General features: G+C 69.0%; 398 protein-coding genes, 6 tRNA genes and 2 other RNA genes (1 of these 406 cut by a window edge). 192 read left to right on the forward strand and 214 right to left on the reverse strand.

What is annotated here, in order from left to right:
* Positions 1-299 precede the first annotated feature (299 nt).
* Positions 300-3,185 (reverse strand): bifunctional diguanylate cyclase/phosphodiesterase, encoded by a 2,886-nt coding sequence (locus GGR71_RS00005; protein ID WP_160956958.1) that lies wholly within the window; start codon positions 3,183-3,185, stop codon positions 300-302.
* Between the two features lie 217 nt (positions 3,186-3,402).
* Between GGR71_RS00005 and GGR71_RS00010 the strand changes: the two genes are divergently transcribed.
* The 5 genes from GGR71_RS00010 to GGR71_RS00030 all read left to right on the forward strand — a co-directional run bounded on the left by GGR71_RS00010 (position 3,403) and on the right by GGR71_RS00030 (position 7,852).
* Positions 3,403-3,957: an RNA polymerase sigma factor gene (locus GGR71_RS00010; RefSeq protein ID WP_048491386.1), complete on the forward strand. Its 555-nt coding sequence runs from the start codon at positions 3,403-3,405 to the stop codon at positions 3,955-3,957.
* Positions 3,954-5,102: a hypothetical protein gene (locus GGR71_RS00015; RefSeq protein WP_160956959.1), complete on the forward strand. Its 1,149-nt coding sequence runs from the start codon at positions 3,954-3,956 to the stop codon at positions 5,100-5,102. The genes GGR71_RS00010 and GGR71_RS00015 overlap by 4 nt, the downstream gene beginning before the upstream one ends.
* Before the next feature lie 62 nt (positions 5,103-5,164).
* Entirely contained in the window at positions 5,165-5,758 is a 594-nt protein-coding gene (locus GGR71_RS00020; protein WP_184451539.1) for an IMPACT family protein, read from the forward strand.
* On the forward strand, positions 5,755-7,521 hold the full coding sequence (locus GGR71_RS00025) for an ABC transporter transmembrane domain-containing protein (RefSeq protein ID WP_160956961.1): 1,767 nt from the start codon (positions 5,755-5,757) through the stop codon (positions 7,519-7,521). Before GGR71_RS00020 ends, GGR71_RS00025 begins: the two co-directional genes overlap by 4 nt.
* A gap of 118 nt (positions 7,522-7,639) precedes the next feature.
* Entirely contained in the window at positions 7,640-7,852 is a 213-nt protein-coding gene (locus GGR71_RS00030; RefSeq protein WP_010344257.1) for a hypothetical protein, read from the forward strand.
* A 327-nt stretch (positions 7,853-8,179) separates the two neighbouring features.
* Here GGR71_RS00030 and GGR71_RS00035 read toward each other — a convergent pair whose 3' ends face one another.
* The 6 genes from GGR71_RS00035 to hrcA all read right to left on the reverse strand — a co-directional run bounded on the left by GGR71_RS00035 (position 8,180) and on the right by hrcA (position 15,736).
* On the reverse strand, positions 8,180-9,292 hold the full coding sequence (locus GGR71_RS00035) for a prephenate dehydrogenase (protein ID WP_160956962.1): 1,113 nt from the start codon (positions 9,290-9,292) through the stop codon (positions 8,180-8,182).
* On the reverse strand, positions 9,289-10,209 hold the full coding sequence (pdxY, locus tag GGR71_RS00040; protein ID WP_184451541.1) for a pyridoxal kinase: 921 nt from the start codon (positions 10,207-10,209) through the stop codon (positions 9,289-9,291). The genes GGR71_RS00035 and pdxY overlap by 4 nt, the downstream gene beginning before the upstream one ends.
* A gap of 415 nt (positions 10,210-10,624) precedes the next feature.
* Positions 10,625-11,755, reverse strand: coding sequence for a molecular chaperone DnaJ (gene dnaJ / locus GGR71_RS00045; RefSeq protein WP_048491379.1), 1,131 nt, complete (start codon positions 11,753-11,755; stop codon positions 10,625-10,627).
* Between the two features lie 161 nt (positions 11,756-11,916).
* Positions 11,917-13,842, reverse strand: coding sequence for a molecular chaperone DnaK (gene dnaK / locus GGR71_RS00050; RefSeq protein ID WP_160956964.1), 1,926 nt, complete (start codon positions 13,840-13,842; stop codon positions 11,917-11,919).
* Between the two features lie 146 nt (positions 13,843-13,988).
* A complete protein-coding gene (gene grpE, locus GGR71_RS00055) occupies positions 13,989-14,510 on the reverse strand; it encodes a nucleotide exchange factor GrpE (RefSeq protein WP_160956965.1) in 522 nt (173 codons plus the stop codon).
* 167 nt (positions 14,511-14,677) lie between these two features.
* Positions 14,678-15,736, reverse strand: coding sequence for a heat-inducible transcriptional repressor HrcA (gene hrcA, locus GGR71_RS00060; RefSeq protein ID WP_160956966.1), 1,059 nt, complete (start codon positions 15,734-15,736; stop codon positions 14,678-14,680).
* Positions 15,737-15,865: 129 nt separating this feature from the next.
* Between hrcA and recN the strand changes: the two genes are divergently transcribed.
* Positions 15,866-17,527: a DNA repair protein RecN gene (recN, locus tag GGR71_RS00065; RefSeq protein WP_160956967.1), complete on the forward strand. Its 1,662-nt coding sequence runs from the start codon at positions 15,866-15,868 to the stop codon at positions 17,525-17,527.
* A gap of 729 nt (positions 17,528-18,256) precedes the next feature.
* On the opposite strand, the gene fur is transcribed toward recN, so the two are convergent.
* Positions 18,257-18,679 (reverse strand): ferric iron uptake transcriptional regulator, encoded by a 423-nt coding sequence (fur, locus tag GGR71_RS00070; protein WP_026143876.1) that lies wholly within the window; start codon positions 18,677-18,679, stop codon positions 18,257-18,259.
* A gap of 103 nt (positions 18,680-18,782) precedes the next feature.
* Here fur and GGR71_RS00075 point away from each other — a divergent pair, with 103 nt between their 5' ends.
* A complete protein-coding gene (locus GGR71_RS00075; protein ID WP_160956968.1) occupies positions 18,783-19,181 on the forward strand; it encodes an outer membrane protein assembly factor BamE in 399 nt (132 codons plus the stop codon).
* 27 nt (positions 19,182-19,208) lie between these two features.
* On the opposite strand, the gene GGR71_RS00080 is transcribed toward GGR71_RS00075, so the two are convergent.
* On the reverse strand, positions 19,209-19,463 hold the full coding sequence (locus tag GGR71_RS00080) for an RnfH family protein (RefSeq protein ID WP_160956969.1): 255 nt from the start codon (positions 19,461-19,463) through the stop codon (positions 19,209-19,211).
* Between the two features lie 5 nt (positions 19,464-19,468).
* The gene (locus tag GGR71_RS00085) at positions 19,469-19,900 is read right to left on the reverse strand and encodes a type II toxin-antitoxin system RatA family toxin (RefSeq protein WP_043092195.1); all 432 of its coding nucleotides are present in this window, start codon (positions 19,898-19,900) and stop codon (positions 19,469-19,471) included.
* Between the two features lie 59 nt (positions 19,901-19,959).
* On the opposite strand from GGR71_RS00085, the gene smpB reads away from it, so the two are divergent.
* Positions 19,960-20,463, forward strand: coding sequence for an SsrA-binding protein SmpB (gene smpB, locus GGR71_RS00090; protein ID WP_017908548.1), 504 nt, complete (start codon positions 19,960-19,962; stop codon positions 20,461-20,463).
* 662 nt (positions 20,464-21,125) lie between these two features.
* Here smpB and GGR71_RS00095 read toward each other — a convergent pair.
* A complete protein-coding gene (locus tag GGR71_RS00095; RefSeq protein ID WP_160957193.1) occupies positions 21,126-23,375 on the reverse strand; it encodes a S8 family peptidase in 2,250 nt (749 codons plus the stop codon).
* 82 nt (positions 23,376-23,457) lie between these two features.
* Here GGR71_RS00095 and GGR71_RS00100 point away from each other — a divergent pair, with 82 nt between their 5' ends.
* From GGR71_RS00100 to GGR71_RS00120, 5 genes are all read left to right on the forward strand, one after another.
* The gene (locus tag GGR71_RS00100) at positions 23,458-23,853 is read left to right on the forward strand and encodes a hypothetical protein (RefSeq protein WP_160956970.1); all 396 of its coding nucleotides are present in this window, start codon (positions 23,458-23,460) and stop codon (positions 23,851-23,853) included.
* A gap of 107 nt (positions 23,854-23,960) precedes the next feature.
* Positions 23,961-24,312: a transfer-messenger RNA gene (gene ssrA / locus GGR71_RS00105) on the forward strand.
* A 134-nt stretch (positions 24,313-24,446) separates the two neighbouring features.
* The gene (locus GGR71_RS00110) at positions 24,447-24,830 is read left to right on the forward strand and encodes a VOC family protein (protein WP_160956971.1); all 384 of its coding nucleotides are present in this window, start codon (positions 24,447-24,449) and stop codon (positions 24,828-24,830) included.
* A gap of 520 nt (positions 24,831-25,350) precedes the next feature.
* Entirely contained in the window at positions 25,351-25,524 is a 174-nt protein-coding gene (locus GGR71_RS00115) for a hypothetical protein (RefSeq protein WP_184451543.1), read from the forward strand.
* A gap of 506 nt (positions 25,525-26,030) precedes the next feature.
* Positions 26,031-27,023 (forward strand): diguanylate cyclase, encoded by a 993-nt coding sequence (locus tag GGR71_RS00120; RefSeq protein WP_160956972.1) that lies wholly within the window; start codon positions 26,031-26,033, stop codon positions 27,021-27,023.
* Positions 27,024-27,408: 385 nt separating this feature from the next.
* Here GGR71_RS00120 and GGR71_RS00125 read toward each other — a convergent pair whose 3' ends face one another.
* The 6 genes from GGR71_RS00125 to GGR71_RS00150 form a co-directional block, all read right to left on the reverse strand.
* Positions 27,409-28,869, reverse strand: coding sequence for an efflux transporter outer membrane subunit (locus GGR71_RS00125; protein ID WP_160956973.1), 1,461 nt, complete (start codon positions 28,867-28,869; stop codon positions 27,409-27,411).
* A complete protein-coding gene (locus GGR71_RS00130) occupies positions 28,863-29,597 on the reverse strand; it encodes an SDR family oxidoreductase (RefSeq protein ID WP_160956974.1) in 735 nt (244 codons plus the stop codon). The genes GGR71_RS00125 and GGR71_RS00130 overlap by 7 nt, the downstream gene beginning before the upstream one ends.
* Positions 29,598-29,633: 36 nt before the next feature.
* Positions 29,634-32,804 carry an efflux RND transporter permease subunit gene (locus tag GGR71_RS00135; protein ID WP_160956975.1) on the reverse strand — a complete coding sequence of 1,057 codons (3,171 nt, stop codon included), beginning with the start codon at positions 32,802-32,804 and terminating at the stop codon, positions 29,634-29,636.
* A gap of 134 nt (positions 32,805-32,938) precedes the next feature.
* On the reverse strand, positions 32,939-34,144 hold the full coding sequence (locus GGR71_RS00140) for an efflux RND transporter periplasmic adaptor subunit (RefSeq protein WP_160956976.1): 1,206 nt from the start codon (positions 34,142-34,144) through the stop codon (positions 32,939-32,941).
* Positions 34,141-34,914, reverse strand: coding sequence for an SDR family oxidoreductase (locus tag GGR71_RS00145; RefSeq protein ID WP_184451544.1), 774 nt, complete (start codon positions 34,912-34,914; stop codon positions 34,141-34,143). The genes GGR71_RS00140 and GGR71_RS00145 overlap by 4 nt, the downstream gene beginning before the upstream one ends.
* Positions 34,911-35,135 carry a hypothetical protein gene (locus GGR71_RS00150; protein ID WP_048491360.1) on the reverse strand — a complete coding sequence of 75 codons (225 nt, stop codon included), beginning with the start codon at positions 35,133-35,135 and terminating at the stop codon, positions 34,911-34,913. Before GGR71_RS00150 ends, GGR71_RS00145 begins: the two co-directional genes overlap by 4 nt.
* Positions 35,136-35,261: 126 nt before the next feature.
* On the opposite strand from GGR71_RS00150, the gene GGR71_RS00155 reads away from it, so the two are divergent.
* Positions 35,262-36,359, forward strand: a complete 1,098-nt coding sequence (locus GGR71_RS00155; RefSeq protein ID WP_160956977.1) for a LysR family transcriptional regulator — start codon at positions 35,262-35,264, stop codon at positions 36,357-36,359.
* Between the two features lie 87 nt (positions 36,360-36,446).
* Here GGR71_RS00155 and GGR71_RS00160 read toward each other — a convergent pair whose 3' ends face one another.
* From GGR71_RS00160 to GGR71_RS00170, 3 genes are all read right to left on the reverse strand, one after another.
* Positions 36,447-37,151: an OmpA family protein gene (locus tag GGR71_RS00160; RefSeq protein WP_048491358.1), complete on the reverse strand. Its 705-nt coding sequence runs from the start codon at positions 37,149-37,151 to the stop codon at positions 36,447-36,449.
* Between the two features lie 94 nt (positions 37,152-37,245).
* Entirely contained in the window at positions 37,246-38,700 is a 1,455-nt protein-coding gene (locus GGR71_RS00165) for a WS/DGAT/MGAT family O-acyltransferase (RefSeq protein WP_048491357.1), read from the reverse strand.
* Positions 38,701-38,798: 98 nt separating this feature from the next.
* Positions 38,799-40,220, reverse strand: coding sequence for a cryptochrome/photolyase family protein (locus GGR71_RS00170; RefSeq protein WP_160956978.1), 1,422 nt, complete (start codon positions 40,218-40,220; stop codon positions 38,799-38,801).
* A 499-nt stretch (positions 40,221-40,719) separates the two neighbouring features.
* Between GGR71_RS00170 and GGR71_RS00175 the strand changes: the two genes are divergently transcribed.
* Positions 40,720-41,232: a hypothetical protein gene (locus GGR71_RS00175; RefSeq protein WP_048491355.1), complete on the forward strand. Its 513-nt coding sequence runs from the start codon at positions 40,720-40,722 to the stop codon at positions 41,230-41,232.
* Between the two features lie 85 nt (positions 41,233-41,317).
* Here the strand turns inward: GGR71_RS00175 and GGR71_RS00180 are convergent, their stop codons facing one another.
* From GGR71_RS00180 to GGR71_RS00205, 6 genes are all read right to left on the reverse strand, one after another.
* On the reverse strand, positions 41,318-42,736 hold the full coding sequence (locus tag GGR71_RS00180) for a replicative DNA helicase (RefSeq protein WP_160956979.1): 1,419 nt from the start codon (positions 42,734-42,736) through the stop codon (positions 41,318-41,320).
* Between the two features lie 262 nt (positions 42,737-42,998).
* Positions 42,999-43,553 carry an NADPH-dependent FMN reductase gene (locus GGR71_RS00185; protein WP_048491353.1) on the reverse strand — a complete coding sequence of 185 codons (555 nt, stop codon included), beginning with the start codon at positions 43,551-43,553 and terminating at the stop codon, positions 42,999-43,001.
* Positions 43,554-43,605: 52 nt separating this feature from the next.
* A complete protein-coding gene (locus tag GGR71_RS00190) occupies positions 43,606-44,283 on the reverse strand; it encodes a glutathione S-transferase family protein (protein WP_160956980.1) in 678 nt (225 codons plus the stop codon).
* 93 nt (positions 44,284-44,376) lie between these two features.
* Positions 44,377-44,916, reverse strand: a complete 540-nt coding sequence (locus GGR71_RS00195; RefSeq protein WP_160956981.1) for a GNAT family N-acetyltransferase — start codon at positions 44,914-44,916, stop codon at positions 44,377-44,379.
* 49 nt (positions 44,917-44,965) lie between these two features.
* Positions 44,966-46,129 (reverse strand): acyl-CoA dehydrogenase family protein, encoded by a 1,164-nt coding sequence (locus GGR71_RS00200; protein WP_160956982.1) that lies wholly within the window; start codon positions 46,127-46,129, stop codon positions 44,966-44,968.
* Positions 46,130-46,242: 113 nt separating this feature from the next.
* Entirely contained in the window at positions 46,243-47,058 is an 816-nt protein-coding gene (locus GGR71_RS00205) for a glycine zipper 2TM domain-containing protein (protein ID WP_160956983.1), read from the reverse strand.
* Between the two features lie 173 nt (positions 47,059-47,231).
* Here GGR71_RS00205 and GGR71_RS00210 point away from each other — a divergent pair, with 173 nt between their 5' ends.
* From GGR71_RS00210 to GGR71_RS00220, 3 genes are all read left to right on the forward strand, one after another.
* On the forward strand, positions 47,232-47,468 hold the full coding sequence (locus GGR71_RS00210; RefSeq protein WP_048491350.1) for a DUF6116 family protein: 237 nt from the start codon (positions 47,232-47,234) through the stop codon (positions 47,466-47,468).
* A gap of 5 nt (positions 47,469-47,473) precedes the next feature.
* Entirely contained in the window at positions 47,474-48,268 is a 795-nt protein-coding gene (locus GGR71_RS00215; protein ID WP_160956984.1) for a TatD family hydrolase, read from the forward strand.
* Between the two features lie 467 nt (positions 48,269-48,735).
* Positions 48,736-50,172: a putative bifunctional diguanylate cyclase/phosphodiesterase gene (locus GGR71_RS00220; protein ID WP_160956985.1), complete on the forward strand. Its 1,437-nt coding sequence runs from the start codon at positions 48,736-48,738 to the stop codon at positions 50,170-50,172.
* On the opposite strand, the gene GGR71_RS00225 is transcribed toward GGR71_RS00220, so the two are convergent.
* A complete protein-coding gene (locus GGR71_RS00225) occupies positions 50,169-50,981 on the reverse strand; it encodes a tRNA threonylcarbamoyladenosine dehydratase (protein WP_048491347.1) in 813 nt (270 codons plus the stop codon). The two genes, GGR71_RS00220 and GGR71_RS00225, sit on opposite strands and share 4 nt — an antisense overlap.
* Positions 50,982-51,109: 128 nt before the next feature.
* Between GGR71_RS00225 and GGR71_RS00230 the strand changes: the two genes are divergently transcribed.
* Both GGR71_RS00230 and GGR71_RS00235 read left to right on the forward strand, forming a co-directional pair.
* Positions 51,110-51,544, forward strand: coding sequence for a hypothetical protein (locus tag GGR71_RS00230; protein WP_160956986.1), 435 nt, complete (start codon positions 51,110-51,112; stop codon positions 51,542-51,544).
* A gap of 369 nt (positions 51,545-51,913) precedes the next feature.
* Entirely contained in the window at positions 51,914-52,396 is a 483-nt protein-coding gene (locus GGR71_RS00235; protein WP_010344410.1) for a glycine zipper 2TM domain-containing protein, read from the forward strand.
* Positions 52,397-52,471: 75 nt separating this feature from the next.
* On the opposite strand, the gene GGR71_RS00240 is transcribed toward GGR71_RS00235, so the two are convergent.
* Positions 52,472-52,687, reverse strand: coding sequence for a cold-shock protein (locus GGR71_RS00240; RefSeq protein ID WP_343160780.1), 216 nt, complete (start codon positions 52,685-52,687; stop codon positions 52,472-52,474).
* 236 nt (positions 52,688-52,923) lie between these two features.
* Between GGR71_RS00240 and GGR71_RS00245 the strand changes: the two genes are divergently transcribed.
* Together GGR71_RS00245 and GGR71_RS00250 are read left to right on the forward strand one after the other, a co-directional pair.
* Positions 52,924-53,409 (forward strand): DUF456 domain-containing protein, encoded by a 486-nt coding sequence (locus tag GGR71_RS00245; protein ID WP_048491345.1) that lies wholly within the window; start codon positions 52,924-52,926, stop codon positions 53,407-53,409.
* Positions 53,410-53,552: 143 nt separating this feature from the next.
* Positions 53,553-54,704 (forward strand): phospholipase A, encoded by a 1,152-nt coding sequence (locus tag GGR71_RS00250; protein ID WP_160956988.1) that lies wholly within the window; start codon positions 53,553-53,555, stop codon positions 54,702-54,704.
* 177 nt (positions 54,705-54,881) lie between these two features.
* Here the strand turns inward: GGR71_RS00250 and GGR71_RS00255 are convergent, their stop codons facing one another.
* Together GGR71_RS00255 and GGR71_RS00260 are read right to left on the reverse strand one after the other, a co-directional pair.
* On the reverse strand, positions 54,882-55,517 hold the full coding sequence (locus GGR71_RS00255) for a glutathione S-transferase N-terminal domain-containing protein (RefSeq protein ID WP_160956989.1): 636 nt from the start codon (positions 55,515-55,517) through the stop codon (positions 54,882-54,884).
* A gap of 109 nt (positions 55,518-55,626) precedes the next feature.
* Positions 55,627-57,147: a FumA C-terminus/TtdB family hydratase beta subunit gene (locus tag GGR71_RS00260; RefSeq protein WP_160956990.1), complete on the reverse strand. Its 1,521-nt coding sequence runs from the start codon at positions 57,145-57,147 to the stop codon at positions 55,627-55,629.
* Between the two features lie 101 nt (positions 57,148-57,248).
* On the opposite strand from GGR71_RS00260, the gene GGR71_RS00265 reads away from it, so the two are divergent.
* The 3 genes from GGR71_RS00265 (at position 57,249) to GGR71_RS00275 (ending at position 59,830) form a co-directional block, all read left to right on the forward strand.
* Positions 57,249-58,130 (forward strand): RNA polymerase sigma-70 factor, encoded by an 882-nt coding sequence (locus GGR71_RS00265; protein WP_160956991.1) that lies wholly within the window; start codon positions 57,249-57,251, stop codon positions 58,128-58,130.
* A gap of 84 nt (positions 58,131-58,214) precedes the next feature.
* Positions 58,215-58,655 carry a carboxymuconolactone decarboxylase family protein gene (locus tag GGR71_RS00270; RefSeq protein WP_160956992.1) on the forward strand — a complete coding sequence of 147 codons (441 nt, stop codon included), beginning with the start codon at positions 58,215-58,217 and terminating at the stop codon, positions 58,653-58,655.
* 272 nt (positions 58,656-58,927) lie between these two features.
* Complete coding sequence (locus tag GGR71_RS00275; RefSeq protein ID WP_160956993.1) at positions 58,928-59,830, forward strand: dimethylarginine dimethylaminohydrolase family protein; 903 nt, start codon at positions 58,928-58,930, stop codon at positions 59,828-59,830.
* A gap of 544 nt (positions 59,831-60,374) precedes the next feature.
* Here GGR71_RS00275 and GGR71_RS00280 read toward each other — a convergent pair.
* Positions 60,375-60,635, reverse strand: a complete 261-nt coding sequence (locus GGR71_RS00280; protein WP_160956994.1) for a hypothetical protein — start codon at positions 60,633-60,635, stop codon at positions 60,375-60,377.
* Positions 60,636-60,784: 149 nt separating this feature from the next.
* Here GGR71_RS00280 and GGR71_RS00285 point away from each other — a divergent pair, with 149 nt between their 5' ends.
* The 3 genes from GGR71_RS00285 (at position 60,785) to GGR71_RS00295 (ending at position 63,976) form a co-directional block, all read left to right on the forward strand.
* Positions 60,785-62,668 (forward strand): ABC transporter ATP-binding protein, encoded by a 1,884-nt coding sequence (locus GGR71_RS00285; RefSeq protein ID WP_160956995.1) that lies wholly within the window; start codon positions 60,785-60,787, stop codon positions 62,666-62,668.
* A gap of 25 nt (positions 62,669-62,693) precedes the next feature.
* A complete protein-coding gene (locus GGR71_RS00290) occupies positions 62,694-63,092 on the forward strand; it encodes a hypothetical protein (protein ID WP_160956996.1) in 399 nt (132 codons plus the stop codon).
* A gap of 104 nt (positions 63,093-63,196) precedes the next feature.
* Positions 63,197-63,976: a ferredoxin--NADP reductase gene (locus GGR71_RS00295; protein WP_160956997.1), complete on the forward strand. Its 780-nt coding sequence runs from the start codon at positions 63,197-63,199 to the stop codon at positions 63,974-63,976.
* Between the two features lie 255 nt (positions 63,977-64,231).
* Here GGR71_RS00295 and GGR71_RS00300 read toward each other — a convergent pair whose 3' ends face one another.
* Complete coding sequence (locus GGR71_RS00300; RefSeq protein WP_160956998.1) at positions 64,232-64,723, reverse strand: glutathione peroxidase; 492 nt, start codon at positions 64,721-64,723, stop codon at positions 64,232-64,234.
* A 325-nt stretch (positions 64,724-65,048) separates the two neighbouring features.
* Between GGR71_RS00300 and GGR71_RS00305 the strand changes: the two genes are divergently transcribed.
* On the forward strand, positions 65,049-67,235 hold the full coding sequence (locus tag GGR71_RS00305; protein ID WP_160956999.1) for a M3 family metallopeptidase: 2,187 nt from the start codon (positions 65,049-65,051) through the stop codon (positions 67,233-67,235).
* 185 nt (positions 67,236-67,420) lie between these two features.
* Here the strand turns inward: GGR71_RS00305 and GGR71_RS00310 are convergent, their stop codons facing one another.
* Both GGR71_RS00310 and GGR71_RS00315 read right to left on the reverse strand, forming a co-directional pair.
* Positions 67,421-68,206, reverse strand: coding sequence for a hypothetical protein (locus GGR71_RS00310; protein ID WP_160957000.1), 786 nt, complete (start codon positions 68,204-68,206; stop codon positions 67,421-67,423).
* Between the two features lie 104 nt (positions 68,207-68,310).
* On the reverse strand, positions 68,311-69,579 hold the full coding sequence (locus GGR71_RS00315; protein ID WP_456362559.1) for a S8 family serine peptidase: 1,269 nt from the start codon (positions 69,577-69,579) through the stop codon (positions 68,311-68,313).
* Positions 69,580-69,687: 108 nt separating this feature from the next.
* Between GGR71_RS00315 and GGR71_RS00320 the strand changes: the two genes are divergently transcribed.
* Positions 69,688-70,221, forward strand: coding sequence for an RNA polymerase sigma factor (locus tag GGR71_RS00320; RefSeq protein WP_160957002.1), 534 nt, complete (start codon positions 69,688-69,690; stop codon positions 70,219-70,221).
* A complete protein-coding gene (locus tag GGR71_RS00325) occupies positions 70,218-71,000 on the forward strand; it encodes an anti-sigma factor family protein (protein ID WP_160957003.1) in 783 nt (260 codons plus the stop codon). The genes GGR71_RS00320 and GGR71_RS00325 overlap by 4 nt, the downstream gene beginning before the upstream one ends.
* Before the next feature lie 192 nt (positions 71,001-71,192).
* On the opposite strand, the gene GGR71_RS00330 is transcribed toward GGR71_RS00325, so the two are convergent.
* The 3 genes from GGR71_RS00330 to GGR71_RS00340 form a co-directional block, all read right to left on the reverse strand.
* Complete coding sequence (locus GGR71_RS00330; RefSeq protein WP_160957004.1) at positions 71,193-71,726, reverse strand: MarR family winged helix-turn-helix transcriptional regulator; 534 nt, start codon at positions 71,724-71,726, stop codon at positions 71,193-71,195.
* A 142-nt stretch (positions 71,727-71,868) separates the two neighbouring features.
* Entirely contained in the window at positions 71,869-72,717 is an 849-nt protein-coding gene (locus tag GGR71_RS00335; protein ID WP_184451651.1) for a DUF3298 and DUF4163 domain-containing protein, read from the reverse strand.
* Positions 72,718-72,805: 88 nt separating this feature from the next.
* Positions 72,806-73,090: a GNAT family N-acetyltransferase gene (locus GGR71_RS00340; RefSeq protein WP_160957005.1), complete on the reverse strand. Its 285-nt coding sequence runs from the start codon at positions 73,088-73,090 to the stop codon at positions 72,806-72,808.
* 216 nt (positions 73,091-73,306) lie between these two features.
* On the opposite strand from GGR71_RS00340, the gene GGR71_RS00345 reads away from it, so the two are divergent.
* Positions 73,307-73,513 carry a hypothetical protein gene (locus GGR71_RS00345; protein ID WP_160957006.1) on the forward strand — a complete coding sequence of 69 codons (207 nt, stop codon included), beginning with the start codon at positions 73,307-73,309 and terminating at the stop codon, positions 73,511-73,513.
* A 156-nt stretch (positions 73,514-73,669) separates the two neighbouring features.
* Here GGR71_RS00345 and GGR71_RS00350 read toward each other — a convergent pair whose 3' ends face one another.
* Both GGR71_RS00350 and GGR71_RS00355 read right to left on the reverse strand, forming a co-directional pair.
* Complete coding sequence (locus GGR71_RS00350) at positions 73,670-74,305, reverse strand: rhomboid family intramembrane serine protease (protein ID WP_048492192.1); 636 nt, start codon at positions 74,303-74,305, stop codon at positions 73,670-73,672.
* 8 nt (positions 74,306-74,313) lie between these two features.
* A complete protein-coding gene (locus GGR71_RS00355; RefSeq protein WP_184451551.1) occupies positions 74,314-75,870 on the reverse strand; it encodes a POT-type proton-dependent oligopeptide transporter in 1,557 nt (518 codons plus the stop codon).
* A gap of 344 nt (positions 75,871-76,214) precedes the next feature.
* On the opposite strand from GGR71_RS00355, the gene GGR71_RS00360 reads away from it, so the two are divergent.
* From GGR71_RS00360 to GGR71_RS00370, 3 genes are all read left to right on the forward strand, one after another.
* Positions 76,215-77,987, forward strand: coding sequence for a M14 family metallopeptidase (locus GGR71_RS00360; protein WP_160957008.1), 1,773 nt, complete (start codon positions 76,215-76,217; stop codon positions 77,985-77,987).
* A gap of 77 nt (positions 77,988-78,064) precedes the next feature.
* A complete protein-coding gene (locus tag GGR71_RS00365) occupies positions 78,065-80,314 on the forward strand; it encodes a glycoside hydrolase family 3 C-terminal domain-containing protein (RefSeq protein ID WP_184451553.1) in 2,250 nt (749 codons plus the stop codon).
* Between the two features lie 177 nt (positions 80,315-80,491).
* On the forward strand, positions 80,492-81,379 hold the full coding sequence (locus GGR71_RS00370) for an endonuclease/exonuclease/phosphatase family protein (RefSeq protein WP_160957010.1): 888 nt from the start codon (positions 80,492-80,494) through the stop codon (positions 81,377-81,379).
* A 503-nt stretch (positions 81,380-81,882) separates the two neighbouring features.
* On the opposite strand, the gene GGR71_RS00375 is transcribed toward GGR71_RS00370, so the two are convergent.
* Positions 81,883-82,494: a superoxide dismutase gene (locus GGR71_RS00375; RefSeq protein ID WP_160957011.1), complete on the reverse strand. Its 612-nt coding sequence runs from the start codon at positions 82,492-82,494 to the stop codon at positions 81,883-81,885.
* A 295-nt stretch (positions 82,495-82,789) separates the two neighbouring features.
* On the opposite strand from GGR71_RS00375, the gene GGR71_RS00380 reads away from it, so the two are divergent.
* The gene (locus GGR71_RS00380) at positions 82,790-83,260 is read left to right on the forward strand and encodes a ribonuclease domain-containing protein (RefSeq protein WP_160957012.1); all 471 of its coding nucleotides are present in this window, start codon (positions 82,790-82,792) and stop codon (positions 83,258-83,260) included.
* Complete coding sequence (locus GGR71_RS00385; RefSeq protein WP_160957013.1) at positions 83,257-83,700, forward strand: barstar family protein; 444 nt, start codon at positions 83,257-83,259, stop codon at positions 83,698-83,700. The genes GGR71_RS00380 and GGR71_RS00385 overlap by 4 nt, the downstream gene beginning before the upstream one ends.
* A 266-nt stretch (positions 83,701-83,966) precedes the next feature.
* On the opposite strand, the gene GGR71_RS00390 is transcribed toward GGR71_RS00385, so the two are convergent.
* Complete coding sequence (locus GGR71_RS00390) at positions 83,967-85,865, reverse strand: ATP-binding cassette domain-containing protein (RefSeq protein WP_160957014.1); 1,899 nt, start codon at positions 85,863-85,865, stop codon at positions 83,967-83,969.
* Between the two features lie 136 nt (positions 85,866-86,001).
* Here GGR71_RS00390 and dbpA point away from each other — a divergent pair, with 136 nt between their 5' ends.
* Together dbpA and GGR71_RS00400 are read left to right on the forward strand one after the other, a co-directional pair.
* Positions 86,002-87,378, forward strand: coding sequence for an ATP-dependent RNA helicase DbpA (dbpA, locus tag GGR71_RS00395; protein ID WP_160957015.1), 1,377 nt, complete (start codon positions 86,002-86,004; stop codon positions 87,376-87,378).
* A complete protein-coding gene (locus GGR71_RS00400) occupies positions 87,375-87,893 on the forward strand; it encodes a DUF6985 domain-containing protein (protein ID WP_160957016.1) in 519 nt (172 codons plus the stop codon). The genes dbpA and GGR71_RS00400 overlap by 4 nt, the downstream gene beginning before the upstream one ends.
* A 133-nt stretch (positions 87,894-88,026) precedes the next feature.
* Here the strand turns inward: GGR71_RS00400 and GGR71_RS00405 are convergent, their stop codons facing one another.
* The 3 genes from GGR71_RS00405 to GGR71_RS00415 all read right to left on the reverse strand — a co-directional run bounded on the left by GGR71_RS00405 (position 88,027) and on the right by GGR71_RS00415 (position 92,957).
* Positions 88,027-88,584 (reverse strand): adenine phosphoribosyltransferase, encoded by a 558-nt coding sequence (locus GGR71_RS00405; protein WP_160957017.1) that lies wholly within the window; start codon positions 88,582-88,584, stop codon positions 88,027-88,029.
* A gap of 83 nt (positions 88,585-88,667) precedes the next feature.
* Positions 88,668-91,790, reverse strand: coding sequence for an efflux RND transporter permease subunit (locus tag GGR71_RS00410; RefSeq protein ID WP_160957018.1), 3,123 nt, complete (start codon positions 91,788-91,790; stop codon positions 88,668-88,670).
* A gap of 6 nt (positions 91,791-91,796) precedes the next feature.
* On the reverse strand, positions 91,797-92,957 hold the full coding sequence (locus tag GGR71_RS00415) for an efflux RND transporter periplasmic adaptor subunit (RefSeq protein WP_160957019.1): 1,161 nt from the start codon (positions 92,955-92,957) through the stop codon (positions 91,797-91,799).
* A gap of 137 nt (positions 92,958-93,094) precedes the next feature.
* Here GGR71_RS00415 and GGR71_RS00420 point away from each other — a divergent pair, with 137 nt between their 5' ends.
* Positions 93,095-93,724, forward strand: coding sequence for a TetR/AcrR family transcriptional regulator (locus tag GGR71_RS00420; RefSeq protein ID WP_343160776.1), 630 nt, complete (start codon positions 93,095-93,097; stop codon positions 93,722-93,724).
* 19 nt (positions 93,725-93,743) lie between these two features.
* Here GGR71_RS00420 and GGR71_RS00425 read toward each other — a convergent pair whose 3' ends face one another.
* Entirely contained in the window at positions 93,744-95,315 is a 1,572-nt protein-coding gene (locus tag GGR71_RS00425; RefSeq protein ID WP_160957020.1) for a protein adenylyltransferase SelO, read from the reverse strand.
* 409 nt (positions 95,316-95,724) lie between these two features.
* Between GGR71_RS00425 and GGR71_RS00430 the strand changes: the two genes are divergently transcribed.
* Positions 95,725-96,618, forward strand: coding sequence for an alpha/beta hydrolase (locus tag GGR71_RS00430; RefSeq protein ID WP_160957021.1), 894 nt, complete (start codon positions 95,725-95,727; stop codon positions 96,616-96,618).
* Positions 96,619-96,648: 30 nt separating this feature from the next.
* Here the strand turns inward: GGR71_RS00430 and GGR71_RS00435 are convergent, their stop codons facing one another.
* Both GGR71_RS00435 and GGR71_RS00440 read right to left on the reverse strand, forming a co-directional pair.
* On the reverse strand, positions 96,649-97,341 hold the full coding sequence (locus GGR71_RS00435; RefSeq protein WP_160957022.1) for a glutathione S-transferase family protein: 693 nt from the start codon (positions 97,339-97,341) through the stop codon (positions 96,649-96,651).
* Positions 97,342-97,543: 202 nt separating this feature from the next.
* Positions 97,544-97,753 (reverse strand): cold-shock protein, encoded by a 210-nt coding sequence (locus tag GGR71_RS00440; RefSeq protein ID WP_017909327.1) that lies wholly within the window; start codon positions 97,751-97,753, stop codon positions 97,544-97,546.
* Positions 97,754-98,238: 485 nt separating this feature from the next.
* On the opposite strand from GGR71_RS00440, the gene GGR71_RS00445 reads away from it, so the two are divergent.
* From GGR71_RS00445 to GGR71_RS00455, 3 genes are all read left to right on the forward strand, one after another.
* A complete protein-coding gene (locus tag GGR71_RS00445) occupies positions 98,239-98,784 on the forward strand; it encodes a YaeQ family protein (RefSeq protein ID WP_160957023.1) in 546 nt (181 codons plus the stop codon).
* Positions 98,781-99,977 (forward strand): BaiN/RdsA family NAD(P)/FAD-dependent oxidoreductase, encoded by a 1,197-nt coding sequence (locus tag GGR71_RS00450; RefSeq protein WP_160957024.1) that lies wholly within the window; start codon positions 98,781-98,783, stop codon positions 99,975-99,977. Before GGR71_RS00445 ends, GGR71_RS00450 begins: the two co-directional genes overlap by 4 nt.
* A 237-nt stretch (positions 99,978-100,214) precedes the next feature.
* The gene (locus GGR71_RS00455; RefSeq protein ID WP_160957025.1) at positions 100,215-102,287 is read left to right on the forward strand and encodes a GGDEF/EAL domain-containing response regulator; all 2,073 of its coding nucleotides are present in this window, start codon (positions 100,215-100,217) and stop codon (positions 102,285-102,287) included.
* A gap of 84 nt (positions 102,288-102,371) precedes the next feature.
* Here the strand turns inward: GGR71_RS00455 and htpX are convergent, their stop codons facing one another.
* Positions 102,372-103,256, reverse strand: coding sequence for a protease HtpX (htpX, locus tag GGR71_RS00460; protein WP_160957026.1), 885 nt, complete (start codon positions 103,254-103,256; stop codon positions 102,372-102,374).
* 103 nt (positions 103,257-103,359) lie between these two features.
* Here htpX and gluQRS point away from each other — a divergent pair, with 103 nt between their 5' ends.
* The 3 genes from gluQRS (at position 103,360) to phaR (ending at position 105,815) form a co-directional block, all read left to right on the forward strand.
* The gene (gluQRS, locus tag GGR71_RS00465; RefSeq protein ID WP_160957027.1) at positions 103,360-104,286 is read left to right on the forward strand and encodes a tRNA glutamyl-Q(34) synthetase GluQRS; all 927 of its coding nucleotides are present in this window, start codon (positions 103,360-103,362) and stop codon (positions 104,284-104,286) included.
* A 62-nt stretch (positions 104,287-104,348) separates the two neighbouring features.
* Complete coding sequence (gene phbB, locus GGR71_RS00470) at positions 104,349-105,089, forward strand: beta-ketoacyl-ACP reductase (RefSeq protein WP_160957028.1); 741 nt, start codon at positions 104,349-104,351, stop codon at positions 105,087-105,089.
* A 207-nt stretch (positions 105,090-105,296) separates the two neighbouring features.
* Positions 105,297-105,815: a polyhydroxyalkanoate synthesis repressor PhaR gene (gene phaR, locus GGR71_RS00475; protein WP_048489965.1), complete on the forward strand. Its 519-nt coding sequence runs from the start codon at positions 105,297-105,299 to the stop codon at positions 105,813-105,815.
* A 332-nt stretch (positions 105,816-106,147) separates the two neighbouring features.
* Here the strand turns inward: phaR and GGR71_RS00480 are convergent, their stop codons facing one another.
* From GGR71_RS00480 to GGR71_RS00505, 6 genes are all read right to left on the reverse strand, one after another.
* Positions 106,148-107,125 carry a TraB/GumN family protein gene (locus GGR71_RS00480; protein ID WP_160957029.1) on the reverse strand — a complete coding sequence of 326 codons (978 nt, stop codon included), beginning with the start codon at positions 107,123-107,125 and terminating at the stop codon, positions 106,148-106,150.
* Between the two features lie 13 nt (positions 107,126-107,138).
* Entirely contained in the window at positions 107,139-108,068 is a 930-nt protein-coding gene (locus GGR71_RS00485; protein WP_160957030.1) for a DUF1684 domain-containing protein, read from the reverse strand.
* Positions 108,068-109,948 carry a DNA mismatch repair endonuclease MutL gene (gene mutL / locus GGR71_RS00490; RefSeq protein WP_160957031.1) on the reverse strand — a complete coding sequence of 627 codons (1,881 nt, stop codon included), beginning with the start codon at positions 109,946-109,948 and terminating at the stop codon, positions 108,068-108,070. Before mutL ends, GGR71_RS00485 begins: the two co-directional genes overlap by 1 nt.
* A 134-nt stretch (positions 109,949-110,082) precedes the next feature.
* The gene (locus GGR71_RS00495; protein ID WP_184451556.1) at positions 110,083-111,663 is read right to left on the reverse strand and encodes an N-acetylmuramoyl-L-alanine amidase; all 1,581 of its coding nucleotides are present in this window, start codon (positions 111,661-111,663) and stop codon (positions 110,083-110,085) included.
* Positions 111,664-111,743: 80 nt separating this feature from the next.
* On the reverse strand, positions 111,744-112,226 hold the full coding sequence (gene tsaE, locus GGR71_RS00500) for a tRNA (adenosine(37)-N6)-threonylcarbamoyltransferase complex ATPase subunit type 1 TsaE (RefSeq protein ID WP_160957033.1): 483 nt from the start codon (positions 112,224-112,226) through the stop codon (positions 111,744-111,746).
* A complete protein-coding gene (locus GGR71_RS00505; RefSeq protein ID WP_160957034.1) occupies positions 112,223-113,710 on the reverse strand; it encodes an NAD(P)H-hydrate dehydratase in 1,488 nt (495 codons plus the stop codon). Before GGR71_RS00505 ends, tsaE begins: the two co-directional genes overlap by 4 nt.
* Before the next feature lie 23 nt (positions 113,711-113,733).
* Here GGR71_RS00505 and queG point away from each other — a divergent pair, with 23 nt between their 5' ends.
* Positions 113,734-114,858: a tRNA epoxyqueuosine(34) reductase QueG gene (gene queG, locus GGR71_RS00510; protein WP_184451558.1), complete on the forward strand. Its 1,125-nt coding sequence runs from the start codon at positions 113,734-113,736 to the stop codon at positions 114,856-114,858.
* A gap of 26 nt (positions 114,859-114,884) precedes the next feature.
* The gene (xseA, locus tag GGR71_RS00515) at positions 114,885-116,225 is read left to right on the forward strand and encodes an exodeoxyribonuclease VII large subunit (protein ID WP_160957036.1); all 1,341 of its coding nucleotides are present in this window, start codon (positions 114,885-114,887) and stop codon (positions 116,223-116,225) included.
* Between the two features lie 20 nt (positions 116,226-116,245).
* Here the strand turns inward: xseA and GGR71_RS00520 are convergent, their stop codons facing one another.
* From GGR71_RS00520 to GGR71_RS00535, 4 genes are all read right to left on the reverse strand, one after another.
* Complete coding sequence (locus GGR71_RS00520; protein ID WP_184451560.1) at positions 116,246-116,428, reverse strand: hypothetical protein; 183 nt, start codon at positions 116,426-116,428, stop codon at positions 116,246-116,248.
* 430 nt (positions 116,429-116,858) lie between these two features.
* On the reverse strand, positions 116,859-117,404 hold the full coding sequence (locus tag GGR71_RS00525) for a lipocalin family protein (protein ID WP_160957037.1): 546 nt from the start codon (positions 117,402-117,404) through the stop codon (positions 116,859-116,861).
* A 96-nt stretch (positions 117,405-117,500) separates the two neighbouring features.
* Positions 117,501-117,746: a hypothetical protein gene (locus GGR71_RS00530; RefSeq protein ID WP_160957038.1), complete on the reverse strand. Its 246-nt coding sequence runs from the start codon at positions 117,744-117,746 to the stop codon at positions 117,501-117,503.
* Positions 117,747-118,091: 345 nt separating this feature from the next.
* Positions 118,092-118,167, reverse strand: a tRNA-Phe gene (locus GGR71_RS00535).
* Between the two features lie 848 nt (positions 118,168-119,015).
* Between GGR71_RS00535 and GGR71_RS00540 the strand changes: the two genes are divergently transcribed.
* The 5 genes from GGR71_RS00540 to GGR71_RS00560 all read left to right on the forward strand — a co-directional run bounded on the left by GGR71_RS00540 (position 119,016) and on the right by GGR71_RS00560 (position 123,623).
* On the forward strand, positions 119,016-119,492 hold the full coding sequence (locus tag GGR71_RS00540; protein WP_160957039.1) for an NDR1/HIN1-like protein: 477 nt from the start codon (positions 119,016-119,018) through the stop codon (positions 119,490-119,492).
* 271 nt (positions 119,493-119,763) lie between these two features.
* Positions 119,764-120,258, forward strand: coding sequence for a MarR family winged helix-turn-helix transcriptional regulator (locus tag GGR71_RS00545; protein ID WP_160957040.1), 495 nt, complete (start codon positions 119,764-119,766; stop codon positions 120,256-120,258).
* Entirely contained in the window at positions 120,255-122,426 is a 2,172-nt protein-coding gene (locus tag GGR71_RS00550; RefSeq protein ID WP_160957041.1) for an FUSC family protein, read from the forward strand. The genes GGR71_RS00545 and GGR71_RS00550 overlap by 4 nt, the downstream gene beginning before the upstream one ends.
* Positions 122,410-122,616, forward strand: coding sequence for a DUF1656 domain-containing protein (locus tag GGR71_RS00555; protein WP_017916033.1), 207 nt, complete (start codon positions 122,410-122,412; stop codon positions 122,614-122,616). Before GGR71_RS00550 ends, GGR71_RS00555 begins: the two co-directional genes overlap by 17 nt.
* Positions 122,617-122,624: 8 nt before the next feature.
* Positions 122,625-123,623, forward strand: coding sequence for a biotin/lipoyl-binding protein (locus GGR71_RS00560; RefSeq protein ID WP_160957042.1), 999 nt, complete (start codon positions 122,625-122,627; stop codon positions 123,621-123,623).
* Between the two features lie 238 nt (positions 123,624-123,861).
* Here the strand turns inward: GGR71_RS00560 and GGR71_RS00565 are convergent, their stop codons facing one another.
* Both GGR71_RS00565 and GGR71_RS00570 read right to left on the reverse strand, forming a co-directional pair.
* The gene (locus GGR71_RS00565) at positions 123,862-126,342 is read right to left on the reverse strand and encodes a S8 family serine peptidase (protein ID WP_160957043.1); all 2,481 of its coding nucleotides are present in this window, start codon (positions 126,340-126,342) and stop codon (positions 123,862-123,864) included.
* A gap of 867 nt (positions 126,343-127,209) precedes the next feature.
* Positions 127,210-128,610, reverse strand: a complete 1,401-nt coding sequence (locus GGR71_RS00570) for a S8 family serine peptidase (protein WP_048489948.1) — start codon at positions 128,608-128,610, stop codon at positions 127,210-127,212.
* Between the two features lie 240 nt (positions 128,611-128,850).
* Between GGR71_RS00570 and GGR71_RS00575 the strand changes: the two genes are divergently transcribed.
* The 8 genes from GGR71_RS00575 to dxs all read left to right on the forward strand — a co-directional run bounded on the left by GGR71_RS00575 (position 128,851) and on the right by dxs (position 140,019).
* Positions 128,851-129,678, forward strand: coding sequence for a DUF6689 family protein (locus GGR71_RS00575; RefSeq protein WP_456362560.1), 828 nt, complete (start codon positions 128,851-128,853; stop codon positions 129,676-129,678).
* Between the two features lie 46 nt (positions 129,679-129,724).
* Positions 129,725-130,576, forward strand: coding sequence for an FHA domain-containing protein (locus GGR71_RS00580; RefSeq protein WP_184451564.1), 852 nt, complete (start codon positions 129,725-129,727; stop codon positions 130,574-130,576).
* The gene (locus GGR71_RS00585) at positions 130,573-133,815 is read left to right on the forward strand and encodes a serine/threonine-protein kinase (protein WP_160957046.1); all 3,243 of its coding nucleotides are present in this window, start codon (positions 130,573-130,575) and stop codon (positions 133,813-133,815) included. The genes GGR71_RS00580 and GGR71_RS00585 overlap by 4 nt, the downstream gene beginning before the upstream one ends.
* A complete protein-coding gene (locus GGR71_RS00590) occupies positions 133,812-134,531 on the forward strand; it encodes a sensor histidine kinase (RefSeq protein ID WP_160957047.1) in 720 nt (239 codons plus the stop codon). The genes GGR71_RS00585 and GGR71_RS00590 overlap by 4 nt, the downstream gene beginning before the upstream one ends.
* 112 nt (positions 134,532-134,643) lie before the next feature.
* Complete coding sequence (locus tag GGR71_RS00595; protein ID WP_160957048.1) at positions 134,644-135,291, forward strand: response regulator; 648 nt, start codon at positions 134,644-134,646, stop codon at positions 135,289-135,291.
* Between the two features lie 104 nt (positions 135,292-135,395).
* Positions 135,396-137,180 carry an acyl-CoA dehydrogenase C-terminal domain-containing protein gene (locus GGR71_RS00600; protein WP_160957049.1) on the forward strand — a complete coding sequence of 595 codons (1,785 nt, stop codon included), beginning with the start codon at positions 135,396-135,398 and terminating at the stop codon, positions 137,178-137,180.
* A 115-nt stretch (positions 137,181-137,295) separates the two neighbouring features.
* The gene (locus GGR71_RS00605; RefSeq protein WP_173003348.1) at positions 137,296-137,955 is read left to right on the forward strand and encodes an HNH endonuclease; all 660 of its coding nucleotides are present in this window, start codon (positions 137,296-137,298) and stop codon (positions 137,953-137,955) included.
* Between the two features lie 150 nt (positions 137,956-138,105).
* A complete protein-coding gene (gene dxs, locus GGR71_RS00610; RefSeq protein ID WP_160957050.1) occupies positions 138,106-140,019 on the forward strand; it encodes a 1-deoxy-D-xylulose-5-phosphate synthase in 1,914 nt (637 codons plus the stop codon).
* A 121-nt stretch (positions 140,020-140,140) separates the two neighbouring features.
* Here dxs and GGR71_RS00615 read toward each other — a convergent pair whose 3' ends face one another.
* The 22 genes from GGR71_RS00615 to thrS form a co-directional block, all read right to left on the reverse strand.
* Entirely contained in the window at positions 140,141-141,217 is a 1,077-nt protein-coding gene (locus tag GGR71_RS00615; protein WP_343160777.1) for a TraB/GumN family protein, read from the reverse strand.
* Positions 141,218-141,249: 32 nt separating this feature from the next.
* Positions 141,250-141,720 (reverse strand): cupin domain-containing protein, encoded by a 471-nt coding sequence (locus tag GGR71_RS00620; protein ID WP_160957051.1) that lies wholly within the window; start codon positions 141,718-141,720, stop codon positions 141,250-141,252.
* 75 nt (positions 141,721-141,795) lie between these two features.
* Positions 141,796-142,584: a WecB/TagA/CpsF family glycosyltransferase gene (locus tag GGR71_RS00625; protein WP_160957052.1), complete on the reverse strand. Its 789-nt coding sequence runs from the start codon at positions 142,582-142,584 to the stop codon at positions 141,796-141,798.
* A complete protein-coding gene (locus GGR71_RS00630) occupies positions 142,571-143,362 on the reverse strand; it encodes a polysaccharide pyruvyl transferase family protein (RefSeq protein ID WP_160957053.1) in 792 nt (263 codons plus the stop codon). The genes GGR71_RS00625 and GGR71_RS00630 overlap by 14 nt, the downstream gene beginning before the upstream one ends.
* A 51-nt stretch (positions 143,363-143,413) precedes the next feature.
* Positions 143,414-144,601 carry a glycosyltransferase gene (locus GGR71_RS00635; protein WP_160957054.1) on the reverse strand — a complete coding sequence of 396 codons (1,188 nt, stop codon included), beginning with the start codon at positions 144,599-144,601 and terminating at the stop codon, positions 143,414-143,416.
* A gap of 52 nt (positions 144,602-144,653) precedes the next feature.
* Entirely contained in the window at positions 144,654-146,156 is a 1,503-nt protein-coding gene (locus tag GGR71_RS00640) for a lipopolysaccharide biosynthesis protein (protein ID WP_160957055.1), read from the reverse strand.
* Complete coding sequence (locus GGR71_RS00645; RefSeq protein ID WP_160957056.1) at positions 146,153-147,202, reverse strand: glycosyltransferase; 1,050 nt, start codon at positions 147,200-147,202, stop codon at positions 146,153-146,155. Before GGR71_RS00645 ends, GGR71_RS00640 begins: the two co-directional genes overlap by 4 nt.
* Entirely contained in the window at positions 147,199-148,332 is a 1,134-nt protein-coding gene (locus tag GGR71_RS00650; RefSeq protein ID WP_160957057.1) for a glycosyltransferase family 4 protein, read from the reverse strand. Before GGR71_RS00650 ends, GGR71_RS00645 begins: the two co-directional genes overlap by 4 nt.
* Before the next feature lie 43 nt (positions 148,333-148,375).
* The gene (locus tag GGR71_RS00655; protein WP_160957058.1) at positions 148,376-149,473 is read right to left on the reverse strand and encodes an acyltransferase family protein; all 1,098 of its coding nucleotides are present in this window, start codon (positions 149,471-149,473) and stop codon (positions 148,376-148,378) included.
* Positions 149,470-150,747 (reverse strand): polysaccharide biosynthesis protein GumE, encoded by a 1,278-nt coding sequence (locus GGR71_RS00660; protein WP_160957059.1) that lies wholly within the window; start codon positions 150,745-150,747, stop codon positions 149,470-149,472. The genes GGR71_RS00655 and GGR71_RS00660 overlap by 4 nt, the downstream gene beginning before the upstream one ends.
* A 178-nt stretch (positions 150,748-150,925) precedes the next feature.
* Positions 150,926-152,386, reverse strand: coding sequence for an undecaprenyl-phosphate glucose phosphotransferase (locus GGR71_RS00665; RefSeq protein ID WP_160957060.1), 1,461 nt, complete (start codon positions 152,384-152,386; stop codon positions 150,926-150,928).
* A 311-nt stretch (positions 152,387-152,697) separates the two neighbouring features.
* Positions 152,698-154,134, reverse strand: coding sequence for a GumC family protein (locus tag GGR71_RS00670; protein WP_160957061.1), 1,437 nt, complete (start codon positions 154,132-154,134; stop codon positions 152,698-152,700).
* Positions 154,131-154,823, reverse strand: coding sequence for a polysaccharide biosynthesis/export family protein (locus tag GGR71_RS00675; RefSeq protein ID WP_048489932.1), 693 nt, complete (start codon positions 154,821-154,823; stop codon positions 154,131-154,133). The genes GGR71_RS00670 and GGR71_RS00675 overlap by 4 nt, the downstream gene beginning before the upstream one ends.
* Before the next feature lie 569 nt (positions 154,824-155,392).
* Positions 155,393-155,469: transfer RNA gene (locus GGR71_RS00680), tRNA-Pro, on the reverse strand.
* Between the two features lie 100 nt (positions 155,470-155,569).
* The gene (locus tag GGR71_RS00685) at positions 155,570-155,926 is read right to left on the reverse strand and encodes a MerR family transcriptional regulator (protein WP_160957062.1); all 357 of its coding nucleotides are present in this window, start codon (positions 155,924-155,926) and stop codon (positions 155,570-155,572) included.
* Positions 155,907-156,206, reverse strand: a complete 300-nt coding sequence (locus GGR71_RS00690; protein WP_003466661.1) for an integration host factor subunit alpha — start codon at positions 156,204-156,206, stop codon at positions 155,907-155,909. Before GGR71_RS00690 ends, GGR71_RS00685 begins: the two co-directional genes overlap by 20 nt.
* A 23-nt stretch (positions 156,207-156,229) precedes the next feature.
* Positions 156,230-158,608 (reverse strand): phenylalanine--tRNA ligase subunit beta, encoded by a 2,379-nt coding sequence (pheT, locus tag GGR71_RS00695; RefSeq protein ID WP_160957063.1) that lies wholly within the window; start codon positions 158,606-158,608, stop codon positions 156,230-156,232.
* A gap of 122 nt (positions 158,609-158,730) precedes the next feature.
* Positions 158,731-159,726, reverse strand: coding sequence for a phenylalanine--tRNA ligase subunit alpha (gene pheS / locus GGR71_RS00700; protein WP_048489929.1), 996 nt, complete (start codon positions 159,724-159,726; stop codon positions 158,731-158,733).
* 202 nt (positions 159,727-159,928) lie between these two features.
* Positions 159,929-160,288, reverse strand: a complete 360-nt coding sequence (gene rplT / locus GGR71_RS00705) for a 50S ribosomal protein L20 (protein ID WP_010342859.1) — start codon at positions 160,286-160,288, stop codon at positions 159,929-159,931.
* 10 nt (positions 160,289-160,298) lie between these two features.
* Positions 160,299-160,496 carry a 50S ribosomal protein L35 gene (rpmI, locus tag GGR71_RS00710; RefSeq protein WP_010342861.1) on the reverse strand — a complete coding sequence of 66 codons (198 nt, stop codon included), beginning with the start codon at positions 160,494-160,496 and terminating at the stop codon, positions 160,299-160,301.
* 374 nt (positions 160,497-160,870) lie between these two features.
* Positions 160,871-161,410 (reverse strand): translation initiation factor IF-3, encoded by a 540-nt coding sequence (gene infC / locus GGR71_RS00715; RefSeq protein WP_081481966.1) that lies wholly within the window; start codon positions 161,408-161,410, stop codon positions 160,871-160,873.
* A 48-nt stretch (positions 161,411-161,458) separates the two neighbouring features.
* Positions 161,459-163,363, reverse strand: a complete 1,905-nt coding sequence (gene thrS, locus GGR71_RS00720) for a threonine--tRNA ligase (protein ID WP_160957064.1) — start codon at positions 163,361-163,363, stop codon at positions 161,459-161,461.
* Between the two features lie 329 nt (positions 163,364-163,692).
* On the opposite strand from thrS, the gene GGR71_RS00725 reads away from it, so the two are divergent.
* Positions 163,693-164,757 (forward strand): LacI family DNA-binding transcriptional regulator, encoded by a 1,065-nt coding sequence (locus GGR71_RS00725; protein WP_184451566.1) that lies wholly within the window; start codon positions 163,693-163,695, stop codon positions 164,755-164,757.
* A gap of 131 nt (positions 164,758-164,888) precedes the next feature.
* On the opposite strand, the gene GGR71_RS00730 is transcribed toward GGR71_RS00725, so the two are convergent.
* The 3 genes from GGR71_RS00730 to GGR71_RS00740 are packed head-to-tail and all read right to left on the reverse strand — an operon-like array spanning position 164,889 to position 170,253.
* Positions 164,889-166,562, reverse strand: a complete 1,674-nt coding sequence (locus tag GGR71_RS00730; RefSeq protein ID WP_184451655.1) for an alpha-amylase family glycosyl hydrolase — start codon at positions 166,560-166,562, stop codon at positions 164,889-164,891.
* A gap of 8 nt (positions 166,563-166,570) precedes the next feature.
* Positions 166,571-168,055 carry an MFS transporter gene (locus tag GGR71_RS00735; protein ID WP_160957067.1) on the reverse strand — a complete coding sequence of 495 codons (1,485 nt, stop codon included), beginning with the start codon at positions 168,053-168,055 and terminating at the stop codon, positions 166,571-166,573.
* Positions 168,052-170,253, reverse strand: a complete 2,202-nt coding sequence (locus GGR71_RS00740) for an alpha-L-rhamnosidase-related protein (RefSeq protein ID WP_160957068.1) — start codon at positions 170,251-170,253, stop codon at positions 168,052-168,054. Before GGR71_RS00740 ends, GGR71_RS00735 begins: the two co-directional genes overlap by 4 nt.
* 239 nt (positions 170,254-170,492) lie before the next feature.
* Between GGR71_RS00740 and GGR71_RS00745 the strand changes: the two genes are divergently transcribed.
* Positions 170,493-172,586, forward strand: coding sequence for a glycoside hydrolase family 97 protein (locus tag GGR71_RS00745; protein ID WP_160957069.1), 2,094 nt, complete (start codon positions 170,493-170,495; stop codon positions 172,584-172,586).
* A 483-nt stretch (positions 172,587-173,069) separates the two neighbouring features.
* The gene (locus tag GGR71_RS00750; protein ID WP_160957070.1) at positions 173,070-175,817 is read left to right on the forward strand and encodes a TonB-dependent receptor; all 2,748 of its coding nucleotides are present in this window, start codon (positions 173,070-173,072) and stop codon (positions 175,815-175,817) included.
* A gap of 847 nt (positions 175,818-176,664) precedes the next feature.
* On the opposite strand, the gene GGR71_RS00755 is transcribed toward GGR71_RS00750, so the two are convergent.
* The 17 genes from GGR71_RS00755 to uvrB all read right to left on the reverse strand — a co-directional run bounded on the left by GGR71_RS00755 (position 176,665) and on the right by uvrB (position 194,919).
* On the reverse strand, positions 176,665-178,275 hold the full coding sequence (locus GGR71_RS00755) for an alpha-amylase family glycosyl hydrolase (protein ID WP_160957071.1): 1,611 nt from the start codon (positions 178,273-178,275) through the stop codon (positions 176,665-176,667).
* 243 nt (positions 178,276-178,518) lie between these two features.
* Complete coding sequence (locus GGR71_RS00760; RefSeq protein WP_160957198.1) at positions 178,519-178,953, reverse strand: DUF4189 domain-containing protein; 435 nt, start codon at positions 178,951-178,953, stop codon at positions 178,519-178,521.
* Positions 178,954-179,013: 60 nt separating this feature from the next.
* On the reverse strand, positions 179,014-180,123 hold the full coding sequence (locus tag GGR71_RS00765) for a type IV secretion system protein (protein WP_160957072.1): 1,110 nt from the start codon (positions 180,121-180,123) through the stop codon (positions 179,014-179,016).
* A gap of 78 nt (positions 180,124-180,201) precedes the next feature.
* Entirely contained in the window at positions 180,202-180,978 is a 777-nt protein-coding gene (locus tag GGR71_RS00770) for a hypothetical protein (RefSeq protein ID WP_456362561.1), read from the reverse strand.
* A gap of 68 nt (positions 180,979-181,046) precedes the next feature.
* Positions 181,047-183,518 carry a VirB4 family type IV secretion/conjugal transfer ATPase gene (locus GGR71_RS00775; RefSeq protein WP_160957073.1) on the reverse strand — a complete coding sequence of 824 codons (2,472 nt, stop codon included), beginning with the start codon at positions 183,516-183,518 and terminating at the stop codon, positions 181,047-181,049.
* Positions 183,519-183,686: 168 nt separating this feature from the next.
* Positions 183,687-183,998 (reverse strand): type IV secretion system protein VirB3, encoded by a 312-nt coding sequence (locus GGR71_RS00780; RefSeq protein WP_010340363.1) that lies wholly within the window; start codon positions 183,996-183,998, stop codon positions 183,687-183,689.
* Positions 183,991-184,386: a TrbC/VirB2 family protein gene (locus tag GGR71_RS00785; RefSeq protein ID WP_048489918.1), complete on the reverse strand. Its 396-nt coding sequence runs from the start codon at positions 184,384-184,386 to the stop codon at positions 183,991-183,993. The genes GGR71_RS00780 and GGR71_RS00785 overlap by 8 nt, the downstream gene beginning before the upstream one ends.
* Before the next feature lie 73 nt (positions 184,387-184,459).
* A complete protein-coding gene (locus GGR71_RS00790; RefSeq protein WP_456362562.1) occupies positions 184,460-185,344 on the reverse strand; it encodes a lytic transglycosylase domain-containing protein in 885 nt (294 codons plus the stop codon).
* 134 nt (positions 185,345-185,478) lie between these two features.
* Positions 185,479-186,522 (reverse strand): P-type DNA transfer ATPase VirB11, encoded by a 1,044-nt coding sequence (gene virB11 / locus GGR71_RS00795; RefSeq protein ID WP_048489916.1) that lies wholly within the window; start codon positions 186,520-186,522, stop codon positions 185,479-185,481.
* 19 nt (positions 186,523-186,541) lie between these two features.
* Positions 186,542-187,720, reverse strand: coding sequence for a TrbI/VirB10 family protein (locus GGR71_RS00800; protein WP_160957075.1), 1,179 nt, complete (start codon positions 187,718-187,720; stop codon positions 186,542-186,544).
* On the reverse strand, positions 187,717-188,478 hold the full coding sequence (locus tag GGR71_RS00805; protein WP_160957076.1) for a TrbG/VirB9 family P-type conjugative transfer protein: 762 nt from the start codon (positions 188,476-188,478) through the stop codon (positions 187,717-187,719). The genes GGR71_RS00800 and GGR71_RS00805 overlap by 4 nt, the downstream gene beginning before the upstream one ends.
* Positions 188,475-189,488: a type IV secretion system protein gene (locus tag GGR71_RS00810; RefSeq protein WP_160957077.1), complete on the reverse strand. Its 1,014-nt coding sequence runs from the start codon at positions 189,486-189,488 to the stop codon at positions 188,475-188,477. Before GGR71_RS00810 ends, GGR71_RS00805 begins: the two co-directional genes overlap by 4 nt.
* A gap of 61 nt (positions 189,489-189,549) precedes the next feature.
* Positions 189,550-189,972: a hypothetical protein gene (locus GGR71_RS00815; RefSeq protein ID WP_160957078.1), complete on the reverse strand. Its 423-nt coding sequence runs from the start codon at positions 189,970-189,972 to the stop codon at positions 189,550-189,552.
* A gap of 401 nt (positions 189,973-190,373) precedes the next feature.
* A complete protein-coding gene (locus GGR71_RS00820) occupies positions 190,374-192,008 on the reverse strand; it encodes a type IV secretory system conjugative DNA transfer family protein (RefSeq protein ID WP_082143382.1) in 1,635 nt (544 codons plus the stop codon).
* A 296-nt stretch (positions 192,009-192,304) separates the two neighbouring features.
* A complete protein-coding gene (locus GGR71_RS00825; RefSeq protein WP_160957079.1) occupies positions 192,305-192,562 on the reverse strand; it encodes a hypothetical protein in 258 nt (85 codons plus the stop codon).
* A gap of 156 nt (positions 192,563-192,718) precedes the next feature.
* Positions 192,719-192,793 (reverse strand) — tRNA-Val (locus tag GGR71_RS00830).
* A 95-nt stretch (positions 192,794-192,888) separates the two neighbouring features.
* Positions 192,889-194,919: an excinuclease ABC subunit UvrB gene (gene uvrB, locus GGR71_RS00835; RefSeq protein WP_160957080.1), complete on the reverse strand. Its 2,031-nt coding sequence runs from the start codon at positions 194,917-194,919 to the stop codon at positions 192,889-192,891.
* 147 nt (positions 194,920-195,066) lie between these two features.
* Here uvrB and GGR71_RS00840 point away from each other — a divergent pair, with 147 nt between their 5' ends.
* Complete coding sequence (locus tag GGR71_RS00840) at positions 195,067-195,603, forward strand: GspH/FimT family pseudopilin (protein ID WP_160957081.1); 537 nt, start codon at positions 195,067-195,069, stop codon at positions 195,601-195,603.
* A 44-nt stretch (positions 195,604-195,647) separates the two neighbouring features.
* Here GGR71_RS00840 and GGR71_RS00845 read toward each other — a convergent pair.
* From GGR71_RS00845 to GGR71_RS00875, 7 genes are all read right to left on the reverse strand, one after another.
* Positions 195,648-195,724, reverse strand: a tRNA-Asn gene (locus tag GGR71_RS00845).
* An 86-nt stretch (positions 195,725-195,810) separates the two neighbouring features.
* Positions 195,811-196,230, reverse strand: coding sequence for a type IV pilin protein (locus GGR71_RS00850; protein WP_160957082.1), 420 nt, complete (start codon positions 196,228-196,230; stop codon positions 195,811-195,813).
* Positions 196,230-199,991 carry a pilus assembly protein gene (locus GGR71_RS00855; protein WP_184451570.1) on the reverse strand — a complete coding sequence of 1,254 codons (3,762 nt, stop codon included), beginning with the start codon at positions 199,989-199,991 and terminating at the stop codon, positions 196,230-196,232. Before GGR71_RS00855 ends, GGR71_RS00850 begins: the two co-directional genes overlap by 1 nt.
* A 9-nt stretch (positions 199,992-200,000) precedes the next feature.
* On the reverse strand, positions 200,001-200,570 hold the full coding sequence (locus GGR71_RS00860) for a pilus assembly PilX family protein (protein WP_160957083.1): 570 nt from the start codon (positions 200,568-200,570) through the stop codon (positions 200,001-200,003).
* A 2-nt stretch (positions 200,571-200,572) separates the two neighbouring features.
* Positions 200,573-201,526: a PilW family protein gene (locus tag GGR71_RS00865; protein ID WP_160957200.1), complete on the reverse strand. Its 954-nt coding sequence runs from the start codon at positions 201,524-201,526 to the stop codon at positions 200,573-200,575.
* 11 nt (positions 201,527-201,537) lie between these two features.
* On the reverse strand, positions 201,538-202,002 hold the full coding sequence (pilV, locus tag GGR71_RS00870; RefSeq protein ID WP_160957084.1) for a type IV pilus modification protein PilV: 465 nt from the start codon (positions 202,000-202,002) through the stop codon (positions 201,538-201,540).
* A 25-nt stretch (positions 202,003-202,027) separates the two neighbouring features.
* A complete protein-coding gene (locus GGR71_RS00875; RefSeq protein WP_048489903.1) occupies positions 202,028-202,552 on the reverse strand; it encodes a GspH/FimT family pseudopilin in 525 nt (174 codons plus the stop codon).
* A gap of 197 nt (positions 202,553-202,749) precedes the next feature.
* On the opposite strand from GGR71_RS00875, the gene GGR71_RS00880 reads away from it, so the two are divergent.
* Positions 202,750-203,787 carry a sensor histidine kinase gene (locus GGR71_RS00880; protein ID WP_160957085.1) on the forward strand — a complete coding sequence of 346 codons (1,038 nt, stop codon included), beginning with the start codon at positions 202,750-202,752 and terminating at the stop codon, positions 203,785-203,787.
* Here GGR71_RS00880 and ppnN read toward each other — a convergent pair.
* The 5 genes from ppnN to grxD form a co-directional block, all read right to left on the reverse strand.
* Positions 203,777-205,165 carry a nucleotide 5'-monophosphate nucleosidase PpnN gene (ppnN, locus tag GGR71_RS00885; protein WP_048489901.1) on the reverse strand — a complete coding sequence of 463 codons (1,389 nt, stop codon included), beginning with the start codon at positions 205,163-205,165 and terminating at the stop codon, positions 203,777-203,779. The genes GGR71_RS00880 and ppnN overlap by 11 nt on opposite strands.
* A gap of 114 nt (positions 205,166-205,279) precedes the next feature.
* The gene (locus GGR71_RS00890; RefSeq protein ID WP_160957201.1) at positions 205,280-208,501 is read right to left on the reverse strand and encodes a TonB-dependent receptor; all 3,222 of its coding nucleotides are present in this window, start codon (positions 208,499-208,501) and stop codon (positions 205,280-205,282) included.
* A 399-nt stretch (positions 208,502-208,900) separates the two neighbouring features.
* The gene (locus tag GGR71_RS00895; RefSeq protein WP_160957086.1) at positions 208,901-209,500 is read right to left on the reverse strand and encodes a YhgN family NAAT transporter; all 600 of its coding nucleotides are present in this window, start codon (positions 209,498-209,500) and stop codon (positions 208,901-208,903) included.
* Complete coding sequence (locus GGR71_RS00900) at positions 209,497-210,237, reverse strand: SDR family NAD(P)-dependent oxidoreductase (protein WP_160957087.1); 741 nt, start codon at positions 210,235-210,237, stop codon at positions 209,497-209,499. The genes GGR71_RS00895 and GGR71_RS00900 overlap by 4 nt, the downstream gene beginning before the upstream one ends.
* A complete protein-coding gene (grxD, locus tag GGR71_RS00905; protein ID WP_010342114.1) occupies positions 210,234-210,554 on the reverse strand; it encodes a Grx4 family monothiol glutaredoxin in 321 nt (106 codons plus the stop codon). Before grxD ends, GGR71_RS00900 begins: the two co-directional genes overlap by 4 nt.
* A 125-nt stretch (positions 210,555-210,679) precedes the next feature.
* Here grxD and GGR71_RS00910 point away from each other — a divergent pair, with 125 nt between their 5' ends.
* Positions 210,680-211,258 carry a superoxide dismutase gene (locus GGR71_RS00910; RefSeq protein WP_160957088.1) on the forward strand — a complete coding sequence of 193 codons (579 nt, stop codon included), beginning with the start codon at positions 210,680-210,682 and terminating at the stop codon, positions 211,256-211,258.
* An 82-nt stretch (positions 211,259-211,340) separates the two neighbouring features.
* On the opposite strand, the gene GGR71_RS00915 is transcribed toward GGR71_RS00910, so the two are convergent.
* Together GGR71_RS00915 and purE are read right to left on the reverse strand one after the other, a co-directional pair.
* Entirely contained in the window at positions 211,341-212,489 is a 1,149-nt protein-coding gene (locus tag GGR71_RS00915) for a 5-(carboxyamino)imidazole ribonucleotide synthase (RefSeq protein WP_160957089.1), read from the reverse strand.
* On the reverse strand, positions 212,486-212,989 hold the full coding sequence (gene purE, locus GGR71_RS00920; RefSeq protein ID WP_160957090.1) for a 5-(carboxyamino)imidazole ribonucleotide mutase: 504 nt from the start codon (positions 212,987-212,989) through the stop codon (positions 212,486-212,488). Before purE ends, GGR71_RS00915 begins: the two co-directional genes overlap by 4 nt.
* 58 nt (positions 212,990-213,047) lie before the next feature.
* On the opposite strand from purE, the gene GGR71_RS00925 reads away from it, so the two are divergent.
* The 4 genes from GGR71_RS00925 (at position 213,048) to GGR71_RS00940 (ending at position 216,254) form a co-directional block, all read left to right on the forward strand.
* Positions 213,048-213,317 (forward strand): Trm112 family protein, encoded by a 270-nt coding sequence (locus tag GGR71_RS00925; RefSeq protein ID WP_010342118.1) that lies wholly within the window; start codon positions 213,048-213,050, stop codon positions 213,315-213,317.
* Entirely contained in the window at positions 213,314-214,192 is an 879-nt protein-coding gene (gene nadC, locus GGR71_RS00930) for a carboxylating nicotinate-nucleotide diphosphorylase (protein ID WP_160957091.1), read from the forward strand. The genes GGR71_RS00925 and nadC overlap by 4 nt, the downstream gene beginning before the upstream one ends.
* A gap of 294 nt (positions 214,193-214,486) precedes the next feature.
* Positions 214,487-215,635: a DUF2272 domain-containing protein gene (locus GGR71_RS00935; protein ID WP_160957092.1), complete on the forward strand. Its 1,149-nt coding sequence runs from the start codon at positions 214,487-214,489 to the stop codon at positions 215,633-215,635.
* Positions 215,636-215,909: 274 nt separating this feature from the next.
* Positions 215,910-216,254, forward strand: a complete 345-nt coding sequence (locus GGR71_RS00940) for a DUF3301 domain-containing protein (protein WP_160957093.1) — start codon at positions 215,910-215,912, stop codon at positions 216,252-216,254.
* Between the two features lie 316 nt (positions 216,255-216,570).
* Here GGR71_RS00940 and GGR71_RS00945 read toward each other — a convergent pair whose 3' ends face one another.
* From GGR71_RS00945 to GGR71_RS00975, 7 genes are all read right to left on the reverse strand, one after another.
* Complete coding sequence (locus GGR71_RS00945) at positions 216,571-217,002, reverse strand: ClpXP protease specificity-enhancing factor (protein WP_010342123.1); 432 nt, start codon at positions 217,000-217,002, stop codon at positions 216,571-216,573.
* Between the two features lie 73 nt (positions 217,003-217,075).
* Complete coding sequence (locus GGR71_RS00950; RefSeq protein WP_010342124.1) at positions 217,076-217,711, reverse strand: glutathione S-transferase N-terminal domain-containing protein; 636 nt, start codon at positions 217,709-217,711, stop codon at positions 217,076-217,078.
* A gap of 170 nt (positions 217,712-217,881) precedes the next feature.
* The gene (locus tag GGR71_RS00955; RefSeq protein WP_160957094.1) at positions 217,882-218,628 is read right to left on the reverse strand and encodes a cytochrome c1; all 747 of its coding nucleotides are present in this window, start codon (positions 218,626-218,628) and stop codon (positions 217,882-217,884) included.
* Positions 218,621-219,883 carry a cytochrome b gene (locus tag GGR71_RS00960; protein WP_048489888.1) on the reverse strand — a complete coding sequence of 421 codons (1,263 nt, stop codon included), beginning with the start codon at positions 219,881-219,883 and terminating at the stop codon, positions 218,621-218,623. Before GGR71_RS00960 ends, GGR71_RS00955 begins: the two co-directional genes overlap by 8 nt.
* A gap of 3 nt (positions 219,884-219,886) precedes the next feature.
* The gene (gene petA / locus GGR71_RS00965) at positions 219,887-220,516 is read right to left on the reverse strand and encodes a ubiquinol-cytochrome c reductase iron-sulfur subunit (RefSeq protein WP_048489887.1); all 630 of its coding nucleotides are present in this window, start codon (positions 220,514-220,516) and stop codon (positions 219,887-219,889) included.
* Between the two features lie 146 nt (positions 220,517-220,662).
* A complete protein-coding gene (locus GGR71_RS00970; RefSeq protein ID WP_160957095.1) occupies positions 220,663-221,619 on the reverse strand; it encodes a lytic transglycosylase domain-containing protein in 957 nt (318 codons plus the stop codon).
* Positions 221,620-221,729: 110 nt separating this feature from the next.
* Positions 221,730-222,704: a helix-turn-helix transcriptional regulator gene (locus GGR71_RS00975; RefSeq protein WP_160957096.1), complete on the reverse strand. Its 975-nt coding sequence runs from the start codon at positions 222,702-222,704 to the stop codon at positions 221,730-221,732.
* Positions 222,705-222,780: 76 nt separating this feature from the next.
* On the opposite strand from GGR71_RS00975, the gene GGR71_RS00980 reads away from it, so the two are divergent.
* Positions 222,781-223,398: a glutathione S-transferase family protein gene (locus GGR71_RS00980; protein WP_160957097.1), complete on the forward strand. Its 618-nt coding sequence runs from the start codon at positions 222,781-222,783 to the stop codon at positions 223,396-223,398.
* A gap of 4 nt (positions 223,399-223,402) precedes the next feature.
* Here GGR71_RS00980 and GGR71_RS00985 read toward each other — a convergent pair.
* A non-coding RNA gene (locus GGR71_RS00985) (sX9 sRNA) lies at positions 223,403-223,478 on the reverse strand.
* Positions 223,479-223,610: 132 nt separating this feature from the next.
* On the opposite strand from GGR71_RS00985, the gene miaB reads away from it, so the two are divergent.
* The 10 genes from miaB to GGR71_RS01035 all read left to right on the forward strand — a co-directional run bounded on the left by miaB (position 223,611) and on the right by GGR71_RS01035 (position 232,421).
* A complete protein-coding gene (gene miaB / locus GGR71_RS00990) occupies positions 223,611-225,035 on the forward strand; it encodes a tRNA (N6-isopentenyl adenosine(37)-C2)-methylthiotransferase MiaB (RefSeq protein ID WP_160957098.1) in 1,425 nt (474 codons plus the stop codon).
* A 488-nt stretch (positions 225,036-225,523) separates the two neighbouring features.
* Entirely contained in the window at positions 225,524-226,510 is a 987-nt protein-coding gene (locus GGR71_RS00995; RefSeq protein ID WP_160957099.1) for a PhoH family protein, read from the forward strand.
* The gene (locus GGR71_RS01000; protein WP_160957100.1) at positions 226,507-227,079 is read left to right on the forward strand and encodes a hypothetical protein; all 573 of its coding nucleotides are present in this window, start codon (positions 226,507-226,509) and stop codon (positions 227,077-227,079) included. The genes GGR71_RS00995 and GGR71_RS01000 overlap by 4 nt, the downstream gene beginning before the upstream one ends.
* A 164-nt stretch (positions 227,080-227,243) precedes the next feature.
* Positions 227,244-227,729: an rRNA maturation RNase YbeY gene (gene ybeY, locus GGR71_RS01005; RefSeq protein ID WP_160957101.1), complete on the forward strand. Its 486-nt coding sequence runs from the start codon at positions 227,244-227,246 to the stop codon at positions 227,727-227,729.
* 53 nt (positions 227,730-227,782) lie between these two features.
* Positions 227,783-228,004, forward strand: coding sequence for a hypothetical protein (locus GGR71_RS01010; protein WP_160957102.1), 222 nt, complete (start codon positions 227,783-227,785; stop codon positions 228,002-228,004).
* Positions 228,005-228,058: 54 nt separating this feature from the next.
* Positions 228,059-228,277 carry a hypothetical protein gene (locus GGR71_RS01015; protein WP_160957103.1) on the forward strand — a complete coding sequence of 73 codons (219 nt, stop codon included), beginning with the start codon at positions 228,059-228,061 and terminating at the stop codon, positions 228,275-228,277.
* Positions 228,278-228,544: 267 nt separating this feature from the next.
* Positions 228,545-229,099, forward strand: a complete 555-nt coding sequence (locus GGR71_RS01020; RefSeq protein ID WP_343160781.1) for a hypothetical protein — start codon at positions 228,545-228,547, stop codon at positions 229,097-229,099.
* 111 nt (positions 229,100-229,210) lie between these two features.
* Positions 229,211-230,092, forward strand: coding sequence for an HlyC/CorC family transporter (locus GGR71_RS01025; RefSeq protein WP_160957105.1), 882 nt, complete (start codon positions 229,211-229,213; stop codon positions 230,090-230,092).
* A 44-nt stretch (positions 230,093-230,136) separates the two neighbouring features.
* On the forward strand, positions 230,137-231,375 hold the full coding sequence (locus tag GGR71_RS01030) for a lipoprotein N-acyltransferase Lnb domain-containing protein (RefSeq protein WP_456362580.1): 1,239 nt from the start codon (positions 230,137-230,139) through the stop codon (positions 231,373-231,375).
* A gap of 50 nt (positions 231,376-231,425) precedes the next feature.
* Positions 231,426-232,421 carry a magnesium and cobalt transport protein CorA gene (locus GGR71_RS01035; protein WP_010342143.1) on the forward strand — a complete coding sequence of 332 codons (996 nt, stop codon included), beginning with the start codon at positions 231,426-231,428 and terminating at the stop codon, positions 232,419-232,421.
* 142 nt (positions 232,422-232,563) lie between these two features.
* Here GGR71_RS01035 and GGR71_RS01040 read toward each other — a convergent pair whose 3' ends face one another.
* The 9 genes from GGR71_RS01040 to GGR71_RS01080 form a co-directional block, all read right to left on the reverse strand.
* Entirely contained in the window at positions 232,564-233,928 is a 1,365-nt protein-coding gene (locus GGR71_RS01040; RefSeq protein WP_160957106.1) for an NAD-dependent succinate-semialdehyde dehydrogenase, read from the reverse strand.
* Positions 233,929-234,194: 266 nt separating this feature from the next.
* Positions 234,195-235,046, reverse strand: a complete 852-nt coding sequence (locus tag GGR71_RS01045; protein ID WP_160957107.1) for an ABC transporter permease subunit — start codon at positions 235,044-235,046, stop codon at positions 234,195-234,197.
* Positions 235,043-235,918 carry an ABC transporter permease subunit gene (locus tag GGR71_RS01050; protein WP_267103668.1) on the reverse strand — a complete coding sequence of 292 codons (876 nt, stop codon included), beginning with the start codon at positions 235,916-235,918 and terminating at the stop codon, positions 235,043-235,045. Before GGR71_RS01050 ends, GGR71_RS01045 begins: the two co-directional genes overlap by 4 nt.
* Positions 235,919-236,001: 83 nt before the next feature.
* The gene (locus GGR71_RS01055; protein ID WP_160957109.1) at positions 236,002-237,144 is read right to left on the reverse strand and encodes an ABC transporter ATP-binding protein; all 1,143 of its coding nucleotides are present in this window, start codon (positions 237,142-237,144) and stop codon (positions 236,002-236,004) included.
* A 320-nt stretch (positions 237,145-237,464) separates the two neighbouring features.
* Positions 237,465-238,970 carry an efflux transporter outer membrane subunit gene (locus GGR71_RS01060; protein ID WP_160957110.1) on the reverse strand — a complete coding sequence of 502 codons (1,506 nt, stop codon included), beginning with the start codon at positions 238,968-238,970 and terminating at the stop codon, positions 237,465-237,467.
* Positions 238,971-238,977: 7 nt separating this feature from the next.
* Positions 238,978-240,555 carry a DHA2 family efflux MFS transporter permease subunit gene (locus tag GGR71_RS01065; RefSeq protein ID WP_160957111.1) on the reverse strand — a complete coding sequence of 526 codons (1,578 nt, stop codon included), beginning with the start codon at positions 240,553-240,555 and terminating at the stop codon, positions 238,978-238,980.
* Positions 240,552-241,820, reverse strand: coding sequence for an HlyD family secretion protein (locus GGR71_RS01070; protein WP_184451574.1), 1,269 nt, complete (start codon positions 241,818-241,820; stop codon positions 240,552-240,554). The genes GGR71_RS01065 and GGR71_RS01070 overlap by 4 nt, the downstream gene beginning before the upstream one ends.
* 525 nt (positions 241,821-242,345) lie before the next feature.
* Complete coding sequence (locus tag GGR71_RS01075) at positions 242,346-243,467, reverse strand: polyamine ABC transporter substrate-binding protein (RefSeq protein ID WP_160957113.1); 1,122 nt, start codon at positions 243,465-243,467, stop codon at positions 242,346-242,348.
* A 90-nt stretch (positions 243,468-243,557) separates the two neighbouring features.
* Positions 243,558-244,922 (reverse strand): aspartate aminotransferase family protein, encoded by a 1,365-nt coding sequence (locus tag GGR71_RS01080; RefSeq protein WP_184451576.1) that lies wholly within the window; start codon positions 244,920-244,922, stop codon positions 243,558-243,560.
* Positions 244,923-245,601: 679 nt separating this feature from the next.
* Between GGR71_RS01080 and GGR71_RS01085 the strand changes: the two genes are divergently transcribed.
* Complete coding sequence (locus tag GGR71_RS01085; protein ID WP_160957115.1) at positions 245,602-245,742, forward strand: hypothetical protein; 141 nt, start codon at positions 245,602-245,604, stop codon at positions 245,740-245,742.
* A gap of 21 nt (positions 245,743-245,763) precedes the next feature.
* Here GGR71_RS01085 and GGR71_RS01090 read toward each other — a convergent pair whose 3' ends face one another.
* Positions 245,764-247,146 (reverse strand): glutamine synthetase family protein, encoded by a 1,383-nt coding sequence (locus tag GGR71_RS01090; protein WP_048489867.1) that lies wholly within the window; start codon positions 247,144-247,146, stop codon positions 245,764-245,766.
* A 5-nt stretch (positions 247,147-247,151) separates the two neighbouring features.
* Positions 247,152-247,907 carry a gamma-glutamyl-gamma-aminobutyrate hydrolase family protein gene (locus tag GGR71_RS01095; RefSeq protein ID WP_160957116.1) on the reverse strand — a complete coding sequence of 252 codons (756 nt, stop codon included), beginning with the start codon at positions 247,905-247,907 and terminating at the stop codon, positions 247,152-247,154.
* A gap of 254 nt (positions 247,908-248,161) precedes the next feature.
* Here GGR71_RS01095 and GGR71_RS01100 point away from each other — a divergent pair, with 254 nt between their 5' ends.
* From GGR71_RS01100 to GGR71_RS01110, 3 genes are all read left to right on the forward strand, one after another.
* Positions 248,162-249,541 (forward strand): glutamine synthetase family protein, encoded by a 1,380-nt coding sequence (locus GGR71_RS01100; RefSeq protein ID WP_160957117.1) that lies wholly within the window; start codon positions 248,162-248,164, stop codon positions 249,539-249,541.
* Positions 249,542-249,638: 97 nt separating this feature from the next.
* Positions 249,639-250,946 (forward strand): NAD(P)/FAD-dependent oxidoreductase, encoded by a 1,308-nt coding sequence (locus tag GGR71_RS01105; RefSeq protein WP_202404671.1) that lies wholly within the window; start codon positions 249,639-249,641, stop codon positions 250,944-250,946.
* A gap of 88 nt (positions 250,947-251,034) precedes the next feature.
* Entirely contained in the window at positions 251,035-252,372 is a 1,338-nt protein-coding gene (locus GGR71_RS01110; protein WP_160957118.1) for a diguanylate cyclase, read from the forward strand.
* Here the strand turns inward: GGR71_RS01110 and GGR71_RS01115 are convergent.
* From GGR71_RS01115 to GGR71_RS01135, 5 genes are all read right to left on the reverse strand, one after another.
* Positions 252,353-253,633 carry an MFS transporter gene (locus GGR71_RS01115; RefSeq protein ID WP_184451578.1) on the reverse strand — a complete coding sequence of 427 codons (1,281 nt, stop codon included), beginning with the start codon at positions 253,631-253,633 and terminating at the stop codon, positions 252,353-252,355. The two genes, GGR71_RS01110 and GGR71_RS01115, sit on opposite strands and share 20 nt — an antisense overlap.
* 82 nt (positions 253,634-253,715) lie before the next feature.
* The gene (locus GGR71_RS01120; protein WP_160957119.1) at positions 253,716-253,964 is read right to left on the reverse strand and encodes a hypothetical protein; all 249 of its coding nucleotides are present in this window, start codon (positions 253,962-253,964) and stop codon (positions 253,716-253,718) included.
* Entirely contained in the window at positions 253,954-256,302 is a 2,349-nt protein-coding gene (locus tag GGR71_RS01125) for an FdhF/YdeP family oxidoreductase (protein WP_184451580.1), read from the reverse strand. The genes GGR71_RS01120 and GGR71_RS01125 overlap by 11 nt, the downstream gene beginning before the upstream one ends.
* The gene (fdhD, locus tag GGR71_RS01130) at positions 256,299-257,138 is read right to left on the reverse strand and encodes a formate dehydrogenase accessory sulfurtransferase FdhD (protein ID WP_160957121.1); all 840 of its coding nucleotides are present in this window, start codon (positions 257,136-257,138) and stop codon (positions 256,299-256,301) included. The genes GGR71_RS01125 and fdhD overlap by 4 nt, the downstream gene beginning before the upstream one ends.
* 14 nt (positions 257,139-257,152) lie before the next feature.
* Positions 257,153-258,835 carry an OFA family MFS transporter gene (locus GGR71_RS01135; RefSeq protein WP_160957122.1) on the reverse strand — a complete coding sequence of 561 codons (1,683 nt, stop codon included), beginning with the start codon at positions 258,833-258,835 and terminating at the stop codon, positions 257,153-257,155.
* 300 nt (positions 258,836-259,135) lie between these two features.
* Here GGR71_RS01135 and GGR71_RS01140 point away from each other — a divergent pair, with 300 nt between their 5' ends.
* Both GGR71_RS01140 and GGR71_RS01145 read left to right on the forward strand, forming a co-directional pair.
* Positions 259,136-259,726 (forward strand): hypothetical protein, encoded by a 591-nt coding sequence (locus GGR71_RS01140; RefSeq protein WP_160957123.1) that lies wholly within the window; start codon positions 259,136-259,138, stop codon positions 259,724-259,726.
* 266 nt (positions 259,727-259,992) lie between these two features.
* Positions 259,993-260,475: a DUF1203 domain-containing protein gene (locus tag GGR71_RS01145; RefSeq protein ID WP_160957124.1), complete on the forward strand. Its 483-nt coding sequence runs from the start codon at positions 259,993-259,995 to the stop codon at positions 260,473-260,475.
* Positions 260,476-260,670: 195 nt separating this feature from the next.
* Here the strand turns inward: GGR71_RS01145 and GGR71_RS01150 are convergent, their stop codons facing one another.
* Together GGR71_RS01150 and GGR71_RS01155 are read right to left on the reverse strand one after the other, a co-directional pair.
* On the reverse strand, positions 260,671-262,173 hold the full coding sequence (locus tag GGR71_RS01150; RefSeq protein WP_160957125.1) for an aldehyde dehydrogenase: 1,503 nt from the start codon (positions 262,171-262,173) through the stop codon (positions 260,671-260,673).
* A 70-nt stretch (positions 262,174-262,243) separates the two neighbouring features.
* Positions 262,244-262,792, reverse strand: a complete 549-nt coding sequence (locus tag GGR71_RS01155) for a cupin domain-containing protein (protein WP_160957126.1) — start codon at positions 262,790-262,792, stop codon at positions 262,244-262,246.
* Positions 262,793-262,979: 187 nt separating this feature from the next.
* Between GGR71_RS01155 and GGR71_RS01160 the strand changes: the two genes are divergently transcribed.
* The 8 genes from GGR71_RS01160 to GGR71_RS01195 all read left to right on the forward strand — a co-directional run bounded on the left by GGR71_RS01160 (position 262,980) and on the right by GGR71_RS01195 (position 275,465).
* Entirely contained in the window at positions 262,980-264,368 is a 1,389-nt protein-coding gene (locus GGR71_RS01160; RefSeq protein WP_456362563.1) for an aminotransferase class III-fold pyridoxal phosphate-dependent enzyme, read from the forward strand.
* Between the two features lie 67 nt (positions 264,369-264,435).
* Complete coding sequence (ald, locus tag GGR71_RS01165; RefSeq protein WP_160957128.1) at positions 264,436-265,548, forward strand: alanine dehydrogenase; 1,113 nt, start codon at positions 264,436-264,438, stop codon at positions 265,546-265,548.
* A 38-nt stretch (positions 265,549-265,586) separates the two neighbouring features.
* Positions 265,587-267,092: a CoA-acylating methylmalonate-semialdehyde dehydrogenase gene (locus GGR71_RS01170; protein WP_160957129.1), complete on the forward strand. Its 1,506-nt coding sequence runs from the start codon at positions 265,587-265,589 to the stop codon at positions 267,090-267,092.
* A 213-nt stretch (positions 267,093-267,305) separates the two neighbouring features.
* The gene (locus tag GGR71_RS01175; RefSeq protein ID WP_160957130.1) at positions 267,306-267,620 is read left to right on the forward strand and encodes an EthD family reductase; all 315 of its coding nucleotides are present in this window, start codon (positions 267,306-267,308) and stop codon (positions 267,618-267,620) included.
* 165 nt (positions 267,621-267,785) lie between these two features.
* Complete coding sequence (locus GGR71_RS01180; RefSeq protein WP_160957131.1) at positions 267,786-268,628, forward strand: ParB N-terminal domain-containing protein; 843 nt, start codon at positions 267,786-267,788, stop codon at positions 268,626-268,628.
* 88 nt (positions 268,629-268,716) lie between these two features.
* Positions 268,717-270,018, forward strand: a complete 1,302-nt coding sequence (locus GGR71_RS01185) for a DUF445 domain-containing protein (RefSeq protein ID WP_456362564.1) — start codon at positions 268,717-268,719, stop codon at positions 270,016-270,018.
* Between the two features lie 304 nt (positions 270,019-270,322).
* Positions 270,323-274,399: a CHASE domain-containing hybrid sensor histidine kinase/response regulator gene (locus GGR71_RS01190; protein WP_160957132.1), complete on the forward strand. Its 4,077-nt coding sequence runs from the start codon at positions 270,323-270,325 to the stop codon at positions 274,397-274,399.
* Between the two features lie 22 nt (positions 274,400-274,421).
* Positions 274,422-275,465 carry a response regulator gene (locus GGR71_RS01195; protein WP_160957133.1) on the forward strand — a complete coding sequence of 348 codons (1,044 nt, stop codon included), beginning with the start codon at positions 274,422-274,424 and terminating at the stop codon, positions 275,463-275,465.
* Between the two features lie 226 nt (positions 275,466-275,691).
* Here GGR71_RS01195 and rlmKL read toward each other — a convergent pair whose 3' ends face one another.
* The 3 genes from rlmKL to GGR71_RS01210 form a co-directional block, all read right to left on the reverse strand.
* The gene (rlmKL, locus tag GGR71_RS01200) at positions 275,692-277,866 is read right to left on the reverse strand and encodes a bifunctional 23S rRNA (guanine(2069)-N(7))-methyltransferase RlmK/23S rRNA (guanine(2445)-N(2))-methyltransferase RlmL (RefSeq protein ID WP_184451582.1); all 2,175 of its coding nucleotides are present in this window, start codon (positions 277,864-277,866) and stop codon (positions 275,692-275,694) included.
* A 233-nt stretch (positions 277,867-278,099) separates the two neighbouring features.
* On the reverse strand, positions 278,100-278,867 hold the full coding sequence (locus GGR71_RS01205) for a hypothetical protein (RefSeq protein WP_160957135.1): 768 nt from the start codon (positions 278,865-278,867) through the stop codon (positions 278,100-278,102).
* A gap of 109 nt (positions 278,868-278,976) precedes the next feature.
* Complete coding sequence (locus GGR71_RS01210) at positions 278,977-279,906, reverse strand: AraC family transcriptional regulator (protein WP_053069786.1); 930 nt, start codon at positions 279,904-279,906, stop codon at positions 278,977-278,979.
* Positions 279,907-279,996: 90 nt separating this feature from the next.
* On the opposite strand from GGR71_RS01210, the gene GGR71_RS01215 reads away from it, so the two are divergent.
* Positions 279,997-280,827, forward strand: a complete 831-nt coding sequence (locus GGR71_RS01215; protein WP_160957136.1) for an oxidoreductase — start codon at positions 279,997-279,999, stop codon at positions 280,825-280,827.
* Positions 280,828-281,004: 177 nt separating this feature from the next.
* Here GGR71_RS01215 and GGR71_RS01220 read toward each other — a convergent pair whose 3' ends face one another.
* The 4 genes from GGR71_RS01220 to GGR71_RS01235 all read right to left on the reverse strand — a co-directional run bounded on the left by GGR71_RS01220 (position 281,005) and on the right by GGR71_RS01235 (position 284,325).
* Positions 281,005-282,618, reverse strand: a complete 1,614-nt coding sequence (locus tag GGR71_RS01220) for an ABC-F family ATP-binding cassette domain-containing protein (protein WP_160957137.1) — start codon at positions 282,616-282,618, stop codon at positions 281,005-281,007.
* A gap of 170 nt (positions 282,619-282,788) precedes the next feature.
* Positions 282,789-283,292 (reverse strand): GNAT family N-acetyltransferase, encoded by a 504-nt coding sequence (locus GGR71_RS01225; RefSeq protein ID WP_160957206.1) that lies wholly within the window; start codon positions 283,290-283,292, stop codon positions 282,789-282,791.
* A gap of 17 nt (positions 283,293-283,309) precedes the next feature.
* On the reverse strand, positions 283,310-283,837 hold the full coding sequence (locus tag GGR71_RS01230) for an alpha/beta fold hydrolase (RefSeq protein ID WP_048491833.1): 528 nt from the start codon (positions 283,835-283,837) through the stop codon (positions 283,310-283,312).
* On the reverse strand, positions 283,834-284,325 hold the full coding sequence (locus tag GGR71_RS01235) for an MOSC domain-containing protein (RefSeq protein ID WP_160957138.1): 492 nt from the start codon (positions 284,323-284,325) through the stop codon (positions 283,834-283,836). The genes GGR71_RS01230 and GGR71_RS01235 overlap by 4 nt, the downstream gene beginning before the upstream one ends.
* A gap of 22 nt (positions 284,326-284,347) precedes the next feature.
* Here GGR71_RS01235 and GGR71_RS01240 point away from each other — a divergent pair, with 22 nt between their 5' ends.
* A complete protein-coding gene (locus tag GGR71_RS01240) occupies positions 284,348-284,923 on the forward strand; it encodes an N-acetylmuramoyl-L-alanine amidase (RefSeq protein WP_160957139.1) in 576 nt (191 codons plus the stop codon).
* A gap of 159 nt (positions 284,924-285,082) precedes the next feature.
* On the opposite strand, the gene GGR71_RS01245 is transcribed toward GGR71_RS01240, so the two are convergent.
* The 4 genes from GGR71_RS01245 to GGR71_RS01260 form a co-directional block, all read right to left on the reverse strand.
* The gene (locus GGR71_RS01245) at positions 285,083-286,018 is read right to left on the reverse strand and encodes a DUF1684 domain-containing protein (protein WP_456362581.1); all 936 of its coding nucleotides are present in this window, start codon (positions 286,016-286,018) and stop codon (positions 285,083-285,085) included.
* 58 nt (positions 286,019-286,076) lie between these two features.
* A complete protein-coding gene (locus tag GGR71_RS01250) occupies positions 286,077-286,958 on the reverse strand; it encodes a sulfurtransferase (protein WP_160957141.1) in 882 nt (293 codons plus the stop codon).
* On the reverse strand, positions 286,955-287,755 hold the full coding sequence (locus tag GGR71_RS01255) for an NUDIX hydrolase (RefSeq protein WP_160957142.1): 801 nt from the start codon (positions 287,753-287,755) through the stop codon (positions 286,955-286,957). The genes GGR71_RS01250 and GGR71_RS01255 overlap by 4 nt, the downstream gene beginning before the upstream one ends.
* 113 nt (positions 287,756-287,868) lie before the next feature.
* On the reverse strand, positions 287,869-288,570 hold the full coding sequence (locus GGR71_RS01260; RefSeq protein ID WP_010343966.1) for an FKBP-type peptidyl-prolyl cis-trans isomerase N-terminal domain-containing protein: 702 nt from the start codon (positions 288,568-288,570) through the stop codon (positions 287,869-287,871).
* A 160-nt stretch (positions 288,571-288,730) separates the two neighbouring features.
* Here GGR71_RS01260 and GGR71_RS01265 point away from each other — a divergent pair, with 160 nt between their 5' ends.
* The 3 genes from GGR71_RS01265 to nth are packed head-to-tail and all read left to right on the forward strand — an operon-like array spanning position 288,731 to position 290,609.
* Positions 288,731-289,513: an enoyl-CoA hydratase/isomerase family protein gene (locus GGR71_RS01265; protein WP_160957143.1), complete on the forward strand. Its 783-nt coding sequence runs from the start codon at positions 288,731-288,733 to the stop codon at positions 289,511-289,513.
* Positions 289,514-289,524: 11 nt separating this feature from the next.
* On the forward strand, positions 289,525-289,917 hold the full coding sequence (locus GGR71_RS01270) for a hypothetical protein (protein WP_160957144.1): 393 nt from the start codon (positions 289,525-289,527) through the stop codon (positions 289,915-289,917).
* Entirely contained in the window at positions 289,914-290,609 is a 696-nt protein-coding gene (nth, locus tag GGR71_RS01275) for an endonuclease III (RefSeq protein ID WP_160957145.1), read from the forward strand. The genes GGR71_RS01270 and nth overlap by 4 nt, the downstream gene beginning before the upstream one ends.
* A gap of 113 nt (positions 290,610-290,722) precedes the next feature.
* Here nth and GGR71_RS01280 read toward each other — a convergent pair whose 3' ends face one another.
* On the reverse strand, positions 290,723-291,973 hold the full coding sequence (locus GGR71_RS01280) for a porin (RefSeq protein ID WP_017910158.1): 1,251 nt from the start codon (positions 291,971-291,973) through the stop codon (positions 290,723-290,725).
* Between the two features lie 258 nt (positions 291,974-292,231).
* On the opposite strand from GGR71_RS01280, the gene pstS (GGR71_RS01285) reads away from it, so the two are divergent.
* The 6 genes from pstS (GGR71_RS01285) (at position 292,232) to phoU (ending at position 298,367) form a co-directional block, all read left to right on the forward strand.
* Positions 292,232-293,245 carry a phosphate ABC transporter substrate-binding protein PstS gene (gene pstS / locus GGR71_RS01285; protein WP_160957146.1) on the forward strand — a complete coding sequence of 338 codons (1,014 nt, stop codon included), beginning with the start codon at positions 292,232-292,234 and terminating at the stop codon, positions 293,243-293,245.
* A gap of 280 nt (positions 293,246-293,525) precedes the next feature.
* Complete coding sequence (pstS, locus tag GGR71_RS01290; protein ID WP_160957147.1) at positions 293,526-294,623, forward strand: phosphate ABC transporter substrate-binding protein PstS; 1,098 nt, start codon at positions 293,526-293,528, stop codon at positions 294,621-294,623.
* A gap of 213 nt (positions 294,624-294,836) precedes the next feature.
* Positions 294,837-295,811, forward strand: a complete 975-nt coding sequence (gene pstC, locus GGR71_RS01295) for a phosphate ABC transporter permease subunit PstC (RefSeq protein WP_160945845.1) — start codon at positions 294,837-294,839, stop codon at positions 295,809-295,811.
* Between the two features lies 1 nt (position 295,812).
* Entirely contained in the window at positions 295,813-296,679 is an 867-nt protein-coding gene (gene pstA / locus GGR71_RS01300) for a phosphate ABC transporter permease PstA (protein ID WP_160957148.1), read from the forward strand.
* 19 nt (positions 296,680-296,698) lie between these two features.
* Positions 296,699-297,526, forward strand: a complete 828-nt coding sequence (pstB, locus tag GGR71_RS01305; RefSeq protein ID WP_152247536.1) for a phosphate ABC transporter ATP-binding protein PstB — start codon at positions 296,699-296,701, stop codon at positions 297,524-297,526.
* A 130-nt stretch (positions 297,527-297,656) separates the two neighbouring features.
* Entirely contained in the window at positions 297,657-298,367 is a 711-nt protein-coding gene (phoU, locus tag GGR71_RS01310) for a phosphate signaling complex protein PhoU (RefSeq protein ID WP_017914020.1), read from the forward strand.
* Positions 298,368-298,614: 247 nt separating this feature from the next.
* Here phoU and GGR71_RS01315 read toward each other — a convergent pair whose 3' ends face one another.
* From GGR71_RS01315 to GGR71_RS01330, 4 genes are all read right to left on the reverse strand, one after another.
* Entirely contained in the window at positions 298,615-299,421 is an 807-nt protein-coding gene (locus GGR71_RS01315; RefSeq protein ID WP_160957149.1) for an oxidoreductase, read from the reverse strand.
* 35 nt (positions 299,422-299,456) lie between these two features.
* Entirely contained in the window at positions 299,457-302,528 is a 3,072-nt protein-coding gene (locus GGR71_RS01320) for an efflux RND transporter permease subunit (RefSeq protein WP_184451584.1), read from the reverse strand.
* Positions 302,525-303,631 carry an efflux RND transporter periplasmic adaptor subunit gene (locus GGR71_RS01325; protein ID WP_160957151.1) on the reverse strand — a complete coding sequence of 369 codons (1,107 nt, stop codon included), beginning with the start codon at positions 303,629-303,631 and terminating at the stop codon, positions 302,525-302,527. Before GGR71_RS01325 ends, GGR71_RS01320 begins: the two co-directional genes overlap by 4 nt.
* Before the next feature lie 78 nt (positions 303,632-303,709).
* Positions 303,710-304,327: a TetR/AcrR family transcriptional regulator gene (locus GGR71_RS01330; RefSeq protein WP_160957152.1), complete on the reverse strand. Its 618-nt coding sequence runs from the start codon at positions 304,325-304,327 to the stop codon at positions 303,710-303,712.
* A gap of 88 nt (positions 304,328-304,415) precedes the next feature.
* On the opposite strand from GGR71_RS01330, the gene GGR71_RS01335 reads away from it, so the two are divergent.
* The 7 genes from GGR71_RS01335 to GGR71_RS01365 all read left to right on the forward strand — a co-directional run bounded on the left by GGR71_RS01335 (position 304,416) and on the right by GGR71_RS01365 (position 309,709).
* Positions 304,416-305,885 carry an efflux transporter outer membrane subunit gene (locus tag GGR71_RS01335; protein ID WP_160957153.1) on the forward strand — a complete coding sequence of 490 codons (1,470 nt, stop codon included), beginning with the start codon at positions 304,416-304,418 and terminating at the stop codon, positions 305,883-305,885.
* Positions 305,886-306,037: 152 nt separating this feature from the next.
* Positions 306,038-306,439 (forward strand): HvfA family oxazolone/thioamide-modified RiPP metallophore, encoded by a 402-nt coding sequence (locus GGR71_RS01340; RefSeq protein WP_160957154.1) that lies wholly within the window; start codon positions 306,038-306,040, stop codon positions 306,437-306,439.
* Positions 306,426-307,277, forward strand: coding sequence for an HvfB family MNIO-type RiPP peptide maturase (locus tag GGR71_RS01345; RefSeq protein ID WP_160957155.1), 852 nt, complete (start codon positions 306,426-306,428; stop codon positions 307,275-307,277). The genes GGR71_RS01340 and GGR71_RS01345 overlap by 14 nt, the downstream gene beginning before the upstream one ends.
* Complete coding sequence (locus GGR71_RS01350; RefSeq protein ID WP_160957156.1) at positions 307,274-308,020, forward strand: HvfC family RiPP maturation protein; 747 nt, start codon at positions 307,274-307,276, stop codon at positions 308,018-308,020. The genes GGR71_RS01345 and GGR71_RS01350 overlap by 4 nt, the downstream gene beginning before the upstream one ends.
* 41 nt (positions 308,021-308,061) lie before the next feature.
* Positions 308,062-308,715: a ribonuclease T gene (gene rnt, locus GGR71_RS01355; protein ID WP_048491814.1), complete on the forward strand. Its 654-nt coding sequence runs from the start codon at positions 308,062-308,064 to the stop codon at positions 308,713-308,715.
* Positions 308,716-308,823: 108 nt separating this feature from the next.
* Complete coding sequence (locus GGR71_RS01360) at positions 308,824-309,156, forward strand: low molecular weight protein tyrosine phosphatase family protein (protein ID WP_160957207.1); 333 nt, start codon at positions 308,824-308,826, stop codon at positions 309,154-309,156.
* A gap of 67 nt (positions 309,157-309,223) precedes the next feature.
* Positions 309,224-309,709, forward strand: coding sequence for a hypothetical protein (locus GGR71_RS01365; RefSeq protein ID WP_343160778.1), 486 nt, complete (start codon positions 309,224-309,226; stop codon positions 309,707-309,709).
* 69 nt (positions 309,710-309,778) lie between these two features.
* Here the strand turns inward: GGR71_RS01365 and GGR71_RS01370 are convergent, their stop codons facing one another.
* The 5 genes from GGR71_RS01370 to GGR71_RS01390 form a co-directional block, all read right to left on the reverse strand.
* On the reverse strand, positions 309,779-312,721 hold the full coding sequence (locus tag GGR71_RS01370) for a ligand-binding sensor domain-containing diguanylate cyclase (RefSeq protein ID WP_160957209.1): 2,943 nt from the start codon (positions 312,719-312,721) through the stop codon (positions 309,779-309,781).
* Positions 312,722-313,692: 971 nt separating this feature from the next.
* Positions 313,693-314,439, reverse strand: a complete 747-nt coding sequence (gene rlmB / locus GGR71_RS01375) for a 23S rRNA (guanosine(2251)-2'-O)-methyltransferase RlmB (RefSeq protein WP_184451586.1) — start codon at positions 314,437-314,439, stop codon at positions 313,693-313,695.
* Between the two features lie 345 nt (positions 314,440-314,784).
* On the reverse strand, positions 314,785-315,249 hold the full coding sequence (locus GGR71_RS01380; RefSeq protein WP_160957158.1) for a GFA family protein: 465 nt from the start codon (positions 315,247-315,249) through the stop codon (positions 314,785-314,787).
* A 105-nt stretch (positions 315,250-315,354) separates the two neighbouring features.
* Positions 315,355-317,781 carry a ribonuclease R gene (gene rnr / locus GGR71_RS01385; protein ID WP_160957159.1) on the reverse strand — a complete coding sequence of 809 codons (2,427 nt, stop codon included), beginning with the start codon at positions 317,779-317,781 and terminating at the stop codon, positions 315,355-315,357.
* A gap of 139 nt (positions 317,782-317,920) precedes the next feature.
* Positions 317,921-318,005: transfer RNA gene (locus GGR71_RS01390), tRNA-Leu, on the reverse strand.
* A gap of 352 nt (positions 318,006-318,357) precedes the next feature.
* Between GGR71_RS01390 and GGR71_RS01395 the strand changes: the two genes are divergently transcribed.
* Complete coding sequence (locus GGR71_RS01395) at positions 318,358-318,813, forward strand: VirK family protein (protein WP_160957160.1); 456 nt, start codon at positions 318,358-318,360, stop codon at positions 318,811-318,813.
* A 350-nt stretch (positions 318,814-319,163) separates the two neighbouring features.
* Here the strand turns inward: GGR71_RS01395 and GGR71_RS01400 are convergent, their stop codons facing one another.
* A complete protein-coding gene (locus GGR71_RS01400; RefSeq protein WP_160957161.1) occupies positions 319,164-319,655 on the reverse strand; it encodes a hypothetical protein in 492 nt (163 codons plus the stop codon).
* Here GGR71_RS01400 and GGR71_RS01405 point away from each other — a divergent pair.
* Both GGR71_RS01405 and GGR71_RS01410 read left to right on the forward strand, forming a co-directional pair.
* Complete coding sequence (locus tag GGR71_RS01405) at positions 319,654-320,472, forward strand: hypothetical protein (RefSeq protein WP_160957162.1); 819 nt, start codon at positions 319,654-319,656, stop codon at positions 320,470-320,472. The two genes, GGR71_RS01400 and GGR71_RS01405, sit on opposite strands and share 2 nt — an antisense overlap.
* A 177-nt stretch (positions 320,473-320,649) precedes the next feature.
* Positions 320,650-320,734: transfer RNA gene (locus tag GGR71_RS01410), tRNA-Leu, on the forward strand.
* Between the two features lie 74 nt (positions 320,735-320,808).
* On the opposite strand, the gene GGR71_RS01415 is transcribed toward GGR71_RS01410, so the two are convergent.
* Complete coding sequence (locus GGR71_RS01415) at positions 320,809-321,006, reverse strand: hypothetical protein (protein ID WP_048491806.1); 198 nt, start codon at positions 321,004-321,006, stop codon at positions 320,809-320,811.
* Between the two features lie 251 nt (positions 321,007-321,257).
* Here GGR71_RS01415 and GGR71_RS01420 point away from each other — a divergent pair, with 251 nt between their 5' ends.
* Positions 321,258-321,605, forward strand: a complete 348-nt coding sequence (locus GGR71_RS01420; protein ID WP_048491805.1) for a helix-turn-helix domain-containing protein — start codon at positions 321,258-321,260, stop codon at positions 321,603-321,605.
* A 181-nt stretch (positions 321,606-321,786) separates the two neighbouring features.
* Here the strand turns inward: GGR71_RS01420 and GGR71_RS01425 are convergent, their stop codons facing one another.
* The 5 genes from GGR71_RS01425 to GGR71_RS01445 all read right to left on the reverse strand — a co-directional run bounded on the left by GGR71_RS01425 (position 321,787) and on the right by GGR71_RS01445 (position 328,283).
* Positions 321,787-323,319 (reverse strand): GDSL-type esterase/lipase family protein, encoded by a 1,533-nt coding sequence (locus GGR71_RS01425; RefSeq protein ID WP_160957163.1) that lies wholly within the window; start codon positions 323,317-323,319, stop codon positions 321,787-321,789.
* A gap of 238 nt (positions 323,320-323,557) precedes the next feature.
* Positions 323,558-325,135 carry a DHA2 family efflux MFS transporter permease subunit gene (locus GGR71_RS01430; protein ID WP_160957164.1) on the reverse strand — a complete coding sequence of 526 codons (1,578 nt, stop codon included), beginning with the start codon at positions 325,133-325,135 and terminating at the stop codon, positions 323,558-323,560.
* Positions 325,136-325,143: 8 nt separating this feature from the next.
* Positions 325,144-326,325 carry an efflux RND transporter periplasmic adaptor subunit gene (locus GGR71_RS01435; protein ID WP_160957165.1) on the reverse strand — a complete coding sequence of 394 codons (1,182 nt, stop codon included), beginning with the start codon at positions 326,323-326,325 and terminating at the stop codon, positions 325,144-325,146.
* Between the two features lie 10 nt (positions 326,326-326,335).
* Complete coding sequence (locus tag GGR71_RS01440) at positions 326,336-327,823, reverse strand: efflux transporter outer membrane subunit (protein WP_160957166.1); 1,488 nt, start codon at positions 327,821-327,823, stop codon at positions 326,336-326,338.
* Positions 327,824-327,833: 10 nt separating this feature from the next.
* Complete coding sequence (locus tag GGR71_RS01445; protein WP_160957167.1) at positions 327,834-328,283, reverse strand: MarR family winged helix-turn-helix transcriptional regulator; 450 nt, start codon at positions 328,281-328,283, stop codon at positions 327,834-327,836.
* A gap of 141 nt (positions 328,284-328,424) precedes the next feature.
* On the opposite strand from GGR71_RS01445, the gene GGR71_RS01450 reads away from it, so the two are divergent.
* The gene (locus GGR71_RS01450) at positions 328,425-329,309 is read left to right on the forward strand and encodes an AraC family transcriptional regulator (protein WP_456362565.1); all 885 of its coding nucleotides are present in this window, start codon (positions 328,425-328,427) and stop codon (positions 329,307-329,309) included.
* A gap of 57 nt (positions 329,310-329,366) precedes the next feature.
* Complete coding sequence (parC, locus tag GGR71_RS01455; protein WP_160957169.1) at positions 329,367-331,610, forward strand: DNA topoisomerase IV subunit A; 2,244 nt, start codon at positions 329,367-329,369, stop codon at positions 331,608-331,610.
* 75 nt (positions 331,611-331,685) lie between these two features.
* Here parC and GGR71_RS01460 read toward each other — a convergent pair whose 3' ends face one another.
* Positions 331,686-332,537: a helix-turn-helix transcriptional regulator gene (locus tag GGR71_RS01460; RefSeq protein ID WP_160957170.1), complete on the reverse strand. Its 852-nt coding sequence runs from the start codon at positions 332,535-332,537 to the stop codon at positions 331,686-331,688.
* 97 nt (positions 332,538-332,634) lie between these two features.
* On the opposite strand from GGR71_RS01460, the gene GGR71_RS01465 reads away from it, so the two are divergent.
* Positions 332,635-333,525, forward strand: a complete 891-nt coding sequence (locus tag GGR71_RS01465; protein WP_160957171.1) for an SDR family oxidoreductase — start codon at positions 332,635-332,637, stop codon at positions 333,523-333,525.
* Between the two features lie 197 nt (positions 333,526-333,722).
* On the opposite strand, the gene GGR71_RS01470 is transcribed toward GGR71_RS01465, so the two are convergent.
* The 10 genes from GGR71_RS01470 to bfr form a co-directional block, all read right to left on the reverse strand.
* Positions 333,723-334,394 carry a TetR/AcrR family transcriptional regulator gene (locus GGR71_RS01470; RefSeq protein WP_048492296.1) on the reverse strand — a complete coding sequence of 224 codons (672 nt, stop codon included), beginning with the start codon at positions 334,392-334,394 and terminating at the stop codon, positions 333,723-333,725.
* Between the two features lie 165 nt (positions 334,395-334,559).
* Entirely contained in the window at positions 334,560-336,002 is a 1,443-nt protein-coding gene (locus GGR71_RS01475) for an aldehyde dehydrogenase family protein (RefSeq protein ID WP_160957172.1), read from the reverse strand.
* A gap of 122 nt (positions 336,003-336,124) precedes the next feature.
* Complete coding sequence (locus tag GGR71_RS01480; RefSeq protein ID WP_184451665.1) at positions 336,125-337,279, reverse strand: MFS transporter; 1,155 nt, start codon at positions 337,277-337,279, stop codon at positions 336,125-336,127.
* 84 nt (positions 337,280-337,363) lie between these two features.
* A complete protein-coding gene (locus tag GGR71_RS01485) occupies positions 337,364-338,002 on the reverse strand; it encodes a hypothetical protein (RefSeq protein ID WP_160957173.1) in 639 nt (212 codons plus the stop codon).
* Positions 338,003-338,005: 3 nt separating this feature from the next.
* A complete protein-coding gene (locus tag GGR71_RS01490) occupies positions 338,006-339,454 on the reverse strand; it encodes an aspartate aminotransferase family protein (RefSeq protein ID WP_160957174.1) in 1,449 nt (482 codons plus the stop codon).
* Positions 339,455-339,503: 49 nt separating this feature from the next.
* Complete coding sequence (locus tag GGR71_RS01495) at positions 339,504-340,145, reverse strand: class II aldolase/adducin family protein (RefSeq protein ID WP_160957175.1); 642 nt, start codon at positions 340,143-340,145, stop codon at positions 339,504-339,506.
* Positions 340,132-341,775 (reverse strand): xylulokinase, encoded by a 1,644-nt coding sequence (locus GGR71_RS01500; RefSeq protein WP_160957176.1) that lies wholly within the window; start codon positions 341,773-341,775, stop codon positions 340,132-340,134. The genes GGR71_RS01495 and GGR71_RS01500 overlap by 14 nt, the downstream gene beginning before the upstream one ends.
* A gap of 3 nt (positions 341,776-341,778) precedes the next feature.
* The gene (locus tag GGR71_RS01505; protein ID WP_160957211.1) at positions 341,779-342,672 is read right to left on the reverse strand and encodes a TorF family putative porin; all 894 of its coding nucleotides are present in this window, start codon (positions 342,670-342,672) and stop codon (positions 341,779-341,781) included.
* Between the two features lie 118 nt (positions 342,673-342,790).
* The gene (locus GGR71_RS01510) at positions 342,791-343,216 is read right to left on the reverse strand and encodes a DUF2147 domain-containing protein (protein WP_160957177.1); all 426 of its coding nucleotides are present in this window, start codon (positions 343,214-343,216) and stop codon (positions 342,791-342,793) included.
* 581 nt (positions 343,217-343,797) lie between these two features.
* Entirely contained in the window at positions 343,798-344,289 is a 492-nt protein-coding gene (gene bfr / locus GGR71_RS01515; RefSeq protein ID WP_160957178.1) for a bacterioferritin, read from the reverse strand.
* Positions 344,290-344,480: 191 nt separating this feature from the next.
* Between bfr and GGR71_RS01520 the strand changes: the two genes are divergently transcribed.
* On the forward strand, positions 344,481-346,865 hold the full coding sequence (locus GGR71_RS01520) for a penicillin acylase family protein (RefSeq protein WP_160957179.1): 2,385 nt from the start codon (positions 344,481-344,483) through the stop codon (positions 346,863-346,865).
* Positions 346,866-346,946: 81 nt separating this feature from the next.
* Entirely contained in the window at positions 346,947-347,993 is a 1,047-nt protein-coding gene (locus tag GGR71_RS01525; protein WP_160957180.1) for a right-handed parallel beta-helix repeat-containing protein, read from the forward strand.
* A 115-nt stretch (positions 347,994-348,108) separates the two neighbouring features.
* On the opposite strand, the gene asnB is transcribed toward GGR71_RS01525, so the two are convergent.
* The 10 genes from asnB to GGR71_RS01575 form a co-directional block, all read right to left on the reverse strand.
* Positions 348,109-349,803 carry an asparagine synthase B gene (asnB, locus tag GGR71_RS01530; protein ID WP_160957181.1) on the reverse strand — a complete coding sequence of 565 codons (1,695 nt, stop codon included), beginning with the start codon at positions 349,801-349,803 and terminating at the stop codon, positions 348,109-348,111.
* 250 nt (positions 349,804-350,053) lie between these two features.
* Positions 350,054-351,184, reverse strand: a complete 1,131-nt coding sequence (gene dapE / locus GGR71_RS01535; RefSeq protein WP_160957182.1) for a succinyl-diaminopimelate desuccinylase — start codon at positions 351,182-351,184, stop codon at positions 350,054-350,056.
* A gap of 144 nt (positions 351,185-351,328) precedes the next feature.
* Positions 351,329-351,787, reverse strand: coding sequence for a GNAT family N-acetyltransferase (locus GGR71_RS01540; RefSeq protein WP_160957183.1), 459 nt, complete (start codon positions 351,785-351,787; stop codon positions 351,329-351,331).
* A complete protein-coding gene (locus GGR71_RS01545) occupies positions 351,784-352,140 on the reverse strand; it encodes an arsenate reductase (protein ID WP_160957184.1) in 357 nt (118 codons plus the stop codon). The genes GGR71_RS01540 and GGR71_RS01545 overlap by 4 nt, the downstream gene beginning before the upstream one ends.
* 172 nt (positions 352,141-352,312) lie before the next feature.
* Positions 352,313-353,086, reverse strand: coding sequence for a hypothetical protein (locus tag GGR71_RS20930; RefSeq protein WP_237474206.1), 774 nt, complete (start codon positions 353,084-353,086; stop codon positions 352,313-352,315).
* 352 nt (positions 353,087-353,438) lie between these two features.
* On the reverse strand, positions 353,439-354,302 hold the full coding sequence (locus GGR71_RS01555) for a hypothetical protein (protein ID WP_160957213.1): 864 nt from the start codon (positions 354,300-354,302) through the stop codon (positions 353,439-353,441).
* A gap of 7 nt (positions 354,303-354,309) precedes the next feature.
* Complete coding sequence (gene dapD, locus GGR71_RS01560) at positions 354,310-355,311, reverse strand: 2,3,4,5-tetrahydropyridine-2,6-dicarboxylate N-succinyltransferase (protein WP_160957185.1); 1,002 nt, start codon at positions 355,309-355,311, stop codon at positions 354,310-354,312.
* Positions 355,311-357,911: a [protein-PII] uridylyltransferase gene (locus tag GGR71_RS01565; RefSeq protein WP_160957214.1), complete on the reverse strand. Its 2,601-nt coding sequence runs from the start codon at positions 357,909-357,911 to the stop codon at positions 355,311-355,313. The genes dapD and GGR71_RS01565 overlap by 1 nt, the downstream gene beginning before the upstream one ends.
* A 29-nt stretch (positions 357,912-357,940) precedes the next feature.
* Complete coding sequence (map, locus tag GGR71_RS01570) at positions 357,941-358,717, reverse strand: type I methionyl aminopeptidase (RefSeq protein WP_237474207.1); 777 nt, start codon at positions 358,715-358,717, stop codon at positions 357,941-357,943.
* Positions 358,718-358,732: 15 nt separating this feature from the next.
* Positions 358,733-358,945, reverse strand: coding sequence for a hypothetical protein (locus GGR71_RS01575; protein WP_160957187.1), 213 nt, complete (start codon positions 358,943-358,945; stop codon positions 358,733-358,735).
* On the opposite strand from GGR71_RS01575, the gene GGR71_RS01580 reads away from it, so the two are divergent.
* The 23 genes from GGR71_RS01580 to GGR71_RS01690 all read left to right on the forward strand — a co-directional run bounded on the left by GGR71_RS01580 (position 358,944) and on the right by GGR71_RS01690 (position 386,226).
* Positions 358,944-359,447: a Csu type fimbrial protein gene (locus GGR71_RS01580; RefSeq protein ID WP_048491225.1), complete on the forward strand. Its 504-nt coding sequence runs from the start codon at positions 358,944-358,946 to the stop codon at positions 359,445-359,447. The genes GGR71_RS01575 and GGR71_RS01580 overlap by 2 nt on opposite strands.
* A gap of 14 nt (positions 359,448-359,461) precedes the next feature.
* Positions 359,462-360,199, forward strand: coding sequence for a fimbrial biogenesis chaperone (locus tag GGR71_RS01585; protein WP_160957188.1), 738 nt, complete (start codon positions 359,462-359,464; stop codon positions 360,197-360,199).
* On the forward strand, positions 360,150-362,519 hold the full coding sequence (locus GGR71_RS01590; RefSeq protein WP_160957189.1) for a fimbria/pilus outer membrane usher protein: 2,370 nt from the start codon (positions 360,150-360,152) through the stop codon (positions 362,517-362,519). Before GGR71_RS01585 ends, GGR71_RS01590 begins: the two co-directional genes overlap by 50 nt.
* Positions 362,516-363,538 carry a Csu type fimbrial protein gene (locus tag GGR71_RS01595; protein WP_160957190.1) on the forward strand — a complete coding sequence of 341 codons (1,023 nt, stop codon included), beginning with the start codon at positions 362,516-362,518 and terminating at the stop codon, positions 363,536-363,538. Before GGR71_RS01590 ends, GGR71_RS01595 begins: the two co-directional genes overlap by 4 nt.
* Before the next feature lie 81 nt (positions 363,539-363,619).
* Entirely contained in the window at positions 363,620-363,940 is a 321-nt protein-coding gene (locus GGR71_RS01600) for a hypothetical protein (protein WP_160957191.1), read from the forward strand.
* A complete protein-coding gene (locus GGR71_RS01605; protein ID WP_456362566.1) occupies positions 363,940-364,665 on the forward strand; it encodes a fimbrial biogenesis chaperone in 726 nt (241 codons plus the stop codon). The genes GGR71_RS01600 and GGR71_RS01605 overlap by 1 nt, the downstream gene beginning before the upstream one ends.
* 277 nt (positions 364,666-364,942) lie before the next feature.
* The gene (gene rpsB / locus GGR71_RS01610; RefSeq protein ID WP_017908839.1) at positions 364,943-365,740 is read left to right on the forward strand and encodes a 30S ribosomal protein S2; all 798 of its coding nucleotides are present in this window, start codon (positions 364,943-364,945) and stop codon (positions 365,738-365,740) included.
* Positions 365,741-365,891: 151 nt separating this feature from the next.
* Positions 365,892-366,770, forward strand: coding sequence for a translation elongation factor Ts (gene tsf, locus GGR71_RS01615; protein WP_048491229.1), 879 nt, complete (start codon positions 365,892-365,894; stop codon positions 366,768-366,770).
* A 119-nt stretch (positions 366,771-366,889) separates the two neighbouring features.
* Positions 366,890-368,386, forward strand: coding sequence for a GGDEF domain-containing protein (locus tag GGR71_RS01620; RefSeq protein WP_160957192.1), 1,497 nt, complete (start codon positions 366,890-366,892; stop codon positions 368,384-368,386).
* A gap of 81 nt (positions 368,387-368,467) precedes the next feature.
* Positions 368,468-369,190, forward strand: coding sequence for a UMP kinase (pyrH, locus tag GGR71_RS01625; protein ID WP_010344040.1), 723 nt, complete (start codon positions 368,468-368,470; stop codon positions 369,188-369,190).
* 217 nt (positions 369,191-369,407) lie between these two features.
* Positions 369,408-369,965, forward strand: a complete 558-nt coding sequence (gene frr, locus GGR71_RS01630) for a ribosome recycling factor (RefSeq protein WP_160963976.1) — start codon at positions 369,408-369,410, stop codon at positions 369,963-369,965.
* Between the two features lie 38 nt (positions 369,966-370,003).
* Positions 370,004-370,744 carry a polyprenyl diphosphate synthase gene (uppS, locus tag GGR71_RS01635; RefSeq protein WP_160963978.1) on the forward strand — a complete coding sequence of 247 codons (741 nt, stop codon included), beginning with the start codon at positions 370,004-370,006 and terminating at the stop codon, positions 370,742-370,744.
* A complete protein-coding gene (locus GGR71_RS01640) occupies positions 370,741-371,565 on the forward strand; it encodes a phosphatidate cytidylyltransferase (RefSeq protein ID WP_048491233.1) in 825 nt (274 codons plus the stop codon). Before uppS ends, GGR71_RS01640 begins: the two co-directional genes overlap by 4 nt.
* 5 nt (positions 371,566-371,570) lie before the next feature.
* Positions 371,571-372,776 (forward strand): 1-deoxy-D-xylulose-5-phosphate reductoisomerase, encoded by a 1,206-nt coding sequence (gene dxr, locus GGR71_RS01645; RefSeq protein WP_160963980.1) that lies wholly within the window; start codon positions 371,571-371,573, stop codon positions 372,774-372,776.
* 26 nt (positions 372,777-372,802) lie between these two features.
* Positions 372,803-374,161 (forward strand): RIP metalloprotease RseP, encoded by a 1,359-nt coding sequence (gene rseP, locus GGR71_RS01650; RefSeq protein WP_160963982.1) that lies wholly within the window; start codon positions 372,803-372,805, stop codon positions 374,159-374,161.
* Between the two features lie 80 nt (positions 374,162-374,241).
* Positions 374,242-376,662 (forward strand): outer membrane protein assembly factor BamA, encoded by a 2,421-nt coding sequence (gene bamA, locus GGR71_RS01655; RefSeq protein WP_160963984.1) that lies wholly within the window; start codon positions 374,242-374,244, stop codon positions 376,660-376,662.
* Between the two features lie 369 nt (positions 376,663-377,031).
* The gene (gene lpxD, locus GGR71_RS01660; RefSeq protein ID WP_160963986.1) at positions 377,032-378,054 is read left to right on the forward strand and encodes a UDP-3-O-(3-hydroxymyristoyl)glucosamine N-acyltransferase; all 1,023 of its coding nucleotides are present in this window, start codon (positions 377,032-377,034) and stop codon (positions 378,052-378,054) included.
* Positions 378,051-378,506 carry a 3-hydroxyacyl-ACP dehydratase FabZ gene (gene fabZ, locus GGR71_RS01665; protein WP_160963988.1) on the forward strand — a complete coding sequence of 152 codons (456 nt, stop codon included), beginning with the start codon at positions 378,051-378,053 and terminating at the stop codon, positions 378,504-378,506. The genes lpxD and fabZ overlap by 4 nt, the downstream gene beginning before the upstream one ends.
* A gap of 19 nt (positions 378,507-378,525) precedes the next feature.
* Positions 378,526-379,317, forward strand: coding sequence for an acyl-ACP--UDP-N-acetylglucosamine O-acyltransferase (lpxA, locus tag GGR71_RS01670; protein ID WP_160963990.1), 792 nt, complete (start codon positions 378,526-378,528; stop codon positions 379,315-379,317).
* Positions 379,314-380,624 (forward strand): lipid-A-disaccharide synthase, encoded by a 1,311-nt coding sequence (gene lpxB / locus GGR71_RS01675; RefSeq protein ID WP_184451588.1) that lies wholly within the window; start codon positions 379,314-379,316, stop codon positions 380,622-380,624. Before lpxA ends, lpxB begins: the two co-directional genes overlap by 4 nt.
* Complete coding sequence (locus GGR71_RS01680) at positions 380,621-381,313, forward strand: ribonuclease HII (protein ID WP_160963992.1); 693 nt, start codon at positions 380,621-380,623, stop codon at positions 381,311-381,313. The genes lpxB and GGR71_RS01680 overlap by 4 nt, the downstream gene beginning before the upstream one ends.
* A 166-nt stretch (positions 381,314-381,479) precedes the next feature.
* Complete coding sequence (gene dnaE / locus GGR71_RS01685; RefSeq protein WP_160963453.1) at positions 381,480-385,067, forward strand: DNA polymerase III subunit alpha; 3,588 nt, start codon at positions 381,480-381,482, stop codon at positions 385,065-385,067.
* A 199-nt stretch (positions 385,068-385,266) separates the two neighbouring features.
* Entirely contained in the window at positions 385,267-386,226 is a 960-nt protein-coding gene (locus GGR71_RS01690) for an acetyl-CoA carboxylase carboxyltransferase subunit alpha (protein WP_048492173.1), read from the forward strand.
* Between the two features lie 154 nt (positions 386,227-386,380).
* Here the strand turns inward: GGR71_RS01690 and GGR71_RS01695 are convergent, their stop codons facing one another.
* On the reverse strand, positions 386,381-386,836 hold the full coding sequence (locus GGR71_RS01695) for a CopD family protein (RefSeq protein WP_160963455.1): 456 nt from the start codon (positions 386,834-386,836) through the stop codon (positions 386,381-386,383).
* An 81-nt stretch (positions 386,837-386,917) separates the two neighbouring features.
* On the opposite strand from GGR71_RS01695, the gene GGR71_RS01700 reads away from it, so the two are divergent.
* Together GGR71_RS01700 and GGR71_RS01705 are read left to right on the forward strand one after the other, a co-directional pair.
* Complete coding sequence (locus tag GGR71_RS01700; protein ID WP_160963457.1) at positions 386,918-387,523, forward strand: class I SAM-dependent DNA methyltransferase; 606 nt, start codon at positions 386,918-386,920, stop codon at positions 387,521-387,523.
* Positions 387,524-387,586: 63 nt separating this feature from the next.
* Positions 387,587-388,897, forward strand: a complete 1,311-nt coding sequence (locus GGR71_RS01705; protein WP_160963459.1) for a polyhydroxyalkanoate depolymerase — start codon at positions 387,587-387,589, stop codon at positions 388,895-388,897.
* A 50-nt stretch (positions 388,898-388,947) separates the two neighbouring features.
* On the opposite strand, the gene GGR71_RS01710 is transcribed toward GGR71_RS01705, so the two are convergent.
* Both GGR71_RS01710 and GGR71_RS01715 read right to left on the reverse strand, forming a co-directional pair.
* On the reverse strand, positions 388,948-389,877 hold the full coding sequence (locus GGR71_RS01710; RefSeq protein WP_160963461.1) for a sensor domain-containing protein: 930 nt from the start codon (positions 389,875-389,877) through the stop codon (positions 388,948-388,950).
* Positions 389,874-390,239, reverse strand: coding sequence for a PadR family transcriptional regulator (locus GGR71_RS01715; protein ID WP_152237367.1), 366 nt, complete (start codon positions 390,237-390,239; stop codon positions 389,874-389,876). The genes GGR71_RS01710 and GGR71_RS01715 overlap by 4 nt, the downstream gene beginning before the upstream one ends.
* Before the next feature lie 157 nt (positions 390,240-390,396).
* Between GGR71_RS01715 and GGR71_RS01720 the strand changes: the two genes are divergently transcribed.
* Together GGR71_RS01720 and GGR71_RS01725 are read left to right on the forward strand one after the other, a co-directional pair.
* Positions 390,397-392,175 (forward strand): XVIPCD domain-containing protein, encoded by a 1,779-nt coding sequence (locus tag GGR71_RS01720; protein WP_160963463.1) that lies wholly within the window; start codon positions 390,397-390,399, stop codon positions 392,173-392,175.
* Between the two features lie 101 nt (positions 392,176-392,276).
* Positions 392,277-393,197, forward strand: coding sequence for a peptidylprolyl isomerase (locus tag GGR71_RS01725; protein ID WP_160963465.1), 921 nt, complete (start codon positions 392,277-392,279; stop codon positions 393,195-393,197).
* 24 nt (positions 393,198-393,221) lie between these two features.
* Here the strand turns inward: GGR71_RS01725 and GGR71_RS01730 are convergent, their stop codons facing one another.
* Together GGR71_RS01730 and GGR71_RS01735 are read right to left on the reverse strand one after the other, a co-directional pair.
* Complete coding sequence (locus GGR71_RS01730) at positions 393,222-393,734, reverse strand: DinB family protein (RefSeq protein WP_160963467.1); 513 nt, start codon at positions 393,732-393,734, stop codon at positions 393,222-393,224.
* Between the two features lie 69 nt (positions 393,735-393,803).
* Positions 393,804-394,730, reverse strand: coding sequence for a DMT family transporter (locus tag GGR71_RS01735; RefSeq protein ID WP_160963469.1), 927 nt, complete (start codon positions 394,728-394,730; stop codon positions 393,804-393,806).
* A 214-nt stretch (positions 394,731-394,944) separates the two neighbouring features.
* Here GGR71_RS01735 and GGR71_RS01740 point away from each other — a divergent pair, with 214 nt between their 5' ends.
* Positions 394,945-395,886 carry a LysR substrate-binding domain-containing protein gene (locus GGR71_RS01740; RefSeq protein ID WP_160963471.1) on the forward strand — a complete coding sequence of 314 codons (942 nt, stop codon included), beginning with the start codon at positions 394,945-394,947 and terminating at the stop codon, positions 395,884-395,886.
* Positions 395,887-396,134: 248 nt separating this feature from the next.
* On the opposite strand, the gene GGR71_RS01745 is transcribed toward GGR71_RS01740, so the two are convergent.
* Positions 396,135-396,521 carry a hypothetical protein gene (locus tag GGR71_RS01745; RefSeq protein WP_160963473.1) on the reverse strand — a complete coding sequence of 129 codons (387 nt, stop codon included), beginning with the start codon at positions 396,519-396,521 and terminating at the stop codon, positions 396,135-396,137.
* Between the two features lie 211 nt (positions 396,522-396,732).
* Between GGR71_RS01745 and GGR71_RS01750 the strand changes: the two genes are divergently transcribed.
* The 5 genes from GGR71_RS01750 (at position 396,733) to GGR71_RS01770 (ending at position 400,914) form a co-directional block, all read left to right on the forward strand.
* Positions 396,733-397,839, forward strand: a complete 1,107-nt coding sequence (locus GGR71_RS01750; RefSeq protein ID WP_160963475.1) for a sensor histidine kinase — start codon at positions 396,733-396,735, stop codon at positions 397,837-397,839.
* Entirely contained in the window at positions 397,836-398,615 is a 780-nt protein-coding gene (locus GGR71_RS01755) for a LytR/AlgR family response regulator transcription factor (RefSeq protein ID WP_160963477.1), read from the forward strand. Before GGR71_RS01750 ends, GGR71_RS01755 begins: the two co-directional genes overlap by 4 nt.
* A 161-nt stretch (positions 398,616-398,776) precedes the next feature.
* Entirely contained in the window at positions 398,777-399,091 is a 315-nt protein-coding gene (locus GGR71_RS01760) for a metalloregulator ArsR/SmtB family transcription factor (RefSeq protein WP_160963479.1), read from the forward strand.
* A gap of 29 nt (positions 399,092-399,120) precedes the next feature.
* A complete protein-coding gene (locus GGR71_RS01765; RefSeq protein WP_160963481.1) occupies positions 399,121-400,554 on the forward strand; it encodes a DUF2867 domain-containing protein in 1,434 nt (477 codons plus the stop codon).
* Positions 400,555-400,620: 66 nt separating this feature from the next.
* Positions 400,621-400,914 carry a hypothetical protein gene (locus tag GGR71_RS01770; protein WP_048492159.1) on the forward strand — a complete coding sequence of 98 codons (294 nt, stop codon included), beginning with the start codon at positions 400,621-400,623 and terminating at the stop codon, positions 400,912-400,914.
* A gap of 334 nt (positions 400,915-401,248) precedes the next feature.
* Here GGR71_RS01770 and GGR71_RS01775 read toward each other — a convergent pair whose 3' ends face one another.
* Positions 401,249-402,100 carry a DUF4349 domain-containing protein gene (locus GGR71_RS01775; RefSeq protein WP_456362567.1) on the reverse strand — a complete coding sequence of 284 codons (852 nt, stop codon included), beginning with the start codon at positions 402,098-402,100 and terminating at the stop codon, positions 401,249-401,251.
* A 239-nt stretch (positions 402,101-402,339) separates the two neighbouring features.
* Between GGR71_RS01775 and GGR71_RS01780 the strand changes: the two genes are divergently transcribed.
* A complete protein-coding gene (locus tag GGR71_RS01780) occupies positions 402,340-404,154 on the forward strand; it encodes a DUF885 domain-containing protein (protein ID WP_160963483.1) in 1,815 nt (604 codons plus the stop codon).
* Between the two features lie 256 nt (positions 404,155-404,410).
* Here GGR71_RS01780 and GGR71_RS01785 read toward each other — a convergent pair whose 3' ends face one another.
* From GGR71_RS01785 to GGR71_RS01795, 3 genes are all read right to left on the reverse strand, one after another.
* Entirely contained in the window at positions 404,411-406,258 is a 1,848-nt protein-coding gene (locus GGR71_RS01785; RefSeq protein WP_160963485.1) for a S8/S53 family peptidase, read from the reverse strand.
* 317 nt (positions 406,259-406,575) lie between these two features.
* Positions 406,576-407,625 carry a tRNA preQ1(34) S-adenosylmethionine ribosyltransferase-isomerase QueA gene (gene queA, locus GGR71_RS01790; protein ID WP_160963487.1) on the reverse strand — a complete coding sequence of 350 codons (1,050 nt, stop codon included), beginning with the start codon at positions 407,623-407,625 and terminating at the stop codon, positions 406,576-406,578.
* 141 nt (positions 407,626-407,766) lie between these two features.
* Complete coding sequence (locus GGR71_RS01795) at positions 407,767-408,198, reverse strand: Lrp/AsnC family transcriptional regulator (protein WP_010344072.1); 432 nt, start codon at positions 408,196-408,198, stop codon at positions 407,767-407,769.
* A gap of 127 nt (positions 408,199-408,325) precedes the next feature.
* Here GGR71_RS01795 and GGR71_RS01800 point away from each other — a divergent pair, with 127 nt between their 5' ends.
* The 5 genes from GGR71_RS01800 to GGR71_RS01820 all read left to right on the forward strand — a co-directional run bounded on the left by GGR71_RS01800 (position 408,326) and on the right by GGR71_RS01820 (position 415,774).
* Positions 408,326-409,822, forward strand: a complete 1,497-nt coding sequence (locus GGR71_RS01800; protein WP_160963489.1) for an aminotransferase class III-fold pyridoxal phosphate-dependent enzyme — start codon at positions 408,326-408,328, stop codon at positions 409,820-409,822.
* Between the two features lie 212 nt (positions 409,823-410,034).
* Positions 410,035-411,078: a hypothetical protein gene (locus tag GGR71_RS20935; RefSeq protein ID WP_237474618.1), complete on the forward strand. Its 1,044-nt coding sequence runs from the start codon at positions 410,035-410,037 to the stop codon at positions 411,076-411,078.
* A gap of 555 nt (positions 411,079-411,633) precedes the next feature.
* The gene (locus GGR71_RS01810) at positions 411,634-413,928 is read left to right on the forward strand and encodes a catecholate siderophore receptor Fiu (protein ID WP_160963491.1); all 2,295 of its coding nucleotides are present in this window, start codon (positions 411,634-411,636) and stop codon (positions 413,926-413,928) included.
* Between the two features lie 63 nt (positions 413,929-413,991).
* Entirely contained in the window at positions 413,992-414,684 is a 693-nt protein-coding gene (locus tag GGR71_RS01815) for a Fe2+-dependent dioxygenase (RefSeq protein WP_160963493.1), read from the forward strand.
* Between the two features lie 169 nt (positions 414,685-414,853).
* A complete protein-coding gene (locus tag GGR71_RS01820) occupies positions 414,854-415,774 on the forward strand; it encodes an FAD:protein FMN transferase (RefSeq protein WP_160963513.1) in 921 nt (306 codons plus the stop codon).
* Between the two features lie 646 nt (positions 415,775-416,420).
* On the opposite strand, the gene GGR71_RS01825 is transcribed toward GGR71_RS01820, so the two are convergent.
* The 3 genes from GGR71_RS01825 to GGR71_RS01835 form a co-directional block, all read right to left on the reverse strand.
* Positions 416,421-417,113, reverse strand: a complete 693-nt coding sequence (locus tag GGR71_RS01825) for a winged helix-turn-helix domain-containing protein (protein ID WP_160963515.1) — start codon at positions 417,111-417,113, stop codon at positions 416,421-416,423.
* 132 nt (positions 417,114-417,245) lie between these two features.
* The gene (locus tag GGR71_RS01830; protein WP_160963495.1) at positions 417,246-417,854 is read right to left on the reverse strand and encodes a HutD/Ves family protein; all 609 of its coding nucleotides are present in this window, start codon (positions 417,852-417,854) and stop codon (positions 417,246-417,248) included.
* A gap of 233 nt (positions 417,855-418,087) precedes the next feature.
* Positions 418,088-418,420: a ComEA family DNA-binding protein gene (locus GGR71_RS01835; RefSeq protein WP_048492148.1), complete on the reverse strand. Its 333-nt coding sequence runs from the start codon at positions 418,418-418,420 to the stop codon at positions 418,088-418,090.
* A 205-nt stretch (positions 418,421-418,625) separates the two neighbouring features.
* Between GGR71_RS01835 and GGR71_RS01840 the strand changes: the two genes are divergently transcribed.
* The 4 genes from GGR71_RS01840 (at position 418,626) to murU (ending at position 422,463) form a co-directional block, all read left to right on the forward strand.
* Positions 418,626-420,116 (forward strand): M20 family metallopeptidase, encoded by a 1,491-nt coding sequence (locus tag GGR71_RS01840; RefSeq protein ID WP_160963497.1) that lies wholly within the window; start codon positions 418,626-418,628, stop codon positions 420,114-420,116.
* Between the two features lie 247 nt (positions 420,117-420,363).
* A complete protein-coding gene (locus GGR71_RS01845) occupies positions 420,364-420,633 on the forward strand; it encodes a GlsB/YeaQ/YmgE family stress response membrane protein (RefSeq protein WP_010344083.1) in 270 nt (89 codons plus the stop codon).
* Positions 420,634-420,706: 73 nt separating this feature from the next.
* The gene (locus tag GGR71_RS01850) at positions 420,707-421,735 is read left to right on the forward strand and encodes an aminoglycoside phosphotransferase family protein (RefSeq protein ID WP_160963499.1); all 1,029 of its coding nucleotides are present in this window, start codon (positions 420,707-420,709) and stop codon (positions 421,733-421,735) included.
* Positions 421,732-422,463 carry an N-acetylmuramate alpha-1-phosphate uridylyltransferase MurU gene (murU, locus tag GGR71_RS01855; protein ID WP_160963501.1) on the forward strand — a complete coding sequence of 244 codons (732 nt, stop codon included), beginning with the start codon at positions 421,732-421,734 and terminating at the stop codon, positions 422,461-422,463. Before GGR71_RS01850 ends, murU begins: the two co-directional genes overlap by 4 nt.
* 99 nt (positions 422,464-422,562) lie before the next feature.
* Here the strand turns inward: murU and hda are convergent, their stop codons facing one another.
* Genes hda through GGR71_RS01870 form a run of 3 tightly spaced genes read right to left on the reverse strand, consistent with a single transcriptional unit; the run spans position 422,563 to position 425,560 of the window.
* Positions 422,563-423,294 (reverse strand): DnaA regulatory inactivator Hda, encoded by a 732-nt coding sequence (gene hda / locus GGR71_RS01860; protein ID WP_160963503.1) that lies wholly within the window; start codon positions 423,292-423,294, stop codon positions 422,563-422,565.
* Complete coding sequence (locus GGR71_RS01865) at positions 423,291-424,460, reverse strand: AI-2E family transporter (protein ID WP_160963505.1); 1,170 nt, start codon at positions 424,458-424,460, stop codon at positions 423,291-423,293. Before GGR71_RS01865 ends, hda begins: the two co-directional genes overlap by 4 nt.
* Entirely contained in the window at positions 424,457-425,560 is a 1,104-nt protein-coding gene (locus GGR71_RS01870) for a DUF2066 domain-containing protein (protein WP_160963507.1), read from the reverse strand. The genes GGR71_RS01865 and GGR71_RS01870 overlap by 4 nt, the downstream gene beginning before the upstream one ends.
* A gap of 106 nt (positions 425,561-425,666) precedes the next feature.
* Between GGR71_RS01870 and purM the strand changes: the two genes are divergently transcribed.
* Genes purM through GGR71_RS01900 form a run of 6 tightly spaced genes read left to right on the forward strand, consistent with a single transcriptional unit; the run spans position 425,667 to position 430,078 of the window.
* Positions 425,667-426,725, forward strand: coding sequence for a phosphoribosylformylglycinamidine cyclo-ligase (gene purM, locus GGR71_RS01875; protein WP_184451593.1), 1,059 nt, complete (start codon positions 425,667-425,669; stop codon positions 426,723-426,725).
* A 5-nt stretch (positions 426,726-426,730) separates the two neighbouring features.
* A complete protein-coding gene (locus GGR71_RS01880; RefSeq protein ID WP_160963890.1) occupies positions 426,731-427,360 on the forward strand; it encodes a DUF2238 domain-containing protein in 630 nt (209 codons plus the stop codon).
* Positions 427,361-427,368: 8 nt separating this feature from the next.
* On the forward strand, positions 427,369-427,815 hold the full coding sequence (locus tag GGR71_RS01885) for a hypothetical protein (RefSeq protein ID WP_160963888.1): 447 nt from the start codon (positions 427,369-427,371) through the stop codon (positions 427,813-427,815).
* Positions 427,812-428,465: a phosphoribosylglycinamide formyltransferase gene (gene purN / locus GGR71_RS01890; RefSeq protein WP_160963886.1), complete on the forward strand. Its 654-nt coding sequence runs from the start codon at positions 427,812-427,814 to the stop codon at positions 428,463-428,465. The genes GGR71_RS01885 and purN overlap by 4 nt, the downstream gene beginning before the upstream one ends.
* Positions 428,466-428,525: 60 nt before the next feature.
* Positions 428,526-429,392 (forward strand): DUF3108 domain-containing protein, encoded by an 867-nt coding sequence (locus GGR71_RS01895; protein ID WP_160963884.1) that lies wholly within the window; start codon positions 428,526-428,528, stop codon positions 429,390-429,392.
* Positions 429,393-429,394: 2 nt separating this feature from the next.
* Positions 429,395-430,078: a DUF3108 domain-containing protein gene (locus GGR71_RS01900; protein WP_048492437.1), complete on the forward strand. Its 684-nt coding sequence runs from the start codon at positions 429,395-429,397 to the stop codon at positions 430,076-430,078.
* A gap of 358 nt (positions 430,079-430,436) precedes the next feature.
* On the opposite strand, the gene GGR71_RS01905 is transcribed toward GGR71_RS01900, so the two are convergent.
* The 3 genes from GGR71_RS01905 to GGR71_RS01915 are packed head-to-tail and all read right to left on the reverse strand — an operon-like array spanning position 430,437 to position 432,310.
* The gene (locus GGR71_RS01905; protein ID WP_160963882.1) at positions 430,437-430,751 is read right to left on the reverse strand and encodes an EF-hand domain-containing protein; all 315 of its coding nucleotides are present in this window, start codon (positions 430,749-430,751) and stop codon (positions 430,437-430,439) included.
* Positions 430,748-432,022 carry a UDP-N-acetylglucosamine 1-carboxyvinyltransferase gene (gene murA / locus GGR71_RS01910; RefSeq protein WP_048492439.1) on the reverse strand — a complete coding sequence of 425 codons (1,275 nt, stop codon included), beginning with the start codon at positions 432,020-432,022 and terminating at the stop codon, positions 430,748-430,750. Before murA ends, GGR71_RS01905 begins: the two co-directional genes overlap by 4 nt.
* Positions 432,023-432,067: 45 nt before the next feature.
* Positions 432,068-432,310 (reverse strand): BolA family protein, encoded by a 243-nt coding sequence (locus tag GGR71_RS01915; protein ID WP_017910668.1) that lies wholly within the window; start codon positions 432,308-432,310, stop codon positions 432,068-432,070.
* Positions 432,311-432,362: 52 nt separating this feature from the next.
* Between GGR71_RS01915 and GGR71_RS01920 the strand changes: the two genes are divergently transcribed.
* The 5 genes from GGR71_RS01920 (at position 432,363) to lptB (ending at position 435,841) form a co-directional block, all read left to right on the forward strand.
* Complete coding sequence (locus GGR71_RS01920; RefSeq protein ID WP_160963880.1) at positions 432,363-433,364, forward strand: KpsF/GutQ family sugar-phosphate isomerase; 1,002 nt, start codon at positions 432,363-432,365, stop codon at positions 433,362-433,364.
* A 90-nt stretch (positions 433,365-433,454) separates the two neighbouring features.
* Complete coding sequence (locus GGR71_RS01925; protein WP_017910666.1) at positions 433,455-434,003, forward strand: KdsC family phosphatase; 549 nt, start codon at positions 433,455-433,457, stop codon at positions 434,001-434,003.
* On the forward strand, positions 434,000-434,566 hold the full coding sequence (gene lptC / locus GGR71_RS01930; RefSeq protein WP_048492442.1) for an LPS export ABC transporter periplasmic protein LptC: 567 nt from the start codon (positions 434,000-434,002) through the stop codon (positions 434,564-434,566). The genes GGR71_RS01925 and lptC overlap by 4 nt, the downstream gene beginning before the upstream one ends.
* Positions 434,544-435,122, forward strand: a complete 579-nt coding sequence (gene lptA / locus GGR71_RS01935; protein ID WP_160963878.1) for a lipopolysaccharide transport periplasmic protein LptA — start codon at positions 434,544-434,546, stop codon at positions 435,120-435,122. The genes lptC and lptA overlap by 23 nt, the downstream gene beginning before the upstream one ends.
* On the forward strand, positions 435,122-435,841 hold the full coding sequence (gene lptB, locus GGR71_RS01940) for an LPS export ABC transporter ATP-binding protein (protein ID WP_160963876.1): 720 nt from the start codon (positions 435,122-435,124) through the stop codon (positions 435,839-435,841). Before lptA ends, lptB begins: the two co-directional genes overlap by 1 nt.
* Here lptB and GGR71_RS01945 read toward each other — a convergent pair.
* Positions 435,838-436,515, reverse strand: a complete 678-nt coding sequence (locus GGR71_RS01945; protein WP_160963874.1) for a hypothetical protein — start codon at positions 436,513-436,515, stop codon at positions 435,838-435,840. The genes lptB and GGR71_RS01945 overlap by 4 nt on opposite strands.
* 481 nt (positions 436,516-436,996) lie before the next feature.
* Between GGR71_RS01945 and GGR71_RS01950 the strand changes: the two genes are divergently transcribed.
* The 13 genes from GGR71_RS01950 to GGR71_RS02010 all read left to right on the forward strand — a co-directional run bounded on the left by GGR71_RS01950 (position 436,997) and on the right by GGR71_RS02010 (position 449,848).
* Positions 436,997-438,460, forward strand: a complete 1,464-nt coding sequence (locus tag GGR71_RS01950; RefSeq protein ID WP_160963872.1) for an RNA polymerase factor sigma-54 — start codon at positions 436,997-436,999, stop codon at positions 438,458-438,460.
* A gap of 48 nt (positions 438,461-438,508) precedes the next feature.
* Positions 438,509-438,826: a ribosome hibernation-promoting factor, HPF/YfiA family gene (hpf, locus tag GGR71_RS01955; protein WP_152236581.1), complete on the forward strand. Its 318-nt coding sequence runs from the start codon at positions 438,509-438,511 to the stop codon at positions 438,824-438,826.
* A 21-nt stretch (positions 438,827-438,847) separates the two neighbouring features.
* Positions 438,848-439,300 carry a PTS sugar transporter subunit IIA gene (locus GGR71_RS01960; RefSeq protein WP_160963870.1) on the forward strand — a complete coding sequence of 151 codons (453 nt, stop codon included), beginning with the start codon at positions 438,848-438,850 and terminating at the stop codon, positions 439,298-439,300.
* Positions 439,297-440,247 carry an HPr(Ser) kinase/phosphatase gene (hprK, locus tag GGR71_RS01965; protein ID WP_160963868.1) on the forward strand — a complete coding sequence of 317 codons (951 nt, stop codon included), beginning with the start codon at positions 439,297-439,299 and terminating at the stop codon, positions 440,245-440,247. The genes GGR71_RS01960 and hprK overlap by 4 nt, the downstream gene beginning before the upstream one ends.
* Positions 440,244-441,122 carry an RNase adapter RapZ gene (gene rapZ / locus GGR71_RS01970; protein ID WP_160963866.1) on the forward strand — a complete coding sequence of 293 codons (879 nt, stop codon included), beginning with the start codon at positions 440,244-440,246 and terminating at the stop codon, positions 441,120-441,122. Before hprK ends, rapZ begins: the two co-directional genes overlap by 4 nt.
* A 50-nt stretch (positions 441,123-441,172) precedes the next feature.
* Positions 441,173-441,763, forward strand: a complete 591-nt coding sequence (locus tag GGR71_RS01975; RefSeq protein WP_160963892.1) for a hypothetical protein — start codon at positions 441,173-441,175, stop codon at positions 441,761-441,763.
* A 157-nt stretch (positions 441,764-441,920) separates the two neighbouring features.
* Positions 441,921-442,313: a PTS sugar transporter subunit IIA gene (locus GGR71_RS01980; protein ID WP_048492448.1), complete on the forward strand. Its 393-nt coding sequence runs from the start codon at positions 441,921-441,923 to the stop codon at positions 442,311-442,313.
* A complete protein-coding gene (locus tag GGR71_RS01985; protein ID WP_010344110.1) occupies positions 442,306-442,575 on the forward strand; it encodes an HPr family phosphocarrier protein in 270 nt (89 codons plus the stop codon). The genes GGR71_RS01980 and GGR71_RS01985 overlap by 8 nt, the downstream gene beginning before the upstream one ends.
* A gap of 58 nt (positions 442,576-442,633) precedes the next feature.
* A complete protein-coding gene (gene ptsP / locus GGR71_RS01990; RefSeq protein WP_160963864.1) occupies positions 442,634-444,352 on the forward strand; it encodes a phosphoenolpyruvate--protein phosphotransferase in 1,719 nt (572 codons plus the stop codon).
* A gap of 626 nt (positions 444,353-444,978) precedes the next feature.
* Positions 444,979-446,337 carry a magnesium transporter gene (gene mgtE, locus GGR71_RS01995; RefSeq protein ID WP_048492449.1) on the forward strand — a complete coding sequence of 453 codons (1,359 nt, stop codon included), beginning with the start codon at positions 444,979-444,981 and terminating at the stop codon, positions 446,335-446,337.
* Between the two features lie 222 nt (positions 446,338-446,559).
* Complete coding sequence (locus GGR71_RS02000; RefSeq protein WP_160963860.1) at positions 446,560-447,378, forward strand: carboxylesterase family protein; 819 nt, start codon at positions 446,560-446,562, stop codon at positions 447,376-447,378.
* Positions 447,379-447,640: 262 nt separating this feature from the next.
* Positions 447,641-448,090: a hypothetical protein gene (locus tag GGR71_RS02005; protein WP_160963858.1), complete on the forward strand. Its 450-nt coding sequence runs from the start codon at positions 447,641-447,643 to the stop codon at positions 448,088-448,090.
* 489 nt (positions 448,091-448,579) lie between these two features.
* Complete coding sequence (locus tag GGR71_RS02010; protein WP_160960011.1) at positions 448,580-449,848, forward strand: arsenic transporter; 1,269 nt, start codon at positions 448,580-448,582, stop codon at positions 449,846-449,848.
* 389 nt (positions 449,849-450,237) lie between these two features.
* Here the strand turns inward: GGR71_RS02010 and GGR71_RS02015 are convergent, their stop codons facing one another.
* Positions 450,238-451,614 carry an amino acid permease gene (locus tag GGR71_RS02015; RefSeq protein ID WP_184451595.1) on the reverse strand — a complete coding sequence of 459 codons (1,377 nt, stop codon included), beginning with the start codon at positions 451,612-451,614 and terminating at the stop codon, positions 450,238-450,240.
* Between the two features lie 516 nt (positions 451,615-452,130).
* Between GGR71_RS02015 and GGR71_RS02020 the strand changes: the two genes are divergently transcribed.
* Complete coding sequence (locus GGR71_RS02020; protein WP_160960005.1) at positions 452,131-452,613, forward strand: hypothetical protein; 483 nt, start codon at positions 452,131-452,133, stop codon at positions 452,611-452,613.
* A gap of 178 nt (positions 452,614-452,791) precedes the next feature.
* Here the strand turns inward: GGR71_RS02020 and GGR71_RS02025 are convergent, their stop codons facing one another.
* Positions 452,792-455,053 carry a methyl-accepting chemotaxis protein gene (locus tag GGR71_RS02025; RefSeq protein ID WP_160960002.1) on the reverse strand — a complete coding sequence of 754 codons (2,262 nt, stop codon included), beginning with the start codon at positions 455,051-455,053 and terminating at the stop codon, positions 452,792-452,794.
* A gap of 789 nt (positions 455,054-455,842) precedes the next feature.
* Positions 455,843-457,561, reverse strand: the 3' portion of a protein-coding gene (locus GGR71_RS02030; RefSeq protein WP_160959999.1) for a methyl-accepting chemotaxis protein. It continues 540 nt past the right edge of the window; the window shows 1,719 of its 2,259 coding nt (coding positions 541-2,259); its start codon lies off the right edge, out of view; it ends in the stop codon at positions 455,843-455,845.

Raw genomic sequence — 457,561 nt, forward strand, 5'->3', positions numbered from 1 at the left:
CGTGCTCGCTTGGCACTGCGGCTAAACGGCCTGCCGCACTCCGCTCTCACCTAAAACGATAAACCCTCATTTGACACAAGCGGCTTCAGCCGCGACGGGGCTTTACCGAGAAAGCCCGTCGCGGCTGAAGCCGCTCCTACACAACAAGCTGCGATGCGAAACCTTCAGTCGCTCCAGCGTCTCGAGATGACGCAGGCGCCAATCGAACAAACGCGCCGCGGCGCATCGCACTGCGGCCAACGGGCGCGTGCCGACAGCGAGCGCCTCGCACATGGCGACGCGCGCCGCATTCGATCGCCTCAGAACTGCTGCGGCGCAGCCGCCGGACGCCCGAGCAGATAGCCCTGCCCGTAATCGCAACCCAGTTCGCGCAATGTCGCCAGTTGCTGCTCGGTCTCGATGCCCTCGCCCACCGTCTCGATGCCCAGCGTGCTGGCCAGGGCGAGGATGCCGCGCACCAGCGCATGACTGCCGGTGCTGCCCTCGTCCTGCAGGCCGGCGACGAAGCTCTGGTCGATCTTCAGCACCGAGATCGGGAAGCGGTGCAGATACGACAGCGCCGAGAAGCCGGTGCCGAAGTCGTCCAGTTGCGCCAACACGCCGCGCTCGCGCAGCGCCTGCAGGATGGCCAGGGTACGCGGCGCGTCGTCGAGCAGCGCCACCTCGGTGATTTCCACGCGCAGGCGGCGCGGATCGGCGCCGGCGGTGTCGATCAGCCCGAACAGCCGCTCGGTGAAATCGGGCGAACGGAAGTGCCGCGGCGAGACGTTGACCGACACGTAGCCGCCCTCGCTCTGCGCCAGGCGCCGGATCACCTGCGCGTACAACAGCCAGTCCACCTGCTCGATCAGGCCGCTCTCCTCGCCCAGGTCGATGAACTGGCTCGGCACCAGCAGCCCGCGGCTCTCGTGGCGCCAGCGCAACAGGGCTTCGTGGCCGATCACCTCGCCATCGTGCAGGCGCACGATCGGCTGGTAGAACGGCTCGAAGTCGCGGTTGTTGATCGCGCGGCGCAGGTCGGCCTCCAGATCGAGACTGCGCAGCGCCGCCTCGCGCATGGCCTCGTCGAACACCACGCAGCGATCCTGGGTCTGCGCCTTGGCCCGGTACATGGCCGCGTCCGCGTCGCGCAGCATCTCCTCGCCGTTGTGGTAGCGCGGATGCCAGGCGGCGATGCCCAGGCTGCCCGACGGGAACAACTCGCGACCGGCCACCCACATTGGCTGGCCGAGCACGTGCAGCAGGCGCCGCGCCAGCTCGCGCGCGCCGTCCAGGCCGTGCTCGGACGGCGTCAGCACCGCGAACTCGTCGCCGCCCAGGCGCGCCACCACGTCCTGACCGCGGATCGTGGAGACGATGCGCTTGGCCACCTGCACCAGCATCTCGTCGCCGGCGGCGTGACCGATGCTGTCGTTGACCAGCTTGAACCGGTCCAGATCCAGGAACAGCACGGCGAAGGTCTTGCCGCCGCCGCGCGCGCGGGCGATCGCCTCGCTGAGCCGGTCGAGCAGATGCGAGCGGTTCGGCAAGCCGGTCAGCGCATCGTGCAGCGCCTGATGGGTCAGGCGCTGCTCGGCGCGCCAGCGTTCGGCGATCTGCGCAAGCAACTGCTCGTTGACCTCGGCCAGCTCGCGGGTGCGCTCCTCCACGCGCTGTTCCAGTTCCGCGTGCGCCAGCCGCAACCGTTCCTGCGCGCGCTGCCGCGCCAGGCCGCTGCCGACGTTGTGCGCGACGAAGGTCAGCAGGCGCTGGTCGTGCTCGGTGAAACGCACCTTGGCGACGTAGCTCTGCACCACGATCGCGCCGATCACCTCGCCCTCGTCGAACAGCGGCGCGCCCAGCCAGCTGTAGGGACGCTGGCCGTATTCCTGCACCTCGTCCTGCGCCAGCAAGGCGTCGATGTCGGCCAGTTCGAGCAGCTGCGGACGCCGCACCCGCATCACGTACTCGGTCAGTCCGCGGCCGCGGCGCCGTTGCGGGCGGTACGGGGTGAACTCGTCCACCGAATACACGAACTCCAGCATCGTGTCGTCGTCGGACAGCAGGGCGATGTACAGATTGCGAGCGTCGATCAGCCCGCCGACGATGGCGTGCACCTCGGTGTAGAACTGCTGCAGGCTCTCCGAGCGGATCGCCAGCTCGGCGATGCGGAACAGCGCCAGCTGCAGCATCTCGGCGCGCTTGCGCTCTTGGATCTCGTCCTGCAGGTCGCAGTTGGCACGCTGCAGTTCCTGGGTGCGCAGGTCCACCCGTCGCTCCAGCTGCACCTGCGCGTGGCGCCGGTCCATCGCGGTCTGCACGTGCTGCGCCACGTAGGCCAGCAGCGCGCGGTCGGCGTCGGTGTAGCGCAGCGCGTAATCGTAGTTCTGCACCACGATCGCCCCGCACACACGGCCCTCGCGCAGCATCGGCACGCCCAGCCAGTCGCGGCTCTCCGGACCGTGGCCGACGTTGTCGCCGACCTGCAGGCGTTCACGCACCTGTTCCGACGGCCCGCGCACCGCGCGACCATGGCGCAGCAGGGCGAAGGTGAGGCTGTGCGGCATGTCGTGCAGGAAGTAGGTCTGCTCCGGGTCGGCAACAAAGTCGTCGTGGCGGTCGGAGAAGTACAGGAAACGCATGCTCTGCTGGTCTTCGTCGTACTCGACGATGTAGCAGTTCTCCGCATACATCAGAGATTCGAGCACGGCGTGCACGCGCTGCAGCATCTGGCTCATTTCCAGATCGGCGCCGGCCAGGTCGGCGATCTCGTACAGCGCCTGCTGCAGCTGCTTGGATTTTTCCAGGCCCTCGATGCGCGCGCGCATGCGCTCGGTGTCGAGCAGATTCAGGCCGAACGCGACCGCGGCCTCGCACCAGGCCGCGCGGCGCGCTGCGTCCAGCGGCTGCTTCACCTGCGCGCCGATGGCCACGCAGGCACCCTCGGCGGTGCGGTGCACGTGCAGTACCGTCGGCGTCGTAGACGGCGGCAACTCGGTGGCGGCCAGCGTCTGGGCGACCAGCGCCTGCAGCCACTCCGGCGCCTCCGCGCTGGCGCCGTGGAGGCGCCCGACCACGCCGTCGCCGCAGCCGATCACCACGGCGCTGCCGGGCGGCAGCAGGCCGCACAAGGCCTGCGCCGTGCGGGCGGGGGCATGGCCGCTGGCTGGGTCTTCGCGGACGATGGTGGACGAATTGAACAGCATCGACGACAACTCCTGCAGGGCCCCCCGGAACTGCTCCACGCTCGCCCTTCACCATCAGCATACCTGTTGCATGCACCGATCGACGCCCGCTCGACCCCGAAGTGGCGAGATGGGCGTTTGTCTACACATGTTGTCCGAACTTCCGCCATTGCCGGCCTCTTCCCGGCCCCCGCTTCCCGACTATGCGCCGGCCCGGGGAACGCTTAGGCTTGCCGCCGTGGATGCCCCGGTCGAAGCGAGCGACGAAGCCCTGATGCTGGCCTACGCGGCCGGCGACGCGCGCGCGTTCGAGACCTTGTACCTTCGCCATCGCGGCCGTCTGTATCAGTACCTGCTGCGGCAGCTGCGCGACCGTGCGCTGGCCGAAGAACTGTTCCAGGACGTGTGGCAGCGGGTGATCGCCGCGCGCCTGGACTGGCAGCCGCAGGCCGCGTTCACCACTTGGCTGCTGCGCATCGCCCACAATCGGCTCGGCGACCACTGGCGCGCCGCCAGGCATCGACCGCCGGCACCGGCCGACGCCGACCTGCGCACCGCCCGCGTGCAGGACCCCGATACCCCGGAGCGGCAATTGTCCGCCTTCGAACAACGGCGCCAGCTGCAACTGGCCCTGGATGCGCTTCCCGAGGAGCAACGCGACGTGCTGCTGCTGCGCCTGGAGCAGGAATTGAGCCTGGACGAGATCGGGCAGATCACCGGCGTCGGCCGCGAGACGGTCAAGTCGCGGCTGCGCTATGCGATGGACAAACTGCGCGCGAGGCTGGGCGGATGAGCGCCGACGAACCGCTGACCCCGGAAGAGCGCGCGCTGGCCGAGCGTCTGCGCCTGGGCCGGCAGGCACTGCCGCCGCCGGCGCTGGATGCGGCGATCCTGGCCGCCGCGCGCGCGGCGGTCGCACCGGGTGCCGCCGAGGTTCCGGAGTATCCCAGCAGCGCCGCGGAGCGGGCGCGGGCGCAGGCCGCCACGGCGATGCCGCCGCCCCCCTCTGCTGAAGCGAAAGCGACGGCCGACGCTCCTGCAGCGCGCGCCGCCCCGGCGGCGGCGTCGCGGTCACGCTGGCCGACCTGGCTCGGCGTGGCCGCCTCGCTGGTGCTGGTGGCCGGCATCGCCTGGCGCGGACGTCCGCCGGCGCCCTCCACACCGGCACCGGCGGCAGCGCCAGCCCAGGCAACCGCTCCGGACAGCGACGCCACGCCTGCGCCCGTCGCATCGCCGGCACCCTCTTCCGCGGAGCAGGCGCAGGCCATCGACGTGCCGGCAGTCTCCGAGACAGCAGCGCCCGCCCCTGCGACCTCGGCGCGCGGGGCAGCGGAAGCGCCTGCCGCACCACTGCTGGAGCGTGTGCCGCAGCCGCAGGCGTCCAAGCCGGTGCCCACGAAGCGCCTTGCCCCTCCCGTGCCACCGCCCAGGGTGGCGCCCGCTGCACCGCCGGCCCCGCCACCGCCGGCAATCGCGGCCGACAGCAGCGAGCCGTCTCCCGAACCGGCCACGGAACAGCAAGCCGCACCGGCTGCGATGGCCTTGCGCGCACCGGCGCGTGCGGCGACGGCGCAGGACACCTGGGCGCGCAGCGCCCCTACCGACAACGCCCACCAGGCCAAACTGGCGACCTCCGCGCGCGCGCAGGCCGCTGCGGCCGAGGCGTCGGAGGCGCTCTCGCTGCGCCCTTCGACGTCGCCTGCAGCTCCCGCAGGCGCAACGCCGGAACCCATGCCCGCCACCGGTGCCGTGACGGCCACGGTGGAGGTCGCAGTGGAGGCCGATGCGCGCTTGCCGCCACGGCGCTGGCTGCAGCGGATCCGCGAGCGCCGCGACGAGGGCGAACTGGACGCCGCCCGCGCCAGCCTGCTGCGCTTCCAGCGCACGCACCCGCACCGCGCGCTGCCCGCCGACCTGCGCACGCTGCTGCAGGACTGAGCCGCGCGGCCCCCGGCGCCGGCGCAACAGGCCGACGTCGCGGCTCGTCTACAATGCCGCCGATGCCCGATACGCTCCCGCACCCCGTCAGCCACAGCGTGGAGATCAAGCACAGCCGCTTCCTGGCGCATGCCGCGCCGATCGCCGACGCCGGCGCGGCGCTGGCGTTCCTGCAACAGGTGACGGTGGCCGACGCCACCCACAATTGCTGGGCCTACCGCCATGGCGACGAGTACCGCTCCAGCGACGACGGCGAGCCCGCCGGCACCGCCGGCCGGCCGATCCTGGCCGCAATCGACGGCCAGGGCTTTGACCGCGTGGTGGTGGTGGTCACACGCTGGTACGGCGGCATCAAGCTCGGCGCCGGCGGCCTGGTCCGCGCCTACGGCGGTAGCGCGGCCGAATGCCTGCGGCTGGCGCCGCGGCAACCGCTGCTGGCGTTGAGCCTGCTGACCCTGCACTGCGGCTTCGACGACCTGGGCGTGGTGCATGCCGCACTGAGCGCCTGCGCCGCGGAAAAACTCGATGAACGCTTCGATGCCGGCGGCGCCGAATTGCGCCTGCGCCTGCCCAGCGATCGCGTGGACGCCTTGAAAACCCGCCTGCGCGACGCCACTCGCAATCGGGTCCGCTGTTCGGAACCCGCCCCCGCATGAACACCCCGTCGGCCGATCAGGCCAAGTCGCTGCGCAGACTCGGCAGCCTGCGCACCCTGTGGCCGTTCGTGCGTCGCCGGCGCGGCCTGCTCGTCGCCTGGTTGGTGGCGCTGGCGGTCTCCTCCAGCGCCACGCTGAGCCTGCCGGTGGCGGTGCGGCAGATGATCGACCACGGCTTCAGCGACAGCAGCCGCATCAACCAGTCGTTCGCCCTGCTGTTCGCCGTCGCGCTGGTGCTGGCGGTGGCCACGGCCACGCGCTTCTATTTCGTGTCGCTGCTCGGCGAGAAGGTGGTCGCCGACCTGCGCGAACGCCTGTATACGCACCTGATCGGCCTGCATGCCGGCTTCCACGACCGCAACCGCAGCGGCGAACTGGTGTCGCGCCTGTCCGCCGACAGCGAACTGCTGCGTGGCGTGATCGGCAGCACCATGTCGGTGGCGCTGCGCAGCATGGTCACCGCGGTCGGCAGCGTGGTGATGCTGTGCGTCACCAGCCCGCACCTGGCCGCCTACACCCTGCTCGGCATCCCGCTGGCGGTCTTGCCGATCGTGCTCGGCGCGCGGCGGCTGCAGAAGATCTCGCGCGCCAGCCAGGATCGCGTCGCCGACGCCAACACCCTGGCCGCCGAGACCCTGGGCGCGGTGCGCACGGTGCAGGCGTACGCGCGCGAAGGCTACGAACGCGGCCGCTTCGGCGAGGCGCTGGCGCAGACCGTAGCAGTGGCACGGCGCCGGGTCGGTGCACAGGCGCTGATCACCGCTGCGGCCATCGTGCTGATCTTCGGCGCCATCGTGCTGGTGCTGTGGTCGGGCGCGCACGAAGTGGCCGCCGGCGAACTCAGCGCCGGCGCGCTCGGCCAGTTCGTGCTGTACGCCATGTTCGGCGGCGGCTCGGTCGCCTCGCTGGCCGAAGTCTGGAACGACCTGCAGCGCGCCGCTGGCGGCATGGGCCGCATCGCCGAACTGTTCCAGGAACGCCCCGAAGTGGTCGCACCGGCGCAACCGCTTGCGTTGCCGCAGCCACTGCGCGGCGAGGTGCGCTTCGACAACGTCAGCTTCCGCTACCCGCAGCGTCCCGATCACCCGGCGCTGGATGGCTTCGACCTGCACGTGCGGCCCGGCGAGAGCGTCGCCCTGGTCGGCCCCTCCGGCGCCGGCAAGAGCACGGTGCTGGCGCTGCTGATGCGCTTCCACGATCCGCAATCCGGCAGCGTGGAGGTGGACGGCCTCGATCTGCGCACCCTGGATCCGTCGCAGCTGCGTGAGGCGATCGGGCTGGTGCCGCAGCACCCGACCCTGTTCGCCGCCAGCGCCGCCGACAACATCCGCTACGGTCGGCTCGAGGCCAGCGCGGCCGAGGTCGAGGCGGCCGCGCGCGCGGCCGAAGCCGATGCGTTCCTGCGGCAGCTGCCCGACGGCTACGCCAGCGAACTGGGCGAGCGCGGCGCACGCCTGTCCGGCGGCCAGCAGCAACGCATCGCCATCGCCCGCGCCCTGCTCAAGGACGCGCCGATCCTGTTGCTGGACGAGGCCACCAGCGCCCTGGACGCGCAAAGCGAAAACGCCGTGCAGCATGCGCTGGAGCGGCTGATGGCGGGACGTACCACGCTGGTGATCGCGCACCGCCTGGCGACCGTGCTCAAGGCCGACCGCATCGTGGTGATGGACCACGGCCGCATCGTCGCCCAGGGCACCCACGCCGAGCTGCTGGCGCAGGACGGGTTGTACGCCGAACTCGCTCGCCTGCAGTTCATCGACTGAGCACGCCACGCTAACGGCGGCGGGACTACGGTCGAGCCGCGTCTGCTGCGGTCCGCGCGTATCGCAACCGCCGCAGAGGCGTCCCGCATTCGATGCAGCGTTCGACAGGAGGCTCCCGATGTCCTTTCGCCAATTGCCTGCCCTCGGTCCCGATGGCGAGGCCTATCTGATCACCGAGTTCCAGGACGATGCGCCGCGCCAGCAGCAGGCACAGCACGACCCGCACGCCGACAGCGGGCTGCGCTACGAACTGGCCGACGGCCGCAAGCTGATCCGCCGCGGCCAACAGTTCGTCACCACTGGCGGCGAGTTGACCTTGACCGCGGTCTAGCGCAACGGTCACGCGTCGCCGCCCTGCCCCGTCACCGCGCTGGCGTTCGGGGCGCTGGCGGCGAACTGGTCATTTTTTCGCCACACCGCTTGACAGGCTTGCCCTGCAAGACGCGACGACAGTTATCCACATGTTTGCGCAGTGACCATCCACATGCGCTGTGGATGAATTGCGAGCAGTCGTTGGTGGCTCCCCTCAACGCGTCTCGCGCGTTGCATGGTCGCGGCTAAAGCCACTCCTACAAAAGCACGCAACGGCCGTCGTAGGAGCGGCTTTAGCAGCGACCGCTCGTACTCGCGATCACGCAAGCCCTAACGACCGCAGAAGTCAGCCCGCCAACACGCGCCCGATTCCGCTGGCATCGATCTCCGCCGCGGCGCTGCGCACGGCCACGGCATCGCTGCCCGGATCGAAGCCGAGCCGGAAGTGCAATTCGCCCGCCTGCGTACGCGAGGAATGGATCGAGGCCAGGTTGACGCCATGGCGCTCGAACACGTGCAACAGCGCGCGCAGCGAACCGGCGCGATCCTCCGGCAGATACACGCTGAGCGTGGCCTGCTCGGTCAGATCGGCCAGCAGGTAGCCGACCCGCTCGTAGCTGTAATTGCCCTGGGCGATCGCCGCCTCGCCCAGCGCCTGCCGGTTGGCGTCGAGGAACTCGGCACGAAACTGCGCGCGGGCCGCATCGTCGCCGCGGCCGACCTGCGCGCGTAGCCGCGACAGCTGCGCGATCAGTCCATCGAGTATGTCGCCGACGTGCGGATTGCCGAACTGGATGTCTTCGTAGATCGCGGGATTCAACGCCAGGATGCGCGCAATGATCGCGGTATCCAGCTCGAACGAGGCCGAGCGATACGGCAACAAGGCCTGCAACGGCCCCAGCGCCGGCGCATGCTCGCGCAGCACCCCTGCCTGGGCCAGGTGCGTGGCGTGGACCATCGCCTGCACCAGCGCCATCACCCGGTCGTGGTGCTCGGGCGTGCTGCGCACGCACTCGCCTTCCAGCGCCGCGTACAGCTGCTGCAGCCAGGGCTGCCATTGCGCCACCCGCGCCTCGCACACCACCAGCACGCGGCCCTTGAGCGTGGGCGACTTCGGCGGCGCGGTCATTGGATGCAGGCCGGCCACTTCCGCCTGCGAGGCCAGCATTGCCGCCACCGGCGCGGCCTTGACCGAGGTGACGTCCAGCCACAATTGGCCGCGTTCGCGGCCGCCGGCGCGCTGCGCGTACTCGCCGATCAGCGCCGGCGTGTGCCGGATCGGGGCGGAGAAGATCAGCACCTGCGCCTGCTGCAGCAGCGCTTCCGGCGCCAGCGACTGCGGATCGGCCGGATCGTGGCCGATCACGTCCAGCTGCATGCGTTCGCGAAAGAAGCGGCTCAGCCAGCGGCCATACGCGCCGGCGCTCCCAACGATGCCGACGACCGGGCGCAGGCTCACGCCAGGCGCTCGGCGACGAAACGCAGCGGCGTCGCCAGTGCGGCCGGCGCCGCCGCCAACACGTCCAGCTCTTCCACATCCGCAGCCTGGGTCGCCTCCAGCGCCGCGTGCACGCCGGCGATGGCGCGACCGATCGCCGCTTCGAAACTGTCGCCGCGCAGCAGGAAGGCCACCAGCAGGGCCATCAGCACATCGCCGGTACCGGCCACGTCCACCGGCAGCAATGGCGAGCACCAGCGGTAGACCGCCTCGTCGCTCACCGCCAGCGTCACCAGTTGCCCGGCATCGCCACCGACGCTGTGGGCAAGCACCCACTGCGGTCCGCGCGCCAGCAACACGCGCGCCGCGGCGATCGCCTCGTCCTGGGCCAGCGCCGGCATACCGGTCAGGCGGCCGAGTTCGAACGCATTCGGCGTCACCAGCCACGCGTGCGGCAACAGGCGCTCGGCGAAGATCGCTTCCAGGCCCGGCTCCACGTAGGGACCGGTATGCGTATCGCCGATCACCGGGTCCAGGCAATAGCGCAGCGTCGGGCACTGCGGCAGCGTCGCGTCGAGCCAGTCGGCGAACGCGGCACCGTTGCCGACGCTGCCGAAGTAGCCGGACACCAGCATGCGCGCGCGTTGCGGCAGGCCGCGTTCGCTGGCGCCGAGCAGCAGGTCGGCGAACCAGTCCGACGGCAGCACCTTGCCGCGCAAGGTGGCGTAGAACGGCGCATTGCTCAGCAGCGTGGTCGGGATCTCGGCCACGCGCAGGCCCAGCGCGCGCAGCGGCGGCACCGCCGCGCTGTTGCCGGCGTGGCCATAGACGAGTTGCGACTGCACGGAGATGACGTCGACCGGCACCGGCCCGTCGGGGCGCTGGCGGCGGCCATGGATGAGATGACTAGCGGCGGAGCTATCGGCGGGAGCGTTCATCGCCGTAGTGTAGCGCTGGCACCAGTGCGCTCGGGATGCGCGCCTATAGACGTGTTGCATGGCTTTCAGCAACAACGGCCTCAGCTGCGGCGCTCCGACGAGAAAGCGTCGCGGCTGAAGCCGCTCCTACAACAGGGAGCCAGGATGCGGAAGGACGTCCACGCATCCGGAATCGAAAATCTTGATATCTCCGCTGCACGCAGCGGGCGAAACATTCCAGCAAAACATTCCGCTGCAGGAGCGGCTCCAGCCGCGACACTTTGACAATAAAGCGTCGGGGCTGAAGCCCCTCCCACAAAAAGCACAGCAGCAGCCAGGAACGCTTGGAAAATCCGGAATCCCGGCTTTCAGCTGGCCGTCCCTGCTTTCAACAGCCGCAGGCTGTCATCCCGAATCCCAAATCCCCAATCCCGGCCTACGACGTCATCCGGTCCCAGAACCCCTTCACGCCATCGATGAAGGTGGCCGACTTCGGCGAATGCTTGCGCGCGTCCTCGCCGGTGAAGGTGGACTCGAACTGTTCCAGCAGCTTGCGCTGGTCGGCGGTGAGGTTGATCGGCGTTTCCACCACCACCCGGCAGTACAGATCGCCTTCGCTGCGGCTGCGCACCGAGCGCACGCCCTTGCCGCGCAGGCGGAACAGCTTGCCGGTCTGGGTCTCGGCCGGAATACGGATCTCCGCCTCGCCGCCCAGGGTGGCCACGCGCACGGTGTCACCCAGCGCCGCCTGCGAAATGCGGATCGGCACTTCGCAGTGCAGGTCGTCGCCGTCGCGCTGGAAGATCGCATGCTCGCGCACCCGCACTTCCACGTACAGATCGCCCGGCGGGGTACCGGCCGGACCGGCTTCGCCCTCGCCCGACAGGCGGATGCGGTCGCCGTTGTCGACGCCGGCGGGGATCTTCACCGACAGCACCTTGGTCTCTTCCACGCGCCCGGCACCGTGGCACTGGCCGCACGGGTTCTGCACGGTCTGGCCGCGGCCGGCGCAATGCGGGCAGGTCTGCTGCATGGCGAAGATGCCGCGCTGGATGCGCACCTGGCCGCGGCCATGGCAGGTGCCGCAGGTCTCGACCTTGCCGTCCTCCGAGCCGCTGCCGTGGCAGTGCTCGCATTCGCTCAGGGTCGGAATCTCGATGCGGCGCTCGATGCCGGCCACCGCTTCTTCCAGGTCCAGCTCCAGCACGTAGCCGATGTCGGCGCCACGCCGCGGCGCACGTCCGCCACCGCCGGCGCCACCGAAGATGTTGCCGAAGATGTCGCCGAAGATATCGCCCATGTCCGGGCCGCCGGGACCACCGCCCATCCCGCCCATGCCGTGCTCGAACGCGGCGTGGCCGTGCGCATCGTACATGCGCCGGCGGTTGCCGTCGGAGAGCACCTCATAGGCTTCCTTGCATTCCTTGAACGCGGCCTCGGCGGCTTGGTCGCCGGGATTGCGGTCCGGGTGGTACTTCATCGCGCAACGGCGATAGGCCTTCTTCAGCTCGTCGTCGCTGGCGGTGCGGGCCACACCCAGCACTTCGTAATAGTCGCGTTTGCTCATGGGGCGGGGATTCGAGATTCGAGAGTCGGGATTCGTTCAAGGCAAAAGCGGAGAGCCAGGGCTCTTCCGCTTTTGCAAGCACTGCATGGACAGGGATCGGAGCGGGAACCCACCAGGACAAGGCCTTGCGAATCCCCACTCCCAAATCCCAAATCCCGGCCTTACTTCTTGTCGTCCTTGACCTCGGTGAACTCGGCGTCGACCACGTCGTCGGACTGGGCCGAGGACGCGTGCGCGCCGCCGGCGTTGCCGCCCGGCTGCTGCTCGCCCGCCGCCGCGGCCGCGTACAGCGACTGACCGGCCTCTTCCAGCGCCTTGGTCTTGGCCTCGATCTGGCCCTTGTCGTCGCCCTTCATCGCGGTTTCCAGATCCGCCAGCGCCGACTCGACCTTGCCGATGACGTCGCCACCGACCTTGCTGCCGTGCTCGGTGATCGCGCTGCGGGTGGCGTGGATCAGGCCGTCGGCCTGGTTGCGCGCCTGCACCAGCTCGTGGAACTTCTTGTCTTCCTCGCGGTTGGCTTCCGCGTCGGCGACCATCCGCTGGATCTCGTCGTCCGACAGACCGGAACCGGCCTTGATCTCGACCTTCTGTTCCTTGTTGGTCTTCTTGTCCTTGGCCGACACGTGCAGGATGCCGTTGGCGTCGATGTCGAAGGACACTTCCACCTGCGGCAGGCCGCGCGGCGCCGGCTCGATGCCGGACAGGTCGAACTTGGCCAGCGACTTGTTGTAGCGGGCCTGTTCGCGCTCGCCCTGCAGCACGTGCACGGTCACTGCCGACTGGTTGTCCTCGGCGGTGGAGAACACCTGCGAGGCCTTGGTCGGGATGGTGGTGTTCTTCTCGATGATCTTGGTGAACACGCCGCCCAGGGTCTCGATGCCCAGGCTCAGCGGGGTCACGTCGAGCAGCAGCACGTCCTTGACGTCGCCGGCCAGCACGCCGCCCTGGATCGCGGCGCCCAGCGCCACGGCCTCGTCGGGGTTGACGTCCTTGCGCGGCTCCTTGCCGAAGAACTCGGCCACCGCCTGCTGCACCTTCGGCATGCGGGTCTGGCCACCGACCAGGATCACCTCGGTGATGTCGCTGGCGCGCAAGCCGGCGTCGTTCAGCGCGGTGCGGCACGGATCGATGGTGCGCTTGACCAGGTCCTCCACCAGCGCCTCGAGCTTGGCCCGGGTCAGCTTGATGTTGAGGTGCTTCGGGCCCGACGCGTCGGCGGTGACGTACGGCAGGTTGACTTCGGTCTGCTGCGAGGACGACAGCTCGATCTTGGCGCGCTCGGCGGCGTCCTTCAGGCGCTGCAGCGCCAGCGGATCCTTGCGCAGGTCGATACCCTGGTCCTTGTTGAACTCTTCCACCAGGTAGTCGATGACGCGCTTGTCGAAGTCTTCGCCGCCCAGGAAGGTGTCGCCGTTGGTGGCCAGCACTTCGAACTGCTTCTCGCCGTCGACGTTGGCGATCTCGATGATCGACACGTCGAAGGTGCCGCCGCCCAGGTCGTACACCGCGATCTTGCGGTCGCCGCCCTGGCCCTTGTCCAGGCCGTAGGCCAGCGCCGCGGCGGTCGGCTCGTTGATGATGCGCTTGACGTCCAGGCCGGCGATGCGGCCGGCGTCCTTGGTCGCCTGGCGCTGGCTGTCGTTGAAGTACGCCGGCACGGTGATGACCGCCTCGGTGACGGTCTCGCCCAGGAACGCCTCGGCGGTCTTCTTCATCTTCTCCAGCACCTGCGCGGAGATTTCCTGCGAGGCCAGCTTGCGCCCGTCGGCGGTGGCCACCCAGGCGTCGCCGTTGTCGTGCTGGACGATGCCGTACGGCACCAGGCCGATGTCCTTCTGCACTTCGGCGTCGGTGAACTTGCGGCCGATCAGGCGCTTGACCGCGTAGAAGGTGTTCTTGGGGTTGGTGACGGCCTGGCGCTTAGCCGAGGCGCCCACCAGCACTTCGCCGTCCTTGGTGTAGGCGACGATCGAAGGCGTGGTGCGGTCACCCTCGGAATTCTCGATGACGCGGGCCTTGCCGCCGTCCATGATCGCCACGCACGAATTGGTCGTGCCCAGGTCGATGCCGATGATCTTGCCCATTGCAATGACTCCTGAAAGGTCGTGTAGCCGGCCAGTGCCGGGATCTGGTTCGGATATAGGGATGGCTGCGGGTCATTCAAGCCATCGCCGCAAATTAGCGTTCCACTGCCGCCGCGCCGGGTTCAGGCGCGGGCGGCCGGTCCGGCTCAGTCGTGCTTGGCCACCACCACCAGGGCGGGCCGCAGCAAGCGGTCGTTGAGCAGGTAGCCCTTCTGGAACACCTGGATCACATGGCCCGGGGGGACGCCCTCGGCTTCGGCCTGGCTGATCGCCTGGTGGTGCTCCGGGTTGAACGGCTCGCCGGTCGGGTCGAGCAGGGTCAGGCCGTTGTCGGCGGCGACCTTGAGCAGCTGCTTGTAGGTCAGTTCCAGGCCATCGCGCAGCGGGCTGGGCTCGCTGCCGGCGGCGGTCAGCCCCGCGTCCAGACTGTCGAACACCGGCAACAGGTCGCCGAGCAGGCGCTCGTTGGCGAACTTGCGCGCCTGCTCCACGTCGCGCGCGATGCGCTTGCGCTGGTTCTCCAGGTCGGCCCGCTCGCGCAGGGCATCGGCCTTGACCAGAGCCAGCTCACTGCGCAGCGTCTCCACCTCCGCCTGCAACGGATCGGTCGAGGGCTGCTGCGCCTCGGTCAGGTGTTCGGAATCGAATTCGGGGTGTTCTTGCGTCATGTCCGGGTCCCTGGCGGGGTGCGTCCCGCCTTACCGGACCACCTATGTGGGCGGCGCGGGCGGATTCAAGTGAGGCCGGGATTGGGGATTGGGGATTGGGGATTCGCCCGGACGCGGCTCGATGGCCTGCTGACGGATGAGGCGGCGGCGCTTTCGCCAGCGCTGGCTCAGCGGTCGCCGGGCGGGGACGGGTCCAGGCGGGCGCCGAGGACGTCGGCGGCGGTCTGCACCAAGGGGATGACCCGGTCGTAGTCCATGCGCTTGGGGCCGATCACCCCGAGCACGCCCAGTACCTGGCCGCCGGCCATGTACGGGGCGGTCACCAGCGACACGCTCTCCAGCGGCACCATGCCAGTCTCTTCGCCGATGAAGATGCGCACGCCCGGCGCGCGGATCGTGCGCTCGAGCAACTGCAGGATCTCGCGCTTGCTGGCGAAGGCCTCGAACAGTTCGCGCAGCCGCTCCAGGTCCGACAGGTCCTGCACGCCCATCAGCTTGGTCTGCCCGGCCAGCACCATGTCGTCGCCGGCCGGGGCCAGCGCCTGCTCGGCCAGCTCGACGCTGTGCGCCAGCAACTGCTCCATCTCGTCGCGCGCGTGGCGCAGGTCGCGCAGCAGGCTGGCGCGGATGTCGGCCAGCGCGCGCCCGGCGAAATGCCGGTTCAGATAGTTGGCCACCCGCTCCAGTTCGGCCGGCTCGTAGGCCTTGCGCGGCTCGATCACCCGGTTCTGCACCTCGTTGTCGGCGAACACCAGGATCGCCAGCACCCGCCGCGCGTCCAGCGGCACGAAGTCGATGTGCCGGAACGCGAACTGCTCGCGCTTGGGCGCGCTGACCACGCCGACGAAGTGGGTCATGGCCGACAGCAGTTCCGAGGCACTGCCCAGCAGCGCCTGGGTGCCGGCGGCGTTGGCCATCTCCGCGCGCAGCCGCGCCACCTCGCCCTCGGCCGGCGGGCGCATCTGCACCAGGCTGTCGACGAACACCCGGTAGCCGGTGGCGGTGGGCACGCGCCCGGCCGAGGTGTGCGGCGAGCTGAGCAGCCCGGCGTCCTCCAGGTCGGCGAGGATGTTGCGGATCGTCGCCGGGCTCACGTCCAGCCCGGCGTGCCTGGCCAGGGTCTGCGAGCCGACCGGCTCGCCGTCGCGGATGTAGCGCGAGATCAGCGTGCGCAGCAGTTGCCGGGCACGCGGATCGAGGCTGGAATGGACCGGGGAAGCGCGCATTGAATCAACCCGTGAGACTGACCATTAGATAATCGCTACCTGTCGGCTTGGCAAGTCCGCGCCGGCTGGCACGTCATTGGCCCACCTGCCTGCGCATGCTAGCGTTGCGCGGCTCCGGATGCAGACCCCATGCTCAGACATCTCTCGATCAAGGATTTCGCCGTCGTACGCGGCACCGAACTGGAATTCGGCCCAGGCATGACCGTGGTGTCCGGCGAAACCGGCGCCGGCAAGTCGCTGATGGTGGACGCGCTCGGCTTCCTGTCCGGGCTGCGTGCCGACAGCGGCGTGGTCCGCCACGGCGCCGACCGCGCCGAACTGTCGGCCGAGTTCGTCGCCCCCGCCCAGGCCCGCGCCTGGCTGCGCGAGAACGAACTCGACGACGAGGAACATTGCCAGCTGCGCCGGGTGATCCGCGCCGACGGCGGCTCGCGCGCCTGGATCAACGGGCGCCCGGTGACCCTGTCGCAACTGGCGGAGCTGGCCGGCCATCTGGTCGAGATCCACGGCCAGCACGAACACCAGGCCCTGCTCTCGCGCGGCAGCCAGCTCGGCCTGCTCGACGCCTACGCGCGCAACGACGCCGAGCGCGCCGCGGTGCGCGCCGCCGCCGCCCGCTGGCAGGGTTTGCTCAGCGAACGCGAGACACTGCTGGCGCAGGGCGACGTCAGCGACCGCATCGGCTTCCTGCAGCACCAGTTGGCCGAACTGCAGCGCGAAGACCTGGATCCGGCGGCGATCGCCGCCCTGGACGCCAACCACCGCCGCCAGGCCCATGCCGCCGCGCTGATCGGCGCCTGCGAGGGTGCGGCGCAGCGGCTCAACGGCGACGAGGCGCCGGCGGTGCTGGACCTGTTGCAGCAGACCCGCCACGAGCTCGGCAAGGTCGGCGAGTACGATCCGCGCCTGGCCGAGGTGCAGGCACTGATCGACAGCGCCGGCATCCAGCTGGAGGAAGCGCTGGCGCTGATCGACCGGGTCCGCGACGACCTGGACGCCGACCCGGCACAGTTCGACGAGATGGAACGCAAGCTCGGCCGCCTGCACGACCTGGCGCGCAAGCACCGCATCGGCGTGGACGCGCTGGCCGACCACCGCGGCGCCCTGCTGGCGGAAGTGGAGAGCCTGCGCGGCGCTGGCGAGCGGCTGGACGTGCTCGACGCCGAAATCGCCCAGGCCACCCAGGCCTGGCGCGACGCCGCGGCCGCACTGACCGCCACCCGCGATCGCGGTTCGCAGGCGCTGTCGCACGACACTACCGCCCTGATCGGCGAACTGGGCATGGGCGGCGGCCGCTTCCTCATTCAACTGGAACCGCACGAGAGCGAGCGGCCGGACCCGGCCGGCGCCGAGCGGGTCGAGTTCCTGGTCGCCGCCAACGCCGGGCAGCCGCCGCGCGCCTTGCGCAAGGTCGCCTCCGGTGGCGAGCTGTCGCGCATCTCGCTGGCGATCGAGGTCGCCGCGCTGGGCCTGGACGCGGTCCCGACGATGGTCTTCGACGAAGTGGACTCGGGCATCGGCGGCGCCGTCGCCGACATCGTTGGCAAGAAGCTGCGCGCGCTCGGCGAGCAACGCCAGGTGCTGTGCGTGACCCACCTGCCCCAGGTCGCCGCCCAGGGTCACGCCCACTACCGGGTCAGCAAGGCCCCGGTCGAAGGCATGACCCAGAGCTCGGTGGAACTGCTGGCGCCGCGCCAGCGCGAGGAAGAACTGGCGCGGATGCTGGGCGGGGTCGAGGTCAGCAAGGAAGCCCGCGCCGCGGCCAAGCGGCTGCTGCTCAGCGCGGGCTGAGCGGCTGGCGGCGGTGTCCAGGGCGCCCTGGCCCCGCGCATGCCGCCCTGCTCATCAGGCAGTCGACGCCCGATCGCGGGTTGGCTGCGCTCCCGCGTTAGGCGCTTGTGCGAACGCACGAGGCGGAATCCGGCACGCGCCAGCCGAAGTCAGCCGCGGGAAATGAAGCCCTTTTCCCGTTGGAAGAAGGGAACAGCCGCTAGCCCCTCTCCCACCGGGAGAGGGTTGGAGTGAGGGTGCGGCGCGAAGCGACCCGCTGACTTGGTCCATGAGGCTGCACCCGGACCCTCATCCGCCCCTTCGGGGCACCTTCTCCCGGTGGGAGAAGGGAACAGCCGCTAGCCCCTCTCCCCCCGGGAGAGGGGTTGGGGTGAGGGTCCGACGCGGAGCGACCCGCTGACGTGATCCGCGAGGCTACACCCGGACTCTTATCCGCCCCTTCGGGGCACCTTCTCCCGGTGGGAGAAGGGAGCAGCCGCTAGCCCCTCTCCCCCCGGGAGAGGGGTTGGGGTGAGGGTGCGGCGCGAAGCGACCCGCTGACTTGGTCCATGAGGCTGCGCCCGTACCCTTATCCGCCCCTTCGGGGCACCTTCTCCCGGTGGGAGAAGTGAGCAGCCGCTAGCCCCTCTCCCACCGGGAGCGGGGTTGGAGTGAGGGTCTGGCGGCGAAGCTGCGCGCATCGCTAGCGCAGGAAAGGACAACCCTGGCCGATTTCACCGGCCGCGAGACTCAGCCCTTCTTGCCGCTCGGCCGCTTGCTGCGCACGTACAGCACCAGGGAGTGCTCTTCCAGCTCGTAGCCGTGATCGGCGGCGATCTTGCGCTGCAATTCCTCGATCTCCGCGCTTTCGAACTCGATGATCTTGCCGGTGTCCACGTCCACCATGTGGTCGTGGTGGCCGCCGCGGTCCAGTTCGTACACCGCCTGGCCGCCCTCGAAGTTGTGCTTGAGCACCAGCCCGGCCGCCTCGAACTGGGTCAGCACCCGGTACACCGTGGCCAGGCCGATCTCGTCGCCGTGGTCCAGCAGCTGCCGATAGATCTCCTCGGCGGTCATGTGGTGCCGCGCCGATTTCTGCTCCAGCAGCTCGAGGATGCGCATCCGGGGGTGCGTGACCTTCAGGCCGACTTTGCGCAGATCGTGGGATTCCATGGCGACTCCGTTCATAGCTGGTTTATCGCCAGCTGCCTGGGAATGGGTCGCGGCGGTCGCCGGGAGTGTATCATCGCCGTGATTTCATTCAGCCCTGTCCCCGATGCGCAATCTCCTGCTGGTCGCCGTTGTTGCCCTGTCCACCGCTGGCTGCGGCATCATTTACAAGCAGCCCATCTACCAGGGCAATCTGATCAAACCGGCGGCCGTGGAGCAGCTCAAGGTCGGACAAAGCAAGCAGCAGGTCAGCGCGCTGCTGGGCAGCCCCTCGATCCCGGACCCGTTCCACGCGCAGCGCTGGGACTACACCTCCACCGAGCGTGTCGATCGCCTGGGCCACACCGAGATCAAGAATTTCGTGGTGTTCTTCGACAACGACGTGGTCACCCGCTGGGAAGGCGACTACTTCCCGGACCAGGACGAAGAACTGGCCAAGAACAGCGTGCGCCAGTTCGGCCGCAACCTGGCCAAGGACAAGAAGAAGCAGCGCCGCGGCGAGTGAGCCGGCGGCCGCGTCGCGCCCCGCCGCTCAGCGCGGCTTGGCGCGGCGCCGCCTGGCGTCCTTGGGGTCGATCAGCAGCGGCCTGAGCAGTTCCACCCGGTCGCCGTCCTGCAGCAGCCGCGTCGGTGCGGCGACTTCGCCATAGATCGCGCACGGCATGCCGGGCGTCGCCCTGGGCAACGCGGCAGCGGCCAGCGCATCGGCCACCGTCGCGCCCTCCGGCAACTCCAGCCGCTGCGACACGAAGCGCTCCGGCCAGGCCAGCACCACCTCGACCTGCATGACGGTCAGGCCTGTTCCCGGTCGGCCACGCGCACGAAGTCGTTGACCATGCGGTCGGCCAGGCTCTGGAAGCCCAGCGCCAGCGCCGGGCCCAGCAGGCGCGAGGCGGGTTCGAAATCGAGCATCAGGCCGACCTTGCTGGCGTGCTCGTTGAAGCCCTGGAACGTCCACTGCCCCTGCAGGCGCTTGAACGGACCGTCGCGCAGCTGCATATCGATACGATCCGGGCGCTGCAGGCTGTTTTCGGTGGTGAACCAGGTGCGGAACGAACCCAGCCCCAAGTCCAGCCGCGCAACCAGGACGCGGTCGTTCTGCTCGAGGATATGGGCCGCATCGCACCAGGCGAACCGGCGCGGATAGGCGGCGACGTCGTTGACCAGATCGAACATGCGCGTTGCGGCGTGTTCGACCAGAGCGCTGCGGCGGATGATAGGCATTCGGGACGGGAAGTGGGACCAAGACGTTCGGGAGGCCCCGAATCGGAGACAATAGCAAGATGAGCAAGAAACCCGTCAAGGATAAAGCAAACGGCGCGACGGCCAACAAGACCATCGCCCTGAACAAGCGTGCGCGCCACGAGTACCACCTGGAGGACCGCTACGAGGCCGGTCTGGCCCTGCAGGGCTGGGAGGTGAAGTCGATCCGCGCCGGCCGCGCCAACATCGGCGAGAGCTACGCGTTCGTGCGCCAGGGCGAGCTGTTCCTGTTCGGCGCGCAGATCACCCCGTTGATCCAGGCCTCCACCCATGTGGTCGCCGACGACCGGCGCACGCGCAAGCTGCTGCTGCACCGGAACGAGATCGACAAGCTGATCGGCCGCGTCGAGCGCGACGGCTACACCCTCGTGCCTACCGCGATGTACTGGAGCAAGAACAAGATCAAGCTCGAGATCGCGCTGGCCAAGGGCAAGCAGGACCACGACAAGCGCAACGCGGCCAAGGACCGCGACTGGGCCCGCGACAAGCAGCGGATCATGCGCCGGCACAACAAGAATGCCTGAGGGGCTGGGAGTGGGGATTCGGGATTGAGGATTCGCAAGGGCGGGTTTCCTGCCCGCCTCGGCGTCCCTACCCGCCTCGCCTTCCTGGTAGGAGCGGCTTCAGCCGCGACGCGGTGAAGCCGGGATTGGGGATTGGGGAGTCGCAACAGCGGCTCCCATTTCCACAAGCTCAGCCGCAAGTGCGACGCCTTAAAGTCGTGGTACGGCAGCCGCAAGAGCGCACCGCGGTGCATGGATGCCCTTGTGGGAGCGGCTTCAGCCGCGACGCGATGGGGCTGGGATTGGGGATTCGCAACAGCGGTTCCCAGGCCGCATCGTCTTTCATGTAGGAATCTGCTTGCGCCGCAATAGGTGACTGCCAAGGTTTCAGGATGAGTGCCTGAGACGGGTGGCGCACCCTCTGCGACCCGCGCGTCCCAATCACGTCGAGATTCCGACTTCATCGCGTCGCGGCTGAAGCCGCTCCCACACGGCAGGCCGCGCTGCACAGGGAATCGCCATTGCGAATCCCCATCCCGAATCTTCTAACTCCAACCTCAGCGCCTCGCGGCTGAAGCCGACACATACAGACGGCAAGCAACCGGGGAGCCGCCATTGCGAATCCCCAATCCCGAATCCCCGGCTTTTCAGCAGCCGAATGGCTGATCATCCCGGCCCCACACTCACGTCCCCCCAAGCATCCGCATCAAGCTCGGCAGCCCACTGCCCTGCATGTAGCGATCGCGCTGCAGGTCCAGGCACTGCGTCAGCACCAATTGCTTGACCCGGTCCGGTGCGCCGATGAACTCGCGGCGCACCGACAGGAACGCGGCGATCAGTCCGGACACGTGCGCCGCAGCCATGCTGGTGCCGCTCATCTCCACCATCCATGTGCCGGGATCGTCGACCGCGTAACCATGGTGCGCCGACAGGATCTTTTCGCCTGGCGCGACCAGGTCGGGCTTGTAGCGGCCATCGGCCGTGGGCCCACGCGAGGAGAAATACGAAATGCCGTAGCTGTGCGGGCTGCTCTTGTGCACCGAGCCCACCGCCAGCGATTCCTCCAGGTTGGCCGGGTCGCCGATGCTCAGGTCCAGGTTCAGCGGGTAGGCCTCGCCGTCGCCCTGCATCAGCCAGGCCAGGCCATCGTTGCCGGCCGCGATCACCACCACCACGCCCTGCCGCCAGAGCCGACGCAGCTCGCTGCACAGCGGGGTGAAGCCGCAGCCGTAGCTCTCGGCGTCGAAGTAGCCACCCAGACTCAGGTTGACCCCGTGCACTACCAGCTCGCCGGCGCGCTCGTTGAGCTCGGCCACCTGCTGCACGCCCTTGATGATCCAGGAGTCGCGGCCATTGCCGTCGTCGTCCAGCACTTTCAGCCCGTAGAGCCGGGCCAGCGGGGCCATGCCGGCGAACTGCAGCGGCATTGCGATCGGCTCGCCCGGCAGCGGCGCCTCGCATTGTCCGGCGATGATGCCGGCCACGTGGGTGCCGTGGCCGTTGCCGTCGAGCGCATCGAAGCCGGCCTCGCCCGGACGCAGCGCGCGCGGGCGCCCGCGCTGGGTGCAATCCCACTGGGCAAGCACGGTCGGCGGCTGCCCGGCGGTGTGGAAGTGCGGATGCGCCGCGGCGATGCCGCTGTCCAGCACCGCCCAGCCGATGCCGGTGCCGAGCGCGCGATAGGCCACCTGCGCCGCGTCCACCTGGATCGTGCTGCGCGACTGGTAGATCAGCGCGCGCTTGCCCGCATCACGCCACAAACGCTTGAGGTTGAGGTCGCGATAGCGTTCGCGCAGGCTCTCGATTTCGAACCGGGTCAGCCGCGCCGACACGTAGCGCTGCAGGGTGTCCTCCAGTTCGATCTGCGCATCCAGCGCCTCACCGTGCAGGCCGGTGGACGCCTGGGCGAGCGTGCGCAACGCGGCGATCAGGTCATGCTTGCGCTGCGCCGAATCGCCGGCATCGGACAGCTTCTCGAGTTCGATCAGCACCTCGTGACGATAGTCCGGCGCGCGCGCCTCCAATTGGTCGGACAGGTCCTTGATCAGGATCGGATGCGCGATCGGCTGATCGAAGCCCACGCCCACTGCGCGCCGCACCTCGGCCCGCACGTCGGGGATGGACAGATAGCCGGCGGCCGAATGCGGGTTGTGCCGCCAATCCGGATTGATCTTCGACCCGGCGATGTTCCGGAAGCGCCCGCCGGCATCGGCGATGTCGTCGCTCAGATCGTCGTCCAGGGCCACCGGGTCGCGCCGCTCGGCGACGTTCACCCAGCGCGCCACGCAGGGCGGAAACGGCAGCTTCGGCGTGCCGGTCCACTCCTTGAACATGCTGCGCACCACCGGCAGGCCCAGCGGCGAGCCGAGCGTGAGCAGCAGCGAGACCTCGCAGTCCTGCGGCTGCAGCTCGCGCAGCACGTCGTAGGCGATCAGCGAGCCCTGGCTGTGCGCGATCACCACGAACGGGCCGCCACCGGCGCGGATGCGCTGCAGCAGGCTCTCGCGCATCTGCGTGTGCCGCGCCGGCACGAAGAAGAAGTCGTGCACATCCTGCAGCAGCGCCGCGGAGATCAGCTTGAGCAGCGCGCGGTTGACGACATCGATGACGCCCTGCGCATGCACCTCGGTGGCGGCCGCAGCCGGTGCCGGCGCCGCCGTCTCCACCTCGTCCAGCAGTTGGTGCAGCCGCGCGTGCTCGGCATCGCTGGCGGCCAGCGTGTCGGCAAGCTGACGCAGATCGGCCAGTTGTGGCACTACGCCGAGTGCGCTGAGCACGCGCTGCTCGGCCTGGTTCAGCACCGGGCCGCGGTCCTGGTCCTGACAGTCGCCCGGCTCCGGTGACGGATAGCGTTCGCGGTTGACCCAGTAGGCCATGCGCGTGCGCTCGCCCATGGCACGGCCGAACAGCGCGCGATCCCATTGGCAGCGCAACACCTCGGCCGGCGGCTTGTTGCCGATGCCATGGATGTAGACGACCGTGCGTGCCTGCCCCTGCGCCAGCGAGCCTTCGCCGGTGGCCTTGGGCCGCAGCGCGTTGCTCGCCGGTGGCGTGGAAGCGGGCGACGCCGAGGCAGCTCTGCTGGCACCGGGCGCCGTGGCGTTGGACCTGGACGGTGCTGGCGATCTTGCCGATGCAGGTGCCTTCGTGGACGGAGCTGCCGGTGCCGATGCCGGCGTCGTCTTCTTCGCCACCTTGGCAGCACGCGCGCCACTCGCTGTCGTCTTGTGCGCTGTTGCTGTCGGCTTGGCGGCAGATGTCGCCGGCGCCTTGACCGGCGCCTTGCCGGGCGTGGAAGTCGAGGACGTGACGGGGGCCTTGGGCGCCCGCCCGCTGCTGCGGCCACGCGGCTGTCTGCTTGCCATTGCGCTGCTCCATGCCTGGGGGAATGCCTGGGGGACGACGGCATGACAGGGCCGGCGTCGCAGTGAAGCCAGCTTAAGCGCGGCCTGTCTCAAGACTTGTGACTGGCCTCCCCGATCCCTACACTGTGCAGGTCAGCGTTTGACGTTGTCCCCGGGGGTGCACTGGTTTCGACGGGGGTTGCAAAATCGCTTGGCGCATGCCGAGGGGGCAGCTTTCCTCGTAAATCCAGCCGCAAACTTATAGTTGCCAACGACGACAACTACGCACTGGCCGCTTAAGGCCTAGCCCCGAAATCGCTTGTGTCCGTGCTCGCGACGTAGGGTCATTATCACGGAATCGCCGGTGGTGGCTGCCTGTCAGCCATTGGCTAAATCAAGCAGGCTGGTCCCGGGATGCGCTTCGCACATCGTGCTGTCCCGGGGCGAGATCCAACGATGAGCTAAGCATGTAGTGCCGGGGATGGAGTGCCTTCGGACGGCGGTTCGATTCCGCCCACCTCCACCATTCAAGACCCCTGATTCGTCAGGGGTTTTTTATTGTCCCGCGTTCGGTGCATGGACGCGACACCGAGCGACTGGAGGCGGCGCGGGCTCCCTGCACTGCCCCCCACTCCCAACGCTTCGCGCGCAGGTGCCACGATGCTCCACCATGTTTCTTTTGGCGTCCTCGATCTTGGTGTCGCAGGCGCGTTCTACGATGCGGCGTTGCGGCCGCTGGGCTATCGGCGCGTCTTCGAAGACGAGACCGCGATCGGGTATGGAATCGCCGAGAGTGCCGAGGATCTGTTCTGCCTGAAACAGCACGACGCGGCCACGGCGCCGGGACCCGGCTTCCACCTGGCATTCGCCGCGGCAACGCAGCTGGAGGTGGACGCGTTCCACCGCGCCGCGCTGCAGGCCGGCGGCCGCGACAATGGCGCGCCTGGCCTGCGCCCCGACTATGGGGACGCCTACTACGCGGCGTTCGTTGTCGACCCTGATGGGCACCGCATCGAGGCCGTCTTCAATCCAATGGCCAGGTAAGCGCGCAGCGTGAGTTCGAACCGATCACTCCGCGCGGATCAGTTCGTAAACGGCAAGCCTCCGACCGTGCTGCGGCAAGTCAACGGCAGCGGCATGGCTGTGCTGGGATGCGCAGCGGATCAGCAGGCCAACGTAGCGGTGCGCAGGTCGGCAACGAGTCGCGCACCTCGAATCGCAACATGGGCACACAACGCACCGGCAGGCGATCCACCTGCCGGTACGCTAGAAATGTGGTCCAGCCGCGGATGCCTGCATCCTTGAAGCAGCCCCAGGCATCGCCCCGGCCGCACAGCTGGTAGACACATCATGCGTCGGCATCCGTTACGCCGGCGTCCTTGAGGCGTTGCGAAATGATGTCGGCGGCGTCGAGGCTGCGATGAGATGCCCAGCGCGGATCTCGCGGATTAGCGCAATCGCGTTACAGCCGCGCCGGTGCTCGCAGCCTAGCGCTGACGCGCCGACATGCCCATCACCATCAGCCTGTACGGTGAGGGAGCCCTCCACGACTCGGACACCCGCCATGCCATTGACCCAGGAACAGCTGCGCATCCTGCAGGACATCCACGCCACCACGCCGGTCAGCGAAGCAGAGGCGACTTGGGCGGTGCGCGAGGACTACGCGGCACAAGGCGAGGATGGCGATCTCGCGCTGAGCAAGAAGGGGCTGAAGGCCATCGACGGCAGCCAAGCGTAGCCGAACCTCTGGCGGGCGCATCGCGCTCGTCTCATCACGCAGGTAACGTCAGCGTGCAGACATAGCGCGTCAGGTCAGCGCTGCGCCCATTGGCACGCATCGCCGTGCCCACGCGGCCACCGTACCGCTTGCCCGGCTGGCGTCGTGCTTCGCCCGTACCCTCATCCGGCGCTGCGCGCCACCTTCTCCGGAGGGAGAAGGGTCAGGTGCGCGCTTGTTTGCAACGGCTCTTCTCTGCTCGCCGCCAGATAACGTCTGGCGCGTAGCGCAGGGATAGCCATGCGACTCCGATCCCTGCGCCAATGCGACGTCGTCGTGACGCCCTGCGTGTCGGCAATCCCGCTGCGCCTCAGTCAGCTTCGGGATATCGACCACAAAAGAATTGCAGGCATGGAACTTGCACCTCACACCGGAACGCCTCTTCGCCATCCTGACGTCGCCATGTTCGTCGCCCGCCCTCGCCAGCCCGCCCGCAATGACCGTGTGCCGTTCCGGAGTCCTAGTCCGTGAGCGCGGGCTTGACCCTGCGCCGGCACTTCCGGCTCGGCATCATCAAGGTACTCGGCCCGTCCACGGCGGCGGTGCTGCTGCTGTTCGCGGTCTACCAGACGGCGATCGGCGCGCCGTTGACTGCGCTGGCCGGCGCCGCGCTGGCCGGTCTGGCCACGCTGGCGACCTGGCTGGCGCTGCACCGCGGCGACGGCCGCATGGATCCCTTGCTGTCGCTGAGCTGGTTGCTGGGCAGCGCCTTGGCCTGCCATGCGCTGCGCCACGCCGCGGTGCCGTGGCTGTACCTGGTGATGATGAGCAATTTCTTCGTGGTGACGCGCAATGTCGCGCTGGCCTGCAACGCGACCCTGATCGCGGTGCTGCTGGTGGTCACGCCGAGCACCCTGGGTGCCGAACACTTCTTCTCGATGCTGGCGGTATCGCTGCTGATCACCGGATTGGGCTACATGCTGGCGTTGCGGGTGGAAGGCGATCGCGTGCAACTGGAGCAGCTGGCATCGCACGACTCGCTCACCGGGCTGCCGAACCGCCGCATGCTCGAGCGTAGCCTGTCGCAGCGGGTGGCCGATCCGCGCCGCGCGACACGCCGGCATGGATTGATCGTGCTCGACATCGATCACTTCAAGGAGGTCAACGACCTCTACGGCCATGCCGAGGGCGACCGCGTGCTGGCCGAACTGGCGACGCTGCTGCGCGCGCAGGTGCGCGCGCCGGACGAGGTGTTCCGGTTCGGCGGCGAGGAGTTCGTGGTGGTGGCGCGGCTGCAGTCGGCGACCGAACTGTCGGCCTTCGCCAGGCGCCTGCACGATGCCGCGCGCACGGCGCTGCGCGGCCCCAACGGCACCATCACCGTGTCGCTGGGTGCGGCCATGCTGTGCGACGAGGTGCAGTGGCACGACTGGTTCTCGCGCGCGGACACCGCGCTGTACCAGGCCAAGAACAGTGGGCGCGATCGTTACGTGATCGCCGAGGACGTGGCGCAGGACTGAGCGGCCAGCACCTGCAGCGGTCTGCCGCGTGCCCGGCTGGTCTTCGGTCCGGTCGCTGTCGCCAGGGCGGCTCTGATGGCAGGAAGCACCCTGTGGGCGTCAACCGTCATGCCACGCGGAGTGGTGTGCGTTCCGATGGCGCAATGCGTCGGGACTGAAGTCCCTCCCACAGTGCACCCGTAGGGCCCGCCGCGAGCCAGTTGGGAGTCAACTGTCATGCAGCCGCGACGGGCTTCACCGGGAAAGCCCGTCGCGGCTGAAGCCGCTCCTACAGACAAACCTGGGACGCGGCTGGATGGCGAAAGCACGTGACGAGAGGTGCCCGTCAGGCCCCGCGGTGCGTGCAGTCGGCCCGCACCGTGGCGCCTCTGAGCACCCCGCTCGCTCAACGCGCCTGCACTGCAGACGCCGCCACCGCGGTGGTCGCGACATCCCTGCTGCCGGCCTCCGTGTCCGCATCCTGGCCCCAGCCGCCGAGCGCCTTGTACACCCGCACCACGCCGATGTTCACCGCCGCCTCGGCGTCGGCCAGGGCAGCCTCGGCAGTCAGTTGCGTGCGCTGCGCATCGAGCAGGGTCAGGAAATCCTCCGAACCTTCGCGGTACCGGATCTGCGCCAACGCCTCGGCACGCTGCGCCGCCTGCGTCTGTTCGGCCACGATCGCCAGCCGCGCCTGTTCGTGGGCATAGGCGGTCAAGGCGTTCTCGGTGTCCTCCAGCGCGCCGAGCACGGCCTTCTCGTAGTCGGCCGCGGCGCCGTCGGCCTGCGCCTCGCTCGCGCGCAGGCGTGCCCGCACGCTGCCCAGGTCGAATGCCGCCCACTGGATCGACGGGGTCAGCGACCAGGCCTTGCTGCGGGCGTGCAGCAGGGCGCCGGCGTCGCCGGACAGGAAGCCGACGAAACCGGACAGGCTGATCCGCGGGAACAGGTCGGCGGTGGCCACGCCGACCCGCGCGGTCGCCGCCGCCAGGTTACGTTCGGCGATGCGCACGTCGGGACGCCGGCGCAGCAACTGCGTGGTATCGCCCAGCGGCAAGGCCCGCGCATAGGCCGGGGTCGGCTGTGGCGCCAGTAGCGCGTCGAGCGTGCCGGGCGGCTTGCCCAGCAACACCGCCAGCCGGTGCCGCGCCTGCGCGGCGTCGACCTCCAGCAGCGGGATGTCGGCCTCGATCGCCTTCAGCCGGGCGCGACTGCTCTGCACGTCCAGTTCGCTGCCCGCGCCCAGCCGCCAACGGGTCTCGGTCAGCCGCTGGGTGTCGCGCAGGTTGTCCAGCGTGGTGCGCGCCAGCGCGATGCGCTTCTGCGTGCCGCGCAGGGCGAAGTAATTGCGCGCGACCTCCGCGGCCACGGTGACCTGGGCGTCGGCCAGGCCGGCCTGTTCGGCCTCCAGGTTCGCGCGTGCCGCTTCGCTGGCACGGCGCTGGCGCCCGAACAGGTCCAGCTCCCAGCCGGCGTCGAAGCCCAACCGATAGCTCTCGGTGAGCACGCGCGCGCCGCCGGCGTCCGCATCCGGGGCCTTGCCGCGGGTGTAGTCGCCACCGGCGGTGACGTGCGGCGCCTGGTCCAGGCGCTGCTCGGCGAAGACGGCGCGCGCCTCGTGCACGCGCGCCAGGGCGAGGCGCAGGTCCAGATTGGCGACTAGGCCATCGTGCACCAGTTGTTCCAGCACCGGATCGTCGAACTGCGCCCACCAGGACGCCACCGGCGAATCGGTCGCGAACACCGGCGACGCCGCGCCCTGCAGCGTCACTGGCGGCTGCGCCGGTGCGCGATAGTTTGGGCCGACGCTGGCGCAGGCGCTGAGCAGCGCCAGCGCCAGCGCGCCGAAGACGGGACGGATCACCATGGCAGCACCTGTCCGACATGGGTGTAGCTGCCGCTGGGGCCATCGGCGTCGAGCAGCGCCATCATCACGCTGCTGCGTGCGCCATCCGCCACTTCCAGCTCGCCCTCTCCCGCGTTCATGTCGGTCTTCACGTAGCCGGGGTGGATGGTGTTGACCTTGATCGGGGTGTCGCGCAGTTCGTAGGCCAACTGGATGGTCCAGGCATTCACCGCGCTCTTGGACACGTTGTAGGCCGGCACCTTGAAGTCGTAGATCGGCGAGCCCGGCTGGCTGTGCAGCGCGAGCGAGCCGAGCAGACTGGAGACGTTGACGATGCGCGCGGCCGGCGCTTCGCGCAGCAGCGGCAGGAACGCCTGGGTGACCGCGATCAGCCCGAACAGGTTGGTGTCGAAGGTCTCGCGCCAGGTCTCCAGGCTCTGCTGCGACACGCTCAGGCGCAGGTCGTCGCGCAGGATGCCGGCGTTGTTGACCAGGATGTCCAGCCGTCCATGGCGAGCGCGCACCGTCTCCACCGCGGCGGCGATACTGGCGGCGTCGGTGACGTCCAGGGTCAGCGGCTCCACCGGCAGGCCTTCGCCCTGCAGTTCCAGCGCCGCGGCGCTGGCGCGGGTGGCATCGCGTCCGGCCAGCAGGGTATGCACGCCGGCTTCGGCCAGTTGCCGCACGGTGTGCAGCCCGATACCACGAGTGGCGCCGGTGACCAGAGCGATCTTGTGTGCTGCGTTCATTGCGAAACTCCTGAGAAGGAAGAGGAAGGGAAAGAATCAGCCGTGCGCCGGCGCGTCGGCATGGGCCGGCGCATGCGAGACCAGCGGCCGCCCGGCCAGCTTGCGCAGGGCGACATAGAACACGGGGGTGAGGAACAGGCCGAACAGGGTCACGCCCAGCATGCCGGCGAACACGGTGATGCCGGTGGCAGAGCGCACTTCGGCGCCCGCGCCATGCGAGAACACCAGCGGCACGGTGCCGGCGATGAAGGCGATGGAGGTCATCACGATCGGGCGCAGGCGCAGGCGGCAGGCCTGCAGCGCCGATTCGACGATGCCCTTGCCCTGCAATTCCAGTTCGCGGGCGAACTCGACGATCAGGATCGCGTTCTTGCACGCCAGGCCCATCAGCACCACCAGGCCGACCTGCACAAACACGTTGTTGTCGCCGCCGCTCAGCCACACCCCGAACAGCGCCGACAGCAGCGTCATCGGCACGATCAGGATCACCGCCAGCGGCAGCGTCCAGCTCTCGTACAGCGCGGCCAGGACCAGGAACGCCAGCAGCACCGCCAGCGGGAACACCACCAGTGCTGCATTGCCCTGGGTGGCTTGCTGGTAGCTCAGGTCGGTCCACTCGATCTCCATGCCGTTGGGCAGTACCTGCTTGGCGATCTGGGTGATCTTGGCCATCGCCTCGGCCGAGGACAGCGACCGCGCATCCGCTTCGCCGGCCAGGTCGGCGGCCGGATAGCCGTTGTAGCGCAGCACCGGGTCCGGGCCGTAGGTCTGCTTGATGGTCACCATCGAGCCGATCGGCACCATCTCGCCCTGGGCATTGCGGGTGCGCAGCCGGGCGATGTCCTCCACGCTCTCGCGGAACGGCGCATCGGCCTGGGCGATCACCTGCCAGGTGCGGCCGAACTGGTTGAAGTCGTTGACGTAGGTCGAGCCCAGATAGGTCTGCAAGGTGTCGAACAGATCGGTCAGGTCCACACCCTGGGCCTTGGCCTTGACCCGGTCGACCTCGGCGTCGAGCTGCGGCACGTTGGCCTGGTAGGTGCCGATCGGGAAGCTCATGCCCGGGGTCTGCGCCACCGCGCCCTGCATGGCGCTGACCGCGTTCTGCAGCGCGCCGTAGCCGAGGTTGGCGCGGTCCTCGATGAACAACTGGTAGCCGTTGCCGTTGCCCAGGCCGAGGATCGGCGGCGGCATGAAGGCGAACGACATGCCCTCGCCCAGCTGCGAGATGCGCTGGTTGATCTCGGCGTTGATCTCCAGCGCGCTGCGGTGGCGCTCGGCGAACGGCTTCAGCGGCAGGAACACCACGCCGGTATTGGGCGTGTTGGTGAACTGCAGCGCGTTCAGGCCGGGGAACGAGATCGCATGGGCCACGCCGTCGGTCTGCATGGCGATGGTGGCGACCTTGCGCAGCATCGCGTCGGTGCGCTCGATCGAGGCGCCTTCCGGCAGCTTGACGCCGGCGATCAGGTACATCTTGTCCTGGGTCGGGATGAAGCCGCCCGGCACCGCCTTGAACATCAGCCCGGTGACCAGCAGCAGCGCCACGTACACCGCGAACACCGCGCCGCGACGGCCGAGGATGCGCGACACCGCGCCCTGGTAGCGGTCGGAGCTGCGGTGAAAGAAGCGGTTGAACGGACGGAACAGCCAGCCGCCGAACAGCCGCTCCATGCCGCGCGACAGGCGGTCCTTGGGCGCGTCGTGGCTGCGCAGCAGGCGCGCGGCCAGCGCCGGCGACAGGGTCAGCGAGTTGATCGCCGAGATCACCGTGGAGATGGCGATGGTCACTGCGAACTGCTTGTAGAACTGCCCGGTCACGCCCGACAGGAACGCCATCGGCACGAACACCGCGCACAGCACCAGCGCGATCGCGATGATCGGGCCGGACACCTCGCGCATCGCCTGGTGCGCGGCCGCCAGCGGGGTCAGCCCCTCCTCGATGTTGCGCTCGACGTTCTCCACCACCACGATCGCGTCATCGACGACGATGCCGATCGCCAACACCAGTCCGAACAGGGTCAGCGTGTTGATCGAGAAGCCGAGCAGGTACAGCGCGGCGAAGGTGCCGACCACCGACACCGGCACCGCGATCAGCGGAATGATCGAGGCGCGCCAGGTCTGCAGGAACAGGATCACCACCAGCACCACCAGCAGCACGGCCTCCAGCAGGGTGTGCACCACCGCGCTGATCGAGTCGCGCACGAAGATGGTGGTGTCGTACACCGCCTCGTACTTCACGTCGTCCGGGAACTGCTTGGTCAGCTCGTCCATCTTGGCGATGACCTGGTCGCGGATCTGCAGCGCATTGGCGCCCGGCGCCTGGAAGATGCCGATGCCGACCGCGTTCTTGCCGTCCAGCTGCGCGCGCAGGGTGTAGTCGCCGGCGCCGAGCTGCAGGCGGGCGACGTCGGACAGGCGCACGGTCTGGCCGTCCGCGCCGACCTTGAGCACGATGTCGCCGAACTCCTGTTCGGTGCGCAGGCGGCCCTGCGCGTTGATCAGGGTCAGGAACTTGCTCTCGGGCATCGGCTCGGCGCCGAGCTGGCCGGCGGACACCTGCACGTTCTGCTCGCGCATCGCCGCGACCACGTCGCTGGCGGTGAGCCCGCGCGCGGCCACCCGCTCCGGGTCCAGCCAGGCGCGCATCGCGTAGTCGCCGCCGCCGAACACCTGCGCATCGCCCACGCCCTGGATCCGCGCCAGCGCGTCCTTGACATGCAGGCGCGCGTAGTTGCGCAGGTACAGGGTGTCGTACTTGCCCTTGGGCGAGGTCAGGTGCACCACCATCAGGAAGGTCGGCGACTGCTTCTGCGTGGTCACGCCCTGCCGGCGCACGTCCTCGGGCAGGCGCGCCTGCGCCTGCGCCACGCGGTTCTGCACCTTCACCGCGGCATCGTCAGGATCGGTGCCCGGGCGGAAGGTCACGGTCATCTGCAGCACGCCGTCGGAGCCGGCGACCGACTTGATGTACATCATGTTCTCCACGCCGTTGATCGCTTCCTCCAGCGGCGTGGCGACGGTCTCGGCGATGACCTTGGGGTTGGCGCCCGGATACACCGTGCGCACCACCACCGAGGGCGGCACCACGTCGGGGTATTCGCCGATGGGCAGCAGCGGGATGGCGATCAGGCCCGCGGCAAAGATGACGATCGACAGCACGGCGGCGAAGATCGGCCGGTCGATGAAGAATCTGGAAAAGTCCATGGGTGGTGGTCCTGGAAACGGTTGAAACGGGGGCCGGGCGCGGACGCAGGCATGCCGGTGGCGGCGCCGGGCCATTGCCGGCCCGGCGGGGACGGCCGGCACTACCCGGCCGCTGCTGCGTCGGCGCCCGCGACTCAGTCGAGGGCGACGGCCTGGCGCGGTGCGGCCGGGGACGTGGTCTGCGCGATGGGCTTTGCCTGCACCGGCATGCCGGGCATGAACACCTTCTGCACGCCGTCGACGATGACCTTGTCGCCGGCGGCCAGCCCGCTGGTCACGATGCGCAGGCCCTCGGCGCTGCGGCCGAGCTGCACGTCGCGCCGCTGCGCCTTGCCGTCCTTGTCGACCACGTAGACGTACTTGCGGTCCTGGTCGGTGAGCACCGCGCGGTCGTCGATCAGCACCGCGTCGAAGCGGCCGCTGCCGAGCAAGCGCACACGCGCGAACAGGCCGGGCGTGAAGCGGCGATCGGCGTTGTCCAGCAGCGCGCGCACGTGGATGGTGCCGGTACTCCGCACCAGCTGGTTGTCGAGGAAATCGACCTTGCCGGCATGCGGATAGCCGTCCTCGCCGACCAGGCCGACCTGCACCGGCAGGCTGCCGTCGCGCTCGCTCGGGCGCTGGCCGTCGCGCGCCATCTGCGCATAGCGCAGGAAGGTGCCTTCGTCGGCATCGAAGTACACGTGCACCTTGTCCAGCGACACCAGCGTGGTCAGCACGCTGGCGCTGTCGCCGGCGCTGACCAGGTTGCCGGCGGTGACCATCGCGCGGCCGGCGCGGCCGTCGATCGGCGCGCGCACCTGGGTCCATTCCAGGTTGAGGCGTGCGCTGTCCACCGCGGCCTGCGCGGCCAGCACGTCGGCCTGCGCCTGCTCGGCGGCGGCGCGCCGCTGCTCCCAGCTCTCGGTGGAGATGGCCTGCTGTTCGGACAGGGTCTTGGCACGCGCGGCCTCGCTGGCGCTGAGCTTGGCCTGGGTGCGTGCGCGCGCCAGGTCGGCCTCGGCGCGGGCAAGTTCGGCGCGGTAGCTGCGCGCGTCGATGGTGAACAGCACATCGCCCTTCTTCACCTCCTGCCCTTCGACGTAGTTGACCTTGTCGATGTAGCCGGACACGCGCGGGCGAAGGTCGACGTGTTCGACCGCCTCGACGCGGCCGCTGAACTCGTCCCACTGACTGATTTGCTTCTGCAACGCGGGCGCCACGCCCACGCTCGGCGGCGGCGGCGCGCCCTGTTCGTTGGCCTTGCTGCCGCAGGCGGCGAGCGTGGCGACCAGCAGCGCCACCGCCAGCGGGCGCAGGGCGCCGGGCAACAGACGCGACGGCTTCGGAATCGGATTCATGGAGAGACCTCGTGGGTGGAGAAGGAAAACGGCAAGGGGGTGAGCAAGGCGCTGCGCGGCTGGGCAAAGTGGCGGCGGTCGATCTCGACCAGGGCGCGGTCCGGCCGCTGCGGATCGGCGAGCAGATGGACCACGGCGCGGCCGACGCCGAGGGTGGTGAACCACTCCGGGCAGTCGCCGATGGCGTCGTCGCTGCGGCACACCGGCTCTGACAGCGACAGCAGGTGCACGTGCACGCCCAGCGGCTTGGCTTCCTCGTGCAGCACCTGGGCGAGCATGCGGATCGCCGCCGCCGCCACCGAACTGTCGCCATGCCCGGACCAGGCGCGCAGCGCGCAGGGGCTGCCCAGCAGGACGTAGCGGGCGCCGCGCTCGTGCTGCGCCAGCAACGGCAGCAGGTGCCGGGCCGCGGCCAGGTGCGGCAGCAGGTCGGCATCCAGGCGCTTGCGCAGCGCACCCAGCGGCCGCTCCAGCAGCCGCCCCGGCCGCAGCGGACTGCCCAGGGCGGCAACCACCGCCGCCAACGGCCGCGGTCGCTGCGCGATCTCGGCCACCAGGGCGGCGGCGGCCGCGTCGGTGGCGACCGAGCCGCACAGCACGTCCAGGCCAGGTTCGTCGTGGTGGCGATCGCGCAGGTCGGCCAGGCGGGCGCGGTCGCGCGCCACCGCCAGCACTGGGCTGCCCGCTTCCAGCAGCGCCTGGACCACACCCTGCCCGACGGTGCCGCTGCCGCCGAGGACCAGGACCTCGGGGGCCAACATCCCGCTCACGGGACTTTTCCTCCCGCCGACGGGACAATCGCGATGCGACCCAGCCGATCGCTACCGGGGGCGCCCAGGCGCAAACTGCTGCCGCCCTGGCGCCGCGGCGGCGGGGTGAACTCGCGAAACGCCTTCGGGTAAAGGGATTGCGCCGTCGCAACCGGCGCGGAACGGCGCCGCAGCTGGCGATCGGGGCAGGCAAAAAACTGGAACAGGGTGCGCATCGACATGGGCAACGACCGTCGGTGATGGCGAATGCGCACAAATTAGGCGCCAAAGCCGCACTTGATTAGTCCGAATTAAGGGGAATAATCGTCCCGCTACCGGTCCAATCGTCTCCACCTCAAGGAACCGCCATGAGCCACGATCTGAACGACACCCTGATCTTCGTCAAGGTGGTCGAGCAAGGCAGCTTCATCGCCGCGGCCAATGCCCTCGGCCTGCCCAAGACCACCGTCAGCCGCAAGGTGCAGGATCTGGAGGCGCGACTGGGCGCGCGCCTGCTGCACCGGACCACGCGCCGGCTCGGGCTGACCGAGGCCGGCGCGGTCTACCACGAGCATTGCCAGCGCATCGCCCGCGAACTGGAGGAAGCCGAGAGCGCGGTGGGCCAGCTGCAGGCCGGCCCGCGCGGCTGGCTGCGCTTCAGCGTGCCCTACTCGGCCGGCATCTCCTGGGTGGCGCCGATCCTGGGCGAGTTCCATCGCCAGCACCCGGAAGTGCGGCTGGAGATGATCATGACCAGCGACAAGGTCGACCCGATCGCCGAAGGCGTGGACGTGGCTCTGCACATGGGCACGCTGCCGGATTCGACCATGGTCGCGCGCAAGCTCGCCACCTTCCGCACCCAGGTCTTCGCCAGCCCCTACTACATCGAGCGCCATGGCGAGCCGCTGCATCCGGACGATCTGCAGCACCACCGCACGCTGGCGCTGAGCACAGGCCGCGGCGGCGGCAACCGGTTGTGCTGGCCGCTGCGCAACGGCAAGCAGAGCGGCGAATTCCTGGTGCAGCCGATCCTGCTCGCCAACGATTCGGCGGCACTGATCGGCGGCCTGGTCTGCGGCGAAGGCTTGGTGCTGGCCAGCGATGCGACGATCAAGCCGTTGATCGAGGCCGGCAAGGCACGGCGCGTGCTCGGCGGCTGGGTCGGGCCGGACCTGGACTTCAACGCGGTGTTCCCGGGCGGGCGCATGCTATCGCCGAAGGTGCGCGCCTTCGTCGACTTCCTGGTCGACAAGCTCAACTTCGACGTCAGCTACATGATGGCGCAGTGCCCGGCCAAGCTGGCCACGCAGCAGGCCGAGGACGGCGCCGAGTTCACCCTGTGCAGCGGCGTGGCGATGAACACGCAGTCGCTGGCCACCCTGCCGCGCGTGGCCGCCGCACCGGTGCCGGCGGATGTGGCGCTGGAAACGGAAGCCGAGGACGAAGAAGACGCGGCGTTGGTCTGAGCCGCGCGACACGACGCATTTCGCAGCCGCACGCAAACGCGAACGGGCCGCAGTGCGGCCCGTTCGTCGTGGCTGTCGCCGGATCGGTCAGCCCGCGGAGGAGCGCAGCGGCACCACGCGGATCTCCACGCGGCGGTTCTGCGCGCGGCCGGCCTCAGTGCTGTTGTCGGCGATCGGATACTTCTTGCCGGCGCCCAGGGTCTGGATGCGCTCGGGCTGCACGCCCTGCGCGGTCAGGTACGCGGCGACCGAGGACGCGCGCTGTTCGGACAGGCGCTGGTTGACCGCATCGCTACCGATGCTGTCGGTGTGACCAACCACTTCGATCATGGTCTGGTTGTATTCGCCCAGGGTCTGGGCCACGCCGTTGAGCGCCGAATAGAACTGCGGCTTGAGCGTGGACTGGTTGAAATCGAAGGTGATGCCGTCGGGCAGGTTGAGGGTGATGTTGTCGCCGTCGCGGCGCACGTCGATGCCGGTATTGGCGGTACGCTCGCGCAGCGCGCGCTCCTGCCGATCCTGGTAGTTGCCGATCGCCGCGCCACTGAGCGCGCCGATGCCGGCGCCGATCATCGCGTGCTGACGGCGCTCGGTGGCGCTGCTGCCGCTGAGCAGGCCGGCGGCGACGCCGACCGCGGTGCCGATCAGCGCGCCGCGGCCGGTGCGGTTCTGCTGCTCGGTGGGATTGCCGTACTGGTCGCGCTGCACGTAGGAGCCGCCGGTGGCGCAGGCGGACAGCACCAGCGCGCTGGCCAGGGCCACGGACACGCCGCGAAGGGTGGTCGTTTTCATCATGTTCTCTCCGAACCTGGTTTGACGTGGCCGCAGCATAAACAGGGCCACGCGAGGCGCGGATGAACGCAGCCCGGCGCACGATGCGCCCGGTTCAGGAAGACGGCAGCAGGTCTTCGGCGTCGGCGGCGCGCAACGGCTGCTCCCAATCGCCCATCAGCGCCAGGTACAGCAGTTTCTCGAATTCGGCGCCGACCCGGCGCATCACCGCGTCCGGATCGGGAATCAGCCGCGCATCGCCGATCAGGCCGAAATGCACGCGGTGGTTGTAGCTCATGATCGACACGCCGACGCCGATCGAGCCGGTCTGCGGCACCCAGAACATCATCTCGCGCACGCGGCTGCCGGCCAGGTACAGCGGCTGCTGCGGGCCCGGCACGTTGGTCGCCACGGTGGTGGCCTTGCGACTGAACAGGTCCAGCGCCGCCGACTGCAGCGCCGCCGGCGCCATGCCCACCGCCGCCAGCAGGCCGAACACCACCATCGCCTGGCGCGACTGCTTGAGCTGCTGCATCGACTCGGCCACGCACTGCAGGCGCCGCACCGGATTGGCCTCGCCTACCGGCAGGTCCAGGAACACCAGGCCGAAGTGATTGCCGAGCTTGCGCGCATGCTCCAGCGGGCGCAGGTTCACCGGCACGGTGGCGCGCAGGGTCACCCCGTCCAGGCGTTCGCCGCGCTCGAGCATGTAGTCGCGCAAGGCGCCGGCCATGGTCGCCATCAGCACGTCGTTGACCGTGCAGTCGCAGGCGCGGCCCACCGCCTTGACCTCGTCCAGGTCCAGCGGCTCGGCCCAGGCCACGCGCTTGCTGACGCCCAGGCGCCCGCGCAGCAGCGTCGGCGGATCGTCGGCCAGCAGCAAGGCATTGACCAGCTCGCGGCCGATCAGCCCGCCTTCGCGCGCCAGCATCTGCGGCAGGTTCGGGTCCTGCGCCATCGCCCGGCCCTTGTCGAGCATGCGCCCGCCGAGCTTGAGGTAGCGGTCCACCGCACCGACCCGGCGCACCACCTCCTTGCCGTCGTCCTTGAGCCAGGCGCGGCCGAGCTGCGCCGACGGCTCGGGGACGCGCTGGGTATCGGTCAGCGACAGCAGCACCTGCACCAGGGCGATGCCGTCGGCATAGCTGTGGTGGATGCGCGCCACCAGCGCCGAGCCGCCTTCGTAGCGTTCGATCAGGTGGAACTGCCACAGCGGCTTGGTCTTGTCCAAGGGCGTGGACGCCATCTGCCCGGCGAAGCGCTCCAGCGCCTTCTTCTGCCCGCGGCCAGGCAAGGCCGACAGGCGCACGTGCCAGTCCAGATCGAAATCGTCGTCGCGCTGCCAGTAGGCGCCGGTGGCGGTCTCCACCGGCTTCTGCAGGAAGCGCGGGAAGGCCAGGAAGCGCTTGCGCACCAGTTGCTTGAGCGCAGGCAAGGTCAGCGGCTCGTCGAACATCAGCACGCCGGTGATCATCATCGGATTGGTCGGCCGGTCCATCCGCAACCAGGCGGTGTCCACGCGCGACATCGGTTCGCGCTGCGGCTTGCGGCGAGCTGAGCTGGTGGCCATGCGGGCTCCTGTCCGAGCCCGGAGTGAATCATGCGCCGGCGAAGGGCGTCAATCGCGCGCCTGCACTGCACGCGCACACCGCCGGGGCGGCGCGGCGCTCAGCCGGCGGAGGTTTCGCGGTACGCGGCCAGCGCCGCATCGCGACCCGCGGCCAGGTCCACGATCGGCTGCCGTGGATATTGCGGCGCAGCGTGCGCCAGCCGCTGCGGCGCCTGCCAGGGGGCGAAGCGATCGGCCACCGGCAGCGCCGCCAGTTCCGGCACCCAGCGCGCGATGTACTCGCCTTTCGGATCGAACTTCTGCGCCTGGGTCACCGGATTGAACACGCGGAAATACGGTGCGGCATCGGCGCCGGTGCCGGCCACCCACTGCCAGCCCAGGGTGTTGTTGGCCAGATCGGCATCGACCAGGGTGTCCCAGAACCAGCGCGCGCCTTCGGACCAATGCACGCGCAGGTGCTTGCACAGGTAGCTGGCGACGATCATGCGCACGCGGTTGTGCATCCAGCCGGTGTGCCACAACTCGCGCAGGCCGGCATCGACGATCGGCACGCCGGTGCGTCCGCGCTGCCAGGCATGCAGTGTGGCCGCATCGGGCCTGGCCCAGCGAAAGCGCTCGAAACGCGGATTGAGGTTGCGCTCGGGCGTCTCCGGAAAGTGGTGCAGCAGGTGATGGGCGAAGTCGCGCCAGCCGAGCTGGCGGATGTAGCCGTCGATCGCCGCGGCGGTGGCGGCACGGCGCTGCTGTTCCAGGGTCGCGACGATGCGCCATGGTGCGATCTCGCCGAAATGCAGGTGTGGCGACAGTCGCGAGGTACCGACCTGATCCGGGCGGTCGCGGCCATCGAGGTAGTCGCGCAGCGCGCCGTCGACGAACACGTCCAGCGCCTCGTGTGCGCCGGCCTCGCCCGGCTGCCAGACCTCCCAGAAGCCGCGGTCCCAGTTCAGCGCGGGCGCCAGGCCGAGTCGTTCCAGCGGCAGGCTGTCCAGATCCGTGGGCGGCGGCGGCAACGTCTTCGGCGCGGCCTGCAGCGCGGGCACCTGCCAATGGCTCAGGGCGCTGCGCCAGAACGGGGTGAACACCTTGTAGGGACTCCCCTGCTGCGTCGCCAGTTGCCAGGGTTCGAACAGTAGCGCGCTGTTGTGGCTGTGCACCTCCAGACCCTGTTCGCGCAGTTCGCGCTTGAGCCATGCATCGCGCGGCTGCGTGGTCGGCTCGTAGCGACGGTTCCAGTACACCGCGACGGCGCCGCACTCGGCGATCACCTGGCGCAACGCGGTCTCGGCCGGGCCCTGGCGCAGGATCAGGCGCGAACCGCGTTCGCGCAGTTGCGCGTCCAGTGCCGCCAGCGAGCGCTGCAGCCAGCTACGCGAGGCCGCGCCTGCGGCCCAAGCGCCCTCGTCTTCCGGGCTGTGCAGATACACGGGCACCGGCGTGTGCCCGGCATCCAGGGCGGCCTGCAACGCAGGTTGATCGTGCAGACGCAGGTCGCGCCGGAACCAGACGATGGCGTAGCTCATGCGGGGGGACGCAGCAAAGGACGCGCCATGATACGGATCGCGTGCAGCGGCCAGGTGAGCATGAGCCGGCGCGAAGCGCCGTCGCTTCGACGCTGCCGAAGTTGGCGCGGCGCGTACCGCACTGACCGGATTTCGTAGACATCGCCGCGCGCCGCGCGCGTGCGCCTCGCCTGCCCTGCTATAACGCCGAGGCGGGCGCCGTCATGTCGAAGCGGCGCCGCGACCGCTGCTGGTGGATGACGTTCCGGGGAAGGACGCCATCCGCGCTTTCGCTGCACCGCACACGAGATGGCCACGGCCGTTTCGCGCGCACGGGGGACATCCGCCATCGCCTCTGCGAGCTCACGGCCACCACGGCCGGCGAGCGCGGTTGCGTGCGCCCCAACCGTCCGCGCCCGGACCTGCATCGCCAGGGCCGCGACGCGCTGCGGGCAACCGACGGCGCAGCACGGCCACGCCCATCGCCGACATCCGCAAGACCCTCAGGAGAGCAAGACCCATGGACAAGCGCATCGCAACAGCCGCCCTCACCCTCGCACTGAGCCTCGCCGCCCCGCTGGCGATGGCGTGCGAGCCCGAACCCGGACTGCAGCAGAACGAAGTCTTGCAAGGCGACGCCGAAGCATCGTGTGGCGGCGGTGGTGGCGGCGGCAGTACGCCGGTCTACACGCTGCAAGGCGTGATCCAGAACCAGGGCTACGAGTCCGACAACCGCCCCGCCGGCGGCAAGCGCCTGAAGATCCGCGCCTACTCGCGCTTCGCCAACGCCAACAACGATCGCGTCGACGCCCGCTACATCAACGTGCGCTGCAACGCCTACGATCCGTACGGCAATGGCTACACCACCGACTACGACGAGGAAGGCAACGGTGCGCTGGTGGACGTGCATTTCACGTCCAACTTCGTCTATGGGATCTACCGCAAGATCACCGTGGTCTGCACCCACCACGCCGAGTACGGCGCCAACACCTACGACGCCACCAGCAACGCCGAGATCGAGATTCCCTACTGATCGTCGCGTCGCCTCGCGCCGCCGGCGTCCGGCACGGTCCGGGCGCCGCGCGTCGCAGCCGCTGCCCGCAGATGCGGGCGGCGGTTTACTCGAACGCCCCCACCGAATCGTGCGCGAGATTGTCGAAGCGGGTGTATTCGCCGAAGAACTTGAGCTTGCACGACCCGGTCGGGCCGCCGCGGTGCTTGCCGATGATGATTTCGGCCAGGCCCTTGTCCGGCGAATTTTCCTTGTTGTAGTAGTCGTCGCGGTAGATGAACACGATCATGTCCGCGTCCTGCTCGATCGCGCCCGACTCGCGCAGGTCGGCCATCACCGGGCGCTTGTCGGTGCGGGTTTCCAGCGAGCGGTTGAGCTGCGACAGCGCGATCACCGGCACCCCAAGCTCCTTGGCCAGTCCCTTGAGCGAGCGCGAGATCTCCGAGATCTCGGTGGCGCGGTTTTCGCTGTTGCCGGGTACCGACATCAGCTGCAGGTAGTCGATCACGATCAGGCCGAGGTCATGCTCGCGCTTGAGCCGGCGCGCCTTGGAGCGCAGCACTTCCGGCGACACGCCCGGCGTGTCGTCGATGAAGATCTTCGTCTCCTTGAGCATCTTGATCGCGCCGGTGACCCGCGCCCAGTCCTCGTCCTCGAGCTGGCCGGTACGCAGGCGCTGCGCGTTGATGCGGCCGTTGGAGGAGATCAGGCGCATCGCCAGCTGCGAGGCCGACATTTCCATCGAGAACACCGCCACCGCCTTCTTCGACTTGATCGCCGCGTACTCGGCGATGTTCAGCGCGAAGGTGGTCTTGCCCATCGCCGGACGCGCGGCGAGGATGATCAGGTCGGTCGGCTGCAGGCCGGCGGTCATCGCGTCGAAATCGGTGTAGCCGGTCGGCAGGCCGGTGATGTTGCCGCCGTTCTCGAAGCGGTTGCGCAGCTCCTCGAACGCGTCCTTCAACGCGCCGGGCATCGCCACGAAGTCGCTGCGCCCGCGCGCGCCGGCCTCGGCGATCTGGAACACGGCCTTTTCCGCCGACGCCAGCAGTTCCGAACTCTCGCGCCCTTCCGGCTGGAAACCGTCGTTGACGATGGTGGTGCCGACCTCGATCAGCTGCCGCAGCACCGCCTTGTCGCGGACGATTTCGGCGTAGGCGACGATGTTGGCAGCCGAGGGCGTGGTGCTGGCCAGTTCGATCAGGTAGGCGCCGTCGCCGACCATCTCCAGCTTGCCCTGCGATTCGAACCATTCGCCCAGGGTCACCGCATCGAACGGGCGCCCCTTTTCGGCCAGCTCGCGGATCGCGCGATAGATCAGCTGGTGATCGCGCCGGTAGAAATCATTGTCGGTGAGCTGGTCGTTGACCCGGTCGTAGGCATCCGGCGCCAGCATCAGGCCGCCGAGCACGGCCTGCTCGGCCTCGGTCGAGTGCGGCGGCACGCGCAACTGGTCGAGACGCGGCTCGCTGCGTTCGCTGCGCTCGCTCTTGCGATCGCCGCGGTAGCCGGGACGGGCGGACATAGGCTGGGTCTTCTCTGTGGGGCGCGGGCGCCGGGCGCGGCCTCACCGCGGCCCGGGCGCCGATTTTAGTCGCCGCGCCCGGCCGGGGCTAGGGCATGTCCCGAGGGAGGCACCTGCCCTCACGGCGGCGCATGCGTTGCCGCGGCCACCAGGGGCTGGGGACAAGTCTGGGGACAAGCGGTTGAGAACCTCGCCGATGCCCCGCCTCACAAGCCCCCCTGTCCCATCCGCGCGCCACCGACGGCACCCGCCGCGGCGGCACTCAGGCCTGCAGTTCGTCGATCCAGGCGATGAACTTGTCGACGAAGCCGGTCAGGAACTTGCGCGTGCGCTCGTCGTCGACCGCACCGTCCTCGGCGATCAGTCCCTCCTTGAACTGCAGAAAGATCTCCGGCTGGCCCAGCACCGGCATGTCCAGATAGGCCAGCACGTTGCGCAGGTGCTGCTGCGCCATGGCGGTGCCGATCGCCCCTGGCGAGGTCCCGCACACCGCCGCCGGCTTGCCGGCGAAGGCACTCTCGCCGTACGGCCGCGAACCCAGGTCAATGGCGTTCTTGAGCACGCCGGGGATGGAGCGGTTGTATTCCGGGGTGACGAACAGCACCGCGTCGGCGCCACTGACCTGCGTCTTCAGGCGCCGGCCCTGTGCCGGATAGTCGTGGTCGTGGTCCTGGTTGTACAGCGGCAGGTCGCCGATCTCGACGTACTCGAAACTGGCGCGGTCGCCGGCGAGTCGCTCCAGTGCGTGCGCTAGGCGCCGGTTGAACGACTCCTTGCGCAGGCTGCCGACGAACACGGCGATGCGGTACTGGCTCATGGCGTGTCTCCTGACCGAATGGATCTTCAGGCTAGCCGCGGGCGCGCGGCAATCAGGTGAACGCGGCTGCCGTCTCTGCCAGCGCCAGGCGTGCCTGTACGTCCTCCGGCAGCGGCGGCAGCGCCACGAAACCCGGCGTCGCGCGCGCCCGCTGCAGCCAGTCGCACAGCGCCGGGTACTGCGTCAGCGCGATGCCGGCATCGCCGGCGCAATGCGTGTAGGCGAACAGCGCGATGTCGGCAATGCCGTAGGCCGGGCCGGTGAACCAGGCCTGCGCCTGCAGGTGCTGCTCCATCACCGCCAGCGCCCTCAGCGCGCCTTCGCGCAGGCGCGGCAGCTCGGCACGACGCGGCGAATCGGCCGGCGTCCAGCCGCAGACGAAGCGCGCCACCGCCACGTAGGGTTCGTGGCTGTACTGCTCGAAGAACAGCCAGCTCAGCGCCTGCGCCCGCTGCCAGGGATCGGCGGGCAGATAGCCGGTGCCTTCGGCCAGCCAGCACAGGATGGCGTTGGATTCGGCCAGCACGCGCCCGTCCTCGCGTTCCAGCAGCGGCACCTTGCCGTTGGGATTCTTGGCCAGGAACGCCGGGGTACGGGTCTGGCCGTTGGCGCTGTCGACCTCGACCCAGCGGTAGCCGCAACCGAGCTGGTCCAGCAACAGCCGCACCTTGTAGCAATTGCCGGACAGCGCCATGCCGTACACGGTCAGGGGGAAACGTTCGGATGCCATGCATCGCTCCTGCTGAAGGGTCGGGATTGGGGAATCGGGAATGGGGAGTCGCAGGAGCGGGCGACGTACAAGGATCTCCGCCGCGGACGTGGTTCAGCGCCGCCCCTGCCACTGCGCGCGCGACTGGCCCCACACTTCCACCTCAAGCGCCTGCAGCGGCTCCGGCAGGCGGTCCTGGCGCAGGTAGCGCGACCCCAGCTTGCCCGCCACCGCCTTGGAGTTGGCATTGTCGGGCACGATGGTGTGGATCACCTCGCTCCAGCCCAACTGCGCGAACGCCCAGTCGATCGACGCCGTGGCCGCCTCCGGCGCATAGCCCTGGCCCCAGAACGCCCGGGCGATGCCCCAGCCGACTTCGGTGCCGGGCCAGCCGTGCGGCTGCCAGGGGCCGACCCGGCCGATCCACTGCCCGCTGCGCTTCTCGATCACCGAGAACATCGCAAATCCCTGCAACTGCCAGCTGCCGACCAGCGAAGTCAGGCTGCGCCAGACCACCGACGGCGCCTGCACTCCGCCGAGGTGGTGCATGGTCTCGGCATCGGCAGAAAACGCGCAGAACGCCGCGAAATCTTCGGCGGTAGGCGGGCGCAACAGCAGGCGCTCGGTCTCAACGCGCACATCGAACACGCTCATCATCGGTTCTCCTGCAAAACGGGCCCGCAACCGCGCGCGGGCAGTGAATTCAAAACGCGTTGATGCCGGTCAGTTCGCGGCCGACCACCAATTGGTGCACGGTCTCGGTGCCCTCGTAGGTGATTACCGATTCCAGGTTCAGGGCATGTCGGATCGCGCCGTAGTCGGTGGTGATGCCGGCGCCGCCGAGCAGGTCGCGGCATTCGCGGGCGATGTCCAGGGCCATGCGCACGTTGTTCCACTTGGCCAGGGACACCTGCGCCGGATGCAGCGTGCCGGCGTCCTTGAGCCGGCCCAGTTGCAGCGCGAGCAACTGCGCGGTCGAAATACGCCGCGCCATGTCGGCCAGCTTGATCTGCGCGCTCTGGGTCGCCGCCAGCGGCCGCCCGAACAGCATGCGCTCGCCGGCGTAGGCCAGCGCCTCGCGCAGGCAGGCGATGGCCGCGCCGATCGCGCCCCAACTGATGCCGTAGCGGGCCTGGGTCAGGCAGCCCAGCGGCCCCTTCAGCCCGCGCACGCCGGGCAGGCGCTGGCTGTCGGGCAGGCGCACGTCGTCGAAGAACAGCGCCGAGGTCACCGAAGCGCGCAGGCTCATCTTGTGCGCGATGTCCTGCGTACCGAAGCCCGGGGTGCCGGCCTCGACCAGGAAGCCCTGGATGCCGTCCTCGGTCTGCGCCCATACGATCGCCACGTCGGCGATGCTGCCGTTGGTGATCCACATCTTGCTGCCGCTCAGGCGCCAACCGTCGCCGTCGCGTACCGCGCGGGTCTGCATCGCCGCCGGGTCAGAGCCGCCCTGCGACTCGGTCAGGCCGAAGCAGCCGATCGCGGTGCCGGCGGCCATCGCCGGCAGCCAGCGCTGGCGTTGCGCATCGCTGCCGTAGGCGTGGATCGGGTACATGCACAGCGAGGATTGCACGCTGACGAAGCTGCGCAGGCCGCTGTCGCCGCGCTCCAGTTCCTGGCAGATCAGGCCGTAGCAGACCGCGTTGAGGCCGCCGCCGCCGTCGACTGGGGGCAGGCTGGCGCCGAGCAGTCCCAGTGCCACCAGGTCCGGCACCAGCTCGCGCGGGAATCGCCCCTGGTCGAAGGCCTCGCCGATCACCGGCAACACCTTGGCATCGACGAAGCGCGCCACCGCCTGCTGGATCGCGCGCTCCTCCTCACTGAGCAGCGCGGCTACGTTGAACAGATCGTCGCAAGGCAGGGGCATGGCGGTGTCCACGGCTAAAGCCGCATTGTATCGGCCCCGCCCGCACCACCGCCCGCAGAAAGACGAAGGCCGGCGCAAGCGCCGGCCTCCGGGGTGTGCAACGAAACTGCGACTCAGCGCTGGCTGACGGCGACGTCGCCGGCCGACGCGGTCTGGGTGACCAGGCGGCCGTCCAGCACCGGCAGGCGGTCGCTGTTCGGACGGTCGTCCATGCGTACGGTCTTTTCCTGGCCGTCGTAGCGGTAGGTCACGTCGTAGCCCTTGACCACGTCCTGCGTGCCCATGGCGATGCGGCTGCCCGGCTTGCTGTCCATGCGCATGGTGCCGGTGGTGCCGTCGTCGTTGCGGTAGGTCACGTTGTAGCCGGTGATGGTCGAGGACTGCGCGGTGCTGTTCTCGGTATGGCACTGGCGCTCGGTGCGATCGACCACGCGGCCGCCGACGTGGTTCTGGTCGATGCGGTTGCCGATGAAACCGCCGGCCACCGCGCCGGCCGCGGTCGCGGCCTTGCGGCCGTTGCCCTGGCCGATCTGGTTGCCGAGCAGGCCCCCGACCACCGCGCCGACCACGGTGCCGCCGACGTTGCCGTCGCGCTCGGGCAGGCGCTCCTGCACCACGACGTCGTTGCACACCTGGCGCGGAGTAGTCGTGGTCGAGGTCTGGCGCAGCGGCTCGGTGCCCACCACCTCGGCGTAGCGCTGCTGCTTCTGGGTGATCGGATCGACCCGCACCACGTCGGCGTACTCGAGCTTGCCACCGACGCTGTTGTCCATCGCGCTGTCGCCGCGCGTATTGTCCAGGGCCGGGCGCACGTCGCTGTTGGCGACGTCCACCGGTTTGTCGCGATTGTTCATGAAGGCCGCGGTGGCGACGCCGCCGACCAGCAAGGCGCCAGCCGCGACCAGAACGGTTGTCGTAGTGCTTTTCATGTGTGCTCTCCTGCGGGCTGACCGCGTTGTCTACGGTGCTGTGATTACCATGCCGAAGCTGAACCAATCCGCTCCCTATTCAGCAATGCACCGGCGGCGCGGCTGGTAACGCCGCTGGAACGTCGCCATCTCTAGGCTGTTAGCGTTTCCACCGCCTCCCCGGAGAACGTGCCATGCCCAATCCGATCGTCTATCCGCTGCTGCGCTGGGCGGGCAAATTGCGCTACCCGACGCTGTTCAAGATCACTGCCGGCCTGTTCGTGCTGAGCGTGCTGCTGCCCGATCCGGTGCCCTTCATCGACGAGATCGTGTTCGGCCTGGGCACCCTGCTGCTGGCCAACTGGAAGACCCGCACGCCGGCGCCGGCCACCGAACCGCTGACCTCCACCGCCCAGCGCGTGCGCCGCTGAGCGCCATGCAGTTGATCGACAGCCATTGCCACCTGGACGCGGAGGAGTTCGACCCGGACCGCGCGGCGGTGATCGCGCGCGCGCAGGCGGCGGGCGTGCAGGCGCAGGTGGTGCCGGCGGTGACCGCGGCGTCCTGGCCCAAGCTGCGCGCGGTCTGCGCGGCCGCGCCCGGCCTGTATCCGGCCTACGGCCTGCATCCGCTGTTCCTGGATCAGCATCGCCCCGAGCACCTGCCATTGCTCGGCGAGTGGATCCAACGCGAGCGGCCGTGCGCGATCGGCGAGTGCGGACTGGACTTCTTCGTCGACGGGTTGGACGAAACCGAGCAGCAGCGCTACTTCGTCGGGCAGCTGCAGCTGGCGCGCGACTGCGACCTGCCGCTGATCGTGCACGCCAGGCGCGCAGTGGACGCGGTGATCCTGGCGATCCGCAAGGTCGGGCGCGTGCGCGGCGTTGTGCACAGTTTCGCCGGCAGCGCCGAGCAGGCCGCGCAGTTGCGATCGCTGGATTTCCTGATCGGCCTCGGCGGGCCGGTCACCTACGCACGGGCGCAGCGCCTGCGCCGACTGGCCGCGACCGTGCCGCTACAACAATTGCTGCTGGAAACCGATGCGCCGGATCAACCCGATGCGGCGATCCGCGGTGAGCGCAACGAACCGGCACGGCTGCGCACCGTACTGGGCACCATCGCCGAACTGCGCGATGTCTCTGCCGCCTCGATCGCCGCGCAGACCACAGCCAACGCGCGGCGTCTGTTCGGCCTGCCCGACGCGGTCGCCGGCCCGCCCGTCACCGTCTGACACGGCGCCACCCTGCGAACCGCACATTCCGACGCTACGCGTCGCTTTTTGACGCACTGACACAGGAACAGACGCCACACGTCGACCGCGCAGCGCGCGACTGCACCGTGGTCGGCACGCACATCGCGTGACGAAACGGCTTTCGTACGAAACTGTGAACTGGGCAGGTGGATGCCTGCCTTTCGAGCGCGTTTCGGCCTGCTTGCTTCTGCTACTGTGCACCGCGCTGAAACGGCGAGCGGCGCTTTGTCCGCCAGGCACCGGAGTGAACCCGTTCGCTCTCAGCAAAGGCTTGGCGGCCGGCTCGATGGCACGCGTTCTGGCAGATCGGATCATCCTGGCGTGAAACAACCGGCAAGCCGCATCCCCTACCCGCTTCTTCACGGCGCGCGGCGCACGCGTGCGATCGCGTCTTCCGCAGCCGCGCCGGCGCGAACGGCGCTGGCGCGCATGCGGGCGCTGCGGCGATGAAGAGCGGCGCGAGTTCGGAAAAACACGCCTCCAACGGCGAAAGCTGGGTCTCCCTGAAATTCCGCGACAGCAATCGCAGCCGCAAGATGCGCAGCACCCTGACCCTGGCCGGGATCTCGTGCACCACGCTCGGCACCCTGTGGACCGTGTGCTACCTGTACTACGACCGGCCGGAACTGGCGTTCGCCTTCGTCGGGCTGACCGCGGTCGGCCTGCTCGCGCTCGTCCGCCGCCGCCACTGCGACGAGGCCTCGCTGTCGCTGGTGGCGCACGGCATCTTCGTCGTGGTGCTGGTGATCTCGATCATCGACGCGCCGATCGGCACGGTGCCGCGCTCCGTGCACACGTTCTTCCTGCCGCTGGCGGCCGGCGCGCTGTTCGTGTTCGACCGCAGCCGCCGCTACCGCGCGCTGGTGTTCCCGCTGGCCTGCCTAGGCGCCTTCGTCGCGTTCGGCTCGGGCGAACTGGACTGGCTGGCGCCGGCGTCCTCGCCGCCACTGGGCATGCGCCGGCTCGGCGCGATCTGCAACATGGCCTGCGCGGCCGGCTTGCTGGCGGCGATCCTGCACATCTACCGCAACGACGTGAACGCGCGCATTTCGCTGGAGCGGGAACTGGCGCGTGCGGTCGACAACGGCGAGATCGAGGTGCTGTACCAGCCGCAGGTCAACGCCCACGGCAGCATGCTCGGGGCAGAGGCGCTGGTGCGCTGGCGGCACCCCAACGGCAAGCTGCTGACCCCGGACAAGTTCATCCCGCTGGCCGAAGAGAGCCAGTTGATCCGCGAGGTGGGACTGGAAGTGCTGCGCCAGGTCTGCCGCACGCTGCGGCGCTGGTCGCAGGAGCCGGACCTGCGTGCGCTGGTGGTGGCGGTGAACGTCAGCCCGGTGCAGTTGCTCGACCCCAACTTCGTGGCCGCGGTGAAGCAGGTGATCACCAGCGAGGGCGTGGCGCCGGCATCGCTGGAGTTCGAGCTGACCGAGTCGGCGCTGTATGTGGACACCGCCGGCGTACGCACCAAGATGCACGAACTCAAGACGTTCGGCATCGGCTGGGCGCTGGACGACTTCGGTACCGGCTTCTCCTCGCTGGCGATGCTCCGGACGCTGCCGGTCACCAAGCTCAAGATCGACCGACAGTTCGTCAACGACGCCAAGGCCGACGAGTCCTCGCGGCGGCTGCTGGCCAAGATCGTGGAGATCTCCGAGGTGATGGGCATGGTGGCCCTCGCCGAAGGCATCGAGGACATGCAGCAGTGCGAGATGCTCTCGGCGATGGGCTGCCGGCATTTCCAGGGCTTCCTGTTCGGCCGGCCGCAGCCGGCGCAGGACCTGGAACGGCTGGCTACGCTGCAGGCCGGCACCGAACGCAACCTGGCGAACGGCATGGCGGTACGCATACCCGGCGCGGCGCCGCCGGCCGGCACGCGCTAGGCGGCCGCGGCCTCGCGCGCCGCGGCGCGCTTCAACAGCATCTCCAGCGCCTTGCCGACCGCGGCGAAGGCGAACGCACCGGTGATGTGCGTGGCCGCGCCCAGGCCGGCGCCGCAGTCCAGGTTCAAGGCCGCATCCGGCCCCAGCACCGGCCGCAGTCCGCAGACGCTGCCGTCGGCCTGCGGGTAGCGCACGTTCTCCAGCGAGTACACCGCCGGCACGCCGAAATAACGCTGCGGATTCTTGGGGAAGTTGAATTCGCTGCGCAGCTTCTTGCGGATCAGCGCCAGCATCGCGTCATGCTCGGTGCGCGACACGTCGCGGATCCGCACCAGGGTCGGATCGGTGCGTCCGCCGGCCGAGCCTACCGTCAGCAGCGGCAGCTTGCGCCGCCGGCACCAGGCGATGGTCTCGACCTTGACCCGGAAGCTGTCGCATGCGTCGATCACCAGGTCGAAGCCGGCATCGAGCAGCTCGGCGATGTTGGTCGGGGTCAGGAAGGCTTCGACCGCGACCGCCTCGATCTGCGGATTGATCGCCACGCAACGCTCGGCCATCGCCACCGCCTTGTTGCGCCCGTACTGGCCGGCCAACGCCGGCAGTTGCCGGTTGGTGTTGGACACGCAGATGTCGTCGGCGTCGATCAGGGTCAGATGCCCGACCGCCGAGCGCGCCAGCGCCTCCACCACCCACGAGCCGACCCCGCCCATGCCCACCACCGCCACCCGGCACTGCGCCAGCCGTTCGATCGTGCCTTGCCCGTAGAGCCGGTCGATGCCGGCGAAGCGCTCGCGCCATTGTTCGTTCATTCGCGCATTTTAGGGGATTGCTGGTTGAGCCGGGATTGGGGATTGGGGATTTGCGCCGCGGCCTGGGCGCACGCGACGCGTCGCCGCAGGCGTACCATCGGCGCTCCATCCCGCTGCGCATGCCTGACATGGCCAAGCCGCCCTCCTCCCCGCCCACCTCCGCGTCCCGCTATCTGTTCGTGTTGCTGGCCGGGTTGCTGCTCGGGCTGGTGCTGACGGTGATGGCACTGCGCGCGGTGCAGGCGCGGCAGGATCCGTTCCCGCGCAGCCTGATGCAGGTCATGGGCAAGCAACTGGCGTTGCTCGAACGCGACGCCGCGCACCGGCAATGCAGCGGCGCAGGTCCGCAGGCGCGGCTGCGCACGCTGCGCCTGCTCGGCGACGAACTGGGCACGGCATTCCCCGACCTGGTCGACGACAGTCGCTTTCGCGAGCACGCCGATGCGCTGCGCGCCGGCGTGGACGCGGCGCTGGCGCAGCCGCCGGCCGACTGCGCCGCACTGGCGCAGGCACGCCAGCAGATCGACGAGCGCTGCGACGCCTGCCACCGCGATTTCCGCTGAGCGCCCGGCGGGATCGGCACCGCCGCGCCAACGGGCTGTTTCTCTGAACGCAGTCGCGTGCATCGAGGACCTGTCGGCAGGCTTCTGCCAATGTGCCAGCGCCGCGTTCGATGGCGCAGGCGCAGGCTTGTGCGCGGAACCTTCAGCATCTTTCTCGGTGACGGGACAGTGAGGCTTTCCCGTTGACCCGCGTGCGCGCCTTTCGATGAGGTGCCAGCGCTTTCATGCTGAATTGCCGCTGACCCCGCCCGTCGCAAGGCTGAACAGCACTCACCAGGGTTGGCGTTGCATTCACGCAGGGATGGAGAGGATGCCTGCGACCGCGGCGCTGCCGCCGCGCTCCATCACCGTCTGTCGAGGAGAGCACCCATGAAGATCCAACTGATGGCCACCGCTGCCGTGGCGACCCTGGCGCTCGCAGGCTGCGCCACGTCCCCCGGCTATGGCGGCGGTTACGGCGGCGGCTACAGCCAGCCGGCGCGCGGCGGTTACACCCAGACCCGCTGTGCCGATTGCGGCATCGTCACCCGCATCGATACCGTGCCGTCCGGCCGCACTGCGCCGTCGGCCACCGGTGCGATCCTGGGCGGTATCGTCGGCGCGGTCGCCGGCCATGAGATTTCCGACCACACCGGTGGCAGCAAGGGCAACCAGAACGTGTCGGCGGTGGCGGGTGCGGCGGCCGGCGCGCTTGCCGGCAACGAGATCCAGAAGAACGTCACCAGCGACACCTACGACGTGCATGTGCAGATGGACGACGGTCGGGTGATCGTGGTCAACCAGCGCGACCTGGCGGGCGTGCGCGAGAACACCTACGTGCGCGTGGTCAACGGGCGCGTCGTGCCGCGCTGATCCGGCATCCCCTGAAACGCAAAAAGGCCCGCAGTGCGGGCCTTTTTGCTGCGCGCCAGACCGCGCGGCGATCCCTCAGATGGGCTGCACCGCGTCGGCCTGCAGGCCCTTCTGGCCCTGCACCACGGTGAAGCTGACCTTCTGGCCTTCCTTCAGACTCTTGACGCCCTGGGTCTGGATGGCCCGGAAGTGCACGAACACGTCCTCGCCGTTTTCGCGGCTGATGAAACCGAAACCCTTGGCATCGTTGAACCACTTCACGGTGCCGTTTTCGCGATTGCCGTTCATGATGGACTTACTCCTTGGAACACGTCTCAGGGGTGGGTACGCCGTGGGGTGCGGCGGCTGGTTGCAAGGAGGAAGCGAGGTATAACGATGTAGCGGATCGATGGATCTACCGCATCAGGCCACGATTCACGGTGACCTTTGCAAACGCAGCGGCTGCAACTTACCCCGGGCAAAATGAAAATGCAATCAGCAAAAATGCCCCATCTGTCAACCCCCAAACCGCCCCCAAGGTGAGCCACATGGACCCTGCGTTCATCTATTACGTGTGCGCCGGAGTGCTGGTGCTGGTCGGACTGGCAGGGGTGCTGTTGCCGGCCCTGCCGGGGACCCCGCTGATGTTCGCCGGGATGCTGCTGGCGGCGTGGGCCGACGGCTTCCAGCGGCTGGGCTGGCCGACGCTGACCGTGCTGGGCGTGCTCACCGCGCTGTCGCTGCTGGTCGACCTGCTGGCCACCGCGTTCGGCGCGCAACGGGTCGGGGCCAGCCGCAAGGCGCTGTGGGGATCGGTGCTGGGCGGGATCGCCGGCATGTTCTTCATGCCGATCGGGTTGTTCGTCGGCCCCTTCGTCGGCGCCCTGGTCGGGGAGTACTGGCACGGTCGCGAACTGCGCCAGGCCACCCGCGTCGGCGTCGGCACTTGGCTGGGGATCGTGCTGGGCACCGCCGCCAAGCTCGGCCTGGCACTGGCGATGCTCGCGGTGTTCGCAGTGGCCTGGCTGCTCTGAAAAAGCGTGCCTGAAGACGGCGTTGCGGCGACAGCATGAACGTGTGATGACCCTGTTGTCGTCACTTCCTGTATTTTCGCTGCCGGCCATTCACCCCCGGCAGCGCACCACCCGCCCGCGCCGCCCGTTGCAGCGAGAACCGCATGTCCCACCGCCAGGTCCGCCCCCTGTTACTGCTGTCGATCGCGGCCGTGCCGCTTGCGCACGCGCAGGAAGTCCTGCCCACCCCCGCCTCGCCGGAGGCGTGCGTGGCCATCTCCAGCGACGCCGCCCGCCTGGCCTGCTACGACCAGGCGCTGTCGCGCCGCACCGCCGACCCGCAGGCGGCCGATGCCGCAGCGCAGGCCGCCAGCGAGCGCCAGAAGCAACAGCTGGACGCCAGCGTGCCGGGGGATGCCGGCGTCGCCGAGCGCACCCGCCAGCGCGCCGCCGCGATCTTCAAGCAGGACCGCTACGACAGCACCATCGCCAATGCCGGCAAGGGCTCGCTGCTGGACAGCCGCTGGGAACTGGCCAAGGACTCCAAGCTGGGCACCTTCCAGTTGCGCGCCTACAAGCCGGTGTACCTGCTGCCGGCGTTCTGGACCAGCAAGAAGAACGAGCTGCCGTCCTCGCCGAACCCGGTCAACACGGTGACCACCGCCGAGCCGCTAGACAGCGTGGAGGCGAAGTTCCAGCTGAGCTTCAAGACCAAGATCGTGGAGAACATCTTCGGCGACAACGGCGACCTGTGGGGCGGCTATACCCAGAGCTCGCGCTGGCAGGTCTACAACTCGGAGCAGTCGCGGCCGTTCCGCGAGACCAACTACGAGCCGGAACTGATGCTGGTGTTCCGCAACAACTACAGCCTGTTCGGCTGGAAGGGACGGATGACCGGCATCCAGCTGACCCACCAGTCCAACGGCCGCAGCGATCCGCTGTCGCGCAGCTGGAACCGGGCGATGCTCAACATCGGCCTGGACCGCGACAACTGGGCGCTGGTGCTGCGCCCCTGGTACCGCATCCCGGAGAGCCGCAAGCAGGACAACAACCCGGACATCGAGGACTACATGGGCCGCGGCGACGCGACCCTGATCTACAACCGCAACGGCCACGAAGTGGCGCTGATGGCGCGGCACTCGCTGCGCGGCGGCGACCGCTCGCACGGCGCGGTGCAGCTGGACTGGGGCTTCCCGATCAGCAACCTGCTGCGCGGCCATGTGCAGGTGTTCGACGGCTACGGCGAGAGCATGATCGACTACAACCACCGCGCCACCTATGTCGGCGTCGGCATCTCGCTGCTGGAATGGTTCTGAACCGGCGTCTGACCTGAGCGCCCATGCGCATCGCGTCGCGTCCACGTTCGGCCGCAGGAAAAACCAAGGGCTTGCGGATCTTCCGCAAGCCCTTTTTGGTTGCCGCGGGAGGCGGCCGGCACCTTCACCGGCCGAGCGCCGGCAGCGCGCGCTCCGTGGCCGCGCGACTGGCCCGGCTCACACCCAGTCGGTGATGCCTTCCCGCCGATAGGCCTCGTGGAACGCCGGGCGCGCCTTCATGCGCTCGGCCAGCGCCTTCAGCGCCGGCCAGCTGTCGGTGGGCCGCGGCATGTTGCGCGACCAGCGCATCAGCATGACCAGCACGAAGTCGGCGGCGCTGCAGTGCTCGCCCAGCAGGTAGGGGCCGCCCTGCTGCAGGTGCGTGGCCACCTCGTCCCAGGCCTTTTCCAGGAAGGCGCGGGCGCTGGCGCGCACGCGCTCGGCGTTGTCGGCGCCGGCCGGTTCGTCGGGATAGAACCAGCCGCGGTAGGCCGGCATCAGGGTGTAGGCGCCGAACAGCATCCAGCGGTAGTAGGCCGCACGCTCGGGGGTGCCCGGCGGCGGCGCCAGGCCGGCGTGCGGATAGAGGTCGGCCAAGTGCATGGCGATGGCGACCGATTCGGTCAGCACCTGCCCGTCCAGGACCAGGGTCGGTACCCGCCCCTGCGGGTTGATCGCCAGGTACGCGGGGCTTTTCTGCTCCTGACGCTCGAAATCGAGCATGCGCAGTTCGAAATCGACCTGCAGTTCGATCAGCAACCAGTGCACGACGAACGAGGCGGTACTGGGCGAGCCGTAGAGCACGATGGACACGACGCTTTCCCCGGAGGCGGAACCAGCGCCGATTATTGCCGCGACGCCGGCGCACCGCCAGCGCGACGCGGAACGCCGGCGTCCTAGCCAGCGTTCGCGCTGCGGCCGATCAGGCCTCGACCACCACCGGGATCTTGCCGATGCGCGCCTGCCATTCGCGCGGACCGGTCTTGTGCACCGACTCGCCGCTGGCGTCGACCGCCACGGTCACCGGCATGTCCTTGACCTCGAACTCGTAGATCGCCTCCATGCCCAGGTCTTCGAACGCCAGCACCTTGCTGGCCTTGATCGCCTTGGACACCAGGTAGGCCGAGCCGCCGACCGCCATCAGGTACACCGCCTTGCTGTCGCGGATCGCGGCGATCGCTGCATCGCCGCGCTCGGACTTGCCGACCATGCCCAGCAGACCGGTCTGCTCCAGCATCTGCCGGGTGAACTTGTCCATGCGCGTGGCGGTAGTGGGGCCGGCCGGGCCGACCACTTCGTCGCGCACCGGATCGACCGGGCCAACGTAGTAGATGAAGCGGTTGGTGAAGTCCACCGGCAGCGTCTCGCCGCGGTTGAGCATGTCGATCATGCGCTTGTGCGCGGCGTCGCGGCCGGTCAGCAGCTTGCCGTTGAGCAGGATCGTCTCGCCCGGCTTGAAACTGGCCACTTCCTCGCGGGTGATGGTGTCCAGATTCACCCGGCGCGCATTGGTCGGGTTGTAGGTCAGCTTGGGCCAGTCTTCCAGCGAGGGCGGGTCCAGCATCACCGCGCCGCTGCCATCCAGGGTGAAGTGCGCATGGCGGGTGGCCGCGCAGTTGGGGATCAGCGCCACCGGCAGGTTGGCGGCGTGGGTCGGGTAGTCCTTGACCTTGATGTCCAGCACCGTGGTCAGGCCGCCGAGGCCCTGCGCGCCGATGCCCAGCGCGTTGACCTTCTCGTACAGCTCCAGGCGCAGTTCCTCGGCGCGGTTGGATGCGCCGCGGGCCTGCAGGTCGACGATGTCGATCGGCTCCATCAGCGCTTCCTTGGCCAGCAGCATCGCCTTCTCGGCGGTGCCGCCGATGCCGATGCCGAGCATGCCCGGCGGGCACCAGCCGGCGCCCATGGTCGGCACGGTCTTGAGTACCCAGTCGACGATGGAGTCGGAGGGATTGAGCATGGCGAACTTGCTCTTGGCCTCCGAGCCGCCGCCCTTGGCCGCGACGATGACGTCGACGGTGTCGCCGGGGACGACCTTCACGTTGACCACCGCCGGGGTGTTGTCCTTGGTGTTCTGGCGCTTGCCGGCCGGGTCGGCCAGCACCGAGGCGCGCAGCTTGTTGTCCGGATGGTTGTAGGCGCGGCGCACGCCCTCGTTGACCATGTCCTCCACGCCCATGGTCGCGTCGTCCCAGCGCACGTTCATGCCGATCTCGAGGAATACGGTGACGATGCCGGTGTCCTGGCAGATCGGCCGGTGGCCCTCGGCGCACATGCGCGAATTGATCAGGATCTGCGCGATGGCGTCCTTGGCCGCCGGCGACTGCTCGCGCTCGTAGGCCGCGGAGAGATTCTTGATGTAGTCGACCGGGTGGTAGTAGCTGATGTACTGCAGCGCGTCGGCGACGGACTGGATGAGGTCTTCCTGCTTGATCGAGGTCACGGCTGGCTCTGCGGCTGGCGGGGGGAAACCCGCCCATTTTAGGGCAAAGTGGCGGCCCCGCCCGCTGTCACGCCGGCACGCCCTGTTCCGTCCTGGTCGTCATGACCCACGATCCGACCTTCGAATCCCACCGCGCCCGGCTGTTCGGCCTGGCCTACCGCCTGCTCGGCAGCCGCGCCGACGCCGAGGACACCGTGCAGGACGCCTGGCTGCGCTGGCAGGCCAGCGACCGCGACGCGATCCGCGACCCCGAAGCCTGGCTGGTGACCGCCACCACCCGGCTCGGCCTGGACCGCCTGCGCGCGGCGCGCAGCGCCCGCGTCCACTACGTCGGCCCGTGGCTGCCCGAGCCGCTGGAGATCGCCGACGAGGCCGACCCGGCCGAGCGCCTCGACCGCGCCGAACAGGTGTCGGTGGCGTTCCTGGCTTTGCTGGAGCGGCTCGGCCCGCACGAGCGCGCGGCGTTCCTGCTGAAGGAGGCGTTCGACTACGACTACGCGCAGATCGGCCGCACCCTGGAGCGCAGCGAAGCCGGCTGCCGGCAACTGGTGCACCGGGCACGCGAGCGGCTCGGCCAGGGCCAGGCGCGCTTCGCGGTCACGCCCGAGCGCCACCGCCAACTGCTGGAGCGCTTCCTGCACGCCTCGCAGCGCGGCGACCGCGCCGCCATCGCCGCCCTGCTGCACGCCGATGCGCAACTGCTGTCCGACGGCGGCGGCAAGGTCACCGCCAGCCTGCGCCCGCTGCACGGTGCCGAGCGCATCGGCCGGCTGTACTGGACCGTGGCGCGGCGCGGGCTGGGCCTGCAGGCGCGGATCGGCACGGTCAATGGCGAACCGGCGATCCTGCGGTTTCTGGGGCCACGGCTGCAGTCGGCGACCGTGCTGGTCATCGACGGCGAGCGCATCGCCGAGGTGCTGACCCTGATGAATCCGGACAAGCTGCCGGCGCTGGCGTCGCGCCCTGCCGCCAGCCGCGCCTGACCTGCGTCGGCGCCGTCACACCGCGACGCGCCACCGCGTCTTGGACGGGAAGGCGGCCATGGTGGCCGCCATGCACGAACCGCCATGCACTTCCATCGTATCGACTACACCCGCCACGAACCCGAGGCGTTCCGCGCGCTGCTGACCGCCAGCCAGCACGTGCACGACGGCGCGCTGGGCAGCGCCCTCACCGAACTGGTGTTCCTGCGCGTCTCCCAGCTCAACGGCTGCGCCTACTGCATCGACATGCACGCCACCGCCCTGCGCAAGGCCGGCATCGAGCCGCGCAAGCTCGACACCCTCGCCGCCTGGCGCGACAGCCGCTTCTTCGACGCCCGCGAGCGCGCCGCGCTGGACTGGGCCGAAGCGCTGACCACGCTGCCCGCCGGCGCGCCGCCGCAGGCCGTCTACGACGCACTGGAGGCGCAGTTCGATCCGGCCGGGATCAGCGCGCTGACCATGGCCGTGGCCGTGATCAACGCCTGGAACCGGCTGGGCGTGGGTCTGCAGCCGGCGCTGCCGTAAAGGCGCTGCGCGCCGGGATTGGGGATTGGGGATTGGGGATTCGGAGGCAGGATCGCGCAACCGGCGGGATGCATAGCGCTTCCGAATCCCGAGTGCTGGCAGTTGGACGTACTACCCACACGCCAACGCCAGGCAGCCCCCCCCCCAGCGCGCGCGGTTCTGCTTGCACGAATCCCTAATCCCGAATCCCCACTCCCGCCACCAGTCCACCGACATGTCCTCGCAACACGCCACCGCTAGCGTGGCGCGCATCCCAGACGCGGAGCGCGCGCATGATCGAGAACGTCCTTGCTGTCGGCCTGGCCGACGAGACCGACCTGGCCCTCGCTTCCCCCGAACCGCAGACACGCGCCGGCGCCAGCCACCGCCATCGCCTGCTGATGTGTGCGCCGCAGCACTTCGCGGTGGACTACGTGATCAACCCCTGGATGGAAGGCAACGTGCACGCCGCCAGCCGCGAACGTGCGCAGGCGCAGTGGAATGCGCTGGTGGCTGCCGCCGAAGCGGCAGGTGCACGCGTCGAGTGCATCGCTGCCGCGCCGGGCCTGCCGGACATGGTGTTCAGCGCCAATGCCGGCCTGGTGCTCGGCGACCGCTTCGTGCCCAGCCGCTTCCGCCACGCCGAACGCCGTGGCGAGGAAGCCTTGTTCACCGCCTGGTGCCGCCAGGCCGGCCTACGCATCCACGCATTGCCCGAGCAGGTGTATTTCGAAGGCGCCGGCGATGCGCTGCTTGACCGCGGCGCGCGCCGGCTGTGGATGGGCCACGGCCACCGCAGCGACCTGGCCGCCGCGCACGAACTGACCGATCTGCTCGACATCGAGGTGGTGCCGCTGCGCCTGGTCGACGCGCGCTTCTATCACCTGGACACCTGCTTCTGTCCGCTGCGCGACGGCTACCTGCTGTACTACCCGGCCGCGTTCGACGCCGACGCGCAGCAGGCGATCGCCCAGCACATCCCGGCCTCGCGGCGCATCGCGGTCGGCGAGGCCGATGCCCTGGCCTTCGCCTGCAACGCGGTGGACCTGGACGACACCCTGCTGCTCAACCGCGCCTCGCCCGAGCTGTGCGCCGCCCTGGCCGCGATCGGCTACCGCGTGGTGCAGACCCCGCTGGACGAATTCCTCAAGGCCGGCGGCGCCGCCAAGTGCCTGACGCTGCGGCTGGACGAATAAGCCGAAGAGGCTCCCGCGCGCCGCAGAATCAGCCCCTCTCCCACCGGGAGAGGGGTTGGGGTGAGGGTACGGCCGCCATGGAACGCCTGCCGGTAGCAAGCATTTCGCGGCTTCGCCCTTACCCTCATCCGCCCCTTCGGGGCACCTTCTCCCGCAGGGAGAAGGGAAGCGCTAGCCCCTAGGGGTCGGGGTGAAGATACGGCCGCCATGGAACGCCTGGCGGTAGCAAGCATTTCGAGGCTTCGCCCGTGCCCTCATTCGCCCCTTCGGGGCACCTTCTCCCGCACGGAGAAGGGAAGCGCCAGCCCCTCTCCCACCGGGAGAGGGGTTGGGGTAAGGGTGCGGCCGCCATGGAACGCCTGGCGTTAGCAAGCATTTCGAGGCTTCGCCCGCACCCTCATCCGCCCCTTCGGGGCACCTTCTCCCGGCGGGAGAAGGAAAAAGCGCTAGCCCCTCTCCCACCGGGAGAGGGGTTGGGGTGAGGGTGCGGGCCGCCGCATGACCCGGCCGCCGCGCCGGACAGGCCTGCCGCAACCCGCATCCATCAGCACAGACTGAGCACCGCATCGAGCACATCGCGCCACAACTGTTGGAGGTCGATGTCGCCGCGCCCACCGCACAAGCGAAACAGGCTGTAGCCGATCGCGAAAGCGACATACGACAGCGTCAACACCAATACGGCGGCGTTACCCCACAGCAGCAGCGCGGTGGCCACCAGGGCGAAAATCGTGCAGCCCAGCAGTTCGCGCCACGACGGCATGTGCGCACGCAGGCGGGCGAATGCAGGCGCGGCAGGATCGGACATGACAACGGCCTCGGCTGGACATCCACGATGCTAAGCCACTCCTCGCCTTCAAACATCGCGCGCCAGCCACCGGCGTCAGCACCGGTGCAGCCTCCATCCCGGCGCAGCCCACACTCCCCGCCCACACCCGCCCCCGGCACAATGCGCCGATGGCATCCACCTCCCCTTCTCATGGCGGCGCCCGCGCCGCCTCCCGCACCGGCCCGAGCCTGCGCGAACGCTTCGACGCGATGCGCAACCTGCCGCCGTTCCTGCGCCAGATCTGGCAGACCAGCCGTTGGCTGACCCTCAGCAGCATCGGCCTGCGCGTGATCCGGGCGTTGCTACCGGTGGCCTCGCTGTACGTCGGCAAGCTGATCATCGACGAGGCCATCCACCTGGTCGGGCAATCGCCCGGCTTCGATTCGCTGGGCCAGGCCCTGGCCAGCGGGCGCCTGAACCGGCTGCTGGAACTGCTGGGCCTGGAGCTGGCGCTGGCGATCGCCTCGGACCTGCTCGGGCGGCTGGTCAGCTATGCCGACACGCTGCTCTCGGAACTGTTCAACAACACCACCAGCGTGCAGTTGATGGAGCACGCCGCACAGTTGGACCTGGAGGATTTCGAGGATCCGGAACAGCAGGACCGGCTCGACCGCGCGCGGCGCCAGACCATGGGCCGCATGAACCTGATGAGCCAGTTGTTCGGCCAGGTGCAGGACGCGATCACCGTGGTCAGCTTCGCGGTCGGCCTGCTGGTCTACGCGCCGTGGCTCATCGCCCTGCTGGCGGTGGCGCTGGTGCCGGCCTTCATCGGCGAGGCGCACTTCAACGCGCTGGGCTACTCGCTCAACTTCCAGTGGACGGCCGAACGCCGCCAGCTCGACTACCTGCGCCAGCTCGGCGCCAGCGTCGAGACCGCCAAGGAAGTGAAGATCTTCAACCTGCACAATTTCCTGATCACACGCTACCGCGCCCTGGCCGACCGCTACTTCCAGGCCAACCGCGCGCTGGCACGCAAGCGCATGCTGTGGGGCACCGTGCTGGCGGCGCTGGGCACGCTGGGCTACTACGGCGCCTACGGCTACATCGCCTGGCGCACCGTGCGCGGCGACTTCAGCATCGGCGACCTGACCTTCCTGGCCGGCAGCTTCCTGCGCCTGCGGCAGTTGCTGGAGGGCCTGCTGATCGGCTTCTCGCAGGTGGCCGGGCAGGCGCTGTACCTGGACGATCTGTATTCGTTCTTCCGCATCATCCCGGAGATCCGTACCCGCCCAGGCGCGGTGCCGGTGCCGCGGCCGATCAGGCAGGGCTTCGTGTTCGAGAACGTCGGCTTCCGCTATCCGGACGCCGAACAGTGGGCGGTGCGGCACCTGGACTTCGCGCTGCGCGCCGGCGAGGTACTGGCCCTGGTCGGCGAGAACGGCGCCGGCAAGACCACCCTGGTCAAGCTGCTGGCGCGGCTGTACGACCCGGACGAGGGCCGCATCCTGCTCGACGGGCGCGACCTGCGCGACTACGACCTGGACGACCTGCGCGCCAATCTCGGGGTGATCTTCCAGGACTTCGTGCGCTACCACTTCAGCGCCGGCGAGAACATCGGCGTCGGCCAGGTCGACGCGCTGGACGACGCACCGCGGATCCGCGCCGCCGCACAGCGGGCGATGGCCGCCGAGTTGATCGACGGCCTGCCGCAGGGCTACGCGCAGGTGATCGGGCGCCGCTTCAAGACCGGCGTGGACCTGTCCGGCGGGCAGTGGCAGAAGATCGCCATCGCCCGCGCCTACATGCGCGACGCGCAGGTGATGATTCTCGACGAACCGACCGCCGCGCTAGACGCGCGCAGCGAGTTCGAGGTCTTCCAGCGCTTCAAGGAACTGTCCGACAACCGCACCGCGGTGCTGATCTCGCACCGCTTCTCCAGCGTACGCATGGCCGACCGCATCCTGGTCCTGGCCGACGGCCGGATCGAGGCCAGCGGCACCCACGACGAACTGATGGCGCAGGGCGGCCGCTACGCGGAGCTGTTCGAACTGCAGGCCGCTGGGTATCGTTAGCCCGTCCGCCGCTTCCGACACCGCCATGCTCCGCACCCTGTCCTGCCTGTTCGCCGCCGCCCTCGCCGTCCCGGCGCTCGCCGCTCCCGCCGTGGACACGCCGGCGCCTGCCGACTACGCCGCAGCCAAGGCCCTGGCCGACCGCGACGAAGCCAGCCTGCCGGCAGCCATGCAGGAACGCCTGCAGACCCTGCAGCGCGCGGCCCTGGACGAAGGCGTGGCCAGTTGCGCCACGCCGCGCCCGGACACCTCGCCGTTCACCGTGGTGGTGCAGGTGCAGGCCGACGGCAGCGTCGGCGCCAGTTGGCGCAACGGCACCACCCCGCTGGCCCTGTGCCTGGAGCGCTTCCTGCGCCAGCGTCCGCTGCTGGCGCCGCCGCAGGCGCCTTTGTACCTGTCCTACGAGGTGTCGTTCGAGAAGTGAGCCGGATCGCCGCGGTCGGCACCAGGCCACAAATGAGATTTGATCTCATTTGAACCGGCATGGGGTAGAATGGCAGCTGTTCCTTCCCCATCACGATCAACGGCATGTCTTCCGCTTTTGGCCCCGAAACGGTGCTCGATGTCCGCCACTGGACTGAGGACTACTTCAGCTTCACCACCACCCGCAACGACGGCTTCCGTTTCGACAACGGCCAGTTCGTGATGATCGGCCTGGAGACGGAGACGCGGCCGCTGTTGCGCGCCTACTCCATCGCCAGCGCCAACTGGGAAGAGCAACTGGAGTTCTTCAGCATCAAGGTGCCGGATGGCCCGCTGACCTCGCGCCTGCAGCACATCAAGCCCGGCGATTCGGTGCTGGTCGGCAAGAAGCCCACCGGCACGCTGCTGATCAGCGACCTGTACCCGGGCCGCCACCTGTATCTGCTCGGCACCGGCACCGGCCTGGCGCCGTGGCTGTCGGTGATCAAGGACCCGGAAACCTACGAACGCTTCGACAAGGTGATCCTCACCCACGGCGTGCGCTTCGAGAAGGACCTGGCCTACCGCGACTATTTCGAGAAGGAATTGCCGCAGCACGAGTTTCTCGGCGAGACCATCCGCGAGAAGCTGCTGTACTACCCGGCGGTGACCCGCGAGGACTTCCGCAACCGCGGCCGTCTCACCGAGTTGCTCGAGAGCGGCGAGATGCAGCGCACCCTCGGCCTGCCGCCGCTGAACCCGGAACACGACCGCGCGATGATCTGCGGCAGCCCGCAGATGCTGGCCGATCTGCGCCACACCCTGGACGCCGGCGGCTTCGTCGCCTCGCCGCGCATCGGCTCACCGGGGCATTACGTGTTCGAGCGCGCGTTCGTCGAGAAGTGACGCCGCAGCCCTGCTCCCGTCGCAGGAGCGGCTTCAGCAGCGACGGACTTGACCGGTAACGCGCATCGCGGCTGAAGCCGCTCCTACCGACATAAGCGACACGGCGGCAGGTCAAAGCGAAATAGTGGCGAACTCTTTTGTGGGAGGGACTTCAGTCCCGACGCGTTCGAGTTAAAGGCGTCGGGACTGAAGTCCCTCCCACAATGGCAAGCATCCCGGCATTCGGGACCACGCCGGGAATTCCCGGCCGAAGCGTTATCCCAATGCCCGCTCGATATCGGCAGCCAACGCTTCGGGCTTGTCGGTCGGCGCATAGCGCGCCAGCACCTGTCCGTCGCGGCCGACCAGGAACTTGCTGAAATTCCACTTGATCGCGGCGATGCCGAGCAGCCCGGATTTCTGCTGCTTGAGCCAGCGCCACAGCGGGTGCGCGCCGTCGCCGTTGACCTGCACCTTGGCGAACATCGGGAAATCGACGTCGTAGCTGAGCGAACAGAACTGGCGGATCTCCGCGGCATCGCCGGGTTCCTGATGGCGGAACTGGTCGCAGGGAAAACCCAGCACCACCAGCCCGCGCTCGCGATAGCGCTGCCACAGCGCCTGCAGCCCGGCGTATTGCGGGGTGAAGCCGCACTTGGAGGCGACGTTGACGATCAACAGCACCTTGCCGGCGTACTCGGCGAGCGGCTGCGCCTGCCCGTCCAAGGTGGTCGCGTTGAAGGCATAGGCAGTGGTGGACGTGTCCATGGGTCCTCGTGACGCGGCGCGCCGCTGCGGCGCTGGTTCGACGCGATGCTACGCGGTGGCCGCAGGCGTCGCCAGCGGACCGTTCCCCGCGCGCAAGCACGCATCGCCGACACCCGCGCGGGCAGGACATCACACTGCCGACGCCTCCCATGCAATCGCCGGCGCCGCCGCGCAGGCGAGCGAACTGCATCAATGTTCACGCCAGATGCCGCAAAGCCCCGAGAAACAAGCACCTATGCTGCAGCGCGCCCATGGCTTTCGTCACGGGTCACGCCTGCCGGCCTGGGGTAGCCTGCCCGATCACCATGATTGCGGATACCGCTTGATGACCTCTCGCCTCGCCCTTGCCCTCGCCGCCACGCTCGGACTCGCCATGCCCGCCTACGCCGCTCCGGCCACCACGCCCACCGCTGCAACCGCCGCCACGCAGGCCAACCCGTTCTTCGCCGAAAGCCCGTTGCCGCTGCACTACCCGCAGTTCGACAAGATCAAGGACAGCGATTTCGCACCCGCGTTCGAGGCCGGCATGGCGCAGCAGCTGAAGGAAGTGCAGGCCATCGCCGATCAGACTGCCAAGCCGACCTTCGACAACACCATCGTGGCGATGGAGAAGAGCGGGCAGATCCTGGACCGCGCCACCACCGTGTTCTTCAACCTGGTCGGGGCCGACACCAACGACACGCGCAAGCAGCTGCAGGCCGAGTACGCCGGCAAGCTGGCCGCGCACCGCGATGCGATCGCGCTCAACCCCACGCTGTTCGCGCGCATCCAGACCCTGTACGACACCCGCAACCAGCTCGGCCTGGACGCGCAGGGCGTGCGCCTGGTCGAGAAGTACCACAGCGACTTCGTCCGCGACGGCGCCAAGCTCAACGACGCCGACAAGGCCAAGCTCAAGGCGATGAACGCCGAACTGGCCGAACTGGGTACCAAGTTCAGCCAGAACGTGCTGGCCGAAGTGAACGCCGCGGCGGTGGTGGTGGACGACGTCAAGCAGCTCGACGGCCTGTCCGATGCGCAGATCGCCGCCGCCGCCGAAGCGGCCAAGGCGCGCAAGCTCGACGGCAAGTATGTGATCGCCCTGCTCAACACCACCGGCCAGCCGCCGCTGGCCCAGCTCAAGGACCGCGCCCTGCGGCAGAAGATCTACGAAGCCTCGGTGTCGCGCGGCAGCCACGGCGGCCCGTACGACAACACCGCGCTGGTGTCGCGGATCATGACCCTGCGCGCCGAGCGCGCCAAGCTGCTCGGCTACCCGAACCACGCCGCCTACTCGCTGGAAACCCAGACCGCGAAGACCCCCGAGGCGGTCAACGCCATGCTCGGCAAGCTGGCGCCGGCCGCGGTGGCCAACGCCAAGCGCGAGGCCGCCGACCTGCAGGCGATGATCGACCAGGAGCAGAAGGCCGCCGGCAAGCCCAGCTTCAAGCTCGAGGCCTGGGACTGGGCCTACTACACCGAGAAGGTGCGCCAGGCCAAGTACGACTTCGACGAGGCCCAGCTCAAGCCCTACTTCGAACTGAAGAACGTGCTGGAGAACGGCGTGTTCTACGCCGCCAATCAGGAGTACGGGCTGACCTTCAAGCAGCGCACCGACCTGCCGACCTACCGCGACGACGTGCTGGTCTACGACGTGTTCGACGCCGACGGCAGCCAGCTGGCGATCTTCATCGCCGACATGTACGCGCGCGAATCCAAGCGTGGCGGCGCCTGGATGAGCTCCTATGTGTCGCAGTCGGCGCTGACCGGCGACAAGCCGGTGGTCGCCAATCACCTCAACATTCCCAAGCCGCCGGCCGGCCAGCCGACCCTGCTGACCTGGGACGAAGTCACCACCGCGTTCCACGAGTTCGGCCATGCGCTGCACGGCATGTTCTCGAACGTGAAGTACCCTTACTTCTCCGGCACCAGCGTGCCGCGCGACTTTGTCGAGTTCCCCTCGCAGGTCAACGAAATGTGGGCCGACGATCCGGCCATCCTCAAGCACTACGCCAAGCACTACCAGAGCGGCGCGCCGATGCCGCAGGCGCTGCTGGACAAGGTGGTGGCCACCGCCAAGTTCAACCAGGGCTTCGCCACCACCGAGTACCTGGGCGCGGCGATGCTGGACCAGCGCTGGCATCAGCTCAGCGCCGGCCAGGTGCCGCCGGCCTCGGGCGTGATGGACTTCGAGGCCAAGGCGCTGGCCGCCGACGGCATCGCCTACGCGCCGGTGCCGCCGCGCTACCGCACGCCATACTTCAGCCACATCATGGGCGGCTACGCGGCCGGCTACTACGCCTATATCTGGTCCGAGGTGCTGGACGCCAACACCCAGCAGTGGTTCAAGCAGCACGGCGGGCTGAGCCGTGCCAACGGCGACCGCTTCCGCAAGACGCTGCTCTCGCGCGGCGGCAGCGTCGATGCGATGCAGTTGTTCCAGGACTTCGCCGGGCACGCACCGCAGATCGAGCCCCTGCTGGAGAAGCGCGGCCTCAACGCCACGCCGGCGGCGACGCCGAGCGCCCGCTGAGGCGCGCCGCGGCACGGCCCATGCGGCCGTGCCGCTACCCACGGTCAGGGTGACAACGCAGCAACACACACCCGCGACCAATCGCGTGACGCAAACGCACGACGCCCGGCTCTACCGGGCGTCGTGTTTTTCAGCCTGCAATCTCCATGGCGACGCGCGATGCCTCGCGCGTGACCGCAAGCGGCTTACTGGCCGTTGCCGGAGGCATCGACGCCGACGTCCAGCGCCGCCGCGCCACCGGCCTGCCCTTGCGCGTGACCGTTGCCGGCCTGCGCACCGCCCTGGCCCCCTGCACCCGCCTGGCCGGACACCGACCCGCCACGCGTGCCCGCGCTGTGCGATGCGCTGCCGCTGGCCGCGCCAGTGGCATTCCCGCTCCCGGACAGCGCAGGCACCGCGGGCAGGTCAGCAGCGCTGGCGGCACCGTTGCTGCCGCCGTTGCCGGCCGCGCTCGCCGCACTCGTGCCATTGCCGGTCATGCCGTTCACTGCACCGGCGGCATTGCCAGCCGTCGACAGCGCCGTAGCTGGATTGGCTGCGCTGGTCGCCGCGCCGAGCGCACCATTGGCCTGGCCCGTCGCGCTACCGGCCGCGCCACGTGCTGCCGCACTGCCGCTGGCGGCGGCGTTGCCGGCCAGCGTGCGGCCCTCGTTCACCGCAGTGCCCGCGGTCTGCACGGCGCCGTTCGCCGCGGCCTCGCCACGCGCCGCCGCCCGCTGCGCGGCCATCCGCGCGCGCTGCGACGACTGCTCGATGCCGCTGCGCGCACGATCCAGCGGAACCCCGGCATCCAGGCGGCCTGCGCCCATCCCGTTGCCGCCGAGGCTGCCGCCCCCCAGGCCGCCCAGGGTGCCGTTGACGGCACCACCGACGCTGCCCGCACCGCCCAGCACCTGCGCGCCGGCCACGCCCGGGGTCAGCGCCACCGTCGCCACCAGCACCGCGCTCGCCAACAGAGTCTTGCCGTTCATCGCGTTCTCCTCGTGTCGCCGCAGGCCATCTGCGGCTCTCATGTCTCCCTACGAGTCGAACGGCGCGGAACATCCCAAGCGGAAGGCGCGCAGACAGAATGCGTTCAGCCGCCCGGCGCGCGCTGCAGCGCCAGGTCCGCGCCGAGCAGGCCGGCGCCGTACACCGGATCGGTGCCGGGCGCACCGAGATCACGCGCCTGCGCCTGCAACTGCGCGCGCATCTGCGCGGCCGCCTGCGGATCCGGCTGCGGCAAGGCCTGCGCCGCCAGCCGCGCCACCAGCGGTGCGGCGAAAGACGTGCCGCGCTGCGTCTGCCAACGGCCCTGCGGCGCCGCGGCGATCAATTCGCCGACCGCGGCGAAGGCGACCTGCGGCCCTCTTCCTGCCTCCGGCAACACCCGCGCGCGCGCATCCACCGCGGTGACGCCGATCACCCCGGGATAGGCCGCGGGATACAGCGGCGGTGCCGCCGGGCCGTCGTTGCCGACCGCCGCGACCAGCACGTGGCCGCGCGCGAGCATGCGCTGCACGGCGAGCTGCAAGGCGCGGTTGGGGCCGCCGATCAGGCTGATGTTGATCACCGGCACCTGGCGCTGCGCCATCCACGCCAACGCGCCGACCAACTCCACCACGGTGCCGCCGTCGGCCTGCCCGCAGTAGATGTCGGCCGCATACAGCGTGCGCGCGAACGGCCCGTGCGCCACCGCGCGTCCGGCCAGCAGCGAGGCGACCGCGGTGCCGTGCGGCTGCGCGCGTACCTGCCCGTCGCAGCCCCATGTTTGCACCTGCACGCCAGCCAGTGCCGGATGCGCCGCGTCCACGCCGCTGTCGATCAGGCCGACCACGAATCCGCCGGTCGCCGCACCGACGGCTGCCGGTGCCGCGGATGCGCTGGCGGGTGCCGGCGGCGTCGCCGCCGATCCGCTGTAGACATGGTTGTAGTCGTAGTCGCCCTGCGGATCGCGTTCGCGCAACTGCTGCAACGCGCGGCGCGTGGACAGGCCCGACGGCACCTGCAACACCACCAGGCGCAGGCCGAATTCGCCGAAGCTGCGCTGCTCCAGCACCGCGAAGCCGGCTGCCTGCGCAGCCTGCAGCGCGGCCGGGTCCGGCTCCAGCGCCACCACCTGCCCGCGCATCACCACGGCGCCGGCCTCGTCGCGCTCCAGCCCGCGCGGATCGCTGCGCAGCAGCGCCTGCAGGCGTTTCAGGCGCAGCCGTTCGAGATCGCCGCGCGCGTCCTGCAGCGACTGTCCCAACCGGTTCACACCACCCTGCATGCCCTGGGTGACGTCCTGCACCAGTCCGCCCGCCGACGGCAGCGCCAGCTGCGCCAGCGCCGGTGTCGCCACCGCCAGCCATGCCACGGCCATCCAACGCATTCGCCTGCCCGCTGCCATGCCCCGCTCCGTCGCCCGCCCCTGTTGGCGTGCCACACTAATCCCGCCATCCCGACCCGCGATGAACGCCGCGCCGCGCCCATGGAAGAAACCCCCTCCGCCGAACGTATCACCGACATGTACGCCGATCCCGCGGCCGCCGTCGGCGACGGCATCTGTACCCTGCTGCCGCAGCTGCGGCGCTTCGCACGTGCCGTCGCCGGCCATCGCGAGGATGCCGACGACCTGCTGCAGATCGCGATCGAACGCGCGCTGCGCCGGGCCGGGCAGTGGCGGCCGGAGACGCCGCTGCAGTACTGGTTGTACGGCATCATCCGCCACGCCTGGATCGACGAGGTGCGGGCGGAGCGGCGACGCCGGCAGGTGTTCGTCGATGCCACCGAGGGCGAGCATGTCGGCGACACGCCGCTGGAGCGGCAGCAGGACTGGATGGCGGTACAGGCCGCGATGGCCGGCCTGCCCGAGGAACAACGTCTGGCGATCGCGCTGGTGCTGATCGAAGGCCTGTCCTACAAGGATGCCGCGGCGGTGCTGGAGATTCCGCTGGGCACACTCACCAGCCGGCTCGCGCGTGGGCGCGAAGCCCTGCAGGCGTCACTGGAGGCGACCGCATGAACACCACGATCGATTCACTCACGCTGCAAGCCTACGCCGACGGCGAACTGGACACGGCACAGACCGCCCAGGTGGAAGCGGCGCTGCGCACCGACCCGCAACTGGCGCAGGCCCTGGAGCGGCTGCGCAGCCTGCAGGCGCGGCTGCGTGCCGGCTTCGCGCCGGTGCTGGACGAACCGATACCGGCGCGCCTGCTCGCCGCGGCGCGCGCACGGCCGGCCGACGCGCCCGGCCAGGACACCGCTATCGCAGCGCTGCCACCCTCGCCTGTCCATGCAACGGGGCAGGCAAGCCGGCCGACGCCGCTGCGGCCACGCGCGCGCCGCCGTTGGGCGCTGCCGGCGGCCTTGGCCGCGGCACTGCTGCTGGGACTGTGGATCGCGCAGCGGCAATTGCCGCAGGGGGCCACACCGGGTCCGACGGTCGCGGCAACCCAGGGTGGCATCGCCAAGGGCGCATTGGCGCAGGCGCTGACGCAGCAATTGTCCGGACAGACCCGGGCCGGCGTCCGCATCGGCCTGAGCTTCCGCGATCGCGACGGCCATTACTGCCGCACCTTCGCCTTGCCGCGCGCCAGCGCCGGCCTGGCCTGCCAGCGCGACGGCGCATGGCGGGTGGAACTGCTGGCGCCCGCCGCCGCGGGCGGCGGCGACAGCGGCATGCGCATGGCCGCCAGCCCGATGCCGGCCGCGGTGCTGCAAGCGGTGGATGCGCGCATCGCCGGCGAGGCGCTGGATGCCGACGGCGAGCAGCGCGCGCGTGCGCGCGGCTGGCGCTAGCAACAGCCCGATGCCCTGCCCGCTTCGGAATGGACAACGCGCCTTGGCGCACCGCCGAAGCGCGCCGGAACGCGTACCTTAGGAGCGGCTTCAGCCGCGACGAGCGTTTCCCATAAGCCCGTCGCGGCTGCAGCCGCTCCTACAGCACATCGCCTCAAGCGCGATGCGCGGACGCACCTTTTCGAGATGCCCTCAGGGCAGCGCAGCCTGCGTCTTCGACTCAGCGGCAGCGTCGAGGCCGTCGATGCCGGCCAGCATCTTCTTCAACAGCATCTCCAACTGCTGCTGCTCGCCGGCATCCAGCGCCGCGGTCTCGGTGTCCAGGAACGCGCAGACGTCCGGCAGCAGCCGCTCGATCAGGGCGATGCCGTCCGGCTGCAGGGTCAGTGCGACCTTGCGCCGGTCGTCCGGACTGGCGGTGCGCGACAGCAGTCCCTTGCTGCACAGGCTGTCGGTGAGACGGGTGATGTTGGCCGGCTTCTCGCTGGCGGCCTCGGCCACCTCGGTGGGGGTGATGCGCTGCTCGGGCGTGCCGTACAGCATCATCAGGATCTCGTACTCCGGCGGGCTGATGCCGTAGTCCTTGAGCATGCCGCAGGCATTGGCGTGCACGCGCTTGTAGAGATGCTTGACCAGCCGCACCAGGACGGCGGGCTCGCGCGGGAAGGCCGGATAGCGCGCGCAGGTATGCGCCACGCGCCGCTCGGTCTGATCAAAACTGCCCATGAGACATCGATTGCAAGTGGGGTAGCCGCCAATGCTACCCATTGCGCATCGTCCCGACGAGGGCATGCGTTGCGTTCCCGCATGCTGTCGACACGGTGCACCGCACGCCGACGCCGACGCGCGATGGCGCGCCGGTCGCTGATCAGGCGGCGAACAGCGGCGCGTACTCCGGCGCCACCAGCTCGCGCAGTACGCTGGCCGGCACGTCCACCGTCTGCGTGCCATCGGCATACGGCCCCACCTGGTACGGCGGGAATACGAAACGCAAGGCGGTGATCTTGCCCGCCGCGTCGACCAGCGGCTGGAACTGACTGAAATTGCCGGGCTGCGGCTCGGTACCTTCGGCGATCATCTTGCTGGCGCTGCGCACCTGCTCTTGCTGATCCTCCGGCGGCACCTGCTCGGCATCCACCCGCGTCTGCACCGCCTGGCGCAGCTGCGCGGCGACATAGCCGGCCACCTGCTTCCAGTGCGCCGCATCCGGGATCAGCGTCTCGGCGGTGAGCATGCGCTGCTGCTGCGGCAGCCACACCCAGCGCGCCACCAGCGGTTCGCCATGGGCACCGCCGGTATAGCGGCTGCCGTCGGCGCTCAGCGCGACCAGGTCCGGACGCTCCAGCAGCATCTCGAACTGCAGCGAAAGTTCATAGGGCGCGCGCGGGCGATCGTTGCCGAGCCCGTCGACCGCTTCCATCAGCTCGCTGCGCGCGCTCTGCGCATAGCGGTTGGCCGCGTCGGCCAATCCCGGATAACGGTTGATCGATGGCGGGAAGGTGATGCCGACCACATAGCTGGGGCTGTGTTCGACGATGTCCTTCAGTTCCGGTGGCGTGGTCTGCGCCGGCTCCGGCGCCGCAGGGGCGGTGGCCTGGCTTTGTGCCGGTGCCGCGGCAGGCGCCGGTGCGGCGGCCGGTTCCTCGCGTTTGCAGCCGGCCAGTGCCAGCGCCGCCGCGACCGCCAGTGCCGTCCATGCCAGCCGCCCCTTGCCCATCGTCTCTGCCCTGCTCACGTCGACTGCCCCTGTTCCTGCGATGCCTGTGGAGTGGCGCGCATTATCGCGCCGTTGCGATGCCGCGCGCTCAACCGAGCAGCGCGGCGTACTGCGGATGCCGCTGGAGGAACACCGCCGCGTACGAACACGCCGGCACCACCTTCCAGCCTTGCGCCTGCGCATGGTCCAGCGCGGCGGTGACCAGCTGCGCCGCCAGGCCGCGGCCGCCGATCGGCGCCGGCACCTCTGTGTGGGTGATGACCATGCGCCCTTGTTCCAGCACGTAGTCGAGTTCGGCGTGGTGGCCGTCGACCTCCAGGGTGAAGCGCCGCTGCTGCGGATCGTGCGCGATCGGAACGTTCGGTGCGGACATGGAGAGCGGCGTGTGTCACGGAGTACGCAGTGTCCGCTGCGGCTTGACGTGGCCATGTGAAGCACCTGCCCCACCGCGTCACACCGCCGACGCGGCGCGTCAGCTGCCTGTCACTCAAGTCGTGCCGCGCGCGGCCGATAACGCCAGGACAGGACGAAAACCTGGCATGGGAGTTGCAACTCCCATCACGCAACGATCCAACAGGGAGTCACGCGCATGAGCGAGAACGAGAACAAATACAGCCAGGGCGACCACAACGCCTCCCTGCTGGAAGGGCTGTTCCAACTGTCGGTCAGCGGCGACCACCATGGCGGCGAGTTCCAGCAGCTCGACGACGAGGTCTACCAGCGCCTCAAGGTCACCTACGAGAACGCCGCCATCGGCAGCGCCAAAGTGCAGCTGCGCGGGCAGCAGACCCGCTGAGCGTCGACGGCGGCCGAACGGGTCTCCGCAGCCAGCCCATGCGCGATGCGTTCGTCCACGGCCGCATCGACGCCGTAGCGTCCATCCAACACATCAATCCGACAAGTGCCGATCGCGCGGCGCCGCACTCCCGTGCAGGCGCCGCGACGTCATGGATCAGCCGCGCCCGAAGCGCGGGTTCGCCAGCTCGCCCAGGAAGTGCTGGAACACCGACGGTTCCATGATCAGCAGGAACATCACGCCGAACGCCGCGCCGGCCAGGTGCGCGCTGTGGTTGACGTTGTCGCCGCCGCGGCGGTCCATCCAGATGCTGTAGCCGACGTAGAACACGGCATAGAGGATGGCGGGAATCGGAATCGGGATGAAGAAGAAGAAGATGCCGGTCCACGGCGCCATCAGGATGAAGGCGAACAGCACCGCCGACACCGCGCCGGACGCGCCCAGGCTCATGTAGTTGGGGTTCTTCTGGTTCTTCAGGTAGCTGGGCAGGATCGAGACCACCAGCGCCGCCAGGTAGAACAGCGGGTACACCAGCATGTTGCCGGTCAGCCGCTCCATCAGCACCTCGATCGGGCCGCCGAAGAAGTACAGCGTGACCATGTTGAACAACAGGTGCGGGAAATCGGCATGGATGAAGCCGTAGGTCACCAGCCGGTCGTACTGCTTGTGGCGATCGACCGCCGGCGGCCACAGGATCAGCCGGTCGAGCAGCCGGCGGTTGTTGAACGCCGCCCACGACACCAGCACGGTGAGGACGATCAGGATCAGGTTGACGGGGGTGACGGAGGGCATGCGGGGTCTCAGACGGGGCGGTAGTGGTCGACCATGCGGTAGCGGCGCGCGTACAGCCCGAACAGCAGTGCGGCGACGAACGCGAAGGCGGCGAAGAAGAACATCAGGAACGCGGTCTCGCTGAGCCCGGTGCTGCCGATGTGGGCGGTGACGCGGTCATTGCGCACCGCCGCGTTGGACAGCAGCACCCACAGGTTGCCGACGGTGGTGGTGAGGTTCCAGAAACTCATCACCACGCCCTTCATCGACTGCGGCGCCTGGCTGTAGGCGAACTCCAGGCCCGTGGCCGAGACCAGCACCTCGCCGAAGGTCAGCAGCGCATACGGCAGGATCTGCCAGGCGATGGACAAGGCGTCGCCGCCGTCCATCATCACCTGCAGGCTGCCGACCACGATCCAGGCCAGGCCGCTGAAGGCGATGCCGGCGGTCATCCGCCGCAGCGCGGTCGGCTCGTAACCGCGCCGGCGCAGCAGCGGGTACAGCACTAGGTTGTTGAACGGGATCAGCAGCATCACCAGCGCCGGATTCAGCGCCTGCATCTGCGAAGCGCTGAACCACGCCGGCATCTGCATCTGCTGGCCCTGCAGCACCCAGGTCGAGGCCTTCTGGTCGAACAACGAGAAGAACGGGGTGACCAGCGCGAACACCACCAGCACCCGCAGCACTGCGCGCACGCCGTCCACCGCGGCGTCCGGATGCACCGCGCGGGCGCGCTCCAGTTGCCACCAGGTGCCGCCGCCGATGCCGGCCAGCAGCAGCACCAGCGCCAGACATAGGCAGATCACCAGGCCCAGCGTCGGCACCAGCGCGAAGGTGCCCAGCGCCAGCAGCACCGCCACGCCGGCCAGGGCCAGTCCGGGACGCCCCTGCCCCGGCGCCTGCAGCAGCAGCGCGGTGCGCACCACCTGGGCGAAACCGTGCGGATCCTTGGGCGGCAGCGGCACGCGCACGTAGCGGTGGCGCCCGGCCCAGAACACCAGGGTCGCCACCAGCATCAGGATGCCGGGGATGCCGAACGCCCATGCCGGCCCCAGGTTCTTCAGCGCCAGCGGGATCAGCAGCGAGGCGAACAGCGAGCCGAAGTTGATGATCCAGTAGAAGGCGTCGAACACCACCTTGGCCAGGTGCTTGTTGCCCTGGTCGAACTGGTCGCCCATGAACGAGGCCACCAGCGGCTTGATCCCGCCCGCGCCCAGCGCGATCAGGCCCAAGCCGAGGAAGAAGCCGGTGCGGTGGCCTTCGAACAGCGCCAGGCACAGATGCCCGACACAATAGATCAGGCTGAACCAGAGGATGGTGCTGTACTTGCCGAAGAAGCGGTCGGCCAGCCAGCCGCCGAGCAGCGGGAAGAAGTACACGCCGATCATGAAGCTGTGCATGATGTGCTTGGCCTCGGCCTCGCGGCCGGGCGCGGTCACTTCCTGCAGCAGCAGCGAGGTGATCAGGAACTGCACCAGGATGTTGCGCATCCCGTAGAAGCTGAAGCGCTCGCAGGCCTCGTTGCCGATGATGTACGGAATCTGCCGCGGCATGCGCGCAGTGGCGCGCTCTTGCGCCGCGCTCATGCGGCGTCCCTCGTGGTGGCTTGGCTGCTCACGGGCCCTCGTCCAGGCAAAATTTTCAGAAGGTTACCCGATCGTTCCGGCGAATCGAACCGCCAGGGCGTGTCACCCATTCCCGAGTATGCCGCGTTGGGTCTGGCAGGCCCAACCCGAAGGGCCGCGGTTGCGCACGCCCGTGGCCGCGTCATCGCTCGGGCGTGGACGCACGTCCACGTCCTCGCTCTTCCTTGCCACAGGCACGCGCAATCGCGGCGCGGCATACTCTGGAATGGGTGACACGCCCTAGGGTGCTTTCGCAATCGGCGCGCTGCCCGCATCATGGGGGCCTGTCCCGAGACGGTGCCGAGATGATCCGACCCTGGCTGGCCACCCTGCTGTTGCCGATGCTGCTGTGCAGCATGCCGTCGCTGGCCAGCGAGACGGGCCTGTCCACCGAAGCCGAGCGCAGCGGGTTCGCCCGCACCGGCCGCTATGCCGAGACCATCGCGCTGTGCGATGCGTTCGCACAGCGCTATCCGCACGCGGTGCGCTGCTTCGATTTCGGCACCACCCCGGAAGGCCGGCCGATGAAGGCGCTGGCGGTGTCCACCTCGGGCGCGCTGGACCCGGCGGCCGCGCAGGCGCGCAAGCTGCCGGTGGTGTTGATCCAGGGCGGCATCCACGCCGGCGAGATCGACGGCAAGGACGCCGGCTTCCTGGCGCTGCGCCAATTGCTCGACGGCCAGGCCGCGCGCGGCGCGCTGGACAGGCAGGTGTGGCTGTTCGTGCCGGTGTTTAACGTCGACGGGCACGAGCGCTTCGGCGCCTGGAACCGGCCCAACCAGCGCGGCCCCGAGCAGATGGGCTGGCGCACCACCGCGCAGAACCTCAATCTCAACCGCGACTACGTCAAGGCCGATGCGCCGGAGATGCAGGCGATGCTGCGCCTGGTCGAGCAGTGGGATCCGCTGCTGTACGTGGACCTGCACGTCACCGATGGTGCGCAGTTCGAGCACGACGTGTCGATCCAGGTGGAACCGCTGCGCGCCGGCGACACCGCGCTGCGCGGCGACGGCCTGCGCCTGCGCGATGGCGTGCTCGCCGACCTGAAGCGGCAGGGTTCGTTGCCGTTGCCCTACTACCCCTCGTTCGTGGTCAACGACGACCCGGCCTCCGGCTTCGAGGACGGCGTGCCGACGCCGCGCTTCTCGCACGGCTATTTCCAACTGCGCAACCGCTTCGGCATGCTGGTGGAAACGCATTCCTGGAAGCGCTACCCCGAGCGCGTGCGCATCACCCGCAACACCATCGTCTCGGTGCTGCAGCAGGTGGCACGGCACGGTGCGCAGTGGCGCGCCGATGCACTGGCCGCCGACACCCGCGCGCAAGCGCTGGGCGGCAAGACCGTGGCGCTGGATTACCGCACCACCGATGCCTCGCACCTGGTGGATTTCCGCGGCTACGCCTACACGCGCACGCCCTCGCCGGTCTCCGGCGCGCTGATGACCCGCTACGACGAACGCACCCCGCAGATATGGCGGGTGCCGCTGCGCGACCAGGTCGTGCCCAGCGTGGAAGTCGCCGCGCCGCGCGCCGGCTACCTAGTACCGGCGGCGCAGGCCGCCCTGGTCGGCGCCAAGCTGCGCCAGCACGGCATCGCCTTCCGCACCCTCGACCACGATGCCACCCTGCCGGTGCAGACCTTCCGCGCCGAGACCGCCAGCTTCGCCGCGCGCTCGTCCGAAGGCCACCAGCGGCTCAGCGTCACCGGCGCCTGGAAGCCTGAGACCCGCGCCATCGGCGCCGGTGCGCTGTTCGTGCCGATTGCCCAGCCCAAGTCGCGGCTGCTGATGGCACTGCTGGAGCCGCAGGCGCCGGACTCGCTGCTGCAATGGGGCGAGTTCAACAGCGCGTTCGAGCGCGCCGAATACATGGAAGACTACGTCGCCGAGGACGTGGCGCGGCAGATGCTTGCCAGCGACCCGGCGCTCAAGGCGGAGTTCGAGGACAAGCTCGAACACGACGCAGCCTTCGCCAAGGACCCGCAGGCGCGGCTGGAATTCTTCTACCGCCGCCACAGCTCCTGGGACGAGCGTTACCGCCTGTACCCGGTCATGCGCAGCGACGAAGCACCGTCCTGACGCGCGGTTCCGACCTCCCCCCAACTCCCCCCGATGCGCCTTCCCTTTGATCTGCCAGAGAGGCTGTTCGCCCCGATATGAAAACGTTTACAGGATCCCTTTGCCTGACCCTCGCGCTGGCCTCGCCTGCCTCCGCCGCGCCGCCGGCGACGGCCGCGGGCGCGGCGTCCACACCGAACGCCCCTGCTGCGCAGCGTCCCTGGAACGATCGCAGCCTGTCGCCGGACCGGCGCGCCGCGCTGCTGGTGCAGGCGATGACCCCGGACGAAAAATTCCAGCTGCTGCACAGCTACTTCGGGCTGGGCAAGGACGGCGGCCCGCGTCCGCCGGGCGCGATCGGCTCGGCCGGCTACGTGCCGGCGGTCGAGCGCCTGGGCATCCCGTCGCAGCAGCTGGCCGATGCCGGCGTCGGCGTGACCAACCCCGGTAACATCCGCCCCGGCGACCACGCCACCGCGATGCCCTCCGGCCCCGCCACCGCCGCCACCTGGAACCGCGAGGTGGCCTTCGCCGGCGGCGCCACCATGGGCCGCGAAGCCTGGCAGCAGGGCTTCAACGTGCTGCTGGCCGGCAGCGTCAACCTGCAGCGCGACCCGCGCAACGGCCGCAACTTCGAGTACGCCGGCGAAGATCCGCTGCTGGCCGGGGTGATGGTCGGCGAATCGATCCGCGGCGTGCAGAGCCAGCACGTGGTCTCGACCATGAAGCACTTCGCGATGAACGACCTGGAGACCGGGCGCAATACCCACAGCGCCGACATCGGCGAGCAAGCCATGCACGAGTCGGACCTGCTGGCCTTCGAGCTGGCGCTGAAGATCGGCCAGCCCGGCTCGGTGATGTGTTCGTACAACCGCATCAACGGCGTGTACGGCTGCGAGCACGACTACCTGCTCAACAAGGTGCTCAAGCAGGAATGGAAGTTCCCCGGCTACGTGATGTCCGACTGGGGCGGCGTGCACAGCGGCTCCAAGGCGGCGCTGGCCGGCCTGGACCAGCAGTCGGCCGGCGAAGTGTTCGACAAGGCGGTGTACTTCGACCAGCCGCTGCGCATGGCGGTGGCCGCCGGCACCGTGCCGCAGGCGCGCCTGGACGACATGGTCAAGCGCATCCTGCGCGCCTTCATCGCCACCGGCAGCTTCGACAACCCGCCGCAGCACCAGCCGATCGACGATGCCGCCGGCGGCCTGGCCGCGCAGCGCGTGGTCGAGGAAGGCACGGTGCTGTTGCGCAACGAGGGCAAGCTGCTGCCGCTGTCGCGCAACCTGCGCCGCATCGCGGTGATCGGCGGGCATGCCGACAAGGGCGTGATCGGCGGCGGCGGCTCGTCGATGGTCGGCGTCACCGTCAACGGCGGCAACGCGGTGCCGGGCATCGCCCCGACCACCTGGCCGGGCCCGGTGATGTTCCATCCGTCCTCGCCGCTGCAGGCGCTGCGCAAGGCGCTGCCGGATGCGCAGATCGACTACGCCAGCGGCGACGACCCGGTCGCGGCGGCCAAGCTGGCGCGCGAGGCCGAGGTGGCCATCGTGTTCGCCACGCAGTGGTCGGCCGAATCGGTGGACCTGCCGGACATCGGCCTGCCCGACAAGCAGGACGCGCTGATCGCGGCGGTGGCCAAGGCCAACCCGAAGACGGCAGTGGTGCTGGAGACCAACGGCCCGGTGGCGATGCCGTGGCTGCAGCAGGTGCCGGCGGTGCTGGAGGCCTGGTACCCGGGCATCCGCGGCGGCGAAGGCCTGGCGCGACTGCTGCTGGGCGAGGTCAACCCGTCCGGCCGCCTGCCGGTGACCTGGCTGCGCGACGTGTCGCAACTGCCGCGGCCGTCGATCCCCGGGCTGGGCTTCAAGCCGGCGCAACCGGCCGGCAGCAACGTCGACTACACCATCGAAGGCGCCAACGTCGGCTACCGCTGGTTCGCCGCGCGCGGCCTGGAGCCGGTGTATCCGTTCGGCTACGGCCTGTCCTACACCACGTTCGCTTACTCGAACTTCAAGGTGCAGGCCGACGGCAGCCGTGTCGTCGCCAGCTTCGACGTGCGCAACACCGGCGATCGCGAAGGTGCCGACGTGCCGCAGCTGTACCTGCGCCTGCCGCAGGGCCACCACACCCCGATCCGCCTGGTCGGCTGGGACAAGGTCCTGCTCAAGCCGGGCGAGAGCCGCCACATCAGCATCGTCGCCGAACCCAAGACGCTGGCCGACTACGATCCCAAGAAGCGCCATTGGCACATCGCCGCCGGCGACTACGAACTGCTGCTGGGCCGTTCGGCGACGCAGGTGGAGGCGCGCGCGCCGCTGCAGCTGAAGGACGGGGTGCTGCAGCACTGAGCGAAGGCCGTGGCGTCCACGCCGCGTCCCGGTCCCGCCCTGCCTCCGCGCGCGTGCGCCGGAGGCGGGGCGATGTTTTCGCGATCGCGCCCTGCGCGGTAGCGATTGTGTGGCGGACGCCGCAGCGCCGCCGGCTGTATACGCAACCCTGAGACCCTGCGCCGTAGCATCGCCCACATGACTCCTTGCGTCTTCCGATGGCATCGCACCGGCTGGCTGTTGCTGGCCGTGGCGGCATTGGCACGCGCGCAGGCGATGACGGACGCGGTGCCGACGATCGCGGCGGCGCCGGATAGTCCCCTCACCATGGTCACCCTCACGCTCGCCGGCGATCCGCGCGCGGCGCAGGACGGCGACGACTGGACCGCACGCCGCGAGCGCATCGTCGCGGCGCTGCAGCGCCTGCATCCCGACGCCATCGCCCTGCAGGAAGTGCTGCAGACACCGGAGATGCCGAACCAGGCGCAATGGCTGGCGGCGCGCCTGGGCTACCACTGCCACTTCATCAGCCCCGATCCGCCGAGCCGGCCGCAACGCCGCGGCAATGCGCTGCTGACCCGCCTGCCGGTGCTGGAGGAAGCCGAGACCCTGCTGCATCCGCTGGAGGACTACAGCGTGGCCGGCCTGGTGCGGGTGGACCTGCACGGGCAGCCGGTGAACTTGTATTTCACCCGCCTGCACGCCGCGCGCGACGGCGGCGCCAGCCGTCGCGAACAGGCCGAGGATCTGATGGCATGGATCGACGCCACCGCCGAGGGCGTGCCATCGCTGCTGGCGGGCGGCTTCTTCGCCGCGGCGCGCGCACCCGAGCTGGCGCCGCTGGCGGTGCGCTTCGAGGACGGCAGCGTGCGCGGCGAATCGGCGCGCAATCGCATCGATGTTCGTGCGCCCGGCACATCGGTGGTCGCCGACCACGTGTTCTTCGAACGCGGCCACTTCCGCCCCGTGCATGGCGCGCGCCTGTTCGCGCCGGCGCCGGACCTGCCCGCGGCCGGCACGCGCGGCCTGTTGATGGCGCTGCAGCCGCTGGACCCGATGCCGGCGTCGCTGCAACCGGCGCCTTAGCGGATGGCCGGCTGAGCGCATTCGCGCGCCGTGCGATCAATGCCGTGCGATGCGGCACATGGGGATGGACCGGCGTCGGAATGCCATCGGCCCGGAACGATCGGGCGGCTCCGATCCCCTTGCTTTTGTCACCCATCACCGCATCTGTTGGAGGAGCGGCTTCAGCCGCGACAGGCATTCCCGGTAACGCCCGTCGCGGCTGAAGCCGCTCCTACAAGTGGCGTTTCGTCGTTATTAGCGCTGCCCTGAAGTCGCTCCTGCGCGTGCGTCCCCTAGGTTTTTAGCGGCGCCCTGGCGACGTAGCGGCGCAAGCGATGGCCGATGCGGCGCAGATCGCCATCGCTGCGAAGCACGTTGCTCACGCACGCGAAGGCAACGCACCGACCTGCCTCTCCTTACCTCGCAGCCACGCACTACCCGCACTTCCAGCGCTTCTGTCGGGTATCCGCATAAAAAAGGCCGGGCGAACCCGGCCTTCTTCATGCTGCGGCGCTGGCGGCTGATCAGCCGATCGCGGCGTGGTAGCGGCGCTCCACTTCCTTCCAGTCGACCACGTTGAAGAACGCGCCGATGTAGTCCGGGCGACGGTTCTGATACTTCAGGTAGTAGGCGTGTTCCCACACGTCCAGGCCCAGGATCGGGGTGTTGCCCTCGAACAGGGGGCTGTCCTGGTTGGCGGTGCTCTCGACCACCAGCTTCTTGTCGGGGGTGACGCTCAGCCAGGCCCAGCCACTGCCGAAACGGGTCAGCGCGGCCTTGGTGAAGGCTTCCTTGAACTTGTCGAAGCCGCCCAGTTCGCTGTCGATCGCCTTGCCGACGTCGCCGCTGGGGGTGCCGCCGGCGTCGGGCGCCATCACCGTCCAGAACAGCGAGTGGTTGGCATGGCCGCCACCGTTGTTGCGCACCGGACCCTGCAGGTTCTCCGGCAGCGACTTCAGCTTGGACACCAGCGCCTCGATCGGCAGATCGGCATACTCGGTGCCTTCCAGCGCCGCGTTGACGTTGTTGATGTAGGTCTGGTGATGCTTGGTGTGATGGATCTCCATCGTCTGCGCATCGATGTGCGGTTCCAGCGCGTCGTAGGCGTAGGGCAACTTGGGGAGGGTGTAGGCCATGCGGTTCTCCTGGACTTTCGCCGTCGAAAGGACGAGCGTTGCGTGAGCAATGGTAGGGACGGTCGGCGACCTTACCAAGGGCGCGGCTGGGGAAACATCGTCCCATCCCGCGGCGGCGGTGCCGGCCGGCCTTGCGAATCGGCGCCTACCATGCCCCACGCCCCGGTTAGTCGGATGTGAATCGCCTGCGTCACGATGGTGACCGGCGGCGTTTAGAGCGGGAACAGGCAGGCCGGCCCATACTGTGCGCTAGGGCGCCATGCCGCGCGCCGCCGCCGTTCCCGCAGGAGAGTCCATGCGCAAGCCCGTGCTGTTGATCGCCGCCATCGTGTTGCTGGTGGGCGGGCTGTGGGGCATCCGCGGGCTGCAGCATCCGCCGCACCAGCAGTTCGCGCCCTCGCTCGACGCCGCCGCACAGGCGCCGTACACCGCGCCAGACAAGGCAACCGCCGCATCGGACGCCATGGCGCCGGAGCTGCCCGCGTTCCTGCCGCCCGAAGCGCGCGCCACGGTGGCGCTGATCCTGCGTGGCGGCCCGTTCCCGCACCGCCAGGACGGCAGCGTGTTCGGCAACCGCGAAAAACGCCTGCCGGCGCAACCACGCGGCTACTACCGCGAATACACCGTCGACACGCCAGGCCTGTCGCATCGCGGCACGCGCCGCATCGTCACCGGCGGCACGCCGCCGCAGGTCTGGTACTACAGCGACGACCACTACGACAGTTTCCGCAGCTTCCAGGTCGGCGGCGCGGGGGCGGCCCGGTGAGCGGCTTCCCGTTCGCGCTGAACCTGGCCGAGCCGGCCGCCTCCGGCGTCTATCGCGTCGCCAACCGCGACCTGGACAGCGTCGCCGCCCTGGCCCGCGACGCCGGCCTGCGGCTGTGCCGGATCGACCTGCACGGCTGCACCGGCAAGGCCATGCTGCTGATGCGGCTGGCCGCGCAACTGGACTTCCCGGCCGGCTTCGGCCGCAACTGGGACGCGCTCACCGATGGCCTGCGCGACCTGTCCTGGCTGCCCGCGCCGCGCGGCTATGCGCTGCTGCTGGAGGACGCCGGGCAGTTGCAGGCGGTGGCGCAGCCGGCCTTCGACGTGTTGCTGGAAATCCTCGACGATGTCGCCCGCGAGTGGGCGCAGGACGGCATCTGCTTCGTCGCGTTCGTGGGCGGCAGCGAGGAAGCGGAAGCGCCCGCCGACCGCGATTGACGCGCTGCGTCGAACCGCTCACACAAGAGCGTCGTCGCGCGATCCCTCACTCCTGTGAGACTCCCCTGTGGGAGGGGCTTCAGCCCCGACGCGACGCGGCCCAATACGCGATGGACACCGCGCAGCGGCGGTGGAGAGGCAGAAAAGACAGCGGCGCTACATGGCCATCGGGAGCCATGTAGCGCGACTCTTACGTAAGATTCCGCGACGCTGCGGCTGTTGCTGTCGCCGCTCCGGACGGCGTGTCCCCGTCCCGGCTCCACCCCTCACCCGTCCAGTTCGCTCCACCGCGCATACGCCGCATCCAGGTCCGCTTGCGCCTGGCTCAGGGCCTGCGTGTGCGCATTCACCGCCGCCGCGTCGCGCTGGTAGAACGCCGCGTCGGTCATCGCTTCGGTCAACGCCGCGACCTGCTGTTCCAGCGCTTCGATCCGCGCCGGCAACTGCTCCAGTTCGCGCGCGTCCTTATAGCTGAGCTTGCGCTTGGCCGGCGCAGGTGCAGGTGCTGGCGCCGCCGCTGCCACCGGCGTGGTCGCCGCCGCAGTGGCCGAGGCCTTGGCCACCGCCATCGCGCTGGCCGGCGCCGCCGGGCGCTGGCGCACCCAGTCGCTGTAGCCACCGACGTATTCGCCGATGCGGCCGTCGCCTTCCATGACCATGGTGGAAGTCACCACGTTGTCGATGAAGTCGCGGTCGTGGCTGACCAGCAACAGTGTGCCGCTGTAGTCGCCGAGCAGTTCTTCCAGCAACTCCAGGGTTTCCACGTCCAGATCGTTGGTCGGTTCGTCCATCACCAGCAGGTTGGACGGCTGCGCGAACAGCCGCGCCAGCAGCAGGCGGTTGCGCTCGCCGCCGGACAGACGGGTGATCGGCGCACGCGCGCGCTCCGGGGTGAACAGGAAGTCTTGCAGGTAGGCATGCACGTGCTTGCGCTTGCCGTTGACCTCGATGAAATCGCGGCCCTCGGCCACGTTCTCGATCGCGCTCCAGTCCTCGCGCAGGGTGGCACGGTACTGGTCGAAATACGCCACCTGCAGATTGGTGCCGGCGCGCACTTCGCCGTGGTCCGGGGTCAGTTCGCCCAGCAACAGCTTCAGCAGCGTGGTCTTGCCGCTGCCGTTGGGGCCGATCAGGCCGATGCGGTCGCCGCGCAGGATGGTGGTGGAAAAATCGCGCACCATGCTGCGCGGGCCGAAGGCGAAGCTCAGCTCCTTGGCCTCGATCACCTTCTTGCCGGAGGATTCGCCCTGCGCCGCTTCCATGCGCACGTTGCCGCCGAGTTCGCGGCGCTGGGTGCGCTCGCGGCGCATGGCTTCCAGGCGCCGCACCCGGCCCTCGTCGCGGGTGCGCCGCGCCTTGATGCCCTGGCGGATCCACACTTCTTCCTGCGCCAGCAGCTTGTCGAAGCGTGCGTTTTCCTGCGCCTGCGCGTTGAGCCGCTCCTCGCGGCGGCGCTCGTAGTTGGCCCAGTCGCCCGGCCAACTGCTGACCTGGCCGCGGTCGATCTCGACGATGCGCGTGGCCAGGGCGCGCAGGAACCGCCGGTCGTGGGTGACGAACACCACGCTGCCGTTCCAGCCCTTGAGGAAGCCTTCCAGCCAGTCGATGGCCTCGATGTCGAGGTGGTTGGTCGGTTCGTCCAGCAACAACAGGTCCGGCGCCGACACCAGCGCCCGCGCCAGCAGCACGCGGCGCTTCATGCCGCCGGACAGCCGCGCGAACTCGGCATCGCCGTCCAGTTCCAGGCGGGTCAGGGTTTCGTTGACCCGTTGGTCCAGCGCCCAACCATTGGCGCCATCGATCTTGGACTGCACCGCGCCGAGCGCATCGCCATCGAACTCGGCGGCATGGCTGAGCCGATGGAACTCGGCCAGCCAATGGCCGAGCTCGCCCAGGCCGTCGGCGACCACGTCGAACACGCTGCCGGCGGCGCCATGCGGCACCTCCTGCTCCAGCCGCGCGATGCGCACGCCCTGCTGCACGCGGACCTCGCCGTCGTCGGGCTTGAGCTCGCCGGCGATCAATTTCATCAGGGTGGATTTGCCGGCGCCGTTGCGGCCGATCAGGGCGATGCGTTCGCCCGGCTCGATCGACAGGTCGGTCTTTTCCAGCAACAACGGGCCGCCGACGCTGTAGTCGAGGTTCTGCAGAGTGATAAGAGGCATCGCGCTATTGTACGGGACCCGGGACCCGGGACCCGGGAAGCAAAAAGCGGCGCGTCTTGCGAATCGAGATGCCCTTTTGCTGTTGACGTTCCGGGTCCCGGGTCCCGAGTCCCGGCCCCACCAGCTAAAATGCCGCATGAACGATTTCGCCCCCCTCTCCCTTTCCCCGGCGCTCGCGCCCGGCATCGACGCGCTCGGCTACACCAGCATGACCCCGGTGCAGGCGCAGAGCCTGCCGCCGATCCTGGCCGGCCAGGACGTCATCGTGCAGGCGCCCACCGGCAGCGGCAAGACCGCGGCGTTCGGCCTGGGCCTGCTGCACAAGCTGGACCCGGCGCTGAGCCGCGCGCAGGCACTGGTGCTGTGTCCGACCCGCGAACTGGCCGACCAGGTCGGCAAGCAGTTGCGCAAGCTGGCCACCGGCATTCCCAACATGAAGCTGGTGGTGCTGACCGGCGGCATGCCGCTGGCGCCGCAGCTGGCCTCGCTGGAGGCGCACGACCCGCAGGTGGTGGTGGGCACGCCCGGGCGCATCCAGGAGCTGGCGCGCAAGCGGGCGCTGCATCTGGGTGGGGTGCGCACGCTGGTGCTGGACGAGGCCGACCGCATGCTCGACATGGGCTTCGAGGAGCCGATCCGCGAGATCGCCAGCCGTTGCGACAAGCACCGGCAGAGCCTGCTGTTCTCGGCCACCTTCCCGGAGGAAATCCGCGCATTGGCGCGCGACCTGCTGAAGGAGCCGGCGGAAATTACCGTCGAAGGCGCGGACAGCGCACCGGAAATCGACCAGCAGTTCTTCGAGGTCGACCCCACCTACCGGCAGAAGGCCGTGGCCGGCCTGCTGCTGCGCTTCACCCCCGAATCCAGCGTGGTGTTCTGCAATACCCGCAAGGAGGTCGACGAGGTCGCCGGGTCGCTGCAACAGTTCGGCTTTTCCGCGCTGGCGCTGCATGGCGACATGGAGCAGCGCGACCGCGACGAGGTACTGGTGCGCTTCGTCAACCGCAGTTGCAACGTGCTGGTCGCCAGCGACGTGGCCGCGCGCGGACTGGACGTGGAAGACCTGGCGGCGGTGATCAACTACGAACTGCCGACCGACACCGAGACCTACCGCCACCGCATCGGCCGCACCGCGCGCGCCGGCAAGCACGGCCTGGCCCTGAGCCTGGTGGCGCCGCGCGAAACCGCGCGCGCGCAGGCACTGGAAACCGAACAGGGCCAGCCGCTGCGCTGGTCGCGCGCACCGCTGGCCACCGCGCGGCCGGCGCAGTTGCCGCAGGCGGCGATGGTCACCCTGCGCATCGACGGCGGCAAGACCGACAAGCTGCGTCCCGGCGACATCCTCGGCGCGCTGACCGGCGATGCCGGGCTGTCCGGCGCGGCGATCGGCAAGATCGCCATCTACGCCACTCGCTCCTACGTCGCCATCGCCCGCGCCCACGCCGGCAAGGCGCTGGCGCAGTTGCAGGCCGGCAAGATCAAGGGCCGCCGGTTCCGGGTCGCCAAGCTGTGAACACGACGGCGCAACTCCTGGCGTCGCTGCGCCCGGACGAGGATGGCAGCCTGTGGAGCGTCGCGGTCCCGGTGCCGTGGATGCACGACACCTGCTGTTTCGTGCTGGAGGATTGCGACGCCGGCCAGGTCCCGGCCGACGCAGCGGCCGCCATCGCGACGTTCCTGCAGCTCGACTCCGCAGTGTTCGCCGCAGCCACGCCACACGTGTTCGCCTACTACCGGCACACACAGGCGCTGTGCGCCAAGTACGGATGGCCGTCGCCGGACATCGCCAGCCCCGCCGCAATATGGGAACACGTGCAGTTCGGCAGCGAAGCCTACCTCCGCCGCTATCGCGATGGCCGCCTGCGCATCAGCCTGGAATGCAACTGCGACTGGGAAGCGGAGCATGGACTGCACCTGGTGTTCGCCGACGACGGGCGGATCTGCAAGGTCGGTCCGTTCGATGGCCATTTGAGCCATGCCGCCGCGCATGCGGACCCCAGCCTGGAAACGGTGATCTACCCGACCTGACAGGGCGCCTGCAGTTGCGGCGTCAGGCATCGCCCGCACCAGGCGCGATTGCCACGACGCATGTGCGCCGCGGCCTCGCCCAACGCTTCGATCCCCGGCCTCGCTACTGCGCTGCCAGGGGCAGTGGCCGTGCTCAGTAAGTCAGCGTCGCCAGCAGCGGCAAGGTCTCGCTCCAGCGATCGCGTCCACGCAACGCCTGCAGTTCCACCAGCACCGCGGCGCCGACCACTTCCAGTTCCAGTTGCTGCGCCAACGCCAGGGCCGCGCGCAAGGTGCCACCGGTGGCGAGCACGTCGTCGACCAGCAGCACGCGCGCACCGGCCGGTAGCGCATCGGCGTGCATTTCGATGCGGTCGCTGCCGTACTCCAGCGCGTACTCCTGGGTCACCGTTCTGCCCGGCAGCTTGCCCGGCTTGCGCACTGGCACGAAGCCCGTGCGCAGTTCGTGCGCCAGCGCCGCCCCCAGGATGAAGCCGCGCGACTCGATGCCCAGCACCGCCTGCAGCGGCGTGGTGCGCCACGGACGCGCCATCTCGTCCAGCGCCGAGGCGAAATCCGGGCCGTCGGCCAGCAGCGGGGTGATGTCCTTGAACACGATACCCGGCTTCGGGAAATCGGCGATATCGCGGATGCGGCCGGACCAGTGGGCCGGTGCGTCGCTGGGCGCGCCGCAACAGGAGGAATCGTTCATCGCACAGTCGTATGGCGTGGGGAAACGCAAAGTCTAGTCGCTAGGCGGCACGGCGTCGCGGGGCCGCCTGCTCGGTCTACCGCTTACGCCGCCGCAGCGCTCGCGTCCTGCCGCGCCGGACTGCGAAACAGGCCGCGCACCAGCACGAAGAACAACGGCACCAGCAACACCGCCAGCACGGTGCCGGTGACCATGCCACCGATCACGCACACGCCGATCTCGCGGCGGCTGGAGGCGCCGGCGCCGGTCGACAGCGCCAGCGGCAGCACGCCGGCCACGAACGCCAGCGAGGTCATCACGATCGGCCGCAGGCGCAACCGCGCGCCTTCCAGCGTCGCCTCCAGCAAGGGCATGCCCGCACGCTGTCGCGCCTCGGCGAATTCGACGATCAGGATCGCGTTCTTCGCCGACAGGCCGATGGTGGTCAGCAGGCCGACCTGGAAATAGATGTCGTTGACGAAGCCGGCCAGTGTGGTCGCCAGCACCGTGCCGACCACGCCCAGCGGAATCACCAGCAACACCGCCACCGGGATCGACCAGCTCTCGTACAGCGCCGCCAGGCACAGGAAAATGAACAGGATCGAGGCGGTATACAGCCACAGCGTCTGATTGCTGGACAACTGCTCCTGATAGGACAGCCCGCTCCACTGCAGATCGAAGCTCTCCTGCTTGGCCACCAGCGCCTGCATCCGTTGCATCGCCTCGCCGGAACTGCTGCCGGCGGCGGCGCCGCCCTGGATCTGCGATGCCGGCAGGCCATTGAAGCGCTGCTGCAGCTGCGGGCCGCGGGTCCAGTGGGTGCTGGCGAAACTGGCGAACGGCGCCATCTGTCCGCCGCTGCCGCGCACGTACCACTGCGCGATGTCCTCCGGCAGCGCGCGGTACGGCGCATCGCCCTGCACGTACACACGCTTGACCCGGCCGCGGTCGATGAAGTCGTTGATGTAGCTGCCGCCCCAGGCGGTGGCCAGGGTCGCGTTGATGTCGCTCTGCGCCAGGCCCAGCGCGCTGGCCTGGGCGTGGTCGATATCCACCTGCAGCTGCGCCTTGTCGCCCAGGCCGTTGAGCCGCACCGCGGTCAGTTGCGGATCGTCGCCGGCTTCCTTGAGCACCTGTTGCTGCGCCTTCAGCAGTGCCGCGCGGCCAGCGCCGTCGCTGTCGCGGATCCACAGCTCGAAGCCGCTGGACTGGCCCAGGCCGCGCACCGCCGGCGGCGACAGCACGCTGATCTTGGCGTCGCCGACCCCGCGGAAATGCGCGTTGGCGCGGTCGATGATGGCCTGCGCCGTGTTGTCGCGATTGCGCTCGCCCCACGGCCTGAGCGCCACGAACGCCTGCCCGGCGTTCTGCCCGGTGCCGGCGTTGTTGCGGCCCACCACCATGAAGATGGCGGTGAGATTGGCCTTCTCGTGGGTCATGAAGTAATCGCTGATGCGCTCGCCCAGGGCCTGGGTCTTGGCCAGCGGCGTGCCTTCCGGGGTGGTGAACTGGATCTGCACCTGGCCCTGGTCCTCCACCGGCAGGAAGCCGGTGGGCATGCGCATGTACAGCACGACCATCGCCAGCGCCACCAGCGCATACAGCGCCAGCCAGCGCCGCGGCCGCTGCAGCAGGGTGCCGAGGCGGCGCTGGTAGGCCTGCTGGCCGCGCTCGACGTTGCGGTTGAACCATTGGAAGAAGCGGCCGAGCTTGCGCTCCTGCTCCACCGGCTTGAGCAGGGTCGCGCACAGCGCCGGGGTCAGGGTCAGGGCGACCAGCGCCGACAGCGCCATCGCCGAGGCGATGGTGATGGAGAACTGCCGGTAGATGATGCCGGTGGAGCCGCCGAAGAACGCCATCGGCAGGAACACCGCGCCCAGCACCACGGTGATGCCGATCAGCGCACCGGTGATCTCGCCCATCGAGCGCTCGGTGGCCTCGCGCGGCGGCAGGTGCTCCTCGTGCATGATCCGCTCGACGTTCTCCACCACCACGATGGCGTCGTCGACCAGCAGGCCGATCGCCAGCACCATCGCGAACAGGGTCAGCGTGTTGATGGTGAAACCGGCCGCGGCGAGGATGCCGAAGGTACCCAGCAGCACCACGGGCACGGTGATCGCCGGGATCAGCGTGGCGCGGGCGTTCTGCAGGAACAGGAACATCACCACCACCACCAGCACGATCGCCTCGGCCAGGGTGTGCACCACGTTCTCGATGGAGATCCGCACGAACGGCGTGCTGTCGCGCGGATAGGCCACGTCCAGGCCCGGCGGGAAGGTCGGCTTGAGCCGTTCGATGGTGGCGTGGATCGCATCGGAGGTGGCGATCGCATTGGCGCCGGCGGACAGCGTCACCGAGAAGCCGGACGCCGGGTGGCCGTTGAGCGTGGCGTTGTTCTGGTAGTTCTCCGCGCCGATCTCCACCCGCGCCACGTCGCCCAGGCGCACGCTGGAGCCGTCCGCGCGCGTGGCCAGGATGATCTGCCGGAACTGCTCGGGGGTCTGCAGCCGCGACTGCGCGGTGACCGTGGCATTGAGTTCCTGCTCGGCGCCGGTGGGCAGCGCGCCGAGTTCGCCGGCGGTGACCTGGGTGTTCTGCGCCAGGATCGCGCTGCGCACGTCGCCGGGCATGAGTTGATAGGCGTTGAGCTTGTACGGGTCCAGCCACACCCGCATCGCGTATTGCGCGCCGAACACGTTGATCTCGCCGACACCGTTGATGCGGCTGATCGGGTCCTGCAGGGTGCTGACCAGGTAGTCGGAGATGTCGACGTTGTCCATGCGGTCGGTGCGGTCGTAGATCGCCACCGCCATCAGGCTGTCGCCCTGCGACTTGGCCACGGTCACGCCCTGCTGCTGCACTTCCTGCGGCAGGCGGTTGAGCGCCTGGTTGACCGCGTTCTGCACCTGCACCTGGGCGATGTCGGGATTGGCCGCCTGGTCGAAGGTGATGCTGATCCGCGCCTGCCCGGACGAGGAACTGGTCGAGGAGAAGTACAGCAGGTGGTCGATGCCCTTGATCTGCTGTTCGATCACCTGGGTGACGCTGTCCTCCACGGTCTGCGCCGAGGCGCCGTTGTAGGTGGCGGTGACGTTGACCGACGGCGGGGCGATGTCCGGATACTGCTCGATCGGCAGGGTGAACACGGCGATGGCGCCGGCGGCCATGATGCAGATGGCCAGGACCCAGGCGAAGATCGGACGGTGGATGAAGAAACGCGGCAGCATGCCGGCTCAGCCCTGGCTGGCGGCAGGCGCGGCCGTGGCGGCGGTCTTGACCGTCACCTTGGCGCCGTCGCTGAGGCCTTGCCGGCCCGCCACCACCACCCGTTCGCCGGGCTTCAGGCCATCGCCCACCAGCCAGCGGTCGCCGACCGCGCGCAACGTGGTGAACTCGCGCTGGCGCACCACGTTGTCGGTGCCCACCACCCAGGCCACCGCCTCGCCGCGCGGGGTGCGGTCGACCGCCGCCTGCGGCACCAACAGCGCCTGCTGGCGCACGCCCTGCCCGACCAGCGCGCGCACGTACATGCCCGGCAGCAGTTGCGCATCGGGATTGGGAAAGCGCGCGCGCAGAGTCACCGCGCCGGTGGTCTCCTCCACGTCGAGGTCGGCGAACTCCAGCGTGCCCGGCAACGGGTACGCGGTGCCGTCGGACAGGGTCAGCCGCACCTGCGTGCTGGCCGGCTGCACGCCGCCGGCGGCGATCGCCCGGCGCAGCGCCAGGAACTGGTTGCCGGACTGGGTGATGTCCACGTTCATCGGATCCAGTTGCTGGATCTTGGCAATGGCATCGGTCTGGTTGGCAGTGACCAGCGCGCCCGGGGTCACCCGCGCGCGGCCGATGCGCCCGCCGATCGGCGCCAGCACCGTGGCGAAGCGCAGTTGCGTGCGTGCCGTGTCCAGCGCTGCGCGTTGCGCGTCGCGGCTGGCCAGGGCCTGCTTGTAGGCGGCCTGCGCATCGTCCACGTCCTGCTGCGCGGCCAGCCGGGTCTTGCCCAGGGTGCGGTAGCGCTCGGCGCGCAGCGTGGCGGCAGCGAGCGTGGCCTCGGCGGTGGCCAGGTTGGCCTGCGCCTGGTTGGCCGCGGCCTGGTACAGGGTCGGCTCGATCTGGAACAGCGGCTGCCCGGCGCGCACCGTGGCGCCCTCCTCGAACAGCCGCTGGCGCAGGATGCCGCTGACCTGCGGCCGCACCTCCGATTCTTCCGAAGCCACGGTGCGCCCGGCCAGTTCCACGCTCAGCGGCACGCTCTGCGGCTGCAGGGTCACCACCTCCACCGTCTTCGCTGCCGGTGCTGGCGCCTTGCCTCCGCCCTTGCAGCCGGCGAACGCGAGCACGACGACGGACAGCAGCAACGGCAGCGCGCGGCGGCGCTGGACGAAAGGCGCGGGCATGCGCTTGATCCTGGGGACGGCGGGGAGGATCATTTAATTTACTCAAAGACAAAAAAACAATCATGAAGGGAAGCACAACCCTTCGCCGCCAGGATGCGCAAACTGCGACGGCGACGCCCGGGCCGGCGACAACGGGCGTGCCCGCGCGCCCACGCGGACGGCCGGCATCGGCACGGCCGCGCCTGCTGGCGGCGGCGCGCACGCTGCTGCTGGAACATGGGCTGGACGTATCGCTGGAACAGATCGCCAGCCAGGCCGGGCTGACCCGGCAGAGCCTGTACAACCACTTCTCCAGCAAGGCCGAGTTGCTGATGCAGGTGTTCGAGGCCCTGGGCGAAGAGTTGCAGACCCTCCTGGAGAACATCGGCAACGCCACTGCACAGGACCTGCCCGCGACCCTGCGGCAGATCGCGCTGACCGTGCCGGCGCACCTGTACGCGCCCGACGCCTTGCGCCTGCATCGCCTGCTGGTGCAGGCCAGCGCGCAGATGCCGGACCTGTTGCAGTCGCTGCACCAACGCCGCGCCGGCCGCCTGCGCGAGCGCCTGAGCGCCTTGCTGCAGACCCTGCACCTGCGTGGCGACGTGCAGGTCGACGCGCCCTTCCTCGCCGCCACCGCGTTCATCGGCGCCACCTTCGGCTATGCGTATCCCGGCGCGATGCTCAACGGACAGGCGCCGGACGCGGCCGCCCAGCAGGCGCTGGCGAAGGAAGTGGTGGCGACCTTCCTGGCCGCCTGGCGCTATCGCGGCGCGACCGCGCCCTGAGCGCACGCGCCGGCCCCGCTCAGGAACTGCACGACAACATCGAACAGCCGGCCCGGCTCCGCGCCCAGTCCGGACGCTTCGCCGCGAAGGCCTCGCGCCCGGGCTGCTCGTCGTACGGATGGCGCATCACCCCCAGCAACTCGTCGATGCCGCTGGTGTCGCCCTGCTCGGCGCGGTCGATCGCCTGCTGCGCCAAGTAGTTGCGCAGCACGTAGCGCGGATTGGCCGCACGCATCCGCGCGGCGCGGGTGGCGGCTGGCAACGGATCCTGCTGCAGGCGCTGCGCATAGCGCGCCAGCCAGGCCTCGAACGCCGGCGCCTGCGCGGCCAGCCTGGCCGGGTCGTAGAACGCCTCGGCCAGCGCCGCCAGGGCCTGCGCTGGCGTCCAAGGCTGCAGCGGCAGCGCGCTCAAGCCGCGGAACCACAAGGTCATGTCGACCTCGCCCTGCTGCAGCAGGTCCAGCAGGTCGCGCATCAGCGCGACGTCATCGTCGCCGCAGGTCTCCAGGCCGAGCTTGGCCGCGCTGTTGTCGCGCTCGGCCTGCGCATACTCGGCGCGGAACCGCTCCAGGCCGTCGTGCAACGGTGCGACGTCGTCGAACAGCGGTGCCAGCGCCTGCGCCAGCCGGCCAAGGTTCCAGTACGCGACTTGCGGCTGTGTACCGAAGCGATAGCGGCGCCCCTGCGCATCGGTGGTGTTGGGCGTCCAGTCGGGATCGTAGTCGTCGATCCAGCCATACGGGCCGTAGTCGATGGTCAGCCCCAGGATCGACATGTTGTCGGTGTTCATCACCCCGTGCACGAAGCCGACCCGCATCCAGTGCGCGACCATGCGTGCGGTCCGCGCGCAGATCTCGGCGAACCAGGCCGCATCGCGCGCGCCACCGGTACCAGGCAGCTCCGGGAAATCGCGCGCGATCACCAGGTCGGCCAGGCGCCGCAGCAACGCCGTGTCGCCGCGCGCGGCAGGCAATTCGAAACTGCCGAAGCGCACGAACGACGGCGCCACCCGGCACACCACCGCGCCCGGTTCGGCGCGCGGGTGACCGTCGTAGAACATGTCGCGCACCACCGTCTCGCCGGTGCCGACCAGGCTCAACGCGCGCGTGGTCGGCACGCCCAGATGATGCATGGCCTCGCTGCACAGGAATTCGCGGATCGACGAACGCAGCACCGCGCGGCCATCGGCGCCGCGCGAATACGGCGTGGGCCCGGCGCCCTTGAGCTGCAGTTCCCAGCGCCGCCCGTCCACGCCCAGCGCCTCGCCCAGGGAGATCGCGCGTCCGTCGCCGAGTTGCCCCGCCCAATGCCCGAACTGGTGGCCGCCGTAATTGGCCGCATAGGGCTGCATGCCCGGATAGCGCGCATTGCCGGCGAACACGGCGGCGAACTGCGGCGCCTGCACCTCCTGCTCGGACAGCCCAAGCAAGGCCGCCACCTCCGGCGAAGACGCCAGCAGCCGCGGCGCCGCCACCGGGGTCGGCTCGACCGACGACCACAGCGCCCCCAGCACCTCGCGGCGCCGCGGACCGGTTTCCGGGTCGCCAGGCAGCTCGGCGACGAAGCGATTGTCGAAACGCAAGGAAGGCATGGGCAACAGCGTAGAAGTCGCAGGCTTCATTGGAAAGGCAGCAGGGTGAGCACACGGTGCACGCCCGGTGTTGCTTGGCCTTGAAAAGTCCCTCTCCCCCCGGGAGAGGGGTTGGGGTGAGGGTCGGGGCGCGAAGCGCACGCGGTGTCTCGACTGCACGAGGCTTCGCCCGGACCCTCATCCGCCCCTTCGGGGCACCTTCTCCCGGAGGGAGAAGGGGGGCCAAGCCGCTCGCCCTCCGGGAGAGGGGTTGGTGGGGTGAGGGTCGGTCAGCCACTCAGGCACGGCGCACGCGCATGAAGCCACGCTTTTGCCAATCCCCACTCCCCACTCCCCAATCCCTGCGCCACCTGCACTCGCCGCCGACACCTCCATCCGGCATGCTCCGCGCTCCTCTCCGGGATCGCCCATGTCCGACCGTCCGCCTCCGCCCCGCTGGCCCCGCAACGCCCTGATCGCCCTGTCCTCGCTGCTGGTCTCGGCCTGCAGCAGCCTGTTCTTCGGCGGCCTCAACGCCAGCTCCTCGCGGCATGGCCTCAACGAGCAACGCGGGATCGTCTACGACGCGGCGCATGGCCTGGCACTGGACGTGTACCGCCCGGCCGGAGTGCAGCACGCGCCGGTGGTGGTGTTCTTCCACGGCGGCACCTGGAAGACCGGCAACCGCCAGAGCTACCGTTGGGCCGGCGAAGCGCTGGCGCGGCACGGCGTGGTCGCGATCGTGCCGGACTACCGCAAGTATCCGCAGGTGACCCTGGACGGCTTCATGCGCGACGCCGCCGTCGCGGTGGCCTGGAGCCAGCGCCACGCCGCCGAATACGGCGGCGATCCGCAGCGGCTGGTGCTGATGGGCCACTCCGCCGGCGCGCACATCGCCGCGCTGCTGGCCACCGATGGGCACTGGCTGCAGGCGCAGGACCTGTCGCCGCGACAGCTGTGCGGCCTGGTCGGGCTGGCCGGCCCCTACGACTTCCTGCCGCTGACCGACCCGGACCTGATCGGCATGTTCGGCCAGGACCCGGCGCAGCAGCGGCGCTCGCAGCCGGTCAACTTTGTCGATGGCGACGAGCCGCCGGCGCTGCTGCTGCACGGCGACGCCGACACGGTGGTGGAGCCGCACAACAGCCAGTCGCTGCAGGCCGCACTGCAACGCGCCGGGGTGCCGGCCGAATTGAAGACCTATCCCGGCGTCGGCCACATGCGCTTGGTGCTGGCGCTGCGCAAGGACGACCCGGCGCTGCCGGTCATGGCCGACAGCATCGCCTTCGTGCGCGCCTGCCCGGCGCGTCCCGCCGCGCCCTGAGCAGCAAACGCCGCGCGCAGCGAGCCTGGCTCAGCCGTCCGCGCTTCCCAGCAGCTCGAACGGGCCACCCTGCTGCAGCGCGCGCTGGTAGGCGGGGCGCTGTTCGATCCGCTGCACGAACCCGGCCAGGTTCGGATGCGCCTGCAGGCCGATGCGCGCCGCCGCGGCCTGCACCGGGAAGCTCATCTGCACGTCCGCCGCGGTGAAGCGGTCGCCAGCGAACCAGCCGGTCTCGGCTAGCTCGCGCTCCATCCAGTCCAGGTGCAGGCGCACCTGCGGCCCGACGAAGCCGCGCATCGCCTTATCGACGATGGCCTTGGCGATCGGCCGCGCGAAGAACGGCATCTTCGCCGAGCGGATCCGCCCGAACACCAGGCTCATCAGCAGCGGCGGCATCGCCGAGCCCTCGGCGTAGTGCATCCAGTAGCGATAGCGCAGGCGCTCGGGCGAATCCAGCGGCTGCGGCGCCGGCGACAGCGTGCAACCGGTGTCGTAGCGATCGACCAGATAATCGAGGATCGCCCCGGACTCGGCGAGGACGTGACCGTCGTCCACCAGCACCGGCGATTTGCCCAGCGGGTGGATCGCGCGCAGTTCCGGCGGCGCCAGCATGGTCTTGGGGTCGCGCTGGTACTTGATCACCTGGTACGGCAGCGCCAGTTCCTCCAGCAACCACAGCACCCGCTGCGACCTGGACTGGTTGAGGTGATGCACGGTGATCATGGCGACGGCTCCGGAACTCGGGGGCCGCCATGGTAGCCGGATGCAGGTGTGAACCCGCGCATGCAGGCCATCGCCACTGCACTTGGCGCGATGGCCGCGCCGCCATCTCGGAGAAGCACACTGCCTAAAAAAACCATCGCCCAAACAAAAACGCCGGAAGCTTGCGCTCCCGGCGTTTGGCACCTTGCGGTGGCGGGCGTCCTTAGACGGCCTGCACCTGGTCAGCCTGCATACCCTTCTGGCCCTGCACGGCGACGAAGGTCACCTTCTGGCCTTCCTGCAGCGACTTGAAGCCGGTGCCCTGGATCGCGCGGAAGTGCACGAACAGGTCCGGGCCGCTTTCCGGGGTGATGAAGCCGAAGCCCTTGGCATCGTTGAACCACTTCACGGTACCGTTCTGACGCTCAGACATTTGCTAACTCCTGAAACATTGAATTGAAGAAATCGCAGCCATCGGAAATCGAGGCCGAGACTGAGTTGCAGGCGTTAGTAAAGCGAGCGGAACGATGAAGTGGATCGTGAGATCTACTGCACCAAGCCACGATTCACGGTGACTCTAGCAAACACAGTGGGGCCACCATACGCGGGTCGCGATCAAAAAGCGACATGTTTGTGTAGACAAACCGGGATCCACCACAAGGAAGCTGAACCTAACCCTAAAGTTCACGCCGGCGCGGCCGATCCGCCTGCCGATCCGCAAAAACTGCGCAAATCGGCCGGCGTACCCGACAACGGCGACGCAGCCGTGACCAAGGCGGATGCGACCGTACCGGCCTGCCGCCTCCTCGCCCGCCTCGGCCACGCCCGCCCAGCCCCAAACCTTATCTTCCAGCAGGGTCCGGACCGACAGTGCCGCCGCACGCCGTATCCTATGCGCCCTTCGATCCCGGTAGCCGCATGGCCCTCACCGCCACCCTCCGCAAGGCGGAGCTGCAGATTTCCGACATGGACCGCGGCTATTACGCCGCCCATTCCCTGACCCTGGCGCAGCATCCGTCCGAAACCGACCAGCGGCTGATGGCGCGCCTGCTGACCTTCGCCCTGTACGCCGAGGAGCGCCTGCTGTTCGGCAAGGGCCTGAGCAGCGACGACGAGCCCGACCTGTGGCGGATGGACTACACCGGCGCGATCGAGCAATGGATCGAGGTCGGCCAGCCCGACGAATCGCGGGTGCGCAAGGCCTGCGGCCGGGCGCGCTCGGTGGTGGTCGCCAACTACGGCGGCCGCGCCGCGGACATCTGGTGGGACAAGAATGCCTCCGCCCTGGCCAAGCTCAAGCAGGTGCAGGTGATCGACCTGCCGGCCGACGCCGTGGCCGCGGCGGCCGAGCTGATCCAGCGCAGCATGCGCTTCGACGTCATGATCCAGGACGGCGAAGTGCAGTGGCTGGGCGACAGCGGCAACGTCGTGTTCGTGCCCACGGTGCGCAAAGCCGCGGCATGAGCGCCGGCAACGCCCCCATTCGCACGGACGTCGTGGTGATCGGCGCCGGCGCCGCCGGGCTGATGTGCGGGATCGCCGCCGGCCAGCGCGGGCGCCGGGTGCGGGTGATCGACCATGCCAACAAGGTCGGCAAGAAGATCCTGATGTCCGGCGGCGGCCGCTGCAACTTCACCAATACCGGCACCGGGCCGGGCAACTTCCTGTCCGCCAACCCGCACTTCTGCAAATCGGCGCTGGCCCGCTACCGCCCCGCCGACTTCATCGACCTGGTCGAACGCCACCACATCGCCTACCACGAGAAGGAACTGGGGCAGCTGTTCTGCGACGTGTCCTCCAAGCAGATCGTGCGCATGCTGGTGGACGAGTGCGCCGCGGCCGCGGTGACGGTGCGCACCGGCTGCAGCGTGCGCGCGGTGGAACGCGGCAGCGAAGGCTTCCGCCTCGACACCGACGATGGCCCGGTGCACGCAGACGCGCTGGTAGTGGCTACCGGCGGCCTGTCGATCCCCAGCCTCGGCGCCAGCGGGTTCGGCTACGAACTGGCGCGGCAGTTCGGCCACGCGGTGCTGCCGACCCGCGCCGGGCTGGTGCCGCTGACCCTGAGCGGCAAGCACCAGGAACGCCTGCACGACCTGTCCGGCCTGGCGCTGCCGGTGGAGGCCCGTTGCAACGGCGCGCACTTCCGCAACTTCATGCTGATCACCCACCGTGGGGTCAGCGGCCCGGCGATCCTGCAGATCTCCTCGTACTGGCAGCCGGGCGACGACCTGCGCCTGGATCTGCTGCCGGGGCAGGACGCGGCGGCCTGGCTGCGCGAACAGAAGCGTCTGCGCGGCGCAGCCGAGCTGCGCACGGTGCTGGGCGAGGCGCTGCCACGCCGCTTCGCGCAACGCCTGTGCGAGGTGTGGCTGCCGGACAAGCCGGTGCGCCAGCTGGACGAGCCGCAGCTGCGCGCCGCCGCCGACCTGCTCGGCGCCTGGCCGCTGGTGGCCAGCGGCACCGAGGGCTACCGCACCGCCGAAGTCACCCTGGGCGGCGTGGACACCGACCAGGTGTCGTCCTCGACCATGGAATCGCGGCGCGTGCCCGGCCTGTACTTCGTCGGCGAAGTGCTCGACGTCACCGGCTGGCTGGGCGGCTACAACTTCCAGTGGGCCTGGGCCTCGGGCCACGCCGCTGGTTTGGCGGCGTGATCGCGCCGCCGGGATTGGGGATTCGGGAGTGGGGATTGGCGGTGAAGCGGGGATTGGAGATTCGGGATTGGGGATTCGCCAAGGCCTACTCCGCTCATCTTGGTCGGCCTTGGATAACACGCGAACCTTCAGACATCGCGAACCCGCTTTTGCCAATCCCCAATCCCCAATCCCGGCCCCTCATCCATGGACGCGACAGCGGGCATCGTGTATTAAACCCCGTCCCCGGGAGGCTTCATGCACACAGGCAAAGACATCACCCTCCGCCTGATGATCGTCGACGACAGCGGCGAAGACGCCGAGGCGATCGTCAGCAGCCTGCGCAACAGCGGCATCGCCGTGCGCCCGTCTCGGCCGCAGCACGCCGAGGAATTGTCTGCCATGCTGGCCGCCCAGCCGATCGATCTGGTGCTCAGCGCGCAGGCGCAGTCGATCCCGTTGCCGCAGGTGCTGCAACGGGTCGCGGCCAGCGGCAAGGACATCCCGGTCATCGTGCTGGCCGAACGCATCGACGAGCAGGAATGGCTGGAAGCGGTGGCCGGCGGCGCGCGCGCGATCGCGCTGCGGCAGCGCCCCGAACATCTGCTGGCGGTGGTCCGTACCACCTGGGCCGACCTGCAGGCGCGGCGCGGGCTGCGCCGGATCGAGGCGCAGATGCGCGAGACCGAGCGCCGCTGCGATGCGCTGATCGCCTCCTCGCGCGACCCGATCGCCTACATCCACGAAGGCATGCACATCCGCGCCAACGACGCCTACCTGGAGATGTTCGGGTTCGCGTCGTTCGACGACGTCGAAGGCGTGTCGCTGCTGGACATGGTCGCTCCGCAACACGTGGAAGGCTTCAAGCAGTTGCTGAAGTCGCTGAGCAAGGGCGAGCCGCCGCCGGCGCAGTACCAGGTGGACGCGCGCACCCTGGAGGGCGACAGCTTTCCGGCGACCATGGAGTTCGCCACCGCCAGTTACGAGGGCGAGGCCTGCGTGCAGGTGGTGTTCCGCCGCCGCGAGGAATTCGATCCGGAACTGGCGCGCGAGGTCGAGGACCTGCGCCAGCGCGACCAGGTCACCGGTCTGCTTAACCGTCCAACCTTCATGCTGGCGCTGGAAACCGCCGTGGCCCAGGTCGGCCGCGGCGAGGGCCAGTACGGCTTCCTGCTGGTCGAACCGGACCACTACACGCGGCTGCTGGCCGACATCGGCCTGGATTCGGCCGATGCGCTGGTCGCGGCACTGGCCCAGCACCTGGCCGCGGCCATCGATGGCGACGTGCAGGCGGCGCGCTTCGGCGAGCACAACTTCGCGCTGCTGCTGGAAGGCGACTACGCGCGCACCGCGGCGCTGGCCGAGCGCCTGCTGCAAGCCTACGCCAGCCACGTGTTCAGCGTCGGCGAACGCTCGGCCACGGTCACCGTCAGCATCGGCGGCGTGCAGATCGGCGAGAAGATCGCCAGCGTCGGCCAGGTCCTGGCGCGCGCCAGCGAGAACGTACAGGCGACCGTCGAACTCGGCGGCAACGCCTGCAAGATCTTCGATCCCGGCGCGGCCGACCGCCTCGAGGAAGAGCGCGTGCAGCGCTGGGTCCAGCACCTGCGCGAGGCCCTGGCCGGCGACGGCTTCCTGCTGCACTACCAGCCGGTGCTGAACCTGCAGGGCGAACCGCACGAGTTGTACGAGGCCTACCTGCGCCTGGAGCGCAACGACGAGCTGATCGGCCCGTCGACCTTCCTCGGCATCGCCGCCGAGCATGGCCTGACCGCCGAGATCGACCGCTGGGTGGTCGCCCGCGCGATCGCCGTGATCGGCGAACGCCAGCGCGCCGGCCATGCCACCAGCCTGTTGGTCAAGGTCAGCCCGGAAGCCTTCGCCGACAGCCAGATGGTCGACCTGATCCGGCGCGAACTGGCGACGCACGGCGTGCCCGGCGAGCGCCTGTGGCTGCAGACGCCGGAGGCCAAGGTGTTCACCCACCTGCGCAACGCGCAGCAGTTCCTGGCCGACGCCACCGCATTAGGCTGCAAGGTCGGGCTGGAACAGTTCGGCTCCGGCCTGGACTCGTTCCAGTTGCTGGCGCACTTCCAGCCCTCGTTCCTGAAGCTGGACCGCGGCTTCACCCAGGACCTGACCCAGACCCGCGAACACCAGGACAAGATCCGCGAGATCACCGCACGCGCGCAGTCGGCGAGCATCCGCACCATCGCCGAGTTCGTCTCTGACGCCACCTCGATGAGCCTGCTGTTCAGCGCCGGCGTCGATTACGTACAGGGCGAGTTCGTTGGCTTGGCCGCGCCGGGGATGAACTTCGATTTTGCCTGAGAGGCCGGGATTGGGGATTGGGGATTGGGGATTCGCAAAAGTAGCGACCGGCGCAGGCATCTGCCTGCACCGGCCGCGTCGGCCTCAGCTGACCGTTGCGTTGACGTGCGAGGCGCGCAGGGTGGCGATGCGCTCGGCCAGCGGCGGGTGGCTCATGAATAGCTTGCGCAGGCCCTGGCCCAGGCCGCCGGCGATGCCGAACGCCTGCACCTGCGAGGGCAAGGTACTCTGGCCGTGGTTGAGTTCCAGGCGCTGCAGCGCCGCGATCATCTTGGCGCGGCCGGCCAGGCTGGCGCCGCCGGCGTCGGCGCGGAACTCGCGATAGCGCGAGAACCACATCGCGATCATCGTCGCGAACAGGCCGAACACCAGTTCCAGCACCATCACGATGGCGAAGTAGGCCAGTCCGCGGCGTCCGTCGCGGTTGCCCGACAGGTAACTGTCGATCACGCCGCCGACCACGCGCGCCAGCACGATCACGAAGGTATTGAGCACGCCCTGCAGCAATGCCATGGTCACCATATCGCCGTTGGCGATATGGCTGATCTCGTGGCCCAGCACCGCCTCGGCCTCGTCCTCGGTCATGTTCTGCAGCAGACCGGTGGAGACCGCGACCAGGGCGTTGTTGCGGTTGGCGCCGGTGGCGAAGGCGTTGATCTCCGGGCCGTCGTACACCGCGACCTCGGGCATGCCGATGCCGGCGGCCTGCGCCTGGCGCTGCACGGTCTGCAACAGCCAGCGCTCGGTGTGGTTGCGCGGTTCGGTGATGACCTGCGCACCGGTGGCGCGCTTGGCCATGAACTTTGACAGCAGCAGCGACACCAGCGAACCGCCGAAGCCGAAGATCGCGGCCATCACCAGCAGGCCGCCCATCTGGTTGGGGTTGACCCCGAACACGGACATGACAATGCCGGCCAGCACCAGCACCGCCAGGTTGGTGATGAGGAACAGGGCGATACGATTGAACATGTGAGCGTGGGCTCCGCACGGATTAAATGGAAGGATTGGCTCGAATCTGCGGTGTCGGCCGCTTGAATTCAAGCGCGTACCTGACCGAGGATTCAGCTTGTCCATGTCCCCGCCTCCCTACCGCGGCCGCTTCGCGCCCTCGCCCACCGGCCCGCTGCACCTGGGTTCGCTGCTCGCCGCCTTCGGCAGCTGGCTGCTCGCCCGCCACGCCGGCGGCCAATGGCTGCTGCGCATCGAGGACGTGGACCGCCCGCGCAGCGTGCCCGGCGCAGCCGCGCGGCAACTGGCCAGCCTGCGCGCCTGCGGCCTGGAGGCCGACGGCCCGGTGCTGCGGCAGAGCGAGCGCGACCCGGTCTACCGTGAGGCGGCGCAGCGACTGCTGCAGGCCGGCCTCGCCTTTCCCTGCAGTTGCAGCCGCAGCGACCTGGCGGCGCAAGGCGGCGTGCACCACGCCTGCGTGGCGACCCAGGTGCGGACGCACCCGGCCCTGCGCCTGCGAGTGCCGCACGGCGCGGCCAGCGTGGTCGCCTTCGACGACGGCGTGCGCGGCCGGCAGAGCCAGGACGTCTACACCGAAGTCGGCGATGTGGTGCTGCTGCGCGCCGACGGCTGTTGGGCCTACCAACTGGCGGTGGTGGTCGACGATGCCGCGCAAGGCATCACCGACGTGGTGCGCGGCGCCGACCTGCTCGATTCCACGCCGCGGCAGATCCTGCTGCAGCGCGCGATGGGCCTGCCGACGCCGCGCTACCTGCACTTGCCGCTGCTGCTCGGCGCCGACGGCCGCAAGCTATCCAAGTCGCATGCAGCGCTGCCGCTGGACGACGCCGACCCACTGCCGGCGCTGCGCCTGACCTGGGCCACGCTGGGCCAGCCGCCCGCCGCATTGGCAGGCGCCGGTTCGGTGCCGGCGCTGCTGGCCGCGGCGCTGCGCGCCTTCGACCCGGCGCGGCTGCCGGCGCAGGACCGAAGCGTGGACGATGCGGCGCCAGTCGCGCCCGCTATCCCCAGCGACATCAAGGCTGACTAGAATCGGACCCTGGGCCGCGCCGCGGCCACCCTTTCCCAACATTTCTATCCGGAGCGACATCCATGACATCACGCGTTGCGCTGGTCACCGGCGGCACCGGCGGCATCGGAACCGCGATCTGCGAGCGGTTGGCCGCGCAGGGCCACCGCGTGGCCAGCAACTACCGCGACCAGGCCAAGGCGCTGGCCTGGCAGCAGCGCATGCGCGAGCGCGGCCATGACGTCGCCATCGTCCCCGGCGACGTCGCCTCGCCCGAGCATGCGCAGAGCCTCATCCGCGAGGTCGAACGCCAGCTCGGCCCGGTCGAGATCCTGGTCAACAACGCCGGCATCACCCGCGACACCACCTTCCACAAGATGACCGCCGAGCAGTGGCACGAGGTCATCAACACCAACCTCAACTCGGTGTTCAACGTCACCCGCCCGGTGATCGAGGGCATGCGCCAGCAGCGCTGGGGCCGGGTCATCCAGATCAGCTCGATCAACGGCCTCAAGGGCCAGTACGGCCAGGCCAACTACGCCGCGGCCAAGGCCGGCATGCACGGCTTCACCATTTCCCTGGCGCGCGAGAACGCCAGCTACGGCATCACCGTCAACACGGTCTCGCCCGGCTACGTCGCCACCGACATGGTGATGGCGGTGCCGGAGGAAGTGCGCGCCAAGATCGCCGCCGAGATCCCCACAGGGCGCCTCGGCAAGCCGGAGGAGATCGCCTACGCCGTGGCGTTCCTGGTCGCCGAGGAAGCCGCATGGATCACCGGTTCCAACCTGGACATCAACGGCGGCCACCACATGGGTTGGTGATCGACTGAACCGCTCAGTCGGCGGCTTTCGCGCGAGGTAACGCTACCCCAACCGGCGCAAAGCGCAGCGCGGCGACCCTTGGCCGCTCTGCGAATGCTGCGCAGCATGATTTTTATGCTGCACCCGCGTGTTCAGGGAGTAACGGCGGTTGCAAGCCCTGCTGCGCTGCGCCATGCTGCGCGCCTACCGTCACAGAGCGACCGCTTCATGGCTGAGATTCGCATCATCAAGAAGTATCCCAATCGCCGCCTCTACGACACCGAGATCTCCAGTTACATCACTATCGAAGACGTCCGCCAGCTGATCATCGACGGCGAGGAATTCGAAGTGCGCGACGCCAAGACCGGCGAAGACCTCAGCCGCGCGGTCCTGCTGCAGATCATCGCCGACCAGGAACAGGACGGCGAGCCGATGCTGTCCACGCAGTTGCTCAGCCAGATCATCCGCTTCTACGGCGACTCACTGCAGGGCTTCATGGGCAACTATCTGGAGCGCAGCATGCAGGTGTTCCTCGACCAGCAGCAACAGTTCCGCCAGCAGATGGGCAATCTGCTGGGGCAGACCCCGTGGACCATGATGAACCAGCTCACCGAGCGCAACCTGGAGCTGTGGCAGGAATTCCAGCGCAACCTTGGCGCCGGCTTCGGCCGCCCCGCCGCCGGTGCCGGCAGCGCCAAGCCCGGCGAACCGCCGGCCGGCGCAGCGCCGAAGTCGCGTCCGCGCTGAGTCGCGTGATCGGCGGTGTTTGGCGGGCGCTTCGCGCACCTACCCACACCCCAACCCCTCTCCCGGCGGGAGAGGGGCTTTGCTTCTCCCTTCTCCCGTCGGGAGAAGGTGCCCCGCAGGGGCGGATGAGGGTACGGGCGAAGCCTCTTGGATTTGATTCAGCGGGGCGCTTCGCGCCCTACCCTCACCCCAACCCCTCTCCCGGTGGGAGAGGGGCTTTAGCCTCTCCCTTCTCCCGTCGGGACCATGGCCCCCTTTTCGGGAGAAGGTGCCCCGAAGGGGCGGATGAGGGTACGGCCGCACGCCGCCCACGCCTGCGACGCGCGGTCCGCTCAGCGCGACCGCGCCGGCTTGCAGTTCCCGCAGAGCCGCTCGACCTTGTAGCCGCGCGCGCGCAGGCCGTCGACCACGCCGTCCGGCCCCAGCAGGTGCAGCGCGCCGACCACCACTAGGGTGTCGCCGCCGCCGTCCCTCAGGCGCTGCTCCAGGCGCGGCAGCCAGGCCTGGTTGCGCTCCACGTCGATGCGCTGGTAGAGCCGCGGGTAGTCGCGCTTCATCTGTGCGCCGATCTCCTGCCACAACTGGCGCTCGTCGCCGCGGCGCCAGGCGTCGTGCAGGCGCAGGGTCTGCGCCGCGCCCTGCTCGGCATCGTCCAGCGCCTCGACCAGCATCTGCTTCTGCTCCACCGGGTCCATGCCGTCGAGCAGGTCGATCTGCGACTGTGCGGTCTCCAGGCCCTCGGCGGTCTTGCCATCCTGCAGGGCCAGCGTCATGAAGTGGCGGTCCAGCCCGGCATCGGCCTGCAGGCCCTGCGCCTTCATGTCGGCAATGCTGATGCTGAGGCCGACGAACCACGGTTCGAAGCCGCTCATCTGCGCCAGCGGCAGGCCGTGGCCAGCGGCATAGCGACGCAGCCGCTCCCAGGTGGCCGGGGCCAGGTCGTCCTGTAGCCGCTTGCCGTCATGGCGCTGCGCCGCCTGCAGCATCTGCGCGCCCAGTTGCGGTGCGTCCACGTCCGTCGGCGCCAGTTCGAACAGCAGCCGCGGCGAGGCCGCGTACGCTGCATCGACCTCGCGCGCCAGCGGATAGTCGTCGGCCTTGAGCATATGGAACGAGCCAAGCAGATACACCGTGCCGCGCGGGCCGCTGACCTTCCACAACAGCGGCGTGGGCGGCGCCACCGCAGCCGCGGCGGCAGGGGCGACGGGCGTTGCGGCCACCGGCGGCGGCGTGCGGGCCAGCGCCGGCAACGCCAGGCACAGCGACAGGCCCAACAGCAGGCGGCGCAACAGGCGCGGGAACGGGGTCATCGGCATCCTCGGTTCAATGGGCAGCGGCGTAGGCCTTCTCGCCGGCGTCCACCGCCAGGTCCAGGCGGTTCTCCGGCGGCGGCAGCGGGCAGGTGGCGAACGGGGTGAACGCGCACGGCGGATCGTAGGCACGGTTGAAATCCAGCATCACGCTGCCGTCGGCCGCGGGGGCGTCCACGTCCAGGAAGCGCCCGGCCGGGTAGCTGCCGTGGCCGCTGGTGCGATCGGCGAACACCACGAACAACGTTCCGTCCGGCTCGCCTATCGCCTGCAGACGATAGCGCTTGCCGCCGCGCTCGAACTCCAGCGCGCCGGGATTGGGCGACGGCGTGGTGACGCCGATGATGTCGACGATGGGCAGGGTCGTGCCCGGCGGATTGGGCACGAAGCGACCGCGCACGCGCCAGGATTCGGCCAGCGGCCAGGACGGCACGCCGGTGAAACCCAGCCGGGTCGGCGCATCGGCGTGCTTGACCCGCAGCGCGTAGCGGCCGCCGCGTTCGATCAGACTGAGCTTGCCCTTGCCGTCGTCGAAGTCGACGATGGTCGGCTGCGGGTCGTGATCGCTGTACAGGCGGATCCGCCCCTGCGCCGGCGCACCGGCGATGCTCAGTCCTGCGGCACGCTCGGGCGTCAGGTACACCTCGCGCTGCACCTGCGACACCAGCGCCATCCGCGCCGGCCCCACCGCCAGGCGGATGCCGCTGTCCGCGCCGCTGCCGATGTAGTGCTCCTTCAGTTCCAGCCAGTGCAGGCCGACCAGGCTAGTCCAGCCATCCGGCGCCTGCAGTTCGCGCTGGCGCTGCGCGCGCCAGGCCTGCTCATCGGCCACGAACCGCGCGTCCATCGCCTTCGGCGCGGCTGGCGCCGGCGTTGGCTTGCCGCAGCCACCCAAGGCGACAAGCGCCGCCAGCAGCGCCATCGTCCATACCTGCTTGTCCATCATCGCCCCCGCAAGAACCAACGATCGATCTCGCCCAGGGTGAACCGCGCCCAGGTCGGACGCCCATGATTGCACTGTCCGGAGCGCTCGGTGGCTTCCATGTCGCGCAGCAAGGCGTTCATTTCCGGCACGGTGAGGCGACGGTTGGCGCGCACCGCGCCGTGGCAGGCCATGGTCGACAGCAGTGCATCCCGGGCGCCGGCGACGCGGCCGCTGTGGCCGTGTTCGCGCAGGTCGGTGAGCACGTCGCGCAACAAGGCCTCCGGCTCGGCCTGCGCCAGCAAGGCCGGGATGCTGCGCACGTGCAGCGATTGCGGCCCGCTGCGGGTGATCTCGAAGCCGAGCGCGGCCAGCGTCTCCGCCTCGCGTTCGGCGGTGTCGGCATCGCGTTCGCCGACCGCCAGGGTGATCGGCACCAGCAGCGGTTGCGCATGCAGGCCGATGCCGTCGTGCGCGGTCTTCAAGCGCTCGTAGCCGATGCGTTCGTGCGCGGCGTGCATGTCGACCACGATCAGACCGTCGGCGTTCTCGGCCAGAATGTAGATGCCGTGCAATTGCGCGATGGCGTAGCCGAGCGGCGGCACGCCGCTGTCGGCGGCGGTCGGCGGCAAGCCGCCGGCCGGGTCCTGGGTCTGCCGCGGCAGGCCGGTGGCACTTCCCGCCTCCGCGGCAGGCGCGTACAGCGCCGCATACGCCGCCGGCGCCTCTTCCACGCGCAAGCCGAGCGGAGATTGCGCCGGGCGCCACTGCGCGCCGTAACCGTAGCCCTGCCCGCCGCCGCCCGCGCCACTGCCGCTGTTCGCGGCGCCTGCAGGTGTCCAGGCCGCAGCACCCGCGGCAGGCGCCGCGGGCATCGCTTCGGCGCCGAGCGCGGAGGGCAGACTGCCGGCACGCGTCTGCGCCAGCGCATCCTGCAGCGTGCGGTAGACGAAGTCGTGGATCAGCCGCGCATCGCGGAAGCGCACCTCGTGCTTGGCCGGATGCACGTTGACGTCCACCCGTGCCGGTTCCAGCTCGAGGAACAGCACATAGGCCGGCTGCCGGCCATGGAACAGCACGTCGCCGTAGGCCATCTTCACCGCGTGGGCGACGCTGCGATCGCGCACCGAGCGGCCGTTGACGTAGAGGTATTGCTGGTCGGCGCTGGCGCGTGAGTAATGCGGTTGCGCAATCCAACCGTGCAGGCGCAGGCCGGCGCCGCTGTGGTCCACGCGCAAGGCCTGCCGCGCGAAATCCTCGCCCAGGGTCTCGCCCAACCGCGCATCCGAGTACAGATCGCCCGGCTTGTAGCGCCGCGACGGCTTGCCGTTGTGCGAGACGCGCAGTTCCACGTCCGGACGCGCCAGCGCCAGCGAACGCAGCCACTCCTCGATGTGACCGAGCTCGGTGCGTTCGGCGCGCAGGAACTTGCGCCGCGCCGGCACGTTGTAGAACAGCTCGCGGACCTCGACCAGGGTACCCGGCGGCAGCGCGCGCGGCTGCACCTCGCCGACCTTGCCGCCTTCGACCTGCAGGGCCGCGCCATGCTCGTCGTCGGGACGCCGGGAGGCCAGGGTGAAGCGGCTGACCGAAGCGATCGACGGCAGCGCTTCGCCGCGGAAGCCCAGCGTGCCGACCGATTCCAGGTCGTCCAGCGAGGCGATCTTGCTGGTCGCGTGCCGCGACACCGCCAGCGGCAGTTCCTCCGGCGCGATGCCGCCGCCGTCGTCGCGGATGCGGATCAGGCGCACGCCGCCTTCTTCCAGATCGATGTCGACGCGGTGCGCGCCGGCGTCCAGCGCGTTCTCCACCAGCTCCTTGACGACAGAGGCCGGGCGCTCGACCACTTCGCCAGCGGCGATCTGGTTGATCAGGATCTCGGGCAGCTGGCGGATGCTCATGCGGTCTCCGCTCCACGCACGCACGGGCGCGCGCCGGTCTTGGCGACAGGACGAAAACCACAGCAGGGAAAGGACATCGGCACGGCTCGCGGCGCGGACGCCGTCATCCAGGATCAGCCGTTAATGATAGCGCCTCAGCGGCTGCCGCCGGCCACGGTGCTGGCCGCTTCCGCTTCGGCCTGCGCGCGCGCGGCGAATAGCGTCCCCGGCGGCGGCTGCCGGGTGAAGAAGGTGCTGACGCCGTCGAGCACGGCGCCGGCGATGCGGCGCTGGTAGGCCGGATCGGTCAGCCGACGCTCTTCGTCCGGATTGGAGATGAAGGCGGTCTCGACCAGCATCGCCGGCATGTCCGAGGTGCGCAGCACCGCGAAGTTGGCGCGCTCGATGTCCGGCTTGTGGTTGTTGCCGATCCGCTTCAGCCCGCCCAGCACATGCCCGGCCGCGTCCTCGGAGGCCTTCATGTGGCCGCTCTGGGCCAGGTCCAGCAAGACATTGGCCAACGTGCTGTCGGTCTTCTGCAGGCGCACGCCGCCGATCAGGTCGGCGGCGTTTTCCTTGTCCGCCAGCCAGCGCGCGCGCTGCGAGGAGGCACCCTTGGTCGACAGCACGTACACCGAGGAACCGGTCGCGCTGCGGTTCTCGGCCGCGTCGGCATGGATCGAGATGAAGATGTCGGCCTTGGCCGCACGCGCCTTCTGCGCGCGCATCGGCAACGGGATGAACACGTCCGTGGTGCGGGTCATGTAGGCCTTCATGCCCGGCGTGGCATTGATCTGGCGCGCCAGTTCGCGGCCGATCGCCAGGGTCACGTCCTTCTCGTGCTTGCCGGTCGGACCGCTGGCGCCGGGATCCTGGCCGCCATGGCCGGGATCGATGGCGACGATCAGCGGACGCATGCCCGGCGCCATCTTCACCCGCGACGCCGCGCTGGGCATCACCGGCCGTGCTTCGGCGGCAGCAGCCACCGCCGCGTCGTCGTCCGCGTCGTCGCGCTCGGAAGTCTCGTTCGTCGGCGGCGCGACGGCCGCGGGTGCTGGCGTCGGCACGACGCCAGGCGCAGGACGACCGGGCACCGCCGCAGCAACGCTAGGTGCGGAAGCAACCACGGTCGGCGCGGGCGTGCTCGCCATTGGCGGCGGTACCGGAGCCGGCGCGGGCTGGCTGGCACGCTGCACCACCGACGAGGTCAACGCCGCGGTCGCACGCGCCGCTTCGGCGCGCGCATCCACCACCGGCTTCTGCGCGGGGACGGGCGCGGCCTGCGGCATCGGTGCCACGGCTGCCGGCGCGTCGCCAGCGACCGCCTTGCCCGCCGGCGCCTCGCCCGGCCACTCGATCACCAGCACCGAACTGCCGCCGACGGTCTGCATCTGCGGCTTGAATGCCACCACCGAGCTGCTCAGATCGAACACGATGCGCAAGGTGCCCGGCACCGGATGCCCAGTGCGCACCGCGCTGACCACGCCGCCGCCGGCCGGCAGCTTCAGGCCCTTGGCGGCGGAGGAATCGGGAAGATCGACGACCAGGCGATTCGGATTGGCCAGCGACAGCGTGCTGAAGCCGCCACTGCCCTGCAGGCGGATCTCGGCGCGGGTGCCGGTGGCGCCGTTGTCGAGCGAAACCGACTGTACCTGCCCGGCAAACGCCGTCTGCACCGCCAGGCACCAGCCTGCGGCAGCGGCAAGACTGGTGAAAAAACGGGTCCCCGGGCGCATAACGCGATTCAAACATCGCCGGGAGCCAAAGGCAAGCGGTTTTCCCTTAATAATCCATAACCTGCCTTCACTTCCTAGCGTCAGTCGGCAAAAAGTCCCTGCAAGTCGGCTTGGCCGACCACCCGCGCCAGCCACGCGGCCCCTGCCTCGGTGCGCGCCTGCAGGACAACGCTGCGCCCGTCGCCACGCACCGCCAGCCGCACATCCAGATCGGCCGGCGCCAGCACGTCGCCACCGCGCTCGGGCCATTCCACCAGCCACAGCGTGGCCCCGCCCTCGTCCAGCCCCAGGAAATCCAGCTCGCCGGCCGCGCCGATGCGGTACAGATCCAGGTGCCAGGCCTCGCCATCGGCCAGCGGGTATCGCTCCACCAAGGTGTAGGTGGGGCTGCGGATCGCCCCCTGCACCCCGAGCGCGCGCAGCAGCGCGCGCGCCAGGGTGGATTTGCCGGCACCCAGGTCCCCGTGCAGATGCACCGAGGCCTGCGCCGGGCGGGTGGCGGCCAGCGCGCGGCCGAGGCGTTCGGTGGCCTCGCTGTCGGGCAGGAACAAGGGGATGCTCATGGTTCGGATTCCGGATTGGACAGGCGCCGCAGCGCCGGCAACAGGTCGGTGGGCAGCAGCCCGCGCTGGCCCGCGGCCGCGGCGTTGTCGCCAGCGCCGGCATGCAACAGGGCGCCGACGCTGGCCGCCTCGAACGCCGGCAGGCCTTGCGCGCGCAGCGCGGCGATCACCCCGGTCAACAGATCGCCCATGCCACCGACCGCCATGCCGGGATTGCCGGCGGCGATCACCCGCGGCGTCTGCCCCGGCGCGGCCACCAAGCTGCCGGCGCCCTTCAGCACCACCGCGGCCTGGTAGCGTTCGGCCAAGGCCGCGGCGGCGGCGAAGCGATCGCGCTGCACCTCGGCAGTGGCAATGCCGAGCAGGCGCCCGGCCTCGCCCGGATGCGGGGTCAGCACCGCCTGCGGCACGGCACGCGGCGCCTGCGCCAGAAGATTCAATGCATCGGCATCCAGCACCAGCGCGCGATCCTCGTCGGCCAGGACTGCCTGCCACAACGCCTGCGCCCAGTCGTCCTGGCCCAGGCCGGGACCGAGCGCGACCACGCTCGCCTTGCGCAGCAATGGCGCCAGTGCCGCCGCATCGTCGAGCGCATGCGCCATCGCCTCCGGACAGCGCGCCAGCAGCGGCGTCACGTGCGCGTCACGGGTGGCCACGCTGACCAGCCCGGCGCCGCTGCGCAGGGCCGACTCGGCGCTGAGCATCACCGCACCGCCGCTGCCGAGATTGCCGCCGACGCACAGCACATGGCCGGAATCGCCCTTGTGGCTGTCCTGCCGACGCGGCGCCAGACGGCTGGGCAAAGCGCCGACGGTCCAGGCCTGCGCGCGCGGCGCGCAACCGGCGAACGCGGCCTGCGGCACCTCCAGCGTCGCCAGCGCCCGCTCGCCGACATGGTTCAAGGCCGCACCGGTATGCAGCCCGGCGTGAGCAACGATGAATTGCAGCGTCAGCGTCGCCGTCAGGACGGCACCGGGCACGCTGCCGGACTCGGCGTCCACGCCACTGGGCACGTCCAGCGCAAGCACCGGCGCACCGAGCCCGCCCAGCGCGCCGAGCAGCGCCGCCAGTTCGGCATCCGGCGCGCGATTGAGGCCGATGCCGAGCAGCGCATCCACCACCACGTCGGCCGGTGCCAGCGCCGCGTCGAACTCCTCGATGCGCCCACCGACGCCGATGTAGTCGGTGCAGGCACGCTGCGCCAGCGGCGATTGCGGGCCACGTCCAGGCAACTGCAGCACGCGCACCTGGCGCCCGGCGCGATGCGCCAACCGCGCCAGCACGTAGCCATCGCCGCCGTTGTTGCCGCTGCCACAGGCCACCAGGATGCGCTGCGCCTGCGGCCAGCGCTGCAGCAGCGTCTGCCAGGCGGCCTGGCCGGCGCGCTGCATCAACGTGTAGCCGTCGCCGCCGAGCAGCGCGGTGGCCTGCGCATCGATGCGGCGCGCGGCCGCGGTGGCGTAGAGATCGAAGCAGTCGTACATGCACGGGATTCTATACTTGCGCGATGTCCGCCCGTCTCGACATCGCCGATCCCCACGCCGCGGCCGCGCGCATCCGCGCGCTGGCGCGCACGTTCGGCTTCCAGCGCTGCGGCATCGCCGGGATCGAACTGCAACAGGACGAGGCGCATCTGCGCGACTGGCTGGAACAGGGCCTGTACGGGACGATGCACTGGATGGCCCAGCATGGCGACAAGCGGTCCCGCCCGGCCGAACTGATCCCCGGCACGCTGCGGGTGATCTCGGTGGGCCTGGACTACGGCCGCAACGACGACGACTCGGCCTGGGACACGCTGCACGACGGCGAGCGCGCCTATGTCGCGCGCTACGCACTGGGCCGCGACTATCACAAGCTGATGCGCAACCGCCTGCAGAAGCTGGCCGAGCGCATCCAGGACGAGATCGGCCCGTTCGGCCACCGCGTGTTCGTCGATTCGGCACCGGTGCTCGAACGCGCCCTGGCGCGCGATGCTGGCCTGGGCTGGATCGGCAAGCACACCTGCCTGATCGACCGCAACGGCGGCTCCTGGTTCTTCCTCGGCGAGATCTACGTCGATCTGCCGCTGCCGATCGATCCGCCGGCCAGCGCGCACTGCGGCACCTGCACGCGCTGCATCGACGTGTGCCCGACCCAGGCGATCGTCGCGCCGTACCGGCTCGATGCGCGCCGCTGCATCGCCTACCTGACCATCGAACACGACGGCGCGATTCCCGAGGAACTGCGCCCGGCGATCGGCAACCGCATCTTCGGCTGCGACGACTGCCAACTGATCTGTCCCTGGAACAAGTTCGCCAAGCGCAGCGACGAGCCGGACTTCCGCGCGCGCAACGACCTGGACAAGGCGACGCTGGCGCAGTTGTTCGCCTGGGAGGAAGACGAGTTCCTGCGCCGCACCGAAGGCAGCGCGATCCGCCGCAGCGGCCACGAACGCTGGCTGCGCAATCTGGCAGTGGCGCTGGGCAACGCGCCGACCACGCCGCAGGTGCTGGACGCGCTCGGCGCGCGCGCAGAGCATCCCTCGCCACTGGTGCGCGAGCACGTGCAATGGGCGCTGGCCCAACACGCCGACAAGTCAGCCGCCACGGCAACGCCAGCATCGCCGATGCCGAAAGCGAACGTGCGAGGATAGGCGCCCGCACGCCCAGCATTGCCCGCATGTCCGATCGCGCCGACCAGATCCTCAGCCCCAGCCAGCTCAACACGCTCGCCCGCGACCTGCTGGAGAGCGCGTTCCCGCTGGCCTGGGTGGAGGGCGAACTGGGCAACGTCACCCGCCCCTCGTCCGGCCACCTGTACTTCACCTTGAAGGACGCGCGCGCGCAGGTGCGCTGCGCCATGTTCAAGCCCAAGAGCCAATGGCTGCGGTTCGTGCCGCGCGAAGGCCTGCGGGTGCTGGCACGCGGGCGCCTGACCCTGTACGAAGCGCGCGGCGACTACCAATTGGTGCTGGACCACCTGGAGGAAGCCGGCGAAGGCGCGTTGCGCCGCGCGTTCGAGGACCTCAAGGCCAGGCTCGCCGCCGAAGGCCTGTTCGCCAGCGAGCGCAAGCGCGCCCTGCCCGGATTCGTGCGCCGTCTGGCGGTCATCACCTCGCCCAGCGGCGCCGCCGTGCGCGACGTGCTGAGCGTGCTGGGCCGGCGCATGCCGCTGCTGCAGGTGGACATCCTGCCGAGCCTGGTCCAGGGCGACAGCGCGGCGGCGCAGATCGCCGCCTTGCTGCGCCAGGCCGACGCCAGCGGCCGCTACGACGCGATCCTGCTGACCCGCGGCGGCGGCTCGCTCGAGGATCTTTGGGCGTTCAACGACGAACAGCTGGCACGCACCATCGCCGCGGCGGTCACCCCGGTGGTCTCGGCGGTCGGCCACGAAACCGACGTGACCCTGGCCGATTTCGCCGCCGACCTGCGGGCGCCCACGCCGTCGGTCGCCGCCGAATTGCTGGTTCCCGACCAACGCGATCTCGGCGCGCGCCTGCGTGCACAGCATGCCGCACTGCTGCGCTGGCAGCAGCACCGGCTGCGGCAAGCGCAGCAACGCGCCGACCGCGCCCTGCTGCGCCTGCAGGCGCAGAGTCCGCAGGCGCGCCTGCAGGTGCTGCAGCGCCGCCAGCACGAGCTCGGACGACGGCTGAAGGCGGCGTGGCGGCAACAGCAGGAACGCCGCCATGCGCAGTTGCGCCACGCCGCCGCGGTGCTGCGCGCCTCCCAGCCGCAGCGTCGGCTGGCGATGCTGCGCGTACGCCTGCTGGCGCTGGGCCGGCGTCCGCAGGCCGCGATGGCACGGCAACTGCAGGCCGATGCGCAGCGCCTGCGCGCGTTGGCGCGCGCCCTGGAGACGGTCAGCCCGCTGGCCACCGTGGCGCGCGGCTACAGCATCCTCACCCGCTCCGACGACGGCAGCGTGGTGCGCTCGGCGGCCCAGGTCGCGCCCGGCGATCGGCTGCGCGCACGCCTGGCCGATGGCGAACTGCAGCTGCGTGCCGAGCGCGCGGAGTGATCCCTCCCTCCGTATCGCCCTCACCGCCCATGACCGACAGCCTTCACGAAGACAGGATCGAGGCGATCCTGCAGGGCATGCGTCGCGCCGAACGGCGCGGGGCCGAGCGCCGCGCCGACAGCAGCGACCTGCTGTCGCTGATCGACGGCGCCGCTTATGGCGCGCCGGAGGATGCGCAACGCGCCCTCGCCTGGCTGGCGCACGACGGCATGCTGCGGCCAGCAGTTCCGCGCTGTCGCCGTCGCGCAGGGCCTGCAGTGCACTGCGGCCGTCGGCAAGGCGTAGCTCCCGCAGCCACTGCGACAGTGTCGCCAGGTCGCTGCCGCAGCCGTTCCGCGCCACGCAGATGGTGTCGGCGTGGTTCAGGTACTCCAGCACTGGCGGCATTCCACGGCTGACGCCGAGCGGTCACACCGCCGGGCGCACGAATGGCGCACGAATGGCGCGCACATGTGCTGCCAGACAGGCGCCAATGCGCGTCGCTCCAGGGCACCGGCCACTGCTGGCGCGAGTCAGCCGATCGCTCGCCCGCACTGCCGAGCGGCGTGCGGGGAATGCGCAGCGACCGCTCGATCTTCCGTCTTTGTTGCCGATGCGGCACTCCGGCGCGCGCAGGACGCGGCGCCGCCGCGTTCAGTCCAGCGGCGCGACCACCAGCAACGGGTCGAGGTCGTACCCCATCGCCACGGCCTTGGCCTTGATCGCCTCGAACACGCTGCGCTGCATGCGCGGCGAGCGCGACAGCACCCACAGGTACTTGCGCCCGGGTTCGCCGATCAACGCCCACTGATAGTCAGGATCCAGCGCGATCACCCAGTAATCGGCCCACACGAACGGCACCCAGCCCAGCCAGTCCGGCGCGAAGCGCACCTGCAGCCGCCCGGGATGGCCTTCCACCCGCCGTGCCACGCCCTCGGCCGTCAGCACGTCGCCGCCGGCAATGCGGCAGGCGTTGCGCACGCCGATCTGGCCGTCGTCGCGCAGCACGTAGGACGCGGTGACGTCGCCGATGCATTTCTTCTGGAAGGAGACCGGCAGATGCGCGATCTCGTGCCACTGCCCGGCATAGCGGCCGAGATCGAATTCGGCGACCGACGTCACCGCTTGCGCGGCGCGCAGCGGCGATGCGAGGCACAACAGGCACGCCAGCAACAGCAGCGCGATCGGCGAGAAGCGCATGCGCAGGTTCCGATGGACGGGAAGCAGCAGCTTATGCAGGAGCTGCGCAGCGATGTAAAGCGCCGCGCGGAACGCCGGCGGCGATGGCGCGGCCGGTCAGCTGCTCAGATCGGCCATGGAGCGGTGGTCAGGCTGGCCGGCGCATTGCACCGGCTCGCGCAACACCACGCGCTCGACCACGCCGTCATGTCGCTGCAGATAGGTATTGACCATCACGCACTCGGAGCCGACCTGCTCGATGTAGGGCGCTTCCGCGCCCGGACCGCCCCGGTCGCCCGCATGCTCCGCACGGTCGTCAGGGGCCGCCACCGCCGTGCCAGTCATGGCCAGCAGCAGCGCCACGCCACCACATATCCGTCCGAAACCACTGGTCATTGGCAGGTTCCCCGATTGCCCGTGCCTATGATTACGACAGGCAGCGCCATTGATTGAGCGCAATATCCCGAAAAACCGTGAACTGGGTGCACTTGTCTACGAGCGTGTACACGGTTTCTTCACGCGCACTCGGTGCGGAGACCGTCAAAACAGGCATCGCGCATGCGGAAGTCTGCACAGCGCAGGAGGTCGGCATGGTCCCCGGGCACATCGGGACGACACGACGCGCCTGCCTGTCACCCGCAGTGGTCCAAGAATGGTGCAAGCCGGAAAAAAGAAAGGCTCTACATCGCTGTAGAGCCTTGATAAATATGGTGGCCGAGGACGGAATCGAACCGCCGACACGGGGATTTTCAATCCCCTGCTCTACCAACTGAGCTACTCGGCCACTGCGCAACGCGGCAGGACCGGTGCGAGGACGCGCATCATAGCGAGGTGATCGGGATTGGGCAAGCGCAATGTTGCAGAATTTTCCTACCGACCGCCGCGGCCTGCACCGACGGTGTCCGACCCGGGACGACGCGATGCTGGATGCGTCCCCGGCATCCGGCCGGCGCACGGCAGGGACGCCTTGATGATGGCCGCCGGCCGGATTGCCGTGGACACTGCCCCACACCGGACCTCACGGGAGTCATCGCATCGCAATCCGAACACTTTCGGACACAGGCCGGCCAACGTGCCAATTCGCTCGCTGGAACGCCTGTTGCCGCACCAGTGCGGTCAGCTCGCTTGGCGCGGCGACCGGCGCCGGCCATCGGTGCTCAGGCAGCCGGCATTGGTTGCAACTGCGTCGGTCATCCAAGAGCAGCAGATCCGCGCTGCTCGACACGCTGTATGCCGCGCCAGCCGCTCCGGCGCAGGCTCGGGCGCCGGCTCCAGCTCCAGCCGCAACTGCGATGGCCGCCGTCTCGCCGAGGCTGAGGACAGGAACGACAGATGCAACGGCGCGCTCTCAGGCTGCATTGGGATCGGACGGTCGGCAAACAGCGCTTGCAATCGCGGCAGGCGGCAGGTAACCGCGGCGCACGACACGCGCAAGGATGATGGAGTGCGTCTCCCCTGCATTGGTCGCGACGATGCCCATTCGTATCGCCAGCCATGGCGACACCAGCCTCCCCATCACACGGCGCCGGATGCCGGCGCGAGCGCAGCGGGTTCCTCCGCCAGCACCGCGCCACCACGGCAGACAAGGGTGTGGTGTAGTCTTCGCCGGTCTTCCCTTCCGTGGATCCGCCCATGCGTCACCCGCTCCGCCTCGGCTTGCTCGTGTTGTGCACCGCGCTGCTCGGCGCCTGCAGCGACGGCATGGTGCGGCGCGTGTCCGACCCGGCCGCCAGCGTGCAACAGCTGACGGTCAACATGGACGGCAGTTGGAAGGTGGAACTGCGCCTGCAGAACTACAGCAGCATCCCGATGCGCTACGACACCCTTCGCCTGGATCTGGGCGTGGGGGGCGAAGCCGCCGGCAGTCTGCAGGCCGCCCCCGGAATCTCGATCGGCCCGGAGACGGCGGACGTCGTCAGAGTTGCGCTGCGGCCCAGCTCGAGTGCGCGCATGGCCGTCGCCGACGCCCTGGCCGGCCACCGCAGCCTGGAGTACACCCTCAAGGGCAGCATTGCCGCGACGCCGGAAGAGAAGAAGCAGCGCAGCTTCGACATCGACACCCGCAACATGCTTTCGCCGGCGCCCGGCCTGGACGGCGTGCTGCGTTGACCGTGCGGCGGCGCTGACGCGCCGCTCCGCCCTCCTTTCTTGAACGCACCGTCCCGGCTTCCGGGACGCGTGCGCGCCTGCGCGTCGACCTGCGCTTCACCGGACTCACGCGCGCCCTCGATCCAGTCCCCGGCACGCTGGTCGGCCTGTGCCTTCCGGCATGCACGTGCGTGCGTCCAGCGATCTTCCGCCGCAACACGTTCAGCCATTGTTACTGCAAAATTAATACATAAATGTATTATTTAAATATGTATAAAATCCCGAGCCGAACATGAGCCGTTTCGCCGCCACCGAGCAGCGCCTGGACGTGACCGCCCGCAAGCACCCGCAGTTCCCGCGCGAAGCCGCGCTGGTGCTGCGGCTGATCAAGCTGCTGCACAAGCTGAGCCTGGACCAGAGCAACGAGGTGCTGCGGCCCTACGGCCTGAGCTATGCCGAATACAACGTGCTGATGATGATCGACGCCAGCCCCGACGGGACCTTGAACCCGTCCCAGCTCGGCGACGCGGCCGGCGAGAAGTCGGCCAACATCACCCGCCTGACCAGCCAGTTGGTCGACAAGGGCCTGATCCAGCGCATGCCCAGCGCCGAGGACCGGCGCATGTTGCTGCTGCGCCTGACCGAGGCCGGCGAGCGCCTGATCGAGGCGCTGATCCCCGACCTCTGCGCCCAGCTCGACACCTATGTGCAGCATCTGGATCCGGCGGCGCTGGCGCAGTTGCAGGCGCTGCTGAAAACCCTGCTGCGCGGAGTCGAGGACGCATGAGCACGCCGCAGCCCAACGCCGCCGCAACGGCCGAGCCAGCGCCGGGCCTGCGTACCGTGCTGGCCGACGCGCTGCGCGGCGAAGGCGAAGCCTGGCTGTTCGTGCTGCGCACGCTGCTGTCGATCTATCTGGCCGGCTGGATCGCACTGCGCCTGGACCTGGCCTCGCCGATGACCGCGATGATCACCGTGGTGGTGGTGATGCACCGGCAGACCGGCATGGTCTTCGCGAAGGGCTTCTACCGGATCCTGGGTACGCTGATCGGCAGCGTCGCCGCGCTGACGATGGTGGCCCTGTTCCCGCAGGAGCCGGTGCTGTTCGTGCTGGTGCTGTCGTTGTGGATCGGCGCCTGTACCGGCGGCGCGCTGCTGTACCGCAACTTCAAGGCCTATGCCTTCGTACTGTCCGGCTACACGGTGGCACTGATCGCATTGCCGGCGGTGAACCAGCCACAGAACGTGTTCAACCTGGTGGTGGCGCGGGTGACCGAGGTGGTGCTGGGCCTGCTGGTGACCGGCATCGTCAGCGACGTGGTGTTCCCCAGCCGGCTGCGCCAGACCCTGCGCGACACCGTGCGCCGCGCCTCCGACGGCTTTCTGGACTTCGTCCGCGACGCCACCGGCGGCCAGTTGCCGCGCGAAGCGATGGAGCAGGCGCACCTGCGTTTCGTGCGCGACGCGGTGACCATCGAGGACCTGCGCAGTTCGGTGGTGTTCGAGGATCCGGAGGCGCGGGTCCGCAGCGGCCGCCTGCGTCTGCTCAACCAACGCTTCATGGCGGTGTCGACCAGCTTCCAGGCGCTGCACCACTACATCAACCGGCTGCTGCGCAGCGGCGATACCGACGTGGCCGAGGCCCTGATCGGCCTGTACCGGCCGCTCAAGGCCGCGCTCAGCGAGCGTGGCGGGCGCGAGGGTGCCGCGGCGACGGCGCGCAAGCTGGCCGGATGCCGCGATGCGCTGGCGACGCGTGCGGCCGAGGCGCGTGCGCCACTGGCCGTCCCGCAACACGAGGCGTTCGACACCGGCGTCTCGCTGCTCCAGCGCTTCTTCGCCGACCTGCACGACTACGTCGCCACCGAGGCGACCCTGGTCGCGCCGCAGCAGTGGCGCACGCCGCAGGACCGCGCCGACAGCGCGGTGTTCGTGCGCGGCAACGACTACGCCGCGGCCGCACTGACCGCGCTGCGCAGCGCGTTGCTGGTGGCGGCGATGTGCTGGCTGTGGATCCAGGCCGGCTGGATCAGCGGCGCCACCGCGGTGTTCCAGGCAGTGGCGCTGAGCGCGATCCTGTCCTCCAGCGCCAATGCGCCGGCCGCCGCGCGCTCGCTGTTCAAGGGCTTCGTGTTCGGCATCGTGCTGGGCGTGATCTGCCAGTTGCTGGTGCTGCCGCAGATGGACGGCTACGCGCTGTTCGTCGCCGGCACCCTGCCGTTCCTGCTGGTGACGCTGTACCTGGCCTCGAAACCGGCGCTGTACGGCTTCGCCACCGGCGCCAACCTGGCCTTCGTTTCGATCCTGGCGGTACAGCCGACACCCAGCTTCAACGCCGCGGCCACCTTCAACAGCGTGGTGCCGCTGCTGCTGGGGACGCTGGCGGTCAGCGCGACGTTCGTGTTCGTGCCGCCAGTGATCGGCACGCGCTGGCAGCGCCGGCGCCTGCTCGAGCGGTTGCGCCGGCAGACCACGCTGGCCGCGCGTGCGCCGCTGCCGGGGCTGGCGCTGCAACTGGAGAGCGTCAACCGCGACCTGTTCCAGCAGATCGTCGCGCACACCCCGCCGGGCAGCGACGAACTGCGCGACCTGCTCGGCTGGGCGCTGTCGGTGCACGAAACCGGGCGCACCCTGGTCGAGCTGCGCCGCGATGCGGCCGAAGGCACGCTGCCGCCGGCCTTGGCCACCGCGGTGGAGGCCGCCGTGCAGGGGCTGGCCGATCTGTATCTCGACCCCAGCCCGCAACGGCACCGCCACGCCTTGCAGCGGGTGGAGGCAGCGCTGGCCGCCAGCCAGGTGGAAGGCGCGACACCGCTGCGCTGGAAGCCCACCCGCGAGCACTTGTTGCTGCTGCGCGGCGCGTTGCTCGACGCCGATTCCGTTCTCGCCGCGCTGGCCGATACGCCTGCGCCGACCACCGCCACGCCAGGAGCCGACGATGCTGCTGCCCGCTGAACTCTCGATCGCCGGGGTGTACGTGCCCGGCTTGCTGGTGCTGGGCCTGGCCCTGCTGCTGGTGGCCTGGGCGCTGGACGCGGTCGCCGGCCGCGCCGGCCTGTACCGCTATGCCTGGCACCCCTCCCTGTTCCGTCTGGCCATCTACGTCGGCGCGTTCGCCGCGCTCGGCCTGCTCCTTTTGCCGTGAGTCCCGCCATGAAGACCCCTGCCCTGATCCGTTTCGCCCTGACCGCCATCGTGGTGCTGGTCGCCGCCCTGCTGGCGCATGCGCTGTGGCGCCACTACATGCTCTCGCCCTGGACCCGCGATGGCCGCGTGCGCGCGGAAGTGGTGCGCATCGCACCGGACGTGTCCGGCCTGGTCGATGCGGTGGCGGTGCGCGACAACCAGCACGTCAAGCGCGGCGACCTGTTGTTCAGCGTGGACCGCAAGCGCTACGAACTGGCCCTGGAAAAGGCCCGCGCCAACCTTGCGGTCGCGGAGGCGCAGGCGCGTGCGGCCGGCGCCAGCCTGTCGGCGGCGGCGGCCACCCAGGCAGCCAGCGAAGCGGAGTTCCAGATGCGCCGCGCCCAGGCCGAACGGCGCGCGCGCGCCGCCGCGGTGATCTCCGCCGAGGCGCGTTCGGACGCCGAAGCCACCGCGCGTTCGGCGCAGGCCGACGTGCACCGCAGCGCGGCGCTGCGCGGGCAAGCCACCGCGGCGCAGGCGCAGGCGGTGGCCACCGTGGAGCAGGCGCAGGCCGCGCTCGACCTGGCCGAACTGGATCTGCAGCGCACCCAGGTCCGCGCCACCGCCGACGGCTACATCACCAATCTGGAAGTACGCGTGGGCGACTACGCACAGGCCGGCGGCGCCCGCCTGGCGCTGGTACGCGACGATGCGATGTGGGTCTACGGCTACTTCGAGGAAACCAAGCTGCCGCGGGTGCATGTCGGCGACCGCGCCGACATCCGCCTGATGAGCGGCGGGCTGATGCTGCACGGCCAGGTCGAGGGCATCGCCCGCGGCATTTCCGACAGCGACAACCCAACCGGCACCTCGCTGCTGGCCGACGTCAGCCCCACCTTCAACTGGATCCGCCTGGCGCAGCGTGTGCCGGTGCGCATCCGCATCGATCCGGCCAGCGTGCCGCGGGGCACCCTGCTCGCGGCTGGCATGACCGCGACGGTCAGCGTGCATCCGCGGCGGGAGTGATGTGCGTCCATGGAGCCTTTCGTCACCAAGGAAGGCTCACCTGTAGGAGCGGCTTCAGCCGCGACGCGCATTACCGAAAATGCCTGTCGCGGTTGAAGCCGCTCCTGTACATCGCACCGACAAATCCGGCGGAGTCGCAGCGAGAGCGCGTTACCGACCGAACGCCTGCCGCGGGACACCGGTACACGGCGCAGGCCTTGCACCTGCGCGCGTGCGTTAGTTGCGTTGACCGCGGCCCTCAGTCCTTGGCCTGCCGATTGACGCCGAGGAACCGCCCGGCGATCACCGCATAGCCGCTGCGCGACACCGCGCTGCCGGGATCGAAGTAGGCATGCAGGGTCGGCGACAGGTCCTGCGGCCCCTGGGTCACCGCGAAGCGCGCGTTGAGGATGCCGGCATCCAGCGCCAACTGCACGTAGCCGCGCAGGTTGCTCGGGATCGCCGCCACGTCCTCGATCGGCAGGCGCTGGTTGTTGTAGCTGACCGACAGTGTGCCGTCGAAGGCCAGCGCCTGCGTCTGCAGGCCCAGCGCCTGTACCAGCGAATAGGCCAGCTGCAGCTTGCTGACGGCATCGTTGGGACGGAAATCGCCGGCGACCACGCCCATCACCGCAGCCTGGTTCTGCTGCAGGTCGCGCAGCGCCCCGCCCTTGCCCACCGCCGCCTCGGCGAACGGATAGGCCGGGTCGTTGCGGCTCAATCCGCTGAAACTGGGCGTAGCCGGCAGCGCCTGGCGCACCCCGGCGCCCATCACCAGGTAGCGCGCCAGCTCGGCACGCTTGAGCGGATTCTGCGGGCGGAACAGGCCATCGGCGTAACCATCCACCAGCCGGTTGGCGACCGCGTACTCCACCGCGCCGCGATCGCGATCGCCGCTGGCAACGTCGTTGAGGCCGGTGTAGCCGCCGCTGAGCAGGAAATCCAGGGTGCCGCGCACCGTGCCCGGGGCCGCCACGCCATTGCTGCCCTTGGGTGCCACCGGCACGCCGCTGATCGATCCGATGCCGCGCGCGCTGATGGTCCAGGTGCCCGGCTTGCCCGGCGCACCGACGCTGACCGTGCTGCCCAGCAGCGGCACCGCAACCGGGGAGCCGTGACTGACGCCATCCGGATCGGTCAGCACCAGCGCCTGGGTGTTGGCGTCGATGGTGGCCTTGGCGCTGACCCAGGCCACGTCCTTGCCGACGGTGAACGACTGGGTCTGTGGCGTGCCCACCGGCGAGAACGCCACCTCGAACGGCTGGCTGCCGCCTGGCATCACCAGGGCATTGCTGTTGAAGGACTGCAGTGCATTGACCGTCTTGCCGAAGCCCCTGCGCTTCTTGCTCGCTTCCAGCAGCGCGGCATAGGCATTCACGTAGCCGGCGCCGGCCTCCCAGTAGGTGCGCCCGGGAATGTTGGTGGCGGTGCGTTCGAGCAGGTCCTTGACCTGGTCCGGGGTCAGGTCCGGGTTCGCCTCCAGCAGCAGGGCGACGATGCCGGCCACGTGCGGGGTGGCCATCGAGGTGCCGCTCATGGTGGTGTAGAACGGCAGCTGGGCCGGCGCGATCAGCTTGCTGTCCTTCTCCGCGGCCAGCGGCGGCAGCGCGCCGGTGGAATCGCGGGTGGAGACGATGTCCACGCCTGGCGCGGTGATCGTCGGCTCGTTCAGATAGGTCCAGGTCTTGTCGTCGGCCATGGTGAAGCTGCCGCTCTCGCCACGCTTGCCGCGCGAGGAGAAGTCGGCCAGCGTGCCGTCCTTCTCGCCGGCAGCCACCGAGATCACCCACGGCGCCTGCGCGTACGGATTGTGGGTGTCTTCGTTGGGGCCGTCGTTGCCGGCGGCGAACACGCTGACGATGCCGCGCTTGTACAGTTCGTAGGTGGCGACATTGACCGGATTCTTCGGATCGAACTTGCCGGACGAGCCCCAGGAGTTGCTGGTGACGCGGATCGGATCCTTGAAGCTGAACTGGTGCGTGGCGGCATAGTCCAGGCCGCCGACCGCGTCCAGGATCAGCAGCACCGCACCGGATCCGTAGCCGACCAGGCTGGCGCCGGTCGCCACGCCGCGATAGTCGCCGTTGGACTGCGCACCGGTGCCGCCCACCGTGCCCGCGCAATGCGTGCCGTGGCCGGAACCGAGGTCGGTGTTGGGCACGCCTTCGGCATAGGTGATCGGCAGCATCGCATCGACGTTGGACAGGTTGGTGGTGCCCAGCACGTTCTGCACGACACGGGTGCCGTAGGCGAGATCGCGATGGGTGGCATCGATGCCGGAATCATTGATCATCACCCCGACGCCGCGGCCGCTGTACGGCAGCGCGCGGCCGAAATCGCCGGGATTGCTCTGCGCGCGGTCCACGCCGGTCAGCGCGCGCGCTTCCTTGTTGAAGTAGCGCAGCGGCGCGTTGTAGTAGATCGAGGCGACGTCGTCGCGCTGCGCCAGCGCGCGAATCTCCGCTGGTGTGGCCAGCGCGCCGGCGATCGGCAGCGTGCGCATGGTGATCCCGCGGGTGATGCCCAGCGCGTGCAGCGCGGTGAGTTGCGAGGCGGAGACCGGCCCGGACTGGTCGTAGGTGATCACGATCTGCAGAGCGTCGCCCGCCGGTGCCGCGGCGAGCTTGGCCTCCAGCAGTTGGTCGAGATGCGCGGCGGCCAGGGCGTCGCCGCCGGCGAACGTGCCCCCGGCAAGGACGGCGCAGATACCGATGGCAAGGACGGGACGGCGAATGGACATGCGGATCTCCGGATCGTCGAAAGCCCGGAACGGGCGGTAGCCGCAGCGTGCCGGCCACGCCGATGCGCAGCCAATCCGGCATCGCACCCAGGCCGGCCAAGTGGAAACACTCAGCCGGACGCGTCCAGAGACCAGGGAATGGGAGCGGCCTGGGACCCAGCGGCACGTGCAGGCAGCTTCCATGTCCGAAACCGACACGCTGGCGCACGACGGCCGCACGCGTCGCACGCAGCCTCGGCGCGAGGCGCATGCCCTGCACGTCCTCCGCCTCGGTCCGCACGCGGCTTGGCGCACGGCCACCACGCGATGGCGCCGCAGACGCATCGCACCGATGACGCCGCCATCTCGGCGACGGCAAGGCCTGCCATGGCGTCCCCTGTTCGCCAGCCCGTGCTGGCGCAAACCGCCAAGGGCCGGCAGCGACGAGACCCTTCGATGCGGCGCACGTCGTCGTTCACGACATCCGGCGTCGTATGCGGCCACCCGCGGTCGGGGCACGCCTTGCCGTCCGACGAACAACGCGTCCGCAGCGACGACAAGGCGGGTTTCAGGCAGCGAAGAGCGTCATGCGAGAAGAACGGGATCCGGCAACGGCGTGCCGGTCCGATGCATTCGGCGCGCCATGCGCCGAAACGAGTGCGGGACGTGCGGGGCCCTTCCGATTCCCGGACGCCATTCCGGGAGCGGTGGAACCCCGCACGTCCCGGCACGGGGGGATCGCGGAGGCTGCCGATCCCGCTGTCGAACGGCGACAGGGCGATCGAAGGCAACCGCGAAGACATGCTGACTGCACCGCAGGCACCGGCACCACGGCCGGCGACGCCTACGGCCGCTCGGGCGGACGTCGAGGTCCGCCCGAGACGGGGACTACTTGCTGGCCGCGCGCAGCGCCGAGTAGGCGTTGAGATAGCCGGCGCCCACTTCCCAGGACGCACGTCCGGCCATCGGCGTGGCGGTGCGCTCGATCAGGTCCTTGACCTGGTCCGGGGTCAGGTTCGGATTGGCCTCCAGCACCAGCGCCACCACACCCGCCACATGCGGCGTGGCCATCGAGGTGCCGCTCATGGTGGTGTAGAACGGCAGTTGCGCCGGCGCGATCAGCTTTTCGTCCTTCTGCGCCGCCAGCGGCGGCAACAGGCCAGTGGAGGCGCGGGTGGAGATGATGTCCACGCCCGGCGCGGTGATGCTGGGCTCGTTGATATGGGTCCAGCTCTTGCCGTCGGCGGTGGTGAAGGTATCGCGCTCGCCGGCCTTGCCGCGCGAGGAGAAGTCGGCCAGCGTGCCGTCGACGTTGCCGGCGGCGACCGAGATCACCCACGGTGCCTGCGCGTACGGGTTGTGGGTGTCTTCCTTGGGACCGTCGTTGCCGGCGGCGAACACGCTGACGATGCCGCGCTTGTACAGCTCGTAGGTGGCGACGTTGACCGGGTCGGCCGGGTCGAACTTGCCGGACGTGCCCCAGGAGTTGCTGACGACGCGGATCGGATCCTTGAAGCTGTGCTGGTGCGAGGCCGCGTAGTCCAGGCCGCCCACCGCATCCAGCACCAGCAGCACGCCGCTGGAACCGTAGCCGACCAGGCTGGCGCCGGTGGCCACGCCGCGGTACTTGCCGCCGGACTGTGCGCCGTTGCCGCCGACCGTACCGGCGCAGTGGGTGCCGTGGCCGGAGCCGGCGTCGGTGTTCGGCACGCCTTCGGTGTAGGTGACCGGCAGCATTTTGTTCAGATTGTTGAGATTGGTGTTGGCCAGCACGTTCTGCACCACGCGGTCGCCGTAGGCCAGATCGCGGTGGGTGGCGTCGATGCCCGAGTCGTTGATCAGCACGCCGACGCCGCGGCCGGTGTACGGCACGGTGCGGCCGAAATCGCCCGGGTTGCTCTGCGCGCGGTCGACGCCGGTCGCCTGGCGCGCGTCCTGGTTGAAGTAGCGCAGCGGTGCGTTGTAGTAGATCGAGGCGACGTCGTCGCGCTCGGCCAGCGCCAGGATCTCTTCCGGCGTGGCCAGCGCACCGGCGATCGGCAGGGTCTGCATGATGACGCCGCGGTTGATGCCCAGGTCGTGCAAGGCAGTCAGCTGCGCTGCCGAGACCGGCTTGGACTGCTTGTAGGTGATGACGATCTGCAGTTCGTCGGTCAGCGGGGTGTTGACCAGCTTGGACTCCAGCAGGCTGTCCAGATGCGCGGCGGCTTCGGCCTTGCCGCCGGCGAAGACGCCGCTGGCGAGGACGGCGCAAATGCCGATGGCGAGTGCGGGACGACGGATGGGCATCTGGAATCTCCGGTTGGTGGCCCGGGACGGGCGGGTGAATGCAGCCTGACGCGGCGGCGCGGCGGCGCCTATCCGGGATCGCCCCTAGCGCACGTGGGTGGAAACACTCAGGGCCGCGTGCATCGCCCGTACGGAGCGGTATGATCGGGCCGAAGGCAGCTACCGCGCCGTGGTGCCGGGCGGAACGCGGGTGCGGTGCGCGATGCCGGCACATGCAACAGGGGGTTTCAGATGCATACGATGTTCGCAAGGGTTTGCCTGCTGTTCTGCGCCATGGCGGCGTCCGGCGGGCTCGCCGCGCAACCGCTGCCGGTGCAGGTGGACGTGAGCGGCAATGTGGCGACGGCGGCGATCGGTGCCGGTCCGCACCCGCTGGCGGAGCTGACGCTGGAGTTCGACAACGTCACCGACCTCAGCCCGGGCAACCTGGGCCTGAGCGCAGAACTGCTGACCCCGGCCCAGGTCGCCGCCCTGCTGCCGCGCCTTCCCAGCACGCAGGCCGGCCAGGTGCCATCGCAGTTGCCGCTGCTGATCACGGTGACGCCGCCGCCGAGCGGTGGCCTGACGTTCCGGCGGGTGGTGCATGTGGAACTGCATACGCATGCCCTGGCCTACACCGCCGACAGCACCCTGCGCCTGTTCAAGGCTCCGGAGGGCGGCGATTTCCGCGACATCACCGACGAGATCGCCCCTGGCAGCGTCCGCGCGCGCGGCACCACCGGCGGCTTCTCGCAGTTCATCGTGCTCCACGACCTGCGCCCGACCGCCACCGTGGTGACCGCCAAGCTGAGCCGACTGCAGGCGCTGGTGGCGCAGTTGCCCGCCAATGAAGCGGCGCCGCTGGCGAGCATGCTGAACAGCGTGCAGAGCGCCCTGGCCAACGCCGACTACGCTGCCGCCACGGTGGCGCTGGACGGGTTCCGCGAGCAGGTGTCGGCGCGGGCCGGCCACGGCATCGCGCAGACCTGGAACGCCGGCATGAGCACGGGCAACCCCGCCGGCGAACTGCTGGCCGGCGCGGCGACGCTGCGCTTCTCCATCGACTACCAACGTCTCTACGCGCCTTGAGCGCTGCGGGACCGGTCACCCGCAGCGCGACGGAGGACACGCCGCGATGCCCGCGCGCCTGACCGCCTATCTGCCCGACGCACCGGCGCCGACGCTGCTGCTCGCCAGCGGGCAGACCCTGGCGATCGGCCGCGCGGCGGACAACGCGCTGGCGCTGGAACACCCGTCGGTGTCGCGCTGGCACGCACGGCTGCAGCCGCAGGCCGACGGCCACTGGCAGCTGCACGACCTGGGCAGCAAGAACGGCAGTTTCCGCGACGGGGTGCGCGTGGCCGCGCCGATCGCCCTGGACACGGCGACCTGGCTGCGCTTCGGCGACATCTACGCCGAGTTCGCCCCGCTCAGCGTGGCCGATGCGGAACTGGCCGAACGCCGCCAGCGCGCCCGCTGCGACCGCGCCACCGCGCTGACCCAAGGGCTCGCCCAGGTCGGCGGACTCGACGATCTGCTCGGCGCCAGCCTCGACGCGGTGGTCGAACTGGCCCAGGCCGAGCGTGGCCTGCTGGTCCTCGCCGAACCGCAGGGCCCGCGCATCGCGGCCAGCCACGGCACCGGGCCGCTGCCGCTGCAGCACGGCCTCGCCGGCAGCGAGGGCGCCGTGCAACGCGCGCTGCGCGATGGCCAGGCCACCGTCGCCCACGACGTCGGCGGCGTGCCGTGGCTGGCCGAGCGCGCCTCGGTCTGCGCCGCCGGCCTGCGCACCCTGCTGTGCCTGCCGCTGCGCGACGGCACGCGCGTGCTCGGCGCGATCTATGCCGACAGCCGCCGCGCCGGCAGCGCCATCGGTGCGCTGGACATGCAGTTGCTGGAGGCTTTCTGCGAGCGCGCCGCGCTGTGGATCGCCGCGCGCCAGGCGCTGCGCGACAGCGGCGCGGAACAGGGTCCTGGGCCGGCATGAGCGACGCGGCCACTGCCACCGGCCTGTACGCGCAGGAAAGCCTGGCTCCAGGCGAGGTGCTGGCCGGCCGCTTCCGCATCGAACGCCTGCTCGGCATCGGCGGCATGGGCCTGGTGTACCTGGCGCACGACCAGGCGCTGGGCATCGACGTGGCGGTCAAGCTGCTGCGCCCGGAACTGGCGCAGCGGCCGCAGGCGTTCGCCCGCTTCCGCCAGGAACTGCTGCTGGCGCGGCAGGTGTCCAGCCCGCACGTGGTGCGCATCCACGACCTGGCCGAACACGCCGGGCGCTGGCTGATCAGCATGGACTACGTGGAGGGCGAGTCGCTGGAAGCGCGGCTGCAGCGCGAGGAACGGCTGGACGTCGAGACCGCCTTGCGCATCGCCGGCGACATCGCCCGCGGCCTGCAGGCGGCGCATGCGCGCGGCGTCGTGCATCGCGACCTGAAGCCGGCCAACATCCTGCTGCAGCGCGGCGGGGATGCGCTGATCAGCGACTTCGGCGTGGCCTGTTCGATGGCCAGCAGCGGCCTCGGCGCGACCCTGGGCAACGTCATCGGCACGCCCGCCTACCTGTCGCCGGAACAGGCGCGCGGCGATGCGCTCGACCCGCGCAGCGATCTCTACGCGCTGGGCCTGATCCTGTACGAAATGCTCGCCGGGCAGGTGCCGTTCGCCGGCGGCACCCTGTCCGAGACCCTGGCCCAGCGCATGCTGCGCGAGCCGCCGCCGGTGGACCGGCTGCGCGCGGACGTGCCGGCCTGGGTGGTGCGGCTGCTGCAGCGACTGCTGCGCCCGCAGCCGCGCGACCGGCTGCAGCACGCCAACGACGTCATCGTGGCGATCGAACGCCGGCAACTGCCGCGCGATCGCCGGCGCTGGCGCCGGCTCGCCCTGGGTCTGGCCGCGCCCCTGGCCGGCGCGGCCCTGCTCGGCGCCGGCGCCTGGCAATGGCAGGCGCAACGCGCCAGCGCCCCGCCGCCGGTGGTCGCCGCGCAACCGCTGCCGCGCCTGCTGGTGCTGCCGCTGGCCGGCGACCCGGCCAGCGCCGAACAACGCCTGGCGCTCGGCGCCTGGCTGCGCGGCAGTCTCGGCGAAACACTGACCGTGGTCGACGACGAACGGACCCGCCAGGCGCTGCGCCAATACGACCCCACCGGCCAGGCGCCGTTGGACGTGGCGGCGCTGCGCCGGCTCGCCTCGGCGCAGCGCGTGCTGCAGCCGAGCCTGCAACGCCAGGGCGCCGGCTGGCGTTTGCAGGCGCTGCTGCATCCGGCCAGCGGCGCGGCGCAACACATCGACGGACCGGTCGCCGCCGATCCGGCCGCGGCCTACGTCGCCTGGCTGCCGATCGCGTCCAGGGCGCTGCTCGCCGCGGGCACCCCCCTGCCCGACGACCTGCCCGCGCCCGCCGCGCTGCGGGCGTACGCGCGCGGCCTGGCGGCGCAGCAGCACGACGACAGCGCGCAGGCGCTGCAGCAGTTCGCCGAGGCCAGCGCGCAGGCGCCGCAATCCGCGCCGTTGCGCCTGGCCGAGGTGGTCGCGGCGCAAGCCATCGGCGAAGAACAAAAAGCCAGCGCGGCGTTGCACGCGCGCATGCCTACAGCACCGGCGCGGCCGCGCACCCTGGCGCTGCTGGCGGCGCTGCGCCTGGAAGCCGAAGACGATCTCGCCGCCGCCGACAACGCCTGGCAGGCGCTGGCCACGGCCCGGCCCGACGACAGCGTGGTGCAACTGCAGGTCGCGCGCGTGCAGGCACAGGCCGGCCATCTGGACGCGGCACGCGATCGCCTGCGCGCGCTGGCGCAGCGCGATCCCGACGACCCGCGGCTATGGCTGGCGCTGGGCAAGCTGGCGATCCTCAGCGGCAACGCCGCCACCGCGGTGGACGACGACCTGCTGCGCGCGCAACTGCTGTTCCGCCGCGGACGCGACCTCTATGGCGAGGCGGAAACGGTGAACGCGCTGGGCGTGGGCTACGGCCGCCTCGGCCTGGCCCAGCAGGCGCAGGCCCAGTACCTGCGCGCCGTGGAACTGCGCCGACAGGTCGGCAATCGCCGCGGCGTGGCCACCAGCCTGCGCAACCTGGCCGGCACCCTCAGCATCGGCGGCGCCTTCGCCGAGGCCGAACAGAAGCTGCAGCAGGCGCAGGCGCTGTACGTCGAACTCGGCGACCGCGACGGCCAGGCCGCCGCCGCCAACGAACTCGGCCTGCTGGCCGAAGAGCGCGGCGACTACCCGCAGGCGCTGCAGGCGTTTCGGGGCGCGCTGACGGCCTGGCGCGCGCTCGGCGATGCGCACGGGGTCGCCGAGACGCTCAACAACATCGGTTTCGCGCATTTCCAGTTGGGCGACCTGGACAGCGCGCAGGCGTTCTGGGAGCAGGCCGCGCGCGCCTATGCCGACCTCAACGACGCCACCGGCCGCGTGCGCACCGCGCAGAATCTCGGCCTGCTGGCCACCGCGCGCGGCCACTGGACGCAGGCGCAGACCTTGCTGAGCCAGGCGCTGCGCGAGGCCGAGCGTCACCAAATGCTCGAGGAAGTGGCGGTGAGCCGGCGCAACCTGGCCGAACTGGCGTTCTGGCAGGGCCAGCGCACGGTGGCGCTGACCGAACTGGACCAGGCGCAGCGGCTGTTCCAGCAGAGCCGCGATCAGCGCGGCCAGACCGACATCGCCCTGCTGCGCGCGCAAGTGTGGCTGGCGCTGGACGACCCGGCGCAGGCGCGGCTGGCGCTGCAGCAGGTGCAGCGGCAAGCGCCGGCCTCGGTGTCCAGCGAACAGCGTGCCAGTGCCGCGCTGCTGCAGGCGCAACTGGACCAGCGCGATGGCAACGCCGCTGCAGCCGCCACGTCGCTGCGCCAGGCCGAGGCGCTGGCACGCGCCAGCGGTACCCGCCTGCTGCAACTGCAGGTGCAGGTGCAGGCGGCGCACGACGAATCCGCCCTGACGTCGCTGGACGCCGACGTCGCGCGCCTGGGCAATGCCGGGCTGCGCCTGCGTTACCTGCAGCAGGCGCTGCGCTACGGCGCGGCCGACCAGGTGGCGGCACGCTATGCACAGGTGCAGGCCCTGCTGCTGCGCGGCAGTCCGCTGTTCGCCGCGGCCCTGCACACGCAGGCCGCGCAGCGCCTGGACGCGCTCGGCGACCACGCCGCCGCGCAACGCGCCCGCCGCGCCGCGGCGCAGGCTGCCGGCGGTTCCGCTGTCGCGCGCACGGGAGACGGAGCCACGCCATGAACGACGCCGCCGCGACCGCCGCCGAACGCTACCGCCTGCTGCTGCAGCGCCTGGAAGCCAACGAGCGCGAGTTCCGCCGTCTCGGCCGCGCCGTGGTCAAGGTCCAGGAGGACGAGCGCCGGCGCCTGGCGCGCGAGCTGCACGACGGCGTCGGCCAGAACCTCACCGTGCTCAAGCACCGGCTGGCGCAATTGGGCGCGGCGCTCGGCGCGGCCGACGCGGCGCTGCGCGCGCCGCTGGAGGACGCCATCCAGCTGTGCACGCAGGCGCTGGAAGACACCCGGCAGATGTCGCGGCTGCTGCGCCCGCCGATCCTCGACGACCTGGGGCTGGAGGCGGCGCTGGGCTGGCTGGGCCGCAGCCAGTCCGCCGCCGGCGCCACCCCGGTCACGGTCGAGATCGGTCCGCTGCCGGCGCTGGACGAAGCGCTGCAGACCCTGCTGTTCCGCAGTGCGCAGGAAGCACTGACCAATGCGCTGAAGCACTCGGCGGCGCAGTCGGTGCTGCTGCGGTTGGTCGCACGTGACGGCTGGGCGCACCTGCAGGTGCTCGACGACGGCCGCGGCTGCGACCCGCAACAGGCGCTGGTGGCCGGCGGCAGCGGCCTGAGCGGCCTGCGCGAACGCCTGCGCCTGAGCGGCGGCAGCCTGCGCCTGCAGTCGTCCCCGGGCGAGGGTTGCTGCGTGCAGATCCGGGTCCCGCTGGAGGCCGATTGAACGTGATTGCCCTGCCCCGTCCCGACACCCGCGCGGCCGTGCACACGCCGCGATCGGCACTGTCGCCGCGAGTTCCCGCCTATCACCACCAGCACCACGGACACGCACCGGCATGAGCGCACCGATCCGCGTGCTCATCGCCGACGACCACACCCTGGTGCGCGAAAGCCTGGTCGCCGTGCTCGACGCGATCGACGGCATCCAGGTGGTGGCGCAGGCCGCCGACGGCGTCGAGGCGCTGGCCAAGGCCGAGGCGACCAGCCCGGACGTGGCGATCGTGGACATCTCCATGCCGCGGCTCAACGGCATCGACGTGGTGCGGCGGCTGTGCGAGAGCGTGCCGCTGGCGCGGATCCTGGTGCTGACCATGCACGAGGAACACGAATACGTGCTGCACGCGGTGCGCGCCGGCGCCTCCGGCTACCTGCTCAAGGATAGCGCCAGCGCCGACCTGATCGCCGCGGTGCGCAACCTGCACGCCGGCCGCGGCCACTTCTCGCCGCAGGCCGCGCAGGCGCTGGTGACGCAGATGCAGCAGCCGCAGGCGCTGCCACCCGACCCCTACCGCAGCCTGACCGCGCGCGAACGCGAGGTGTTCCACCTAATCGTCGAGGGCCGCACCACCAAGGAGATCGCACGCGTGCTGCAGATCAGCGTCAAGACCGCCGAGAACCACCGCTTCCGCGTGCTCAACAAGCTGGGCATGCGCAATACCGCCGAACTGGTGCGCTACGCGGTGCGCCACGGCCTGCTCGACTGAACGACGCCGCGCGCCGGCAGAGTCGGTGCGGCTGCGCATACTCCATACGCCATAGTATCCTGGCGACCTCGGCCGCGCCGCGGCCCTCGTCACGAGTCGATCGCATGAGCACCTATCAAGCCCCGTTGACCGATCTCCGCTTCGCGCTGCACAACGTGCTGCAGGTAGAGGCATTGTTCGCCCGCCTCGGCCATGCCGAGGCCAATGCCGAACTGATCGATGCGGTGCTGGAGGAAGCGGCGCGCTTCACCGGCACCGTGCTGGCGCCGCTGAACCGGGTCGGCGACGAGCACGGCTGCACCCTGGACAAGGCCACCGGCGCGGTGACCACCGCGCCCGGCTTCCGCGAGGCCTACCGGCAGTTCGCCGAGGGTGGCTGGACCGGGCTGACCGCCGCCGCCGAGTTCGGCGGCCAGGGCCTGCCGCATACCCTGGGCGTGCCGCTCAACGAGATGGTCAACGCCGCCAACCTGGCCTGGGGCAACTTCCCGCTGCTGTCGCACGGCGCGGTCGAAGCGCTCAAGCAGCACGGCGAGGCGTGGCAGCAGGAGGTGTTCCTGAAGCCGCTGGTGGACGGCCGCTGGACCGGCACCATGTGCCTGACCGAACCGCACTGCGGTACCGACCTGGGCCTGCTCAAGACCCGCGCCGAGCCCAACGCCGACGGCAGCTGGTCGGTCAGCGGCACCAAGATCTTCATCACCGCCGGCGAGCACGACTTCACCGACAACATCGTGCACCTAGTGCTGGCGCGCCTGCCGGACGCGCCGGCCGGCGCCAAGGGCATCTCGCTGCTGGTGGTGCCGAAGTTCAAGGTCGCCCGCGACGGCAGCGTCGGCGAGCGCAACGCGCTGCGCTGCGGCTCGCTGGAGCACAAGATGGGCATCCACGGCTCGGCCACCTGCGTGATGAACTTCGACGGCGCCGAGGGCTACCTGGTCGGGCAGCCGCACAAGGGCCTGCAGGCCATGTTCACCATGATGAACACCGCGCGCCTCGGCGTCGGCCTGCAGGGCATCGGCCTGTCCGAACGCGCTTACCAGAACGCGCTGCACTATGCGCGCGAGCGGCTGCAGTCGCGTTCGCTCAGCGGCGCCAAGCTGCCGGAGAAGCCGGCCGACCCGATCCTGGTGCACCCGGACGTGCGCCGCATGTTGCTGACGGTCAAGGCGCTGACCGAAGGCAGCCGCCTGCTCGCGCTGCACGCCGCGACCCTGATCGACATCGCGCACAGCGCGCAGGACCCGGCCGAGCGCGAGCAGGCCGACGTGCTGGTCAGCTTCCTCACCCCGATCTCCAAGGCCTGCCAGACCGAGTGGGCGGTGGAGAACACCTATCACGCGCTGCAGTGCTTCGGCGGCCACGGCTACATCCACGAGCACGGCATGGAGCAGTTGGCCCGCGACGCGCGCATCACCACCCTGTACGAAGGCACCACCGGCATCCAGGCGCTGGACCTGATCGGGCGCAAGACCGCGTCCAGCCAGGGCGCCGGGCTGAAGCTGTTCCTGGCGCAGATCGAGGCCTTCCTGACCGAGCACGCCGACAACCCGGCAGTGGCCGAATTCGTCGCCCCGCTGCGCGAGAAGGCCGCCGAGTGGGCGGCGCTGACCAAGCGCATCCTGCAGCGTGCCGCCGGCAACCCCGAGGAACTGGGCGCGGCCAGCTACGACTACGTGTTCTATTCCGGCTACGTGGTGCTGGCCTACTGGTGGGCGCGCAGCGTGGCCGCGGCCGAGGCCTCGGCGCACGGCGAGGCGTTCAAGCAGTCCAAGCGCGAGACCGCCCGCTTCTACTACGCCCGCCTGCTGCCGCGCACGCTGACCCACGCCGCGGCCATCGACAGCGGCGCCACGCCGCTGATGACGCTGGCCGACGCGCAGTTCTGACGCAGCACGTCCACGTCCGCGCGCGCAGCTCCGGCACGCATGCCGTGCCGGAGTTGCACGGCCCGCCGCGGCCGATACACAAACCGTCACCAATCGGGTATAAGCTGTTTTCCCGATGGAGACAGACACAACAACGCTTGGTCTGATCGATACCGGGGCCTGCGGCGCCTCGGCCGCGGTCCCGTCGCCTGCGGCGTCCCCTTCCCACCTGCCTTCGGTCCGGCTGCTGTCGCTGGACGCGCACGGGCGCGTGCTGGACTGGATCAACTGGCAGGATGCCGCCTGTCTGTACGCGCGCGGCGCGGTCGCCTGGACCCTCGGCGAGCCGTGCCTGCACATCCATGGCGGTATCAGTCGTGCCAGCGGCGAGCGCAGCGTGCTGGAGCTGCATCCGATCATCGCCGCGCGCGGTCACGCGCATGCGCGTGCGCTCGACCCTACCCCGACCCTGACCAATACCGCGCTGTTCGCCCGCGACGCGCAGCTGTGCCTGTACTGCGGCCAGCAATTCAGCCGCCCCCAGCTCACCCGCGATCACGTGCTGCCGGTGTCCAAGGGCGGCCGCGACATCTGGGAGAACGTGGTCACCGCGTGCTTCCACTGCAACTCGCGCAAGGGCAACCGCACCCCGCAGCAGGCATCGATGCCGCTGCTGGCGGTGCCGTACCGACCGAGCTGGATCGAGCACCTGATCCTGTCCAACCGCAACATCCTGGCCGACCAGATGTCGTTCCTGAAGGCGCAGTTGCCGAAGCGCTCGAAGCTCTCGTTGTAGCCACACGGCGTCACGCCGCCCTCACGCCTGCTGCGACGGATTGCCGCACCCCGGCCGAAACCGGCCATCCACGCGCCCGCGACTGAACGGGTTGATTGCGCGTGCCCGGAATGGAGAGGAAAATGACAGGTCCGCTGAACCTCCATTCCGATGATCGACCCCACCCGCTATCCGCGCCTCTCGCGCATCCAGGTCCCCGCCGAACTGCGCCGCTTCGATGAATCGGAGCTGCCGGCCATCGCCGAGGAACTGCGCGCCTTTCTGATCGAGTGCGTCGGCAAGAGCGGTGGCCATTTCGGCGCCGGGCTGGGCGTGATCGAACTCACCGTCGCCCTGCACTACCTGTACGACACGCCGGTCGACCAGCTGGTGTGGGACGTCGGCCACCAGACCTATCCGCACAAGATCCTCACCGGGCGCCGCGACCGCATCCACACGGTCAAGCAGGCCGACGGCGTGGCGCCGTTCCCCAAGCGCGAGGAAAGCGAGTACGACACCTTCGGCGTCGGCCATTCCTCCACCTCGATCTCGGCCGCGCTGGGCATGGCGGTGGCGCTGCAGCGCATGGGCGACGAGCGCAAGGTGGTGGCGGTGATCGGCGACGGCGCGATGACCGCCGGCATGGCCTATGAGGCACTGAACCACGCCGGCGGCATGGACCCGGAACCGAACCTGCTGGTGATCCTCAACGACAACCGCATGTCGATCTCCGAGGCAGTCGGCGGGGTCACCAAGATGCTGGGGCGGATGAGCGGCAGCAAGACCCTCAACGCCATCCGCGAAGGCGGCAAGAAGATCCTCGGCGACAAGAAGAGCAACCCCACCGCGCGCTTCGTGCGGCGCTGGGAGGAGCACTGGAAGGGCATGTTCGTGCCGTCCACGCTGTTCGAGGAAATGGGCTTCCACTACACCGGCCCGATCGACGGCCACGACCTGCCGGCGCTGCTCGGCGCGCTGAAGACGCTCAAGACCCTCAAGGGTCCGCAGCTGCTGCACGTCATCACCACCAAGGGCAAGGGCTACGAACTGGCCGAAGGCGACCAGATCGGCTACCACGCAGTCGGTCCGTTCGATCCGAGCAAGGGCCTGGTCGCCAAGCCGGGCGCCAAGGCGCCGACCTACACCGACGTGTTCGGCGACTGGATCTGCGACATGGCCGCGGCCGAGCCGGCGCTGCTGGCGATCACCCCGGCGATGCGCGAGGGCTCGGGCCTGGTGCGCTTCAGCAAGGAGTACCCGCAGCGCTACTTCGACGTGGCCATCGCCGAGCAGCATGCGGTGACCCTGGCCGCGGGCATGGCCGTGCACGGCGCCAAGCCCGTCGTGGCGATCTATTCCACGTTCCTGCAGCGCGGCTACGACCAACTGGTGCACGACGTGGCGGTGCAGCAGCTCGATGTGCTGTTCGCGATCGACCGCGGCGGCGTGGTCGGTCCGGATGGCGCCACCCATGCCGGCAACCTGGACCTGAGTTTCCTGCGCTGTGTGCCGCACTTGGTGGTGATGGCGCCGGCGGACGAAGCGGAGTGCCGGCAACTGCTCAGCACCGGCCTGCGCCATCCTGGCCCGGCCGCGGTGCGCTACCCGCGCGGCACCGGTCCCGGGGTCGCGCCGGGGACCACGCTGGAAGCCCTGCCGATCGGCAAGGCGCAGCTGCGCGCGCAAGGCCACACGGTGGCGCTGCTGGCGTTCGGCGCGACCCTGGCGGCGGCCGAGCAGGTCGGCCGCGAGCTCGGCCTGAGCGTGGTCAACATGCGCTTCGTCAAGCCGCTGGACCGCGCCTTGCTGCTGGAACTCGCGCAGAGCCACGAGGGCTTCGTGACCATCGAGGACAACGTGGTGGCCGGCGGTGCCGGTTCCGGCGTGGCCGAACTGTTCAACGCCGAAGGCGTGCTGCGCCCGGTGCTGCACCTGGGCCTGCCCGACGCGTTCCAGCACCACGCCAGCCGCGAGCAGTTGCTGGCCGAAGCCGGCATCGACGCCGCCGGGATTCGTGCCGCGGTGTGGAAGCGCTGGCCGCAGCTGGCGACCAGCACCAGCGCACCGCGTACTGCGGCTGGCTGATCGACGCGGTCATCGGGTGCGGCACGGCGTCGGCGCGTGCCGTGCCTGTCACGCTTGCTTGCATGCGCCATCGCGCACGCCTCAAGCCCCCCTCGCGGGCGATCCGCCTTACTGCGACGCGCTAGGGCGCGATGACTTCATCGCCTCGGGCGCGCAGCTTGTCCAGCGGCCCGCCAGGCTCCTGCAGGGTCTGCATCGGCAACGCCGCGAAACTGGAGCGGTTCTGCGCCAGCGCCCGTTCGGCCTCCTGCAGCCAGGCCGCCATTGCACGCTGGCGCACATCGCCCAGGCCCAGCTTGCGGGCGATCGCCGCTTCGCCGACCGCGTCCAGGCAGACCCGGTACTGGTCGTTGGCGGGAAGTGTGGCGAGCGTGGCCAGATCGCCTTCGGACCAGGCATTGGCGCGCTGACGCATCGTCTCCAGGTCGCGATCGATGACCTGCAGGGTGCGCGCGAAACAGGCACTGTCGTTGAGCGAGGTCGCGCGGAATTCCTGCAGCGCGCGCTTGGCGTCGGGCACCTTCACCTCCACCACCACCGGCACGATCGGCACCTTGGCGCGCTTGGCCGCACGCTCGATCACCGGTTGCACGACGCTGCCCAGGCTCAGGCCGGATTTGCGCATCGCCGCTTCGTACAGTTCCTGCGCGGCGAACACCGGCCGCCACCGTTCCACGCCGGCGTCGCGGCCCAGGTAGCGCGCCTTCAACGGCAGCCAGCGCGCATACAGGTCCGGCGGCAGCACCTGCTGCAACGTGCGGTCGTCGGGATTGCGCCGCGCCTTCAGCAGGGACGGCAGCAGCATCAGGCTGCGGAATACGCCCAGGCCCGAGTCCAGGGTGAGGGTCGGCGCCGTGATCACCTGTTGCGACTGGGCGATCACCCGCTCCACTTCGCCCGATTCCCACTGCATGCGCTTGGGCAACGGCGACACCGTGCCGAGGATCCACAACACGTGGTCGCCGCGGCGGACCTGCCACAGCCCCGGGCCCGGCTGGCGCCCGCTCACCAGCACCGCGTCCAGGTCGACCACCGGTGGGTTGGTTGGCGCGGTGGCGCGTGGTGGCGGCGACGCGGGCAGCGTGGTCTGCGCCTGTGCGGCAGGCACAGCGACCACCGCCAGCAGCCCGGCCACCAGGCACAGCAGCGTCCGCACCTGCCGCGCGGCGCGCTCCACCTTGGTCATCGCGGGCAGCACGCGCCCCCTGCTCCACCCTGATCGCGGCGCCATCAACCGTCCAGTGCGGGCAGGTGCGCGGCCAGCGGATCGCTGTCGGCCAGCAATTCGAAGCATTCCCAGAGAAAGCCGGGCGCCACTACGCAGCGCACCAGGCAGTAGTCGGCCAGCGGCCGCGCCGCCTGCCAGGTGCCGGCCGCGATCACCACCGAGGGCATGCCGCCGCGTTCGCTGGCATCGAGCCGATAGCGCTGCAGGCCGTGGTGCGGATCGAAGCCGAACAGCTCCAGCGCGCCGCCTTCTTCCCACTGCCAGGTCTCGTCGGCATCGATGCGGTGCCAGCGGCTGACCTCGCCGCGCTCCAGCAGGAAGCGGATCGCGGTACAGGCCGGGCGCAGCGTCTGTTCGTGCTGCACCGTCAAGGCCGAGGTATGCACGCGCGCATAGCGCCCGCCTTCCGGGTGCGGCAGCAACGACAGGTCGCGCACCAGGGCGGCGATTCGGAAGGCGGCGGCACTGGACATGCATCCAGTCTAATCCCGTCGCGTGGCCGCGCGCATGTCAGCCGACGCGATCCGCGCGGCGGCTGCCCGCCCCGTTCATGCCTGGGGCAGCGAGTCGTGGGCGGGCGCTGGCGCCAGCCGTCGGCGGTGGCGCAGGCACAGGGCGAAGAACACCAGCAGATCCCAGCTGTAGCGCTTGAGCAGGCGCCGAGGCTCGCGCAACAGGCGATAGATCCATTCCAGGCGCAGCCGGCGCACCCAGGCCGGCGCGCGCCGGGCGGTGCCGGACAGGAAGTCCAGCAGCGCACCGACGCCGAACGCCAACGGCACCTGCAGGTGCCCCGCCTGTTCCAAGAGCCAGCGTTCCTGCAGCGGATTGCCGAACGCCACCAGCAGCACGTCGGCGCCGCTGGCGTTGATGCGCGCGGCGAGGTCTTCGCCGGCGGCGGCGAACTCGGCATAGCCGTCGCAGGTACCGACCACCTGTTGCCCCAGCGACTGCCGCAAGGTCTGCGCCGCGGTGTCGGCCACGCCGGGACGGCCGCCGAGCAGGAAGAAGCGCAGCGGCCGCGCGCTCTTACGGCACAGCGCCGGAATCAGGTCGGTGCCGTTGAGGTTGCCGGCGAAGCGGCGGCCGTGCACCAGCAGCGCGCCCAGGTCCATGCCGATGCCGTCGTTGACGATGCGCACGTCCGGCGCGGCCAGGCGCTCGCGCAGGGCCTGGCACTGCACCACGAAGTTGGTGTTGGCGAAGAACACCTGGCGGCGCTCGCCGCGCGCCAGCGCCTGCAGCAAGCTGGCGACGAAATCGGCTTCGGTGCTGCGCAGGATCGGATAGCCGCCCAGCGCCAGCACCTCGCCCGTCGCGCGCTCACCAGAGGTCATGCGGAAAGCTCTCCAGCAGGCCGCGTTGCACCGCCGCTAGGTCGAACACGGTGTTGCCGCCCAGCGCCACGCATTCCTCCACCGTGTGCCCGGCGTGCCAGCGGCCGCGGCCGGTGCCCGCGTAGTAGTCGTCGTACTTGAAGCGGTCCTCGCCGTTGCCCCAGTCCAGGTACACCGAGGGCACGCCATAGGCTTCGGCTAGGATCAGCCCGTGCAGGGAACTGGACACGACCAGGTCGGCGCCGAGCAATTGCCGCACGAACGCGGCCGGCTGGCGGTTCGGCAACACCAGGTGATCCTTGTAGCCGGCGTACTTGTCCAGCGGTTCGTTGAAATGCGGCACCACCAGGAACGGTCGCCGCGCAGGCGACGGCGCCAACGCCTCGCGCGGGAAGAACAACGGCATCAGCAGGCCCGGGTCGCCGTAGACCTCCGGCACCTGCAGGCCGCGCTCGCGCAGGAACGCGCGGGTCTTGGGCCCGCGCACGGCGCGCACGTCGAGCTGGCGGAAAGTGTGGCGGTCGGCAGGGATCTTGCCGTTGACGCCGCTGCCCCAGACCGTGTCGCCGTCGCGGGCGAAATGCAACACCGACCCGATCGCGATCAGCCGCGTGCGCTTGTCGCGCTTGTCCAGCAGGGTGCGATCGCGCTGGCCGAGCACGTTGGAGACGATGATCTTGGAAAGATGATCGCCGACGTTGATCTCGCCATTCTTCGGCTTCCACCAGAACAGCGCCCGGCGCTCTTCGTAATCGATCCATTTTTGCAATGCGGACATCGGTCCTCCTTGGTTGCGCGGGGATACGGCGAACACGCCGACGGCGTGTGCTCAGGCCGTGCCGTCGGCGAACAGACGTGTCTCCGGATAGGCGGCCGGGTCCAGCACCCGGTCGGTGGTGTCGGACCAGCTCAGGCACTGGCGATGGCGCACGTGCGGCGCCTGCAGCGCCTGCCCGATCGCAGCGACGATGGAGGCCTCGTCGCCCGGGGTGTAGCCGAAGCGCGAGGGATAGCGGCCGACCACGGCATTGGGACACACCGCCGGCAGGCCGAAGAAGTCGTACTGCAGCAGCTTCATCGAACTGTCGGCAAGGTAGGCCGGCACCTGTTCGGAGGCGTACGGGGCGATGCCGAAGCGCGCGTGCTTGATGTAGCGGATGGTCTCGGCGTGCTTCATCTCGCCGTACACCACCACGTTGTCACCATAGCCCGGCGCGCGGCCCATGCCCGAGCCGATGACGTGGAAGGTGACCTGCGGGAAGGCGCGACTGGCGGCGACGAAGAACTCGGGATCGAACAGCATCGAACCCACCGCCACCGCGTGGATGCCCTCGCCGTACGGCGACGGGTCGCCCAACGTGTGCAGGTCGTGGTCCACACCGTGGCCGACGTGATACAGGTTGTGGCGGCTGGCGACCTCCTCGGCCATCGCCGGCGACACCAGCGCGATCACGTCCAGGCTCGGCGCCACGCGGTCGAACTCGCGCTCGATGTAGTCGGCGACATTGATCGTGCTCAAGCCGTCGGAGGCGCGGTACACCTTGCGCGCGGCCGGGTTGATCCGCGCCGCCAGCGCGATGAACGCCACCGCGATGCCGCTTTCGAACACGATCACGTCGGCCTCGCGCATCCAGCGGATCAGCGTGGCCGGCGCGCGCGCCGCGTAGAGCTTGAACATCAGGTCTTCCAGCGGCCGCAGCCAGCGCCGCCGGGTGTTGAACGGATGCAGCAGCGCGCGCCACAGATAGCAGTCCACACCGTTGTGGCGGACCACCTGGTTGGCCGTAGCGTCCAGCGGCAGGCGCAGGTCGCCCTTGAGTCGCGACAGCAGGCTGTAGCGCAGCGAGAAGAAGCGCGTGGTGCCGCGCTTGGCCAGCTCGTCGGCGATGAAGTGGATGTTGGCGCGGCGCGGCGTGCGGTAGTCGTGCGCCGACAGCACCAGATAGCACGGCGCGCGGCTGCTGGTGGCCGCGCTCGGCGCCGACGCGGGCAGCGCCGCTGCGGAAGAATCGCTCATGCGCTCGCTCCTAGGCGGGTTGAAGGGAAAGAAAGACGCGGCAGTCCGGTGTTCATCGCGGTCCCCGCGCCTGGCGCAGCAACGTGCGCATCTGCAGGATCGCCAGCACGTCGCGGCGGAACGCCGGCCACAGCGCGAACACCAGCAGGCAGCCCAGCGCCATCACCACCGCGCCGACGATCAGTTGCAGCCACAACGACGTGCCACCCCATTGCTGTGCGGCGAAGTAGGCGGCGACACCGCAGACGCCATAGCCAAGCACCGCGCGCAAAGCGTTGTTGAACAGCTCCCAGGCAGGAATCTGCGGCGCGATGCGCGCGATCCAGATCACCGACAACGGCCACATCACCAGCAAACCCAGGGTGTAGCCCACGGTCACGCCCATCACGCCCCACAGCGAGCCGGCGAAGATGCAGGCGATCAGCATCACCCGTCCAACCACCGAGTACACCAGCTGTTGGCGCATCAGGCCAAGCGCCAGGAACACCCAGTAGGTCGCGTAGGAGGCGGTCTGGAAGATGCCGCCGAGGGTCAGCACCTGGAACAGCGGCACCGCCGGCCGCCACTGTTCGCCCAGCACCAGCACGATCAGCGGCATCGCCAGCGCACAGGCGAAGGAAAACAGCGCCACGATCAGGTGCACCATCACCGTCTGCCCGCGCAGCAGGAAGTTGCCGAAGCGCGGCGGGTCGTCCTGCAGCTGCGACAGCACCGGCAGCGCCACCGAGGTCGCCGGCGCGTTGATCTGGTTCAGCGGCATCATCAGCAGCTGAAACGCGCGGTTGTACAGGCCCAGCGCCTCGGCGCCGATGCGATGGCCGATGATCACCTGGCCGACGTTGCGGCTGGCGTAGCCGAGCAACTGCGCCGCCATCAGGTTCCAGCCGAAGCTCAGGAAGGTGCGCATCGGCGCGTCACGCCGATAGCCGCGCGGCAGCCAGCGTGCGCAGGCGCCGGCGATCAACAGGTTGACCAGCGCCTGCACCACCTGCTGCCAGACCAGTGCCCAGTAACCGTAGCCGGCCAGGGCCACGCCGACGCCGGCCAGCAGGCCCAGCACCTGCGCACCGACGTCGCTCAGCGAGACCTGGCCGAAGCGCAGCGCACGGCTCAGGTGCGCGCGGTACTGGGTGGTCATGCCGTTGAGCAGGAAGGTCACCGCCAGCGCCTGCGAGATGCCGAGCAAGGCCGGCTCGCGGTAGAAGTGCGCGATCCACGACGAGGACAGGAACACCACGACCGCCAGCAGCAGGCCGATGCCGCTGTTGATCCAGAACAGGTTGTCGCGCTGCTCGCGGCTGACATGCTTGGCCTGGATCGCCGCCGAGGACAGGCCGAAGTCGCGCAGGATCTCGGCCATGCCGACGATCGCGGTCACCATCGCCATCAGGCCGTAGTCGTAGGGCGTCAGCAGCCGCGCCAGCAGAATGATGCCGCCGAACTGCACCACCATCTTGGCCAGTTGCCCGGCCATGGTCACCGCCGCACCGCCTGCTGCGCGTGCGCCCAGCCCAGGTTGCGGCGCTGCCGGCCGCGGGGTCTCGGCGCTGCTCATGCGCCCTCCCCGCGGCGCGCGGTCAGCGCCTGCAGATAGCTGCGGTAGTGCTGCAGGCCGATGCCGTTCCAGTCGCGCTGCGACAGGTCCGGCACGGCGTCGGCCGGTAGCTGCTGCGCGTGCGCCAGGGCCTGCGCCAGTTGCGCCGCGTCCAGCTCGCCTTGGTACAGCTGCACCCACTGCGCGCCGACTTCATCGGCGATGGCGGCATTGGCTTCGCTCCACGGCGCCAGCACCGGGCGCGCCAGCGACAGCGCCAGCAGCAGGGTGCCGGAGTTGTGCATCTGCCGGTACGGCAACACCACCAGTTCGGCCTCGCCGATCTCCTGCGCCAGCACCGCGTCCTCCACGTACTGCAGGCGCGCGCTGATCCGCGGATCCTCGGCGCAGGCGCGCTCGACCACGCCGCGGATCTGCGCATCGATCGGATTGCCGGCGATGCGCAGGCTGAGCTGCGGATCGCGCAGCGCGCCGAACGTCGCGATCAGCGTCTCCACGCCCTTGTAGGGGCGCAGCAGTCCGAAGTGCAGCAGGCGCCCGGGCACCCGCGGCGGTTGCGGCAGCGGCGCGTACCAATCGCGGTAGTGGCCGTGCAGGATGGTGTCGGTGGCCGGCGCGCGCGCGGGCGTGGTCGCGTTGATACGGATCCAGCGCGCGGTCTGGCGGTCGATCCAGCGCAGCAGCAGGCGTTCGCGCCAACCCTTGTCCTCGTGCGGCGCCACGTTGTGCAGGGTGCGCACCAGCGGCACCCCGGCCAGGCGCAGGCGCAACAGCAACAGGGCGACGCAGACCTGCTTGGCCAGCGTGCCGAGCGCGGTGCGATGCCGCAGCAGGTACTCCGGCCAATGCAGGTGCAGCACGTCGTAGCGCGACAGCAACGCCGCGCGCATCGAGAAGAAGCGTAGCTGCACCTGCGGCGGCAGTGCCGCGTAGAGCTGGGTCAGGTAGGGATTGGTGGTCGCGGTCGGGCGCTCGGTGGACAGCAGCACGGTGACTGCCGGCGCGGCCTGCTGCGAAGCGCCGTGGCGCTGGCTCTCGCCGCTCATCGGCCGACCTCCGCGCCGCCCAGCGCCAGGCGGTATTCGTCCAGATAGGCACCGACCACGCGATCCCAGTCGTAGCGATGCGCATAGGCCATCGCCGCTGCGCGCTGCGCGGCGAAGTCCGCATTGGTGCCAGCGGCGAAGGCGCGCACCGTGGCCGCGGCGGCCTGCGGGTCGGCCGGATCGACCAGCACGCCCTGCCCCGATTCGCGCTGCAGGCGCGCGAACGGCGGGATATCGCTGAGGATCGGCAACAGCCCGGCGCTCATCGCTTCCACCGCGGCCAGGCCGAAGCCCTCGTGCCGCGACAGGCACACGAAGTACTGCGCGCTGCCGAGCAACTGCGCCAGTTGCGCCTGGGTCGGCGCCACCTGCAGGCGCACCCGCTGCTGCAGGCCGCGCTCGGCGATCGCCTGCTGCAGGTCGGCCACGCTGAAGTCGTATTCGCGCCCGGCCACGATCAACTGCCAGGCCGGATCCTGCGCGGCCAGTGCACGCAACAGGTCCAGGGTCTCCAGCAGGCCCTTGTTGACCGACCAGCGCCCGAAGTAGATCAGCGTGCGTCCTGGGGTGGCGCTGCCCTGCCCGGCGAACTTGTCCACATCCACCCCGTTCTCGATCACCCGCAGCCGCTGCGGCGCGACCACCTGCGAGAACAGCCGGCCATCGTTCTCGCTGGTCGCCACCACCCGCGCATAGGCGAGCGCCGAGGCACGGGTGAGGGTCTTGAACCAGAGCATCTTCAGGCGCGAGGCATAGGTGGTATGGAAGAAACCGCCATGGGTGGACACGATCATCGGCACACGGTGCAGCGGCCGGGTCAGGGCCAGGAAGTCGTAGAAGAAGTCGATACCGTGCACATGCAGCAGATCCGCACCGCGCACAGCGGACAGTACCGACGGCGCCAGCGGGTAGCGCGAGGAACCGCGATACGGCAAGCGCACGATCGGCACGCCCTGATGACTGTCGCGCGGCGCCAGGCGCTGCTGCGGATCGGTGAACACCCGCTCCAGGCTCACCACTTCGACCTGGTCGCGGCCCTGCTGCAGATGGCGGCGGGCGATGTTCAGTACCACCTCCTCCATGCCGCCGACCGACGGATGGAACTGGCGCACCACATGCACCACCTTCATGCCCGGCCTCCGTCGCTCATACGCGCGACGCATAGCGCCGCCCTCATGCCGTCGCTCCCGCGACCGCGCTGCGCCGCACGCCGATCATCCATGGCGCGACCCGCACCAACACCACGCGGATCGGCACGCTGGCCAGCACCGCCAGCACGCTCACCGACACCGCCCAGGCCGGTCCCCAGGCATCGCCGCGGACCAGGCCGGTGCGCGCGGCGACGCCGGCCATCACCGAGAACAACAAGGTGTGCGTGCACAGGATCAGCAAGGTGTTGCGCCCGATCCACTGCAGCCAGCCCCAGTGCTGCACCAGGCCGGCGACGCACACCGCCATGCCGCTGCCGAGCAGGCTGGCGGCGAGGAACCCCAGCGGGGAATCGCCGAACTTGAGCATGTTCACGTCGACGCGGCCGTTGTGCCAGGCGATCGCGAACCAGGCCGCGCCCAGCAGCACCGCCGCCAGCGCATTGCCGGCCGGCTGTGCCGGCCACCAGCGCGTCCGCGTCGCGGCGAGCGCGCCGATTGCGAAGAAGCACAGCGCCACCGGCAGCACGTCCAGGGAGAACGGCAGGCGCATGTCCTGCCCCGGAAACCAGCAGGCCCAGCCCCAGGCCAACGGCAGCGACAGAGCGGCCAGGGCCTGCACCGACAACGTCCGCCGCAACGCCAGATACGCCAGCGTGGTCACGAACAGCGCCGGCAGGAACCACAGCGCCGGCATCACGTAGAGCTTGGGGCCGATGCCGCTGACCAGGCCCAGCAGCGGCTCCCACCATGGCCGGTCGCCCCACAGCTGCGCCTTGCTGCCGATATGCCGGGTCAGCATCCAGTACGCGTAGGCGACAAAGAAGAACGCCACATACGGCAGCAACAGGCTACGCGCCAGCTTGCCGACCGTGGCCAGGGTCAGCGGGCGATTGCCGAAGGCCTCGCCGACCCAGCCCGACAACAGGAAGAACATCGGCACATGGAAGCTGTAGGCCAGGATCACGTAGGCGTGCGGAATGCCCTTGGCATGGCCGAACACCACCAGCAGGATCGCAATCGCCTTGGCCGCGTCGATACGCATGTCGCGCGGCGCACCCGCCCGTGCGCTGCGCGCCTGCGCCGGCACGGACGCGGAGACGGCCGTGGCGGGCGCGCTCATGCCGGCACCGCCGGAATCCGCGAGACCGGGGCCGGCCCCGCCGGCAACGCGGACGCATCGCGCAGGCGCGGCGCCATCTGCCACAGGCAGCCGCACACGAACCACCACAGCGCCGCGGTCTTGATCGAGAAGTAGCCGTTGGAGACCAGCAGGCTCAGCGAGAAGGCGAAGATCAGCAGGTTCTTGAACAGCTGTCCTTCAATGGTGCGCATCAGCATCGCGAACGAATAGGCCAGCAGGAACGCCAGCACCAGCAGCACCGACTGCGAGGAGATGAAGTAGGCGATGCCGCTGTCGAAGTAGCGGTACGGCTGGTCCACGTCCAGCCCCATCCACGCCTCGGCGCTCATCCTGCGGATCGAATCGACGGTGAAGAACACCCGCCCCAGTGTGGTGTCCTCATAGCTCTGGATGCCCGAGGCCCACACCAGCAGCCACGCCCCGCCCATCACCGCGAAGAAGATCAAGAAGCCCAGGCGCTGGTCCATGCGCAGCAGCAACGGACTCAGCAGCGCCATCATCACGCAGGTGCCAGCGGCCAAGCGTCCGTCCGAGGCCACGATCAGGAAACCGATCATCGCCACCGAGGCGACGACCGCCAGCGGCCGCATCCAGCGCCAGAAGGTCAGCAGGATCGCGGTGAAGAAGATGATGAAGTTGCCCATCGTCACCGGCTCGATGAACACCGAGGAGGCGCGCGGCAGGTTCGATGACGGCAGGAAGTTGCGTGCGCCCGGCCGCGTCGCGCTGACGAACAGGTTGCTGTCCTGGTTCCAGAAGCTCGACGCGCTGGCGCCACGCGCATTGACGAAATAGCTCTTGGGGTTGACCACGTCGCCGTAGACCTTGGGCAGCGCCAGTTCGAACACCGCCACCAGAGAGACCAGCAGCGCCATGCGCACAAACATGCGCGGCAGCGAGCCGGTATAGGCCGCGCCAAGCAGCAAAAAGGCGAACGGGATCAGCGCATCGCGGAAGAACTTCGGATCCAGCGACCAGGCCAGGAACAGGCGCACCAGCATCAGCAGCGCCAGTAGCGCGATGCCGGTGAACACCATCGCCATGCGCTTGCGGTCCAGCGCGCGCAGGCCGAGCAGGAAGCAAGCGGCGTACACCGCCAGTTCCACCGCATAGGTCATCGCCGGGCTGACCCGGAACACTTTGGCGTTGATCACCGCCAGCACGAAGTTGTAGCCGATGGCGAACAGCAGCACCAGTTCGATCAGCAGGTTGCGGCGCTGCTCGCGCAGCGGCATGTCCGGCGCGCTCAGCATGCGCAGCTCCCTGCGGCAGCAGCACACCGCGCGCCAACGCCGGGATGCATCGCCACCAGACGCTGCACACGCGTAGGGGGCGTGAGGTCATTCGACGCAGGCAGGACAGAAACGACGGCGACGCGGAGGCGACGCCGGCGCTGTACACGGTCGGCGGGAAGAAGACGCATCGGGCGCATCAGTAGGCGGTCTTCTGCCCAAGCACCTTGAACGCGGTCAGCACGATGATCCGCGTGTCCAGCCACAGCGACCAGCGACGGATGTAGTCCAGGTCGTACTGGATGCGCTTCTTCATCGTGCGCAGCTCCGGCGTCTCGCCGCGGAAGCCGTTCACCTGCGCCCAGCCGGTGATGCCCGGCTTGACGTAGTGCCGCTGCATGTAGTGGTGGATCAGCTTCTCGTAGTGGGTGTTGTGCTGCGCCGCGTGCGGACGCGGCCCCACCACCGACATGCTGCCACCGAGCACGTTGAACAGCTGCGGCAGCTCGTCCAGGCTGGTGCGGCGCAGGAACGCGCCGAAGCGGGTCACCCGGCTGTCGCCGCGCGTTGCCTGCACCACCACGTCACTGGGCTCCTGCTGCACGCGCATGGAGCGGAACTTGTACATGTAGAACTCGCGCCCGCCCAGGCCGTGGCGGCGCTGGCGGAAGAACACCGGGCCCGGCGAGCTCAGCTTCACGCCCACCGCGATCGCCAGCATCAGCGGCCACAGCACGGCCAGCGCGGCCAGGGCCACCAGCTTGTCCTGCAGCGCCTTGGCGACCACGAAGTAGGTGTTGCGGTCCACACCACCCTGGCGCAGGTTGATCACCGGCACGTTGCCGATCTGGTCGCCGGACTGGTTGAGCATGCCGAAGTCGAACAGGTCCGGGATCAGCCTGACCTGGATCGGATAGCGGTCCATGCGCTGCAGCAGTTGCTTGATGTGGTCGCGCTCGCCCAGCGGCAGCGAGATCCACACCTGCTCGACCTGGTGGTCGTCGAGGTAGTCGATCAGCGCGTCCGCGCTGCCCTCGCCCAGGCACTGCAGCTTCTGCGGATGGTCGGCCACCGACAGGTCGTAATCGCTGCTGAAGTAGCCGACCACCTGCATGCCCACCCAGGGATTGCGGCTCAGGTAGTTGTGGATCTTCACCACCGGATGGCGCAGGCCCACCACCACCACGCGCTGCACGTCCACGCCCTCGGAGCGCAGCCGGTTGAGCACGCCGCGCACCAGCGTGCGCGAGAGCAGCAGCGTCGCCAGGCTGGTGACGAACCAGGTACCGATCCACAGCCGCGAGACCTGCTGACCGAACTGCACCACGAAGGCATGCATGGCGAACAAGGCGAACACGCCGCCACAGGCCAGGCTCAGCACCATCATTTCGCGCAGCAGGCCGCGCCCGCGCCAACTGCGGTACAGCGGGAACAGCGCGAAGCAGATCACCGCGTACAGCAACGTGGTGCCGATCGCCACCCGGTACGCCGGTTCCGGCATCCAGGTGCCGAACAGCAACCGGTGGGTCAGCAAGGCGCCGCCGACCATGACGGTCAGGTCGGAAACGCGCAACAGGATGTCTGCCGCAGCCGCGTACTTGGACAGCATGCGCGGCGAGGAGGTCGTATAGGTGGCGCTACTCAGGTCTGCCAAAAGCATGATCGGGATTCCTATCCAAACCCGGTCGATCGGCATGCGGGGGAACATGCGACGTCGCCGGGCCTCGATTTCGCCTGCCTGTGGACCGCTGCGGCGCCTCCCTCGCCGACCCCAGGTCCACGGCAGCCCGTGATTACTTCAACAGAACAACGTCTTCGTACAACCGCGCTGGAAAGTAATGGAGCACCTCATTGCTTAGCTGAACCACGTATCACCTCACTGAAGACTGTGCGTCGAACCGATGCCGATGTGTGCGTTGCGGCACGCGCTCGCGCCATGCGCGGTGCGTCGCCATCGCGCTGCGACATCCCTCACGTCGAGGCCGCCGCGGCGGCTTCGGCCTCACGGATGAAGTAGCGCACCAGCGCCACCGCCACCGCCAGGAACAGGCCGAACACGAAGGCCAGCGCCAGGCCGAGCAGCTTCTTCGGCGAGCTCGGCTTGCCCGGCACATCGGCGCGGTCGACGATCGAAATGTTGTTGGTGCCCACGTTGCCGACCACGCCGATCTCCTTGTAGCGCTGCAGCAGCGCGTCGTAGAGCTGGCGGTTGGTGTCGGCCTCGCGGCGCAGCATGGTGTAGCGGATGCTGCGGGTCTGCAGGTCCAGTTCGTCGTTCTTCAGGGCGGCGATGCGGTCGGCCAGCAGGGTTTCCTGCTGCCGCGCCGCCTCGTAGTCGTTCTTCAGCGCGCTGCGGATATTGGCGATCTCGTTGGCGATCTGCCGCTTGGTCTCGGCGATCTGGTTCTGCAGGCGCTGCATTTCCGGATAGCCAGGCTGGAACGTGGCCAGCTTCTGCTGGTAATCGGCGGTCAGCTTGGCCTGTTCGGTGCGCAGGCTCTGGATCAGCGGACTGCTGACCACCTGCGGCAGGCCCATGCCGTCGCCGATGCCGGCCTGGCGCCAGGCCGCTTCGGCCTTGATCCGCGCGTCCTGCGCCGCGGCCAGGCGCACATTCAGTTCGCTCATGTTCTGCGTCGGCAGCGACGGCTTGTCCTCGCCCATCGACACGATCTGTTCCTGGCTGGAATAGTCGACCGCGTTCTTCTCCGACTCCTCGACCTTGTCGCGCAGTTGCGCCAGGCGTTCGGACAGGTAACGCGCGGCGAACGAGGACGCCTGCAGGCGGCGCTCCTGGGTCGAGGCGATGAACATCTTGGCGTAGGTGTTGGCCACGCGCGTGGCCAGCACGCGATCGGGCGAATCGAAATTGATCCGCACCAGGCGCGAGTCGCGGACCGGCTCGATGGTCAACGCATCCAGCACCGGGCCGACCAACGCATTCTCGGCCGCGGCGACGCGCGCCTGCGGCGTCGGCGCCCGCCCGTCGCCGTTGTCCTGCAGCTTCTCCAGGGCCTCGTCGACCAGCGGCTTGAACGCTGGCGCCTCGGTCAGCTTGGCCTCGCGGATCACCTGCCGCGCCAGCGAACGGCTGCCGAGCAGCTCGTACTGGGTCTGGTAAAAGTCGCGATCCTGCGGCGATTCCACCGGCATCAGGTTGGCGACGTTGGCGACGTTGAGCGATTCGCGCTCGATCTGCAGCACGCTGGTGGCGCGGTACTTGGGCGTCATCAGCAGCATCACCAGCAGCGCCAACAGCACCACCGCCGCGGTGATGCCGACGATCAGCCAACGCTGGCGGTACAGCGCATTCCAGTAATCCAGCAGGCCGATGTCGGCCGGACTCAGCGGCGCCGGCGCGGTGCGCGGACGCGGTGCGGAGGCGGGAGGCAAGGTGGAGGCACTCATCGGTAGGCCCTCCAGACCATCACGAACGGGGTCAGTTGCACCACGGTACGCAGCAACACCAGCGCATCGGAGCGGTACACCACCACGATGTCGCCGCCGTAGATCGCCGGATCGGGCGCGGCGCCCTTCTGGATATCGCGCAGATCGAAACGGGCCAGCATCTTCTGCCCGCCGACGGTACGGAACACCACCACGTTGCCGCGGCTGGCCACGTCGCTGACGCCCTTGCCCAGCGAAAGCGCCTGCTGCAGGGTCAACGCGGAGCCCTGGATGGGATAGATGCCGGGCTCGCTGACCGCGCCGGTGACCGTGACCCGGTTGCCGGTGAACTCGTCGACCAGCACCGACACCTGCGGATTCTGCAGATAGCCGTTGCGGTAACGATCGGCGATCTCCTTCTGCAGGGCGTTGACGCTGGAGCCGGCGGCCTTGACGTCACCGATCAGTGGCAGCGAGATGCGGCCCTCGTTGTCGACCCGCACCTGGCGCTCCAGATCGTCGACCTGGAACACCTTGACCGTGAGCAGGTCGCCCGGGCCGAGCAGGTATTCCGGCTTGCCCATGGACGCAGCAAGCGGATCGCCCGGCGGCAGGTCCGACCGCATCGCCGGCCCGCTGTTGCATGCCGACAGCAGCGCCAGGCAGAAAAGGGCCAGCGCCCAATGGAAGGTCACGGAAAGTTTACCCATGCGCGATGCTGATGCCCTCTGTCGAATGGTTTTCGAAGCGCCGCACTCGTCCAGCCGGCCAGGGTTCCGTCCCGGCCGGGGGATGATTACGGTGTCAATTCCTGCCTGGGACGAACGGCCCTGGCCAACAGCGAAGCTTCGTGTTGCAACGCACTATGGCACAGGCATCTGCCGTCACCAAGGCGTTACCCGACATTTTTTTGACGCAGTAACGGGAGGGTTCAACTACATGTCCGGCGATTCAGCGTAGCAAGGACGGGTGAACGTTCCATCGACGTGGTGTTAACGTGACCAATGTCAATGCATTGACGCTGCATCGCTCCCAGTTCTCGCGGGGCTTTCCGATTCGGCTGGGCGACAACGTCGCGCTGAAATGGCGCACTCCCGCGCTTTTTTGTCTACGGCACGTGCCCGCCGTCCCTTACGGCGTTACAGATCGCCCTGTGTGGCGACCCCGACACTCAGCCGGCATGCGCTGGACGTTCAGACGCCATATTCCCGGCGCCCCCGCCAGCCAGCCCCGCGTCCAAACAAAAAGGCCCATGTCACAGACATGGGCCTTCGAAAGATGGTCGGGGTAGCCGGATTCGAACCGACGACCACTAGTCCCCCAGACTAGTGCGCTACCAGGCTGCGCTATACCCCGATGTGTTGCGTCTCCGCCGTCATGGCGGGCCCGCCTTGCGGCGAGCTGGCGATTATAGCGGGTTTGCGGCGGCCATTCCTAGCGGCGGCGGCGCCGCGACTCAGCGCCGCAGCAATTGCAGGACTTCTTCCAGTTCCTGCCGCACCTGCTTGATGATCTGGTTGCTCAACGCCGATTCCTGGCGGGCACTCTCGCCGTCCAGGCGCAGGCGCGCGCCGCCGATGGTATAGCCCTGTTCGTACAGCAGGCTGCGGATCTGCCGCACCATCAGCACGTCGTGGCGCTGGTAGTAGCGGCGGTTGCCGCGCCGCTTGACCGGTTCCAGGCTGGGGAATTCGGTTTCCCAGTAGCGCAACACGTGCGGCTTGACGTCGCACAGCTCGCTGACCTCACCGATGGTGAAGTAGCGCTTGGCCGGAATCGGCGGAAGTTCGCGGTTACTGCCCGGGTCCAGCATATGCCTCCACTCGCTCCTTGAGCTTCTGTCCAGGACGGAAGGTCACCACCGTCCGCGCCGAAATCGGGATCTCTTCGCCGGTCTTGGGATTGCGGCCGGGCCGTTGGTTCTTGCGGCGCAGGTCGAAGTTGCCGAAACCGGACAGCTTCACCTGACGCCCCTGCTCGAGCGCATCGCGCAGCACGTCGAAGAACGCATCGACGAATTCCTTGGCCTCGCGCTTGTTCAGCCCGACTTCGTCGAACAACCGCTCGGCCATTTCCGCTTTGGTCAACGCCATTGCCCTGCTATCCCCTGTCCTTCTCAGCCGCGCATCCGCGCGTCGTGTTCGCGCGCCAGCGCGGCCACCGCATCGGCGACCACCGCCTCTACATCGCGGTCTGTCAGAGTGCGCGTGTTGTCCTGCAAAATCAAGCCCATAGCGAGACTCTTGCAACCCGCCTCGACCCCCGCGCCGACGTAGCGGTCGAACAGCACCACCTCGCGCAGCAAGGGCCCCACCGCCGCACGCACGCTACGCGCCAGCGCCGCCCAGCTCACCGCGTCCGGCACCACGAAGGCCAGGTCGCGACGCACCGACGGGAACCGCGACAGCTCGGCGGCGCGCGGCAGGGCGCGCGCGGCCAGCGGCGCCAGGTCCAGCTCGAACGCCAGCACATCGACGTCGATCTGCATCGCCTGCAGCAGCCGCGGGTGCAGCTGGCCGATCCAGCCGATCCGGGTCTCGTCGCGATAGACGTCGGCCGAGCGGGTCGGATGCGCGAACGGGTGCGTCGACGCACGGTAGTCCAGGCGCGCGCCGGAGGCCGCGGCCAGCGCTTCCAGGTCGCCCTTGAGGTCGTGGAAATCGACCTTGCGCGCCGGCAGGCCCCACTGCAGGGCGTCGGCATCGCCGCACACCGCCGCCGCCACCCGCTGGGTTTCGGTCGGCGCGGCGCCGGCTTCCGCCGCTGCGGCGAACACCTTGCCCAGCTCGAACAGGCGCACGCGCCCGGCCTGGCGCGCGGCGTTGCGGCCCAGCGCGGCGACCAGCCCCGGCAGCAGCGACGGACGCATCACTGCCAGCTCGGCGCTGAGCGGATTGGCCAGGGCCACGCGCCCGTCGTGCAGCCCCCACTGGTCCAGCAGCGTGGCGTCGACGAAGGCGTAGTTGATGGTTTCCAGCAGGTCGCGGGCCAGCAACTGCCGGCGCACGCTGCGCTCGTCCAGTTGGGTCTCGCTGTCCATGGCGATGCGGGTGGCGCCGCCCGGCAAGGTGGTCGGCAGGCGGTCGTAGCCGTGGATGCGGGCCAGTTCCTCGATCAGGTCTTCTTCGATGGCGATGTCGAAGCGGCGGCTGGGCGCGGTGACCTGCCAGCCATCGGCCGAGGCGACAACCTCCATGCCCAGCGCGCGCAGGATGCGCTCGACGTCGGCATCGGCGATCTCGATGCCGAGCACGCGCAGGATGCGCGCGCGGCGCAGCGCGATCGGCGCCGGCGCCGGCAGGAACTCCGGCAAGGCCGCCTCGACCACCGGCCCGGCGCGCCCGCCGGCCAGCTCCAGCACCAGCCGCGTCGCCAGTTCCAGCGCCTGCCGCGGCAGCGCCGGGTCCACGCCACGCTCGAAACGGTGGCCGGCATCGGTATGCAGGCCGAGCTTGCGCCCGCGGCCCATGATCGCCGCCGGGGCGAAATGCGCGGCCTCCAGGAACACGTGCCGGGTGGTCTCGGTGACGCGGGTGGCGTGGCCGCCCATCAGCCCGGCCAGCGCCACCGGCCGATCGGCATCGGTGATCAGCAGAAACGCCGGATCCAGCGCGGCCTCGCGGCCATCGAGCAGGGTCAGGGTCTCGCCGGCGCGGGCGTGGCGCACGCCGATCGGGCCCTGCAACGTGTCGAGGTCGAACGCATGCATCGGCTGGCCCAGTTCCAGCATCACGTACTGGGTGATGTCCACCAGCAGCGACAGCGGACGCACGCCGCTGCGGCGCAGGCGCTCGGCCATCCACAGCGGCGTCTTCGCCGCCGAATCCAGGTCTTCGACCACGCGACCGCAGTAGCGCGGCGCGTCGGCGCCCGCGTCCAGCGCGACCGACAGCGTGCGCTCGCTGCTCACCGCCGCCGGCGTCACCGCCAGCGGCAACACGTCGCTGCCGCAGGCCGCGGCCACGTCGTAGGCGATGCCGCGCACGCCGAAGCAGTCGGCGCGGTTGGGGGTGAGCTTGATCTCGATGCTGGCATCGGGCAGCCCCAGGTACTCGGTCAGCGCCTGGCCGATCGGCGCATCGTCGGGCAGTTCGAACAGGCCGGACGCGTCGCTGTCCAGACCCAGCTCCTTGGCCGAGCACAGCATGCCGTTCGATTCGACCCCACGCAGCTTGGCCGGCTTGATCGCGAGGCCGCCGACCTGCGCGCCGACCAGCGCCAGCGGCGCGGCCAGGCCTGGGCGCGCATTGGGCGCACCGCAGACGATCTGCAACAGCTCGCCCTGCCCGGCATCGACCCGGCACACCTGCAACCGGTCGGCCTCGGGATGCGGCGCGGCCTCGACGATCCGCGCCACCACCACCTGCTGCAGGCCGTCGCCGAGCGGCACGACCTCCTCGACCTCCAGGCCGATGGCGGTCAGGGTCGCCGTGAGCTGCTCACGCGTGGCCTGGGTCGGAACGTGGCTGCGCAGCCAGTTTTCGCTGAATTTCATTGGGGAGCCGGGATTGGGGATTCGGGAGTGGGGATTCGCAGGAGCGGTTACGCGTGGGACCGGAAGATTGGAAGGGAACTCGCTTCAACGAATCCCCAATCCCCACTCCCGAATCCCCGCCCTCAAGCAAACTGCCGCAGGAACCGCACGTCGTTCTCGAAGAAGGCGCGCAGGTCGTTGACGCCGTAGCGCAGCATCGCGAAGCGCTCCACGCCCATGCCGAAGGCGAAGCCGGTGTAGCGCTCCGGGTCGATGCCGACGTTGCGCAGCACGTTCGGATGCACCATGCCGCAGCCGAGCACTTCCAGCCAGCGGGTGCTGCCGTCGGGCTGCTGCCAGGCAATGTCGACTTCGGCGCCGGGTTCGACGAAGGGGAAGTAGCTGGGGCGGAAGCGCATCTGGAAATCGCGCTCGAAGAACGCGCGCACGAACTCGGCCAGGGTGCCCTTGAGGTCGGCGAAGGTCGCATGCTCGTCGACCAGCAGGCCTTCGACCTGGTGGAACATCGGCGAATGGGTCTGGTCGCTGTCGCTGCGGTAGACCTTGCCGGCGGCGATCATGCGCAGCGGCGGCGCATGCTCACCCATGTAGCGCACCTGTACGCCCGAGGTGTGGGTGCGCAGCAGGCGGCCATCGCCGAAATAGAAGGTGTCGTGCATCGCCCGCGCCGGATGGTGCGGCGGGAAGTTCAGCGCCTCGAAGTTGTGCCAGTCGTCCTCGATCTCGGGGCCGTCGGACAGCTCGTAGCCCAGCCGCGCGAAGATCTCGGTGATGCGCTCCAGGGTGCGGGTGACCGGATGCAGCCCGCCGCGTTCGCCGCGCCGGCCCGGCAGGGTCACGTCGATGCGCTCCTCGGCCAGGCGTGCGTCCAGCGCCGCGGTTTCCAGCAGCGTGCGGCGCTCGGCCAGCGCGGCGGAGACCGTGTCGCGCGCGCGGTTGATCGCCTCGCCGGCCAGCTTGCGCTGCTCCGGCGCCAGCGCACCGAGCTGCTTGAGCTGGGCGGTGATGCTGCCGCTCTTGCCGAGCAGCGCGACCCGCAGTTGCTCCAGCGCCTCCGGACTCTGCGCCGCGGCGATGTCCGCCAGCGCCTGCCCGCTCAGGGAATCGATCTCACTCATTGCACTCGCGCCTCACTGCTCCGGCCGAACCCGTGGCCACCGTGTCCCGCCGATGCGGAACCTCCCTACCCGGCAGGCGCCCCGTCGCCGGGACACCCAAAAACGCAAAAGGGGAAGGACTTGCGCCCTTCCCCTGCATGCCTGCGATGGCTCCCACCAAAACCCGCACATGGACGTGCGGGTTTTTGCGGAATTCGCAAACTTATGCCGCCAGCGCGCCCTTCGCCTTCTCCGCCAGGGCGGCAAAGCCCTGCGCGTCGTGCACGGCGATGTCCGCCAGCACCTTGCGGTCGAGGGTGATGCCGGCCTTGAGCAGGCCGTTCATGAAACGGCTGTAGCTCATGCCGTTGATGCGGGCCGCCGCGTTGATGCGGGTGATCCACAGCGAACGGAAATTGCGCTTCTTCTGCTTGCGGCCGATGTAGGCGTACTGCTGCGCCTTGATCACCGCCTGCTTGGCGACGCGGAAGACCTTGCGACGGGCGTTGTAGTAGCCCTTGGCGAGGTTCAGAACTTTCTTGTGACGACGGCGCGCCTGGACGCCACGCTTGACTCGAGCCATGGTTCAGTCCTCAGAGGTAGGGAAGCATACGGTCAAGACGGCCTGCGTCCTCGGCACGGACGTGGTTCGTCTGCCGCAGGTTGCGCTTCCGCTTGGTCGCTTTCTTGGTGAGGATGTGGCTACGGTTGGCGTGGCCGGCCTTGTACTTGCCGGAGGCGGTCTTGCGGAAACGCTTGGCCGCCGCCCGGTTGGTCTTGATCTTGGGCATTGCAATGTCCTTGATGGTGTTTTGTCACTGGTCAGGGCGGTGGCTGCGCCACACTTTCCGTCCGTGCCCTTACCTGCTTGTAAGCCCTTGATCCACTGAGGATCCGGGCGGGTCCTATTGCCACGCGAGCGGCAAACCCGATGAACTGGGCCGCGCATTATGCCAGGGCTTGGAATGCCTTGCAAATCGGGCGCTTGCGCGCCGGGAATCGGGAATCGGGAATCGGGAATCGGGAATCGGGAAGGCTGTGCCGGACGCAGCCACGGCGCAAGCACGCGGCGGCGGGCGCCGCGGTCGGGACATGCGAAAGGCCCTAGCAAGGCGCCCGACGGTCGCGCCCGCACATGGCGGGACGCGATCCTGACCTGCTGCGGTCAGCGCTTCTTCGGCGCGATCATCATCACCATCTGCCGGCCTTCCAGGCGCGGACGTGATTCGATGACGATGTCCTCGCCCAGATCGGCTTCGATCCGCGCGGCCATTTCGCGACCGAGCTCCTGATGGCTCATCTCGCGGCCGCGGAAGCGGATGTTGACCTTGACCTTGTCGCCTTCCTCGATGAAGCGGCGCATGTTGCGCAGCTTGATCTGGTAATCGCCTTCGTCCGTGACCGGACGGAACTTGATTTCCTTGATCTCGACCTGCTTGGTCTTCTTCTTGGCTTCGTTGGCCTTCTTCTGCTGCTCGAACTTGAACTTGCCGAAGTCCATGATCTTGCAGACCGGCGGATCGGCCTGAGGCTGGATCTCGACCAGATCCAGACCGTCTTCCTCGGCCATCGCCAGCGCTTCGTCGCGGCTCAACACGCCGACCATCTCGCCGTCCGCGCCGATCACGCGCACGCGCGGCACGCGGATCTCTTGGTTCTTGCGGTTCTGTTTGTTGTCAGGGGTACTGATGTTGCAATCTCCCAGGGGAATCGGACTGGCGCGGACGGAGGCTCCGTCCGTACCAGGGTGGTGTCACGCCAACTGCTCGGCGCGCAGCCGTTCGGCGAAGGCGGCGACCGACATGGTGCCCAGATCCTCCCCCGATCGCGTACGGACCGCAATCGCGCCGTTTTCCGTCTCGCGGTCACCTGCGACCAACAGGTACGGCACCCGCTGCAGCGTGTGTTCGCGAATCTTATAACCGATTTTTTCGTTCCGCAAATCGGCCTCGATGCGGAAGCCTTGATTTGCAAGGAGTTTCCGCACGCTGTCTACATAGTCTGCCTGCGCATCCGTGATGTTCATGACCACGGCCTGCACCGGCGCCAGCCAGGCTGGGAACATGCCGGCATGGTGCTCGATCAGGATGCCGATGAAGCGCTCCATCGAGCCGACGATGGCCCGGTGCAACATCACCGGATGCTTCTTCTGGCTGTGTTCGTCCACGTACTCGGCGCCGAGGCGGCCGGGCATCATGAAATCCACCTGCATGGTGCCGAGCTGCCAGGTGCGACCGATCGCGTCCTTCAGGTGGTACTCGATCTTCGGGCCGTAGAAGGCGCCCTCGCCCGGCAGTTCCTGCCACTCCACCCCGCAGGCGCCGAGCGCGGCGCGCAGCGCGGCCTCGGCCTTGTTCCAGGTGGCGTCGTCGCCGAGGCGCTTTTCCGGGCGCAAGGCGATCTTGATCTGGATATCGTCGAAGCCGAAGTCGCCGTACACCTTCAGCGCCTGCTGGTGGAAGGCGGTGACCTCGGCTTCGATCTGCTGCTCGGTGCAGAAGATGTGGCCGTCGTCCTGGGTGAAGCCGCGCACGCGCAGGATGCCGTGCAGCGCGCCGGACGGCTCGTTGCGATGGCACGCGCCGAACTCGCCGTAGCGGATCGGCAGGTCGCGGTAGCTGTGCAGGCCCTGGTTGAACACCTGCACGTGGCCGGGGCAGTTCATGGGCTTGACCGCGTAGGTGCGCTTCTCCGACTCGGTGAAGAACATGTTGTCCTGGTAGTTGTCCCAGTGGCCGGACTTCTGCCACAGCGACACGTCCAGGATCTGCGGGCAACGCACCTCGCCGTAGCCGCTGTCGCGGTAGACCTTGCGCATGTACTGCTCGACCACCTGCCAGATCGACCAGCCCTTCGGGTGCCAGAACACCAGGCCCGGGCCCTCTTCCTGCAGGTGGAACAGGTCCTGCTGCTTGCCGATCTTGCGGTGATCGCGCTTGTCGGCTTCCTCCATGCGCAGGATGTAGGCCTCGAGTTGCTTCTTGTCGGCCCAGGCGGTGCCGTAGATGCGCTGCAGCTGTTCGTTCTTGGCGTCGCCGCGCCAGTAGGCGCCGGAGATGCGGGTCAGCTTGAAGGCCTTGAGGAAACGCGTGTTCGGCACGTGCGGGCCGCGGCACATGTCCACGTATTCCTGGTGGTAGTACAGGCCCATCGCGGTGACGTCGTCGGGCATGTCCTCGATCAGGCGCAGCTTGTAGTCCTCGCCGCGCTGCTTGAACAGTTCGATCACCTCGGCGCGCGGGGTGACCTTCTTGATCACGTCGTAGTCCTGCGCGATCAGTTCCTGCATGCGCTTTTCGATCGCCGCCATGTCCTCGGGGGTGAACGGGCGCTCGCTGTAGATGTCGTAGTAGAAGCCCTCGGCGATGACCGGTCCGATCACCATCTTGACCTCGGGATACAGCTGCTTGACCGCGTGACCGACCAGGTGCGCGCAGGAGTGGCGGATGATCTCCACGCCCTCGGCGTCCTTGGCGGTGATCAGACGCAGGCTGGCGTCGTGGTCGATGACGTCGCAGGCGTCGACCAGGCGGCCGTCGACCTGGCCGGCGATGGTGGCCTTGGCCAGGCCGGGGCCGATGGACTGGGCCACGTCCATGGGGCTGACGGGATGTTCGAATTCGCGGCGGCTGCCGTCGGGGAGCGTGATCGTGATCATGGGAGTCGGCGAAAAGGGAAACGGGGAGGACGGCGTCCACGCCACCGCGGTGGCAGTCGCGGCGGGGCGCGGGACAGAAAGAAGGCGCCACCAGGGCGCCTGCTCGGACAGCCTTGGGCGGGAAATCAAGCGAGGGCGGTGGTAGTGCTCATGTCGCACGCTCGGCCGGCGTCGCCGCGGGCCACCCATGTCCGGATCTTGTGGTGGGGCAAGATGGTAAACCAATCTTTACCAAAACGGTAAATGCGGTTTTTACCAAATCGGTCATTCCTGATGCGCCTCCAAGGCCTACGCTGCGCCGCAGCAAGAGCTGCAGCAGGCGCCATGGCATGCTTCGACCACGTTTTCCCCGCACCGGAAGCACCGCCATCAAAGGCAAGGCCACATCGCTGGACATCGCTTATCTGGCAGGCGTATCGCAACCCACGGTTTCGCGCGCGTTGCGCGGCAGTCCGGCGGTCAATGAGCAGACCCGGCGCAAGATCCTGGCGATCGCGCGCGAGCTGAACTACAAGGTCGACAAGCATGCCTCCAGCCTGCGCCTGCGCAATGCCGGCACCCTGGCGCTGCTGTTCTTCGAAGATCCGACCACCGACGACTCGCTGATCAACCCGTTCTTCCACTCGATGCTGGGCTCGATCACCCGCGCCTGCGCCCGCCATGGCTACGACCTGCTGGTGTCGTTCCAGCAACTGTCGGACAACTGGCGCGCCGACTACGGCGACAGCCAGAAGGCCGACGGGCTGATCCTGCTCGGCTACGGCGACTACCTACAGGCGCAGCAGCGGCTGCAGCACCTGGTCGACCAGGGCACCCATTTCGTGCGCTGGGGCGCGGTGCTGCCCGGGCAGCCGGGGGTGTCGATCGGCAGCGACAACTTCCAGGGCGGCCACGACATCACCGCGCACCTGCTGGCGCAGAGCCGCCGCCGCATCGCCTTCCTCGGTGACGCCTCCAATCATTACCCCGAATTCCTGGAACGCTACCGCGGCCATCTGCAGGCGCTGCGTGCGGCCGGCGCCGAGGCCACGCCGGCGCTGCAGGTCGATGCGATCACCACCGAGCAGTCCGGCTACGAGGCCGCCCTGGCCTTGCTCGGCCGCGGCGAGCGCTTCGATGCGCTGTTCGCTGCCAGCGACCTGATCGCGATCGGCGCACTGAAGGCCTTGCGCGAGCACGGCCTGCGCGTGCCCGAAGACGTAGCCCTGGCCGGTTTCGATGATATCCCGGTGGCCGCCAGCGTCGATCCGGCGTTGTCGACGGTGCAGCAGGACACCAAGCTGGCCGGCGCGGTGCTGGTGGACACCTTGCTAGCGCAGATCGCCGGGCAGCCGGTGAGCAGCCGCACCCTGCCAGTGACGCTGGCGCTGCGCGGTTCTTCGCTGCGCAGCTGACGCGGCCGGCCTGCGTCACGGCAGCACAACCGCCTGTCGGCAGCCCGGGACCTCAGAGAACCGGTAGGCACGCACGCTGCACGCCGAGTCCCGCAGCCCTGCGCGATTACGCCACGCCTGCCGCGCCGCGTTCAGTGCGCCGGCGCCACCCCGTCCTTGGCCGCCATCAGCCAGCGCAGCCGCGCGCGCAGGTCCGGACGCACGATCGGCGCATCGGACAGGAACACGCGCACGCCGTGCGCCGGGACCTCGGCGCGCAGCGCATCGGTCACCTCGGTGGCGCTGCCGTCGAAGCCGTCGTGCCAGCTACCGGGCTGCAGGTAGCGGCGCACCTCCAGCGTGCGTGGCACATCGCTCTTGTTGAGCAGCACCAGCGCGGTCTGGGTGCTGCCCGCGTGCTGGAACACCCTGTAGAACACCGCCTCGTCGCCGGACAACTGCAGATTGAGCTGCAGGCCGCGCTGCAGCGCCGGACTGCGTTGGCGCAGCGTGGCGATGCGCCGCAGCGGTGCGAAGATCGGGCTGCTCGGCGCGGCGTTCACCCGCTCCTGGCCGAAGTAGTTGCGGTTGCCGGCGTGCTCGGCGCGGCCGCGCATGAAGCCGGTTTCCGAGCCGTAGTAGATCACCGGAATACCGCGCGCGGTGAACAGCCAGTTGTGCGCGTCGATGAAGCCGGCGTCGCTGGCATCCAGCCGCGCCATGTCGTGGTTGTCGTAGAAGGTCATCAGCTCGTACGGATTGGCGTACGGACCCCGCTCCAGGTACAGCGCCGGCTGCAGCGTCTCGTAGCCGCGCCGGGCGTGACCGAACGTCGACGCCAGCGCCTGCTTGAGCGGAAAATCCAGCACGCTGACGCCGGCGTTGCTGGCCCAGGTGTGGCCGGCGATCTTGCGCGCGTCGTAGTCGAAGTCCTCGCCGAACATGAACATGCCCGGGCGCTGCGCGCGGATGCGGCGCACGAATTCGTGCCAGAAGCTGTCGGGCATCCAGCCGATGGTGTCGATGCGGAACGCATCGGCGCCCTGCCCCAGCCACTGCGAATAGGCGCCGACCAGATACTCCATTACCGCCGGATTGCGCTCGTTGAAGTCGGACAGCTGTGCCAGGTTGCCGCCGGTGTTGTAGAACGCGTGCAGCGGGTTGTGCGCCGGGTCCAGCTTGGAGGGTGGCAGGTTCTGGTGGTCGGCGATGAGCTTGCCGTCGCGGTCGACCACCTGGCCGAACATCGGCTGCCGCTTGGGCATGGTCCAGGCCGGCGAGCCGTGGTTGCCGACGATGTCCAGCACCACCTTCAACTGCTGCGCGTGCATGGCCTGGGTGAAGCCGGCGAAATCCAGCCCCGGGCTCGGCAGATGCTCGTCGAGCTTGTAGAAGTTGACGCCCCAGTAGCCGTGGTAGCCGGTCTTGCCGCGGTCGCTCAGCGAACTGCCCCAGGTGATCGGCTTGCCGCCGGTGAAGGCCTCGTCCGGATTGTCGACGATCGGAGTGATCCACACCGCGCCGAAGCCCAGGTCGCGGATGTAGCCGGCGTTGTCGACCACGCCCTTGAAGTCGCCGCCGAGGTAGCCGATGTTGTCGCTCTCGCCCGGCGGCGCCGGGATCGGGATGTCGAAAGTGCGATGCGCGCCGCCCTGGTCGCGATGATCGTTGCCCGGATCGCCGTTGACGAAGCGATCGGTGACCACGAAGTACACCGCCTCGCTGGCGAACGGCTCCAGCGTGCCGTAGAACTCCTCCTGCGCCGGCGCCTGGGCCTGCGCCGACGCGGCGCAGGCACCCAGCAGGGCCAGCGCCAACAGCGACATCCGATCGATCATGCGTTCGCTCCCGAATCCGACGGCACCCACAGCACGCACAGCGCGGCGACCAGCAGGCTGCCGCCGCCGATCGCCAGGGCATACAGCGGCCGGCCGCCGAGCCAGTGCGTGAGCACGAAGCCGAGCACGCTGACCGCGACCAACTGCGGGATCACGATGAAGAAATTGAAGATGCCCATGTATACGCCCATCTTCGCCGCCGGCACGCTGTCCGACAGCAAGGCATAGGGCAGTGACAGGATCGACGCCCAGGCGAAGCCCACCCCGACCATCGACAACAGCAGCCACTGCGGATCGCGGATCCACAGGAACGACAGCAGGCCGGCCGCGCCCAGGCACAGGTTGAGCAGATGGCTCACGCGCAGCCCGCAGGCGCGTACCAGCAGCGGGATCGCGATCGCCGCCAGCGCAGCGAAGCCGTTGTAGGCGGCGAACAGCACGCCGACCCAGTTTGCCCCCTCGTTGTACGCGGCCGAGGTCGCATCGTGGGTGCCGTAGTGGGTCTGGGTGACCGCGGCGGTGGTGTAGATCCACATCGCGAACAGCGCGAACCAGGAGAAGAACTGCACCCAGGCCAGGCGCCGCATCGCCTGCGGCATGGTCTGCAGGTCGCAGACGATGGCCGCCAGCATGTACCCGCGGCGCAGGCGCGGCGCCACGCCCTGCAGCACGCCGTAGCCGATGCACAGCCCGGCCAGCACATACAGCATGCGGTCGCCGCCACTGAAGGCGATCGTCGCCGACCCGGCGATGCCCACGGCGCACCACAGCGTCGCGGCGACATCGGCGTGGCGAGGCTGCGTCGCAGTGACGGCCGGCGTGGCGTCGTCGAAGCCGTGCAGATCCTCGGGCGGATACTCGCGGGTGCGCAGCACGGTCCAGCCGATGGACAGGAACAGCACCGCGCCGCCGAGATAGAACGCGTAGCGCACCGTCGCCGGCACTTCGCCAGGGGCGGCGGTATTGCTGACGCCCCAGTGCGCCAGCAGCCACGGCAGCATGCTCGCCACCACCGCACCGACGCCGATGAAGAAGCTCTGCATGGCGTAGCCAGTGGCGCGCTGACGCGTCGGCAACTGGTCGCCGACGAAGGCGCGGAACGGCTCCATCGAGATGTTGATCGAGGCGTCCAGCACCCACAGCGTCCCGGCCGCCACCCACAGCGCGGGCGAGTTCGGCATCACCAGCAACGCCAGCGTGGTGAACAGCGCGCCGACCATGAAGTACGGCCGGCGCCGCCCAAAACGGTTCCAGGTGCGGTCGGACAGGTAACCGACGATCGGCTGCACGATCAGTCCGGTGAGCGGTGCGGCGATCCACAGCCCGGGCACCTGCTCCATGTCCGCGCCGAGGGTCTGGAAGATGCGGCTGGCGTTGGCGTTCTGCAGCGCGAAGCCGAACTGGATGCCCAGGAAGCCAAAGCACATGTTCCAGATCTGCCAGAACGACAGCGCCGGCTTGGCGCGTGGCAAGGCGCTCATGGGCGCTCCTCCGTTGTGCCGGCCGGTGCGATCAGCAGCGCGGCGACGTCGGCGGCATTGACCACGCCATCGGCGCCACCCTGGCCACCGGTGTAGCGCGCGAAGTGCTGTAGCGCACTCATGTTCGCCGCCGGCAGCAACCGCGCGACGCAACGCTGCCCGGCCTGCAGCGCGAACAGCGCCGCCGTGGAGGTCTGCTCGCCGACGCTGTGCGGCATCACCAGCGGCTGCGACTGCGGCGACGCTTCGCCGCACTGCACCTGCAGGCGTTTGACCGCGGCGGTGACGCCGGTGTTGATCGGGCCATGCGCGTTGACGTAACGCAGGCTCAGCCGATACACGCCATCGTGCGGCGCCGTCCAGGCCCAGTCATCGGCGCCGTCCACGCGCGCCACGTCGCCGACGCAGACGGTGGGGCTATGCAACGACTCCCAACGCGCGCCCTGCCGTGTCAGGCTCAGGCATTGCACGCGCTCGGCCAGCGGCAACAGCGCGCGGTCAGCGCTTCCGGGGTGCGCCTGCCCATCGACGTACAGCACCGTGTCCGCGGCCGCCTGCACACGCCAGCCCTGCGCCTCACGCCGCACCTGTGGCGCCGTTGGTGCCAGCGGTGCGAAGGCGTCCGCGGCCGTGAGCATTTCCAGGGACGCACTGCCGCTGTGGCGCGGCACTAGGTCGACGGTGGTCACGCCGTCCTGGCTGTGGGACTTGCCGGCGACCAGCAGATCGCCCTGCAGTTGCGCCGGACGCCGCAGCACGATGCGCCGGTCCTGCAGTTGCAACGCGATCTCCTGGCGCTCGCCGAACAGCAGCGGCACCAAGCTGGTCGGCAGCTTGGGCAGCACGCGGCCGTCGTCCTCCACACCGAACACGCCCTCGATCACCATCGCCAGGTAGCCGGCGACCGACCACAGCTGCCGCGGCGAATTGACCACCGGGCCGCTGAGGGGACCATCGTCGACATGCACGGCCTGGCTCAGGAACTCGTAGTTCTCCATGTTCGAACCGGCCAGCGCGGCGCCGCGCAATAGCGAGCGCACTTCCAGATCGATGCGTGCGCTGTTGTCGGTCTGCCGCGCCGCGCGCAGCGCGTAGGCGCTGACAAATGGCCAGATCGCCCGGTTGTGGTAGATCGGCACCTCGCGCTGCTGCGGCCATACCACCGGGCTGCCCGCCTCCACCGCGGGATAGCGGGCCAGCGCCTGGCGCGCGCGCGCGGGCGGCAGCACGTCGGCCAGCACCGCCAGCGACAGGCCCAGCAGATCGTAGCTTTCGTAGCGCACCGGATGCTCGGCCGTGCCGATGTAGCCGACGTAGGTACCGCGATCCTCGCGCCAGAAACGCTGCGCGATCGCCTGGCGCAGCGCGTCGGCCCAGCCGGCGTAGCGCGCAGAGGCCTGCGTGTCGCCCTGCGCACGGGCCAGGCGCTCGCCCAAGCGCAGCGCCTGGTAATGCAGCACGTTGGTCGACAACGCGAAGGAACTGGCGATGAAGCCGACGTCCTCGCGGGTCCAGGCCGGATAGGTTTGCTCGCGCCAGTCCAGGAACGAGGTCTCGCCGCGGTACAGGCCGATGCGCGGGTCGAACGCGAACGCGCGATCCTGCGCCAGCGTGGCGGTCAGCGCGGCACGCGTATCGGCGGCGAAGCCTGGGTCGTCCAGCAGGTGGCGCGCGGCCAGGAACCACACCACGCGGTCGCTGCTCACCGGCCAGCTGCCGCCGGAGCCGGTGTCCTGCGCCACGAACAGCCCCGGCAGCGCGTCGGCGCCACGCATCGGCGACAGCTTGAAGCGCAGCGAGCGGCGCGTCCGCTCGGGATCCAGCCGCGCCAGGGCCAGGTCAGCGGCATAGCTGACATCGCGGGTCCACACGTAGGGCCAGCGCTCGCCGGTCTGGTAGCAATCGCACGGCAACGGTTTGCCGTGATCGAACGCCGGGTCGCGGATCGCCTGCACCTGGTCGTCGCGTAGCTCCTGCTGCGCCAGCGCGAACAGCGCATCGAACAGCAGGCTGTCGGTCTCGCTGCGCAGCGGCTGCGCCGGCACGGTGTGCGTGCCCGACGCCGCGCGCAGCACGAAGCCGCCGTCGGCGCTGGCCTCGGCCTGCGCGGTCTGGCCGCGCCATTGCAATGACGTCTGTCCAGCAGACGCCGACGCCGCAGCACCCAAGGTGGCGGCCAAGCAGATCATCTTCAGCATCGAAGCGGCAGACCGGCTCGCACCGATCGACCTCCCTCCCTCTTTGCCTGCATGGTGGAAGCGCAGGCCGGCATGCCGGCGCTGCGGTCGCCGCCTCCGCATCGCGGGGCGCTGCGGACATGGTAGACGGACGGCACTGTGGCGCGTGTAGGTGCATACGTATTCATCGCATGCGCCACGGCGGCCCCGGACCGCGTCGCTATAGTCGATGCGCTGCCACGGTCGCCCTGGGAGGGGATATGCCGCTGTTTGATGTCTTGTCGCGCCTGCGTCTGCCGTCGCTGCTGGCGAGCGTGTTGTGGTGCGTTGCGCCATGCCTGCACGCCGCTCCGCAGACGGTGGCCAGCGTGGACTCGCCGGACAAGATCCTGCGCGTGTCCGTGCAACTGGACGACGGCCGCCCCAGCTATCGCGTGCAGCGCCTGGGCGAGCCAGTGATCGGCGAATCGCGGCTCGGCTTCCAGTTGCGCGACGGCAGCCTGGATCGCGACCTGACGCTGCTCGACCAGCGCAGCCGCAGCGTCGACGAAACCTGGGAGCAGCCCTGGGGCGAGCGCCGCTACGTGCGCAACCACTACAACGAGCTGCGCGTGGACCTGGGCGAGCGCGGCGGCCGTCAGCGTCGCTTCGCCGTGGTGTTCCGCGTCTACGACGACGGGCTCGGCTTCCGCTACCGCTTTCCGCAGCAGGCCGGCATGCAGGAAGCCATCATCGACGAAGAACTCACCGAGTTCGACATCGTCCCCGAGGCGACCGCCTGGTGGATTCCCGCCGGCGCCCCCATCCACTATGAATACCTGTACCGACGCACGCCACTGCGCGAAGTGCCGCTGGCGCACACGCCGTTCACCCTGCGCAGCCAGGACGGCCTGCACCTGGCCATCCACGAGGCGGCCCTGGTCGATTACGCCGGGATGTGGCTGCGCCGCGGCGAAGGCCAGCGCCTGCACGCGCAACTGTCGCCGTCGGCGGAAGGCGGGAAGGTCCGTCGCGCCCTGCCCTTCGACACGCCGTGGCGGACGCTGCAGATCAGCGACACCGCCGGCGGCCTGGTCGATTCCAACCTGATCCTCAACCTCAACGAACCCAACGCGCTGGGCGACGTGAGCTGGGTGCACCCGGCCAAGTACATCGGCGTGTGGTGGTCGATGCACCTGAACCAGGAAACCTGGGCGCGCGGCCCCAAGCATGCCGCCACCACCGCCAACACCCGCCGCTACATCGACTTCGCTGCGGCGCACGGCTTCCGTGGCGTGCTGGTCGAAGGCTGGAACCCTGGCTGGGACGGCAACTGGGTCGGTAATGGCTACGACTTCGACTTCACCCGTGCCACCGCGGACTTCGACATCGCCGCGCTAAGCGCCTATGCGGCGAAGAAGGGCGTGCACCTGATCGGCCACCATGAGACCGGCTGCGCGGTGGAGCACTATGAAGACCAGCTCGATGCGGCGCTGGACCTGTACGCGCAGTTGGGCGTGGACACCTTCAAGACCGGCTACGTCTGCGACGACGGCCAGGTGGACCGGCGCAATCCGGCCGGTGGCCCGCTGTGGCGCGAATGGCACGATGGCCAGTTCATGGCCCGCCACCATCTCAAGGTGGTGCAGGAGGCAGCGAAGCGCCACCTGTCGGTCAACGCCCACGAGCCGATCAAGGACACCGGCCTGCGCCGCACCTACCCGAACTGGCTCTCGCGCGAAGGTGCGCGCGGCATGGAGTACAACGCCTGGGGCGAGCCGCCGAACCCGCCGGAGCACGAAGTGAACCTGGTGTTCACGCGGATGCTGGCCGGGCCGATGGACTACACCCCCGGCATCCTCAGCCTGAAGGGCCGCGGCGGACGCGCGATTCCCAGCACGCTGGCGCGGCAACTAGCGCTGTACGTGACCTTGTACAGCCCGATCCAGATGGCGGCCGACTTGCCCGAACACTATCTGCAACACCGCGACGCCTTCCGCTTCATCGAGGACGTGGCAGTGGACTGGGACGACAGCCGCGTGCTCGACGGCGAGATCGGCGAGTACGTGACCATCGTGCGCAAGGACCGCCACAGCCGCGACTGGTTCCTCGGCAGCATCACCGATGCGCACGGCCGCGTGTTGCCGATCGCGCTGGGCTTCCTCGAACCGGGCGTGCGCTACCGCGCCGAGATCTACCGCGACGGCGACGCCGCCGACTACCAGCACAATCCGTTCGACTTCGTGCGCGAACAGCGCGAGGTCACCAGCCGCGATCAGGTGCAGCTGAAGCTGGCCCCCGGTGGCGGCCAGGCGATCCGCTTCGTGCCGCTGGATCCGGCGCCGGCCGCCGGTGGCTCGGCTGCATCGCGCTAACGCGGCACTGTGCCGCCGGCAGCACCGGCGGCGGAGGCGCTCGGTGTCTGGTCACTGACCTCGCGTATCCGCCGCCGCGCCAGCATGCGTGAAGGCGGCACCGCTGCGCACGGCATCGGCACTGTCTTGTCTCGGCAAGGGACTGCGCCGCGCCTCGGCAGCGCGACCAGGAACGCGCAGACCTATGCACAACCACATCGCCGCAGCGCGTAGCGCCGAGCGTTCGTGACGGACAAGCTCGGCAGCATCGACCCGCATGTTCACAGAGCCGCTGGCGTAGCCGCCCGCACACGACATTGCGATCCTGAAAGCGCTTCCAATGCGATGCGTTCCAGTGAATACGTATGCAGCGGGCGTTCGCGACGAAGCCGCGTGTCTACCATACAGCGCAATCGCGACACCGCCCTGCGGCTGCGCGACACGCACATCCGGCCGCCTCGCCGGTTCAGACATTCGCAAGACAACATTGCCTGGGAGGGGAAAATGTTGAACCACAAGCGCAACGCGCTGACGCTGGCGCTGGCCGTCGCGATGACGCCGCTGCTGGCCGCCGCACAGTCCGAGACCGCCACCACGTCCAAGGATCCGGTCACCGAACTGGACAAGGTCCAGGTGACCGGCATCCGCCGCGGCATCGAGAACGCCATCGCGATCAAGCAGGATTCCACGTCCATCGTCGAGGCGATCTCGGCCGAGGACATCGGCAAGCTGCCGGACGTGAGCATCGCCGAATCGCTCGGCCGCCTGCCCGGCCTGGCCGCGCAGCGCGTCGCCGGCCGCGCCCAGGTGATCAGCGTGCGCGGCCTGTCGCCCGACTTCGCCACCACCCTGCTCAACGGCCGCGAAGTGGTCAGCACCGGCGACAACCGCAGCGTCGAGTTCGACCAGTACCCCTCGGAACTGGTCAACGGCGTGACCGTGTACAAGACGCCCGATGCAGGCCTGGTCGGCCAGGGCCTTTCCGGCACCATCGACATGCAGACCGCGCGCCCGCTGAGCTTCCCGGACCGGGTGATCGCCATCAGTGGCCGCCTACAGAAGAGCTCGCTCGGCAAGGCCGCCGATGTCGACGCCTTCGGCAATCGCTTCAGCGCCAGCTACATCGACCAGTTCCTGGACAACACCCTGGGCGTGTCGATCGGCTATGCCCACAGCGACATGCCGATCCAGGAGAACCAGGTCGGCCTGTACGAGCCGTGGACCACGCAGAACACCGACAGCGGCAGCCGTCCCGGCGTGGCCCCGGGCACCTACTTCTCCGACGGCATCAAGGCGCTGCGCCGCACCGGCAACAACAAGCGCGACGGCGTGATGGCGACCGTGCAGTTCCGCCCGTCCAGCAGCTGGACCAGCACCTTCGACGCGTTCCATACCGAAGCCGAGCAGATCGACACCGCCAATCAGTTCGAGGTCAATCTCAGCAACTATAACGGCGGCTACACGCCGGGCCTGCTGATCACCAATCCGCAGGTCGACGCCAGCGGCAGCTTCACCGGCGGCACCGCCAGCGGCGTGTATCCGCTGGTGCGCGGCATGTACAACAAGCGCAAGGACAAGATCGACGCGTTCGGCTGGAACAACGAGTTCAACCTCGGCAGCGTGCGCCTGATGGCCGACCTCAACTACTCCAAGGCCACCCGCAAGGAGCTGAACCTGGAGAACAACCTGCAGTTGGTGCCGATGCCGCAGCTGGACACGGTCGGCCTCGTGATCAAGCCCAACGACTTCTCGCAGATCACGCCCGGCCGCGACTACTCCGACCCGAACAACCTGTTCCTGACCAACACCATCTACGGCTCCGGCTACGGCAAGGTGCCTGAGGTCGAGGACCGTCTGAAGGGTGGCCGCCTGGCGGCGACGCTGCCGGTGCCGCAAGCGCTGACCTGGTTCTCGGACATCGACGTCGGCGTGAACTACGCCGACCGGCGCAAGCAGAAGACCCAGGCCGAAGGCAACATCCTGCTCGGCGCGCAGGGCGATACCAGCATTGCCAGCGACCTGCAGTACGACCCGGTCAACCTCGGCTTCGCCGGCATCGGCACGATCCCGGCCTGGAACGTGCCGGCGGCGGTCTCGCGCTACATGACCTTCAATCCGGTCACCAACCTGGACTATCTGATCCCGAAATCGTGGACCGTGCAGGAGAAGATCACCACGGCCTGGGTCCGCGCCAACATCAACACCGACATCGGCGAGGTCGGCGTGCGCGGCAATATCGGCGTGCAGCTGCAGCATGCCGACCAGAGCTCGCAGTCCAGCTACTTCGACCAGTCCCGTCCTGCTGGCCAGAACGTACTGCCGATCGACGCCGGCAAGACCTACAACGACTGGCTTCCCAGCCTCAACCTGGCCTTCCTGTTCCCGCACCAGCAGACCCTGCGCTTCGCGGCGGCCAAGCAGGTGGCGCGACCGCGCGTGGACCAGATGCGCGCCGGCCTGGATTTCGGCGTCGACACGTCCACCGGCAAGCCCGGCGGCAGCGGCGGCAATCCCCTGCTCGATCCGTGGCGGGCCAACGCGCTGGACCTGTCGTACGAGAAGTATTTCGGCGAGAAGGCCTACGTCGCGGCGGCGGTGTTCTACAAGGACCTGAAGAGCTACATCTACACGCAGTCGCGCGACGACTACGATTTCTCCGCCCTGCTCGCCAGCTACGTGCGCCCGCCCAACATGACCGTGCCGGTGCAGACCACCGGCACCTTCTCCTCGCCGCAGAACGGCAAGGGCGGCACCCTGCGCGGCCTGGAGCTGACCGCCTCGCTGCCACTGGACATGTTCACCGACAGTCTGCGCGGCTTCGGCATCCAGGCCAGTGCCACGTTCAACGACAGCGACATCAAGGTCGTCGATCCCGAAAGCGCTTCCAGCGTCGGCTCGGCGCCGATCGACCTGCCCGGCCTGTCCAAGCGCGTGTACAACTTCACCGCCTACTACGAGCGCAACGGCTTCGAGGCGCGCGTCAGCCAACGGCGGCGTTCGGACTTCATCGGCGAGATCGGCAACTTCAACGGCAACCGCACGCTGCGCTACGTGGTCGGCGAGAACGTCACCGATGCCCAGGTCAGCTACACCTTCGCCGACGGCAGCACCCTGGCCGGGCTGAGCCTGCTGTTGCAGGCGAGCAACCTGACCAACTCGCCCTACCGCACGTACGCCGGTACCAAGGACCGTCCGCTGGAGTACATCGAATGGGGACGCACCTACATGCTGGGCGTGAACTACAAGTTCTGAGCCACGTGTAACGGATGCAGACGACACGCCCGCCGGCTCAACCGGCGGGCGTTTTCGTTGAGGCGATTGCAGCGTCCGGCGGTGGCGAGTGCCGGAATGCCGGATGCGAGACGCCGGGCAACAAAACGATGGGATCAGGAGTGTGCAGCGCCGCTGGTCTTTTTCGATCGGGATGAAAACGAGCGATTTGGAGAGCGCATGCCCACCTTCCCGCATACGAGGAAGAGCCACGCCAGCGCTTCCGAGTCGCTACTCCGAACCGCCCCACCAGGGTGTATTGCGGGAGATGGAGCCGCGACAAAGCGGTCCGGCCGCGATGGATCGAGACCAGCTCGACCATCGTCAACGACGGCTTTCAGCCTGAAGCCCGCGAGAGCACGGAGCTGCCAGCAAGCGAAAAGCCAGCGTTCCAGATCGCCGAGGTTGGCACACGCACGGGCGTCGCGGTCATGGCAATGCATGCCAGCGCAGCGCGCATGACGGATGCGTGGCCGCGTCGCCGGCTCGGGAAGGCGGAGGGATGGAACTGTCTGTGGTGTGGACCAGCACGGCAAAGTCCACGCCCCGCCCTTCTGATTTCAGGACGGGATTCGTGTCGGCGGCCACACATGCACTGATTAGCGGGCGCACCACCTGCCAAGACGTCGTGGCCACCGCAACATGCCCCTGACGGGCGCGGTCACTGTCGCTCGATCGCCACCGTCCAATCGAGCGCCATCGGCGTACGCGACGCTAGCCGGCACGATGCAGGCGGACTGTCTCTTCAACGATCGGCACCTTCTGCAGTGCCGCAGCCGCATCAGCAGCGATGCGGCAGATCCATCGACAGCAATCACCCAGCCGACGCTCAGGCGCCCTGCAGGCAAACCATCGCATGGCCGGGCAAACGCAAGCGCTCGCCGAGCGTGCCAGGCTGCACGCCTGGTACCTCCAGCGCTTGCCAGGCGCCCTCCGGCACCGCCGCGTCCACGGACTCGGCCGACAGATTGAACGCCAGCAACAGCGTTTGCCCGGCATGGCGACGCTCGAACATCAGCACGGGCTCGGCCGTCTCGTGGAACACGATCTCGCCCTCACGCAGCGCCGGATGCTGCTTGCGCCAGGCCAGGAACTGGCGGATCGCATGCAGGACCGACCGTGAATCGGCCTCCTGCGCAGCCACCGACTGCGCGCGGTGCGCGGGCGCGACCGGTAGCCAAGGCGTGCCAGTGCTGAAACCGGCTTGCGCGCCGGTATCCCACGGCAGCGGTGTCCGGCATCCATCGCGGCCCTTGAAGTTCGGCCAGAACGCAATGCCATAGGGATCCTGCAGCGCCTCGAACGGCACCTCCGCCTCGCCCAGGCCCAACTCCTCGCCCTGGTAGACGCAGACCGAGCCGCGCAGCGAGCACAGCATCGCGATCAGCAGGCGCGCGAACGCCGGCGTCTCCGCGCCCTGCCCCCAGCGCGTCACTGCGCGCTGCACGTCATGATTGGAAATCGCCCAGCACGGCCAGCCTTCGGTCATCGCCGCTTCCAGGCGCGAGACCGTCTCACGGATGTAGCCGGCGCTGAAATCGTCGGTCAGCAGTTCGAAGCTGTAGCCCATGTGCAGGTGCCCGGCGCGCGTGTACTCGGCCGTGGTCGCCAGCGAATCCTCCGACGAGATCTCGCCCAGGCTCACCGTGCCCGGATAGCGGTCGAGCAGGCTGCGCAGCTTCTGCAGGAACGGCAGGTTCTCCGCCTGCGTGTTGTTGTAGTAGTGGTACTGGAACGCGTACGGATTGTCCGGGCTGAAGCCGCGGCCGACCCGCTTTTCTGGGGGCTTGGGCGGGTTGTCGCGCAGCTGCGGATCGTGGAAGCAGAAATTGATCGCATCCAGCCGGAAGCCGTCGACGCCGCGCGCCAGCCAGAACTCCACATTGTCCAGCGTCGCCTGCTGCACCTGCGGATTGTGGAAGTTCAGGTCCGGCTGCGAGGCCAGGAAGTTGTGCAGATAGTACTGCCCACGGCGCGGCTCCCACTGCCACGCCACGCCCCCGAAGATCGACAGCCAGTTGTTCGGCGGCGTCCCATCCTCGCGCGCATCGGCCCACACGTACCAATCGGCCTTCGGATTGTCGCGGCTCTGCCGGCTCTCCTTGAACCAGTCGTGCTCCACCGAGGTGTGGCTGAGCACTTGGTCGATCATCACCTTCAGGCCCAGCGCATGCGCCTTGGCTAGCAGGGCGTCGAAATCGGCCATCGTGCCGAACAGCGGATCGACCTCGCGATAGTCGGCGATGTCGTAGCCGAAATCGGCCATCGGCGACTTGAAGAACGGCGAGATCCAGATCGCATCGACGCCCAATGCCGCGATGTAGTCCAACTTGCGCACGATGCCCGGCAAGTCGCCGATACCATCGCCGTTGGCGTCGAGAAAGCTACGCGGATAGATCTGATAGATGACGGCACCGCGCCACCATGGAGCCTGAGACATGCAACGCCCCCCTTCGGGCAGAGATCGCGCGTGCGACGGGCACGCGAAACGCTGCGTTAGAGTAGCGTTGATGTCTCAAGTTCAGACGCGGATGCATACGTATTCACGTCAAGAGGCACATAAAGCCCACTAAAAATCCGGCATCCAGAGACATTGCTGAGCTTTAAATTATGAACACACAAGCAATAAATTAGAAGCCAAAAAAGAACAAGAGGCTCAACATCAAACTAAATTTTTCGCACATCAATACTTCTTAAATTGAGCCTCTGAGCAATCCGTGCCTCGCACAACACACTCTGAGCCAGACGCCTCCTTACAACGACGCAATGCCTCTTTCGTAGCCGCCTCGACGCTTACACCACTTACTATCTTTCCTACCCCGGAGCCATCAGGACCCTGGACAACGGCCACGCATTGGTTTTTATAGGTGAAGGCAACTTTGCAATCCGAATTACCGAGATCCGCGCATCTTTTCAGCGCACCAGCCTCGGCATCCTTCTCGGAAAATCTACCGGTGCTGCTCCCGATATCTCCACTGGACGCAGTCGCGATCGCACCCCACGTTTTAATCCACTCTCCTGTCGGACGCGCGGGAGCGTCATCACCGCCAGGACTTGGACCACATTGAGGGCTACCAGGCGCTACTCCGGATGGACACGCCGTTTGCGCAAACGCCATCGGGCTGAGTAACAGGCAAGATAGAAATACGATGGCTTTCACAGCAACCTCCAAACTTGATTATCCGATGTCCTGAGGCCTGTATCTGCCAGTGCCCGTCTGGCCACTCGCATCAGATGAGAAGGCAGGCTGCCTCAGCGCATGATTCTGCGTAACAGAGTTGGACGGACCGAAATCACTGCCTCGATAGGGGGAATCATTGCCAGGCGACTGTGGCGAATATGGCCTTCCAGATGCCGGATCCCTACCTACCTGACCCAATCCCGAGTACGGCGAGAACTGGCCCAGCGTGCCCTGGAAGAACGCGGCCGCCATCGGCGGTGCCGTGATGATCAGTGTACTCAACACCAAGCCGATTCCTCCTTGTTGCAACGCCATGCTACTGACGCCTTCGCCTGTTCCGTTGGACGCGGCCCACGTGGCGAGAAAACCCGCACCTACTGCCGCAATGACCTTCGTTGCAAGACCAACGGTGAAGCTCAGGACCGCCAGCGAGAAGACCGTACCGATTCCGTACATCAGCCACTTCTGGAACAGGGACTTGGTGACATCAAATAGCAGGCACAGGATGAACAAGGGCCCAAAGCCGATGAACAGCGCCATGGCCAGCTTGTTCAGCAGCAACAGCGAACCACCGACAACGCCAGGCCCGGCCATGCCTAGACCCGTGAAAAGCCGCGCGCGATCCTTCTCCTTTTCCCGCTCGGCGTCGCCAGCGGTATTGATCTGATCGATGCTGGTCATGGCCACCTGCATCAGCGCGAGATTCTTATCGATCGCGGCGTACGGGCTCTCGGAGCTGCCGGTCACTGTCTTCACAATCGCACTGCTGAGCCCGTCGGTCAGCCTCCAGTAGAGTCCGTCCATCGCCGCGTCACCGCTTGTCGCTCCCGGCCTGGCAGCGGACACCATGCTCATCGCCACGCCGATGATCAGCGCGGCGCGCAGCGAGGTCACCACCAGTTCCATGGCAGATTCGCGCGACTGCCCTGTCGCGACTCGATAGCCCTTCAACAGGATCCACAGCGTCAACGCGCTCATCGCGGTCACGGTGACCCACCATGACATGCGGATCAACAGCGACCATTGGAAATAGTCGATCTCATCGCGCAGAAAGTTGTTGATGAGCGTAAAAAACGCGTAGTTGCTGAAACTATCGAGAAATCCCATGACCGCTCCGTAACGCAGACGCTCATCGCTGAGCTGCTTTTTGCTGATCGATTCCGTTCAATGAATCGGGCAGCGTGGTTAATCTTCGATACTCAATTGCTTGAGACCATCAGGCCGCTTTGACTTGGCGAGTTGCAAGGCTCCGCCCATCACCGCGCCGCCGACCAGCTTGCTTGCGAAATCGCTCAAACCCGAGAACCCTTCGAACAAACCGCCGCCGCCCGTCGTCGTGGCCGACGGCGCTTTCTTGCCGTTCATTGCGGCCCAGGCGCCAGCGGACTGCACCTGCGTCAGGTAGGACAGGCGCTTCTCGTAGGCGAACATCGCCGCCTCGGTCTGCTGGCGATCGATGTCCATCAGCGCGCGTAGCGCGATCAGCTTGTTGGTATTGTCTTCCAGCAAGCCAATCTGCTCCTTGCTGATGTTCGCACGCTGCTGTTCCAGGTCGCGCAGGCGCTGCAACCGCTTCTCGGTGATGTCGTACATCGCCACCATGTAATTGAACTGCGAGTTGCGCGTACGCTGGATCAATTCGCAAGTCTGCTGCTGCTCCTGCGACACCGGCGTTCCCGAGGTTTTGGCGGCGCAATCGGAGACACCATAGTTGTCATCGACCTTGACCAACTTCTCCTTCGGCTTGTCGACCTCATCGCCGCTGGACTTTTCCTTCTCGGCCTTGCCGACCTGGTGGTCTTCACGGATCTTGTCGAGCTTCTTATCCAGCGTATTGGTATTGGTTTTGTTCTCGTCAATTTGTTTATTGTCGATCACTTTCCACTGCGCAAAAGCAGTCGCTGGCAACAGCATGAGCAGCGCAGCTACAGCAACGACACGAACGCGATTGGAGGATTTCATCGTCTTGTCCATAAACACCTCAACACAGATCTTGTAGAAACATTGCCACGCGTGACTGGGCGAAGCGGTCAGTTGACCGCCGCCGCCCCCCGATTATCCGAAGACACCGCCCTCGCCGGGCCCGATTTTCCGGAACCCTTGCGCCGTGCATAGAACTCGTTCAACCACTGCTCGGGCGTCAGATCGTCCGGCGCGACGCCATGCTCCTTGGCCTTGCGCTCCAGCACCTGGTGCATGATTTCGATATTGTCGGTCGACGCCGAAATGACCGACAGCGCATCGTCCATGCCGCGCAGATTGAGCTGGCACACCGACGACCCATGGCCCTGCTTGACCAGGAAGCAGCGCGAGCGCTCGTCCAGGCTGACCACGACCTGGTACTCGGCCTCGGTGAGCTTGAGACCGTCCATGTAGTCTTCCTTGCTGGCATTGGGATTGGGCAGCAGGATCATGGTCGCGGTCTGTTCGACCAGTGCGGCGGAAATGTCGCTGGCGAGCGCATCCTCCGGGCTCTGGGTCGCGAAGATGCCCAGGCCGTTCTGCTTACGGATGGTCTTCTGCTTGTTCTTGGCGAATTCCTTCAGGCCACCCTTGCCGTCGAGGATCTTCCAGAACTCGTCCATCACGTAGATCAGCGGCCGGCCGTCGATCAGGGCCTCCAGCCGATGCAGCAAGTAGTTGATGACCGGAACGCGCACTTCCGGGTTGTCGATGACGTCGGTGTAATCGAAGCCGATGATGCTCGCCTTCTCCAGGTCGATCGTATCGACCGGGTTGTCGAACACCCAACCATGCGAATTGCCTGCGGTCCACTTGCGCATGCGCGCGTACAGACCGTCGTCGCCCATGTTGGGCAGGCTCTTGCGGAAATTGGTCATGCTGCGCAGATGCATGGGCGTATCGAGCATGCCTTCCACGCCGCGGAAGATGTCCTCCTCTTCGCGCGAGGTGTACTCGATCTTGCCGGCCAGGACCTTGATCAGGTCGGCCAGGAACTGCACGTTCGCCTCGGTGCGCTCGCACTGGAAGGGGTTGAAGCCGGTGGGCTTGCCGTTCTCCAGCGCCAGGTAGTTGCCGCCGCAGGCGCGCACGAAGATCTCGGCACCGCGGTCCTTGTCGAAGAAGAAGATGGTCGGGATCGGATCGAACTTCTGCACCTGGCTGAGCAGGAAGTTGATCAACGCGGTCTTACCGGTACCCGACTTGCCGATCACCATGGTGTTGGCGATCGCCTTCTCGCCCAGCGAGTTCTCCGCCGGATGCGTGGCGTGGAAATTGAAGTAGTACGGCTGGCCGTTGGTGGTCTGCAAGGTGGTGACGCATTCGCCCCACGGATTGTTCTCGCGCTTGCCCTGGGCGAAGTTGTGCAGCGGCGACAGGCCGAGGAAGTTCAGCGAGCTGACACTGGCGATGCGCGTGCGATAACGCCAGTTGCCTGGCAACTGGGCATAGAAGGAGGACGCGACCGCCAGATCCTCCTTGGTCGAGACGAAACCGGCGTTGGACAGCTCCGCGCGCGTGGTGGCCACCTGCTGCGCGAGCTTTTCCTGGGTCTCGGCGTAGACCGCAATGGTGAAGTGGTACTCACCCAACACGAAATTGCCCGACGACAGCTGATCCATCGCCAAGTCGAGCTCGTGGATCTGGCTCACCGCCTTGTCGCCGGAGGACACCATCATGCCCTTGGTGCGGTCGAGCACCTTCAGCGCGTCGTGCCGCCCCATGGGGCTGAAGGAGTGGGTCACCACGTACTCGAAGTCGAGATACTTCAAGCCGTTGAGAATGCCGGGATAGGTCCCGTCGGTGTATTCCTTGATGTTCAAGATGGCGCCGAAATGATTGACGCCCTCCGGGGTCTTGATCACGAAGTCGCCGGTCTTGTTGGCGAACATGTGCTTGCTGACCGGCAGATAGGCCGGCACCGGTGCCTGCAGCACCGGCACCGGCTCGTCGATGCGGTTGATGAGATAGCCGAAGAACTCCAGCGCCTCGGAGAACACCACGCCATTGCTGGCTTCGTACATGCTCAGCCGGTAAGGCGAGTAGTCCTTCAGCACGGCTTCGACATTGCCGGCGAGTTCGAGCACCTTGGCAATCGCCTGGTCCTGCTCGGACTGCAATTGCGGAATGCTCGACGACTTGTCCATGAGCCGCTTACCCGTCACCACCGGGCGATAGATCATGGTCATGTACAGCTCGTTCTGCATGATCTTCTGCGAGGACAAGGTGCCGTAGTACTGGTCCGACAGCTCCTGGTTGAACGCCTGCTTGAACTTGCCGGCGTTCTTGATGCGGCGGCGACGACGCACGTCGTGTACCCAGAACGCCACATTGGCGAAATCCGGGGCGCGCAGCGTCTGCAGCATGCGGTTGAAGGTGTTGTGCCGGTGTTCGATCTCCCACTCTTCGCGGCCTACGAACGGAAGCCCGCCCAAGTGCCAGATCAGCATGAAATCTCCTCCCGTCGTCTTCAGCACGGACGGCGCCACATGCGTGGAGATGGAGATGAATTCGCTGATTGAAGTATCCGGGATGAACATAAGGGAATAACTCAGAATCCGTTTCGTCTTGCCAAGGCCCGGCGCACATGCCCCGGGAACCGTCGACCGCGCTCACACCAGCACCGCGCGCCGACACGAAAAACCGAACAACCCCATGCACGACAGAGGCGCCGTGCATGGGGTCGAGACCCGGCGACAGGTTCCAAGCTAGCGCTTGGCGCCCGGCACCTCTTTCCTGTACTCATTCGGCGAGAACACCCACATGCCGGAATAGCGCTGCAGGTTGCGCACGCGCATCCTCATCATCCAGCGCAACCCGAGCATGCGGAAGATCATCTCGTCCCGCTTGGTCATCTGCTGCATGACGAAGACGATGACCGGAATGAGCAGCAGCAGCCACATATCGAAATAGATACCCATCAGGAAGCCGCCGCCCGCGCCGATGAAGAACGGGATGTACGGCACCCCGAAAAACATCGCCGGCCGGGTGCAGCCCCGGAAAAGTACGTTCTTATGCATAGTGCAGGACGTGCTGGATCATCTGAATGGCTGCGGTGGCCTTGCACTCGGTCTGACCGGTGTCGCCGATCAGCATCTTGGCCAACTGACCGGCCGCGCCGATCAGCACGCCGCCCAGCAGCACCGGCGCCACTTCGGCCACGCGCTTGTGGGCGAACGCGATTTGGTAGCCGGCGAAGACGACCGCGATGGTCACCACGACGACCGACGCCATGTTCAGGATGTTGTTGGTCTTGCCGAGGAAACCGCACACCTTCTGGTCGGCACCGGCATAGTCCTGCGCCATCGCAAAGCTGGACGCGAGCAGGGCCACGGTGAACACCGCCGCCTGCAGCGCTGCCGTACCGACGACCTTGGCATTCGACTTCAATTGATTGTTCTTGAACATCGTGAGTATCTCCTTGACTGGAAAACAGGGGGTGATCAAAAAGCCACTTGCATGGCCGCGCTACTGCATCTGGCTAGAATACGAAGGCCCCGTCGCCAGACGTCGGCGGCGGCGTACTTGTGCCAGGAACGGCCGCTCCCGCCACGGCCTGCGGCGCGTGTGCGGCAACGTGCGGAGCTGGGGGCGCTCCGCCACCTGCAGGAACCGCCACTCCTTTGCCGGCGCCTGTAGGTCGTATTACATAGAGATCGGAATCTGCCGCGGTCGGCTGTGCCGATGCGGCCGCTACCCCGCCAGCGGTCTGCGGCGCCGGCGCCGCAACGGCAGCCTGGGGACGCACCGACAACTGGCTTTGCGCGGCGAGGCCGCTGGCGAGCTGGCCTGCCGCAGCATCGATACGCCGCGACACGATCGAATCGACTTCGCGCACCGCCGCGGCCTTCGCCGAGTCGACGACCATGCGGCGCACGCCGCCTGCCGGGATCACCGGGATCGCACCCGCGGTGGACGCGGCGAGCGCCCTGCTCTGGTTGATCGACGCATAGACCTTCTGCACGTAGCCATGCCGATACCCGGTCTCGAAGTTGCCGGAGTAGTAGCAACTGAACGACTTGCCCCAATTGCCACCGGAACGGCTGTAGCACTCGGCCAGGATCTTGGACGCGGCCTGCAGATTCGGACAGGTCTTGAACGCTTTCTCGTAGGTATCCAGACCGTACTTGATCAGGTTGTAGCGATTGACCTGCCCCAGACCAAGGGAGAAGTTGTAGCCCTTCTCTTCCAGCATCCGCGCGGTGGCGACCGCTTCGGGCAGGTTCTGCGGCTGGCGCACCAGGCGGCCGCCGACCACGCCGATCGCGAACGGATTGTGCGACGACTCGACGCGCACAACGTGCTGCATGACTTCAGCCGGAACCGCCATTTCGGGACAGCTCAGTAGTTCCATGCCTGGCAACATGCCGTGGTTACTCCTTATGCATCGGCTTCCCGGCAACTCGTCCGAAACGCCGCAGATGTCGCAAATCAATCGTGTTGGAAGAAAAATTCAAAGTCAATCGGCGTCGTTCCGCCTTATCACTTCAATGAACATATTCACCCTCCGCCCGAATGCGTGCGCTCCGGATCGAAATCGATCCCGGTGATATAGCGCCGGCCCGCGTGCGATTTGATATGGACAACGATATCGATGGTCATCATCAGCAACCGTTTGATGACGGCGAACTCCAGGCCTGAGCCTTCGGCCGATGCCTTGACCATCAACGCAAGCTGGTCCCAGGTCTGCCCGATGCTGCCAGCGTGGCAGCTGGTGATGGAACCCGGATGACCGGAGGCGCAGTTGCGAATGAAGTAGAACGACTCGTCACCGCGCAGCTCGGCCAGGATGATGCGATCAGGCTTCATGCGCAGGCAGGCTTCCATGCAGCTCTTCGCGGTGACGTTGCTAGTGCTTTGTCCACCTTTCGAATAGAGCAAATGCACGGAATTGGGCTGACTGATGAAGAGTTCGCGCGCATCCTCGATGGTCACCAGGCGCTCTTCGTGCGGGATGTGGTTCACCAGCGACTTCATGAAGGTGGTCTTGCCGCTACCGGTGGCGCCGGCAACGACGACGTTCTTCTTGAACAGCACCGCCTTCTTGAAGAACTCGGCGTAATCGCGCTGCCGCCGCAACTCGAGCAACTCGCGATCCTGTTCGCTGAGGCCCGACTGTACTTCCAGGATCTCTTGGAAGAAGCCGTCTTCCTTGTACTGCTCCAGCGTCTTGGTGTGCTTGGACGGCAGTCGGATGGTGATCGACACCTTGCCGGCATCGCAGGCCGGCGGGATCACGAACTGCGCGCGCTGACCTGTCGGAAACGTCAGCGACACCACCGGATCGGCATCGGTGATGCGCTGACCGGTATTGCTCTCGTTGACCACCGCCGTGCAGAACTGCCGCGCGCGGTCGAAGGTCAGCGACGGAATGTCCATCCGCTGCCAGCCGCGCAGCGTCTCCAGGTACAACTCGCCGGGACGGTTGATGCAGATTTCCGTCACTTCCGGCGAGTTCAGGTAATCCAGGATGCCGAGTACCGAGTACTGGTAATCCAGGAAATCCGTGGAGATCTGCGCGGTCGGAGAGTCGTCGAACGTCACGTCGCTGTCTCGATCTCGGTCAACGCGGCAACACGGCCGTGAAGTCGACGTCCTTGGCGACGTAGACGTTCACGATGGTGCCCTGGTTGATGGTTACGGTGGCGGGGCGCCGGCGATCCAGGGCCTGGTCGGCCAGGCGCTGGATGGACTGCGCCGTGTTGCTCTCGAACGGCTGCTCGGTGACCACGCCTGAGTTGAGGCCGGTGGTCGTGGTCTTCGGGCCGTGCTCGGCTGCCGCCCACTTGAAGGCGTCGCTGAGCATGCTGATCATCAGCGCGGACGAAATGCGGCTCGCCCAGTGCGCATTGTATTGGCCCGGATGGCCGGCGCTGCCGAGGTTGTCGACGCCAGGGCCAAGCAGGGTCACATCGATGCCGGTCGGCGTGGTGATGCGATCCCAGACCACCTGCATGCGCGGGCCGGTCGGCTCCGCGGAACCGTACTGGCCGAGGATCTTCGACCCCTTCGGCAGCAACAGGCGGCGGCCGTTGATGGAGTAGACCGGCTCGGTGATGATGCAGGAGGTGAAGCCCGGGAAATCGGTGATGATCCGGGTCTCCAGCACGCAGCGGATATAGGTACCGCGCACCAGCAGACCGTCCGGATTGGCGATCGGCTTGGCGGAGGTCTCCTGCTCCTGCTGCATCGGTGCCCCACCCTGCTCCTGCCCCGGCATCATGCCGCCAAGGCCCTGGCCGCCTGCGTCTTGTTGCAGGCCGGCCATGCGCCGCTCCAGCAGGGACGGGCCACGCTCCTGTCGCGGCGCCGACTGCATCTGCGCGTCGGGATCGGTGGGCATCGGCGGCAACGGCGGCAGGCTCGGCTGCTCGGCCAGTTGCACCGGTTCGGCCGGTTGCACTGGTGGCGGCGCGGCGGTCTGCGGCAACGCAGGCGCCACCACCGCTTCCTGTCGCGGCTTCGGCGCCGGTTCGGGCGTGCTGCTGCCGCTCACCAGCCAGAAGATCGCCAGGATCAGCAGTGCCGCAATACCGGCCAGGAACACCAGCGCCTTGCGATTGAGCTTCTTCAGGTCGCTGGAACGCAGCACCGGCTCGTTGGCGTCCAGATCCGGATCGGCAGTCTGCTGCTGGCGAGCGAAGTAGGGATTCTCGCGCGGTGCATCGTCCGCTTGCGGATTGCGCGGCTGGCCGTTGTCGCGGCCGTAGTTTTCGTCAGACGGAGGTAGATTCGAGTTCACTTTTGCTTGTTCCTACGCAAGCCGACAACATTCTTGCCGTGGCGGATGACCAGGAAGGGATAGGTCCCGTGGACAATCAGGGTGTTGCCCTCGACTGTGGTATTGACCAGGAAATCCTCATCGCTTTCCTTCTCGCGGCCGAACACGGCCGGGAAATTGCCCGTCGGGAAACGCGTCAGATCCATTTTGATGTAGGTGAACTTGCCATCGTCGTAGACGCTGCTCGGCACGATCCACGTCTGCTTGGAACGCGTGGAATAGTCGTAGTCGAAGTAGTAATGGCGGTCCTTGGTCAGCCGCGTATCGAGCTGCGACTCATCCTTCACCTCGTCGCTCGCCGCGGCAAAGCTGGTGTCCTTCGGATAGGTGAAGGTCACCTTGTACTGCACGCCGGCCTGCTTGGCCTGCTCCAGCCGCTGCCAATCCGTCGCCACCACCTTCAATTCCAGGATGTAGGAATGGGTGGCGGTGCGGATCATCATGTTGGTATCGACATCGACGTTCTTCGGCTTCAGGTAGAAGACGTTCTCGCGACGGCTGAGTTCCCAGCCACTGGTGAAACCGGTGCTGTAATCGAGGATCTTCTCGTTCGGGCTCAGTTCGATCTGGGTGGTGATGCCCAGGCCGGTACGCACCTGATAGATCTTGTCAGGCTCGTACTCGTACTGCTGGACCACCTGCGCCGACGCGATCGGCGCGAACAGGCCCAGAGCCAGCAACGCGACATGCGCCGCACCGGTTTTCGTCAGGAAACTCATCGAACGTTCGCTCCATTAACATTGTGCTGAGGTGCAACGTTGGGTGCAGGAGGCGCTGCGGCGGGCTGCGCTCCCGGATAGACCGGCGCGTTTACCGGATTGGACATCGGCTCCTGCTGCGGGACCGGCATCGTGCCGTTCGCACCCGGCATCATCGGCTGACCAGGCACCTGCTGCTGCACGGGCATTTGTCCCGTAGCTCCCTGCATCTGTGTGGCGGCCGGTTGCTGAACCGCACCGGCTGCAGGGGTTTGCACGGCGGACGACGGCGGAACCGGCATGGCCGAGTAGTCGTTGTCGACCCGGTAATCAGTCACCAGGAACCCCAACGGGTTCTGCACCCGCAGATCGTCTTCCATGGCCAGATTGCTGTTGTACTTGAAGCCAAGAATGGCGAACTTGTTGTCGAGAAACGTGGATTGCCCCGTCTTCTTGTCGTAGATGCTGCGTTGGAAGCGCACATTGGCACCGGTATAGGGCTTGCCGCCGCCGCCGAGCAGGTTGATGCTCAGAATCTTGACCCGAATCGAACGCGCCTTGCCGTAGGTGTAGTACGGCGCCGAGGGGTTGTTCGGCGCGTGTAGATTGAAATACTCGGCTCCCACCGCGGTATTCCTGGGTGCCATCGAGAACACCGTATTCCAGTCGTTGAGCCCCATCATCTCCGAATCGTAGGACTCACGTGCGGTAATGAAGCGTGCAACGTTGCTCTTGGCCAGCGCTTCGCTGTTGGTGACACTCTGCATATCGCCGCTGTTGCGCAATACCGTCACCGAGGAGTTGCCGGTATACGCATCCGCCATCACCAGGTACGGCACTTTCTCCTTCAACGGCAGCATGTAGTAGTACCCGCCACCGAGCAGCAGGCACATGATGATGGCGCCGAACGCGACCCACCACGCACGGCGCTCGCTACGGCGCGCCAGATCAGCAATGCTGATTTCGTAATTGACCGCCTTCGCTACCGCTTTGTTGACGTTTTCGCTTTCGACCGGCTTTTTACCAAACATCAGACTTCACCAGGTTTCGTAATGTGGCTGCCGGCGTACAGCGTGCACGCCGACGGTGACGTCACTTCGTGCTGCCGCTGGCCGCAGGCGCACCGCTCAGCGACGACGACGGCTGCACCAGAATGCGATTGCCTGCAGCGGTCACGCTCAGCCCCTCCTGCGCATAGACCACACTCAACTCGGCGACCGCCTGCTGGATGCTGGTGGTGTTGATCTTGGCGACCGGCGCATACAGCGTGTAATCGGACTGGATGCCGTAGGACAGCTGCATGTTCGAATCCTTGGCCCAGCGCTCGAGCATCGTCTTCAGCGTGCCGTCCATCGGGATCGCCTGGTACACGTACGACGAGTACAGCGGGATCTCCATGGTCGACTCGGAGAAACGATTGACCGGCTTCCACTTGCCGCGGAAATCGGGCGCCGGCCGGGTTGCACAGGCGCTCAACAGCGCGACGGCACTCAACGTAGCGATCAGCCGAAACATATGCGTTCTTTTCACGCGAGCCTCTGAATTACGGAAACGTATTGAGAGCGGGCGGCACGCAGGCAGCCCACTGCTGGATGGCGGAGTTCGACATGACGACGCGACACGTGCGTCGCGGCCAGGAAGGCGCCGGGAACGGCTCGCACGCGGATCTGCGGCGGGCGACGGAAGGCACCCGAGGCCGCGCGATCAGCGCCGAAGAAAACGGAATTTGACAGCAAACCTTCCATGTCACCCCTTACGTGCGTCTGTTCGACCCACGCCCCTGTTCCTGTTTCTGTTACCAATGCACCGCCATACTCGCGAGAATGTGCCGCAGGGGCATGCTCACGTCAAGCATTTGGCAAAAAAACGTTCAACTGATAAATACGCCCAAAAAATAGGTGTTTTTCGTCACACTTTCAGATCGAGAGTGTCGGAATGTCGACTTTCGGAAGCAGCCGCGCAGTGAAGTGGCGATCCTTGTAGTACTTGATCTTGTCGCACTTCACCGGATGCGGAATGCCCTCGTACAAGAACACTTCCTGATCGTTCCCCATCGCCTTCAACTCCTGCGGCAGCATCAGCGCCCGCTTCTCCTCCGACACGCTGCGGGTCACATCCTTGCCGCGGGTGACGTTCTTCTTGCGGAAGGTGGTGTAGCCGAGCATCTCGGAGTAGTCGTTGGCGTCCTGCTGCTCGCGCGGAGCGTAGAGAATCTGCAGTGCATGATTCGTGATGATGGTCCGCGAGACGTCTTTGCCATAGGTGGCATCGAGCTGGGCCATGCTCTGGATGATCGGCAGAAGGCGAACATTGTAGCCCGCCATATATGACACTGCCGAGGCGATGATGTCGACCTTGCCGATCGCGGTGAACTCGTCCATCAACAGCAGGCACTGGTACTTCAATGCCGGATTGCTCTTGGGCAGTTCCTTGGTGTTGAGGTTGATGATCTGGCTGAAGAACAGGTTGATGATCAGGCGGCTCTCGGCCAGCTTGTTGGGCTGAATGCCGATGTAGATGGTCATCTTCTTCTTGCGCAGGTCGGTCAGCAGGAAGTCGTTGTCGCTGGTGGCCGCATCCAGTACCGGATTGATCCAGGCGTTGAGCGGCTCCTTGAGCGTGCCCATGATCGAGGCGAAGGTCTCGTCCGCCTGCGACAGCATGTTGGAGAACGCCGACTTGGCGTTGCCGCTGAGGAAGCGCCGCTCCGACAGCGACTTCAGGTACTTCTTCAGATCGGTGCCGTCGCCGGAAGACAGGCGGTAGATCGCGCCCAGTGTCGGCGTGCCGAGACCGCCGGGGAAACCGATGTTGCGCTCGTCGTCCCAGTTCTCGAACAGGTATAGCGAGAACGCCATGAACGCGTTGCGCGCCTGGCTGACCCAGAACTTCTGGTCGTCGGAGCCGTCCGGGTACAGCATGGCCGCGATGCTCATCAGGTCCGAGACGCGGAACGCCGGATCGTCGGAGACGTAGCTGAGCGGGTTCCAGCGATGGGTACGGCGGTCCTCGGCGAAGGGATTGAACAGGAACACCTCCTGGCCCTGGCTGGCGCGCCAGCCGCTGGTCAGATCGAAGTTCTCCTGCTTGATGTCCAGCACCACCACCGATTCCTGGTACTCGAGCAGGTTCGGAATGACCACGCCGACACCCTTGCCCGACCGGGTCGGGGCCGCCAGGATCACGAACTGCTGGCCGCTGAGGCGTACCAGCTTGCCGCGGAACTTGCCGACCACGATGCCGTCGCCGCTGGTCTTGAACAGCCCATGCTTGGACAGGTCGGCCGCGCCGGCGAAGCGCGCGTCGCCATGCAGGCTGCGCTTGGGCGGCTTGAACATCAGCACCAGGATCAGCAGGGCCAGCAAGCCGGGCAAGCCGAAGCCGAGATAGCCGGCCCATTTGATCTTGCCGACGTAAGGGGCCACCTCCGGCAAGCCGATGGCGTGGACGTACTGGTAATAGGTGCCGAGCCCGAACATCCGCGTGTCCAGCTTCAGCAACAGCAGGACCAGATAGCCGGACAGGAAATAGCCGCAGACGGCCGTGAGCACGACGACGAGCGCCGCCGCAACGAGTTTACGATTCGACAAGCCCTATCCTCCCTGATCCATCCTGGCGAATATTCTAGAGCGAGTTCCGCACTTTGCGACGACCCGCGTCGGCGATCCGCCTGGCGAGATGGATTGCGTGGTGCAGCGTCGGCCGGAGACGGCTCACCGCCGGGCAGTGTCCACGCCACAAATGCCATGCCCGGTGGCGCTCATGGCAACGCCCACGGCTTCGGCAGGTCTCGCCCGAGGTCGTCCAGTCGTCGGGCCATGCCTTGGCTCGACACGCATGGCGCGTTCTAGCGGCGCTGCCGCGTACTCGGCTTGTTCCGCGACGGCTTCTTTTCCGCGCTGACCGCGTCCCGATCGCGCTCGACCAGGGTATCCAGGAAGACCCGCGCCTCGTCCCAGGACATGTCGTGCGGATCCACGCGCGCGCCGCCGTCGGTGGTCACCGTATAGCCCACCACGTTGGCCGGGCTGTATTCCGGCTCCCGGGTCAACGCCACGAGCTGGTAGCGTCCTTTGACTTGCACCGTATGATGGTATTCAACCATGCGCCTGGCCTCCTCGCCTGATCGTTCGCTCGGATGCTAAAGCAAGCCCGGCCGCGCGGCCAGCGGCCTGCCTCCGGGCCACTCGCGGCCGCGCCTCAGGCACAAAAAAGCCGGCTTGCGCCGGCTTCGTCGTGTCCACGTTCGCTTCTCGCGTCGTGGTGGGCGGTACAGGGTTCGAACCTGTGACCCCTACCATGTCAAGGTAGTGCTCTACCGCTGAGCTAACCGCCCTTCTCTGCTGCGGCGCACCGCTGCAGGGGCGCGAATCTTAGCCCACCTGGCGCACAAGAACAAGACCCGTCCCCGTATCGGCCGCTGCGGCCCGCCTAGCCGACCAGGCTGGCGTCGCGCAGCTTCTTGATCTGGTCGCGTACCCGCGCCGCGTCCTCGAACTCCAGATCGCGCGCGTGCTGGTACATCTCCTGCTCCAGCGCCTTGAGCCGCGCGGCGATCTCCGCCGGCGCCAACGTCCGGTAGTCGGCCGGCTCTTCCGCGACCCGGCGCGTCTTGCCCTTGCCTTTGCCCTTGCCCGACTTGGCCTCGGCTGCGTCCTCGCGCGCGCCTTCCAGGATATCCACGATCGGGCGCGCCACCGACTTCGGGACGATCCCATGCTCCAGGTTGTACTCCACCTGCTTCTCGCGGCGTCGCCCGGTCTCGTCGATCGCGGCCTGCATCGAACGCGTCATCTTGTCCGCGTAGAGGATCGCCTTGCCGCGCAGGTTGCGCGCGGCGCGACCGATGGTCTGGATCAGCGAGCCGGTGGAGCGCAGGAAGCCTTCCTTGTCGGCATCCAGGATCGCAACCAGCGAAACCTCGGGCATGTCCAGGCCCTCGCGCAGCAGGTTGATGCCGACCAGTACGTCGAACTTGCCCAGGCGCAGGTCGCGGATGATCTCCACGCGCTCGACCGTGTCGATGTCCGAGTGCAGGTAGCGCACCTTCACCCCGTGCTCGCCCAGATACTCGGTGAGGTTCTCGGCCATGCGCTTGGTCAGCGTGGTGACCAGCACGCGGTCGCCATCGGCCACGCGCAGGTTGATCTCCGAGAGCAGGTCGTCGACCTGGGTGGCCACCGGGCGGATCTCCACTTCCGGATCGATCAGTCCGGTCGGGCGCACCACCAGCTCGGTGATCTCCCCGGCCGATTCGCGCAATTCATAGGGCCCCGGCGTGGCCGACACGTAGATGCTGCGCGGCGAGCGCGCCTCCCATTCCTCGAAGCGCAGCGGCCGGTTGTCCAGCGCCGACGGCAGACGGAAGCCGAACTCCACCAGGGTTTCCTTGCGCGAGCGGTCGCCTTTGTACATCGCGCCGATCTGCGGCACGGTGACGTGCGATTCGTCCACCACCAGCAACGCGTCCGGCGGCAGGTAGTCGAACAGGGTCGGCGGCGGCTCGCCCGGCGCCTTGCCGGTGAGGTGCCGCGAGTAGTTCTCGATGCCGTTGCAGAAGCCCACCTCAGCCATCATTTCCAGATCGAACTGGGTGCGCTGGGCCAGTCGCTGCGCCTCGACCAGCTTGTTCTGCGCATACAGCTGCTCGAGCCGGTCCTTCAGCTCCAGCTTGATCGTGTCCACCGCGCTGAGGGTGCGCTCGCGGGTGGTGGCGTAGTGGGTCTTGGGGTAGATCGTGTAGCGCTGCAGCTTGCGCAGGGTCTCGCCGGTCAGCGGATCGAACAGGGTCAGCTGCTCCACGTCGCCGTCGAACAGCTCGATGCGCAAGGCTTCGCTGTCGGATTCGGCCGGGAACACGTCGATCACCTCGCCACGCACGCGGAAGCTGCCGCGGTGCAGTTCGTACTCGTTGCGGGTGTACTGCAGGTCGGTCAGGTGGCGGATCAGCTGGCGCTGCTCGACGTGCTCGCCGATCGACAGGATCAGCCGCAGCGACAGGTAGTCCTCCGGCGCGCCGAGGCCGTAGATCGCCGAGACCGTGGCCACCACCAGCGCATCGCGCCGCGACAGCAGGGTCTTGGTCGCGGCCAGGCGCATCTGCTCGATGTGCTCGTTGATCGAACTGTCCTTCTCGATGAAGGTGTCCGAAGACGGCACGTAGGCCTCTGGCTGGTAGTAGTCGTAGTAGCTGACGAAATACTCGACCGCATTGTTGGGGAAGAACGCCTTGAACTCGCCGTACAGCTGCGCGGCCAGGGTCTTGTTCGGCGCCATCACCAGGGTCGGCTTCTGGATCGCCTGGACCACGTTGGCGATGGTGTAGGTCTTGCCCGAGCCGGTCACGCCGAGCAGGGTCTGCTTGGCCAGGCCGGCCTCGAAGCCGGCCACCAGCTTCTCGATCGCCTGCGGCTGGTCGCCGGCCGGCGAATACGGCGATACGAGTTGGAAACGGTCGGACATGCACAAGCCTCAAGGTGGAAAGCGCGGGCGACAGCGTCGGCCGACCCCGCGCCGGGGAGATTCCCTACATGGGAACGCACAACCCCCTCATTCAAGCCCTGACGCCCCACCGCGAGACTGGCGGCCTCGCACTGGGAGACGACGGACATGCGGAACGCTGCGGTCAAAGGCTACACATTGCTCGAGGCGATGATCGTGATGGTGGTGATCTGCCTGGTCGCGGGCATCGGCCTGCCGGCATTCCGCGAACTGCTGGCGAACCAGCGCTTGACGGCCGCCACGCACCAGCTGAGCGCGCACCTCGCGTTGGCGCGCAGCAGCGCCATCAGTTCCGGTGTTCCGGTCAGCGCCTGCCCGTCCAACGGAGACGGCAGTTGCCGCAGCGACAGCGACTGGAGCCAGGGCTGGCTGGTGTTCCGCGACCCGGAACGGCAAGGCCAGCCCACCGCGCCGGACAGCATCCTCAGCGAAGGCAGCGTCCCTGGCGCCGGCAGCCTGATCCTGCGCTCCAACCATGGTCGGCCCTCGATCCGCTTCCTGCCCGATGGCCGCAGCGCCGGCAGCAACCTGACCGTCAACATCTGCGAGCGGGGCCGGCTACGCGCGGCGGTGGTGGTCAACAACACCGGCCGCATCCGTACCCGAAAAGCGACGGAACCGATGTCCTGCCGGATGCCGGACTGACGCACAAAAGCAAAGGCCGCGATTGCTCGCGGCCTTTGCGGATTTGGCGCCCGAAGTTGGACTCGAACCAACGACCCCCTGATTAACAGTCAAGTGCTCTAACCGGCTGAGCTATTCGGGCGGGGAGGCGCATTGTATAGAGGCCTGTCGGGCATGGCAAGGGCCTGTGGCCAGATCTTCACCGCCTCGGCCCCCGTGCCAACCGGCTTACCAGCAGGTGCCCTCGCCCGCACCGGTGGATGTAGTACGCGCGCCCTTCTGGTCGATGCTGAGCGCGCCACATTGGGTGTCCTTGGCCAACTGCGGACCGGTCGGCGTCGCGGTCAACTTGAACGCATTGGCGGTTGGCGTGCCGGTGAAATCGACGTTGTAGAACTGCACCGCATCGGTTCCGCATTGAGGCCTGGGGACGCCCACGTACGTCATGTTGGTCGTGTAGTAACGCTCGATCACCTGCGCGCCTTGCTGCAGGCAAACGGACGCCGCGGAGCGGCGCGACTTGACGATGTGCGATTGATAACTGGCGAACGCGATCGCCGCCAGAACACCCACGATCGCGACCACGATCATCAGCTCGATCAGGGTGAAGCCGCGCTGCCGGCGGGCCGGAAAGGAGAAATGTCGCATCAATTGTTCCTCAGGAGTTCGCGCCAGGACACCCGCTTCATGCTGAGCGCACTGCTGTTGGTACCGAGTGTGGTCGTACTCGCATTGTCCAAGGCGATCTGCATCTGGTTGCCGATGAAGATCGGGCTGTTAGGACTGCTGTCCAGGCCAATGCCGGAGACGGGAGTGCCATTGAGTGTATCGCCGGTGCTGGATCCGCCGCTGCCGTCCAGGTCGAAGAAGGATTGCGACAGCCGGCCACCGGTGAACGGATTGATCGCCATCACAAAGCCCTTGCCGCTGGGGCTGCACACGTCGCCCGAATCCGGAATGCGCGTCGTGCCGATCAACGCCGTGCCCTGGAAGAAGTTGGAGACCACCATGCGCTCGCCCTGCGGCGTCGTGCCGGGCGGCGATATCAGGTCCATGTACCAGCCGTCCGTCCCGGCGCTGGGCTTGTCCTCGATGACGCGCACGGCAAAGCCATTGACGGTGCCTTCCTGCAGAATGTTCACCTTGTTCAGACTGGCGCGATTGGAGGAAATGAGCGTGCCGCGATCGATCAGGCCATACCAGCTCTGCACGTCCTTGTTGCCAAGATCGCCGCTGGACAGGTACTTGCCGGTCCCGAAGAACACCCAGGTCAATCCCGTCGCCGGATCCTTCGCCGCCGTGGGCGCGGCGGTGATCGGCTGCGCCTTTGCCCCATAGCTCGCGGAGAACAGCTTGCGCGGCGTCCCGTTCGCGCCGGTCATGTCGAACCGCCACAGATTGCCGTTGAGGTCGCCTGCATACAGACGATCGACGATGAAATCGTTGTTGGACGACCAGGCCAATACACCGGACAGGCCATTGTTGCCGCTCGACCCGGTCTGGATGCGGCTCGACACCCCGGTCATGGCATTCACCAGGATGAGATCGGCCGAATCGCCAGTGCTGTTGGGGCCATTGCCGAGCATCGCGTACCACTGGCCGTTGGCGAGCTGCCCGATGATCGGCTTGCCGAGGTTGTTGCCCAGCCCGACGAGGTCGGTGGCCGTGGAGGTCTTGTCCCACAGCACGGTGATGTTGTTGGGGTCGGTGACATCCAGCGCGAACATGCCCTTGCCGCCCCGCCCCATGGTGCCGATCAGCACCGAGCGCCAGCCGCTCCCGGAGTAGACGTCCGACACGGTGAGTTCGCCGTCCACGTAATAGCGGTGCTGGTAGTTCGGATCGGTGTAGTCGAGCAACCCGGTCATCGCCGCCTTCGGCACGAAGGCGAATTTTTCCGCACCGGTGCTGGCATCGAACCCATGCAGCATGCCGTCATTGGCACCGACATAGATCATCGGCGCGCGCGTGGACTTGGCCGCGGCGAAGGAGGCGTAGGTGCTGGCACCGTTGAACGTCGCCGTGGTGTACAGCCGCGGGTTGGGCGCTCCCACATAGACCGGCTGCGAATTGACGATGTCGCCCAGGATGCCGGTACGGGTACGCAGGACGCCACCATTGGCCTTCTCCTGCGAACGGTCGCCACGCAGATAGTTGATCTGGTTCTGCGTCGCGGACGACAACGGCGTTCCGGAAAGCCTGCCGTAAGCGAAATTGTCCAGATTCCCGCTCGAGTTGACGAACTTGATCGTCCGGGTATCCCAGGCCGGGAACTGCGCGCTCGCACTCCACGCTTGCGTCAGGGCGCCGGTGGTCTGGTTGACGTCGTACGCCACCACGTCGCCACGCCAGGTACCGCTGTAGAACACCGACTGGTACGTCCGCGCGCCCGCTTCCAGCTTGGTCGTGTTGCTGGCAAGGGACGCCGCAGACCCCTTCATCTCCTCCAGGATGCGCTCGAACGCCTGGCGCAGGCTGGCCACCATCTTTTCCGCGTCGGCAGCGAGGTAGTAATTGTCCGGCTTCTTGTAATTGGTATTGCCATTGACGTAGGAGCTGCCGTCCCACCAGGTGGAATCCGCCAAGGCGCTGATGTTGGTCTCTGGATCGTAGCCTTCCGGCACCCGGAAACCGCCGTACTTGGTGGTCAGCCAGTACTGGTTGGTATTGGGCGACTTGTAATCGCCGTACTCCACCACGTCGACCCAGTGTGTGGACAGGGTCTGCTTGCCAGGCAAGCCGTCGCTGGCAGTGTCGGGACGCAGATCCCTGGTGTGCGCGTCGTAGGCGAGTGCCGCGATGTAGGCGGAATTGCCGTTGCCGTTGAACGAACTGGCAGCCGCCCGATTCGCCGCATCGGTCGCGTTGAAGCCTTCCTTGCGCCAGATCTGCCCCATGCGCGCAAGCACGTCGACCGAGGTGTCGCTCGACACTTCCTGCGGCTTGCTCGGCTCGCCACTGAGATTGCTGCTGTTGCCCGGCAGATTCTTGTCGTAATGCGTGTTGGTATCGCCGATCCCCAGGATCACGTTGACCTGGCACCGGTAGGAGATCGGGTCGTTCCAGTTGGTGATGACCGGGAAGCCGTCGGCCTGCTGATACCTGACCTGCGGGGTTCCGCTCAGCGCCGAATAGGCGGCGATATTGCCCTGATGCTTGAAGTAGCGGATCGCGGCGTAGTACAGCTCGCTGACATCGTCGTACGACTTGACGTTCTTGCCGGTCTTGAGCTGCCCGAACTTGTTGAGGTAATTGATGACACCGCTGTTGACGATCTGATAGGCGGGATCGGTTCCGATCAGCGCCGACGTCGCTGCCGCATCGGCGCTGTCCGGGTTCTGATAGATGACGCCGGTCTGCGGATCCCATTCGCTCGCCGCATTGGCCAACCGCCCCTCGTCGGGGTTGTAGGTATAAGGACCGACGAACTTCTGCTTGGCGCGCAGAATGCCGCTATCGGCACCGGCACCCTGCTGGATGTCGACGTTCTTGTAGCCGAAAATGCTGTAGCGGATGCGTTTGGAATACTGTTGGATCAACCCTTCCGGCTTGTAGTAGCCGCTGGGATAAGCGACGCAGTTATCTTCCAGGTAGGCGGTTCCGAGGCTGGCATCGCACACCTTGACCCGCACCGAGACCTGGAACGTCAGCGTCGTATCGCGCACACAGCCCAGGTTCAAAATCGTGGTGCATGGGGAACCGTCCGGCCTGAGGAAGCTGCCATTCAAGGCATGCTTGCTCGGATCGTAAGCGATCTGCTGATTCGAGGAAGGGTCGACCAGGCTGCCGTTGGCAAAGAACATCTGGTTGCCCAGCCCGTCGATGCGCATGTTGAAATTCTGCCACTGCGCGCCTGTGCCTCCGGCGATCAGCGTGGCATTGTTGCTGATCGAACGACGCGGGAAATTGCTGGTCGCCACGCGGTCGGCGACCGCTTTTTCCAGCAGCGTCTCGCTCGCGGTATCGCGCGAACGATAGCCGCCGGTCAGCGCCGAGCGGAACGGGTCGATGGTCTGGGTCGCGGCCCAGTTGAGGAAGTTGCCTGACCAGACGCCCGCACCCGTGCAGGCATAACTGCTCGGATTGTTACCGAGCAGACTGACCGGGTAGAAGTAGCGGTCGCTCTCGGTGTCGCTGTAGTGGTATCTGTAGCACTTCTCGGAGTCGAAATAGCCGACGAACCTGCTTGACACCGAATAGGTATCGGACAGGTTCGCCTTGCTGATCACAGTGGGGAATTCCACCGACGGCACGAACGTCAGATTGCCCGGCACGTCGCTGCCAACGTACAGCGGCGACTGCGAGACATCCACATCGGCGCCGGCGCCGCCGATGGTACCGATGAACACACCGGCCACCACGGCAAGGAGCCAGTCCCGGCACGTCGTCTTCTTCGCTCGACTGGTCATAAGAGGCCCTTACTTGACGGTGACGTTGGTCTGCAGCACGACGATGGCCCGGCCGCCGGACGCGGCCGGATTGCCGCTGCGCGCGATGACGCGGTAGTAGTGCTCCAGCGAGGTGCCGCCGGTGCCGCCGTACTGGTTCTGGTTGATGCTCGAGCCCAGGCCCAGCTGATCCTCGCTGGTGCGCTGGCCCAGGTACTGGATGTAGTACTGCGCCGGGACCGCCTGGCCGGTCGGCTTCACCGTGCCGTCCACCCAGCACTCCTGGGCGCCCAGCGCGCAGCCGGAGACATTGCCGGTATACGTGTTGCTGGGAACGGCCGGGCATACCGTCGTTCCCGACGAACAATTGAAGCCGATGGTGTTGCCGGACGCAGCGGCGGTCTGGATGGCCTTCTCCGCATCGCGCAAGGCGCCTTCGGCGGCCTGGAACCCCAGGCTGCGGTCGTACATGTTGGAGGACATGCGCTCCTGCAGCAGCGTGCCACGCAGCACGGCCAACCCCAGCAAGGTCATCACCAGCAACAGCAACAGGACGACGATGAGCGAGATGCCGGCCTGCCGGCGGGGCGACGGAGACATGTTCACGGGTTCCGGTTCCTGATGCTCACGATGGTGCTGAAGGTCCGCGTCACCGGCGGCTGGCCCGCGCCGGTCGCCGAGCTGGAACTGACGGTCATGCTGATCTGCACCGCGATCACGTTGGCCCAGTTGCCCACGGCATTGGCATCGACATAGGCGGTGCCGCCGGTGGACAGGTACTTGAATTGCAGGCCGGTGACGCCATCGGCGATTTCGTTCTTCTGACTCGCGCCGCCGGGCGCGATCACTTCCTGATACAGCGAGGTGCCCCCCGTTCCTCCGCTGCTGGCAGCGACATACCAACGGACGGCGCGCACTTCGGTCAGGATGGAGTTGATCTCGTAGGTGTAGTTGTTCGAGCCGGCGACGCACACGCCCGGCAGACGTCCAAGCCGCGTGCAGCTATTGAGGCCACCACTTGCGTAACTGGCCGTGGTGCCGGAAACGCTACTCACCTGCAGCACCGCCAGTTGCTGGCGATCGCACAACAGCATGATCGCGTTGCTGTGCAGGTCGGGGGCGGCGGCATTGAGGGTCAGGGTCTGGGTCGCGGCGTTGTGCGCGGTCACGGTGGCGCCGCCGGTACCAGCGGAGAGGATCTGGATCGCGTCGGTTCCGGCCGTAAGCGTGAGGCCGGATGGGTTGCTGTTCTCGTAACCAGTCAGCGGCAGCGCCCAGTTCGTCCACCAGCTCGCCGTCGGATTGTTCAGCACGTTCGCCACTGGCAATCCGGAATCGCAGGGATTGCCGCCGGCCTCACGGATGTCCTGCGACATCATCTCGAAACCGGTCCGCGCCGACTCCTGGATCCGACTCAGGCCCTCGGTCGCCGAATAGGTGCGGCGGTTGGACAGGAAGATGCCGATCGCCGCTCCGACCACCAGCAGGCCGAGCAACATCGAGATCATCAGCTCGATCAGGTTGAAGCCGGAGTGGCGCCGTGGCGGCGCAAGCATGTTGGAGGTCTTCACAGCTTGGCCGTCGTCAGCAAGGTCTGGGTCGCGCTTCCGGCACCGTCCGCGTTCTTGCCGCGGCTGTCGTCCCATTGCACAGTGATCGAGCAATTGCCGTCGTTGCAGGCGATGGAGCCGCAGGTCGTGGCCGGGTCGCCACCGATCGCCGTCTTCAGACCGTTGAGCCAGACCGACTTGTCGGTCGCCACCAGATCGCCTGCCGCGGGCGCCGTGCACAGCATGCCGCCGGTGTTGTAGGTCCCCAGCATCGCCGCATTGCGGTTGGCACGCATCGCATCGAGGATCGTATAGGTCTGCATGACGATCTGGCTGCGCTGCAGCGCGCTCTGGTTGTTGCGCAGCGCGGTGGTCTGCATCGCCGCCACGCCCAACATGCCGACCCCCAGGATCAGCACCGAGATCATCACCTCGATGAGGGTGACCCCCGCCATGTGTCTGCCGCTCTGGAACCGCTTCATGGTGTCTCCGCTTGCCGGAACCGAATTAGCCGATGGTGGTGCAACTGCCGCCGTCGGATGTCGAGGTGACCTGGGCGCGGCTGCCGCCCATCAGCTTGACGGTCCTGACATTGCTGGATGGGTTGGTGACCGCCATGCACACCACGATGCCCCCCGTCACCGGCGTTCCGCTGCTGTTGCGCGCGATGCCGTCTGCGCCGAAGGTCAGCTTGTCGCCCATGGCGTCCAAGGTGGTGCTGGTGACGACCAGACCGGTGCGCAGGGTCGTGCTGCGCAGCACGGTGCCGTCGCGGGCGACGGTGAGGTAGCGGGTCCAGTTGCCGCCGCTGGCGCAGGTCGCACCATCGTCGCTGCGACACAGGCTGACCCCGCCGTTCAGGCGCACCGCCTCCGAGCGCGTCAACTGCACCGCGGCGATCAATTCGTTGGCGGCGCCGGTCAGGCGGTTGCTGCGGATCAAACCGGTGAAACTCGGCACCGCCAGCGCCATGATGATGGCCAGCACCGCCACCGTGACCATCAGCTCCACCAGCGTGAAGCCACGCTGCATCCGCTCGGCAAGGCCACGCGCGCAAGGAACAGCCATATCCTTCCCCAGATTCTCCCGCCGGCCACGCTAGCGGCCGGACCGCGCCCGCGCCAGCCGTTGCCGACGGATGGCGGATATGGGGGAGTGGACGGACCGTGCGCGGCACCGCGCCAGCCGGCATGATGCACCTCGGCCCTGCCCCACCGCCTCCGCCCCCGATGCCCGCCTCCGCTTACTCCACCGACCAGTTGCAGGCCCTCAAGCAACCCTCGACCCTGATCTGGATCGTGATGGCCGGCGAGTGCATCGCGGCCATCCTGGCCCTGACCCCGGTCCCAGGCGCGGGCATGGGCGGCAGCCGCTGGGTCTACTTCGGCCTGGCGTCGCTGGGCATCCAGTGGGTCGCGCTGCTGACCCTAGCCAGCCTGCTGCTGCTCCGCCGGGCGCTGGCGAACTGCGGCTTCCTGTCCATCACCGTGGCCACGCTGAGCCTGATGCAGGCGCTGACCTGGCTGATCAGCGGCGTGATCCTGTACGCGTTCGGCGACTACTGGCAGCTCTCCGATCACGCATGGCTGACGCTGTCGCTGCAGTTGTCCGGGATCGCCCTGCTGATCGGCCTGCTCGGCATGGCCGCGTTGCACAACCACGTGCGCATCAAGCAACTGGTCGAGCGCGCCAAGCAGGCCGAGATCGACGCGCTGACCGCGCGCGTGCAGCCGCACTTCCTGTTCAACACGCTCAACACGGCGGTGATGCTGGTACACCGGCAACCGCAGCAGGTGGAACAGTTGCTGATGGACCTGTCGGACCTGTTCCGCGCCGCGCTGGCCGCGCCGGACCTGGTCGACCTGCAGGACGAGATCGACCTGGCCAGGCGCTACCTGGACATCGAGGCGATCCGTTTCGGGCCGCGCCTGCGCGTGCACTGGGACGTGCCCGAGGCGCCGGCACCGGTGCGGATTCCGCGGCTGTCGCTGCAACCGCTGCTGGAGAACGCCGTCCACCACGGCATCGAATGCAGTGCCGAGGGTGGCGAGATCGGCATCGCCATCGGCGAGCGCGACGGCGCCCTGGAGATTCGCGTGCGCAACGCGGTACCGGTGGGCGGCCTGTCGCCGCACATCGGCCGCGGCCACCGTGTCGGCCTGTCGGCGCTGCGCACGCGCCTGGACAGCCTGGAAGGCGCCTCGCTGCACACCGCCAGCGATGGCGCCTGGTTCGTCGCGACGATCCGGATCGGACTCAGGCCATGACCCGGTAGCAGGGCCGGTACTCGCCGGAGATCTTCATGCGGCGCTGTTCGACGAAGGCGCGCAGCAATTCGTCCAGGGCCTGCATCATGTCCGCATCGCCATGGATCTCGAACGGACCGTGCTGCTCGATGCGGCGCATGCCGTCTTCCTTGACGTTGCCGGCGACGATGCCGGAGAAGGCACGGCGCAGGTCCGCGGCCAGCGCGTGCGGCGGACGGCCATGGTGCAGATCCAGCGCGGCCATTGCCTCGTGGGTCGGCTCGAACGGACGCTGATATTCCAGCGGGATGTCCACCGACCAGTTGAAGTAGAACGCGTCCTTCTGCTCCTTGCGGTGCGTGCGCACCTGCTGGATGCCGGCGGCCATCTTGCGCGCCACCGCCACCGGATCGCCGACCACGATCTCGTAGCGCGAGGTCGCCACTTCGCCCAGGGTCAGGCGCAGGAAGCGGTCGATCTGCTCGAAATACGGCGCGGCGATGGTCGGGCCGGTGAGGATCAGCGGGAACGGCAGGTCGCGGTTCTCCTCGCGCAGCAGGATGCCGAGCAGGTACAGGATCTCCTCGGCGGTGCCGACGCCACCGGGGAACACGATGATGCCGTGGCCGATGCGGACGAAGGCCTCCAGGCGCTTCTCGATGTCCGGCATGATCACCAGGTGATTCACGATCGGGTTTGGCGACTCGGCGGCGATGATGCCCGGTTCGGTCACGCCGATGTAGCGGTTGTCGTGCTTGCGCTGCTTGGCGTGGGCGATGGTGGCGCCCTTCATCGGCCCCTTCATCGCGCCCGGGCCGCAGCCGGTGCAGATGTCCAGCCCGCGCAGGCCCAGCTCGTAGCCGACCTGCTTGGTGTACAGGTACTCGTCGCGCGAGATCGAGTGACCGCCCCAGCACACCACCAGCTTGGGATCGTTCGGCTGCAGGATGCGCGCATTGCGCAACTGGCCGAACACCGCGTTGGTGATGCCTTCGCTGGACTGCAGGTCGGTGGTCGATTCGGGGCCGAGTTCGATGGCCATGTAGGCCAGGTCGCGGACCACGGCGAACAGCAGCTCGGCCACGCCGTTGATGATCTCGCCGTCGACGAAGGCCATCGCCGGCGCGTTGAGCAGGTCGATGCGCACGCCGCGGTCGCGCTGCACCACCTGGATGTCGAAGTCGGGATACAGATCGCGCGCCGCGCGCGGGTCGTCGGACGCGCTGCCGCTGGTCAGCACCGCCAGCGCGCAGCGCCGCAGCAGTTCGTGCAGGCCGCCGCTGGAGGCATCGCGCAGGCGCGCCACTTCCACGCGCGAGAGGATGTCCAGGCCGCCGCGCGGGTAGATCCGCGCATCCACTACCGGCAGCGCGCGCGCGGCCGTATTGCTGGTCGTCATATCGGAATTCTTGTCGTTGTGGTTAGCCGGCTGACTTTAACGTCAGCCCCCACAAAAGGAAAACGGCCGGGTCGCCCCGGCCGTTTCCAACGCTTCAGCTAGCCTGCGCCGCGATCAGAACTGATAGCGGAAGCCCAACTGCAGCGACCACTGCGACACGCCGGTGTTGAAACCGTCGGCGTCGGCATTGGCAGCCGTCGGCTGGTCGGTGTACAGGGTGTTGTACACGTACTTGCCCTGGTAGATGCCCTGCAGGTTGGCGACGCGGGCGTCGGCATAGAAGCCGTAGTCGTAGATCCGGCCCCACTTCTTGTTCAGCAGGTTACCCACGTTCTGGATGTCCAGCCAGACTTCGGACTTGTGGCCCTTGAAGAAGCCCGGCAGCTGCTGGGTGATGCGCACGTCGAAGGTGTTGATCCAGCCGGAACGGAAGCCGTTGGCCGGGGCGTAGCTGCCGGCGTACTTGGCCAGCTGCGGGTTCTTGGCCAGCCAGTCGAAGAACTGCTGCTGCAGTGCCGGGTTCGCGGTGAACGCACCGGTGCTGCTCAGCGTGCCGAACAGCACGTCGCCCGGGCCCTTCGGCACGTAGAACAGGTCGTTGGTCGAGCGGCCGTCGCCGTTGGCGTCGCCGTTGAACACGTAGCTGTACGGACGGCCGCTGCGGCCTTCGTAGACCAGGCCCACGCGGGTCTCGTAGTCGCCGAAGAACATGTGCTTCCAGTCCAGCGAGCCGGAGATGCGGTCCTTGATCTCGTAGCGCGAGGTGTTCTCGGTTTCCGAGTTGGCGTTGAACGCGTACTGGTAGCCCCAGCCCGAGCTGGCGGTGGAGCTGGTCAGCGAGCCGACTTCGGTGGCGTGGGTGTAGGTGTAGCCCAGGGTCCAGGACCAGTCGCCGCCTTCGCTGAACGGCTTGGACAGCGACACGGTGAACTGCTGGGTCTTGCCCTTGTCGGTGTTGTCGATCAGGTAGACGTCGCTGTACGCCTGGTTGCGGTTGTAGCGGTTGTTGCCGGTGGCCCACGGACGACCGGTCTGCGACGGGTTCCAGTACAGCGCGCGGCCGTCCGGACCGTAGTAGGCCGGGCTCGGATCCTGGCCCGGGCCGTTGACGCGACCGATGTTCAGGCTCTTGTAGTACAGGCCGTCCTTGACCTTGGTCACCAGCAGCTCGGCCGAGGCCACGATGCCGTACCACGGCAGCTCGTGATCCAGGGCCAGGTTGGCCTTGTACAGCGACGGCAGCTTGAAGTCGTTGCCGACGAAGCTCACGCCCTGGGTCGCGGAACCCGGCGTGGTCGGGACCGGCTGGGTGTCCTTGTTGGCGCTGAACGGCAGGGCCGGGTTGTAGGCGGTGTAGCTGTAGGCGTTGTAGTTGAAGCCGGTGTTGGAGTAGCTGTTGCCGATCCACACCTGCGGCGCATCGCCCTGGAACAGGCCCACGCCACCGCGCAGCTGGGTCGGACGGTCGGTGTCGAAGGTGTAGTTGAAGCCGAAGCGCGGCTGGATCAGGAAATCGCCGTTGAAGATCTTGCTGTTGTCGTAGCCGAAGTAGGCCTGCGCCGCAGCGTTGTAGGTCGGATCCGAGCTCACGCTCGCACGATCGCCGCGCAGGCCCAGGGTCAGGGTCAGATTGTTGTTGACGTACCAGGTGTCCTGCACGAACAGGCCGAGGTTGTTGTTCTTGTAGTCGGCCGCGATCGAACCCGGGCTGCGCTCCTGGTTGAGCTGGTACGAGCTCCAGCGGCCGCTGGCGAAGTTGTCCAGGCCGAAGAAGGTGTACACGCCCCAGGTGTTGCGGCCGTACAGGTTGTAGATGTCGTTGGTGCTGTAGTCGACGCCGAACTTCAGGTTGTGGTTGTCCAGGGTCAGGGTGCCCGCACCGTAGTAGTTCCAGGTCTTGGTGGTGAGGATGTTGCCCTGCGAGTTGGTCTCGGTGCCCAGGTACAGCACGTCGCCGGTCGGGTTGGCGACCGAACCGTCGAAGTACACGGCGATGCTCGGCGCGTTGGTCGGCACCACGCGGATCGCGGAGTAGTCGCGGTAGGACACCTTGAACTCGGTGGAGAAATTCTCGGACCAGTCGCTGAACAGCTGGCCGACGTAGCTTTCGACCGACTTCTCGTGCTGGTACCAGTACGAGCTCAGCGAGGCCTGGCTGGAGCTGCCGGCGCCATTGATGCGCAGCTTGCTCTGGTCGAGCTTGCTGTAGCGGAAGCTGGCGCGGTGGTTGTCGCTGATGTTCCAGTCGAGCTTGAGCGCGTATTCCCTCAGGTCGGTGTTGCCGTCGCTGTCCAGGGTGCCGGCGTCGAAGCCGTAGTTCTTGGCGATCTGCTGGGCGCGGGTCACGTCGGCCATGCCGTACTTGGCATTGGCCTTGCCCAGCGCGGTGCTGCCCAGGTCGAGGCCCGGCGCGTCCTGCTGGAACTTCTCGTAGTTGGCGAAGAAGAACAGCTTGTCCTTGACGATCGGGCCGCCGAAGGTCGCGCCGTAGGTTTTCTCCTTGGTGAAGCCGTTGAACTTGCTGCCGTCCGGGTTGTCGCCGAACCAGTCGCCATCGCGATAGCTGCCGTACACCGAGCCGTGGAACTCGTTGGTACCGGACTTGGTCACCGCGTTGACGGTGGCGCCGGCGGCGCTGGCGATGCTGACGTCGTAGTTGGACAGGTTGACGTCGATGGCTTCGATCGCCTCCATCGACACCGGCTGACGCCGGGTGGTCATGTTGTTGCCTTCCAGGCCGAAGGTGTCGCTGGCCGAGACGCCGTCGATGTTGATCGAGTTGTAGCGCGGGTTCAGGCCGCCGGCGCTGATCGTGCCCGAGGCGCGATCGACGAAGGCCACGCGCGGATCCAGGCGCATGTAGTCCTGGATGTTGCCGTTGATCGACGGCAGCGCTTCGATCTGCTCGCGGCCGACATTGGTGCCCGAGCCCATCTTGGTGGCGCTGAACACTTCCGAGCCGGTGGCGATGGCGACGGCATTGACCGTCTCCAGCGTGGTCGGCGCAGCCATGTCGCCGGTCAGGTCGGCGTTGATGGTGGCGTTCTGGTTGACGCTCAGGTACACGCCGTCTTCGGTCTTGGTGCCGTCGCCCGACTTGGTGATGGTGATGCTGTACGGACCACCGACGCGCAGGCCGCGCGCGTTGTAGCGACCGGCGGCATCGGTGGTGGCGCGGCTGACCGTGCCCGACTCGACGTGGGTGATGGTCACCTCGGCGCCGGCGACCGGCTGGCCACCATGGGTCACCACACCGCCGACACCGGCGGAGGTGCTCTGGGCGAACACCGGCGCAGCGGCCAGCGCCGCAACCAGGCCCAGGGTGAGCTTGGACATCCGCAGACGGGGTTGAATCATTGCAATAGCCTCGATGGAGTTTGACGAAATGCGCATGGCAGTGCCGTGCGAGTACGGGCGCACGGCCGCGGAATGGGGGTTGGTCACCCTTGCCGATTCCCCGCAAGGGTTAACATGAGTTTAACACCATAGGGCCAATTTGTTGCCGAATCGTGACAGTCCGGCACAAGCGGACATCACAAGACGCAGATCCCAGTCTGGCGGGCATCGGCGACATGACCAGGACAGGATCGGGGGCGGTCCAGGATGGCGATCGGCCGCAGTGCCCTGCGCCCCGGCCGTACCCCCTGCCCAGGCCAACGGCCTGGCATGGGCGCCATGCCCCCTTCCGGCCAACACCGCGCCGTCCCCACGGCGCTCACCGCCCGGCGGTCGGCCTCAGCCGGCGACCGGCAGCTTCAGGTAGGCGCTGATCCCGTCCAGGAACATCTGCACCGAGATCGCCACCAGCAACATGCCCATCAGCCGCTCGACCGCGGTCAGCACGCGCATGCCGAGCAGCTTGTACAGCAGCGTGCCGGAGAACAGCAGGGCCGAGGTCGCCAGCCAGGCCAGGATCAGCGCCAGGCTCCATTCGCCCAGCCGGGTCGGCTCGTTGCTGCCCATCAGCATCACCGCGGCCATGCCGGAGGGGCCGGCCACGAGCGGGATGGCCAGCGGCACGATGAAGGGCTCGCCGTCGGGAATCTCGCCCATCAGCCCCTCCGGGCGCGGGAAGATCATGCGGATGCCGATCAGGAACAGCACGATGCCCCCGGCGATCGCCACCGACTCCTGGCGCAGGTGCATCACTTCCAGGGCGTACTTGCCGCCCCACAGGAAGCCCATCAGCACCCCCAACGCGATCAGCAGTTCGCGCGCCAGCACGATGCGCTGGCGCCGCGCCGGCAGCGGCTTGAGCACGCTGAGGAACACCGGGATGTTGCCCAGCGGGTCGAGGATCAGGAACAGCAGCAACGCTGCCGACAGGATGGTCATGCCAGGGGATTCCAGATCACGCCGCGGTGCGCGGCGCCGGCGGGCGACAGCAGTTCGACACAGGCGCCGGCGTAGCGCGCCGGGTCGACCGCGTCGAGGTCTTCTTGATGGGTGTAGGCACGGGCGCGCAAGGCGGTGCGCATCGGCCCCGGCTGCAGGCCGGCCACGCGCACGCGCGAGGCGGCCAGTTCGCCGTGCAGGCTCGCCAACAGGCCGCGGCGACCGTGCTGGGCCGCGCCGTAGCCGCCCCAGTAGGCCTGGCCGACCCGCGCTGGATCGTCCACCGCGAAGACGATGGCGGCATCCTCGGCCTGCCGCAGCAACGGCAGGCAGGCCTGGGTCAGCCAGGCCGCGGCGGTCAGATTGACGTGGATCGCGCGCGCGAACTGGGCCGGATCGGCGTGTTCGAACGGGGTCAGCCCGGCGAAGTCGGCGGCGCAGTGCAGCAGCCCGTCCAGGCGGCCGAGCTCGCCCTGCAGGCGCTCGGCCAGGGTCGCGTAGTCCGGCGGGGTGGCGCCGAGCAGGTCCAGGGGATACAGCAGCGGCGCGGCGCCGACGGCGGCGATCGCGTCGTAGACCCGGTTCAGGCGCGCCGGCTTGTGCCCGAGCAGGACCACGGTGGCGCCGGCCTGGGCGCAGGCCAGCGCTGCGGCGCTGCCGAGCCCGCCGGCGGCGCCGCTGACCAGGATCACCCGCTGCGCCAGCGCGCCGGCCGGCGGCGACGCAGGCGCGCTCACGACTGGTAGGCCTCGGTCACGATGCGCTGCAGCTCGCCGGACTCGAACAGTTCCATGGTGATGTCGCAGCCGCCGATCAGCTCGCCATGGATGAACAGCTGCGGGAACGTCGGCCAGTTCGAGTAGCGCGGCAGGTTGGCGCGGATCTCCGGTTCGTCGAGCACGTTGACGGTGTGCAGGCGGTCGGCGCCGGCGGCCAGCAGCGCCTGCAACGCGCGGCTGGAAAAGCCGCACATCGGGTACTGCGGCGTGCCCTTCATGAACAACACGATGGGATGGCGTTCGACGTCGGCCTGGATGCGCTCCATCACCTGCATGCGGGTTCTCTCCTGCTGGGGCGAAAGAACGACCTTGGCGGTCGGCTAGACTCTCGCGTAGCCGCATAGTGTAAGCCCTGCGCGCGGCAGTACCGCGACGCGCGCCCGAAACCGCCAGAGGATCCATGCCCATCGAACTCGCTCCCCTGCCCTACGCCGCTGCAGCGCTGGCCCCGCACCTGTCCGCTGCCGCGGTGGAACAGCACCATGGCCAGCATCAGCGCGCCCTGGTGGAGCGGCTCAATGCGCGACTGGCCGGCAGCGACCTGGCCGAGCTGGCGCTGCCGGACCTGCTGCGGCGCGCCCAGGGTCGGCTGTTCCAGGAGGCGGCCGAGGTCTGGAACCACGAGTTCTATTGGCGCGGCCTGCGCCCGCGCGGCGGCGGCGAACCCGCCGGCGCACTCGGCGAGCGCCTGGCCAAGAGCTTCGGCGACGTGGCACGGTTCAAGGCCGAGTTCGAGCGCATGGCGCTGGCGCTGTTCGGCTCCGGCTGGGTCTGGCTGGTGCAGCGTCCGGACGGCAACCTGGCCGTGGTCAGCACCGCCAACGCCGGCACCCCGCTGACCGGCGACGACACGCCGCTGCTGGCCTGCGACGTCTGGGAACACGCGTACTACATCGACCACCCCGGCGACCGCGCGCGCTATCTGCAGGCGTTCTGGAAGCTGGTCAATTGGGAATTCGCGGCGTCCAATCTGCGTTGAGTCGGGATTGGGGAGTCGCAGGAGCGGCGGCCGTGGCCGCCGTTGCCTGGCCCAGGTGGCGCCTGGGCTTGCTGCCGCTGGTTCAGCGCTCGCCGCGCAGGGCGGCGATCACCGGGGCGACCTGGGTCTGGCGCTGCAGTTGCGTGCCCACGGCCTGCAGGGCCTGCGCCAGCGCCTCGGGCGTGTCCTCGCGCAAGGTGGCGTGGCCGACCTTGCGGCCCTCGCGCGGCTCCTTGCCGTAGTCGTGCCAGTGACCGCCGGGCTGCGCCAGGACCGGCGTGGCATCGGGCATCGCGCCGATCCAGTTGAGCATGCAGGCATGGCCGCGCATGCGCGTGGAGCCCAACGGCAGCCCCAGCACCGCGCGCAGATGGTTCTCGAACTGCGAGGTTTCCGCACCTTCGATGGTCCAGTGGCCGGAGTTGTGCACGCGCGGCGCCATCTCGTTGGCCAGCAGCTCGCCGTCGCGGCAGAACAGTTCCAGCGCGAACACGCCCACGTACTGCAGACGCTCGGCCAGGGCCCGCGCATGCGCCACCGCCGCCTGCTCCAGCGCGCCATCGGCCTGCGCCGGGGCCAGGCTGGCCGAGAGCACGCCATGCACGTGCCAGTTCTCGGTCAGCGGCCAGGTGCGGAATTCGCCATCGCGGCCGCGCACTGCCACCACGCTGACCTCGCGCTGGAACGGCACGAACGCCTCGGCGATCAGGCCGACGCTGGCCGCCTGCGCGCCCAGCGCATCCCATGCCGCGTTGGCATCGGCGGCGGAGGCGATGCGGAACTGGCCCTTGCCGTCGTAGCCGAGCCGGCGGGTCTTGAGGATGCACGGCGTACCGACCTGCGCCAGCGCCGCGTCCAGATCGGCGCGCGTGTCGATCGCGGCGAAGGCCGGCACCGGAATGCCGAGCTCGCGAAACAGGGTCTTCTCGGCCAGGCGGTCCTGCGCCACGGCCAGCGCATCCGGGCTCGGGAACACCGGCACCTGTCCGGCCAGGGCCGCGGCGCTGTCCGCCGGCACGTTCTCGAAATCGAAGGTCGCCACGTCGACCGCGTCCGCGAACGCGGCCAGCGCGGCCTGGTCGGCATAGTCGCCGACCCGCAGCGGCGCCACCTGCCCAGCGCAGGCATCGGCCGCCGGATCCAGCAGCGCGAAGCGCAGGCCCAGCGGGACGCCGGCCACCGCCAGCATGCGCGCCAACTGCCCCGCCCCCAGAATGCCGACGGTGGTCATTGGCGCGGATCGTCCTTGGCCATCACCTCGTCGGTCTGGCGCTGGCGGAACTCGCCCAGCGCGGCACCGATCTCGGCATGGTCGTGGGCCAGCATCGCCGCAGCGAACAACGCGGCGTTGGCCGCACCGGCAACGCCGATCGCAAACGTGGCCACCGGGATGCCGGCCGGCATCTGCACGATCGACAGCAGCGAATCCATGCCATTGAGCGCCTTGGACTGCACCGGCACGCCCAGCACCGGCACCGCGGTCTTGGCCGCCAGCATGCCCGGCAGGTGCGCGGCGCCGCCGGCGCCGGCCACGATCGCACGCAGGCCGCGCGCGGCCGCTTGCTCGGCATAGGCGAACAACACGTCCGGGGTGCGGTGCGCCGACACCACCTTCACTTCATAGGGCACGCCCAGCGCATCGAGTTTCTGCGCCGCATGCTGCATGGTCTCCCAGTCGGAGCGGGAACCCATCACGATGCCGACGAGCGGCGCGGTTTGCTTGGAGGTCATGGCCGTCACCTGCCTTAAAGACGTATTCTAGCCGTCTTCCACGCAAGACGAAGACCGGATGGACCGCAAACTGCTCGACCTGCTGTGCTCGCCCGACACCCGCCAACCGCTGGCGCTGCTGGAGGCGCGCGGCCTGGAGGCGTTGAACCGCGCCATCGCCGCCGGCGGCGTGCAGCGCGCCGATGGCAGTGCGCAGGCGCAACCGCTGCGCGAAGCCCTGATCACCCGCGACCGCAAGCAGGTGTTCCGCGTCGACGACGGCATTCCGGTGCTGCTGGCCGAAGAAGCCATCGGCACCGCCCAGCTCGCCGACTTCCCGGCCAAATGAGCCGCGACACGGCGCCATTGCAGGCGCCCGCCGCGGACCTGATCGCCGCAGACGTAGCACGCGCGCTGGCCGAGGACCTCGGCAGCGGCGACGTCACTGCCGCGCTGTTGCCCGACCGCGCCGACAGCGCCTACCTGCTGTGCAAGCAGGACGCGGTGATCGCCGGCCGCCCCTGGTTCGACGCCTGCCATCGGGCGCTGGATCCGCAGGTTCGGATCGACTGGCACGTGGCCGAAGGCCAGCGCGTGGCCGCCGGCACCGTGCTCGCCCTGCTGCACGGGCGCAGCCGCGCCCTGGTCAGCGCCGAGCGCGCCTCGCTGAACTTCCTGCAGACCCTGTCGGCCACCGCCACCGCCACCGCCGCCTACGTGGCCGCGGTCGCCGGCACCGGCGCGCGCATCCTGGACACGCGCAAGACCCTGCCCGGCCTGCGCCTGGCGCAGAAGTACGCGGTCCGCTGCGGTGGCGGCAGCAACCATCGCATCGGCCTGTACGACACGGTGATGCTCAAGGAGAACCACATCCACGCCGCCGGCTCGCTGCCCGCGGCGGTGGCCGCCGCGCGCGCGCAATGGCCCGCACTGCCGCTGGTGGTGGAAGTGGAAACCCTGGACCAGCTGCGCGAAGCACTGCAGGCCGGTTGCGACCGCGTCCTGATCGACGACTTCACCGCACAGCAACGCCGCAAGGCGGTGGCGATCGCCACCGCCGCACCATTCAGCCGCGCGATTCCGCTGGAAGTCTCCGGCGGTGTCGACCTGGACGCGGTGCGCGCGATCGCAGAGGACGGTGTCGACTGCATCTCCATCGGCGCCCTGACCAAGCACGTGCAGGCCGTGGATCTGTCGCTGAAACTCGGAATGCCGCCGCAGTAGCGGCCAGAGCCGCGCGAACGAGACGACCGCGCGGCGAATCCACCACCGGCGAACGCGGACACACCTTCGTGGTGCACGCCTGTATGCATGACGCATGACGGACGTTGAGCGCGTCAGCCCTCGCTGGATGAGTCCCGCCACCCCAAGGGCAAATCGCGAAGCGCCTGATCCGCCGACAAACGCGCTAGCCAGCACGGCGCGACCTGCCTGGAGCGCGCGGCGCGCCCTACACTTCACGGCCGCGCCAACGCCGCTCTGCGACGCTGCGCGCTCCACTCCCCGCCGAGTTCGCCGATGTTCCGCCCCTGGTTCGCGTTGCTGTGTGTCGCCGCCCTGTTTCCCGCCGACCGCGCCGCGGCCGCGGAAGTCTGCGATCTGCCGCCGCGCTTCGGCCTGACCCCGGCGGCGGTGGCGATCGTGCGCACCGCCTGCAACGAGCACCGACTGTGGTGGCGCCCGTTCATCGATCGCGACGGCCGCCTGGCCGGCCTGCGCGTGACCGAGGCCGAGCGCGCCGACCTTGCCGACGACGGCATCGAAGCCTGGCAGCGTGTCGCCGCCTACTGGCGCGACAGCGGCACGCTGGGCGCGATGGGCCGCTTCGACGGCGCCGAGAGCTGCCAGCAGCTGGACGGGTCGCGCTATCGCGAAAACGACTGCCGCGCCTTCATCGTCGACAACCCGTGGTCGGCGGCCTTCGTGTCCTACGTCATGGTGCGCGCCGGTGTGGCCGGCTTCCGCACCTCGATCCGGCATATCGACTACATCCGTGCCGCCTACCAGGCCGGCGCCGACGGCCTTCCCTATCGTTTTGCCGACCCGCAGCAGGAAAAGCCTGCCCCCGGCGACCTGCTGTGCTTCCTGCGCGGACGCCGGCAGCCGGTCGGCACCGCCGGCCTGCGCGAGGCGCTGGCGCGCGGCCGCCCGCTGCCCTGGGAATCGCATTGCGACATCGTGGTCGCGGCCAATGTCGGCGGCGACCAGACCCTGTACCTGATCGGTGGCAACGTGTTCAACGCGGTGACCATGCGCAAGCTCAAACTGGACCGCAGTGGGCGCCTGCAACTGGATGCGCCGCTGGCGCAGGATCAGAACGACGAAGGCGCCGCACTCGAATGCACGCCCGGCCACGAGGAACTGTGCGACTTCAACCGCCAGGACTGGTCGGCCCTGCTGAAGCTGCAACCGCAGGCGCAGGTGCTGCTACCGACCGTCCCGACCGATCCCGCCGCCGCGCCGATGACGACGCCAGCCGCGCCCGCGGCCGGCGCGGCCCCCGGCACGCCCGCCACCCCGCCGGCACTGCCCGCACCACCCACGAGCCCGAACACGCCAGCGGCGGCATCACCCGTCCCCACCGCGGTACCAGCACCGCCGCAACCCACCGCGCCCAACGGTCACCAGGCACCCAGGACCGAACCGCAGTCACAGCCACAGCGCTGAGGCGTATTCGCCCGATCGTGACGTCAGGGCACCTCTCGACACCGAGATTCCGGTGGACGCACACCTCGCGTCATCAAGGCCGTGCACGTGCCTCGCTCAGGACCATGGTGAGGCCTGGAGGCGTCCGTCAGCCGCGGCACCCTCGCCCCAGACAGCCGCAAGCAGCGCGCGACGCCGGTCAAGGGCGCGGCTCTTGCCAATCCCCATTCCCGCATCCCCAATCTCGGCCCGAAGCAAGATTGCCCGCCTACCGGCGCCTCGCTACAGTGGCGCCATGCCCAGTCTGATCCTGTTGATGATCGCCGGCGCCGCGGTGTTCGCGTTCTGGAACGCCTCGCGCGCTGCCGCCGAACGCGCCGAAATCCTCGGCCGCAATGCCTGCAAGGCTGCCGATGTGCAGTGGCTGGACCAGAGCGTGCACGGTACCGGCCTGCGCCTGCGGCGCCTGCCCAACGGCTGGCTCGGCTTCGAGCGCAGCTTCCGCTTCGACTATTCCTACGATGGCACCGACCGCCACAGCGGGCGCCTGGTGTTGCTCGGCGACCAATTGATCGCCTTCAGCGGGCCGTCGGTGGCCAGCGTGAGCAGCCTGCAGGAAGCGCGCGCGCAGCGCGACTGAGCCGAGTCATCACGACTGCGCACCAATGGCGTGCGGCCTCCGGGCGACAGCAAAGGTGAGGTCGACACCGCTTCGCGTGCCACCTGGAATGGACGGCGACCGTCCTCGATCCTCGACACCGGCGCGTCCAGCGGACATTCGCAGGGATACGCCCCGCCTGTTGCAGGAGCGGTTTCAGCCGTGATCGGCTTTACCGGTAACGCCCGTCGCGGCTGAAGCCGCTCCTACGACGGAACGCGGTGCGTGGGATGCGTGCGCACCGAAAACACCAACGCGCGGGGCCAACGCGCGACCACCGAGGCCGCGCATCCGCTGCTTACTTGACCACGCGCAGGCGCGGGCGCTTGCCGGCGTCGTCGGAACCGCCCGGACGCGGCGGTGGCGGGGTGTCGTCGCCCGGTGGCTCGCTGGCGCCGTGGATATCGTCCGGCAGCGCCATGCCCTGCCCGGTTTCGCGCGCGTAGACCGCCAACACGGCCGACATCGGCACCTGCACCGGGTAGCTGACGCCGCCGAAGCGGGCAGTGAAGCTGACCCCGTCGTTGTCGATCTGCAGACGTACCACCGCGCGCTCGGCGATGTTGAGCACCACCCGCCCGTCCTTGACCGCGCTCGGCGGCACCTGCACGCCGGGCAGGCCCGCATCCACCAGGATGTGCGGGGTCATGCCGTTGTCGTTGATCCATTCCACCAGCGCCCGCAGCAGGTACGGGCGATGGCTGGTCATGCGGGAAGTGTCTTCGGTCATGCGCCCATTCTACGTGCCGGCGCGCGACGCCGGTACAGCTCGGAACACAGCGGGGACCGCGCGACGGACGGCATCATGCCGGCAGGTCGCGCAGTTTCTTTTCCTGGTCGGTCAGGCTGCGGATGAAACCGGGATTGCGGAAGATGCGGTTGCCGTAATCCTCGATCGCCTTGCCGTCCTTCGGCAGCGGGATGTCCAGCGCCTGCAGGCGCCAGATGATCGGCGCCATCGCGCAATCGGCCAGGCTCATCTCCGGATTGAGGAAGAACTTGCTGGCCTTGAACAGCGGCACCGAGGCGGTCAGCAGTTCCTTCAGGCGCTTGCGCCCGGCTTCGGCCTGGGCCTTGTTGCCGAGCTGGATCGCCTGCACCTGCGGCACCCAGTCGTGCTCGATGCGCAGCATCGCCAGGCGCAGGCGTGCGCGCGAGAGCGGGTCGACCGGCATCAGCGGCGGATGTGGATAGCGTTCGTCCAGGTACTCGCTGACCACCGAGGCGGCGTAAAGCACCAGCTCGCGCTCGACCAGCGTCGGCACGGAATGGTAGGGATTCAGGTCGATCAGGTCTTCCGGCGGATTCTGCGGATCCACCGCCACGAAATCGTAGGTCACACCCTTGGCCGCGAGCACCAGGCGGACGCGGTGGCACAGGACATCATCCGTGGAGGAAAACAACGTCAAGGTATTTCGCATGCGCAAACTCGCCGCCATTCAAGGCTCTCCGACGGCCGGAATCCGCCGGCCGCATCGACGCCGCCCGCACATTGCGGACGGTCGTCACGGCCCCTGAGTGTGCAACCCTCGCTCACAAAAGCCAATAGGATGAACAGGGGATCGGCTCAGCAACGGTGCAGCCGGGAGGCGGCCGAAACGGCCGCCGCTCAATGCACGTCCTTCCAGTATTCCTTCTTCAGCAGATAGGCCAGGAAGGTCAGCAGCGCCAGGAACAGCACCACCCACACGCCCAGACTCTGCCGCTTCAGCGCCGCCGGCTCGCCGGCGTATTCGAGGAAATTGCTGATGTCGCGCACGGTCTGGTCGAACTCGACCGGGCTCTGCTTGCCCGGCGTCGCCAGCTGCAGCCGCTCCACCGGCTTGTCCACGCCCGGCTGCTCGGCCTTGCCGTAGACCGGCTGTTGCAGGCCCTGCAGGTCCCACAGCGGATTGGGCATGGAGGCGTTGGCGAACAGCTTGTTGTTCCAGCCCAGCGGCCGCGACTGGTCGAGATAGAACGACTTGAGGTAGGTGTAGACCCAGTCAGTACCGCGCACGCGGGCGATCAGACTCAGGTCCGGCGGCGCCTTGCCGAACCACTTGGTCGCCGCATCGTGCGGCATCGCCGTCTCGATGTGTTCGCCGATCTTGGCGCCGGTGAAGTTGAGGTTGTGCATCACCTCGTCCTCGCTCAGGCCCAGATCCTCGGCCATGCGCTGGTAACGCAGGTACTTCAGCGAATGACAGCCGGAACAGTAGTTCATGAACAGCTTGGCGCCGCGTTGCAGCGAGGCGCGGTCGCCCAGGTCGTTGCCGGCCTGCAGGGTGGCGCCGCCCTCGGCGGCCATGGCCGAGGCGGAGAGCAGCAAGGCCGACGCGAAGCCAGCGAGCACGGCGATCAGGCGCTTAGTCATGGCTGCTCACCCGCTCCGGCACCGGCTTGGTTCGATCCAGCGAGGTCCATATCGGCATCGTCAGGAAGAAGGCGAAATACAGCACGGTCAGCACGCGGCCGATGTAGGTCTCGATGATCTCGGTGCCGGGGCCGGAACCGATCACGCCGAGCCAGACGAAGCACACCACCAGGATTCCCAGCATCACCCGCGAGATCCAGCCGCGGTAGCGGATCGACTTGACCTTGGCGCGGTCCAGCCAGGGCACCAGGAACAGGATCGCGATCGCCGAGAACATCACCAGCACGCCGCCGAGCTTGTTCGGCACCACCCGCAACATCGCGTAGTACGGGGTGTAGTACCAGACCGGCTTGATGTGCTCCGGCGTCACCAGGCGGTTGGCCTCGGTGAAGTTGTCGTGTTCCAGGAACAGGCCGCCGAAGCCGGGCACGAAGAAGATGATGAAGGCGCCGATCATCAGCAGGAAGCCGACGCCGACCAGGTCCTTGACCGTGTAGTACGGATGGAACGGGATGCCGTCGGCGGGCTTGATCGGGCTCCAGCGGTTGCCCTTGGGACCCTTCTTGATCTCCACGCCGTCGGGGTTGTTGGAACCGACCTCGTGCAGTGCGCCCAGGTGCAGCACCACCAGCAGCAACAGCACCAGCGGCAGGGCAATCACGTGCAGGGCGAAGAAGCGGTTGAGCGTGGCGTCGGACGGCAGGTAGTCGCCCATGATCCACTCGGTCAGGCCGTTGCCGATCACCGGGATCGCGCCGAACAGCGAGATGATCACCTTGGCGCCCCAGAACGACATCTGCCCCCAGGGCAGCACGTAGCCCATGAAGGCTTCGGCCATCAGCACCAGGTAGATCAGCATGCCCAGGATCCACACCAGCTCGCGCGGCTTCTTGTAGCTGCCGTACATCAGCCCGCGGAACATGTGCAGGTACACCACGATGAAGAACAGCGATGCGCCGGTGGAGTGCATGTAGCGGATCAGCCAGCCCCACTCGACGTCGCGCATGATGTACTCGACCGAGTTGAACGCCTCGGCCGCGCTGGTCTTGTAGTGCATCGTCAGGAAGATGCCGGTGACGATCTGGTTGACCAACACCACCATGGCCAGCGAGCCGAAGTAGTACCAGAGGTTGAAGTTCTTCGGCGCGTAGTACTCGGTGACGTGCTTGCGGTAGAACGGCATCAGCCCAGGGGCGCGCTCGTTGACCCAGTCGAACACGTTGCCCGCGGTGCGGGTGAGGATGTTGTCGGCCATGACTTATGCCCCTCCCTTCGCGGACGCGCTCGGGTCCACGCCGATCACCAGCGTGTTGTCGTCCTGGTAATGGTGCGGCGGCACCAGCAGGTTGATCGGCGCCGGCACCCCCTGGAACACGCGTCCGGACATATCGAAGCGCGACTTGTGGCAAGGGCAGAAATAGCCGCCCTTCCAGTCGGGGTCGTAGGGTTCGGGACGGATCTCGGCGACCATTTCCGGCGAGCAGCCCAGATGGGTGCACAGGCCGACCAGCACCGAGACGTCGGGCTTGATCGAGCGGTACTCCGGATTCTTCAGTACGTAGTCCGGCTGCTGGTCCTTGTTGGTGGACTCCGGATCCTTGAGCCGGCCGTCGAGCGACGGCAATGCATCGAGCATCGCCTTGGAACGCTTGACGATCCAGATCGGCTGGCCGCGCCACTCCAGGATCAGGCGCTGGCCTTCCTGGAGAGCACTGATGTCGGCGGTGACCGGCGCGCCGGCCAGCTTGGCCTTTGCGCTCGGATTCCAGGACTTGATGAAAGGAACCGCGACGAACCCCGCACCGACCGCGCCCACGACGGACGTGGTGGCGGTGAGAAAGCGGCGGCGTCCTACATTTACAGAATCGTTGACCCCATCGTTGGCCATCCGGCACTCCGATCTGTGATTGGGTAGCGTGAGGCTGCCAGCAGCTCGGTGGGGGTCGAGCCGCACTGAATCCACTGCAGTGTAGCGGAACCCTTAACGCGCCGACAATGGACGCGCAACGCCTCCTGCCGGGCCTCGGCGACGGCTCAATGCGCGGTCGCCAGCACGCCGCGGTAGCGCTCGGCGAGCACGCCCACCCGTTGCACGTAGCGTTGGGTCTCGCTGTACGGCGGCACCCCGCCGTGTTTGTCTACCGCGCCCTCGCCGGCGTTGTAGCCGGCCGCGGCCAAGCTGAGGTTGCCGTTGAAGCGCTTCAACAGCCACGCCAGGTACTGCACGCCGCCGCGAATGTTTTGCGCTGCATCATACGAATCGCTGACGCCGAAGCGGCGTGCGGTCGGCGGCATCAGTTGCATCAGCCCCTGCGCGCCGGCGCGACTGAGCGCCGTCGGGTTGTACGCGGACTCGGCGTGGATGATGGCGCGCACCACCGCTTCGTCGACCCCGTACTCGCGCGCGGCGGCGGCGATCTCGCTCTGGTAGGCGGTGGTGTTCAGGCGCACCGCACCGAAGTTGACCCCCGGGTTGGCGCAGGCGTAGCAGGTCTCCATGAAGCTGTAGCGGATCGTGCGCACCGCGCCGAGATTGGCGACCTGGGTCGGACGCGCACTGGTGTAGTGGCGTACGCCGTCCTTCATGTACGAATACAGCTGGCCGCTGACCAGGCGTCGCGATGCACCGCTGTTGCCTGGCGGCACCGGCGCCACCCGGTTGGGCACAGCGTTGGCGGTGACCGGGGCCGGAACAGCGACCGGCGCGCTGATCAGGGTGGCCGGCGCCACGGTGCCGGCGCTGGCGATGACGCCGCGGCTGGGTGGCCGCTCGGTACTGGCCCTGGCCGGCGCCGGCGCCGGGGCGGTCCGCGCGGCACGGCGGTCGGGGGTGTAGCGGCCGATCACGCTGCAGCTGGCGCCGGACACGCGCTTGCTGCCGTAGCTGGGCACGCCGTCGTTGCCCGTGCACTTGTACAGGGTGCCGGCGCTGGCCGGCGCAGCCGTCAACGTGGCGAGTCCCAGCCCCAGGAGCCACAGCATCCCCTTCATGACGGCGAGTGTCCCAACTTCCCCGGCACTTGCCAAGTCCGCGTCGCCCGGGCGGCGGTGCGGCGGCGCGGCGGCGGGGCTGGCCGGTGCCGAGGGCGCGGGCGCGCGGCCTATTCGGCTGGCTCCGGCGCCGGCACCTGCTCCAGCAACGCGTTCAGCATCTCGCGCAGCGCCGTCCGCACCTCGGGCGTGGCCTCCAGTCCGACGAACGGCACGCCGATGGTCAGCAACTGCGCCGCCAGCCACGGCACCGCGTCGGCCAGCAGCGACAGCCGGCAGTGGCCGTCGGCCTCGTCCTGCAGGGTGCCGCACCACAGCGGAATGCGCGCGCCCAGTTCGGCGACACTGCCGGGCAGCCGCACGCTGAGGGCGAAGCCCAGTGCCTGCGGGCTGTAGCGAATCGCCGCATCGACCATGGCCGCCGGTTCCTGCGGCGGCAGGCGCACCGCCACCGCCGCGCCGAGCTGCAAGGGCGGCACGATGCGCTCGGCGCGGAAAGTGCGCCAGTCGGCACGGTCGCGGTCCCAGGCCAGCAGGTACCAGCGGCGGCCGGCGTTGACCAGGCGCAAGGGCTCGACCAAGCGCTGGCTGGTGCGGCCGGCATGGTCGCGGTAGGCGAAGCCGAGCAGGCGCCGGTCGCGACAGGCGCTGGCGACGCCGATCAGCACCCGCGTGTCCGGCCGCAGAGGATCCTGGCCCAGCGCCAGGGTCGCCCCCTGCAAGGCTTCGGCACGCCGTCGCACCTGCGCCGGCAGCAGCGGTTCGAGCTTGGCCAGCACCCGCACCGCGGTGTCCTCCAGGCCGGCCATGCTGGCGCAGGCGGCGCGCAACGCCACCGCGACCGCGACCGCCTCGTCCTCCTCGAACAGCAGTGGCAGCATCTGCGCGCCCGCGGCCAGCCGGTAACCGCCGCCGACGCCTGCCGCCGCCTCCACCGCATAGCCCAGCGCGCGCAACCGCTCCACGTCGCGGCGCAGGCTGCGTCGGTCCACCCCCAGCCGCGCCGCCAGCTCGGCACCGGACCAGAGCCGGCGGGTCTGCAGCAGGGCGATCAGGCGCAACAGGCGGGCGGCGGGCGATGACATCGGCGCACGCTATTGCGGACAGAAGCTGTCCGCAATGGGGTCTAGGCTGTCCGCACCGACCACCCAGGAGCCGCACATGACCACCGACCGCCACGTCACCCTGTTCCACAACCCGCAGTCGCGCTCGCGCGGCGTGCTGATCCTGCTCGAGGAGCTGGGCGCCGACTACGCCATCGAGCGCATCGACTTCGATCGGCAGGCGCAACTGGCGCCGGCGTATCTGGCGATCAACCCGATGGGCAAGGTGCCGGCGATCGTGCATGCCGGCGCGGTGGTCACCGAACAGGGCGCGATCTACCCTTACCTGGCCGACCTGTATCCCGAAGCCGGGCTGGCGCCGCCGATCGGCGACCCGCTGCGCGGCCCCTACCTGCGCTGGCTGGCGTTCTACGGTGCCTGCTTCGAACCGGCGCTGGTCGATCGCGCGCTCAAGCGGGCGCCGGCGCCGCGGGCGATGTCGCCGTATGCCGACTGCGACACCGTGCTGGCGGTAGTGGACGCACAGCTGGCGCGCGGCGATTACCTGCTCGGCGACCGCTGCAGCGCCGCCGACGTGCTGTGGGGCAGCGCGCTGGGCTGGATGCTGCAGTTCGGCCTGCTCGATCCACCGGCGCCGACCCGCGCCTACGCGGAACGCATGGCGGCGCGGCCGGCGGTGCAGCGCGCGCTGGCGGTGGATGCCGCGGCCGGCTAAGAGTCGCTAACGCAACGTCGCGAGCAGTCGCCAGATGGGTGCGGACGGCGCGCAGGAACCGCAGTGCATGAGTGGTACATGAGGATTCCGAGCACCGTCCGCGCCCGCCTGGCGGCTGCGCAGCAGGTTTGTCAGCCGCTCTCGGACCTGCGCCCGCGCGCCGGCACGAGTAGACTAGCCGGCTTCCTTTCCACCCGCCTGGATTAAGCGCCATGCCCGGGACCGTCCTGCATCCCCTGCCCTCCGCCGGCACCGCCGCCGCACCCGCGCCGGTGCGCGGCAAGCTGTACATCAAGACCCACGGTTGCCAGATGAACGAGTACGACTCGGCCAAGATGGCCGACGTGCTCGCCGCGTCCGAGGGCCTGGAGCTGACCGACAACCCGGAAGAAGCGGACGTGGTCCTGGTCAACACCTGCTCGATCCGCGAGAAGGCGCAGGAGAAGGTGTTCAGCCAGCTCGGCCGCTGGAAGGCGCTGAAGGCCGGCGGCAAGCCGGTGATCATCGGCGTCGGCGGCTGCGTGGCCTCGCAGGAAGGCGAGGCCATCGTCAAGCGTGCGCCCTACGTGGACCTGGTGTTCGGCCCGCAGACCCTGCACCGGTTGCCGGAACTGATCCGTGCGCGGCGCGCATCGGGCAAGTCGCAGGTGGACATCAGCTTCCCCGAGGTCGAGAAGTTCGACCGCCTGCCGGAACCGCGCGCCGAAGGCCCCTCGGCCTTCGTGTCGATCATGGAAGGCTGCTCCAAGTACTGCTCGTTCTGCGTGGTGCCCTACACCCGCGGCGAGGAGATCAGCCGGCCGTTCGAGGACGTGCTGGTGGAAGTGGCGCAACTGGCCGCGCAGGGCGTACGCGAGATCAACCTGCTCGGCCAGAACGTCAACGCCTACCGCGGCCCCTACGCCGATGCCGAGGCCGGCGAGGAAGCGCAGGTCGCCGACCTGGGCCTGCTGATCCGCAGCATCGCGCAGATCGAGGGCATCGGCCGCATCCGCTTCACCACCTCGCATCCGCTGGAGTTCAGCGACTCGCTGGTGGAGGCCTACCGCGATGTGCCGCAGCTGGCCAACTACCTGCACCTGCCGGTGCAGGCCGGCAGCGACCGCATCCTCAGCGCGATGAAGCGCGGCTACACCGCGCTGGAGTTCAAGCAGAAGATCCGCAAGCTGCGCGCGGTGCGCCCGGACATCTCGATCAGCTCGGACTTCATCGTCGGCTTTCCCGGCGAGAGCGACGCCGACTTCGACAAGACCATGAAGCTGATCGAGGACGTGGGTTTCGACCAGAGTTTCTCTTTCATCTATTCGCGGCGCCCGGGCACGCCCGCCGCCGACCTGGAAGACGACACCCCCGAGGCGGTCAAGCATGCGCGGCTGGCGCGGCTGCAGGCGCACATCAACGCGCATGCGCAGCAGATCTCGCAAAGCATGATCGGCAGCGTGCAGACCGTGCTGGTGGAAGGCCCGTCGAAGAAGAACCCGGCCGAGCTGACCGGCAAGACCGAGAACATGCGTTCGGTGAACTTCCCCGGCCACCCGCGCCTGATCGGCCAGTTCGTCGAGGTGACGATCACCGAGGCGCTGAGCAATTCGCTGCGCGGCCGCCTGCACCTGGCCGAGGACGACGCCGCGGCCTGAGCGAACGCGACACGCGCCCGCAGACATCCCAAGCTCCCATCATCTCGCGTCGCGGCTGAGCCGCTCCCACAGGAGCGCGGCCGGCGCAGCGGATGCACTGTGGGAGGGACTTCAGTCCCGACTGCAGCCAGCCTGGGAACGCATGGGCGCCTTGCGTTGTCATGCGGGCTCTCCGCCGCTGCGGGTACCGTCGCGATCGGACAGGTGCGATTTTTTCGCCACCACAGGCCGGCGCCTTGCGCAGCAAGGCGTTCGCGCCGTTGTCCACAGGCTTTTGGACAATCGATCCACATCCATTGTGGACAACGTCGCCATCACACTGGTGGCGCCGCGCCTGCGTGCACCGATCCGCGAAGCGCACCTCCACCGCAGCGGCCTGCGCACCACGACGTCGCCGCCGCACGCCCTTCACTGGCCCGGCTACGCGCTGCGCGCTACCCTTTGCGCCCCTCGTTTTTCGACGTCGCCACCGGCGGCGTGCGCCCGCCATGACCACCCCTGCGCAACGCGACTTCACCCTGGATCCCGCCGACACCGAGCGCCTGGCCAATCTGGCCGGCCCGTTCGATGCGCACCTGCGGCAGATCGAACTGCGCCTGGGCGTGGAGATCTCCAACCGCGGCAACGTGTACCGGGTGACCGGGCCGGAGCAGGCGGTGGCGGCGGCCGAGCGGCTGCTGCAGGCGCTGTACGCCGAGGCCGACCAAGTCGCCTTCGATGACCAGGAAATCCACCTGCGGCTCAACCAGTCCAACATCGACCAGGTGGCGCAGCGCGCGTACCAGCCGCAGGACGTGGCGATCAAGGTCAGGCGCGGCACCGTGCGCGGGCGCGGCGCCAACCAGGCCAAGTACCTGCACCAGATCGCCACCCACGACATCAACTTCGGCATCGGCCCGGCCGGCACCGGCAAGACCTTCCTGGCCGTGGCCAGCGCGGTGGAAGCGCTGAACGAGTCGCGGGTGCAGCGCCTGATCCTGGTGCGCCCGGCGGTGGAGGCCGGCGAGAAGCTGGGTTTCCTGCCTGGCGACCTCAGCCAGAAGGTCGATCCCTACCTGCGCCCGCTGTACGACGCGCTGTACGAGATGCTGGGCGTGGAGAAGGTGGTCAAGCTGCTGGAAAAGAACGTCATCGAGATCGCGCCGCTGGCGTACATGCGCGGACGCACCCTCAACGACGCCTACGTGATCCTGGACGAAGCGCAGAACACCACCATCGAGCAGATGAAGATGTTCCTGACCCGCCTGGGCTTCGGCAGCACCGCCGTGGTCACCGGCGACCTGACCCAGATCGACCTGCCCAAGCACGTCAAGTCCGGCCTGCGCGATGCCATCGAGGTGCTGCACGAGGTGGACGGGGTCAGCTTCACCTTCTTCGAGGCGCGCGACGTGGTCCGGCATCCGCTGGTCGCGCGCATCGTCAACGCCTACGAGAAGCGCGACGTGGTCGACCGCGCCAGCGGCCCATCGGCATGATCCGGCCCTGGCCCGGCCTGCTGGCAGCGCTGCTTGGCGTGGCCGGCAGTGCCGGCGGCCAGACGCCGGATGCTCCATCAGCACGGGATCCGGCGCCGCAACGCATCGCCCTGGCGCAATCGTTGAACCCACCCTGCCTGTCGATCGAGCGGGACACGGCCAGCATCGGCCTGCCGCGCGACGTCCTGGAGCGCGCCGCGGCGATCGCACGCACCTCGCCGACCGCGCCGCGCGACGACGAAGCGCAACGCCTGGCCTGGATCGCCGGCACGCGTGCACAAGGCCTGCTGGATGCGGCGAGCAGGGACGGCGCGAACGCACGCCGCGACCGCTTCGGCTGCACGGCACTCGCGCTCGCGCAAGTGCCCACCGATAGCCTTTATCTGGTCGGCGACCAGCTCGAACGCGGCCAGGCCGCCGTGTGGCTGACGGCAGCGGCGCGCTTCGCCGCCACGGTCGAGGTCCGGCGCAGCAATCCGCGCTGCCAGCACGGCCCGATGGGCAGCACGGTGTACGTGGCAGAAGCGGAGAAGACCCCGCTGCTGTTCCTGATCGCGTGCGTGACCTGAGTCCGCTGTAAAGCTGTAATTGCGTCGCACGTTTACGGCCCTGTTGCGCCACGCACGCCACTGCCATGGTGGCGGTCGAGATCGAGGGCGCCGATGACGGGAAGTCGCCCTGAGCCGCCGCACGCGCGATACTGTGCGCCCACCGCTGTACTCGGCCGTCTGCCATGACCAAAGGTCCCGTCCGCCTCGATGTCGGCGTCAGCTACGCCCTGCCCCGTGCCGGGCTGCCGGCGGCGCCGAGCTTCCGCAAATGGGTCGCCGCGGCGCTGAAGGGCCGCATCCGCGAGGCCGACCTGGCGATCCGCCTGGTCGACGACCGCGAAGGCCGCGCCCTCAATCAGCACTACCGCGGCAAGGACTACGCCACCAACGTGCTCAGCTTCCCGGCGGAACTGCCGGAGGGGCTGCCGAAGGGCATCAAGCTGCCGCTGCTCGGCGACCTGGTGATCTGCGCGCCGGTGGTGGCGCGCGAAGCCGCCGAACAGGACAAGCCGCTCAATGCGCACTACGCGCACCTGACCGTGCACGGCGTGCTGCACCTGCTCGGCTGGGACCACGAGGACGACAAGGAAGCCGAGGCGATGGAGCAACTGGAGCGCGAGATCCTCGCCGACCTCGGCGTCTCCGACCCCTACGCCGGCGAACGTTGATCCGGCGACGGCGACGCGGCACCTTTGCAGCATTCCGCAGGAGATCGCCACGCATGGATGCCCCTACCGCCCCGCAATCCCGACAGGCACGCGCAGCCCAGCACTGGCAAGGCCTCGCCGTCCTGGTCTGGGCGCTTGGCCTGAGCTGCCACGTCTACCTAGGCCTGATCCGGCCAGCGCCCGCGTTCGGCGGCAGCGGCGGCCTGTCCGCGCCCATCCAGGCGGCATTGGGCCTGTTGACCCTGTTGGTGCTGGCGACCACGCCCAGCGCCTAGCGCTGGCTGTACCGGCGCCGGCACCGCACAGACGCTGAACCAGTCCGCATCCCGGTGCGCGCCGGACGCGTGGCCCTGCTGTGCCCGCTGGCATTCGCGGCATGGCCGTGCCTGTCCGGCCTGCGCCGGCACATCGATGCGAACAACACGCTGCTGGCGTTGTCGCTGCTGTTCCTCGCCGCCGGATTGCTGACCCTGCCAAGCGCCTGGCAATGGCTGCGGCAGACACGGCGTTCCAGCGTGGTGCACGAATCGAGTTCATCGGCCGGGTAATCCGGGCGTCGTCCCCTCTGGCTTCGCCACTACCAGCCGCACGCCAGTCTCTGAGAGATAGCCGCGCCGTTGGAGCCGCCGCGGCAAGCGCGGGCACGACCATGCCTGCGTACCACACCCATTACCTCCCCGCGCTGGTCAAGCGCAGGCGCCGGCGGTAACGTGGCCGCGCGGCGATCGCCGCAGCCCCGTTTTCCTTCGAGGTTCCGTGCGTTGATCCGTCCCTCGCTCGTCCTGCTCGCGCTCGCCTGCGCCGTTCCTGCGGCGATCGTCGCGCCGTCCACTGCAGCGCCCGCCGCTGCCGCGGCCGCCGATCCGGCCACCGACCTGCCGGCACTGCTGGAATGCCGCCAGCACGTGGCCGACTTCATGGCGCTGGCGCCGCTGCTGGCCGATCCGCTGAAGGCGGTGGCGCACGGCTGGCGGCCGCTGCCGCAGTCCAACCTGTTCATGACCGAATACGCGCTGACCCGGCCGATCCAGGTGTTCGGCTACAGCAGCGAGCGCATCGCCTTCTCCGGCGCCAGCATGATGGCGATCCTGGACCTGCCCGATCCGCGGCCGCTGGCCAAGCGCCTGAACCTGGAAGCGGCGGTGGACACCCCGGAGAAGGCCATGTTCGGCCGCGAAGTGCTCAGCCGCGACGTCCACGATCCCAAGACCGGCGAGCCGATGATCGAGTCGATCATCCTCAGCGTGTCCACGGTGAAATCGCATCCCGGCAAGACCCTGGCCGGCTGCAGCTACAGCCTGGATCTGCCCGAGGAACCCGGTGCGCCCCCTGCGCCGGACGCCCTGCACACGCCGCCCAAGGGCGGCTGAACCCGCGCCGGCGGCCCTGCCGGCACCGGCCGGCGGCGTCGCGATGCTGTCGCGACCGCCCTGCTAGACTTGGGCTTACCGCCCGTTCGATCGGGCGCCTAGCCCCAGAACATGTCTGAAGACGGACCGAGTAGCTCCTCCCCCGAATCCCACGAAAAACGTCGCGGCTGGCTGGAACGCCTGACCTCGGTGTTCTCCGGCGACCCGCACACCCGCGACGATCTGGTCGAGGTGCTGCGCGACGCACAGCACGATGGCCTGATCGCCGCCGACACGCTGCGCATGATGGAGGGCGCGCTGTCGGTCTCCGAACTCACCGTCGGCGACGTGATGGTGTCGCGCGCGCAGATGGTCTCGCTGCCGGTGGAGTCGCGCTTCCTCGACCTGATGAAGCAGGTGGTCGAATCCGGCCATTCCCGCTTCCCGGTGCACGGCGACAACAAGGACGACATCCTCGGCATCCTGCTGGCCAAGGACCTGCTGCGCGGCGTGGTCGCCGATGACGGTCCGGGCACGGTGCGCGAACTGCTGCGCCCGGCGGTGTTGATCCCCGAGTCGAAGAAGCTCAACGTGCTGCTCAAGGAGTTCCGGCTCTCGCGCAACCACATGGCGATCGTGGTCGACGAGTACGGCGGCGTGGCCGGGCTGGTGACCATCGAGGACGTGCTGGAGCAGATCGTCGGCGACATCGACGACGAGCACGACGACGCCGAGGACGAGGCCTCGCTGATCGCCGCGCAGGCCGACGGCCAGTACGTGGTGGACGCGCTGACCCCGATCGAGGATTTCAACGAGCGCTTCGGCGCCGACTTCCCCGACGACGACTACGACACCGTCGGCGGGCTGGTCACCGAAGCGATCGGCCACCTGCCCGAGACCGGCGAGGAATTGACCCTGGGGCGGTTCGCATTCCGCGTGGCGCGGGCCGACGCGCGCCGGGTGCAGGCCTTCCACGTCACCATCCTGCCGCCCGCCGCGCAGGACGGCGCTTGAGCGCGCGCACCGCGCCGCGCACCAGCGCGGCCTGCTGGCTGGGGATGCTGCTGGCGCTGTGGGCCGGGCTGGCCTTCGCGCAGACCGCGCCTGCGGATCCGGCGGCACCGCCGCCGCTGGCCGCACCGGCAGCCACGACGGCTGCGACCACCGCCGCCGACGCCAACGACCCCGCGCCGCGCATCGGCGTGGCGACGATGCAGCCCGGCGAAGTGTTCTTCGAGCGCTTCGGCCACGACGCCATCGTGGTGCTCGACCCGCGCACGGGCCAGGCCACCTCGTACAACTTCGGTTTCTTCGACCCCAGCGAACCGGGCTTCGTCGGCCGCTTCGCCGCCGGCGACATGCGCTACTACCTGGTCGCGCTGCCGCTGCAGGAGGATCTGCAGCAGTACCGCGAGGCCGGCCGCGGCGTCGACATCCAGTGGCTGGACCTGGCGCCGGCGCAGGCGCGTGCGCTGGAGCAGGCGCTGGCCTGGCGTGCGCGCCCGGAGAACGCCCGCTACCGCTACGACTACTACACCGCCAACTGCGCCACGATGGTCCGCGACGCGCTGGACCGGGCCATGGGCGGGGCGCTGCACGCGCAACTGTCCGGCCGCTCGCGCGGCAACACCTACCGCAGCGAATCGGTGCGCCTGGCCTCGCCGGCGCCATGGATGTGGCTGGGCTTCGACCTGGGCCTGGGCCCGTACGCCGACAAGCCGCTGTCGCGCTGGGAAGAGGCGTTCGTGCCGATGCGCCTGGCCGAGAGCCTGAACGAGGTGCGCAACAGCGAAGGCCGCCCGCTGGTGCAGGCGCGCCAGCAGTTGCTGCCGCAGCGGCTGCCGCCGGAACCGCCGGAACAGCTGCGGCACTGGTGGCCGTGGCTGCTGGTCGGGCTGGCCGCGGCGGCGGGCGTGCTCGCGCTGGGGCGCCGCCCGCGCTGGCTGGCCGCGCTGGCGCTGCCGTTCTGGCTGCTGTGCGCGCTCGGCGGCGCGGTCCTGCTGTATCTCTGGGGCTTCAGCGAGCATCGCGCCGCCTGGGGCAACCGCAATCTGCTGCTGCTGGATCCGCTGTGCCTGCCGCTGCTGTTCGGCGGTCTTGCGGTACTGCGCGGGCGCCGCCCCGGGCGCTGGTTCGACGTGCTGCTGTGGCTGGTGGTAGCGCTGGCCGGCGCCGCGCTGCTGATCCACTGGCTGTCGATGCTGCAGCCGCAGTTCAACGTGCAATGGATCGCGCTGCTGCTGCCGGTGCACGCGGCGCTGGCCTGGGCGCTCACCCGCCCTCGCCCGCAGCCCTGATACCGTCCAGCCACCTCAGCACGCGCGCCTGCGCCGAACCCGATCCCGCCATGGCCTCCGCGACCGCCAATCCCGCCTGCGTCATCAATTGCGTGCACTACGACGGCCACGGCCGTCGCCACGACATCGCCCTGGAGCAGATCAGCGACGTGCTGGCCGGCCACGACGACGGCTTCGTCTGGGTCGGCATGTACGAGCCCGGCGACGCCGTGCTGCAGCAGCTCAAGGAAGAGTTCCAGCTGCACGAACTGGCGATCGAGGACACGCGCAAGGCGCACCAGCGGCCCAAGGTCGAGGCCTTCGGCAACTCGCTGTTCCTGGCGGTGCACACCGCGCAGGTGATCGACGAGCGCATCGTCTACGGCGAGACCCACGCCTTCCTCGGCGAGCGCTTCCTGCTGACCGTGCGCCATGGCGCCTCGCTGCCTTATGCGCCGGTGCGCGAGCGGCTGGAACGCGAGGCGTCGCTGATGAAACTGGGCCCCTCGTACGCGCTGTACGCGGTGCTGGACTATGTGGTGGACAACTACCAGCCGATCCTCGACGCCTTCCGGCAGAGCCTGGAGCGGCTGGAAGCCGACATCTTCGCCGAGTCGTACCGCCGCGATACCGCGATCCGCCTGTACGAACTCAAGCGCGAACTCAACCAGATGCGTCTGGCGGTGGCGCCGCTGCAGGACGTGCTGGCGCACCTCAAGCGCCACCCCGGCCCGCTGATCGCCGAGGAAGTGCGCCTGTACGTGCGCGACGTGCTCGACCATGCGGTGCGCACCAACGACGCCATCGACACCCTGCGCGAGATGCTGGGCACCGCGCTCAGCGTGAACCTGTCGCTGGTGACCCTGGCCCAGGGCGAAACGGTCAAGCGCCTCGGCGCCTGGGCCGCCCTGCTCGCCGCCCCGACCCTGATCACCAGCTGGTACGGCATGAACTTCAAGCAGATGCCGGAACTGGAATGGCCCTGGGCCTACCCGCTGATGGTCGGCGGCGTGGCCGCGGTGTGCGTGGCGCTGTATGTGGCGTTCAAACGGGCGAGGTGGTTGTGAGGCCGGGATTGGGGAGTCGGGATTGGGGATTCGTTGAAGCGGTGCGCTGCGGCTGATGGTTTAAAGCCTGGGTTGCACGGGATGCATCAGTGGAGGGGATCCGCATTTGCGAATCCCCAATCCCGACTCCCCAATCCCCGCCTCAAGCCACATAGACCGTCTTGATGTTCATGAACTCGTGGATGCCATGCTCGGCCAGTTCGCGGCCGAAGCCGGAGCGCTTGATGCCGCCGAACGGGAGGCGGACGTCGCTCTTGACGATGGCGTTGACGAAGGCGGCGCCGCACTCGAGTTGGCAGGCCACGCGTTCACCGCGGGCAGGGTCGCGGGTCCAGACGCTGCCGCCGAGGCCGAACGTGGTGTCGTTGGCCACGCGCACCGCTTCCGCTTCGTCGGCCACACGCAGGATCGCCGCAACCGGGCCGAACAGTTCCTCGTCGTAGGCCGGCGTGCCCGGCACCACCTGGTCGAGGATCGACGCGGGATAGCCGGCATGGCTGTCGCGCTCGGGCTCGCAACCGAGCAGCGGCTTTGCCCCCTTGGCGATGCTGGCTTGCACCTGCTTGTGCAGTTCGTCGCGCAGATCCTGGCGCGCCATCGGCGCCAGCGTGGTCGTCTCCTCCTGCGGGTCGCCGAGGCGACGCTCGGCAGCGGCGGCCACGAAGCGGCGCACGAATTCGTCGGCGATCGCCTCCACCACCACGAAGCGCTTGGCCGCAATGCAGGTCTGCCCGGCGTTGTCGAAGCGCGACTTCACCGCCGCGGCCACGGTGGCGTCGAGGTCGGCGTCGTCCAGCACCACGAAGGCGTCACTACCGCCCAGTTCCATCACGCACTTCTTCAACTGCCCGCCGGCGTTGGCGGCGATGGAACGGCCGGCGCGCTCGCTGCCGGTCAGGGTGACCGCGGCCACATGTGCATCGCGCAGCACCTCGGCGGCCTGGTCGTTGTCGATGTGCAGCACGTCGAACACGCCGGCCGGCAGACCGGCATCGGCCAGCACCTTGGCGATCGCGTCGGCGCAGCGCGGCACGTTGCTGGCGTGCTTGAGCAGGGCGACGTTGCCGGCCATCAGCGCCGGCGCCAGGAAGCGGAACACCTGCCAGATCGGGAAGTTCCACGGCATCACCGCCAGTACGCAGCCCAGCGGTTCGTAGCGCACGTAGCTGCGCTGCGCATCGGTGGCCACCGCCTGCTCGCGAAGGTACTCGGCGGCGTGCTCGGCGTAGTAGTCGCAGGCCGCGGCGCACTTGTCGAGTTCGGCCAGGGCTTCCTTGCGCAGCTTGCCCATTTCCGCGGTCATCACCCGCTGGATCGCGTCGCGCTGTTCGCGCAACTGCGCACCGACCTTGCGCAGCAGCGCGCCGCGCTGCTCCAGCGGCGTCGCCGCCCAGCCCGGGAACGCCCGCGTCGCGGCGGCCAGGCGCTGTTCGACGGCGGCGGCATCCATCAGCTCGAGACTGTATTCGACCTGGCCGTTGGCCGGATTGACGGTGTCGTAAGGCATCGCGCGGACTCCTCGAAAAAAGTGCGATCAGCCTAGCGCCGCAAAGGTTGCGGCGGCGTGGCGATGGTGCCGAGTGCGATGGCTCACAGTGTTCCGCGCGGCCCCAGGAGACAACTGTGACTCGGCCGCGATAAGCGACATCATCGACGCATCCGGGCTCCCTGCGTCGGGACTGAAGTCCCTCCCACAAGGAGCGGCTGTCGTCGGCGCTGCCGCCAACACGTGCGCGGCAGACAAGGGTTCCGCCGCTGCTACAGGATGGCGCCCTAACCCACCTGCTGCTGGGCCAGTTGGATATCGCGCTGACGCCGCTTCTCGCTGCGCGCCATCAGCCACCAGCCGACGACGGCGGCGATCGACACCGCCAGCACCATCAGCGTGGCCAGCGCATTGATCTTGGGCTTCAGGCCCATGCGCACCGAGGAGAACACGGTCATCGGCAGCGTGGTCGAATCCGGACCGGCGACGAAGTTGGCGATCACCACGTCGTCCAGCGACAGGGTGAACGCCAGCAGCCAGCCCGACACCAGCGCCGGCGCGATGATCGGCACGGTGATCAGGAAGAACACCTTGAGCCGGTTGGCGCCCAGGTCCATCGCCGCCTCTTCCAGCGAGCGGTCCAGCTCCTGCAGGCGCGAGGACACCACCACGGTGACGAAGGACAGGGTGAAGGTGACATGCGCGGCCCAGATCGCCATCACGCCCTTGGGCGGAATGCCGAGCACGCCGCCCATCGACACCAGCATCATCATGATCGACAGGCCGATGATCACCTCCGGCATCACCAGCGGCGCGGTCACCAGCGCGCCGAACAGGCTCTTGCTGGGGAAGCGGCGGAAGCGGGTCATCGCCATCGCCGCCAGCGTGCCGAGCACCATCGACGCGGTGGCGGTCCAGAACGCCACCTTCAGGCTGATCCACGCCGCCTGCAGGATCTGCCGGTCGCGCAGCAACTCGCCGTACCACTTGATGGAGAAGCCGGCCCACACCGTCGCCAGCTTGGACGCGTTGAACGAATACACCATCAACAGCAGGATCGGCAGGTACAGGAAGGCGAAGCCAGCGCCCAGCACCGTCCAGCGCAGCACCGTGCCCATGCCGCCGCGCGCGCCGCTCATGCCTGGCCGCCTTCGAGCTGGCGCTGCTGGTAGCGGTTGAAGATCAGGATCGGTACCATCAGCAGCGCCAGCATCGCGATCGCCACCGCCGAGGCGGTCGGCCAGTCGCGGTTGTTGAAGAACTCGCCCCACAGCACGCGGCCGATCATCAGCGTGTCCGGGCCACCGAGCATCTCGGGGATCACGAACTCGCCCACCGCCGGGATCATCACCAGCATGCAGCCGGCGACGATGCCCGGCCGCGACAGCGGCAGGGTCACGGTCAGGAACGCCTTCCACGGCGGCGCGCCGAGATCGTAGGCGGCCTCGAGCAGGCGCTGGTCGAGCTTGACCAGGGTCGCGTACAGCGGCAGCACCATGAACGGCAGGTAGCAGTAGACGATGCCGATGTAGGCGGCGACCGGGGTATAGAGAATATGCAGCGGCGCATCGATCAGGCCCAGCGCCAGCAGTGCCCGGTTGAGCACGCCGTTGCTGTCGAGGATGCCGATCCAGGCATAGACGCGGATCAGGAACGAGGTCCACGACGGCAGCACCACCAGCATCATCGCGATGTTGCGCGCCGACGGCGACAGCCGCGCGATCGCGTAGGCCATCGGGTAGCCGATCAGCAAGGTCAACACGGTGGAGATGCCGGCGATCTTGATCGAGCCCCAGTAGGCCTCGATGTACTGGTGGTCGCGCAGCAGCGCCAGGTAGTTCTGCAGGGTCAGCTTCAGCGTCAGCACGCCGTCGCGGACTTCGAGCAGTTCGCTGTACGGCGGGCTGCGGATCGCCTGCTCGGCGAAGGAGATGCGCAGCACGATCAGGAACGGGATCGCGAAAAACAGCAGCAGCCACAGGTACGGCGCGGCGATGACCAGCCAGCGCATCGCCGGCAGCGAGCGCAGGCGCAGGCGCTGCTGCAGGCGCAGCCGCGGCGTCGGCTCGGGCGGCACCGGCACGACGGGCGCGCTCATGCGGTCAGCACCACGCCGTCGTTGTCGTCCCACGACACCCACACCGTGTCGCCCCAGGTCATGCCTTCGCTGTCCCAGCGCTTCTGGTTGGCGAAGTTGGACTGCACGCGGATGCCGCTGGGCAGGCGCACGTGGAAGATCGAGTGGCTGCCGAAATAGGCGATATCCTCGATGGTGCCCAGGGCCTTGTTGTAGATCTGCTCCGGCTCGCCCTTGGTGATCCAGACCTTTTCCGGACGCACCGCGAACGCCACCTCCTGCCCTTCCACGCCGGTGATGCCGTGGCTGATGTAGATCGGCACCGGGAACTGCGGGCACAGCACGGTCACATGGTCGGGGTGGTCCTCGCCGATGCGGCCCTCGAACATGTTCACCGAGCCGATGAACTCGGCGACGAAACGGCTGTTCGGCGACTCGTAGATGTCGCCCGGCGTACCGACCTGGCGGATGCGCCCCTGCTCCATCAGCGCAATGCGCGTGGCCATGGTCATGGCCTCCTCCTGGTCGTGGGTGACCATCACGCAGGTCACGCCCGAGGTCTCGATGATGGACACCAGCTCCAGTTGCATCTGCGAGCGCAGCTTCTTGTCCAGCGCACCCATCGGCTCGTCCAGCAACAGCAGTTTCGGCCGCTTGGCCAGCGAGCGCGCCAGCGCCACGCGCTGCTGCTGTCCGCCGGAGAGCTGGTGCGGCTTGCGCTTGCCGAGCGTGCCCAGCCGCACCAGCTCCAGCATCTCGCCGACGCGGCTGGCGATGGCGCTGCGCGACAGCCCGTCCTGCTTCAGCCCGAAGGCGATGTTCTGCTCCACGCTCATCTGCGGGAACAGCGCGTAGGACTGGAACATCATGTTGAGCGGGCGCTGGTACGGCGGCAGCCCATCTAGCGTCTGGCCGTCGAGCACGATGCGGCCGCGGCTGGGCTGCTCGAACCCGCCCAGGCAGCGCAGCAGCGTCGACTTGCCGCTGCCGGAGCCACCGAGCAGCGCGAAGATCTCGCCCTGGCCGATGTCCAGGTCGATGTCGTCCAGCGCGACGAAGCCGTCGAACTCCTTGCGCAGGCCGGCTATGGACACATAGCCGGTGCCCTTGGCCGGCGGCGGCGCCGGCAGATGGTCGGTTCTCGCTTCGCTCAACGCCATCGCTGATTCCCCGTAAAGCACGCCGTCGTGCGGAGCGCCGCTGCAGTGGCGACCGCGGCGCGGTGAGCTTCAGTGTAGCTGTGACGGCGCGGGATTCGGGAATCGGGATTGGGGATTCGTAACAGCAGCGCGCGCTCACTGCGCCGTGGCTGGCACTGGCGCGGACGCTGGTGCCTCAGGCGCCGCCCAGCCCAGGCCCAGCCCAGGCCCTTCAGTGTGGCTGCGGCCGTTGTGTCGGCGATACCGCAGTGGCCACGCCGAGGCGCGGCGGCGGCGGGATTCGGGAATCGGGATTGGGGATTCGTAACAGCAGTGCGCGCTCACTGCGCCGTGGCTGGCACTGGCGCGGACGCCGATGCCGGCGTTTCCGCCCAGCCCAGGCCCAGGCTCTTCTGCAAGGCTACGTAGCGCAGCAGCACCTGGGTATGCGCCTGCAGTGCGCTGTCCTGCGCCGAGGCCTGCTGGCGCTGCACGTCCAGCGCATCGATCAGCGACGAGGCGCCGGCGGCATAGCGTTGTTGCAGCAGCGCGGCGGAACGATCCGCGCTGGCCGCGGCCTTGTCCGCCGCCAGCGCCTGCTGGCGCGCGCCGCCGAACCGCGCCAGCGCGCCGTTGGCGTCCTGCAGCGCGGCCAGCACCGTGCCCTCGTAGGCGGCCAGGCGTGCGGCGTTGCCGGCGCGGGCCTGCTCGACCTTGGCGCGGGTGCCGCCGAAATCGAAGATCGACCAACGCAGGAACGGCGCCACCACGCTATTGACCGCGTCGCGGCCGAGATCGCCCGGCGAGGTCGCGGCCATGCCGATGTTGCCCAGCAGCGTGACCTGCGGGAAATACGCGGTCAGCGCTTCGCCGATCTTCGCCGACGAGGCCGCCAGCTGGCGCTCGGCGCGGCGCACGTCCGGGCGCCGGCGGATCAGCGCGCCGGCATCGTCCACCGGCACCGTTGCCGGCAGCGTCGGCAACGGCCGGTCCGCGGCCAGTTCGGCGTCGAGCGCGCCCGGCTCGCGGCCGATCATCAGCGCCAGTTGGTCCAGCGCAACCTGCGCCTGCGCCTGCAGGTCCGGCAGCACCGCCTCCTGCTGCTGCAGCTGCGCCTGTGCGCGCTCCACCTGCAGGTCGGCGTCGGCGCCGCGCTCGCGGCGCTGGCGGGTCAGTTGCAGGGTCTGGCGGGCGGCCTCCAGATTGCGCTGGGCCACGGCCATGCGCGCACGGGTGCTGCGGTAGCCCAGGTAGGCCTGCCCCACTTCGGCGGCGATCTGCACCTGGGTGTCGGCCAGGTCGGCCTCGTCGGCCTGGGCATCGGCCAGTGCGCCCTCGCTGGCACGGCGGCGGCGGCCGAAGAAATCCAGTTCCCAACTGGCATCGATACCGACGCTGTAGAGCTGCGCGCGCGGATCGATCTCCACCGGCTGGCCGGTGCCGGCGGCGATGCTGCCCAGGCGATCGGTCAGCGCATCCGGCGCATGCGCGTTGAGATAGGCGGCGTTGGCGCCGACGCTGGGCAACTGCTCGGCATGGCGCTGGTCGACCAGCGCGCGCGAGGCGCGCAGGCGCGCCTGCGCCACGCGCAGGTTCGGGCTGTGCTGCAGGGCCTGCTCGACCAGCATGGTCAACTGCGGGTCCTGCAGGGTGTCCCACCAGCGCTGCGGCGGCGGTGCCGGCACCACGCCGGCGGCGGCCGTGGCATCGGCGCGATGCAGCCGCGGCTGCGCCAGCGCCGCCTCGGCCACCGGCGGCGGCTTCACGTAGTCCGGGCCGAGCATGCAGGCCGTCAGCAGCGACGGCAGCGCGGCGGCGACGAGAACGCGGGAGAAACGCTGGGCCATGGAATCCTCAATGCATCGCGAGCGGGGCGCCGCCCTTGGGCAGCGGCTTGAGCAGGAACGCCAGTGGGATCGTGCAGACCACGATCACCCCGAAGATCCAGAACAGGTCGTTGTAGGTCATCACCAGCGCCTGCTGCTGCACCATCCGCGCCAGTTGCGCCAGCGACTGCATCGCCGCGCCGGCGCCGGAGACCGACTGCAGCTGCGCGGCGATGCCGTGCAGATAATCCTGCGCCAGTGGCGAGTTGGCAGTGGTACCGCTGCCGAGCATCTGCGTGTGGAACACCATGCGCCGCTCCTGGAAGGTGGAGATCAGCGCCAGGCCGATCGAACCGCCCATGTTGCGCGCGGCGTTGAACAGGCCCGAGGCATCGCCGGCCAGGTCCGGCGGCACCGAGGAGATCGCCGCCTGGTTGAGCGACATCATGGCCAGCGCCAGCCCGCAGCCCTGCAGCAGCTGCCCGGCGACGAAGTGCATGCCGACCGATTCGGCGGTGAGATGCATGTTGACGAAGCAGGCGGTGGCGAAGCAGGTCAGCCCGCCGAGCACCAGCACGCGCACGTCCACCGTGGTCAGCAGCTTGGGCATCATCGGCATCAGCAGCACGGTGGGGATGCCCGACAGCAGCACCACGTAGCCAGACTGCTCGGTGTTGTAGCCGGAGATCACCGCCAGGAACTGCGGGATCATGTACATGACCCCGAACAGGATCATGCCCACCGCCATCACCATCACGAACACCGCGCCGAAACTGCGCTGCAGCAGGATCGACAGGCGGATCACCGGCTGCCGGCTGAAGAACTGCGAGGCCACCAGGGCAATGAAGCCGACCAGCGAGACCACGCTCAGCAGCACGATCTCGGTGGATTCGAACCAGCGCTCGCGCTGGCCCTCCTCCAGCACCACGGTCAAGGCGCCCAGCCCCGCGGTCAGGCCGAAGATGCCGAGCCAGTCGGCATCCAGCAGCCCGCGCAGATACATGCGCTCGTGCGGCAGCCCGAGCAGCAGCAGCGCCACCAGACCGGCGCAGACCGGCACGTTGAGAAAGAACGCGTAGTGCCAACTGACGTTCTCGGTGAGCCAGCCGCCCAGCAGCGGCCCGATCACCGGGCCCAGGATTACGGTCATGCCGAACAGCGCCGTGCCCAGGGTCTGCTGCGCCGGCGGCAGGCGCGTGGCGACGATGGTCAGCGCGGTGGGGATCAGCGCGCCGCCGGCGAAGCCCTGACCGACGCGGCCGAGAATCATCATGGTCAGGCTGTTGGACAGCCCGCACACCACCGAGAAGAAGGTGAACAGCAGCGCGCAGATCAGCAGGAAGTTGCGCAGCCCGAGGGTGCGCACGAACCAGCCGGTCAGCGGGATCATCACGATCTCGGCGACCAGGTAGGAGGTCGAGATCCAAGTGCCCTCGGTACCGCTGGCGCCCACCTCGCCCTGGATGGTCGGCAGCGCGGCGTTGACGATGGAGATGTCCAGCGTCGCCATGAACGAGCCGATGGTGCCAGCGGCCACCGCCAGCCAGGCGCCGCTGTCGGCCTTTTGCGGCGCCTGCGCGCCAGCCGCCGCGGCCGCTTCGCTCACGGGGTGCGCCCGCGCGGGGCGACCGCATCCTGGCCCTGCGCGTCTTCTTCCTCCACGCGCTGCTTGGCGTCCTTGGCGCCGCGCGTATCGACGGTCACCGTCACCGACATGCCCGGCACCAGCACCTTGCGCGCCTCGGCGCCGGCCTTGAGGCGGATCCGCACCGGCACCCGCTGCACCACCTTGGTGAAGTTGCCGGTGGCGTTCTCCGGCGGCAGCAGCGCGAACTGCGACCCGGTGCCCGGGGCGATGCTCTCGACCACGCCATCCAGTTCCACGCCCGACAGCGCATCGACCTCGATCCGCGCCGGCTGCCCCGGCCGCATCAGCCCGACCTGGGTTTCCTTGAAGTTGGCGCTCAGGTACAGCGCCTCTACCGGCACCACGCTCATCAGCCGGGTGCCGGCGGCGACGAACTGGCCGACCTGCACGGTCTTGTCGCCGATGCGGCCGGCGATGCGCGCGGTCAAGCGGGTGTCCTCCACCGCCACCTGCGCCTGCGTGGCGTCGGCCTGGGCCTGCACCAGACCGGCCCGCGCCTGGTCGAGCTTGGCGCTGGTGCCCTGCACCTGGCTCTCGGCGGCGGCGACCTGGGCCTTGGCCGCGTCGAACTGCGCCTGCGCGCGTTCGCGGTCGTGGAGGATGCTTTCGTAGTGTTCGTGGGTGTCGGCGCCGGACGCGGCCAGCGGCCCGAAACGCTTGGCCTCGCCCTGGGCGAAGCGCAGGCTGGCAGCCGCCGCGGTGACCTGGGTGCGCGCCTGCAGCACGCTGGCGCGCTGCGCCTGCAACCCGGCCTCGGCAGCGGCGATGTCGGCCTGGCGCACCGCGATGACGGCCTGCGCCTGCTCCAGGGTGGCGCGGTAGGTGCGCGGGTCGATCTCCAGCAAGGGCTGCCCGGCGGCGACGGTCTGGTTGTCGCGCACGTACACCGCGGTCACGTAGCCGTTGACCCGCGGCGCCACCGCCACGGTGTCGGCCTGCAGATAGGCGTTGTTGGTCTCCTGCAGGTAGCGGCCGGTGGTGAGGTAGTAGATCAGCCACACCACCAGGCCGATCACCACCAGCAGGCCGATCAGCAGCAAGGTCCATTTGACCTTGGGGTTCTTCAGCGGCGACGGGGTGTCGGGCTTGCCGTCGTCGTCCTGGCCCTTGCCGTCACGGCGCTTGTCGTCCCGGGGCGTGCCGGACTGGCCCTGGTCGGCATGGGCATCGTGCGCGGCGGCGCGCCGCGGCGCCTGCGAGGAGTCTGGGTCGTGGTTGCTCAAGTCGCTGATTCCTGGGGAGAGGAAGAACGTCGCCGGGTCGGGACGGCGACACCACCAAACGGTAGCGTACGCCGGACGGCGCATTATTTGTACCGGCGAGTACAGAGTATGTGAGCATCGCGTGGCGGTGGCTCTGCGGCGTCTCCGCGATTGCGGAGGCTGTGCAGCGCCAGACCCGGCCGCTTGCATCGAGGGAGCGATGTCCCGGTCTCTCATCCCGATGGGTGCCATGTGTCCTATCAGGAAGGCCTGTCGCGGCTGAAGCCGCTCCTACGAGAAAACCTTTTTGCGCTGTCCGATCTCAACCGGGAGAGCCGGCGCGGTACCTGCCTACACCAGCAGACATCGTAGGAGCGGCTTCAGCCGCGACGAGCGAAGACGCCAGATGTCCCGTGCAGCATCGCGTCGGGACTGAAGTCCCTCCCACAACAGCCGCTCACGCTCACCCTGGTCGCTTGGGCAAGCGCAGCGCGATAGCTATCCGGGTCAAACCGCAAAACATTACCGGACCGCAACGCCGGCGGCTCAACGGCCCGTCTTGATCTCCGTCCACAGGCGGGTATACAGCTTGTCCACTTCGGGCGGGTTGATCGAATAGGTGAACATCTTCGCGGCCACCTCCGGCGGCGGATAGATGGTGGGATCGTTGCGGATCGCCGCGTCCACCAGCGGGGTCGCCTGCGGCACCGGGTTGGCGTAGTGGATGAAGTCGGTATTGGCCGCGGCCACCTTCGGTGTCAGCAGGTAGTTGATGAACGCGTAGGCGTTCTCCGGATGCTTGGCGTCCTTGGGGATGGCCAGCATGTCGAACCACTGCGGCGCGCCTTCCTTTGGAATCGAATAGGCCACGTGCACGCCGTTCTTGGCTTCCTCGGCGCGGTCGCGCGCCTGGATGATGTCGCCGGACCAGCCCACCGCCAGGCAGGTGCTGCCGTTGGCCAGCGAGGTCACGTACTGCGAGGAGTGGAAGTTCTGCACGTACGGGCGGATGCGTTTGATCAGCGCCGCGGCCTGCTCGATCTTGGCCGGATCGGTGCTGTGCGGATCCTCGCCCAGGTAGTGCAGCGCGATCGGGATCAGGTCCGAGGGCGTGTCCAGCAGGGTCACGCCGCAATCCTTGAGCTTGGCCAGGTTCTCGGGCTTGAACACCAGGTCCCAGCTGTTGGCGATGTCGGTGCTGCCGAACGCGGCCTTGACCTTGTCCACGTTGTAGCCGATGCCGGTGGTGCCGACCATGTACGGCACGCCGTACTTGTTGCCCGGATCCTGCTGCGCGATGCGCTGCATGATCTGCGGGTCCAGATTGGCCAGGTTCGGGATCTTGCTCTTGTCCAGCGGCAGGAACACCCCGGCCTGGATCTGCCGGCCGAAGAAATTCAGCGTCGGCACCACCACGTCGTAGCCGCTGCCGCCGGCCAGCAGCTTGGTCTCCACCATCTCGTCGCTGTCGAAGACGTCGTAGGTGACCTTGATGCCGGTCTGCTTCTCGAAGTCTGGAATCGTGTTCTCGGCGATGTAGTCCGAGTAGTTGTAGACGTTGAGTACCTTCGCCTCACCCTGCCCCGCCTTGTCCGCATCGCTGCCGGAGCCGCCGCAGCCGGCGAGCAGCGCCGTGGCCAGGGAAAGAGTGAGCAGTCGCAAGGTCATGGCAGGTCTCCGCAGGTCCATGGGCAAGAGGGAGGAGATCGGCGGCGCGCGCCGGATCCGGGGGGACGTTCCAGACTACCCAGCGCCGGGCTATTTGCCCAGGGCCTGCGCCGTGTCCTCCAGCGCCAGCCAGGCCTTGTCGAACAGTTCGTCGACCTGGGCGCGGCTGAGGATCAGCGGCGGCGACAACAGCATCGCGTCGTTGGTGGCGCGCAGGATCAGGCCGCGGCGCAGCGCGTTGTCGCGGCACAGCGCGCCGACCTTGCCGCGCTCGGGGAAGTAATGCCGGCGCGGCTTGTCGGGCACCAGCTCCAGCGCGCCGATCATGCCGACGATGCGCGCCTCGCCGACCAGCCGATGCTCGCCCAGCTCGGCCCAGCGCTGCGCCAGATACGGCGCGATCTCGCTGCGCGCGCGTTCGACGATGCCTTCGTCCTGCAGCAGGCGCAGGTTCTCCAGCGCCACCGCCGCGCACACCGGGTGGCCGGAATAGGTGCAGCCGTGCGCCAGTTCCCCGCCCTGCTCCTTCAGCACCGTGGCCACGCGCGTGCCGAACATCGCCGCACCGAGCGGGATGTAGCCGGAGGTGATGCCCTTGGCGATGGTCATCACGTCCGGTTGGAAGCCGAAATGCTGCGACCCGAACCATTCGCCGGTGCGACCGAAGCCGCAGATCACCTCGTCGGCGACCAGCAGCACGTCGTAGCGACGGCAGATGCGCTCGATCTCCGGCCAATAGCTGCGCGGCGGGATGTACACGCCGATCGCGCCCATGATCGGCTCGCCGATGAACGCCGCCACCCGCTCTGGCCCCAGCTCCAGGATCTTGTCTTCCAGCCGCCGCGCGGCCAGCAGGCCGTATTCCTCTGGATCCATGTCGCCGCCGTCGCCGAACCAGTAAGGCGGATCGATGTGGTGGATGTCGGGAATCGGCAGGCCGCCCTGGCGGTGCATGCCCTTCATCCCGCCGAGGCTGGCGCCGGCCATGGTGGTGCCGTGGTAGCCGTCGTGGCGGCCGATGAAGATGGTCTTCTGCGGCTGGTCCTGCACGGCCCAGAAGTGCCGCAGCAGGCGCAGGATGGTGTCGTTGGCCTCGGAGCCGGAATTGGTGAAGAAGGCATGGTCGAGGTCGCCCGGCGCCAGTTCGGCGAGCTTGGCGGCCAGGCGGATGGTCGGTTCGGTGGTGCACTGGAAGAAGCTGTTGTAGTACGCGAGCTGTTCCATCTGCCGCGCGGCGGCCTGGCCGAGTTCCTTGCGCCCGTAGCCGAGGTTGACGCACCACAGGCCGGCGAAGGCGTCGAGCAACTGGTTGCCGTCGGCATCCCAGACGTAGGCGCCGTCGCCGCGGGTGAGAATGCGGGTGCCTTTCTGCGCCAGGGCGGCGTTGTCGTTGAACGGGTGCAGGTGGTGCGCGGCATCCAGGTCCTGCAGGGCGCGCGTGTCGATCCGGTCCATGTCCACTCCAGTGTCGGTGCCAAGGCCGCCGCCGCGACCAAGCTCTGCTGTTGCTGTTGCTGTTGCTGTTGCTGCTGCTGCTCTTGCTGCTGCTGTTGCTTTTGACTTGCCGGGTTCCCTTCCGAAGCGGCGGCCAGCCCGGGGAAAAACCCCGAAGGGGCGGCGCACATGGATGTGTGCCGTTCGCGGCAGGGGCAGGATGCCCCTTCCGCGAATCCCCGGGGTGGACGCGGACCCGGAGCGCGTTAGCGCGGAGGGCGCGAGGCAGGGTGTGCTTTCTTTTGGTTACTTTTCTTTGCACAAGCAAAGAAAAGTAACTCGCCGCAAGGCGAAAGCTTTGCTCTTGAAGATGCTGCCACCATGGCTGAATTGTAGGAGCGGCTTCAGCCGCGAAAGATATGACTAATTACGTTGGTCGCGGCTAAAGCCGCTCCTACAGTCTTTCTCATCTGACACTCAAGCGTGAAGCAACGGCAAAGGCTTTCGCCCTTTCGGGCGAGTTACTTTTCTTTGCTCGCGCAAAGAAAAGGTAACCAAAAGAAAGCGCGCCCTGCCTTCGCGCCCTCCGCGCTGCGCGCTCCGGGTCCGCGGTCATGCCGGGGATTCGCGGAAGGGGCATCCTGCCCCTGCCGCGAACGGCGCACATCCATGTGCGCCGCCCTTCGGGTTTTTCCCCGTCATGCCCGCCGCTTCGGAAGGGAACCCGACAAGTCAAAAGCAACAACAACCGCAACAGCCGAAGCAACAGCAACAGCAACAGCAGGTCAAAGCAGCAGCGAAGAGCATGCGCAACCGCTATGACAAGCAGTGCACCACATGAGCAACTGCAGCCGTCAGCAGCTCACACGTTCAACAACAAAAACTCCCGCTCCCATGAACTGATCACCCGGAAGAACGTCTCGTACTCCTTGCGCTTGACCGAGATGTACGCCCGCACGAACCGCGGCCCCAGCAACTCCTGCAACGGCGCGCACCGCTCCAGCTCGTCCAGCGCCTCGCCCAGCGAGCGCGGCAGCTGATAGCCCATCTCTTTGCCGCTGCCGGTGGTCGGCTCGGTCGGCTCGAGCTTCTCGCGGATGCCGAGCAGGCCGCAGGCCAGCGTCGCCGCCATCGCGAGATAGGGATTGGCGTCGGAACCGGCGAAGCGGCTCTCCACGCGCATGTTCTCGATCGTGTCGATCGGCACGCGCAGGCCGCAGGTGCGGTTGTCGAAGCCCCACAGCACGTTGCTCGGCGACACCTCGCCGAACATCAGCCGGCGGTAGGAATTGACGTTGGGCGCGAAGAACGCCATCGCCATCGGCACGTACTTCTGCAGGCCCGCCAGGTAATGGGCGAAGGTGCGGCTGTACTCGCCGGCACGGCGGCCGCTGAAGACGTTCTTGCCATGCTTGTCCACCAGGCTCTGGTGGATATGCATCGCACTGCCCGGCTCGTTCTCCATGGGCTTGGCCAGAAAGGTGGCGTAGACGCCGTGGCGCAGCGCCGCCTCGCGCATGGTGCGCTTGAACAGGAACACCTGGTCGGCGCGCGACAGCGCGTCGTCGTGGGTGAAGTTGACCTCCAGCTGCGCCGCGCCGGATTCGTGGATCAGCGTGTCCACGTCCAGTTCCATCGCATCGCAATAGTCGTACATCAGGTCCAGGATCGGATCGAACTCGTTGACGGCGTCGATCGAGTACGACTGCCGCGCGGTCTCCGGCCGACCCGAGCGGCCGGCCGGCGGCAGCAGCGGGAAGTCCGGATCGGTGTTCTTCTGCACCAGGAAGAACTCCAGCTCCGGCGCCACCACCGGCTTGCAGCCGATCGCCGCGTAGGCCGCCAGTACCCCGCGCAGCACGTTGCGTGGCGCCAGTTCGTGCGGCTGACCCTCCTTGGTGTAGCAATCGTGGATCACCTGCGCGGTGGGATCGGCGGCCCACGGCACCATGCGCACCGTGTCCGGGTCCGGACGCAGTTGCATGTCCGAATCCGACGGCGAGGTCAGGTCGTAGTAGTCGTCCGGGTAGTCGCCGGTGACGGTGGTGGCGAAGATGCCCTCGGGCAGGCGCGTGCCGTAGTCGTGCGAGAACTTGGCGGCGGGAATGATCTTGCCGCGGGCGTTGCCGGTGATGTCCGGCACCAGGCACTCGACCTCGGTGATGTGGCGTTCCTTGAGCCAGCGCCGCAGCGAACTTTCCTGCTGTTCCGGCGTGTGCTTGCGCGATCGGGGTCGACTGGCCATGGGAATCAGTGCCTGCGGGTGGCCGCATAGTGGCGACAGGCGTCGCCGAAGGATTGGAAGATGCCGAGATAGAACGCGTCGTCGAGCACCCGCCACTCTGGATGCCATTGCACGCCGAGCAGGAAGCCGGGGCCGATGCCGCGGAAGGCCTCGATCAGGCCGTCCGGCGCCAGTGCCTCGACGATCAGGTCGCCACCCAGCCGCGCCACGCCCTGCCCGTGCAGCGAATTGACCCGTACCCGGTCGCGGCCGGCGATCTCCTCCAGCCAGCCGCCATGGCTCAGCGTCACCTCGTGCGCCGGCGCGTACTGGGCTTCCAGCGGCGCCTGCGGGTCCTCGCGGTGATCGGACAGCCCCGGTTGTGCATGCACCTTCTGATGCAGGGTGCCGCCAAGGGCGACGTTGACTTCCTGGAAGCCGCGGCAGATCGCCAGGATCGGCAGGCCCAGCGAAATCGCCTGCGGAATCAGGTCCAGGGTGTTGGCGTCGCGCGCCGGGTCATGAATGTTGCCGAGCCAGCTCGGCTCGTCGCTGTAATGGTGTGGCTCGATGTTGCTGACCGCGCCGGTCAACAACAGGCCATCGAGCCGCGTCAGCCAGGCGCGCGCATCGACCGGCGGCTGCAGCGAGGGCAGCAGCACCGGGGTCACCCCGGCACCATCGACGGCGGCGCGCAGATACTTTTCGCCCGCCGCCAGGAACGGATGGTGGCCGATGAGCTTGCGGTCGGTCGGTACGCCGACCAGGGGCGATACGGCCATGCGAAGAACTCGTGCGGCGTCGCGGCAACTTACCGCGCGCGTTTTATTTTTACAACACGACACACTGCGGAATGCAGCACAGAGCGAGCGAACGCAGCGATTACCGGACCTGCGTGACACGTGCATTGCGCCTGAGACGTCGCAAAACCGTGCAGCCGCGTGATCGAACGCAAGCGCACCACGCCAGGCGCTGTTGAGTATTCTTGACGCCATGGCGCTCTGCTAAGCTCGAAGCACTCCCGCCGTCCGCCGCGATGACCCGCATGCACGATGCCCCGCTGCTGCCCCCGGACGACGCCCAGACCCTGCAGCGCATCGCCGGCTGCGAGCACATCGACCTGTTGCTGTCGGACTGCAACGGCCTGCTGCGCGGCAAGCGCATCGCCCGCGACGTGCTGGAGAAGGTCTACCGCGACGGCGTGTGCCTGCCGATGTCGTTGATCGCCACCGACATCACCGGCAACACGGTCGAGGAAACCGGGCTGGGCTACGACATCGGCGACGAGGACCGGCTGTGCTTTCCGGTACCGGGCAGCCTGCGGCCGGTGCCGTGGGCGCCGGTGCCGTCGGCGCAACTGCTGCTGGCGATGCAGGACGGTGCCGGCGGCGCGCTCGACTTCGCCCCGCGCCAGGTGCTGACGCAGGTGTTGGCGCGCCTGCAGGCACGCGGGCTGACCCCGGTAATCGCGGTGGAACTGGAGTTCTACCTGTTCGACCCGCACGCCGACGCGCACGGCCGCCCGCAGCCGCCGCTGCATGCGCACAGCGGACTGCGCAACGACAGCACCCAGGTGTATTACATGCAGGAACTGGACGACCAGCGCGGCTTCACCGACGCGGTCGCGCAGGCCTGTCGTGCGCAGGGCATTCCGGCCGACACCGCGGTTGCCGAATACGCGCCCGGCCAGTTCGAGATCAACCTCAAGCACCGTTCCGATGCGCTGGCCGCCTGCGACGACGCGATACTGCTCAAGCGCGCGATCAAGGCGATCGCGCAGCAACAGGGCCTGCTCGCCAGCTTCATGGCCAAGCCGTTCGCGGCGCAGTCCGGCAGCGGGCTGCATGTGCACGTGAGCCTGTTGGGCAGCGCTGGACACAACGTGTTCGCCTGCACCCCGCAGGCGCCGGCCGAGGCCTTGCGCCACTCCATCGGCGGGCTGCAGCGCAGCGCCGAGGACTGCCTGTTGCTGTTCGCGCCGCACGCCAACAGCTACCGGCGCTTCGTCGCCAATGCCTTCGTCCCGCTCAACGACAGCTGGGGCTTCAACAACCGCACCGTGGCGATGCGGGTGCCGCACAGCGACCCGGCCAACACCCGCATCGAACACCGCATCGCCGGCGCCGATGCCAATCCCTACCTGGTCGCCGCGGCAGTGCTGGCCGGCATCGAACACGGCCTGGCACAAAGCATCGATCCGGGGCCGCCGACGCAGGGCAACGCCTACGCGCAACACGCCGCACGCGAACCGGACTGGCGCGGCGCGATCGCCCGCTTCCTGGACAGCGACTTCGCCGCCGCTCACTTCGGCACGCATTTCCGGCATGTCTACGGCCAGCAGAAGCGCCGCGAGCTGCTGGATTTCCAGGCGCAGGTCAGCGATGTGGATTATCGCTGGTATCTGCGGACGGTGTGAGGAGCCGGGACCGGGGACCCGAGGACCGGGACCCGGAAAAACAAAAGCAAGTACATGGAGCCGGATACATGTCCCACCCCATCGACAATTCGCGATCATGACCCGCTCCTCCCCGGGCCCCGGGTCCCGGGCCCCGGGTCCCGGCTCTTCCTGGTATCTCGACAGCGCCGCACCGCTCCCGGAACAGGAACCATTACGAGGCCAGGTACGCGCCGACGTGTGCATCCTCGGTGCCGGCTACACCGGGCTGAGCGCGGCGCTGGCGTTGGCCGAGGCCGGGTATCGGGTGGTGGTGCTGGAGGCGCAGCGGGTCGGCTGGGGCGCGTCCGGGCGCAACGGCGGGCAGGCCATCGTCGGCTACGGCTGCGAGCAGCACACCCTGGAAGCCCTGCTCGGCCAGGACGATGCGCGGCTACTGTTCGATTTCTCGCGCGACGGCATGCAGTTGCTGCGCACCCGCATCGCCCGCCATGGCATCGCCTGCGACTGGCGCGACGGCCACGCGCACGTGGCGATCAAGCCGCGCCAGGAGCGCGCGCTGCGCGCCGGCATCATCGAGATGGCGCAGCGCTACGACTATCCGCTGCAATGGTGGGATCGCGCGCAATTGCAGTCGCAGTTGCGCAGCCCGCGCTACCTGGGGGCGATGTACGACGCGGCCAGCGGCCACCTGCATCCGCTGGAGTACGCGCGCGGCCTGGCGCGGGCGGCGCTGGCCGCGGGCGTGCGCATCTACGAGCAAACCCCGGTCACGCGGTTGGTGCGCGGCGCGCGGCCGATCCTGCGCAGCGCGCACGGCGAGGCCGAAGGCGAGTTCGCCATCCTCGCCGGCAACGCCTGGCTGCGCGGCGTCGCCCCGGAACTGGAATCGCGGATCATGCCGGTCGGCACCTACATCGGCGCCAGCGCGCCGTTGGGCGAGGCGCTGGCGCGCGAGTTGATCGGCAACGACATGGCGGTGGCCGACGTCAACTGGGCGCTGGACTACTTCCGTCTCAGCCGCGACCACCGGCTGCTGTTCGGCGGCCGCGCCAGCTACTCGTCGCTGCCGCCGCCCGGCCTGCGCGGGGTGATGACCCGGCGCATGCGCCGGGTGTTCCCGCAACTGCGCCAGGTCGAGATGGACTCGGTGTGGGGCGGCTACGTCGACATCACCCGCAACCGCGCTCCGCACTGGGGGCGGCTGACCCCGAACGTGTACTTCGCGCAGGGCTTCTCCGGCCACGGCGTGGCCGCCACCGGCCTAGCCGGGGCGGTCATCGCCGCGGCGATCGGCGGCCAGGCGCAGCGGCTGGACGTGTTCGCGCGGATCCCGCATGCACCGTTCCCCGGCGGCCGCCTGCTGCGTACGCCGCTGCTGGTGGCGGCCATGTCCTGGTACAAGTTGCGCGACGCGCTGTGGTAGCCGCCGGCGCGCCTACGCCGCCCTCAAGTTCGCGTGCGCGCGGCCGATAACCGGGTTCCATCCCAGGATTGCCGCCCGCGAGGCATGCATGTCGCACCCGCTGCCGATCTACCCGATCGCCCCCGACGGCAGCCCTGCACAGCAGCGCATCCTGCTGGTGGAAAACTCGCGCACCTTCACCGACCTGCTGCGCGCGGCGATCGAGCAACGGGTCGAATTGCCGGTCGTGGTGGTCTCCACCCTGGCCGAGGCCGCCGCCGCCCTGGATGACGGCGGCCCCTGGTTCCTGGCGCTGACCGGGCTGGTGCTGGCCGACGGCGACCGCGACACGGTGGTGGACTTCTTCGTCGCACGCGGGCTGCCGACGGTGGTGGTCAGCGGGGTCTACGACGAAAGCCTGCGCAAGCGCATCCTGACCCAGCAGATCATCGACTTCGTGCTGAAGAACGCGCCGGATAGCATCGATTACCTGGCCTGGCTGGTGCAGCGGCTGGCGCGCAACCGCTCCATCACCGCACTGGTGGTGGACGACTCGCCGTCGGCGCGCGCCTATGCCGCCTCGTTGCTGTCGATGTACGGCTACCGCGTGGTCGAGGCCGCCGACGGCGCCGCCGGACTGCGCGCGATCGAAGCCAATCCCTCCATCCGCCTGGCGGTGGTGGACCAGGAGATGCCGGGCATGGAAGGCGTGGAGTTCACCCGCCGCCTGCGCGCGTTGCGCGCACGCGACATGCTGGCGGTGATCGGCCTGTCCGGCAACAACGACCCGTCGCTGGTGCCGCGCTTCCTCAAGAACGGCGCCAACGACTTCCTGCGCAAACCCTTTTCGCGCGAGGAATTCTTCTGCCGGGTCTCGCAGAACGTGGATCAGCTGGAACTGATCGGCACCTTGCAGGACCTGGCGACGCGGGACTTCCTCACCAGCCTGCCCAACCGTCGGCACTTCCTCGAACAGAGCCAGCGCGTGCTGGCGAAATGGCTGGCGCGGCAGGAGCCGGTCGCCGTGGCGATGCTCGACATCGACCATTTCAAGCACATCAACGATACGTTCGGCCACGAGGCCGGCGACGAAGCGCTGCGCGCGGTGGCCGCGACCCTGGCCGCGCACGCGCGCCCGCAGGACATGGTGGCGCGCTTCGGCGGCGAGGAATTCTGCATGCTGGTGCCGGGCCTGGACGCCGCCGCGGCGGCCGACTACTTCGAAACCCTGCGCGCGCGCATCGCCGACCTCAAGATCCCGCTGGGTGCACAGATCCTGCGGCTGACCATCAGCATCGGTGTCAGCAGCAGCGGCGCACAACGGCAGATCCTGCATCCGCTGCTGACCGAGGCCGACAAGTACCTGTACCTGGCCAAGGCCGGCGGCCGTAACCGGGTCGAACACGCGCCGCCGGCGGAGCCGGCGCTCAGCGACGCGGCCGCCTGATCGCCAGCAGCGCCAACACCGTCAGCAGCGCCGCCGCGCTGAGGTAGTAGCCCACCCACGACAGGCCGTAGTGCGTGGCCAGCCACACCGCCACGTACGGTGCCGGCGCCGCGCCGACGATGCCGGCCAGGTTGAACGCCAGCGAGGCGCCGGTGTAGCGCACCGGCACCGGAAACAGTTCGGCCAGCAGCGTGCCGCAGGGGCCGTAGGTCAGGCCCATGAAGAAGAACCCCAGCGCCAGGAAGCCCAGCACCTGCCAGGGCTGCCCGGCCTGGAACAGCGGCGCGAACAGCAGCCCGAACGCGACGATGGCCACGCTGGCCACGAGCATCGCCGGGCGCGTGCCGCGGCGATCGCCGTACCAGGCCGACAACGGGATGCCGGCGGCGAAGAACAGGATGCCGACCATCTGCAGCAGCAGGAACTGCTCGCGGCTGTAGTGCAGCGTGGTGGTGCCGTAGCCGAGTGCGAACACCGTCATCAGGTAGAACAGCACGAAGGTGGCCAGCACCGCGAACGTACCCAGCACCGTCGCGCCGACGTGCTGCGAGAGCACCGTCTGCATCGGCAGGCGTACGCGCTCGTTGCGGTCCAGCGCGCGCTGGAAATCCGGGGTCTCGTGGATGCGCAGGCGCACCCACAGCCCGGTGATCACCAACAGGGCACTGGCGACGAACGGGATGCGCCAGCCCCAGCGCAGGAACTGCACCTCGTCCAGCACCGCGCCCAGCAGCAGGAAGATGCCCGAACACAGCAGGAAGCCCAGCGGTGCGCCCAGCTGCGGGAACATGCCGTACCAGGCGCGCTTGCCCGGCGGCGCGTTCTCGGTGGCCAGCAGCACCGCCCCGCCCCATTCCCCGCCCAGGCCCAGGCCCTGGCCGAAGCGGCACAGCACCAGCAGCGCCGGCGCCCACAGGCCGATCCGGTCGTAGCCGGGCAGCAGGCCGATCAGCACGGTGGACAGGCCCATGGTCAGCAGCGCTGCCACCAGGGTCGCCTTGCGCCCGACACGGTCGCCGAAGTGGCCGAACAGCGCCGACCCCAGCGGCCGCGCGATGAAGGCCACGGCGAAGGTCGCCAGCGACTGCAGCTGCGCCGCATCGGCGTCGCCCTTGGGGAAGAACAGCGTGGGGAACACCAACACCGCGGCGGTGGCGTAGATATAGAAATCGAAGAACTCGATGGTGGTGCCGACCAGGCTGGCCAGCAGCACACGACGCGGCGAGTTGACGGGCGGAACGGAAGACGCGGCAGCGGTCATGGAGGCGACATCGACAGGCAATCGGCCGATTCTCGCAGTCCCGCCGCGGCTTGTCTCGCGCCGGTGCGCCGCACGATCCGACTCAGGACAGCAGTTGCGCGCGACCGGCAGCGGTCAGCACCGCCACCTCGCGCTCGCCTGCCCGCTCCACCCGCACCCAGCCCGGCCCCGCCTGCCCGGCGAGTTCGGCATCGCCGAGCCAGGCCAGGGTGCGCAACAGCACGCTCATGCGCACGTCCAGGCGTTTGCACACGCGCGCCAGTGCCATCCCCTCCGGCGCCTCGGCCAGCAGTTGCAGCAGACGCGTGGTCAGCAGCGGATCAGCGGACAAGCGCCACACCGATGTCGCGTGGAGCCGTCGCACCGGCCTCGGCCAGATGCGCGGTGACCACCACCGGAATCGACTTGGAGGTGGGCGTGCGCGCCTCGTCGGCGAAGCTGGACAAGGGCACCAGCGCATTGGTCTCCGGATAATAGGCCGCCAGGCAGCCGCGCGGGATGTTGTACTCGACCAGCATGAAGCGCTTGGCCTGGCGCGGCACACCGTCCTCGCACAGGCTGTGCAGGTCCACCCAGTCGCCGGCGCGCATGCCCAGGTCGGCGATGTCGGCCGCGTGGATGAACAGCACCCGGCGCTCGCCGAACACGCCGCGGTAGCGGTCGTCCAGGCCATAGATGGTGGTGTTGTACTGGTCGTGCGAGCGCGTGGTGGCCAGGGTGAACACCAGTTCGCCCGGATGCTGCCGGCGCGCGCGGTGGATCGGGTTGTCGGTGGGCACCGCATGCACCTTGAATACGGCGCGGCCTTCGGGTGTGTCCCACACGCGGTCGCGCGCGCCATTGGACAGGCGGAAGCCGCCCGGGACCCGTACCCGCGCGTTGAAGTCGGCGAAGTCGTCGAACATCTGCGCGATCAGGTCGCGGATGCGGTCGTAGTCGGCCACCAGCCAGCGCCAGCGTATTGCGCTGCGCGCGCCGAGCGTGGCCTCGGCGAGGCCCGCCACGATCGCCGGCTCGGACAGCAGCTGCGGCGAAGCCGGCGGATTGATGCCGCCGGACAGATGCACCATGCTCATCGAATCCTCCACGCTGACGTGCTGTGGCCCGCCCTCCTGGATGTCGATCTCGGTGCGGCCCAGGCACGGCAGGATCAGTGCGTCGCGGCCGTGTACCAGGTGGCTGCGGTTGAGCTTGGTGGTGACGTGCACGGTCAGCTCGCAGCGGCGCAGCGCGCGGTGGGTGGCCTCGGTATCGGGCGTGGCGGTGGCGAAATTGCCGCCCATTGCGAAGAACACCTTGGCGCGGCCGTCGGCCATCGCCTCGATCGCGCCGACGGTGTCGTAGCCGGGCGCGCGCGGCGGGGCAAAGCCGAACACCGTCTGCAGCCGGTCCAGGAACGCCTCTGGCGGCTTCTCGTAGATCATCATGGTGCGGTCGCCCTGCACGTTGCTGTGCCCGCGCACCGGGCAGGCGCCGGCGCCGGGACGGCCGAGATGGCCGCGCAGCAGCAGCAGGTTGGCGATCATCTGGATGGTCGCCACCGAATGCTTGTGCTGGGTGATGCCCATGCCCCAGCAGGCGATCAGCCGCTCGGCCTTGAGGTAGATCTCGCCGGCCTTGCGCAGTTCGGCCTCGCTCAGCCCCGATTCCTCGGCGATGGTGTCCCACGGTTCGGCCGCGACCTCGGCGGCAAAGGCCTCGAAACCGACGGTATGGTCGGCGATGAACGCCATATCCAGCAGCCGCGGCTGCCCGCCGCTGGCTGCTTCGGCGTCGCGCTCCAGCACGTGCTTGATGATGCCCTTCACCGCGGCCAGGTCGCCGCCGATCTTGAGCTGGAAGTAGTCCGACGAGATGCGCGTGGAGCCGTTGTGCAGCATCTGCAGCTTGTCCTGTGGATCGGCGAACTTCTCCAGGCCGCGTTCGCGCAGCGGGTTGAACGAAACGATGGCCGCGCCGCGCTTGGCCGCCTGGCGCAGTTCGCCGAGCATGCGCGGATGGTTGGTGCCGGGGTTCTGGCCGAAGATGAAGATCGCATCGGCCAGCTCGAAATCCTGCAGCGAGACGGTGCCCTTGCCCACCCCGATCTGCGCCTTGAGCGCGGTGCCGGACGGCTCGTGACACATGTTGGAGCAGTCCGGGAAGTTGTTGGTGCCGAACTCGCGCACGAACAGCTGGTACAGGAACGCCGCTTCGTTGCTGGTGCGGCCGGAGGTGTAGAAGATCGCCTCGTCCGGCGAGGCCAGGCCGTTGAGATGCTCGGCGATCAACGCGAACGCCGCGTCCCAGTCGATCGGCACGTAGTGATCGGTGTCGGCGTCGTAGCGCAGCGGCTGGGTCAGCCGGCCCTGCCCTTCCAGCCAGTAGTCGCTGTAGCGCGCCAGTTGCGCGACGCTGTGCTGGGCGAACAGCTCCGGGGTGGCGCGGCGTGCGGTGGATTCGGCGGCCACCGCCTTGGCGCCGTTCTCGCAGAATTCGAAGGTCGAGGTGTGGTCGCGGTCGGGCCAGGCGCAACCAGGGCAGTCGAAGCCGTCGGGCTGATTGGCGTGCAGCAGGGTCTTGGCGCCCTGCACCGCCACATCCTGCTCCATCAGGTGCTTGGCCACGGCGCGCAGCGCGCCCCAACCGCCGGCCGGTTGCGTGTACGGCTGGATGGTCTTCTTGCTCATGCGGGCTCTCCGGCGGGTTCTGTCTGCGCTAGGCGCTGCGGATGGCTGTAGACGACGTAATCGTGATCGCGGGCGAAGCCGATCAGGGTCAGGCCCGCGCTGTCGGCGAGCGCGATGGCCAGCGCAGTGGGTGCGGAAATGGCGGCCAGCAGCGGGATGCCGGCCTGGGTGGCCTTCATCGCCATCTCGTAGCTGGCACGACTGGTGACCACGGCGAAGCCGGCGCTCGGTTCGAAACCGGCGCCGGCCAATGCCCCGATCAGCTTGTCCAGCGCGTTGTGGCGGCCGACATCCTCGCGGATCAACTGCAACTCGCCCTGCGCATCGGCCCAGGCTGCGGCATGGGTGGCGCCGGTCAGTGCGTTGAGGGTCTGTTGCGCGCGCAAGGCACGCAAGGCATGGGCCAGCGCCGCGGCCGCGATCGGCACGCCGGCCGACACCGGCCGCGGCGTGCGCAGCACCGCCTCCAGCGACTCGCTGCCGCACACCCCGCAGCCGCTGCGCCCGTCGAGATTGCGGCGCCGCGCCTGCAACGCCGCAGCCTGTGCCGACGGAATCCGCAGGCGCAACGACACGCCTTCCAAGTAGGTTTCCACGGCCTCGATGCGCAACTGCGCCGGCGTCTCGACGATGCCCTCGCTGAGCGAGAAGCCCAGCGCGAAATCCTCCAGATCTTCCGGCGTGGCCATCATCACCACGAACGGGGTGTCGTTGTACGCAAACGCCACCGGCACCTCGGCAGCCACCAGGTCCTGGGCGATGGCCGTGCGCCCGTCGCGATGGCGGCGCACGCCGCGGGCGACCGCGCCTGGCCTGGATGACGCACCCGCGTGCATGACGACCCTCCGACTCAGTGGAACAGCACGAACGCTTTCTGCAGGGTGACCCAGATGCCCCACAGCATCGGCATCCCGACCGCCAGCCAGGCCAGCGCCAGCAGCAGCGGATTGCCGCCGCGGCCGACCAGCGCCAGCTGCGTCGCGTCGGGCGCCGCCTGGCCGCTGCTGCCGACCCGCTCGTGGGCCAGTTGCTTCTCCGCGGCCAGCTCCTGCGGGGTCATGAAGTGCCTGGCGGCCACCGGCCGTACCAGCAGGTTGCAGATCAGGCCCAGCACCAGCATCCCGGCCAGGATGTACATGGTGGTGTTGTACACCTGTGACGGCGGCACGCCCATGCCCAGCTGGTACTCGCGCATGTAGCCGACCACCACCGGGCCGAGGATGCCGGCGGTGGCCCAGGCGGTCAGCAGGCGGCCGTGGATGGCGCCGACCATCTGCGTGCCGAACAGGTCGGCCAGGTACGCCGGAATGGTGGCGAAGCCGCCGCCGTACATCGACACGATCACGCAGAAGATACCGACGAACAGCGCGCTGCCGCCGACCTTGCCGGCCCACGGCGCGGCCGCGTACAGCGCGATGCCGAGCACGAAGAACAGCGAGTAGGTGTGCTTGCGGCCGAGCTTGTCGGACATGCTGGCCCAGAAGAAGCGCCCGCCGATGTTGAACAGGCTGAGCAGGCCGGTGAAGCCGGCGGCGATGGCGGCGATGGCGGCCAGTTGCGTGGTGTCCAGGCTGGCGAAGCCGGCGTTCACGCCGATCAGGCGGCCGCCGAACACCTCCTGCAGCATCGGCGAGGCCATGCCGATCACGCCGATACCGGCGGACACGTTCAGGCACAGCACGCCCCACAACAGCCAGAACTGCGGGATGCCCCAGACCTTGCGCACGTGCACGTGATGGGCGGTGATCATGGCGTTGGCGCTGGCGGTCGGCGCGCTCCAGCCGGCCGGGGTCCAGCCGCTCGGCGGCACGCGGTAACCGAACGCACCGGCCATCATGAACACGAAATACAGCCCGGCCATCACCAGGAAGGTTTCCTTCACGCCCACCGAGTCGGGGCCGGCGAAATGCCGCATCAGCGCGTCGGCCAGCGGGCTGCCGATCATCGCGCCGCCGCCGAAGCCCATGATCGCCATGCCAGTGGCCATGCCGCGGCGGTCCGGGAACCACTTGATCAGTGTCGACACCGGCGAGATGTAGCCCAGCCCCAGGCCGATGCCGCCGATCACGCCCGAGCCCAGCCACAGCAGCCAGATCTGGTGCAGGTGGATGCCCAGCGCCGAGATCACCAAGCCGCCGCACCAGCACAGCGCCGCGACCACGCCGGCCTTGCGCGGGCCGGCACGTTCCAGCCAGCCGCCCCACAGCGCCGCCGAGCAGCCCAGCAACACGAAGAACAGCGTGTACATCCACTGCAGTTCACTGATCTTCCAGTCGCAACTGGCCGAGACGATGCGCGCCAGGACGCCCATGTCGGCCGGGCAGGCCACCGCCTCGGTGATGCCCAGCGCCTTGGACAGCGGCAGCCAGAACACGCTGAAGCCATAGGCCATGCCGATGCACAGGTGGATCGCCAATGCCGCCGGCGGCACCAGCCAGCGGTTGAAGCCCGGCCCGGCAACGATGCGTTCCTTCGAGAGCAGGCCGGCACGATCGGTCGGCGCGGAACCGGCAACGCGGTGCAAGTCGTTCATCTGGTATCCCCTCGGATGCGTCGGCGCCCTGGGTGCGGATGACGTGCCGGCGGCCTCTGCACGATGCCGCCTGCGAACGGCCCGCCGACGCGCGACCGCACGCGCCGAGCGTAGTACAAAACGCACAGTGGCGCCGCGCCATCGGCCGGAAGTGTGCGGCACGCCAGTCCTTGTGCAGTGCACGATGGCCAGACGCGGCGCGACCGATCCGCCCGTGCACGCCGCGCCGGCCCAGGCGCGATTCCGCCGCTGCCTGCTGGTCGGTTAGGCTTGCGCCCCCCTCGCCTGCGAAATGGTCCCATGCCTGTCCCCTACCGCTTCGGCTTCGCCGCCAGTCTTTTGCTCGGCAGCCACCTCGCCCATGCCGCCGCGCTGCCCACCGACGTGCTGCAGCAGGTGCCGGCCGGCTACCAGCCGCTGGCGCAGCTGCAGGCCGATCTCGATGGCGACGGCCGTGCCGACTACCTGGTCGCGCTGCAGCAGCGTGGCGAGGCACAGCGCGATCCGGCGCCGGCGCGGCCACTGCTGATCTTCGTGCAGCAGGGCGACGGCCATTACCGGCTGGTGGCGCGTAACGACCGGGTGATCCTCAAGCGCGACGAGGGCGGCCAGTGCGACCCGTTCACCGATGGCGAGGATCCATTCGCCGCCAAGGGCCGCTACTTCACCGTGCAGAACGGGGTCTCCTGCGGCCAGCACTGGACCGACTTCATCACCTTCCGCTACGACCCGCAGCGCAAGCAGTGGTTGTTCCACAAGCGCATCCAGCAACGCTGGGAACTCAACCCGAATCCATCGCCCGACGCCGAAGCGCTGGTCAAGGATGGCGACCGGGTGCAGTCGGCCGATCCGAAGCATCCGGTGGCCTTCGCCGACTACGCCCCGCGCTGAGGCGGCAAGGCGCTACCGGCGTGCCGCGCCGTCGGTAGCGATGGACGCAGCCTCCCCGGCGCTGAAGCGAGAGCGCGCCGCTTGCCCAAGCACCGAAGCGGCACGCACCGCCAGGGCGACGCGGCATGGTCACCGATGCACGCGACCTGCCCCGGTGCTGTGCAACGCGCCAGTCGCGGTGCCCAGCCAATGCCACGTCCGAATGCGGCCAGCGCCGGATCGCAGCGACCGGCACCCTGCACGCTCCATCCGTTCCCGGAGCGCCCATGTCCAGCTTCCGTTGTGTCGGCCTGCCGGCCGCGCCATTCGTGCCGTTGTTCGATCTCGACGACGCGCAGTTGCAGGCGCGTCACGCGCGGCGTCTGCGCGCCGACAGCGCGCTCGGCTATCCGTGCCGGATCAGCCTGGAGGACGCGCAGCCCGGCGAGGAACTGCTGTTGCTGCACTACCTGCACCAGCCCGCGCAGACGCCCTACCGCGCCGCCGGACCGATCTACGTGCGCCGCCACGTCGCCACCGCCGCACCGGCACCGGGCGAGGTGCCCGATGCCATCGTGCGCCGCCTGATCTCGCTGCGCGGCTACGACGCCGGCGACATGCTGATCACCGCCGACGTGCAGCCGGGCGAGCGCATCGCCACCGCGATCGCCTGCGCCTTCGCCGACCCGCAGGTGCGTTATCTGCATCTGCATCATGCGCGGCAGGGCTGTTTTGCGTGCCGGGTGGAGAGGGAGCCGGGAGTGGGGTGAAGCCGGGATTGGGGAGTCGGGATTGGGGATGATTGGCTGCACCGCGATCTGGAACACCGCCGTTGCCGTCGTAGGAGCGGCTTCAGCCGCGACGGGCCTTCCCGGGAAAGCCTGTCGCGGCTGAAGCCGCTCCTACGGCATGCCAGGCGCGGCCAAGCGCTTCACCAATCCCCAATCCCGACTCCCCAATCCCCGCTACTCACCCAGATTGATCCAGGTCGCCTTCATCTCCGTGTACTTGTCGAAGGCGTGCAGCGACTTGTCACGGCCGTTGCCCGATTGCTTGTAGCCGCCGAACGGGGCGGTCATGTCGCCGCCGTCCCAGTAGTTCACCCACACGCTGCCGGCGCGCAGCTTGCGCGCCACGCGGTGCGCGCGGCCGATGTCGCGGGTCCACACGCCCGCCGCCAGGCCGTAGTCGCTGTCGTTGGCCATGCGCAGGGCGTGCGCCTCGTCGTCGAAGGCGATCACCGACAGCACCGGGCCGAAGATCTCCTCGCGGGCGATGGTGTGCTCGTGGCCGACCTCGTCGAAGATGGTGGGCTCCACGTAGCAGCCGCCGGGCACCACCTCCACGCGCTTGCCGCCGAGCAGCAGGCGCGCGCCTTCGGCGTTGCCGCGGGCGATATAGTCGAGCACGCGGTGGGTCTGGGTCTCGTCGACCAGCGCGCCCATCGCCGCGTCGTCGTCGAACGGATGCCGCGGCTGCAGCGCGCGGCCGGCGGCGACCACGCGGTCGACAAAGTTGTCCTTGATCGAGCGCTCCACCAGCAGACGCGAGGCCGCAGTGCAGACCTCGCCCTGGTTGTAGAAGATCGCCGCGGCCGCCGCCTGCGCCGCCTGCTCCAGGTCCGGCGCATCGGCGAACACCAGGTTCGGACTCTTGCCACCGCACTCCATATACGCGCGTTTCATGTTCGACAGCCCGGCGCACTGCAGCAGGCGCCGACCGACCGCGGTGGACCCGGTGAACACCAGCCCGTCCACGTCCATGTGCAGCGCCAGCGGTTCGCCCGCGCCCTTGCCATAGCCCGGCACCACGTTGAACACGCCGTCGGGAAGGCCCGACTCGGTGACCAGCTCGGCCAGGCGCAGCGCGCTCAGCGGCGATTTTTCCGAGGGTTTGAGCACCACCGAATTGCCCGCGGCCAACGCCGGGGCGATCTTCCACGCCGCCATCAGCAACGGGAAATTCCACGGCACGATCGCGCCGACCACGCCCAGCGGCTCGCGGGTGATCAGGCCCAGTTCGTCCTGCCCGGTCGGCGCCACTTCGCCGTACAGCTTGTCCACCGCCTCGGCAGTCCAGGACAGGCAGCGCACCGTCGCCGCCACATCGACCCGGCGCGCATCGCGCACCGGCTTGCCCATGTCCAGCGACTCCAGCAAGGCCAGTTCGTCGGCATGGCGTTCAACCAGGTGGGCCAGCGCCAGCAGGCTCTTCTTGCGCTGCGCCGGCTTGGCCTGCGACCAGTGCCCGGCCTCGAAGCTGCGCCGCGCCGCGGCCACCGCGCGGTCGATGTCCTCGCTCTCGCCCTCGGCCACGCGGCCGAGCAGGCGGCCGTCGATCGGGCTGATGCAGTCGAAGGTCTTGCCGCTGGCGGCGTCGACGTAGCGGCCGTCGATGAAGGCCTGGGTCCGCGGACGCAGCGTGTCGGCCATCGCCTGCCAGGCGTCGCGGGTGCGGGGTGCGGTCATCGGGAACTCCTGCTGCGGCGGAAGGATCGGAACGGCGCGGCAACCAGCGGCGGCGCCATGCGCATGCGGCTCAGAACGTGGCCGGCGTATTGGCGCTGACCAGCACCACGGTCTCGCGGCCGATGTTGCGGAACCGGTGCGGCACCCGGCTTTCGAAATAGTAGCCCTCGCCCGCGCGCAGCACCCGCACCTGGCTGCCGACAGTGATCTCCACCTCGCCGGCCACCACCACCCCGCCCTCTTCGCCGTCGTGCACCAGCATCGCGCTGCCGGTGTCGCTGCCGGGCGGCATCACCTCGCGCAGGATGCACATCTGCCGCTGCGGGCGATGCCGGCCGACCAGGTAGTAATGGATGCCGTCGCTGCCGACGTCGGGCAGTTCGTCGGCGCGGTAGAACGGCGCATCGGCCTCGCCCGGGTCCAGGTCCTGGGTGAAGAACTCGGCCAGCGAGATCGGGATGCCGTCCAGCACTTTCTTCAGCGAACTCACCGATGGGCTGACCTTGTTCTGCTCGATCAGCGAGATGGTGCTGTTGGTCACGCCCACCCGCTTTGCCAACTCGCGCTGGCTCAGGCCATGGGCGGTGCGAACCCGGTGCAGGCGGGCGCCGATATCCATCGCGGTGGGAAACGCCGGTGGCGGTGTTGCGGGATACTTTACACACCCGCCCCAGGCGGTCAATTTCGCGCCTGGCGCCCGTGTTGCGGCGCAACCAGGAAATGCCCGTAACACTCATGCGAACTGCGCCACGCCGAGTCACACCCGGCGCATCGGCTTGGTGTAAAGTTTTTTCAACATCCCTCGCGTGGAGCCTGCGATGCGCCCTCAGCCGCCCCTCTCGTCCCAGGCGCTGTCCGACCACTACGCCGCGCAGGCCACCCGCGAGCCGGACACGCTGGATGCGTTCTGGATGCCATTCACCGCCAACCGCCAGTTCAAGGCGCGACCGCGGCTGCTGGCCTCGGCCGAGGGCATGCACTACCGCAGCGTGGACGGGCGCCAGATCCTCGATGGCACCGCCGGCCTGTGGTGCTGCAACGCCGGCCACGCGCGACCGCGCATCGTCGAGGCGGTGGCGCGGCAGGTCGCCACGCTGGATTTCGCGCCGACCTTCCAGATGGGTTCGCCGCTGCCGTTCGTGCTCGCCGAACGCCTGGTGGAACTGTCGCCGCCGGGACTGGACCACGTGTTCTACACCAACTCCGGTTCCGAGTCGGTGGACACCGCGCTGAAGATCGCACTGGCCTACCACCGCGCCCGCGGCGAGGGCCAGCGCACCCGCTTCATCGGCCGCGAGAAGGGCTACCACGGGGTCGGCTTCGGCGGCATCTCGGTGGGCGGCCTGCCGAACAACCGCAAGGCGTTCGGCCCGCTGCTGCCGGGCGTGGACCACCTGCGGCACACGCTCGATCTGGAACGCAACGCGTTCTCGCGTGGCCTGCCGACGCATGGCGCGGAACTGGCCGAGGACCTGGAACGGCTGGTGACGCTGCACGATGCGTCCACCATCGCCGCGGTGATCATCGAACCGATCTCCGGCTCGGCCGGGGTGGTGCTGCCGCCGCACGGTTACCTGCAGCGCATCCGCGAATTGTGCGACAAGCACGGCATCCTGCTGATCTTCGACGAGGTCATCACCGGCTACGGCCGCGTCGGCCACGCCTTCGCCGCGCAGCGCTTCGGGGTGACCCCGGACATGATCACCACCGCCAAGGGGCTGACCAACGGCTGTGTGCCGATGGGCGCGGTGTTCGTGTCCCACGCCATCCACGAGGCGTTCGCGCACGGCCCGGCCAACGCCATCGACCTGTTCCACGGCTACACCTACTCCGGCCATCCGCTGGCCTGCGCCGCGGCGCTGGCGACGCTGGACACCTATGCCGAGGAACAGTTGTTCGACAAGGCGATCGAGCTGGGCCCGGTGTGGGAAGAAGCGATCCACGCGCTGCGCGATCTGCCGCACGTCATCGACATCCGCAACTTCGGCCTGATCGGCGCGATCGAACTGGCGCCGCGCAAGGGCGCGCCCGGTGCACGCGCCTACGAGATCTTCGAGCGCTGCTTCCACGAAGGCGACCTGCTGATCCGCGTCACCGGCGACACCATCGCGCTGTCGCCGCCGCTGATCGTGGAGCCCACGCACATCGAGCGCATGTTCGCGGTGCTGGCGGACATGATCCGCAGCACGCCCTGATCCCTCCCTCATCACCCAACCCACCGCCCGCGCTCCCCACGCGCTGCGTCTGCCTGGAGAACCGCTCATGCTGGTCGGCGTTCCGAAAGAGATCAAGAACCACGAGTACCGGATCGGGCTGACCCCGTCCGGGGTCCGCGAACTGGTGTTGCATGGCCACCAGGTGCTGGTGCAGCGCGGCGGCGGCCAGGCCATCGGCCTGACCGATGCCGAGTACGAGCGCGCCGGCGCGCGCATCGCCGAGGATGCGGCCAGCGTGTTCGCGCAGGCCGAGATGATCGTCAAGGTCAAGGAACCGCAGCCGGAGGAATGCGCACTGCTGCGCCCCGGGCAATTGCTGTTCACCTATCTGCACTTGGCGCCGGATCCGCAGCAGGCCGCGGCGCTGCAGCGCTCCGGCTGCACCGCCATCGCCTACGAGACCGTCACCGACGGCCACGGCGGCCTGCCGCTGCTGGCGCCGATGAGCGAGGTCGCCGGGCGCATGGCGATCCAAGCCGGCGCGCATGCGCTGGAGAAGGCGCAGGGCGGCTCGGGTGTGCTGCTCGGCGGCGTGCCCGGGGTCAAGCCGGCGCAGGTGCTGGTGATCGGCGGCGGCGTGGTCGGCATCAACGCCGCGCGCATGGCGATGGGCCTGCACGCGCGGGTGACCGTGCTGGACCGCTCGCTGGAGCGGCTCAAGTACCTGGACGAACTCTACGGCCAGCAACTGACCACGCTGTACTCCACCCGCGATGCGATCGAGCAGTGCCTGCCGCACACCGACCTGGTGATCGGTGCGGTGCTGATCCCCGGCGCCGCCGCGCCCAAGCTGGTGTCGCGCGAGCAACTGGCGCTGCTGCGGCCCGGTTCGGTGCTGGTGGACGTGGCGATCGACCAGGGCGGCTGCTTCGAGACCAGCCACCCGACCACGCACCAGCAGCCGACCTACGAGGTCGACGGCATCGTCCACTACTGCGTGGCCAACATGCCCGGCGGCGTGGCCCGCACCTCCACCTTCGCCCTCACCAACGCCACCCTGCCGTTCGTGCTGCTGCTGGCCGAACACGGGCTGCAGGCGCTGCGCGACGACCAGGACCTGCGCAACGGCCTCAACGTGCACGCCGGCAAGCTCACCCACCGCGCGGTGGCGCAGGCGCTGGGCCAGGACTTCGTGCGGCCGCTGGACGCGCTGGGCTGAGCCCTTTCCACCGGTCCAAACCGCCAGGAGCGCCGCGCATGCACGACCGCCTGCCCCACTTCATCGACGGCCGCGTCAGCGCGGCCGACGGCCCCGCCGCCGACGTGTTCGACCCGGCCAGCGGCCACGCCGCGCGGCAGGTGCCACTGGGCGATGCCGGCACGGTCGACCTGGCCGTGCAGGCGGCCGCCCGCGCCTTCCCCGGCTGGGCGGCAACGCCGCCGCTGCAGCGCGCGCGGGTGCTGTTCCGCTTCCGCGAGCTGCTGGAACGCCATGCCGACGACTTGGCCCGCTGCATCAGCGCCGAGCACGGCAAGACCGTGACCGATGCGCGCGGCGAAGTGGTCCGCGGCATGGAGGTGGTGGAGTTCGCCTGCGGCATCCCGCACCTGCTCAAGGGCGAGCATTCGCACGACGTCGGCCGCGGTGTGGACGCCTGGAGCGAATACGCGCCGCTGGGCGTGGTGGCCGGCGTCACCCCGTTCAATTTCCCGGCGATGGTGCCGCTGTGGATGCTGCCGGTGGCGCTGGCCTGCGGCAACAGCTTCGTGCTCAAGCCCTCCGAACACGCGCCCTCGGCGTCGCTGCTGCTGGCCGAATGGCTGCACGAGGCCGGGCTGCCGGCCGGCGTGTGCAACGTGGTGCACGGCGCCAAGCCGGCGGTGGACGCGCTGCTGGCGCACCCGCAGGTGCAGGCGCTGAGCTTCGTCGGCTCCACCGCGGTGGCCGCCGACCTGTACGCGCGCGGAAGTGCGTTGGGCAAGCGCGTGCAGGCGCTGGGCGGGGCCAAGAATCACCTGGTGGTGCTGCCCGACGCCGACCTGGACGATGTCGCCGACGCCCTGCTCGGCGCCGGCTACGGCTCGGCCGGGGAACGCTGCATGGCGATCTCGGTGGCGGTGTGCGTGGGCGATGCGCTGGCCGATGCGCTGGTGGCCAGACTGGCGCCGCGCGTGGCCGCGCTGCGCCTGGGTCCCGGCCAGGCCGACGCCGGCCGCGACGAGCCGGACATGGGCCCGCTGGTCAGCGCCGCGCACCGCGAGCGCGTGCTCGGCTACATCCACAGCGGCGTGGCCGAGGGCGCGCGCCTGGTGGTCGACGGCCGCCCGGCACGGGCGTCCGACCACCCGGGCGGCTTCTTCCTCGGCGGCAGCCTGTTCGATCACGTACGCAGCGACATGCGCATCTACCGCGAGGAGATCTTCGGCCCGGTGCTGTGCGTGGTGCGGGTGGCCGACGCCGCCGCCGCACTGCGCCTGATCGCCGAGCACGACTACGGCAACGGCGCGGCGGTGTTCACCCGCGATGGCGGCGCCGCGCGCGCCTTCGCGCGGCAGGTGCAGGCCGGCATGGTCGGCATCAACGTGCCGATCCCGGTGCCGATGGCCTTCCACAGCTTCGGCGGCTGGAAGCGCTCGCTGTTCGGGCCGCTGCACGTGCACGGCCCGGACGGCGTGCGCTTCTACACCCGGCTCAAGACCGTCACCGCGCGCTGGCCCGAGGCCGCGGGCGGCGCCGAGTTCGCGATGCCGACGATGCGATAGAGGGGTGGGAATGGGGAATGGGGAATGGGGAATGGGGAATGGGGAATGGCAACAGCATCGGCTGCGGCTGCATCGTCGCCTGATGTGCACGAGACGGCGCTTTTCGATTCTCCATTCCCGATTCCCCATTCTCGAATGGCAGTCGTGCCCGGGTGTAGCCTTGCCCCACCCCGGCGTCCGGCCGTGGGCCACCGCCGCCACAGGAGCCGCTCCATGATCAAGGTCAGCGTGATGTACCCGTACACGCCAGGCGCCCGTTTCGACCATGCCTACTACCGCGATACGCACATGCCGCTGGTACAGGCGCGCATGGGCGCCGCCTGCCTGCGCTACACCGTGGACAAGGGCCTGTCCGGCGGCACCCCCGGCAGCGATCCGACCTACGTCGGCATGTGCCACATCTTCAGCGACTCGGTGGAGGCCTTCCAGGCCGGCTTCGGCCCGCATGCCGACGAAATCCTCGGCGACATCAAGAACTACACCGACCTGACGCCGGTGATGCAGATCAGTGAGGTGGTTGTCGGGTAAGGCTCGCTACGCGAGCCGGGATTGGAGATTCGGGAGTAGGGATTCGGACAGCGCGCGGCAGTGTCGGACAGGCAGCTTGGCGCTCTTACGAATCCCGAATCCGCCAATCCCCAATCCCAGCCCTCTACAATGCCGCCCCACTCGCCACACCGTGCCGACCCGTTGATGAACATCGTTGTCAAAGAAGACCTCAAGGCCTACATCGATCCGCTGACCGCCGACGAGTACGCCGCCCTGGAACGCAGCCTGCTGGCCGAGGGCTGCCGCGATGCGCTGGTGCTGTGGGGCGACATCCTGGTCGACGGGCACAACCGCTACGGCATCTGCCAGAAGCACGGGTTGCCGTTCCAGACCGTGCAGAACACCCGCTTCCAGTCGCTGCAGGACGTGCACCTGTGGATGATCGACCAGCACCTGGGCCGGCGCAGCGTCTCCGATTTCCAGCGCGGCGTGCTGGCGCTGCGCAAGCGCGAGATCCTCGCCGAGCGGCGCGCCAGCGCGGCCGCCGCGGACGCGCCCGTGGCCGACGCCGCCGACCCGGATGTCGCTGCCGCCGAGGCCGCGAGCGACGCCGATACGCCGCCCTGGGCCGATGCGCCGGCGCCGCTGAGCCGCGCCGAGCTGGCGCGCGTGGCGCGGCTCAGCAACAGCCAGGTGGTGCAGATCGAGAAGATCCAGAAGCAGGCCGCCGCCGAGGTCGTGGAAGCGGTCAAGTCCGGCACGATTTCGATCAATGCCGCCGCCGCGGTAGCCAGCCTGCCCGAGGAGGAACAGCGTGCCGCGGCCATGGCCGGCAAGGACGAACTGAAGCAGGCCGCCAAGCGCGCCCGCGAGTCCAAGCGCAAGCCGAAGCAGACGCCGCCGGCCGAGGCCGAGGACGCGGCTCCGACAGCGGACGCCGCTGGCGACGCGACGGCAGCGCTGCGCCAGCGCGTGGCCGCCCTCGAAGCCGAGAACCAGGCGCTGCGCGAGGAAGTGGCGGCGCTGCGCGCGCAGTTGCCGGACTGATCCACGCACACAGGCAAGCCCTGCGCCGGCCGGATACCGGGGCCGCCGCATGCAGCCGCACTCACCGTGCACTGCGTAGACTCGCCGCATGAGCGCGTCTCCCAACCTCACCCTGCCCCCCGATCCGCGCCGCGCGCAACTGCGGCGCATGAAGCTGCTGGCGGTGCTGTTGCTGCTGGCCATGCTGTGCGGTTTCCTGCTCAGCCATGCCATGGGCCTGCACGGCGTGTGGGCCTGGGTCGGTGCCTTCTGCGAAGCGGCCACGGTCGGCGCACTGGCCGACTGGTTCGCGGTCGTGGCGCTGTTCCGGCATCCGTTGGGCCTGCCGATTCCGCACACCGCGATCATCCCGCACGGCAAGGCGCGCATCGCCGACAGCCTGGCGGTGTTCGTGCGCGATCAGTTCCTGGAGCCGGGCGCGCTGCTGGCCAAGCTCAGCGCCTTCGATCCCGCGGCACGGCTGGGCCAGTGGCTGGCCGAACCGGCGCAGTCCGCACGGCTGGCCGACCTCGCCCGCGGCTGGGCGTTGCAGGCACTGGACCTGTTGGACGAAGCCGCGGTGCGGCGCCGCATCCACGGCTTCGTGGTGGCGCGGCTGCGCGACTGGGACGCCGCCGCCACTGCCGGCGAGCTCCTCGGCCTGCTCACCGCCGACGGCCGCCACCAGGCGCTGCTCGACGAGGCGCTGACCCGGCTCGGCCGCCACCTGGACGATGCCGCGGTCAAGCAGCGGGTCTCGGCGATGATCGTCAAGTACGCCCGCCGCGAGTGGCCCAAGCTGGTCGGCACCGTGGAGTGGGTGAAGCCGGTCGAGGGCATCGCCGACACCCTCGCCGAGCGCCTGGCGCATGCGCTGCTGGAGGAACTGCAGGACGTGCTGTCGCAGCCGCAGCACCCGCTGCGCCAGGACTACGAGCGCTGGCTCGGCGGCTACGTGCAGCGGCTGCGCGCCGACCCGGCCACCGCCGAGAAAGTGCAGGCGCTGAAGCAGCGGCTGATCGACCACCCCGGCGTGCAGGAGTACGTGCAGGGCCTGTGGGACCAGATCCATACCGCGCTGCGCGAGGATCTGTCGCGCCAGGACGGCGCGCTGGTGCAGCACCTGCAGCGCGCCCTCGGCGCGCTCGGCCAGTCGCTGGCGCAGGATCCTGCCCTGCGCGAGGCGCTCAACCAGCACCTGCTCGGCGGCGCCGAGCGGCTGACCCAGCGCCTGCGCAGCGGCGTCACCGAGCACATCGCGCAGACCGTGAAAGGCTGGGACGAACGCCATCTGGTCGAGCAACTGGAACTGAGCGTGGGCCGCGACCTGCAGTACATCCGCTTCAACGGCACGCTGGTCGGCGGGCTGATCGGGCTGGCGCTGCACGCTGCCGTCACGCTGCTTGGCTGAGCGTGGCTGTGGAGGATGCAATGCCCCGCTCGCGCGGTCGGCCAGGCGCCGGCGCACGATGCGATGCGATGCAGACACACCGTGTCGCGGACCGCTTGCCTACGACACACCGTGCCATCCACGCAGCAAGGTGTAGACACGCCTCGGCTCTTTCGCCGGCAGGGCTGGCGCGACCGCACCACCCGCGCTAGCGTTGGGGCACGGCCCGCGGGACGTTCGCCGTCACTGTGAACGCCATTCCGCAACCGGCCGGGGGAGTGCCGATGCGCGTGCCGAACGCGCGTTCGCCAAAGGAAGGGGGAGCATGTCGAAAACACGCCGGACACCTGTCGCCGGCCCTGCGCGACTGGCGCGGCTCGCCGCCCTGGCCGTGCTGGCCGTCGGGTTGCTCGCCGCCCTGCTGATCGCGCACGGCGTGCGGGAACGCAACCGCGCACAGGCGCAGGCGCGCTTCCAGCAACTGGCCTCGCACGTGGCCAGCGATCTGCGGCAACGCCTGGACACGTACGAGCACGGCCTGCGCGGCGCGCGCGGCGCGGTGATCGCGGCCGGTGGCGACCGCATCTCCCGCGCGCGCTTCGCCCGCTACAGCGCCTCGCGCGACTACCCGCGCGAATTCCCCGGGGTGCGCGGCTTCGGCTACATCCAGCGGGTGCCACGCGTCGAGGAGGCCGCGTTCCTGCAGCAGGTGCGCGCCGATGGCGCGCCGTCGTTGCAGATCGGCGAAGTGGCCCCGCACCCCGGCGACCGCTTCGTCATCGTCTACATCCAGCCGATACGCTCCAACAATCCCGCCGAGGGCTTCGACATCGCCTCCGAGCCGGCGCGGCGGACGGCGGCGATGGCCGCGGCGCGCTCGGGCGCGCCCATCATTACCGCGCCGATCCGCCTGGTCCAGGCACCGGGGCTGGGCAACGGCGGCTTCCTGCTGCTGTTGCCGGTCTACCGCGAAGGCCTGCCGCTGCAGACCGCGGAACAGCGCTGGCAGGCCACCAGCGGGTGGGCCTACGCGCCACTGAACATCGCCGAGGTGCTGGCCTCCTCCGACGACCACAGCAACGACCTGCGCCTGAGCCTGGCCGACAGCCGGACCCCGACGCAGCCGTTCTACCGCGACGACGCCACGCCGATGCTGGCCGGCGGCCCCGCCGCCGAGCGCACCCTGTCGGTCTATGGCCGCCAATGGCGGCTCAGCGCGCAGGCCACGCCGGGCTTCGTCCGATCGCTCGACCAGACCTCACCGCTGTTCGCCGGTGCGCTGGCTGCCGGCATCGCCCTGTTGCTCTCCGCCCTGCTCTACGTCTTCCTGACCAGCCTGCGCCGCCGCGACCTGATCCTGCGCGAGCAGGGCCAACTGGCCGCGCTGGTCGCCGGCACCAGCGAGGCGATCGTCGCCGAGGACCTGCAAGGCCGGGTGACTCACTGGAACCCGGCGGCCATGCGCATCTTCGGCTACACCCCGGAGCAGGCGATCGGCCAGCCGCTGCAACAACTGCTGGGCGCACAGATCCGCGCTCCGGTCGACAGCGGCGATGGCGTGCGCGAACTGCGCCACCGCGACGGCCACCCGGTCAGCGTGCTGGCCAGCGTCTCGCCGATCGTCGGCACCGGCGGCGGCACCATCGGCCATTCGCACCTGCTGCACGACGTCACCGAGCAGGTGCGCGCGCAGGCGCGGGTGCTGGAACTCAACGCCACGCTGGAGCAACAGGTGGCCGAGCGCACCAGCGAACTGGTCACCTACTCGGCGCTGCAGCGCGCGATCCTGGCCAATGCCGGCTACGCGATCGTCGCCACCGACCCGGACGGCGTCATCACCCTGTTCAATCCGGCCGCCGAACTGCTGCTCGGCTATGCCGCGCACGAACTGATCGGACGCAAGGCCACCGGCCTGTTCCTGGATCCGCAGCAACTGAGCGCACGCGCCGAGCGCATGGCCGCGCAATCGGGCATGCCGGTGCAGCCCTCCTTCGAGTCGGTGGCGGCGCTGTCCACGCTGGGGCGCAGCGACACCCGCGAGTGGACCTACCTGAGCAAGGACGGCCATGCCTTCCCGGTGCTGCTCACCCTGAGCACGCTGCGCGACGACGACGACCGGGTGATCGGCTACCTCGGCATCGCCGTCGATCTCACCGAGCAGAAACGCCGCGAGCGCGAGCTGCGCCTGGCCATCGACGCGGCCGAGAGCGCCAACCAGTCCAAGAGCGATTTCCTGGCCAACATGAGCCACGAGATCCGCACGCCGATGAACGCGATCCTGGGCATGCTGTACCTGTTGCGGCACAGCGCCCTTTCGCAGGCGGCGCAGGACATGATCCAGAAGATCGAGCTGTCCGCGCGCAACCTGCTGGAGATCATCAACGACATCCTCGACTTCTCCAAGATCGAGTCCGGGCGCATCGACCTGGAATCGGCGCCGTTCGATCTCAACGAGTTGCTGGAGAACATCGCCGCGCTGATGACCTCGGCGACCAGCGCCAAGCCGGTGGAGATGATCGTCGAGCCGTTGCCGCCGGGCTGCCGCTGGCTGCGTGGCGATGCGCTGCGCCTGAACCAGGTGCTGATCAACCTGGTGGGCAACGCCATCAAGTTCACCGAACAGGGCGAGGTGGCGCTGTCGGTCCGCGCCTTCCCCGGCGCCGAACCCGGCAAGCTCAAGCTGCTGTTCTCGGTGCGCGACACCGGCATCGGCATCCCGCGCGAGAAGCAGAGCCTGATCTTCTCGCCGTTCCTGCAGGCCGACACCTCCACCAGCCGCCGCTACGGCGGCAGCGGCCTGGGCCTGACCATCAGCCGTCGCCTGGTGGAGCTGATGGGCGGGCAACTGGAAGTGCAGAGCGCACCCGGCCAGGGCAGCGATTTCTACTTCGTCATTCCGTTCGCGGTGGCGCCGGCACCAGCCGCCGAGGCCGAACCGGCGCAGGCGCGGCGGGTGCTGATCGCCGACGACCACGACCTGGTGCGACGCAGCCTGACCGACATCGCCAATGGCTTCGGCTGGCAGGTGGAAGCGGTGTCCACCGGCACCGCCGCACTGGCCGCGGCCGCGCCGGAACGTGCCGAGTTCGACGTGATTTTGCTGGACTGGCGCATGCCGGACCTGGACGGGCTGAGCGTGGCCCAGCGCATCCGCGCGCAATCGGCACCGGACCGGCAGCCGATCATCGTCATGGTCACCGCCTACGAGCGGCGGATGATCCAGGAGCAGCAGCCTGGCGTCGCCGACGTGGATGCGGTGATGACCAAGCCGGTCACCGCCTCGGCCCTGCAGCGCACCATCGGCATGCTGCTGGCGCGCCGCAACGGCGAGATGCCCGCGCCGCAGCCCGGAGACGGCGTCGCGCGCCTGGCCGGCGCACGCTTGCTGGTGGTCGACGACAGCGACATCAACCGCGAGGTCGCGCAGCGCATCCTCGAAGGCGAAGGCGCGCTGGTCGACCTGGCGCAGGACGGCGCGCAGGCACTGCAGCGGCTGCGCCGCGATCCCGGCCGCTTCCACGTGGTGCTGATGGACGTGCAGATGCCGACCATGGACGGCTACGAAGCCACCCGGCAACTGCGCGCCGATCCGGACCTGGCCGCCGTGCCGGTGATCGCCCTCACCGCCGGCGCCTATCGCCAGCAGCAGGAACTGGCGCTGTCCAGCGGCATGAACGACTTCATCGCCAAACCGTTCCAGGTCGAGGAACTGATCGCGGTCATCCGCCGGTTCCTGCCGCCGAACCTGGCCGCGCTGCCACTGCTGCCACTTGCCCCGCCACCGTCCGCGCTGCCGGCAGACGACTGGCCGATCAGCGACCCGGCGTTGCTCGATACCGTCCAGGCGCAGCGGCTATGGGGCGAGCGCGATCCGTATCGACGCTATCTGCTGAAGCTGCTGCAGGAGTATCCCGATCCAGCGGCGAGCGTCCGTACCCTGCTGGAGACGCAGCGGCTGGCCGAGGCCATCTCCCTGGCGCACAAGTTGCGCGGTTCGGCCGGATCGCTGGCATTGCCGGCGTTGAGCGTCGCCAGCGCCGCCCTCGAAGAACGGTTGAGCACGGCGCCGACGCAGGCACAAGCCGAGATCGCCGCGATGGCCGCGGCGATGGCCGATACCGCCGCCGAAGTGCTGCGCTTCGCCGACGCCACGCAGGTCCCGACGACACCCGCGGCAACAAGCGGCACGGCGGTGGACCCGGCGACGCTGCAGGCGTCCTGGTATCAGGTGCTGCAGGTGCTGGACAGCGACGACCCGGACCGCATCGAGCAGACGCTGCGGCAACTCGCGCCTGTCCTGCCGCCGGCGCAAACGGCCGAGCTGCAGCAGTTGCTGGAGAACTTTTCCTTCCGCGAGGCCGAGGCCAACGTCAGGCGATGGCTGGCCGATGCACACGATTGAGCGCGCGTAACGAGAGATCACCATGACCCTGCCGTGCATTCTCTGTGTCGACGACGAACCCAGCAACCTGGCGCTGATCCGGCAGCTGCTGCGCGAGGACTACGCGCTGGTGTTCGCCAAGAACGGCGCCGAAGCCTTGCGCGGGGTGGCCAAGCACCGCCCGGCGCTGATCCTGCTGGACGTGGACCTGCCCGACATCGACGGCTACACCCTCGCCCGCACCCTCAAGGAAGATCCGCGCAGCGCGACGATCCCGATCATCTTCGTCACCGGCAAGGACAAGGACACCGACGAGAGCATCGGGTTCGACGCCGGCGGCGTCGACTACATCACCAAGCCGTACTCGCCGAGCATCCTGCGCGCACGCGTGCGCACCCACCTGTCGCTGGTCAGCGCCACCAGCCTCGCCGACAGCCACCGCGACGCGATCGAGATGCTGGGCATGGCCGGCCACTACAGCGACTCGGATACCGGCACCCACATCTGGCGCATGGCCGCCTACGCCCGCGCGCTGGCGCTGGCCGCCGGCTGGTCGCGCGAGGACGCCGACCTGCTGGAGCAGGCCGCGCCGATGCACGACACCGGCAAGATCGGCATCCCCGATGCGGTACTGAAGAAGCCCGGGCCGCTGGATGCCACCGAGTGGCAGGTGATGAAGCGGCATCCGCGGATCGGCTACGACATCCTCAGCCGCAGCAGCGCCCCGCTGTTCCGCCTGGCCGCCGAGGTCTCCCTGTACCACCACGAGCACTGGGACGGCGGCGGCTACCCGGCCGGCGTCTCCGGCACGCAGATTCCCGAATCGGCGCGCATCGTGGCGCTGGCCGACGTGTTCGATGCACTGACCTCGCCGCGCCCGTACAAGGACGCGTGGCCGCTGGAACAGGCGATGGCGCTGTTCCGCGACAAGGCCGGCAGCCAGTTCGAGCCGCGCCTGGTGCAGTTGTTCGAGGCGATCCTGCCGCAGATCCTGCAGATCCAGGCGTATTGGAACGAACGCGAGGGCGAGGACGACCGGCCGCCACGCGGCCAGGCGCAGGCCGCGCTGCGGCATCACGGCAGCTGATACAAGCCCCTCTCCCCCCCGGGAGAGGGGTTGGGGTGAGGGTACGGCGCGAAGCGACTCGCAGAGATTGAGGACACGAGGCTTCGCCCGTCTCCTCATCCGCCCCTTCGGGGCACCTTCTCCCGGATGGAGAAGGAACAGCGCACTACGCTCCGCGACGGGCGTTACCGGTAACGCCCATCGCGGCTGAAGCCGCTCCCACAAAAACAGGCGAGGCGCCGCGCGCTCAGCGCCGCTGCAACCGCCAGGCGCGGTGGATGCGCGGGTTGCGCTCGAAATCGGCGTCGATGGTCTGCGCGCTGATCTCCTCGCACACCGCGAACTCGGCCAGCGCGTTCTCGTCCAGCTTGAAGCGGCGGAAATTGTTGGAGAAGTACAGCACGCCCTCGGGCATCAGCCGCGCCACCGACGCGCGCAACAGCCGCACGTGCTCGCGCTGGATGTCGAAATCCTCGGCGCGCGCGGAGTTGGAGAAGGTCGGCGGGTCGCAGAAGATCACGTCATAGCGGTTCTTCTCCGCCTCCAGCCAGCTCAGCGCGTCGGCCTGCACCAGCCGGTGCTGGGCGCCGCCCTTGCCGTTGAACGCCAGGTTGTCGGCGCACCACTGCAGATAGGTGCCGGACAGGTCCACGCTGGTGGTGGAATCGGCGCCGGCCACCGCTGCCTGCACGCTGGCCACGCCGGTGTAGCAGAACAGATTGAGGAAACGCTTGCCGCGTGCCTGCTGCGCCATCACGCCGCGCAGCGGGCGGTGATCGAGGAACAGCCCGGTATCCAGGTAGTCGAACAGGTTCACCCGCAGCAGCGCGTCGTGCTCGCGCACCACCAGGAACTCGCCGCGCTGCTCGAAACGACCGTACTTGCTGCCGCCCTTGCCACGCTCGCGGGTCTTCAGCGCCACCTGTTCGGCCGGCACCGCGAACACCTCGCGCGCGGCGGCCAGCAGTTCGTTGCGGCGGCGGCGCACGTCCGCGTCGGGGATGCTGTCCGGCGCCGCATACTCCTGCACGTGCAGGAAGGTACGCGCCTGGCCGCCGTCCTCCTGGTACACGTCGATCGCCGCCGCGTACTCGGGCAGGTCGGCATCGTAGGCGCGGTAGCAGCCGATCCGCTCGCGCGTGCGCCAGGTCTTGAACTTGCGCAGGTTCTTGCGCAGGCGGTTGGCGACCATCTGTGCGCCATCGCTGAGTGCCCGCGGTTCCTCCATGGCACCGGCACGCGGCGCAACCGCGATCGGGTCGCAGACGATCAACGGGCACTCCAGCGCGCCGTTGAACATCTGGTACTTCTTGGCTGCGCGCAGGCCGGTGGCATAGGCCAGTTCGTCGCTGCCGCACAGCAGGCTGGCGCGCCATTGCGGCACCGCGCGCTTGAGCGCATCGCCCAGGCGCCGGTACAGCGCCGCGTCGGCGACCAGGCGCTCGTCGTAGGGCGGGTTGCACACCACGGTGCCCAACGCCTGCGCCGGCGCAGGCAACGCGGCGACGTCGTGCACGGCGAAGGCGATGGCCTCGACCACGCCGGCCGCTAGCGCGTTCTCGCGCGCCGCGCGTAGCGCATGCGGGTCGATGTCGCTGCCGTACAGCACCGGCCGCAATGCGGCGCGACCGGTCTGGGCACGCTGCCGCGCCTCGGCCAGCAGCGTGCGCCAGGCCGCCAGGTCGAACCCCAGCCAGCGGCTCGGCGCGGCGTCGGCATCGGCGTCGCCGCGCTGCTGCGCCGCCAGTTCGCCGCGCAGCAGGCCCGGCGCGACATCGGCGGCCATCAGCGCGCCTTCGATCAGCAGCGTGCCGCTGCCGCACATCGGATCCAGCAGCCCGCCGCCTTGCGCATACAGCGCCGGCCACTGCCCACGCAGCAGCACCGCCGCGGCCAGGTTCTCCTTCAGCGGCGCCTCGTTCTGCGCCTGGCGCCAGCCGCGCCGGTGCAGCGAGCCGCCGCCCAGATCCACCGACAGCGTCGCGCGGCCCTTGCGCAGTGACAGATTGAGGCGCAGGTCCGGGTGCTCCACATCCACCGAGGGCCGTTCCAGGCCCTCGCCGCGCAGGGTGTCCACCACTGCATCCTTGACCCGCTGCGCGGCGAAGCGCGCGTGGGTGATGCCGGTGCCGGACACATGCGCGTCCACCGCCAGGGTGTGCTGCGGCGCCAGATGGCTGCGCCATGGCAGCGCCGCGACGCCTGCGTACAGCGCCGCCTCGTCGGCGCAGTCGAAGGACTGCAGCGGCCACAGCACGCGGCTGGCCAGGCGCGACCACAGCACCGCGCGCTGCGCGTCCTGCAGGGTGCCCTCGGCATTGACCCCGGCGACAGTGGCGGTGGCCTGCGCCACGCCGAGCGCGAGCAGTTCATCGACGAGCAGGTATTCCAGGCCCTTGGCGCAGGAGACGAAGAATTTCACGGGATTCGGACCACAACGGACGGGAGAAGGGCGCGACGGCGCTGCGGCCACATGGGCCATCATGGCGCACGGCAGACTGCGGGCGGTGCGCAGCGCCTGCGGCGGCGCCGGTGCCGGTTGCCGCGGAATGCGCGACGGAAGGCAAACGCACGCCGTCGAAACGCCGCGCAGAATAGCACAGCGCCGCGACCGCCCCGCCCCATCCCGGCGCCGCTGCAGCGCAAGGTCCGCATTCAATCCGTCGCCGCGCTGCCCCGTGCCTTCAGGACCGTTCCGTCGCGGCCGACCCAACATTGCTGCAGATGGTTCGCACGCGCGAGGCGCTGCAGCCGCGACGGCTGCGCCAGGTGCTGCATGAACGCGTCATAGCTGGCCAGGCTCTGCTGCATCAGCCGTGAGGGCCGCGGCAACACGAACACCCACGGCGTGCGGACCGGCAAGCTGCGCAGCACCAGGGCCGGGTCGCCCTCGGCCCCGGCGGGCGTCAGCGGCCAGTGCGCACGCACGAATGCGCTGTCGATCGCCCCGTCCTGCGGCAGTCCCTGCTCCGCTCCGTCCAGCGCATCGTCCAGCACGTAACGCGCGCCGTGCTGCTTGAGCACGCTGCCGTTGAGCAGCAGGAACCCCTGCCATTGCCGCAGCAGTTGCAGGAACGGAAAGGCCTGCAGCGGCGCGGTGGTGCCGTCGGCGGCTTGCAGCAAGCGTTCGGCGTGCACGCTGAAGCCATGCAACCACTGCAAGATCTGCTTGAACGTGGTCGGCAACGCCACCAGCCTTTCGCACAGCGGCAGGTGGAACGGAAAATGCCCACTCGCCGGCGTCCACAACGTGGCGGTCAGCGGCTGCAGGAACGAGGCATCCCGGTCGACCTCCTTCGGCAGCGGATAGCGCTGCGCGAAAGCCGTCTCGAAAAAATCGGCAGGCAGCGAGAAACGGGTCGCGTCGCACAGCGCCAGCGCGGCCTCGATATCGCGCCTCAGCGCGTCCAAATGCGGTGACATGGGTGTCCAGATTATCGGTCGATCAGGCGATGCTGGAATCCTGCCCGGTTGCGCGCAGCGCGGCCAGCGCCAGGCGCTACCGCCAATGGCGCGGACCGGCGACACGCCCTCAATGCGAGGCGACAAAGGCCGCGCCAGGCATGGCCGGCGGCACCGCGAAATCGGCGCGCAGGCGCCGTGCCTCTGCCATCGGTGGCCGGCCGAACAGACGTTTGAACTCGCGGGTGAACTGCGATGGGCTCTCATACCCCACCGCGTGACCGGCGGCCGCGGCGGTCATGCCCTCGCGTGCCATCAGCAGGCGTGCCTGGTGCAGGCGGATCGACTTCAGATACTGCATCGGCGCGACCTGAGTGACCGCCTTGAAATGCGCATGGAACGACGCAGTGCTCATCCCCGCCTCGCGCGCCAGCTGCGCGACGTCGAGCCGCCGGGCATGATCGCGATGGATGCGTTGCAGGGCGCGACCGATGCGGCCGAAGTGGCCTTGCTGGGCCAAGGCCGCGCGCAGCCCGTGGCCTTGCGGCCCGGTCAGCACGCGGAAGTACAGCTCGCGCACGAGCGCGCGGCCGAGGATCGCCGCGTCCAGCGGGCGGCTCAGCGCCTGCAGCAGGCGCTGCACGATCTGTCGCATGGTGTCGTCCATCGGGCTGGACAGCATGCTCGCCGGCGCCTGCGCCAGCGGCACCGGGCCGGCCTGGTCGAGCTCGACCAGCAGCCCCGCCGCGAGCTGGAAGTCCAGATGCAGGTACAGCGCCAGCAACGGCCGCTCCGCGCTGCCGTCGGACTGCATGGTGAAGGGCACCGGGACGGCGACGGACAGATAGTGCTGCTCGTCGTAGACGAACACCGACTCACCGAAATGGCCACGCTTGGCGCCCTGGCAGACGATGACGATGCCCGGGTCGTACAGCACTGGCGTCTCGGTCAGCGGCCGGTCCGAACGCAGCACCCGCACATCCGGCAACGCGGTCAGGTTGTAGCCCTCCTGCGGCGCCAGGGCGCGCAGCAGGTCCACGGAACTGGCGGCAGCAGTCATAGAAACAGGCAAGGATTGCAGAGATCGCGGCATCGGCGCAGCGCATCGATCATCGCATCATTCGCCGCTCATCCCCATCAGGAGCGTGCCATGGCACAGCAGAAGACCTTGCTCATTACCGGCGTCAGCAGCGGCTTCGGCCGCGCGCTGGCCCAGGCGGCACTGGCGGCCGGACATCGGGTCGTCGGCACCGTGCGCAGCGCGCAGGCGCGGCAGGAGGTCGAGGCGCTGGGCGCCGGGGCGGCCGGCCGCGTGCTGGACGTCACCGACGTCGACGCCATTCCCGGCATCGTCGCCGAGATCGAAGCCACGGTCGGGCCGCTGGACGTGCTGGTCAACAATGCCGGCTACGGCCACGAGGGGATCCTGGAGGAATCGCCGCTGGAGGCCCTGCGTCGCCAACTCGAGGTCAACGTGGTCGGCGCGGTGGCGATGATGAAGGCCGTCCTGCCCTATATGCGGCAGCGACGCCGCGGCCACATCGTCAACATCACCTCGATGGGCGGCTTCATCACCCTACCCGGCATCGCCTACTACTGCGGCAGCAAATTCGCACTGGAGGGCATTTCCGAGGCGCTGGGACAGGAGGTCGCCGCGCTGGGCATCCACGTGACGGCGGTGGCGCCCGGGTCGTTCCGCACCGATTGGGCGGGCCGTTCGATGGTCAGGACGCCGCGCAGCATCGCCGACTACGACGCGCTGTTCGATCCGATCCGCGACGCCCGCCGGGCCAAGAGTGGCCACCAGCTCGGCGACCCGGACAAGGCCGCCCAGGCCATGCTGGCGTTGATCGATGCGCCCGCGCCGCCAGCGCACCTGCTGCTGGGCAGCGACGCGCTGGCCCTGGTGGGTGACAAGCTCGACTGCCTGAAGGCGGACATCGCCGCATGGGAGGCGGTGAGCCGTTCCACCGATGCCTGAGCGGCAGTCGCCGCGCCGGCTCTGCGACGTGCAACGTCGGCAACAGCACGGCATCGATGCAGGCGGCAGGCTGCGCAAATCACCGCGCCGAGGGGCTGTTGCTGTCGCTGCCCTCCCCCGCTCGCCGCTCGCCGCACCGTGCCCGGCGGCCGACACGTCGACGGCAGCGCATGCCACTCACCACGGCGTCAGCCGCCACGCTTCGGCATCGGCCTGCAAACGCTGCTGCAGGCGCAGCGTGTCCAGGAAGTCCGCATCGTGCGAGACCACCAGCAGCGCGCCGGGATACTGCAGCAGCACCGCGCGCAACGCGTCGCGGGCCTCGCGGTCCAGGTGATTGTCCGGCTCGTCCAGCAACAGCAGTTCGGCCGGCGGTGTGCGGTAGAAGGCGCAGGCCAGCGCGGTCTTCAGCCGTTCGCCACCACTGAGCTGGCCGCAGGCCACGCCGATACGCGGCGCGTCCAGGCCGAGCAAGGCCAGCCGCATGCGCAGCTCGGCGAGCGCGATGCCCGGTGCTGCCGCCTGCACCTGCGCCAGCGCGGTGGCGGCCGGGTCCAGCGACGTCAACGACTGATCCAGGTAGGCGCTGGCGGCGTGCACCCGGCAGGTGCCGGACAGCGCCGGCACCTGCCCGGCCAGCGCGCGCAGCAGGGTCGACTTGCCGCTGCCGTTGGCCCCGACCACGCCGATCCTTGCGCCGCCCTGCACCACCAGATCCAGCGGCTGCCGCGTCGCCGGCGCGAACGGCAGTCGCAGCGCCTGCAGCTCGACCAGGCGGCGGCTGGCCGCATCGGTCGGCGGCGGCGCGAACAGCGCCACCGGCGCCTCGGGCTGCACCTGGCGCGCGGCCTCGGCGATCCGCGCCAGGCTGCGCGCCTGCGTGGCCTGGTGGTCGCGCAGGCGCTTGCCGGCGCTGTCCTGGCTGCGCTGCTTCTGCCGGCCGAGCAGGATCGGTGCCTGGTTGGCCGTGCTGGCCTGCTGTCGGCCGCGCGCGCTGCGGCGCTGCTGTCGATCGTGCTGCGCCTGCCAGGCGGCGCCGTCGCGCGCGTGCTGGAGCTTGTGCTGCGCCAGTTCGGCCTGCGCGGCGTCGCGCTCGCGTGCCCGGCACTGCAGGTAGAACGCGTAGTCGCCGCCGTAGTCGCGCAGCCCGCCAGGCGACAGTTCCAGCGTGCGCTGCATGTCCTGCAGCAGCAGCGCATCGTGGCTGATCACCAGCAGGCCGCCCGGCCAGCGCTGCAGCGCCTCGCGCAGGCGCTGCCGCTGCGCCGCGTCCAGGTGCAGGGTCGGCTCGTCCAGGATCAACACGTCGGCATCGGCCAGCCAGGCGCCGATCAACGCCACACGCATCGCTTCGCCGCCACTGAGCGTGCTGGCCAAGCGTTGCGGCTCCAGCGCGCCCAGGCCGTGCGCGTGCAACTGCGCCTGCAGGCGCTGGGCGATGTCCCAACGCTCGCCGAGCGCATCGAAATCCGCCACGTCGGCACTACCGGCCTCGATCCGTGCCAACGCCCGCAACGCCGCGCCCACGCCGGCCAGGTCGGCGACCGTGGCGTGCGGCGCCGGCGCGATCTGCTGCGGCACGTAATGCAGGCGGCCGTGGCGCACGCAGCGTCCGGCGCTGGGCGTCAGTTCGCCGGCGAGCAGGCGCGCGAACACGCTCTTGCCGACGCCGTTGCGGCCGACCAGGCCGGTGCGCCGCGCATCGAGCGCGAAGTGCAGATCGGAAAACAGGATCCTGCCGTCAGGCAGAACATGGGTCGCGCTGTCCAGCGCAAGCAGCGGATGCGTCATGGGAACCTCCATGGATGCCGGTCGTGCCCGCCGAGAGATCGGCAGGAAGGACGAAGGCCGTCGCGAAGACGGCGGCATCAATGGCGCATCGGCGGAGTTCCTCGATGGGTGGGACGCGGGACGATGCTAGCGCACCCTGGCCGCGACGGGCCACGGTGCGCCGTGCTGGCTCAGGCCGCGGACAGGAACGCCGCGTGGTATTCCACCTCGGCCATCGGCGGCAGGCGCTCGCCAAAGGCCAGCGCCTGGAAGTATTCCGCCGGCACGCCCGGCAGGGTCAGTCCGGGTTCTGGGCGAAACCCGAAACGCGCGTAGTACGCCGGGTCGCCCAGCACCACGCAGCCGGCCGCGCCCAGCGCCTGCAACCGCGCCAGCGCCTCGCGCACCAGCCGCGTGCCCAGGCCCTGGCGTTGGTGGCCCGGCCCCACCGACAGCGGCCCCAGGCCGTACCAGCCGCGACTGCCGTCGGACAGGCTCACTGGCGACACCGCGACGTGGCCGACGACGTAACCGTCGTGCTCGATCACCAGCGACAGGGTCAGCGCGCCGTCCGCGCGCAGCCGTTCGATGATGGCCTGCTCATCGTGGCGGCTGTCTGCGACGCGGAAGAAGGCGACCAGGGTCAGCGCCTCGATCGCCGCCGCGTCGGCTGGCCGCTCGGCGCGCAGCAGCATGTCGTCGCCGGAAGCGCTCACAGGCGCTCCAGCAGTTCGGCGAAGGCCTGCGCCGAGGTCGCCACGTGCTCGCCCAGGCGATGGGTGTCGTCGACCAGCAGCAGCCGCGCGGCGCGCGCCTGCGCCCAGGCGATCACCTCGCTCGCGGGAATCAGTTCATCGCGCCAGGCGTGCACCACCGAGATCGGCACCGCTGCCGCATCCAGCGCCGGCATGTGGCCCATCCGCGTCGGCGGCACCATCAGGAACAGGCCGCGCACCGGCACGTGCAGCGACACCTGCGCGGCGATGTAGGCGCCGAGGCTGGACCCGGCCAGTACCAGCGGCCCGCGTTGCGCCGCCGCCTGCGCCAGGTCGAGCAGACGCTGCAGGCGCGTCGGCACGTCGCCGAGCGGGCTGATGTCGCGGCGCGCGTCCAAGTCGGTGTAGTCCGGGCGCGAGTGGCTCCAGCCCAGGCGCTGCGCGACCTCGGCCAGCGCGGTCACCTTGATCGCGTCCGGCCCGCTCTCGAAGCCGTGCGAGAGGATGCAATGGCCGCGGCTCACAGCGCCACCACCGCATCGCCCAGCCGCAGCGTACCGCCCTGCACGATGCGCGCGCACAGGCCGCCGTGGCCGCGCATGGCGTTGTAGCCGCCCGGCCCCAGCGCCTGCTCCATGCGCGAGCACGGATCGCACGGCGCGATGCCTTCCAGCTCGACCTCGCCGATGCGGAAGCGGCGCCCCTTCAGTGCGATCAGCGGAATGCCCGAGACCACCACGTTGCGCCGCAGCGTCGCCGGCGCCACCGCCGCATGGCCGGCCAGCGCGGCGATCGCCGGCAGGTGTTCGGCCTGGATCAGGGTCACGCCGCGCTTGCCGTTGCTGCCGGCATAGCGATCGCCGAACAGGCCGCCCTCGGCATGCGCCACGGCGGCCTCGACTTCGAGCATCGGCACATCGCGTGCCTGGCGCAGGCCGATCCAATCCACGCGTCCGGCACGCGGCAGTGTGGCCAGCAGGGTCGCCAGCGGGCTTTCGGAATTCAGGGTCATCGGCGAATGCTAGCATCCGCGCATGCCGCCCACCTTGCCGTTGCCGATCCACGATATGCCCCTGCCTTACGTCGGGCGGCTGGAAGAGCGCGCGCCTGACAGCATCACGCTGGCGGTGATCCACTGCACAGAGTTGCCGGACCTGGCCAGCGCGCGCCTGTACGGCGAGCGTGTGCTGTATCCGTCGGGCACCGGCAACAGCGGCCATTTCTACATCGACCGCGACGGCAGTGTGCACCGCTACGTGCCGTTGCAACGCATCGCGCATCACGTGCGCGGCTACAACCGGCAGTCGCTGGGCATCGAACTGGTCAACCGCGGGCGCTATCCGCTGTGGCTGGATTCGCGCCACCAAGCGATGACCGAGCCCTACCCGCCGGCGCAAGTGCAGGCGCTGATCCGACTGCTGCAGCAACTGCATGCGGAACTGCCGCAGCTGCGCCACATCGCCGGACACGACGCGCTGGACCGCAGCCTGGAACCGGCCAGCGACGATCCGACGCGGCAGGTGCAGCGCAAGCTGGATCCGGGACCGCACTTCCCGTGGCCGCAGGTGCTGGAGGCGGTGGCGCTGGCGCCGTATGCGCCGTCGCCGTGACCACCTCGGAGGCGGTGGATGGAACGGCTGATGCGGGCCGCGATGGAGTACCAGACAGCGTCGTATCCGCACGCTCGTAGGAGCGGCTTCAGCCGCGACGGGCCTCACCGGGAACGGCCCCGTCGCGGCTGAAGCCGTTCCTACAAGATTCCTGCGCGCTCAGTGCGCGCCGACGTAATTCTTCTCGCCGGCGGTCACTGCCACGTCCAGGCGATTGCCCACCGGCGCCAGCGGGCACACCACGTGCGGGGTGAACGCGCACGGCGGGTTCTGCGCCAGATTGAAGTCCAGCACGATGCGGTCGCCCTGCGGCGCCGGCACGAACAGATAGCGGGCACCGCCATAACTCTCACGGCCGCTGGTGCGATCGGAGAACGGCAGGAACAGACGCTGGCCGGCGCCATCGCGCAGCACCTGCAGGCGGTAGCGCCGCCCCTGCAGCACGAAGTCGGCACTGCCGACCAGGGCCAGCGGCTGCGGCGTGCCGATCGATGTGAGCAGCACCATCGCCTGCGGCGCCGGCACGGGATGCCAATCGGCCACCACCCGCCACTGCGGATCGATCGGAAAATAGTCGATGCCACGGAATCGCGCGCGCGCCGGTGCCTGCGGATCGCGGAAGCGCCAGCCGAACAGGTTGCCGGTGCGCACCACGTAGAATTCCTGCGCACCCAGCATCAAGCGGGTTTCGGTGCCATGCGCCGCGTCGGTCTCCAGGCGCCCGTCGGCGAACGGCTGGCCGTTCACCTGCACCGTCGCGTCCGCCGCGGCCTGGAAATGCACACCCTCCTGCGGTTCCACCTGCAGCACGCCCAGATGCGCCGGACCGGCCGGCAACTGCACGTCGTTGTCGGCAGCGCTGCCGACGCTGTGCGCGCCGCTGTGCAGGCGGCCGGAGCCGGTGTAACTCAGCCAGCCAGACGGCGCGCGCAGCGTCGCCAGGCGCTGCGCACGGGCACGCTGCACCGCCTCGCGATAGTGCGTGGCCGATTGCGCGCGCGGCGAGGCATCGGCGCCATCGGCCGCCGCGCGCCGGTCGCCGCAGGCGACCAGGCCCAGCAGCATCGCCAGCCCGCACGCCTCACGCCAGCGCATGGTGCCGCCCCTGTCGCGTGCCATCGTGCATGCGTTCCCGTGTGTGCCGGCGCCGGCCCTAGCCGAGGGCGCGCGGCCGCGCCGGATCGGCGATCCAGCCACTCCAGGAGCCGGCATACACGCGCGCACCGTGCAGGCCGGCGTGCTCCAGCGCCAGCAGCAGATGGCAGGCGGTGACGCCCGAGCCGCACATCAGCACCACCTCGCGCGGATCGCGCCCCTGCAGCAGCGGCTCCAACTCCGCGCGCAGTTCCTGCGCCGGGCGCAGGCGGCCGTCGCGCAGGTTCTGCGCCAGCGGCCGGTTGAGCGCGCCGGGCACGTGCCCGGGCAGCGGGTCGATCGGCTCCACCTCGCCGCGAAAGCGTTCGCCGGGGCGCGCATCGAACAACCAGCCTGGCGCTTCGTGCAGGCGCGCGGCGACCTCGTCGGCGGAAACGATGCGTGCCGCATCGAAGGATTGCGGATACGGCGGCAGCGGCGATGGCGCGGTGGCCGCGCCGGTTTCCGGCAGGCCCAGCCGGCGCCATTCGGCCAGGCCGCCGTCGAGCACGGCGACACGGCGATGGCCGAGCAGGCCCAGCATCCACCACAACCGCGCCGCGGCCATGCTGCCATCGCCGGCGTCGTAGACCACCACCTGGTGCTGCGGGCCGATGCCCCATTGCCCCAGGGTGCGCGCGAAAGCCGCGTCGTCCGGCAATGGGTGCCGGCCCAGGCCGGGACGGCCGAGATCGGACAGATCCGCGTTCAGATCGGCGTAGACCGCCCCGGGCAGGTGCGATTGCACATAGGCCTCGCGCGCGGCCGCGGCCGCGGCGGGGTCGAGCAGCGCCGCCGGCGCGAACCGCGCATCGACCAGGCGCAGCGCGGGATCGCCGAGCGCGGCGGCCAATGCCGGCGCCTCGACCAGGGTGTGCCATGCGGGGGACGTTGCGGTCATGCGGCTTGCTCCAGTCGGCGGCGCAGGTTGAGCAGGATCGCCGCGGTCGCGCCCCAGATCCGCTGGCCGGGCCAGCCGTACTCCAGCACGACGCGTGGGCGTCCGCGGTAATCGGTCTCGATGCTGCGCAGGTTGTCCGGCGCCATCAGATAGGCCAGCGGCACCTCGAACACCTCCGCCACCTCGCCCGGATGCGGCTGCGGCACGAAGCGCGGATCGATCGCCGCGACCACCGGCATCACCCGGAAGCCGCTGATGGTGACGAACGGATCCAGGTAGCCCAGCGGCTCGGCCTGCGTCGCCGCCAGCGCGATCTCCTCTTCGCTCTCGCGCAGCGCCGCGGCCACCGCATCGGCGTCGCTGGCCTCGATGCGGCCGCCGGGAAAACTGACCTGGCCACCGTGGTGGCGCAGGCTGTCGGTGCGCCGGGTCAACAGCACGTAGGTGCCATCGGCGCGCGGCACTAGGCCGGCCAGGACCGCGGCTTCCACCGGCGCGCCGTCCGGCAGCAGATCCTGCAGTTCGTGATGGTTCCAGCCCGGCCCCGCCGGCGGCCGCTGCAGCGGGTGCAGCGCGCGCAGCAGATGCGCGCGTTCGGCCAGGCGCTGCGACGGCGACGGCGACCAGCCGCGGCCCGGCAGCACCTCGTCCATGTAGCGGCGGCGTTCGGCGTCGCTCATGCCGCGCCAGCCTGCGATCTCGTCGCCGCTGCGCAGGCAGCCGGCGCAATAGCCCTGCGCATCGAGACGGCAGAGACCGATGCAGGGCGTGAGCGGGGCATGCGCAACGGGATCCATCGGATTCGACACCTTGCCAGCCTAGCGCGATTCGTCGTCGCCGTCGTTGCCTGCCCAAAAAAATTGCGCCGGCATCGCTGCCGGCGCAATCGTCGTGCACTGAAACAGCGTGCTTACTTGACGCTGACCAGCTTGATCTCGAACTGCACCGCCACGTTCGGCGGGAACGGCGTACGCGGGTCGGCACCGTAGGCCTTGTCCGGCGGCAGGGTCACTTCCCACTTGGAGCCGGCCGGCATCTGCAGCAGTGTGTCGCGCATGGCCTGCATCTCGACTTCGCTGACCTTGATCGCCGGGATCTGCTGCGCCGGACGCGCCTGAGCCGGGCGCTGGCCGAACGGATACGGACCGGCCACTTCCAGCTGCACGGTGCTGGCCTGGGTCGGCTTGGCGCCGGTGCCGGCCTCGATCACGCGGTACTGCACACCGCTGGGCAGGGTCTGCACGCCAGCCTTGGCCTTGTTCTGGGCCATGAACTGGTCGCTCTTGGTCTTGTTCTCGGCGGCGGCCTTCTCGTAGTCGGCCTTGGCCTGCTGGGCGCGGGCCTGCTCGCGCTTCTGGAACGCTTCCACCGCCGGCTTCAGCTGGTCGGCGCTGACCGCCGGCTGCTTCTTGGCGTAGGCGTCCTGCAAGCCCTTCACCACCGCATTGATATCGAGCTGCTCGCCGCGACCGGTGAGTTCGGCAAGGTTGTTGCCGTAGTCGTAGCCGAAGTAATAGCTCAGCTTGCCCTTCTCGGACGAGGTGTCCTGGGCGAACGCATTGCCGCTCAGGGCGAGGGCCGCGACAGCGACCGCAATAGAACGCAACTTCATCAAACAATTCTCCAGGGTGGTGGCACAGGGCGGCCCGTGCCGCCTGAGATGACGCGTTAGGATAGCCGCCGCGGCGCGTAACCGCTACCGACGACGCTGCTCTGACTGCCGCGGCCCGTCCAGAGTTCCCATTACCTTTTTTTAACAACCAGGAATGCACATGTCCGGCACGCCGGTCCTCGCCGATACCCAGGGTGCGATCCGCATCCTCACCGTGAATCGAGCCGACAAGCTCAACGCCTTGAATCGCCAGGTTTTGCAGGCGCTGGAGACGGCCTTCGCCGCGGCCGCGGACGACCCGCAGATCCGCGTGGTGGTGCTGACCGGCGCCGGCGAGAAGGCTTTCGTGGCCGGCGCCGACATCGCCGAAATGAACGAACTGACACCGGTGCAGGGCCGCGACTTCTCGCAACTGGGCCAGCGCCTGATGCGCCGGATCGAACGCATGCCCAAGCCGGTGCTGGCGATGGTCAACGGTTTCGCCCTCGGCGGCGGGCTGGAACTGGCGATGGCCTGCCACCTGCGCGTGGCCGCCGAGGGCGCCCGCCTGGGCCAGCCGGAGATCAATCTCGGGCTGATTCCCGGCTTCGGCGGTACCCAGCGCCTGCTGCGGCTGGTCGGCCGCGCCGCGGCGCTGGAACTGTGCCTGCTCGGCGCGCCGATCGATGCGGCGCGCGCACTGCAATTGGGATTGGTCAACTGCGTGGTGGCCGCCGACGACCTGCGCGCGACCACGCTGCAGTTGGCGCAGCAACTGGCCGAGGCCGCACCGCTGGCCTTGCGCGGCATCCTCGATGCGATCCAGATCGGCGGCGAAAGCGCGATCGAACAGGGACTGGAGTACGAGACCGCGCAGTTCGGCCTGCTGTTCTCCAGCGAGGACATGCGCGAAGGCACCCGCGCCTTCCTGGAGCGGCGTCCGCCGCAGTTCCGCAACCGCTGAGCCCGCGCACGATGTCGCACGCCCCCACCTCCGCCACGCCGCTGCAGTTGTTGCGCTGGATCCTGGACGACGATCTGGATGCCGCGATCGACGGCGGCCTGATGGACTACCGCGGCACCGATCGCGGCGACGATCGCCTGGACCCGGCGCATCCGCAGCTACGCGCGCAGTTGCTCGCCGCGCAGCAGCGCTTGCGCGATGCGTGGGACGCGCGCGCGCGCTACCGGGCGCGCACCGCGCGGCTGGAACGCCGCGCCGCGGCACGCCAGGCGCGGCGTGCGCCAGCGATACCGGCGGCCATGACCACGATCGCGCCCGCAGCGAGCGCGCCGGCGCTACCCGCGGTGGCCGCGGCGATCCTGGCCCGCGCCAAGGCCAAGGCCGCGCAGCGAGGCGGCCGATGAGCGCGACCGCGAGCACGGGCGCAAGCACGCCAGCACGGCGCGGGCGCCTGCTGAGCAAGGACGAGATCCACGAGCTGTTCTCGCGCCTGTCCGAACTCAACCCCACCCCGACCACCGAGCTGGAATACGACAGCCCGTTCGAACTGCTGATCGCGGTGATCCTCTCCGCGCAGGCCACCGACGTCGGCGTCAACAAGGCCACGCGGCGCCTGTATCCGGTGGCGAACACGCCGGCCGCGATCCTGGCGCTGGGCGAGGACGGACTGAAGCGCTACATCTCCACCATCGGCCTGTTCAACGCCAAGGCCAAGAACGTCATCGCCACCTGCAAGCTCCTGGTCGAGCAGCACGGCGGCGAGGTGCCGCGTTCGCGCGCCGCACTGGAAGCCCTGCCCGGGGTCGGCCGCAAGACCGCCAACGTGGTGCTCAACACCGCCTTCGGCGAGCCGACCATGGCGGTGGACACGCACATCTTCCGCGTCGCCAACCGCACCGGACTCGCCCCGGGCAAGGACGTGCGCGCGGTCGAGGATTCCCTGCTCAAGCGCGTGCCGGCGCAGTTCCTGCACGACGCGCACCACTGGCTGATCCTGCACGGCCGCTACGTGTGCAAGGCGCGCAAGCCCGACTGCCCGCAGTGCGCGATCCGCGACCTGTGCCGGTACAAGGACAAGACGCCGGCGAGCGCCTGAGCGCCGCACCGCGCGACATGCGCAGCGCGTACGCCGCTACTCCGCCGCAGGCATGAAAAAAAGAAAGGCGGCGCAATGCGCCGCCCTCCGTACAGCCAGTGGAACTGCGCGAATCAGAACGACAGGTCGCCCCAGACGCCGAATTCCTTGGTTTCCACGTCGGTCTTCTTGGAGGCGTTGTCCTGGTGCGTGTACTTGTACACGGTGGCCAGCTTGAGGTTCTTCAGCACCGGGAACTCGACGCCGACGTTCCAGTACTTGTCGGCCAGGGTCGGGTCGATGGTCTTGCTCAGGTCGGTCTTGTCGTAGCGGGCGAAGGCGTTGATGCCGCCGTCGGTCAGCGCCACGCTGCCCCACACCGACCAGCCGCTGGACTTGTCGGTGGCCGGGGTCAGCACGTTGTTGAGGTTCTTGGCCTGGAAGTACTCGCCGCCCAGGCGGAAGTTGGAATCGGCGTAGGCGACCATCGCATCGGCGCGGGTGTAGTCGTGCTGCGCGTCGAGGATGTCGGTTTCCTTGCCCAGCTTGCCCGAGTAAGCGCCGACGGCAATGGCCAGGTTCTGCATCGGCATGTAGGCGACGCGGCCTTCCACGTCCATGCCCTTGCCGCGGGTCGGGTTCTTGTAGCCCGCACCGTTGACCACCGACATCGCGTAGTTGACCTGCGAGCCCAGGTCGCCGAAGGCGTGCAGACCCCAGTCGGAGGAGTTGGCGTACTTCAGGCGGTCGGTCAGGGTGTTCTCGACGTAGCGGTAGCCGTAGAACTTCTCGACGAACGGCACCCACGGCATGTCGGCGGCACCGATGCGCAGCGCGAAGGCGTCGTCGAACTTGCCCTGCACGTAGGCCTTCTTGACGAACAGCTGGGTGTTGGACAGCGCCGAGCTGTACTGGAAGTCGGTGGTCAGGTTGGCCGACCAGATCTCGTTGAAGCTGTGGTCGACGGTCAGGTAGAAGCGCTTGACGTCCAGACCGGTGCCGCTGGCGGCGGTCTTGGCGCCACCGCTGGTGCGGTCGATGTTGGTCAGGTCGAAGAACATGCGGCCGCCGATCTTGTTGTCGTTGACCAGCTTGGCGAGCTTGTCGACCTTGGCGGCGCTGGCCTGCGCCGTTTCGGTCGCCTGGGCCTGCACGACATTCACTTCCGACTGCGCGTCGGACTGCGCCTGCAGGGCTTCCGACTGCGCCTGCAACTGCTGGACCTGGGTCTGCAGCGCTTCGATCTGGGCCTGCAACTGCTGCAGCTGGGCAGCGCTGACGGCGGGCGGGTTGCTGCTGGCCTTGGCCTTCGCCGCGAACGCCTGCGGCGCCGACGCGAGGCCGAGGCTGGCGAGGATCGCCGTGGCGAGAAGATGGGAACGCATTAGGATGTCTCCGATGGGTGGTGGCAGGGTGGTATGGGTGCGGTGCGGCCCCAGTGCGATGGCCCGACCATTTGTAAAGATTCCGTCAAAGACATGACGGTTTTGAGTCAGCTTCGTGTCGGAACGAAGGCATGCCGTCCGGGCAGGGCTGTCACCGGACTGACATCTGATTTTCTTCAGACGTTCATGAAAAAGTCTTGGAATGCAGCCGATGCCGGCAGGGGTGCCGGCATACCACCTATTTCAGGAGTTCTCCCGATGCGTTCCCTCAAGCTCCGACTGCTGGCAGCCGCCGCGGTCGCTACGTTTTCGCTCGCGGCGCAAGCCACCGATGTCACCGGCGCAGGCTCCAGCTTCGTCTATCCGGTGCTGTCGAAGTGGTCGGCTGCCTATGCCGAGAAAAGCGGCAACCGCGTCAACTACCAGTCGATCGGTTCCGGCGGCGGCATCGCGCAGATCCAGGCGGCCACGGTCGATTTCGGCGCCTCCGACAAGCCGCTGAGCGGCGCGGAACTGGAGAAGTTCGGCCTGGGCCAGTTCCCGGTCGTGATCGGCGGCATCGTGCCGGTGTTCAACGTGGCGGGCGTGGCCCCGGGCGCGATGAAGCTCGACGGCACCGTGCTGGCCAACATCTTCCTGGGCAAGATCAGCAAGTGGAACGACCCGGCGATCGCCGCGCTGAACCCGGGCCTGGCCCTGCCCGACCTGAAGATCACCATCGTGCACCGCTCCGACGGTTCGGGCACCAGCTTCAACTTCACCAACTACCTGTCCAAGGTCAGCCCGGAGTGGAAGAGCAAGGTCGGTGAAGGCACCGCCGTGCAGTGGCCGGCCGGCATCGGCGGCAAGGGCAACGAAGGCGTGGCCGCCTACGTCAAGCAGATCCGCGGCGGCATCGGCTACGTCGAGTACGCCTACGCGCTGCAGAACAAGCTCAGCTACGCCGGCATGAAGAACGCCGCCGGCCGTTTCGTGATGCCGGACGACAAGGCCTTCTCCGCTGCCGCCGCCACCGCGGACTGGAAGTCGGCCAAGGACTTCAACCTGATCATGACCAACGCGCCGGGCCAGGACGCGTGGCCGATCACCGCCACCACCTGGGCCATCATGTACAAGAAGGCCAAGAAGCCGGCGTCGTCGAAGGCCGCGCTGGACTTCTTCAAGTGGTCGTTCGAGCAGGGACAGCCGCAGGCCAAGGCGCTGGACTACGTGCCGCTGCCGGAGCCGCTGGTCAAGCAGATCGAAGCCTACTGGGCGCAGAACATGAAGTAAGCCGGTATCTCGCCCGTGCCGGCGCGCGCCGGCACGGCGATACCCCGAAGGCGCGGACCGCAGGGTCCGCGTCTTTTTTGTCCCGGAGTATCGAGTTCGCGTCGGCCAGTCATCGGCACGCGTCCCCCGCCCTGCCGCGGCTCTGCGGGACCATGCGCCGACTGCATCCTGGGATGGCATCCGCCAACCAATCCGCAAGTCATCTGGCTGTAACAAAAATATCATTTCATAGCGAGCATCCGCCGGATGTCCCGGCGCTCTTCGCTACGGAGTGACCCCCATGAAACTGCAGCCGGCGCGCATTGCCGTTCTGTCCCTCGCCCTGGCCTTCGCCGTCACCGCCTGCCAGCCCGGCAACGGCGACAAGCAGGGCGCCGCCGATGCGGCGGGCGGGACGCCCGCTGCCGCGCCGGCCGCCGGCGCCAAGACCGCCGCGGAGATTTCCGGTGCCGGTGCCTCCTTCATCTACCCGCTGATCTCCAAGTGGTCGGCCGACTACAACGCGGCCACCGGCAACAAGATCAACTACCAGTCGATCGGCTCCGGCGGCGGCATCGCCCAGATCAAGGCCGGCACGGTCGATTTCGGCTCCTCCGACAAGCCGCTGGACAGCGCCGAACTGGCCGCCGCCGGTCTCGGCCAGTTCCCCTCGGCGATTGGGGGGGTGGTGCCGGTGGTCAACCTGGACGGCATGGACGCGGGCAAGCTGCGGCTGACCGGCCCGGTGCTGGCCGACATCTTCCTGGGCAAGATCAGCAAGTGGAACGACCCGGCGCTGACCGCGCTGAACCCGGGCGTGACCCTGCCCGACGCCAAGATCAACCTGGTGCACCGCTCCGACGGCTCGGGCACCAGCTTCAACTTCACCAACTACCTGTCCAAGGTCAGCCCGGAGTGGAAGGGCAAGGTCGGCGAAGGCACCTCGGTGCAGTGGCCGGGCGGCGTCGGCGGCAAGGGCAACGAAGGCGTGGCCTCGTACGTGCAGCAGATCAAGGGCTCGATCGGCTACGTCGAACTGGCCTACGCGCTGCAGAACAAGATGCCGTACGCGTCGATGCAGAACGCCGCCGGCAACTGGGTGCAGCCCAATGCCGAAAGCTTCGCCGCGGCTGCCGCGTCGGCCGACTGGGCCAACGCCAAGGACTTCAACCTGGTCATCACCAACGCCGCGGGCGCGCAGGCGTGGCCGATCACCGCCACCAACTTCATGCTGATGCACAAGCAGGCCAAGGACCCGGCGCGCAGCAAGGCGACCCTGGAGTTCTTCAAGTGGGCCTTCGAGAAGGGCCAGCCGCAGGCCGACGCCCTGCACTACGTGCCGCTGCCGCCGGAGCTGGTGCAGCAGATCGAGGCGTACTGGAGCAAGGAATTCAAGTAAGCGCCAGGGCGGTGCGCGCTGCGCGCACTGCCGCGGCAAGCGGCGACCGGCGGTGCGCTCCAGGCGCCGCCGGTCGCCGTCTCGGCATCTTGTGATCCGGACTTTCGGGTTCCCGCCTGTGCGGGAGCGATGCAACCACCCACCGCGCGCGGCCACCCCCGCCGCGGCCACGATCGGAGCGCGCAGGCGCGTGCTCCGGCGACGACCGAGCCCATGAACAGCACTGTCCTTCCCGAAGCGATGTCGGCGCCACGCGGACGCGACCTGCGTGACGCGCGTGCCGACCGAGTGTTCCGCTGGATCCTCACCGCCACCGTCGTGTTCGTGCTCGTCGCCCTGGGCAGCGCGGCGCTGTCGATGCTGTGGGGCGGCCGCCACGCCCTGCAGCTGCAGGGCCTGAGTTTCTTCTACTCCAGCGAGTGGAACCCGGTCGAGAACAAGTACGGCGCGCTGGCGCCGATCTACGGCACCCTGGTGACCGCGCTGATCGCGATGCTGATCGCGGTGCCGGTGAGCTTCGGCATCGCCTTCTTCCTGACCGAAGTGGCGCCGCGCTGGCTGCGCGGCCCGGTCGGCACCGCGATCGAACTGCTGGCCGGCATCCCCTCGATCATCTACGGCATGTGGGGCCTGTTCGTGCTGGTGCCGATGATGACCGAGTACGTCACCCCCTGGCTCAACGACCACCTCGGCACGCTGCCGCTGATCGGCCCGATCTTCCAGGGCCCACCGCTGGGCATCGGCCTGCTCACCGCCGGCTTCGTGCTGGCGATCATGGTGATCCCCTTCATCTCCTCGGTGATGCGCGAGGTGTTCCTGACCGTGCCGACCCGGCTCAAGGAGTCGGCCTACGCGCTGGGTTCCACGCGCTGGGAGGTGAGTTGGGACATCGTGCTGCCCTACACCCGCTCGGCGGTGATCGGCGGCATCTTCCTGGGCCTGGGCCGCGCGCTCGGCGAGACCATGGCGGTGGCCTTCGTGGTCGGCAACACGGTGCGCCTGTCGCCCTCGCTGCTGGAACCGGGTACCACCATCGCCGCGCTGATCGCCAACGACTTCGGCGAAGCCACCGAGACCTACCGGTCGGCACTGCTGCTGCTCGGCTTCGTGCTGTTCATCGTGACCTTCATCGTGCTGGCGATCGCCCGCCTGATGCTGGCGCAACTGTCGCGCAAGGAGGGCAACTGAGATGGCCGCCGACGTCGCCCACCGCCTGTACAACCGCCGCCGCGTGATCAATGTCGTCGCGCTCACCCTGTCCTGCCTGACCGCGCTGTTCGGGCTGGTGTTCCTGGCCTGGATCCTGTGGACCCTGGTGGCCAAGGGCATCTCCGGCATCAACGTGGACCTGTTCACCCGCATGACCCCGCCGCCGGGCGAGGAAGGCGGGCTGGCCAACGCGTTCTTCGGCAGCGCGGTGATGTGCGGCCTGGCGCTGCTGATCGGCACCCCGCTGGGCGTGGCCGCCGGCACCTGGCTGGCCGAGTACGGCAACGCACGCAAGACCGGCCAGGTGGTGCGCTTCGTCAACGACATCCTGCTGTCGGCGCCGTCGATCGTGCTCGGCCTGTTCGTCTACACCCTGTACGTGATGCAGACCGGCGGCCGCTTCTCGGCGCTGGCCGGCGCGCTGTCGCTGGCCTTCATCGTGCTGCCGGTGGTGGTGCGCACCACCGACGAGATGCTGCGGCTGGTGCCGGCGCAGATGCGCGAGGCGGCCCTGTCGCTGGGCATCCCGCAGTGGAAGGTGACCATGCAGGTGCTGTACCGCAGCGCCTCGGCCGGCATCGTCACCGGCGTGATGCTGGCGCTGGCACGCATCAGCGGCGAGACCGCACCGCTGTTGTTCACCGCCTTCGGCAACCAGTACTGGAACAACAACATCCTCCAGCCGATGGCCAGCGTGCCGGTGGTGATGAACTCCTTCGCCGGCAGCCCCTACCCGAGCTGGCAGTTGCTGGCCTGGTCCGGTGCGCTGGTGCTCACCGTGTTCGTCCTGCTGGTCAGCCTCGGCGCGCGCGCCCTGCTGGTGCGCAACAAGATCTCCAACGATTGATACCCCTATGGACCCGGCCATGAACGATCACCACAACGCCGCACCGATGCACCGCATCGCCATGCCCAACGGGCACACCGCGCTGGCGCCGTCGCCGGTCAAGATCGCCGCGCGCGGCCTGGACTTCTACTACGACAAGTACCACGCGCTGAAGGGCATCAACCTGGAAGTGCCGGAGAAGCGCGTCACCGCGCTGATCGGCCCGTCCGGCTGCGGCAAGTCCACCCTGCTGCGCATCTTCAACCGCATCTACGCGCTGTATCCGAAGCTGGAGGCGCGCGGCGAGGTGCTGCTGGACGGCGAGAACATCCTTTCGCCGAAGTACCCGATGAACCGCCTGCGCAGCAAGGTCGGCATGGTGTTCCAGAAGCCGGTGCCGTTCCCGATGACCATCTTCGAGAACGTCGCCTACGGCATCCGCCACCACGAGAAATTGTCCAAGGCGGACATGGCCGACCGCGTCGAACACGCGCTGCGCCAGGGCGCGCTGTGGGACGAGGTCAAGGACAAGCTCGGGCAGAGCGCGCTGGGCCTGTCCGGCGGCCAGCAGCAGCGCCTGTGCATCGCCCGTGCGGTGGCGCTGCGCCCGGACGTGCTGCTGCTCGACGAGCCGACCTCTGCACTGGATCCGATCTCGACCAGCCGCATCGAGCAACTGGTGGAAGAGCTGAAGAACGACTACACCATCGTCATCGTCACCCACAACATGCAGCAGGCCGCGCGCGTGTCGGACTACACCGCCTTCATGTACCTGGGCGACCTGATCGAGCACGACCGCACCGAAATCATCTTCTCGCAGCCGAACAAGCAGCAGACCGAAGACTACATCACCGGCCGTTTCGGCTGAGCCGCTGCGGCCGCCGCTGCCTCGTCGCAGCGGCCGCGCCCGCCGCCCTCCGGGCGGGCGCCCGGCGACGCCAGCACCGCACCGCCAGGCATGGCCGCGGCGACACCAACGCACCTATTGGACCTACGACATGAACACTCAGCCCAACGAGCACATCGTGAAGAGCTACGACGAAGAACAGCATCGCCTCGCCGCCGAGATCGTGCGCATGGGCGAAACCGCGGTGGCGCAGTTGGAAGCGGCGCTGGACGTGGTCGAACGCCGCGACGACAACGCGGCACTGCGCATCGTCGTCAACGACGAGGCGATCGACGCGCTCGAGCATTCCATCAGCCATGACGTGATGCGCCTGGCGCTGCGCGGGCCGATGGCGCGCGACCTGCGCGAGATCCTCGCCGGCCTGCGCATTCCCGCCGACGTCGAACGCATCGGCGACTACGCCGCCAACGTGGCCAAGCGCTCGATCGCACTGAACATGTCGCCGCCGATGCCGCAGACCCTGGGCCTGCGCCAGCTCGGCAAGCTCGCCGCCGAACAGGTGCGCGCGGCGCTGGCCGCCTACCAGAACAACGACGCCGACGCCGCGCTGCTGGTGCGCCAGGGCGACGCGCAGCTCGATGCGCAATACACCGCGCTGTTCCGCGAGCTGCTGACCTACATGATGGAAGATCCACGCAACATCACCCCGTGCACGCACCTGCTGTTCATGGCCAAGAACCTGGAGCGGATCGGCGACCACGCCACCAACATCGCCGAGAACGTGTGGTTCCTGGTGCACGGCGACGAGCCGCTGCCGCCGCGCGACAAGCGCGACGAGACCAGCTCCACCAGCGGCATCTGAAGCGTCGCGGGCGGACCGGCCCTGCGCCGGTCGCCGCTGCGCCTTTCCGAAGGCTCCGTGCATGTCGCGGAGCCTTTTTGTTGCAGCCTGCATCGACGCCAGGCAATGCCATGGCAGCGCGGTTCTCCACCCGCGATCGTGGAGCGCGAGACGGAAGCCTTGAACCCGGCAGTGCGCGACGGCAGCGCCAACCGCGTTGCCTGCCGATTGACGCGGGCCGCACCGCGCGATGCCTGCCCGATGGGGGTCACGTCAACCCGAAGGTCCGTCGGAGGCCTTTCTCGACCGGACCTGCAGGCAGGAAGCGGCGCAACGCGGCCAGACGCGCGGCCTCGCCCCTAGGCGTGCGGCGCATCTTCCATGTCCCCAAGGCGGCCGCGAGGATCGCGTCGACGACGCCGTCGGGCGCCGGCGCGTTCTGCACCCGCTGCTGGATGGCCTTGGACACGACGGCAAGCGCCTGGCCATAGGCGGGGATGCTGGCGACGGCCCGGGGCGCGTTGCGATCCAGGTTGGTCCTGGTGAAGGACGGTTCGACCAGCGACACCCGGATGCCGAATTGGCGGACCTCGTGATCGAGGGTTTCGGACAATCCCTCCACCGCATGCTTGGATGCCGAGTAGACCGCCATGTAGGGCGCGGGCAGGAAACCCAGCACCGAACTGATGTTGACGATCCGGCCAGCGCGTCGCTCGCGCATGTGCGGCAGCACTGCCTGGATCGTGCGCAACAGGCCGAAGAGGTTGGTATCGAACACCGCCTGCGCTTCGGCGACCGAGGTCTCCTCCAGCGCGCCGAGCAAGGTCACCCCGGCGCTGTTGATCAGTACGTCGATCGCGCCGGCTTGCGCCATGACGCCACGGACCACCCGCTGCACGGAGGCGTCGTCGCGCACATCCATTTCCACGAGCGCAATGCCCGGCAACGCCTCCGCTTTTTCGACATCGCGTACGGTTCCGAACACCCGGCACCCCCGCTCGGCAAAGGCCAGGGCGGCGGCGCGCCCGATGCCCGATGAAACGCCGGTCACGACAACGACCGTGGAATTCGACATGGCAGTTCCTTTCCTGTGGCGATGGAGGACGATGGTCAACGCTGTTGCGCAGGCGCGGGCGTGATCCTGAACCAGATGGCGTACATGGCCGGCAGGAACACCAGCGTCAGCACCGTGCCGGCCAGGGTGCCGCCGATCAGGGTGTACGCCAGCGTTCCCCAGAACACCGAATGGGTCAGCGGAATGAAGGCCAGTACCGCCGCCAGCGCCGTCAGGATCACCGGCCGTGCGCGCTGTACGGTGGCCTCGACCACGGCATCGAACGGACTCGATCCGTCGCGTTCGTTGTGATGGATCTGCCCGATCAGGATCAAGGTGTTGCGCATCAGGATGCCCGACAGCGCGATCAGCCCGACCAGCGCATTGATGCCGAACGGCTGCTGGAACAGAAGCAGGGTCGGCACCACGCCGATCAGGCCGAGCGGACTGGTGGCGAACACCATGACCATGGCCGCGATCGAGCGCACCTGCAGGATGATGATGAGCAGGGTGAGCGCGATCATGATCGGGAACAGCGGCAGCATCGCCGTCGTGGCCTTGGCGGATTCCTCGATGGAGCCGGCCTGTTCGATCCGATACCCGGACGGAAGCGCCGCGACGATCGGCTGCAACTGTTTCAGGACCGCGGTGGACACGTCCGGGGGTTGCAGCCCGTCGGCGATGTCGCCGCGCACCGTGATGGTCGGCGTGCGGTCGCGGCGGCGCAGGATCGGATCCTCCATGCGCACTTCGACACTGCCCACCTGCGCCAACGGAATGCGTTGCCCTGCGGAGCCGACCAGCGTCAGGCCGGCGATCTTCGCCGGATCGAGGCGGATGGCGCCCGCCGCGCGGCCGACCACCTGCACCGACCGGATGTCCTCGCGTACCTCCGTCAACGGCACCCCGCTCAGCAGAAACTGCAATTGCTGCGCCACCGAACTGGAGGTCAGGCCGATCGCCTGCAGGCGCTCCTGATCGAGGGTGAAGTGCAAGGTGGGGACGCGGTTTCCCCAATCGCTGTTGACGGTGCGCAGCATCGGGTTGGCGTGCATCACGCCCGCGACGCGATGCGCGATCGCACGCAACGTGTCCGGGTCGGGCCCCATCACGCGGTAGGCCACCGGGTAGGGCGACGGAGGACCGAACACGATCTGGGTGACGCGCACCTGCGCCTCGGGCACCAGCCCGTCGGCCACGGCCTGGCGCAACCGGAACTTGAGGGCTTCCCGTTGCTTGTCGTCGCCGGCGAGCGCGACGATCTTGGCGAACGAAGGATCGGGCAATTCGGGCGCCATGGCCAGGAAGAAGCGCGGCGCGCCCTGGCCGATGTACGCCGTCACGATCCTGGCTTCCCGCTGCCGCGCCAGCCACGCTTCCACTTTCGCCGTCGCCGCGCTGGTCTGCGCGATGGATGTGCCGTACGGCATCTGCACTTCGACCAGGACTTCCGGCCGGTCGGAGGTGGGAAAGAACTGCTTCTTGACCAAGCCCATGCCGACCACCGCCAGCGCGAACGCTCCCAGCACCGCGCCGGCCACCAGCCACTTGCGGGCGATGACGCGCCCCAGCACCCGGCGGAAGCGGTTGTAGTGGCGCGTGTCGTAGATGGCGGCGTGCCCGCCCTCGACCTTCTGGATGTCCGGCAGCAGCTTCACGCCCAGGTAGGGAGTGAACGCCACCGCCACCACCCACGACGCGATCAGCGCGATGCCGACGATCCAGAACATGTTGCCGGTGTACTCGCCCGCGGTGGAGCGCGCGAACCCGTTGGGCATGAAGCCGATGGCGGTGACCAGCGTGCCGGACAGCATGGGCGCGGCCGTGTGGCTCCAGGCATAGGCGGAGGCCTTGATGCGGCTGTAGCCCTCCTCCATCTTCACCACCATCATTTCGATGGCGATGATGGCGTCGTCGACCAACAGGCCCAGCGCCAGGATCAACGAGCCGAGCGTGATGCGGTCGAAGTTCTTGCCGGTGGCCGCCATGATGACGAACACCGCCGCCAGCGTCAGCGGCACCGCCGCCGCGACCACGACGCCGACACGCCAGCCCATGCTGAGGAAGCAAACCACCATCACCACCAGCAGCGCGACGAAGAACTTGACCATGAACTCGTCGACCGCCGCGCGGATGTTCACCGCCTGATCGGTCACCTTGTCGAGGGTCATGCCCAGCGGCAGAGCGGCATTGATGCTGCCGACTTCCGCCTCCAGCGCCTTGCCCAGGTCGAGCCCGTTCCAGTCGTCGCGCATCACCACGCCCAGCAACAGCGCCGGCTCGCCGTTGTTGCGCACCAGGAAGGTGGCAGGATCTTCGTAACCGCGTTCGACGGTCGCGACATCGGACAGCTTCAGGGTGCGGCCCTGCGCCACGATGGGGGTCTGGCGGATCTTGTCCAACGTGTCGAGCGCGCCCTCGATGCGCACCACCACTTGCGGCCCCCTGGTCTCGATGGACCCGGCAGGCGTCAGCGCGTTCTGGCCGTTCAGCGCAGCGAAGATCTCCTGCGGGGCGACGCCCAGCGTCGCCAGGCGGTCGTGCGAGAACGAGACGAAGATGCGCTCGGGCTGCTCACCGATGATGTTGACCTTCTTCACCCCGGGCACATGCAGCAGCCGCTGGCGCAGCGACTCGGCATCGCGCACCAGCAGGCGCTGCGGTTCGCCCTTGGCCTTGAGCGCAAACAGCGCGAACGTCACGTCCGCATACTCGTCGTTGAGCATCGGGCCGATGACGCCGGCCGGCAGCTTCCCGGCCTCGTCCCCGAGCTTCTTGCGCGCCTGGTAGAACTGCTCCTGGACTTGCGACGGCGGCGTTCTGTCGAGCAGCGACAGCATCGTCACGGCCAGTCCCGGACGCGTATAGGTTTCCGCCCGGTCGTACCAGCGCAGCTCCTGCAGGCGCTTTTCCAGCGGCTCGGCGACCTGATCCTGCATCTCCTGCGCGGTCGCGCCCGGCCAGGCGGTGACGACCGTCATCTGCTTGATCGTGAACGGCGGGTCTTCCGCGCGCCCGAGCTGGAGGAACGCGACGATCCCCGCAACGGAAATCAGGACGATCAGGAACAGCGTGATCGAGCGCTCGCGGACCGCGAGCGCGGACAGGTTGAAACGTCCCGCGCTCATGGACGCGCTCCGACCGCGCCCGCCCTGGCCGGGTCGATCGGCCTGACGATCTCGCCGTCGCGCAGCAGATGCGCGCCCAGCGCCACCACCCGATCGCCGGTCTGGAGCTTGCCCGTCACCTGCAGGACGTCGTCCGCCACGCCCAGCACCCGCACGGGTCGCCAGACCGCCCTCGCCGGCGTCCCCTCGACCGCCCAGACACCCGGCCCCTTGCCGGCGTCGAACAAGGCGCCGATCGGGACCTGCAGGGCAGACGGCGCGTCGGCATGGCCAGACAGCTGGACGCTGACGGTGGCCCCGAGCGGCGCCTGGGCGAGCGCTCCGCCGAGCACGTAGCGGGCTTCGTACGTCCGCGTCGCTGGATCCGATGCATCCGACAGCTGCCGCAGCGTGGCCGGCACCGTTGCCTGTCGGTTGCCATACAACGTGGCCTGCGCGCTCGATCCGAGTGCGGGCCGCAGCGTCTCGGGCAACTGGACGACGGCTTCGCGCTGGCCTGCCCGCGCCAGGCGCACCACCGGTTGCCCGGCACTCACCACTTGGCCAGGCTCGGCGAGCGTTGCCACGACCACGCCATCCGCATCAGCGCGCAGCAGCGCGTAGCCGGAGGCGTTCGTGGCCACGTCGGCCTGCGCCTCGGCCGCCTTCAGCTGCGCCTGCGCCGCGTCGGCGGCGGCCCTGATCTGCGCGTATGCGGAGGCGGAAACAGCGCCCTCGGCGACCAGGTCGCGATAGCGCACCTCATCCTCGGCGGTCTGCCTGGCGCGCGCTTTCGCCGCCGCCACGGCTTGCTGTTGCGCGCGCGCCTGCAGCCCGAGATCGACCGGATCCATGCGCATCAGCGGCTGCCCGCGCTTGACCGTCTGCCCGGTGTCGACCAGGCGCTCCAGCACCTTGCCGGACACGCGGAACCCCAGGTCGCTCTGGATCCGCGCCGCGACCACGCCAGAGAACGACGGCGAGGACGCGATGGCCGCTCGCACCACCCCGACCCTGACCCGCGGTGCCTCGGTGCGTGGATCGGAGGCGTGATCGCTACCGCAGGCCGCGAGGGCAAGCGACAACAGGCAAATGAGAGGCGAAGCAAACCGGCGCCGACGCATGGGAACCCTTCTGAGGAAGAACTGGCGCCCCCATTCTTTTACTTGTGACCAAATTAGTCAATAGTCACAACATGTCGACTAAGGCGCCAGGCTCCGCAGGATCAGGCTGGACAACTGCGCCGTCGCGTCTGCGGCGTTGTCCAGGTTGTGCTGCAGCAACAGCGGATTGACGTATGGGCGCATGACCAGATAGATGGCATTGACCGCCTCGTCCAGCGGGGTCTTGCGTTCGAACTCCCCCGCTTCGCGGCCATCGCGCACGATCTGCAGCACCAGCGCCTTCAGATGGGCCTCGTAGGCGCCGACCGCCGGCCAGGACTCGCTGGCGGAGGTGGCGGCGAGGTCGTAGAGCTTGCGCTCCTGGAAGAACAGATGGCTGCCCGCTTCGGCCAAGGCCTTGAACATCCGGCGCAGCCGCTCCGCCGCCGCGGGCACGTCGGCCACGGCGGCGTCGACCGCCGCCATGATGGCGCTCAGGCGATTGGAGCAGATGACCTCGCCGATCGCCTGCTTGGAATCGAAGAACTTGTAGATGTAGGCCTTGGAAAACCCGATCGCCTTGGCCAGTTCGGACACGGTGGTCTTGCCATAGCCATAGCGGCCGAAATAGTCGGTCGCCGCCTCGACGATCTGATCGCGGACGTCATGGTCCGAAGGCCCGCGGAGTTGGGGCGCAGGCGTGTGTGTTTTGCTCATTTCGGCAGCTTACGTGGGGCGCTGCGGCTTGACAACGAGTGACCAAATTATAATATGGTCACAACCGCATTACCCCAAAGGCTTCCACATGCCGCCCCGTCGCTCCCTCGTTCTGTCGCTCTGTGCCGGCCTGCTGGCGGGGTGCGTCGCAGGCCCGGACTATCGCCGCCCCGATGTTCCCGTGCCCACCCACTACCTGGGAAGGACGGCGACGGATCGAGGCGATGGCGCGCCTGCCGCCGACCTGGCGACGTGGTGGCAGGGGTTCGACGACCCGCTGCTGACCCACTTCGTCGCAACGGCCCTGGAACAGAACCTGGACATCGCCCAGGCGACCGCCCGCGTTGCACAGGCGCGCGCCGCCGTCGGCGCCGCCACGGCGGCGCTGCTGCCGTCCGCGCAGATCAGCGGTTCGGCTGCGCGCGCCTATCAATCGATCGAGACGCCACTCGGTCAAGTACTCGCGGCGACGCCCGGCCATGATCGTTGGGGCAATGCCGAGGAGGCCGACCTCGGCGCAAGCTGGGAAATCGATCTGTTCGGCGGCCTGCGACGCGGCCGGGAAGCAGCGCAGGCCGATTACCAGGCCTCGCAGGCCGGCGCCGCGGCAACGCGGCTGGCGGTGGCGGCGCAGACGGCGGACCTCTACATCGCCATCCGTGGCATGCAGACCCGCCTGGCGATCGCCGAGCGACAGGTGCGGACCCAGCGGGATCTGCTGGCGAAAGTGCAACGGCTGTACGACAAGGGACTGGCCGCCGATTACCAGGTCCGGCAGGCAGAAGGCGCGCTGGCGACCGTGCAAGCGAGCGTTCCCGCGCTGCAGACGGGCCTGGATGCGACGATGAACGCCTTGGACGTGATGCTGGGTGTCGCACCGGGGACGCATCGCGGCGAGCTGGAGGCGGTGGCACCGATTCCCTCGGCGCCACGGATCGCCGACATGGGATCGCCTGCCGACCTGCTGCAGCGGCGCCCGGACCTGATCGTGGCCGAACGCCGGCTGGCGGCCGCCAACGCCCGCATCGGCGCAGCGATCGCCGCCTACTACCCCACGTTCTCGCTCAGCGGCCTGCTGGGAAGCGCCACGGCGATCCCCGGCGGCACGCTGTTCGGCAGCGGCGCGAAGCAAGCGTCGGCCGTGCTGGGGCTGCGCTGGCGGCTGTTCGACTTCGGCCGCATCAATGCGCAGATCGCACTGGCGAAGGGGCAGGACGCGGAAGCGCTGGCGGCCTACCGCCAAGCCGTTTTGCGCGCGACCGAGGACGTCGAGAACGCGTTGTCGGCCGTGCTCAACCGTGGCCAACAGAGCGCGAGGTTGACCCAAGGCGAAGCCGCGCTCTCCCGTGCCAGGCAATCCTCGTTCGCGGCGTATCAGCACGGAACGGCGAGCCTGATCGACGTGTTGCAGGCCGACGCGACGCTGCTGCAGGCATCGGACGCGAGAGCCCAGGCCCAGGCCGACGCGGCGCATGCCGCCGTGGCGGCGTTCAGGGCACTGGGAGGCGGCTGGCAACCCGCGCCACCCGTGCCGCCCGCAGCGACTGTAGCACGTTGAAGCGCGCCTGCGTCGGGGGGAGGCCGCACGGATGGCGTGCCGCGGCGCAGCGACCGCGCATGCAGGGCGCTTTGCCGCAGGCGAGCCGCAGCGGGTAGGCTTGGCCCACCACCGGCCACGGCCGGTGCCATCCCATTGCCAGGAGCTCGCGCATGTCCAGATCGCCCCGTCCGTCCCCTGCCCTCGCCGGTGCGGTCCTGCTCGGCGGGATCGGCCTGTCCGCCTCCGCGCTGGCCATGACCGATCTCGCCCAGGGCTATGCGCTGGGCGCCGCCGCCGCCGTCACGCCGCCGCAGCACGCCGAGGCCACCGCCCAGACCGCGCCGACGCCCGCTCCTGCGGCACAGGCCAAGCCTGCCGCCGATCCGGCCAAGGCCAGCGAAGGCGGTTGCGGCGCCAAGGCCGGCGACGGCGGTTGCGGCGCGCACGCCCCGGCGGCGACGCCGGCCAAGCCCGAGACGGCCGGCGCCGCCGCCACGCCGCAGGCCAAGCACGACGACAAGGCCATGGCCGAAGGCAAGTGCGGCGAGGGCAAATGCGGTGGCAGCCACTGAAGCGCCGCCGCGGCCCCTGGCAGCGGCCAGCGCCGGCCTCGGGCTGCGTCGCGGCTTGCTCCAGGACTTGCTGCAGGCGCCGGCGGACGCGTTCGATTTCCTCGAATGCGCGCCGGACAACTGGATCGGCGTCGGCGGCCGTCCGGGGGAATTGCTGCAAACGCTGAGCGCCCGCCATCCGCTCAGTTGCCACGGCCTGTCGTTGTCGCTGGGCGGCATGGCCGCGCTGGACACCACCCTGCTGCAGCAGACCCGTCAGTTCCTCGACCGGCACCGGGTCGCGCTGTACAGCGAACACCTCAGCTACAGCGCCGACGACGGCCACCTCTACGAACTGCTGCCGCTGCCGTTCACCGACGAAGCGGTGCGCCACGTCGGCGCGCGCATCGCCCAAGTACAGGACGCGCTGGGCCGGCGCATCGCGGTGGAGAACGTCTCCTACTACGCCGCCCCCGGCCGGGCGATGAGCGAAGCCGCCTTCGTGGCCGCGGTGCTGGACGAGGCCGACTGCGACCTGCTGCTGGACGTCAACAACGTGCACGTCAACGCCTGCAACCACGGCGACGATGCCCTGGCCTTCCTCGCCGCCATGCCCAGCGCGCGCATCGCCTCGTACCACGTCGCCGGCCATCGCGACGACGCCGCCAGCGGGCTGAAGATCGACACCCATGCCGCGCCGGTGGTCGACCCGGTGTGGGACCTGCTCGCCACCGCCTACCGCCTGCACGGCGTGCGTCCCACCGTGCTGGAGCGCGACGGCCAGTTCCCGCCGCTGCACGAACTGCTCGACGAAGTGCAGCGCATCCGCGCCGTGCAGGCGCAATCGCTCGACGCATGAGCGACACCCTGCGCGCGCAACAGTTCGCGCTGACCCGGCACCTGCGCGATCCGCAGCGGTACCCGCCGCCAGCGGATATCCCGCCGCAGCGCCTGGCCGTGTACCGCGCCCTGTTCTTCGACAACCTGGCGCAGTTGCTCGGCGGCCAGTTCCCGGTGCTGCGCGCCACCCTCGGCGACGCCGACTGGACGGCGCTGCTGCGCGCGTTCTGCGCCGACCACCGCGCCCGCACGCCGCTGTTCCCGCGCCTGGGCGAGGAACTGGTGGCGTTCCTGGCGCAGCGCGCACCCGATCCGCAGCGTCCCTGGCTGGCCGAGCTGGCGCACTACGAAACCGTGGAACTGCAGGTGCAGATCGACGATGCCGCGCTGCCACCGCATGATCCGCATGGCGACCTGCTCGACGGCATCCCGCTGCTGTCGCCCTGGCTGCGGCTGCTGCGCTACCGCTGGCCGGTGCAGCGCATCGGCCCGGCCTGGCAGCCGGACACGGCGCCGGCGCAGCCGACCTGCCTGCTGGCGCGGCGCGAGGCCGACGGCCAGGTGCGCTTCGCCGAACTGGCGCCGCTGGCCCATGACGTGCTGGCGGCGCTACAGCCTGGTACGCGCAGCGGGCGGGCGCTGCTGCTGGACCTGGCTGCCGCGCACGGCCTTGCGCCGGCCGCCCTGCTGCACGAGGGCACGGCCCTGCTGGAGCGGCTGCGCGCGCAGGGCAGCGTACTCGGCACGCACGTGCCTGGGTAACGCCGCGGCGGCCGGCGGCCGCGCTCTGCTAACCTTGGCGGATGAACGATTCGGTCGACAGCCCCTCGCAACCCCTGGTCATCACTCCGATGTCGCGGCGTTTCCGCGGCTATCTGCCGGTGGTGGTTGACGTGGAAACCGGCGGGTTCGACTGGAACAAGCATGCGCTGCTGGAGATCGCAGTGGTGCCGATCGAGATGGACGATTTCGGCCAGCTGTATCCCGGCGTCACCGCCAGCGCGCACGTGGTGCCGGCGCCGGGCACCCTGATCGATCCGAAGTCACTGGAGGTCACCGGCATTGTCCTGGATCACCCGTTCCGCTTCGCCAAGCCCGAACGCGAGGCGCTGGACCACGTGTTCGCGCCGGTGCGCGCGGCGGTGAAGAAGTACGGTTGCCAGCGCGCCATCCTGGTCGGCCACAACGCCCATTTCGACCTCAACTTCCTCAATGCCACGGTCGCCCGCTGCGGCCACAAGCGCAATCCGTTCCATCCCTTCAGCGTGTTCGACACCGTCACCCTCGCCGGCATCGCCTACGGCCAGACCGTGCTGGCGCGCGCGGTGCAGGCCGCCGGCTTCGACTGGAACGCCGCCGACGCGCACAGCGCGGTCTACGACACCGAGCAGACCGCGCGCCTGTTCTGCAAGATCGCCAACGCCTGGCCGGCCCCACCGATCGCCGCGGCGCCTTGAGTCCGCGGCGCGCCTTGCATGGCCACGCGCGACGCCGTCGTGTTGGCCCGGCGGCACTGCGACCGAGCGGCGGGTGATAGCGCCGCACGCACGCCGGCAGCGCGCCGCATGACCCGCAACGTGCTGTTCGTGTGCAGCCGCAATCGGCTGCGCAGCCCCACCGCGGAACAGGTGTTCGCCACCTGGCCCGGCGTGGAGACCGCCTCGGCCGGCGTCGACCACGCTGCGGACACCCCGGTCACGCCGGAGTTGCTGGAGTGGGCGGACCTCATCTTCGTCATGGAAACGATGCATCGCGCCAAGCTGTCGCGCCGCTTCAAGCGCCACCTCGGCCGCGCTCGCATCGTCTGCCTCGACATCCCCGACGACTTCGCCTACATGGATCCGGCGCTGGTGCAGCTGCTGACCGCGAAGGTATCGCGCCACCTGCCTGCACGCTGATCCTGCGCCCGCCGGCATCCAGCGCGTCCGCATCGGCATCCGCGATGCGCGCGCGTACAAAGACCCTGTGCTTCCACAAGACAACGCGCATCATGGCGGACGTGCCCCACGAACGACCCGCCCAGCGAACACGACCGATGCCCTGACCTTCCTGCGCGCGCAGCAACCTCTGCCAGACGACGACCAGCTCACCCAGGACCTGGTCGACGCCTACGACGCGGCGAGACGGCTGTTCCTCGCCGATCCCGATCGCGACGTGCTGCCCCTGTTCCTGCGCTCCTTCGGCAACGGCGACGGCTGGGGCATCTATCCGCTGGTCGAGGACGTGTTCCATGCCTGCGACCGCGGCGACGCCAGTGCCGCGATCCGGGAGGCGCTGGACGATCCCGCGCTACCTGACGGTAGCCGCTATTGGGTCACGCAGTTGGCCGCCGCCTTTGCGGATCCGGCCTTGCGCGAGGGGCTGGCCCTGTCGTTGCGGTCGGAACATCCAGACACCCGCGAGGCAGCGCAGATGGCGCTGGAGATGCTGGACCACCACGCCACACGCTGAAACGCGCGCGTCTGCGATTCACGCTACAAGGCAACGACAGCACCGATCCGCATCCCCGGACGCATGCCCTCAGCCCGCGCACACCCGATCGCGCCCCATGCCCTTGGCCCGGTACAGGGCGCCGTCGGCGCGTTCCAGCCACTGGCTCGGCGTCTCGTCCGCGCGCAGCGCGACCAGGCCGCCGCTGAAGGTGACGCGCAACGCCGGCGCCTCGGGCGCCCACTGCAGGCGCGCATGGAACAGGTCGCGCAGGCGCGTGGCGAAGCGCTCGGCATCGGCCAGCGGCGTGTCGCCCAGCAGCACCGCGAACTCTTCGCCGCCCAGGCGCGCCGGCAGGTCGGCGGCGCGGCAGGCACTCAGCAGCAGCTGCCCGACCTCGCGCAGCACCGCATCGCCGGTGGCATGCGAATAGCCGTCGTTGATCTGCTTGAAGCGGTCGATGTCCATCACCAGCAGGCATAGCGGCGCGCCGCTGCGCTGCGCGCGCTGCACGCTGTGCACCAGCACTTCGTCGAAGTGACGCCGATTCGGCAACGCGGTCAGCGCGTCTTCGTGCGCCAGGCGCTCGAAGGCGGTGGCCTGGCGCTGCAGTTCCGCCAGCAACTGGCTCTTCTCGGCATCGGCCTGCAGCAGGCGTTCGGTCTGCAGCCGCAGCGCACTGGTGCGCCGCTCCACCAACCGTTCCAGGCGCAGGGCACGCCGCTTGTAGCGCGCGATCAGGTAGCGGTACAGCAGCACCAGCGCCAACACCAGCACCGCCACGGCCGCCGCGTGCACGCTGTGCCGCTGCCACCACAGCGGCGCGACGCTGAAATGCCACACGGCCTCGCGGGTGCTCCAGGCGCCGTCCGGATGCGCCGCGGCCACGTGCAGGGTGTAGTCGCCCGGCGGCAGGCCGATGAATTCCACGCTGCGCTGGTTGCCGCGGTCGATCCAACCGCTGTCCAGGCCATCGAGCCGGGTGCGGTAGCGGATGCGCTCGGGCAGCAGATAGCTCAGGCCGACATAGGACACGCTGATGCGCTTGGCACCAGGGAGTTCCGTCTTGCGCTGCCAGGGGAAGGGCTGCCCATCCAGCAGCACGCTCTCGATCGCCGCCGGCGGTGGCAGGCGATCGCGGAAGCGCGCCAGGCGCCGCGGATCGACCGTGCTGACACCGCCGGCGGTGACCAGCCACACCGTGCCGTCGTGACGCAGGATCATCGACGGCCCGGAGCTGCCGTTGCCCTGGGCATTGGACATGCCGTCGATCTCGTCGTAGCGGCTCACCTGCAACCGCGCCTGGCGGCCGTCGGCAACCGCATCCAGCGCCGCCGCGGTGGTGCGCAGCACGCCGCGGTTGCTGCTGATCCAGACATTGCCGAGGCGGTCGCGGACCAGTTGGAACACCGCATCCACCGGCATGCCCTGCTCCAGCCCGACCCGCGCCAGCCGGCCATCGCGATCGCGGTGCAGGCCGCGGTCGGTGGAGATCCACATGTCGCGGCCCAGCGCCTGGAATCCGAACACGGTGCGCGCGCCACCCAGTGGCTCCAGCGCCAACTGCCGCACCCTGCCGTCGCGCAGCACGGACACGCCTTCAACCGAGCCGATCCACAGCGCGCCGTCGACGCTGGCCAGGGCGGTGATCAGGCCGTGCGGCAGGCCGGGCACGTCCGGGACCGACAGCCGCTCGCCGTCGATGCGCATCACCCCGCTGCGCGTGCCGATCCACACCGTGCCAGCGATATCGACGCTGAGCGCACGCACCTGGCCGCTGGGCAAGCCCTCGTCGGTTCCGTAGTGGCGCACGACGCGGCCGTCGCGCAGGCGGAACACGCCGTCGGCATAGGTGCCCATCCACAGGTCGCCGTCGCGGCCGCGCGCCAGGCTCAGCACCGATGGCGCGTCGCGCAGCGCGACCGGGGCAATGCGCCCGTCCGGCGCCATCCGGTCCAGGCCGGCGGCGCTGCCGATCCACAGCGCGCCATCCGGGGTCTCCAGCAGCGCGCGCACGTAGTCGCCGCTGAGTCCGTCGCGGCGGGTATAGCCGGCGAACAGCGTCTCGCGCAGGCGGAACAGGCCGCCATTGGCGCCGATCCAGATGCTGCCCTCGGCATCCTGCAGCAGGCTGACGATGCGCCCGTTGGGCAGCACGTCGCCCGGCAACATGCGCTCGATGCCGTGCGCGCTGATCCGCAACAATCCCTGGTTCTCGGTGCCCAGCCAGATCGCGCCGTCGCGGTCGCGCAGCATCGAGGTGAAATGGCCGTAGCCCGGCAGATGCTCCACCAGTACTGCGCGCTCGCCCTGCAAGCGATACAGGTTCTCCCCGGCGACCAGCCACAGCGAGCCGTCCGGTGCCCGGTACGGCCAGGCCAGCCCCGGCGGCAGGCCGAAGGCGGCCGGCGCGCGCCGCAGCACGCCCTGCGGGTCGCGGTACAGCAGGCCGTCGAGGCTGCCGATCCAGAGCCGTCCCTGGTCGTCGGCGGCCAGGTGCGGAAAGCTCGCCGCCAAGGGCAGATCGCGCGGCGCCGGCTGGTAGTCGAAGCGGCCATCCGGCCACAGGCAGCCCAGGCCATTGCCCTCGAACAGCAGCCACATGCGGCCGTCGCGGTCCTGGGTCATGGCGTGGATCAGCGCATGCGGCCAGCCCGGCGGCTGCCGCCAGAAACGCCACTGGCCGGCCGCATCGTGGCGGCCGAGATTGCCGCGCGAATCGCTGAGCCACAACGCGCCGGCGCGGTCCACGTACAGCGAGCCGACACCGTTGTCCGGCAGGCCCGGGCGGGTGCTGCGGTCGATGACGGTGAAGTCTAGGCCGTTGTAGCGCACCAGCCCTTCCCAGGTGGCGAACCAGAGGCGGCCGTCCGGGGTCTGCGCCAGATCGCGCAGGGAGTTGTGCGGCAGGCCGTTGCGCGAGGTCCAGGAATCGATCGCGTAGTCGCGCAGCGGCGGCACACCGTCTGCAGCGCCGTCGGCGGCGACAGCGCGCCAGGCCACGCCAAGCGCCAGCAGCAGGACCAGCAGCAGCGGCCATGCGAACGGCCACGCGCGCCCGCGGCCGCGTGCGAGCACCGCTTCCCCCCTCCCCCTGGCGACGTTCACTGTCTCGACCCGATCCGACGCAGGCGGGGCGCGACAGGACCCTGGCGCGGGGTGCCAGAGTCGAGGGGACGGGGGCGACGCAGACTCATTACCGGAGCGGAACACGGGACGAGCGCCCATGGTAGGCAAAAAACAGGCGCTGCGGGTGTAGGCGGTAGCAGGGCAGTGGAAAAGGACGCGTGAAGATTGCGCGACTGTTAAGCCGGGGCGGCTTGCGCAGAGGACAGTGCCGACAACGCTGGATCGCAGTGATGCCCTTCTTCCATCGGGAGAAGGTGGCCCGAAGGGACGGATGAGGGTCCGGGTGAATCCTGGGGAGAAGTCGACTGCAGTGGCTTCGGGAAGGTCTCGGTAAAGCTTGGTGTTGCCAGCGATGCCCTTGAGGGGCTTCGCCCCCCGTACCCTCACCACAGCCCCTCTCCCGCGGGGAGAGGGGCTTCCATGCGTCAGACGCTCCCTTCTCCCATCGGGAGAAGGTGCCCCGAAGGGGCGGATGAGGGTCCGGGCGAAGCCTGGGGAGAAGTCGACTACAGCGGCTTCGGAAAGGTCTCGGTGAAGCCTGGTGTTGCCATCGATGCCCGCGAAGGGCTTCGCCCCCGTACCCTCACCCCAGCCCCTCTCCCGCGGGGAGAGGGGCTTCCAGGTGTCAGACGCTCCCCTTCTCCCATCGGGAGAAGGTGCCCCGAAGGGGCGGATGAGGGTCCGGGCGAAGCCTGGGGAGAAGTCGACTGCAATGGCTTCGGGAAGGTCTGGGTGAAGCTTGGTGTTGCCATCGATGCCCGCGAAGGGCTTCGCCCCCGTACCCTCACCCCAACCCCTCTCCCGCGGGGAGAGGGGCTTGGGTTGCTCCCAGCGCTGAGGGGCGCTGCCGGCGTCACAGACGCGGCGCCGGGCGCTTAGCCCATGCGCTGGCGCACCGCCTCGAACAGGGTCACGCCCGCGGCGACCGAGACGTTGAGGCTCTCGATCTCGCCCGGCATCGGGATGCGCACCAGGCCGTCGCAATGCTCGCGGGTCAGCCGGCGCAGGCCGTCGGACTCGCCGCCCAGCACCAGCGCCACGTTGCCGCGCAGATCCTGCGCATACAGCGAGGTCTCGGCCTCGCCGGCCAGGCCGTAGATCCACACGCCCTGCTTCTGCAATTCGCGTAGGCACCGCGCCAGGTTGGTCACCGCCACGATCGGCAGGCGGTCGGCGGCACCGGCCGAGGTCTTGCGCACGGTGGCGTTGACCGGCGCCGACTTGTCCTTGGGAATCACCACCGCCGTCACGCCGGCCGCGGCGGCACTGCGCAGGCAGGCGCCGAGGTTGTGCGGATCCTGTACGCCGTCCAGCACCAGCAGCAGGGCGCGGCCCTCGGCGGCGCCGACCAGGCCTTCCAGTTCGCTTTCGGCCCAGGTCCGCGCCGCGGCGTAGCGCGCGGCCACGCCCTGGTGCCGCACCGAGCCGCCGACGCCGTCCAGCGCCTGCGTGTTCACCCGCCGCACGTCGATGCCCTTGCGCCGCGCGTTCTCCTCGATCTCCTGCAGGCGCGGATTCTTGCTGCCCGCCTCCACCAGCACCTCGCGCACGTTGTCGGCGTCGTTCTCGATCGACGACGCCACGGCGTTGACGCCGACGATCCACTGGTTCTGCTTGCTCATGAGGCGGGACTACGCGATAGGAAAGCGGGCATGGTAGGGGTTGTGGCCGCTGGCGTCATGCCTGGGGGCCGGGATTGGAGATTGGAGATTCGGGATTGGCAGAAGCGGCATGCCTGCGATGTCCTGCTTGCCTGCTGCCCTGAGATACACGCGTTGCGGCTGCATGACTACGAACGCCTCTCTCAAATAGCCAAGCCGTGCGCAGCACGCCGTTGTGGGAGGGACTTCAGTCCCGACTGCAGGCAGCCTGAACTCCTTGCCTGCCCTCACCTGTCGCGTTCGAAGGCCAGAGTGACAGCAGGATCGCCAGCGACGCGACGCGCCCATTGGTACCGCCCCGGCAACTCAGCCCGGCCAGCGCTCGGTGTCGTGGTCCGGATGCTGGCGCGAGACGACATCGGCCAGGAACGGCGCGGCGGCCAGATCGCCCTCGGTGTGGGTCGCTGGCAGGCGATGCAGCGCATCCACGAACGGCAGCTTCGCTTCGATGCCGTACTGGATGGTGGGCGGCAGGTCCTGAGGACGATCGAAGGCGCCGGCCGCCACCGCGATGCCGTCCGGCGCTTCGTAGGTCAGCGGCGTGCCGCAGTCGGCGCAGAAGCCGCGCTGCACCAGGTTGGACGAGGCGAAACGCTTGGGCGCACCGCGGGTCCAGGTCAGTTCCGCGCCGCGGGTGGAGACCAGCGGCGCGTAGTAGGCGCCGAACGCCTTCTGGCACATCCGGCAATGGCAGATCGAGGCATCGTGCAGGCGCCCGCGTACCCGGAAGCGCACCGCACCGCATTGGCAACCGCCGCTGTACTCCTGCATGTCTGCTCTCCGCTGCGGACCGCATCGCGCAGGGGTCGCCCCCGCACGACGCAAGGGATGCGCGATCGCGGCAGCCGCCACGCGGCCGGCCGCGACGCTGCGCCGTCAGTACTTCTTTTTCTTGCGCTTGGCCGGCTGCCCACGCGGTGGCGGCGGCGGCAACTCGTCGTGTGCCGACGCACCTTCCTCGACCAGCCGGAAGTCGATCTTGCGCTCCTCCATGCTCGCCTTCAGCACCACGATGCGCACGCGGTCGCCCAGGCGGAACTCGCGGCCGCGGCGCTCGCCGGTCAGGGTCTTGCGGGTGGCGTCGAAGTGGTAATAGTCCTGCGGCAACTGGGTCACGTGGATCAGGCCGTTGACCTTGGACTGGTCCAGCTCGACGAACAGGCCGAAGCTGGTCACGCCGCTGACCACGCCGTCGAACTGCCCGCCGACGTGCTTCTCCATCCACGCCGCGCGGTAGCGCTCGTCAACCTCGCGCTCGGCCTCGTCGGCGCGGCGCTCGCGCTCGGAACACTGCAGCGCCAGCGCCGCCATCGCGCGCGGCGCGTAAAGGTACTTGTCCGGCGCGCCGCGGGTCAGCGCGTACTTGATCGCGCGGTGCACCAGCAGATCCGGATAGCGGCGGATCGGCGAGGTGAAGTGCGCGTAGGCCTCCAGCGCCAGGCCGAAGTGGCCGGCGTTGTCGGGCGAATACACCGCCATGCTCTGGCTGCGCAGCAGCACCGATTCCAGCAGCGCCGCGTCCGGGCGCTCGCGCACCTTCTTCAGCAGCTTGGTGTAGTCGCCCGGTACCACCTTGCTCCACGCCGGCAGGCTCAGCTTGAACTCCTTGAGGAACTCCAGCAGGTCGGCGTACTTGGATTCCGGCGGCCGCTCGTGCACGCGGAACGGCGCCGGGATATGCGTCTCCAGCAGGTAGCGCGCCGCGGCCACGTTGGCCGCGATCATGCATTCCTCGATCAGCTTGTGCGCGTCGTTGCGCACCAGCATGCCGGCCTGGGTCACCTCGCCGGTGTTGTCGAGCACGAAGCGCACTTCCGCGGTCTCGAACTCGATCGCGCCGCGGCGCGCACGCGCCTTGGCCAGGATCTGGTACAGCTGATGCAGCCGCTCCAGTTGCGGCAGCACCGCCGCCACGTCCTTGCGCACCTGCTCGTCTTTTTCGCCCACCGCCTGCCACACCTGCTCATAGGTGAGCCGCGCGTGCGAGTTCATCACCGCCTCGTAGAAGCGCGCGCCGGCCACCTCGCCCTGGCGGTCGATCTGCATGTCGCAGACGAAGCACATGCGGTCGACCTTGGGGTTGAGCGAGCAGATGCCGTTGGACAGCGTCTCCGGCAGCATCGGCACCACGAAACCGGGGAAGTACACCGAGGTCGCGCGCTTGACCGCCTCGGTATCCAGCGGCGTGCCCGGACGCACGTAATGCGACACGTCAGCGATCGCCACCACCAGGCGGAAACCGTCGGCGTTGGGCTCGCAGAACACCGCGTCGTCGAAGTCCTTGGCGTCGGCACCGTCGATGGTCACCAGCGGCGTCTGCCGCAGGTCCACGCGGCCCTTGATCGCGGCCGGCTCCACCGTCAGCGGGACCGCCGCGGCTTCGTCCAGCACTTCTTGCGGGAACTCATAGGGCAGCTCGTGGCCGTGGATCGCCGCTTCCACCAGCAGCGACGGGGTCAGCTTGTCGCCGAGCACCGCGATGATCTTGCCGATCGGCGGGCGCCGCGCGTCCGGCGCGGAGGTCAGTTCGCACACCACCAGTTGCCCGTCGCGCGCCTCGCCGACGGCGTCGGCGGGGATCTGCACGTTGCGCTGGATGCGCTTGTCGTCCGGCACCACGAAGGCGATGCCGGCTTCCAGGCTGAAACGTCCGATCATCCGCGTCAGGCCGCGCTCGAGCACACGCGCGATGCTGCCTTCGCGACGACCGCGGCGGTCGATGCCGGTGACGTTGGCCAGGGCGCGGTCGCCATGCAGCACCTTGCGCATTTCGTACGGCGGCAGGAACAGGTCGTCGCCACCCTCGTCCGGACGCAGGAAGCCGAAGCCGTCCGGGTTGGCAATCACCACGCCGGGGATCAGATTGGTCTGCTGCAGCGGCGCGTAGCCACCGCGGCGGTTCTGCACCAACTGCGCCTCGCGCAACATCGCGCCCAGGCGCTTGCTCAGCGCTTCCTTGCGCGTGGGCTCGGTCAGGCCGAGCTGTTCGGCCAGTTCGTCCAGGGTCTGCGGGCCGTCGCAGCGCTCGAGCAATTGCAGGATCGCCTCGCGGCTGGCGATGGGCTGCGCATAGCGCTCGGCCTCGCGTGCGGCATAGGGATCCTGGATCGGCGCGGCGGTGTCGGGCGCGGCCGCCGGCGGCGGCGTCGGCGGGTGCAGCGGTTGCAGCGGCGGCTTGGGGCCACGGCGCAGGAAGCTGGGCATCCAGACGGGCAGACGCGATTTCTTCGGCGTATCGGGGGAGTGCGCGTCGCTGGACGCGGATTTGCCGGGCTTGCCGGACTTGCTTTTGCGAGTTGTCATCCGTGCATGGTACTCCCATGCAGGTGGCCCCCACCCGAACCGGGCGGTGCAGCCGCCGCGAACGCGCTCCCAGAAACGACGAAGCCCGCGTCAGCGGGCCGGTCGGTGCGAGAGTTCAGCGCTCTCGCGATGTTGCCTGTGGTGCCCAGGAGAGGACTCGAACCTCCACGGTTTTACCCGCTAGTACCTGAAACTAGTGCGTCTACCAATTCCGCCACCTGGGCGCTGAAGGCCGCGAATTCTGCGGTGCCGCCGCGACCTTGTCAACGCCTATTTCGCGTCCGGTCGCGATCGATCACGTCGATGACGCGATTCGACCGCGGCAGACAGCGTGCCCCGCACGCGCCGACCGCCGCGCGGCTGTGCACGCGCGCACGCTTCGGCGGCATGCGGATTCGGCAAAAAACCGCATGTGCGATGCCGATTCCGACACAGCGCCCGCGCAAGCGGACCTGCTTCGAAGATCCGCCGTGACGGCGCCGGAAGTTCGCGATTTTGTCGGTTGACCCGGATCGGCGCCCCGCTAGTTTGCATCCGGCAATCCGTCGCCCTCCCCCACGCTCCGGAGCCTCCACCATGCATCCCCTGTCCGCTTCCCTGCTCGCCGTCACCCTGTTCGCCAGCGCCACCAGCGCCTCCGCCGCCACGGCCGGCGCCGACGACGCCACGCTCAACTCCCTCACCGAGATCCAGCGCGCCCTGGACAGCGGCGCCTCGGTCGCCGTGGCGATCGACCTGAGCCAGTGCACGCCGACCTCCGGCGGCGCCACGCCCAGCCAGACCCGTGGCGGCCTGCGCATCGGCGCCTACCGCGTCACCGCCGACGGCACCCTGTCCTTCGCCGACGAACATGTCACCGTCGGTCGCGACGGCAAGCCGATCCAGCAGTTCCTGCGCTACCAGGTGCACCCGGACAACAGCATCGACTTCAGCATGTTCGTGTTCGCCCTGCCCAGCTACCAGCAGACCGGCAGCACCCTCGGCTACCGCTGCGCGATCAACCAGGGCCTGCGCTTCAACGTCGGCTACTGATCCGGCAGACCAAGAACGTCCTGAAGCGGGCGCCGTAACGACGCCCACCGCAGGTATGGGGAAGCCGGCCGCAGAAGCAGCCCATGAACTTGGCAGCCATATCCGCCGGTGCGAGACTTCCTGCCTCGCTCCCGTCCACGGTGGCCGCCCTGTTCCGCGACTCCACACAGCCACCGGCGCCTGCCGCCTGCGCGGAACTACCGCGGCTCCTGCTACAGGCGCTGGCGCCGCTGATGGGCAACCGTCGTCCCGAGGTCACGGAAACGTTTCTGCCCACCACCGGCGCGAACGCCCTGGCGCTCATCGACCAACGACTGCGTGCCTGGACCAGCACGGCCTACGCGACATGGTCAGCCGACACATTGCGGTGCATCCTGACATGTCCGATGCGCGAGGACGCGCAGCAGTCGTTGCTGTTCGTGGCGTGCGCTCACCCGGACGGCCGGGAACGGCAGAAGGCGGTATGGAATCTCGGCCAGTTCCCCTGCTACCTGAGCCTGGTCGCTGCGCTGTTGCGATCTGCCGACTGGGTGCCGCAGGTGCGTTTCGCCGCACGCGAGGCGGTCCAGCGCCTGCTTGGCAACTGCAATGCCGATGCGGTCCTGGCAGCGTGGCCGCTGGTTCTGCGGCTGCAGCAATGGGAGCGCGCATCCGATGGATGGCTCGAAGCCAACGTGGAAGGCTGGATGCTGGATCCGTGCAACGATGCACTGCTGCAGAGCGCGCGTGCATCCCACGATCCGGCGCTTCGCGCCTGGGCCTACCGGATCTCCATCGAACGCGGAAACACGCAGTTGCATGGGCAGGCGCTCATGCAGCAGGACCCGCGCATCGGCCTGCATGCGCTACGCCATGCCCAGGCGACGCGCGATGCGCGATGCGGCATCCATGGTGGCGATCGCCGCCGCCGGAATGCAGGCGCCGCACCCCGCCGTACGCCGGGAATGCCTGCACGCACTGGCGTCGGCGGACCCGGCGAAGGCCGCCATTGCGCTGCCGCACGCCCTGCTCGATCGCGCATCCGGCGTCCGCCGCCTCGCGGCCTACCTCACGCGGCAACAAGGCGCCGACCCACGCATCGCATGGCGCGCGGCACTGGATCAGGACAGCCCGGACGGCCGGATCGGCGCCCTCGCATCGCTTGCCGAGGAAGCCGAACCCGAAGACGCGGCGCGCTTGCGCACGCGCCTGTTCGCCACCCGCGCAAGCGTGCGTCAGCAAGCCCTGAAGGGCCTGTTGCGCCTGCGGCAACCGATCCCCTCGGATGCTACCCGGCGCCTCCTGCAACTTGGCGGCGGCAGGGTCATGGACACGTTGACCGACGCCATTCGGGACAGCGCGGTGACGTTCGACGCTGCGCTGATCCAGCACGTGCTCGGCGATGAGGCAACCGACGCCGCTTGCCGCGCGCGTCTGCACAAGTTCATGGGCATTCGCGGCCTATGGGATGGCCTGACGCAGCTATTGGCGCTACGCGTCGCCGAAGCGGACCGTCACTGGTGGCTGACGGCGATCGATGAGTGGATCGACCGAAGCGGGAGGTATACGCCGTTAGGCGAGCTACGCAAGCGCGCGCTGCTCGACTCCATTGCCGAGCGCACTGCCGACCTGCCGGGCGAGCGGGTAATGAAGATCCTGACTGCGGTACTGCGCTATTGAGGCATCGCTGGCCGCCTTGCGCGGACCAGCACGCGCGCAGCGCTCGCAGCGGACGACCGCGCTGCGTCCCGGCGCGAGCGGTTCCCTCCCCGGCCCCTCCGCGAACCGAGCTGACGTACGCGGCTGCAAATCGCTTGACAAGCCTCCAGTCCACGCGCAGAATTCTCGTTCTGAGTTGCCCAGGTGGCGGAATTGGTAGACGCACTAGTTTCAGGTACTAGCGGGTAAAACCGTGGAGGTTCGAGTCCTCTCCTGGGCACCACGACCGACAGGTCGAGAAAGATCTCAAAACCCGCTTCGGCGGGTTTTTTGTTGGCTGCGTGCAGGCCGCGACGCTCAGCGCTGCGGCGGACGCAACGGACCGATGTCCACGCGCACGCCCTTCACCCACACCGCCACCTTGTAGGCACGGTAGCCCGGATTATGGCGTTCGGCCGCACGCGCGGCCAGATAGGCATTGGCGGCATGCACCAGCACCTGCAAGGACGGCTCCAGTTGCGCGATGCGCCGGAGTCTCACTTCGTAGGTGGCCATGCGCCCTCCCCCACGCACGGGCATGCGCCGCGTCGCGCCGCGATCGGCCAGCGCATGGCGACGGCGCAGCGCGGCGCCGACACTCTGGTGTCTCCAACGTCCATGTCCTGCATGCGCATCCTCGCGCGTCCGTGCATTCCGCACCGCACGAGTATTGAATTTCCGAACAATCGGAGTCAAGCGAGGCTGTACGACAAGCCGGCGGATGCTCCATATCTTGGTAGGCCCGTCGTCCCCCAGGGCCCACCGCAATGAATAGCTTCGGCGACCGTTTGCGCGAAGCCAGGAAAGCCGCCGGGCTTACCCAGGAACAGTTGGGCTTCGCGCTGGACGTGACCAAGTCGTCGGTGTCCGCCTGGGAGAACGACCGCGAAACCCCGAGCTTCCGTCTCCTGCCAACGCTGCGCAATGTACTGAACCGCTCGCTCGACGAACTGGTGTGCGGCGTGGGCCCGGGCAAGCGCGTGCAGGACCTGCCCTCCGACTATCCGCTGCTGGCGCAGGATGCGCAGGAGCGCGCGTTGCTGGCGCGCTATCGCAACGCACCGCCGGGCCACCGCGACGCCGTGCTGGAACTGCTCAAGCCGAGCAGCGGCTGAGTCGCACTGGTGGCGGATGTGGCTTTCGGGTATCGCCAGTAACGAAAGAATGCCATTCGTAGGAGCGGCTTCAGCCGCGACAGGGCGTTATCGGTAACGCCTCGTCGCGGCTGAAGCCGCTCCTGCGGGGACAACGCCACGTCCCGCTGAGCCGCGGCAAGCGTGATGCTGGAGACTCCCTTCAGCGGCCGACGCCGAGCTTGCGCAGTGCCTCGCCCCAGATCGCGTAGCCCGCTTCGCTGGGATGGGTGCCATCGGGCATCAGCGCCGCCGGCAGTGTGCCGTCCGGCTGCAGGAACCGCGCGCCGATGTCGAGCCAGCGCACCTGCGGGTCGCGGCCGAAGCGCGCGGCCAGCAGGCGATTGGTCTGCAGGATCGGTTCGCGCTGCGGCGCATCGGCGGCGAAGCCGCGCGGAAAGATGCCCATCAGCACGATCCGGCTGTGCGGCAGGCGCCGCCGGATCTCGGCGACCACCGCCGCCACGCCATCGGCGGTCTCCTGCGGCGTATTGGTGCGCGCATGCTCGGTGCCGGCGAGATTGTTGGTACCGAGGTTGATCACCACCCAGCGCGGCGCCAGGCCGTCGACTTCGCCCTGGCGCAGCCGCCACAGCACGTTCTGGGTGCGGTCCCAGCCGAAGCCCAGGTTCAGCACGCGCGCGGCGCCGAAGGTGCGCTGCCAGGCCTGCGCGCCGTTCACCCGGATCGCCTGCGGCGTCCCCGCCCAGAAATGGGTGATCGAATCGCCGAGCATCACCACCTGCGGCTGCATCTGCCGCGCAGCGTCCAGCGCGGCATGGTGGCGGCCATACCAATCGTAGGAATCCTGTTCCAGCCAGGGCACCGGGATGCGCGCCGTGTCGACGTCGGTCATCGCGTCCAGCGGCACCCGTGGCGCGTCGTCGAGCAGCCGCGCCAGGGTCGGCTCGATCGCCTCGGCCATGCGCCGCTGCCCGCGCGTGTCCGGGTGCAGCGCGCCGCTGCCGGGACGCTGGCGTGGATCGTAGAACAGGCTCGGATCCAAGGTGCCGTCGGCGCGCTGGAACACCGTGCCGATGTCCAGGTAGGCCACGCGCGGATTGTCGCCATAGCGCACCGCCAGCGCACGATTGATCTCGGCATCGCGCGCACTCTTCTGCGCCGACAGCCCACTGGGCAGCAGGCCGAGCAACAGGATGCGCGCGCGCGGCAGGCGCTGCTCCAGCGTGGCCACCACCGCATCGATGCCGCGCACCGTATCCGCCGCACTGTCGCCGTCGCGGCCGGTGTTGTTGGTGCCGATCAACAGGACCGCCACCTTGGGCCGCAGGCCGTCGACTTCGCCATGCTGCAGGCGCCACAGCACGTGTTCGGTGGCATCCCCGCTGAAGCCGAGGTTGAGCGCGCCACGGCTGCCGTAGAAGGTCCGCCAGGTCGACTGGAAGTCCTGGTCCGGCGCCTGCGCCTTCTCGTAGTTCTGGGTGATCGAATCGCCGATCAGCAGCAGCGGCGCATCCGGCTGCGCGCGCACCTGCGCCACTACCTGCTGGTGGCGCTCGGCCCACCAGGCTTCATGCAGGCGATCGGCCGGGGTCACCGGAACCGGCGAGGCCACAGGCGCTGGCGCGGACCGGGCGTGGCCCGGATGCGCAGCGAGGCACAGCAATGCGAGGACGGCCGCGCGCGGGAGCGATGCGGCGAAGCGGGCGCCGAAGGCGCGGAGAAAGCGCTGCATGTGCGGGGCTGCCGAAGCCTGCGAAGAGCCGCATTCTGGTGCGCAGGCCGCGGCATCGGCAAGCGTCCAGTCGCCGGAGCGCGACGCGGGGCACGCCTGCCGCACCGGTAACGGTGGCACGCCATGCCGGGCCACCGCCGCGCAATGGAACGCCCGCGCCGCTGTCGCGCACCGGCACGGACTGTCTGCCGCCCGCGCCCCGGCCGGACGCCGGCACGCCGACGCCCGATCGCAGGACTCAGTGGCCCCCGGCAGCCGCGGCGCCACCACCGCCGCCGAACGGCGGCTTGGCCAGCCACAGGAAGAAGATGATCCCGAGGAAGGTCCAGCCCAGCAGGTAGAAGATGTCGTTGAAGCCCATCTGCGAGGCCTGGTGGTTGATGGTGTTGTTGAGAAAGGCCGCGCCGTTCTGCAGGCTGCCGTTGCCCATCATCTGCACCTGTTCCTGCATGCCCGGCGTGTAGGTGGAGATGTGCTCGGTCAGGTGCGCATGATGCAACTGCGTGCGCTTGGCCCACAGGTAGGTGGTCAGCGAGGCGGCGAAGCTGCCGCCCAGCGTGCGCAGGAACGTGGCCAGGCCGGAGCCGGCGGCGATCTCGCGCCCGTCCAGGTCCGACAGCAGGATCTGCAGCACCGGCATGAAGAACAGCGCCACGCCCACGCCCATCAGCAACTGCACCCCGGCCACGTGCGGGAAATCCACCTGCAGGTTGAAGTCCGAGCGCATGAAGCTGGTGGCGGCCATGAAGATGAAGGCGATGCTGGCCAGCATCCGCAGATCGAAGCGCGAGGCGTACTTGCCGACGAACGGGGTCATGATCACCGGCAGGATGCCGATCGGCGCGGTGGCCAGACCCGCCCAGATCGCCGTGTAGCCCATGTCGCGCTGCAGCCACTGCGGGATCAGCAGCGACACGCTGAAGAACGCGGCGTAGGCCACAATCAGCGCCATGGTGCCGGCGCGGAAGTTGCGGTGGCGGAACAGGCGCAGGTCGACGATCGGATCCTTGTCGGTCAGCTCCCAGATCAGGAACACCGCCAGCGCCACCGCCGAGATCGCGGCCAGCACGACGATCTTGGTCGAACTGAACCAGTCCTCGTCGTTGCCCAGGTCCAGCACCACCTGCAGGCAGCCGACGCCGATGATCAGGGTGATCAGGCCGACGTAGTCCATGCGCGGGCGCTCGATCGGCTCGGGTCGGTCGCGCAGCTGCGAGCCGACCACGGTCGCGGCGATGATGCCCAGCGGCACGTTGATCAGGAAGATCCATTCCCAGCTGTAGTTGTCGGTGATCCAGCCACCGAGGATCGGCCCGGCGATGGGCGCGACCACGGTGATCATCGCCAGCAGCGCCAGCGCCTGGCCGCGTTTCTCGCGCGGGTAGATCGACACCAGCAGGCTCTGGGTGATCGGGTACATCGGGCCGCAGACGAAGCCCTGCAACGCGCGCGACACCACCAGCATGCCCATGCTCTGGGCCAGGCCGCACAGCAGCGAGGCCGCGGTGAAGGCCAGCGTGGCCCACACGAACAGCTTGGTCTCGCCGAAGCGGCGGCTGAGGAAGCCGGTCAGCGGCAGCGCGATGGCGTTGCTGACCGCGAACGAGGTGATGACCCAGGTCGCCTGCTGCGAACTGGCGCCGAGGTTGCCGGCGATGGTGGGCAGCGAGACGTTGGCGATGGTGGTGTCGAGCACCTGCATGAACGAGGCCATCGCCAGGCCCACCGTGCACAACGCCACACTGGCCGGGCGGAACGCGGCGACCGGTGCACCCGGCCCCCCGGGCGCGGCGGGAGCGACAGCTTGGTTGGACATGACCGGGCTCAGTTCGCCTTGGCGGCGTCAGGCAGGTTGGCGTGGATGATCTGCTTCACGGCCGCGTCGGCCTGCTGCAGCTGCTGCGCGTAGACGTCGGTATCCAGCAGCGTGCCGCTGGCCGGCTTGCTCGGCAGTACCGAGCCATTCTGGTCGTGCAGGTTGACGTCGACCTTCATCGACAGGCCGATGCGCAGCGGGTGCTGCTCCAACTGCTTGGCGTCGATGGCGATGCGCACCGGCACGCGCTGCACGATCTTGATCCAGTTGCCGCTGGCGTTCTGCGCCGGCAGCAGCGAGAACGCGCTGCCGGTGCCGATGCCCAGGCTCTGCACGGTGCCGCGGTAGGTCACGGCGCCGCCGTACAGATCCGATTCCAGTTCCACCGGCTGGCCCAGGCGCATGTGCTTGAGCTGGGTTTCCTTGAAGTTGGCATCCACCCACACCTGGTTCAGCGGCACCACCGCCATCAGCGCGGTACCGGGCTGCACGCGCTGGCCGACCTGCACCGAGCGCCGCGCCACATAGCCGGACACCGGCGCGACAATGGCGCTGCGGGCGTTGTTGAGGAAGGCCTGGCGCACCTGCGCGGCGGCGCCCTGCACGTCGGGCTGGTCGGCCACGCCGTTCTCGTCGATCAGCGCGCGGTTGCGCGCCAGGGTCTCGCGCGAGCCGCTGACCGCGGCCTCGGCGGCGGCCAGCTGGTCGCGGGCATGCGCCAGCTCTTCGGCGGAGATCGCGCCGGTGGCGACCAGGCTGGCGCGGCGGGCGACGTCGGCGCGGGCGCGCTGCAGGGTCACCTGCTGCGCGGACAGTTCGGCCTGGGCGCCTTCGACCGAGCGGTACAGACCGCGCACCTGGCGCACGGTGCGCGCAAGATTGGCCTCTGCCTGCTGCAGCGCGACCTCGGTGTCGGCCGGGTCGAGCTTGACCAGCGGCTGGCCGCGCTCCACGCGCATGCCGTCGTCGGCGTCGATGCGCACCACGGTGCCGGCCACCATCGGGGTGATCTGCACCAGGTTGCCCTGCACGTAGGCGTCGTCGGTGTCCTCGTGCCAGCGGCCGACCAGGAAGTACCAGATCGCCAGCGCGATCAGCACCAGCACCACTACCACGGCCAGGCCGCGCAGCAGCTTGCCACGCCGGCTGGTGGCGGGAGCGGGGGAAGCGGGGGTCGTTGTCTGATTCATTGCAGCGATCTCAGGAATGCGAAGGTGCGGAAGAAGAAGAACTCGGCGCGTCGGCGGCGGAGGTGGCGTCGTAGCCGCCGCCCAGCGCCTGATTCAGGCGTACCGAGACCAGGATCTGGTTGGATTGCAGCGAGGCCAGGCGCTGCTGCGCGTCCAGCAGCTGCTGCTGCGCGCTGAGCACGTCCAGGTAGTTACCGATGCCGGCGCGGTAGCGCTGCTGCGACAGGTCGAAGGCGGCCTGCGCGGTCTCCATCGCCTGCGCCTGCTGCTGCGCCTGCTCGGCCAGCGAACGCGCGGCGTTGACCTGGTCGGCCACCTCGCGCAACGCCGCCACCAGGGTCTGGTTGTAGTTGGCCACGGCCAGGTCGTACTGCGCATCGCGCTCGGCCAGTTGGCTGCGCAGCCGCCCGCTGTCGAACAGCGGCAGGCTCACGCCCGGGCTGAGCAGGCCCAGCACCGACGAACTCTTGAACAGGTCGCCCGGGTTGGTGGCGGCGACACCACCGAGCAGGGTCAGGTTGATGCTGGGATAGAACTGCGCCTTGGCCGCATGGATGCCCTGCGAGGCGGCTTCCACCCGCCAGCGCGCGGCGACCACGTCGGGGCGGCGGCCGAGCAGGTCGCTGGGCAGCACCGACGGCACCCGCGCAGCCTGCGGGTCGAGCAGGCGCGGCCGCTCGATCTGCAGCCCGCGGTCCGGGCCGCGGCCGAGCAAGGCCGCCAGCGCGGTGCGCGCTTCGTCGATCTGCTGCTGCGCCGCCGCCTGCTGCTGGCGCGCCGCCGGCACCCGCGCCTCGGCCTGGCGCAGCTGCAGGTTGTTGTCGATGCCGGCATCGCGGCGCTGCCGCACCAGCTTCAGGCTGTTCTCCGAGCGCGCCAGTTCGGCGCCGGCCAGGTCGTACAGATGCCAGGCGTAGCCCAGTTGCGCGTAGGCGCGGGCGACGCCGGCCGACAGGTCCAGGCGTGCGGCCTGCGCGTCGACCTCGGCCGCATGCGCCTGGTCCACCGCCGCTTCCCAGGAAGCGCGCTTGCCGCCCCACAGGTCGAAACCGTAGCTGAAGTCCAGCAGCGCCTGTTCGTTGTGGATGTACTTGCCGCCGATCTCGTCGCCGGCCAGGCCCTTGGGCAGTTGCAGGCCGGTGTAGCCGGCCGACAGCGACAGCTTGGCGCCGCGGTCGGCATCGGCGGCACCGGCCTGCGCCTGCGCCAGGCGCAGCCGCGCGTCGGCCGCGTCCAGGCTGGGCGTGCCCTGCAGGGCCTCGGCGATCAGCGCGTCGAGCTGCGGATCGCCCAGCGCCTTCCACCAGTCCTGCTGCGGCCACGGCGCCGGCGCCAGCGCGTCGGCGGCCAGGGTCTTGCCGATGTGCAGTTGGCGGTCGGCATCGAGCCGGCGCCCCTGCGGTTCCAGGCCGCGGCTGCTGGCGCAGGCCGCCAGTGCCAGGGTGAGGGCCGCGACCGCGAACGGGCGCAGGCGGGAGAGAGAAGGAGACAGAGTCATGTGGGCGGATTCAGGGCGAATTGAGGGAATCGCGGACGCGGGCCAACAACGAAAACAAGTGCTCGCGCTCTTCGGCGGACAGATCGCGCAACGCGTCGGCGATGGCGTCGTCGCCGCGGCGCTTGAGCTGCTGCCACAGCGCCTGGCCTTCGTCGGTGAGCACCAGGCGCAGCGCGCGACGGTCCTGCGCGTGCGCCTCGCGGCGCACCCAACCCAGGTCTTCCAGCTTGTCCAGCAGGCGTGTCACCGCGCTGGGGTTCTGGTCGATGGCCTGGGCCAGTTCGTTGGCGGTGCACGGCGCCATGTGGGCCAGGGCCTTCATGCCGATGTAGTGGCTGAAGCCCAGGTCCGGTTCCAGCCCGGCCATGGCCTGGTCGAGGCGGCGCATCAGGCCGTCACGCACTTGGCGCAGCAGCAGGCCGAACGAGGGCTGGCCAGGAAAGGAGGGAGCGCAGGTCATGGGCGCCTATTATTTTCATTTAGAAATATATGTCAAGAAAATATCCCCAAGGAAAGTAGATGCTGCGTTGCGGCAGGAGAACGCTGACGGCGAACGCACTGTAGCGGCGGGCGGCGGTGGCTCGGTATTACAATTCGGACAATGGATATCGAAATCGCGCCAACCCGTTCGGCCGACGTTCCGGCCACCGCCGGCTCCGACAGCGCGCTGGACCCGCGCGCCATGGAGTGGTTCGAGCGCGCCGATGGCCCGCCCGCGCTGGCCTTCATCGCGCATTCGCCGGTGTCGCTGCGGCGCGAGGTGGACTGGCATCGCCACGTGCGCGGCCAGCTGATCTACGTGGAGGACGGCGTGCTGGGCACCCGCACCGCGCACGGCCAGTGGTCGTTGCCGCCCGGCTGCGCCGGCTGGATGCCGCCGCAGGAGCTGCACACGGTCCAGGTCTCCGGGCGAGTACGCAGCTACCTGGTGCTGATCCGCCCCGACGTCTGCGCCGACCTGCCGCCGCGGACCTGCGTGATCGGCATGAACGACCTGTTCCGGGAGGTGCTGCGGCGGATGTGCCAATGGGGCGTGCCTACGGCGCTGGAGGCCGAGCAGCAGCGCCTGTACGCGGTGCTGCTCGACGAGGTGCGCAACGCCCCGGTCGAGCATCTGCACCTGCCGATGCCGCGCGACCGGCGCCTGCTGCGCATCGCCACCCAGTTGCTGGAAACCCCCGCCGACGACCGCTCGCTGGCGCAATGGGCGCACTGGGCCGGGCTGTCGCCGCGCAGCCTGAGCCGGCACTTCCGCGACGAGACCGGGTTCGGCTTCGCCGGCTGGCGCCAGCAGGCACGGCTGGCCGAGGCGCTGCGCCGGCTCAGCGACGGCGCCAGCGTCGCCGACACCGCCTACCGGCTCGGCTACAGCAGCCCCAGTGCCTTCGTCACCGCCTTTCGCGGCCGTTTCGGCCATCCTCCGGCGCGTTACCTGGCCAGCGCCGGCGGCACGCGCGGCTTGGCATCGCCGGCCGCATCCGGATAATCGACCGGCTGACCTGCGGCGCCTGGCGCCGCGTCCCCCTATAGGTATTTCCTGCGCATGACCGATCTCGCCCGCCCCGCCTTCCATGGTTTCGAACAGCTGCCGCTGCGCGAATACGCCGAACGCGCCTACCTCGACTACTCCATGTACGTGGTGCTGGACCGCGCCCTGCCCTTCCTCGGCGACGGGCTCAAGCCGGTGCAGCGGCGCATCATCTATGCGATGAGCGAGCTGGGCCTGAACGCGACGGCCAAGCCGAAGAAATCCGCACGCACCGTCGGCGACGTGATCGGCAAGTACCACCCGCACGGCGACAGCGCCTGCTACGAAGCGCTGGTGCTGATGGCGCAGCCGTTCTCCTACCGCTACCCGCTGATCGAGGGCCAGGGCAACTTCGGCTCCACCGACGACCCGAAGTCGTTCGCGGCCATGCGCTACACCGAGTCCAAGCTGACCCCGATCGCCGAAGTGCTGCTGGGCGAACTCGGCCAGGGCACGGTGGACTGGTCGCCGAACTTCGACGGCACCCTGGACGAGCCGACCTGGATGCCGGCGCGGCTGCCGCACCTGCTGCTCAACGGCACTACCGGCATCGCCGTGGGCATGGCCACCGACGTGCCGCCGCACAACCTCAACGAGATCGTCAGCGCGCTGATCCGCCTGCTCGACGACCCCGACGCCAGCGTCGCCGACCTGTGCGAGCACGTGCGCGGCCCGGACTACCCGACCACCGCCGAGATCATCACCCCGGCCGCCGACCTGCGCGCGATCTACGAGACCGGCCATGGCAGCGTGCGCGCCCGCGCCACCTACCAGAAGGAAAACGCCAACATCGTGGTCACGGCGCTGCCGTATCAGGTGTCGCCGTCCAAGGTGATCGAGCAGATCGCGCAGCAGATGCGCGCCAAGAAGCTGCCGTGGCTGGAAGACATCCGCGACGAGTCCGACCACGCCAACCCGGTGCGGGTGGTGCTGGTGCCGCGCTCCAATCGGGTCGACGCCGAGCAGCTGATGGGCCACCTGTTCGCCACCACCGACCTGGAGCGCAGCTACCGGGTCAACCTCAACGTGATCGGCCTGGACGGCCGCCCGCAGGTCAAGAACCTCAAGACCCTGCTGGAGGAATGGCTGCGCTTCCGCAGCGACACCGTGGTGCGCCGCCTCAACCACCGGCTGGACAAGGTCGAGCGCCGCCTGCACCTGTTGGAAGGCCTGCTGACCGCGTTCCTCAACCTGGACGAAGTGATCCGCATCATCCGCACCGAGGACGAGCCGAAGCCGGCGCTGATCGCGCGCTTCGCGCTCAGCGAGGAACAGGCCGACTACATCCTGGAAACGCGCCTGCGCCAGTTGGCGCGGCTGGAAGAGATGAAGATCCGCGGCGAGCAGGACGCGCTGGCCAAGGAACGCGAGCAGTTGCAGGCGGTGCTGGCCAGCAAGACCAAGCTGAAGAAGCTGATCAAGGACGAACTGATGGCCGACGCCAAGAAGTTCGGCGATGCACGGCGTTCGCCGCTGGTGCAGCGCGGCGCGGCCCAGGCCATCGACGAGACCGAGCTGGTGCCGAGCGAGCCGATGACCGTGGTGATGTCGGAGAAGGGCTGGATCCGCGCGGCCAAGGGCCACGACGTGGACCCGGCGGCGCTCTCCTACCGCGACGGCGACGGCCTGCTGGCGGCGGTGCGCGGGCGCAGCACGCAACAGGTGGCGTTCCTGGATTCGGAAGGCCGCGCCTACTCGACCCTGGTCCACACCCTGCCCTCGGCGCGCGGCAACGGCGAACCGCTGACCGGACGCTTCGCGCCTGCGGCCGGCGCGTCGTTCCAGGCCATCGCCAGCGGCGAGAACGACAGCCGCCTGGTGCTGGCGTCCTCGCACGGCTACGGATTCGTCACCCGCTTCGAGAACCTGACCAGCCGCAACAAGGCCGGCAAGGCCATGCTCAACCTGACCCCGAACGCCAAGGTGCTGCCGCCGGCAGCGGTGAGCGGCACTGGCAGCGACCGCATCGTCGCGGTCACCAGCGCCGGCCACCTGCTGGCGTTCCCGGTCGCCGACCTGCCCGAGCTGGACAAGGGCAAGGGCAACAAGATCATCGACATCCCCAAGGCCAAGCTCAGCACCGAACGGGTGGTGGCGATCGCCGCGGTGGCGCCGGGCAACACGCTGCTGGTGAAAAGCGGCCAGCGCACCATGTCGCTGTCGTTCAAGGACCTGGACGCCTACCTCGGCGCCCGCGCCAGCCGCGGTGGGCTGCTGCCGCGCGGTTGGCAGAAGGTCGACGATCTGGCGGTGGAATAAGCGCGCCTCGCCGGCAAGGGTCCAGAGGACGGCGCGACAGCGTGCGCGCCGCTTCTCCCAAGTCGTTTCGCTACGTCACACGGATGCCGGCGCCGCGTCGGTCCGCGCGGCCGCGAGCGCGCGAATCCGCGCGGCCACGCCGGCCTCGACCGGCGTGTAGACGATCATGCCCAGATCCGGCCGGCCCTCCACGGCAAAGGCCGAGTACTCCAGCGCGATCTCGCCGAGCAGCGGATGCCTGAGCCGTTTTTCGCCATCGCCCTCGCCATGGCTCAACACCTCGTGGTCGTGCCACAACATCTCGAACTCGGCGCTGAGCGCGCACAGCTCGGTCACCAGGGCCGCCGCGTCCGATGCGATGCCCGCACGCACCACGTCGGCACGAAACGCGCCCACCACGAAGCGGGCCACCCGCTCCCAATCGTGCTGTTTGGCACGCGCGGCGGGATTGCCGAACAGGAAACGCAGGATGTTGCGCTCGCCGACGGGCAACTGGCCGTAGTCGGTCAGCACCACCGCCGCCGCACGATTCCAGGCCACCACGTCCCAGGTCGGCGTCTTGACGATGGCCGGGCTCGTTTCCAGCGCATCCAGGACACGCTGCAGCCGCGGGTCGACGCCCGCCACCCCGCGGTAGCGCACCTCGGGCTGTCGTCCGAGCGCGACCATGAACAAGTGATCGCGTTCGGCGTCGGTCAGCAGCAACGCGCCGGCGAGGCGCTCCAGCACCTGCGCCGACGGCGCGCCCCCGCGGCCCTGTTCGAGCCAGGTGTACCAGGTCGGGCTGATGTTGGCGCGCTGCGCGACTTCTTCGCGACGCAGCCCCGGCGTGCGCCGGCGCCCGGAGAAGCCGAAGCTTGTGGGGTCGAGCCGGGTCCGCCGGCTGCGCAGGAAGTCGCCCAGGGAATTGGCTGGATCGGAATGCATGGCAAGCCTGTTAGTCGCTTTACTACGATGACGTCACTACTTTAACGGGATACACCGATACCGGAGAGTCGCCCGCACTGACCCAAGGGAGTGCACGATGCGTATCTTTCTGACGGGCGCGACCGGTTTCATCGGCTCGGCCCTGATTCCCGAACTGCTCCAGGCCGGCCATCGCGTGCTCGGCATGACCCGATCGGAGGCCGGCGCGCAGGCGCTGCGCGCGGCCGGCGTCGAGGTCCACCACGGCACGCTCGAGGAGCCGGACAGCCTGCAGCGTGGCGCCGCCCAGGTCGATGCCGTGATCCACGCGGCGTTCGACCATGATTTCAGCAACTTCGCCGCCAACTGCGAGAAGGACAGACGCGCGATCGCGGCGCTCGGCGCGGCGCTGCAGGGTTCCGATCGCCCCCTGTTGATCACCTCTGGCACGGGCGTGGGCAGCAGCGAACACGGTGCGCCGGCCAGCGAGGACGTGTTCAACGCCACGCACCCGAATCCGCGCATCGCCTCCGAGCAGGCCGGCAACGCCTTGCTCGAAGCCGGCGTCAATGTCTCGGTGATGCGGCTGCCGCAGGTGCATACCCCATATCGGCAAGGGCTGATCACGCCGCTGGCGGCGATCGCGCGCGACAAGGGCGTGGTCGCCTACGTCGGCGACGGCAGCAACCGCTGGGCGGCCGGCCATCTATCCGACGCGGTGCGGCTCTATCGTCTCGCGATCGAGAAGGCACAGCCGGGGGCGCGCTATCACGCGGTCGGCGAGGAGGGCGTGCGCAGCCGCGAGATCGCCGAGGCGCTCGGGCGCGGGCTGAAGCTGCCGGTGGTGTCCATCGCCCCCGACGAGGCGGCCGCGCATTTCGGCTGGATGGCGATGTTCGTGCAACTCGACATGCCGGCCTCGAGCGCGCTGACCCAGGCGCGGCTCGGCTGGACGCCGACCGGCCCGACACTGATCGCGGATCTCGACGAGGGCAGGTTCGCGGCCTAGCCCTGATCTGGTTTGGGCTGCACCTACATCGCATTGCGGGCATCGCGCCGTCTCTGCGGACGCCGCGCTTGCTCTGTTCTCAAGCGGCGATGCCGCGAGGCCTCGTTCGCCCCGTCATCGGCCGCCGCGGCGTGCGGCTCCGTTGCCGGCATGCGTGCGCCACGCAGGAGCCCCACATCCGAAGCCGCAGCCCCGCCTCACCCGGCCGACGCTCCATCGCGCAGTTGCTCGATGTGGCTGGCGATCATCGCCGCCACGGTGTCGGCCACCGCGCGTGCGCTCAGGCGGGTGTCGAACAGCAGTTCCACGGTCGCATAGATCAGGTCGACCACGATGCGGCTGACCAGCCGCAGCTGGCGCGGATCGGCGTCGGGGAAGGCCTCGCTGAGAAAGCGCACCTGGCCCTTGGTGACCTGCGCATGCGAATCCAGGCGCACCTGCTGCAATGCCGGCACCGCGCGCAGCGCGCGCAAGACCCACACGCCACCCTCGGTAGCCTTGGTGACGCGGTAGGTATCCAGCACCAAGCCTGACAGCGCGCGCTGCAGTTCCTCGCGCGTGCCGCTCATCGCCGGCAGGGTGATCCACTTGGGGACGAGCTGGTTCTGCCGCTCCATCAGCCGCCGTCCCAGTTCCGACAGCAGCGCGTACTTGTTGGGGAAATAGCGGTACAGCGCCGGCGGCGTCAGCCCGGCACGCGCGCACACCAGGTTGGTGGACAGCCGCTCCACGCCGACGTCGCCGAGCAGTTGCGCGGTGACCGAAAGGATCTGCTCGTAGGTCTCGGTGGCGCGATGCTGGGCCGGCACCTTGTTCCCGGTCAGGCGTGGGCGGTGCGGTGCGGAGGGACGCGGCGTGTCGGCGGGCATGAGATCTCGATGGTGATGAAGCGGCGGGCGCCGCGGTGGCGGCACTGCGCCAGCCGCACGGCACGCATCGCCACGGCAAGGGCGGCGCGGATTGCGGCGCGACGTCGCTGCACGCGCCGACATCGCATCTTACCGCGCCCGCCGCTGGCACATCGGCAGCGGCGCTCAGCGCCGCGCCATCCAAGCGCTGAGGCCGGCCGCCAAGCGCTGCTGCAACGTGGTGTATGGAGGAAAGAAGGCCTTGACGATCGGCAGGCGCCCGCCACGCAGCAACGCGCGTTCGTGCGAGAAGGTGCGGAAGCCGTGCACGCCGTGTGCGCTGCCGAACCCCGAGGCGCCCACGCCGCCGAACGGCAGGCCACTATGCACGAACTGCTGCAGGCAGTGGTTGACCACCGCGCTGCCGGAACTGGTGCGCGCCAGCACGTGGGCGATGCCGGCGCGGTCGCGGCTCCACAGGTACAGCGCCAGCGGCTTGGGCGCGGCGTCGAGCCGGTCGAGCACCTCGTCGAGGTGGGCGAACTCGACCACCGGCAGGACCGGACCGAAGATCTCTTCCTGCGCGATCCGCGCCTGCGCCGGCACCTGCCCCAGCAGGGTCGGCGCCACATAACGTTGCGCCGCGTCGTGTTCGCCACCGGCCAGCAACTGCGCGCCGCCGGCGCGCGCCTCGTCGATCAGCGCGGCCACGCGCGCGGCATGCGCCGGGTGGATCATGCGTGCCAGGTGCGGACTGGCGGCGACCGCCTGCGCGTCGGCACCGTAGCGCTGCGCCAGCAGGGCGCGGCAGTGGTCGAGCAGGCGCGCGCTGACGTCGCGATGAACGAACAAGGTATCCGGCGCGATGCAGGTCTGCCCGGCGTTGACCAGCTTGGCCCAGACGATCACCTCGGCGGCAAGGCGCAGGTCGGCGCTGCGGTCGACGATCACCGGCGACTTGCCGCCCAGCTCCAGCGTCACCGAGGTCAACTGCCGCGCCGCCGCGGTCATCACCTGCCGGCCCACCGATGCCGAGCCGGTGAAGAACACATGGTCGAACGGACACGCCAACAAGGCCTGCGCGGTCGCCGCGCCGCCCTGCACCAGGGCCACCTCCTCCGGCGCGAACGCCTCCTCCAGCACCGCCTGCAGCACCGCGTTGACCTGCGGGGTGCATTCGGAGGGCTTGATCAGCGCCGTGTTGCCGGCGGCCAGCGCCGACACCAGCGGCCCCAGCACGGTGGCTACCGGGTAGTTCCACGGCCCGATGATCAGGCAGCGGCCCTTGGGCTGGAACGCGATGCGCGCACGCGTGCCCAGGGCCAGCAGGGTCGGCGCGACCTTGCGCGGACGCATCCAGCGCGGCAGCTGCGCGATGGCGGTGGCGATCTCGTCGACCACCGGCAGCACTTCGGTCAACTCCACTTCCAGTGCGGGCTTGGCGAAATCGGCGGCGAAGGCGGCCATCAGCGCCTGCCGCCGCGCCAGCAGCGCATCGCGCAGCGCACGCAGATGCGCGCGCCGCGCGTTCGCCGAGGAGCCGCGCCAGGCCAGCGCGGTAGCCCGCTGCGCGGCGAACAGTGCCGCGATCGTCTCTGGTGCGGTGTCCTGTACGGGCTCAGACGGCATCGCCACGCTCCTGCTTGTCGGACATCGGCCATCGCCCTGTGCGTGGCAGCCTCCTGCCCTGCACCACACGCGGCCTGCCGACGCGCATCGCGATGGCGACCAGCACGCTCACACGGCCACCATCAGCGCGCATGCGAGCCAGCCTCCACGACCGCCGGACGGCGTTGCCGCCGGCCGATCCACAGCGCCAGCAGCGCCGCGGTCAGCGCAAAACCAAGTCCGACCAGCGGCACCGGCGCCGGATCGTCTGCGTGCAGCAGCAGCGAGGCCAACAACGGCCCGCAGGCCGATCCGATCAACTGCGCGGCCGGCACCAGCACCGCCACCCGCCCCTGCGCGTCGGCGCGCAGCGCCAGACCCACATGGAACGGCATCAGGAACATCCAGGCGAAGCCGAACGCCACGCACACCACCGCGAAGCCCAGCGCCGCATGGCCGGGAACCCGATACATCGCCGCGGCCACCAGGCACAGCGCCACGCTGCCCAGGGTCAGGGTCGCCGTCACCGACAACCGGCGCACCCAGTAGATCGCCGCCAGCCCGCCGACGATCTGCATGCCCAGCACCCAGGAGGCTTGCAGTTGCGCCGCATGCGCGTCCAGCCCCGCGCGCAGCGCCAGCGGCTCCAGGTAGGCCCACAGCGCGCCGATCGCCGACATCTGCAGGAAGGCGACCAGCAATGGCGCCAGCGTCGCCGGCGACCAGCGCAGCCTGGCGGTGGCGGTCGCCGCGCAGTGGGCAGCAGTGGCAGCGGGAGCCAGGCGCGCCGGCGCCGGCAGTGCCGCCGCCAGCGGCAGCACCAGCAGGCAGGTCGCGGCCATGGCGACGAAGCCGCCCTTCCAGCCCGCCGCCGGCAAGACCCACAGCGCCAGCGCCGCCGCCAGCGCGATCTGCGCCAGCGCCTGCAGCACCATGAACACCGCGGTGATCCGGTCCGGCGTGGCCGCGCGCACGATACTGACCGTGGCCACCCAGACCAGCAGGCCCTCGGCCAGGCCGGCGACGGCGCGCAGTGCGACGAAGGCCGCATCGCCCTGTGCCTGCACCGTGGCCAGGTTCAGCAGCGCGGCCAGCAGCGCCGCCACGATCGCCGTGGGGCGCTGCCAGGACACCGGCAGCAGCGCATCGCCCAGCGCCACGCCGATGCCCAGCGCGATGATCTCGCCCATCGCCACCACGCCCACCCCGGGCAGGGTGATCAGGCGTTGATCGACCAGCGCGCCGAGCACGATCGGCTGCACGCCGAGGATCAGCAGGGCGATGGCGCCGATCGACAAGGCCGCAGCGAGCGGACGCGCCGCCTGCACAGCCGATGGCGGGATGGACGATGCGGAGGGCATGACAGTCATCGCACTGATTCCTCAATACCCGGTCGTTTCGGCCGGCAGTTCGCCTGCGGCAAAGGCCGCGGCGGCACGCGTCTGGTCCTTGCGCAAGCGCCCGTTGGCGATACGCCGCACCCACCATGGCAGTTCCCGCACCTGCCCGCCGGTGGCCGCGGCAAGCACATAGGCCTTGGCGCATTTTTCGAACAGTTCCACGTTCAACGCCAGCCGCTGCGCACTGGTGCCCAGGCACAGCGGGCGCCCGCCCAGCAGCAGGGCGTTGCCGATCTGCAGCGGCGCACCGGCCAAGGCGTCCGCGGCCGCCAGCGGCGCCGGCATCGGCCCGATGTGCCGGGCCTGCTCGTCGAACACCTGCGGCAGCACGCCCCCGACATTGGCCAGAAGGTTGCCGAACGCGCCGGCCGACCAGGCGCTGGCACCGACATCGGGACGCCGCAGGTAGACCTGCGCGTGCACCCGCGCCGACGCCGGCAGCGCCGGGTCGCGCCAGTCCAGCCACTGCGGCCGCTCCGCGTCGAGCGCGCCGCAACACATCGCCGTGGTGCCCGGACAGCGCAGCGCCAGCGCTGCCGCATCGTCGCCGAGCAGGCGCTTGGCCACGAGCCGCTCGCGGGTCTGCAGCCACAGCGCTTCGATGTGCGGGACGGTGGGCATGCGCTACACCAGCTTGAACACGTCGTCGAAGCGGTTCAGCGCCTCGTCGACCACCGCATCGGTATCGGCGCGGCTGGTGTAGATGCGGCTGCCGGCCAGGGTGATCAGCCCGTGCGCGGAATACGCCGCGCCCATCTCCTCCATCATGTGCTTGCGCTCCTTGGCCTCGTTGCGCACGCGCCACAGCTTGTACAGGTTGCCGGTGTCCAGCAGCAACACGCCGGAGGTCTGCAAGTGCACGATCGAGCCCATGTTGTAGACCACGTACGGCAGGCCGAGACGGCGGATGATCGCCTCCAGGCCCTGCCGCAGGCGATCGCCGGCGCGGCCGGCCTGGCCGGCGGCGTCGCTGCGCTGCGCCTCCAGCAAGGCGTGGTAGCCGGCCACGCAGGACAGCGGATTGGCCGACAGCGTGCCGCCGACGAAGGCCCGCCGCGCCGTGGTGCCGATGCCGCCGACCAGGCTCATCATCACCTCGCGGCGGCCACCGATCGCGCCGGCCATCGGATAGCCGCCGGCGAGACACTTGCCGAGCACGGTGATGTCCGGCAGCACCCCGAAGTAACCCTGCGCACCGCCCGGGCCGAGCCGGAAGCCGGTGACCACCTCGTCGAAGATCAGCAGCGCGCCGAATTCGTCGCAGAGCTTGCGCACCTGCCGGTTGTAGTCGTGGTGCACCGGCCGCGTGCCGCTCTCCGGTCCCAGCGGTTCCAGCAGCACCGCTGCGGTGCCGCCGCGCAGGCGATTGAACTGCAGCTTGCGGCGCAATGCCTCCAGATCGTTGGGATGGCATTCCTGGGTGTAGGCGGTGGCGCCGCGCGGGATGCCGATCGCCTCCATGCGCCCGGTGCCCGGCAGGCGCATGCCGTACACCAACTGGTCGCTCCAGCCGTGGTAGGCGCCGCCGATCTTGATGATCCATTTCTTGCGGGTGTGGGTGCGGGCCAGGCGCACCGCGCCCATCACCGCCTCGGTGCCGGAGCCGAGCAGGCGCAGCATCTCCACCGCCGGCATGCTGGCGCAGACCAGTTCGGCCAGCTTGACCTCGTATTCGTGCAGCAGGCCGGTCACCGGGCCGCACTGGTCCAGCACCGCCTGCACATGCTCGCGCAGTTCCGGCGGGTTGGACCCGAGCAGGGTCGGACCACCGGCCTGCAGGAAGTCGATGTAGCGGTTGCCGTCGACGTCGGTCAGGTACGCGCCCTCGGCGCTGTGCATCGCCAGCGGGAACGGATGATTGAACGCCAGGTTGTGCTGCACACCGCCGGGGATCACCTGCTTGGCCGCCTCGCCGAGGCGCTTGGAGCCCTGGCAGCGCTCGTCGAAGTAGCGCATCACCTTGGCCATGCCGGCCGCGCCGATCGGCCGCATCGGCTGGTTCACCAATGCATGGAAGCGCGCGTACAGCTGGTCCACATCGGGCCACTGCGAAATGGCGGGGGTCTGGCTCATGGTCGGTGCCGGGTTCGGGGGAACGGAAACGGAAAGGGCGTGCATGGGTTCAGGCCTCCAGTGCGGTGAGGACGGCGCGCAACGGCGCGGCCAGGCCGGCGTCGTGCAAGGCGCGGCGTTCGATGCGGCGCGCCAGGTGATCGCGCGCCACCTGCTCCAGCGCATCGACCGCGGCCACCGCCTGTTCCAGGCTGCGGCCGCAGCACAGCACGCCGTGGTTGCGCATCAGGTAGGCGTTGCGCGACGGGTGCAGTTGCCGCGCCAGCAGCCAGGCCAGCAGCCCGGTGCCGGACGGGAAATAACCGACCATCGGCACGCGGGCGCCGATCGTCGCCTGCAACGCCGGTTCCTCCACCGGCAGCGCCGCGCCGAGCAGCGCGCAGGCGCTGGCCACCGGCTGGTGGGTGTGGATGCTGCAGGCCACGTCGGGCCGGCGGCGCAGCACCTGCGCATGCAGCCCGGTCTCCACCGACGGCGTGGCGGCACCGTCCAGTTGCCGCAGGTCGGCCAGGCGCACCACGCAGATGTCCTCGGCGCGCATCGCCAAGTAATCGATGGCCGACGGCGTCACCGCGAAGCGTTCGGCGTCCAGGCGCAGCGCGACGTTGCCGCCGGTGCCGGCCAGGTAGCCGCGCCGCGACAACTCCACGCACAGCGCGACCACGCGCGCGCGTTGTTCATGGGCAAACATGCTGGGGAACCTCCTGCACGCTCTCGGGAGCGGGATTCATGCGCCGGTAGATCGGCGCCAGGGTGCGCTGCAATTCGCGGAACGTCGCATAGCGATCGTCGTACAGCGCGCGCGTGGCTGCAGCGGGTTCGTACACCCGGCGTGCGCGTTGCAGCGCCGGCAGGTCGGCGAAGCGCAGCCGGCCCAGGCCCACGCCGGCGATGAAGGTGGCGCCGATCGCATTGGCCTGGATCGGGTTGTGCAGTTGCCGGATCGGCTGGCCGCTGACGTCGGCGATGATCTGGCACCACAGGTCCGACTGCGCGCCGCCGCCGACCGCGGCGATCACGCCGGGATCGCGGCCGAGCAGGCGCGCGAACGGCTCCATCATCCAGCGCGTGTTCAACGCCACCCCTTCCATGAAGGCGCGGATGATGTCCTCGCGGGTGTGCATCAGCGACAGGTTGACCAGCCCGGCGCGCAGGCTGTGGTCCTCGACCGGGGTGCGCTCGCCGAACAGCCACGGCATGTACACCAGGCCATTGGCCCCGGGGGGCACGCGCGCGGCGATGACGTTGAGCACCTCGTACACGTCCGGACGTTCTTCGTCGCGCAGCAGTTCATCGGGATGGAACAGGATGCGGTCGCGCAGGAACGACAGGTTGGCGCCGGCGGTGGACTGCAGCGCGGTGGCCAGGTAACGCCCGCTCACCGCGCACGGCACCGCGGCGATGTTGCTGAACACATCGGTCTTCATCCGCGGCACGTGCGCACCCAGCCACGACGAGGTGCCCAGGTACAGATGCGCGGCGTAGTCCTCGACCGCCGCGGCCACCGCCACCGCCGAGTTGTCGATGGCGCCGGCGATCACCCGGGTCTGCGGCGACAGCCCCAATTGCGCCGCCACCTGCGGCAGCAGCGGCCCCAGCACCTCGGTGGAGGCCACTAGGTCCGGCAGCTTGTCGCGCTCGATGCCGAGCAGGCGCAGCAAGCCGTCGTCGTAGCGGATGCGCATCGGGTCGCGGTTGTCGGTCACCCACGTGGTGAGCACCGAGTCGGCGGTGGCGCAGAAGCGTCCGGTCAGGCGCAGGTTGAGATAGTCCAGCGCATTGAGGAACTTGTGCGTGCGCTGGTAGCGCTGCGGTTCGTGGTCGCGCAGGTAGGCGATGTGGCCGGCGCAGTCCTTGCCGCTGCCGGCCGGCGCGCCGCCGCTCAGGCGCAGCCAGCGCAGCAGCTTCAGCGGCGCATAGCCGCGTACGTTGAGCCAACGGCCGCGCAGGCGCCGCGCAATCGCCGCCTGCCCGCGCATGTCCAGCCACAACATGGCGTTGCCCAGCGCGCGGCCGTCGCGATCCACGCACACGGTGCATTCGCCCTGGGTCGAACAGCACACCGCGGTCACCCGCCGGCGCAGCGCCTCGCCCCCTTGCAGCACCGCCGCGGCGGTGACCAGCAGCGCGTTCCACCAGTCGCGCGGATCCTGCTCGGCGCAGACCCCGTGCACGTGCAGCGGCACCGGCTCGAATGCCCAGGCGATCACCTGGCCGTCCAGCGTGACCAGCGCGCACTTGCAGCCGGAGGTTCCCAGGTCCACCGCCAGCACCAACGGTTGGTCGCCGCCCCGGTCGGCATCGAGCAGTTCGCTGCGCATGGGTCAGAACGTGTAGCCGATCGAAGCCACCAGGGTGTCGCCGTCGGTCTTGCGGATGCGCGCGCCGTCCTGCACCCAGTACAGTTCGTGCGCGTTGACCCGGGTGCTGACCCAGTCCAGGTTCCAGTCCAGCCCCCAGCGCTTGTGGGTGACGCCGATCTGGTAATCGGCGAAGCTGCCCTCGCTGAAGTTGCGCAGCTTCTGGTAGCCGGCATGCAGGCGCAACGTGGTCGACGGCAACACCGACGGCAGCAGCGGGGTCTGGTAGTTGAGATCGCCGAGCAGGGTGCCGCGCGAATCGTGGTCGCCACGCGCGAAGCAGCGCAGCGCCGTCGTCGGATCGGCGGCGAACTGCAGGATCTGCGCGCACACCCCGCCGGTGTCGGCGCCGCGGTAGGTCTTGGAGAACACGTACAGCACACGGCCGTCGATCGCGCCGTAGCCGAGTTCGAGCACACCGAAGTTGCTGTTGTAGTTGGTGCGGCGGATGTCCTCCGGCGTGCCGGTCTCCAGGTCGATCCGATGCGGAGCCAGGAAACTGGCGCCGGGGAAGCGCTCGGTCGCCAGGCCCACACCGGCATGCCAGGCATCGGGATTGCCGAAGCGGTAGCCGGCCGCGGCGGTGATGCCCAGGCCGTCGCCGTCGAGGAACTGTTTCTTGCTGACCTTGGCCACCTCCAGCAGCGCAACGAAACCGCTGGCGTGCACGAACTGGGTGGTCCACTTCAGCGATGGGCGCATCAGCGAGTCGGACACGCCGCGCGTGCGCTGCTCGCTCATCAGCTTGATCTGGTTCTGGAACTCGTAGTTGACCATGCCATCGGTGTCGGCCTGCTGGGCGTGGGCCTGGGCACAGCACGCGCCGTGCAGGGCCAGTGCGCCCGCGAGGGTCGCCATGAAGCGGACTGCAGTCATCTCAATCTCCCCTGGTTCGCTGAGGAAGGTGGGACGTGCGGCAGCCGGCGGCGGCCCCGCACGTCGATGGCACCGGCGCCTTGCGCGCGCGGCGGGTGGATTACCTGGCGCAGACCGGCGTGCTGGGCAGCGCCTGCACGCGGGTGAAGCGTTCGGTCTCGCCGAGCACTTCCACGCCGACGAAGGCGCGCAGATCCAGCGATGTGCCGCTGGCGCGCAGCGTGGCCTTGTAGCGCTTGCCGCTGCGTGGATCGAAGGCCCAGCCATCGCGCCAGGTGTCGCCGTCCTCGCGCCCCAGGCGCGCGATCTGCACGCCGCAGGTATCGGTGGCGGTGCCGGCGTCCTTGTCCCAGACGATGCGCCCGCACAAGGCGGTGGCCGCATCCGCGCAGGGCGCGAACTCCACCACCGCGTCCTTGGCCGCAGTCAGCCACAGCCCCTGCGCCGAGGCCGGTGCGGCGCCCGCTGCGACCGGCGCCAGCAACCATCCGGCGACGAGTGCGCCGACCACGCCGTACCGCTTCATTCCCGAACTCGCCTGCATCGAACGCCCCCTCGCCATCGCGCAATTAAGTAGTGAAAACTACCGTATAGCGATCACTATCGTTTTGCAAGCATTGCACGCACGGTGTTCGTCGCGGACGCGGCGGAGCGCACAAACGCCTGGATTTCAAGGGATTCCGCGCGTAGCGGCACGCGTGCGCCGGCCGGTTTTTGCGGCATTGCAACAGCCGGCGGCGAGGACCAAGACGCGGATCGGCTCGCCCTGCGGCCATCCCCAACGTCTCGCGTCGAGGGAATACCTCGATCGCGCGCCCTCCAATGACGCAGCCACAGGCGCGCAGTCGAACGCGGTCGGCAATGGCACGAGACGATCAAGGACGCGAGATTGGTCGGCGTTCGCTGCAGCCTGGCTGCAGCGACGCGACGACATCGATGACAAGCACCGCCGCCCGCAAGGGCGGCAGTGCCGATGCGGGCCAACGAGAGAGATGTAGGACCGGCAGGATCGGCCGGCCGAAGCGGCCGGCGATGACGCGGCCGCGATGGGGGAAGCCCCCGTTCAACGCATCGGCGCCTCCCGCAGGCGGGAGGCGCGCGCTTGGATCAGGCGTCCTTGCCGGACACGTGCCCGTCGATCTTCGAGGTCTGGTACAGCGCCATGCCGATGCGCTTGATCAGGCCGAGCTGCTGCTCCAGCCACCACGCATGGTCTTCCTCGGTGTCGCGCAACTGCGCCAGCAACACGTCGCGGCTGACGTAGTCGCCGTGCTGCTCGCACAGCTTCATGCCCGCCGCCAGATTGGCGCGCACTTCGTACTCGACCTTCAGGTCCTTCTCCAGCATTTCCTCGACCGTGCGCCCTGGCTCGAACGCATGCGGGCGCATGTCCGGGTCGCCCTCCAGGAACAGGATGCGCCGCAGCAGCGCATCGGCGTGTTCGGTCTCCTCCTCCATCTCGTGGTTGATGCGTGCGTACAGCGCCAGCAGGCCCTGATCCTCGTAACGCCGCGAGTGGATGAAATACTGGTCGCGCGCGGCCAGTTCGCCGCGCAGCAGCTCCTTGAGGCATTGCACAACGTCGGGGTGTCCCTTCATGGGGCGGGCTCCGTGGGGTCGACTGAGGGCGCCATAGTGCCCGATGCCGCCGCGCCACGTTCCAATCGGAATCATTCACATCCCGAGTCGCAACGTCCGCGATGCGTGACCCCGCACACAGCGCGCCGCGCCTACGCGGGAACGACACGCACGCGTGTCTAGAATCGGAGGCTTGCCACCGGAGAGAGACGATGCGCGTTCGATGGAAACGCCTGCTGCTGGGGACGCTGCTGCTGACGGCGGCCGTGGTGCTGGGCATCTGGCTGCTGCTGCGCGGCAGCCTGGCCACGCTCGACGGCAACGCGCCGCTGCAAGGCCTGCGGGCGCCGGCAAGCATCCAGCGCGACGCGCTGGGCGTGGTCACCATCGATGCCGCCGACGAAGCCGACGCGATGCGCGCGCTCGGCTACGTGCACGCGCAGGAGCGCTTCTTCGAAATGGATCTGCTGCGCCGCGCCGCCGCCGGCGAACTGTCCGAGCTGGTCGGTCCGCACGCGCTGGACGTGGACAAGGCACGGCGGGCGCATCGCCTGCGTACGCGCAGCAGCGCGCAACTGGCCGCGTTCGCCGGCACGCACGCGGTGGCCTTGCAGGCCTACAGCGCCGGCGTCAACCAGGGCCTGCACGCGTTGCGGGTACGGCCGTGGCCTTACCTGATGCTGTTCGCCACGCCGCGCGACTGGCAGCCGGTGGATTCGGCGCTGGCCGGCCAGGCGATGTACTTCGACCTGCAGGGCAAGCAACTCGATCGCAAGCTGGCCCTGTACCGCCTGCAGCAGCGCTTGCCGGCGCCGCTGTATGCCCTGCTGCGCCACGAAGGCAGCAGTTGGGACACGACGCTGGACGGCAGCGTGCGCGGCGACGCGCAGCTGCCCGCCGCCGATCAGATCGATCTGCGCCGCCTGGCGGACGCATCCGTGCCCGCCGCGGCGGACGCGGTGGCCACCAGCGCGCCCGGCAGCAACAACTGGGCCATCGCCGGCAGCCGCACCGCCGACGGCCGCGCCATCGTCGCCAACGACATGCATCTGGGCCTGCGCGCGCCCAGCCTGTGGTTCCGCGTGCGCCTGCGCTATGCCGATGCGCAGGCGCCGGGCGGCCGCGTGGACGTGTCCGGGTTCTCGCTGCCCGGCCTGCCGGCGGTGATCGTCGGCAGCAACGGCCACATCGCCTGGGGCTTCACCAACAGCTATGCCGATACCGCCGACTGGTACCGGCTCACGCCCTGCGCCGCAGTGGCGCAGCCCGGCTGCACGCCGGTCACCGTGCACCGCGAACGCATCAAGGTCTCTGGCACCCCCGACACCGAACTGCAAGTCGAAGACACCGCCTATGGCCCGATCCTGCAACACGAACCCGACGGCAGCGCGCTGGCGCTGCGCTGGGCCGCGCAGTTGCCGGGTGCACTGAACCTGGGGCTTGCCGACTTCGCCCGCGCCGACACCCTGCCCGATGCCTTCGCCCGTGCGCAGCACATCGCCACGCCGGCGCAGAACCTGGTGCTGGCCGACCGCGACGGCCACATCGGCTGGCGCGTGCTCGGCCCGTTGCCGTTGCGCGGCCCGCACTGTACGGCCGATGCGGTGATGCACGACGTGCGCGCGACGGTGCCGGCGGATGCCCGCTGCGCGCCATGGCCGCTGTCCACCTCCCAGTCGCCGCAGCGCATCGATCCCGCCGACGGGCAATTGTGGACCGCCAACGCCCGCGTGGTCGGCGGTGCCGACCTGGCGCCGATCGGCGACGGCGGCTATGCGCTGGGCGCACGCGCGCAGCAGATCCGCGACGACCTGCGCCTGCATCCGCACCTCGACGAACAGCAGTTGCTGGCGATCCAGCTCGACGACCGCGCCCTGTTCCTGCAGCGCTGGTGGGCGCTGCTGCAGCAACGCGACGCGGGCGCGGCGACGCCGGCGCTGCACGCCGTCTCGCAGGCCGCCGCACACTGGGAAGGCCGCGCCAGCACCGGCTCGGTGAGCTATACCCTGGTGCGCGCGTGGCGCCTGGCGGTGCTGACCCGGATCCGCGACGGCCTGATCGCGCCGGCCCGTACGGGGTCGGACGCCGATGCCGCGCCACCACCGCTGCCGCAACTGGAAGGCGTGGCCTGGCCGCTGCTGCAGCAACAGCCGCTGCACCTGTTGCCGCGCCGCTACGGCAGCTGGCAGGCGCTGCTGGAGGACGCCGCCGCCGAGGTGCGCACGCAGCTGCAGGCCGCTGGCCCGCTGGACACGCGCCGCTGGGGCCAGGAGAACCGTGCGGCGATCTGCCATCCGCTGGCGCAAGGCCTGCCGGCAACATTGAGCGGCTGGCTGTGCATGCCCGACACGCCGCTACCCGGCGACGACGACATGCCGCGGGTGCAGCGCCCGGCCTTCGGCGCTTCCGAACGCATGGTGGTGGCGCCGGGCCACGAGGCCGACGGCATCGTGCACATGCCCGGCGGCCAGAGCGGCCACCCGCTGTCGCCATTCTGGGGCGCCGGCCACGCCGACTGGGTACAGGGCCGTGCCACAAAGTTCCTGCCCGGCCCGACCCTGCACACGCTGAGATTAAGCCCGTCCGCTCCACAATGAATCGATGTCGGTTCCGCGCAGGCGCGTGTCGCATGCGCCGGTCTGCCGCCTCCCTCCCCCCACTGCCGAGTCTGCCTACCGATGAAGCGCCCTCCCCTGCTCGCCCTGTTGCTGCCGCTCGCCGCGGCCATGTCGTTCCCCGCCTGTGCCACGCCGGCCGCCGACGCCCCCCCTGCCGCCGCCGACTGCAGCGTGCGCGCCGAACCCGGCGACGACCTGCAGGCCGCGATCGACCGGGTCCCCAACGACGGCAAGCCCGCCACCGTGTGCCTGAGCGCGGGCGAGTTCCACATCGGCAAGCTGATCTCGATCCAGCGCGACGGCCTGCGCCTGCGCGGCCAGGGCGACGCCACCGTGCTGCGCATGCGCGACCACGTGCAGCAACCCACCATCGTCATCGGCGACTACCAGAACGAGCGCCCCATGCGGCCGATCCGCGACGTGCGCGTGGAGCAGTTGCAGATCGTCGGCGGCACCATCGACAAGGAGTTCATGCCCGAGCGGCCGTACCTGAGCAACAGCCTGGTGGTGGTGCGCAACGGCCAGAACATCCAGCTGACCCACCTGCGGGTGAGCAAGTGCCGCAGCGCCTGCCTGCTGAGCGAGTTCGACAGCCGCGACCTGCTGATCGCGCACAACGACGTCTCCGGCGCGACCTGGGATGGGGTGTCGTTCAACCGCACCGCCAAGGTCAAGCTGATCGACAACGTGATCCACGACAACGTCGCCGCCGGCATCACCACCGAGCACCTGGAAGACAGCGAGATCCGCGACAACCGCCTGGAGCGCAACGGCAGCCAGGGCGTGTACCTGGCCGACGCGCGGCGCAACCTGTTTTCGGGCAACCAGTTCATCGACAACAAGGGCGCCGGGCTTTACCTGACCTGCTCGATCCGCCAGCGCACGCCGCAGATCCTGTGCTGGGACAACAGCATGAGCCAGGACAACACGTTCGAGAACAACACCTTCCGCGGCAATCCCTACACCTACACCATCGGCGTGGACAGCGCGGCCAACTGCACCGGCCCGGAGTTCCGCCCCAACCTGTGGCGCAAGAGCAACCAGGCCGATGCCTCGGGCATCGACATCCAGCCCGAACGCTACGGCCACTGCGTGCGCTTCGAGTGAAGCCGGGACTCGGGACTCGGGACCCGGAAAAGCGTAGTGCGGGCGATCCGAAGCAGTTCTTCGGATCCCGAGTCGCGCACGTCCCGCCGGCGCATCGCCGGCGGGACGTGCGAGTTCAGGCTCCCAACGCCTGCGCGTGCACACCCGTCACCGCACGACCGGAGGGATCGGCCATCGCCGCGAAGCTGGCATCCCAGGCGATCGCCGCCGGCGAGGAGCAGGCGATCGACTTGCCGCCGGGCACGGTCTCGGCCGCGGCCGGGGTCGGGAACACGCGTTCGAACAGGCTACGGTAGTAATACGCTTCCTTGGTCTGCGGCGGGTTGACCGGAAAGCGCTTGTCGGCCGCAGCCAGTTCGCGGTCGCTGACCTGCGCCTCGGCGTGCGCCTTCAGCCCGTCGATCCAGCCATAGCCGACGCCGTCGCTGAACTGCTCTTTCTGCCGCCACAGGATCGACTCGGGCAGATAGCCTTCGAAGGCGTCGCGCAGCACACCTTTTTCCATGCGCGCCGCGCCGCCACTAGCCTTGTCGATCATCTTGTACTGGGCATCCATGCGCATGGCCACGTCCAGGAACTCCACGTCCAGGAACGGCACGCGCGGCTCCACGCCCCAGGCCATCATCGACTTGTTGGCGCGCAGGCAGTCGTAGTTGTACAGCGCATCGAGCTTGCGGATCAGTTCCTCGTGGAATTCGCGCGCGTTCGGCGCCTTGTGGAAGTACAGGTAGCCGCCGAAGATCTCGTCGCTGCCTTCGCCGGACAGCACCATCTTCACCCCCATCGCCTTGATCCGCCGCGCCAGCAGGAACATCGGCGTGGAGGCGCGAATGGTGGTGACGTCATAGGTCTCGATGTGGCGGATCACTTCCGGCAGCGCGTCCAGGCCTTCTTCGAAGGTGTATTCGAAGCCGTGGTGCACGGTGCCCAGCGCCTCGGCGGCGATCGCCGCGGCGGCCAGGTCCGGCGAGCCCTTCAGGCCGATCGCGAACGAGTGCAGGCGCGGCCACCAGGCCTCTGCCTCGTCGTTCTCCTCGATGCGCTTGCGCGCGAAGCGCGCCGCCACCGCCGCCACCAGCGAGGAATCCAGGCCGCCGGAGAGCAGCACGCCGTACGGCACGTCGGTCATCAGCTGGCGGTGCACGGCGCGCTCGAAGGCCTCGCGCAGTTCCTGCTTGCCGACCTCCACGCCCTGCACCGCCGCGTAGTCGCGCCAGGGCTTGCGGTAGTACTGCACCAGTTCGCCGCTGGCGCTGTCGTAGTAGTGGCCCGGCGGGAACTGGGCGACGTCGGCGCAGCTGTCGGCCAGCGACTTCATCTCCGAGGCCACCCGCAGCCGACCCTGCGCGTCATGGCCCCAGTACAGCGGACACACGCCCATCGGATCGCGCGCGATCAACACGCGGCCGGCGGCCTTGTCCCACAGTGCGAACGCGAAGATGCCGTTGAGGCGGTTCAGCAGCGCGTCCGGCGTGGTTTCGCGGTACAGCGCGTTGATTACCTCGCAGTCCGAACCGGTCTGGAAGGCATAGGGCTGGGCGAGTTGCTTCTTCAGCTCGCGGTGGTTGTAGATCTCGCCGTTGACCGCCAGCGCCAGTTGTCCGTCGTCCGACAGCAGCGGCTGCGAACCGCCGGCCGGGTCGACGATGGCCAGGCGCTCGTGGACCAGGATCGCGCCGTCGTCGACATACACGCCGCTCCAGTCCGGGCCGCGGTGACGCTGCCGCTGCGAGCAGTCCAGCGCCTGCCGCCGCAATGCCTGCAGGTCGTCGCCCGGTTGCAGGCCGAAGATGCCGAAGATCGAACACATGGGAAAGCTCCTGATCGTGGGGTGGTGGTGCGCGAGGGGGGACGCACCAGGCACAAAAAAACCCGCATCGGCCGATGCGGGTTTCTGGTGGCTGGGCGTGGTGTTTCTGGTAGCGCCTAGTCGCAGACCCGCATCGGCCGCGCACGATTATTCGCCAGCGCATTAGTGCGGCCGTTGGCGTTGATCGAGCGGAGGACGGACAGCGAGGTCATACAGCGACCGTAACCCGGCGCGCGGGCCGGCGCAACTGTTACCGCAGCAACCGTTCGATCAGGCGCAGGTACAACTCCGGCAGCGCCTCCAGGTCGGCGACGCGCACGTGTTCGTCGACCTGGTGGATGCTGGCGTTGACCGGGCCGACTTCGATGCACTGCGCGCCCAGCGGGGCGATGAAGCGCGCATCGGAGGTGCCGCCGCCGGTGCTCTCCTCCGGCGGCGCGCCGGCGACCTCGCCCAGCACCTCGCGCGCCACCCGGCGCAGCGTGCCTTCGGGGGTGTAGAACGGCTCGCCGCTGCGGTGCCAGCGCAGGCTGTAATCCAGGCCATGACGATCGAACAGCGCGGCAATCTCCGCTTCCAGTCGCGGTGCATCCCAGTGCGGGGTGTAGCGCAGGTTGAAGGCGACCTGCAGTTCGCCGGGGATCACATTGTTGGCGCCGGTACCGGCATGGATGTTGGAGAGTTGCAGACTGGTCGGCGGGAAGCTTTCGTAGCCGTCGTCCCAGTGCCGCGCGACCAGGTCGGCCAGCGCCGGCGTGGCCAGGTGGATCGGGTTGCGCGCCTTGTGCGGATAGGCCACGTGGCCCTGCACACCGCGCACGACGAGCGTGCCGGAAAGGCTGCCACGGCGACCGACCCGCAGCAGATCGCCAAGCCGTTCGGTGGACGAGGGTTCGCCGGTGATGCACCAGTCGATGCGTTCGCCGCGCTCGGCGAACACGCGCGCCACGTGGCGCACGCCGTCGATCGCATCGCCTTCCTCGTCGCTGGTCAGCAGCACCGCCAGCGTCCCCGGGTGCTGCGGCTGCGCGGCCACGAACCGCTCGGCGGCAACCACGAAGGCGGCCACGCTGCCCTTCATGTCGGCGGCACCACGCCCGTACAGCACGCCGTCGCGGAGCTGCGGCGCGAACGGATCGCTGGCCCAGGCCTCGCGTGGCCCCGGCGGCACCACGTCGGTATGGCCGAGCAGCGCCAGCACCGGACCGTCGCCGCCACGGTGGGTGGCCCACAGGTTGTCGACCTGGCCGCAGCGCAACCGCTCGATGGCGAAACCGGCGCGTTCCAGCCGCTGCGCGATCAGGTCCTGGCACCCGGCATCGTCAGGAGTGACTGACGGACGGGCGATCAGGTCGCAGGCGAGTTCAAGGACATCGGACATGCAGGGACACCGTTGGAAGACACGAGAAGAGAGGCGATGAGGGTCGTCGCGTGCGGGCAGCGCAGAAAGCGCAGTGTACGAGCGGGACTGGCGGATTCGAAGCATTGGCCAGGATCGCCTGGCGGGTGCCGGTCGCAGCCTTCGCTACGACGCGACCCCAGGCCAGCGCATGCACTGCACGCGCACCGCGAACGCTTCGTTGCCGGGCATGCGCCCGCCGTGCGTTCCGGTCTCGACGAAGCCGCAAGCGCGGTAGAAGGCCAGCGCCGCAGCATTGCCTTCCAGCAATTCCAGCGTCAGGCCAGCCGGGCTGGCGGCCTGCACGGCCGCCACCAGCGCCTGGCCGACGCCGCGCCGGCGCGCGGCCGTGTCCACGTACAGCCAGGCCAGTTCCTGGCCATCGTCGGCGACGAAGCCGAGCACCTGGCCATCGCACTCGGCGACCTGCACGCGGTAGTCGAACAGCCCTTCGCGCTCGGCCGCAACCGGCAGCGGCAGGAACGCATCGGCTAGCCCCGCCGCCTGCAGTTCCTCCAGGCGCGCGGCATCGTGGATGGCGCACAGGCGCGCCCAGTCCTCGACCCGGTACGGGCGGATGGTCACGCGATCCCGAATCGCTGCTTGAAGCCGTTGTCGGAGAAGCCCTGGCTGAGCTGGCCGTCGTCGGTCACCACCACCGGCCGCCGGATCAGCTGCGGATACTCGCGCAGCAGCAGCTTCCACTCGGCATCCGAGCCCGGGGCTTTCTTGTTGTCGGGCAACTGCCGCCAGGTGGTGGAGGACTTGTTGACCAGTGCATCGAAGCCACCGGCCTGGCCGGCCCACTCCAGCAGGGTGTCCGGGGTCGGCTTGTGCTCGCGGTAATCGACGAAGGTGTAGGCCACGCGGAAGCGGTCCAGCCACTTGGTCGCCTTCTTGCAGGTGTCGCAGTTCTTCAATCCGTACAACGTGGTCATCGACATGTCCCATCAAGCGAATGAAGCCCCTCTCCCACCGGGAGAGGGGTTGGGGTGAGGGTTGGCGCGCCGTGGTGACCTGGCACGCGCAGATATCGCGCTTGATCTTACCCGGCGCACGCGCCGTCGGTTCTCCCGCGCAGCGAGAAAACGCACTCGGCCACACCGCGCCTCATTGCGCCGGCACTTCCTGGAGCTTGGCCGAATCGATCCGCCAGCGCAGCTGCGCCGCCGAGGCGCCGTCCACGCCGTTGACGCGGCGCAAGACGTAATCACCCTGAAAGCGTTGCCGCGTGCCATCGGTCAGCGTCGCCTCCACGGTGACCGGCACCGGCTGATACACCGAGCCGGCGGCACCGTCGCTGACGCCCAGCGTGCCGATCGTCGCCTTCACCGCACGCGTCTGCGCGAAGCCGGCCTTGAACGCAGCGTAGGATTGCCCCGGACGCCCGTCCTCGCCCCACTGCTGCCAGGCCGTGGCGTAGTCGCGCGCATCGATCGCCGCGTAGTAGCGCCGCACCACGTCGGCCGCGGCCTGCGCGCTGTCGGCGGCCGGCCCGCAGCCAGCGGTGGTCGCCGCGTCGCGGCCGAGCAGCGCACAGCTGCGCGCGATCTCGTCGTCGATCATGGCGCAGCTGTTGGCGGCATTGCAGGGCGGGTGCGTGGCCGGCGACACCGCGCGGCAGGTGGCCACACGCGCCGCCGCGGCGTCGGCGCCGATCTGGTCGGCGCAGGACAGCGGCTCGCCTGCGGCGCTGATGCTCTCCGCAGTCGTCGCAGGCGGTTGCGCAGGCGCAGGTGTCGCGGCCGAAGCGGGATTTGGCGCAGCGGCCGCCGCTGGCGTATCTCCATCCTTGGGCGTCGCCGGCGCCGGCGCGCCCTCACGGCCGCACCCGGACAGCGCGAACGCTGCCATCATCCAGCAAGTCCACATGATCGTACGCATCGGTTTCTCCTGTTCGTTCGCCTCGTTCGGCAACGACGCCCGGCGGCGTGGCGCGCCTGACCGCGCGTTCCACCCCCTGCCGCCAAGGCAACGGCGCGAGCGCGTGCGACAGGCTATCGCGCGCCCCATGTACGCCGGGTATGCGCGACACCTCAGGCCCGGCCGCTGCATCGCCTGGCCGGATCGGCCGCCGCCAGTCCCTCTCCCTCGACGTCCCCTGGCTCGGGCACCGAGGGGCTCGTCGCCGCAGCGCACGATGCAGACGACGCAGTACGACGTCCTCGCCTGGCGCGCCGCGACGGACGTGGCCGAGCGTGCAGCACGCCCACGGCGCTACCGACGCAGCACGCGCTCAGAGCAGCCGTTCGGACACCACCTCGAATGCGACGCGCGGCAGGCGAAAGGCCAGCCCGTCCTCCAGCGTGACGCCCATGGCCTGCAGCCGCGGGCAGGCCAGCGCCCCCGTCAGCCGCAGCGGTTGCAGCGTGGCCGGGTCCACTGGCAACGCGATGCGGGTGCTGGCCCAGCGGCCGTCGCAGGTGCGGGCGATGGCTTCGTCCTGGCAGGTGAGAAACCGCAGCAGGGCCTGGCGCGTGCGGAACGCCGGCGTCCAGTCCGCATCGTGCCAGGCCTCGGCAGGCTGCCAGTGCAGTTGCAGTGCGGGCGCACTGCCCTGTCCTGGTGCGATCTGCGTGCAACCGCTGCCATCGGACTGCAGCGCATGCACGAAGCGCGCGGCCAGATGCGGCTGCATGGCGTCGCTGGCCGCACGCGCACCGGCGACGTAGGCCAATCCCTCCATCACGTTGCGGTCGAACAGCACCACCGGCCCGGCGCCCGCGGCGTCCACGCGACGCAGGTACCACCGCCAGTTGCTCTGCAGCGGCGATGGCAGCAGCTTGCGCAGCGGTCCGGCAAAAGCCGGACCGAAATGGCCGTGGCAATAGCTGAGGATGGTGTACGGCGTGCGCCCCTGGTGCACGACGTAGGCGTAGCCGGGCGGCGGTGGCGGAGCGTGCCGCAACGCGACCCACCAACTCGCATAGACCACCTCGCGTACGTCGCTGCGCAGCGCCGGCAGCGGCCAGCGCCGCGTCAGTGCACGCCACAGCCGGGTCCAGGCCGGTGCGTGCAGCAGGCGCGGCAGCGCGCGCCCGTGCCAGGCAGCGGACGGGTGCCGGTAGACCGCGGCCTCGGCCAGGTCCGGCGCCACCACCGACACCTCAGTCGGCCAGCCCGCGCAGCAGATCGTTGACACTGGTCTTGCTGCGGGTCTTGGCGTCGACCTGCTTGACGATCACCGCGCAGTACAGCGAGTGCGAGCCGTCCTTGGAGGGCAATTGTCCGGACACCACCACGCTGTACGGCGGCACGTAGCCGTAGGAGATCTCGCCGGTGGCGCGGTTGTAGATGCGCGTGCTCTGGCCCAGGAACACGCCCATGCCGATCACGCTGTGGTGGCCGACCACCACACCCTCCACCACCTCCGAGCGCGCGCCGATGAAGCAGTGGTCCTCGATGATGGTGGGGCTGGCCTGCAGCGGCTCGAGCACGCCGCCGATGCCGGCGCCGCCGGACAGGTGGCAGTGCTTGCCGATCTGCGCGCAGGAACCGACCGTGGCCCAGGTGTCGACCATGGTGCCCTCGCCCACGTGCGCGCCGATGTTGGTGAAGCTCGGCATCAGCACCACATCCTTGCCGAAGTAGCTGCCGCGGCGCGCCACCGCGCCCGGCACCACACGCACGCCAGCCTTGCGGAACTCGGCTTCGTGATAGCCGGCGAAGCGCGCTTCGACCTTGTCCCAGAACGGCGCCGGCTGCGCTTCCACCACGGCCATCTCGTTGACCCGGAAGTACAGCAGCACCGCCTTCTTCAGCCACTCGTTGACCTTCCAGCCGCCGTGCCCGTCCGGCTCGGCGACGCGGAACTCGCCGCTTTCCAGGCCGTCGATGACGCGATTGACCACCGGCCGGGTCGATCCTTCGATCTCGTCCAGGGTCAGCGCGGCGCGGCGCTCGAAGGCGCTGTCGATGGTGAACTTCAGCTCGTCGGCGCTGGGCACGGCGAGCGGCTTGGCGCGCAGCGGCTTCGGTGCGGGCTTGGCGGGCTTGGCCGCCGCGGTCGGCGCCGCAGGCGTCGCGGCAGCCGGCTTCTTTGGGGCCGTCTTCTTGGGGGCCGGCGTCTTGGCAGCGGACTTCTTGGCGGCAGGCTTCTTGGTGGCCATCAGCGGGGGTCTCCAGGCGGGGTATCGGGGTCCAGGCAGGCCTGCAGCGCGGCCTGCAACGCCTGGCGGGCGGCGTCGGGCAACGGCAGGTTGTGCTCGTCGGTGATGTGGAACAGATCCTCGGCACGCTCGCCGAAGGTGGCGATGCGCGCGTCGTGCACGCGCAGGTGCTGCCGGCGCAGCACCTGGGCCACGTCCGACAGCAGCCCGGGGCGATCCGGTGCGACCAGGCTGAGCCGGGTCAGGCGGCCGTCGAGGCTCTCGCGGAACTCGATGCGCGGGGCGAAACGGAAATGCCGCAGCTGGCGCGGCACCACCCGCCGCGCCGGGCGCAGCCGCGCCAGGTCGCCGGCCAGCGCCTCGCGCAGACCCGCCTGCAACTGCGCGATGTCGCCGCTGGCGAAGGCGTCGGCGGGCATCACCTCGAAGGTGTCGAAGATCGCGTCGTGCGGGGCGTCGAGCACGCGCGCGCGATGGATGCCGTAGCCGAGCCGGTCCAGGGTCATCACGATCGCGGCGAACAGGCCGTCGCGGTCCGGCGAGTACACGAACACTTCCAGCGCCGCGTCGTCGGGGGTGACGGGGCGCACCTTGACCAGCGTCTCGCCGAGTTCCACCTCCATCAGCGAGGTCGCCTGCCAGGCCAGTTGCTCGGGGCGGAAGCGCAGGAAGCTTTCGTCCGGCATGCCGGCGAACTGGCGATCGATGATGGCGTCGTCGTGGCCCTGCAGATGCATCAGCGCACGCGTGGCCTCGCGCGCCTCCTGCAGGCGCTCGGCCACCGGCAGCGGGTGCTCCAGGCCCTCGCGCAGCGCGCGGCGCGCGGCGAAGTACAGGTCTGCCAGCAGCCGGTCCTTCCAGGCGTTCCACAGCTTGGGGCTGGTGCCGGCGATGTCGGCGCAGGTCAGCAGGTACAGATGATCCAGCCGCTCGCGGTCGCCGACCAGGCTGGCGAAGCGATGGATCACCTCCGGATCGGCGATGTCCTGCTTCTGCGCGGTCACCGACATGCGCAGGTGCTGTTCGACCAGCCAGGCCACCAGGTCGGTGTCGGCGGCGCTGAGCGCATGCGCGGCGCAGAACGCGCGCGCATCCACCGCGCCCAGCTCCGAGTGGTCGCCGCCGCGGCCCTTGGCGATGTCGTGGAACAGACCGGCCAGCAGCAGCAGTTCCGGCTTGCGCAGCCGCGGCCAGACTTCATGCGCGATCGAGAAGCGTTCGTCGGCGCGCGCGTTGGCGAACACCGCCATGTTCTTCAGCACCATCAGCGTGTGCTGGTCGACCGTGTACACATGGAACAGGTCGAACTGCATGCGTCCGGACACCTGCGCGAACGCCGGGATCCACTGCCCGAGCACGCCCAGCCGCGCCATCCGGGTCAGCGTCTGCACCGCGCGCGGGCCGCGCAACAGGGCCAGGAAGCGCTCGCGCGCGGTCGGGCTGGCGCTGGCGTAGGCCGGCAGATGCGGCAGCGCCTCGGCCAGCGCGCGCGCGGTCAGCGAATGCAGGCCGCGGATCTCGCCGTGCGCGGCCCAGGTGGCGAACAACGCGAACACCTGCACCGGATCGGCCTGCGGCCAACGCTCGTCGTCGGCGGCCAGGTAGCCGCGGCGCAACGAGAAACCGCCGTCCAGCGGCTGCGGCTGCGCCTCGCCGTCGAACTGTTCCTCGAAGCGCTGCAGCAGCCGGTCGCTGAGCCGGCGCACGATCGCCGCGCTGCGGTAGAAGCGCTGCATCATCTTTTCGACGCCCAGGCTCTCGACGTCGTCGGAGAACCCCAGGCGCTGCGCCAGGGTCTTCTGGTAATCGAAGCGCAAGCGCTCTTCCGGGCGGTTGGCGACCAGGTGCAGCCCGTAGCGCAACCGCGCCAGTTCGCGGCGCTCGCGGCGCAGCGCGGCGGCCTCGTCGCCGCCGACGTGGCCCAGCCCGATCAACGGCTCCAGGTCGCGCACGCCGAACGCGCGCAGCGCCATCCAGCCCAGGGTGTGCAGGTCGCGCAGGCCACCAGGGCCGTCCTTGATGTCCGGCTCCAGGTTGTCGGCGGTGTCGCCGAAGCGCTGGTGGCGGGCCTGCAGTTCCTCGCGCTTGGCCATGAAGAACTCGCGCGGCGGCCACACCCGCTGCGGCGCGATGGCCGCCGCCAGCGCCGCCTTGGCGGCGGCATCGGCCTGCAGCGGACGCGCCTCGATCAACGCGGTCAGCACGGTCTGGTCAGCGCAGGCCGCGGTGCACTGCGCGGCCGAGCGCACCGCATGGCTGACCGGCACGCCGGCATCCCACAACAGCGGGAACAGCCGCGCCAGCGCCGGCTCGTACGCGGAGTCGAGCTCGCCGAACACCAACAGGTCGATGTCCGAACGCGGGAACAGTTCGCCGCGGCCATAGCCGCCGACCGCGAACAGGGCCAGCCCGGCCTCGCGCGGCACGCAGCGGCTCCAGGCGTGGCGGATCAGTTGATCCAGCGCGCGCGCGCGCAACGCCAGCAGGCGGTCGATGTCGTCGCCCTGGTCGAAGCGCTTGCTCAGCCGCGCATCGGTCTGCGCCAGCAGTTGCCGGACCGCGGCGGCCCAGCCGGCGTCGTCGACACCGGCGTCGGGCATGCCGGCATCGGCGCCGGCCGGCAGCAGGCTCACGGTTCGCCGAGGCCGCCCGGCGACAGGGTCAGCACCTCCACCCCATCCTCGGTGACGGCGACCATGTGCTCCCATTGCGCCGAGAGCTTGCGGTCCTTGGTCACCACGGTCCAGCCGTCCGGCAGCACGCGGGTGTAGCGCGTGCCTTCGTTGATCATCGGCTCGATGGTGAAGGTCATGCCCGGCTTCAGCACCAGACCATCGCCCGGCCGGCCGTAGTGCAGCACCTGCGGCTCGTCGTGGTAGACCTTGCCGATGCCGTGGCCGCAGTACTCGCGCACCACGCTGAAGCGCTCGCTCTCGGCGTACTGCTGGATGGCGTGGCCGATGTCGCCGAGCGTGGCGCCCGGCTTCACCGCGCGGATGCCGCGCCACATCGCCTCGTAGGTGGCCTCGATCAGGCGCCGCGCCATCACCGAGGGGGTGCCCGCGCAGTACATGCGGCTGGTGTCGCCATGCCAGCCGTCCTTGATCACGGTGACGTCGATGTTGACGATGTCGCCGTCCTTGAGGACCTTGCTCTCACTGGGGATGCCGTGGCAGATCACGTTGTTCACCGACGTGCACACGGTCTTCGGAAAGCCGCGATAGCCGACGTTGGCCGGCACCGCCTGCTGCACCTTGACGATATGGTCGTGGCAGATGCGGTCCAGCTCGGCGGTGGTGACGCCGGGCTTCACGTACGGGCCGATCAGGTCCAGTACCTCGGCGGCCAGGCGGCCGGCCACGCGCATCTTCTCGATGTCCTGCGGAGTTTTCAGATTGACGGTCATGGTCGTCATTATCGCTCATCCCGGCGCTGGCTGAACGCGCCGGGCGATTCGGCGGTTTTCCGGCGCGGCGACGAGGCCTTCGTTGCCTTCACCGGACTGAACACGCGGTCCTGTGGTTGTCATCTCATGTGAAATCTGGATGACGATCCAATAAAACGTGAACTGGCCCGCAGTTTGCAATGGGAGCGACACCGGCGGTTGTCCGCCATCACTGAAGAACCCTGCCATGTACCTCTTCCATCGCGTTCTCGCCTTCCTCGTGCTGTTCGCCGCCGGGACCGGCCTGGCCTGGGCCCAGTCCGACTCGCGCACCTTCAACGTCAAGATCCAGATCACCAGCGTCTGCGACATCCAGACCGCGCCCACCGACGTCGATTTCGGCAGCGTCAATTCCACCCAGACGGCGATCAACAGCACCGGCACCTTGAACGTGCGCTGCACCTCCGGCACGCCGTACAACATCGCGCTCAACGCCGGTTCCGGCTCCGGCGCCACGGTCACCACCCGCACCATGGGCAGCGCCGACGTCAGCAACACCGCGCGCGTGCCCTATGCGCTGTACCGCAATGCCGCGCGCACCCAGAACTGGGGCTCGACCATCGGCACCGACACCCAGGCCGGCACCGGCAATGGTGCAGTGCAACCGATCACCGTCTACGGCCAGGTCGCCAGCACCAACTACCCTGCGGGTTCATACAGCGACGTCGTCACCGCCACCGTCACCTGGTAACCGGAGCCGCCTGCATGCGTTTGCGACTGCATTCCTTCCTGCGCCTGCCGGCGCTCGCCGCGCTGTGGCTGGCGGCTGGCGCGGCCGTCGCCGCGAGCCTGCAGGTGGCGCCGACATCGGTGTCCCTGCGTGCCGAGGAGACCGCGCAGGGCGTCTGGCTGAGCAACAGCGGCGATGTGCCGCTGCGCGCGCAGGTGCGCGTGTTCCGCTGGCAGCAGCGCGACGGCGAGGATGTGCTCGACCCCAGCGACCGCATCGCGCTCAGCCCACCGATGCTGGAACTGGCGCCGCACGCGCGGCAGCTGGTCCGCGTGATCCGCCTGGATCCCGCGCCCGCTACCGGCGAGGACGCCTACCGCATCCTGGTCGACGAATTGCCCAGCCAGGACGCCAGCGGCAACACCAACGCCGGGCTGCAGTTCGTGCTGCGCTATTCGGTGCCGGTGTTCCTCAAGCCGGCCGTGGCTACCGCGCCGGTACTGCACGCGCGACTGGTCCGCGACGGCGCGGGTGCGGCGCTGGAAGTGCTCAACCAGGGCAACGGCCACGCGCAGCTGGTGGACCTGCAGTTCGTCGCCGGCGATGGCCGGCGCAGCGCCATCGCCGATGGCCTGGCCGGCTACGTGCTGCCGGGCCAGCGCAAGCGCTGGCCGCTGCCGGCAACGCTGGCGCAGACACAGGGAGCGTTCGAGGCAAGGATCAATGGCGAACCGCGCGCGCAGTCGCTGGTCGTGGACGCCGCGGCGCCCTGAGCTGCTGCTGGCCCTGTGGGCCGGCACCGCCGCGCTCGCCGTCGCCCAGCCTCAACCTCCCACCCCGCCCCAGGCCGCTGCACCGGCACAGGAGACCCTGTACCTGGAGGTCACCCTGAACCAGACCCGCCAGCCCGGCCTGTTCCAGTTCCAGCGCGACGGCGAGCAACTGCACGCCACTGCCGCGACCCTGCGCCAGCTCGGCCTGCGCGTGGACGGCGGCGACGCCAGCACGGCGATCGCCTTGGGCGAGCTGGACGGCGTGCGCTTCCGCTACGACGCCGGCCTGCAGCAGTTGGCCATCGACGCGCCGGTGGCGCTGCTCGACGTCGCCACCACCCGGATCGACGCGCGCGGCGGCGTACCGTCGCTGCCAGCAACCAGTTCGCCCGGCGCCCTGCTCGACTACGACCTCTATGCCAGCCGCCAGGGCGGCGCCAGCAATCTCACCGCCAGCGGCGAACTGCGCGTGTTCGGCCTGGGCGATGGCCTGCTGCGGCAATCCTTCATCGGCCGACTGTATCGCGAGCCGCAGCGCGACTGGCGCGCCCAGGCGATCCGCCTGGACACGCAGTGGCAATGGTCGTTGCCCGATCGCATGACCAGCGTAGTGCTGGGCGACACCTTCAGCAGCAGCACCAGTTGGAGCCGCACCCTGCGCCTGGGCGGGGTACGCGTGGGCAGCGACTTCGGCCTGCAGCCGTACCGCGCGATCACCCCGTTGCCGGAATTCCTCGGCGAAGTGGCGGTGCCGTCCAGCGTGGATCTGTACGTCAACGGCATCCGCCAGTACGGCGCGCAGTTGCCGGCCGGGCCGTTCCAGCTGTCCGCCGCGCCCGGCGTGGACGGCGCCGGCAACGCCCAGGTGGTGATCACCGACGCCTACGGTCGCACCCGCTCGCTGGCCTTTCCGTTCTATGCGACCCAGGATCTGCTGGCCAGCGGCCTGACCGACTGGTCGCTGGCGCTTGGCCGGGTGCGCGAGGACTACGGCGTCGCCGACTTCGCCTATGCCGGGGACACGGTCGGCAGCGCCAGTTGGCGGCGCGGCGTCGGCCCGCGCTTCACCGCCGAGGCGCATGCCGAGGCCGGGGCCGGTGTGCGCAACGCCGGCGTCGGCGGCCTGTGGCTGCTGCCGCGCGCGGGTGTGTTCGGGGCCTCGCTGGCACACGGCGGCGCGGCCGGCCAGCAAGGCCTGCAGTACGCGCTCAGCTATCGCTGGAACAACGGCCGCTTCAACCTGGCGATGGACACCCAGCGTGCGCAATCCGGCTATCGCGACGTGGCCGCGCGCTACAGCGCCGCGCCGCCGCGGGTCAGCGAGCGCGCCCTGTTCGGCAGCACCTGGGACGGCGTCGGCAACATCGCCCTGAGCTATGTGCGCCTGGCCTACCCCGACAGCGGCGACCAGCGCTATGCCAGCCTGTTCTGGACCCGTGCCCTGGCACGGCAATCGTCGCTGAACCTGAGCATCAACCAGAATCTGGACCAGGCCAGCGACCGCAGCGTGTACCTGGGCTGGTCGATCGCGCTGGATGGCCGCCGCCAGGCCGGCGTCGCCGTGCAACGCATCGGCGCGCGCACCAGTGCGACGGCCGACCTCAGCCAGGCGGCCGCGGCCGACGGCGGCAGCGGCTGGCGGCTGCAGGCGCGCGGCGGGCAGGATGGCGGCGGCGGCTTGGCGGAAGCGAGCTGGCGCAGCGCCAGCGCCCGCTATGCCGGCGGTATCGCCAGCGCCGGTGGCCAGAGCTACGGCTATGCCGAGGCGGCCGGCGGCCTGGCCTGGATCGGTGGCGGTTGGTTCCGTGGCCGCGATCTCGACCAGGCCTTCGCCCTGGTCTCCACCGGCGGCGTCGCCAACGTCCCGGTGTTGCTGGAGAACCGGCCGATCGGCCGCACCGATGCGCGCGGCTTCCTGCTGGTCACGCCGCTGCTGGCCTGGCAGCACAACCGCCTGTCCATCGATCCGATGCGGCTGTCGCCGGAACTGCGGCCGGAGCAGGTCGACCAGATCGTGGTGCCGCGCGACCGCACCGCGGTGGTGGTGGCGTTTCCGATCCGCCACAGCGACGGGGTGCTGGTGCAGTTGCACGATGCCGCCGACGCGCCATTGCCGGTGGGCAGCCGCCTGCGTGGGCCGGGCATCGACACGGTGGTCGGCTACGATGGCCAAGCCTATGTGGAAGGGCTCAGACCCGGCCGCAACGACCTGGAGGTGGACATGCACGGCAGCCGTTGCCGGTTGCGGATCGAACGCACGACGCAGGCGCCGCCCACGCGGTTGGGTCCACTGCGCTGCCTGCCGGAGACCACGCCATGAGCGCGCGCGCCTGGCGGATGCTGCTGCCGGCGCTGCTGCTGGTGGCCACGGCGCTGCTGCCGTCGCGCGCCGCGGCCACCACCACCTGTACGGCACAGGCCACTGCGCTCAGCTTCGGCACCCTCTCCGACAGCGCCGCCACCGACGCCACCGCGCAGATCCTGGTGACCTGCCAGACCGGCGCACTGAGCATCCTGGGCACCATCTACGTGCGCATGTGCCTGAACATCGGCGAGGGCGCACAAGGCGCAGGCCTTGGCATCACCCCGCGGCGCATGCTCAACCCGCTCAACGACAGCCTCGGCTTCCAGCTCTACCGCGACAGCGCGCGCAGCCTGATCTGGGGCAGCGCCCTCAGCGGCTCCACCCCACTGCAGGTGGACCTTACCTATTCGTCGCTGGCGACTGGCGGCACCGGCAACGCCACCTACACCATCTACGCGCGGGTGCCGCTGCAGAGCGGCATCGCCACCGGGCTGTACCAGAACAGCTTCAGCGGGGTGTACACCAACCTGCAGTACCGCTACGACGAACCGCTGATCGGCAACCCCGCGGTGATACCCGCCTCCTGCACCACCGGCGGCAAGGGCGGCGGCACCTCGGTGCAGTTCCCGTTCGTGACCACCGCCACCGCCGCGCCGACCTGTACGATCGCCAGCATCGCCGACCTGGATTTCGGCAATCAGTCGGGCCTGATCGACAACCCGCTGAACTACACCACCGCGCTCAGCATGAACTGCCGCGCCCGCACCGCCTGGCAGGTGAGCCTGGACAACGGCCAGAACGCCAGCGGCAACGTGCGCCGCATGCGCAGCGCCAGCGGCCAGTACCTGACCTACGAGCTGTACCGCGACGCCGCACGCACCCAGCGCTGGGGCAGCACCCTGAACAGCGATACCCAGACCGGCACCGGGACCGGCAGCGCGCAGTCGCTGACCCTGTACGGGCAGGTCCCGGCCCGGCAGACCCCCGCCCCTGGCAGTTACAGCGACGTGGTCAAGGTCACCGTCACCTACTGAGGCCTGAACGGCGCCGTCGCGCCGGTCAAGTTACCGCGACCCGGGCCGTTATAGGCTGTGTCCGCCCCGGAGTCCGACTTGATGACCGTGCCGTTCCTGCGACCGCTGCTGCTGGCGAGCCTGTGCGTGGCCGGCACCGATGCGGCGGCGCAGCCCGCTGTCGGCACCGGCGGCGCCCTGTTGCGGATCGGCATCCGCATCGAGCGCAGTTGCGAGATCGGTGCCCTGGCCCGCGCGCAGCCCGGGGCGCTGCCGAGCGTCGCCTGCAACCGTCCGCTGGCCTATCAGGTCAACATCGACGGCGCGCCCGCGCCCAGTGTCGGAACCGCGCTGGCGTTGAGGCTGTCCGCGGCAGGCGCCGCGCCGCGCGGCCCGGCGCGCTACGCCACGGTCGCGTTCTAGTGGGCGGCGCCCGCCGAGCGCGCACGCGCCCGCTGCTAACGCTGCTGCTGGCGCTGGCCGGCAGCGCCGACGCGACCGGGGTGCGGATCAGCCCGACCCTGGTGCAACTGACCCCCGGCGAGACCAGCACCGAGATCTGGCTGAGCAACACCCAGGACCGCCCCTGGCAGGCGCAGGTCCAGGTGTACCGGTGGCGGCAGACCGACGGGATGGACGACCTGGAGAGCACCGACGAGGTCCGCGCGAGCCCCCAATCGATCGATATCCCGGCGCAGGGACGGCAACTGCTGCGGCTGGTGCGTACCGGCCCCGCCAGCGCCGACGAAGCCGCCTACCGCCTGGTGCTGGAGGAACGCGCCACGCCGCCCGACGCCGCCGCGCCCGCCACGCCGGGCGCGCCGCTGCTGCTGCGCTATTCCACACCGGTGTTCCTGAGTGCGCCGGATCCGGCAGCCGCATCGCGCCTCAGCGCCCACCTGATCGCCGGCGCGCATGGGCCGGAGCTGGTGGTGCACAATCACGGCAGCGCCCATGCCAGGCTCAGCGACCTGAGCTTCATCGGCGCCGACGGCCATCCCCTGACCCTGTTCCCCAGCCTCGCCGGCTACGTCCTGGCCGGCGACTACAAGCGCTGGCCGTTGCCGGCCGCCGCGGCCGCCCCCGGCGGCCGCTTCGCGGCACGGCTCGACGACCAGGCACCGCTGCAGCCGCTGCCGGCCGAATGAGCCGCGCGGCGCATTGCGCCACCGCCTTCCGCCAGGTATAGTGCGCGGCTTCGTCGTGCCTGTCATCGGCCGATGGACCGTCCACGCCGGACGCACCGGCGAATTCACACTTGCTGCCATCGCCCGTGCCGGGGTGCTCCGCAAGGAGTTCGGCCACGGAGACAGCAGGGAGGCCCAACCCCGGAATCGTCGTGCGGACCCACAAAGGCCGCCGTCATGCGCGCGCTTCACCCTTTCCTGCCCGCGCACGGCCGGTTCCCCATCAGGAGTCACTGCAATGCCCCAGGTCACCATGCGTCAGATGCTGGAAGCCGGCGTCCACTTCGGCCACCAGACCCGCTACTGGAACCCCAAGATGGCGCCGTACATCTTCGGCGCGCGCGGCAAGATCCACATCATCAACCTCGAGAAGACGGTTCCGCTGTTCAACGACGCGATGAACTTCATCTCCAGCGTCGCGCAGAAGCGCGGCACCATCCTGTTCCTGGGCACCAAGCGCAGCGCCCGCGACGCGGTGAAGGAAGAAGCCGAGCGTTGCGGCCAGCCGTTCATGACCCAGCGCTGGCTGGGCGGCACGCTGACCAACTTCCGCACCGTCAAGCAGTCGGTGGCGCGTCTGAAGGAGCTGGAAGCGGCCGAGACCGACGGCACCTTCGACAAGCTGGTCAAGCACGAAGTGCTGACCCTGCGCCGCGAGCGCGACAAGCTGGAAGCCTCGCTGGGCGGCATCAAGGAAATGAACCGCCTGCCCGACGCCCTGTTCGTCATCGACATCGGCCATGAAGACATCGCCATCAAGGAAGCCAAGAAGCTCGGCATCCCGGTGATCGCGGTGGTCGACACCAACTACAACCCGGACCTGGTGGACTACGCCATCCCGGGCAACGACGACGCCATCCGCGCCGTGCAGCTGTACGCCCGTGCCGCCGCCGACGCCGTGCTGGAAGGCAAGGCCGCTGCGCCGAACGCCGCCAGCGTGCGCGAGGAAGAGTTCGCCGAGGGCGGCGACGACAAGGGCCGCGGCCCGCGCAAGAACGGCAAGAAGGCCGAAGAGACCGCTCCCGCCGCCGAGTAACCGGCGCGCCATGCGGCTGCGCGATCATGCGCAGCCGCCGCCCGGCGCGTTCGGCGCGCCCGGCTTCGCGAGCGCCGCCTGCGGCGCCCGCTCCCAAGATCTTCCGGCCGGCCGCAAGCCGGCCTTTTCCCACCTTTCGTGAGGACATCCCGTGGAAATCACTGCTTCCCTGGTCAAGGAACTGCGCGAGCGCACTGGCGCCGGCATGATGGAGTGCAAGAAGGCGCTCACCGAGAACGCCGGCAACATCGACAACGCTGCCGAGTGGCTGCGCAAGTCGGGCCTGGCCAAGGCCGACAAGAAGGCCGACCGCGTCGCCGCCGAAGGCCGCATCGCGATGGCCCAGGACGGCGGCAAGGCGGTCCTGGTCGAAATCAACTCCGAGACCGACTTCGTCGCCAAGGACAACAACTTCCTGGCCTTCACCGACGCCGTGGTCCAGGCTGCGCTGACCTCCGGCGCCGCCGACGTCGAAGCGTTGAAGAGCGCCAAGCTGCCCGGCGGCGAGACCGTCGAGGAAGCCCGCGCCGCGGTCATCGCCAAGGTCGGCGAGAACGTGCAGGTGCGCCGCCTGGTGCGCATCGACAGCGCCAACAACGTCGCCGCCTACGTGCACGGCGGCCGCATCGGCGTGCTGGTCGAGGTCAAGGGCGGCGACGCCGACCTGGCCCGCGGCATCGCCATGCACATCGCGGCGATGAACCCGCCGCACGTCAAGGCGTCCGACGTGCCGGCCGAGTTCGTGGCCAAGGAAAAGGAAATCGAGCTGGCCAAGATGTCGGAGAAGGACAAGGCCAAGCCGGCCGACATCCTGGAGAAGATCATCAGCGGCAAGATCGCCAAGATCGTCAACGAAGTCACCCTGTACGGCCAGCCCTACGTGCTGAACACCGACCAGACCGTGGAGCAGGCGGTGAAGGCCGCCGGCGCCGACGTGGTCGGCTTCCAGCGCCTGGCGGTGGGCGAAGGCATCGAGAAGGTGGTGGAAGACTACGCCGCAGAAGTGATGAAGCAGGCCGGCCTGGCCTGATCCCGCGCCCGGGAAGAAAAGAGCCGCGCACTGTCGCGGCTTTTTTTTTGCGGGTGTACGCTGCGCGGGCCGGGACAGGCCGCTGCCCCACCTCTCATTCCATGCCGTATCGGAAGTGCATGCACCCTGAACTCGAAGCGATCCTGAGCCACTCCCGCGACCTGCCCTCGCCGCCCGGCGTTGCCCTGCGCATCATCGAACTGGCGCAGGATGCGGACGTGGATCTCGCCGCCACCGCCGACGCCATCGCCATGGACATGGCGCTGAGCGCGCGCATGCTGCGCATCGCCAACTCCCCGCTGTACGCCAGCCGGCGCCGCGTCGACAACCTCGGCCAGGCCCTGACCATGCTCGGCCTGAACGCCGCGCTGAGCCTGGCGCTGGGCTTTTCGATGGTGCAGAGCCTGCGTGGCGGCAGCGGCGAGCCGCAGGAACGGCTGTGGCGGCGCAGCGTGCTGGCGGCGCTGGCCAGCCGCCTGCTCGGCCAGGTCGCGGGGCTGCGCAAGCACGAGGAGCTGATGCTGGCCGGGCTGCTGCAGGACATGGGCGCGCTGGCCCTGCTGCACGTCTGCCACGACCAGTACGCCGCGCTGCTGCGCGAGGCCGCCGGCGATCCGCAGCGGCTGAGCGCGCTGGAGCGCGAACATCTGGGCGCCGACCGTGCCGAAGTCGGCGCCTGGCTGGCGCAGAAATGGAAGCTGCCCGGCTACCTGCAGCGCAGCATCGGCAGCGGCGGCGACACCACGGCCGCGACCGACCCCTTCGACATCTGCGTGCGGCTGTCCGGCCCGATCGCCGATATCTGGCTCAGCAACGACCCCGAAGCCGCGCGCACCCACGCCATGCAACGCGCCTACCACGAGCTGCAGCTGGACAGCCGCCGCTTCGACGAGGTGGTCGGCCACATCGCCGAGGCGTTGCCGGCAGTCAGCCCGATCTTCGATGTGCGCATCGCACAGCCGGAACGGGTCGATGCGATCATCAGCCACGCGCGCGAGCTGATGGTGCTGCGCAACCTGCGCGAAGTGCAGGAAGCCAACCGCGTGCGCCAGCGTGCCGACGAGTACGAGCAGCACGCGCGACGCCTGGCCGAACAGGCCAGCCGCGACGCCCTCACTGGCGTATTCAATCGGCACCAGCTGGACACCCTGCTCAAGCAGCAGTTCGAGCTGGCCAACCGCCACGACTGGCCGCTATCGGTGGCCTTCATCGACCTGGACGATTTCAAGAAGATCAACGACGCGCACGGCCACCTGGTCGGCGACCAGGTGCTGCGCGCGTTCGCGCAGACCCTGCAGCCGCTGCTGCGCAGCAGCGACACCGTGGCGCGCTTCGGCGGCGAGGAGTTCCTGGTGCTGCTGCCCAACACCGGCGAGGAAGCCGCGCTCGGGGTGATGCGGCGCATCCTCGCCGAGATCGCGCAGCGGCCCATGACCGAAACCAAGCAGGGGCCGCTGCACATCAGCTTCTCCGCGGGCGTGGCCACCCAGGGCGGCCGCGAGCGCTTCAACAGCGCGCAGGAACTGCTGCAGGCAGCCGACGACATGCTGTACAGCGCCAAGCACGGCGGTCGCAACCGCGTCACCGCGCGCTCGTCCGGCGAGGCGCAACGCTGAAGCATCGCCGACGGCACAGACGCGCTGGCGCGCATCGGCTAAAATCGTGTGGTTTGCCCGTCATCCCCCAACGAGGTCGCCATGTCCCAGCTCGCCTATCGCCGTATCCTGTTGAAACTTTCCGGCGAAGCGCTGATGGGAGACGGGGACTACGGCATCGACCCCAAGATCATCAATCGCCTCGCCCATGAGGTGATCGAGGCGCAGCAGGCCGGCGCCGAAGTGGCGCTGGTGATCGGCGGCGGCAACATCTTCCGCGGCGCCGGCCTGGCCGCCAACGGCATGGACCGGGTCACCGGCGACCACATGGGCATGCTCGCCACCGTCATCAACGCACTGGCGATGCAGGACGCGCTGGAGAAGCTCGGCGCCAAGGTGCGGGTGATGAGCGCGATCAAGATCAACGACGTGTGCGAGGACTTCATCCGTCGCCGCGCGATCCGCCACCTTGAGAAGGGCCGCATCGCGATCTTCGCCGCCGGCACCGGCAATCCCTTCTTCACCACCGACTCCGGCGCGGCGCTGCGCGCGATCGAGATCGGCGCCGACCTGCTGCTGAAGGCGACCAAGGTCGACGGCGTGTACGACAAGGACCCGAAGAAGCACGCCGACGCGGTGCGCTTCGACAGCCTGACCTACGACGAAGTCATCGCCCGCAACCTCGAGGTGATGGACACCGCCGCCTTCGCCCTGGCCCGCGACAGCGACCTGCCGCTGCGCATCTTCAACATGGGCCAGCCCGGCGAACTGCTGAAGATCCTGCGCGGCGCCGAGATCGGCACGTTGGTGAAGGGTCGGGGCTGATGCCCCGACCCGGGATTGGGGATTGGGGATTGGGGATTGGGGATTGGGGATTCGCAAGAGCGTTGCGCGCTGCAGCATCGCACCTGCGGGAACGCCATCGCGGTGCATAGCGCCTGAAGCGCGGCTTTTGCGAATTCCCAATCCCGAATCCCCAATCCCGGCCCCACGCCTTTCCCGGCTATAATCGTCCGATTCAGATTCAGCACGGACACCGGCGATGCTCAACGAAATCAAGCAAGACGCACAGACCCGCATGGCCAAGAGCATCGACGCGCTGCGTCATACACTCATCAAGGTGCGCACCGGCCGCGCGTCGACCGCCTTGGTCGAGCACCTGAAGGTCAACTACTACGGCTCGGACATGCCGCTGAGCCAGGTCGCCAGCGTCGCCGTCGCCGATGCGCGTTCGCTGACCATCACCCCCTGGGAAAAGCAGATGGTCGGCGCGGTCGAGAAGGCGATCCTGGCCTCGGACCTGGGCCTGACCCCGAACACCGCCGGCACCACCATCCGCCTCAACCTGCCCGCGCTCACCGAGGAGCGCCGCCGCGAGCTGTCCAAGGTCGTGCACGGCGAAGGCGAGGACACCAAGGTCGCGATCCGCAACATCCGCCGCGACGCCAACCAGCAGGTCAAGGACCTGCTGAAGGACAAGAAGGTCACCGAGGACGAGGCCCGCGCCAGCGAGGACGACATCCAGAAGCTGACCGACAAGGCGATCAAGGACGTGGACGACGTAGTCAAGGGCAAGGAACAGGAACTGATGGCGGTCTGAGCCTGCGCCTGCCGGCCATGCCTTCCGACCCCGTCCCCATGTCCTTGCCCCGCCACCTGGCCATCATCATGGATGGCAACGGCCGCTGGGCGCAGCGTCGCCGCCGGCCGCGCGTGATCGGCCACCGTGCCGGCGCCCGCGCGGTCAACCGCACCATCGACTTCTGCCTGGAGCGCGGCATCGCCGCACTGACCCTGTTCGCCTTTTCCAGCGAGAACTGGGGGCGCCCGCAGGAGGAAGTGGACGCGCTGATGAAGCTGTTCCTGCACGCACTCGACCGCGAGGTCGAGGAGCTGCAGCGGCGCGGCGTGCGCGTGCGCTTCATCGGCGACCGTTCGCGCTTCGCGCCGTCGCTGTGCGAGCGCATGGCCCAGGCCGAGGCGCGCACCCGCGACAATCAGGCCCTGCACCTGTCGATCGCCGCCAGCTACGGCGGCCGCCAGGACATCGCCCTGGCCGCGCGCGCGCTGGCCGAGGACGTTGCCGCCGGGCGCCTGCGCCCGGAGCAGATCGACGAGGACGCGCTGTCGGCGCGCATGGCGCTGGCCGACCTGCCGCCGCCGGACCTGTTCATCCGCACCGGCGGCGACCTGCGCATCAGCAACTTCCTGCTGTGGCAGCTGGCCTATACCGAACTGTGGTTCACCGAGACCCTCTGGCCCGAGTTCGGACCAGAGGTGCTGCAACAAGCCCTGGACGACTACGCCCGCCGCGAGCGGCGTTTCGGCCTCACCAGCGCGCAGGTCGCCGAAGCGGCGACGGAGAACGTTTCCGCATGACCCGTACCCGCGTCATCGCCGCGCTGATCATGGCCCCGCTGGCCATCTGCGCCATCCTGCTGCTGCCGACCCAGTGGCTGGTCGCGCTGGCCGCGTTGATCTTCCTGATCGGCCTGTGGGAGTGGCTGAAGCTGGCGGAAGTCGACGACACCCTGCCGCGCACCATCCTGCTGCTGCTCAACCTGCTGCTGATGGTGCTGCTGGTGTGGGCCTCGGCCGGCTCGCTGGTGCTGTTCCAGCTGACCACGCTGATCGGTGCCGGCTGGTGGTGCGTGGCGCTGCTGTGGCTGGGCTTCTACCGCTTCGGCTCCGACCACGCCACCTATGCGCGGGTGTTCAAGCTCGCCGCCGGCACCCTGGCGATCGTGCCGGCCTGGGCCGCGCTGGGCCTGATCCATGCCAGCGAGCCGAACGGCCACCGCTGGCTGCTGACCGCGCTGGCCACGGTGTGGGCCGCCGATTCCGGCGCCTATTTCGCCGGCCGCCAGTTCGGCAAGCACAAGCTGGCGCCGCGGATCAGCCCCAACAAAACCGTGGAAGGCCTGGTCGGCGGCCTGCTGGCCGGCCTGATCGTGGCCGCCGGCTTCGGCTGGCTGGCCGGGGTGACCCTGCCGCACCTGCCCGGGCTGCTGATCGTGGCCGCGGTCAGCGTGCTGGCTTCGGTGGTCGGCGACCTGTTCGAGAGCCTGCTCAAGCGCCACGTCGGCGCCAAGGACTCGGGCAACGTGATTCCTGGCCATGGCGGCGTGCTGGACCGGATCGACGGCGTGCTGGCGGCGCTGCCGATCTTCGCGCTGGGCAAGGACATCTTCGGGTTCTGAGGCCGGTGAACACGCAACCCAGCAAGGCCGCCACGGTTCGCACCATCGCCGTGCTCGGCGCCACCGGCTCGATCGGCGCCTCGGCGCTGGACGTGATCGCACGCCATCCGCAGCGCCTGCGTGCCGGCGTGCTGGCGGCCGGTCGCAACGTCGACGCGCTGCTGGCGCTGTGCGCCACGCACCGCCCCGCACATGCGGTGATCGCCGATCCGGCCCTGTACCCGGCGCTGCGCGACGGCCTGCGCGCGGCCGGGCTGTCGACCCAGGCACATGCCGGCGACGCCGCGCTGGACCAGCTGGTGGCCAGCGACGCCTGCGACAGCGTGGTCGCCGCGATCGTGGGTGCCGCCGGCCTGGCCTCGACCCTGGCTGCGGCCCGCGCCGGCAAGCGCCTGCTGCTGGCCAACAAGGAAGCGCTGGTGCTGGCCGGCGAACTGGTCACCGCCGCGGCCGCGGCGGCCGGTGCCGAGATCATCCCGATCGACAGCGAGCACAACGCCATCTTCCAGTGCCTGCGCTCGCGCCAGACCGGCGCCGAGGTGCGGCGGGTGCTGCTGACCGCCTCCGGCGGCCCGTTCCGCGGCTGGGACCGCACGCGCCTGCAGACGGTGACCCCGGCGCAGGCCGTGGCGCACCCGAAGTGGTCGATGGGGCCGAAGATCTCGGTCGATTCGGCGACGTTGATGAATAAGGGCCTGGAAGTGATCGAGGCTCACCACCTGTTCGCGCTGGCGCCCGAGCGCATCGAGGTGCTGGTGCACCCGCAGAGCCTGGTGCATTCGCTGGTCGAGTTCATCGACGGTTCGACCCTGGCGCAGATGGGCCTGCCGGACATGCGCACCACCCTGGCGGTGGGTCTGGGCTGGCCGGAGCGCATCGCCTCCGGGGTCGCCGGGCTGGACCTGCTGGCGCAGGGCCGGCTCGATTTCGAGGCGCCGGACCTGGACGCCTTCCCCTGCCTGGGCCTGGCCTGGCGCGCGATGCAGGCGGGCGGCAGCGCCCCGGCGATCCTGAACGCGGCCAACGAAGTGGCTGTTTCAGCCTTTCTTCAGGGCCGGATCGGTTTCCTATCGATTCCTGCGCTGGTCGAGAACGCCCTGACCGAGCTGCCTGTGGTCGCGGCCGATTCCCTGGACGCGTTGCTGGCGGCGGATGCGCACTCGCGCAAGATCACCGAACTCGCCATTGCCCGCCACTTCGCCCATGCTTGATGCCCACGCCGCCATGAGCCACGCGCATGGGTAATTTCGTCGGCTCCATTTGGTGGATGCTGGTCAGCCTGGGCATCTTGGTGACCTTCCACGAGTTCGGCCATTTCTGGGTCGCCCGCCGCTGCGGGGTCAAGGTGCTGCGCTTCTCGGTGGGCTTCGGCAAGCCGCTGTGGTCGCGCTACGACCGCCACGGCACCGAGTTCGCGATCGCCGCCATCCCGCTCGGCGGCTACGTGAAGATGCTCGACGAACGCGAGGGCGAGGTGGCCCCGGCCGAGCGCGCACAGGCCTTCAACAACAAGAGCGTGTGGCAGCGCATCGCCATCGTGGCCGCCGGCCCCATCGCCAACCTGATCCTGTGCGTGGCGCTGCTGTGGGCCATGTTCGTGATCGGCAAGCAGGACTACGCGCCCATCGTCGGCCGCGCCGAGGGCCTGGCGCAGCAGGCCGGGTTCCAGCCCGGCGAGCGCATCGTCCGCGTCGGCGACCGCGACGTCGCGACCTGGAGCGAGGCCGCCATGCAGCTGACGGTGGCCGCCATGGACCGCGAAGACGTGCCGGTGCAGACCGAGGACGCGCAGGACGGCGCCAGCCATACGCGCACCCTGCGTCTGTCGCAGTTGCCGATCGGTTTCGATGAGCAGCAGGTGCCGGCCCTGGCCGGCCTGACCTGGCGCTTCACCCTGCAGCCAGCGGTGATCGCCAACGTCACCCCCGGCTCGGCCGCCGACGGCGTGCTGCGCCCCGGCGACCGCGTGCTGGCAGTGGACGGCACCTCGATCACCAGCGCCGACCAGGTCGCGCCGCGGGTGCAGGCCCTGGGCCGCGACGGCGGCAACGGCCTGATCGAGGTCGAGCGCAACGGCGAACGGCTGGCCCTGGAGGTGCATCTCAAGCAGGCCGCCGGTCCCGGCGCGCCGACCTGGAAGCTGGGCGTCGGCATCGGCGAACAGCGCCGCCCGGCCTACGACGCCACCCTGCGCTACGGCCCGCTGGCGGCGATCCCGGTCGCCTTCCGCGAGACCGGCCGGCTGGCCGGCGACACCCTCGGCATCCTGCGCCGCATGCTGACCGGCGAGGCCTCGCTGAAGAACGTCTCCGGCCCGATCACCATCGCCAAGGTCGCCAACGTCTCGGCCAAGCAGGGCCCGGACTGGTTCCTGAATTTCCTGGCCCTGCTGTCGCTGAGCCTGGCGATCATGAACCTGCTGCCGATCCCGATCTTGGACGGCGGGCACTTGCTGTATTACCTTATCGAGTTGGTCAAGGGCAGCCCGCTGAGCGAGCGTGCCATGGCGGCAGGGCAATTCGTGGGCCTGACGTTGCTGGCTGGACTGATGGGGTTGGCGTTCTACAACGACCTCTTTGGCCAGGCGCTGCGATGACCCGTGCCGATCCACTCGACCCGCTGTCGTCTTGCGCCGGCGCCCATGCAACAACGATATCGACCTCTACCGGACGTGACATGACGAGATTTCCCACTCGCCGCCTGCTTGCCCTCGCCCTCGCCGCCAGCCTCAGCCTGCCGGCCCTGGCCCAGGTAGCGGAGCCCTTCACCGCCAGCGACATCCGCGTCGACGGGCTGCAACGCATTTCGTCCGGCACCGTGTTCACCTACCTGCCGGTGGAACGCGGCGACAGCGTGGACGAGGCCAAGGTCGCCGAGGCGATCCGTGCGCTGTACCGCACCGGCTTCTTCGAGGACGTGCGCGTCGATCGCCAGGGCAACATCCTGGTGGTCACGGTCAAGGAACGTCCGGCGATCAACAAGCTGACCGTCACCGGCAACAAGGACATCAAGAGCGAGGAGCTGCTCAAGGGCCTGTCCGACATCGGCCTCAGCGAAGGCGGCACCTTCGACCGGCTGAGCCTGGACCGGGTGACCCAGGAGTTGACCCGCCAGTACAACAACCGCGGCAAGTACAACGTCGAGATCACCCCGACGGTCAGCCCGCTGGACCGCAACCGCGTCGATGTGGCCATCGCGATCAAGGAAGGCAAGGCGGCCAAGATCCGCCACGTCAACCTGATCGGCACCGAGAAATTCCTCAACCAGGACATCCTGGAGAACTGGGAGTCGCGCGAGCACAACTGGCTGTCCTGGTACCGCCGCGACGACCAGTACTCCAAGGAAAAGCTGTCCGGCGACCTGGAGAAGCTCAACTCCTGGTACCTGGACCGCGGCTATGTCGACTTCAGCGTCGACTCCACCCAGGTCGCGATCAGCCCCGACAAGCGCGACATGTACCTGACCGCCGGCATCACCGAAGGCGAGCAGTACAAGATCTCCGACATCAAGGTCACCGGCGACACCATCCTGCCGCAGGAAGAGATCGAGAAACTGGTGATCCCCAAGGCCGGCGACACCTTCTCGCGCGCGCTGCTGGAATACAGCTCCGACGCGATCACCAATACCCTGAGCAACATCGGCTACGCCTTCGCCAAGGTCACCCCGATCCCGACCACCGACCGCGAGAAGCGCACGGTGGCGGTGAACCTGCAGGTGACGCCGGGCCCGCGCGTGTCGGTGCGGCGCATCGTGTTCCGCGGCAACACCCGCACCTCCGACGAAGTGCTGCGCCGCGAAATGCGCCAGTTTGAGGACACCTGGTACTCGCAGGCGGCGATCGACCGCTCCAAGATCCGCCTGCAGCGCTTGGGTTACTTCGAGTCGGTGAACGTGGAAACCCCGCCGGTGCCGGGCAGCAACGACAAGGTCGACGTGGTCTACAACGTCAAGGAGACCACCTCGGGCAGCTTCACCTTCGGCCTGGGCTATTCGCAGACCTACGGCGTCACCACCTCGGTGCAGCTGTCGCAGAACAACTTCCTCGGCGGCGGCAACCGCGTCGCGGTGGACGCCTCGCGCAGCAGCTACCAGGAGCGCTACGCGTTCTCCTACACCAACCCGTTCTTCACCGACGACGGCGTGTCGCTGGGCTACAACCTGTCGTGGCGCAAGCTGGATTATTCCGACTTCGGCACCGCGCAGTACAACAGCACCAACGGTGCGGCGCAGGTGATCTTCGGCGTGCCGATCACCGAAACCGACAGCGTCTCGCTGATGTTCGGCATCGACAGCAACCAGATCACCACCTACCCCGGCTTCACCCCGCAGGCGATCATCAACTACATCGACGCGATGGGGACCAAGACCTTCCACGCCTGGCGCAGCGAACTGGGCTGGGCGCGCGACACCCGCAACGACTACTTCATGCCCACCCGCGGCATGTACCAGCGCGTGGGCCTGGAAGCCACCCTGCCCGGCTCGACCGTGGAGTACTGGAAGCTCAACTACCAGATCTCCAAGTACTGGCCGATCTCGCCGGCGCTGGTGCTCAACACCCGCGCGGAGTTCGGCTACGGCGACAGCTACGGCAGCGACGTGTCGCGCGACATCTGCGGCAGCTACACGAACGATGCGCAAGGCACCACGGTCTACAACCCGCAGGCCTGCGACGGTTCCAACCTGATCCGCCGCGTCACTGCCTCGGGCCTGCCGTTCTACGAGAACTTCTACGCCGGCGGCACCAACTCGGTCCGCGGCTTCGAGGACAATACCCTCGGCCCGCGCTCGGAGGCCACCGCCTCGTACAGCCGCGGCCAGCCGCTGGGTGGCTCGTTCAAGACCGTGGGCTCGGCGGAAATGTACTTCCCGAAGCTGTTCGACAGCCCGTCGGCGCGCATCTCGGCCTTCGTGGACGTCGGCAACGTGTTCAATGGCGTGGACAACTTCAAGTCCAACCAGCTGCGCGCCTCGACGGGTATCGCCTTGCTGTGGCGCGCGCCGGTCGGCCCGATCTCGATCAGCTATGCGGTTCCGCTGAAGAAGGAAGACAACGACGAGATCGAGCGCCTGCAGTTCACGTTCGGCGGTCAGTTCTGACGAACTGCCCACCCGCTGCCAGGGTGAAACTCTGGCAGCCCAGGTTTTCGCTGCGCGAACATCTGGCCGGGGCTTGGCCTGCCTAATCCCCGCGCCTTCGGCGCGCCCCCTTTAACAAAAGGGGGCGCGCGCCATCGCATTCGCGCTGACGCCCCACGATTCGCGTTGCGAATCGCGGGCCCGGCTCATTACTTTCCGAATCCCCGCGCCTTCGGCGCGCCCCCTTTACCAAAGGGGGGCTTTACTCCAGTAGGCTGATCCTCATCTGTCGGTTGATCGTGGCTGTTCGGGCGGTGTCGCGCGAGCGGGTCGCACGCCCTACGCGGCCGTACGTATGACCAGGTTGGTGGCACACGGTAGAATCGCCCGGTGAATACTTCGACCTATACCGCTGACGAGATCGCCGAGCGTTTCGGCCTGCAGGTGCATGGCGACGGCAGCGTCGCGGTGCGCGGCGTGGCCACGCTGGCGCAGGCCGGCCCGGGACAGCTCAGCTTCCTGGCCAATCCCCGCTATCGCGCGCAACTGGCCGACAGCACCGCGGCGATCGTGGTGCTGCGCGCCGACGACGCCGAGGCGGCGCCCGGGACCGCGCTGATCGCGCGCGACCCGTATGTCGCCTTCGCCAAGATCGCCGCGCTGTTCGATGCGGCACCGGCGCGGCCGCCCGGCATCCATCCCAGCGCCAGCATCGATCCCAGCGCGCAGGTCGCGGCGAGTGCGTACGTCGGCGCCTTCGTCAGCATCGGCGCGCGCAGCGTGGTCGGCGAAGGCTGCGTGATCGGCCCCGGCTGCGTGATCGGCGAGGACTGCCAGGTCGGTGCCGGCAGCGAACTGATCGCCCGCGTCACCCTGGTCACCCGGGTGCGCCTGGGCCAGCGCGTGCGCGTGCATCCCGGCGCGGTGCTCGGCGCCGACGGGTTCGGCCTGGCGATGGACGCCGGCCGCTGGATCAAGGTGCCGCAGCTGGGCGGCGTCAGCATCGGCGACGATTGCGAGATCGGCGCCAACACCTGCGTGGACCGCGGCGCGCTGGAAGACACCACCCTCGAAGAAGACGTGCGCCTGGACAACCTGGTGCAGGTCGCGCACAACGTGCACATCGGCGCGCACAGCGCCATCGCCGGCTGCACCGGCATCGCCGGCAGCGCCAAGATCGGCCGCTACGTGATGCTCGGCGGCGCGGTCGGCGTGGTCGGCCACCTGGAGATCTGCGACAAGGTCGTGGTCACCGGCAAGTCGGTCGTGCGCAACTCCATCCACGCGCCGGGCGAGTACTCGTCCGGCACCCCATTGACCGACAACCGCACGTGGCGCAAGAACGCCGCGCGCTTCAAACAGCTCGATGCCCTGGCCCGTCGCATCCTGTCTGTCAGCAAGGAGAAGGAATGAGCCACGATCAGCCCCTGCCGGACATCGCCCAGATCCGCGCACTGCTCCCGCACCGCTACCCGTTCCTGCTGGTGGACAAGGTGGTCTCGCTGGATTTCGAGAACCGCCGGATCGTCGCGCACAAGAACGTGAGCGTGAACGAGCCGTTCTTCCAGGGGCATTTCCCGGGGCAGCCGATCATGCCGGGCGTGCTGATCATCGAAGCGCTGGCGCAGGCCGGCGGCATCCTGACCCAACTGGCGATGGGACGCGACGCGCAGTCCAAGCTGTTCTACATGGTCAAGGTCGACAACGCCCGCTTCAGTGCCCAGGTGGTGCCCGGCGATGTGCTGGAGCTGCACGTGGAGATCAAGCGGGTGATCCGCAACATGGCGGTGTACTACGGCGAAGCCAAGGTCGACGGCAAGGTCGTGGCCTGCGCCGAAGTGTTGTGCGCCGGCACCCGCGAATGACCCTGGCAGGAGACCTGCGATGAGTGCCAATGCCCCCCTGATCCACCCGTCCGCCGTCATCGACCCGGCGGCGACGCTGGCCGCCGACGTGCGCGTCGGCGCCTTCACCGTGATCGGCGCGGAAGTGGAGATCGGCGAAGGCTGCGAGATCGGCTCGCATTGCAGCATCGTCGGCCCGACCCGGCTCGGCCGCGACAACCGCCTGGTCGGCCACGTCGCGCTCGGCGGCGACCCGCAGGACAAGAAGTTCGCCGGCGAGCGCACCGAACTGGTGATCGGCGACCGCAACGTCATCCGCGAGTTCGTCACCATCAGCCGCGGCACCGGCAGCGGCGGCGGCATCACCCGGGTCGGCAGCGACAACTGGTTCCTGGCCTACACCCACGTCGCCCACGACTGCATCGTCGGCAACCACTGCGTGTTCTCCAACAACACCACCCTGGCCGGGCACGTGGAAGTGGGCGACCACGTGATCATCAGCGGCTTCGCCGGCGCGCACCAGTTCTGCCGCATCGGCGATCACGCCTTCCTCGGCATGGGCGCGCTGATCAACGGCGACGTGCCGCCGTTCACCATGGTCGGCGGCAATTCGCTGGGGCGCCCGCGCGGCATCAACAGCGAAGGGCTGAAGCGCCGCGGCTTCGATCCCGAGCGCGTGGCCGCGATCAAGCGCGCCTACCGCGCGCTGTACGTGGCCGGCCTGCCGCTGGCCGAGGCCAAGCACCAGTTGGCGGTGCTGGCCGAAGGCAGCGAGGACGTGCGCGCGATGCTGGAATTCATCGAGTCCAGCGAGCGGCCGTTGTTGCGATGAATGCCGGGATTCGGGATTCGGGATTCGGGATTGGCAACGGCGGCACTGCCGGCGCCGATCGCCCCGCTTCCGCTGTTGCGAATCCCCAATCCCCATTCCCCATTCCCGGCGCAGCACCGCTGCGCATCGCCCTGGTCGCCGGCGAAGCCTCCGGCGACTTGTTGGGCGCGGGGCTGATCGAGGCGCTGCGCGCGCGCTATCCCGACGCCGAGTTCGCCGGGGTCGGCGGCGAGGCGATGCGCCAGGCCGGGTGCCAGACCTGGTTCGACGCCAGCGAGCTGGCGGTGATGGGCCTGTTGGAAGTGCTGCGGCATCTGCCGCGCCTGCTGAAGCTGCGCCGCGCGCTGCGCGAGCGGCTGCTGGCCTGGCGCCCGGACGTGTTTGTCGGCATCGACGCGCCCGACTTCAACCTGGGCGTGGAGCGCTGGCTGAAGCAGCGCGGGCTGCGCACCGTGCATTACGTCAGTCCGTCGGTGTGGGCCTGGCGCGAGCAGCGCGCGGCCAAGATCGGTGCCAGCGCCGACCGGGTGCTGTGCCTGTTCCCGATGGAGCCGCCGATCTACGCCAAACACGGCGTGGACGCGCGCTTCGTCGGCCACCCGATGGCCGATGCGATCGCGTTGCACGCCGATCGTGGCGCGGCGCGCGCCGCCCTCGGCGTGGCCGCCGACGTGCCGGTGCTGGCGGTGCTGCCGGGCAGCCGCCTGGGCGAGATCGGCAAGCTCGGCGACACCTTCTTCGCCGCCGCCGCGCAGGTGCTGCAGCAGCTTCCGGATGCGCGCGTGCTGGTGCCCGCCGCCAATGCCGCGTGCAAGGCGCTGATCGCCGAGCAACTCGCGCGTTCGGCCCTGCCGGCGGCGGCCACCCAGGTGCTGGACGGCGACGCGCGCACCGCGCTGCTCGCCGCCGATGCGGTGCTGCTGGCGTCCGGCACCGCGACCCTGGAAGCCATGCTGGTGAAGCGACCGATGGTGGTCGGCTACAAGGTCGCCCCGCTCACCTACCGCATCGTCAAGGCGCTGGGCCTGCTGAAGGTGGACCGCTACGCCCTGCCCAACATCCTCGCCGGCCACGACCTGGCGCCGGAACTGATGCAGGACGCCTGCACCCCCGACGCCCTGGCCGCCGCGTTGCTGCACTGGCTGCGCAACCCGCAGGCGGTGGCGGCGCTGCAGCCGGAATACGAACGCCTGCACCTGCTGCTGCGCCAGGACGCCTCGGCGCGCGCGGCCGATGCGGTGCTCGAGTTGCTGGCAGGCGGGGATTCGGGGATGGGGATTCGGGATTCGAGAGAAACAAAGGCATGAAGCGCCCAGGCTCCACATCGCTGCAGCAGGAGCTGCTCTGCGAATCCCCAATCCCGAATCCCCACTCCCGGCTTTACGCCGGCGTCGACGAAGCCGGCCGCGGCCCTCTCGCGGGGCCGGTGGCGGTGGCGGCGGTGGTGTTCGATCCGGCGCGCACCCGCATCAACGGGCTGGACGACTCCAAGCAGCTGACTGCGGCGCGCCGCGAGACGCTGTATGCGCGCATCGTCGAGCGGGCGCTGGCCTGGCAGGTGGTGCTGATCGAGGCCGAGGAGATCGACCGCCTGAACATCTACCAGGCGACCATGCTGGGCATGCGCCGCGCGGTCGAGGGCGTGGCGCACGTGGCCGGCTTCGCCCGCATCGACGGCAATCGGGTGCCCAAGGGCCTGCCCTGCGCCGCCGAGGCGCTGGTCGGCGGCGACGGCCTGGACCGCGCGATCATGGCCGCCTCGATCGTCGCCAAGGTCACCCGCGACCGGATCATGCAACGCCTGCACGACGAACACCCGCACTACGGCTTCGACCTGCACAAGGGCTACGCCACCCCGGCGCACCTGGCCGCGCTGGCCGCACACGGTCCTTGCATCCACCATCGGCGCAGCTTCGCGCCCGTCAGGATGGCCCTGACGGGCCGGGATTCGGGAGTCGGGATTGGGGATTCGCTGGAATCGCTGCAACTCGCGTAGAACGTTCGGCAGGGATAGGCGGGCGACCACGCGCACTCAGCGCCCACTGAGACCGCAACGAATCCCCAATCCCCAATCCCCACTCCCCGATCCCCGCCCCTCGCTGTCAAGCCTTGCCCGGTTCGCCCCCCACCGCTACCCTGCCCGGGCATCGCTCTGGTTCCGCATGTCCACTTCCCGCTTCGCCCATCTGCACATCCACACCGAGTTCTCGCTGGCGGATTCGACCATCCGTGTGCCCGAGAAACCGGATCAGGCCGACCCGAAGAAAGCCAAGCAGGCCAACCTGCTCAGCCGCGCGGTGGAGCTGGACCTGCCCGCGCTGGCGGTCACCGATCTCAACAACCTGTTCGCGCTGGTCAAGTTCTACAAGGCCGCCGAAGGCGTGGGCATCAAGCCGATCGCCGGCGCCGACCTTCTGATCGCCGACGGCACCCAGGCGCCGTGGCGGCTGACCGTGCTGTGCCGCAACCGCGACGGCTACCTCAGCCTGTCGCGGCTGCTGACCCGCGCCTGGCTGGAAGGCCATCGCAACGAAGGCGGCGTGGCGCTGCGCCCGGAATGGCTGCAGACCGGCAGCGACAACCTGTTCGCCCTGGCCGGCCGCGAGAGCCTGGCCGGGCGCCTGGCCAGCGAGGGCCGCCACGACCTGGCCGAGCAGCAACTGGCCGACTGGCAGCGCATCTTCGGCGACGGCCTGCACCTGGAACTGACCCGCACCGGCCGCGACGGCGAGGAGGCGTTCAACCAGTTCGCCCTGCACGCCGCCGGCACCCGCGGCCTGCCGGTGATCGCCAGCAACGACGTGCGCTTCCTGTACGCCAGCGACTTCGCCGCGCACGAGGCGCGCGTGTGCATCTCTTCCGGCCGCGTGCTCGACGACCCCAAGCGGCCGCGCGACTACAGCGACCAGCAATACCTGAAGTCGGCCGAAGAGATGGCCGCGCTGTTCGCCGACATCCCCGACGCGATCGACAACACCCTGGCGCTGGCGCAACGCTGCAACATCGAGATGCAGCTGGGCACCTACTTCCTGCCCGCCTACCCGGTGCCCGACGACGAGACGCTGGACAGCTGGATCCGCAGCCAGTCGCGCGACGGCCTGGCCGCGCGTCTGGAAAAGAATCCGCTGGCGCCCGGCAAGACCCGCCAGGACTACGTGGACCGGCTCGAGTTCGAGCTGGACACCATCATCAAGATGGGCTTCCCCGGCTACTTCCTGATCGTGGCCGACTTCATCCAGTGGGGCAAGAACCAGGGCATTCCGATCGGCCCGGGCCGCGGCTCCGGCGCCGGCTCGCTGGTGGCGTGGGCGCTGCAAATCACCGACCTGGATCCGTTGCCGTACAACCTGCTGTTCGAGCGCTTCCTCAACCCGGAACGCGTGTCGATGCCCGACTTCGACATCGACTTCTGCATGGATCGCCGCGACGAGGTGATCGACTACGTGGCGCGCAAGTACGGCCGCGACCGGGTCAGCCAGATCATCACCTACGGCACCATGGCGGCCAAGGCGGTGGTGCGCGACTGCGGCCGCGTGCTCGGCTTCCCGTACGGCCTGGTCGACGGCGTCGCCAAGCTGATCCCCAACATCCTCGGCATCACGCTGAAGGATGCGATGGGCGAAGGCAAGGACAGCGAGATGGCCTCGCCGGAGCTGATCCAGCGCTACCAGGCCGAGGACGACGTCCGCGACCTGATGGACCTGGCGCGGCAGCTCGAGGACCTGACCCGCAACGCCGGCAAGCACGCCGGCGGCGTGGTGATCGCGCCGACGCCGCTGTCCGACTTCTGCCCGCTGTTCGCCGAACACGACGTCGACAACTTCGGCAAGAACCCGGTCACCCAGTTCGACAAGGACGACGTCGAGCAGGTCGGCCTGGTCAAGTTCGACTTCCTCGGCCTGCGCACCCTGACCATCATCGACTGGGCGGTGAAGGCGATCAACGTGCGCCACGCGCGCGCCGGCATCCCGCCGGTGGAGATCGCCGCGATCCCGCTCGACGACGCGCCGACCTACAAGGGCATCTTCGCCTCGGGCAACACCGGCGCGGTGTTCCAGTTCGAATCCTCGGGCATGCGCCGGCTGCTGAAGGACGCCCGCCCCGACCGCTTCGAAGATCTCATCGCGCTGGTGTCGCTGTACCGCCCCGGCCCGATGGACCTGATCCCCGACTTCAACGCGCGCAAACACGGGCAACAGGAGATCATCTATCCCGATCCGCGCACCGAAGCGATCCTGCAGGACACCTACGGCATCATGGTGTACCAGGAGCAGGTGATGCAGATGGCGCAGATCGTCGGCGGTTACTCGCTGGGCGGCGCCGACCTACTGCGCCGCGCGATGGGCAAGAAGGTGCCGGCGGAAATGGCCAAGCACCGCGAGATCTTCCGCGAGGGCGCGGCCAAGGGCGGCGTCGGCGAGGCCAAGGCCGACGAAATCTTCGACCTGATGGAGAAGTTCGCCGGCTACGGCTTCAACAAGTCGCACGCCGCCGCCTACGCGCTGGTCAGCTACCAGACCGCGTGGCTGAAACGCCACTACCCGGCCGAGTTCATGGCGGCCACGCTGTCCTCGGACATGGACAACACCGACAAGGTGGTCGGCTTCCTCGACGAGGTGCGCAACCTCGGCCTGACCGTGCTGCCGCCGCGCATCAACGCCTCGGCCTACATGTTCGAGGCGGCCACCCCGGACACCATCCAGTACGGCCTGGGCGCGATCAAGGGCGTCGGCCGCGGCGCCTGCGAAGCGATCGTGGCCGAGCGCGAACGCGGCGGCGAGTACGCCTCGCTGCTGGATTTCTGCACCCGCGTGGAATCGGCCAAGCTCAACAAGCGCACCCTCGAGGCGATGATCAACGCCGGCGCGATGGATGGGCTGGGCAGCAACCGCGCCACGCTGATGCTGCAGTTGCCGGAGGTGATGAAGGCCACAGAGCAGATGGCGCGCGAGCGCGCCTCCGGGCAGAACTCGCTGTTCGGCGGCGCCGATACCAGTGCGCCGGCGCTGCGCCTGGACCTGCCGGAGAGCAAGGAATGGCCGCTGGGCCAGTTGCTCGCGGGCGAGCGCGAGACGCTGGGCTTCTACCTCAGCGGCCATCCGTTCGATCCGTACCGCGACGAAGTGCGCGAACTAGTCGGCTGCGACCTGAGCGCGCTGGAGAAGATCTGCGCGCAATCCGGCGGCGGCCGTGGTGGCGGCGGCGATGGCGAGAAGCGTGCCTGGCGCCCGGAGGTCAGCGCGATCCTCGCCGGCCAGGTGGTCGGCGTGCGCCGCAAGGGCGACAGCCAGGTGTTCGTGCAACTGGAGGACGGCCGCGGCCGCATCGAATGCAGCGCGTTCTCCGATGCCATCGCCGAGTTCGGCCACCTGCTGACTCGCGACCGCATCCTCATCGTCAAGGGCGGCGTGCGCGAGGACGAATTCAACGGCGGCTACGCCATGCGCATCCGCCAGTGCTGGGACTACGAACAGATCTGCACGCACCACGCGCAGCGCCTGTCGCTGCGCCTGGACCTGCGCCAGCGCAGCGCCTGGCCGCGCATCGACGGCCTGCTCGCCCGCCACCGCCCGGGCAAGACCCCGCTGCGCCTGGACCTGCTGCTGCAGTCGGCGCAGGGCGGCATCGCCGGCATGCTCGACCTCAACGGCAGCCATTCGGTGCGCGTGGACCCACAGTTGCTGGACGCCCTGCGCGGCGACCCGGCGGTGCGCGCGGTGAAGGTCAAGTACAGCCCGCCATGGGCGTAAAGCCGGGACCCGGGGCCCGGGACCGGGGACCCGGAAAAGCACAAGCAAAAACCATGAGCGACCGAATTCTGGCATTTGCCTTGCTTTCCCGGGTCCCCGGTCCCCGGTCCCGAGTCCCGGCTTCCCCCGTTCCCCCCCGTACGGGCCAGACACCCGCATTCGGCTAAACTCCCCCGCTTCACGTTCTCCACGGCTTCCAATGAACCCGAACTACCTCGACTTCGAGCAACCCATCGCCGATCTGGAAGCCAAGATCCAGGAACTGCGCAACGCCAGCACCGGCCCGGCGGTCAACGTCGACGCCGAGGTGGGGGCGCTGGAGGACAAGCTGCGGGTACGCACCGCGCAGATCTTCCGCGACCTGTCCTCGTGGCAGATCTCGCAGCTGGCGCGGCATCCGCAGCGCCCGTACACGCTGGACTACATCAACGTGTTCTGCGACGAGTTCCAGGAATTGGCCGGCGACCGTGCGTTCGCCGACGACAAGGCCATCGTCGGCGGCCTCGGCCGCATCGACGGCCGTGCGGTGGTGATCATCGGCCACCAGAAGGGCCGCGACACCAAGAGCAAGATCGCGCGCAATTTCGGCATGCCGCGCCCGGAGGGCTACCGCAAGGCGCTGCGCCTGATGAAGCTGGCCGAGCGCTTCAAGCTGCCGCTGCTGACCTTCATCGATACGCCCGGCGCCTACCCCGGTATCGGCGCCGAGGAGCGCGGCCAGAGCGAGGCGATCGCGCGCAACCTGCTGGAAATGGCCGAGCTGAAGGTGCCGGTGATCTGCACCGTGATCGGCGAAGGCGGCTCCGGCGGCGCCCTGGCGATCGGCGTGGGCGACCGCACCCTGATGCTGGAGTACGGCACCTACTCGGTGATCTCGCCGGAAGGCTGCGCCTCGATCCTGTGGAAGGACGCGGCCAAGGCCAAGGACGCCGCCGAGCAGCTCGGCCTGACCGCCAAGCGCCTGTCCGCACTGGGCCTGGTCGACAAGGTGATCCGCGAACCCATCGGCGGCGCGCACCGCAACCCCACGCAGATGGCCAAGCGCCTGAAGGCGGTCCTGCTCAACGAACTGGACGCGCTGGAACAGCTGCCGATCGAGCAACTGCTGCAGAAGCGCTACGAGCGCCTGCGCAGCTACGGCGCGTACGAGACGGCGTGAGGCGCCGCGCGCGGCGCCTCGGGATTGGGGATTCGGGATTGGGGATTCGTAAAAGCGGGTTCTTCCGCTCCAGTGTTGATCGCGGCAACCTATAACAATTCGGCGCCAGGGACTGGCTGTTACGAATCCCCAATCCCGAATCCCCAATCCCCGCTCAAAACGGCTTGGCCAACACCAGCCAGATCACCACCAGCAGTCCGAGCACCGGCAGTTCGTTGAACAGGCGCAACGCGCGCGAGGACGGCAAGGGCTGCGCCTGACCCACGCGCTTGAGCCAGCGGCCGGTGAACACGTAGTAGGCCAGCATCAGCGCCACCAGGCCGAGCTTGGCGTGCAGCCAGCCGCTGTGGCCGGGCGCGACCATGGTCGGGAAGTCCGGCAGCACCTTGTAGCCCAGCCACAGGGTCAGCCCCAGCAGCAGCGCCAGGCCGAACATGCTGTGACCGAAGCGGTACAGGCGCCGCCCCATCAGCGCCAGGCGCTCCTGTACCTGTGGCTGGCCCGCGCTCTCGGCGATGTTGACCAGGATCCGCGGCAGGTAGAACACCGCCGCCATCCATGCGATCACGAACAGCAGATGCAGGGACTTGATCCACAGATAGAGTTGCATGCGCTGGCTCCGGGTCGCTGGCGTAGGATGTGCGGCCATTTTCGCCGATTCGTCCGGCGCCCGCACGGACCACACGCGCTCATGAGCAAACAGTACGACGCCGACTACTTCCAACGCTGGTATCGCCGCGACGGCATCGGCGATGCCGCGCGCTTGGCGCGCAAGGTCGCGCTCGCCGTGGCCCAGGCCGAGTACTACCTGGAACGGCCGATCCGCAGCGTGCTCGACATCGGCTGCGGCGAAGGTGCCTGGCGCGCGCCGCTGCTGAAGTTGCGGCCGAAGCTGCGCTATCTCGGCTTCGACAGCAGCGACTACGCCGTCGCCCGCTATGGCCGCCACCGCAATCTGCACCCGGCGCGCTTCGGCGATTTCGCCTGGCTGCGGCCGTGCGCGCCGGTGGACCTGCTGGTGTGCTCGGACGTGCTGCACTACGTGCCCAGCCGCGAGTTGCGCCAGGGCCTGCCCGGCCTGGTGGAGCTGTGCGGCGGCGTGGCGTTCCTGGAGACCTTCGCCGCCGAAGACGACTTCGACGGCGACCACGCCGGCTTCCAGCCACGCGCGGCGCGTTGGTACCGGCGCCAGTTCGGTGCGCTCGGGCTGCGCGCGGTCGGCAGTCATTGCTGGCTGGCGCCAGCGCTGGCGGGGGATGCGGCAGCCCTGGAGACGATTGGTCTGGTGCCCCATTAAGGTGCAAACATCACGGATGCGTTATGCTGCACGGCAGCATACGCTCAGGATGGAAACACCGGCATGCTCTACCAGTGGCACGAACTGACCCGTAACCTGCTCGCCCCCTGGGTGCACCAGGCCGAAGCCAACGCCAAGATCTTCTCCGACCCCAACAGCCTGTGGTCCACGCTGCCCGGCGCCGAGCGCCTGGCCGCCAGCAACGAGCTGATGCACCGCCTGGGCAAGGACTACGAGAAGCCGGCCTGGGCGCTGGACCATGTCGAGGTCGACGGCCACGCGCTGCCGATCGTCGAACAGGAAGTGCTGCGCAAGCCGTTCTGCCGCCTGCTGCGCTTCAAGCGCTTCAGCGACGACGCCAAGGTCGTGGACGGTCTCAAGAAGCAGCCGGCCGTGCTGGTGGTGGCGCCGTTGTCCGGTCACCACGCCACGCTGCTGCGCGACACCGTGCGCACCCTGCTGCGCGACCACAAGGTCTACGTCACCGACTGGATCGACGCGCGCATGGTGCCGCAGGCCGAGGGCGACTTCGGCCTGGACGACTACGTGCGCTACGTGCAGGACTTCATCCGCCACATCGGCGCCGAGTCGCTGCACGTGATGAGCGTGTGCCAGCCGACCGTACCGGTGCTGGCCGCGGTGTCGCTGATGGCCGGACGCGGCGAGACCACGCCGCGCTCGCTGGTGATGATGGGCGGGCCGATCGACGCGCGACGCAGCCCCACCGAGGTCAACGACCTGGCCACGCGCAATCCGCTGTCCTGGTTCGAGCACAACGTCATCCACACCGTGCCGCCGGCCTATCCCGGCCACGGTCGCGAGGTCTACCCGGGCTTCCTGCAGCACATCGGCTTCCTGGCGATGAACCCGAGCCGGCACTTCATGTCGCACTGGGATTTCTACGCCAACCTGGTCAAGGGCGACCTGCAGGACGCCGAGGCGCATCGCCGCTTCTACGACGAGTACAACGCGGTGCTGGACATGCCGGCCACCTACTACCTGGACACCATCCGCGTGGTGTTCCAGGAGTTCCTGCTGCCGCGCGGGCAATGGGTGATCGACGGAGAACGCGTCGACCCGGCCGCGATCCGCGACACCGCGCTGCTCAGCATCGAAGGCGAACTGGACGACATCTCCGGCCTGGGCCAGACCGCCGCCGCGCAGGACCTGTGCACCGGCATTCCCGCCGCACGCTGCCAGCACCTGGAAGTGCAAGGCGCCGGCCATTACGGCATCTTCAGCGGCCGCCGCTGGCGCGACATCGTGTATCCGCAGGTGCGCAGCTTCATCGCCGCCAATGCCGGCGCCAGCCGCGCGCCGGCGGCCGGCAACGTCACCCCGCTCAAGCGCCGCGGCAGCCGCAAGGCGGGCTGAGCGGCGTATCGCCCGCGGCACCCCGCCGCGGGCGATCACGCATCAGGACGTCAAGGCGCCACGCTGCGCACCAGCAGGTGCTTGGCCAGCAGGCCATGCGCCTTGCCGACGCCGCGCGACAGGTGCAGGGTGACGAAGAACAGCAGGCCGCCGAGCACGCTCATCAGCAACAACGGCAGCCAGGTCTCGCCGCCGCTCCATTGCGTGTTCCCCATACTGATCGTGAAGTGCACGATGTCCGGGTCCAGCAAGGCCGCCGGCGAGAACAGCAGGGCGAAGGACGTGCTCAGCAAGGCCGCGAACACCGTGAAGTAGACGATGCCCAGCGGCAGCATCAGCAGGAAGTACAGCATCGTGGTCCAGGTGCGCGCATCGGTGAACATCCGCCCGATGCGCTGCAACCACGGCTGTTCGGGCGCGCTGTAGAGCGGCCGCCGCGGCATGCGCTCGCCCAGCAGCACTTCCACCACGCGCCCTTCCACCAGCGACAGCAGCCGCACCGACCCGAAGAACAGCACCAGCAGCGGCACCCCGACGATCAGGATCAGCATGCCCGCCGAGACGCTGACGCCGGTGACCAGCCAGGTGAAATAGAAGATGCCGGTGACCAGCGACAGCAGCATGTAGAACAGGCTGCCGTAGGCGCGCGGATCGGCGACCACGCCGAAGAAGCGACCGAGCAACGACTTGCGCTTGGGCGGCGCCGGCGGCTTCAGTGCGCGGTTCACGGTCACTTCGGTTTCGCGGTAGATCTCGGCCACCTCGTCCGGCGCACCGTAGCTGCCGGCCACGCCGGCGATGACCTCGGCTTCGCTCTTGCCCGGCTGCTCGGCCAGCTCCGAACGCAGATATTCCTCCGCGTCGTACAGCGCGTCCTGGACCAGCGCCGGGTCGGCACCGGCCAGCGCCGCGCGCAGTTGCGCCAGGTAGTCGGGAATGGTGGTCGGCAAGGGCCGCGGTGCGGTGTGTGCGCTGCTCATTCTGAAATCCCCTTCAGCACGGAATCGACGGAATCGCGGGTGGCGCGCCACGCCGCGGCCCATTGCCGCAGCGTGGCCAGGCCCGCCGCGGTGATGCGGTAGTAACGCCGCGGCGGCCCAGCCACCGACGGCTCGACATGGCTGGACAGCAGGCCGGCCGCCTCCAGGTTGCGCAGCACCGGGTACAGCGCGCTCTGCTTGCCGCTGAGCACGCCCTCGCCCACCTGCTCCAGGCGCTTGGCGATCAGGTAGCCGTACAGCGGCGCCTCGGCCGCGGCCAGCACTGCCAGCAGGGCCAGCGACACCGTGCCGGCGCTCAGCTCCTTCTGGAATTTCTTCAGTTGCGCATCCGGCTCGACCATGGCGCCCTCGCTAGGTTGAGCTAGATACTAGTACCGAGTTCGACATAGTCACTGTGCCGTTGGTCATGCGTGCCGCGCCGCCGACAAACGTTTCGGCAACACCGCGCTGACTAGACTGGGTGACCTTCCTTCTTGCATGCCATCCAGGAGGTCACGCATGAGTTCGACGCCCGCCACCCCACAGCCCGGGCAGGCCACCGACGCCAGCTTCGCCAGCTCCGGCAACCAGTTCTCGACCGGCCCGGTCAAGCGCGACCCGGAGGCCGGCTCGGGCTCGGTGGAGTACAGCCGCACGGCCGCACAGGCCAAGTACGGCCCGCTGGAGTACGCGGTGGTGCACACCGGCAAGGTCGGTGCCGGCCGCAAGGAGGAGGACGGCAAGACCGCGTTCAACGTCGAGGTGGAGTTCACCCAGGGCCATCGCATCCAGGGCGACTTCAAGGCCGGGCGCCTGGCCGCCGACGGCAGCCTGACCCAGGCCACCGGCGAGCGCGGCCGCTACGAAGTCAGGCTGCCCGGCGTGGCCACGGCCGACGCCGCTGCGCGGGTGAATCCCTTCGACCCCACGACGATCCCGGAAGGCGGCAGCGTCAAGCTCGATGGCCAGGTGTTCGCCAAGACCTCGATGGAAGCCGCCTTCCGCGGCTTCGCCACGTCCAGCGAGCGCACCGACGCGGCCGGCATGAGCTACGCCGTGCAGCGCGTGGATGCCAACAGTGTGCGCATGGCAATCGGCCCAACCCAGGCGGTGGAGCGGCTGGAGGCCGTGGGCCTGAAGACCGACGTCGCCCAGGCCATGCTCGGCCGGCAGGATGCGCTGGGCCAGGCCACCATGCGCACGGCCACCTTCGATCTGCGCGAACCGCAGGCGCAGGCCGCCTATCGCGACTTCCTGGCCAGCGGCCGACTCGCCACCGATGCGCCAGGCGTCAGCGACGTGCAAAAGGTCGAAAGCCTGACCATGAGCTCGGAGACCCGCGCCCAGCTCGGCCTGGGCCCGTTCAAGGCCGAACTGGGCGGCCAGCGCAACAGCGGCGAGAACGTGCGCACCACCTACGCCGATGGCAGTTCCAGCGTGGTCGGCAAGGTGCAGTACGCCGGCAACGTGCCGCTGACCCTGACCCGCCAGTTCGACCCGGCGGGCAAGGAGCGGGTGGACCAACGCAGCTATCAGTTCGCCTTCGACAAGGTCGACCACAACCAGGCGCAGTTGCTCAACGCCGCGCTTACCGGCAAGGACACCGCCTCGGCCGATACGCCGATCGCGGCCGGCCAGAACGCCACCTTGCGCTTCTCCGAACAGCAGATGGACGCGCTGCGCCAGCAGTACCAGCGTGCCGCCCAGGCCAGTCCGATGACCGCGCGCGAGGCCGCCCAGTACGAAAAGCAGAGTCCGCAGGACTTCGCGATCGGTCTGGCGCGACACCTGGGCAATTCCCAGTACGGCCTGAGCGAGCGCCTGTTCCGCGTGGCCAGCAGCGCCGGCGGCACGCCGGGCGGCGACCTGGTCCGCATCGACGCGCAGGTCGACCGCGCCGACCAGCCATCACCGTCGGCGCCCACGCGCTCCGCGCCGAGCACGGGCACTGCGCCCGATGCGCGTGTCGCCGCCGATCCGCAGCAGCAGGCGATGCAGCAGGCGATCGAGCGCAAGCTCACGCCCTACGATGCCAACGTCGCGAGCGGACTGCTGCTGGCGGCCAGGCGCGACGGCCTGACCCAGGTCGATCACGTCCTGCGCAACGAGCAAGGGCGCGTGTTCGCGGTGCAGGGCGACCCCAGCGCCGGCGACAAGCGCGTGGCCTACGTGGACGCGGCGCAGGCCGCCACCATCCCGGCAGCGGAAAGCGCCAGGCAACTGGCCGCGCTGCCGCCGGCGCAGAACCAGGCGCCGGTGCAGGACGCGCAGGAACCGCAACGGCGCGCGCTGTCGTAGGCGGTACTGCCGGCGGCACGGCGGTCGCACCATGCCGCTGACAGATTGGCAGGCGCCGCCGCTTCGGTGAGAATCGGGCGCTCACCGACCGGGCCGCCCTCATGCCGCTGCGCACTTCCCTGCTCGCCCTCGCGTTGTCGCTGTCCACCTTCGCCGCGTCGGCCGGGGCACCGCCGCCGGCCGTGCCGTACCGCAGCCCGCAACAGATCCTCGACGCGTCCAAGCCCAGCGACTGGCGCACGCTGGATCCAGCGAACACGCTGTACCTGGAACTGGGCACCGGCCGGGTGATCATCGAACTGGCGCCGGCGTTCGCGCCGCAGCACGTGGGCAACATCCGCACCCTCGCTCACGAACATTTCTGGGACGGCCTGAGCATCTACCGCGCGCAGGACAATTTCGTGGTGCAGTTCGGCGACCCCGATGGCGAGGAGCCGGGCAAGGCCAAGTCGCTGGGCAGCGCCAAGACCCACTTGCCGGCCGAATTCCAGCGCCCGGCCGCCGGCCTGGCGTTCCAGCCGCTGCCCGACGCTGATGGCTGGGCGCCGCAAGTGGGCTTCGTCGACGGCTTGCCGGTGGCGCGCGATCCCAAGGCCGGCACCGCCTGGCTGGCGCACTGCTACGGCACGCTCGGCGCCGGCCGCAACAACGACGAGGACAGCAGCATCGGCGCCGAACTGTACGTGGTCACCGGACAGTCGCCGCGGCAGCTGGACCGCAACATCACCGTGGTCGGCCGCGTGGTCAAGGGCATGGAACTGCTCAGCGTGATCCCGCGCGGGCCGGACCCGATGGGCTTCTACGAAAAACCCGAACAACGCACGCCGATCCGCGCGATCCGCCTGGCCAGCGACGTGCCGGAGACCGAGCGCACGCCGCTGCAATTGCTGCGTACGGATACCCGGACCTTCCGCGAGGTGGTCGAGGCACGACGCAACCGCCGCGACGATTTCTACAAGCGTCCGGCCGGGCACATCGACCTGTGCAACGTGCCGCTGCCGGTGCGCACGCCGCCGAAGTAGTCACGAGGCGCGATCCCCGCGCGCTCAGGCGCCGCCGGCAGTCCGCCGCTGCGGCTGCTGCGCGTGCAGGAAACTGGTGAACAGTTCGCGCGGCTGCTCCACGCCGCACTCGGTCAGCAGCATGGCGATGTTGCCGCGGTGGAAGGCGCCGTGCGCGAGGACGTGGAACAGCATCTCCTGGCGGCTCATGCGGCCGGCATCGCCATCGGTGAAACGGAACGCGAGCGTCTGCTGCAGGGCCGCCGCGTCGAGCTGGGCGACGTAATCGGCATACCATCGGTCCGATTCGGTCACCGCCGTGTCCAGCGCCTCCAGTTGCGGCGTCTGCGGCGTATTGCTGGCGGTGAACGCATGCGTGCCGCCCTGCAGGTGCGCGGCGAAGATCCGGTCCACCACGTAGGTGTGGTTCAACAGCCGGATCGCACGCTGCCGCTGCGCCGGATACGCGTCCGCGTCGATCTGCGCCAGCGCCTGCAGCAGTTCGGCGTTGGCCCAGGCCTTGAAGGCGAACTGCGATGCGAGCAGGGAATCGGTCATTGCGTCGTTCTCCAGGCCAAAGGTGCGCGCCAGCATCGGGCATCTTCGCGCACGCTGCCAGCGGCGCTGCTACCGCGTGCGCTGGCTGAACGCGACGCTGCCCAGGATCAGCGCCCCGGCCAGCAGCATGGTCCAGGTCAGCGGTTCGCCGAGGAGCGCCCAAGCCAGCAGCGCGCCGAACACCGGCACCAGATAGGTCACCGTCGACGCGCGCGCCGGGCCGATGCGCTGGATCAACCGGTAGTACAACAGGAACGCCAGCCCGGTGCACAGCACACCCAGACCGCCGGCACAGGCCCAGGCGACGGCCGGCACCGGCGTGGCCGGCCAATGCGTCCAGGCCAGCGGCGCCAGCAGCACCGCGCTGCAACCCAGGGTGGAGGCGGCGGCGGCGGCCGGCGGCAGGTCGCTCATGTGCCGCTTCACCAGGCTGTAGCCGATGCCGTACAGCAACGAGGCGGTGGTGCCGGCGAGCGCGGCGGGGCCCACGCTGATGCCGGCCGACTTGCCGGTGGCCAACACCACAATGCCGGCGAAGCCGATCAACAGCGCAAACGCGCGGCGCGCGCCGATCTTCTCGCCGAAGAACAGGAACGCGATCAATGCGGTGAACAGCACGGTCATTGCGTTGCAGATCGCGCCGATCGCCGCCGGCGCATGTTGCGCGCCCCAGGCGAAGAGCAGAAACGGCAGCGCGGAGTTGAGCAAGCCGATCCCCGCCAGGGTTGGCCAGCGCCGCAGCGGGAAACGCGCCCGCGCCAGCCACAGGAACGGCAGCAGCACCGCCGCGCCCAGCGCCAGGCGCAGTTCCACCAGCGCATAGGCGCCAAACTGCGGCGCGGCCACGCGCATGAACAGGAACGAGCAGCCCCAGACGACGCCAAGGAAGCCCAGTTCCAGCGGCGTGCGCCAGTCGCGCGTGGCAGCGCCGTCGGATGCGGGCGCAGGAGCGGCGGAGACGATGGCCGGCTGCAGGGAGGTATCGGAGGTGGGCATGGAGGAGGCTCGCGGTCGACCGGAAACGCGCCGCACCGATCGCGCGACGCCACGCATCCGCTGCCGGCTGCGGATGCCGGACGGCGCGTCCGCGCCGACTCCGCACCGCGCTGCCCGCCGCGCATGTCGTGTTCGGCGCCAGCATCGTCCTGCGCCCCAGGGCCGACAAGCGCGTAGTATCGTCGCGAGCCACAAATCTGCCGCGTGTCTGCTCATGCAACTGCGCCCCTCCCTGCTGCCCGCGCTCGGCGTGTTCGCCGCCGCGGCCCGCCACCAGAACTTCGCCCATGCCGCGGAGGAACTGCATCTCACCGCCAGTGCGGTCAGCCACCATGTGCGGCGCCTGGAAGCCCTGCTCGGCGCCACCCTGTTCCAGCGCCACGCGCGCGGGGTCAAGCTGACCGCCGAAGGCCGGCAGCTGGCCGATGCCGCCAGCGCGGCACTGGCCGACATCGCCGCGGTCGCCGGCAACCTGCATCCGCAGGCCGACACGGCACCGCTGCGCCTCACCACGCTGCGCTCGCTCTCGTACTGCTGGCTGCTGCCGCGCCTGCCGCGCTTCTGCCAGGCCTATCCGCACGTGCGCCTGGAGATCCAGACCGACTCCGCGTTCTCGCGCTTCGAAGAGGGCGGCCCGGAGCTCGGCATCCGCTACGGCCAGGGCGACTGGCCGGGACTGACCTCGCACCACCTGATGGACGACGAACTGTTCCCGGTGGCCTCGCCGGCCTTGCCGCAACTGGCGACGCTGCGCCGGCCCGAGCAGATCGCGCAGCTGCCGCTGCTCACCGACATGTCGCCGCAGGGCTGGCGCGACTGGTTCCGCGCCGCTGGCGTGCGCGGCGTGTCACTGCCGCCGATGCACACCTTCAACGACAGCACCGATGCGATGCGCGCGGCGGTGTACGGCGTCGGCGCGGTGCTGGCACGCAAGCACATCGCCCAGCCCTACCTGCAGCGCTACGAGCTGGTGCGCCTGCCCGGCCCGGCGCTGACCGCGCGCTATTCCTACTACATCGTGCATCCGACCCACCGCCTGCTCAGCCCGGCCGCCAGCCACTTCGTCGACTGGCTCAAGCGCGAGGCGCTGGACGAGCGCACGCCGATGCCGGCGCTGCCGGCCGAGCTGCTCGGGTTGCCGCCGAAAGCGGGTTAGCTCGCTTGGCCGCGCGCGTTCGCAGGCGCGGCATCGACCACGACCGATGCCGTGCGTGCGCAGCGAGTGCGCAGTGAGGTGGTGGCGCGACAGAAACCTTGAGTCTCATGGCGGGTCGCGTCGGGACTGAAGTCCCTCCCACAGAGAGCGGAAGCAACCAGGCGGAGAGGGATCGGCGTGCCACCACCGCGAAGCCAAACGCAGCAGAGAAAGGAACGCCTAGCCCCTCTCCGATCGGGAGCGGGAGATCAAGGTGACGTTCCAGCCGTCTCAGCGACCTGCAGCGCATGCCCGCCCGACTGCGCATGCGGCAGCGGCCGGATGCGCACGCGGTGCGCACAGACGTCCACATCTGGATACAGCATCGAACGTCCATTGCGAAAGGTGAAGCGAAGATCGTAGCGGCAGGCAGCGCCTGCGAGCGGGAAGGTCGCTGCGTCGCCACCGCCCAGCAACGGCGCGTGGAGTGCGACCTCACGGAACGCTCCACTGCCCGGCGCAGCGACCGCCAGCGACGTCAGCGCGTCATAGGCACGGTTGCTGAGTTCCAGATAGCGGACCGGTTCGGCGGCGGCCGCCGGTGCGATCGCGACGGACAGGGAAACGGTGAAGGCAAAGAGACGGATCGAGGGCATGACGGGATCTCCGATGGGAAGGATTCGCCAGCCACACGGGGTAGATTCCCCTGTACCGGCGTCCCATCAGGCCGCGTGATCGCGCGGCTGCAAATCGATTCGGGACGAATCGTCGCTCTCGCGCTCCCAATCGTAGTGCGCACGCACCAGCGCTTTCCACGGCGTGTCGCTGCGCCTAGGATGCGCCCGTCCCCCCATCGACCGCCTCTGGATGAACGTCCGACTCGGCACTACCGAAATCCGCCTGGGGCGCTATATCGCGCTGTGGACGCTGGTGGCCATGGTGTTCATGCTCCAGAACATCATCAACAACGGTGCGTCTGCCGGCAGGTGGCCTCTGGAGGTGCTCATCCGGTGGTCGCTGATCCAGTGGTACAGCTGGGCCCTGCTGGCGCCCACCGTCTTCCGGCTCGCCGAGCGCTTCCCTGTCCGCGGCGCCCAGCGCTTCCATGGACTCGGCGCGCAGGCGGTCGCCAGCCTGTGCGTGACGTTTGCCGCGATGGTCATCGGCGCACTGGTCTCCACCCTGTTCGAACCCAGCGGTTTCGCCGAACAACTGGGGTATTTCCTGGAGCAGCACTTCGCGATCGGGCTGCTGACCTACTGGACCTTGTTCGCGATCCAGCAAGCGTTGCACTTCCATGCCGAGAAGGCACGGCGCGAAGTGGAAGCCAGCCGCCTGGCCGCCGAGCTCGCGCAGTCGCGTCTGCAAGCGCTGAAGAGCCAGCTGCAACCGCATTTCCTGTTCAACACGCTGCATGCCATCGTCACCCTGCTGGACGAAGACACCCTCGCCGCCGAGGACATGCTGCTGCGGTTGAGCGAGCTGCTGCGCGCGTTCCTGGAAGACTACGACGGCCAGGAAATCACCCTGGAACGCGAACTGGCCCTGCTCGACCTGTATCTCGGCATCCAACGCAAGCGCTATGGCGACCGTCTGAGCACGAAACTCTATGTCGCGCCCGGCACCCTGCACTGCGCAGTGCCCAGCCTGCTGCTGCAACCGCTGGTGGAGAATGCGATCCGCCATGGCATCGGCCAGCGTGTCGGCAGCGACCGCATCGAGATCGAGAGCCGGCGCGAAGGCGAAACGCTGTCCATCGAAGTGCGCAACGGCAACAGCACGCTGGAGGACAACGGCAGTGCGGGCGGACACGGCATCGGCTTCTCCAATACCCGCCTGCGACTGAAGGAACTCTACGGCGACAAGGCCGACATCCGGCTCGACATGCTCTATCCGCAAGGCGTTTCCTGCCGCATCCGGCTGCCCTTCCGCGAACTGGACGCCGAGGAAGCCCCGGAGCACGTCGCCGTATGAGTATCACGACGCTGGTCATCGACGACGAGCCGATCGCGCGCCACGCCATCGTGCGGCTGTTGCGCACCGATCAGGACATCGAACTGCTGGGCGAATGCGGCGATGGCGCCTCCGCGGTGATCGCGATCCGCAGCCAGTCGCCGGACCTGGTGTTCCTGGACATCCAGATGCCGGCACTGACCGGCATGGACGTCGTCGCCACGATCGGTGCGGCCAAGATGCCGGCAACGATCTTCGTCACCGCCTACGAGCAGTACGCGGTGCGTGCATTCGAGGCCAATGCAGTGGACTACCTGGTCAAGCCCTTCAGCCGCGAACGCTTCGCCGAGACACTGCAGCGCGCGAAGCGGCGCCTGTCCGCCGGCAACGGCATCGGATCCTTCGCCGAGGCGCGCATTCTGCAGACCCTGGATGCGCTGCGCCAGCGCGACGATTATCTGCAACGGATTCCGGTGCGCGTCGACGAAGCAGTGGTGCTGGTCGCGGTCGAGGACATCGTCTGGATCAAGGCCAGTCGCAATACGGTGCTGATCCACCTGGCCGACCGCACCCATGAACTGCGCGAGACCATGGCCACGTTGTCCGCGCGGCTGGACCCGCGTCACTTCGCCCGCGTGCATCGATCGGCGATCGTCAACCTGCGTCGGGTCAGGGCGATCCATCCTTGGTTCAACGGCCACCACGTGGTCACGATGGAGACGGGGCAGCAACTGCGCATGAGCCGCTACCAGCATGAAGCCTTCCTGCGCCTGGTGACGACACGCAAGGAAAATTGACGAAACGCGGGCAACTCGCCAGTCACGTCTTTTGCGACAGCGACTCTCCTCATGGATGGAGAACGTCATGGGGGAAACCACGTCACCGCGTCGATTCGGCACTTGACATGGACCAGGCGACACGTCATTAATTAACTAATTCGTTAATTAGCTAAGCCCCGATGTCCATCGACCGCGTCTTCGAAGCCCTCGCCTCGCGCCCACGCCGCGAGATCCTGGCCTACCTGTCGGCCCAGGAACTTACCGCTGGGGAGATCGGGCAGCGTTTCGCGATGAGCGCGCCGGCGATCTCGCGGCACCTGTCGGTGCTGGAAGCGGCCGGGCTGGTGGCGAGCGAGCGCCGCGGCCAGTACGTGGTCTACCGTCTCACCCCCGACAACCTGGTCAATACCCTCAGCGGTTTCGCCTTCGAGATCTGCCCCAGCGCCGGCCCGCTCAAACGCGAGTCGCGCAGGCAGGCCAAGCGCATCGCCTGATCCTTCCGCCACGGCAACAGGAGTCGCCGATGACCGCCGCACCGCTCAGCGAACACGCCGCCGCACAAACCGGATTCCCCTCGGTGCGCCTGCCCTCCTACAGCGGCGGCTTGCCGGTGGAGGTCATCCTGATCGCCCAGCTCGGCGTGGGTGCCGGCGATCCGCTGATCGCCCAGGCCTGCCTGCGCCAGCGTGCGCATCCGCAGTTCCGCGATGCGCTGGACGAACCCTCGGCGCGCCTGGCCGGCACCGATTTCGGCAATGGCGAGTCCACTGCGCTGTATTCGTTCGCGGTCGGCAGCGGCGGCCATCCGTTCCATTGCCATGCCGGGCATCGCATGTTCACCGCGATCACCGGCAGCGGCGGTGCGCTGCTGCGTTTCAGCACCGCCTCGCCAGCGCAACTGGCGGAAGATCCGCAGCATTTCCTCGCCGCGCTGCGCCATATCGAACTGCCCGCCGACTGCCTGTTCAGCGTGCGCTTCGGCGGCGGCACCTGGCACCAGTTCGCGCCGCTGCGCGCGCAGTCCGGGCACCCGGCGTTCTTCGCGCTGTCCTGCCACAGCGACGAAGCCGGCGGCGCACTGGCCGAAGACGTGCGCGCGCAGGTCCTGGCCGGCACTGCCGACATCGCCACGTTGACCGAACTGCTGCCGGCCTCTGTCGCCGCGCTGCTGGCGTCGCCGCAGGGGCAGGCGCTGTCCGTGCCGACGGTACAGCTGTCGCTGGCCGCCTCGCCGGGCAGCCGGCGCCTGGCCTGGTGCGCCGGCCTGCGCGCCCTCAGCGGACGGCTGCGACAACGGCTGGGGACTTGGCGGCATCCGGCCGGTTTCGCGGCGCTGGCGCCACGCTTGCCACGCGCGCGGGTGACGCGACAGTTGATGCCCGGCTCGCTGCTCGAACGACAGCTACCCGCGCATCATCACCAGGACAGCGTGCGGCTGACCCTACCGGCGCAGGCGTTGCGCCCGCTGGGCGCGCACGCATTGATGGCGGCCTTGCTGGACGGCTTCCTGCAGCACCCGCCGCGTGCCGTGACCTGGCTGATGCACCTGCGCAACGTGCTGGTCGCGCCGCTGCGGCTGCGCACCTCGCCGCTGGGCTGCCCGGTGTCCTCGCTGCTGTCGCCACAGCGCGATCAGTTGTTCGCCGGCCGCTTTCCGGTGCTGGCGCAGGCCTCCACGGCGCAGGCGCGGCGCGTGCAGGTGCTGCTCGGTGCCGACGACCGCCACCTGGTGTTCCGCAGTTGCGTGGGCGTGACGCTGCGCGACGACGGCAGCGCCGAGCTGAGCCTGGAGACGCGGGTGGCCTGCCGCAACCGTTTCGGGCACCTGTACATGGCCCTGATCGCCGCCGCGCATCGCCGCTACATCGCCCCGACGCTGCTGCGCGCGGCCGCCGAGGCGCTGCTGCTGCCGGTGGCCGAACATGCCGGGCCGGACGTGGTCGTGCCAATTCACTGAGCGCGTCATCACCCCGCCTTAGCCGACGCCTGCCTAGCCTGCGCCTTCCCCCTGAGAGGAAGGCCCATGCCCCAGCTCCGCATCCGCATCACTGGCAGCGAGGACGACGCTCGCGCCATCATCAACCTGCTGTCGAGCCTGGATGGCATCGAACACGTCGAGGAAATCGACGATCTGATGCCGCACATGGACGACGACGATTCCAGTTCCGCCGGGCTGCCCGACGACCAGGGCCCCGGCACCCACGAAGTGGAAGTGGACGCCGGCAACGCCGCCACCGCACAGAAGGTGCGCGAGGCGGTGGAGGCGCTGGCGTTCGAGTTGGACGTGATCGTGGAGTTCGAACAGGACGAAGGCTGAGGCCCGCCGATGGGACGTTGCGCCACATGGCGCAGCGTCCCGGCGAACGGCTTGGGCTCCTTGCGCAGAAGGATCGTCACCGCGCCCGATGGTTCGGCGCATTGCGGCCATGCGCCGGGATTGAAGCATCTTCCCCACCGCTCGCACGCATACTGTCGATCTACTTGTAGGAGCGGCTTCAGCCGCAACCCGGGACAACGACCGGCCACACCGGTTCGATGCCACGCCACCACCGCGGTGGCATGCGTGTGGCAAGCGCCGCGATGCAGCACCTCGTCCGCGCATCACTTGCACAGGGTTCCCGCCCACCTCGGACGGGAACAGCGCATTTCTCCTAGTCTGCGCGGCGCCGACGCCGCCGCCAGGCGATCAGCCGCCACAGCGCGTAGCCGAGCAACACGAACGGCGCCAGGCCGACCACCGCGCGAATCGCCCAGGCGATCGATCCGGCGAAGATTTCGCCACTGTCGCGCAGCGCATCGCCGATGTCGCTGCGGCTACGTTCGGCGGTGGGCGCGGAGAACGTCAGCGTCACCCGCTGCGTATCCAGGCGCCGGCGCTGCTGCGCGGCTTCCTGGCTGGTGGCGAGCAACTGCGTCTCCACGGCGGCCAGTTTCTCCGACAGCGCGATCATGTCGGCCACGCTGAGATCGCGGCGTTGCTGGAACTCCTGCAGGCGCCGCTGCTCGGCCTGCAGACGCTGGCGCTGCGCGTCGTTGTCCTGCACCGCCTGCGCCAGATCCTCGGCATGGGTGGTGCGGCTTTCGATCTGGCCATCCTGGCCCGCCTGCGCGATCAACGGTTCCACCCCGGCGGGCGCGATCCGCACGCTGAGTTCGCCGCGCGGCTGCTCGCCGCCGTGCTGTTCGACCTGCAACACCGTGCAGGCCCCGAAGCGCGCCTGCAGGCAGCCCTCCTGGAGCTGCCTGAGTCGCGCGGGAATCTGCGCCGCTGGCAATGCCACATCGACCTCGTGCTCATAGGCCAGCGTCGCCATGGCGCGATGCTCTTCGCCAGGCGCGCCCGCGGCGAAGGACGCATCTGCCGCCTGCGCCGCGGCTTCGGCAGCACTGCTGGCCGCATCGGCGGCATAGGGCGGCGGCGCAGCGCTCTCGCCGCCGCGGCTGCAGGCAGCGACCAGCATCAGCGCCAGGCAAGCACCCCAGCGGCGCCAGCGCCGGCTCACAGGCAGCGAGCCGCGTCGGACGCCCGCAGTCTCGGCACGCCCTGCGCCGGCTGCGGCAGGCAGTGCAGCATCGACCGTGGCGACCGCGGAATCGCAAACGACACGGCCGCGATGGCGACGTCCCTTGTCCTGCATTGCAGTGCTCCTGGGTGGCGAAAGCGCCAGGGTAATCCAATGGCAGGGGCGCCGGCAGCCGTGGCGGGGCTACCCTGGTGGATCGACCCACTCCAGGAACCCCGATGCGCAAGCACCTGCTCGCCGCCGCCCTGCTCGCCGCCCTCGCCGGCTGCCAGAAACCCGCCGACGCGCCCGCCGCCAGCAACGCCGCCCCCGGCCAGGCCACGACCGCGCCCGATGCGGCCGCCGACGCCAGCTTCGCCGCGCTGTCCAAGCGCGCCGTCGACACCTGGATGCAGCTGTCCCCGGTCGGCGCCACCCAGACCGGCGATCACCGCTACGACAGCGAACTGGACGACCTCAGCGCCGCCGGCCGGCAGAAGAGCCTGGACGCGAGCAAGCAGTTGCTGGCCGAGCTGGACAAGCTCGACGTGGCCAAGCTCTCGCGCGAGAACCAGGTGGACGCGGCGATCCTGCGCAACCAGCTGCAGTCGGACATCTGGAACAATGAAGTGGCGCAGGGCTGGGCGACCGATCCGCAGGTCTACAACGGCCTGGCCGGCGGCGCGATCTACGGGCTGATGGCGCGCGAGTTCGCACCGCTGCCGGAACGGCTGAAGTCGGCCACCGCGCGCATGGAGAAGATCCCGGCGCTGTTCGCGCAGGCGCGCGCCAACCTCGACCCGGCCCGCGTGTCGGAGATCAGCGCCAAGACCGTGGCCAAACAGAACCGCGGCATCCTTAGCATCGTCGACAGCTTCATCGTCCCGCACGTCCAGGAACTGCCGCAGGCCGACGCGCAGCGCCTGCAGGCGGCGATCGAGGGCCTGAAGAAGGCCGTGGCCGAACAGCAGACCTGGCTGGACCAGACCCTGGTGCCCAACGCCAAGGGCGATTTCCGCCTGGGCGCGGAGAAGTACGACCAGAAGCTGAAGTTCGCGCTCAACTCCTCGCTGTCGCGCGCCGACATCAAGCAGCGCGCCGAGGCCGAGCTCACCCGCGTGCGCCAGGACATGTACGGCATCGCCCGCACCGTGCTCAAGGACAAACCCGGCGCACCGGCGCTGGTCGACGCGCCCAGCGACGCGCAGCAGCAACAGGCGATCGAGGCGGCGCTGGAGCTGGCCTATGCGCAGCACCCGGCGCGCGACAAGGTGGTCGAGGACGCCAAGGCGTCGCTGGCCGATGCCACCGACTTCGTGCGCAAGAAGGATCTGGTGACTTTGCCCGACGCGCCGGTGGACATCATCCTGATGCCCGAGTTCCAGCGCGGCGTGGCGGTGGCATATTGCGATTCGCCCGGTCCGCTCGACAAGAACCTGAAGACTTTCTACGCGGTGTCGCCGATTCCCGACGACTGGAACGCGCAACAGGCCGACTCGTTCCTGCGCGAATACAACAGCCGCATGATCCACCTGCTGAGCATCCACGAGGGCGTGCCCGGGCATTACGTGGAAGGCTGGCACTCGGCCAAGTTCCCGTCGACGCTGCGCGGCGTGCTGCGCTCGGGCGTGTTCGCCGAGGGCTGGGCGGTGTACACCGAGCGGATGATGCAGGAGCAGGGCTACCTGGACAACGATCCGCTGTTCCACCTGGTGCAGCTGAAGTTCTACCTGCGCAGCATCGCCAACGCGCTGCTCGACCAGGGCGTGCACGTGGACGGCTGGAGCAAGGAACAGGCGCTGCACCTGATGGTCCACGACACCTTCCAGCAGCAGAGCGAGGCCGAGGGCAAGTGGGTGCGCGCGCAGCTGACCTCGGCGCAACTGCCGACCTACTTCGTCGGCGTGCAGGAACACCTGGACCTGCGCAAGGCGATGCAGGACAAGCTGGGCGACAAGTTCAACCTCAAGGCCTACCACGACCAGGTGCTGTCCTACGGCGCCCCGCCGGTACGGTTCGTGCGCGAGCTGATGCTGGACGAGCCGATCAAGTAGTCGGGATTGGGGAGTCGGTATTTGGGATTGGTAACGTCCCGGTCGCCGAGGCACCTGGAGAAGAGCCCCCTCGGATGAGGGGGCTGCCGAAGCCGGCGAAACGCGGCGAAGCCGGGAGTGTGTGGCTGCAACTGTCGTGCGGGGCGCGCAGCGGCCATCGCGCTGCGATGCACCGCGACCGCGTGACCCCGACGCGTAACGGGCAGCGCGAAGGCACTTTGCCAGGCGCTGCCGTCAGCGGCGGCGCCTCCACGACTCACTCGCCGTAGACCTCGATTTCCGAATAGGCCAACCACGAGTACGGGTTGTTCGCCTCGATCTTCAGGTATTGGGCGGCGCTGCCGTTCAGGGCGATGTACACCGGCGCCACGTCCGACTGGTCGGGCTCGGCGTAGTACTGCGGATTGTCGAAGTACACCGGTCCCGGGCTGGAGCTCCCACCGAACACCGCGCCGTGACGTCCAGCGGAGACGGCGAAGTCGATCGGCTGCGGCGCGCCCGCGGTTTCGCTGGCGGCGGTGCGCACGGTGATGCGCACGCCGGTGACCTTACGCATCTGCCCCAGGTTCACGGTGACGCTGCCCCAGTTGGTGCGGGCGTTCCAGTACTCGGTGTCGCTGAAGAAACGGCCGTCGTACAGCGAGGCCAGGTTGTCCGAATTGGTCGGCGAGGTCGCGCCGACGATCGGCAGGCGCTTGATCAGGTTGAGCGACGACGGCGCCACGTACTGCACCTTGCGCAGCGGCAAGCCGGCCTCGCTGAAGCCGGTGTTGCTCAGGCCGGCCTTGATGTAGGCCTCGCGCTCGATCGGCCGGGTCTGGGTGTTGCCGTAGCGCGAGGCGATCGCGGCGACGATCGGCGCAGCGAACGAGGTGCCGGAGACCGCTTCGGTGGTGCCGTCGTAAATCAGGTTGGTGATCTCGTGCGCCGGAGCCCAGGCCTCGATGCACGGCCCGACAGTCGATCCCTTGGCGTAGCCGCCCCAACGATCGCTGTTCTGCGCGCCGCCGAAGCGCGAGCCGTCGCGCTGCAACCCGCCAACCACCACGATGCCGTCCATGTCGCGTGCGGATCCCTGCTGGGTCAGCGGATCGATGTAGCCGAACGCCACCTTGCACGCATCCTGCTCTTGCGGCGAGAGTCCGACGGTGTAGGCATTGCCCGCGGACTGGGTGATGAAGAAGCGATTGCTCGCGGCACGCATGCGGCGGCCCCAGCGATTGCTGGCGTTGAACGGGTTGTAGGTCCCGCCCGGACTCTGGTTGAACGACATGTTCAGCACGGCGAATTCGCCCGACGCTTCGGCATAGCGCACGGCTGCGTCCAGCGCGGTGGCTACCGTGCTCTCGTTAAGATCGGCCAAGCCGAACGCCTTGATCGGCTGCCCAGGATTGACGCCACGCACCAGCTGGCCGTTCTGCCTGGCGCCGATCAGGCCGGCCGTCGCGGTGCTGTGCAGGGGATTGGGCGAAAACGTCGAGAAATCCTGGCGATACACCACGTTGAGGTCGGACTGCGGCGGATTGTCCAGCACCGCATCGAGCAGATAGGCGGGATTGGACGTGGTCACCCCATCGTTGGTCTGCGTGTACGGCAACGCCCAGGACGTGATCTCTCCGCCGTTGACGATGTCGCCCGCGGCGGAGAAGGTGGCATGCGCCGCCTCGACTCCGCGCACCGAGACCACCCAGTCGGCCTTGAGCAGTTGCGCCGCGGTGCGCGCCGGCATCCAGGCATAGACGGTGCTGGAGACCGTGGACAGCACCCGCTCGATCTTCACCCCCGGCAGCTGCGCGATCTGGTCGGCATAGTGGACCATGCCGGTGCTGTTCTCGTGCGCGCGAATCGCCGGATCGAGGGTGCGGTAATCCGAGGGACGGGACTTGGCATACAGGCGCGTGGTCTCCTGCAGCACGAACGGATTGAGGTCGATCGCGTACAGGCGCCGCCCCTGCGTATCGGTGCGCGGCATGGTCGCTTCCTGCAGCATGCGCTTGGCCGGGAACTTGCCGCCACCGGCCAGTTGCGGCTGCGCGTGTGCGGAAGCGACGGCCAGGCTCGCCAGCAGCGCGGCCAGCAGCAGTTCGGTCGATGTCTTCTTCATGGACTCATCCTTTGACGGGGGGATGTCCCGCTCATCGGGACACCGGAACAGCGGTTCCAACCATCAAGGACGAGGCGAGCGTGCGCCTCCCCTACCGCGTGTGCGGCATCGTCTACTCAGGCAGACGCTGCACGCTGCGCATCACAGTCCGCGCGTTCGTCAGATCGCTGCGGCAGCGTCGGCAAGCCGATATGGCGTGGGCATCGATGTCGCGATGCAACGACGCGATCGTGTCCCCATGCAGGATGCAGGGCGTGGCCAGACCCACGGCGCGAGGCGCCGCACCCGCTCGTATGCGGGTGCGGCAATCCTGCGCATCACGCGACGTGATCTGCCGGCGTCTCGCTGCTCCACAGCAGCATCGCATCGCCATAGCTGAAGAAGCGGTAGCGCTGGGCGATGGCGTGGCGATAGGCGGCGAAGATGCGCTCGCGGCCGGCGAAGGCCGAGACCATCATCAGCAACGTGCTTTCCGGCAGATGGAAGTTGGTCACCATCGCATCGACGCTGCGGATGCGGTAGCCCGGCAGGATGAAGATCTGCGTCTCGCCGGCGAACGGATGCAGTTCGCCGTCCTTGGACGCGCTCTCCAGCGCGCGCACCACCGTGGTCCCCACGGCAATCACGCGGCCGCCGGCCGCGCGCGTGCGCCGCACCTGCTCGACCAGGCTGGCACCGACGTTGAGCCACTCGCGGTGCATCTGGTGCTGCTCCAGCGCGTCCACCCGCACCGGCTGGAAGGTGCCGGCGCCCACATGCAGGGTCACGTGCCCGACCTCGACGCCACGTGCCTGCAGCGCCTGCAGCAGCGGTGCGTCGAAATGCAGCCCGGCGGTCGGCGCGGCGACCGCACCGGCCTCGCGCGCAAACACGGTCTGGTAGCGCTCGCGGTCGTCCAGGCCCGGCTCGCGGCGGATGTACGGCGGCAACGGCAAGCGTCCTGCCTGTTGCAGCCAGTGCTCCAGCGCACCGTCCACATGGAACTGCAACTGGTAGAACTCGCCGTCGCGGCCCAGCACCTCGGCCTCGCCGCCGGCATCCAGGGCGATGCGTGCGCCGGCCTTGGGCGACTTGCTCACGCCCAGTTGCGCCCGCGCGCGCTGGCCGCCGAGCAGCCGCTCGATCAGGATCTCGACCCGCCCGCCGGTGCTCTTCTGCCCGAACAGCCGCGCCGGGATCACCCGCGTGTCGTTGAAGATCAACAGATCGCCGGCACGCAGCAATTCCGGCAGGTCGCGCACGTGCCGATCGGCGAAGGGCGTCGGTGCCGGCGGCACCAGCAGCAGCCGGCTGGCCGAGCGCTCGGCCAGCGGTTCCTGCGCGATCAGGTCTTCGGGCAGGTCGTAGTGGAAATCGGACTTTTTCAAGGCGCCGGGGGAGATCGGGAATGGGGCCGGCCATTGTAGCGGCGCCGGGATTGGGGATTCGGGAGTGGGGATTGGCAAAGCGCGGGGGAACCCGCTCCTGCTTTTGCGAATCCCCAATCCCGAATCCCCAATCCCGGCGCGTCAGCGCTCAAACTTGGTGGACAGAATGATCGACGAGGTCGTGCGCTCCACCCCGTCCAGCGCGCCGATGCGGTCGGTCAGTTCGTCCATGTCGTTGACGCCCGGCACCACGCCGAGCGCGATCAGGTCGAAGGAGCCGCTGACCGAATGCAGCACGCGCACCGCGTCGATCTCGCGTAGCGCCTTGACCACCGAGGTCATCTTCTTCGGCAGCACGGTGATCAGGATATGGGCGCGGATGTGCCCCTGCTCGTAGTCGTCGCGGGTGCGCACGGTGTAGCCGCAGATCACGCCCTCGCGCTCCAGCCGCTCGATCCGGCTCTGCACGGTGGTGCGCGACAGGCCCAGGCGACGGGCGATCTGGGCGGTGGAGGCGCGCGCGTCCTCGCGCAGCAGCGACAGCAGGGCATCGTCGGATGCGGTGATCTTCATGACCATGGATTTTCGTCGAATCGACGAAATTGCGTCAATTCCTGCACGGATTCACGCTGCCATTCGACGATCCTGTCCCGATAATAGACAGGATCGTCACCAGACAGCCCGCCTTCAGGAGATCTCCATGACCGTACTCGGCCCCCTCGCCCCGCTCCGTGCCCATGCCGGCGACCGCCTGACTCACGGCCTGGACGACACCAGCATCGAGCGCCTGGCGACGTCGCACCCTCAACTGCAGGCGGCGATCGAGGCGGCGGGTACGGACCATGCGCGCATCGCCGCGGAGTTCGGCGACCTGCTCGACCTCGATGAAGCCGAGCAGATCCGCCGCCTGCAAGCCGGCTTCGTCAATTTCTACGCCGACGACGCGGTGACCCCGTACGTGGCGCTGAGCGCGCGCGGCCCGTGGGTGGTGACCCTGAAGGGCGCCGTGCTGTACGACGCCGGCGGCTACGGCATGCTCGGCTTCGGCCACACCCCGGAAGCGGTGTTGGAGGCGATGGCGCGGCCGCAGGTGATGGCTAACGTGATGACGCCCAACCTGTCGCAGCTGCGCTTCGAGCGCGCGCTGCGCGCGGAGATCGGCCACTGCCGCGGCGGCTTCCCGTACGCGCGCTTCATGTGCCTCAACTCCGGTTCCGAATCGGTGGGCCTGGCCGCGCGCATCGTCGACATCAACGCCAAGCTGCAGACCGATCCGGGCGCGCGCCACGCCGGCGCCAAGATCAAGCGCCTGGTGGTCAAGGGCAGCTTCCACGGCCGCACCGACCGGCCGGGCATGTATTCCGACTCCAGCCGCAAGACCTATCTGCAGCACCTGGCCAGCTACCGCGGCGACGATACGCTGATCGCGATCGCGCCCTACGACGTGGAGGCGCTGCGCCGCGCCTTCGCCGAGGCCGAGCAGCACGGCTGCTTCATCGAGGCGGTGTTCCTGGAGCCGGTGATGGGCGAAGGCGACCCCGGCCGCGCGCTTCCGCCGGCGTTCTACGCCGCCGCGCGCGAACTGACCCGCAGCCACGGCAGCCTGCTGCTGGTCGACTCGATCCAGGCCGGCCTGCGCGCGCACGGCGTGCTGTCGGTGGTGGACTATCCCGGCTTCGAGCAGCTCGACCCGCCGGACCTGGAAACCTATTCGAAGGCGCTCAACGCCGCGCAGTACCCGCTGTCGGTGCTGGCGGTGACCGAGCATGCGGCGCAGGTGTATCGCAAGGGCACCTACGGCAACACCATGACCAGCAACCCGCGCGCGCTGGACGTGGCCACCGCGACCCTGGCGCAGCTGACCCCGCAGGTGCGCGCCAACATCCGCGAACGCGGCGTCGAGGCGGTGCAGAAGCTGGAAAAGCTCAAGGCCGAGCTTGGCGGCGCCATCACCCAGGTGCAGGGCACCGGCCTGCTGTTCTCCTGCGCACTGGCCCCGCAATACAAGTGCTATGGCGCCGGTTCCACCGAAGAGTGGCTGCGCCAGCACGGCGTCAACGTGATCCACGGCGGCGAGAACTCGCTGCGCTTCACCCCGCACTTCGCGATGGACAGCGACGAACTGGACCTACTGGTCGGACTGATCGGCCGCGCCCTGCGCGAAGGCCCGCGCCTGGCCCAGGCTGCGGCGGCCTGAGTCGGCTCAACGCTGCAAGCATCGCGACACCATGGGGACGGGCGATTCGCTCGTCCCCGACCACGAGCGCATGCGCGATCGCCATGCGCTCGTTTGCTGCTTTCGCCAGCCACGACAATCGCAAGACATTCGCGAATCGAATCGGATCGTTAGCCAGCCTTCGCCTACGCCGAATCACCTATACTGATTCGAATTCAGCAATGGTCCAGCGAATGCGCATTCTTCTCCTGCTATCCATGGGCCTGTTATCTGCGGCCGCTCATCCGGTGGCGTATGCCGCTACTTTCTCCGACGGCGAACTGTTGTTCGACCAGCCTGGATGGGACTACTCCCCAAGCTCGCTCATCGATCTGGATGGAAAAGAAAAAGTCTGGTGGTGCGGCCACCTGAATGGTCACGACGTCGTCAAATACCGCGAGCGTACGGCAACGGGCAGTTGGAGCGCTCCAGTAATTGTCCTTCAAGCGAATCAGTTCCTGCGCGGCGCACGCCCGCTCACCTGGGAGGGCGTCCACACCTGCGACCCCACGGTGACCCGAGGACACTGGAATTACCAGGGCCAAGACTATGGCTACGTGATGTACTACACCACCGAGCGACCTGGCAGTAACGGCATCGACAATCGCATCGCCGTCGCTTTTTCGAACGATGGAATCAATTGGAAAAAGCACGACGCGCCCGTGATCCATGACGGCGACCCCGGCACCTATGGCACAGGACAATCCGTCGCCTGGAGCGCGGACGGCGCATCCGGCATCAGAACCGTCTACACCTATGTAGATGGCAACGGCGACATCAGCTATTTCTACCGAGAGTCGCCGGATGCAATCAATTTCGGCGAAAAGCGAAAGCTCAGCCAGAACGGCCTCACCTTGAACGGGCAAAGCGGCATATCGCATGCCAAGCCCGCGATCGGTTTTGCGCCAGGAACCTACAACGGACACTATTTTTATTACATGGCAAGCGTCTGCGAGGCCCACCTGGATTCCAGCTATGGCCCTGCCTATCCCGAGTGGGGTACGGCGAAGGGCGTCTGCGTTTATCGCGCGGAAGGAGAGGATGCGTTCACCGGCACCTGGACCAAGGTTTTGGACAGCGCGCACATAAAACCGGTGGAAGTCGAGCCTGGCTTTCTGACCAATATTTACGGCAGCTTGGACGGGATCCTACCCACGATTTCAATTCGCTATGGGTGCAGTGGATCCGGCGATCCGAACACCTGGGAGATCTGCTGGTCGGAGGGGAAACTCGATTAGCACTCGCTTGTTGAGACCACACTTGGGTCGCCGTGAGCGACCCGATGTCGCATCCCAAGACCGCGTTATGCCTGCATCCTCCGGCAAACCCGCGTCGCCAGCGCAAGTTTTATTCCGACACGCCTGCGTGCTATGACGCCGGCGGTGTCGCCGTCCGTCCCCGCGACGAAGCACCATCCTGCGGCGTTGGTGCCTGGCCCCGCCTCCGCCGTCGAGCGTAGACCGCACGTGGCCGTGGACACAGTGCCTGGCCTAGCCCCTAGCGTGCCGCGCGTCCTTCCACCGCACTAACCCAACCCAGCACCAATCGAACCGACCGGGCGCGGGCAGCTTTTCAAGCACCGAACGCTATGCGGCAGCGACGTCGCAGACACGAAAAACGACAAAGATATTGCAAACAATTCGCATTTGCATGGAAAATGGACGTACTGCCCGCAGCGCATCAGCGGCAGACACCTTTTCGCAGCCGCCCGACCTGGTGCCGCGTCCAGTCCCACTGGGGGACGGCCGGCGTCCGCCGTCGGTCGCCGCCCATTCCTGCAAACCGAACCGCCCATGACCTCTCCGATCAAACGCCGCAAACACACCGTGACCCGTCAGGCCGCGGCACCGACCCTCACCACCGCCGTCCTGCTCGGCGGGCTGAGCCTGCTCTCCCCCGCGCATGCAGAGACCGCCGACCAGCCCACCACCCTGGACAAGGTCGACGTGCAGGCCCAGCGCGCCAAGCGCTACCTGGTGGAGGTGCCGGATTCGCCGAAGTTCACCCAGCCGCTGATCGACACCCCGCAGACCCTCAACATCATCGGCAAGGACCTGTTCAACGAACAGGGCGCCACCACCCTCACCGAAGCGCTGCGCAACAGCCCGGGCGTGGGCACGTTCTATGTCGGCGAGAACGGCAACACCACCACCGGCGATGCGGTTTACATGCGGGGGTTCGACAGCTCCAGCAGCATCTTCGTCGACGGGTTGCGCGACCTCGGCTCGATCTCGCGCGACGTTTTCAACATCGAGCAGATCGAAGTCGAGAAGGGCCCGGCCGGCACCGACAACGGTCGCAGCGCGCCGACCGGCGCGATCAACCTGGTGAGCAAGCAGGCGCACCTGGACAACGCCAGCAGCGCCACGCTGTCCGGCGGCGACCATGGCCAGCGCCGCGCGACCGCGGACTGGAACCAGGCCCTGGGCGCCAGCAGCGCGCTGCGCTTGAACGTGATGGGCCAGGACAGCGACGCCATCGGCCGCGACCATGTCGCCAACAAGCGCTGGGGCCTGGCCTCGTCGCTGGCGTTCGGCCTGGGCACCGACACCCGCTACCTGTTCGACCTGCTGTACGTGAAGCAGGACAACGTGCCCGACGGCGGCGTGCCGACCATCGGCCTGCCCGGCTACAGCTCGCCCGATCCCGCACGGCCGTGGCTCGGCGGCGCCGCGCGCGTGGACAGCAGCAACTTCTACGGCACCCGCGACGACCACGACGACGTGACCGCGAAGATGGCGACCTTTCGCATCGAGCACGACGTGTCCGACACGATCAAACTGACCAATACCGCGCGCTGGGGCCGCAACGACCAGGACTACCTGCTGTTCGCGTTCATGCCCAATGCCGCCAACCTGCGCACGCCGAATCCGACCGATCCGTCGACCTGGACGGTGCTGCGCAGCCTGCCGACCTTCAAGGACCAGGAGTACACCACCCTCGCCGACCAATTGAACCTGCGCGTGGACTTCGCCACCGGCGCGGTGCAGCACAACCTCAGCACCGGCGTGGAAACCTCGCGCGAGGAACTGCGCAGCTGGGGCCACAACATCGTCGACCGTGCCGCCTGGCTGGCGGCCAATCCGGCCAACCTGTATGCGCCGGATTGGAACACCACGCCGCTGCGCACCGCGCGCAACGGCGCGCGCAGCCATGGCACCACCACCACCTACTCGGCCTATGCCTTCGACACGCTGAAGTTCGGCGACAGCTTCCTGGTCACCGCCGGGGTGCGCGCGGACCGCTACAAGACCGCCTTCGATAGCCTGGTGTGCAACTCCGCCACCTCCACCGCCGCGCCCTGCACCACCGTGGTCGGCCTGGACACCGACATCGCCGACACGCTGTTCAGCTGGAAACTCGGCGCGGTCTACAAGGCCAACGAGGACGTGAGCGTGTACGCCAACTTCGCCACCTCGCAGCAGCCGCCCGGCGGCAGCACGCTGGAACTGAGCGCCTCGGCCAACAACGCCAACAACCCGCGCTTCGATCCGCAGAAGGCCAAGACCGCCGAGGTGGGCACGAAGTGGAACTTCCTCGACGATGCGCTGTTCGCGACGCTGGCGCTGTTCCGCACCGACGTGAACAACGAGATCGTGCAGGGCAGCGACGGGCTGTACTACCAGAGCGGCGCCAAGCGCGTGCAGGGCATCGAACTGTCGGCGGTCGGCAAGCTGAGCGAGCGCTGGTCTGTGTCCAGCGGCTACACCAAGCTGGATGCGCGGGTGCGCCAGGGCACGACGGTCTCGCAGGACGGCAGCCAGGACCTGGCCTACACGCCGGACAGCGCGTTCACCGCCTGGAGCACCTACACCCTGCCGTTCGGACTGACCATCGGCGGCGGCGTGCGCTATTCGGGCCAGATGCAGCGCGGCCGCGACAGCGCGATCGGCACGCCGGCGTTCGTGAAGTCTTACACGGTGTGGGATGCGGTGCTGAGCTACCCGGTCAACGATCACCTGGCGCTGCGCCTGAACGCCTACAACCTGTTCGACAAGGACTACGTCGCGGCGATCAACAAGAGCGGCTTCCGCTACACGCCCGGCGCGCCGCGCTCGGTGCTGCTGACCGCGGAGTTGCGGTTCTGAGCGACCGCACCTGCCAACGCGCGGTGGACGTCCTATCCTGGGCGTCCACCGCCGGAGCGCCCCATGCTGCTGCATATCCCCGACATCCTCACCGCCGATGAGGTCGCGCGCTTCCGCCAGGCACTGGAGTCCGCCGACTGGGTGGACGGCCGCGAGACCGTCGGCGCGCAGGGCGCGCAGGTCAAGCGCAACCTGCAACTGGCCGACGCATCGCCACTGAAGCAGGAACTCGGCCAGGCGGTGCTGAGCGCGCTGGCGCGCAGCCCCCTGTACTTCGCTGCGGCGCTGCCGCTGCGCACCATCCCGCCGCGCTTCAACCGCTATACCGGCGGAGGCAGCTATGGCCTGCACGTCGACGGCGCGGTGATGACCCAAGCCGCCAGCGCCGCACAGCCGGCGCTGACCGTGCGCAGCGATCTGTCCTGCACCCTGTTCCTGAGTGCGCCGGAGGACTACGACGGCGGCGAACTGCTGATCCACGACACCTACGGCGAGCACGAGGTCAAGCTGCCCGCGGGCGACCTGATCCTGTATCCGTCCAGCAGCCTGCATCGGGTGGCGCCGGTGAGCCGCGGCGCGCGGCTGGCCTCGTTCTTCTGGGTGCAGAGCCTGGTGCGCGACGCCGGCCGGCGGCAGACGCTGCTCGACCTGGACACCGCGATTCAGGCGCTGACCGCCAGCGGCGCGGATGCGGCGGCACTGCTGCGCCTGACCAACGTCTACCACAACCTGCTGCGCGACTGGTCGGAGACATGAGCGCGCGCGGCGACCGGAACATCGAACGCAGCGTCGGCACTCGGTCGCGCGATGCCGGGCGCCTGCACCCTGGCGCAGCCCCGCTGCGCTTCGTCGACGCGTGATCCGCCCAGCTTCACTGACCGCAGTCCGTTCCAGTACCGGCGTCGCCACGCTGCACGGCAGCAGCATGGGCACGCGCTGGAGCGCCAGGCTGCTGCCGCCCCGCGGCAGCGACCCGCACGCGCTGCGCGACGCGATCCAGGCGCAGCTCGATCTGGTCGTCGCACAAATGAGCACCTGGGACGCGCAATCGGACCTCAGCCGCTACAACCGCGCCGACGCCGGCACTTGGCATGCCTTGCCCGCCGCACTCGACACGGTGCTGCGCTGCGCGGTGGAGGTCGCGCAGCGCAGCGGTGGCGCCTTCGATCCCACCCTCGGCGCCGTGCTCGGCCTTTGGGGTTTCGGCGCCACTGCCGGAGATCGGCGCGTGCCCGACACCAAGGCAGTGGAGCAGGCCCGCGCCGCGGGCGACTGGCGCCGGCTGAGCGTCGATGAGCAAGGCCGCTGGCACCAGCCCGGCGGGCTGCATCTGGATCTGTCGGCGATCGCCAAGGGCTACGGTGTCGACCTGGCGGCGGCGGCACTGCGCGCGCAAGGCGTGGAAAGCGCACTGGTCGAGGTCGGTGGCGATCTCTACGGCTACGGTCGCAAGCCGGACGGGCAGGCGTGGCGGGTGCTGCTCGAGGCAGCCCCGGAGGACGACCTGCGTGGCGATGCACCGCCGCGCACGCTCGCGGTCGACGGTCGGGCGGTGGCCACCTCCGGCGACCGCTGGCAGCACTTCGAGCAGGACGGCCAGCGCTATGGACACCTGCTGGATCCGCGCAGCGGGCGGCCGATCGCGGCGACGCTGGCCGCGGTCACCGTGGTAGCCGCCGATGCCATGCGTGCCGATGCCTGGGCCACCGCGCTCAGCGTGCTGGGGGTGGACGCCGGCCTGGCCTGTGCCGAGCGCGATGGGCTGGCGGTGCGCTTCCTGGTGCGCCAAGAAGGCGCTGTACACGAACGCGTCAGCCGCGCCTTCGCTGCGCTGATGCAGGCCTGAGCGCAGAGCGCTGTCCCAGGAGCCGCGGTCACGGAGAGCACCACGGCACCGGCCGACTCGGCGCGCTGGCTGCTGGGACGACGCGGCGAACGTGCCGCCGCTACCCCTCCCCCCAATCGCGGCGGCACGGGCAAGAGCCGCAGAGGCTGGACTCGGCGCTTACCAGGCGCGTGCACACGCAAGCGCGACCGCTGCCAGGATGTCTTCCCCAACGCTGCCGTGTGCGATCCGCTCCCCCACGCGCTTGCGCGTGGGCGTTGCCGTGGCGATGCAGTCGTGCGTGGGGAAGCGCGAACGGAACCGGCGCGACCTCAGGCGGCGCTTCATCGGGACTGCCTCGTCCACGCTCCGATCTGGGAAACGCGCTACCGGCACGCACCGAGGCGTTCGCCAGAAGGCCGGCACGGCGCCTTACATCCGGCACGCCGTCATGTGTGTGCAAGAGCGGCTTCAGGGTACCTCTAATGACTCGCGTTGCCGCGGCTCAACCGAACACATCGTGACGCTTTCGTGAGAGCGGCTTCAGCCGCGACGGGCGTTCCTGGGAAAGCCCGTCGCGGCTGAAGCCGCTCCTACAGCGAGGCTTGCGTGGTTCAGACGTTCTCTGCAGCCGAAGGACATGCAGGAGCGCTGCGACGTCGCGCCCTCAGCGCGCGGCCGGCATCCCCATGCGCTGCAGCTCGAACACATAGCCCTTGCCGCGTACGGTGCGGATCCATTGCGGCACCAGCGGATCGTCGCCGAGCTTCTGACGCAACCGCGAGACCTGCAGATCGATGCCACGGCTGCTCGGCGGAACGCTGGCCTCGCTGTCGCCCAGCGCCGTCCGCAGCACCTCGCGGCTGAGCACTTCGCCGGGCTGTTCGAGGAACACCGCCATCAGCCGCAGTTCGCCGGGCGACAGCGGGATCGTCCGCCCGTCCGGCGCCACCGCTTGATGACGCGCGGCATCGACCTGCCAGCCGCCGTGCGCGGCTGGCGGCGGCTGCGTCGCGCGCACCCGGCGCAGCACCGCGTTGAGCCGCGCCACCAGTTCGCGCAGGTCCGGCGGCCGCACCAGGAAATCGTCCGCCCCGAGATCCAGGCCGATCACCCGGTCCACCGGCTCGGCGCGGTCGGCCATCATCACGATGGCGATGTCGCCGCGGTCGCGCAGCTGCCGGCACAGGCGCAGGCCCTCGGCGCCGTCCAGGCGCGCATCGAGCACCACCGCGTCGTAATGCCCGGCCGCCAGTTGCGCCTGCAGTTGCGGCGCGCTGTCGGCGTCGTGCGTCTGCAGGTTGAAACAGGCCAGGTAATCGCGAATCCGGTCGCGCAAGGCCGCGTCCGCGTCCGCCACCAGAATTTTCGCCAACCACCTGTTGTCCGAGACCACCTGTCGGCTTCCGCTGTGCGACCCGGATGGCCGCGTCCGCGCATTGGACGCGGTCGGCGCCGACGCCGCAAGACCCGCGCGCGGGGTCGCGCAGACTCAGTCCGTGGACGTCGGCGCGGCCTCGATGCGCATCGCCAGCAACTCTCCGCCCCCGCTCAAAGCGAAGCGGCGCCTGGCATCGGCGGCCAGCCAGGCACTGTCGCCGGCCGCCAATGGCGGCAGTCCGCTGGCTGCATCGAACTGCGCTTGCCCTGCCAGAAGATGAACGGCCCAGGCGACACCGGGTTCGGCGAAGAACAACATCGGCCCGACCAGGGGCCGGTGCAGCAGTTGCGTGCGCAGCCGGTCGCGGCGCCACATGAGGTTGAAATCGTGGGTCGGCCCGTCCAGCAGCTCGCCACGCAGCGGCCGCTCGCCGGCGAAGCGCAGACGCGCATACGGGTCCTCCAGCACCTGCTCCTCGCCATCTTCGAACCGCAGGCGTACGCCATTGCCGCGCAGCAGGACCAGTTCGCGGTCGATCCCGGGGAAGGCGGAGAACGCGGCGTCCTGCTCGATCTCGGCGATGGACAGGCGCAGCAGCCAGTCCTCGCCGGCGGCAGGCAGACGCAGGATTTCCCGGGTCCAGCCCAGGCCGTTGCGCCAGCGTTCGCGGCGATACGCGTTGGCGGGAATCACCCGTGCGGGCAGCGTGCACCAGTCCATCCGCGCATTCTGCACGATCGCGGCATCGGCGCGCCTGTCACGGACCCGCCGCCGGGAGCCGCGCTAGACGCGCCACGGGCCCCAAAAAAACATCGCCCGGCTGCACGTCACTGTGCAACGCCGGGCGACGATGTACCTCCCTGTCGGCTTCCTGCCTTCCCCCTTCGCATCCTGCTCAGTGAGGCTGTGGCCGCGCGTCCAGCGCCGGCCCTATCCTTTCGTTGCAAATCCCTTTAACGCCTTTCCACCGGCTTGGCAGCTGCCTGCTTGGCGGCTGTCGGCGCGGGTGCCTTCGTGGCGCCCACGTCGATCCGGTCGCGATTCCGCTCGACCGTCTTGAGTCCGATGCCTTTCACCAGTGCCAGTTCCTCGGCGCTCTTGAAAGGTCCGTGCGCCTGCCGGTAGTCGACGATCGCCTGAGCCTTGGAGGCTCCCACGTTCACCAACACCTGATCGATCTCCTCCGCTCCAGCGGAGTTGATGTTGACCTTGTCCGCGGCGAACGCGGAACCGGTCAGCATCAGGGCAACGACCAGCGACTTCAGGACCACGATAAAAGACTGCATGGCAACGCTCCTTGTGACTTGGATGGGGACTTCGCCGGCCTTTCCTGCCGGCGTGGTCAGCATCGCTCGCCACATGGGTACAGCCTATCGTCGGAGCGCGTCACAAACAGCAGGTAAACGGCGCGTCTCCGTGTAGGAAAAACCCTACACGGGCACCGGGGCGTAGAATGGCTGCACACGTGTGCAATCACCCCGGAGTTTTTTCATGGACAGTGCCAAGATCGACCGTTTCCTGAGCGAGAAGTGGGATGACGACATCGTCCCGCAACTGGTCGATTACATCCGCATCCCCAACAAATCGCCGATGTTCGACGCCGATTGGGTCGCACATGGCTATATGGCCGATGCGGTGGCGCTGATGGAGCGCTGGGCGCGGGCCCAGGCGATCCCCGCCCTGCAGGTGGAGGTGGTGCAACTGGAAGGGCGCACCCCGTTGATCTACCTGGAGGTGCCGGCGAGCAGCGAGGCGACCGGCGAGGACGCGGTGCTGCTGTACGGGCACCTGGACAAGCAGCCGGAAATGACCGGCTGGGACCCTGACCTGGGCCCGTGGACGCCGGTGCTCAAGGGCGACCGCCTGTACGGCCGCGGCGGCGCCGACGACGGCTATGCGCTGTTCGGTTCGCTGGCGGCGATCCAGGCGCTGCAGGACCAGGGCATCCCGCACGCGCGCTGCGTGGTGCTGATCGAGGCATGCGAGGAATCGGGCAGCTACGACCTGCCCGCCTACGTCGACCACCTGGCGGCGCGGATCGGCAAGCCGTCGCTGGTGGTGTGCCTGGATTCGGGCTGCGGCAACTACGAGCAACTGTGGTGCACGACCTCGCTGCGCGGCCTGGCCGGCGGCAACTTCAGCGTCAAGGTGCTCAGCGAGGGCGTGCATTCGGGCGACGCCTCCGGCGTGGTGCCGTCGAGCTTCCGCGTGCTGCGCGACCTGCTGTCGCGGCTGGAGGACGAGGCCACCGGCAAGATCAAGGTCGAGGGCCTGTATGCCGACGTCCCCGAGGAGCGGCTGGCGCAGGCGCGCAAGGTCGCCGAGGTGCTGGGCGACGAGGTCTACAGCAAGTTCCCGTTCCTGCCCGGCATGCGACCGATGCACGAGGATCTGTCCGAGCTGGTGCTCAACCGCACCTGGCGCCCGGCACTGTCGGTGACCGGTGCCGACGGCCTGCCGCCGCTGGCCTCGGCCGGCAACGTGCTGCGCCCGGAGACCGCGGTGAAGCTGTCGCTGCGCCTGCCGCCGACGCTGGACGGCAAGCGCGCCGGCGAACTGCTGAAAGAGGTGCTGCTGCGCGACCCGCCGTATGGCGCCGAAGTGTCGCTGGCGCTGGAGAAGTCCTCCTCCGGCTGGAACGCGCCGGCGCAGTCGCCGTGGCTGAACGACGCGATCGAAGCGGCCTCGCAGGCGGCGTTCGGCAAGCCGGCGATGTACATGGGCGAAGGCGGCTCGATCCCGTTCATGGGCATGCTCGGCGAGAAGTTCCCCGGCGCGCAGTTCATGATCACCGGCGTGCTCGGCCCGCATTCCAACGCGCATGGCCCCAACGAGTTCCTGCACATCCCGATGGGCAAGCGGGTCACCGCCTGCGTGTCGCGGGTGATCGCCGCCCACCATGCCGCCAGCCTGCGCGGCGAGACCACCGGCAGCGCGGCGGTGGCCGGCGGCGAGCAGCATGGCGGGCATGGGTGCTGCTGAGGCCGGGAGTGGGGAATCGGGATTGGGGATTGGCGAAGCCGGCTTCCTGAGTACCTGACTACCCGGGTTTACTGCTGGAGAGGCGTCGCTTCAGATGCGATGCCTCTCCGTGGCGTGACCGCTGGGCAGCGCGAGCGGCCAGCCCCATGGACTGCCGCTTGCGCCGCGCACCCAAGCATCGACGCCATCACAGTCGATCTGGCACGATCCGGCGCTGATCTCTCCCTCCGCGCTCGGAACGCTTTCCATGCACACTCTGTTCGGCAGCGACAGCTGGCTCTACATCATCCTGGTGGGCTTCGTGGTCGGCCTGCTGGCGCGCTTCCTCGGCCCCAGCAGCGGGCGTTCCGGCTGCCTGTTCACCGTGTTGCTGGGCATCGCCGGCGCGCTGCTGGCCGGCTGGTTCGGCCACTACATGGGCTGGTACAGCCGCGGCGAGCCGGCCGGCTTCCTCGGCGCGCTGCTCGGCGCCATCGCCCTGCTCGCGCTGTTGCGGCTGTTCTCCAGCAAGCGTTGAGGCGCGTGGCGCCGCTCGCCACGGCGGCGGCGCCCGTTTACGCTGTGCGGCTCGTTTCCGCCGCAGCCTGCCGATGAACGCCAGCCCGACCGTTCCCGATGTCCTTGCGGCACGCGCCGCGCACCGCCTGGCCTGGGCGCGCGCGGCCCTGGGCGATGCCCAGGCGACGCTGGAGCGTGCTTCGGTGGATGCCGGCCAGCGCAGCTACTGGCGCAGCCATGGTCGCGACATCAGCCGCATCGTGATGGATTCGCCGCCGGACCTGGAAGACGTGCGGCCGTGGCTGCGCATGCACGCCCTGCTGCACGACGGCGGCGTGCGCGTGCCGGCGATCCTGGCGCAGGACGCGGAGGCCGGCTTCCTGCTGCTGGAAGACCTCGGGCAACCGACCCTGGCGCAGCGCCTGGACGCGAGCACGGCGGACGCGCACTTCGACGCCGCGCTCGGCCAGTTGCTGCGCCTGCAGGCGATTGCGCCGCTGCCGGGCATGGGCGTGTTCGGCGAGGCGCTGCTGCAGCGCGATGCCGGACTGTTCGAGGACTGGTTCCTGCAGCGCCACCTGGGGATCGCCCTGGATGACGACGAGCGCGCCGCCCTGCACGGGGTGCAGCGCCAGCTCATGGACAACGCGCTGGCCCAGCCGCAGGTGCTGGTGCATCGCGATTTCATGCCGCGCAACCTGATGCCGGCAACCGACGGTCCGGCGGTGCTGGATTTCCAGGACTGCGTGGTCGGCCCGGTGGCCTACGACCCGGTCAGCCTGTTCAAGGACACCACGGTGAGCTGGCCGCTGGCTCGGGTGGACGCCTGGCTCGCCGGCTACCACGCGCGGGCGCTGCAGGCGGGGGTCCCGGTGCCGCCGCTGGCGCAGTTCCTGCGCGACGCTGAGTGGATGGGCGTGCAGCGCCACCTGAAGAACCTGGGGATCTTCGCGCGGCTCAACTACCGCGACGGCAAGGCCTGGTACCTGGACAACGTGCCGCGCTTCATCGCCTACCTCGACGAGGCGCTGCCGCGGCACCCCAGCCTGCAGCCGCTGGCGCAGCTGCTGCAGACGCGGATCAAGCCGGCCCTGGCGCAGCGCGCGGCGGCCGGCGCATGAAGGCACTGATCTTCGCCGCCGGCCTCGGCGAGCGCATGCGTCCGCTGACCGCGCACACGCCCAAGCCGCTGCTGGCGGTGGGCGGCACCCCGCTGATCGTCTGGCACCTGCGCAAGCTCGCCGCACTGGGCGTGCGCGAGGTGGTGATCAACACCTCGTGGCTGGCCGAACAGTTCCCGCAGACGCTTGGCGACGGCAGCGCGTTCGGGCTGCGCATCGCCTATTCCTACGAAGGCGCCACGCCGCTGGAAACCGGCGGCGGCATGCTGCACGCGCTGCCGCTGCTCGGCGAGGCGCCGTTCCTGCTGGTCAACGGCGACATCTGGACCGATTTCGATTTCGCCCGGCTGGCGCCCGAACCGCCGGGCCTGGCGCAACTGGTGCTGGTGGACCCACCGGCCTACGCCACGCACGGCGATTTCGCCCTGCAGGACGACGGCCGCGTGCACAACGCCGGCGACCCGCTGCTGACCTACGCCGGCATCGGCATGTACCGCCCGGCCCTGCTGCGCGACTGGCAGACCATCGCGGCGCCAGCACCCACCGCGCCCGGCGCGCCGCCCCGCTTCTCGGTGGTGCCGCTGCTGCGCGCGCAGGCAGAACAGGGCCACATCCACGGTCTGCGGCACGACGGCCGCTGGACCGACGTCGGCACGCCGCAGCGGCTGGCTGAATTGCAGGGAGAGCCGGGACTCGGGACCCGGGACCCGGGACCCGGGAAGAGCTGAGTTCCGGGCCTCCGCAGTATTCCTGTTGCGAGCATGTTCTGCGCGAGCTGAGATGTCCGCTTTTCCGGGCCCCGGGTCCCGGGTCCCGGTCCCGGCTTCTTAGCTTTTCCCGGGTCCCGGGTCCCGGGTCCCGGGTCCTGGCTCTCCCAACACCCTACGCAAGAACGGCACCGTCACCCGCCGCTGCGCCGCCAGCGATTCGCGGTCCAGGCGCTCCAGCAGGCCGATCAGGCCGGCCAGGTCGCGTCCGGTATGGGTCAGCAACCAATCGATCGCCGCGTCTTCCAGCGCCAGGCCGCGGCGCTGGGCGCGTTCGCGCAGCACCGCGGCACGGCCGGTGTCGTCCAGCGGCGCCAGCGCGATGCGGGTGCACTGCGACAGCCGTGAACGCAGGTCCGGCAGGCTGAGCGCCAGGCCGTCGGGCATGGCCTGCGCGGTGTACAGCAGGGTCCCCCCGGCGCTGCGCGCACGGTTGTGGAAATCGAACAGTGCCACCTCGTCCTCGCGCTGCCCGGCGATCGCTTCCAGGCCGTCCAGCGCGACCAGATCGCGGCCCTCCAGCGCCTCCAGCGCATCGCGCAGGCGGCCGGCGGCGGCCTGCAGCGGCAGGTAGGCGGCGCTGCGCCCGGCCTGTTCGGCCGCCGCGCACAGCGCCAGGGCCAGATGGGTCTTGCCGGTGCCGGCGGGACCGGACAGATAGACCCAGTCGTCGGCGGCGCCGTCGGCGACCGCCTGCAGTTGCGCCAGCAGCCCGTCCGGCGCGCCCAGATAGCGATCCAGGCGCTGCTCCGGCGGATAGCGCAAGGCCAGCGGCAGTTGCGGCACGCTCACGGTTGATCGGGGCTGCGCGGCGGCAGTTCGATGATGGTGGTGCGCTCGGTGACGGTGTCCAGCAGGATCGCCGACTTCTCGCCCGCGTACAGGTCGCTCTGCCGGTACTGCTCGTGCAGGTAGTGCAGCAGCACGTTGGCCACCGCCGCCACCGGCAGCGCCAGCAGCATGCCGAGGAAGCCGAACAACTGGCCGCCGGCCATCACCGCGAAGATCACCGCCACCGGATGCAGGCCGATCTTGTCGCCGACGATGCGCGGGGTCAGCACGTAGCTCTCCAGCAACTGGCCGACGGTGAACACCACGCCGACCAGGATCAGCAACTGCAGGTCGAAGCCCTTGGCCTGCACCAGCGCGGCCAGCACCGCCAGCAGGATGCCTGTGGTCGCGCCCAGGTACGGAATGAAGCTGATCAGGCCGGCGACGATACCGATCAGCAGGCCGAGCTTGAGGCCAACCAGGGTCAGGCCGCCGGCGTAGATCACGCCCAGCGCCAGCATCACCAGGAACTGGCCGCGGATGAACGCACCCAGCACCTCGTTGGACTGCTGCGCCAGGCGGGTGATCGTGCCGACGTGGTTGCGCGGGATGGTGGCGGCCACGCGTGCGACCAGCAGGTCCCAGTCGCGCAGGAAGTAGAAGGTCAGGATCGGCAGCAGCACCAGGTTGACCACCCAGGTCACCATCGCGAAGCCCGAGCGCGACAGGTAGCCGAAGAAGGTCGCGGCGACGCCGCCGGCCTGCTGCCAGTGTCCGCGGATCCAGTCGATCAGCCGCTCCGGGTCCAGCCAGGTCATCAGTTCCAGCCCGGTCTTCTGCTCGGCCCACGGGATCGCGGTGCCGATGAACCAGTCGCGCGCCTGCGGCAACACGTCGATAAAGGTGACGATCTGCCGCTCCAGCATCGGCACCAGGATCACCAGCGCCAGCACCAGCAGCAGCACCATCAGCACGAACACCAGGGTCACCGCCATGTTGCGCGACCGCCCGGCACGCTCCAGGCGGTCCACCAGCGGGTCGCCGAGCCAGCCGAGCAGCAGCGCCAGCACGAACGGGGTCAGGATCGGCGCCAGCAGCCACACCACCCACAGCACGCCGACGATCACCGCCGCCCATTTCAGGCGGCGCAGGAACAGCGCGATCTCGGCTTCGGGCGACAGCGTCATTTCAGGCGGTACTCCGTCGGCTCGCTGTTGAGGATCACCGGACCCTCGACTGGCGCGACCACCGGCTGCAGCGCGCCGTCGGGGCCGAGCATGCGGTTGAGCCCGGACACGCCGCTGAGCAGGTCAAGATCCAGTTCCAGGCGATCGCCATCGGCGCGGATCGGCACGATGCGCCGCACCACCGAGGCGTTCTGCAACGCGGCGGAGGCGCGTAGATAATCGTCGGCGCTGCGAATGCCGGTGATCACCACCCGGTAGATCCCGGCCGGGCCGGCGCTGACCGCCTTGGCATAGCGCTTGACCAGGGCGTCGGCGGCACCGTCGGCGCCGCTGGCCATGGCGCGGCGCGCATCGGCGTCGCTGGAGGACCAGGTCGACAGCACCTTGCCGCCGTCCACGAAGGTCCAGTCCGCGGTCCAGCCGCCGGCCTTGCCGCGGTAGAGCTTGCCGATCAGCTGCATCGGCGGGCTGTAGCGCGACGAGGCGCTGGCCACCGCGGCGGTGTCCTGGCGCCAGATCGCGCCGGCCAGGGCCTGCTCTGCGGCGCTGCCGGTGGGCAGGCCGAGGCGGAAACCGCGTTCGATCGCGCGGTCGAGCAGGCTGCGTGCGGCGTTGGACTGCTGCACGCCGACCAGGCGCGGGCCGCTGCCGTCGTCGATGGCCAGCCACACCACCGGCTTGGGCCGCGGCTGCGGCCACACCGGCAGGCCCAGCGCCGCGGCCAGGCCGTCCACGTCCTGCGGGCGGAAACGCGCCACCAGGATGGTGCGGAAGGTCGGCGCGCCGCTCGGCGAGGTTCCCTGGTCCTGGCGGTAGTCGAAGGTATCGACCAGGTTCTTGGCGTTGCGCAGCGCCTGGGTCACCCCGGGCCGCGACATCACGCCCTTGTCGCCGGAGATCTTGCCCAGCACCACGCCGAGCGCGCGGGACAGGGCACCGTTGCGGTCGGCCTCGCTCTGGCTGTTGACCGGCACTTCGGCGTCGTAGGGGCCGGTGGCGCCGGCCACGTCGCCCTCGGTGCGCAACTCGGCCTGGGCCAGGGCGCTCGCGGCGGGCAGGCACAGTGCGAAAGACAGGAGGAAGGCAAGGCTGCGGCGCATGAAGGGTCCAGTACTCGGCGTATCCGGGGCGAATTGTTGCCCGAATGCGGGCCTAGCGCCAATGCGGCCTGTTAAAATCGCCGCCTTTCCGCCGACCCCGCCGCCCGTGACCACTTCCCAGCCCCCCGCCGCCGCCCCGTTGACCTACCGCGACGCCGGCGTCGACATCGATGCCGGCAATGCCGTCGTCGAACGCATCAAGCCCCTGGTCAAGCGCAGTTTCCGCCCCGAGGTGATGGGCGGGCTGGGCGGCTTCGGCGCGCTGTTCGACCTGTCCGGCAAGTACCGCGAGCCGGTGCTGGTGTCCGGCACCGACGGCGTCGGCACCAAGCTGAAGCTGGCGCAGCAGCTCGGCCGCCACGATACCATCGGCATCGACCTGGTCGGCATGTGCGTCAACGACGTGCTGGTGCAGGGCGCCGAGCCGCTGTTCTTCCTGGACTACTTCGCCACCGGCAAGCTCGACGTGGAGACCACCGTGGCGGTGGTCGGCGGCATCGCCCGCGGCTGCGAACTGGCCGGCTGTGCGCTGATCGGCGGCGAGACCGCGGAAATGCCCGACATGTACCCGCCGGGCGAATACGACCTGGCCGGCTTCACCGTCGGCGCGGTGGAGAAGTCGCAGTTGCTCGACGGCGCCCGGGTGCGCCAGGGCGACGTGCTGATCGGCATCGCCTCTTCCGGCCCGCACTCCAACGGCTACTCGCTGATCCGCCGCATCTACGACCGCGCCGGGCGCCCGGACGCGCTGCAGGTCGGCGGCGTGGCCCTGGCCGACGCGCTGATGGCGCCGACCGCACTGTACGTCAAGCCGATCCTGTCGCTGCTGCGCGAGCAGGGCGAGGGCATCCACGCCATGGCCCACATCACCGGCGGCGGCCTGACCGAGAACATCATCCGGGTCATCCCGGATGGCCTGGGCCTGGACATCCGCGCCAGCGCCTGGACCCTGCCGCCGGTGTTCGAGTGGCTGCAGCGCGAAGGCGCGGTGGCCGACAGCGAGATGTGGCGCACCTTCAACTGCGGCATCGGCTTCGTGCTGGTCGCCGCGCCGGAGCAGGTGGCCGCGCTGGAGCGCAGCCTGGACAGCCTCGGCCTGGCGCACTGGCAGATCGGCGCGGTGGTGGCCGCCGCGGACGCCGGCGAACGCGTACACATCGGCTGAGCCGCATGGCGGCGGCCAAGCGCGCCTGGCTGACGCTGGCGCTGGTGGTGTTCGCCGCCAGCTGGGTGCGGCCGCTATGGCCGGCGGAACAGGCCATGCACAGCTCCCTGGCGGTGCTGGGCCTGGCCTGGCTGGTCTGGCACGACCGGCGCTGGCCGCTGCGCACCGGCCACTTCGCCGCCATCTGCGTCTTCATCAGCGTGCACAACGTCGCCGCGCACTGGCTGTATTCCAATGTGCCCTACGATCACTGGCTGCGCACGCTGACCGGCGGCTGGTCGCCGAGCGCGGCCTTCGGCTGGCAGCGCAACCACACCGACCGGCTGATCCACCTGCTGTTCGGAGTGTGCTTCGCGCCGGCGTTGCGCGACCACGCGCGCCAGCGCTGGCCGGCGTTGTCGGCGCGGCAGGCCTTCGTTTTGGCGACGATGGCGATCATGTGCGCCAGCCTGGTCTACGAATGGCTGGAATGGCTGATCGCACTGCTGCTGTCGCCGCAGCAGGCCGAGTCCTACAACGGCCAGCAGGGCGATCCCTGGGATGCGCACATGGACATGCTGCTGGCCACCCTGGGCTGCGCCAGCGCCTGGCCGTGGCGGCGCACGACGCCCGCGCCTTCTTCCACGCCGCGCTGAGACCGACGATGTCGCTGCCACCGCCCCTCCCCGTCTCCGGCGGCCATGCCGCCGACGTGGCGCGCGCCACCACCGACCTGGACAACCTGGCGCGGCTGTACGCGGTGATGGCCGGGCTGCAGTTCTTCGTGGCGCTGCTGGTGGGCGCCGTCCTGGCCTACGGCATGCGCGAGGAAGCGCGGCTCAACGCCGTCGGTCAGAGCCCGGACCAGGCCCAGAGCGGCGTCATCGCGATCGTGATGCTGTCGATCCTGCTTGGCTTCGGCCTGCTCTCGCTGGTGCTCAAGGTGCTGCTTGCGCGCGCCTTGCGCCAGCGTCGCCGGCTGGGGCTGTGCTATGCCGGCGCCGTGATCACCTGCTTCGGCTTCCCACTGGGCACTGCGCTGGGCATCGCTACCTTGCTGACGCTGCAACGCCGCGCCGTCGCCGCATTGTTCCGGGACCCTGCCCGATGACGCTTCGCCTCGCTGTGCTCGCCTCCGGCCGCGGTTCCAACCTGCAGGCCATCCTCGCCGCGATCGCCACCGGCACCCTGGATGCCGAGGTGGTCGGCGTGTTCAGCGATCGCCCCGAGGCGCCTGCGCTTGCGATGGTGGCGCCGGAGCGGCGCTGGTCGGCGCGGCCCAAGACCTTCCCCGACCGCGCCGCCTTCGACCAGGCGCTGGGCGACGCCGTCGCCGCGGCACATCCGGACTGGGTGGTCTGCGCCGGCTACATGCGCATTCTCGGCGCCGGCATCGTGCAGCGCTTCGGCGGGCGCCTGCTCAACATCCACCCCTCGCTGCTGCCCAAGTACCGCGGCCTGCACACGCATGCCCAGGCCTTGGCGGCCGGCGACGCCGAGCACGGCGCCAGCGTGCATTTCGTGGTGCCGGAACTGGACGCCGGCGCGGTGATCGCGCAGGTGCGGGTGCCGGTGCAGGCCGGCGACGCTCCCGACGACCTGGCGCAGCGCCTGCTGCCGCGCGAACACCGGCTGCTGTGCGCGGTGCTGCAGCTGGCCGCCGCGGGTCGCCTGGCTGAACGGGACGGCAAGGTCTGGCTGGACGGTCAGTGCCGGTTTAGTCCGCTGCGCCTAGATTGCGACGACGTGCTGCTTCCCTGAATGCGCTGCCGCACCTTCCGCGGCTCCTCCCCTCTCCCCTCCGCCCACGCCAGCCGACCCATGAAGCTCGCTCCGCGTCCGTTCGCCCTCCTCGTCGCGTCCGGCCTCGGCCTGCTGGCGCCCATCGTCGCTGCGCAGGTCGCGCCGGCGCCCGCCGCGCAACCGGCGCCGCAGACCGCTCCCGTTCCGATCACGCCCGCCACCAATACACCTGCGCCTACACCTGCGCCGGCCGCCGCAGCGTCGCCGGCGCTGCCGGCAGAAGCTTGGACGCCGCCACCACTGCAGCCGTTCGTGGCCACCTACGACGCCCTGTACAAGGGCAAGCCGGCCGGCGACGCGCGCATGGACGTGGTGCATACCGGCGGCGACCAGTGGCGGGTCGACCTCGGCGTGCACGGCCGCAGCGGCTTCGCCAGCATCCTCGGCCTGAACATCGAGCAGAGCACGGTGTTCACCGTGCAGGACGGCCGCTATGTCCCACAGAGCCAGAGCACGGTCAAGAAGGCCGTGTTCTTCGGCAAGAAGGTCACCGGCGTGTACGACTGGAAACAGGGCGTGGCGCGCTGGGATGGCGACCTGAAGAAGGACCGGCAGGCGCCGATCCCGCTGCAGGCCGGCGACCAGAGCGCGTTGCTGCTCAACCTCTCGCTGATGCGCGACGCGCAGCCGGGCAAGACCATGACCTACCGCTTCGTCGACGTCGGCCGGGTCCGCGAACATGTCTACCGCGCCGCCGACCAGACCGAGACCGTGCAGGTCGGCGATATCAGCTACGACGCATTGCGGGTGTCGCGCACCAACGGCGGCCGCAATGAGACCATCCTGTGGATCGCCAACGGCGTGCCGACGCCGGTGCGCATCCTGCAGCGCGAAGACGGCGAAGACCGCATCGACCTGCGCCTGACCGAATACCAAGGAGCCTGACCATGACCCGCATCGCCCGCCCGCTGACCGCCCTCGCCGCCGCCCTGCTGGCCACGGCCAGCCTGCCCGCTCTGGCCCTGGAGCCGTTCACCGCGGACTACCAGGCCAGCTACATGGGCATGCAGGCCAACGGCGTGATGACCCTGGCCAAGCAAGGCAGCGACCGCTGGCGCTACAGCCTGGCGATCAAGAACCAGGTCGCCGACCTCAGCCAGAGCACCGTGTTCGAGGAAAAGGGCGGGCAACTGCGTCCGCTCAGCAGCGACGACCGCTCGGTGTTCCTGATCAAGAAGAAGGCGGTGACCGCCAACTACGACTGGAGCACCGGCCAGGCGACCTGGGGCGGCGACCTCAAGCCCGACCGCCGCGGCCCGGTGAAGCTGCAGCCGGGCGACATGGACGCGCTGCTGATCAACCTGGCGATCGCGCGCGACGTCAACGCCGGCAAGACCCCGAGCTACCGCATGGTCGACGAGGGCCGCGCCAAGCCGATGACCTACCGCGTCGCCGGCAAGGAAGCGGTCACCGTCAACGGCAAGACCGAGCAGGCGACCAAGGTCAGCCGCACCGACGGCTCCAAGGAAATCATTGCCTGGATCGTGCCGGACATGCCGGTGCCGGTGCGCATCCTGCAGCGCGAGAACGGCCAGGACGCGCTGGACCTGACCATCAAGTCGTTGCGCTGAGGGGCCGGGATTGGGGAATCGCGACGGCGGTTCCGCCGTGGGAATGGGGAATTGGGATTGGGGAATCGCAAAAGCGGCTCCCCGCGCGTGGCGGTTCCCATGTGGGAGCGGCTTCAGCCGCGACCCGGTGAGCCGGGATTGGGGAACCGCAACAGCAGTCCCCTAGCGCACAGTGTCCCCATGTGGGAGGGGCTTCAGCCCCGACGCGAGGATGCGCATCGTCCTGCGGAAACCGGCCGGCGATTTGCAGCAAACCCCCAAGGCGCGCGTCGAGCCCTCTCCATGAAACATCGGAGCACGGCGACCGACGTGCCTTGCTGACGCGGGCGCCGCCCATGCAGCGCCCTGCCCCACGCACTTACTTCTTCTCCGCCGGCGCGGCCTTGAAAGTGGTGCGGCAATCCACGCGGATCTGCGCGCCGGTCCTGCGCCAGTAGAACGTGCTGCACTCGCGCGGGCCGTTCTGGGTGCGGCTCACGCCGACCGCGTAGAACGACTGCCAGATCTCGTCGCGGGTGACCTGGCCGTCGCCGTTCCAGTCCATGTCGCGCTCCTCGATGCCCTGGGTGATGGCGATGCCGGTGTACCAGGCATAGCCGACCCAGGCCAGCAGCACCACGACGATCGCCAGCAGCACCTTGCGCCGGCGGCTGAAGCGGCCGCTGAGGATCATGCGACGCGCCGGATGGACGCGCCCAGCGCCCCCAGCTTCTCCTCGATGTTCTCGTACCCCCGGTCCAGGTGGTAGATGCGGTCGATGGTGGTGTCGCCGTCGGCGACCAGGCCGGCCAGGATCAGCGAAGCCGAGGCGCGCAGATCGGTGGCCATCACCGGCGCGCCGCTGAGCCGCTCGCTGCCGCGCACGATCGCGGTGTGCCCTTCGATCTGGATGTCCGCGCCCAGGCGCAGCAGTTCGTTGACGTGCATGAAACGGTTCTCGAAGATCGTTTCGTTGATCACGCCGACACCGTCGGCCACGCAGTTGAGCGCCATGAACTGCGCCTGCATGTCGGTGGGGAACGCCGGATACGGCGCGGTGGTCAGGCTGACCGCGCGCGGGCGCTTGCCGTGCATGTCCAGGCGGATCCAGTCCTCGCCGGTCTCGATGCTGGCGCCGGCCTCGGTGAGCTTGTCCAGCACCGCGTCGAGGGTGTCGGCGCGCGCGCGGCGCACGGTGACGCTGCCGCCAGTCATCGCCGCGGCCACCAGGAAGGTGCCGGTCTCGATGCGGTCCGGCAGCACCGCGTGGCGGCCGCCGGACAGGCGCTCCACGCCGTGCACGACGATGCGCGAGGTGCCCGCGCCTTCGATCTTCGCGCCCAGCGCGATCAGGCAGTCGGCCAGGTCGCTGACCTCCGGCTCCATCGCCGCGTTCTCCAGCACGGTGGTGCCGTCGGCCAGGGCCGCGGCCATCAGCACGTTTTCGGTGCCGGTGACGCTGACCATGTCGAACACGTAGCGGCCGCCCTTCAGCCGGCCGTTGCTGCTGGCCTTGATGTAGCCGTTCTCGACGCTGATCTCCGCACCCAGCGCCTGCAGGCCCTTGATGTGCTGGTCGACCGGCCGCGAGCCGATCGCGCAGCCGCCCGGCAGCGACACTTCGGCCGCGCCGAACTTGGCCAGCAACGGACCCAGCACCAGGATCGAGGCGCGCATGGTGCGCACCAGCTCGTACGGGGCGACGTGCTGATCGACCTTGCGCGGGTCGACGGTGATGGCGCTGCCGCGCGCCAGCGTGCCTTCGTCGATGGTGACTTCCGCGCCCAGTTCGCCGAGCAGCTTCACCGTGGTAATCACGTCGTGCAGTTGCGGCACGTTGGTGATCTCCACCGGCGCATCGGCCAGCAGGGTCGCGCAGAGGATCGGCAGCACGGCGTTCTTGGCGCCGGAAATGTTCACTTCACCGTGCAGCGCGTTGCCGCCGGTCACTACGATTTTGGCCATGGGTCTCGTGGGGGAAGAGAAAGGGAAAAACGGACGCGCAGCGGCTCAGCCGGCGGCGCGCCCGGCCTGCTCGGGAGTCAGGGTGGTCAGGGCCAGCGCGTGGATCGCGCCGCCCATCAGCTCGCCCAGGGTGGCGTAGACCATGCGGTGACGCGCCAGCGGCAGCTTGCCGGCGAAGGCGGCGCTGACCACGGTGGCCTCGAAGTGCACGCCGTCGTCGCCCTGCACCTGTACCTGCGCGTCCGGCAGGCCGGCCTCGATGAGTTTACGGATGGTTTCGGCGTCCACCGGGCTTTCCTCCTAAAATGATCGGCCATTCTACCCTCCGACCGGCACCCGCATGGATGTATCGCCCCTGTCTCCCGCGACGCCCGACGACGCCGGCCTGGTCGCCAGCGGCCGTCGCGTGGTCGAGATCGAACAGGCCGCGCTGGCGGCGGTCGGCGCCCGCATCGGCACCGAGTTCGCCGCCGCCTGCCGGCTGATCCTGGGTTCGCGCGGGCGCGTGGTCGCCACCGGCATGGGCAAGTCCGGCCACGTGGCGCGCAAGATCGCCGCCACCCTCGCCTCCACCGGCACCCCGGCGTTCTTCGTGCACCCGGGCGAGGCCGGGCATGGCGACCTGGGCATGATCACCGACGCCGACGTGGTCCTGGCGCTGTCCTATTCCGGCGAGTCCGACGAGATCCTGATGCTGCTGCCGGTGCTCAAGCGCCAGGGCAACGCGGTGATCGCGATGACCGGGCGCGCGCAGTCCACGCTGGCGCGCGAGGCCGACCTGCACCTGGACGTCAGCGTGCCGGCCGAGGCCTGCCCGCTGGACCTGGCTCCGACCTCCAGCACCACCGCCTCGCTGGCGCTGGGCGATGCGCTGGCGGTGGCGCTGCTGGACGCGCGCGGCTTCACCGCCGACGACTTCGCCCGTTCGCACCCGGCCGGCAGCCTCGGCCGCCGCCTGCTGCTGCACATCACCGACGTCATGCACCGTGGCGACGAACTGCCCAAGGTGCGCGAGGACGCCAGCCTCAGCGAGGCGCTGGTGGAGATGAGCCGCAAGCGCCTGGGCATGACCGCGGTGGTGGACGCCGACGACCGCCTGCTCGGGCTGTTCACCGACGGCGACCTGCGCCGCGCCCTGGACAGCGCGCTGGACGTGCGCCAGACCCGCATCGCCGAGGTGATGACCCGGCAACCGCGGACCATCGGCGCCGACCAGCTCGCCGCCGAGGCCGCACGGCTGATGGAGACCCACCAGATCAACGGCCTGATCGTGGTCGACGCGGCCGGCCGCGCAGTTGGCGCGCTCAACATTCACGACCTGTTGCGCGCCAGAGTGGTTTAACAGGCTGAACCCGTTCACTGCCCGCCGGCGCCTCCACGCCGCTGGCCCCGGCCGCTGGAAAGCCGGCCTCCCCGCCCCGATATCCCGAACATGCCCTATTCCCCGCTGGCCGACCTCCCCGCCGACCTGATCGACCGCGCCGCCCGGATCCGCCTGGCGTGCTTCGACGTGGACGGCACACTGACCGACGGCCGCCTGTACTACGACCGCGACGGCAACGAGAGCAAGGCCTTCAACGTGCTCGACGGCCAGGGCCTGGTGCAGTTGCGCCGGCACGGCATCGACGTGGCGCTGATCACCGCCCGCCCCAGCCTGGCCGCGGAGAAGCGCGGCCAGGAGCTGGGCCTGCTGGTGCAGATCGGGGTCAAGGACAAGCGCGCCGGGGTGCAGGCGCTGTGCGACGAGCGCGGCATCGGCCTGGAGCAGGTCTGCTTCATGGGCGACGACCTGCCCGACCTGGCGCCGCTGCGCGTGGTCGGCCTGGCGGTGGCCCCGGCCAACGCCCACCCCTGGACCGCCGAACACGTGCACTGGACCACCCGTGCCCGCGGCGGCGAAGGCGCGGCGCGCGAACTGTGCGACGTGCTGCTGGCCGCGCAAGGCCACGTCCCGTCCCTGCTGCAGGAGCATGGCGCATGAACTGGCGCACCACCCTTGGCACGCTGTTGCTGGTCGGGGCGCTGATCAGCGGCTGGTCGGCCTGGAACCAGCGCAGCAAGCCGACACGCAATCCGTCCGACGAAGCCAGCGTGGACTACATCGCCCGCGACTTCGAGATCGTCAGCCTGGACAAGCAGGGCAAGGAAGCGATGACCCTGCGCGCGCCGCAGATGGAACGCAGCCGCGCCGACCAGACGATGTCGATCGTGACCCCGCTGTTCCTGCTGCCCGACGCCAACGGCCAGCACTGGGAAATGCGCAGCAAGACCGGCTGGGTCAGCGCCAACGGCGACGAACTGCGCCTGCGCGAGGACGTCGCCGGCGACAGCCCCAAGGTGCCCAGCATCCCGCCCACCACCTTCCGTACCCAGAGCCTGGACGTCTTCCCGCAGACCAACAGCGCGCGCACCGCCGACCCGGTCACCATGACCAGGCCCGGTATGATGCAGACCGGCGTCGGCTTCGAAGTCGATCTGAAATCCCGGCAGTACAAGCTCCTTTCACAGGTCAAGACCCGTTATGAACCGAATGCTGCCCGCTAAGCTCGCCCTGCTCGCCCTGCTGCTGCCGACCCTGGCGCTGGCCAAGTCGACCGACCGCAACCAGCCGATGGATATCAAGTCCGACACCAACAATTGCGACAACTTGAGCGGTGACGACGGCAAGTGCCGCTTCGCTGGTAACGTCATCATCGTGCAGGGCACGCTTGAAGTGCATGCCGATACGGCCGACCTGTTCCGCAAGAATGGCGATGTCGACAGGATCCTGCTCAATGGCAAGCAAGCCACGCTGAAGCAGGACATGGACGACGGCTCCACCGTGAATGGCACTGCCGACACGATCGATTACACCGTCGGCAACGATACGGTAATCCTGACGGGCAACTACAAAATGACCTCACCCAAGGGCACCAATGCCGGTCAGCGCATGGTCTACAACACAAAGACCGGCAACATGCAGGGCGGCGGCGATGGTACCCGCGTGCACACGGTGATCCAGCCGAAGAACGCCGCCCCGGCAACGCCGGCCGGCGCGCCGGCAGCCGGCGCCAAGCCCGCCGCGGCGCCTGCCAAGCCGACCAAGCAAGGAGGCCAGTAATGCTGCTCGCCGAAGGCCTGCGCAAGCGCTACAAGCAGCGCGAAGTGGTGCGCGACTTTGCGCTGACCCTGGAGGCCGGCGAAGTGGTCGGCCTGCTCGGCCCCAACGGTGCCGGCAAGACCACTTGCTTCTACATGATCGTCGGCCTGGTCGACGCCGATGCCGGGCGCATCGTGCTCGACGGCAACGACATCACCGCGCTGCCGATGTACAAGCGCGCCAAGCTCGGCGTCGGCTACCTGCCGCAGGAACCGTCGGTGTTCCGCAAGCTCAGCGTCGCCGACAACATCCGCCTGGTGCTGGAACTGCGCGAGGATCTGGACAACGCCGGACAGGAACGCGAACTGGTGGCACTGCTGGACGAACTGCAGATCAGCCACGTCGCCGACCAGCTCGGCGCCAGCCTCTCCGGCGGCGAGCGCCGCCGCTGCGAGATCGCACGCGCGCTGGCGGCCAAGCCGCGGCTGATGCTGCTCGACGAACCCTTCGCCGGCGTCGACCCGATCTCGGTCGGCGAAATCCAGCGCATCGTCACCCACCTCAAGCAGCGCGGCATCGGCGTGCTCATCACCGACCACAACGTGCGCGAAACCTTGGGAATCTGCGACCGGGCGTATATCCTCAACGAGGGCAGCGTGTTGGCGCAGGGGGCGCCAGATGTTCTGCTGACCAACGCTGAGGTTCGCCGAGTTTATCTCGGAGACTCCTTTAAACTTTAATTACCCTCAAGCCAATTTGATGAAATTGACTTGACCTTCGGGTCAACAGAAAAAACAAATCTTTTTTCCACGACATCGTCCGCAGCATCAGATGTCTCGAGCAATCCATAGACAGGATTTGAGCGCCCTAACACGTCGGACACCAAGTCTGGCGAATTATATCTTTCTGAAACATCGAAAGACCCAACACATAGCGTAACGCCACATTCAAACTCTATACGACTAATACCCTGCCTCTCTCCAGCAGCCTTATCTATTGTTGAAGAGTATATCTTTCTCAACTCTTGGGCCTCTGGGTCAGAAACAGATTTTGATGCAATCTCTTTCAAAAAAGCAGGGAAATTTTTTCGGTCAAGAATGACCTTAGCTTTGCCTAGGGAAATTGAGTTTCCAGCCAATAAAGCCACCTCACCACCGAATTTTTTAGAATCGGCCTGCCCGACTTCTAAGCGGGTTGTTTTTATACCACCAGACGAATTATCGGACGGGATGGGAGAGGACAGATCAGAGCTAACTGCAGATGGATTCTGAGCGTTATAGCCCTGATGCTTTTTTGTTAAAACGCCAGTACTATTAAATACTTCCGAACCAGAAGTATTCCAACCAAAAACCCAAATCGCCACAGCCAGGGTCGCAATAACTAAAATACAACCCGAAAAATAAATTTTTCTCATTGCAACCCCGGCTGTGCGAAAATAAAACTAATATAAAATCAATTTTGCTCCGGAGTTCCCGGAGTTCTATATCGCGTGTGAATCTGACCACCACAGCAATCAGAAATCGAATAGTTTCCACCGCCGAGATTGGTAACAACACAGCTATTATCGCAAGTGGTTGTCACTCCCCCAATCGTAACCGAGCTGCTCGCTGAAGCAATATCACTCACACCTAACAGCAGGAAAGCAGAGTAAAGTACCGCACGCTTCTTCACGCTCGAAAGAAAAGCCATAATACAAACTCCTTTTTGTGTTTTAGCCGTAGTCAGTTGCGCCAGCCGTCGAGATTAGCGCGCGTGATTCTTATCACAAGCGTGAATTTACCGTCAAGGGATTTTTCACGAATGGCATCCACCCGGAGCCATTAGAACGCCTCAAGTAATGCTTCCAAGACAACGCTAAGATTCAGAACCGCTTCATTGCTGAGTACACACTACGGATGAAAGCACGGCTGCAGACATCGCTGGGACAGCACCTGGTCATGACGCCGCAGTTGCGGCAGGCGATCAAGCTGTTGCAGATGTCCAGCGCCGAGCTCGAAGTGGAGATCGCCGAGGCGGTGGAGAGCAATCCGCTGCTGGAATGGTCCGAGGACGCCGCACCGGCGTTCGAACGCGGCGATGGCGCCGACCATGGCCATGACCACGACCATGCGGCAGGCGAGGCACGCAGCGACGGCGATGGCGACCGCGGCGAAGCCGCACCGGCCAGCGACGGCGCCGATTGGGCGGACGCCGAGCCGGCTTGGGGCGGCGGCAGCGGCGGGTCGTTCGACGACGACGATCTGGGCAGCGCGGCCGAGCGCGTGGCCGAGCCGGACACCCTGATCGACCACCTGCTGTGGCAGTTGCACCTGTCGCCGCTGTCCGCGCGCGACCGCAGCATCGGCGCGGCGCTGATCGACGCGCTCGACGACGACGGCTACCTGCGCGAGCCGCTGGCCGCGATCGCCGAGACCCTGCGCCCGGACATCGCCGCCGAGGAGGACGAGATCCTCACCGTGCTGCACCAGATCCAACGCTTCGACCCGGCCGGCATCGCCGCACGCAGCCTGGGCGAATGCCTGACCCTGCAGTTGGATACCCTGCCTGCCGACACGCCGGGCCTGGCCCTGGCGCGCACCATCGCCAACGGCCCGCTGGAGCGCTTGCCGCGCAGCGGCGTGGCCGGGCTGGCCCACGAACTCAAGCGACCGACCGCGGAGGTCGACACCGCCGTCGCGCTGCTGCGCTCGCTGGACCCGCGCCCGGGCAAGCAGATCGGCGAACTGGGTAGCGACACCTACGTGGTGCCCGACTGCGTGGTCTGGCGCCAGCGCGGGGTGTGGCATGCGGCGCTGTCCGCGCACGCCCAGCCCAAGGTCACCATCCACCGCGGCTACGAGCGGCTGATCCGCCAGTGCGGCGAAAGCGACGCCGGCTATCTGCGCGGCCAGTTGCAGGAAGCGCGCTGGCTGCTGAAGAGCCTGGAAGCGCGTGGCGAGACCCTGCTCAAGGTCACCCGCTGCCTGCTCAAGCAGCAGGCCGGCTTCCTGGAGTTCGGCGAACAGGCGCTGCGACCGCTGACCCTGCGCGAGATCGCCGGCGAACTGGGCCTGCACGAAAGCACCATCTCGCGCGCCATCGCCCGCAAGTACGTGCGCACCCCGCGCGGCACCATCCCGCTGCGCGCCTTCTTCGCCTCCGGCATCGACACCGACAGCGGCGGCGAGGCGTCCAGCACCGCGATCCAGGCGATGATCCGGCGGCTGATCGACGCGGAGAATCCGCGCAAGCCGCTTTCTGACGCCAAGCTGGCCGACCTGCTGAAAAGTGCCGGCGTCCCTGTAGCGCGCCGCACCGTGGCGAAGTATCGTGAGGCCATGAACATTTCCGCCTCCCACGAACGCGTCCGGATCGGCTAGCGGCGGCGGCGATGGTTCATAGGTGAAACCCGAACCAAGGAGTATCCGATGCGTATCGAGACCTACGGCCAGCAGATCGAAGTCACCCCCGCCCTGCGCGAGTATGTGGAGACCAAGCTGCAACGGCTGAAGCGACACTACGAGGAAACCATCGAGGTCCGCGCCCAGCTGGCGCTGCGCAAGCCCGACCATCATGTCGAGGCCACGGTCAACGTTCCCGGCCGCACCCTGCACGCCGACGCCACCGCACAGACCATGTACGCGGCGATCGACCTGCTCGCCGACAAGCTGGACCGGCTGATCATCAAGCACAAGGAAAAGAAGCACGACCACCATGCGGCCGAGGTGCGCGACAATCTCGCGTGATCCTCCCCACGTTGCGCCGCCATGCCCTTGACCGATCTGATGGCGGCCGTCAGCACCCAGGTGCTTCCGGCCGCCGATCGCGACACCCTGCTGCACACCGCCGCCGGTCTGCTGGCCTGCCAGCAGGCCGGCGCCGATGAACTCTTCGCCAGCCTGCGCGAGCGCGAACAGCTCGGCAGCACCGCCATCGGCCACGGCATCGCCATCCCGCACGGCCGCGCGCCGGACCTGGACGCCCCACGCGGCGCGCTCCTACGCCTGCTGCAGCCGATCGATTTCGACGGCCAGGGCACCCAGGTCGACCTGATCTTCGCCATGGCCGTCCCGGCGCACTACACGCACCAACACCTGATGCTGCTGTCCGAACTGGCCGAGCAGTTCTCCATCGAAGAGTTCCGCGACGCCCTGCGCAACGCGCCGGATGCCGCTGCGCTGTATGCGCTGCTCGGCGGCGCGCCACGGGCCGCCGCATGAACACCAGCATCGACGCACGCGAACTGTTCGACCAGCAGCGCGACCGCCTGGGCCTGCGCTGGATTGCCGGGCACAAAGGCGAACACCGGGTGCTGGAGGCAGGCAACGCGGTCTCACGGCGCCCGTCGCTGGCCGGCTATCTCAACACTATCTACCCCAACAAGGTGCAGATCCTCGGCACCGAGGAACTGGCCTGGCTGGACTCGCTGGACGCGCGCCAGCGCTGGGAGACCATCGAGAAGATCGTGCAGGTGCGGCCGCTGGCGCTGGTGGTCACCAAGAACCAGTCGTGCCCGGAAGACCTGCGCGCGGCCGCCGACGAATCCGACACGCCGCTGTGGGTCTCGCCCAAGCGCGGCCACGAACTGCTCAATCACCTCTCCTACCACCTGGCGCGCACGCTGGCGCCGCGGGTGATCCTGCATGGCGTGTTCATGGAGATCTACTCGATCGGCGTGCTGATCACCGGCGAGGCCGGCTCGGGCAAGAGCGAGCTGGCGCTGGAATTGCTCAGCCGCGGCCACCGCCTGGTCGCCGACGACGCGCCGGAGTTCACCCAGATCGCCCCCGACGTGCTCGACGGCACCTGTCCGGAACTGCTGCAGGACCTGCTGGAGGTGCGCGGGCTGGGCGTGCTGAACGTACGCGAGATGTTCGGCGACACGGCTGTAAAGAAGAACAAGTACCTTCGGCTCATCGTGCACCTGACCCGGCCCATGACCGAGCCCACGCCCCACGGCTACGAGCGCCTCACCGGCGATTCCGGTACCCGCCACGTGCTGGACCTGGACGTGCCGCTGATCACCCTGCCGGTGATGCCCGGCCGCAACCTGGCGGTGCTGACCGAAGCCGCCACGCGCCTGCACATCCTGCGCACCAAGGGCATCGACCCGGCGGCGATGTTCATCGCCCGCCACAGCAATCTGCTGGAGCGGCGCACCCCATGACCGCCGGCGCCAACACCTCCACCCTGGTCATCGTCAGCGGGCTGTCCGGCTCCGGCAAGTCGGTGGCGCTGAAGACCTTCGAGGACCTGGACTACTACTGCGTCGACAACCTGCCGGTGGAACTGCTGCCGGCCTTCGTCAAGAGCCTGGTGCGCGAGGATGCCGGCCCCAGCAAGCTGGCGGTGGGCATCGACGTGCGCAGCCGCCACAGCGACCTGACCCAGCTCTCGCGCTGGCGCGAGGCGGTGGCGCAGTTCGGCCTGGATGCACGGCTGTTGTTTTTCGACGCCAACGACGAGGCGCTGATCAAGCGCTACGCCGACACCCGCCGGCGCCATCCGCTGTCGCGCCAGGGCCTGTCGCTGCCGGAAGCGATCGAGCGCGAGCGCGCGCTGACCGAGCCGCTACGCGAGGCGGCCGATGCGGTGATCGACACCAGCGCGCTCAACGTGCACCAGCTGCGCCGGCGGGTCACCACCGAGTTCGCGCTGTCCGCCGAGAACACGCTGTCGCTGCTGTTCGAGTCCTTCGCCTACAAGCGCGGCGTCCCGGCCGAGGCGGATTTCGTGTTCGATGCGCGGGTGCTGCCGAATCCGCACTGGGACCCGGAGCTTCGGCCGATGACCGGCCGCGACAGCGGCGTGCGCGAGTACCTGGACGCGCAACCGGATGTGCAGCGCTACACCGCGCAACTGATCGACTTCCTCGATACCTGGCTGCCGCGGTTGCGCAACGACACCCGCAGCTACGTGACCATCGCCTTCGGTTGCACCGGCGGCAAGCACCGCTCGGTGTACCTGGCCGAACGCCTGGCCCGCCACGCCCGCGAACAGGGCTGGCCGGAAGTGGCGACGTTCCATCGCGAGCAGGATTGAGGCGCACCCGCCAACCAGAACGCAGGCCCGATATGGAATCGAACAATCGCATGGAATTCGGCAATCGGATCAAAAAGGAAATGACCGAGGGCATGATCAGGGCACTGCTGGAAGATGCAGGCTATCGGGTTATCGATTCAGGCATCGAGAAAGTCATCCGGGAACTGTCTTGCATGACGACGCTGGACTATTTGCGCTTGGGCTATCCCGATGCACTGAGCCACCTGCCCGATTTCACAGTAATGAATCGGGAGCAGACGGAAAAGTTTCTGGTCGAAGTCAAGTATCGAAGCGTATGGGACAAGTCGTTGTTCGATAGCGTGGCGGAGCAGGTAAGGATCTTTGGCGAAATCGTCCTTGTCTCCGTCAACGCCAGCGCCGAGAACCCGCAGAACATCCACTCTCCATCTCGTTTCCTGCGTTGCTGCCGCTTAAGGCATCAAAATGGCCTCTACGAAATTGAGCTCAGGAGCAAGGACAAGAAGTACCAATGGAAACCTGTAGACGGTCTTAGTGACGGCTCCTGGCTATGGTGGTCGATGTCGCCCCTCCAAGAACGCTTTACGCAGCTATCCGAAGACAAGAACAGCAAATCGCTGACATCCGCGATCAACGCGCTGACCGGCATTCTGGACGGTTGACCGAATGCCCAACGACCGGGAGCGGCCGCGTCTGGAACACAGGCGGCGCAATCCCATGCCAAGCGAATGCGTTTCTCGCCGGGCCGTGGCCGCCATCGCTTGCTGGCAGAGGCTCTACCCATTCCCTGCGCCCTGCCTGACCTGTTAACGTTCTCCCATGGCCTGTGGCATTCTCCTCATCACCCACCCTGGAATCGGCGCTGCGCTGCTGAGCGTGGCGACCCGGCTGTTGCGGCAGTTGCCGCTGAAAACCGAAGCCTTCGAGGTGCCGTTCGACGCGGACCTCGACGCATTGCTGCCGCAGGCGTCGGCGGCTTTGCGGCGGGTGGACGACGGCGATGGCGTACTGGTGGTGACGGATCTGTACGGCGCCAGCCCGAGCAATCTCGCCGCACGGCTGGCGCGCCTGGGCACGCCGGTGCGACGCGTCTCGGCGCTGAGCCTGCCGATGCTGCTGCGGATCATGAATTATCCCGAACAAGGACTGGAGCAGCTGCCTGCGACCGCGGCAGCCGGCTCGCGCAACGGCGTGGTGATCGACGATGCTTGAACGCGAACTGCTGGTCTCCAATCGCCTCGGCCTGCACGCCCGCGCCACCGCCAAGCTGGTGCAGACGCTGTCCTCGTTCCGTTGCAACGCCACGCTGGCGGCCAAGGGCCGCGAGGTCAACGCCAAGAGCATCATGGGCGTGATGTTGCTGGCCGCCGCGCAGGGCACGCCGGTGACGGTGCGGGTGGACGGCGCCGACGAAGCCGAGGCACTCAAGGCCGTGGTCGACCTGTTCGAGCGGCGCTTCGACGAGGACAGCTGAGCATGCGCCGCCGGCGGCCGCAGGCAGGGACGCGGTGCCGCCGCACGGGGCACGCGCGGTGAGCGTGCGCATCGCCGGCCATGGCGCCTCGCGCGGCAATGCCCTGGGCCGGGCGCGGGTACGCCTGCCGCATGCGCTGGAGGTGGCCGAGCAACGCATCGCCGCTGCGCAGATCCCCGAGGAACTCGATCGCCTGCACCGTGCGGTGGACGCCGCGCGCGAGGAGATGCACGGCCTGCGCCAGCGCCTGCACGGCGCCCTGGCCAAGGAGGTCGGCGAATTCCTCGACCTGCATGCGCTGCTGCTCGACGACCCGGAACTGCTGCACGGCCTGGACGAACTGATCCGCACCGGCCGCTACAGCGCCGACTACGCGCTGCGCCTGCAGCGCGACCGCCTGGCAACCGTGTTCGACGACATGGAAGACGCCTACCTCAAGAGCCGCATGGACGATCTGGACCATGTGATCGGGCGGATCCATGCGTTCCTGCAGAAGCGCCAGCCTGACAGCGAGGGCCTGGCCGGCGAGATCCTGGTGTGCGAGAACGTGGCGCCGTCGGAACTGGCGCAGTTGCAGGCGCAGGGCGTGGTCGGCATCGTCACCAGCGCCGGCAGCAGCCTGTCGCACAGCGCGATCCTGGCGCGCAGCCTGCACCTGCCGCTGGTGGTCGGCGTCGCCGACGCGCTGCAGAAGATCAACGATGGCGACGTGCTGATCATCGACGGCACCCAGGGCGCGGTGCTGGTCGACCCGACCCCGGACGACCTGCGCGACTATCGCAGCCGCGTGCGCGAGCAGGCCAAGCTGCAGCGCAGCCTGGGCAAGCTGCGCTCCAAGCCCAGCCGCACCCGCGATGGCGTGGACATCACCTTGCTGGCCAACGCCGAGTCGCGCGACGACGTCACCCGCGCGCACGCACTCGGTGCCGACGGCCTGGGCCTGTACCGCACCGAGTTCCTGTTCCTGCAGCGCGACGCGCTGCCCGACGAGGAAGAACAGTTCCATACCTACCGCGACGCGGTGCTGGGCATGAGCGGGCGGCCGGTGACCATCCGCACCCTGGACCTGGGCGCGGACAAGGCCGACCGTACCGGCCTGACCATGAGCAATGAAGAAAACCCGGCGCTGGGATTGCGCGGCGTGCGCCTGTCGCTGGCCCGGCCCAAGGTTTCCGACACGCAGTTGCGCGCGCTGCTGCGCGCCTCCGCCTACGGCCCGGTGCGGGTGCTGGTGCCGATGGTCAGCGCGCGCGAGGAGCTGCTGGCGATGCGCCGGCATCTCAAGCGCATCGGCGCGCAGTTGCGCCGCGACGGCCACGCCATCGCCGAGCAGGTGCAACTCGGCGCGATGATCGAGGTGCCGGCGGCGGCGCTGGCGCTGGACACCTTCATCGACGCCATCGACTTCCTGTCGATCGGCACCAACGACCTGGTGCAGTACCTGCTCGCCGCCGACCGCAACAACGAGGCCGTGGCCGAACTGTATTCGCCGCTGCATCCGGCGGTGCTGCGATTGATCGCGCAGGTGATCGCCACCGGCCAGGCCCACGGCAAGCCGGTGGCGGTGTGCGGCGAGATCGCCGGCGACCCGTCCCTGACGCCGATGCTGCTGGCCCTGGGGCTGCGCGAGTTCAGCCTGCACCCGGCGACGATGCTGGAAGTGCGCCAGGTGATCCGCGACACCGACCTGCAGGCGCTGCGCCAGCGCGGCACCAAACTGCTGCAGGCCCGCGACCGCAAGGGCATCGAGCGTTGGCTGGGCTGCGCGATCGGGTAGTTCCGCGCGTGTTGCGACGTTGCATCGCGTAGGAGCGGCTTCAGCCGCGACAAGTTCAAGCATGACAAGATTGGTCGGCACCGCCTGTCGCGGCTGAAGCCGCTCCTACAGAAGACCGGGCCGCCGCGCGCAGGCCAGGACCAATCCTCGCCTCCACACCCCTTCACCCATGTCGCATCCTTGTGGGAGGGACTTCAGTCCCGACGCCTGATCCTCTATCGCGTCGGGACTGAAGTCCCTCCCACAAAAAAGCCGTCGTCCACGTGCCTGCGTAGATGCGTCATTCCCATCAGCATCCCTCTCCCTGGCTTTCTGCTTTCTGTTTCCTGCTTCTGCTCTCTGCTTTCCTCCTCCGTGCTGCCTATTCCCCTGCTCCCCTGGTCCTGCACCCTGCCCTTTGCCTCTCGCCCACCTCCCCAAGAGCAGCTGCTCGCTTCCTGCTCCCTGGCTTTTCTCCCCACGCACTGAGCCTTCTTCGCTCTGCACTTGCGATTCCCGATTCCCGATTCCCCACTCCCGGCTCCACCAACACTGTGCTTCCCGCAACATGCAGGCGATAATGTTGGGATGAACATCTGACCGACCGCGTTTCTCCGGAGCGCGGCCTCTACCGAAGGGAGCAGCGCATGGCCGACGCCGTCCGCCACGACAAGACCGCGCGGCAGCTGCGCATGCTGTCCGATGCGCTGGACAGCGGGCGCCTGGGTCCGGTGCGGCGGCTGGTCAATACGCTGGCGCCGGCGGAGATCGGCAACCTGCTGGAGTCGCTGCCGCCGGGCAAGCGCGAGGTGGTGTGGGGGCTGGTCGATCCGGAGGACGACGGCGAGGTACTGGTCCACGTCGGCGAGGAAGTGCGCGAGAGCCTGCTCGCGGACATGGACCCGGACGAAATAGTCGCCGCGGTCGAAGACCTGGACATCGACGACCTCGCCAACCTGGTCGAGGACCTGCCGGACACGGTCATCGACGAAGTGCTCAAGTCGATGGACCGCGAGAATCGCGAGCGGCTCGAGCAGGTGCTGTCGTATCCCGAGGACAGCGCCGGGCGTTTGATGAATCCTGACGTGGTCACCGTACGCGCCGACGTCAACGTCGACGTGGTGCTGCGCTATCTGCGCCTGCGCGGCGAGCTGCCGGACCACACCGACCACCTGTTCGTGGTCAGCCGCCGCCACCAGTACCTGGGGCGGGTGTCGCTGGCGGCGCTGGTGACCCACGAGGACTCCACCCCGATCAACCGGCTGATCGACGACGAGCAGCCGGCCATCGACGTCGGCGAAGGCGCCGACGAGGTCGCGCGGCAGTTCTCCGACCACGACTGGATCTCCGCGCCGGTGGTGGACGACAACAACATCCTGCTCGGCCGCATCACCATCGACGACGTGGTCGACATCATCCGCGACCAGGCCGAGCACCAGGCGATGAGCGCCGCCGGCCTGGACGAGGACGAGGACCTGTTCAGCCCGGTGCGGCGCGCATTCCGGCGCCGCCTGCTGTGGCTGACGATCAATCTCGGCACCGCCTTCATCGCCTCCAGCGTGGTCGGCCAGTTCGAAGGCACCATCGCCAAGCTGGTGGCGCTGGCCGCGCTGATGCCGATCGTGGCCGGCATGGGCGGCAACGCCGGCACCCAGGTGCTGGCGCTGATGGTGCGCGGCCTGGCGCTGGGGCAGATCGGCGCCTCCAACGTCATCGTGCTGCTGCGCAAGGAACTGGCGGTGGCGCTGATCAACGGCCTGGCGTTGGGCGTGGGCCTGGGCCTGATCGTGCTGCTGTGGTTCAAGCAGCCCCTGCTGTCGTTGGTGATCGGCTCGGCGTTGACCATCAACCTGCTCACCGCCGCGCTGGGCGGCGTGCTGGTGCCCTTGACGCTCAAGCGCCTGGGCTTCGATCCGGCGCTGGCCGGCGGGGTGATCCTGACCACGCTGACCGACGTGATGGGCTTCCTCAGCTTCCTCGGCCTGGCCACCCTGGTCCTGCTGTAGGGCGTTTCGTGCGGCGGGGCGGTTCTCGCCGGTCCACCGCACGCAGCGGCAACTGCGACCGGCGCGCATCCGACACCGCCCTCCGCCCCCTGCACGGCAGGCCCGCCGCGCCAGGACGCACTGTGGCCGGCGGCTGACTGGCGCATGTCCGCCGCCCCTGCCCGGGTTGTCGTGGAGTGGCCCAGCCCACGATACTGCGGCCTTCCCATCCGAGGGCCGGCCATGTCGATGCGTTCGTTGCTGCTTCTGCTGTGCCTGTCGATGGTCGGATGCAGCAGCTTGCCCAGCAACCCGGCGACCGGCCACTTCGTCAGCCGCCAGCTCACCCTCGACGGGCGTGTCTATCGCTACCAGGTGTTCGTGCCGGCGCCGGCGCATCGCCAGGGCCCGGTGCCGGTGGTGCTGTTCCTGCACGGCTCCGGCGAGCGCGGCGACGATGGCCGCGACCAGACCACGTCCGGGTTGGGTCCGTACCTGCGTCGCCACCTGGCCGATTTCCCGGCCCTGGTGGTGATGCCACAGGCGCCCGACGGCGAGGAGTGGAACGGCACCAACGCGACCATGGCGCTGCAGGCACTGGACGACAGCAGCGCCGAGTTCAACGGCGACCCGCAACGCACCTACCTGACTGGCATGTCGATGGGCGGTTACGGCACCTGGGAGATCGCCCTGAAGCAGCCGCAGCGCTTCGCCGCGCTGGTGCCGATCTGCGGTGCGATCCTGTCCCCGCACGAGGACCGCGAATACCTGGTGGTGACGCCGGTGGCCTATCTGGCCGATCCCTACAGCGCGCTGGCGCAGCGCCTGCGGCACGTGCCGGTGTGGATCTTCCACGGCGCCCAGGACGACGTGGTGCTGCCGCACGACGACCGCAAGATCGTGCGTGCGTTCAAGAACCTCGACGCCGACGTACGCTACACCGAATATCCGCAGGGCAACCACAACGCCTGGGACGCCACCTACCGCGATCCGAAGATGTGGCAGTGGCTGTTCGCGCAGAAGCGCAGCGACACCGGCAACGAGACAACTGCCGACAAGTAAGCCGTTTCCAGGAAAGGCTGCGCGATCGGATAGCAAGCGTGCGCTTGCGGCGTTTCGCCCTCAGTCCTACGCCACATCCTTGTGGGAGAACTTCAGTCCCGACGCCTGACCCCAACCGCGTCGGGACTGAAATCCCTCCCACAAAAAAAAGCCCACCGCGCTCGGCATGCGACGCGGCGCACGGCCACGCCAGGCTGTGCAAGCCGGGCCACAGCACCCCACCAAACCGCGTACAGTCCGCGCTTTCGTGCACAGGTTAGGCATGGCCACCGCCCTTCCCTCATCGCAGTCCATTTTCCACGCCCGCCTGCGCGGCCTGGACCCGAGCGCCGCGACGATCGCCGGCGCGGCGATTCCACCGCTGCTGGTGCCGGCACGCGACGCCCCCGCGGCACTGCAGCTCAGCGACAGCGGACGCTGGCTGTTGCAGGTGCTGGATGCGCTGGATGCCGTGGACCACGCCACCCAGGCCACCGGCCTGTCCGCCGACGCGCTGCGCCGCGACCAGAAGTTCGCGCCGCCCGGGCGGCCCTCGCTGCATCTGGTGCAGTTGCGCCAGCAGCAGGCGGCCGCGCAGCAGGCCCTGCGCCGCGCCAATCAGGCACTGGCCCAAGCCGCCACCGGCTTCGTGCGCAGCGCCGGGCTGACGCCGCCGCCACGGATCGGGCCGGTGGCATTCGTGCAAGGATGGATTGCGCGCCATCTGGGATGACGGCCCCGCGGCGCAGCGCGTGCCAGGCGTTGCACGGCGGCACACTCACGATGAAGCGGACGAGCGTCAAGGAGGTCTCGCACCGCGCCATTCGGAATCAGCCACGATCGCGGCTGGCAAAGGACGATGCCAGCCACTCGCCTACTGGCATGCGACGCGCGCTGGCGCGCGTGCCGAGGAAGCGGCCGTCCGTTCCGCGGCATGCGCGGCGCGCCGACCGCACTGCATCGCGTCGCGTCGCGTCGCGTCACATAGCGTCGCGAGGCCAACGTGCAAACACGCCACGCCGTGCGCGTCTACGCAAGCTAAACCGCGAGCGCCAGGTCGCGCGTGTAGGCCTGGGTTGCGCCTTCCCCGCTGCTATCCTGCACGCCCCTCGGACTCCGCTGCCCGACGCCCCATGCCCGCGCCCTCCCCCATCGCCCTCCCCTGCCCTGCCCCTGCGGCCCCCTCGCGCGCGCGCCACGGTGCCCGCACGGCGGCGGCGGCATGAGCATGCCCGGCGCGCATACGGCCAATTTCGCCACCTGGGGCATCTGCGCACTGGCCACCGCCGGGGTGATCGCGCGGCCGTTCAAGCTGCCCGAGGCGTGCTGGGCGGTGGGCGGGGCGTTGCTGCTGATGGTGCTGGGGCTGATGCCCGGCGGCGAGGCCTGGCAGGCGGTGCTGAAGGGCCTGGACGTCTATCTGTTCCTGATCGGCATGATGCTGCTGTCGGAAACCGCCCGCGCCGAAGGCCTGTTCGACTGGGTGGCGATGCATGCGGTGAATCTGGCCAAGGGCTCGACCCAGCGCCTGTTCGCGCTGGTGTTCGGCGTCGGCATCGTGGTCACTGCATTCCTGTCCAACGACGCCACCGCGGTGGTGCTGACCCCGGCGGTGTACGCGGCCGCGCGCAAGGCCGGGGCCAAGCCTCTGCCGCTGCTGTTCGCCTGCGCGCTGATCGCCAACGCCGCCAGCTTCGTGCTGCCGATCTCCAACCCCGCCAACCTGGTGCTGTACGGCGGGCAGATGCCGACGCTGGGCGCGTGGATGGCCGCGTTCGCGCTGCCGTCGCTACTGGCGATCGGGGTGACCTTCGTGATGCTGCGCTGGGCCGAGCGCAAGGACCTGACCGGCCGCTGCGCCGCGCGCGTGGACACGGTGCCGCTGACCCGCGGCGGCACCTTCGCCCTGGTCGGCATCCTCGCCACCGCCGTGTTGCTGGTCGGCGTCTCCGCGCTGGGCCTGGACCTGGGCCTGCCGACCTGCCTGGCCGGCCTGGCCACCCTCGGCGTGGTCTGCCTGGGCGGCCGGCAGTCGCCGCTGCCGATGGCCAGGGCGGTGTCGTGGTCGGTGCTGCCACTGGTGGCCGGTTTGTTCGTGCTGGTGGAGGCGTTGTCGCGCACCGGCGTCATTGGCCTGCTCGCACGCACCCTGGCCGACGCCGCCGCGCACTCGCCGCAGGCCACCGCCGGCATCGCCGGCACCCTGCTGGCGTTCGGCTCCAACCTGATGAACAACCTGCCGGCCGGCCTGATCGCCAGCACCACCGTCGCCCAGGCGCAGCCGCCGCAGCTGGTGGTGGACGCGCTGCTGATCGGCGTGGACCTGGGCCCGAACCTGTCGATCACCGGCTCGCTGGCGACCATCCTGTGGCTGACCGCGATCCGCCGCGAAGGCGAGGACGTGGGCTTCTGGCGCTTCCTCAAGGTCGGCGCGCTGGTGATGCCGCCGGCGCTGCTGTGCGCGTTGGGCGCGCGCCTGCTGCTGGGCTGAGTAGCGCGGGTGCATTGGGTGATTGCACATGGCCAGGCGCCCGGGACGGGCGCTAGGCCTGGCATGCAGCGACCGCGGGTCGGCCACAGCGCCTTCCATCGCAACGCGTCGCGGCTGAAGCCGCTCCTACGACGGCACCGACAGCTCGCAGGATTCCCCTGTAGGAGCGGCTTCAGCCGCGACAGGCCTTACCGCGGACATCGGCCGCGGTCGATCCATGAAAAGCAACAAGCGCTGCCGCTACGGCAGCACACTTGACGCGCGCCAAGCCCCCCCTGTGGGAGCGACTTCAGTCGCGACGAGCGAAGCCCAACGCCGTCCGACACCCTCACGCGTCGTGACTGAAGTCCCTCCCACAACGGCATGCCGCCACCGTTGGAGCGCGCCCCCTACCCCGCGCGCAGCCGGCGCGCCACGCCGCTGATCAACGCGATCACCGCGGTCAGCGCCGCCATCGACAGGAACTGCGTGCGGGTGTCCGGCGATGCCACCAGCAGGCCGAAGATCAGCGCCAGGATCGCCAGCGCCAGGACGGTGAGCACCGGATAGCCGCGCATGCGGAACGGCAGGCGGGTGCCGGCGCGGTCGGCGCGCGCGCGCAGGATCAACTGCGACAGCAGCGAGATCGTCCACACCAGCAGGCAGGTGGCGCCGACGATGTTCAGCAACACCGGCAGCACCCGGTTGGGATACAGCAGTTCCAGCACCGCGGCGACGAAGCCGAACAGCACGCTGGCCAGCACCGCCAGCCACGGCACCTGCTGGCGGCTGGACGCGGCCAGCGCACGCGGCGCTTCGCCGCGCTGGGCCAGCGAGAAGATCATCCGCGAGGCGCCGTACAGATTGGCGTTGAGCGCCGACAGCAGCGCGATCACCGCGATCAGGGTGATGCCGGTGGCGGCGCCAGGAATCCGGGCCACCTGCAACACCGCGGCGAACGGCGAACTCAGCGCCTCGCTCTGCCACGGCACCACCGCGATGATCACGCTCAGCGAGCCGATGTAGAACACCAGGATGCGCCAGGCGACGGTGCGGATGGCACGGGCGATGCTGCGCTCCGGGTCGGCGGTCTCGGCCGCGGCCACCGCCACGATTTCGGTGCCGCCGAAGGCGAACACCACCACCAGCAACGCGGCGCCGATGCCGGCCATGCCCTTCGGCGCGAAGCCGCCGTTGCCGGTGACGTTGAACAGGCCCGGCGAGGCCACCCCGGGCAACCAACCGGCCAGCAAGGCAATGCCGACCAGGATGAAACCGACGATCGCCGCGACCTTGAGGATGGCGAACCAGAATTCGAACTCGCCGAAGTTGCGCACGCCCAGCAGGTTGATCGCGGTGAACGCGGCCATGAACGCGATCGCGGCCAACGGCACCGGCAAGCCCGGCCACACCGTCGCCAGCAGACCGGCCGCGCCGACCGCCTCGGCGGCGATCACGATCACCAGTTGCAACCACCACAGCCAGCCCACGGTGGCACCGGCGGTCGGCCCCATCGCGTCGGCGGCATAGACCGAGAACGCGCCGCTGGCCGGCTTGGCCGCCGCCATCTCGCCCAGCGCGTTCATCACGATGATCACCAGCGCGCCAGCGACCAGGTAGGAAATCAGCACCGCCGGACCCGCCGCGTGCACGCCGACGCCGGAACCCAGGAACAGGCCGGCGCCGATCGCGCTGCCCAATCCCATCATGATCAATTGCCGCGGTTTCAGCGCGTGGCGCAGGACGGGTGCGGCGGCAGGCGGGACAGGCGCGGACGGATGCGGCATCGGCTCGGTCGGGTGCGGAAAACGCGACACGATACAGGCTGAGGGCGGTGGCGTGCGGCCGCGCGCGTGTTTGGCCGCCTGCAACCGCAGATCGGCCCGCCGTCGCCGCGTGGCTGCTGCAACGCAGCGCGGATCCGCGCACGCGCTCGTGGCGGGCACCGCCCACTCCCTGCCGGTGAACACTGTCGTGGCATCGCCGCTCGCCCGGCAACGCGGCGGCACCATCCGGGTGGTGCAAAGTACGGAATCACCTTACATGCAACCAAGCGGCGACTTTCCTGCATCCCGTTGATTCTGCATATTGACAGCGATACTAACGTCAGAAATACTGAACTCGACGTCCACCGAATCTCCTATCCCCGTACCTGCCGATGAGGGCGTGCACGCGGAGCCCGGAAAAGGCGGGCGGCGACGGACCGGGAGACGGCCCGTTGCGAGCGCTCCGGCCGGAAAGGACCACGGCTGCCGCTCGTCCCATGGCGTACAGGTCCGTACATCCAGACAAGGAGAGACACCATGATCAAACCGCTGCTGACCCTGACGGTGCTGGCGGCCGCGCTGGCCGCGCCCTGCCTGCAGGCCGCCGAGCGCGCACCGCTCAACGCCGCCGATGCCATTCAAGGCATGGGCGAACGCCTGCCCATCGGCAAGAAGAACGTCAGCCTGTCGCCGCTGTTCAAGGTCTACACGTTCGAGAAGGCCGGCCTGCGCTTCGTGCAGATCAACTCGTTGAAGGACGAGGTCATCACCGTGCTCACCGCCACGCCGGGCACCGAGGCACGGCTGCCGATCGGCACCGCTGCCGAGGAGCAGATGATCGCGGTCAACGACGCGAAGAACCAGCCGCTGGGCATGGTCACCGCCGCGGCGAGTTGCCCGTGCAACGCGACCGTGGTCTACCGCGATGCCAACACCACCATCGTGGTGGTCTACGGCTCCAACGGCGAGTACATCACCTCGTACGTGATCAAGAGCCCGCAGACCAAGCCGCCGCAGTAAGCGCCAGCTGTGCGTCGCGGCCGCAGCCTGCGGCCGCGACGTGGCCAATGGCCGGCGGCCGCTGGCACCCGAATCGGGCCACGTCGCCGATCACCCGATCGCCCAACGTGGGCGGCCGCCTTACAAAGAAGGCGGCCGCACAAGCGCAACAACAGTCCCGGTCCCGGACCGTTGCGACTTAGAACTCCTGCCAATCCTTGTCCAGCGCCACCGCCGCCGCGAACGACGGCGCGCGGCGTGCCGGGGCAGCCGCGGCCGTAGCCAGCGGGCGCGGGCTGCGCGTGGCCATCGGCGCGACATTCCTGGCACGCGACGGCAACGGTGCTGGCGACGGCGCGGCAGCAGGCGCGCCCTCCAGTTTGAACAGCGCCACCGCCTGGGTCAGCTCCACCGATTGCTGCTCCATCGAACGTGCGGCCGCCGTGGCTTCTTCCACCAGCGCCGCGTTCTGCTGCGTGCTTTCGTCCATCTGGGTGACGGTCTGGTTGACCTGTTCGATGCCGGCCGACTGCTCCTGCGACGCTGCCGAGATCTCGCCCATGATGTCGGTGACGCGCTGCACCGAGGCGACGATCTCCTGCATGGTGTTGCCGGCCCGATCGACCAGCGCCGAGCCTTCGGCGACGCGCGTCACCGAATCGTCGATCAGCGTCTTGATCTCCTTGGCCGCGTTGGCCGAGCGCTGCGCCAAGGTGCGCACCTCACTGGCGACCACGGCAAAGCCGCGGCCCTGCTCGCCCGCACGTGCCGCTTCCACTGCAGCGTTGAGCGCCAGGATGTTGGTCTGGAAGGCGATACCGTCGATGACGCCGATGATGTCGGCGATCTTCCTCGACGACGCTTCGATGCCGCTCATGGTCTCGACCACCTGACCCACCACCGCCCCGCCCTGCGAGGCGACCGCCGCCGCGCCGCTGGCGAGCTGGTTGGCCTGGCGCGCGTGTTCGGCGTTCTGCTTCACGGTGGAGGTCAGCTCTTCCATCGAGGCCGCGGTTTCCTCAAGGCTTGCCGCCTGCTGCTCGGTGCGGCGCGACAAGTCGTCGTTACCGGTGGCGATCTCGCTGGCGGCGGCATTGATGCTGATGGCGGCGCTCTGGATGCGGCCGACGATGCCGGTCAGCTGGTCGGCAGTGGCGTTGGCGTCGTCACGCATCCGCGCGAACACGCCATGGAAGTCGCCATGCATGCGCGCGGTGAGGTCGCCGGCAGCGATGGCCTGCAGCAAGGCCGAGAGCTTGCCCAGGTTGCGGTCGCTGACCTCCATCATCGCGTTGAGGTCCTGCACCATCAGCCGGAAATCGTGCTGGAAGTGCGCCGCGTCACCACGGACGCTGAAGTCGCCGGCGGCGGCCGCAGCGGCCAGGCGCTTGATCTCGGTGTTGATCGCCAGCAAGCTCGTCTTGGCCGCATCCATCGATTCGTGCAGCACCGCGCGGCTGCCGGGCAGGCGGCGCGCGTCGCGGCGCAGGTCGCCGTTGGCGTACTCGTTGAGGATCTCCACCGCCTCGACGATGGCGTCCAGGTGCTCGAACATCATGGTGTTGATGCCCTTGCTCAGCTCGCCATAGATGCCGGGGAAATCCTGCGGCATGCGGTGACTGATGTCCTTGTCGGCATGCAGCTCGATCATCAGCGTGGTTTCGCGGGAGAAGCGTTGCAACTGGTGCTGCATGCGTCCCATCGCCAGCAACAGGCGGCCGGGCTCGTCGCGCGCCTCGGTGGTCACGTCGTTGTCCAGGCGGCCGTCAGCGATGGCTTCGGCGGCGCGGGTAGCGCGGGCCAGCGGCAGCGTGAGGCTGCGGGTGATCATCCAGGCCAGCACGCTGCTGACCAGCACCACCGCCAGGCCACCGGCGATGAGCATGGTGCGGCCACGCGCCATCGCGGTCGTCGCGGCCGCGTAGGCTTCGCTGCTGCGCGTCGCCTGCAGGTCGGCATAGCGCGCGATGGCGTCCTGCCACTTCTGGGTCAGCGGCGCGGACTGCGCCAGCAGCAGGGCCAGCGCCTGGTCCGACTTGTCGTGCATGCCCAGATCCATCACCCGGTTGTTGACGTCTACGGTCATCTGCCGGGCGCGATCGACCTCCTCCAGCACGGCCTGGCTCTGCGCACCGCTGGGAATGGCGCCCGCCCGCTTGCGTGCCTCCTGGTAGCGTGCGCGCTGCTCGGCGACGACCTTGGCGAAGCGGATGTTGTCTTCCTGCGAGGTGGGCAACACGATGTTACGGACATTGATGGCCACGACCGAACTGGCGTTGAGCATCTCGCTGGAGGCGCGGATCGCGGCGATGTTGCGGTTGACGATGCCGTCCAGCCGTTCGCGCGCCTGGAACAGGGTCAGCAGCCCGGCGACGACCAGCGCCGAGGACAGCAGGATGAGGATGCCGAACGCGGTGGCGAGCCGGGCACCGACGTTGTAGCGCTGGAGGAATGCAATCATGGAAATGCCTGTTTGGGGGAATGAGAGAGGCAATGGAATGCCCCGGACCACGCACGCCGACCAGCCGTTGCGCGCCCGCATGGAACAGGATGAACAAACCGTGAAAAAGCGTTTAGAATCAAACGCTTGATGACGCGTCCCGCTCAATGTGCGGGCGATGTAACGGCGCCACGGAGAGGGACTTGAGAGGCGATTGCAGGGAATTTATTGAACACCCTCAGGCAGATGACAGGGGTGTCGAGGGCGCATGCGCGGGTCGGTCGGACCGGCGGTTTTGCGTGAAAAGCGCGTGCACGTTGTATTGCAATTGCCGGCATAGCACTTGCTTGCGGTGAAAGCGCGAGAGATGGAAGAAATTTTCTGATTGGCCCTGGCGCGCCCATGCCCAAGCGCGCGACGCAGGCACGGAATGCGATCGCAGTCACGTCGCAGCATCGGCAGGGAGATGGGGCATGCGAAGGGCGCGCGGCACAGTCGTGCAAAGCGCGCACGTCACCCCTGACGCACGCTGCGCTCGCGCGCTGCAGCCAATGGATGAATCAGGCAGGCAACACGCCCACGCGGAGACACGTGCGCGCCAGGGCAGCAGTGTCGAGGGCCGCCACGGTGCGCGGGACAGCGTGGCTGGTCCGTTAGAAACAAGAGTGCCGTACCCTCGCAGGCACGGCATATCGACTGCACCGGCAGGCGCCGGATCGGCGTCACGTGGCGCCGGCAGCAAGGCGACCGGCCTGCGCGGAGCGGGCAGCGCGCATCGCACCGCCCGCCCGATACCGCACGCGGCGCGGCTCAGAACTCCTGCCAATCCTTGTCCAGCGCCAGCGCCGCAGCGGGCTGCGCCGCACGCCGCATCGGCGTGGGCCCGGCCGCCACCGCACGGACGCTGCGCTTGCCTGCGGGTGCCGCGTTGGTGGGATGACGCGGTGCCTGCACCACCGGCGCGGCCGCCGAGGCATCCAGCTTGAACAGTGCCACCGCCTGGCTCAGTTCCACCGCCTGCTGCTCCATCGAGCGCGCCGCCGCACTGGCCTCTTCCACCAGCGCCGCGTTCTGCTGCGTGCTCTCGTCCATCTGCGTCACGGTCTGGTTGACCTGTTCGATGCCGGCCGACTGCTCCTGCGACGCAGCCGAGATCTCGCCCATGATGTCGGTGACGCGCTGCACCGAGGTCACGATCTCGGTCATGGTCTTGCCGGCCTGGTCGACCAGGGCCGAGCCTTCGGCCACACGGCTCACCGAATCGTCGATCAGGCTCTTGATCTCCTTGGCGGCGGCAGCGGAGCGCTGCGCCAAGGTGCGCACCTCGCTGGCGACCACGGCGAAACCGCGGCCCTGGTCGCCGGCACGCGCCGCCTCCACCGCCGCGTTGAGCGCGAGGATGTTGGTCTGGAAGGCGATGCCGTCGATCACCGAGATGATGTCGCCGATCTTCTTCGAGGAGGCTTCGATGCCGCTCATGGTGGTCACCACCTGGCCGACCACGCTGCCGCCCTGCGCGGCGACCGAGGCCGCGCCGGCGGCCAGCTGATTGGCCTGGCGCGCGTGCTCGGCGTTCTGGCGAACGGTGGAGGTCAGTTCCTCCATCGAGGCGGCGGTCTCTTCCAGGCTGGCGGCCTGCTGCTCGGTGCGGCGCGACAGGTCGTCGTTGCCGGCGGCGATCTCGGTGGCCGCGGCATTGATCGATACCGCCGAGTGCTTGATGCGGCCGACGATGCCGGCCAGCTGTTCGGCAGTGGCGTTGGCGTCGTCGCGCATCTGCGCGAACACGCCGCGGAAATCGCCGTGCATGCGTGCGGTCAGATCGCCCGCGGCGATCGCCTGCAGCAGCGTCGACAGCGCCTGCAGGTTGCCGTCGGCGGTGGCCATCAGCTGGTTCAGGCTCTCCACCATCAGCCGGAAGTCGTACTGGAAGCGCTCGGCGTCGCCGCGCGCGCTGAAATCGCCGTCGGCGGCCGAGGTGGCCAGTTGCTTGATCTGCCCGTTCATTGCCGACAGATTGGCCTTGACCTCGTCCATGGTCTGGCTCAACACCGCTTCTTCGCCGGGGAGACGGTCCATGTCCTGCGACAGGTCGCCGATCGCGTAGCGGCCCATGATCTGCGCCAGGCGCGTCTTCACCGCCAGGTGCGAGGCCACCAGCGCGTTGGTCTCGGCCGCCATGCGTCCGTAGTCGCCGGGGAAGGCCTGCGCTTCGATGCGGTGGCTGACCTCGCCGGCATCGTGGCGCTTGGCCATCTCCAACTGCGCGCCGATCAGGTTGCCGACCTGCTGCTGCATGCCCTGCATCGCGACCAGCAGCCGCCCGGTCTCGTCCCTGGCGTCGGTGCGCACGTCGTTGTCGAGCTTGCCGTTGGCGATCGCCTCGGCGACGCGGGTGGCGCGCGTCAGCGGCACGGTGAGGCTTCGGGTGATCAGCCAGGCCAGCAGGCCGCTGACGATCACCACGATGGCGCCGCCTGCGATCAACAAGGCACGGCCGCGATCCATGGCTGCCTCGGCGTTCGCATA

This window comes from Xanthomonas sp. F1, assembly GCF_014199855.1.

Excerpts from the sequence above, each read along its gene's own strand:
- GGR71_RS00005 (WP_160956958.1), bottom strand. The coding sequence starts at position 3,185 with ATGCTGTTCAATTCGTCCACCATCGTCCGCGAAGACCCAGCCAGCGGC.
- GGR71_RS00015 (WP_160956959.1), top strand. The coding sequence starts at position 3,954 with ATGAGCGCCGACGAACCGCTGACCCCGGAAGAGCGCGCGCTGGCCGAG.
- GGR71_RS00020 (WP_184451539.1), top strand. The coding sequence starts at position 5,165 with ATGCCCGATACGCTCCCGCACCCCGTCAGCCACAGCGTGGAGATCAAG.
- GGR71_RS00025 (WP_160956961.1), top strand. The coding sequence starts at position 5,755 with ATGAACACCCCGTCGGCCGATCAGGCCAAGTCGCTGCGCAGACTCGGC.
- GGR71_RS00030 (WP_010344257.1), top strand. The coding sequence starts at position 7,640 with ATGTCCTTTCGCCAATTGCCTGCCCTCGGTCCCGATGGCGAGGCCTAT.
- pdxY (WP_184451541.1), bottom strand. The coding sequence starts at position 10,209 with ATGAACGCTCCCGCCGATAGCTCCGCCGCTAGTCATCTCATCCATGGC.
- dnaJ (WP_048491379.1), bottom strand. The coding sequence starts at position 11,755 with ATGAGCAAACGCGACTATTACGAAGTGCTGGGTGTGGCCCGCACCGCC.
- dnaK (WP_160956964.1), bottom strand. The coding sequence starts at position 13,842 with ATGGGCAAGATCATCGGCATCGACCTGGGCACGACCAATTCGTGCGTG.
- grpE (WP_160956965.1), bottom strand. The coding sequence starts at position 14,510 with ATGACGCAAGAACACCCCGAATTCGATTCCGAACACCTGACCGAGGCG.
- hrcA (WP_160956966.1), bottom strand. The coding sequence starts at position 15,736 with ATGCGCGCTTCCCCGGTCCATTCCAGCCTCGATCCGCGTGCCCGGCAA.
- recN (WP_160956967.1), top strand. The coding sequence starts at position 15,866 with ATGCTCAGACATCTCTCGATCAAGGATTTCGCCGTCGTACGCGGCACC.
- fur (WP_026143876.1), bottom strand. The coding sequence starts at position 18,679 with ATGGAATCCCACGATCTGCGCAAAGTCGGCCTGAAGGTCACGCACCCC.
- GGR71_RS00075 (WP_160956968.1), top strand. The coding sequence starts at position 18,783 with ATGCGCAATCTCCTGCTGGTCGCCGTTGTTGCCCTGTCCACCGCTGGC.
- GGR71_RS00080 (WP_160956969.1), bottom strand. The coding sequence starts at position 19,463 with ATGCAGGTCGAGGTGGTGCTGGCCTGGCCGGAGCGCTTCGTGTCGCAG.
- GGR71_RS00085 (WP_043092195.1), bottom strand. The coding sequence starts at position 19,900 with ATGCCTATCATCCGCCGCAGCGCTCTGGTCGAACACGCCGCAACGCGC.
- smpB (WP_017908548.1), top strand. The coding sequence starts at position 19,960 with ATGAGCAAGAAACCCGTCAAGGATAAAGCAAACGGCGCGACGGCCAAC.
- GGR71_RS00110 (WP_160956971.1), top strand. The coding sequence starts at position 24,447 with ATGCTCCACCATGTTTCTTTTGGCGTCCTCGATCTTGGTGTCGCAGGC.
- GGR71_RS00115 (WP_184451543.1), top strand. The coding sequence starts at position 25,351 with ATGCCATTGACCCAGGAACAGCTGCGCATCCTGCAGGACATCCACGCC.
- GGR71_RS00125 (WP_160956973.1), bottom strand. The coding sequence starts at position 28,869 with ATGGTGATCCGTCCCGTCTTCGGCGCGCTGGCGCTGGCGCTGCTCAGC.
- GGR71_RS00130 (WP_160956974.1), bottom strand. The coding sequence starts at position 29,597 with ATGAACGCAGCACACAAGATCGCTCTGGTCACCGGCGCCACTCGTGGT.
- GGR71_RS00135 (WP_160956975.1), bottom strand. The coding sequence starts at position 32,804 with ATGGACTTTTCCAGATTCTTCATCGACCGGCCGATCTTCGCCGCCGTG.
- GGR71_RS00140 (WP_160956976.1), bottom strand. The coding sequence starts at position 34,144 with ATGAATCCGATTCCGAAGCCGTCGCGTCTGTTGCCCGGCGCCCTGCGC.
- GGR71_RS00150 (WP_048491360.1), bottom strand. The coding sequence starts at position 35,135 with ATGTCGATGCGCACCCTGTTCCAGTTTTTTGCCTGCCCCGATCGCCAG.
- GGR71_RS00155 (WP_160956977.1), top strand. The coding sequence starts at position 35,262 with ATGAGCCACGATCTGAACGACACCCTGATCTTCGTCAAGGTGGTCGAG.
- GGR71_RS00160 (WP_048491358.1), bottom strand. The coding sequence starts at position 37,151 with ATGAAAACGACCACCCTTCGCGGCGTGTCCGTGGCCCTGGCCAGCGCG.
- GGR71_RS00165 (WP_048491357.1), bottom strand. The coding sequence starts at position 38,700 with ATGGCCACCAGCTCAGCTCGCCGCAAGCCGCAGCGCGAACCGATGTCG.
- GGR71_RS00170 (WP_160956978.1), bottom strand. The coding sequence starts at position 40,220 with ATGAGCTACGCCATCGTCTGGTTCCGGCGCGACCTGCGTCTGCACGAT.
- GGR71_RS00175 (WP_048491355.1), top strand. The coding sequence starts at position 40,720 with ATGGACAAGCGCATCGCAACAGCCGCCCTCACCCTCGCACTGAGCCTC.
- GGR71_RS00180 (WP_160956979.1), bottom strand. The coding sequence starts at position 42,736 with ATGTCCGCCCGTCCCGGCTACCGCGGCGATCGCAAGAGCGAGCGCAGC.
- GGR71_RS00185 (WP_048491353.1), bottom strand. The coding sequence starts at position 43,553 with ATGAGCCAGTACCGCATCGCCGTGTTCGTCGGCAGCCTGCGCAAGGAG.
- GGR71_RS00190 (WP_160956980.1), bottom strand. The coding sequence starts at position 44,283 with ATGGCATCCGAACGTTTCCCCCTGACCGTGTACGGCATGGCGCTGTCC.
- GGR71_RS00195 (WP_160956981.1), bottom strand. The coding sequence starts at position 44,916 with ATGAGCGTGTTCGATGTGCGCGTTGAGACCGAGCGCCTGCTGTTGCGC.
- GGR71_RS00200 (WP_160956982.1), bottom strand. The coding sequence starts at position 46,129 with ATGCCCCTGCCTTGCGACGATCTGTTCAACGTAGCCGCGCTGCTCAGT.
- GGR71_RS00205 (WP_160956983.1), bottom strand. The coding sequence starts at position 47,058 with ATGAAAAGCACTACGACAACCGTTCTGGTCGCGGCTGGCGCCTTGCTG.
- GGR71_RS00210 (WP_048491350.1), top strand. The coding sequence starts at position 47,232 with ATGCCCAATCCGATCGTCTATCCGCTGCTGCGCTGGGCGGGCAAATTG.
- GGR71_RS00215 (WP_160956984.1), top strand. The coding sequence starts at position 47,474 with ATGCAGTTGATCGACAGCCATTGCCACCTGGACGCGGAGGAGTTCGAC.
- GGR71_RS00220 (WP_160956985.1), top strand. The coding sequence starts at position 48,736 with ATGAAGAGCGGCGCGAGTTCGGAAAAACACGCCTCCAACGGCGAAAGC.
- GGR71_RS00225 (WP_048491347.1), bottom strand. The coding sequence starts at position 50,981 with ATGAACGAACAATGGCGCGAGCGCTTCGCCGGCATCGACCGGCTCTAC.
- GGR71_RS00230 (WP_160956986.1), top strand. The coding sequence starts at position 51,110 with ATGGCCAAGCCGCCCTCCTCCCCGCCCACCTCCGCGTCCCGCTATCTG.
- GGR71_RS00235 (WP_010344410.1), top strand. The coding sequence starts at position 51,914 with ATGAAGATCCAACTGATGGCCACCGCTGCCGTGGCGACCCTGGCGCTC.
- GGR71_RS00245 (WP_048491345.1), top strand. The coding sequence starts at position 52,924 with ATGGACCCTGCGTTCATCTATTACGTGTGCGCCGGAGTGCTGGTGCTG.
- GGR71_RS00250 (WP_160956988.1), top strand. The coding sequence starts at position 53,553 with ATGTCCCACCGCCAGGTCCGCCCCCTGTTACTGCTGTCGATCGCGGCC.
- GGR71_RS00265 (WP_160956991.1), top strand. The coding sequence starts at position 57,249 with ATGACCCACGATCCGACCTTCGAATCCCACCGCGCCCGGCTGTTCGGC.
- GGR71_RS00270 (WP_160956992.1), top strand. The coding sequence starts at position 58,215 with ATGCACTTCCATCGTATCGACTACACCCGCCACGAACCCGAGGCGTTC.
- GGR71_RS00275 (WP_160956993.1), top strand. The coding sequence starts at position 58,928 with ATGATCGAGAACGTCCTTGCTGTCGGCCTGGCCGACGAGACCGACCTG.
- GGR71_RS00280 (WP_160956994.1), bottom strand. The coding sequence starts at position 60,635 with ATGTCCGATCCTGCCGCGCCTGCATTCGCCCGCCTGCGTGCGCACATG.
- GGR71_RS00285 (WP_160956995.1), top strand. The coding sequence starts at position 60,785 with ATGGCATCCACCTCCCCTTCTCATGGCGGCGCCCGCGCCGCCTCCCGC.
- GGR71_RS00290 (WP_160956996.1), top strand. The coding sequence starts at position 62,694 with ATGCTCCGCACCCTGTCCTGCCTGTTCGCCGCCGCCCTCGCCGTCCCG.
- GGR71_RS00295 (WP_160956997.1), top strand. The coding sequence starts at position 63,197 with ATGTCTTCCGCTTTTGGCCCCGAAACGGTGCTCGATGTCCGCCACTGG.
- GGR71_RS00300 (WP_160956998.1), bottom strand. The coding sequence starts at position 64,723 with ATGGACACGTCCACCACTGCCTATGCCTTCAACGCGACCACCTTGGAC.
- GGR71_RS00305 (WP_160956999.1), top strand. The coding sequence starts at position 65,049 with ATGACCTCTCGCCTCGCCCTTGCCCTCGCCGCCACGCTCGGACTCGCC.
- GGR71_RS00310 (WP_160957000.1), bottom strand. The coding sequence starts at position 68,206 with ATGAACGGCAAGACTCTGTTGGCGAGCGCGGTGCTGGTGGCGACGGTG.
- GGR71_RS00315 (WP_456362559.1), bottom strand. The coding sequence starts at position 69,579 with ATGGCCGTGGCATGGCTGGCGGTGGCGACACCGGCGCTGGCGCAGCTG.
- GGR71_RS00320 (WP_160957002.1), top strand. The coding sequence starts at position 69,688 with ATGGAAGAAACCCCCTCCGCCGAACGTATCACCGACATGTACGCCGAT.
- GGR71_RS00325 (WP_160957003.1), top strand. The coding sequence starts at position 70,218 with ATGAACACCACGATCGATTCACTCACGCTGCAAGCCTACGCCGACGGC.
- GGR71_RS00330 (WP_160957004.1), bottom strand. The coding sequence starts at position 71,726 with ATGGGCAGTTTTGATCAGACCGAGCGGCGCGTGGCGCATACCTGCGCG.
- GGR71_RS00335 (WP_184451651.1), bottom strand. The coding sequence starts at position 72,717 with ATGGGCAAGGGGCGGCTGGCATGGACGGCACTGGCGGTCGCGGCGGCG.
- GGR71_RS00340 (WP_160957005.1), bottom strand. The coding sequence starts at position 73,090 with ATGTCCGCACCGAACGTTCCGATCGCGCACGATCCGCAGCAGCGGCGC.
- GGR71_RS00345 (WP_160957006.1), top strand. The coding sequence starts at position 73,307 with ATGAGCGAGAACGAGAACAAATACAGCCAGGGCGACCACAACGCCTCC.
- GGR71_RS00350 (WP_048492192.1), bottom strand. The coding sequence starts at position 74,305 with ATGCCCTCCGTCACCCCCGTCAACCTGATCCTGATCGTCCTCACCGTG.
- GGR71_RS00355 (WP_184451551.1), bottom strand. The coding sequence starts at position 75,870 with ATGAGCGCGGCGCAAGAGCGCGCCACTGCGCGCATGCCGCGGCAGATT.
- GGR71_RS00360 (WP_160957008.1), top strand. The coding sequence starts at position 76,215 with ATGATCCGACCCTGGCTGGCCACCCTGCTGTTGCCGATGCTGCTGTGC.
- GGR71_RS00365 (WP_184451553.1), top strand. The coding sequence starts at position 78,065 with ATGAAAACGTTTACAGGATCCCTTTGCCTGACCCTCGCGCTGGCCTCG.
- GGR71_RS00370 (WP_160957010.1), top strand. The coding sequence starts at position 80,492 with ATGACTCCTTGCGTCTTCCGATGGCATCGCACCGGCTGGCTGTTGCTG.
- GGR71_RS00375 (WP_160957011.1), bottom strand. The coding sequence starts at position 82,494 with ATGGCCTACACCCTCCCCAAGTTGCCCTACGCCTACGACGCGCTGGAA.
- GGR71_RS00380 (WP_160957012.1), top strand. The coding sequence starts at position 82,790 with ATGCGCAAGCCCGTGCTGTTGATCGCCGCCATCGTGTTGCTGGTGGGC.
- GGR71_RS00390 (WP_160957014.1), bottom strand. The coding sequence starts at position 85,865 with ATGCCTCTTATCACTCTGCAGAACCTCGACTACAGCGTCGGCGGCCCG.
- dbpA (WP_160957015.1), top strand. The coding sequence starts at position 86,002 with ATGAACGATTTCGCCCCCCTCTCCCTTTCCCCGGCGCTCGCGCCCGGC.
- GGR71_RS00405 (WP_160957017.1), bottom strand. The coding sequence starts at position 88,584 with ATGAACGATTCCTCCTGTTGCGGCGCGCCCAGCGACGCACCGGCCCAC.
- GGR71_RS00410 (WP_160957018.1), bottom strand. The coding sequence starts at position 91,790 with ATGCTGCCGCGTTTCTTCATCCACCGTCCGATCTTCGCCTGGGTCCTG.
- GGR71_RS00415 (WP_160957019.1), bottom strand. The coding sequence starts at position 92,957 with ATGCCCGCGCCTTTCGTCCAGCGCCGCCGCGCGCTGCCGTTGCTGCTG.
- GGR71_RS00425 (WP_160957020.1), bottom strand. The coding sequence starts at position 95,315 with ATGCCTTCCTTGCGTTTCGACAATCGCTTCGTCGCCGAGCTGCCTGGC.
- GGR71_RS00430 (WP_160957021.1), top strand. The coding sequence starts at position 95,725 with ATGTCCGACCGTCCGCCTCCGCCCCGCTGGCCCCGCAACGCCCTGATC.
- GGR71_RS00435 (WP_160957022.1), bottom strand. The coding sequence starts at position 97,341 with ATGATCACCGTGCATCACCTCAACCAGTCCAGGTCGCAGCGGGTGCTG.
- GGR71_RS00440 (WP_017909327.1), bottom strand. The coding sequence starts at position 97,753 with ATGTCTGAGCGTCAGAACGGTACCGTGAAGTGGTTCAACGATGCCAAG.
- GGR71_RS00445 (WP_160957023.1), top strand. The coding sequence starts at position 98,239 with ATGGCCCTCACCGCCACCCTCCGCAAGGCGGAGCTGCAGATTTCCGAC.
- GGR71_RS00450 (WP_160957024.1), top strand. The coding sequence starts at position 98,781 with ATGAGCGCCGGCAACGCCCCCATTCGCACGGACGTCGTGGTGATCGGC.
- GGR71_RS00455 (WP_160957025.1), top strand. The coding sequence starts at position 100,215 with ATGCACACAGGCAAAGACATCACCCTCCGCCTGATGATCGTCGACGAC.
- htpX (WP_160957026.1), bottom strand. The coding sequence starts at position 103,256 with ATGTTCAATCGTATCGCCCTGTTCCTCATCACCAACCTGGCGGTGCTG.
- gluQRS (WP_160957027.1), top strand. The coding sequence starts at position 103,360 with ATGTCCCCGCCTCCCTACCGCGGCCGCTTCGCGCCCTCGCCCACCGGC.
- phbB (WP_160957028.1), top strand. The coding sequence starts at position 104,349 with ATGACATCACGCGTTGCGCTGGTCACCGGCGGCACCGGCGGCATCGGA.
- phaR (WP_048489965.1), top strand. The coding sequence starts at position 105,297 with ATGGCTGAGATTCGCATCATCAAGAAGTATCCCAATCGCCGCCTCTAC.
- GGR71_RS00480 (WP_160957029.1), bottom strand. The coding sequence starts at position 107,125 with ATGACCCCGTTCCCGCGCCTGTTGCGCCGCCTGCTGTTGGGCCTGTCG.
- GGR71_RS00485 (WP_160957030.1), bottom strand. The coding sequence starts at position 108,068 with ATGGACAAGCAGGTATGGACGATGGCGCTGCTGGCGGCGCTTGTCGCC.
- mutL (WP_160957031.1), bottom strand. The coding sequence starts at position 109,948 with ATGAGCATCCGCCAGCTGCCCGAGATCCTGATCAACCAGATCGCCGCT.
- GGR71_RS00495 (WP_184451556.1), bottom strand. The coding sequence starts at position 111,663 with ATGCGCCCGGGGACCCGTTTTTTCACCAGTCTTGCCGCTGCCGCAGGC.
- tsaE (WP_160957033.1), bottom strand. The coding sequence starts at position 112,226 with ATGAGCATCCCCTTGTTCCTGCCCGACAGCGAGGCCACCGAACGCCTC.
- GGR71_RS00505 (WP_160957034.1), bottom strand. The coding sequence starts at position 113,710 with ATGTACGACTGCTTCGATCTCTACGCCACCGCGGCCGCGCGCCGCATC.
- queG (WP_184451558.1), top strand. The coding sequence starts at position 113,734 with ATGTCCGCCCGTCTCGACATCGCCGATCCCCACGCCGCGGCCGCGCGC.
- xseA (WP_160957036.1), top strand. The coding sequence starts at position 114,885 with ATGTCCGATCGCGCCGACCAGATCCTCAGCCCCAGCCAGCTCAACACG.
- GGR71_RS00525 (WP_160957037.1), bottom strand. The coding sequence starts at position 117,404 with ATGCGCTTCTCGCCGATCGCGCTGCTGTTGCTGGCGTGCCTGTTGTGC.
- GGR71_RS00540 (WP_160957039.1), top strand. The coding sequence starts at position 119,016 with ATGCGTCACCCGCTCCGCCTCGGCTTGCTCGTGTTGTGCACCGCGCTG.
- GGR71_RS00545 (WP_160957040.1), top strand. The coding sequence starts at position 119,764 with ATGAGCCGTTTCGCCGCCACCGAGCAGCGCCTGGACGTGACCGCCCGC.
- GGR71_RS00550 (WP_160957041.1), top strand. The coding sequence starts at position 120,255 with ATGAGCACGCCGCAGCCCAACGCCGCCGCAACGGCCGAGCCAGCGCCG.
- GGR71_RS00555 (WP_017916033.1), top strand. The coding sequence starts at position 122,410 with ATGCTGCTGCCCGCTGAACTCTCGATCGCCGGGGTGTACGTGCCCGGC.
- GGR71_RS00560 (WP_160957042.1), top strand. The coding sequence starts at position 122,625 with ATGAAGACCCCTGCCCTGATCCGTTTCGCCCTGACCGCCATCGTGGTG.
- GGR71_RS00565 (WP_160957043.1), bottom strand. The coding sequence starts at position 126,342 with ATGTCCATTCGCCGTCCCGTCCTTGCCATCGGTATCTGCGCCGTCCTT.
- GGR71_RS00570 (WP_048489948.1), bottom strand. The coding sequence starts at position 128,610 with ATGCCCATCCGTCGTCCCGCACTCGCCATCGGCATTTGCGCCGTCCTC.
- GGR71_RS00575 (WP_456362560.1), top strand. The coding sequence starts at position 128,851 with ATGTTCGCAAGGGTTTGCCTGCTGTTCTGCGCCATGGCGGCGTCCGGC.
- GGR71_RS00580 (WP_184451564.1), top strand. The coding sequence starts at position 129,725 with ATGCCCGCGCGCCTGACCGCCTATCTGCCCGACGCACCGGCGCCGACG.
- GGR71_RS00585 (WP_160957046.1), top strand. The coding sequence starts at position 130,573 with ATGAGCGACGCGGCCACTGCCACCGGCCTGTACGCGCAGGAAAGCCTG.
- GGR71_RS00590 (WP_160957047.1), top strand. The coding sequence starts at position 133,812 with ATGAACGACGCCGCCGCGACCGCCGCCGAACGCTACCGCCTGCTGCTG.
- GGR71_RS00595 (WP_160957048.1), top strand. The coding sequence starts at position 134,644 with ATGAGCGCACCGATCCGCGTGCTCATCGCCGACGACCACACCCTGGTG.
- GGR71_RS00600 (WP_160957049.1), top strand. The coding sequence starts at position 135,396 with ATGAGCACCTATCAAGCCCCGTTGACCGATCTCCGCTTCGCGCTGCAC.
- GGR71_RS00605 (WP_173003348.1), top strand. The coding sequence starts at position 137,296 with ATGGAGACAGACACAACAACGCTTGGTCTGATCGATACCGGGGCCTGC.
- dxs (WP_160957050.1), top strand. The coding sequence starts at position 138,106 with ATGATCGACCCCACCCGCTATCCGCGCCTCTCGCGCATCCAGGTCCCC.
- GGR71_RS00620 (WP_160957051.1), bottom strand. The coding sequence starts at position 141,720 with ATGTCCAGTGCCGCCGCCTTCCGAATCGCCGCCCTGGTGCGCGACCTG.
- GGR71_RS00625 (WP_160957052.1), bottom strand. The coding sequence starts at position 142,584 with ATGACCTCTGGTGAGCGCGCGACGGGCGAGGTGCTGGCGCTGGGCGGC.
- GGR71_RS00630 (WP_160957053.1), bottom strand. The coding sequence starts at position 143,362 with ATGTCCGCATTGCAAAAATGGATCGATTACGAAGAGCGCCGGGCGCTG.
- GGR71_RS00635 (WP_160957054.1), bottom strand. The coding sequence starts at position 144,601 with ATGAGCGATTCTTCCGCAGCGGCGCTGCCCGCGTCGGCGCCGAGCGCG.
- GGR71_RS00640 (WP_160957055.1), bottom strand. The coding sequence starts at position 146,156 with ATGAGCAGCGCCGAGACCCCGCGGCCGGCAGCGCCGCAACCTGGGCTG.
- GGR71_RS00645 (WP_160957056.1), bottom strand. The coding sequence starts at position 147,202 with ATGAGCGGCGAGAGCCAGCGCCACGGCGCTTCGCAGCAGGCCGCGCCG.
- GGR71_RS00650 (WP_160957057.1), bottom strand. The coding sequence starts at position 148,332 with ATGAAGGTGGTGCATGTGGTGCGCCAGTTCCATCCGTCGGTCGGCGGC.
- GGR71_RS00655 (WP_160957058.1), bottom strand. The coding sequence starts at position 149,473 with ATGAGCGCGCCCGCCACGGCCGTCTCCGCGTCCGTGCCGGCGCAGGCG.
- GGR71_RS00660 (WP_160957059.1), bottom strand. The coding sequence starts at position 150,747 with ATGCTGAGCGCGCCGGACATGCCGCTGCGCGAGCAGCGCCGCAACCTG.
- GGR71_RS00665 (WP_160957060.1), bottom strand. The coding sequence starts at position 152,386 with ATGCTTTTGGCAGACCTGAGTAGCGCCACCTATACGACCTCCTCGCCG.
- GGR71_RS00670 (WP_160957061.1), bottom strand. The coding sequence starts at position 154,134 with ATGAGTGCCTCCACCTTGCCTCCCGCCTCCGCACCGCGTCCGCGCACC.
- GGR71_RS00675 (WP_048489932.1), bottom strand. The coding sequence starts at position 154,823 with ATGGGTAAACTTTCCGTGACCTTCCATTGGGCGCTGGCCCTTTTCTGC.
- GGR71_RS00685 (WP_160957062.1), bottom strand. The coding sequence starts at position 155,926 with ATGCTGGACCCGGGCAGTAACCGCGAACTTCCGCCGATTCCGGCCAAG.
- GGR71_RS00690 (WP_003466661.1), bottom strand. The coding sequence starts at position 156,206 with ATGGCGTTGACCAAAGCGGAAATGGCCGAGCGGTTGTTCGACGAAGTC.
- pheT (WP_160957063.1), bottom strand. The coding sequence starts at position 158,608 with ATGAAATTCAGCGAAAACTGGCTGCGCAGCCACGTTCCGACCCAGGCC.
- pheS (WP_048489929.1), bottom strand. The coding sequence starts at position 159,726 with ATGAGTGAGATCGATTCCCTGAGCGGGCAGGCGCTGGCGGACATCGCC.
- rplT (WP_010342859.1), bottom strand. The coding sequence starts at position 160,288 with ATGGCTCGAGTCAAGCGTGGCGTCCAGGCGCGCCGTCGTCACAAGAAA.
- rpmI (WP_010342861.1), bottom strand. The coding sequence starts at position 160,496 with ATGCCCAAGATCAAGACCAACCGGGCGGCGGCCAAGCGTTTCCGCAAG.
- thrS (WP_160957064.1), bottom strand. The coding sequence starts at position 163,363 with ATGATCACGATCACGCTCCCCGACGGCAGCCGCCGCGAATTCGAACAT.
- GGR71_RS00725 (WP_184451566.1), top strand. The coding sequence starts at position 163,693 with ATGCTTCGACCACGTTTTCCCCGCACCGGAAGCACCGCCATCAAAGGC.
- GGR71_RS00730 (WP_184451655.1), bottom strand. The coding sequence starts at position 166,562 with ATGTCGCTGTTGGCGCTGGCCCTGCTGGGTGCCTGCGCCGCGTCGGCG.
- GGR71_RS00735 (WP_160957067.1), bottom strand. The coding sequence starts at position 168,055 with ATGAGCGCCTTGCCACGCGCCAAGCCGGCGCTGTCGTTCTGGCAGATC.
- GGR71_RS00740 (WP_160957068.1), bottom strand. The coding sequence starts at position 170,253 with ATGCTGAAGATGATCTGCTTGGCCGCCACCTTGGGTGCTGCGGCGTCG.
- GGR71_RS00745 (WP_160957069.1), top strand. The coding sequence starts at position 170,493 with ATGCCGCTGTTTGATGTCTTGTCGCGCCTGCGTCTGCCGTCGCTGCTG.
- GGR71_RS00750 (WP_160957070.1), top strand. The coding sequence starts at position 173,070 with ATGTTGAACCACAAGCGCAACGCGCTGACGCTGGCGCTGGCCGTCGCG.
- GGR71_RS00755 (WP_160957071.1), bottom strand. The coding sequence starts at position 178,275 with ATGTCTCAGGCTCCATGGTGGCGCGGTGCCGTCATCTATCAGATCTAT.
- GGR71_RS00760 (WP_160957198.1), bottom strand. The coding sequence starts at position 178,953 with ATGGCGTTTGCGCAAACGGCGTGTCCATCCGGAGTAGCGCCTGGTAGC.
- GGR71_RS00765 (WP_160957072.1), bottom strand. The coding sequence starts at position 180,123 with ATGGGATTTCTCGATAGTTTCAGCAACTACGCGTTTTTTACGCTCATC.
- GGR71_RS00770 (WP_456362561.1), bottom strand. The coding sequence starts at position 180,978 with ATGAAATCCTCCAATCGCGTTCGTGTCGTTGCTGTAGCTGCGCTGCTC.
- GGR71_RS00775 (WP_160957073.1), bottom strand. The coding sequence starts at position 183,518 with ATGTTCATCCCGGATACTTCAATCAGCGAATTCATCTCCATCTCCACG.
- GGR71_RS00780 (WP_010340363.1), bottom strand. The coding sequence starts at position 183,998 with ATGCATAAGAACGTACTTTTCCGGGGCTGCACCCGGCCGGCGATGTTT.
- GGR71_RS00785 (WP_048489918.1), bottom strand. The coding sequence starts at position 184,386 with ATGTTCAAGAACAATCAATTGAAGTCGAATGCCAAGGTCGTCGGTACG.
- GGR71_RS00790 (WP_456362562.1), bottom strand. The coding sequence starts at position 185,344 with ATGTTGCCAGGCATGGAACTACTGAGCTGTCCCGAAATGGCGGTTCCG.
- GGR71_RS00805 (WP_160957076.1), bottom strand. The coding sequence starts at position 188,478 with ATGAGTTTCCTGACGAAAACCGGTGCGGCGCATGTCGCGTTGCTGGCT.
- GGR71_RS00810 (WP_160957077.1), bottom strand. The coding sequence starts at position 189,488 with ATGTTTGGTAAAAAGCCGGTCGAAAGCGAAAACGTCAACAAAGCGGTA.
- GGR71_RS00815 (WP_160957078.1), bottom strand. The coding sequence starts at position 189,972 with ATGTTTCGGCTGATCGCTACGTTGAGTGCCGTCGCGCTGTTGAGCGCC.
- GGR71_RS00825 (WP_160957079.1), bottom strand. The coding sequence starts at position 192,562 with ATGGTTGAATACCATCATACGGTGCAAGTCAAAGGACGCTACCAGCTC.
- uvrB (WP_160957080.1), bottom strand. The coding sequence starts at position 194,919 with ATGTCCGACCGTTTCCAACTCGTATCGCCGTATTCGCCGGCCGGCGAC.
- GGR71_RS00840 (WP_160957081.1), top strand. The coding sequence starts at position 195,067 with ATGCGGAACGCTGCGGTCAAAGGCTACACATTGCTCGAGGCGATGATC.
- GGR71_RS00850 (WP_160957082.1), bottom strand. The coding sequence starts at position 196,230 with ATGCGACATTTCTCCTTTCCGGCCCGCCGGCAGCGCGGCTTCACCCTG.
- GGR71_RS00855 (WP_184451570.1), bottom strand. The coding sequence starts at position 199,991 with ATGACCAGTCGAGCGAAGAAGACGACGTGCCGGGACTGGCTCCTTGCC.
- GGR71_RS00860 (WP_160957083.1), bottom strand. The coding sequence starts at position 200,570 with ATGTCTCCGTCGCCCCGCCGGCAGGCCGGCATCTCGCTCATCGTCGTC.
- GGR71_RS00865 (WP_160957200.1), bottom strand. The coding sequence starts at position 201,526 with ATGCTTGCGCCGCCACGGCGCCACTCCGGCTTCAACCTGATCGAGCTG.
- pilV (WP_160957084.1), bottom strand. The coding sequence starts at position 202,002 with ATGAAGCGGTTCCAGAGCGGCAGACACATGGCGGGGGTCACCCTCATC.
- GGR71_RS00875 (WP_048489903.1), bottom strand. The coding sequence starts at position 202,552 with ATGCAGCGTGGCTTCACGCTGGTGGAGCTGATGGTCACGGTGGCGGTG.
- GGR71_RS00880 (WP_160957085.1), top strand. The coding sequence starts at position 202,750 with ATGCCCGCCTCCGCTTACTCCACCGACCAGTTGCAGGCCCTCAAGCAA.
- ppnN (WP_048489901.1), bottom strand. The coding sequence starts at position 205,165 with ATGACGACCAGCAATACGGCCGCGCGCGCGCTGCCGGTAGTGGATGCG.
- GGR71_RS00890 (WP_160957201.1), bottom strand. The coding sequence starts at position 208,501 with ATGTCCAAGCTCACCCTGGGCCTGGTTGCGGCGCTGGCCGCTGCGCCG.
- GGR71_RS00895 (WP_160957086.1), bottom strand. The coding sequence starts at position 209,500 with ATGACCATCCTGTCGGCAGCGTTGCTGCTGTTCCTGATCCTCGACCCG.
- grxD (WP_010342114.1), bottom strand. The coding sequence starts at position 210,554 with ATGCAGGTGATGGAGCGCATCCAGGCCGACGTCGAACGCCATCCCATC.
- GGR71_RS00910 (WP_160957088.1), top strand. The coding sequence starts at position 210,680 with ATGCCCATCGAACTCGCTCCCCTGCCCTACGCCGCTGCAGCGCTGGCC.
- GGR71_RS00915 (WP_160957089.1), bottom strand. The coding sequence starts at position 212,489 with ATGACCACCGTCGGCATTCTGGGGGCGGGGCAGTTGGCGCGCATGCTG.
- purE (WP_160957090.1), bottom strand. The coding sequence starts at position 212,989 with ATGACCTCCAAGCAAACCGCGCCGCTCGTCGGCATCGTGATGGGTTCC.
- GGR71_RS00925 (WP_010342118.1), top strand. The coding sequence starts at position 213,048 with ATGGACCGCAAACTGCTCGACCTGCTGTGCTCGCCCGACACCCGCCAA.
- nadC (WP_160957091.1), top strand. The coding sequence starts at position 213,314 with ATGAGCCGCGACACGGCGCCATTGCAGGCGCCCGCCGCGGACCTGATC.
- GGR71_RS00935 (WP_160957092.1), top strand. The coding sequence starts at position 214,487 with ATGTTCCGCCCCTGGTTCGCGTTGCTGTGTGTCGCCGCCCTGTTTCCC.
- GGR71_RS00940 (WP_160957093.1), top strand. The coding sequence starts at position 215,910 with ATGCCCAGTCTGATCCTGTTGATGATCGCCGGCGCCGCGGTGTTCGCG.
- GGR71_RS00945 (WP_010342123.1), bottom strand. The coding sequence starts at position 217,002 with ATGACCGAAGACACTTCCCGCATGACCAGCCATCGCCCGTACCTGCTG.
- GGR71_RS00950 (WP_010342124.1), bottom strand. The coding sequence starts at position 217,711 with ATGGCGGCGAGTTTGCGCATGCGAAATACCTTGACGTTGTTTTCCTCC.
- GGR71_RS00955 (WP_160957094.1), bottom strand. The coding sequence starts at position 218,628 with ATGACTAAGCGCCTGATCGCCGTGCTCGCTGGCTTCGCGTCGGCCTTG.
- GGR71_RS00960 (WP_048489888.1), bottom strand. The coding sequence starts at position 219,883 with ATGGCCGACAACATCCTCACCCGCACCGCGGGCAACGTGTTCGACTGG.
- petA (WP_048489887.1), bottom strand. The coding sequence starts at position 220,516 with ATGGCCAACGATGGGGTCAACGATTCTGTAAATGTAGGACGCCGCCGC.
- GGR71_RS00970 (WP_160957095.1), bottom strand. The coding sequence starts at position 221,619 with ATGAAGGGGATGCTGTGGCTCCTGGGGCTGGGACTCGCCACGTTGACG.
- GGR71_RS00975 (WP_160957096.1), bottom strand. The coding sequence starts at position 222,704 with ATGTCATCGCCCGCCGCCCGCCTGTTGCGCCTGATCGCCCTGCTGCAG.
- GGR71_RS00980 (WP_160957097.1), top strand. The coding sequence starts at position 222,781 with ATGACCACCGACCGCCACGTCACCCTGTTCCACAACCCGCAGTCGCGC.
- miaB (WP_160957098.1), top strand. The coding sequence starts at position 223,611 with ATGCCCGGGACCGTCCTGCATCCCCTGCCCTCCGCCGGCACCGCCGCC.
- GGR71_RS00995 (WP_160957099.1), top strand. The coding sequence starts at position 225,524 with ATGACCACCCCTGCGCAACGCGACTTCACCCTGGATCCCGCCGACACC.
- GGR71_RS01000 (WP_160957100.1), top strand. The coding sequence starts at position 226,507 with ATGATCCGGCCCTGGCCCGGCCTGCTGGCAGCGCTGCTTGGCGTGGCC.
- ybeY (WP_160957101.1), top strand. The coding sequence starts at position 227,244 with ATGACCAAAGGTCCCGTCCGCCTCGATGTCGGCGTCAGCTACGCCCTG.
- GGR71_RS01010 (WP_160957102.1), top strand. The coding sequence starts at position 227,783 with ATGGATGCCCCTACCGCCCCGCAATCCCGACAGGCACGCGCAGCCCAG.
- GGR71_RS01025 (WP_160957105.1), top strand. The coding sequence starts at position 229,211 with ATGTCTGAAGACGGACCGAGTAGCTCCTCCCCCGAATCCCACGAAAAA.
- GGR71_RS01030 (WP_456362580.1), top strand. The coding sequence starts at position 230,137 with ATGCTGCTGGCGCTGTGGGCCGGGCTGGCCTTCGCGCAGACCGCGCCT.
- GGR71_RS01035 (WP_010342143.1), top strand. The coding sequence starts at position 231,426 with ATGGCCTCCGCGACCGCCAATCCCGCCTGCGTCATCAATTGCGTGCAC.
- GGR71_RS01040 (WP_160957106.1), bottom strand. The coding sequence starts at position 233,928 with ATGCCTTACGACACCGTCAATCCGGCCAACGGCCAGGTCGAATACAGT.
- GGR71_RS01045 (WP_160957107.1), bottom strand. The coding sequence starts at position 235,046 with ATGAGCGGCGCGCGCGGCGGCATGGGCACGGTGCTGCGCTGGACGGTG.
- GGR71_RS01050 (WP_267103668.1), bottom strand. The coding sequence starts at position 235,918 with ATGCGCTGGCTGGTCATCGCCGCGCCGTACCTGTGGCTGCTGCTGTTT.
- GGR71_RS01055 (WP_160957109.1), bottom strand. The coding sequence starts at position 237,144 with ATGGCGTTGAGCGAAGCGAGAACCGACCATCTGCCGGCGCCGCCGCCG.
- GGR71_RS01060 (WP_160957110.1), bottom strand. The coding sequence starts at position 238,970 with ATGGCCCAGCGTTTCTCCCGCGTTCTCGTCGCCGCCGCGCTGCCGTCG.
- GGR71_RS01075 (WP_160957113.1), bottom strand. The coding sequence starts at position 243,467 with ATGACCTTGCGACTGCTCACTCTTTCCCTGGCCACGGCGCTGCTCGCC.
- GGR71_RS01080 (WP_184451576.1), bottom strand. The coding sequence starts at position 244,922 with ATGGACCGGATCGACACGCGCGCCCTGCAGGACCTGGATGCCGCGCAC.
- GGR71_RS01085 (WP_160957115.1), top strand. The coding sequence starts at position 245,602 with ATGCCCGCCGCTTCGGAAGGGAACCCGACAAGTCAAAAGCAACAACAA.
- GGR71_RS01090 (WP_048489867.1), bottom strand. The coding sequence starts at position 247,146 with ATGGCCAGTCGACCCCGATCGCGCAAGCACACGCCGGAACAGCAGGAA.
- GGR71_RS01095 (WP_160957116.1), bottom strand. The coding sequence starts at position 247,907 with ATGGCCGTATCGCCCCTGGTCGGCGTACCGACCGACCGCAAGCTCATC.
- GGR71_RS01100 (WP_160957117.1), top strand. The coding sequence starts at position 248,162 with ATGACCCGCATGCACGATGCCCCGCTGCTGCCCCCGGACGACGCCCAG.
- GGR71_RS01105 (WP_202404671.1), top strand. The coding sequence starts at position 249,639 with ATGACCCGCTCCTCCCCGGGCCCCGGGTCCCGGGCCCCGGGTCCCGGC.
- GGR71_RS01110 (WP_160957118.1), top strand. The coding sequence starts at position 251,035 with ATGTCGCACCCGCTGCCGATCTACCCGATCGCCCCCGACGGCAGCCCT.
- GGR71_RS01115 (WP_184451578.1), bottom strand. The coding sequence starts at position 253,633 with ATGACCGCTGCCGCGTCTTCCGTTCCGCCCGTCAACTCGCCGCGTCGT.
- GGR71_RS01125 (WP_184451580.1), bottom strand. The coding sequence starts at position 256,302 with ATGAGCAAGAAGACCATCCAGCCGTACACGCAACCGGCCGGCGGTTGG.
- fdhD (WP_160957121.1), bottom strand. The coding sequence starts at position 257,138 with ATGCACGCGGGTGCGTCATCCAGGCCAGGCGCGGTCGCCCGCGGCGTG.
- GGR71_RS01135 (WP_160957122.1), bottom strand. The coding sequence starts at position 258,835 with ATGAACGACTTGCACCGCGTTGCCGGTTCCGCGCCGACCGATCGTGCC.
- GGR71_RS01140 (WP_160957123.1), top strand. The coding sequence starts at position 259,136 with ATGCCTGTCCCCTACCGCTTCGGCTTCGCCGCCAGTCTTTTGCTCGGC.
- GGR71_RS01145 (WP_160957124.1), top strand. The coding sequence starts at position 259,993 with ATGTCCAGCTTCCGTTGTGTCGGCCTGCCGGCCGCGCCATTCGTGCCG.
- GGR71_RS01150 (WP_160957125.1), bottom strand. The coding sequence starts at position 262,173 with ATGACCGCACCCCGCACCCGCGACGCCTGGCAGGCGATGGCCGACACG.
- GGR71_RS01155 (WP_160957126.1), bottom strand. The coding sequence starts at position 262,792 with ATGGATATCGGCGCCCGCCTGCACCGGGTTCGCACCGCCCATGGCCTG.
- ald (WP_160957128.1), top strand. The coding sequence starts at position 264,436 with ATGCTGGTCGGCGTTCCGAAAGAGATCAAGAACCACGAGTACCGGATC.
- GGR71_RS01170 (WP_160957129.1), top strand. The coding sequence starts at position 265,587 with ATGCACGACCGCCTGCCCCACTTCATCGACGGCCGCGTCAGCGCGGCC.
- GGR71_RS01175 (WP_160957130.1), top strand. The coding sequence starts at position 267,306 with ATGATCAAGGTCAGCGTGATGTACCCGTACACGCCAGGCGCCCGTTTC.
- GGR71_RS01180 (WP_160957131.1), top strand. The coding sequence starts at position 267,786 with ATGAACATCGTTGTCAAAGAAGACCTCAAGGCCTACATCGATCCGCTG.
- GGR71_RS01185 (WP_456362564.1), top strand. The coding sequence starts at position 268,717 with ATGAGCGCGTCTCCCAACCTCACCCTGCCCCCCGATCCGCGCCGCGCG.
- GGR71_RS01190 (WP_160957132.1), top strand. The coding sequence starts at position 270,323 with ATGTCGAAAACACGCCGGACACCTGTCGCCGGCCCTGCGCGACTGGCG.
- GGR71_RS01195 (WP_160957133.1), top strand. The coding sequence starts at position 274,422 with ATGACCCTGCCGTGCATTCTCTGTGTCGACGACGAACCCAGCAACCTG.
- GGR71_RS01205 (WP_160957135.1), bottom strand. The coding sequence starts at position 278,867 with ATGTCACCGCATTTGGACGCGCTGAGGCGCGATATCGAGGCCGCGCTG.
- GGR71_RS01210 (WP_053069786.1), bottom strand. The coding sequence starts at position 279,906 with ATGACTGCTGCCGCCAGTTCCGTGGACCTGCTGCGCGCCCTGGCGCCG.
- GGR71_RS01215 (WP_160957136.1), top strand. The coding sequence starts at position 279,997 with ATGGCACAGCAGAAGACCTTGCTCATTACCGGCGTCAGCAGCGGCTTC.
- GGR71_RS01220 (WP_160957137.1), bottom strand. The coding sequence starts at position 282,618 with ATGACGCATCCGCTGCTTGCGCTGGACAGCGCGACCCATGTTCTGCCT.
- GGR71_RS01225 (WP_160957206.1), bottom strand. The coding sequence starts at position 283,292 with ATGCTGCTGCGCGCCGAGCGGCCAGCCGACGCGGCGGCGATCGAGGCG.
- GGR71_RS01235 (WP_160957138.1), bottom strand. The coding sequence starts at position 284,325 with ATGACCCTGAATTCCGAAAGCCCGCTGGCGACCCTGCTGGCCACACTG.
- GGR71_RS01240 (WP_160957139.1), top strand. The coding sequence starts at position 284,348 with ATGCCGCCCACCTTGCCGTTGCCGATCCACGATATGCCCCTGCCTTAC.
- GGR71_RS01245 (WP_456362581.1), bottom strand. The coding sequence starts at position 286,018 with ATGCGCTGGCGTGAGGCGTGCGGGCTGGCGATGCTGCTGGGCCTGGTC.
- GGR71_RS01250 (WP_160957141.1), bottom strand. The coding sequence starts at position 286,958 with ATGACCGCAACGTCCCCCGCATGGCACACCCTGGTCGAGGCGCCGGCA.
- GGR71_RS01255 (WP_160957142.1), bottom strand. The coding sequence starts at position 287,755 with ATGGATCCCGTTGCGCATGCCCCGCTCACGCCCTGCATCGGTCTCTGC.
- GGR71_RS01260 (WP_010343966.1), bottom strand. The coding sequence starts at position 288,570 with ATGAAGTTGCGTTCTATTGCGGTCGCTGTCGCGGCCCTCGCCCTGAGC.
- GGR71_RS01265 (WP_160957143.1), top strand. The coding sequence starts at position 288,731 with ATGTCCGGCACGCCGGTCCTCGCCGATACCCAGGGTGCGATCCGCATC.
- GGR71_RS01270 (WP_160957144.1), top strand. The coding sequence starts at position 289,525 with ATGTCGCACGCCCCCACCTCCGCCACGCCGCTGCAGTTGTTGCGCTGG.
- nth (WP_160957145.1), top strand. The coding sequence starts at position 289,914 with ATGAGCGCGACCGCGAGCACGGGCGCAAGCACGCCAGCACGGCGCGGG.
- GGR71_RS01280 (WP_017910158.1), bottom strand. The coding sequence starts at position 291,973 with ATGCGTTCCCATCTTCTCGCCACGGCGATCCTCGCCAGCCTCGGCCTC.
- pstS (WP_160957146.1), top strand. The coding sequence starts at position 292,232 with ATGCGTTCCCTCAAGCTCCGACTGCTGGCAGCCGCCGCGGTCGCTACG.
- pstS (WP_160957147.1), top strand. The coding sequence starts at position 293,526 with ATGAAACTGCAGCCGGCGCGCATTGCCGTTCTGTCCCTCGCCCTGGCC.
- pstC (WP_160945845.1), top strand. The coding sequence starts at position 294,837 with ATGAACAGCACTGTCCTTCCCGAAGCGATGTCGGCGCCACGCGGACGC.
- pstA (WP_160957148.1), top strand. The coding sequence starts at position 295,813 with ATGGCCGCCGACGTCGCCCACCGCCTGTACAACCGCCGCCGCGTGATC.
- pstB (WP_152247536.1), top strand. The coding sequence starts at position 296,699 with ATGAACGATCACCACAACGCCGCACCGATGCACCGCATCGCCATGCCC.
- phoU (WP_017914020.1), top strand. The coding sequence starts at position 297,657 with ATGAACACTCAGCCCAACGAGCACATCGTGAAGAGCTACGACGAAGAA.
- GGR71_RS01315 (WP_160957149.1), bottom strand. The coding sequence starts at position 299,421 with ATGTCGAATTCCACGGTCGTTGTCGTGACCGGCGTTTCATCGGGCATC.
- GGR71_RS01320 (WP_184451584.1), bottom strand. The coding sequence starts at position 302,528 with ATGAGCGCGGGACGTTTCAACCTGTCCGCGCTCGCGGTCCGCGAGCGC.
- GGR71_RS01325 (WP_160957151.1), bottom strand. The coding sequence starts at position 303,631 with ATGCGTCGGCGCCGGTTTGCTTCGCCTCTCATTTGCCTGTTGTCGCTT.
- GGR71_RS01330 (WP_160957152.1), bottom strand. The coding sequence starts at position 304,327 with ATGAGCAAAACACACACGCCTGCGCCCCAACTCCGCGGGCCTTCGGAC.
- GGR71_RS01335 (WP_160957153.1), top strand. The coding sequence starts at position 304,416 with ATGCCGCCCCGTCGCTCCCTCGTTCTGTCGCTCTGTGCCGGCCTGCTG.
- GGR71_RS01340 (WP_160957154.1), top strand. The coding sequence starts at position 306,038 with ATGTCCAGATCGCCCCGTCCGTCCCCTGCCCTCGCCGGTGCGGTCCTG.
- GGR71_RS01350 (WP_160957156.1), top strand. The coding sequence starts at position 307,274 with ATGAGCGACACCCTGCGCGCGCAACAGTTCGCGCTGACCCGGCACCTG.
- rnt (WP_048491814.1), top strand. The coding sequence starts at position 308,062 with ATGAACGATTCGGTCGACAGCCCCTCGCAACCCCTGGTCATCACTCCG.
- GGR71_RS01360 (WP_160957207.1), top strand. The coding sequence starts at position 308,824 with ATGACCCGCAACGTGCTGTTCGTGTGCAGCCGCAATCGGCTGCGCAGC.
- rlmB (WP_184451586.1), bottom strand. The coding sequence starts at position 314,439 with ATGAGCAAGCAGAACCAGTGGATCGTCGGCGTCAACGCCGTGGCGTCG.
- GGR71_RS01380 (WP_160957158.1), bottom strand. The coding sequence starts at position 315,249 with ATGCAGGAGTACAGCGGCGGTTGCCAATGCGGTGCGGTGCGCTTCCGG.
- rnr (WP_160957159.1), bottom strand. The coding sequence starts at position 317,781 with ATGACAACTCGCAAAAGCAAGTCCGGCAAGCCCGGCAAATCCGCGTCC.
- GGR71_RS01395 (WP_160957160.1), top strand. The coding sequence starts at position 318,358 with ATGCATCCCCTGTCCGCTTCCCTGCTCGCCGTCACCCTGTTCGCCAGC.
- GGR71_RS01405 (WP_160957162.1), top strand. The coding sequence starts at position 319,654 with ATGCGCTACGCCATGCCCAGGCGACGCGCGATGCGCGATGCGGCATCC.
- GGR71_RS01400 (WP_160957161.1), bottom strand. The coding sequence starts at position 319,655 with ATGCAGGCCGATGCGCGGGTCCTGCTGCATGAGCGCCTGCCCATGCAA.
- GGR71_RS01415 (WP_048491806.1), bottom strand. The coding sequence starts at position 321,006 with ATGGCCACCTACGAAGTGAGACTCCGGCGCATCGCGCAACTGGAGCCG.
- GGR71_RS01420 (WP_048491805.1), top strand. The coding sequence starts at position 321,258 with ATGAATAGCTTCGGCGACCGTTTGCGCGAAGCCAGGAAAGCCGCCGGG.
- GGR71_RS01425 (WP_160957163.1), bottom strand. The coding sequence starts at position 323,319 with ATGCAGCGCTTTCTCCGCGCCTTCGGCGCCCGCTTCGCCGCATCGCTC.
- GGR71_RS01430 (WP_160957164.1), bottom strand. The coding sequence starts at position 325,135 with ATGTCCAACCAAGCTGTCGCTCCCGCCGCGCCCGGGGGGCCGGGTGCA.
- GGR71_RS01435 (WP_160957165.1), bottom strand. The coding sequence starts at position 326,325 with ATGAATCAGACAACGACCCCCGCTTCCCCCGCTCCCGCCACCAGCCGG.
- GGR71_RS01440 (WP_160957166.1), bottom strand. The coding sequence starts at position 327,823 with ATGACTCTGTCTCCTTCTCTCTCCCGCCTGCGCCCGTTCGCGGTCGCG.
- GGR71_RS01445 (WP_160957167.1), bottom strand. The coding sequence starts at position 328,283 with ATGACCTGCGCTCCCTCCTTTCCTGGCCAGCCCTCGTTCGGCCTGCTG.
- GGR71_RS01450 (WP_456362565.1), top strand. The coding sequence starts at position 328,425 with ATGGATATCGAAATCGCGCCAACCCGTTCGGCCGACGTTCCGGCCACC.
- parC (WP_160957169.1), top strand. The coding sequence starts at position 329,367 with ATGACCGATCTCGCCCGCCCCGCCTTCCATGGTTTCGAACAGCTGCCG.
- GGR71_RS01460 (WP_160957170.1), bottom strand. The coding sequence starts at position 332,537 with ATGCATTCCGATCCAGCCAATTCCCTGGGCGACTTCCTGCGCAGCCGG.
- GGR71_RS01465 (WP_160957171.1), top strand. The coding sequence starts at position 332,635 with ATGCGTATCTTTCTGACGGGCGCGACCGGTTTCATCGGCTCGGCCCTG.
- GGR71_RS01470 (WP_048492296.1), bottom strand. The coding sequence starts at position 334,394 with ATGCCCGCCGACACGCCGCGTCCCTCCGCACCGCACCGCCCACGCCTG.
- GGR71_RS01475 (WP_160957172.1), bottom strand. The coding sequence starts at position 336,002 with ATGCCGTCTGAGCCCGTACAGGACACCGCACCAGAGACGATCGCGGCA.
- GGR71_RS01485 (WP_160957173.1), bottom strand. The coding sequence starts at position 338,002 with ATGCCCACCGTCCCGCACATCGAAGCGCTGTGGCTGCAGACCCGCGAG.
- GGR71_RS01490 (WP_160957174.1), bottom strand. The coding sequence starts at position 339,454 with ATGAGCCAGACCCCCGCCATTTCGCAGTGGCCCGATGTGGACCAGCTG.
- GGR71_RS01495 (WP_160957175.1), bottom strand. The coding sequence starts at position 340,145 with ATGTTTGCCCATGAACAACGCGCGCGCGTGGTCGCGCTGTGCGTGGAG.
- GGR71_RS01500 (WP_160957176.1), bottom strand. The coding sequence starts at position 341,775 with ATGCGCAGCGAACTGCTCGATGCCGACCGGGGCGGCGACCAACCGTTG.
- GGR71_RS01505 (WP_160957211.1), bottom strand. The coding sequence starts at position 342,672 with ATGGCGACCCTCGCGGGCGCACTGGCCCTGCACGGCGCGTGCTGTGCC.
- GGR71_RS01510 (WP_160957177.1), bottom strand. The coding sequence starts at position 343,216 with ATGAAGCGGTACGGCGTGGTCGGCGCACTCGTCGCCGGATGGTTGCTG.
- bfr (WP_160957178.1), bottom strand. The coding sequence starts at position 344,289 with ATGAAGGGACACCCCGACGTTGTGCAATGCCTCAAGGAGCTGCTGCGC.
- GGR71_RS01520 (WP_160957179.1), top strand. The coding sequence starts at position 344,481 with ATGCGCGTTCGATGGAAACGCCTGCTGCTGGGGACGCTGCTGCTGACG.
- GGR71_RS01525 (WP_160957180.1), top strand. The coding sequence starts at position 346,947 with ATGAAGCGCCCTCCCCTGCTCGCCCTGTTGCTGCCGCTCGCCGCGGCC.
- asnB (WP_160957181.1), bottom strand. The coding sequence starts at position 349,803 with ATGTGTTCGATCTTCGGCATCTTCGGCCTGCAACCGGGCGACGACCTG.
- dapE (WP_160957182.1), bottom strand. The coding sequence starts at position 351,184 with ATGTCCGATGTCCTTGAACTCGCCTGCGACCTGATCGCCCGTCCGTCA.
- GGR71_RS01545 (WP_160957184.1), bottom strand. The coding sequence starts at position 352,140 with ATGACCACGTTGTACGGATTGAAGAACTGCGACACCTGCAAGAAGGCG.
- GGR71_RS20930 (WP_237474206.1), bottom strand. The coding sequence starts at position 353,086 with ATGCGTACGATCATGTGGACTTGCTGGATGATGGCAGCGTTCGCGCTG.
- dapD (WP_160957185.1), bottom strand. The coding sequence starts at position 355,311 with ATGGCCACCAAGAAGCCTGCCGCCAAGAAGTCCGCTGCCAAGACGCCG.
- GGR71_RS01565 (WP_160957214.1), bottom strand. The coding sequence starts at position 357,911 with ATGCCCGACGCCGGTGTCGACGACGCCGGCTGGGCCGCCGCGGTCCGG.
- map (WP_237474207.1), bottom strand. The coding sequence starts at position 358,717 with ATGACCGTCAATCTGAAAACTCCGCAGGACATCGAGAAGATGCGCGTG.
- GGR71_RS01580 (WP_048491225.1), top strand. The coding sequence starts at position 358,944 with ATGTACCTCTTCCATCGCGTTCTCGCCTTCCTCGTGCTGTTCGCCGCC.
- GGR71_RS01575 (WP_160957187.1), bottom strand. The coding sequence starts at position 358,945 with ATGGCAGGGTTCTTCAGTGATGGCGGACAACCGCCGGTGTCGCTCCCA.
- GGR71_RS01585 (WP_160957188.1), top strand. The coding sequence starts at position 359,462 with ATGCGTTTGCGACTGCATTCCTTCCTGCGCCTGCCGGCGCTCGCCGCG.
- GGR71_RS01590 (WP_160957189.1), top strand. The coding sequence starts at position 360,150 with ATGGCGAACCGCGCGCGCAGTCGCTGGTCGTGGACGCCGCGGCGCCCT.
- GGR71_RS01595 (WP_160957190.1), top strand. The coding sequence starts at position 362,516 with ATGAGCGCGCGCGCCTGGCGGATGCTGCTGCCGGCGCTGCTGCTGGTG.
- GGR71_RS01600 (WP_160957191.1), top strand. The coding sequence starts at position 363,620 with ATGACCGTGCCGTTCCTGCGACCGCTGCTGCTGGCGAGCCTGTGCGTG.
- rpsB (WP_017908839.1), top strand. The coding sequence starts at position 364,943 with ATGCCCCAGGTCACCATGCGTCAGATGCTGGAAGCCGGCGTCCACTTC.
- GGR71_RS01620 (WP_160957192.1), top strand. The coding sequence starts at position 366,890 with ATGCACCCTGAACTCGAAGCGATCCTGAGCCACTCCCGCGACCTGCCC.
- pyrH (WP_010344040.1), top strand. The coding sequence starts at position 368,468 with ATGTCCCAGCTCGCCTATCGCCGTATCCTGTTGAAACTTTCCGGCGAA.
- frr (WP_160963976.1), top strand. The coding sequence starts at position 369,408 with ATGCTCAACGAAATCAAGCAAGACGCACAGACCCGCATGGCCAAGAGC.
- uppS (WP_160963978.1), top strand. The coding sequence starts at position 370,004 with ATGTCCTTGCCCCGCCACCTGGCCATCATCATGGATGGCAACGGCCGC.
- GGR71_RS01640 (WP_048491233.1), top strand. The coding sequence starts at position 370,741 with ATGACCCGTACCCGCGTCATCGCCGCGCTGATCATGGCCCCGCTGGCC.
- rseP (WP_160963982.1), top strand. The coding sequence starts at position 372,803 with ATGGGTAATTTCGTCGGCTCCATTTGGTGGATGCTGGTCAGCCTGGGC.
- bamA (WP_160963984.1), top strand. The coding sequence starts at position 374,242 with ATGACGAGATTTCCCACTCGCCGCCTGCTTGCCCTCGCCCTCGCCGCC.
- fabZ (WP_160963988.1), top strand. The coding sequence starts at position 378,051 with ATGAGCCACGATCAGCCCCTGCCGGACATCGCCCAGATCCGCGCACTG.
- lpxA (WP_160963990.1), top strand. The coding sequence starts at position 378,526 with ATGAGTGCCAATGCCCCCCTGATCCACCCGTCCGCCGTCATCGACCCG.
- lpxB (WP_184451588.1), top strand. The coding sequence starts at position 379,314 with ATGAATGCCGGGATTCGGGATTCGGGATTCGGGATTGGCAACGGCGGC.
- GGR71_RS01680 (WP_160963992.1), top strand. The coding sequence starts at position 380,621 with ATGAAGCGCCCAGGCTCCACATCGCTGCAGCAGGAGCTGCTCTGCGAA.
- dnaE (WP_160963453.1), top strand. The coding sequence starts at position 381,480 with ATGTCCACTTCCCGCTTCGCCCATCTGCACATCCACACCGAGTTCTCG.
- GGR71_RS01690 (WP_048492173.1), top strand. The coding sequence starts at position 385,267 with ATGAACCCGAACTACCTCGACTTCGAGCAACCCATCGCCGATCTGGAA.
- GGR71_RS01695 (WP_160963455.1), bottom strand. The coding sequence starts at position 386,836 with ATGCAACTCTATCTGTGGATCAAGTCCCTGCATCTGCTGTTCGTGATC.
- GGR71_RS01700 (WP_160963457.1), top strand. The coding sequence starts at position 386,918 with ATGAGCAAACAGTACGACGCCGACTACTTCCAACGCTGGTATCGCCGC.
- GGR71_RS01705 (WP_160963459.1), top strand. The coding sequence starts at position 387,587 with ATGCTCTACCAGTGGCACGAACTGACCCGTAACCTGCTCGCCCCCTGG.
- GGR71_RS01710 (WP_160963461.1), bottom strand. The coding sequence starts at position 389,877 with ATGAGCAGCGCACACACCGCACCGCGGCCCTTGCCGACCACCATTCCC.
- GGR71_RS01715 (WP_152237367.1), bottom strand. The coding sequence starts at position 390,239 with ATGGTCGAGCCGGATGCGCAACTGAAGAAATTCCAGAAGGAGCTGAGC.
- GGR71_RS01720 (WP_160963463.1), top strand. The coding sequence starts at position 390,397 with ATGAGTTCGACGCCCGCCACCCCACAGCCCGGGCAGGCCACCGACGCC.
- GGR71_RS01725 (WP_160963465.1), top strand. The coding sequence starts at position 392,277 with ATGCCGCTGCGCACTTCCCTGCTCGCCCTCGCGTTGTCGCTGTCCACC.
- GGR71_RS01730 (WP_160963467.1), bottom strand. The coding sequence starts at position 393,734 with ATGACCGATTCCCTGCTCGCATCGCAGTTCGCCTTCAAGGCCTGGGCC.
- GGR71_RS01735 (WP_160963469.1), bottom strand. The coding sequence starts at position 394,730 with ATGCCCACCTCCGATACCTCCCTGCAGCCGGCCATCGTCTCCGCCGCT.
- GGR71_RS01740 (WP_160963471.1), top strand. The coding sequence starts at position 394,945 with ATGCAACTGCGCCCCTCCCTGCTGCCCGCGCTCGGCGTGTTCGCCGCC.
- GGR71_RS01745 (WP_160963473.1), bottom strand. The coding sequence starts at position 396,521 with ATGCCCTCGATCCGTCTCTTTGCCTTCACCGTTTCCCTGTCCGTCGCG.
- GGR71_RS01750 (WP_160963475.1), top strand. The coding sequence starts at position 396,733 with ATGAACGTCCGACTCGGCACTACCGAAATCCGCCTGGGGCGCTATATC.
- GGR71_RS01755 (WP_160963477.1), top strand. The coding sequence starts at position 397,836 with ATGAGTATCACGACGCTGGTCATCGACGACGAGCCGATCGCGCGCCAC.
- GGR71_RS01760 (WP_160963479.1), top strand. The coding sequence starts at position 398,777 with ATGTCCATCGACCGCGTCTTCGAAGCCCTCGCCTCGCGCCCACGCCGC.
- GGR71_RS01765 (WP_160963481.1), top strand. The coding sequence starts at position 399,121 with ATGACCGCCGCACCGCTCAGCGAACACGCCGCCGCACAAACCGGATTC.
- GGR71_RS01770 (WP_048492159.1), top strand. The coding sequence starts at position 400,621 with ATGCCCCAGCTCCGCATCCGCATCACTGGCAGCGAGGACGACGCTCGC.
- GGR71_RS01780 (WP_160963483.1), top strand. The coding sequence starts at position 402,340 with ATGCGCAAGCACCTGCTCGCCGCCGCCCTGCTCGCCGCCCTCGCCGGC.
- GGR71_RS01785 (WP_160963485.1), bottom strand. The coding sequence starts at position 406,258 with ATGAAGAAGACATCGACCGAACTGCTGCTGGCCGCGCTGCTGGCGAGC.
- GGR71_RS01795 (WP_010344072.1), bottom strand. The coding sequence starts at position 408,198 with ATGAAGATCACCGCATCCGACGATGCCCTGCTGTCGCTGCTGCGCGAG.
- GGR71_RS01800 (WP_160963489.1), top strand. The coding sequence starts at position 408,326 with ATGACCGTACTCGGCCCCCTCGCCCCGCTCCGTGCCCATGCCGGCGAC.
- GGR71_RS20935 (WP_237474618.1), top strand. The coding sequence starts at position 410,035 with ATGCGCATTCTTCTCCTGCTATCCATGGGCCTGTTATCTGCGGCCGCT.
- GGR71_RS01810 (WP_160963491.1), top strand. The coding sequence starts at position 411,634 with ATGACCTCTCCGATCAAACGCCGCAAACACACCGTGACCCGTCAGGCC.
- GGR71_RS01815 (WP_160963493.1), top strand. The coding sequence starts at position 413,992 with ATGCTGCTGCATATCCCCGACATCCTCACCGCCGATGAGGTCGCGCGC.
- GGR71_RS01820 (WP_160963513.1), top strand. The coding sequence starts at position 414,854 with ATGGGCACGCGCTGGAGCGCCAGGCTGCTGCCGCCCCGCGGCAGCGAC.
- GGR71_RS01830 (WP_160963495.1), bottom strand. The coding sequence starts at position 417,854 with ATGGACTGGTGCACGCTGCCCGCACGGGTGATTCCCGCCAACGCGTAT.
- GGR71_RS01835 (WP_048492148.1), bottom strand. The coding sequence starts at position 418,420 with ATGCAGTCTTTTATCGTGGTCCTGAAGTCGCTGGTCGTTGCCCTGATG.
- GGR71_RS01840 (WP_160963497.1), top strand. The coding sequence starts at position 418,626 with ATGGACAGTGCCAAGATCGACCGTTTCCTGAGCGAGAAGTGGGATGAC.
- GGR71_RS01845 (WP_010344083.1), top strand. The coding sequence starts at position 420,364 with ATGCACACTCTGTTCGGCAGCGACAGCTGGCTCTACATCATCCTGGTG.
- GGR71_RS01850 (WP_160963499.1), top strand. The coding sequence starts at position 420,707 with ATGAACGCCAGCCCGACCGTTCCCGATGTCCTTGCGGCACGCGCCGCG.
- murU (WP_160963501.1), top strand. The coding sequence starts at position 421,732 with ATGAAGGCACTGATCTTCGCCGCCGGCCTCGGCGAGCGCATGCGTCCG.
- GGR71_RS01865 (WP_160963505.1), bottom strand. The coding sequence starts at position 424,460 with ATGACGCTGTCGCCCGAAGCCGAGATCGCGCTGTTCCTGCGCCGCCTG.
- GGR71_RS01870 (WP_160963507.1), bottom strand. The coding sequence starts at position 425,560 with ATGCGCCGCAGCCTTGCCTTCCTCCTGTCTTTCGCACTGTGCCTGCCC.
- GGR71_RS01880 (WP_160963890.1), top strand. The coding sequence starts at position 426,731 with ATGGCGGCGGCCAAGCGCGCCTGGCTGACGCTGGCGCTGGTGGTGTTC.
- GGR71_RS01885 (WP_160963888.1), top strand. The coding sequence starts at position 427,369 with ATGTCGCTGCCACCGCCCCTCCCCGTCTCCGGCGGCCATGCCGCCGAC.
- purN (WP_160963886.1), top strand. The coding sequence starts at position 427,812 with ATGACGCTTCGCCTCGCTGTGCTCGCCTCCGGCCGCGGTTCCAACCTG.
- GGR71_RS01895 (WP_160963884.1), top strand. The coding sequence starts at position 428,526 with ATGAAGCTCGCTCCGCGTCCGTTCGCCCTCCTCGTCGCGTCCGGCCTC.
- GGR71_RS01900 (WP_048492437.1), top strand. The coding sequence starts at position 429,395 with ATGACCCGCATCGCCCGCCCGCTGACCGCCCTCGCCGCCGCCCTGCTG.
- GGR71_RS01905 (WP_160963882.1), bottom strand. The coding sequence starts at position 430,751 with ATGATCCTCAGCGGCCGCTTCAGCCGCCGGCGCAAGGTGCTGCTGGCG.
- murA (WP_048492439.1), bottom strand. The coding sequence starts at position 432,022 with ATGGCCAAAATCGTAGTGACCGGCGGCAACGCGCTGCACGGTGAAGTG.
- GGR71_RS01920 (WP_160963880.1), top strand. The coding sequence starts at position 432,363 with ATGGATGTATCGCCCCTGTCTCCCGCGACGCCCGACGACGCCGGCCTG.
- GGR71_RS01925 (WP_017910666.1), top strand. The coding sequence starts at position 433,455 with ATGCCCTATTCCCCGCTGGCCGACCTCCCCGCCGACCTGATCGACCGC.
- lptC (WP_048492442.1), top strand. The coding sequence starts at position 434,000 with ATGAACTGGCGCACCACCCTTGGCACGCTGTTGCTGGTCGGGGCGCTG.
- lptA (WP_160963878.1), top strand. The coding sequence starts at position 434,544 with ATGAACCGAATGCTGCCCGCTAAGCTCGCCCTGCTCGCCCTGCTGCTG.
- lptB (WP_160963876.1), top strand. The coding sequence starts at position 435,122 with ATGCTGCTCGCCGAAGGCCTGCGCAAGCGCTACAAGCAGCGCGAAGTG.
- GGR71_RS01945 (WP_160963874.1), bottom strand. The coding sequence starts at position 436,515 with ATGAGAAAAATTTATTTTTCGGGTTGTATTTTAGTTATTGCGACCCTG.
- GGR71_RS01950 (WP_160963872.1), top strand. The coding sequence starts at position 436,997 with ATGAAAGCACGGCTGCAGACATCGCTGGGACAGCACCTGGTCATGACG.
- hpf (WP_152236581.1), top strand. The coding sequence starts at position 438,509 with ATGCGTATCGAGACCTACGGCCAGCAGATCGAAGTCACCCCCGCCCTG.
- GGR71_RS01960 (WP_160963870.1), top strand. The coding sequence starts at position 438,848 with ATGCCCTTGACCGATCTGATGGCGGCCGTCAGCACCCAGGTGCTTCCG.
- hprK (WP_160963868.1), top strand. The coding sequence starts at position 439,297 with ATGAACACCAGCATCGACGCACGCGAACTGTTCGACCAGCAGCGCGAC.
- rapZ (WP_160963866.1), top strand. The coding sequence starts at position 440,244 with ATGACCGCCGGCGCCAACACCTCCACCCTGGTCATCGTCAGCGGGCTG.
- GGR71_RS01975 (WP_160963892.1), top strand. The coding sequence starts at position 441,173 with ATGGAATTCGGCAATCGGATCAAAAAGGAAATGACCGAGGGCATGATC.
- GGR71_RS01980 (WP_048492448.1), top strand. The coding sequence starts at position 441,921 with ATGGCCTGTGGCATTCTCCTCATCACCCACCCTGGAATCGGCGCTGCG.
- GGR71_RS01985 (WP_010344110.1), top strand. The coding sequence starts at position 442,306 with ATGCTTGAACGCGAACTGCTGGTCTCCAATCGCCTCGGCCTGCACGCC.
- mgtE (WP_048492449.1), top strand. The coding sequence starts at position 444,979 with ATGGCCGACGCCGTCCGCCACGACAAGACCGCGCGGCAGCTGCGCATG.
- GGR71_RS02000 (WP_160963860.1), top strand. The coding sequence starts at position 446,560 with ATGTCGATGCGTTCGTTGCTGCTTCTGCTGTGCCTGTCGATGGTCGGA.
- GGR71_RS02005 (WP_160963858.1), top strand. The coding sequence starts at position 447,641 with ATGGCCACCGCCCTTCCCTCATCGCAGTCCATTTTCCACGCCCGCCTG.
- GGR71_RS02010 (WP_160960011.1), top strand. The coding sequence starts at position 448,580 with ATGAGCATGCCCGGCGCGCATACGGCCAATTTCGCCACCTGGGGCATC.
- GGR71_RS02015 (WP_184451595.1), bottom strand. The coding sequence starts at position 451,614 with ATGCCGCATCCGTCCGCGCCTGTCCCGCCTGCCGCCGCACCCGTCCTG.
- GGR71_RS02020 (WP_160960005.1), top strand. The coding sequence starts at position 452,131 with ATGATCAAACCGCTGCTGACCCTGACGGTGCTGGCGGCCGCGCTGGCC.
- GGR71_RS02025 (WP_160960002.1), bottom strand. The coding sequence starts at position 455,053 with ATGATTGCATTCCTCCAGCGCTACAACGTCGGTGCCCGGCTCGCCACC.